Below are 461,373 nucleotides of genomic sequence, written 5' to 3' on the forward strand. Positions count from 1 at the left end.
TGGCGTCAATCTTCTCTTTTTCGGTCATGTAGACCAGATCGGCCATATCTTTACGTACCATCGGACGGTTGGTTGGCACCACGATGGTATCGAGTTTGTAGATTGAGCTAAATTCGAACGCTTCAGTATCGGCAGTACCGGTCATACCGGCCAGCTTCTCGTAAATACGGAAGTAATTCTGGAAGGTGATGGATGCCAGCGTCTGGTTTTCGTTCTGAATTTCCACGCCTTCTTTGGCTTCAACCGCCTGGTGAAGACCATCAGACCAACGACGGCCCTGCATGGTACGACCGGTGTGCTCATCAACGATGATAACTTCGCCATCTTTCACGATGTAATCGACATCGCGAGTAAACAGCGCATGCGCACGCAACGCTGCCGTTACGTGGTGCATCAGCATGATGTTGGTTGGCGAGTAAAGTGACTCACCTTCTTCCATAATGCCCTGGCTCACCAGCAGCTCTTCGACTTTAACCAGACCGCGTTCGCTCATGTGAGCCTGACGAGCCTTTTCATCCACCCAGAAGTCACCTTCACCCTGGAAGGTTTCTGAGTCTTCCTTCTCCTGGCGCACCAGGTGAGGAATGATTTTATTCACTTTGGTGTACAGCTCGGAGCTGTCTTCGGCAGGACCGGAGATGATTAACGGCGTACGCGCTTCATCGATCAGGATGGAGTCCACCTCATCCACCAACGCATAGTGCAGCTTACGCTGTACGCGTTCTTCAGGACTGAATGCCATGTTGTCACGCAGGTAGTCGAAGCCGTATTCGTTGTTAGTCCCGTAGGTGATATCAGCAGCGTATGCAGCACGTTTGGCGACAGATGGCATGTTCGGCAAGTTGATACCGATAGACAGGCCAAGGAACTCGAACAGCGCACGGTTGTTTTCCGCATCACGCTGGGCCAGGTAGTCGTTCACGGTGACAACGTGAACGCCTTTGCCGCTCAATGCGTTCAGGTAAGCCGGTAACGTTGCCGTCAGGGTTTTACCTTCACCCGTACGCATCTCAGCGATGCAGCGTTCGTTCAATACCATGCCGCCAATCAGCTGCACGTCAAAGTGACGCATGCCAAACACACGTTTACTCGCTTCACGAACCGTAGCAAAGGCCTCGGGAATCAGGCTTTCGAGGCTTTCGCCTTTTTTCAGACGCTCACGGAACAGGTCAGTTTTAGCTTTCAGTTCATCATCAGAGAGTTTGACGAAATCGGGTTCCATCTTGTTGATGACATCAACAATTTTGCGCATACGGCGCAGAGTACGATCATTACTGCTGCCAAAAACCTTGGTTAACAATTTGATTAACATAATAAATTATTCTCAATTCAGCCGTGTTCATACGGTCTGGAAAATCTAAAACAGGATGTAGAAAATCGTTAGCAGTTAAACAATGGCAGGTCCGGCGCGGATGCCATGAATAGCAGCCTGCCAGTCAGCAGAGGTGTGGATTTGAGGCTCACGATGACGCAGATTTCCCTGCGATTCACGTGCAATAACGGGTTGCGCAGGCGACGTCAGTAGAGCCTGCAGCGAGTCGATGAGCGCCAGCTTTTGCGCCGCGAGCGGGACAGCCTGTTCAGCCTCCGCTTCAGCGGGCGGTGTCATGCTGAATGAAAGATGGCGGATAACCGTGCGAATGGCATGCTGATGCCAATAATCGACATTGAAATTGGGGCGACGTGCACTTTCCTGCAGCCGAATCAGATGGTCGAAATGAACAACATTGCCGACAAACAGGCTGCTGATCGGCGAATCAGTCGCCGTGGGTTCCGCGCTTTGTGCACAGGCAGGCAAGCCCAGACTGGCCGCCACCATCCCTAACAAGAGATGAGGCCAGAAATAGCGTCTGCCTAATTGTCGCCAGCGTGAGAAAATCCCGATCACAACCTGTCCACAGTTAAATAAATAAGTGATGAAGCCGCCGTAGCTATCTACGACCCTGCTCATACGAGCGCCAGATGATAGCACTTATGTGGGGCTACGACACCAGTGATTAAAGGGCTTACGGGAGAATTCACGTTTTTTTGTACAGGCTTTCGCCAGTGGCGACAGAGAAAGGAGATGAGTCTTACAGGAATAAAAAAACGGCAAGCATCACTGACCGGAGAGGGTGTCAGCGAAACCTGCCGTTATTTTGTCTGGCTTACGCCAGCACTAAATTGGGTGCTTTGAATGCCAGTGGCAGTTCAGCTTCGTCTTCGAAGGTCGCCCATTCCCAGGCTTCCTGTTTAGCCAGAACCGCTTGCAGCAACTTGTTGTTCAGCGCATGACCCGATTTGAACGCAGTGAAAGCGCCAATAACGTTATGACCACACATGAACAGGTCGCCAATCGCGTCCAGCATTTTGTGACGAACGAACTCATCTTCAAAGCGCAGACCGTCTTCATTCAGTACACGGAAATCATCGAGGCCAATCGCACAATCTAAACTACCGCCCAGGCACAGGCCTTTAGACTGCAGATATTCGATTTCACGCATAAAGCCAAAAGTGCGTGCACGGCTGATGTGGCGTACAAACGCCTCGGCCGAGAAGTTAAGCTGGTAACGTTGCGAACTTGAGTCAATCGCCGGATGCTTAAAGTCGATAGTAAAATCGAGTGAAAAACCGTTGAAAGGTTTAATCTCGGCCCACTTATCGCCATCTTCAACACGCACCGTTTGCTTAACGCGTACGAATTTCTTCGCGCTGTTCAGCTCTTCGATACCTGCATCCATCAGCAAATAGACGAAAGGCGCAGCACTGCCGTCCATGATTGGAATTTCAGGCGCATCGACTTCAACAATAATGTTGTCGATACCCAGACCAGCCAATGCCGCATTCAGGTGTTCAACCGTCGAAATACGCACGCCTTCATCATTCACCAGGCAAGTACTCAGCATGGTGTCGCGCACATATTTTGCATCAGCCGGGAAATCAACCGGTGGATTCAAGTCAGTGCGACGATAGATGACCCCGGTATTAGCCGACGCAGGGCGTAAGGTCAGCGTGACTTTCTTGCCGGTATGTAAACCGACACCCGTCGCCTGAACAATACGTTTTAATGTCCTTTGTTTGATCATCGCATTATCTCGCAATATTACCCATCCGACCGCCAGTATAAATTACCGGCGGGCAAACACTTTAGCACAAAGAGCGGAGAATCCCAATTCTCGGGATATTCTTAGTCTGCCTGTTTACGCAGGAAGGCTGGAATATCCAGATAATCTGGCTCTTTGTTGGATGAAGCAGGTTGGTCATTGACCACTTTCGCCGCAGGTTTTTGTTCCTGTGGCAGTGGAGCCATACCGTGCTGCTGGTAACGATGGTCCATCACTGGCTGAGTGGCCGGCTTATTGGTCACCAGGGTGATTTCTGGACGCTTGTCCATACCGATACCGGTCGCCACAACGGTCACACGCAGTTCGTCGTTCATCTCTGGGTCCAGAGAAGTACCGATCACCACAGTCGCATTGTCTGAAGCGAAGGCGCGGATGGTGTTACCCACGGTTTCAAATTCATCCAGACGCAGGTCAAAGCCTGCCGTGATGTTGACCAGCACGCCACGCGCACCTGACAGGTCGATATCTTCCAGCAGTGGGCTGGAGATGGCCATTTCAGCGGCTTCTTCAGCACGGTCTTCACCGCACGCCACGCCTGAACCCATCATGGCATAACCCATTTCTGACATCACGGTGCGAACGTCCGCGAAGTCAACGTTCATCAAGCCTGGACGCGTGATCAGCTCAGCGATACCCTGTACTGCGCCTTTCAGCACGTCGTTGGCTGCGCCAAATGCATCCAACAGAGAGATACCGCGACCCAGCACTTTCAGCAGCTTGTCGTTTGGAATCGTAATCAGTGAATCAACATGCTTAGACAGTTCTGCGATACCCTGCTCAGCAAAAGCCATACGCTTTTTGCCTTCAAAGTTGAATGGCTTGGTTACCACCGCAACGGTCAGGATACCTAAGTCTTTTGCCACTTCAGCCACGACAGGTGCTGCACCGGTACCGGTACCACCGCCCATGCCTGCGGCAATAAACACCATGTCTGCCCCTTCCAGCGCAGAACGCAGTGCTTCGCGATCTTCCTCCGCTGAGGTACGACCGACTTCCGGGTTTGCACCCGCACCGAGACCTTTAGTGATGCCGGTCCCGATCTGAATCGTCTGGCCGACCGCTGTTTTACGCAACGCTTGTGCATCGGTGTTTACAGCGAAGAATTCAACACCTTCGATACGCTCGCGTACCATGTGCTCTACGGCGTTGCCACCGCCACCGCCGACGCCGATGACTTTAATCACCGCGTCATTGGTCAATTCCATAGGTTCAAACATGATTTCTCTCCGTTATGTGCCTGTCGCCTGGAGATCATAAACATTGCCTGCATGATCTCCTTTTTCAAAATTAAAACTCTTTCTTCAGCCAGCTATTGATACGTTTAAACCAGTTGCCCACTGAAGCACGTTTTTCCGTTTCTGCATCACCGTTCATGTGTGACTCTTTGCCGTAATGCAGCAGACCGACTGCAGTTGAGTAGTACGGCTCCTGCGCATAATCCGTCAGGCCAGTGATGTTAAGTGGCTGACCAATACGCACCTGTGTGTGGAACACTCGTTGTGCGCAAGCGGCCAAGCCTTCAATCTGCGCCGCCCCACCTGTCAGCACGATACCGGCCGCCAGATGATGCTTCACGCCCTGCTGACGCAGTTGCTCTTGCAGTTGCAGAATCTCGTCATTCACCAGATTCAGCAATTCGGTATAACGCGGCTCAATCACTTCTGCCAACGTCTGACGCTGCAGGCTACGCGGTGGGCGTCCACCTACGCTTGGCACTTCGACGTTTTCGTCTTTACCAACAATCGAGCCCAATGCACAACCGTGGCGAACTTTAATCGCTTCCGCGTCGGTTGGCGGTGTACCAAAGGCATAGGCGATATCACTGGTCACCACATTTCCGGCGTAAGGGATAACTTTGGTGTGGCGCAACGCGCCGCCAGTGTAAACCGCGATATCCATTGTACCGCCACCGATGTCAACAACACAGACTCCCAGCTCACGTTCATCTTCAGTCAGAACAGAAAAACTGGATGCCAATCCGGCAAAAATCAGTTGGTCAACTTTCAGGCCGCATCGTTCAACGGCTTTGACAATATTTTTCGCCATGTCGTTGTGGCAGGTGATTAAGTGCACCTTTGCCTGCATACGCACGCCAGAAAGACCCACTGGATTCTTAATGCCTTCCTGATAATCGATGGCATATTCCTGAGGAATAACATGCAGGATACGATGTTCATCGCGTACGCGTACGGATTTCGCCGTATGTACCACGTTCTCTACATCATCCTGAGTGACTTCCTCTTCCGAAATCGGAACCATCCCGATTTCGTTCTGACAACTGATATGTTTGCCCGATAAAGCAAGGTAAACCGACGAAATCTGACAATCAGCCATCAGTTCTGCCTGGTCGATGGCGCGCTGAACGCATTTCACCACCGACTCAAGGTCGTTTACGCCGCCTTTATCCATACCGCGAGACGGGCAACTGCCCACCCCAATAATATTGACCATACCATCCGGCAGAATTTCCCCAACCAGGGCGGACACCTTCGCGGTGCCAATTTCGAGTCCTACTACCAGTTTTCTGTCCGTTGCCTTGATCATTGTGGTTTAGCCTGTGCCTGATTTTGTTGCTGATTACTGTCCTGTGGCTCTACCGGTGCGGCAACCCAACCTACTGCAGCGCCGGAGTCGTAGCGCAAATCGACATAACTGACGCGCTTGTTCTGACTCTGGCCCTGCTGTTGCAACTCCGGATAAAGCTCAATAAAACGGTTCAGACGCTTCATGGTATCGCTGCGTCCCAGTTCGATGCGTACATCATCACTGGTCACCAGCTGCCATGAGCGCCGCGCCGTCATCGACGCGACCTTCAGGGTAAACTTGCTGGCCTGGAGCACATCACTCATGGTGTGATAACCGGCCAGCACCTCTGTTTCACTGCCTTCCGGACCATACAACATCGGCAATGTCTCTTTCCCGATGTGGCTGGCCGGAACGCTGAAGGAGACGCCATCGGCGTCCACCATGTGCGAGTCATTCCAACGTGCCACTGGAACGTACTCCACCAGGTTAATCTTCAGCTCATCAGGCCACTGCTTGCGCACACTGACCTGCTTTATCCAGGGTAAACGCTCAATCTGCTGCTGGATGACATCCACGTTCTGCGACATGAAGGTCCCCGGCGCGCCGAGCGACAATATGGCCTGGCGAATGTCATCATGCGTGGTGTAATGCGTTTCACCCGTCACCACCAGTTTTGATAACGGCAGGCGCGAGGCATCATTCATCCACTTCAACACCACAAGGCCGCCAGCCGCCATGATGCCTAACACAATCAGTAGGAACACGATGCCAAACAGTCGAGCACCGTTGCTACGCCCGGTGCGCGCACGCTCCTGGGGTTCGCGATTTCTTACACGTATCGCCGCCTGAGACATATCAGTCAGCCAGCTCCAAAATACGCGCCACCAGCTGCGGGAAACGGTAACCCGCCTGCTTGGCCGCCATCGGCACCAGACTGTGGCTGGTCATGCCCGGCGAGGTATTCACTTCCAGCAGTTGGAAGTTTCCGTCTCCGTCGGTCATGACATCCACGCGGCCCCAGCCCTTGCAGCCCAATGCACGCCATGCTGCTAACACCAATGTCTGCAACTCTGCTTCCTGCTCCGCGCTTAAACCACTCGGGCAGAAGTATTCAGTATCGTCAGAAATGTATTTAGCTTCATAGTCATAGAACTCACTGGCGGTTTTAATTCTGATCGATGGCAGAATCTCATCGCCCAGGATGCCCACGGTGTACTCGGACCCGCTCAGAAACGCCTCGATCAACACGTCATTATCGTGTCGGAAAGCCTCTTCCAAGGCTACCGGTAAGGCCTCGATGCTGTTCACGCGGCTAATGCCTACGCTTGACCCTTCACAGCTCGGCTTAACGAACAACGGTAATCCAAGTGCAGCGATCGCCGCCTGTGTTGCCGCATCCAAACCTAGCTCATGTTGCTGGCGCGTCAACCACACAAATTTTCCGGAGGGCAATCCCCTACCCTGCCACAGCAATTTCGTGCGGAGTTTATCCATGGTAATGGCGGAGGCCATCACGCCACTGCCGGTGTAAGGCAATTGCAGAAATTCCAGTACCGCTTGCAGCGTACCGTCCTCACCACCACGACCATGCAATGCGATGAACGCTTTGGCAAAGCCCTGCTTTTTCAGATCCAGAACAGAAACATCACGAGTATCAACGCCATGAGCATCAATGCCCATTTCGCGCAGCCCCGCCAAAACGGCACTGCCCGAATTGAGCGAGACGTCACGCTCTGCTGAAGTTCCGCCCATCAGGACCGCAACTTTCTCAGCCATGACGCGCCTCCGGTTTTGCAGTTGGTTGCAATTCAATTTCCGCGAGCTTACGCGCAATCTTGCCGATATTACCGGCACCTTGGACAATCACCAGATCATCGCCCGAGAGCAGCGGTGCCAAGGCTTCTGGCAATGCGTCGTGCTCAGACACTAAAATCGGATCGACCTTGCCACGGCTACGAATCGCACGGCACAACGAGCGACTATCCGCACCTGGAATCGCCGCTTCACCCGCCGGATAGACATCCAGCATCAGCAGCACATCCACCTGTGACAACACATTCGCGAAGTCATCAAACAGGTCACGCGTACGTGTGTAACGATGCGGCTGGAACACCATCACCAGCTTTTTGTCTGGCCAGCCCGCACGCGCAGCTTTGATTGTGACATCCACTTCGGTTGGGTGATGACCGTAATCATCGACCAACATCGCGCTGCCCGGGTTGCCGTTAACGGCGGCCGTATCAAATTCACCCAGCACGTCAAAGCGGCGACCTGTGCCCTGGAAACTCTCCAGTGCGGCCAGAATCGCGTTGTCTTCAATGCCTTCTTCGCTGGCAACCGCCACAGCGGCCGCTGCGTTCAGCGCATTATGGCGACCAGGTGCATTTAAGGTCACTTTCAGTACCGGTTTGTCCTGGCGAATCAGTGTGAAGTGCCCTTGCGCGCCACGCTGCTCATAATTCTCAATACGCACATCCGCATCATCGCTGAAGCCGTAAGTGGTCACCTGGCGGCCTACGCGCGGAATCAGGTCACGAATGACGACATCATCAACACACATCACTGCACGTCCGTAGAACGGCAGGTTATGCAGGAAGTTAATGAACGTCTGTTTCAGGTTCTCAAAGTCGCCCTGATAAGTGTCCATATGATCCGCTTCGATATTGGTAACAATCGCCACCATCGGCTGCAGATGCAGGAAAGAAGCATCACTCTCATCCGCTTCCGCAATCAGGTAGCGACTGGAGCCCAAACGAGCATGTGTGCCCGCTGCTTTCACCAACCCACCGTTGACGAAGGTAGGATCTAATCCACCTTCAGCATAAATGCTGGTCACCATCGCCGTGGTGGTGGTTTTACCGTGCGTGCCCGCAATCGCAATGCCGTGACGGAAACGCATCAACTCAGCCAACATCTCTGCACGGCGAATCACCGGGATACGCTGCTCACGCGCGGCCACCAGCTCGGGGTTGTCCTGCGCAACGGCAGTCGAGACCACCACCACACTCGCATCTGTCACGTTTTCCGGACGATGGTTGAAATAAATGGTCGCACCCAACGAAGCCAGATGCTGAGTCACCGGGTTAGGTGCCAGATCGGAACCGCTGATGTGATACCCTTCGTTCGCCAACACTTCGGCAATACCGCCCATGCCAGCACCACCGATGCCGACAAAGTGAATGTGCCGGACGCGACGCATCTCGGGCACAATGGAACGCAGTTTTGCCAATTGTTGTGTATTCATCTGTCTCAATTACCTGTTTATTCCGTTTGTACCTGCATTTAGGTACAGGCCAGTCACACCGACCTATTCATTTATTTCGCGACGCGTGCCACTTCCTGCGCAACCCTATCGGTGGCATCAGGAATCGCAACTTGACGGGCTTTTTCAGCCATCGCCAGCAGCGTGGGGCGATCCCAATGGCGCAACGTGTCCGCTACCGCAGTCGCGGTAAATTGCGGCTGCTCAAAAATTTTGGCTGCGCCTGCTTTTTCAAGCGGCAACGCATTCCAGTACTGCTGACGATCTTTGTGCTGGAAAGGCACGAAAATCGCCGGTAAACCTGCGGCAGCCACTTCGCTCACCGTTAAAGCGCCCGAGCGACATACCACCACATCGGCCCATGCGTAGGCTTCGGCCATGTCATCAATGAACTCGGTGACTTTGTGCTGTGGCTGCCCGGCATCACGATAAGCCTGCTGCACCTGTTCTAAAGCACCTTTCCCGGTCTGATGCCAGAGCGTAATCGCATCACCTAATTCCGCAGCCACTTGTGGCAGAGTCTGATTCAAGACACGCGCGCCTTGGCTTCCGCCAACCACCAGCACCCGAATCGGGCCCGTGCGTCCGCTCAAACGTACTGCGGGTAACGGCAGAGCCAGCACATCTGTGCGCACTGGGTTACCCACGACATCGGCGGTGGGAAATGCCCCCGGAAACGCCTGCATCACCTTGGTGGCGATTTTCGCCAGCCATTTATTGGTCAGCCCGGCAATGCCGTTTTGTTCGTGCAGCACAACAGGAATACCGCAACTCCATGCCGCTAAACCACCCGGACCGGAAACGTATCCGCCCATACCGAGCACCACATCCGGTTGCCAGCTTTTCATAATGCGACGCGCCTGGCGCCATGCATTGAAAATGCGAACCGGCGACAGCAGCAGCGCTTTGATTCCTTTCCCGCGTAAACCGCTAATGCGGATAAACTCAATCTCAATGCCATGCTTCGGCACCAAATCCGCTTCCATACGATCTGCCGTTCCCAGCCAGCGCACTTGCCAGCCTTGTTCGATCAGATGATGGGCAACGGCCAAGCCCGGGAACACGTGCCCACCGGTGCCGCCTGCCATGACCATCAGACGCTTGCTACTCATCGAGCACCTCGGGTAAACGCCTGCGCTTTAGCCAGACGCGTTTCATAATCTATGCGCAATAAAAACACGATGGCGGTCGACATGATGATCAGACTCGAACCACCGTAACTGATCAGCGGCAATGTCAGACCTTTGGTCGGCAACATACCTGCAGCCGCACCGACGTTAACCAGCGCCTGGAAGCTAAACCACACGCCAATTGAGCAAGCGAGGAAGCCTGAGAAGCGCTGATCGATCTCCAGAGCACGGCGACCAATCGACATCGCGCGAAAAGCGACGAAGAATACCATCAACAGCGCTAAAACCACACCGACATAACCCAACTCTTCACCGATGATGGAGAAGATAAAGTCAGTATGCGCTTCCGGCAGGTACTCCAGTTTCTGTACCGAGTTGCCTAAGCCTTGCCCCCAAAACTCACCACGACCAAATGCCATCAGTGACTGAGTGAGCTGATAACCACTGCCGAAGGGATCTTCCCATGGGTTCCAGAAGGAGGTCACACGGCGCATACGATAAGGTTCTGCGATAATCAGCAGCACCACCGCGAAAATACCGGAACCGATGATCGCCAGGAACTGCCACATCTTGGCGCCCGCGAGGAACAGCATCGCCAGCGTAGTGACGAACAACACCACCACGGTACCGAGGTCAGGCTGCGCCAGCAGCAGAACCGCCAGCACCACCATCACGCCCATCGGCTTACAGAAGCCCCAGAAGTTGTTGCGAACCTCTTCCACTTTGCGCACCAGGTAACTGGCGAGGTAGCAGAAGAGCGACAACTTCGATAATTCCGCGGGCTGAATACGCAATGGACCGAGTGCAATCCAACGCGACGCACCGTTAACCGAGCTGCCGACCACTAACACGATCAGCAGCATAACGACGGTCGCCATCAACATGACGTTGCTGTAGCGCTGCCAGAAATCCATGGGCACACGCAATGTCACCATCGCCATCCCCAATGCGAGAGCGATATAAAACGCGTCACGTTTGGCGAAGTAGAAAGGATCTTCGTTAAGACGCTGGCCCACCGGCATCGACGCCGAGGTCACCATCACGAAACCAATGATTGCCAGGCCCAAGGTCAACCACAACAGTGTGCGGTCGTACAGCACCACTGGCGCATCATCGTTCTCACGTCCGCCCATCACCCAATCGCGTAAGCGAACCGAGAGGAAGCTGGCAATACTGGCTCCAGGAATGCGCATCAGCTCAACTCCTTCGCCAATTGCGCGAACTGATCGCCGCGCTGTTCAAAATTACGGAACTGATCGAGGCTGGCGCAGGCAGGCGACAGCAGAACCATATCGCCGGCTTTGACCTGCGGCGCAATCAAGGCCATGGCTTGCTGCATCGTCTCAGTGCGTGTCGCGATTTCCGGGCGCAGTGCGGCGAGTGCATCGCCATCACGGCCAAAGCAGAACAGTTGAACGCTATCGCCCTGCAGGTAAGGTGTCAGTGAACTGAAATCCGCCGCCTTTCCATCGCCACCCAGCAGCAGCCATAACGTTCCTTTTACCTGCAAACCGTTCAGTGCCGCTTCGGTGCTGCCCACGTTAGTGGCCTTGGAGTCATTAATCCAACGCACACCGTTTGCTTCGTGCACCAGTTGGAAACGGTGCGGCAAGCCGGTAAAGGTGGTCAGGGCTTTCAAACTGGAAGCGCGAGGGATATGCACCGCATCAGCCAAGGCTAGCGCTGCCAGCGCGTTGGTAAAGTTATGTTGCCCTACCAGCGTCATCTCATCGGTATTCAATACCTTCTCACCCTGAGCACGCAGCCAGGTGCTGCCTTGTTGCTGGGTCAGATGATAGTCACCGAGATTAATCCCAAAGCTGACACAACGTGCATCAACGCCGCGCACTGGCATGGTCATGCCATCATCGGCATTCACCACACAAACGCTGGCATTTTCATAAATGCGCAGCTTGGCGGCACGGTATTGCTGCATGCCCAAAGGATAACGATCCATATGATCTTCAGTCACATTGAGAATGGTTGCCGCAGCCGCTTTCAGACTGTAGGTGGTTTCTAACTGGAAGCTGGAGAGTTCCAACACATATAGCTGTGCCGGAGATTTCAGCAGCGTCAGCGCAGGTAAACCGATATTGCCGCCCACGCCGACTTGACAACCTGCAGCACGCGCCATTTCACCTACCAGCGTGGTAACGGTGCTTTTACCGTTCGAACCGGTGATCGCGACAATCGGTGCCTGAGCTTCACGGCAGAACAGTTCGATGTCACCGACGATTTCGATGCCGGCATCGGCGGCTTCGCTTAGAGCCGGATGCGCTAAAGCGATACCCGGGCTGGCGATAATCAAGTCTGACGCCATCAACCAGTCGCTGTTAATGCCACCTACGTAACGTTCAACCGCTTCAGGCAACTTGTCGAGGCCCGGCGGAGACACACGGGTATCCATCACGCGAGGCGTCACGCCCTGCGCGAGGAAGAAATCAACACAGGACAGGCCGGTAATGCCTAATCCGATGATGACGACTTTTCTGCCCCGATAGTCAGCCATGATTAACGTACCTTCAGTGTTGCCAGGCCAATCAGCACCAGCATCAGCGAAATAATCCAGAAGCGCACGATCACGCGCGGCTCCGGCCAGCCCTTCAATTCATAGTGATGGTGAATCGGTGCCATGCGGAAAATGCGTTGACCGCGCAGCTTGAACGACCCCACCTGCAGGATCACCGACAGCGTTTCAACCACAAACACGCCACCCATGATCACCAGCAAAAACTCCTGGCGCAGCAGCACGGCGATGGTGCCTAACGCGCCACCCAGTGCCAGCGAACCGACATCGCCCATAAAGACCTGAGCCGGGTAGGTGTTGAACCACAGGAAGCCAAGACCGGCTCCGACAATCGCGGTGCAGACAATCACTAATTCACCTGCATGGCGTAGATACGGAATATGCAGATACTCAGCAAACTTCACGTTACCGGTCGCCCAAGCCACCAGCGCAAAGCCTGCGGCCACGAAGACGGTTGGCATAATCGCCAGTCCGTCCAAGCCATCGGTGAGGTTGACCGCGTTGCCGGTACCCACAATGACGAAGTAAGCCAGTAACACATAGAACAGGCCCAGTTGCGGCATGATGTCTTTAAAGAACGGCACAACCAGTTGGGTAGCTGGCGTCCCTTTCCCTGCCGCGTAGAGTGCGAAGGCCACACCCAGCGAGATCACCGACATCCAGAAGTATTTCCAGCGGGCAATCAGGCCCTTAGTGTCTTTACGCACCACTTTGCGATAGTCGTCGACGAAACCGATGATGCCAAAGCCGACCAGCACCGCCAGCACGCACCACACATACGGATTCGATGGATAAGCCCACATAAGCACCGACACGGTGATGGAAGTGAGGATCATGATGCCGCCCATGGTGGGCGTACCACGTTTACTGAAGTGTGACTCTGGGCCGTCGTTACGTACCACCTGGCCGATCTGCAACTTTTGCAGCCAGGCAATCAGGCGTGGGCCCATCCACAGAGACAGGAACAGGGCGGTCAGCAGGCTGACAATGGCGCGAAACGTCAGATATGAGAAGACGTTAAAGCCGGAATAAAGTGCGACCAAATGTTCGGCCAGCCAGACTAGCATGTTCCTTTCTCCTGTAAGCTCTCGACGACCTGCTCCATGGCGGCGCTACGTGAGCCTTTAACCAAAATAGTGATGTCCTGATGTTGGGACAGCAATGTGCGTAAACGTTCAGTCAGTTCGGCTTTGGTGGCGAAATGCTCACCTTTGCCACTGCTTTCACCAATCAGTTGGCTCAGCGAGCCGGTGCTCAATACACAATCGATACCTGCAGCTTTAGCCGCTTCTCCTACCTGCTGATGGCACTGTTCAGCCTCATCGCCCAGTTCGGCCATATCACCGACTACCATCACGCGGAAACCCGGCATATCACCCAACACCTGGGCGGCTGCCGTCATGGAGCCGACGTTGGCGTTATAACTGTCGTCGAGCACTAGTTGATTGGCGGCCAGACGAATCGGGAACAAACGACCCGGCACGGGTTGTAGCGTTTTCAAACCAGATTGAATGGCACTCAGTGGGGCATCAACCGAGAGGGCTAATGCCGCAGCCGCTAAGGCGTTAGCAATATTGTGGCGACCTGGTAACGGCAGTTCGACAGCGATATCACCGCGCGGTGTGTGCAAGATAAACAGCGTGGCATCTGCACGCAGCACAATGTCGCTGGCACGGAATTCTGCATCCGCCATCGGCTGCGGCGAGAAGCGCCACAGGGTTTTATCGACAAACTGCGACTGCCAGTTAGCCAGATCGTTGCTGTCAGCATTGACGATGGCGGTGCCGTGTACTGGCAATCCACCAAAAATTTCGCCTTTGGCTTTCGCCACTCCGGCCAGTGAACCAAAGCCTTCCAGATGCGCTGCAGCGAGGTTATTCACCAGTGCCGTTTCGGGACGCACTAAATCAGTGGTGTAAGCAATCTCGCCTTGATGATTGGCGCCAAGTTCGATCACCGCGTAATCATGCTCTTTGGTGAGACGCAGCAGCGTCATCGGGACGCCAAAGTCATTGTTTAGGTTGCCTGCGGTATACAGCGTTTCACCGCACTGACGCAAAATCGCCGCGGTCATCTCTTTAACCGAGGTTTTACCGGAAGAACCGGTTAGCGCCACCACACGCGCTTTCGCCTGCTGACGCACCCAGGCACCCAACTGGCCAAAGGCAATGCGCGTATCTGACACCACCACTTGCGGCACATCTAAAGGCAAGTGCTTACTCACCAGCAGCGCTTTGGCACCGTTAGCAATAGCATCGCTGGCAAAGTCGTGTGCATCGAAACGCTCACCCACCAGCGCCACAAACAGGCTGCCGTTGGTGACTTTACGCGTGTCGCTGGTGACGTCATTTATCGTCAAGTCTGCGCCGAGCAGCTGACCATCACTAATTTCTGCCAGCGTCTTGAGAGAAACCGGAATCATGCCATCACCCCCAGCAAACGGGCGACGGTGTCGCGGTCGGAGTAATCAAGGCGGCGGTTACCAATGATTTGATAATCTTCATGGCCTTTACCGGCCACCAGCACGATGTCATCAACATGAGCCTGCATCACGGCGTTAGTGACCGCTTGCGCACGTCCCGCGACGACGCGGGCACGACCCGGATCGAGTAAGCCGGTCAGGATGTCATTCACAATCGCCGCTGGCTCTTCGCTGCGCGGATTGTCATCAGTGATCACCACGATGTCAGAGAACTGTTCAGCTATGGCGCCCATCAGCGGACGTTTGCCTTTGTCGCGATCGCCGCCACAGCCGAATACGCACCACAGCTTGCCTTTGCAGTGCAAGCGCGCGGCTTCCAGCGCTTTTTCCAGCGCATCAGGCGTGTGAGCGTAATCCACAACCACGGTGGTTTTTTCTGGCGCCGTGAACACTTCCATGCGGCCACAAACCGGTTGCAGCTGTGCCGCGCTTGATACCAGCGCCTCAAGGGGATAATCAAGCGTCAGCAAGGTTGCCAACGCCAGTAACAGGTTGCTGACGTTAAAGGCACCCATCAGGCGACTGTCAAATTCACCCTCGCCCCAACTGGAACTGAACTGGATATGCGCACCGCCGTCGTGATAATTCACCGCCGTCGCTTTCAACCAGCGGCCATGACAGCCCGGCTGCAGGTTGTCAGCCATTGTCACAGCAACGGCATCCGGCAATTTTTCCAGCCAGCGACGCCCGACCTCGTCATCGGCGTTAATGATAGCTTCGCCAACCTGGTGTTCAGAGAACAGCAGCCATTTGGCGGCTTCATAACCCTGCATATCACCGTGATAATCCAGGTGATCGCGGCTCAGGTTCGTGAACACGGCAGCGGCGAAGGGCAATGCCGCCACACGATGCTGCACCAAACCATGAGAAGAGACTTCCATTGCGGCCAGCGTGGCACCCTGCCCGACTAAATCATTTAAAACATGCTGAACATCCACCGCAGAACCGGTGGTGTTTTCGGTTGGCACCAGTTGGCCATACAAACCATTGCCGACGGTGCCCATCACGGCGCTCGTTTCGCCCAAAAGGTTGGCCCACTGCGCGATAAGTTGCGTGGTGGTGGTCTTACCGTTGGTGCCCGTGATACCGATTAATTTGAGTTTTTCAGCAGGCTGCTGATAAAAGCGCCCGGCCAGTGCAGAGAGACGCTGCTGCAACTGCGCCAAATAGATAACCGGGACGCCATGCATCTCGCGGATATCTCCATCGCTGGCTTCGCCTTCGGCTTCGGCAATCACTGCCGCCACGCCTTGAGCAATAGCCTGCGGAATAAAACGACGTCCATCAGCATGATGGCCCGCCACGGCGATAAACAGATCGCCAGCAGCCGCCGCGCGGCTGTCTAGTGTCATGTCACGGAGTGGACGCGCCGGCGCACCCGGCACCCAGGGGGCCAGTAAGTCGCGCAGGTTACGATCGGTCACTTGATTCCTCACTTCTGTTCTTCACCAACTCGTCTTTATCAATTGTTGGCAGCGCATCCGGTTCGATGTTCATGGTGCGTAATACACCGCCCATGATGGCGCCAAACACCGGTGCAGAAACCGCACCACCATAATATTTACCGGCTTGAGGATCGTTGATCACCACCACCAGCGCAAAACGAGGGCGACTGGCAGGCGCAACGCCTGCCGTGTAAGCAATGTATTTATTAACGTAACGTCCATCCGGTCCAACCTTCTTGGCGGTACCGGTTTTGATGGCGATGCGATAGCCCTTGATGGCGGCTTTCACTCCACCACCGCCAGGCAACGCCACGCTCTCCATCATGTGCATCACCGTTCTCACCAGGTCTTCCTGGAAAACGCGTTCACCCGCCACTGGCGGGTCAACTTTGGTGATAGACAGCGGGCGATTGATGCCATAGCTGCCAATGGTTGCGTAGACTCGCGCTAACTGTAACGGCGTTACCATTAGCCCGTAGCCGAAAGAGAAGGTGGCCCTCTCTATGTCAGACCACCGTTGTTTTTGAGGGTATAAGCCACTACTTTCCCCGACCAGCCCCAAATTGGTCGGTTTACCCAGTCCAAAGCGCGCGTAAGTTTCTACGAGTGCTGAGGAGGGCATCGCTAACGCCAAACGTGAAACCCCGACGTTACTCGACTTCTGCAGAACCCCAGTAAGGGTCAATTCGTTGTAGCGCGCCACGTCTTTGATCTCATGACCATTCACGCGGTACGGCACGGTATTCAGGACGCTGTTCTCTTTCACCACACCGCGTTGCAGGGCGGTCATCACCACCATCGGTTTCACGGTGGAGCCTGGCTCGAAGATGTCGGTGATAGCGCGGTTACGCATCACATCTTTCGGCGTATTGCTGAGATTGTTGGGGTTGTAGGCCGGGCTGTTTGCCATGGCGAGCACTTCGCCGGTGTTGACATCCACCAGCACCGCAGTACCCGATTCGGCCTTGTTGAATGCCACAGCATTGTTCAGTTCGCGATAAACCAGCGCCTGCAAGCGTTCATCGATGCTCAGCGTCAGGTTGTGCGCTGCACGGCTGTCCACCGAGGAGATATCTTCAATCACGCGGCCATAGCGATCTTTACGCACGGTACGTTCGCCCGGCGCACCGGTCAGCCATTTGTCGAAGCTTTTTTCGATGCCTTCGATGCCCTGCCCATCGATGTTGGTAAAGCCAATCAGGTGCGCGGTAACCTGGCCCGCCGGATAGTAGCGACGGGACTCTTCACGCAGGTAAATACCCGGCAGCTTGAGTTTTTTGACGTATTCACCGATGGCCGGATTGACCTGACGAGCGAGATAAATAAAACGCCCTTTCGGATTGGCATTGACGCGTGCGGCTAACTGATCAAGCGGGATCGACAACGCATCAGAAAGTGCTTTCCAGCGGCTATCCAGTGACACGCCGCCGTGCTCCGTCAACTCTTTTGGATCGGCCCAGATCGCATTAACCGGGACGCTAACGGCCAATGGGCGTCCCGCACGGTCGCTAATCATGCCGCGAGCCGTGGGTACAGATTGCACACGCAGGGAACGTAAATCGCCCTCTTTTACCAGCTTGTCCGGGTTAATCACCTGTAACCACGCCACGCGTGACAGCAATCCGCCCAACGCCAGTAAAATACAGCCGCACAGCAACGCAAAACGCCAGCTTACAAAGCTGGCCTTATCTTCTTGTTTTTTTAACTTCAGCGTTTTGCCTGCGCCGCTCATTGAGTTCTGCGATTCCTTATTTCTGCACCACAATATTTTCCTGTGAAGGATCAACATGCTGCATATGCAGCTTATCGGTTGCTATCCGCTCTACCCGGCTATGATCGCCGAGCGCATTCTCTTCCAGAATCAAGTTACGCCACTCGATATCGAGCGCATCGCGTTCTAACACTAACTGCTCACGCTGCGCCGTCAGCAGACGCGTCTTGTGCGTCGTGGTCACCACCAGAATCGAGGACACCAGGACTGCGATCAACAGCAACATCGGGATCTTGCCGAATCGCAGCAAATCACCCCCAATGACGCCGGGCAGACTGTGTCGCTCGTTTCCAATCATATTGCCGTCCTTTCAGCAATTCGCAGTACCGAGCTGCGTGCGCGTGGATTCTCATTCACTTCAGCTTCACCGGGAATCAACTTGCCGAGCGTCTTCAATTCACGGCCACCCAGCGCTTTCAGTTGGCTTTCCGTCATCGGAATGCCGGCTGGCACTTGGGGTCCACGGCTCTGATCGCGCATAAAGCGTTTCACTAAACGGTCTTCCAGTGAATGGAAGCTGATGACCGATAATCTTCCACCGGGTGCCAGAACCGACATAGCGCCCTTCAATGCGATGTCGATCTCTTCCAGTTCACTGTTAATCCAGATGCGGATCGCCTGGAACGTACGTGTCGCCGGGTGCTTAAATTTGTCCTTCACCGGCATAGCGGCAGCAATCAACGTCGCTAACTCTTTGGTGCGCGTAATCGGTTGTTCCCGATTTCGTTCAACAATGGCGCGTGCGATGCGCTTGCCAAACTTTTCTTCACCGTAGGTTTTGATGACGAAAGCGATATCCGCTTCTTCTGCATTCATCAGCCATTCAGCGGCAGATTGTCCACGGGTGGGATCCATGCGCATGTCCAATGGCCCATCACGCATGAATGAGAAACCGCGCTCTGCGTCATCCAACTGCGGTGATGAGACGCCCAGATCCAGCAATACGCCGTCGATCTTGCCCGTCAATCCACGTTCTTCAACATAATCAGCCAGTGCAGAAAACGGCCCGTGCACAATCGAAAAACGCGGGTCCTGGATCTCAGCAGCGGCGGCTATGGCTTGCGGATCGCGATCAATCGCCAGAAGCTGTCCGTTCGCGCCTAGCTGCGAAAGGATCAGGCGTGAGTGACCGCCGCGACCAAAAGTGCCGTCGATGTAAATGCCGTCTTCCCTGATATTGAGGCCGTTAACCGCCTCATCCAGCAGCACTGTGGTGTGTTTAAAATTATCCTGCATAGCTATAGCGACAAGTCCTGCAACCGCTCAGATAATGGCTCCTGAGCTGACTGTTCTGCGTCAATATCGTCCTTAACTTGTTGATACCAGGTCTGTTCATCCCACAGCTCAAACTTATTGAACTGTCCAACCAGCATCACTTCTTTGGTGAGGCTCGCATGTTGCCTTAGCGTATTCGCCAGCAACAAACGACCTGCATTATCCATCTGGCATTCACTGGCATGTCCTAACAGCAGCCGCTGCACGCGACGTTCGTTCGGATTCATGCTGGATAAGCGCGCCAGTTTTTTCTCGATGATTTCCCATTCGGGCAGGGTGTAAAGCAACAGACATGGTTGGTGGAGGTCAATGGTGCACACCATTTGCCCCTGAGACTCCGCGACAAGCAATTCGCGATAGCGTGTTGGTACCGCTAATCGGCCTTTACCGTCGAGATTGACTAACGTTGCTCCTCGGAACATGTCAGTCTTACCCCCCAATCACCCGTTTTCACCACTTTATCCCACTTTTTACCACGAAACGAGTTTACGGAGCCTATGAAATCCTTGTCAAGCCGCAACGGCAAGTGAATATCACTCTTTACAAGCAATAGAATTATTTAGAGAAGGGAATTTAGGGCTAAAGAGTGGCAAAATAAAAAATTAACCTAATGAATAATGGAATAAAAATTTTCACGATTTGAGAAACGGTGAAAAATAAAGCGCTTTTACCGCAAAAGATAATTATCCCATGATATGCGACAGCGGCTGCATTTTAGGGGATTTCTGAAAGGAAGCCCAGCACCATCGCGCCAGCTCTGCTACGCGTCACTGTTGAAGATGTAAACAAATAAGAAAACACAGCGCGGTTAATTCGTTAGCGGAGTTGGCGACAATTTACGCTTTTTTACCTGCGTCCTATGGCGATAAAATATTTGCAGGATGAAATAAGCGCGGGCAGCAAACTGCCCACGATTTCATTTAACGCGACGGCTTAATTGCCCACGCCGGAATAAATTACGACGAATTCGAGTTAGACCCGGTTTCGGCTTGCGCGGTTCATCCAGTGAAGCCAATACCAACTCCAAAACACGCTCTGCTACATCGCGATGACGTTGCCCTACCGCCAGCACCGGACACTCGAGAAAGTCCAGTAATTCGTGGTCGCCAAACGTGGCGATGGCGAGGTCAATCGGCAAACGCCCTTCCCGTTTCAACGTAATATCCATTACCCCCTGCAACAACCCAAAGGAGGTGGTAAAGAGCGCATCCGGCATGGGATGGTCTTCAAGGTACTTTTCAAACAAAGTGGCTGCAGCAGCTCGGTCAAAACTATTACAGTAAATGTAATCAATTTGGCGCTCGTCATCCTTCCAGGCATCACGAAAGCCCATCTCGCGCAGGAAGCTCACTGAAAGTTCTGGCAGTGCACCGAGAAACAGGACGTTTTTCACGGGAAGCTGACGCAATTCAGCCGCCAGCGCATGAGCGTCGTCTTGATCGGCTCCCACTACGCTGGTGAAGTGTTCACGATCCAGCGCGCGGTCCAGTGCGATAATCGGCAGTGGATCGTTGATCCAGCGCTGATAGAACGGGTGCTCAGGAGGCAGCGATGTCGAGACGATGATCGCATCGACCTGGCGCTGTAGCAGATGCTCAATACAGCGCATTTCATTGTCGGGCTGATCTTCAGAACAAGCGATCAACAACTGATAGCCGCGTTGACGCGCCTGACGTTCCAGATAATTCGCGATGCGCGTGTAACTGGTGTTTTCCAGATCGGGGATGACCAAGCCGATAGAACGCGTGCGCCCCGCGCGCAGACCTGCGGCAACGGCATTGGGGTGGTAATTGTACTCACGCACCACCGCCATCACTTTTTCCACGGTTTTCTCGCTGACACGATACTGCCGCGCTTTGCCATTGATAACATAACTGGCAGTGGTGCGCGACACGCCTGCCAGGCGCGCAATTTCATCCAGTTTCACGATGACACCTTAATTCTGATTAGCCAGGGCTGGCGGAAATGTCCGCAGAGTAGCTAAGGGTAAAACATTTGTAACATCTAACCGCAGAACACTACGCTGAGCAACCGCTTTTATCAGGTAGTTCTCACACGCGCATAAAATAAAAAAACCCGGCATTACGCCGGGTTAGCTTAGCTACGCGATGATAACTTTAGGGTATTACCGCATAATACGGTCGCCGCGCGATACGCCAACAATACCTGAGCGCGCCACTTCTACGATCTCAGCAACATCGCGAACCGTATTGAGGAAGGCATCAAGCTTGTCGCTGGTCCCTGCCAGCTGAACCGTGTACAGCGAGGGTGTCACGTCAATAATCTGACCACGGAAAATCTCCGCGCTGCGCTTCACCTCTTCACGGCCGTAGCCGCTGGCCTGAATTTTTACCAACATGATTTCACGCTCAACGTAGGCACCTTGCCCCAGTTCGCTGACACGTAACACGTCCACCAGCTTGTGCAGTTGCTTCTCGATCTGTTCCAGCACTTTCTCATCGCCGACCGTCTGGATGGTCATGCGCGACAGCGTAGGATCGTCAGTAGGTGCAACGGTGAGGCTCTCAATGTTGTAGCCGCGCTGGGAGAACAAGCCCACCACGCGAGACAATGCGCCGGATTCGTTTTCCAGCAGAACTGATAAAATACGACGCATGATTATGTCCTCTCCGTTTTACTCAACCACATCTCGTCCATCCCGCCACCGCGAATATGCATCGGGTATACGTGCTCGCTGCCGTCAATATTGACATCAACAAACACCAGACGCCCTTTTGCCAGGGTATCCAATGCCAGCTGCAGCTTCTCTTCCAGCTCAGCAGGATGCGCAATTGAAATCCCCACATGGCCGTAAGCTTCTGCTAAGCGCACGAAGTCAGGCAGAGATTGCATGTAAGACTGTGAATGGCGGCCGGAATAAATCATATCCTGCCACTGCTTCACCATGCCGAGGAAGCCGTTGTTCAGGTTCAGTACCAGCACGGGCAAATCGTATTGCAATGCGGTCGACAGTTCCTGAATGTTCATCTGGATGCTGCCGTCGCCGGTCACACAGATCACGGTTTCATCTGGCAATGCCATTTTCACACCCAGTGCCGCCGGCAAGCCGAAGCCCATGGTGCCGAGACCGCCAGAGTTAATCCAACGACGCGGTTTATCGAACTGGTAGTAAAGCGCAGCGAACATCTGATGCTGGCCCACGTCGGAGGTGACGTAAGCTTCACCCTTGGTCAAACGGCAAATGGTTTCGATAACCGCCTGCGGTTTAATCTTGTCGCTGGTACGATCAAATTCCAGGCACTTGCGGCTGCGCCAGCCATCAATGGTCTGCCACCAGTCGCGCAGGCTATCCAGCTCTTGTTTTGCATCGCTCTGTGCCAGCAGTTCCAACATCTGCACCAATGTCTGCTTCGCATCACCCACGATCGGAATGTCCGCGCTGACGGTTTTGGAGATCGAGGTGGGATCGACGTCGATATGCATGATGGTGGCATTCGGGCAGTATTTCGCCAGGTTGTTGGTGGTACGGTCATCGAAGCGCACGCCAATACCGAAAATCAGATCGGCATTGTGCATGGTCATATTGGCTTCATAGGTACCGTGCATGCCCAACATGCCGACACACTGGCGATGGGTACCCGGGAACACGCCGAGACCCATCAGAGAAGTGGTCACGGGAATATTCAGCTGTTCAGCCAACTGCAGCAGTTCCGCTTCACAACCCGACATAATCGCACCACCACCGGCGTAAATGACCGGTTTATGCGCAGCCAGCAGCGTTTGCAGCGCGCGCTTAATCTGACCTTTATGGCCCTGAATGGTGGGGTTATAAGAGCGCATGCTGACGGCTTCAGGCCAGACATACGGCAGCTTTTTCGCCGGGTTAAGAATATCTTTGGGTAGATCGATCACCACCGGGCCAGGACGGCCACTGGCTGCCAGCCAGAAGGCTTTCTTCAGCACGGTTGGGATCTCTTCAGCATTTTTCACCAGAAAGCTGTGCTTCACCACTGGGCGGGAAATCCCGACCATGTCGCACTCCTGGAACGCATCATAACCAATCAGTGAAGTCGGCACCTGGCCCGACAGAATCACCATTGGGATAGAATCCATATAGGCGGTCGCAATACCGGTAATGGCATTGGTTGCACCAGGACCTGAAGTCACCAGCACCACGCCCACTTCGCCGGTCGCGCGCGCCAGGCCATCAGCCATATGCACCGCGCCCTGCTCGTGACGAACCAGTACGTGGTCAATACCGCCGACCGTTTGCAGTGCATCGTAAATGTCGAGCACCGCTCCGCCCGGATAGCCGAACACCTGCTTAACGCCCTGATCGATCAACGAACGGACGACCATTTCGGCTCCTGACAACATCTCCATTTTCTGCCTCCAGGCTTGAGGAACAGAACTGAGCAACGCGACTTGTCCCTGCGCTGCTACCATTCTGTCCCGTATTCGCCAATTAAGATCAAAACCTTATGTTTATGCTCAGATGACAGAATTCATTTCTGCCTTCCAGGTACAGGGAATCTACTTGAGTTGATTCTTTTGAGAGTAGGTCGATTACCATAACCGTAGAAAACCCGCCCTGCAAACGTCTGGGTGCCAAGGCACGCCGAATCGGGCAGAAAAGGCACTGATGCCAGATAATCGCTCGCGAGGATTAAACTAATGCTCAGCCACAACTACAGAGGAAAATGCTGGTTTCCGGATTAATTACAGTGTGTTCTAAGAAATATGATTTTCATATTGCCCGACCGTTCAGGCCACAATTTTTTCTGAGAATTACTTTCTGGCGTGATTAACTTTGAAATCTCGTTCTCACATGACATTGTGCTAAACAACATGCTCAATCTTGCTTATATGCACTCAAGCAATAATGCAGTAAATCCTTTAAATTCAATTAATTAAAATTAATTTATTTTTTTAAAAGATTTTTTAGAATGATTAACCCACTCAGACATCAGCTAATTAATGCCAAAGCTCTGCGCAGCCGGATATTCACAGCAGATCACCCTTCTTAACAAACAAAAATACCCTTTCACTTAGGGTTGACTTCCCGCTGCGATCCCAGTATCAATATGTGCAGCAAAAAATTTACGAGGTTTGAGTCATGTTCCATTCTTTCCGTCTACTCGGTCTACTACTAAACGCATTCAGTTTGCGCGGTAGACTTGTGGGCGGAATCAATCACTGATTCGAACCTGAAGAAGTTTAAGAAACCCGCGCCGATGCGCGGGTTTTTTTATGCTCGTTGCAGCGGCGAAGTTAAAGCAAAAGGAAGATGACCATGAGCCAGCAAGTTATTATTTTCGATACCACTCTGCGTGACGGCGAGCAGGCATTACAGGCCAGCCTGAGTGTTAAAGAAAAACTGCAGATCGCCTTGGCGCTGGAACGTATGGGCGTGGATGTGATGGAAGTCGGTTTCCCGATTTCTTCACCTGGGGATTTCGAATCCGTCCAGACCATCGCGCGTTCAGTGAAAAACAGTCGTGTGGCCGCGTTGGCACGCTGCGTTGATAAAGATATCGATGCCGCTTACGAAGCCTTGCGTGTGGCTGATGCGTTCCGTATTCACACCTTCCTCGCCACTTCGCCGATGCATATCGCCACCAAATTGCGCAGTACCCTGCCAGATGTGATTGAACGCGCGGTGGCTTCCATTAAACGCGCTCGCAACTATACCGACGACGTAGAGTTTTCCTGTGAAGACGGTGGTCGCACGCCAATCGACGATCTGTGCCGTGTGGTAGAAGCCGCGATCAATGCAGGCGCAACCACCATCAACATTCCAGATACCGTTGGCTACACCTTGCCGCATGAATACGCCAACATCTTCAGCCAACTGCGCGAACGTGTGCCGAATATCGATAAAGCCATCCTGTCTGTACACACCCATGATGATTTAGGTATGGCCACCGGCAATGCGGTTGCGGCGGTGTTGGCGGGTGCGCGTCAGGTTGAAGGCACCATCAATGGCTTGGGTGAACGCGCCGGTAACTGTGCGTTAGAAGAAGTGATCATGACGATTAAAACGCGTCAGCAGATCATGAACCTGCACACCAATATTCATCATCAGGAAATCTACCGCACCAGCCAACTGATCAGCCAAATCTGCAACATGCCGATTCCGGCCAACAAAGCGATCGTCGGCACCGGTGCTTTCGCCCACTCTTCCGGTATCCATCAGGATGGCGTGTTGAAGAACCGCGAGAACTACGAAATCCTGACGCCAGAATCCATCGGCTTGCACAAAATCCAGCTGAACCTGACTTCCCGTTCAGGCCGCGCAGCCGTGAAGCATCGTATGGAAGAGATGGGTTACAAAGATTCTGACTACAACGTCGATGCCTTGTACGACGCCTTCCTGAAGCTGGCCGATAAAAAAGGGCAAGTGTTCGACTACGACCTGGAAGCCTTGGCCTTCATTAATAAGCAGAACGAAGAGCCAGAGTATTTCCAGTTGAACGAATTCAACGTGCAGACCGGTTCCAGCGTCACCGCCACTGCTTCTGTGCAGTTGGGCTGTGGTGAAGAGACTAAAGCGGATGCCGCCACCGGCAACGGTCCCGTTGATGCGGTGTATCAAGCCATCAACCGCATCACCGGTTTCGAAGCAGAATTGGTGAACTACAAGTTGACCGCCAAAGGTCACGGCGAGAATGCGCTGGGCCAGGTGGATATCGTGGTCAACTACAACGGTCGTAAATTCCATGGCGTAGGCCTGGCGACCGATATCGTCGAATCTTCTGCGAAAGCGATGGTTAACGCCCTGAACAACATCTGGCGCGCTAAGCAGGTAGAAAAAGAATTGCAGCGTAAATTTAAAGAACAGAAGGAAACGGTGTAACTATGACTCAGTCTTATCATATTGCGGTAATGCCAGGCGACGGAATCGGCCCGGAAGTGATGGCGCAAGCCATGAAAGTTCTCGATGCGATTCGCGCGCGTTTCGACATGCGTATCACCACTAGCGAATATGATGTTGGTGGTATCGCCATCGATCGTCACGGCGAACCCCTGCCACCAGCCACGGTCGCGGGTGCTGAGCAGGCCGATGCGATTCTGTTCGGTTCTGTAGGTGGCCCGAAGTGGGAACACCTGCCACCGGCCGGCCAGCCTGAGCGTGGTGCGCTGCTGCCGCTGCGTAAGCACTTTAAGCTGTTCAGCAACCTGCGCCCTGCTGCCCTGTATAAAGGTCTGGAAGCTTTCTGCCCACTGCGCAGTGACATCGCCGCACGCGGTTTCGACATTCTGTGCGTGCGTGAATTAACCGGCGGCATCTACTTCGGCCAGCCTAAAGGTCGCGAAGGTAGCGGTCCACACGAGCGCGCATTTGATACTGAAGTTTATCATCGTTTCGAGATCGAACGTATTGCTCGCAACGCCTTCGAAGCCGCGCGTAAGCGTCGTAACAAAGTGACCTCTGTTGACAAAGCCAACGTATTGCAGACCTCTGTGATGTGGCGTGAAATCGTCAACGAAGTGGCGAAAGATTATCCGGATGTGCAGTTGAGCCACATGTACATCGATAACGCCACCATGCAGCTGATTAAAGATCCATCACAGTTTGACGTGCTGCTCTGTTCTAACCTGTTTGGTGACATTCTGTCGGATGAGTGCGCGATAATCACCGGCTCCATGGGCATGCTGCCTTCTGCCAGCATGAACGAAGAGCGCTTCGGTTTATATGAACCAGCAGGCGGTTCTGCGCCGGATATCGCGGGTCAGAACATTGCGAACCCGGTGGCACAAATCCTCTCGTTGTCACTGCTGTTGCGCTATAGCCTGAACGCGGATGACGCAGCGGATAGTATCGAGCGTGCGGTCAGCCGTGCGCTCGAAGCGGGCCATCGCACCCGCGATTTGGCCGGCAACGGCCCTGCCGTGAGCACAGATGAAATGGGCAGCATTATTGCCGGTTTCATCGCTGAGGAAAAATAATAAAATGAAAAGCTTATACCAGAAGTTATTTGATGCACATGTCGTCCACGAAGCACCAAACGAAACCCCGTTACTGTACATCGATCGCCATCTGATCCATGAAGTGACGTCACCGCAGGCCTTTGATGGCCTGCGCGCTCACGGCCGCAAAGTGCGTCAGCCGTCGAAGACGTTCGCCACCATGGACCACAACGTTTCCACCCAGACCAAAGACATCAATGCGTCGGGTGAGATGGCGCGTATTCAGATGCAAGAGCTGATCAAGAACTGTGCTGAGTTCGGCATTCAGCTGTATGACCTGAATCACCCGTTCCAGGGCATCGTGCACGTGATCGGGCCAGAACAAGGGATGACGCTGCCAGGCATGACCATTGTCTGCGGCGATTCCCATACCGCGACCCACGGCGCCTTCGGCTCACTGGCGTTCGGTATCGGCACCTCCGAAGTTGAGCATGTGTTTGCCACCCAGACTCTGAAACAGGGCCGTGCCAAAACCATGAAGATTGAAGTCCAGGGCGAAGCCGCCACGGGCATCACCGCGAAAGACATCGTATTGGCAATTATCGGTAAAACCGGCAGCGCGGGTGGTACCGGCCACGTGGTGGAATTCTGTGGCCCAGCGATTGAAGCGCTGAGCATGGAAGGCCGCATGACGCTGTGTAATATGGCGATTGAAATGGGGGCGAAAGCAGGTTTAGTCGCACCTGATGACACCACCTTCGCTTATCTGAAAGACAAGCAGTTCGCGCCGAAAGGCGAGCAGTGGGAACAAGCGGTTGCCTACTGGCGTACGCTGAAATCTGACAGCGATGCCAAATTCGATACCATCGTCACCCTGAATGCTGCGGATATTGCACCGCAAGTCACCTGGGGCACTAACCCTGGTCAGGTCATGGCCGTGGATCAAGCGATTCCTAACCCACAGTCGTTCGCCGATCCGGTGGAACGCGCCTCTGCAGAGAAAGCGCTGGCTTATATGGACCTGAAACCGGGCATTAAGCTGACAGATGTGGCTATCGATAAAGTGTTTATTGGCTCTTGCACCAACTCACGTATTGAAGATTTGCGCGCTGCAGCAGCCATCGCTAAAGGCCGCAAAGTCGCGCCTGGCGTGGTTGCCATGGTCGTACCTGGCTCAGGCCCAGTGAAGGCACAAGCTGAAGCCGAAGGTCTGGATAAGATCTTCCTTGAAGCCGGTTTTGAATGGCGTCTGCCAGGTTGCTCCATGTGCCTGGCGATGAACAACGACCGTCTGAACCCAGGCGAACGTTGTGCATCCACCAGTAACCGTAACTTTGAAGGTCGTCAGGGCCGCGGCGGTCGTACTCACTTAGTGAGCCCAGCGATGGCAGCAGCCGCAGCGGTAACCGGTCGTTTTGCCGACATTCGTGAATTGACTCAGGGAGCTTAAGCCATGGCGAACAAATTTACTCAACACACCGGGATTGTGGCCCCGCTGGATGCCGCCAACGTCGACACCGATGCCATCATTCCAAAACAGTTTTTGCAGAAAGTGACGCGTACCGGTTTTGGTGCGCATCTGTTCCACGACTGGCGCTTTGAAGATGATGCGGGCACCGTTCCTACCGCCAGCTTCGTATTGAACAAGCCGGAGTTCAAAGGCACCAGCATTCTGTTGGCGCGTGAAAACTTTGGCTGCGGCTCGTCACGTGAGCATGCGCCTTGGGCACTGACCGATTTCGGTTTCCATGTGGTGATTGCACCGAGCTTCGCGGATATCTTCTACGGCAACAGCTTCAACAACCAGCTGCTGCCAGTGAAGTTAAGCGATGAAGAAGTGGATGAGATGTTCAAAGTGGTGGCCGCACAGCCAGGCGTGACCTTTACCGTTGATTTGGAAGCGCAGACCGTAACGGCGGGTGATAAGTCTTACAGTTTTGAAATCGACAGCTTCCGCCGTCACTGCATGATCAATGGCCTCGACAGCATTGGGTTGACACTGCAACACGAAGCGTCAATCTCCAACTACGAGACCACTCAGCCAGCATTCTTGCGTTAATGCCTTATTCGGTGCGCTTCAATGTGTACCGATTGATACGCACTCAATGTCCATAAAGTCGCCTTTGCTGGCGACTTTTTTATTTATTGCGCATCCCGTACTCGTGAAGCCAGCCCCAGCGCCACAACCGCCATCACTAACGCCAGCCAATACACCGACTCATGGCCAAAACGTTCGCTGAGCGTTCCCTGAATCAATCCCGCGATGATCAGTCCCGTCGAAATTGAGGTGGTGAACATGGTGGTCGCCGCACCCGCGCGCCCCGGCATGAGATCCTGGAACCACAGCATGCCAATCCCCGCAACAATACCAATAAACGCCGCATTGAACAGCTGCAACACCATCAACGCTGTGCGTGAATGGAACATTACCAACCCAAGATAGAACAGAATGGCAGCCACCAGCGCTAACAGCACCAGTTTGCGTTTACCAAAGCGTTTGGCGTAGTGTCCGGCCAGCAGCATGATCGGAATTTCCAGCCCGGCAGCGGTGCCCATTAACAGGCCTGCCAGCTTTTCCGGCAATCCCAGGGTTGAACTGATATAGAGCGGCATATCGATGATATACATGGTGTTGCATGCCCACATCACCACCGAAGCGATGAACAACATGCGTACCTGGCTGTCCTTCCACGGGCTGAGTTGGGTCAATACCTGCTCTGGCGTCGCGGCCACGCGCGGCACCGATGGCAGAGTGCGCCAAATCAACAGCATACTGAGCAGGAAAATCGCCGCCGCCACGCAGAACAGCGTCACGAAGCCGTAGTTGAGTGCCAGCGCAAATGACAGTGGCGGACCAATCACCCACGCCAACGAAAGCTGCGCACGCATCACCGAGCTGAACATCACCACTTCACGCGCCGACTGATCGGCATATTCTCGTGCCAGCGCAAATATCTGCGGTATTGCCACGCTGGCAAGTGCCGACAGCAACACTCCCACGCTGATCAGCGTCAGATAATGACGATTAAAGGCAAACAGCAGCGCATTCAGTACCGCCATCAGGCAGCAAAACAGAATCAGATTGCGACGATCGCCACGACTGTCGGAACGCTTGGCCATCAACAAACTGATGACAATGCCCGCAATCGCGTTGATGGTAAAAAACAGTCCTACCCAGAAGGGCCGCACCTGTACTTCACGCGTCAGAAACAGGCTCAGCGTAGGTGCCTGCAACGCACCGGCCACACCGGTCATAAAAGACACAGCCATAAAAGAGAGATAAACCGGATTGAGGCGGCGCTGGCGCGTTAACAGCGATTTCATACAGAAATCCCTTTGAGGAGAATCAAATAACAGAAATGAGGGAGGAAGGTTTTCACAGCGAAACGAAAAAAGCCAGCAGAGAAAACGCTGCTGGCGGTGAAAATGCACCCTACTCAGAAAAGGCTCCACGTCGGCGGAACCGCTGGCAGAGCGCCATTCATTGCTGAATGCCTCCCGCTCTTCCATTGCCCGCCAGTATGCCTCTAATATGGGGCAGGAAAAACTGAGCGATTTTGAGAAGGAGTTCCCCTTTTATGTCCTCTGCGCGACTACAGCAACAGTTCATCCGCTTGTGGCAAAGCTGCCAAGGTCTGGATCAGGAAACCACGCTAAATGAACTTGCTGAGCTATTGCACTGTTCACGACGCCATATGCGCAACCTGCTCAATGCCATGCAGGATGCGGGCTGGCTGATTTGGCAAGCGGAAGCCGGACGCGGTAAGCGCTCAACCCTGAGCTTCAACTATACCGGGTTAGCGCTCCAGCAGCAGCGTGCGGAGGATTTGCTGGAGCAGGATCGCATTGAGCAGCTGGTCCAACTGGTGGGTGATAAGGATCAAGTGCGGCAGATGATTGCTGCGCACCTTGGACGTAGCTTCCGCCAGGGCAAGCACATTTTGCGCGTACTCTATTACCGTACGCTGCCCAACCTGCTGCCCGGATCGCCGCTACGACGTTCAGAAACCCACCTGGCGCGGCAAATTTTCAATGCGTTAACGCGCATAAATGAGGAAAAGGGGGAAGTCGAACCCGATATCGCGCACCACTGGCAGCAAACTTCCCCGCTGCACTGGCGCTTCTTTTTGCGTCCGGCGATTCGCTTCCATCATGGTCGTGAATTGGAAATGGAAGATATCATTGCTTCTCTCGAACGTGTACGCCACCAGCCACTTTTTTCCCATATTGAAAAATTGCATTCGCCCGCGCCCTGGACACTCGATATCCACCTGAGCCAGCCCGATGACTGGTTGCCTTGGCTGTTGGGCAGCGTTAGCGCGATGATCTTGCCGCGTGAATGGCCGACACTCCGCCATTTCGCCCGCCAACCAATTGGCACCGGCCCTTACAGCGTGGTGCGCAATCAGCAAACGCAGCTAAAAATCGCCGCCTTCGATGACTATTTTGGCTATCGAGCGTTGATTGATGACGTATCCATTTGGGTGCTACCGGAAATCAGTGACGAACTGGTTTATGCCGGGGTGAAACTCCAGGGTGAAACCGCTGATGAAAAGTCGGAGGAGAGCCGTCTCGAAGAGGGCTGCTATTTCCTGCTGTACGATCAACGATCCGAACGCGGGCGCGACGCTCACTTTCGCCGTTGGGTCAGCTATCTGTTTAATCCCATCGCCCTGCTCAACCATGCGGGCGTAGGCTATCAACGCTACTGGTTCCCGGCTTACGGTTTACTGCCACGCTGGCATCACCGTCGCGATTTAACCTCTGCTGTAAAACCAGAAGGATTAACCCAGCTCACACTGAGTTGGTACAGCCATCATGTCGAGCATGAAGGGATCGCCAACGCATTGCGCCCGCTGCTGGCACAGCAGGGCGTGGAACTCATCACCCGCGAACTGAGCTACGAGGAGTGGTTTGAGGGTGCAGGCGAAAGCGACATTTGGCTGGGCAGCGTCAACTTCACCTTGCCGCTGGACTATGCGCTGTTTGCACAGCTCTACGAACTGCCGCTGATGCAACATTGCATTCCGATTGACTGGCGCGCCGATGCCGAACAGTGGCGTCAGAAAGCCCTGCCGCTGGCAGAATGGAGCAAACAACTGGTCGACAGTGACTTTATCCATCCGCTGTTTCATCACTGGTTGCTCCTTGAAGGTCAGCGCAGTATGCGCGGTGTGCGCCTCAATACGCTGGGCTGGTTTGACTTTAAATCGGCCTGGTTTGCCCCACCCGAATTGTGATGCTTTCGCACTGTCACAGAAGTGTCTAAACTAGGCCGTTCTCAACGGGGTGCCCTACTGACTGGGCTGAGAGAAACCCGTCGAACCTGATCCGGCTCATACCGGCGTAGGGATTTGAGATGCCATCTCACTCAGATCCTTTGCGACTCGAACTCATTACTCCTCAAGGAGCGCAAAGTGTTAAACAAAGTTCTGCCTCTGGTCCTGCTTTTTGCTGCCCCGGCCTTCGCGTCTAAACCGGTACTGACCGTCTACACCTACGATTCGTTCTCTGCGGATTGGGGCCCTGGCCCTGCGGTGAAAAAAGCCTTTGAGGCCGAATGCGGCTGCGAACTGAAATATGTGGCGCTGGAAGATGGCGTGTCCCTGCTCAATCGCGTACGCATGGAAGGCAAAAACAGCAAAGCCGATGTGGTGCTGGGTCTCGACAATAATCTGGTGCAAGCGGCAGAGAAAACCGGCCTGTTTGTTAAAAGCGCCGTCGACACCAGTAAGCTGCAGTTGCCTGACGGCTGGCATAACGACACCTTTATCCCCTTCGATTACGGCTACTTTGCTTTCGTTTACGATAAAAACAAGCTGAAAAACCCACCGAAAAGCTTGAAAGAACTGGTTGAAAGCCCAGAAAAATGGCGCGTCATTTATGAAGATCCGCGCACCAGCACCCCAGGTCTTGGACTGTTGCTGTGGATGCAAAAAGTCTATGGCGATAAGGCACCCGAAGCATGGCAAAAGCTGGCGCAAAAAACGGTCACCGTCACCAAAGGCTGGAGTGAAGCCTACGGTTTATTCCTGAAAGGCGAAGGCGACCTGGTGTTGAGCTACACCACCTCCCCGGCTTATCACATCATCGAAGAGAAAAAAGAGAACTACGCTGCCGCGCCATTCAGCGAAGGTCACTATTTGCAGGTGGAAGTCGCCGCACAACTCGCCAGCAGCAAACAGCCGCAACTGGCGCAGCAATTCATGCAGTTTATGGTGTCACCCGCTTTCCAGCAGACCATTCCAACCGGTAACTGGATGTACCCGGTGATTAAAAGCGATCTGCCAGCGGGTTATCAGTCATTGTCTGTCCCGGCGACGGCGCTGCAGTTCACCTCAGCAGAAGTCGCTGACCATCGCACCAGTTGGGTTAACGCATGGCAACAGGCCGTTAGCCGTTAATGCCAGGTTGGTTGATTCCCGGCAGTGTCGTCGCGCTTTTATTGTGCGCGGTGGCACTGTTGGCATTTGGTGCACTGGTGATGGTCGCTCCTGCCACCGACTGGCGTAGCTTACTCACCGACCATTATCTGCATCATGTATTGGCATTCTCTTTCGAGCAGGCGCTGCTGTCGGCGCTGTTCTCCGTGCTGCCCGCCATCCTGCTCGCACGGGCACTTTATCGCCGCCGTTTCCCCGGACGCACACTGTTGCTGCGCCTGTGCGCCATGACACTGGTACTGCCCGTATTGGTGGCTGTCTTTGGCTTGCTCAGCGTCTACGGTCGCAGCGGCTGGCTGGCACAACTGTGCGCCCTGCTCGGCATGCATTACCACTTCTCACCCTATGGTTTGCAGGGAATTCTGCTGGCCCACGTATTCTTTAATCTGCCACTCGCCACGCGCATGCTGCTCCAGGCGCTGGAAAGCATTCCTGGCGAACAGCGCCAGCTTGCGGCGCAGCTGGGCCTGCGTGGCTGGAATCTCTTTCGGCTGCTGGAGTGGCCGTGGCTGCGGCGACAAATCCTGCCCACTGCCGCGCTGATCTTTATGCTGTGCTTTGCCAGTTTTGCCACCGTACTGGCGCTGGGTGGCGGGCCGCGCGCTACCACGCTGGAGCTGGCGATCTATCAGGCCCTGAGTTTTGATTACGACCCCAGCCGTGCGGCATTGCTGGCGCTGCTGCAACTGGGTTGCTGTTTGCTGCTGGTGCTGATGAGCCAGCGCTTTAGTCAGGCGATTCCCGCTGGCAGCCAAAATATTCGCGGCTGGCGCGATCCACAGGATTCCTGGCATGCCCGACTCTCAGATAGCCTGCTGATTGCCCTGTCGCTGGTGCTGTTGCTGCCACCTTTAGCGGCGGTGATCGTCGACGGATTACGTGGCGGCGTGTCCGGAGCACTGCAGCAGCCAGCGTTGTGGCAAGCGACGTTCACCTCGCTGCGTATTGCGCTCGGTGCCGGGCTGCTCTGTGTGATTCTGACCATGATGCTGCTGTGGAGCAGCCGTGAATTACGTCAGCGCCAGCATAAGGTCGCGGCGCAGGCCATGGAACTTAGCGGCATGCTGATTCTGGCGATGCCCGGCATTGTGCTGGCCAGCGGCTTTTTCCTGCTATTTAACGCCACTGTAGGGTTACCCGAACGTGCCGATGGCGTGGTGATTTTCACCAACGCGTTGATTGCCATTCCCTATGCGATGAAAGTGCTGGAGAACCCCATGCGCGATATCCACGCACGCTACAGCCAGCTCTGTGCTTCGCTTGGCATCAGTGGTTTTAACCGCCTGACAATCATTGAGCTGCGCGCGCTGAAGCGCCCTCTTGCGCAGGCAATGGCGTTTGCCTGCGTGCTGTCCATCGGCGACTTCGGTGTGGTAGCGCTGTTTGGTAGCGCTGATTTCCGCACGCTGCCGTTCTATTTGTTCCAGCAAATTGGCGCCTATCGCGGCGCAGATGGTGCCGTGACGGCACTGCTGCTGTTATTGCTGTGCCTGTTACTCTTCACATTGATGGAAAAATTACCGGGTCGCCATGCTGACACTGAATAACCTCACTTACCTTTACCAGCATCTGCCTATGCGCTTTAGTTTTGAGGCGCAGGCAGGTGAGCGGCTGGCGATTCTTGGCCCAAGTGGCGCAGGCAAAAGCACCTTGCTGAGTTTGCTGGGTGGCTTTCTGCCGGTGAGCCAAGGCTCACTGATCATGAACGGCGTCGATCACACCAGCAGTGTACCGGCGGCACGACCGGTTTCGATGCTGTTCCAGGAGAACAATCTGTTCCCGCATCTGACGGTGCAGCAGAATATGGGATTGGGCCTGCATCCGGGCCTGAAACTCACACCGGAACAGCAGCAACAGATTACCGCTATCGCCGAGCAAACCGGTCTACAAGCGTTGTTAACCCGCCTTCCCGGACAACTCTCTGGTGGTCAACGACAACGCGTCGCCCTGGCTCGCTGTTTACTGCGTAACCAACCGATTTTATTGCTTGATGAGCCCTTTTCGGCGCTGGATCCCGCCCTGCGCGGCGAGATGCTCCAACTGGTGCGATCCGTGTGTGAAAGCCGCAATATTACCCTGCTGATGGTGTCGCACAGCCTGGAAGATGCTCAGCAGATTGCATCACGTAGCCTGGTGGTGGTCGATGGACGGATATACTGGGATGGCAGTACTGAGCACTTAATCAGCGGTGAGAGTGAAGCAGCCGCCATCCTTGGCGTGAAAAAGCGTTAAGCGAAGAAGACCTTCCACAGCAGATGGCGGAAAACAGGCATCATCGGATGGTATTGGATAGCGATAAATGCCGCCGCGCCAGTCGCTGCCGCCAGGGGTGCCAGCCAGCGCAGACGTGCCTGCGGCAGATACCGGGTGGCCCAATCGACGGTTTTCCCACTGCGATACCAGCGCCAGAGTAACCAGAAACCGATCCATACCAGCAGCGCCACCAGCAGCAGCAATACTTTAAAATGGCTACCCTGTGCAGCTTGCGGCACATCTATCGCCACACCGGCCAAAATACCCGGCATCAAATAGGCCGGAGGCCAGAGGATGCAACCGATCAGGTTTGGCGGAATAAACTTACGCACGGGCAACTCTAGCATACCTGCCGCTAAGGGAATCAGCGGACGGGTCGGCCCAACAAAACGTCCAACCAAAATGGTAAACATGCTGTGCTGGTGCAGCGCGTGTTCTGTTTTATCCAACAGCCCTTTGTACTTTTGCAGATATTTCCAACGGTGCAGCGGCCCCTGAAACTTCCAGCCAATACCGTAGGAGACCCAGTCACCAATCAGACACCCGGCAAAGCCCGCCGCCCAGGCAGGGTACAAACCAATCTGCCCGCTGCCGACCAGCGCGCCGAGGCTGGCCATTAGCACGGTGCCTGGTAACAGCAATCCTACGAACGCCAGTGACTCGAGAAAGGTGACCAGCGCCACAGCAAAGAGCGCGAACTCCAGCGATTGCGTAAACAGGTGTTGAATCCAGGCTTCCATAACTATCCTCTGCGGAATATAGAGGCTGGATTGTCCGGAGCCAGCGCCACAGCGTCAAGGCAAGAATTGTAGAACGATGTTGACAAAGTGCTGACAATTTCATCGCCACAGGCACTGTATAAACATCCATGATATACTTAGCGCAGTTCATTTTCTGGAGTTACTGTGACCGATCCGCGTGCAGGTTTTCTGCTGACCCGACATTGGCGAGACACGCCAACCGGCAGCGAAGTGGTGTTGTGGCTGGCCACGGAGCAGGGCCCACAGCGGCTGGTGCTGCCCGCCCAGGAGTCGGTCGCCTTTATCCCCGAAACGTTCCGCCAGCAAACCGAAGTGCTGATCCGCGATGAGCGCCACACGCGGATACAAGCGCTTGAGCTGAAGGATTTTCAGCGCCGTCCGGTGTTTGGCCTTTATTGTCGTAGCAACCGCCAGCTGCAAAATCTGGAAAAACGTCTGCGGGAAAACGGCATTCCGGTGTATGAAGCAGATATCCGACCACCAGAGCGCTATTTGATGGAGCGTTTTATCACCGCGCCAGTATGGTTTAGCGGAGACGTGCGCGGTGACAGTATCGTTAATGCCCGTTTGAAGCCACATCCCGACTATCGTCCGCAATTGAAATGGGTATCGCTGGACATCGAAACCTCCGAGCATGGTGAACTTTACTGCATCGGGCTGGAGGGGTGCGGCCAGCGTCAGGTGTATATGCTTGGTCCAGCAAATGGCGATGCCAGCACGCTGGATTTCGACTTGATCTATGTCGACAGCCGTCCGCAGTTGCTGGAGCAGCTCAATGCCTGGTTTGCGCGCCACGATCCGGATGTCATCATCGGCTGGAGCGTAGTGCAGTTCGATCTGCGCGTACTGCAAAAACACGCCGATCGTTATGGTATTCCACTGCGCCTGGGCCGCCAGAATCAGGCGCTGGAGTGGCGCGAGCATGGTTTCAAACCGGGCGTTTTTTTCGCGCAGGCGCAGGGACGTTTGGTGATCGATGGCATTGAGGCGCTTAAGTCCGCCTTTTGGGATTTCCCCTCGTTTAGCCTTGAAGCGGTATCACGCCAGCTTCTGGGGGAAGGGAAAGCCATTGATAACCCTTGGCAGCGCATGGAAGAGATCAACTGGCGTTTTGCTCATGACAAACCGGCTCTGGCGAAGTACAACCTGAAAGATTGCGAGCTGGTGACGCGCATCTTCCAGCACACCGCGATTATGCCGTTCCTGCTGGAACGCGCCACCGTCAACGGTTTGGCGGTTGATCGCCACGGCGGCTCGGTTGCCGCCTTCGGCCATCTCTATATTCCGCGCATGCATCGTGCCGGATTTGTCGCACCTAATCTCGGTGAAGTCGCACCTGAAGCCAGCCCCGGCGGTTACGTCATGGATTCTCGCCCAGGCCTGTATGATTCCGTGCTGGTGCTGGATTACAAAAGCCTCTATCCGTCGATTATCCGCACTTTCCTGATCGATCCTGTGGGGCTAGTCGAAGGCTTAGCGCATCCTGAGGATGCCGATTCGGTGCCCGGTTTCCGCCATGCGCGCTTCTCACGTCATACGCACTGCTTACCCGCTATTGTCGAACAGATTTGGCAAGGGCGTGAAGCCGCCAAGCGTGCGAGCAACGCGCCGCTGTCACAGGCGCTGAAGATCATCATGAACGCCTTTTATGGTGTGCTCGGCACCAGCGCCTGCCGATTTTTTGATCCGCGCCTGGCATCCTCAATCACCCTGCGCGGCCACGCCATCATGCAGCAGACGCGTGAACTGATTGAAGCAGAAGGCTTTGATGTGATTTATGGGGACACGGACTCCACCTTTGTCTGGCTGAAAGGTGCACACAGCGAAGCGGATGCGGCGGCCATTGGCCATCGTCTGGCCCAGCAGGTTAATGGCTGGTGGCGTGAGCATCTGCAGCAAAGTTATGGGCTGGAAAGCGCCCTTGAGCTGGAGTATGAAACCCATTTCAGCCGTTTCCTGATGCCCACCATTCGTGGCGCTGAACAAGGCAGTAAAAAACGCTACGCCGGCATGATTCGCAGCGATGGCAGTGAGCGCCTGGTCTTTAAAGGCCTGGAATCCGTCCGTACCGACTGGACGCCACTGGCGCAGCAATTCCAACAAAATTTGTATGGTCGCATTTTTCGCGGCGAACCGTGGCAGGATTATATTCGCGACACGGTGGCACAGTTGCTGGCGGGTGAACTGGACGAACTGCTGGTGTATAAAAAACGCTTGCGCCGTCCGCTAAAAGATTATGAAAAAAATGTGCCGCCGCATGTCCGTGCCGCACGTCTCGCCGATGAGCACAATCGTAAATTGCAGCGTCCCTTGCAGTATCAGAACGGCGGCTCGATTCGCTATGTCATGGCGACCGCTGGCCCGGAGCCGCTGGAAGCCCGCCATACGCCGCTCGACTACGATCACTACGTCACCAAGCAGTTACAACCGGTGGCGGATGGCATTTTACCTTTCGTCGGCGATGATTTTGCTACACTCATTACTGGGCAGCTGGGGCTTTTTTGACAGGTGACGAATGCCCTGCCATCCAGTACCATAGCGCCCTTCCTGATCCTCACCGCATATACAATCTGACCAAACACCCGTTTGGCGGCAATGTATTGCCTGAGTGCAGGCGAACTTCTTTATGGCATGTCAGAGAGTCGAGCTAAAAATATATGGTTTTTACACTAGGTCAGCGCTGGATTAGTGATACGGAAAGTGAACTGGGATTAGGAACAGTGGTGGCGATTGATACGCGCATGATCACCATGATGTTCCCGGCAACCGGCGAAAACCGCCTGTATGCCCGAAATGATGCCCCCGTCACACGTGTGATTTTCAATCCGGGTGACACCATCACCAACCATGAAGGTTGGCAGATGAGTGTTGATGAAGTCCGCAACGATAACGAATTAATGACTTACATCGGCACACGTCTCGACACCGCAGAAAGTGGCGTGGTGATGCGTGAAGTGATGCTGGACAGCAAACTGGTGTTCAGCAAACCTCAGGATCGTCTGTTCGCCGGTCAGCTCGACCGTATGGACCGCTTTGCGCTGCGCTTCCGCGCGCGTAAATATCAGAGCGAGCAGTATCGTCTGCCGATCAGCGGCTTGCGCGGTATGCGCACCAACCTGATCCCGCATCAGTTGCACATTGCCCATGATGTTGGCCGTCGTCATGCGCCACGCGTCTTGCTGGCGGATGAAGTTGGCTTGGGTAAAACCATTGAAGCCGGGATGATCATTCAGCAGCAGTTGCTGGCAGGCCGTGCCGAACGCGTGCTGATCGTGGTACCGGAAACGCTGCAACACCAGTGGCTGGTCGAAATGCTACGCCGCTTCAACCTGCGCTTTGCCCTGTTTGATGACGATCGTTATACCGAAGCCCAGCACGACAGTGACAATGCTTTCGAGACAGAGCAGCTGATTATCTGCTCACTGGATTTCGTGCGCCGTAACAAGCAGCGTCTGGAATTGCTGGCCGATGCCGACTGGGATCTGCTGGTGGTGGACGAAGCCCACCACCTCGCGTGGAGCGAAGAGGCGCCAAGCCGTGAATATCAGGTGATTGAACAGCTGGCGGAAAAAACGCCGGGCGTCCTACTGCTGACGGCAACACCAGAACAGCTGGGTCTGGAAAGTCACTTTGCTCGCTTGCGTCTGCTCGATCCGAATCGCTTCCACGACTTTAGTCAGTTTGTGGCTGAGCAGCAGAACTATCGTCCAGTGGCGGATGCCGTCAGCTCACTGCTGGCTGACCAGGCCATCAGTAAAGACGAGATGAACCTGATCAACGACCTGATCGGTGAGCAGGACATCGAGCCGCTGTTGCAGGTCGCGAATAGCGATCGTGATGGCAAAGAAGATGCGCGTAAAGAGCTGGTTTCGATGCTGATGGATCGCCACGGCACCAGCCGCGTGCTGTTCCGTAACACCCGTAACGGTGTGAAAGGTTTCCCGAAACGCGAACTGCACCAGATTCGTTTGCCGCTGCCCTCCCAGTACCAGACCGCGATTAAAGTCTCGGGCATTATGGGCGCGCGTAAAACGGCAGAAGAGCGCGCGCGCGACATGCTGTACCCAGAGAAGATTTATCAGGAATTTGAAGGTGATAGCGGTACCTGGTGGAACTTCGATCCGCGCGTTGAATGGTTAATGGGCTACCTGACCAGCAACCGCAAAGAGAAAGTACTGGTGATCTGCGCGCAAGCCGCTACCGCACTGCAACTCGAGCAGGTGCTGCGTGAGCGTGAGGGCATTCGTGCCGCCGTGTTCCACGAAGGATTGTCAATTCTGGAGCGCGACCGCGCTGCGGCGTTCTTCGCCTCAGAAGAAGAAGGCGCGCAGGTGCTGCTGTGCTCGGAAATCGGTTCCGAAGGTCGTAACTTCCAGTTTGCCAGCCGCCTGGTGATGTTCGATTTACCCTTCAACCCGGACCTGCTGGAGCAGCGTATCGGTCGTCTCGATCGTATTGGCCAGATGCATGACATCCAGATTTTGGTGCCATGGCTGGAAAAAACCGCACAGGCGGTGCTGCTGCGTTGGTATCACGAAGGTCTGGATGCGTTCGAACACACCTGCCCAACCGGTCGCACGATTTATGACAGTGAATACAGCAAGCTGATCGAATATCTTGCCGCGCCAGAGAACCCACAGGGTCTGGATGAGTTCATTGTTGAAAGCCGCAAGCAGCACGACGCACTAAAAGCACAGTTGGAGCAAGGCCGTGACCGCCTGCTGGAGCTGAACTCAAACGGTGGCGAAGCAGCACAAGCGCTCGCCAATGCCATCGGCGAACAGGATAACGACACCGATCTGGTCAACTTTGCCCTGAATCTGTTCGATATCGTCGGCATCAACCAGGAAGACCGCAGTGACAGCTTAATTGTACTGACGCCATCCGATCACATGCTGGTGCCAGACTTCCCAGGCTTGCCGGAAGATGGTTGTACCGTGACCTTCAACCGTAACCAGGCGCTGTCACGCGAAGATACGCAGTTCATTACCTGGGAACATCCGCTGATCCGCAACGGTCTCGATCTGATCCTCTCTGGTGATACCGGTAGCTGTGCACTGTCATTGTTGAAGAACAAGGCGCTGCCGGTGGGTACCTTGCTGGTTGAGATGATATACGTGGTGGAGGCGCAGGCGCCGAAGAGTCTGCAACTCACCCGCTTCCTGCCACCGACCCCGGTGCGTTTGCTGATGGATCGTGCGGGCAACAATCTGGCGGGCAAAGTCGAATTCGAGAGCTTTAACCGCCAGCTGAATGCCGTTAATCGTCACACCGGCAGCAAGCTGGTCAACGCGGTACAGCAAGAAGTGCACGAAATTCTGACACAAGCCGAGAAAGTGATTGTGCCAGAAGCGCAAGCTCTGATTGCCGCAGCGAAAGTTGAAGCGGATGAGAAGTTGAGTGCAGAGTTGTCACGTCTGGAAGCCTTGAAAGCGGTCAACCCTAACATCCGTGATGATGAGGTTGAAGCGCTGGAGAGTAATCGCGAGCAGGTGCTGGAAAGCTTGGGCGATGCCGGATGGCGTCTGGACGCGTTGCGTCTGATCGTCGTGACACACCAATAAAGCGCTGAAGGCCACTACGACATGTTGATGGAAGCTTACAATCCGCCGCTCGAACCCTGGTTACATATTCTGTATCAGGACGAGCACATCATGGTGGTCAACAAGCCTAGTGGCTTGTTATCGGTGCCGGGACGCCAGGAAGAACACAAGGACAGCGTGATGACACGCATCCAGCGCGATTTTCCGCAGGCGGAATCGGTACATCGATTGGATATGGCGACCAGTGGCGTGATCGTGGTGGCACTGAATAAAGCCGCAGAGCGCGAACTTAAGCGGCAATTCCGCGAGCGTGAACCCTCCAAGTACTATGTGGCACGCATCTGGGGCCATCCGGCGGCAGAAAAGGGACTGATTGACCTGCCGTTGATTTGTGACTGGCCAAATCGGCCAAAGCAGATGGTGTGTTTTGAGAACGGAAAAGCCGCGCAGACGGAGTATCAGGTGCTGGAGTATGAAGCGAGCAACAGTGCGCGTGTACTGCTCAAGCCGATTACCGGGCGCTCGCATCAGCTGCGCGTACATCTGCTGGCGTTAGGGCATCCGATCTTGGGTGACCGCTTCTATGCAAACGAAGAGGCGCTGGCGATGGCACCTCGTTTACAGCTGCATGCGGAATCGCTGACGATAACCCATCCGGCGTTTGGCAACAGCATGACGTTCAAACAGCCAGCAGATTTTTAATCTACTGGTCATAAAAAAGGCCGTCAGCAAGAGACGGCCCTTTCAAATTCAATCTCAATGTCCCAGGCTATTTAAATCCCTTCTCCTTACGAATCAAATCGTAAGCTGCCTGGATCTCCTGCGCTTTCTGCTTCGCCATCTCCATCATTTCCGGCGGTAAGCCTTTCGCCACCAGCTTATCAGGATGATGCTCACCCATCAGCTTACGGTAGGCACGTTTAATCGTGGTACCGTCATCGCTGCTTTTCACGCCCAGTACGCTGCAAGCATCTTCCAGCGTCGGCCCGCGTTTAGCCTGTTGGTAAGCACCACCATAAGATGAACCGCCACCGCCAAACTGCTGGCCGCCTTCCATCATGCGCAGGAACTGATCGAACTGTGCACGCGAAATTCCCAGCTCTTCGGCAATCACGTACAGCACCTGTCGTTCATTCGGATGCAGCGAACCATCAGCAAACGCCGCCTGAATCTGAATTTCCAGAAACATCCTAATCAGGTCGAAACGCCCAAAGCAGGCACTGCGCAGCTCACGCAGTTTATTACGCAGCGGATAATCGCTTTGCTTACCTTCACGGAACGCGCGCTGGGCAGCCACTCGGGCATCTCCATGCAACTGCATACGATCCATGAATAAGGAAGCAATTTGGATATCGGCTTCGGTCACGCGCCCTTTTGACTTGGTCAAATGGCCCATCACCTGAAAAGTGGTACTGAAAAACAGCGTCTGTCGCGCCTGATTATTGGCGAAATAACCCTGTCCTTTTACACTGCGCACTTTGTCAAACATGTGACCAATGATCAGACCCAGTACAATGCCCCAGAAGCCTGCCCCGGAAAGTAAGCCGAGAGCCAGACCAATAACTTTTCCCCAGTAGCGCATAAACTCCTCAATTCGCCATGCTTGCGGCTGAAAATTGCATTATCATACCTTTCATTTACTTCAGTGCCTAACAGCAACGCGATCAGACATGGATTAACACTGGCACAACGCCGGGCAGTAAGTTAGTCTCTGAGCCGATTGTCGGCATGATGCCCGTTCTCATGGAAATCCCGAACCGCGTATGAAAAAACAGATACCTACCCTGCTGGCTACCATGATTGGTGCAGCGCTCTACAGTCAGCAGTCATTCGCCGACGATCTCATGTCGCAGTGTATGCTGGGCGTGCCGAGCTACAACCGCCCATTAGTGAGTGGCGATACCAATTCGCTGCCTGTCACCATCAACTCCGACTCGGCCAAGGGTAACTACCCGAATGACGCGGTTTTTACTGGCAACGTGGATGTTCAGCAAGGCAACAGCCGCCTGCGTGCCGATGAGATGCAGCTACACCAGCGCCAACAGGATGGACAAACCACGCCAGTACGTACCGTGGATGCGCTGGGTAATGTGCACTACGACGACAATCAGGTCATCCTGAAAGGTCCGAAAGCGTGGTCAAATCTGAACACCAAAGACACCAACGTTTGGAATGGTGATTATCAGATGGTGGGCCGCCAGGGCCGTGGTGTCGCCGATCAGATGAAACTGCGTGGCGACAACCGTTACACCATTCTGGAAAACGGCAGTTTCACTTCCTGTCTGCCGGGTTCGAATAGCTGGAGCGTGGTGGGTTCCGAGGTGATTCAGGATCGCCAGGAAGAGGTTGCTGAAATCTGGAACGCCCGCTTCAAACTCGGCAATGTGCCGGTGTTCTACAGCCCCTATTTGCAGCTACCGATCGGCGATCGCCGCCGCTCCGGTTTCCTGATCCCTAACGCGAAGTACGGCAGTAACAACGGCTTCGAGTTTATGCTGCCGTACTACTGGAACATCGCGCCGCAGGCCGATGCCACCATTACGCCGCATTACATGAGTAAACGTGGTCTGCAGCTGCAGAACGAATTCCGCTATCTGACCGTGTTCGGTGCCGGTTTGATGGAGCTGGATTATCTGCCTTCGGATAAACAGTACGACAACGATAAAGCCGTGCGCAGCATCTCTCAGGATGCCAGTTCCAATCGCTGGTTATTCTACTGGCAGCATGCCGGGGTGTATGAGCAGCACTGGCGCTTTAATGCCAACTACACCAAGGTCAGCGATCCCTATTACTTCAATGACCTTGATTCGAAGTACTACAGCTCAACGGATGGCTACGCGACGCAGAAATTTAGCTTCGGTTATGCTGATACCAACTGGGACGCGACCCTGTCGACCAAAGACTTCCAGGTATTTGGCACCACAGACTCGACCAACGTTTATCGTGCGATGCCGCAGCTCGATCTGAATCTCTATCAGAACGATATTGGGCCATTCGATGGCCGCATCTATGCCCAAGCCGTGAAATTCACTAACGTTAACAGCAAAATGCCGGAAGCCACGCGACTGCATATTGAGCCAACGCTTAATCTGCCGCTCTCAAATGGCTGGGCAAGTCTGGACACGGAAGCCAAATTCCTTGCTACCCATTACCAGCAAGACAACATTGAGCGTTATAACAATAACCAAATCTCTGGCATTGACAGCACTGGGAACCGGTTAGACGACTCAGTGAACCGTACGCTTCCCCAATTTAAAGTGGATGGCCGACTGGTCTTCGAACGAAATATGAATTGGGAAGAGGGTTACACGCAGACGCTGGAACCCCGCGTTCAGTACCTTTACATCCCGTATCGTAACCAGAGCAATATTTACCCGTACGACTCGACTCTGCTGCAAACTGACTACACCGGATTGTTCCGCGATCGTACTTACAGTGGCCTTGACCGTATCGCTTCTGCCAACGAAGTCTCTACCGGTTTGACCACGCGAATTTATGATAACGATCTGGTTGAACGTTTTAACGTTTCCGTGGGTCAAATCTACTCGTTTACCCCGTCTCGTACCGGCGTAAACCAAACGAGTGATGAAGATGACACCGGCAGTTTGATTTGGGCAGGTGACACCTACTGGAAAATCAGCGATCGCTGGGGCGCGCGTGGCGGTCTGCAGTATGACACCCGTCTCGATAACGTTGCACAAGGCAACGCCATCCTGGAATACCGTCAGGATGCCGATCGTATGGTGCAGTTGAGCTATCGCTACAGCAGCCCGGAATACGTGGCGCAGGCGTTGAACAACTCCAGCTTGCTGACGAACCCGATCTACAAAAACGGGATTTCACAAGTTGGCGCCACCGCGAGCTGGCCAATTGCCGATGCCTGGTCGCTGGTAGGCGGATATTACTACGATACCCGCAACAGCCGTCCGGCTGAGCAGTTAGTCGGCCTGCAGTACAGCTCGTGCTGCTACGCCATTCGTCTGGGTTACGAGCGCAAGATCAACGGTTGGGAAAACAACGACAGTAAGTACGACAACCAAATCTCATTCAACATTGAGCTACGTGGTCTGAGTTCTAACTATGGCTTAGGCACCAATGAAATGCTGCGTCAAGGCATTATCCCTTACCAGCGCGCTTTCTGATGTTGTGATGTTTGACAGGCTATCCCGCAGTGCGGAAACAACAATGGATAAAGTATGAAGAACTGGAGAATGCTGATTCTTGGTGTAGCGATTACTGCTAACACCGCGTTCGCAGCCCCCCAAGAGGTTGATAAAGTTGCCGCCGTTGTGAACAACGGTGTGGTGCTGGAAAGTGACGTTGATAACATGATGCGCACCGTGAAGTCACAGGCGCAACAGGCTCATCAGCAGTTACCTGATGACAAAACCTTGCGTCATCAGATTCTTGAGCGTCAGGTCATGGATGCCATCATTCTTCAGATGGGCGAAAAAGCCGGCCTGCAGGTCAGCGATCAGCAGTTGGATGAGGCTATCCAGAATATCGCCGCACAAAATAAGATGAGTATGGATCAGTTGCGCAGTCGGCTGGCCTATGACGGTATGAACTACAACGCTTACCGCGCGCAGATTCGCCAGGAAATGCTGATTTCTGAAGTGCGTAATAACGAAGTGCGCCGTCGCGTCACCATCTTGCCGCAGGAAGTCGATGCTCTGGCCGCTCAGGTGGGTTCACAAAATACCCAAGGTACGGAGTTGAACGTCAGCCAGATCCTGCTGCCGTTGCCGGAAAACCCGACGCAACAGCAGGTTGACGATCAGGAAGCGCTGGCGCGCCAACTGGTGGGACAGCTGAAAGGCGGTGCGGACTTCGGTAAACTGGCGGTCACCTATTCTGCCGATCCGCAAGCGCTGAAAGGCGGCAACATGGGCTGGGCAAAGATTGAAGAGCTGCCAACCCTGTTCTCACAAGCACTCAGCACCTCGAAAAAAGGGGACATCGTCGGCCCGATTCGCTCAGGTGTCGGTTTCCACATCCTGAAAGTGAACGATCTGCGCGGTGAGAGCAAAAATATCTCTGTGACGGAAGTGCATGCGCGACACATTTTGCTGAAGCCTTCTCCGATTCTGACTGACGCGCAGGCACAAGCGAAAATCGAGCAGATTGCAGCTGACATCAAAAGTGGCAAAACCACCTTTGCGGCAGCGGCAAAACAGTTCTCTGACGATCCAGGTTCAGCCAACCAAGGCGGCGATCTTGGCTGGGCAACGCCTGAAATCTACGATCCGGCATTCCGTGATGCGCTGCTGAAATTGCAGAAAGGCCAGATCAGCGAGCCGGTACACTCTTCATTCGGCTGGCATTTAATTCAGCTGCTGGATACCCGTCAGGTAGACAAAACTGACGCAGCGCAGAAAGAGCGCGCATACCGTCTGTTGTTCAACCGTAAATTTGCTGAAGAAGCGCAGACGTGGATGCAGGAGCAACGCGCCAGTGCTTACGTGAAGATTCTGGACGGCAATGGCCAATAATTATCGTGTTGTGATCACCCCCGGCGAACCCGCCGGGATTGGTCCAGATCTTACTGTTCAACTGGCCCAGCTTAACTGGCCAGTTGAACTGGTCGTCTGTGCCGATGGCTCTCTCCTGCGTCAGCGCGCCAATCAACTTGGATTGCCTCTCACGCTACGCGATTACCAACCCGGTGTTGCCGCACAACCGCAGCAAGCAGGGACTCTGACGCTACTACAGGTCGATACAGCGCAGCCCGTCACTCCCGGCGAGCTGACGGTGGCAAATGGCCATTATGTACTGGAAACGCTCGCACGCGCCTGTGATGGTTGCCTGAATGGCGAGTTCGCGGCGCTGATTACCGGTCCAGTGCATAAAGGCGTGATCAACGACGCTGGCATTCCGTTTACTGGGCATACCGAGTTTTTTGCCGATCGTGCAGGCGGCGATCGCGTGGTCATGATGCTGGCAACGGAAGAGTTGCGGGTGGCATTGGCCACGACGCACCTGCCGCTCAAGGATGTATCAGAGGCCATCACCCGTGACAGCCTGCATGAAGTGATCACTATCCTGCACCATGATTTGCAGCAAAAATTTGGTATACCGCAGCCACACATTTTCGTCTGCGGCCTGAATCCGCATGCAGGTGAAAGCGGCCATATGGGTCGTGAAGAGATTGATACCATTATTCCGGCGCTCGATGAGTTACGTCAGCAAAGTATCCAGCTTACTGGCCCTTTACCGGCTGATACGCTGTTCCAGCCGAAATATCTGCAGCATGCCGATGCTGTTTTGGCGATGTATCACGACCAAGGCTTACCGGTGCTAAAATATCAGGGGTTTGGTCGCGCGGTGAATATCACCCTTGGCCTTCCCTTTATCCGAACTTCTGTCGACCATGGTACCGCGCTGGAATTAGCCGGCCAGGGTAAGGCAGAACCGGGCAGCTTTATCACGGCGCTTAATCTCGCCATCACTATGATCAAGAGCAGTAATGAATAATCGCGTCCATCAGGGGCATTTTGCCCGTAAACGTTTCGGGCAAAACTTCCTGAACGATCAGTACATTATCGACAGCATTGTCTCCGCTATTCACCCCCAGAAGGGAGAAGCGATTGTGGAGATTGGTCCCGGCCTTGGTGCCTTAACTGAACCGGTGGGCGAGCGCCTTGATGAACTGACCGTTGTTGAGCTGGATCGCGATCTGGCCGCGCGTTTGCAGACCCATCCGTTCCTCGGACCTAAGCTGACCATTTACCAGCAAGATGCCATGACCTTCGATTTCTCGGCACTGGCAAAAGAGAAAGGTCAGCCGCTGCGTGTGTTTGGCAACCTGCCTTACAATATCTCCACGCCGCTGATGTTCCACCTTTTCAGCTATACTGGTTCGATTAAAGATATGCACTTCATGCTGCAAAAAGAAGTGGTCAATCGTCTGGTTGCCGGTCCTGGCAGTAAAGCTTATGGTCGCCTGAGCGTGATGGCACAGTATTACTGCCAGGTGATTCCGGTGCTGGAAGTGCCGCCTGAATCCTTTACGCCGGCACCTAAAGTTGATTCAGCCGTGGTGCGTTTGATGCCTTATGCGCAGCCACCACATCCAGTCAGCGATATTCGCTTGCTCAGCCGCATCACCACTGAAGCATTCGGTAAACGTCGCAAAACGCTGCGTAACAGCCTTGCACATATGTTTACAGCGGGTGCCTTAGACGAATTAGACATTGACGCCTCGCTGCGTGCAGAAAATGTCACCGTAGCTCAGTATTGCCAGCTGGCAAACTGGCTAGCCAACCATCAGGCTGAAACGCCGGAGAACTAAGTGTATGAGTGAATTGGCCCGCGTCTCTATTCATGTACTGAGTCAGTATGTGGAATCGCAATCCTTGCCCGACGAGGAACGCTACGTGTTTGCCTACACCATCACAATTCGTAATCTGGGACGTAACAGTGTGCAATTGCAGAGTCGTTACTGGCTTATCACCAATGGCAACGGTCGAGAGACGGAAGTTCAGGGTGAAGGCGTGGTCGGCGAGCAACCGCACATTGCGGCCGGTGGGGAGTTTCAATACACCAGTGGCGCGATTCTTGAAACACCGATGGGCACCATGCAAGGCCACTATGTGATGATCGACGAAGAAGGTGAAGCCTTCCACGTCGACATCCCGGTGTTCCGACTCGCGATACAAACCCACATTCATTAATCCTCCTCCGCCCGGCCTGTCCGGGCGGCGCGTTTTGATCGGACTGACCTAATGAGTACATACCTGATTGGCGATATTCACGGCTGTTATGACGAGCTTCGTGCGCTGTTGGCGCAGGTTGATTTCGATCCGCAGCAAGACGAACTCTGGTTAACAGGCGACTTAGTGGCGCGTGGTCCGGGCTCGCTGGATGTATTGCGTTACGTGAAATCGCTGGGGGATTGCGTGCGCCTGGTGCTCGGCAATCACGACCTCCATCTGCTGGCGGTTTATGCGGGTATCAGCCGTAACAAACCTAAAGATCGTCTGACGCCTTTGTTAGAGGCGCATGACGCGGATGAACTGATCAACTGGTTACGTCGCCAGCCGCTGCTGCAAGTGGATGAAGAGAAAAAGCTGTTGATGGCTCATGCGGGCATTACTCCACAGTGGGATCTGGAGACAGCCAAGCTGTGCGCGCGTGAGGTAGAAGCGGTACTCTCCAGCGACACCTATCCCCTGTTTCTTGATGCCATGTACGGCGACATGCCGAACAACTGGACACCGGAGCTCAGCGGGCTCGCTCGCCTGCGCTTTAGCACTAACGCCTTAACCCGCATGCGTTTCTGTTTCCCTAACGGGCAGCTCGACATGATCTGCAAAGAGGCGCCTAATTCCGCTCCTCCGCCGTTGAAACCCTGGTTCCTTGTGCCGGGCAAGATGGGGAGTGAGTATACACAGGTGTTTGGTCACTGGGCCTCGCTCGAGGGCAAAGGCACCCCCGAGCACGTGATTGGGCTTGATACCGGTTGCTGCTGGGGCGGCACGCTCACCCTGTTGCATTGGGAAACCATGCAATATTACGTGCAGGCCTCCAATCGTGTCCAGGCGATGGCTGAAAGCGCCGTCAGTGCACATCCGCCCTTAGGCGACATGTCTTAAATAAAAAGCCCCGCCAATTGACCATTGAGCGGGGCTTTTTTTGATCGCCATTAATGGCGACCCTAGATTGTTCGATGCGGTTGGTGCGCATTCATGCGCACCAGGCAAACATCAACGGCGATCTAAAATCTCGAAGCAGTAGCTGTGTGAGTTCTGTGCATCGGCATCGTGGAACTCACTGAAAGTCGATTGCCACTCATCCGGCTCGTAATCCGGGAACTGGGTGTCGCCTTCAACTTCAGCATCAATGTGGGTCAGGTAAAGACGATCCGCACGGGCCAGCATCTGTTCGTAAATGCGGCCACCGCCGATCACCATGATCTCTTCCACATCACCCGCCGCTTTTACGGCCTCATCCAGAGAGGTCACCCAAGTGACGCCCTCTTGAGTGCCTGGCTTACTGCTTACCACAATATTAAGGCGTCCAGGCAGTGGACGACCGATTGATTCAAAGGTCAGACGACCCATAATCACCGGCTTATTCAGCGTATTACGTTTGAACCACGCCAAATCGGCTGGCAGGTTCCATGGCATGGCATTTTCCATACCAATAATGCGATCGGCTGCCAGTGCTGCGATCAGACTAATCATGTTAAAAGACCTACAGGAAAAAAATTGGCGCCATCATACGTAAAGGCGAAAGTTTCGTCGATAGGCCGACCCCGCTATTTGCGTAAAGCTCCTATGCGACCGCATTTTTGTTATTGGACAGAGTTTTACACCGACTTTCACGGTTAAACTGGAAAGAGGCGCCAGAATAGTCCAACGCAACGGCACAATTCAGGGTGAAATGGTGGTATGGCGTGGCAGAGTGTAAAGAAAACCGCACTCTATGCGACAAAGAAAAACGGCTCCCGCAGGAGCCGTTGCAAACACGATTAGAAATCGTAGCGCAGACGTACCAGGTTCATGTTGCCCAGTGATTTGTCGGTGCTAGAGGTGATCACGTATTCGTAATCAACCTGGAAGCCGTAGTCCAGCTTGGTGCTGATACCCACGCCATTGTCGATACGTTTGTAGTTGCGTCCATTGACGAACTCCAGACGGTCGCCCATGAAGTAAGGCTGAATAGATTTAACCGCATACTGGCCGATTGGGAATTTGTAACCGGCGAAGTATTCCACGCCCCACGCATCATCTGCGAAGTAGTGGTTAACGGTGTTCTTCTTGGTTGGTGAGAAGTTCTGATACCAGCCCGCCCCCGCAGACAGCGTCCAGTTATCTGGCGTCCAGCTCAGCGCGGTGCCATAGATGTTCTGGTCATAATCTTTGCTTTCGCCCGTGCTTGGACGATGAATATCAGCACGGGTGTAGTTCCACGCCGTACCCCATGCCAGGTCTTTAGTGATGTGATAGTTCACACCCAGTGATCCGCCGCCTTTACGCTTGTAACGCAGGCCGTTGCCTGGCAGATAGTTGTTGTCTTCAAACAGGTAGGAAGCATAAACATCAACGTCACCGAAGGTGTTTTTATACTTCAGCATCTTGCGTGAACGGTATGATCCGTCGTAGTCGCCATTGATGCCGTTGCCCGGTGCCTGAGCCAACATATCGTAGTCCCAGATATCGGTCTTCGCGCCAACCACATCATAGTAAACGCTGTTTTGCTGACCAAAGGTCAACTGACCCCAAGTCTTGCTTTTCAGACCGGTATACAGCTGGCGACGGGTGGTGTTGTTCTGACCATCCGCATAGTGGTTATCCCAACCCCACCAAGCCGGGAAGTTCACACCCAGCTCGTAGTAGCTGACCCAGCTAATATCATCAAACAGATAGTAGTCTGCAGAGAAACGGAAACGTGAACCGCCATCGTACCCGTTACGCTTGTACGATTGATCACTGACACCAGCCTGATGCTGGAACTGCGGACGAATACTGCCGCCCACTTTGAAATCAAGACGGCTGAGTGGATCGCCTGCCTGCGGATCCTGCTTCAGCAGGGTAATTTCCGCCTGGCTGGCGAGAGGAGCAGCAGCTAACAATGCAGCCACTGCACTGAGGGTGAAAGCACGCATTTTCATTTTTTATATCCCAGTTAAGGTGAACGCTCTATTTATGAGCGTGCGAAAGTGTACGGTGCGCTTACTGGGATCTTATTTATAATTTTGTGCGAATAATCCTGGATGTAACAATTTCCGCATCAACTGATAAATATTATGTCAAATCAATAGATTTTTAACATATAAGGTTATTAAACCAACGGTAAATAAACAAAAAAACGGCTCCCGAAGGAACCGTTTTATTTCAACTAAAGGACTGATTAGCCTTTAATTTGCGCGTGCATTTCCTGCACCGAAATCACTTTCTCAGTGGGATCCGCATTCAGGGCCATCGCTGTTGCGAAACCACCGTTCAAGGTGGTGTCATAATGCACTTTATATTGCAGCGCACTGCGACGAATCAGCTTGGAATCTTCAATCGCCTGGCGTCCAGCCGTGGTATTGACGATATAGGTGTATTCACCGTTCTTCAGACGATCCTGAATGTGTGGACGGCCTTCATGCACCTTGTTGACCAAGCGTGGGTTGATACCGGCTTCACCTAGCACTACAGCGGTACCGTGCGTCGCGTCCAGCTCAAAACCAAACTTCTGCAATTTGGCAGCCAAGTCCACAATGCGCTTCTTGTCACCTTCACGCACTGACAGCAGCGCACGACCGGTTTTCTTCATGTTGCTCTGCGCACCCAGCATCGCTTTGGCAAACGCCTCAGCGAAGGTACGGCCGACACCCATCACTTCACCAGTAGAACGCATTTCTGGGCCAAGAATCGGGTCAACGCCTGGGAACTTGTTGAACGGCAGCACCACTTCTTTGACCGAGTAGTACGGTGGAATGATTTCTTTCGTGACGCCTTGCTCAGCCAGGGTTTTACCTGCCATCACGCGCGCGGCCACTTTCGCTAAAGGTACGCCGGTCGCTTTAGACACGAATGGCACGGTACGCGCCGCACGTGGGTTCACCTCAATCAGGTAAACCTCGTTGTCCTTCACCGCGAACTGCACATTCATCAAACCACGCACGTTCAGCTCGAAGGCCAGTTTCTCAACCTGCTGACGCATCACGTTCTGGATTTCAGTGCTCAGCGTATAAGCCGGCAATGAACATGCGGAGTCACCGGAGTGGACACCTGCTTGTTCGATGTGCTCCATGATGCCGCCAATCAGTACGCGCTCACCATCGCAAATGGCGTCAACGTCGACTTCCACCGCATCATCCAGGAAACGGTCGAGCAGTACAGGCGCATCGTTGGAAACAGACACCGCGGTCTGGAAGTAACGCTTCAGGTCGATTTCATCATAAACGATTTCCATCGCACGGCCGCCCAGTACATAAGAAGGACGTACCACCAACGGATAACCGATACCTGCGGCTTTCTCAACAGCTTGCTCCAGCGTGGCAACGGTGGCGTTAGCCGGTTGCTTCAGGCTCAGGCGATCAACCGCCTGCTGGAAACGCTCACGATCTTCAGCACGGTCAATCGCATCAGGGCTGGTACCAATCACGGGCACGCCTGCCGCTTCCAGCGCACGAGCCAGCTTCAGCGGGGTTTGGCCGCCGTACTGCACGATGACGCCTTTAGGCTTCTCGATGCGCACGATTTCCAGCACGTCTTCCAACGTTACGGGTTCGAAGTACAAGCGGTCAGAGGTGTCGTAGTCAGTCGATACGGTTTCCGGGTTACAGTTCACCATAATGGTTTCGTAACCGTCTTCGCGCAGCGCCAGCGCCGCATGTACGCAGCAGTAATCGAACTCGATACCCTGACCGATACGGTTTGGACCGCCGCCCAAAATCATGATTTTGTCACGATCCTGGTTTGGATTCGCTTCGCACTCTTCTTCATAAGTGGAGTACATATACGCGGTGTCGGTGGAGAATTCTGCCGCACAGGTATCCACACGCTTGTATACCGGGTGCAGGTTGAACTGCTGACGCAGCTTGCGAATTTCGCTCTCGGCCACGCCTGCCAGGTTTGCCAGACGCACGTCAGCAAAGCCTTTGCGCTTCAGTGCACGCAGGAAATCGGCGTTCAGAGAGTTGACGCCTTCGCGCGCAACCTGCTCTTCCAGACGCACCAGCTCTTCGATTTGTACCAGGAACCAGCGGTCAATGTTGGTCAGATTGAACACGCCATCCACTGACATACCGGCACGGAACGCATCCGCGATGTACCAGATACGGTCAGAACCGGCATCTTTCAGTTCGCGACGGATGCGGGTCAGCGCTTCAGCATCATCCAAATCCACTTTCGGATCGAAGCCGTTAGCACCGACTTCCAGACCGCGCAGCGCTTTCTGCATCGATTCCTGGAAGGTACGGCCAATCGCCATCACTTCACCGACCGATTTCATCTGCGTGGTCAGGCGGTCATTGGCACCGGCGAACTTCTCGAAGTTGAAGCGAGGAATCTTGGTCACAACGTAGTCGATTGACGGCTCAAACGATGCTGGGGTACGACCGCCAGTGATGTCATTCATCAACTCATCAAGGGTAAAGCCCACTGCCAGTTTCGCGGCGACTTTCGCAATCGGGAAACCGGTGGCTTTGGAGGCCAGCGCTGAAGAGCGTGACACGCGTGGGTTCATCTCGATAACAATCAGACGACCATCTTTCGGGTTGACTGAGAACTGGACGTTAGAGCCGCCGGTTTCAACGCCGATTTCACGCAGTACCGCCAGCGAGGCGTTACGCATGATTTGGTATTCTTTATCCGTCAGGGTTTGCGCCGGTGCCACGGTGATCGAGTCACCGGTGTGGATACCCATCGCATCGAAGTTTTCAATTGAGCAGACGATGATGCAGTTGTCGTTTTTATCACGCACCACCTCCATCTCGTACTCTTTCCAGCCAATCAGCGACTCATCAATCAGCAGCTCATTAGTCGGAGAAAGATCCAGACCACGTTCGCAAATCTCTTCGAACTCTTCACGGTTGTAAGCGATACCGCCACCGGTGCCGCCCATGGTAAAGGAAGGACGAATGATGCACGGGAAGCCAACATCTTCAGCCACGGCCAGTGCTTCTTCCATGGTATGCGCGATACCAGAGCGAGCAGTACCCAAACCGATACTTTTCATCGCCACATCAAAGCGGCGGCGGTCTTCGGCTTTATCAATAGCGTCTGCGGTCGCACCAATCATGGTGACACCGAACTCTGCCAGTACGCCCTGACGTTCCAGCTCCAGCGCGCAGTTCAGCGCTGTCTGGCCGCCCATGGTCGGCAGAACCGCATCCGGGCGCTCTTTTTCAATGATCTTACGCACCACTTCCCAGTGGATCGGCTCGATATAGGTCGCATCGGCCATTTCCGGGTCGGTCATGATGGTGGCCGGGTTGGAGTTCACCAGAATGACGCGGTAACCCTCTTCACGCAGCGCTTTACACGCCTGCGCACCGGAGTAGTCAAATTCACATGCCTGGCCGATAACAATCGGGCCAGCGCCAAGGATCAGGATGGATTTTATGTCTGTACGTTTTGGCATCGTGGGCTCCTGATTACTTCGCGTTAGAACGGTAAGCTTCGATCAGTTCGATAAAGTGATCGAACAGCGGCGCCGCATCGTGCGGGCCTGGGCTCGCTTCAGGGTGTCCCTGGAAGCTGAAGGCCGGTTTATCTGTGCGGTGAATACCTTGCACCGTTTGGTCGAACAGCGACACATGCGTGACACGCAGATTCGCTGGCAGCTGGCTGTCATCAACCGCGAAACCGTGGTTCTGCGCAGTAATCATCACCACATTGTTGTCGAGATCTTTGACCGGATGGTTGCCGCCGTGGTGGCCAAGTTTCATCTTGATGGTTTTCGCACCGCTTGCCAGCGCCAGCAGCTGATGGCCAAGACAGATACCGAACACCGGAATGTCGGTTTTCAGGAACGCCTGAATGGCATTGATGGCGTAGTCGCACGGCTCCGGGTCACCAGGACCGTTCGACAGGAAGATGCCGTCTGGATTCAGTGCCAGTACCTCTTCTGCGCTGGTTTTTGCCGGGACAACCGTCAAACGGCAGCCACGATCCACCAGCATGCGCAGGATGTTGCGCTTAGCGCCGAAGTCGTAGGCGACAACATGGAACGGCAGCTCTGCAGCCGTTTTCTGCTCAGGCAAATCCCCTTCCAGTGTCCAGCTACCCTGCTGCCACGCGTAAGTTTCTGCGGTGGTCACTTCTTTTGCCAGATCCATCCCTTTCAAGCCCGGGAACGCCTGCGCCTTTTGCAGCGCCAGTGCCGCATCTGGATTATCACCCGCAATAATGCAGCCGCTCTGTGCACCCTTCTCACGGAGCAAACGTGTCAGTTTACGCGTATCAATGTCGGCGATGCCGACAATGTTATTGCGCTGCAAGTAAGCTGACAGGCTTTCTTCACTGCGGAAGTTGCTGGTGATTAGCGGCAGGTCGCGAATAACGAGGCCTTGAGCATGGATTTGGCTGGATTCTTCATCGGCGGCGTTAACACCAACATTGCCGATATGGGGATAAGTGAGGGTAACGATTTGGCGGGAATAGGAAGGATCAGTGAGGATTTCTTGATAACCAGTCATTGACGTGTTGAAAACGACTTCCCCCACTGCCGACCCCGTTGCCCCGATGGCCCGACCGTGGAATTGGGTTCCGTCTTCCAGAACCAAGAGCGCTGACTTAATCAAAACATCCTCCAGGGAATAAACAGTCATAATATTTGCATATTAATTCAAAATACATGCCCGAATCAATGCAAAATCCGCCTGAACACTCGAATTTTGGCAAATTGCGCGCATTCTAATGATCGACCTTAAGCTTGTCTACCCTGAGTGGCTATTTTTTTGTATTTTTAAGGCTGTTGAATGTTAAAAAGCGAGAAAGGCGATAAAAGAGTGAGATAAGTGAGGAAAATAAACGATTGCTGAGCGGCAATAATCGCAAACACGTGCTACCACGCATAAATTTTTGACCAAATGGTCAAAAATCGCATCTGACCGACCTCTTAATAGACATAAACACTGAAAAATAGGCGCCACAATGAAAAACAACAATCAAGCCATCATTTTAACAGGTAAAATAAAGGGCAATGATCACATTGCCCTATTCAATCATCATCTTACCGATTGAAATAACCACATCACGATGGTTCACAACACTCACAACATCGATAAATCCAGCACATCTCGCATATCATAGAGGCCAGATTTCTTGTTCTTCAACCAACTTGCCGCCTTAACTGCGCCATTAGCAAAAGTCATGCGGCTGGAAGCCTTATGGGTAATCTCTACACGCTCGCCGATATCCGCAAACATTGCCGTATGCTCTCCGACAATATCGCCTGCACGTACGGTCGCAAAACCAATAGTCTGTGCTTTACGTTCACCGGTATGACCTTCACGGGCGTAGACGGCGTGCTCGTCTAAATTCCAGTTCATCGCATCAGCAATGGCTTCCCCCATCGCTAGCGCTGTACCTGATGGTGCATCAACTTTATGACGGTGGTGCGCTTCTACGATTTCAATATCAGCATAGTCACCCATCACTTTGGCCGCTTGCTGCAGCAGATTCAGCACCAGGTTCACACCTACACTAAAGTTAGCGGCAAACACAATGCCAATCTCTTCAGCAGCAGCGCGAATCGCTTCTTTGCCCGCCTCATCAAAGCCGGTGGTGCCAATCACCATCGCCTTTTTATGCTTGCGGCAGAATGCCAGATATTCCAGCGTACCTTCCGGGCGTGTGAAATCGATCAGCACATCGAAATCATCGACGACCTGCAATAAATCATCGGTCAGAATCACGCCGATTTTACCGATGCCGGCCAACTCACCGACATCACTGCCCAGCAGTGATGAGCCACTGCGCGCCAATGCTGCGCCTAACGCTACCCCTTCCGCCTGCTGCGCGGCCTGAATTAAATTGCGTCCCATGCGGCCCGGCGCACCAACGATAGCAATGCGGATATCACTCATAATTATTCATTCCTGATACAAATCTATGCATGCAAAGCGTAAACAGGTTAACGGTCAGATAACCGTCACGCCACAATAAAAAAGGGATATAAGAATTTTATGCCAGCCGCCAAACATTATCAGTAAATGCAATCCCACCTGCTGGAAGTGATGATTACGGTGGTGACAGATAAAGAAAAGGCCGAACAATGTCGGCCTGATTCCGTTGCGGTATCCCGCTTACTGCACGTTACGTACTTCGACGCGCAGTTCTTTGGGTACTTCAAACACGATGTTCTCTTCGCGACCAATCAGCTCAATCGCTGCTTCGCCGCCATACTCTTTCAAGCGCTGAATCACCTGCTGCACCAGAATATCCGGGGCCGAGGCACCCGCGGTAACACCGATGATCTGCTTATCTTTAACCCACTCTTCCTGAATGTCGTCCGCTGAATCAATCAGCTTCGCCAGTTTCCCCGCGCGTTGTGCCAGTTCGGCCAGACGATTGGAGTTAGAAGAGTTTTTCGAGCCCACCACCAATACCACTTCAGCGTCGCGTGCCAAAACGCGCACCGCTTCCTGACGGTTAGTGGTGGCATAGCAGATGTCATCTTTGCGTGGACCGATAATCGCCGGGAAGCGTTGACGCAGTGCATCAATTACATCTGACGTATCATCAACCGATAAGGTCGTCTGCGTCATAAAGCACAGATTGCCTTCATCTTTAACGGTCAGCTTGAACACATCTTCCGGTGACTCCACCAGGTACATGCCGCCGTTGGGGTTGTTGTACTGCCCCATGGTACCTTCCACTTCAGGGTGTCCGGCATGACCAATCAGAATGGCTTCCACACCTTTACGGCTTGCGCGCGCCACTTCCATATGCACCTTGGTGACCAGCGGGCAAGTGGCATCAAACAGCATAGTAAGATTGCGCGCTTTCGCTTCCGCACGCACCGCCTGAGAAACACCGTGCGCCGAGAAGATCAGGATGGCATTGTCCGGCACTTCACTGATCTCTTCGATAAAGATCGCGCCGCGATCGCGCAGGCTGCTCACCACGTAGCGGTTGTGCACCACTTCATGACGCACGTAGATAGGCGCGCCGTACATCTCCAGCGCGCGCTCCACGATACTGATGGCGCGATCCACGCCGGCACAAAAACCGCGAGGGTTAGCTAACAGGATTTGCATCGCTGCCCTCCAGCACTGGGTCGATCTCCAGCACTTCAATTTCAAACTGAATGCGCTGACCGGCTAACGGGTGGTTGAAATCAACGGTGATAGAGTCACCGGAAATTTCACGGATCACGCCCGGCATTTCGCTGCCACCTCTGCCGCTGAACAGCATGATGGAACCGACTTCGGGTTCGCCAGCGTCTTTAAAGTCACGGCGCGAAAAGTACTGAACCAGGTCCGGACTGGTGCCACCAAAGGCATCTTCCGGGGCCAGGGTAAAGGCGTGCTTATCGCCGACTTTACGCCCTAAAAGTTCCTGTTCTAATGCACCAGACAAGCTGCCATCTCCCAGACGGAACAGCGCTGGTTTGCCGTTGGCGCGTGTGGATTCCGCTGTTGAGCCATCTTCCAGCTTCAGCGTGAAATGCACCAGCAACGCGCTATCGCGCTGTACGAAGTCGGTCATCTGTTACCCTTTCTCTTTTACCTGTTTATCTTTCGGGGTGAGAAAACCTTCTAACACCACCAACGCCGCGCCGATGCAGATTCCGCAGTCAGCGATATTAAAGGTGGCGAAGTGCCAGTCTCCAACATAGAAGTCGATGAAGTCGACCACGAAGCCGTGATAAGCACGATCAAACAGGTTACCCAATGCCCCGCCGATAATCAGCGCATAAGCAATATTGGTTAATTTATTACTGGCGCGGTTGCGATACATCATCACCACCAGCGCCACAACGATAGCAATCGCAATGCCGGCAAAGAACCAGCGCTGCCAACCGCCTTTGTCCGCCAGGAAACTGAACGCCGCGCCATAGTTATGCGCGTAGAACAGATTCAGATACGGAATCAGCGGTTTGGTTTCATGCAGCATCATGTTGTTCATGATCCACTGCTTGCTGGCGAAATCGATCACGATCACCACCAGCACCAACCACAGCCAACGCAATCCGGTAGAGCAGATTTTCATCAGGCAAATTTCCGCACTTCACCGTTGCCGGCTACGTTGGTGTAACAACGTCCACAGACCGCAGCATGCTCTGCATTCTGGCCGACGTCAGTAGTGTAATGCCAGCAGCGCGGACATTTCTCGCCTTCTGCTTTGTGCAGTGCGATTTTCAGACCTTTCAGTACTTCGCTCTGCTGTGCTTCATCGCTGGCAGTGGCGTAATCCGCCACCGTGGCGCCAGAGGTCAGCAGCACAAAGCGCAGTTCATCGCCCAGCGCCTGAAGTTTAGCCGCCAGTTCAGCGTCGGCATACAGCGTTACAGTGGCTTCCAGCGCGCCGCCGATACGCTTATCGTTACGCGCCTGCTCGATCACTTTGTTGACTTCGCCGCGCACTTTCAGCAGCTCATCCCAGTAAGCGTCGTTCAGTGCTTCGTTATCCGCCAGACCAAACAGGCCTTCATACCACTCTTCGGTAAACACGTACTTCGCGCGCTCACCTGGCAGGTAACCCCAGATTTCATCGGCAGTGAAGGACATGATCGGCGCCATCCAGCGCACCAGCGCTTCAACGATATGCCACAGCGCGGTCTGGCAGCTGCGACGTGCCAGGCTGTCACCTTTGGCGGTGTACTGACGATCTTTGATCACATCGAGATAGAACGAGCCCATTTCGATAGAGCAGAAGTGCATCAGACGCTGCACTACTTCATGGAAATCGTAGTTCTCGTAAGACTGGACGATGTCTTGCTGTGCAGCCAGCGCACGGCCAACCGCCCAACGATCCACCACCACCATCTCCTCTGGCTTCACGCAATCCGTCGCCGGGTTGAAGCCCGCGAGGTTAGCCAGCAGGAATCGCGCGGTGTTACGGATACGACGATAGCTGTCAGCGGCACGCTTCAGGATCTCATCGGACACCGCCATTTCACCGGAGTAATCGGTTGAGGCGACCCACAGGCGCAAGATATCCGCGCCCAGTTTGTCCATCACGTCCTGCGGTGCCACGGTGTTGCCGATGGATTTCGACATCTTACGGCCCTGACCGTCCACGGTGAAACCGTGCGTCAGTACCTGACGGTAAGGCGCTTTGCCTTTCATCGCCGTCGAGATCATCAGCGAAGACATGAACCAGCCGCGATGCTGATCCGAACCTTCCAGATACATATCCGGTGTATGGCCGCCAAACTCTGGACGTGCATCAACCACGGAGTAGCTGGTTGAACCTGAGTCGAACCACACATCCAGCGTATCTGGCACTTTGACGTAGTGGTCAGCGTCATCGCCCATCAGATCGCGCGGATCAAGATCCCACCACGCCTGAATACCGTCCTGCTCTACACACTTAGCGACTTTTTCCATCAGCTCCAGCGTATCCGGATGCAGCTGCTCGGTCTCTTTGTGCACGAACAGCGCCATTGGCACGCCCCACGTACGCTGACGCGAGATACACCAGTCTGGACGGTTCGCTACCATCGCTTCGATACGCGCCTGGCCCCAGTCTGGGATCCACTGTACGCCTTTGATCTCTTTCAGCGACTGCGCACGCAGGCCTTTCTGATCCATGCTGATGAACCACTGCGGGGTAGCACGGAAGATGATCGGGGTTTTATGACGCCAACAGTGCGGATAGCTGTGCAGCAGTTTTTCAACGTGCAGCAGCGCGCCTTTCTCTTTCAGCAGCTCAACGATCATATCGTTGGCTTTAAACACGTTTACGCCGTCCAGCGTTGGATAGGTGCCTGGCAGGTACGCGCCATCTGGCCCCACTGGATTAGCGGTTTCCAGACCGTATTTCTGGCCGATTACATAGTCATCTGGGCCGTGGCCTGGTGCGGTATGTACGGCACCGGTACCCGCTTCCAGTGTAACGTGCTCGCCCAGTACAACTTTGGATTGGATCTGCTCAAGGAACGGATGCTGGAATAGCTGCAGCTCAAGTGCCGCGCCGTTGCATTCGCCCAGTACTTTCCAGTTAGCGATACCCGCGCGCTTCATCACGCTCTCAACCATCTCTTTAGCGAGGATCAGGCTGCGGCCTTCGATTTGCAGCAGCTGATATTCGAATTCTGGATGCAGTGAGATGCCACGGTTGGCCGGCATGGTCCACGGGGTGGTGGTCCAGATAACCAGAGAAATCGGGCCTTCAGAGGCTGCAACGCCAAACTTAGCGCGCACCGCATCGGCATCGACGGCGTTAAACATCACGTCGATGGACGGTGAAGTTTTGTCGTAGTACTCGACTTCCGCCTCAGCCAGCGCTGAACGGCAATCCATGCACCAGTGCACCGGCTTCGCGCCTTTGTGCAGATGGCCATTGCCGATGATTTTACCCAGCGCACGGATGATGTTGGCTTCGGTTTTGAAATTCATGGTCAGGTATGGACGATCCCAGTCGCCCAGCACGCCAAGACGGATGAAATCTTTCTTCTGGCCTTCAACCTGCTCAGCAGCATAGTTACGGCAAGCTTCACGGAACTCCGCCGCGCTGACTTTCTCGCCCGGCTTACCGATCATCTGTTCAACTTTATGCTCAATCGGCAGACCGTGGCAGTCCCAACCCGGCACATACGGCGAGTCATATCCCGCCATGCCTTTCGACTTAACGATAATGTCTTTCAGAATCTTGTTAACTGAGTGACCAATATGAATGCTGCCGTTCGCATAAGGAGGGCCATCATGCAAAATAAAGGTTTTTTTCCCTTTTTTGGCTTCGCGGATGATGCCGTACAGGTTGTCATCATACCAACGTTGCAGCATTCCCGGTTCGCGTTTGGCCAGATCGCCACGCATCGGGAACCCCGTTTCCGGCAAATTCAGGGTAGATTTATAGTCACTCATCAGATTCTCGGTTCCGTATTTCGGTCATTAAACCGGTGCTTGAAGCCCAAAAAATTGGCGGGCCGTCACCACATCTTTCGCAATTTGTTCTTTCAACGCGTCCAGCGAAGCGAAACGCTGTTCGTCGCGAATCTTCTGTTTCAACACCACATCAATGTGGCGCCCATAAAGATTCATATGTGTGTCAAGCAGGTGAACTTCAAGCTGCTGACGCAGACCTTTAACCGTCGGGCGCGTACCAATGTTGGCCACACCAGGGACAGGCTTATCGCCCAGGCCTAAAACTTCAACCGCAAACACGCCTTTCACCGGTGTTACGGTGCGGCGTAAAGGGATGTTCGCAGTGGGAAAACCAATGGTGCGCCCCAGTGCATCACCGTGCACGACGCGGCCTGAAATGCTGAACGGATGGCCCAACAGCGCTTGTGCCTGCGCAAAATCATCCTGCGCCAGCGCCTGACGTACCGCTGTACTGCTGATACGTGTTCCGCCATCACAATAGGTCTGGGTGCTGATGACATCGAAGCCATACTCCACACCGGCTTTCTGTAATAACAGGAAATCGCCCTGGCGACCAGCGCCAAAGCGGAAATCATCACCCACCGCAAGAAACTTCACGTCGAGTTTATCCACCAACAGTTCGGCGATAAAACTCTGTGCAGAGTGCGCAGCAAAACGGCGGTCAAAGCGGACACAGAGCACCGCATCAATACCCGCTTGTTCAAGGTACTTCAGTTTTTCACGCAAACGCGTCAGGCGCGCCGGGGCTTTGTCACCGGCAAACAATTCAAGCGGTTGCGGTTCAAACAGCATCACCACCACCGGCAGGTTGCGTTTACGTCCTTCAGCAATCAATTCCGCCATCAAAGCCTGGTGGCCACGATGAACGCCGTCGAAATTGCCAATGGTCAGGACGCAGCCGCGATGCTGCTCTTTCAGATTATAAATACCGCGGATAAACTTCATGGCTGACTCAAACCGGTGGAAATCGGCGGATTATACCCTTGAATGGCCTTCAGGTTAACCCGTCTGCGTGCCTTTCCTGCGTATGGTGTGGCTTTATCGCTACGCAAGCCATTGCTCAGGCAGGGAATGAAGATTTTTACTGCGAAATACTGTATTCAGCGACGTGTTGCTGGTAGAATCCTGCGCCATCAATTACGTAATCAAGTGCCGTTGTTAAAACGACGCTTATTTGCACAAATCCATTGACAAAAGAAGGCGCAAAAGGCATAGTCCTCGGCCTTTGATTTGTCCATATAGATCACATTTGGGAGTTGGACCTTGGCTAATATCAAATCAGCTAAGAAACGCGCCGTAACATCTGAGAAACGTCGCAAGCATAACGCAAGCAACCGTTCAATGATGCGTACTTTCATCAAGAAAGTATACGCGGCTATCGCAACAGGCGACAAAGCTGCTGCGCAGAACGCATTCAACGAAATGCAACCAATCGTGGACCGTCAGGCTGCTAAAGGTCTGATCCACAAAAACAAAGCTGCACGCCATAAAGCAAACCTGGCTGCACAGATCACCAAACTGGCTTAATCGCCTGTTAGGTCATCGCTTTGTCGAAAGAACCGGCGCTTAGCCGGTTTTTTTATGCCTGCAATTTGGTATTAAACAGTGCGCTGAAATCACGATTGCAGATGCGCTGCACCGCCGGATGTTGAATCATACGCTCGGCAAAGATCACATGATACTCCTCCATCACCGCCTCCAGGCGCCCAATTTCACGAATCGTATCGTCACGATAGATCTCCGCTCCGTATAACGTCGGCGCAACGAAAATCGCATTGTTCTGCGCACCGAAGGCTTTCATCAAAGCAGCATCATCAAACTCGCCCAGAATATCCACCTGTAAACCCTGGCTGTGAATCCAGTTCAGTAGCTTGCGACCCAGCATCGACCGACGTCCAGGAATTAACAGGCGACGCTGCTCTAAACACGCCGGGAAAGGCCGATTGGGCAGCGGTGCATTGCACCAAAAGCTGATCGGGCACTCGCCGAGTTTCACGGAGAACAACCCCTCCTGTTGAGTGGAGTCGATTGGGCAATCCGAGACAATCATATCGAGCTTGTGCTGGCTCAGCTGCTCCAGCAACATCTCGTGCGTTGACTCAAAACAGCGCAGATGAATTTTCTCCTCCGCCACCACGGCCGCTTCCAGCACTTTGCTCACCAGTGGTTTCGATAACGCATCCGCCACCCCCACATCGAACAACAGATGCGACTCTTTGCGATAGTTAACGATATCCAGCATTTCCTGACTGAGCATGAACATACGATCGGCATAACGAAACACCAGTTGTCCGAGTTCATTAGGCACTAAACCACGCCCCTGGCGACGAAACAGCACGCCACCCAATTGCTCTTCCAGTGCTTTAATCTGCCCCGTCACCGTTTGAGGCGTCAGGCACAGGACATCAGCGGCGCGCACCACGGAACCGGTTTTGCACACCTGCCAGAAATAATAGAGATGATTGAAATTGAGCTGATTCATTATAAAAAAAGGAGGCTTACGCCTCCTTCCCTGTTTATCGCAGTTTGATACGCAACAGCGTGTAACCGATCACTGCCGACAGCAGCGAGCCACTGAGGATACCGAGTTTCGAGAAGGTCACCAGTTGCTCATGTGCGGCGTCAAAGGCCAGCGAACTAATAAAGATCGACATGGTAAAGCCAATACCGCATAGCACACCGATCGCCATGATATCGCGTATTGTGGTGCCGTTCGGCAACACCGCCAGCCGCCACTTGACTGCCAGCCAGCAGAACAACGTGATGCCCAGCGGTTTACCGATCAGCAGGCCGAGGATAATGCCCAGCGGCTCCGGTGACAGCACATCGCCAAAGGTAATGCCGCTTAAAGAGATACCGGCGTTAGCGAAAGCGAATAGCGGCAGAATCAGCCAGTTAACCCAAGGCATCAAACCGTGTGCCAGATGCTCTGCAGGCGAATGACCATCCTTCTCTTCCAGCGGCACAAAGAAGCCTACGATCACCCCTGCCAGCGTGGCATGCACGCCGGATTTCAGCACCGCCGTCCACAGCACCACGCCCACCAGCATATAAATCGCAATATTACGCACACCGCAGCGGTTCAATAGTGCCAGCAATACGATAGCGCCAGCTGCAACGCTCAGCGACAGCACCGAGAGATCGCTGGTATAGAACAGCGCGATGATCACGATAGCGCCGAGGTCATCGATGATCGCCAGTGCCATCAGGAAAACTTTCAACGCGGCGGGCACGCGGCTGCCGAGCAGCGCCAGGACGCCTAAAGCAAAGGCAATGTCTGTGGCGGTTGGGATTGCCCAGCCGTTACGAGCGATTTCATCAGCATGATTGAAACCGAAGAAAATCAGGCCGGGAACCACCATACCACCGAGGGCGGCAATCACCGGGAAGACGGCACGGTCGCGACTGGCTAGTTCACCAATCATCAGCTCTCGCTTCACTTCAAGGCCGATTAATAAGAAGAACAATGCCATCAACGCATCGTTGATCCACAGCAGCAGGTTTTTGCTGATATCCAGTGCGCCAAAGCGAATTTGCACCGGCTCAGCGAGGAACGATTGGTACCCTTGCGCGGTTTCTGCACTGTTAGCGAGGATCATCGCCGCAACGGCGGCAAGAATCAGCACGATGCCGTTGCTGGCATCACTTGCGATAAAGCTCTTCAGTAAGCTTCGAATACTACGGGGTTTGTTCACAACTCCTCCTGAGCAGGACAATTTTTAGCGGCTAGTTTAGCGGCGTAAATACCTCGTTAAAAGCAGCTTATATCTCGTTTATGGATCGGTAATACCGATCTATAAAATTACAGCGATAAAAAAAGCGGGGAGTCGCCTCCCCGCTTCATTGTGAACCACTTACCCGATTAGCGGGTCAGATCGTCAAAGAACTTTTTCACGCCATCGAAGAAGCTTTTAGAGCGCGGGCTGTTTTTCTCACCCGTTGGGCCACCAAAGCTCTCTTCCAGCTCACGCAGTAAGGCTTTCTGTTTGTCGTTCAGGCTGACTGGGGTTTCCACCACCACACGACACAGCAGATCGCCCACCGCGCCACCGCGAACCGACTTCACGCCTTTACCGCGCATGCGGAACAGTTTGCCGGTTTGCGTTTCTGAAGGCACTTTCAGCTTCACGCGACCGTCGAGGGTCGGCACTTCAATCTCGCCGCCCAAGGCTGCCATCGCGAAGTTGATCGGCACTTCGCAGTACAGGTTGTTATCTTCACGTTCGAAGATCGGGTGTTTCTTCACCGAGACCTGAACGTACAGATCGCCCGCTGGTGCACCATGCTCACCCGCTTCCCCTTCGCCGCTCAGACGAATACGGTCACCCGTATCGACCCCGGCAGGGATTTTGACTGACAAGGTTTTCTGACGCTCTACGCGGCCATGACCATGACAGGCATTGCACGGATCTTTGATCACCGAACCACGACCGTGACAGGTCGGACACGCCTGCTGTACGGTAAAGAAGCCCTGACGCATCTGCACCTGGCCTGCACCATGACAGGTCGAACAGGTTTGTGGCTGGGTACCCGCTTTAGCACCGCTACCGTGGCAGACATCACACTCTTCCAAGGTTGGAATGCGGATCTCTTTGGTCACGCCGCGTACCGCTTCTTCCAGCGACAGCTCCATGTTGTAGCGTAAATCGGCGCCACGGGCAGCGCGCTGACGGCGTCCACCACCAAAAATATCGCCAAATACGTCGCCAAAGATATCGCTGAAGTCGGCACCGCCGCCGCCACCGAATCCACCACCGCCCATGCCACCCTGTTCGAAGGCTGCATGGCCGTACTGGTCATAGGCCGCACGCTTTTGCGCATCGGTCAGGATTTCGTAGGCTTCTTTAATCTCTTTAAACTTAGCTTCGGCTTCTTTATTGTCCGGGTTACGGTCCGGATGGTATTTCATCGCCAGGCGCTTGTAAGCCTTTTTGATTTCACGCTCATCTGCGGATTTAGAGACGCCTAAGATCTCGTAAAAATCACTCTTAGCCATTTTGTTCTGCCCTTAACATGATCGCACGGGCGTGGAGAGATCTCCTACGCCCGTGCTGGTTTCAACGGCTGTCAGGCCAGCCGTCGCGCCCGGTCAGGGGCAATTATTTTTTATCTTTAACTTCTTCGAATTCAGCGTCGACAACATCGTCATCTTTCTTCGCTGAAGCGTCGCCAGCATCCGCTGCGCCCGCCTGGCCTTGCTGCTGAGCCAGTTCCATCAGTTTGCTTGAAACTTCCATCAGAGCCTGCATTTTGGCTTCGATTTCCGCTTTATCTTCGCCTTTCAGCGCAGTGTTCAGCTCGGTCAGCGCAGATTCGATCGGTGCTTTGTCTTCAGCAGACAGTTTGTCACCGGCTTCATCCAACTGCTTACGGGTGCTGTGAGAAATCTGATCACCCTGGTTGCGGGTCTGTACCAGCTCTTCGAACTTACGGTCAGACTCGGCGTTGGCTTCTGCGTCACGCACCATTTTTTCGATCTCTTCTTCGTTCAGACCTGAAGAAGCTTTGATGGTGATCTTCTGCTCTTTACCGCTGTTTTTGTCTTTCGCAGACACGTGCAGGATACCATCGGCATCGATATCGAAGGTCACTTCGATCTGCGGCATACCGCGCGGTGCAGCCTGGATACCGTCGAGGTTGAACTGGCCCAGTGACTTGTTATCACCTGAACGCTTACGCTCACCCTGCAGCACGTGAATGGTCACGGCAGACTGGTTATCTTCAGCGGTCGAGAACACTTGGCTGTGCTTGGTTGGGATAGTGGTGTTCTTGCTGATCAGCGAAGTCATCACGCCACCCATGGTTTCGATACCCAGCGACAGCGGGGTTACGTCCAGCAGCAGAACGTCTTTTACTTCACCGGCCAATACACCGCCCTGAACCGCAGCACCCACAGCAACCGCTTCATCTGGGTTCACGTCTTTACGTGGCTCTTTACCGAAGAACTCAGTGACTTTGGCCTGAACCATTGGCATACGTGTCTGACCACCGACGAGAATCACGTCGTTGATGTCAGAAACAGACAGGCCAGCGTCCTGCAGAGCAACTTTCAGTGGCTCAATAGAACGGGTCACCAGATCTTCAACCAGTGATTCCAGTTTCGCACGGGTCACTTTGATGTTCAGGTGCTTAGGACCAGTCGCATCCGCCGTGATGTACGGCAGGTTAACGTCGGTCTGCTGAGCAGAAGACAGCTCAATTTTTGCTTTCTCAGCGGCTTCTTTCAGACGCTGCATCGCCAGCGGATCGTTGTGAAGATCGATGCCCTGGTCTTTCTTGAATTCTGCTACTAAGTAGTTGATCAGACGGCTATCGAAGTCTTCACCACCGAGGTGAGTATCACCATTGGTTGCCAGCACTTCGAAGGTTTTCTCGCCATCAACTTCATCGATTTCGATGATAGAGATATCGAAAGTACCACCACCCAGGTCATATACCGCGATAGTACGGTTGCCCTGACCTTTATCCAGACCGTATGCCAGTGCGGCTGCGGTTGGTTCGTTGATAATACGTTTTACGTCCAGACCCGCGATGCGGCCGGCATCTTTAGTTGCCTGACGCTGTGCATCGTTGAAGTAAGCTGGAACAGTGATAACCGCTTCGGTTACCGCTTCACCGAGGAAATCTTCCGCGGTTTTCTTCATCTTTTTCAGCACTTCAGCAGAGATCTGCGGTGGTGCCATTTTCTGGTCTTTCACGTTCAACCATGCGTCACCGTTATCAGAACCGATAATTTTGTACGGCATGATTTTGATATCACGCTGCACTTCTTCGTCCTGGAAACGACGACCGATCAGGCGTTTGATGGCGAACAATGTGTTCTGCGGGTTAGTCACCGCCTGACGTTTAGCCGGCTGACCGACCAGAGTTTCGCCATCTTGTGTATATGCAATAATTGAAGGTGTGGTGCGATCGCCTTCGGCGTTTTCAAGCACACGTGCTTTACCACCATCCATAACCGCAACACATGAGTTGGTTGTACCCAAGTCAATACCAATAATCTTACCCATCTAAACGTCTCCCACTTAAATTCTTTGTCAATTAGCGTTGTTAGCAGATGTGCGGCCAAACTGGCCTTTTTCAACTGCTGTGACAGGCTTTTTTTACTGCCTGACATCACTCGATGACAACTAAATGGGGCCGCTTCAGAGCGCATCAAGGGTTAAAACTAAAATAATTTTAAAAAAATGCGGAAAAGAAAAAGGCGCTTACGCGCCTTTGATTACACATTCACTTGATTCAGTATGGATTCGCGCTGCTTTTCACTCTGCAACCAGAGTCCAACCAGCAGGCCAATCAGTGCCAGCGCCAGCACATACCATGCTGGAGCCATCGGCGTGAGCTGCATCATTAACGTCACGCTGATTGGCGTCAGACCACCGAAAATCGCATAGGCCACATTGTAAGAGAAGGAGATGCCGGTGAAACGCACCGCTGCCGGGAAGGCTTTAACCATCACAAAGGGCACCACACCCACCACGCCAACGCTCAATCCCGCCAGTCCATACCAGACAAACAGCATCTCCGGTGAACCACCCAATTGATGGAAGAAGTTCCAGCTAAAGATAGCCAGCAGCAATGAGCCGATAATCAGCGTCAGCGCAGCACCAAAGCGATCCACCAGCCAGCCCGCTATCACACAGCCAAATAGCAGCATAATGGTGGCGACGCTGTTGGCTTGCAGACTCAATGCCGCAGGGATGCCATGCTGTTTCTGCATCAGCGTTGGCGCCATCAGAATGACAACGACAATACAGGCAGAGAGCAGCCAGGTCAGCAACATGGAGATCACAATACCGCGTTTGTGGCTAGCGAGGATGGTTTGCAGCGGCAGCTTTTCAGACAGCGCTTTGCGCTGCTGCATCTGCTGAAACACTGGCGTTTCATGCAGCCAACGGCGCAGATACATCGCCAGTAAACCAAACAGGCCACCGAGGAAGAATGGAATGCGCCAGCCGTGATCGCGAATTGCAGCCGGTGAAAGTGTGGTGTTCAGCACCGTCGCCACCAGCGAGCCGAGTAAAATCCCGGCAGTTAACCCGGCGGTCAACGTACCACAGGCAAAGCCGATGCGTTTTTCTGGCACATGTTCCGCCACGAAGACCCACGCACCTGGCACCTCTCCACCAATCGCGGCACCTTGCAGTACGCGCATCAGCAACATCAGTAACGGCGCGGCGATACCGATGCTGGCATAGGTCGGCAGTGCGCCCATCGCCAACGTCGGCAGTGCCATCAGCAGAATACTCAGGCTAAACATCTTCTTGCGCCCGACTTTGTCACCAAAGTGTGCCATGACAATGCCACCTAATGGACGCGCCAGATAACCGGCGGCAAAAATGGCAAACGTCTGAACCTGACGCAGCCATTCTGGGATGTCGGGTGGGAAGAACAGCTCGCCAATCACGGCAGCAAAGAAAACGAAAATAATAAAATCGTAGAATTCCAGCGCCCCACCAAGAGCGGCCAGCGACAGAGTTTTGTAATCCTGTCCGTTAAGTCGACGCGTCGTATGTGCATCCATCATCGTGCGGTATCCAGAGGCAAATTCAGAATAGTTGTAAAGCTGGGGTTACTATACCGTCAATAATTTGCCACACCAGTATCGCTAGATTTTATGCCTCAAAACGGTGATTTTCAGACGTTTGTCTCACGACGTGCACTTTTAGGGCGGAATGCTGCTACCACTTCGGGATGGGTCTCCACATATGGCCCTTCCAGTAACTGTAAACAATAAGGTACAGCTGCAAAAATTCCGGGCACTTTTACTGTGCCATCTTCCGCTTTCAGTCCTTCGAGGGTTTCTTTAATGGATTTTGGCTGGCCCGGCAGATTGAGGATCAGAGACTGCTTACGGATCACCCCTACCTGGCGCGAGAGAATCGCGGTGGGCACAAATTGCAGGCTGATTTGGCGCATCTGTTCGCCGAAGCCCGGCATTTCACGGTCGGCCACCGCCAAAGTGGCATCGGGAGTGACATCACGGCGCGCTGGTCCAGTTCCGCCGGTGGTCAACACCAGGTTGCAGAACAGTTCATCGACCAGTTCACAAATCGCCTGCTCAATCATCGGTTGCTCATCGGGCACCAAGCGGGTTTCGATTTCAAATGGCGTAGTCAGCGCGGCGGCGAGCCAGCTTTCCAGTGCCGGAATGCCCTGATCTTGATAGATGCCGTTAGCAGCACGATCGGAAACGGAAATTAATCCAATACGTAAAGTATCCATTGAGTTATCGCTGTGGTTGACCGCAAGGCGGCAAATAAAGGGGGATGCTAAGAGGATAATACAAAGGGGAGTCGAGGGAAAAGCGTAAAACCGTGGCGACAGCTGCCGCCACGGTAAATCACCTTACAGCAGTTCGGCGATCATCTTCTCAAGTTTGCCCTGATCGATGGCAAAGTTGCGGATGCCTTCAGCCAGTTTGGTCACGGCCATAGGATCCTGGTTGTGCTGCCAGAAGAACTCAGCTTCGGTCATTTTCGCTGGACGCGCTTTGACTTCACCGGTGTAGCTCAGCTTACGCTCAACAGTCCCTTCGCTCTCAGCCAGCTCTTTCAGCAGGCCCGGAGAGATGGTCAGACGGTCGCAACCAGCCAGCTCAATGATTTCACCGACGTTACGGAAGCTGGCACCCATTACCACAGTTTCATAACCGTGCTGTTTGTAATAGTTGTAGATTTCCGCCACAGACACCACGCCTGGATCTTCGTGTGCTGCGTACTCTTTCTTATCGGTGTTCTGCTTGTACCAGTCGAGGATACGGCCCACGAATGGCGAGATCAGGAACACGCCCGCTTCAGCACAAGCACGTGCCTGCGCGAAGGAGAACAGCAGCGTCAGGTTACAGTTGATGCCTTCTTTTTCCAGCTGCTCAGCAGCACGGATGCCCTGCCAGGTTGAAGCCAGTTTGATCAGGATACGGTCGTTGCTGATGCCCGCATCGTTGTACAGTTTGATCAGGCTACGCGCCTTCGCGATGCTCGCTTCGGTGTCGTAAGAGAGACGTGCGTCAACTTCGGTAGAGATACGGCCTGGGATCAGTTTCAGAATTTCCAGACCAATGTTGACGGCCAGCTTGTCAGAAACCAGTGCCAGCTGCTCTTCTTTGTTGCTGCTCTGCTGACGTGCCCAGGTAATGGCTTCGTCAATCAGTTTGCGGTATTCAGGGATTTGAGCGGCGTTGAGGATCAAAGAAGGGTTGGTGGTCGCATCTTGCGGCTGATAAAGCTTCATCGCCGCGATATCACCGGTGTCGGCGACCACAGTAGTCAGCTGACGCAAGGAAGTAAGTTTGTCCGTCATGGTTCTCTTTCTCTTAGGTTGACTGTCAGGGTGTAAAAGGCTGTTGCGATAATATCACGCACGAGTCCGTGCGCAACATCACGAAGTGCCCCATTACGATAGCGTCAACAAATGGGAGCGATTTGCCGATCCGTGCAGCTTTTTTGCTACACTCGTCGCAACTTAATTCCCACTATTCCCCTGTAAACAGGCGGGTCAACAAGGATAAACACGATGCTGATGGTTATCTCGCCAGCGAAGACACTGGATTTTGAAAGCCCGCTGGCGACACAGCGTTTTACGCAGTCAACACTGTTAGAAAAGTCACAACAGCTTATCGATGTTGCGCGCGATCTCTCACCGGCGCAGATTAGCTCTCTTATGAGCATCAGCGACAAACTGGCGCATCTGAACGCTGAGCGTTTTAACCAATGGCAACCACCCTTCACGCTGGATAATGCACGTCAGGCGATTCTGGCGTTTAAAGGTGACGTGTACACCGGCTTGCAGGCCGAAACCTTCAGTGAGGCAGATTTCGATTTCGCTCAGGAGCATCTGCGCATGCTGTCCGGTTTATACGGCGTGCTACGTCCGCTGGATTTGATGCAGCCTTACCGCCTGGAAATGGGCATCAAGCTGGCCAACCCGGCGGCGAAAGATCTCTACGGTTTCTGGGGTGATTTATTGACGCAGAAGCTCAATGACGCGATGGCCGAGCAAGGCGATGAGGTGCTGATCAACTTGGCGTCCGATGAGTACTTCAAAGCGGTGAAGCCAAAGCAGCTCAACGGTGAGTTGATCAAACCGGTGTTCCTTGATGAGAAGAACGGCAAGTTTAAGGTTATCAGCTTCTACGCTAAGAAAGCGCGTGGATTGATGAGCCGCTATGTCATTCAGAACCGCCTGAGCAAGCCAGAGCAACTGAAACAGTTTGATGTTGATGGCTACTTCTTTGCGGCTGATGAGAGCAAAGGTAACGAGCTGGTGTTTAAGCGCCACGAGCAGAAATAAAAAAAGGTCGCCATCATGGCGACCTTACTCTTCAAAACGCGCATGGTCGCGCGCCTGTTTGCATTACTTCATCAAGAACTTACGCAGTTCAGCGAAGTCTGCCGCCATGTTATGCGATAGCAGTGGCAGCTCAGCGCGCTCTGCCAGCTCTTTTGGCAACGGCAATTCCTGACCCAGAATCTCGTCCACGCTCTCTTTGAACTTGGCCGGATGCGCAGTGCCGAGGAACAGGCCGAATTCGCCTTCCTGCAGGTTGTCGCGCAGCATGCGATAGGCAATCGCCGCGTGCGGCTCAGAGATATAGCCAATCTCCGCCAGCTCGCGCATGGTGGCTTTGGTGGTCTCATCCGATACCGCGCCAGAAGCCAGATCGGTCAGGCGCCAGGTTTTACGACGGAACAACTCTTCTACGCGCGGCCAGTTATTTGGCTGGCTGACATCCATCGCATTCGACAAGGTTGCCACAGTGGCATTGGGCTGCCATTCACCGTTGCCAAGGAAACGTGGCACGGTGTCGTTAGCGTTAGTTGCCGCAATGAAACGCTTGATCGGCAAGCCGAGGGATTTCGCCAGCAGGCCAGCGGTCAGGTCGCCAAAGTTACCGCTTGGTACGGAGACCACCAACTGGTTACGCTGCTCTTGTGGCAACTGCGCTACCGCTTCGAAGTAGTAGCAGATCTGTGCCAGCAGACGGCTGATGTTGATGGAGTTCGCTGAGTTCAGGCCAATTGCCTTCTTCAGCTCTTCATCATCAAACGCCTGCTTCACCAGCGCCTGGCAGGCATCGAAATCGCCGTCCACCGCGATGGTTTCAATGTTGCCGCCCAGCGTACAGAACAGTTTTTCCTGCAGCGGGCTGATTTTGCCCTGCGGATAGAGGATAACGACGCGCACGTTTTCCATGCCGTAGAACGCATGAGCCACGGCGGCGCCGGTGTCACCGGAGGTCGCGGTCAGAATGGTGATCTGCTCATCAGCGCCCGACACATAAGAGAGCATCTGTGCCATGAAGCGGCCGCCGAAGTCTTTGAATGCCAGCGTTGGACCGTGGAACAGTTCGAGGCACGCCACATCGTCACTGACTTTCGCCACCGGCGCCGGGAAGGCAAAGGCGTTTTTCACGCGCTCAGCCAGCTGGTGCGCGGCAATCTCGTCGCCAATATAAGCAGAGAGGATTTTACTGCTGCGGCTGACGAAATCCATCTCCAGCATCGCATCGATGTCGGTCAGTTCAAATTCCGGCAGTTCGAGCGGGAAGAACAGCCCTTGCTGCGAGCCGAGGCCCTGTTTAACGGCCTGAGCAAAACTAACCTGCTCGTTGTGATCCTTAAGGTTGTAGAGTTTCATGCGTTATCCCAAGTTACGTGCGCCAGCCGTATCAAGACGGCAGATATGGACGAAGCCTTCATCGTTCTGCAGATAGTGCTGGCTGAGCCAGTCTGCCATCCGCTGTGCCGTTGCCATCTCGTTGCAAACGGCGAAAAGTGTCGGGCCGGAGCCCGAAATACCACAGGCCAACGCACCGATGTCGGCAGCCGCCTGGCGCGCTTCAGCGAAGCCCGGCAGCAGTTTGGTGCGGTAAGGTTCTGCAATCACGTCCTGCATCAGTTTAGCTGCCAGCAGCGGCTGACGGGTATGACAGGCGTGAATAAAGCCCGCTAACAGGCGACCGTGTTTGATGGCATCTTCTTTGCGGTACTGCGCAGGCAGAATCGCGCGTGCTTCAGCGGTGGAGACTTTGATGCCCGGATAAGCCATCACCCACAGCCAGTCGTCAAAGCACGGCACCTCCTGACTGATGATCCCGTTCTCTTCAATCATCAGCTGTACACCGCCGAGGAAGCAAGGCGCAACGTTGTCGTAATGCACGCTGCCAGAAATACGCCCTTCCAGCTCGCCCATCAGCGCCAGCAGTTCGGTGTCATTTAAGGGCTTGCCGCAAAACTCGTTCATCGCCATCAAACCCGCGACCACTGAACAGGCGCTGGAACCCAAGCCTGAACCGATCGGCATGTTCTTTTCCAGCGTCATCGCGACAGGCACTTCTTTGCCAATCGCTTGGCAGAAACGTTCCCAGCACTGGTAAACAATGTTCTCTTGCGGATTGGTGGGCAGCTTGCTGACAAAGCGCCCGGTATTTACCAGGCTGAAGCTGTCTGCCGCTTCCACGGATACGCAGTCACCCAGCAGGGTGCCATCCACCGGCGAAACTGCCGCGCCCAGCACATCAAAGCCGACGCTGACGTTACCAATCGAGGCCGGTGCATAAATTTTTACCATCATCAAACTCCCAACTTCCACGACAGTGTACGCAGCAGATCGGCAAAGACGCCGGCCGCTGTGACATCATTCCCTGCACCGTATCCACGCAGAACCAGCGGGATCGGCTGATAATAGCGGCTATAAAACGCCAGCGCGTTCTCGCCGTTCTTCACTTTGTACAGCGGATCGTTGCCGTCCACCGCATCAATTTTCACTTTGCAAATGCCGCCTTCCTCAATGGCGCCGACGAAGCGTAACACTTTACCTTCATCACGTGCTTTGGCAACGCGGGCGGCAAAGGCATCATCCAACTCCGGCAAACGCGCCATAAATTGCTCAACGTCGGCGATGTCGGTTAGCTCAGCCGGCAGCAGAGGCTCGATCTCGATATCGCTCAGCTCCAACTGATGGCCCGCTTCGCGCGCCAGAATCAGCAGCTTACGCGCCACATCGGTGCCAGAGAGATCGTCACGCGGGTCCGGCTCGGTAAAGCCCATCTCACGTGCCATTTTGGTCGCTTCTGACAGCGAGACACCTTCATCCAGCTTGCCAAAGATAAAGGAGAGCGAACCGGAGAGGATACCGGAGAATTTGATCAGCTCGTCACCGGCATTCAGCAGATTTTGTAGGTTTTCGATCACCGGCAAACCAGCACCGACGTTAGTGTCGTACAGGAATTTACGACGCGACTTGGCGGCTGCCGCGCGCATCTGCTGGTAATAGTTCCAGGATGAGGTGTTGGCCTTCTTGTTAGGCGTCACCACGTGGAAGCCCTCTGCGAGGAAATCGGCATACTGATCGGCCACCGCCTGGCTGGAAGTACAGTCCACGATCACCGGGTTCAGCAGGTGATACTCCTTCACGAGACGCATCAGGCGCCCCAGGTTGAACGGCTCTTTGGCTTCGCTCAGTGCGCCTTTCCAATTGCTGAGATCGATACCGTGCACGTTAGTTAACAGCGCACGCGAATTGGCGATGCCGCACACGCGCAGGTCGATATGCTTCTCTTTCAGCCATGCCTGCTGACGATGCAGCTGCTCCAGCAACGCCGCGCCGACACCGCCCACCCCCACTACAAACACTTCAATGACCTGGTCGGTGGCGAACAACATCTGATGCACCACACGAACGCCAGTGGTGACTTCATCATTGCTTACCACCACCGAGATGGAACGCTCAGAGGAGCCTTGGGCAATCGCGACGATGTTGATGTTGGCGCGAGCCAGCGCGGAGAAGAATTTGGCCGAGATGCCGCGCAAGGTGCGCATACCATCGCCGACCACCGAGATCACCGCCAGCTGCTCCAGCACATCGAGCGGATCCAGCAGGCCATCTTTCAATTCCAGATAGAACTCTTCTTCTAATACGCGGCGGGCACGCGCCTGCTCGCTCTGCGGTACACAGAAGCTGATGCTGTACTCCGAAGAGGATTGGGTAATCAGTACGACTGAGATACCAGTGCGCGACATCGCCGCAAACACGCGTGCCGCCATGCCGACCATCCCTTTCATCCCCGGACCGGAGACGTTGAACATCGCCATGTTGTTGAGATTGGTGATGCCCTTCACTGGGTTCTCATCCAACTCGCCTTCTCCACCGATTAAGGTGCCAGGCGCTTGCGGGTTGGCGGTATTTTTGATTAGGCATGGAATCTGGAACTGAGCAATGGGGGCGATGGTACGAGGATGAAGCACTTTAGCACCGAAGTAAGACAGCTCCATCGCTTCCTGGTAGGACATCGACTTCAGCAGTCGCGCATCCGGCACCTGGCGCGGGTCGCAAGTATAGACGCCGTCTACATCAGTCCAGATCTCACAACAGTCGGCACGCAAGCACGCCGCCAGCACCGCTGCCGAGTAGTCAGAGCCATTACGGCCCAGCACCACGAGTTCACCTTTCTCATTACCGGCAGTGAAACCGGCCATCAAGATCATGTGATCGGTCGGAATCTGGCTGGCTGCGATGCGGCGGGTGGATTCGGCGATATCCACAGTGGACTCGAGGTAATGACCGACAGCCAGCAGTTTCTCAACCGGGTCAATCACCGTCACTTTGTGACCGCGCGCCTGAAGTAGCGCCTCCATGATGGCGATAGAGAGCTTCTCACCACGGCAGATAATGGCGGCATTGACCGCATCTGGGCACTGGCCCAGCAAGCTGATGCCGTGCAGCACTTGCTTCAGCTGGGCAAACTCCAGCTCAATGCGGGTTTTCAGTCCATCGTAATCGAAGCCCGGCTGAGCCTCCGCCAGGCCTTGTAGCAGGTCGGCAAAAATCCGTTCGGCATCGCTGATATTCGGCAGTGCGTCCTGGCCGCTAATGGTTTTCTCAATCATCGCCACCAGATGATTGGTGATTTTCGCTGGCGCAGAGAGCACGGTGGCAACCTGTCCCTGTTGCGCGTTGCTTTCCAGAATATCTGCCACGCGGAGAAAACGTTCCGCATTGGCTACTGAGGTTCCGCCGAATTTCAGCACTCGCATGATTGAAGCTCTCCTGAATTTTTGCCGAAAAAAAAGCCCGCACTGTTTAGGTGCGGGCTTTTTTCTTTGTTTTTCCTGTATGCGTCAGCCCGCACCGTTACCTGTGGTAATGGTGGTGGTAATAATAATTGTGGTGTTCAGGCTGTGATTACGCATTGAGATTTTTTCTGTCTGTCTTTGTCTTGTCCGTCTGCCTTCCAGAAGTAAAGCAAAGCGCACGTTAAGTCAACGAATTTGTCTTAGCTGTCGATGGGTCAACGCTGCGCAGTGCTGCGTTCAACACCTCGATTCATATCGGGATCGTTCAGCAGATGGCCAAGTATCCCGATCTGTCACTAAGAAAACGGATATTTACCGATTATTTATCTATAAGTTTTTTTTCTACATCATGTAGCAGTCGATGCAACATGGCACTGTCACGCTGTTCCAGCAGCCCAATACGTTGATCTATCCAGTCCGCCATTTTGGCATCATCACTGACGTCCAGCTTCACTAACAACTGATGGAAGCGTTCACGTAGCGCCTGCAACTGATGTTCATTGGCCGCTTCATGCTGTTCAACCGCCACCTGATTTAACGCGGAGAGCTGATAGCAGTAAACCATCACCGCCTGACCCAGATTGAGTGAAGGATAGTCATTGGCCATCGGGATACCGGTCAGCAAGTCCACCTGTTCCAACTCTTCATTCGTCAAGCCGCTGTCTTCACGGCCAAACACCAGTGCGATACGGCTCAGCCACTGGCGCTTCTCCTGCAAAATGCTTTCGACCTGTGTGGGTGTCGCATAGTAGCGAAACTTGGCGCGACTGCGTGCGGTCGTCGCCACGGAGAAATCAACGTCCGCCAATGCCTCACTCAAAGTGGCATAGGATTTAACGTTATCGAGGATTTCTCCAGCACCGTGCGCCACACGACGCGCGGCCGGATCTTGCCAGGCGTCACTGGCAACGATGCGCAATTCACTAAAACCCATGGTTTTCATCGCGCGGGCTGCCGCGCCGATATTTTCTGGGCGGGCGGGTGAAACAAGGATCAGGGGGAAATGCATGATTTTTCCATCGAACTGTTAACAACTCGCCCTATGTTGGCATGCAGGGACAAAAATACCAACCGCAGGGTAAAGAGAAAATAAGATGTTAAGGATGTTAAAAGCGTATAAAAGTTATGAGTAGATAAGATTTTCAGATATAAGCTAAATTTCCCAGCTTAATTAATATAAAACTATTATTTTTCATATCATTGAAATATTATTTCCTGCAGCTTTTAGTTTTACTAATATGCAGCTGAAATGTAGCAAAAATGCTGCTTTTTGTGAGCTAAGCTGGCATTCCTGGAGAAGTTTTTCATAAAAGTGTTAACGTGCTACACTTGCATTTGATATAAGTCAACGAAGCGTTGTTTTTATGCTTATCGGTTGTTGTTGGTGCTGTTAGGTTGCTGTTAATACGGTTAGGATAAGTGCCAGTCCGATACCCACGGGGCACGCAAATATTCATCCTGACTGGCTGAGCTAACACTGAAGTTGACGTTGATGGATGGTGTATTCCGAAGATTATTTCGTACACCGGTTGCACAAGGCACACTGTTCTGCGTGAACAGGTTTAGCAGCCACCGTACGCCCTGTTTTCGATTTGTTGGCAAATTTTAGGTAGCGAAACATGCAGACCCCGCACATTCTTATCGTTGAAGACGAACTGGTCACGCGTAACACCCTCAAAAGTATTTTTGAAGCGGAAGGTTACGTGGTCTATGAAGCCACCGACGGTGCCGAGATGCACCAGGTTCTGACGGAAAATGACGTCAACCTGGTCATCATGGACATCAACCTGCCAGGTAAAAACGGTTTGCTGCTGGCGCGCGAGCTGCGTGAACAAGCAAACGTTGCACTTATGTTCCTGACGGGCCGTGATAACGAAGTGGACAAAATCCTCGGTCTGGAAATCGGTGCCGATGATTACATCACCAAGCCGTTCAATCCTCGTGAGCTGACGATCCGTGCGCGCAACCTGTTGTCGCGTACTATGAATCTGGCCATGCCGAGTGAAGAACGCCGCACGGTGGAGAGCTATCGCTTTAACGGCTGGGAGCTGGATATCAACAGCCGCTCACTGATCAGCCCGAACGGCGAGCAGTACAAGCTTCCGCGCAGTGAGTTCCGCGCGATGCTGCACTTCTGCGAAAACCCAGGCAAAATCCAAACCCGTGGTGATCTGCTGAAGAAGATGACCGGTCGTGAGCTGAAGCCACATGACCGTACGGTGGATGTGACTATCCGCCGCATCCGTAAGCATTTTGAATCTACCCCGGATACACCAGAAATCATCGCCACCATTCATGGTGAAGGTTATCGTTTCTGCGGTGAGTTGCAGGATTGATGCGACGGCAGTAAAAGAAAAACGCCCATCTGGGCGTTTTTTTATGCCTTAATGCCATGGCATGATCGGCACGGCGCTCAATGCATTCTTCGGCGAGCCGTCTACCACTTTATCTGAGTAGCTCAGGTAAACCAGCGCATGACGTTTTTGATCATAGAAGCGCACCACCTGCAGCTTCTTAAACACCAAAGAAGTGCGTTTTTGGAACACCACTTCACCCTGCGCCTTGCCTTGCGCGATTTTATCGCTAAGCTCTACAGGCCCAACCTGCTGGCATGAGATGGCCGCGTCGGAAGTGTCTTCCGCCAGACCTAATCCGCCCTTGATCCCACCGGTTTTTGCCCGGCTGATATAACAGGTTACATTTTTTACGTCGGGGTCATCGAAGGCTTCCACCACGATCTTATGGTCGGGGCCAAACATCTTGAAAACCGTGTCTACCGAGCCGATCTCTTCGGCTTGAACGCCCGCGCTGAAGATACAAGTTGCAAGCGTGATTATAAGAAAGCGAGTTATTGTCATTGAGTTACCATTGGCAATCGAATAGATGAGACTGTAATGTACTGTCAATCGAACCCGGAACCAAACCTAAACGGGTTGTAACCCGCATTGATTTAGCACAGCCGATTGACAAACCGCCCCCACGCTTTTGTGCATTTCGTGCTATTATTCGACGACTTCATAGTTGCGCCACCAGAGAGTTATGAGGATGTTTTATGGACCAAGCCGGTATCATTCGCGATTTGCTTGTCTGGCTGGAGAGCCATCTGGATCAACCCCTTTCACTCGATAATGTTGCGTTGAAAGCGGGCTACTCCAAGTGGCACTTGCAGCGTATGTTCAAGGAAGTGACGAGCCACGCCATCGGTGCTTACATCCGCGCGCGTCGTCTGTCGAAAGCCGCTGTGGCTCTGCGCCTCACCAGCCGCCCAATCCTCGACATCGCTTTACAATATCGCTTCGATTCGCAGCAGACCTTCACCCGCGCGTTTAAAAAGCAGTTTAATCAAACGCCCGCCTGGTATCGTCGCTCATCGGAGTGGAATTCGTTCGGCATTCGCCCGCCGATCCGTCTTGACGATCACCACATGCCGGAAGCCCAATTTGTCACGCTGCCGGAAACGGTGTTGGTGGGACAAACGCAGAGTTACACCTGCACGCTGGAACAAATTTCTAGCTACCGCGATGAGATGCGCATTCATTTCTGGAAACAGTTCCTGCTGGAAACCGACACCGTACCCCCGGTGTTGTACGGTTTGCATCAGGTGCGAGCCAGCCATGAGAAGGATGATGAGCAGGAGATTCTTTACACCACTGCGGTCCCATCCGATCAACAGGCGCTGAGTATGCAGTCGAATCAGAGCGTGATTCTGGAAGCAGGTGACTACGTGCAGTTCACATACAACGGCCCGCGCAGCGCCTTGCAGGAGTTCATCTTGCTGCTGTATGGCACCTGCATGCCAACGCTCGGACTGGTACGCCGTCAGGGTCAGGATATTGAGCGCTTCTTCACCCATGGTGGTAAAAAACGCAGCGAGCCGCCAACGGAAATCCGTTGTGAATACCTGATTCCGATTCGTCCACAGCAGAATCGCTGATATGAAAATGCCATCAAGATGATGGCATTTTTTTGGCCTTAATAACGGCCGGTCGTCATAAATGACGCCCCTACGATTTTACAGCGTGCGCGTTCATCACGGCCTCACGAATTCGTAAGGTGCGCATTCATCACGCCCCATGAATTTGTAAGGTACGCATTCATGCGCACCGAAACCGGATGACAATTAACGCTGTAACTCATCCAGCGCAGGGGCATCCAGATGCGACACATCGCCAGCTGTCTCTACCACCCAACCCGCTGCCAGCCAGGCGCTATGCTGATGATCCACGCGTGAAATCGAGCAGTTGCGCAGGCGTAAGCGACGTTCAGCATGCGCCGGTAAACCAAGGATAGTACTGACCAGCACACCCAAAGCCATACCGTGGCTGACAATCAGCGGGCGGCTGCCCGCTGGCAGTTCCAGCAAGGCATTCAGCGCTTCATGCATGCGCGTGGCCATCTCCAGCATCGATTCACCACCCGGTATACGACCACCTTCGGTGCCGTCCACCAGCGTTTTTCGCCAGCTCTCCTCTTCTGGTGTCAGCCCATCGAGAGGACGCTGTTCCAGACAGCCCATGTTGAGCTCACGCAAGCGCGCATCCAGCGTCACCGCACAACCGCAAGCGTCGGCGATGATCTCAGCGGTGCGGCGCGTACGTCCTAAATCGCTGGCGATCACGTGGGTAATGCCCAGCGATTTAACGCGTTCGCCCACCTGATGGGCCTGTTGCTCACCTTTTTCCGTCAGCGGACTGTCGGACTGCCCTTGAATGCGTCGGGCCGCATTCCATACCGTTTCGCCGTGACGAACAAGATAGACCTGTAGCATGCTTAATTTCCGTTATACTGCGACAAATTTGCCTTGAGGGTTCAAACAATTATGTACCATGTTGTCGCAGCCACCATCAACCCGGCAAAAATTCGCGCGATTGCTCAGGCGTTCAACGACGTCTTTGGCGAAGGATCCTGCCACATTGAAGGGGTCGAGGTCGAGAGCGGCGTCGCCGCGCAGCCGTTAAGTGATGTCGAAACGCGAACTGGCGCACGTACCCGTGTGGCGAATGCGCGTCAGCAACGTCCAGAATCTGACTATTGGGTGGCGATTGAAGCCGGTATTGAAGGCGATTGCGCCTTTGCATGGATGGTGATTGAAAACGCCCAGCAGCGCGGTGAATCACGTTCCGCTAGCTTCACCCTACCATCGGTTGTATTGGCGGGGTTAGCTGCCGGGCATGAGTTGGGGGACGAAATGGCGCGCTTAACCGGCGTGGAGAATATCAAACAGAAAGGCGGTGCGATTGGCGCTTTCACGCACGGATTGTTGAGCCGCTCCAGCGTCTACCATCAGGCACTGATTCTGGCCCTCTGCCCGTTCACCCACCCGCTTTATCAGCAATAGTTAACGGCGACCCAAGCGCGCTTCCAACCAGCGTTTCAGCTCTGGGGGCGCTTCTTTCAGGCTATTTGAGCCACGCGTAATGGTCGCAATCCCCACACCGAGTTCGTTCTTCAACTCGCGCTGGCTCATCTCACCGTTCATCAACTCTTCAATAATGCGCAGCCGTGTGCCAAAGGCTTCACGTTCGTCGGGTGTCATCATCAGTTGCAGCAACGGTAAAGAGACGCCGTCGGCAAAAGCGTTTTGCATTAAATCGATAAAACGCAGCCAGTTATCTTCAACAGGCTGAGCCGAATCTGGCTGGGAGGTAAGAGGTTGGCTCATGAAGGGCTTCCGTACTCATTAGCGAGTACGGAAGCATAGCACAGCTAGTAACGGCGATTCCACTCACCATCAGCGAGAATCTTATCCGGTTTGCCAAGGAAGTGGCGATAGTAAGCATCGTAAGCCAGTACGTTTTTCACATAGCCGCGCGTTTCTGAGAACGGAATGGTTTCGATAAACGCCACCGCATCCAGTTTTCCGCCGCTGTTATTCAACCAGCTACGCACCCGACCCGGCCCGGCGTTATAGGCCGCCGACGAGAAAATGCGATTCTGATCGAACTGCTGATACACGTACTCCAGATACTGCGTACCAATCTGGATATTGGTCTGCGGGTCCAGCAACTGGCTGCTGTTCACATACCCCGGGATGCTATACATCTTCACGGTATGCGCTGCCGTCGCGGGCATCACCTGCATCAGACCACTGGCCCCCACCGGCGAGCGTGCCTTTGGATTCCAGGCACTTTCCTGGCGAGAAATCGCCATGGCATAGCTCTGCGGGATGCCCTTGCCGCTGGTGTATTGCTGATAAAGATTGCCCCATGCCAGCGGGAAACGCTCTTTCAGGCTATCCCACATTTTCGCGGTGATAGTGGCCTGAACGCTGAGATCCCACCAATCCTGCTCATTGGCGTAACGCGCCAGCATCTGCTGCTGCGGATGGCTTTTGCTGGAGATCAGATTGGCCCATTCACTGCGCGCCAGGTTATCCAGCCCCCAGTACATCAGCTCACGCACGCGCGCCAGTTCGGGTCCCTGCACTACCGAGCTGTCTGCCGCCGGGGCCTGATCGACCTGCAACGGATACTCCACACCGAGGCGCTGCGCCGCCACCATCGGATAGAATCCACGCGCCTGCATCAGCTTACGCAGAATCTCCTCAGCTTCCTCTTTACGTCCCTGGGAAATCAACAAATCGGCCTGCCAGTATTGCCACTCATCTTTCTCTTTGGCTTCGACCGGCAAACGGGCGATCCAGGTGTTCAGCCCACGACGATCGTTCTGACTCAGTGCCAGCCGCACACGACGCTCGATCAGTGCCGTTGACTCGCTGTTCATCACCACCGCATCACGCCAACGCGCCTGCTCAGAAGTGAGGTCAGCGCCCATCATGCGCCACACCACCGTCTCTTTCAGATCCTGTTCTTCTTCCTGGCTCATCTTTTGCGCCTGAACCAGCTGTGGGATCATCATGCGTGCGTTGTCCATATCTTCACGCGCGACGCGGGCAAAGGCATAGCTGGTGGCCATACGGGTGAAATCGGTCGGGCCAAGAGTGCTGGCAAAGGTGGTGACGGTTTGCGGATTCTGCTGCAACGCAATCAATGCGCTGGAGGTGGTTTGGTAATCAGCGGGCAGCATTTTGGCGAGGTAGTTCACCAGGCTGTCGTTACCGGCTTTCATCGCCAAACGAATACGTTCAAGGATGGTAATCGGCGACATCTGCCCTGATGCTTGCCACACTGAGAACAGCTGATCGCAGTCATTCGGCAGTGCGGAACCGCGCAACCAGATTGATTTCGCGCCGTCAAAGGCGACCTGCTGTTGGCCGGTGGCCCATTTGGCGTAATACCAGTTACAGCGCGCCTGCACCGGTTTCGGCTCATCCGGGCTAAAGCTCAGTACGCCTTGCCAGTCCTGACGATGTGCCAGCACGTTGACGAAGCGTGTCGCCAACGAGCGCGCAGGCGGCAATGTCGGATACTGTTGAATAAAATTTTTCACCGCCAGCGGCGTTTCCTGATCGAGGTCCTGCGCCAGCAGACGGTATTGCAGATATGGATAGAGTGGATAGTCCTGCAGCGTCGGCATCAGCTGCGAGACCTGGTCCATTTGATTGTTATCCCAAGCCTGTTTGATTTGCGCATAACGAGCCCGCTGCTGATCCAGCGAGTCGGCCCATACGCTGCTGGCCGTGCTGACCAGACAGATCCCTATCATCCAGTTACGCCACTTCTCCACTACGCTCTCCTCTCTGCTGCGGTCCAGCTCATGCCAGACTTCCTTCATGCTAACCAGGCCATCGATCTCTTGCCATGTTCTTCACAAAATTTACGCAGGCGCACCGTGATTGCACACCGTCTGCGCTGTGACTGTGCAAATTATCATCACAAAATCTTATGTCATATCAATTAGCTACAACTATTCATTTACTTACAAAAATGGCACGCGCTTTGCTCTGTTGAATTCCATCTTGTATACCAGTTGGAATTCACTCATGGCATCAACCTTCGGATACACGCTTCAGGATTGGCAACACCGCTACCAGCAGGACCCTCAGTGCATCAGTTCATTGCTGGCAGCGCATCTCGACGCCATCGACCAGCAGGATAACGCCTGGCTCTATCTCGCCACACCCGCGCAGTTACAGGCACAAATTGAACCCCTGCTGGCAAGCTACCTGCGCAATCCGGCAGCCCTGCCGCTGTTTGGTGTGCCGTTTGCGGTGAAAGACAATATCGATGTCGCAGGCTGGCCGACCAGCGCTGCCTGTCCAGCCTTCACTTATCACGCCGAAGCCGATGCCTTTGTGGTGGCACAATTAAAAGCAGCGGGTGCAGTCGTGATCGGCAAAACCAACCTCGACCAGTATGCAACAGGTTTAGTGGGTACGCGTTCTCCGTTTGGCGCGGTGAGTAACACCTTTAACCCTGAATATGTTAGCGGCGGTTCCAGCTCAGGTTCTGCTTCGGTGCTGGCGCGCGGTCTGGTGGGCTTCTCACTGGGCACCGATACCGCCGGTTCCGGTCGCGTCCCGGCGGGCTTTAACAACATCGTCGGTCTGAAACCCACCAAAGGCTGGTTCTCGGCCAACGGCGTGGTACCTGCCTGCCGTTTGAATGACACCATTTCCGTCTTCGCCCTGACCGTGGAAGATGCTTTCGCCGTTGCCACTGCCGCGGGCGGTTACGATGCCGGAGACGCCTACTCGCGCAGCAACCCACACACTGCGCCAGCCAGCTTTAAAGCGCAGCCAGATTTTGCTATCCCGGCCTCACCAGAATTCTTTGGTGATAAGCAGGCCGAAGCAGCCTGGTTGAGTGCACTGGAGCAACTGCAAGCGGGTGGTGCCACGCTGCACCCGATTGATTTCACCCCGTTCCACCAGCTCGCCGAACAACTCTATTACGGCCCATGGGTCGCTGAACGCACCGTGGCGGTCGGCAAAATGATCAACCGCCCGGAAGAAATGGACCCGGTGGTGTACGGCATTGTCAGCAGCGGCCTGAAATACACCGCCGTTGAAGCTTATCAGGCCGAATACCTGCGTGCTGAACTGACACGTCAAATCCAGCAAACCCTGGCGCAATTTGACGCAGTAGTGGTACCAACCTCACCTACCATCCACACGCTGGAGGAGATGAAGCAGGAGCCGGTGCACTTCAACTCACACTTCGGTACTTACACCAACTTCACCAACCTCGCCGATCTCAGCGCGCTGGCGCTGCCTGGCCCGTTCCGCGCCGATGGCCTGCCTGCGGGCATCACTTTAATCGCGCCTGCCTGGCAGGATCGCGCGCTTTCAGGCTTCGGCCTGAAGTGGCAGCAGCAGATGGCGCTGACGTTGGGCGCCACTGGCAAAGCTCAGCCGATGCAACATACCGCATTGCCCGTTTCTACCGATCACGTGCGCGTGGCGGTGGTCGGTGCGCACCTCACCGGCATGCCGCTGAATTTCCAACTCACCACCCGCAACGCCGTGTTGGTGGAGGAGACGCAAACCGCCAGCCACTACCGTCTGTTTGCCCTGCTTGATGGCCCGATTAAAAAACCCGGCCTGCTGCGCGCTGAAAGCGGCTCAGCCATCACCGTGGAGCTGTGGGATATCCCGCTGGCGCGCTTTGGCGAATTCGTGGCGGAAATCCCGGCACCACTCGGCATTGGCTCACTGACGCTGGCTGATGGCCGGGTGGTGAAAGGCTTTATCTGTGAACCGGCGGTGCTGTCGCAGGCGCTGGAGATCACCGAATTCGGCGGCTGGCGTAACTGGCTGGCCTCTCAGGGGAGTAAATAACCATGTTCAGCACCGTTCTGATTGCTAACCGTGGCGAAATCGCCTGCCGTGCGATTCGTACCCTCAAACGCCTCGGCGTGAAAAGTGTTGCCGTTTACTCCGATGCCGACCGTAACGCGCGCCATGTGAAAGAAGCCGATGTGGCAATTGCACTGGGTGGCGATAAAGCCAGTGACAGCTATCTGCGCATCGATAAAATTTTGGCCGCCGCCAAAGAGACCGGCGCGGAAGCCATCTGGCCGGGCTACGGCTTCCTGTCTGAGAGCCTGCCGTTTGCCGCCGCCTGTGAAGAAGCGGGGATTGCTTTTGTTGGCCCGACGGCGCAGCAGATTGGCGAGTTTGGCCTGAAGCACCGTGCGCGTGAACTGGCGGCCAGCGCAGGCGTACCCATGACACCAGGCACGCCGCTGCTCAATTCGCTGGAGGAGGCGCTCGGTGCGGCCGAAAACATCGGTTATCCGGTGATGCTGAAAAGCACGGCGGGCGGCGGCGGCATTGGCTTAACCCGCTGTGACGATGCGGAGGCGCTTCGTAACGCGTGGGAAAGCGTGCGTCGTCTCGGCGAGCAGTTTTTCAGTGATGCAGGCGTGTTCCTGGAGCGCTTTATCGACCGCGCACGCCACGTCGAAGTACAGATTTTTGGTGACGGCACGGGCAAAGTGATCGCGCTCGGTGAGCGTGACTGCTCATTGCAGCGTCGCAACCAAAAAGTGGTGGAAGAGACCCCGGCACCGAACCTGCCGCAGGCCACACGTGAAGCATTACTGGCTTCGGCGGTGCGTCTGGGCGAGTTAGTCAGCTATCGTAGTGCCGGTACCGTGGAATACATCTACGACGCCGCACAGGACGCATTCTACTTCCTCGAAGTGAACACCCGCTTGCAGGTGGAGCATCCGGTGACAGAGTGTGTGACCGGCCTCGATCTGGTGGAGTGCATGCTGAAGGTTGCCGCTGGTGATGCCATCGACTGGCCACGTCTGCAGCAGGCCCCCAAAGGCGCGTCGATTGAAGTGCGTATCTACGCCGAAGATCCGTTGAAAAACTTCCAGCCAAGCCCCGGCACCCTGACCGGCGTCAGTTTCCCGGAAGACGTACGCGTGGATGGCTGGATCGATACCGGCACCGAAGTTTCAGCGTTCTACGATCCGATGATCGCCAAACTGATCGTTCACGCCGAAACGCGTGAAGCGGCGCTGGCGAAAATGCAGCAGGCGCTCGATGCCACCCAGCTGCATGGCATCGCCACCAACCTCGACTATCTGCGCCAGATTGTTGCTACTGAAGCGTTCCACAACGGCAAAGTGTGGACACGTTTTCTCGACAGCTTTACCCCGTCTGCCAGCGTGATTGAAGTATTGCAACCGGGCACCTTCAGCAGCATCCAGGATTTCCCTGGCCGCCTTGGCTACTGGGATATCGGCGTGCCGCCTTCTGGCCCGATGGATGATTATGCTTTCCGCCTCGCTAACCGCATTGTCGGCAACCACGACAGCGCCGCCGGACTGGAGTTTACCCTGCAAGGGCCGACGCTGCGTTTCCACAGTGAGGCGGTGATTGCCCTGACCGGAGCCGATTGCCCGTCAGAATTGGATGGCGAGAGCCTCGATTACTGGCAGCCAATCAGCGTGAAAGCAGGCCAGACGCTGACGTTAGGCCGCGCGCAAAGCGGTTGCCGCACCTATTTAGCGGTGCGCAACGGCTTCGACGTGCCGGAGTACCTCGGCAGCCGATCCACCTTCTCACTCGGCCAGTTTGGCGGCCATGCCGGACGCACCCTGCGCGTCGCCGATATGCTGCCGATCTCCCAGCCATTGTTGGCGGCCTGCACCACGCCCGCGCCGGTCAGTGAGCCGCAAGCGCTGGATCACGCGCTGGTGCCGCACTACGGCACTGAATGGCGTATTGGCGTGCTGTATGGTCCGCATGGCGCACCGGACTTCTTCACCCAAGCGGCCATTGACGAGTTCTTCGCCAGCGACTGGCAGGTGCACTACAACTCCAACCGTCTTGGTGTGCGTTTGGTCGGACCGAAACCGACCTGGACACGTGCCAACGGCGGCGAAGCCGGGCTGCACCCTTCTAACGTGCACGACTGCGAATACGCGATTGGCGCGGTGAACTTCACGGGTGACTTCCCGGTGATCCTGACCCATGACGGCCCAAGCCTCGGCGGCTTTGTCTGTCCGGTGACGATTGCCAAAGCGGAATTGTGGAAAGTCGGCCAGGTGAAGCCGGGCGACCGCATTCGCTTCCATCCGATCAGCGCTGACGAAGCGGTGGCGCTGGAGAAAGTCCAGGCGCACAGCGTGGAAACCCTGCGCAGCACTCATGCGCCAGCCTTTGAGGTGCCCTCACTGGCGGCCAGTGACATCGGCTCTGCTACCCTGCTGGCGGCATTACCTGCGACATCCACCACGCCTGCTGCCGTGTATCGCCAGGCCGGGGATAAATACGTGCTGATTGAGTACGGCGATAACGTACTGGATCTGGCGCTGCGTCTGCGTGTGCATCTGCTGATGAATGCGCTGCGTGACCGTGCGGTGCCTGGCGTGGAAGAGCTATCGCCTGGCGTGCGCTCATTGCAGGTGCGCTATGACAGCCTGATCCTCAGCCAGAAACAGCTGATGACTCTGCTGCTGGAACTGGAAGCCGGACTCGGTGATGTCAGCCAGCTGAAGGTGCCTTCACGCATCGTCTGGATGCCAATGGCGTTTGAAGACAGCGCCACACTCGGTGCCGTCGAGCGTTATCAGGAAACCGTGCGTGCCACTGCGCCATGGCTGCCGAACAACGTTGATTTTATTCAGCGCATCAACGGCCTGGAGAGTCGTGAAGCCGTCCGTGACACTCTTTTCGACGCCAGCTATCTGATCCTCGGCTTGGGGGATGTCTATCTCGGTGCGCCTTGTGCAGTGCCGATCGATCCGCGTCATCGTCTGCTCAGCTCCAAATACAGCCCGGCGCGTACCTTCACCGCGGAAGGCACGGTCGGTATCGGCGGCATGTACATGTGCATCTACGGCATGGACTCGCCAGGCGGCTATCAGTTGGTGGGCCGCACGCTGCCAATCTGGAACAAATTCCTCAAGAACGATCAGTTCGCCGCAGATGAGCCGTGGCTGCTGCACTTTTTCGATCAGGTGCGCTTCTATCCGGTGACCGAAGACGAACTCACCCAGCTGCGTGATGACTTCCGCGAAGGGCGAGCCACAGTACGCATCGAAGAGACGCTGTTTGATTTCGCTGCCCACCAGCAGTTCCTCGCGGAGCACGCCGACTCGATAGCTGCCTTCCGTCAGCGCCAGTCAGCTGCCTTCGAACAGGAAGTAACGCTGTGGGCGCAGGAAGAGCAGAACGCGCCACTTACCAGTGAAGAGACGCTGATCGCCCCGGAAGCCGATGAAGATGCGCTGGCAGTGTGCGCCGATATGAACGGCAACATCTGGAAAGTGCTGGTGCAGCCGGGTGACGCGGTGGAGGCCGGTCAAACGCTGATCATCGTCGAAGCGATGAAGATGGAACTGGCGATTGTCGCGCCGCAGGCAGGCACGGTGAAACGCATCGCCTGCCAGGCAGGACGTCCGGTGAGTCCGGGCGACACCCTGCTGTGGCTGGAATAAGGAGCTCGCATGCATCAAAGCCCACGCAGCAAAGGCCGCCCGGAAGCGCTGGCGGAGAAGGTGTATCAGGCATTGAAACAGGACATTTTTGAGTTTCGTTTGATGCCCGGAGACCGCTTTAGCGAAAACGAAATCGCCGATCGGCTCGAAGTGAGCCGCACGCCGGTGCGTCAGGCGCTGTTCTGGCTGGAGCGCGAGGGCTATGTCGAAGTGTGGTTCCGCAGCGGCTGGCAGGTGAAGCCGTTCGACTTCGAATACTTCGAGGAACTGTACGACTTCCGCACCGTGCTGGAGCGCGAAGCGGTGCGCCGCCTGTGCGCGCTGCCGCCACTGGCCTGTGCGGAGATCCTGACCGAACTGAAACGTTTCTGGATCGATGCACCACGCCTTGAGGATGGCAAAGCGGTGTCGTCGCACGACGAAGCCTTTCACATGGCGCTGGTGGCCGCCGCTGGCAATCAGGAGATGGCGCGTATCCACGCCGAATTGACCGAAAAGATCCGCATTATCCGTCGTCTCGACTTTACCCGTGACGACCGGGTGGATGCGACATACCGCGAACACGCTCAGATTTTACGGGCGATTTTCCAGCAACACACCGAGGAGGCACAGCGCATTTTAACCGACCACATCGCCGTCAGTAAGGCAGAGGTCAGAAAGATCACATTGCATATGTTACAGCAGGCCCGGCTTCAACCCATTGAATAAAAACACTAACGCATTTAGAGGGTTAACGATGAAAAGACGTTCGTTGCTAAAAGCTTTTGCGCTCTCCGCCACCGTGGCCAGTTTGGGCTTTACCTTTGGTGCTCAGGCCGCTGATACCATTAAAGTCGGCATTATGTCGTCGCTTTCCGGCACCATGGCGATCTCCGAGACGCCGCTGAAAGACGTGGCCCTGATGACCATTGATGAAATCAACGCCAAAGGCGGCGTGCTGGGCAAGAAGCTGGAACCAGTGGTGGTCGATCCGGCATCTAACTGGCCGCTGTTCGCGGAAAAAGCCCGCCAGTTGTTAACGCAGGATAAAGTCGCAGCGGTGTTCGGTTGCTGGACTTCGGTCTCACGTAAGTCGGTGCTGCCGGTGTTTGAAGAGCTGAACGGCCTGCTGTTCTATCCGGTGCAGTATGAAGGCGAAGAGATGTCGCCAAACGTGTTCTACACCGGTGCCGCACCTAACCAGCAGGCGATTCCGGCAGTGGAGTACCTGATGAGCGAAGACGGCGGCAGCGCCAAACGCTTCTTCCTGCTGGGTACTGACTACGTCTACCCACGTACCACCAACAAGATCCTGCGCGCCTTCCTGCACACCAAAGGCATTCAGGATAAAGACATTGAAGAGGTCTATACGCCGTTTGGCTACAGCGATTATCAGACCATCGTTTCTAACATCAAGAAGTTCTCTGCCGGTGGCAAAACCGCCGTGATCTCCACCATCAACGGTGACTCCAACGTGCCGTTCTACAAAGAGCTGGCTAACCAGGGCATCAAAGCCACGGATATTCCGGTGATCGCCTTCTCTGTCGGCGAGGAAGAACTGCGCGGGATTGATACCAAACCGCTGGTTGGTCAGTTAGCCGCGTGGAACTACTTCGAATCGGTGGATAACCCGACTAACGCCAAATTCGTGGCGGATTACCGTGCTTACGCCAAAGCGCACAACCTGCCGAACGCAGGCACCGTGGTGACCAATGACCCGATGGAAGCGACTTACGTAGGCATCCATATGTGGGCGCAGGCGGTAGAAAAAGCAGGCACCACCGATGTGGACAAAGTACGTGCGGCGATGGCCGGACAGACCTTTAAAGCACCGGACGGCTTCACGCTGACCATGGATAAAACCAACCACCACCTGCACAAGCCGGTGATGATTGGTGAAGTGGAAGAGAACGGCCAGTTCAACGTGGTGTGGCAGACCGATAAAACGGTGCGCGCCCAGCCATGGAGCCCGTATATCGCCGGTAATGATAAGAAGCCTGACTATCCGGTGAAATCGACGAAGTAATGCCGTGGTCGCCCTCAGGGGCGGCCCGATCTGCTTTGCATGGATACTCCAGGGTCGTCATTGATGGCGACCGTTTTCAACACTGCACCACCGTCAACAGGACGATAACCATGATCCTCCGCCGTTATCTTTGCTGTCTGCTGCTGCTCCTGCCGTGGCTCGCGCAGGCTGGCGATGGCGCTGATTTCGCCGCCGCCAGCCGCACTGATCAGGCCAACCTGCTGCAACAGTGGGCTGCCGCCCCGCAGGCCAGCCGCATGCCGCTGCTGCAGGCACTGCGTAACGAAAGCATGGTCATCGACCAAAATAAGCAGCCGTTCAGCAAGCAGGATGACAAACTCATCCCGCTGGACAGCGCACAACAGCCGACGGGTGAGACCAAAAAACTGTTTATGAACAACCGTCTGCGCGTGTTAGTCGCCAGCGCCCTCGCCGCCCACCAGTTGGTGAGCGAGGATCCCGCGATTCGCCTGCGTGCCGCACAACAGTTGCAAAACGATGGGGCGGTCGATCAGTTGCCGCTGATCGAACAGCGCCTCGCCGTGGAAAAAGACGCTCAGGTTCACGCCGTGCTCGCCATGGCCGCCGCCAACCTGCAACTTGCCAGCCCGGATGCCCGCGTGCGCCTCAAAGCCGTCACGCTGCTCGGTGAATCCAGCGATCCTAATATGCAGGCCAGCCTCAATCGCTTAACGCAGGCCAGCAACGAACCCGATGCGCAGGTGCGCGCCGCGGCCACAGAAAGCCTGCAACAAATCAAACATCGCCTGATGTGGGGCGATCTCTTCGGTCAGGCGTTTACCGGCCTGTCACTCGGTTCCATCCTACTGCTGGCGGCACTCGGTCTGGCGATCACTTACGGCCTGCTTGGCGTGATCAACATGGCGCACGGTGAGATGCTGATGCTGGGCGCTTACGCTACCTGGTTCGTACAGAACCTGTTCCAGCAGTTCGCACCGCAGTGGCTGGCCTGGTATCCGCTGCTGGCACTGCCCGTTGCGTTCCTGGTCACAGCCGGTATCGGCATGCTGCTGGAGCGCACCATTATTCGCCATTTATACGGCCGCCCGCTGGAAACCCTACTCGCCACCTGGGGCATCAGCCTGATGCTGATCCAACTGGTGCGTATGTTGTTTGGCGCACAGAACCTGGAAGTGGCTAACCCGAGCTGGCTGTCTGGCGGCTGGCAAGTGCTGCCTAACCTGGTGCTGCCGTACAACCGTATTGCGGTGATTCTGTTTGTATTTGCCGTGCTGGGCCTCACCTGGCTGCTGCTCAATAAAACGCGTTTGGGCCTAAGCGTGCGCGCCGTAACGCAAAACCGTGCGATGGCCGATTGCTGCGGCGTGCCAACCGGGCGCATCGATATGCTGGCGTTTGGTCTGGGTTCTGGCATTGCCGGACTGGGCGGCGTGGCGCTGTCGCAACTCGGTAACGTCGGCCCGGAACTGGGACAGGGTTACATCATCGACTCCTTCCTGGTGGTGGTGCTGGGCGGCGTAGGCCAGTTGGCGGGCACGGTGGTTGCCGCCTTCGGACTGGGTATCCTCAACAAAGTGCTGGAACCACAAATAGGTGCGGTGCTGGGTAAAATCCTCATCCTTGTGCTGATCGTGCTGTTCATTCAGAAACGTCCTCAGGGCCTGTTCGCCTTCAAAGGGAGGGTAATAGACTGATGAGCCAACCCCTTACATTAACGCTGACGCGCAAAGCGCCGCGCCTCAGTATCAGCCTCGGAATCCTGATCACCGTGCTGCTGTTGGTGCTGCCGTTCTGCGCTCTGCTACCGGCCACGCATCCGCTGGCAATCTCCACTTATACGCTGACCTTGATCGGCAAAATCCTCTGCTATGCGATTGTCGCGGTGGCGCTGGATCTGGTGTGGGGCTATGCCGGATTGCTGTCTCTTGGACATGGCCTGTTCTTCGCATTGGGCGGCTATGCGATGGGCATGTACCTGATGCGCCAGGCATCGGGCGAGGGCTTACCGGCCTTTATGTCGTTCCTGTCGTGGAATGAGCTGCCGTGGTTCTGGGCGGGTACCCAGCACTTTGCCTGGGCGCTGTGTCTGATCATGCTGGTGCCGGGTTTGCTGGCGCTGGTGTTCGGCTACTTCGCCTTCCGCTCAAAAATCAAAGGCGTTTATTTCTCGATCATGACGCAAGCGTTGACCTACGCGGGCATGCTGCTGTTCTTCCGTAATGAAACCGGCTTTGGCGGTAACAACGGTTTTACCGGCTTCACCACTCTGCTCGGCTTTAACGTTACCGCCACCGGCACGCGCATTGGACTGTTCGTCGCCACCGTGCTGCTGTTGTTAATCAGCCTTGGCATTGGCTTCGCACTGGCGCGCAGTAAGTTTGGCCGGGTGCTCACCGCCGTGCGTGATGCCGAAAACCGTTTGATGTTTGTCGGTTACGACCCCAAAGGCTTCAAGCTGTTTGTCTGGACGCTGTCGGCGGTGTTATGTGGTCTTGCGGGCGCGCTGTATGTGCCGCAGGTCGGCATTATCAATCCCAGTGAAATGTCGCCGACCAACTCGATTGAAGCCGCTATTTGGGTGGCACTCGGCGGGCGCGGCACCTTAATTGGGCCACTGCTGGGCGCGGCGATTGTGAACGGGGCCAAAAGCTGGTTCACCGTGGCCTTCCCGGAATATTGGCTGTTCTTCCTCGGCCTGATGTTTATCCTCGTCACGCTGTTCCTACCGCGTGGTGTGATTGGCCTGCTGCGCCGGAGGCGTGATGACTGAGCAACTGTTTACCCAACCTCATCCGGCGGACCGCCATCGCGATCAGAGCGATCCGGTGCTACAGCTGGAGAAGATCAACGTCTCCTTTGACGGCTTCCGCGCACTCACCGATCTGTCACTGAAGATCGGCGTTGGCGAGCTGCGTTGTGTGATCGGCCCCAACGGCGCGGGCAAAACCACGCTGATGGATGTGATCACCGGCAAAACCCGTCCGGACAACGGCCAGGTGATCTACGACCAGGACACCGATCTCACCAAAATGTCTTCTGTGGAAATCGCGCGCGCCGGCATTGGCCGCAAGTTCCAGAAACCCACGGTGTTTGAGGCATTAACGGTGTTTGAAAACCTTGAGATCGCACTGAAAAACGATAAATCGGTGTGGGCCAGTTTGCGCGCCAGGCTGAACGGCGAGCAACAGGATCGCATTGATGAGGTGCTAAAGCTGCTGCGACTGGGTGGTGAACGTCAGCGCAAGGCCGGGCTGCTGTCGCACGGTCAGAAACAGTTTCTCGAAATCGGCATGCTGTTAGTGCAGGACCCGCATCTGCTGCTGCTCGACGAACCGGCGGCAGGCATGACCGATGCGGAAACCGAGTACACCGCCGAGCTGTTTCGCAGTTTGGCGGGTAAGCACTCGCTGATGGTGGTCGAGCACGACATGGGCTTTGTCGAGACCATCGCCGATCACGTCACGGTACTGCATCAGGGCCAGGTGCTGGCTGAGGGATCGTTACGCGAAGTGCAGGCGAACGATCGGGTCATTGACGTTTATCTGGGGCGCTAAGATGCTGCAAGTATCCGAACTGAATCAATATTACGGCGGCAGCCATATTTTGCGCGGCCTCTCTTTTGAAACCAAACCGGGCGAAATTACCTGCCTGCTGGGGCGCAACGGCGTAGGGAAAACCACGCTACTGAAATGCCTGATGGGGCTGATTCCGGCTAAATCCGGTGAAATCCGCTGGCAGGACAAGGTGATCAATGGCCGTAAGCCGCACCAGCGTGTGCAGTCAGGCATTGCCTATGTGCCGCAGGGCCGTGAAATTTTTCCGCGCCTGACGGTGGAAGAGAATCTGCTGATGGGGCTGGCGCGCTTCTCGGGGGCGCAGGCCAAATCCGTGCCCGAAGAGATCTATCAGCTGTTCCCGGTGCTGGGCGAAATGAAAGCCCGTCGCGGCGGCGATCTTTCCGGCGGGCAGCAGCAGCAGTTGGCGATCGGTCGTGCGCTGGCATGCAAGCCACAGCTATTGATCCTGGATGAGCCGACCGAAGGGATTCAGCCATCGGTGATCAAGGAGATCGGCGCAGTGATCCGCCAGCTAGCCCAGCGTGGGGATATGGCGATCTTACTGGTGGAGCAGTTTTACGATTTCGCCGCCGAGCTGGCGGATCAGTATCTGGTGATGTCGCGCGGAGAGATCGTGCAACGCGGCGCGGGTGCGAATATGGAAGCAGAAGGCGTGCGCGGGCTAGTGGCGATTTAACCGTAGGGTGCGTATTCAGGTACAAACCGGGCACATGGGTAACACTTTAAACCGGGCACATGGGTAACACTTTAGACCGGGCACATGGGTAACAGTTATAAATGGCGCCCCAACGGCTCAATGCCTATCGCTATAGCGGCGCCATTTATTGTGCGAAATTACTGAGCTGGCTTCGACTCCAACTGGAACACGCTGATATTCTCCACCAGCGAACCAACCTGCTGATTCAGCGCACGTGCCGACTGGGCGGACTGCTGCGAAAGCGTGGCATTCTGCTGGGTGGCGGCATCCAAGTGGGTCACCGCCAGATTCACCTGCTCAATGCCTACACTCTGCTCCGCGCTGGCGGATGAGATGTTCTCCATCAGCTCGCACAACTGCTTCACGCTCTCAACGATCTCCTGCATTGACGAGCCCGCGCCTTTCACCAGCGTGTTACCCTGTGCAATCAAACTCACCGAACGATCGGTTAAGCCACGGATGTCGCGTGCCGCCGAAGCCGAACGCTGTGCCAGCGCGCGCACTTCCGACGCCACCACCGCAAAGCCACGCCCATCATTCCCAGCGCGTGCCGCTTCGACCGCCGCATTCAGTGCCAGAATATTGGTCTGGAACGCAATGCCATCAATCACCGTGACAATCTCATTGATCTCACGTGAGAACTGGTGAATCTCGCCCATCGCCACCACCACTTTTTCCACCACTTCACCGCCGTCTCCGGCACGCTGGCGGGTATCACGCGCGATATCGCTAGCATGCCGCGCGTTCTCGGCATTGTTTTTCACCACGGAAGTCAGCTGCTCCATTGAGGCCGCGGTCTCTTCCAACGCACTGGCCTGCGCTTCGTTGCGCGCCGACAACTCGCGGCTGCCGTGTGCGACCTGATCGGTGGTGTCGGCAATCGCTTCGGTGCCGGAACGCACCCCCGTGACAATGCGCGTCAGGTTATGATTCATATCACGCAGCGCCGCCATCAGCTGTGCGGTTTCGTCGCGTCCTGAAACCTCAATCTGGGTGCGCAGGTCACCCGCTGCCACAGTTTTCGCCACGTTAATCGCCTGCTTCAGTGGACGCGTAATACTCTGAATCAGCCAGGCGGTAATGCAGATACCCACCAGCAAGATACAGCCCATGGCGATCAGCAGCAGCATGCGGGTTTTCTGGTAATGGGCGAGGTTATTGGCTTCAATCTCTTCATGCATCTGCTGCGCGCGTTTCAGCGTTGCAGCGACCAGATCATCGATTTGCTGCGTCGGGGCGCGGTCAATACCGGTCACCAGATGGTCCACCCGGTTCGCACTGTTAATATCGCTGATACTGTAGTTTTCCAGTGCCGCCAGGTACTTACTCTCCAGACCGGCATGAACAGCGCGCGCCTGTTCATCTGGTGCATTTGGCAAGCCCAGCGACGTCTGAATCTGACTCAGTTTGCTCAGCAGCGCCTGAGTTTGTTGGCTCTCTTTCAAAAACGCCTTTTTGTACTTATCGAAGGTCTCCTGCCCTTGGGTGCCGCGCAACAGGGTATTTTTCCACTCCTGTACCTGTATCTTGAACTGCACCTGCGCACTGCGCGCGGTGTCGATGCTGTCAGCAATCAGCACTTCGCGTGCCATGACGTCCTGATTGTTTTCCAGCGCCTGCATATTGACTTGCAGTCCGTGCAGTCCCATCAACAACGTAGCGAACAGCAGCAGCGTGGCGAGAAACCCCAGCCGCTGGCCAATTTTAAAATGGTTGAGCTTCATAAATCTAAACCCTGATGATAAAGAGAGGAGAACCAATGTGACGAATGTCACAGGGGTTATCGTCCATCAAGGCAATGGGCTTTATGCATTTGGCGAGGATATTGTGTGACAGTTTTATGAATAGCGAGGCGGTATAAATCGAGGCGGCACAAAGGGCCGCCTGTGATTACAGAATGCCCGTCTCGACGCTGAAATGTCGCTTCTCGCCGGGAGCCAGCTCAATCAGCGTGCCAGCGCGCTGCGCCGCGTTAAATCCTTCCGGTCGACAGGTGGAAGGCAGCACGTAAGCCGCCACCTGCTGATCGTGATTGTGCAGCAGCCAGCGCGTGGCGTGGGGGAACTGACGGCTATCAAAACGCGTCATCAAGGCATAGCCTTCCGGTGCATGCAGTTCGAACTGCACCTCATGGCCGTACTGCGCTAGATCGTCGGCAAAGAACACGATCTCCGGATCACACATCGCAGGCTGATCCAACTGCTGTAATGCCTGCGGATCGCGCGCCAGCTGATCGGTATAGGCGGTCCACTGCGGCGTCGGTTTCACGTGCGCCGGGATCGAGGTGCGCAGCTTGAAAGCATCCTGCGGGATCGACTGCTTAAAGCGGCCATTGGCCAGCCAGGCGCTGTTCAGATGGCACATGTACTGCAGTGGCATCGGCGCGCCCGCCAGATTGGTGACGTTCATTTCGATGTGCAGGCGAGGCGTGTTAGCGTGCAAACGCACCGCTGGAGAGGCCAGATAGTGATGGCCAAAGCCTTTCACATATTCGGTTTCCCCTTCCAGCGACACGCGATCCTGCTCCAGCACCATCCATGCGCTGTCCATGCGCGCACAGGCCATTTCACCGTGCAGCGGATGGTCATCATCCGGCGCCGGGCAGCCGTTCGCCAGCAGGCCGGAATGGAAGGCGAAACAGCCGTAGGTATCGATAATCGAACTGCCCAACAGCGGCTGTTTAAAACTGTGTCCCATGGTGAGGGAATGACCATCGAAGGTCGCGTCCCACACCATTTGACCGTAAAACGGCAGCACGATCACCGTGCCGCGTTGGTTACGGATGCGTACCGCTTCCACACCCGCCGGATAGCGAAACAACTCGACGTGGAAATAGTCATTGTGCAGCAGCGTACTCGGGGTTTCATGGAACTGCTCACGACGCAGCGGTAAACGGGTTTTCATGGCATCTCCTCGACCAGACGACCTGCCTGCATCGCCTGATTTTTATGGCGCAGTTCGCCCCAGAAATAGAAACCAACCCAGGCGAAGCACAGCAGCGACACACCAAAGGCCAGCTGCATCGACCCCAGATGATCGGAGGCGAAGCCCTGAATCGCCGGGATAAACGCCGCGCCGACAATCGACATGACGATAAACGCGCCTGCCACTTCGGTGTACTTGTTATCCACCGTGGCCAGCGTGCCCGCGTAAATCGTCGCCCAGCAGGGTCCAAACAGCACACTGACAAACACTGCCGCGTAGACAGCGGTAAAGTTTGGCACAAACATCACCCACGCGAGGGTGATCACGCCGAGCACCGAGTAGGCAATCAGCACTTTTTCCGCACGGAAGCGTGTCATCAGGAAGTTGGCGACAAACTTGCCGATGAAGAAGCAGATAAAGCTGTAAATCATAAAGTTAGACGCGTGGCGTTCGTTTGTAGCACCCAGCGTCAGCGCCAGACGGATGGTGAAGGACCACACTGCCACCTGCATTCCGACATACAGGAACTGCGCGACGATGCCGCGTTTAAAGTGGCGATTACCGGCCAGATAGCGGAAGGTTTCGCTTAGCGACGGCAGTGACTTTTCACTCGACGCCGGTTTGCAGCGCGGATAACGGGTAAACAGGAACAACAGCATCACCACCACTAACACCATCACCAGATATTTGTACGGCTCCAGCGTGTGTTCCAGCATGCTCAGGCGGAAGGCATGTGCCTGCTCGGCATTCATGCCCGCCATCTGCGTATGCAGACTTTCGCCGTCCTGGAACACCAGATATTTACCCAACACAATGCCCATCAGCGCGCCAATCGGATAGAACGTCTGGCTGATGTTAAGACGCAGCGTGGCGTGATCGCGATGGCCTATCATCGAGCTATAGGTATTCGCAGCGGTTTCGAGAAAGCTTAAACCAATGGCGATGGCGAAGATCGCCGCGAGGAACATGGTGTAAGTCGCCATGTGCGAGGCGGGATAGAACAGCACGCAGCCGACGATATACAGCACCAGTCCCATCAAAATCGCCAGCTTGTAAGTGGCTTTGCGGATCACCAGTGAAGCCGGAATCGCAATCAGGAAGTAACCGCCGTAAAACGCACTCTGTACCAGCGCACTGGCAAAATCACTCAGTGCAAACACGCTTTTGAACTGAGTGATCAGGATGTCGTTTAAACTCGCGGCGCATCCCCATAACGGGAACAGGCACGAGAGCAAGATGAACTGGAACAGCGGCGTCTTATTCAGATAGCCGTCGGGTTGCTGAACAATGTTCGGTTGCATAGCTCGACCTCAGTTTACGTTGAGAAAACGCTGGAAGGTGTCCGCGTCCGGGTAGGAACGTTGCGTGCCGCGTCCAGTGACGCTGCAGGCGGCATAGGCCGAGGCTTGCGCCATCGCCGTGGGGATATCGCTGGTCTTCACCAGCACATGCGCAAAGCAGCCGATAAAAGCATCACCGGCGCCGCTGGTGTCCACCGCCTTCACTGACGTTGGCGCGACCTGATGCAGCGTGTCGCCCGCCATCCACAGTGAACCGCGCGCACCCAGCGTGATAATCAGGTTTTTGAGGCCGCGCTTGAGCAGCATCTGGCCTGCACGGATCACTTCATCATCGGTTCCGACCGGCATGCCGGTAAGGATCTCCAGTTCCGTTTCGTTAGGCATGAAGAAGTCGCACTTACAGGCATAATCGATATCGAGATTTCCCACCGCCGGTGCCGGATTAAGGATCACTTTGATGTCGTGCTGGCGGGCAAAATCAATCGCGTAATAGACGGTTTCCAAAGGAATTTCGAGTTGCAGGATAATCAGTTGGCACGCTTTCAGCGCCTCAGCCGCCGCATCAATATCGGCCGGTTTGAGCTGCTGATTGGCGCCTTTGATAATCAGAATGCGGTTCTGCGATTGGTCATCAACGAAGATCGGTGCCACGCCGCTGGAAGTGCCCGGCGCGGTGGTGACAAATTGGGTGTCGACGCCCTGCTGCTTGAGGTTCTCCACCGTGTTTGGCGCAAACAGGTCGTCGCCCACTTTGCTCACCATCATCACGCTGCCACCCATTTTCGCGGCGGCCACCGCCTGATTCGCCCCTTTGCCACCACAGCCGATGGCGAAATCAGGTGCTTCCAGTGTTTCGCCCGCTTTCGGCATCTGATTGGTATAGGTAATAAGGTCCACCATATTCGACCCAATAACCGCGATATCCATTGTTAACTCCCCGGTGAATTTTTTAGCTTTAAAATGTTATTTAAATCACACTATCAGGTTATAAAAGTTAATGGTGTGACAAAATTCACATCTTGATAGGGTAAAGTGAACGTTTTAAGGGGAGTAAAGAAAATGATGATGTTATTATTTTAACAAATAAACATCATGACAAAGCAGGTCTGAGGTACGCTACGGGAGTTTACGGCGCGATCTCATTACAGGTAAGATTGAAAATCTGCCTGCTGGATGTGGTGCAAATCATTAAAATCTGTGAGATTTATTGTGATTTGCAGTTGGCTGCGTGAAAGCGTTCACCGGTCAGGCCTCTTAACTTCAGGAAAACCCTTACACAGAGATGCTCATGGAAACCCGGCGCGACGAACGCATTCACAAGCTAGCGCAAGCACTGAAGCGCACCGATAAGCTGCATCTGAAAGATGCGGCACAGCTCTTGGGCGTCTCCGAGATGACTATCCGCCGCGATCTGACCGAACCGGCTTCAACGGTGGTCTTGCTGGGCGGTTATATCGTCAGCGATCCGAAAAGCCATGCCGGGCACTATTTCGTCTCCGATCAGCACGGGCAAAATGCCGCACGCAAACAGCGGCTGGCACAGGCGGCAGCCAGTCTGATCAGCGAAAACGATACGGTGTTTTTTGACTGTGGCACAACGCTGCCTTACATCGTGGATGCGATTCCGGACACGCTGGCGTTCACCGCGATTTGCTGCGCTATGAACACTTTCCTCGCACTGAAAGAAAAACCGGCCTGCAACGTGATCCTCAGTGGCGGCGAGTTTCATGCCGATAACGCGCTGTTCACCCCGATTGGCGCTCACTCGATCCTCGACGATCTCTGCCCGACGCTGGCGTTTATCTCGGCGGCCGGAATCGATCTCGAACAGGGCGCAACCTGCTATAACATCAATGAGTTGGCGATGAAACACCATGCGATGCTGCGTGCCCGCACGCGCGTGTTAGTGGCAGACAGCAGCAAATTTGGCAAAGTGCTGCCCGCGCGCATTGGTGAGCTACGCCGTTTTGATTTACTGGTGAGCGACAGCGCCCCAGAACCGACGCTGAAGAACTGGCTGGCACAGCAGAACATCCCGCTGCGCCTGCCTTAAGATCAGGCTTTGCGGTCGATCACCGCCTCGCCGTCGCGCAGACGGCGCAGGTTATCGCAGATCCCTTTGATAATTCCTTTCATTGAAACATCGGTGACACCGCCAATGTGCGGCGTTGCGATCACGTTATAGCTGAACACCGGATCCTGCGGATGCGGGGGTTCCTGCCAAAACACATCCAACCCGGCTCCAGCCAATTTTTTTGTCTCCAGCGCAGCCAGAAACGCCTGCTTCTCGATCAGGCCACCGCGTCCCAGGTTGATCAGGAAGCTGTCTGGTTTCATCTGCGCCAGCGCATCGGCATTGATGATGTTGTGCGTCGCAGCATTGTCAGGCAGGCTGAGCACGACAAAATCGGCCTGCTGCAACAGTTCCGGCAGCTGCGCCATATTACCGACCCAGTCGAGTTGATGTTGGCGCGCAAAAGCTTCATCCGCCTCACGTTTTACCCCGATCATGCGCATACCAAACGGAGCCAGTCGTTTCGCCAGGGCTTTGCCGATGCCGCCTAGCCCCACCAATCCCACGGTTTTGCCCATCAGGCCTAAGCCAATGGGTTGACCCAGTCTCTGCTGTGCCAGGCAATCGGCGATCTCATGCTGGCGACGTGCCAGGCCAATCATCATCCAGATCCCTAATTCCGCCACCGAATCCGCATTGCCTGAATCGTCGGAAGGCACGTTCGCGACCATAATGCCGGCGTGCTTCGCCGCGTCGAGATCCACGCCCTCCAGGCCTACGCCCGCCTGCTGAACCAATTTCAAGCGATCCGCCGTGGCAATCAACCGAGCATCCACCCGGCACATGCCTGGGATCAGCGCATCAAAACCGGCCAAGCTCTCTGCCGCGTGGCCCGCCGAGGCAATAAATTCCATATCCGGTAACGTCTGGCGAATGGCCGGAATTAACCCGCCCCATGCATTTTCATCCGCAGCTATCAGCACTCTCATCGAACTCCCTCCGTTTTTCAGGCAAAAAAGCAGCATAGCGGCTGTTGAGTGAGAATCAATCAGTTATGGGCGCTCCTGAAGATTCAACGCCATGCGGCTGTGATTGCCAGGTGAAAACGGCTAAACTTCAGCATCTGAGGTTCCACCATTCACAGACCAGAGGCTCATTACAACGTGGCTCAATTCGTCTATAGCATGCATCGCGTCGGCAAAGTGGTTCCGCCGAAGCGTCACATTCTGAAGAACATCTCTCTTAGCTTCTTCCCTGGCGCCAAAATCGGTGTACTCGGCCTGAACGGCGCGGGTAAATCCACCCTGCTGCGCATCATGGCCGGTATTGATACCGATATCGAAGGGGAAGCACGCCCACAACCGGGCATTAAAGTCGGCTATCTGCCGCAGGAACCTAAACTCAACCCAGAGCACACCGTACGTGAATCTGTGGAAGAGGCGGTTTCTGAAGTCGTTGGCGCACTGAAGCGTCTCGACGAAGTGTACGCACTGTATGCCGACCCTGATGCCGATTTCGATAAACTGGCTGCCGAACAAGGTCGTCTGGAAGAAGTTATCCAGGCGCACGATGGCCATAACCTCGACACCCAGCTGAACCGTGCTGCTGATGCGATGCGTTTACCAGATTGGGATGCCAAAATTGGCAACCTGTCCGGTGGTGAGCGCCGCCGCGTCGCGCTGTGCCGTCTGCTGCTGGAAAAGCCAGACATGCTGCTACTCGACGAGCCGACCAACCACCTGGATGCAGAATCCGTGGCCTGGCTGGAACGTTTCCTGCACGACTTCGAAGGCACCGTGGTGGCGATCACGCACGACCGTTACTTCCTCGACAACGTTGCAGGCTGGATTCTGGAGCTGGACCGCGGTGAAGGTATTCCGTGGGAAGGCAACTACTCCTCTTGGCTGGAGCAGAAAGATCAGCGTCTGGCGCAGGAAGCTTCTTCTGAAGCGGCACGTCGTAAGTCGATTGAGAAAGAGCTGGAGTGGGTTCGTCAGGGCGCGAAAGGCCGTCAGTCCAAGGGCAAAGCCCGTCTGGCGCGTTTCGAAGAGCTGAACAACACCGAATACCAGAAACGTAACGAAACCAACGAATTGTTCATTCCACCAGGTGCGCGCCTCGGCGACAAGGTGCTGGAAGTGACCAACCTGAGCAAATCGTATGGCGACCGCGTACTGATCGACGATCTAACCTTCTCGGTGCCGAAAGGCGCGATTGTCGGCATCATCGGCCCGAACGGTGCCGGTAAATCGACCCTGTTCCGCATGATGTCCGGTCAGGAGCAGCCAGATTCTGGCACCATCGAGCTGGGCGAAACCGTCAAGCTGGCGTCCGTGGACCAGTTCCGTGACGCGATGGACAATTCGAAAACCGTGTTTGAAGAAGTGTCAGGTGGTCAGGACATTATGCGCGTCGGCAACGTTGAGATGCCAAGCCGTGCCTATGTCGGCCGCTTCAACTTCAAAGGCACCGATCAGGGCAAACGCGTTGGCGAGCTGTCCGGTGGTGAGCGTGGTCGTCTGCACCTCGCGAAACTGCTGCAAGTTGGCGGCAACCTGTTGCTGCTCGATGAACCGACCAACGACCTGGACATCGAAACCCTGCGCGCGCTGGAAAACGCCCTGCTGGAGTTCCCAGGCTGTGCCATGGTGATCTCGCATGACCGTTGGTTCCTTGACCGCATCGCCACCCACATCATCGATTATCAGGATGAAGGTAAGGTGGAGTTCTTCGAAGGTAACTTTACTGAGTACGAAGAGTACAAGAAACGCACCCTCGGCGCTGACGCGCTGGAGCCGAAGCGTATCAAGTACAAGCGTATGGCGAAGTAATTGTCATGATGTGAAAAAGGCGCCGATTGGCGTAATGCCAGTCAGTTAAGGTCCTGTTCGGCTAAGGCCGCTATTTTGTTAAAATGGCGGCCTTTTCTTATACGCGGGTGGGCATGTTGGTGAGGGCCACAGCACCTCTGCTGCTGCCGGGCCGTCCTCGCGCCGCTTCGCGGTGCCTTCGGCTGCAACGTCGCGCCGGCCGGAACGTTCGGGTACGGCCGTCCTGGCCTACCCGAACTGCCTGTCGCATCCCTGCGACTGGCTCCTGGCACAACGTCTCTGCCTCAGCGCTGCGAATAGCCCTTGCAGCAGCAGAGGCGCTGTGGCCTCAGACAATGTGCCCTTTGTGGCAGTAAAAGCGCTATCGCCTGAGCCATCGTGCCCTTTCAAACAGCGTACACGGATGTTAGCAAGCAGGCTGGTGCCGCTCTGGGGATGGCATTTCGCAGCGCTGAACGGAATGAGGAAGCCAGGAGAGCCAGCATGGATGCTGGCGAAAGGTGCAGCCGGGACAGGGAAAGTCCCGTCTGCGCCGGTCCGTCAGGCGGACGAGTGAAGTGAAGGTACCGCGTCAGCGGCGCGAGGACAACCAGCCCCAGAGCGGCACCAGACTGCGTTATCATCAGATGCTTAACTGACAAGCATTGCGCCGATCGGCGCCTTTTTTATCGCTGGTGCTTAAGCGCCCAACATCTCTTTCACTAACTCAACGCAGCGCAGGAAGCGCGTATCGTAGTCATCCTCTTTCACATGAACGAACTCAATGTTGTTTTCACGCAGCATGGTCACCAGCATTGACTGAAACTCGCGGCGATCCATAGAACTGCCCAGGCTGCGCAAGCCGTCTGCCACCCACGGCACATTATTCTCCAGCAAGATCACCAGATCGAAACGGTACTCATCGATCAGCGCCTGCACAAACGGGTGCTCGCGTCCCTCATACTTGAGGCAAAACGCCTGCGTGGTGACAAAATCGGTATCGATAAAGGCCACTTTGCTGGCGTATTTCACTGCGAAATCAATGTACTGCGCCTGACCCAGCGCGATCTTATCGTAGTCAGAATACTGCAACGCCATCTCATCGCCACCGAGGTGCGAGAAGACATAATCGCGACCGTATTCCCACGCACTGGTGGTGTTAAAGATGTTCGCCAACTTGTTCACCAGCGTGGATTTGCCGCTTGATTCCCCCCCGAGGATTGCCACAGTACGCACAAAGAACGGCTTCACTTCGGTAGGAATGTATTCCCAGTAACGGAACGGATCCTGGCGAATCTGCCCACCGCTGATGTTCATAAAGGATCGGTTGGGATCGATCACCACCGTCGAGATGCCGAGGTGCTGTTGGTACATCGCCGCATCCGGCTCTTCACTGGTGTAAATGCAATCAGGCTCAATGCCCTGCTCGGAGAGGAATTTCTTTACCCCTTCGCTCCACACATCCCAGCCGTGTGGATAAGGTTCGATCCCCTCTTCATCAAACGAGTGGATGCGGATGTTCTTCTGGTACTTGAAGGTCTGTAACAACCAGCGCAGGCGATCGCTGACGGTCGGCTGCTGCGACATGGCACTGTTTTCAAACAGCTCGCGATCGCGCGGATCGTCATGGCCCATGATGATGTGCAGCTCATCCACCTGGCTGCAGGCGCGCTGTATCAGATAGATGTGGCCGGTGTGCAGCGGGTAGAATTTACCGAATACCACGCCAACGGTTTTGTCACGGCGGGGGAATTCCAGCCCAAGAAATCGGTGCAGTGCTTCCAGCTTTTGCGCGCTGGGGCTTTTGATTTTGGCATTCAGCAACTGGCTCAAGTAGCCTTTGGTCATCCCGCTGGCATCTGCAACCTGCTGCAGCGTATGGCCCTGCTGGCGTATGGCGGTTTTCAGGTAGTCGAACGATGACATTTGGTGCCTCCTGCATGGGAAATAATGGGATGGGGTATGCGCTGGCCCTCACCCCGGCCCTCTCCAGTTTACGTGAGAGGGAAAAGTCTGTGCGGTACGTTTATCAAGATGCGCATGAATGCGCACCCTACGTTGACGATAAATTGTAGGGGCGGCATTTATGCCGCCCTGGCGAAATTACAGCTCGTCCAATATCGCCAGCGCATCCGCCAGCTTCTTAGCGCTGTACACTTTCATGCCGTCGATGGCCTTTTTCGGTGCATTGCCCGCCGGCACAATCGCGCGCTTGAAACCATGCTTGGCGGCTTCGGAAATTCGCTCCTGTCCGCTTGGCACCGGACGAATTTCACCGGCCAGCCCCACTTCACCGAAGATCACTAAATCCTGCGGCAGTGGACGGTCACGCAAGCTCGATACCATCGCCAGCAGCAGCGCGAGGTCAGCACTGGTTTCGGTGACTTTCACACCACCAACCACATTGACGAACACATCCTGATCCGCCATTTGTAAACCGCCGTGCCGGTGCAGCACCGCCAGCAAAATCGCCAGACGGTTTTGCTCAAGGCCGACCGCGACACGACGCGGGTTGCCCATCATCGAGTGATCTACCAGCGCCTGAATCTCCACCAGCAGCGGACGCGAACCTTCCCACACCACCATCACCGAACTGCCAGAGGTGACTTCATCGCCGCGTGACAGAAAAATAGCTGACGGGTTGCTGATTTCACGCATGCCCTGCTCGGTCATGGCGAACACGCCCAATTCATTCACCGCACCGAAGCGGTTTTTATGGCTGCGAAGCGTGCGGAAACGGGAATCGGCATCGCCATCCAGCATCACCGAACAGTCGATGCAGTGCTCCAGTACTTTGGGCCCCGCCAGTGAACCGTCTTTGGTCACGTGGCCTACCATCACAATCGCCACGCCGCGCGTTTTAGCGAAGCGAGTAAGGTAAGCGGCGGTTTCACGTACCTGCGCAACACTACCGGGCGAAGACTGGATATCCGCCATGTGCATCACCTGGATGGAGTCGATAACCATCAGTTTCGGCTGTTCCTGCTCGGCGATCAGACAGATCTGCTCGATGCTGGTTTCCGACAACATGTTCAGGTTTTCGGTGGGTAATCCCAGACGATGAGCGCGCATCGCGACCTGTTGCAGTGACTCTTCACCGGTGACATACAAGGTTTTCATCCCTTCGGACAGCTTGCACATCACCTGCAACAGCAGTGTCGATTTACCGGCTCCCGGATTACCACCGATCAAAATCGCACTGCCTGGCACTACACCGCCGCCCAGCACGCGATCGAACTCTTTGAAGCTGGTGGAGAAACGCGGCACGGCTTCGAGGCTGATCTCTGACAGCTTCTGCACCCGGCTGGGTCCAGCGCTCCCGGCATAGCCACTCAGACGCTCGTTACGCGCTGCCGCAGGCGAGGCGGCAATACGCACCTCGGTGATGGTGTTCCACGCGTTGCAGGCGCTGCACTGCCCCTGCCAGCGTGGATAGTCTGCGCCGCACTCGTTACAAACGAAGGCGCGTTTTGCCGCTTTGGCCAAATCAAATCCTCAGTTAACGCTCTTCGTGAATCAGGCTGCCGGTCAGGATGCAGAACACCCCCATCAGATCGGCATGGCGGATGATGATCGACGCCTGCTCATTCACTTTTGGTTTAGCATGGTACGCAATCCCTAGCCCCGCCGCTTTGATCATCGGCAGATCGTTAGCACCGTCGCCAATCGCCACGGTCTGTTCTGGCGCGATTTCATAACGCTCGGCGAGATTTTTCAGGGTATCGGCTTTAAATTGCGCATCGACAATCTGCCCCACCACTTCGCCAGTCAGCTTGCCATCACGCATTTCCAGTTCATTGGCCACCGCTGCCGTCAGATGCAGCGTCTGGCGCAGATAGTCGGCATAGTAGGTAAATCCACCGGAGGCAATTGCCACCTGCCAGCCCAGCGCCTGCAGTTTTTGCACCAGCGTGGTCAGGCCCGGCATCAGCGGCAGGGTATCACGCACCTGCTTGAGGATATTGGCGTCGGCACCCGCCAGTTTCGCCACGCGTTCACGCAGGCTGGCTTTGAAATCCAGTTCGCCACGCATCGCGCGTTCGGTCACTTCAGACACCTGATCACCGCAGCCCGCCAGTTTGGCAATCTCGTCAATGCATTCGATCTCGATCGCGGTGGAATCCATATCCATCACTAACAAGCCTGGGGTTTTCAGGTGCGGGATCTTGCCGAGCGGCGCGACATCAAAACCGGCGTCATGCGCCAGCTTAGCAGCACGCGGCGTCAGCGAGCCGGCCAGACGAACCACTTGATACTCATCGACATTCCAGGCGCTGACGATCACCATCGCCGCCCCCAACTGATGCTGGTAGTCGGTCAGTTTTTGTTTATCGAGTCCACGCCCATACAGCAACCAGCCAGTTCGACCGGCACGGTAATCCAGCGGCATCACTTCATCACCGCTGAGGGAAAGGGGTAGACCCGGCCAAAGTGAAACATCGGCGGGCAGATCGCACCAGGTAAGACGATTTGGCATTACAGCTCCTGTAGGGACAACAAAACCACGCAAGAGGCTACCTTGTCTGCGCGGGTTCTGGCAACATAATTGCCAGCCTTTCTGCTGTTACGTCACACGGGTTTCTGATGGTTAAAACCGCACTGAAATTTCGCCTGCATCGCACGGTGATTGTTCTTATCTCGCTGGCCCTGTTAGTGGTGCTGATGCAAGGAGCATCCTGGTTCAGTCTCGGCCATCAAATGGCACGCTCTGAACAGGTGGAAGAACTGGCACACACGCTGACGCGTCAGGTAGCGTTTAGCCTGAAACCGCTGATGGACAACAGCGACGACAACCGTTCGCAAATCGAAGCCATCCTTAATCAGATGACCGATAACAGCCGCATTCTGGATGCCTCAGTCTATGCCGACGACGGCAGTCTGGTGGCACACAGCGGTGAAAGCATTAATGTGCGCGATCGCCTGGCGCTGGATGGTAAACGCGCTGGCAGCTATTTTAACCACCAAATCGTGCAGCCGCTGGAAGGCAAAGAGGGACCGCAAGGTTTCTTGCGCGTGACGCTGGATACCCACGTGCTGGTCACCGAATCACGTCAGGTGGACAACACCACCAACATTCTGCGTTTGATGATGCTGCTGGCGCTGGCGATTGGCATCATCCTCACCCGTACCCTGCTGCGCGACCGTCGCACCCGCTGGCAGCAATCGCCGTTCCTGCTCACCGCCAGCCGCGCGGTGAAAGAAGATAAGGAACGAGAGGAAGAAGAAACGGCAGTCACCTCAGAGGATGAAAAAAGCCGTTAAGCCATTTTGCGGATGACCTCATCTAGCGTATCCAGCTGCTGCAATGCTTGCGTGGCGATACGCTGGAAGTTGGCACTAAACATTTTGTCATCTGCAATCGCCTGCCAGTATATTTTCGCCATTCCACAAGCTGTTCGCCATACTTCACCCGGTAATGACAAATCTAACGTCAATACCAGCTCATCACGCATATGCCCCTGCGAGTTAGGTGCCAGTGCCATTGGCAGCATGTCGTAGGCAGGTGTCAGGCTGAATTTCTCCCGGTCGGTGAAGAAAGACAAATTCCCTGCATGCATATCACTATTGCCAATCAAACGACCAAATGCCCATTGCAAGGTGCCACGCTGCAGGGTGACATCATCAATGCGCTGCTGGTGGTGCAGTACACGCAGCGCAGCAGGCCAGTGTTGTTGATGGCCGACAAATTCTGCACTGATGGCCTCAAGTGAACTCATCTCTCGTCGGCCACGTTCACCGATGCGATCAAAACGCTGCACTTCGAGAAATAGCTGCTCTTCACCTGCAATGAGTTGGCTTTGCGCCGCCGTCACGCCTGCGGCCTGAAGATGCTGCAATGCCAGATGTTCCGCACGGAGCAAATCACGCCAGCGCTTTGCATTCTCACTGTGACGCGCCTCAGTGAATTTTACCAAGCAGTGACGATCGCCATTAGATGTCGCGGCATAACAGAGAAATTTAGGTTGCTCGCCACCCGCTGATGACCCTGCCTCATCGCCACTTAGCGCATGCAGTGCCCTCTGAGGATAAGTTGACGCTTTCTCTTCTTCGCTGATAGCGAGCGGTGCTTCCTGCTCTAACCAACGCTGATAGGTGCGCTCACCGATGATGAATGCACCCGGCATGTCGACGCCACCGCTTGCCAGCGCCATTAAACACTGATCGTCACTCCACAGGCGAATGTCGTCATTTAATCCCAATGGATGGGCATTCTCTCTGCCCCACTGACGACCAATAAAGCCTTGCGGGCGCAGATCCTGTAAAAACCACGGCAATCCTTCGTAAAAGTGGCCTCGCCCCTGTTCATCGTTATGCAGGCAACTGCCCTGCGGCCAGGTGGGTAACAAAGCGCCAGCGGACTGCGCCTGGCCTTGTGCAGAAATGCGATACAGTGGGAAGCGGTCTTCGCCGCGAATCGGACGGAGCAAGGCATAACGCGTTGCGCGGGCTCTGCCCCATTTCACTATTTGGGGCTGCTGTCGTAACTGCCGCGACAACGTCGCCTGACTGGTGCCAGAGCGTTGCAGTAAATCGGCTGCACTTAGCGGTCCCGCCAGCAGCAAACTTTGCAAATCGGCCATTGTCGTTCACCCTATCAGCGTCTGATGAATAGATTCGTGAATAGATTTATGCATAGATTTTATCATAAAAAAAGCCCGCACAGCGGGCTTCTTAGAATCATCACAACCTTTATCGTGAATAGATACTTTTAACGTTGTGTCAGCAACGCTTGCAGCTCAGTCAGCGTCTTCAGCTGCTAGGTCGGTTTGATATGTTCTGGCAAAGGACGCGTGCCGTGATCGATCCAGCAGGTTTTCACCCCCGCATTTATGCCGCCCAGAATGTCAGATTCAGGCGTATCACCGACCATCAACACCCGGCTGCGATCCGGGTTACCAAGCAATGCCAGCGTGTGGTCGAAAATCGCCACATCCGGCTTCGGTACGCCAATCTGCTCAGAAATCAGCAGCTCATCATAATAGAAATAATGTTCTGTCCAGTCGTAGTTCTTAACTAGATCGCATAAGGTTAAAAATTCAAATAACTTCACCATCAAACAATCCTATTAAATAGGATTCATAACGAACTGGTTGGATTTCATTATAGGTGAAAACAGCAAAAATATTGTGCAATTCATTTGAGCACGAATTTCTTGATAGCCTTATTGGACTTTTCTTATATTGAAACTCTTGAATTTCACCCTCAACGCATTTCACACCATGAATTTTGGTTGCCAATTTATTTTATCTTCTTCAATATTATTAAAGTCTAACGAATTATATAATCCAAAATGAACGACACCATCACAGAAAGGACATTGAGTTTCAAAACCATTACTCAAAAATTCATCCTCTAAACCATCATGAATTAATATACTTACTATTTGATAATTAACCATTATAATATACTTCCCGAAAAATATCGCACGATTTAATGGCTTAACGATCCCATAGCTTCTGTAATGTTTATTGAATTTAGGCCATTAATAACCTACCTTCAAAAGAAGATACTGCAGGGGAGATAAAGGTCCTACAGTCATGGAAGCCTGTCTATTTAGTCCAAAACCATGATGCTGCTGGCGCTGGTGATTGGCATCATCCTGACCCGCACCCTGCTTCGCGACCGCCGCACCCGCTGGCAACAATCGCCGTTCCTGCTAACGGCGAGCCGGGCGGTGAAAGAAGATAAAGAGGAAGAAGAGGCGGCGACGGTGGATAACGAGCAGAAACCTTAAGCCATTTTGGTTCACGTCTTATCTCGTTCGTCACACTAAGGTAAGTCCTACACGACGAGGTGTCGGAAGTTTTGGTAACTGCTCATCAGTGGTTATTAGCTGCCAGGAATGTTTCGCCAACGTGCTGGCAGCGCGCAATTTGGGAGTAATCTCCGAAATTGTTACTGGGCATAACCACATGGGGAAAACTTAAACAATAACTTGCCCATTTCGACTATGCGCTCGCCTTCTGCTAATTTCTCTTTCCATTCAACAGGAATTCCTGAATAGCCATATAATGCACCCGCTATCTGACCGGTGGTTGCAGCGACACTATCAGCATCATCACCTAAATTTGCTGCCAGCAAAATCGCATCCCGAAAATTATCAGTATGCCAAACGGCCCATAAAGCGGCTTCAAGTGTGTCAATGACATAACCGCTGGAGCGAATCTCATCACGAGTTTTGTTTTTATATTCTCCGGCATTGATTAAAGCAGTTCGTGCATTGAGAGGAATGATATGAGCTGATAATGCCTGATATTTATCAGCACCATTGAGTAAGTGATACAAAATCAATCCTAAGAGGCGACTGCAATCCAGGGATTCCACAGCACCATGTGTTGCTTTACTTTGTTGTTCTGCATCGAATAGCGTGTTTAATAACGAATACCGATTGAATATGGCGCACGGAGATAAACGAATAATTGCCGCATTGCCAGCTGAATTAACCCCTGTATTACCAAACCACTCAGATCCGAACTTCAGATATTCATCAAGAGCATATCTAGTGGCATTACCAATATCGAAACACCGTCCATTTACGCTATTAACCCCGAAGTGATACCAGTTAACCATTCGGTTGCGAAAGTCCGTTAAGTCTAAAGATTTTTTAGACAGGTATGTTTCAGCAAGGCACAAAGCCATAGTGGTGTCGTCAGTCCACTCACCCGGTTTGAGATTGAAGGGGCCGCCACCCACCATATCATCAATCGTTCGTTCATCTCGGGCTGAAAATTCCAGTGTCGTCCCAACAGCATCAGCAATAGCTAGCCCTGCTAATGCTCCGATCGCTCGATCACGTAGTATTTCGTCATTATTATGATAGGTAAAAGACTGCAGCCACTGTGGCAAAACTACGTTTGTATTCAACCAAGATGTGTAATTAATTTTATGATCAACAAGGCTTATCTCTTTCGGTGAATGACCCTCAGGATAGTTTGCTGAGTAGTACTCAGAAACATACTGAGCAAGAACGGAAAGGTTGTTACGTAAGTCGATCATAAACACTCCATTTTTATCAGCATCGACAATTGAAAAATTTATCTAAAACGATACTAACACCACATGAATCGTAGAAACAATCAACTCCAGATACCTGGAGAATACCACATGGCAAATGAAATGATAATCAATTAGTTAAAGAAAAATACCATTTTTCTTTGTATTCATCTTGTTGAATAGGATCTACAGCCAAATTATCACTCTCAAAATCAAATATATTTACAAGGCTATCTTTTCTGGCTTGTTCCCCTAACGTAGTTTCATAGGCACTCATCCCTCTACTCATCTGCCGACTCATTCTCGAGGGAACAAGATTGATCTTTTCACCCTTGCAACAATAGATTATTGATTTATCCATCACCTTCAATACATACACAGACTTTTCTGGGCAGGATTATTCTAAAGAAAAATTCGCACCATAAAATAATGCAACACACCCCTCTGAAACAACACCTTCAAAAAGATATTTTATTTTGACAACATTCATAACATCTCCTCAATAGTTTGATAAAACTTTAACTGACAAAACTGCCATCCCGATTGACTGGGGGAACTCCAAGAATATCACTGCTAGAGACCGGACTAGGAACTACAATTTTATCTTCTTTAAGGAACCTATTTTTTTAAGGACTGAATTCACATCAATACCTGTCGATTTTCCAAAAATCCTGCTCAGTTTCAGCTTTACTGGAGCCGATTTAATCGAAAAATCGTAGTTGATGTCAAAAGTCTTCAAAACTTTAATTTAATCTTAATAATTATGCCAGCCAGATCCCGTAGAAAATGAGCACACTGCCAAAGGAAATCACACATTTTGCCAAGATAAAAAGAGGAGAAGATAGTGTATTTGAAATAGAAACCAACTTATCATAGTGTTGTTGATTATATTTTTCATGGAACCTCATTATGCTTTTGAAAATCGCACACAGCATAACCACCATAAATTTAATCCCAAGTACGGACAGCAGCGATAAACCCAACGCGGTAGTGAAGTGTTTTGCTGATTCTATTATTCCAATCTTCCATGCTATTATAAAATCATGCATAACTCGACCAAGCAGGGCAGTAAATATCAACACACATATAATCTTTACAATAAAAAGAAATCAATCTTTCTTGTTAAAAAAATCCTTTCCATTCCATAAATATATCAACGCCATTGTAAAAAATATAACAAAACCGATGTAATTCACTACAAACACTCTCCATATAAAAACCAACCGTCAACTTAATAATTGGTACGGCCAGTGGCAATACAGCCATCACCACTATCAACGTCTCAGATCGATATGGGCTTTGTTGAAAAAATCAGATTTGGGGCAGGCATCTTCGTAGTCGGTTGCAGTTGTCAGATAATACCTACGCTTTTTGGCATACCTCCCCACGTCATTTTGTTCAGCGTACGCACCATGGCCATAGCCTCTGCAACCTGCGCATCGTAATCACGCTGCGTCAGCGAACCACCGAACAACTACTTTACCCTGTACATGCCGTTTCCGCTATTGACCGACGGTTGTAATCCTTTGTCCATTTCCACTGGGCATTGCTCCCGCTCAGCCGTTGATGAGCAACAGCACGACTGCGGGCTGCATACTCACCTGGCTAGTAGCCCGCTCCCTTTCGGGTAGGGATGAGTGTGCTGATTTTCTTACGACGCAGTTCGTCATGACATCGTCTCGTATCGTAAGCGCCGCCCGCCGCCACTGACCTGATTTTTCGATGGTTCTGCCGGATAAGCGCCGGGAAAGCTTCAGCTTCCGTGACGTTGTTCAGTGACAGGTCCGCGCAGATGACTTCATATGTACTCGCATCAACAGCCAGATGCAGTTTACGCCAGATACGACGGCGTTCTTTGTACTTTACACTCACCTTCGCCAAAGACCTTCAGCTCTGTGGAATCAATCACCAGATGGGCTATTTCACCCCGGGTGGGCGCTTTAAAACTGAAATTAACCGACTTTGCCCGTTTGCTGACGCTGCTGTAGTCCGGGCAGCGCAGTGGGACACCCATCAGGCAAAAAATGGAATCAATAAAGCCCTGAGTGGCTCGCATGGTCAGCCTAAATACGCGTTTAATCACCAGAATGGTGGTGGTGGTGATGGCAAGGTCTGAATAGCGCTGAGGCCGTCCGCGTGATGCGGGCGTTGCTGACTCATACCAGGCTTGAATCGCCTCATCATCCAGCCAGAAAGTGATGGAACCACGATCAATCAGGGCCTTGTTGTAGTTGCACCAGTTGATGATTTTGAACTTCTGCTTTGCTACGAAACTGCCTGCATTATCAGGATGATGCGTGATCTGATCCTTCAACTCAGCAAAAGTTTGATTTATTCAACAAAGCTGGAAGGATCGTTAAGATCGCTTCCGGTTATTATTATGGAGCCTTGTTTTTAACCACTATTGCATTATCTACGACATCATCTAGCAGCATCTCTTCTTTTTGAGAGAAATTTGCATATTGAGACATAGCTCTGCATGTTGATAGTGCTTCAATTGTTTCACTAGAAACTTTATCACCGTACTTCATTATTTCATCATAACGAATAGTAAAAAAAATCGCTGACTTAACTTTACCACTCGCATTAAGCTCGGATATTATTTTTTCGAGTGATTTTATTAAATTATTTAAATCCTTCACCAAAGAACCCTCATAGTTTTAACAACCCATGTTCGGGGAAGATTAGATACCACAGCTTGATATCCTAAACCAGGATATCAAGCTCCCTGAGCAGCTGCAGGACCTTCACTTACCCATGTACCCTTCGGAACCTTAAATTCTGACACATGTGTTATGTTCACTCCCCAGTCATGACGGATTGCTAGTTTCTCTCGTAATAATTGTTCGGAGTTGTATTTTTCATTTGTTAACCAATAAATCTTTCTTCCTGTTCTGTTATCTAGCCCATGGTATTTAAAGAAAGTTTCATCTCTGGAAAGCTGTCTGTTTTTATAAATTCCTTTATCAAAAGTTTCAGCAATTCGCCCAGGAATGTTTGGTCCCGGTTTTTCACTAGGATTACACTTACTCAAGCCCAGCGGGTCGATCCAGTTCAGCGGATTCGGTGCGTACTGGTATAAGTTTAACCCACCGTTTAGCCCTATCGGATCTTATTGCATTATACGACTAAGTTTTAGATCGTAGTGGAATCTTCTCTGGTAGTTAACTAAATTTTTATTCATTTGGTTATAAAATAGCTCATTATTTTTTACAATTATAAAAAATCAATCAAAAAAATATCGCCAACATAGCATGTAAAGTAATAACACCCGCAATTAATTACCTGACAATTGTCACACTAACCTAATAGCTTCAAACACTTTCAATTTGAGCACTTCGATATTGCTTGCTGAATCACTGAACATTGGCGTTTCCCAATCATAATTTTTAATTAGGGAAACAAAAAAACTCCCCTGAATGTTAAATGATGGTCTCCATCCAATATCTAAAATAAATCCAGATGGAAACTCAACTTGGAGCATATCTTCTTTTAAATCTTCTAAGAAATTCTCCAATGGTTGTTTTTCATCAATATGAAAATCATCAAATGTCACAATTCCACCCTTGGTGGTAAAATCCATATTAATCATTTTATAAGCCTCATAAATTCATTTTGAGGTACATGGCATCCATGAATCGTCCCTCAATTTCCTTTACCATCACTTGCTATAATAATTCACCCATATATTTAACTTTCCAAGATTTCCATTACTTACCGGCTCACCATTTTAATGAACCATTCATTCAAAATGACTCTATATCAGTCCCAAGCTCATATTTGGCTGGGTCTGACCTTGTCGATTTAATAACGTCTTTCCAAGTTAAAATTTTAGGTGAAACATGCTTATAGCCATTAGGAATCCAGTTAGGTACATTTTCATGAGAGCATTGCTCTGCAACCCCAGCGAGCGTTCAGCGGATAATGCGCATAGGCTTAAATATGTGCTCGCTAAAACATCCCTATTAGATATTAAGATGTTTATAAGATCGATTTTTTCATTATAAAATCCTTTAACGTTAGTAGATTAAAAATAATAAATTTGTAATTAATGAATCAACACTTTATGTGATTCATGGAGGAATCGCATTGAATATCGCTTAATTGTTTGCATAAAAATTAAAATCACTCAAAGGTTAAATCATTTTGTTTTTATTTTTGAAAAATTCTCATTAGCAAGATTTTTAATGTCTTCTTCTGGATCATTAGACAGCATTTCCAATATGGAGCTTGGTGCTTTCTTATTCTTAGCTATGCATAAACGAACAGAATAGTCTTCATCACTAGCTAATCGCTTGAATATTTCCAAACTTAATTTTTTTTTCATCGCGACTGAATATCGAACATCAGGATCAACATCATTGGCTAAAACATTTAAGATCTCTAATGGGACAGTCTTATTGTGTGCCACCCAACTCTTCATGTTAGGATAATTTCTAATCACATCTAGCCAAATTTCTTCAGTTGCTTCTTCTTCAGCAGCTCTTCTGTAATCAAAAGGATCATCACTTTCTCTTAGCAATACAAATTCTTTAGCTGACCTTATCATATTAAAAATCCACTCCTTTTAATTCTTTCCAAGAAATATACTTTCCAGTATCGCCTTTATGCTTGCCAAGTATAAAATCACCATGCTTATCAGCATCCCGGAACCACTCGAGTCCTGTTTTGGTTTCTTTAAATACTTTCCATTCAGAACCACCATGTCCAGCAGTATCTTTCGACCACCATAGGCCATCTGATTTGCTTCGATATATTTTTCCAAACTTTCCATGTTGAACTACCTTATCAGTATTTCCTTTCGTGATTTTCCATTCATTTCTGTCCAAAGGATCGCATTTTTGCAACCCCAGCGGGTCGATCCAGTTCAGCGGGTTCGGTGCGTACTGGTATAAGTTTAACCCGCCGTTCAGCCCTATCGGATCTTGGCTTACAAATCGGCCCACATCCGGATCATAGTATCTGAACCGGTTATAGTGCAAACCCGTTTCCGCATCGTAGTACTGACCCTGATAGCGCAACGGCTGATATACCGGTTCACTGTGGCGTATCTCGTCCTGTTTAACACGAACCGTATTGCCCCATACACGATACTCTGCTCGCCAGGCGACATTGCCATCGGTGCCCGTCAGCTCTCGTGGCATCCCAGAAACATCGTTGTGATACCAGTAGACCTGCGCTTCGTGTTCGGTCTCGCCATCCTGCAGACTCACCTGCGCCATCGGCACGAAGCTTTCGTCTTCATATATCCACAGGTGCTGGCGGGAACCACGGACTTCGCTCAGCAGACGGTTGCCGTCCCAGATGAAGCTCGTGATGCCAAATGCATCGCGCTTCCAGCTACGGCGACCAAACGCATCGTAGCCATAGGTGGTACGCTGTTCAGTGCCGTTCCGCGAGCTGATTGCTTCTGCCAACTGGTGCTCTGGATTCCAGTCAAACTGCTGCACCGTATGCCGGCCACTGCGTTTCTCTGTGACATTACCAAAACTATCGTAATCCCAGCGCTTATCCTCGAACACCCGCAGGCGGTTATCCTGCAGTGGCTGCGCCTGCATATTGCTCAGCAGATTGTGCGCGGGGTCAAAAGAAAACCGCTCATCACCAGCCTGCGTCAGACGTCCCACAGCATCATATTCATAACGGTGGTCGCCGGTGTATTTGTCTACCATCTGCATCAACTGGCCGTCACGCCGCCATACATAATCTCGCGCTACTGCCGTCTTTCCACCGCGTCCCGCCCGCTGGGTCACCAGTCGGCCCATCTCGTCGTGTACGTAATCACTGGTTAATGTGCCTTGCGTACGACGAACTTCGCGGTGTAACGCATCCCGCTCACTTTCACTGATAACGCGGCTACCGAGATTGACCTGAATTCGATGGCCGCTGCCATAGTAAAAGTGCTTCAGCTCGCGACCATCCGGCAATGCGGTAAGCGTGCGGTTACCCAGCTCATCATACTGATGACGCAGTTCATGGCTGGCTCCGCGAATCAGGTTGCGTTCCGTTAACAGTTGTCCGGCACCATCCCACTCCAGCTCCACGCGGCCACCGTGGTTGACTCCTGATGTAAGGCGGCCAAGAGCGTCGTAGCGATATCGTGTCCGCTGCCAGTCAGCCTCGCCTCCACGCGCTACCAGCTTCTCCAGCAGGCGGCCAGCATCATCGCGACGGTAGCGAGTACGAATAACCGGCCCACTACCATCACCGTCCTCTATGCGGGCCTGCGGATAACCACCTTCATCAAACTCATAGCGTGTCGTGCAGCCGTCAAAACCTTGCTCCTCGATCAGATTATCGCGGGCATCGTAACTGAAGCGGTAGCTCGCTCCATTTTCATTAATAAGTGAAGTCAGGCGACGTACACGGTCATATTCATAATTAACCTGATGCCCCAGCGCGTCAGTGCGCGTGAGCGGTAAACCGTCTCCCGCCAGCGTCCAGCGTGTAGATTGCCCTTGAGCATCATGCCAGGCTGTTAATCGCTGCCAGCGATCGAACTCAAAGCGCTCACTCCCACCGTCAGCATGAACTATGCTCTGTGGTAAGCCATCAAGACGGTTATAGAAGGTGGTGCAGTGACCAGCAGCGTCGATCTGCTGCTTCAGCCAGCCATACTTATCGTAATCGAAGGTTGTTGTGTGACCCGAGCAGTCAGTATGGCTAATGAGAAAATCAGCACTGTTCCAGCTCAGTTTCTGCACGCCGGCGGCTGCATCGCGTATACGCACGAGGTTGCCACGGTCGTCGTGGTTGTATTCAGTGATGCGGCCAATCTCATCCATAAAGCGAATCAGGCTACCCGCAACGTCATAATGGTATTCTCGCGTACCGCCTAGCATATCGGTGACGCGTACCGGGAGATTCCAGCGCTCATGGTAATCAAAGCGGGTCGTCTGTCCGTCTGCCTCCGTCACTGCTGTGCAGTTGCCGCGCTCATCATAACGATAACGTGTTACTCGTCCGGCTTGGTCGGTGAGTTGCGTCATCTGCCCACGCACGTTGCGCTTGATGCGAATATAACCACCCATGGGATCGCGATAGCCGATGAGTTCCTGATGGTCATCAAAGTTATACTGCGTAATCCGCCCCAGTGCATCGGTGACCGTAGTGGAGCCTTTAGCATATTCAAAGTGCCACTCACCACCGAGACTATCGCGATGCGCCAGCACTTTTCCATCAGGCGCATGTTTGTCGTAGTGATAAAAACACTCCATCTCCCCCGCACGACGATGTGCCACCATCACATGATTGCGATAACGGAATTCACGCAGTATTTGATCATGCTGGTTGCGTACGGCAATCAGATCACCCTGTGCTGAGTAGTCATAGCTACAGAGTTTCTCTGCGTTGAGGGGATCGGATGGATGGCACACGCTGACGCCAGTGATACGCTCGACTACGGTGTCGTCGGCAAGTTTGATCTGGCTAAAGCGGATATTGAAACGTCGACCTGCGCTATCAGTAATGAGAGTCGGCAGATGCTCAGTGCTGTACTGCAATGAAAGACGATTACCATAACGATCGCTTATCGCCGAGAGCAGCCAGCGCCCCGATTCTGCCTGATGACCAAAGTGCCAGTGCATACTTTCGTCTGCTGTAGATACGCAGAATTCGCCGGGTTGTGGCTGGGAGAGCGACAGTTGCTCATAGCGATGCAGTTGGGCTGCGCGGCCCGCTTGCGGATAGGGAAAATCAATTTCACGGCCCTGCTCATCTATCAGCACCAGTAACTGATCGTTTTTACGGACTTCCTGAGAGAAAGGCAGTGACCAGCCCTGCCCCAACCAGCCGTTACCGATCTCATCGGAAAAGTAGTAACGCTGCCAGTTAAGCGGCACCGATGCGGGAAACGAGAAATCATTGTCTTCCGCATCAAATAGCAGTTTGATACCCAGCATTGGGTTAACTGGGCTACCAATCGCCATATCAACCTGCGGTAAAGGTCTCTGTGGGATTTTACAGGGCTCTGTATTTTTTTGGCCTTTCCCTTTATCACTTCCTCCTTTCTCGCTGCCAGCTTTTTTGGCTTTGATAACGTCGCCAGCTTCTTTTTTTGCTGCTTTAGTTTCAGCTTTAGCTGCAGTCGTTTCTGCTTTTACAGCCGTTTTCTCGGCCAGTTCAGCACCTTCTTTGGCAATACTTTTGCCCACTTTTGCCGCTTCCACGGCTTTCCCAGCTTTAGCCGCCAGCTTACCTGCTTTGAAAGCGGCGCCACCGCCGGGTACAAAGTTAGCGGCCGCCGAAGCGGCCGACATCGCAGCATTACCATAATCGCCTTCAGCGGTATAAATCGCGGCATTAGCGCCATCCGCAACGGCGCCAATAATGGGTACCGCACCAAGCACATCAAGACCGGTATGTACCCAGTCACTGTATTGACTCCACCAGCTTTTCTTTTTAGGCGGGTTGGCACTGCCCGCCGTTACTTGGCCTTGCGGTGCAGGCGCATATTGTAATTTACCAATTGTATTTCCGGTTGCCATTAGAGCTCCATGCGGGAAATTCATTTAATTAGGAGAGGGAGATAAAACGAAGATTTAAATAAAAACAAAACCATCTATTTAAATGGTGAGATTAAAATACCAACATTAAAGTTTTTATTAATTAAATTACGCCACCTTTAACTATAGATAGCTGACGAATTTTCATTAGCTTACTTTGCGTTCTTTCTGCACCACCCTTATTACGTTCAATCACATCATTCAACTGACGCATAAAAGACCAACCAGTATTGGTCTCAATAGCATTGGGATTAGCACCGTGGTTTAACAGCCATTCCACAGTATCTAATTGCATTCCATCCAATGCCTGCATAATCGTTGGTTTGCCCAAAGAGTCAGTCGCATTCACGTCTGCGCCACGATTTACCATCAACTTCATCGTGTTTAGAGTATTATCCGAGGCTGCATCATGAAGCAGTGGTTGCCCCAGAATTTTCACATTGATATTCATGCCTCCATCAATGAGAGCTTGCATGAATTCAGAATGCGGTGATGTCGCAACGATCTCGGCAACACTTCCCATATCGGGAATATCTTGAAATGGATCAGCACCCTCTTTGACTAATTGAGAGATGATATTCAATTGATTAAGCTTTCTATTAAAACCAGATTGAATAGCAAAAAAAAGCAGCGTCATATCTTGTTTCCCCGGCTCATTAAGCCGGGTATGTGGAGCAAGCCGGATCACACAATTTAGATTGCCAGATACAATAGCTTGAGCAAGGATGAGTTGTTCGCCTGAAAAATAATATTCTGGAGGATGATTTTTCATAGCTGGGCTTAATGATGAGAAGAGAATACATAACGATGAGACCAGTAAGTTAGGCAGATTTTTCCTCATTCACATTCTCTCCTCGAAAAATACCATTAATAATCTGCGGGTGGCCACTTCATACCTTTACTGATAGCCAATTTTCTGACCAGCTCTAATTTTTCCGAATTTTTCACATTGGACTGCCGAGCAATAATCTTACTCAACATATTATTGAAACCCCATCCATTGTCAGTGGTTACCCGAGGGTCTGCACCATGCTGTAGTAACCAGATTACGTTATCCAACTGAAATCCTGAAAGTGACTCAATTAATACAGTTTGACCCAAAGAGTCTTTTTTGTTTACATCTGCACCTTTGCTAACCAGATAAGCCATCACTCTCTGGCTGTGTTCCGATGCTGTTGAGAATATAATGGGCGTATCGTCCACTTCAGCATTCGGGCTCATGCCACCTTTTATTAGCGCCGCCATAAATACAGGGTCATCTGATTTGCCAGAAGCTTCAGCTGCACTCCCCAAATCAGGAACTTGCTGCAATGGATTTGCACCCGCTCGAACCAGACCAGTGACAATATCGAGACTTTTCGCATTTTTACCAAAAGCATATTGCATTGCAAAAAATAGTAATGTCATATCCTTAGCACCAGGGCGGTTTAAATCAGTATGACCACTGAGTATTTCAACTTCGTGCTCATCACCCTTTGCAATAGCTTGGGCCAGAGTCAGTTGGGTACCAGTGAAGAACACTTCCGCTGAATTATTTTTAGCCATACTGACTTCAGAAATAAAAAGCATCAACGTCATTAGACCTATAAGTTTCAGAACATGTGGGTATAAGTCTAACCCTAAAAGAAGCTTAGCTTTTTTCATAAAGTATTAAATCTCACATCCCTTTCGAGATGGCCAATTTTTTAATCTCATGCAATTTCCTTGAAGTTGCATCGTTACCTTTCCCTTCTTTTTTAAGCATATCATCAAGTAAGTCTTTAAAACTCCAACCTGCTTTTGTCACAACGTTAGGATTCGCACCGTGTTGCAATAAATACTCAACCTGGTTCAAATCCATTCTTGTCAAACCAAAGATGAGTGCAGTTTTACCCGCGGTATCAGGTTTGTTTACGTCTGCACCAATTCCCACAAGATACTCTAGTACCGGCATTGAGTTTACTGACGTAGCATTCATTATTAGCGGGCGTGCGCTACTAACAGCGTTTTTATCAAGTCCACCCGCAATGAGCGCTTTTAGATAGCGAGGGTCATTTGAACGAGCCATTGCATCAGCAGCACTGCCATATTCGGGAATGTTAGATAAAGGATCGGCCCCAGCTTTTACCAGTTGAGTAATTATTCCAAGGCTAACATCGCTATTCCCATCAGACGCCACCAATAGAGAATACATTAGAAGAGTCATCCCTTTACGGCCAGGAGAGTTCAAATCAGTGACACGGGCCCAAATCTTTACTTCTTCCAGTCTGCCATTTTTTATTTCATTAGCCAGTTTTAGCTGATTGCCATTAAAGTAACCCTCTGGCATCCAGTTACTTTCACCAAAGCTCATACCTGAGAAAGACAATGAAAACATCAGAATAGAAAAAATCATACGAGTCAGACGCATACAAAACCTCCTTGTCACCACCTATTTTAGATACCCTCAAGAACCGTAAAGATTTAAATTATTCCTTCCCACCTTTTTGTTTCGCTAACTGAAGAATTTCCATCAATTTTTTATGTGTAACGCCCACATCACCTTTGTTACGCGCAATAACATCATCAAGTTGTCTCATGAAAGACCAACCAGTATTGGTCTCAATGGCATTGGGGTTAGCGCCGTGGTTTAACAACCATTCAACAGTATCTAATTGCATTCCATCTAGTGCATGCATCAAAACAGGCCTTCCCAGCCCATCACCTTGATTAATATTCCCGCCTCTCTCTACCATTAGTGCGAGCGTGGATAAGGTCTTATCGGTTGCAGCTCGATAGAATACAGGACGGCCCATAATTTTCGCATTAGCACTCATTCCGCCATCTAACAAAGCTTTCATATAAGCTGGATAGGGTGAAGTAGCTAATACTTCGGCAACACTTCCCATATCGGGGACATCCTGGAGCGGGTCAGCACCGTCCTTAACGAGTTGAGAGATGATGTTTAACTGATGATTCTTTCTCCCTACCCCAGATTGAATAGCATAAAAAAGCAGCGTCATATCTTCCTTTCCTGGCTCATTCAGATGGGTGTGTGCTGCAAGCTGGGTAACATTATATAAGTCACCCGATGAAATTGCCTGAGCGAGAATGAGTCTTTCACCTGAAAAATAGTATTCTGCTGACTTATTTTTCATTGCAGGGCACCCAATTGAAATAACTAAAAAAATAGACATCAAAAGACACCAAAAAAACGGCAAGCTATCACTTTGACTTCCACTCATTTTATGAAAATAAAAATCAAAATCTTTTCATCCCCTTACTTTCAGCAAGATTTTTAATTTCATTTAACTTCCTTTCAGTTACATCATCACTTCCTTTTGTCAGTTTCTTCTGTAGCATCTCTCTAAACCCCCACCCAGCTTTATTTTTAATATTTGGATTAGCGCCGTGAGACAATAGATATTCCACTTCATCCAAATCGTAACTACCCAGTCCGACCATAAGTGCAGTTTTACCAGCAGAATCGGGGTTATCAACATCAGCACCAATCTCAACTAGATATTCCAACACTTTCCTTGAGTGTTCTGATGTGGCATTTATGATCAATGGGCGATAATTACTTATTGCATTTTTGTCTAACCCGCCATCAATAAGTGCTTTTAAATAACGCGGATCATCGGAGGTTGCCATCACTTCAGCCGCACTACCATAGTCAGGTATATTATATAGCGGATCAGCACCCGCTTTAACTAACGCTGAAACAATCTCAAAGCTTCCCTTAGTCTTATTATCACTAGCTGAAAGAAGAGAATACATCAACAATGTCATATTCTGATTGCCAGGTTTGTTAAGATCAACCTGAGGTATAAAGCTAAGCACTTCATCTTTTTTTCCAGCTTTAATCTCTTGTGCAAGTTGCAACTGGCTGCCACTGAAGTAATTTTCTGGAGAAGAGGTATTCATGCTTGCACACCCAACATTAATTATTGAAAAAAAAGCAATTAGTGGAATTATTTTCAAAACCTTTCTAACAAGTTTTATCATATCATCCTCAGAATACATCTAATATATCTTCATCGACACTTTTTTCAGCCTCAATGCAGGGTATAACTTGACTCATGAAATGTCTATTAACGGGATCTCCTTTACCGCCATCCATGTCATGTTTTAACCCAAGTGCAGAGGGCAAAGCAGCTATAACTGTACCTAGCGCAGCACCTAACGCACCCCCGACAATACCGCCGAGTAGAGCCCCAATTCCTCCTAGTGCGGCAACCAATGCAGCTCCCCATATTCCGGGCTCCTGTAGGGCAGTTAAAACCTCGCCTTTTACTCTGTAAGCGTTAATATTTTCATTTTCTGTAGTGATATTTATCGAGTTACCACCATACTTAATAATTGTATTTTTATTTAACCCTGCAGCATTGAAAGTCCAACCAGGCTTACCACTACCTCTTGAACAAGCGGATGCCATCCCGCCTCCCAACGAGTGGCCTACGCAATCAATTTTGGCAGTGCTGTTCTCCAATTGTGATGCGATTCTCACAGACTGTTTATAGTAGGGTGTAGGGATATTTATGGCTTGACGAGCATTCGCAGCCCAGTCCGGACCGGATTGTGTCCCCCTAAAAACAACTGAAGCAGACATATCATCGCCAAAAACATTTTTATCTGGGGCATAAACTTTAGCTTTAAATTGCGGAGCACCCGGCGCTTCTAGATCTCTGGGAGATAAACCATATTGCGCTAATGCTTCGGGATCATTACTAACATCTTTCCAACCATCAGGAATAGGCGGAGTTTGTTCTTTAGGGTTGCGAGGCTCATAGACATAATCTGCCAATCTCGCTTTTTCCATACCAGTATTATTTAGTTCTAATCGCTCCGCCGCAGCACGCACTTTTGGGTCTGCACTCTGCTTACCCCTAGCAATCAGCGCCTTACGCCGTTCCCACGTTTCTTTCTTTGTCAGGTGTCCACCACGCCCACCTTTAGCTTTGCCGTTCATGGCAAAGATGTCCTGCACACGGTTGACGGGGAAGCCGCCTATGTAGGTATCTGGACTGTGTTCGATCGACCAGCAATCCCCTTCGACGGTGCCACTGACCACACCTTTATTGCGCCCGGCTGCGTCACCAATGGTGGTAGGCACAAAGCTTATGTCATACACAAATGCCGGATGGCCATTAAAGCGCACGCTATCAACCGTGCTCTTCGAGGGAGAAAGTGTGGCGGTCACCGGGTAAGGCACTGGCGGCACAATTCCCGGCGTAAAACAAAGGTCTGGCAGCAGTCCTACCACCTTATAGGCGCCGTCCTTGCGAGCGGCATAGTTTTCAGCCATGGCGTTGCTCCTGCGATACAAGCGCCACCAGTGATGGCGGCAACGGGGTAAAACTGTCATCCTGCGCATCAGTCAGTTGCTTCTGAGCATGCTTAACCATCGCAGTACGTTCATCGGCAGCAATAAAACGCAATTCTGTCATCGCCGCATCTAATTGCTCCGAGAAAACAGCACGGTAGCTACAATGCACTTTACGGCTTGGCAGGTCGATAACGAGGGTGTCGAGCTGCAAATCATAGGCGACCCCAGCCCCTTGCTGCGTAGTGATGAAGGCAAATAAAGTCTCAACGGGCACAGAAAAACTGATCTCCTGCCCCGCTTTTTCCTGATGTGATATGAGGTTCTTGAGTGTTACGGGCACATGCGATAAAGGCTTAGGTAAAGGGAACTGCATCCATGGATGTGCGCCGCACCAGTAATCAAAGCGAAAATCTTCAGGTAGGAAAGGATGACGATGCTGTTTCCAGGCATCATCGTAAGTTCCGGCAAAATTAAGCCTCGGTTTCCACCCTCGCCCGTAAAATCCGAAACCTGCGGGAAGATTTTCATCGTCGATGTGCTTAATGGGCTGAGGCAACAACTCAAACTGAGGAGCGGGCACGCGTTGCAATTTCAGTTGCTTCTGTGCCTTCGAAGACAACCACCCCATACCAACATGATTTGCCGCCGAGGCAAATTCCTCGCCCTCTTCTGACCGATAAAAGCCACCCTGAGCATATTCATACCGTAGATCCAGGCTGGCTATGGCTTTGGCCTCGGTCAGTTGCCAGCTCGCCACCATTTTGCGCCATTCGCGTGGGCCATACACATTCAGCAAACGCGTGAAGTCACCTATACGTACCCCAACGGTAAACTGGCGCACCGCTTTATCTTGCGGTGCCCATGCCGTTCCGTTGATAACGACATCAAGGCGGGGCTTGTAAGGTGCCAGATCACTCTCCAGACGCACACTGCTTTTGCCCGGTTCATCGTAATACTCATCCTGTTCAACCAGTTCACCCTGATCGTCAGCTAAGGTAAGTTTGCCGTTGTTAACATCAAGGTCATAACTGACACGCGCCACCACGACACTAAAGCCGTGATCGTGCTGATCGATTGAGTCAAACAGCTGCGCAGGGAATGCGCTGTAATTAACGAAATTTTCCATAATCAGTTGATATCAATCTGCGTTCCGTCGATGTCGATAACCTTCTCACCCACCAACTTAATTTTGTTGGCGCTGAGAGTAATGGTCCCATTCTGCTCAAGCACAATCATGGATTCGCCGCACACCAGCGTAATTTTGTCCTCTGCGCTGAACTCCGCTGACGTTCCTGCTGAGAGACCGATATCACGACCGGTATTGAGTGAGTACTTCATGCCAACATTGTGCATTTGCATCGCACCCACATTGGTCATCCAGCCAGCACCGACATTAAGCACATATGCCGCCCCAATATTAGTGTTCTGTGCCAGACCAACATTCAGCATGGATGCCAGCGCAATCGTCTCGGCTTTCGCCTGATCGACTTTAAGCGTCTGATTGCCGTTAACCGTAACGGACTGATTCTGACCGATGCGCACATTTTCGTTCTGGTCGACCGTCTCGGTACGATTACTGTGAATCATGATCGTTTCGTTGCCATCCACGGTTTCAGTGCGATTCTGATGGACGGTGATGGTCTCGTTTTGATCGACCGTCTCGGTGCGATTCTTTTTCACCTCGGTGGTTTCATTACCATCAATGGTTTTGGTGCGATTGTTGCCAACGAGATGGGTCTCATCATTCTCCACCTCGGTATCCATATTCTTCTCAGCATGGAGCCAGACCTGCTCCTCACCCGCCTTATCCTCAAACCGCAGCGCATTCGCCGTGTCTGCATTACCGTCCTTCGAACGGCTCAGGAATCCCATCTGCGTCGCCGCCGCTGGCAGCGCCCACGGCGGCATGCTCGCCTCGTTGTACACCCTTCCGATTATCAGCGGACGGTCCGGGTCGCCGTTGATGAAGTCCACCACCACCTCGTCGTTCACCCTCGGTATCTGCACTCCGCCAAACCCCTGGCCCGCCCACGCGCTCGAGACGCGCACCCAGCACGAGCTGGTGTCGTCGCCCTTCGCCAGGCGGTCCCAGTGGAACTTCACCTTCACCCGGCCGTAGCGGTCCGTCCAGATGGACTCCCCCTTCGGACCTACCACCTTCGCCGTCTGCGGGCCGTGCGTCTTCGGCCACCGCGTCGCCGGCGCCGCGCGGTACGTCACTCCCGCTGGCAGCACCGTGAACGTAATGTTGTGCGTTGAGCCTTCCCCGTCGCCGCTGGCGTAGCTGTTCTCCGCGAAGTCATACTGCGCCGACGTCACCAGGTACTCGCCGTTGTCGCTGAAGTGTGGCGCGTTGATAATAGAAAAGGTAAAGCCCGGCGCGATGCCCGTGGCCGTGCCAGAACCGCTCACGCTGTGGTGCTCCACCTGCCACACCTCCTGGCGGATGCGCGTGTAAAACTCGCCGTGGCTGTGGTCCACGAAGTGACCCGGCCAGTCGTACACGTCCACCGAACCCGGCACCGGCGACGCCGGGTTCTGCCGCGCCTGCAGCATCCACGCGTTCGGCTTGCGGAAGTCGTAATCGTCCGTGCTGTACATCCCCGGCGTCACGCTCTCCTCAAGCGACCACTGGCTGATGCCCTCCTCCGTCACGCTCCCGCCCGACGGCGTCACGTGGTATGCAATCGTCTCGTAGCCCGGGAACGCCTGGTGCTGGTCCGCCGCGTCGCACAGCACCATCACGTGACGCTCCGCCTCGTGCCGGAAGCCGTAGTAAATCCCCTCCAGCTCCATCAGCCGGCTGATGAAGTCAAAGCTGCTCTCCTGGTACTGCACGCAGTATTCCCACACCCGGTAGCTGCCGCTCAGCCGCGACTCCACGTTCACCCCGTACTCCTTGAGCAGCGTCTGCACTATCTGCGGCACCGTCTGCCCCTGGAAGATGCGCAGGTTGCGGTCCCGCTTCATCGGCCACAGGTCCGGCTCCACCGTCAGCGCGTACACCGCGTAGCGCGTGCCGTTCAGCTCCTCGCTACGCACCGACACCCGGGTGATTTTGCCGTTCAGGTAGCGCGGGTTCAGCAGGCTCTGCGTCGGCAGCGTGAACGTCACCGGCTGCCCCAGCAGCGCGTGGCGGTCTACCCGCGCGTCGGTAGACAGCAGCTCCGCCTCCAGCGTAAATGAGTGGGAGAGCGCCTCGGTGCCCTTCAGTTTCCAGAACAGCAGGCCGTCCATCGGCAGCTGTGCGGTGATGCGTGAGAACATATGTAGATTCCGTAACTTATTGGATTGATGGGCTGCCCTGAAAGACGGGCAACTTTAATGTGCAGAAAAAGGCGAAAACAGCCATATATTGTTCTGGCCGGAAATCAGACCTGATAAAAATGGCAGTGTTGAAGATTTTTTCTGGTCGCATCCTGTCGCGTTGACAGGACAACCAGGTTATTACCGCTCCGGAGCTTTGTCATGACAATCTGATATAGCTTGTATTTATAATACATCACACCCTGGAACATAAATATTCAGCGTTTTGGGGTAAATATATCCGCGAAAAATACTGTTTTCCGATACGTTACCGACAAGACGGCATTGCAGGAATTTCTCGCCCATCATGGCAAGTTTTTTAACAGCCAGTCAGACGCATTCATTTCCCACTGGCAGCGTCATATGCGGCCAAAATTTCCAGACAGGGTGAGTTATCCGTGGTTAAATAGCGTCCGATATTGGTTAAACCACCATCATGGAAGGTAACCAGTTCCAGTTCCGCTGGCCTGAGGCTTTTTGGCAGTACAACCCAGTAATGCAGCATTTCTTCTCTGGCCGATGTATAAAGGCATTTCCAGAAGCGCTGTTTGCTCTCTTCTTTAGAGAAACCCGGCGTAAGGGGAAAAGCATAGTCCATATCAATATTCATAGCTTGTTTCTCCTCATGATTTAATTCGCCAGCCAGATACCGTAATAAATCACTATAGATCCAAGAGAAACCACGCATTTTGCAAAGATCAGCATACCAGGCACCAACTTACTGACAGCCGGTGAAAATCGGGTATAATTATCAGCATTATATTTCTTATGAAAGTCCATAATGCCACTGAATAAAGTGCAAATCATTACAATCATATACTTCATACCAAGAATAAATATAAAAGAAACACCTATTTCCTCCATCAAATCCCCAGCAAGATCATTGCTGAACCCAGGAATAATTAACACTACTCCTTTAAGCACAAAGGCAAGCAATACAATACCAACCAGGACAGCTATAAACTTCTTAACAAATCCTGCCCATTCTTTTTTATTATAAAAATCCTTTCCGTTCCAAACATAATATACTGTTACAACCCAAAAAAAGAAAAATGCCAAATATTTCATGTATAAATTGACCTCATATTTACTTATCCGCCAATTAAAACCGTTACGCAACCGTCGATGATAGCACCACCACCGCCTCCTTTCTCGGAATTAACCCCCATTCCTTTCTAATAATAAAATCTCGTAGGAGTATTTATGAAAAATTCCAAATCCACTTCGCCCGCTAATCCCAATAATACAGCAAACTGCCATTGTCTTTTAGCGTGACTGAATAATCTGTTTCATCAAAATAAGCAGCAGTGCCTGTTGACGCACCTACCTGCGCGTCGGTGGAGAGCAACTCCGCCTCAGCGTAAATGGGTGGGAAAGCGCCTCGGTGCCCTTCCGTTTCCAGAACAGCAGGCCGTCCATCGACAGCTATGCGGTGATGCGTGAGAATATTAGTAGATTCCGTAACTTATTTAAGAGGTTAAGTTATGATGGGAGATCAAACGTGCGGATTTGAATTGCCAGCTCAGAAAGCGTTGTATAAAAGCCAACGCCCGGTCTTATAACGTTTTTTTAATTCATAGTCGGGATCTGTCTGATCGAGGTGGAATATTTTAAGTCTCCCGCCTGTTTGAGATGCTGTGTAATTTGCATAAAAAAAGACTTAGCCATCTCAAAATATGCTGTATCGAACTCTTTATTTAATTGGTAACCAAAGTTCACTTTTGAATAGTGAGATTTATTTTAGTCGATCACGATCAAAATACGCCTCATGCATTTCACTTGATTAAATTACTCGATCAGCATTTAATAAATAGCCCCCCCTTCCTTTATCATGTAAATGGCATATTTTACATCACCAAACAAGTAAATCCTTTCGAGATCTAATTAAATTCTAATTTATTTCGATCTGGATTATTCATCTCCACATGAATAAAAACTCAGACCCCAAATAAACTAGTCTATTTCATCTGGTGACAACATGAAAATCTTTTCGGCAAAGTCGATGATTTTTTCTTTATAAACTATTTTATCGATCCATTCTTTCGGAATAGCTGAGAAACCATATAAAGCACCAGCAAGCTGACCTGCAGTAGCTGCTACGCTGTCTGCGTCGTCAGCAAGATTTGCAGCTAGCAAAACGGCATCCTTAAAGGTATTAGTATTCCAAACAGCCCATAATGCCGCTTCTAAAGTGTCAATGACGTAACCTGTTGATCTAATTTGATCGCGAGATTTCAGTTTATACTCACCAGCGTTAATTATTAATATGCGAACTAGCGCTGACATTTTATGTGCAGAAAAAGCCTCTTCCTTACTATACCCATTGAGTAGATAATGCAGAACAACATTTAAAAACTGACATGCATTAATCGATTCCGGTGCGGAATGGGTCGCCATGCTCTGAATACCCGCATCTCGCCATCCATCAACAAAAGATTTCCTTCTAAAAATAGCTACTGGAGCATGACGTATCAGAGCTGCATTACCCGCTGAATCTGGAGATGTATTACCTACCCAATCAGGGCCATTAGATATTACTTGTTCCAAAGCAAAACGAGTTGCATTTCCTATATCAAAACAGGTTCCATTTGAACTATTATGTCCATTTTTATACCAATCAATTAATTTAGCTCTAAAAAAATCGGTATCACAAAATCCTTTATTTATATAAGTTTCAGCCAAGCATAGCGCCATTGAAGTATCATCGGTCCACTCTCCTGCATTAAGATTAAAAGGCCCTCCTCCAATCATATCATTAATTTTATATTTATCTCGAAGCTGGAATTCGAGAGTTGTTCCTACAGCGTCACCTACAGCAAGCCCAAAAAGCAACCCTTTTGCTTTATCTAATGCATCCTGGTCAGAGTTCTTTTGTTTTACTGTCTGCATCCACTCAGGTTTACTCTGTACCTCATCAGGCATTGGCTGCGGATCATAAGACATTCTATTTTTCATTTGCCGTGAGGCTTCTGGAACCAAAGCAGCATATTTTCTGGCATAAATTTTAAGTTCAAAATCTGACATTCTTAGGTCGATCATTATAACTCCTCATAATTCAAGAAAATCTGCCCATCTACATCCACACGATTTACTACTTTAAATTTAGTGCCGGGTGGGTATAAAACTTCAGCTTCATTGGGATATTGTGAAAGAAAGTTTATGTCTTTTCCAGAAGTTCCTTTGATGTTAATGTTGATATTTCCAGCAAATGGCTCTTTAGCTGATGTACTCATGAAGGCAGGATCAGATACAACATTTCCAATTTGATTTTGATTCAACACTGATGAGGGTAATTCCGATATGCCTCTGGATGTTTCTCCTGCATACGTTGGTAGCTTTAAAAGGCCTTCGGTTGCATGATCAGCAAATGCTTCTAAGTTTGGAGTTAATTCAGTTGTGCCACGTAAAGCTGGATTAATTGCAGAATAACCTTCATTGGTAGTATAACCATAGAGTGCACCAATTTGATCATCTGATAACTTTGTCAACAATTTAGGTGCATTTTTGAGTGCGTTTGCTTTACCTTGAGCAATCCAAGCATCAGCGGTATCTTTACCTACAGCTTCTGCTAAGGTCATTTTAGGTTCTGTGAAATTCTCAACGATGATTTTTGAATTTTCAACTCGCCAGCCATCAAACTTCATCCCCCCCTTGCTGCCAGCAGCACCACCGATGAAGCTTCCCGCCAGCATAGACCATTTCTGGCCATCAGAGCCCTCGCCGAAGAGTTTTCCACCGAGCCAACTACCGGCATAACCACCACCCAGCGCGCCTGCCAATCCAAGTAAAGCTATAGCTGGCGAAGCCAGTACGCCCACAGCGGCCGTACCTATACCCATCATTATCCAGTTAACCCAGTCGGGAATTTCCGGGTTAATGTCGTCGGTCTGGTACTTCCCTCCGCCTATAAAAACATTCGAGGATCCGCTGGCAATCTCTGCACTACAGGTTAGACGGTCACCGATACGGGCAGCCGGGTAATTATTGATAAAAACCTTGTCTGAACCTTCTGCTACCAGTTGCAGCGAACCACTGTGTTCATCACAGTTGCCTTTCGATAAATGGGCACGTATTGCAGGTCTGCTGTTAATAAAAACGTTAGGAGAGCCTGACACGAGCTTACCGGTGTTGTGTCGTGGTGCCCAGGACATACTACCCAGTACCTCGCCTATCCCTCCTGCTGCACAGGCACCTGCCGCAGCGGCTGATACGGCGATCAACGCCGCACCTCCGGTTACAACAACTGCTGCAGCACCCAGTATTGCTCCACCGATCAGGCCTGCGATCATCCATCCCTTGGATGCAGTATGCGCTATGTCATCCTGCTCTCGCGCAGCATTGAATTCCGCCATAGCTTACACATCCTTATGCCTCTGTAAAAAAGCCCTGATTTGCTCTTCGCTGTTTAACTCGTCAGGCCCTTCAAATTGCTTAACAACGTCAATCACGCCAGATAGAGATGAATTGTGCCTTCCCGGTGACGTCCACAACGCGTAACGTAGTGGTTCTTGATCATTCAGCGCCGCAATATGTAGTGACTGACCCGCTGAATTAAAAAATAAGTAATGTCCATTCAGTGCTCTCTTTAAATCAACATGCTGATAGAGTGAGTTGACCGTTTCATGAGCAGTGAGGATTTTGGTGTCATTATCGAGAGAGAAAAAAGTATCGGTAGAGTCGGGTGATATGGGGAGGGGTTCAATATCACTTTCAGAATGATTGAAACGGATACTGTTGATGATCGTCTGATACTGTTTTTGATAATATTCACCGAATTTCCCTGGGCAGGTTCCGATATAACAGACCACCTTCTTCCCACTCAGCTCTTCATCAAGCAGAATTACGGTCTGCTTCTGCCATATCTGAACGCCACCATTTTCAAAATGATAAAAGAGCTCAACAGCGGACAAGCCATCAACCGTGATAACTTTTGATGTAATGCTGGTGAATGCCTCAACAGTCGTGCCCATTTCTTTTAGGATTCTTGCAGCAACTTTCTGCACAGTATCATCATGGGATGCCGAAGCCCGTGATACCACAAAAGTGAACTCGCTGGCATTATTCTCGCTGAGTGTGAATAAATTCATTGTGCGGTCTTTAAATATATCGGGCAACTCTAACGAGGCTTCCTGAAGAGTATAAATAGCCATAGTTATTCCTTAACATTACTCTGAAGATGAGAAATAATTTTCAATCTCGTTTTTAATGGTATCTTTATGCCCCCCACCAGGAGAGACAATTGCAGCGGTTCCGCCCGAAGGATTTAAATGGAGTTCACCACTCTTCGTATTAATCTCACCTTTGCTATCCACCGTAAGATTAAAATTCTTGCCGATGAAATTGATCTCACCTTCTTTGGTCAACTCAATCGCACTGAGTCCGCATTCAATACGGATACTTTCACCTGCGGCTATGACATAGGAGGCTAAACTGCTTTCTGTGCGGCTTCCGGTTGTCAGAGTCTTGCTGTTTCCCTGTGTGCCAATGGTATGATCGCCCTGTACACGGGTTTCATGGTTAGCCCCAACGGCTACCGTCTGGTTATTCACTACGCTGTGAGTTTCATCATTCTTAACGTGTGTATCCATATTTCTTTCGGCCTGAATCCACACCTGCTCCTCACCCGCCTTATCCTCAAACCTCAGCGCGTTCGCTGTGTCCGCATTACCGTCCTTCGAACGGCTCAGGAATCCCATCTGCGTCGCCGCCGCCGGCAGCGCCCACGGCGGCATGCTCGCCTCGTTGTACACCCTGCCGATTATCAGCGGGCGGTCCGGGTCGCCGTTGATGAAGTCCACCACCACCTCGTCGTTCACCCTCGGTATCTGCACCCCGCCAAACCCCTGGCCCGCCCACGCGCTCGAGACGCGCACCCAGCACGAGCTGGTGTCGTCGCCCTTCGCCAGCCGGTCCCAGTGGAACTTCACCTTCACCCGGCCGTAGCGGTCCGTCCAGATGGACTCCCCCTTCGGACCCACCACCTTTGCCGTCTGCGGGCCGTGCGTCTTCGGCCACCGCGTCGCCGGCGCCGCGCGGTACGTCACCGACGACGGCAGCACCCTGAACGCGATGTTGTGCCGGGAGTCATCCCCGTCACCGCTGGCGTAGCTGTTCTCCGCGAAGTCATAGGTCGCCGACGTCACCAGGTACTCACCGTTGTCGCTGAAGTGCGGCGCGTTGATAACCGAAAAGGTAAAGCCCGGCGCGATGCCCGTCGCCGTGCCAGAACCGCTCACGCTGTGGTGCTCCACCTGCCACACCTCCTGGCGGATGCGCGTGTAAAACTCGCCGTGGCTGTGGTCCACGAAGTGACCCGGCCAGTCGTACACGTCCACCGAACCCGGCACCGGCGACGCCGGGTTCTGCCGCGCCTGCAGCATCCACGCGTTCGGCTTGCGGAAGTCGTAATCGTCCGTGCTGTACATCCCCGGCGTCACGCTCTCCTCAAGCGACCACTGGCTGATGCCCTCCTCCGTCACGCTCCCGCCCGACGGCGTCACGTGGTATGCAATCGTCTCGTAGCCCGGGAACGCCTGGTGCTGGTCCGCCGCGTCGCACAGCACCATCACGTGACGCTCCGCCTCGTGCCGGAAGCCGTAGTAAATCCCCTCCAGCTCCATCAGCCGGCTGATGAAGTCAAAGCTGCTCTCCTGGTACTGCACGCAGTATTCCCACACCCGGTAGCTGCCGCTCAGCCGCGACTCCACGTTCACCCCGTACTCCTTGAGCAGCGTCTGCACTATCTGCGGCACCGTCTGCCCCTGGAAGATGCGCAGGTTGCGGTCCCGCTTCATCGGCCACAGGTCCGGCTCCACCGTCAGCGCGTACACCGCGTAGCGCGTGCCGTTCAGCTCCTCGCTACGCACCGACACCCGGGTGATTTTGCCGTTCAGGTAGCGCGGGTTCAGCAGGCTCTGCGTCGGCAGCGTGAACGTCACCGGCTGCCCCAGCAGCGCGTGGCGGTCTACCCGCGCGTCGGTAGACAGCAGCTCCGCCTCCAGCGTAAATGAGTGGGAGAGCGCCTCGGTGCCCTTCAGTTTCCAGAACAGCAGGCCGTCCATCGGCAGCTGTGCGGTGATGCGTGAGAACATATGTAAGTCCCTAACAATTAACTTTGTGGATCGAGCAACCAGACGCCTTCCTGGCTAATCTGCAAGGTTTGCTGACGCGTGCCAGTCTGGCCGCTTATGGCGAAGGTGTAAGAACCGGGTGCCAACTGTAACGAGGCGAAGCCATTGGTCGCCGGTACCAGTGCCTGAGATTTTCCATTCACCTGCACATGCTCGCCCTGCTGCAGCTTTATATATACCTGCGCAACCGGTTCGGCTGGCACAGGCGCAGGTTCGGCCCTAGGTGGCGTGGCGGGGGCAACGGGGGGGGATTCAACAGGTGCTGGCGTCGTTGACGGTGCGCTAACCTGAGCCGTTTCAACGGCAGGAGCATCTTCACTGCCGCCAGACACCATCAGACCGACACAGAGCCCCACCAGCACACCGGCAGCCACTAAACCCGGCAACGCGAATCGATGGCGCAGTAACGCTTTGACAGGTGAGACGGCAGCTTCCTCTTCCGCTTCCTCAATTGGCACCAACATGGTGCCTGGTCCGCTGATTTTGGCACTCAGTACAGGCTCGGACTCGCGTTCTGGCAGCGCCATCAGCTCGGCAAAAGCATCAATACTCTGCGGGCGATCTTCAGGCTTGAGCGCCAATGCATGGTCGACCGCACTCAACAACGCGGGTGAGAAGCCGGGTAGGCGACGCGGCGCCAGTGGCAGGTAGTTATCCTCAATGCTGCGCACCACACTGACTGGCGGCGGTGCGCCAGTAATCAAGGTATGAAGAACGGCACCCAATGCGTAGATATCCGTCCAGGCCCCCTGCTCGCTTTCATCGTTGTCGCTGTACTGCTCGATCGGCGCATAACCCGGCCGCAGCATGGTTTCGCTCTCATCGGACAGATTGCCGATGGTTTTACGTGCGGAACCAAAATCGAGCAGCACGGGCTCGCCGTTGCTTTGGATCTGAATGTTATCTAACGAGATGTCACGATGCAGATAACCGGCTTCGTGAATGGTTTTGATGGCACCCAATAATGGCGGCAGTAAGCGGCGAATCCAGGTTTCATCAACCAACCGCGGATTACGCTCACGAAAGTTCGACAGTGTGGTGCCGCTGTAAAACACCGTGCCCATATAGGCGGTATCGTTCTGTACCCAGAAACGCAGCACATGCAGTAAGTTAGGATGGTTAAATCGCGCCAGCAAACGCGCTTCCTGAATAAAACTGTTTAAACCGGCATGGAAAGTTTTACTGAGACGCTCACTGCGCAGCACCAGGTTGAGATCGTCACTGCGCACCGCCAGTGAGGCAGGCATAAACTCTTTGATTGCGATATCGCGTTCGAGTTGATGGTCCCAGGCTCGATAGACAATGCCAAAGCCGCCACCACCGATAACTTCTTTAATTTCAAACTCATTGAAACGGTATCCCAGCGGCAAGGCATTGGGTACGTTCAGGGTATTATCGTGTTCCGACATATTCGAAAACTCTCTGAGAACTAACGGCTTTAAACATCGAACTGGCAAACAAACTCGCCTTGCTCACAACGCACCTGCACGCGACGATAGCGTTCATCGCGGGCATGGGCGCTGAGCAACATCTGGCTCATCTGCGGCAACAGGGTATTCGTGAGGATGGCATCGACCATGCGGCCGCCTGATTCCACCTCGGTACAACGCTGAACAATCTGGCTCACGACAGAGGCATCAATCTCGGCCTCAATGCTGTGGTTGTCTGCCAGACGACGAACAATGCGCGCCAACTGCAATTGCACAATCTCAGCCAGCATGGCATCGCTCAGGGGGTAATACGGCACCACCAGCAGACGACCGAGCAGCGCAGGCGGGAACACCTCCAGCAGGGGTTTGCGCAGGGCGGTGCTGAGCGCTTCAGGCTCGGGCATTAACTCAGGATCAGCGCACAGCGCACTGATCAACTGCGTACCGACATTGGAGGTGAGAATGATGATGGTGTTGCGGAAGTCGATGTGGCGGCCTTCGCCATCCTCCATCCAGCCTTTATCAAACACCTGGAAGAATAACTCGTGTACATCGGGATGGGCTTTCTCAATCTCATCCAGCAAGACAACGCTGTAAGGCCGACGGCGCACGGCTTCGGTCAGCACACCGCCCTCGCCGTAGCCAACGTAGCCCGGAGGCGCTCCCTTTAAGGTCGAAACCGTGTGCGCTTCCTGGAACTCACTCATGTTGATGGTGATGATGTTCTGCTCACCGCCATACAAAGACTCGGCCAGGGCCAGCGCGGTCTCAGTTTTACCCACGCCCGAAGGGCCACACAGCATGAACACGCCCACGGGCTTGTTGGGATTGTCGAGACGCGCGCGTGAGGTACGCACACGTTTCGCGATCAAATCCAAACCGTGACGCTGACCTATGACGCGCTGATTCAAGGTGTCAGCGAGGTTCAACACCGCGTCGATCTCATTTTTCACCATGCGGCCCAGGGGGATCCCGGTCCAGTCTGAGACCACGGCAGCCACCACGCTGGCATCCACGGCGGCAAACAGCAGAGGTGCTTCACCCTGCACTTCACACAACTGCTGCTGCGTGCTATCCAATGCCTCGCGCAGCCCAGCTTCACCTTCCACCACACAGCGTGCGCGTAGAGCTATCAGTTGCTCTACCAGCTCACGCTCTTGTTGCCAGCGTTGTTCAAGTGCATCACGTTCAGCTTCCAGCTCAACACGCTGTGCTGCCATCTCTTGCTGACGCGCCACATCGCCCAAACCAACAGTGATTTCACGTGCAATGATTTCCGCTTCGATGTCGAGCGCCGCCAGACGATGTAAACAATCTTCCAGTGCCGCAGGCTGAGCACCTTGGCTTACCGCCACACGCGCACAGGCCGTATCCAGCAATGCCACCGCTTTATCCGGTAACTGGCGGGCGGGAATATAGCGATGCGATAGCTTGACTGCGGCGCTGACCGCTTCATCCAGCAGTAATACCTGATGATGTTTTTCCAAAGCACTCACGGTGCTGCGCAGCATCAGAATCGCTTTGGCTTCATCCGGCTCCTGCACCTGAACGGTCTGGAATCGGCGCGTCAGTGCCGGATCTTTCTCGATATATTTTTTATATTCAGCCCAGGTGGTGGCTCCGATGGTGCGCAGCTGCCCGCGCGCCAGTGCTGGTTTTAACAGGTTGGCGGCATCACCTGTGCCCTGCTGTCCACCCGCCCCTACCAGCGTATGAATCTCATCCACAAACAGCACAATCGGCGTGGGGCTGGATTGCACGTCATTGATCAGTGCCTGCAAACGCGCCTCGAACTCGCCTTTCATTCCGGCACCCGCCTGTAGCATGCCGATATCCAGCAGCCACAGTTGCACATCACGCAGTGGCGCAGGAACATCGCCTGCGGCAATGCGCAGAGCCAGACCTTCCACCACCGCGGTTTTACCGACACCGGCTTCCCCCGTCAGCAATGGGTTGTTTTGACGGCGACGCATCAAGATATCCACCATCTGACGGATCTCTTCGTCGCGTCCAGTCACAGGATCGATGCGGCCTTCACGGGCACGCGCGGTGAGGTCCTGGCCGTACTGAGCCAAGGTATTTGTACCTGCAGGCGGGGCGACGTTTTCAGCATTGGGCTGTATCGCAGTCTGCTGCGCTTCTTTGCTGCTGCCCAGCACGTGATCGAACTGCTCCAACAACGCATCGGCATTGATGCGAGCGAATTGCGGTGAGATGCCCTTTAACACACTGGCGAGGTTGAAGGTTTTTAGCATACCGATCAGCAGATGGCCGCCACGTATGCGCGTGGCACCGTATTTGAGCGAGGCGTAAACCCAGGCTCGCTCCACTGCACTATCAATGTGTTCAGCGAGATCGGAAACGGCACTTGCACCGCGTGGCAGGCGGTCAAGGGCGGCAACGACATCTCGCGTCAGCGCGTTTTCATCCAGTGAAAAATGGCTGATTACCCGCTGCAGGTCGCCCTCTTGCTGCTGCATCAACTGATGTAACCAATGCACCAATTCAACATAAGGGTTGCCGCGCAACTTACAAAAAGCGGTCGCGCTTTCCAGCGAGGTAAATAACAGCGTATCCAATTTGCCGAACAATACGGCACGGCTGATTTCAGACATAGTGAGTCTCTTTGATGTAAGAAGCAGGCGGTAAAGCAGAAAAGGGGATGGGCTAGCGTGCTGCGGCCTCAACCTCAAAAACAAAATCGTCGCGATCTTGCGGCTGTGGACGTTGCCCCAGCCAACTGGTGTAGCCGAGCCGACTGTTGCCGCTCAACTTCACGCCCTGTACCTCGTCCGCAGCCAGAATGAGCGTGAGATCCCATTGCATCTCAATGCCAAGGTAGTGACGAACCCAGTCGCGGACTTCACGTGCGCCCGGTGCATCCGGCAGGAAGTGGGCATATTGTTCCGCACTGAGCGGCCCCATACGCAAACGAAACCGATGTTGAACATCGCGCACGGCAATGCCGAGAAACCCGGATTGCCCCAAGCGCGGCATGTGCCTTCCCGCACCTAAACGCGCCTGATCGCGCTTATCCAGAGAGAGCCATTGCGGCACATTCTCTTCAATCGCCACCGGAACGCCAAAATAGAGGCGCAGAATACGGACTAACCCTTCTGCATCGTGGCCATGACGGCTTAGGTGGCCCACCAACATCAATCGCGCATGCAGGCTGAGTGAACTGCCCTGCTGCTGAGCAGGCAATCCAAGACCAGAGAGGCATGCCAGGTAGTTGCGGAAGCGACTGTCATCACTGCGATCCAGTGATGCCGTCGGCTGAGCATCGGCCCAGGCGCGATAAAACAACAAGGCAGCACGATGATGGAACAGATCGGCAAAAGCCGCGAAGCTATGGTCCTGATGGTGCACGATACGTTCGTATACATACTCGGTCAGGTGCGTCGGCAGCGGCCCGTTGGGACCAAACAAGCCAAAGCTGTAAAGGGATACCTGATGACGACCGTCCTGTTCACGCTGACTGACTTTTGCCAGCGCCGCGGGTGCGAAAGCCAGCGAAGGCGTTTGCCCAATGCGTATCGCTTCAAATTTTGGCAGTGGCGCACGACCTAGCGCATAGCGCTGACCACTCTGCGCATCCACTTTGCGCAATAACTGAAAGAGATCGTAGCGCCACGGCGCGGTCATCACGGCCCGCCAGAAATCATCTGGCAGGCGCGTGGCACGCTGTAATGGAATCACTTGCGCAGGTTCACTCATATCAGCGCCTTCTTGCCCATGCGTGGCGGCCAGTAACCGACTTCACCACGCTGCTGGCTGTTCAGGGTGAACTCCGTGAAACTGTTTAACGCCACTAACCGTGCGAAGACGCGCTCTAGCACACTGCCCAGTAACCAGGGACTGGCCCCTGAGAAGGCCTGCTCATCCACCTCCAGCGTAATACTGACACCGCGCGCAAAGACCACCGGACCCGGTTCAGGTACGCGGCGATTAACTGCGTTCAACTGGCAATGGCGAATGCCTTCAATCTGACGCGAAACGGGAGCTTCGGCTAAGTTAGCGTACAGGCTGAGGAGCTGGCGCAGTGCGGCAGCACCCTCACCTTCTTCACTGTCCATCAGGCTGAGATAGTTCATTTGCAGATGGCTGATCAACCGCCAGGAAGAGAGACCTTCGGCCAACGCCGGACGCGGTGGCGTCGGCCCTTTACGCAGCCGTAGCTGACCAACGGGGATCGAATCTGGCATGACAAAATTGCCCTGCTCTTGCTGTAACAACATCAGCGGCAAATCACGGCTGGTACACATCACATCGGCGGAGAGATAGCGCAGGTCATCGCGCCACGGCGTGTGCTGCTCATCCACCAGCGAGAGGAAGACTTCCGAACCGATGTAGCCAGTGCGCGTGCCGTAGCGCTGGGCATGCTCGGACAGCGTACGTTGTTCGCGGCGCAGTGAGAAATAGGCTCCGTAATCACCGCCGTCACCACTGAAAGTGCTCCAGAAGGGACGGAAGACCTGCTCTTCACGCTTGCCTTCAACGGTGGCAAACAGACGCTTAACCGAGTGCACTTCATAATCCAACGGGCGAATATTATCGACCACCAGATGGTATTCATGCTGGCTGTCGCTGACCTTTAATCGCTCCGCCGTCTTCGGGAACAGGTTGATCACCGGCGTGCAATGTAAGGCCAGATGGCTGGCATCTACCACGCTCTCGAGTGCGCTATCCGCCACGTCCAGTAACACTATGATGTCAAAAGCCTGGGCACTGTCGCATTGGCGAATGAAAGGAGAGAGCTGACGCAAACTGATGAACTGAAAACGCGCCGGGAACGCAAAATACTCTTGCAGTAACCGATAGCCGTCGAAGTTGCGTAAATCGTCAGGCAGTAATGCTTGTTCAGGTGCAAACCCTTCTTGCTGCAAGGCGTCATCGCCCAACACGCGACGAATCGGCTTTTTCTCCACGGACTGCACCAGAATGCCCACGCGATGCTGCATCAGCAGCTCCAGCAGCTTCAGCGCCTGAATATCCGGGCCGCTCAAGTAGAACATCACATCATCCAGCTTCAGCTGGTCCAGAGAGGAGATGCCTTCGCACTCAATGCGGATACGCAGCGCGCTAGCTGCGCCAATGCCACTGAGTTTGAATTCGCTGAGTGGAATATCCGCAGGGACGCCGCCAAGCGACACCTCGCTGATGTGCAGGGGTTGCAGCATCACATCGTGCGCCGTGGTATAGCTGCAGGTGACGCCGCTTTTCTTCAGATGCTGGCTCTCCATCATGGTGCCGCGCGGTACCATGAAGCCATTGCTGATATCCCCCTTTTGCGTGTCGGGCGTCAGTTGCGCGATAGCCATCGAAGGGGTGGGCGAAAGGTAGCCTGGCGCAATCATTTCCAGCATACGCTGTGAAAAACGCGGAAACTCGGCATCCATTTTCAGCTGCACGCGCGAGGTCAGAAAGGCAAAACCCTCCATCATGCGCTCAACGTATGGGTCAGCGACCTCTATACCGCGCATCCCCAAACGCCCAGCCACTTTGGGATAATGCGCAGCAAACTCCGCGCCCATCTCACGCAGATAAGCGAGTTCGCGGTTGTAATAATCGAGCAGTTTGCTGTCCATGATTAGCCTGCATCCAATAGTTCGAAATGACCGCTTTCCAGGTCAACTTGCGTACGGAAGAGAAACTCCAGCGGATAAGGCACGCACCACAGCCGCCCTTTAATCTCAATCGACAACATGTTGTGCAAACTGAGTGATTTCAGGTCGCTAACGCACCTCACCTGTAAGCCTTGCGGCAGAATGCGCGGCTCGTAATGCAGAATGGCATCGGTCATTTTGCGCTGCATATCCTGCCATTCAATGTCCGAGATGTTCTGACCGGCCAGCGGTGCCACACCAAAATTCCACACCGAGCGCTGCACATCGCCATACGCACTGAGATCTTGCTGCGCTTCATTGTTGATGGTGTTAAACAACCACTGCAAATCACGCAGAACATTGCGCCGTAGCGTGTTATGGGTGATTAACATGCTGTTGGTGGGTTCATGGGTTTTGTCTGGCGAGTGGTCAGTCAAACGATCCAGCAGCGATGACTGCAGCTTGTCGCGTGCGGTTAAGGCGTCGCGATTTTTACGTGAACGATAGCCGCCGTGTAATTGGGCGTAACCATCATTCTGCGTGCTTTGATCACTGCTCATCGGCTGGCTCGATGTCATCGAAAGTGAGATGTTGCAACGTCAATAACGGGTGTTCCGCACTGTCGCTCAACCATACTTTCTGGCCGTGACCGATAAACTGGCTGTTATCCACGTCCAGTGCTTGCCACTCCGTCACGCTGGCGCGCAGATAGCGCTCATCAGCACCTGCCAGCAACGGATAGCGCGCCGGAATTTGGCACACTTGTTCACTGCCATCGACCAACTGCACCCGCGTGTGACGCCACACCAGATCGGTGACGCCACTGAGTGGCTGGAACTGCATTTCGCGGATGGCGGCAAACGGAATCCAGTAATAGCGGCCATTGGCGATAACTTCGCATACCGGGCCAAAACGACTGTCGCCGTCCATCAGCCAGGCAAAATCTGTGGCGTGCGCCTGCTGTTGAAGCGAACCGGGGTTGGCTTCGGCCTGATTCAAGGCTTCCATGCGCATCCCAGTGGCTTGAGCATGCTCGCCTGCAAGGTCTGCACGCAGTGCCGCCAGCAACATTTCACACCATGACCAACTGCTGCCGGGCAATTGTGGTTCAGCTTCGCCTTTCAGCACCGCTTCACGTAGCTGCTCACCGGCAATCGCCTGCTGCAATAAGTTGACAGTGGGCTGGGCCTGCGGCGTCATCGCTAACCAGGATTGCAATTGCGTCTGTGCACGTGACCAGTTGCCTGCCAGACACAACATTTGCACAAAGGCGGCACGCAGATCGGCATCTGCCGGATTGGCCTGAATTTGACGGGTGATATCGGCCAGATTGTCCGCTAATGGACTGTTCGCCAGGCGCTGTTGTAACGTCTCCATGCAATCTCCTTTTGCGTTAGTTAAGTGTGCGATAGACGGCGGCAGCCGGGTCTTTCAGCTCCGGATGCAATTGATCGACCAGTAACACTTTGAGCGCGGTATCGCTGTCGATCCACGGTGACCAGACTTTGCGTACTTCTTGCAGGCGTGCGTGGAGTGCGCTCTCATCAGCGGCCTCGCTGGCTGGCATCTGAACGACAACCTGGTTTACCGCCTGCCATCCGTTGAATTGCGCGCTGAAAGGCAATACCAGCCAGCTGTCAGGGGATTTCTCATTACTTAGCACCATGCGTTCACTGTTGACGGTGGTGATAGTCAGTTCACTGCTCGGGGATTTGGTATTGAGTCCCGCCACCGGGAAGCCTAGCAAGAAGGTGACCGCTACGGTTTTCGCCCCGCCGTGGCCCATTTGGGTCAGGCTACTATGGCCACTTAACCAGCCCTCTTTGCCACAAACTAACCCCTGTTTAGCCGGAACAAACAGTGCGCTGGTTTGCGCAGGGTGTTGCCACCAGGTGCGGAAATGACAACCATCCAACAAGCTGAATTGCAGCCATGGTGCCGTATCAGCAGGGGGAGAGTTTAAGACTGGGGTATTGACGGTTGCGGGCTGTTCGGCGGGCGGTGGCGTGACCACAGAAGCCCACTGCTGTGCTTTGGTTGCGCTACCCGACGCTAACTTCGCACCCTCGTCATCGGTTAACTGCCAGTGCAGCTGCTGTAAGGATTTACATTGCGAGGCCATCAACCCGGCAACACGAGGTAAAAAGTCATCAAGCACTGATGCGTTTTTTTCGCCTTTGGTGACGATACGCAAATCCACGTTACTCTGACACCAGCTCGCGACCTGATTATCTTTTACATCATCAATCCAGATATCCAGCTTCTGTGCTGGTGACTGCACAATGCGATAGTTCTCAGCAACAGCCTGTGAGCTGAGCAGCAGCGCAGCCAATCCCAATAATCCATATTTCATGTTGGCGTTCTCAATCTCTAAGAGGGAAAAACTGCGCCGCTTCCGAGAGCGAGTGCAGTAAGGTCGTATCCTGCGGAGAGCCAACCCAGACAGCCAGCGCGCTGAAGTTATCCTGCTGGCCCTGTTCCGGTTGACTGTTTTTAATGATTTGCTGCATCAGGGTGAGCCACTCTTCTGGCGTATTCACCATGTGCAATGACTGCTGCATCTGCTCCAATGTCACGCCATGCCAAAAACCATCGGTGCACAGCAAAAACGCATCGCCATCTTCAATTGCAATCACATCGCTGTAACTGGCATCTCGCTGTTCATCACCCATCCCCAAAGCAAAATAGAGCAGATTGCTGTTGATCCCTTCGGTCTGGTGACCGGCATCTTTCATTTGCTGCACCAGGCTGTGATCGGTGGTGACGTGATACAGATATCCACGGCGAAAGAGATATAAACGGCTATCGCCCGCATGCGCCCAATAAGCCAGTTCGTAATCACGGTCGATAAACAAACTCACTAACGTCGTGCCCATGCGGCTGTGTTGGCTATTGGCTTTCTGCTGCTGACGAATCGAGTGGTTAGCGTGATTCACATAGTCACGGATGGACTGGGCATTCAGATGAGCGTTGCCATCGAACGCCTCCATCAAACTGGTGCGGGCAATGTCTGCAGCAACGTCACCGCCGGGAAATCCAGCCACGCCATCACAAACGACAAAACAGGCCGAACGCTCCCCGATAATGTCACCGGTTTGATCTTGATTGCTGGCGCGGTCGCCCTGGTTCGACGTGGAAGCAATAGTGATATTCATGTCTCATCCGTGTGGGTTTGTGAGTCTTTGTACTGATTGACTTCCAGGTCATAGGCGTGAAGGAAAGCTTCACCAAACAGGGTGTGGAAATCGTCTTCAATCTCGCCAGCCGTTTCGCCATAGCGCTCCACGAAGTGTTCCCACAGGGCAGCTTTACGGCTACCAGGCAGACCCAGACGAGAAACCGATCCCGCCTGACGCGCCTCTTCCTCTAGCTGGTCTGGATTAAAGGATTGCAGCATCGAAGCGATGATGGCGCGGATCCCGGCGATCATGCCGAGCTGGTGAGCCTGCAGATCGATCAATGCATCTCGCACCGCCTGGCGCGGCGGCATAAAGCCCGGCATACGGCTGCCGAACATCTGCATTAATACCGTCTTACCTGATGGCAATAATTTGAAGGGATTGTTGGCATCATCCAGGATCACCGTCATGTCGGCTTTTACACCGCGCTTGAGGATCGAGCGCGAGGAGAGTAACGCCACCGTGCCTTGTGAGAACATGCTGAGCATCTGACCAAATTGCAGCATCTGGTCGCGGTCAAACTGCGGCGTCGGCTGTAAATCGCGAAGGCCCATGCCTTCCAACAACGCATCCAACAGTTCACCTTTTAGCGCATCGCCACTCGCAGAACTGACGCTGCCGCTCGACTCTGCCGCACGGCTTTGGCTGCTGGAGGCGACGGGATCAATACGCAAGCGCCCTTTTGGTGTCGGCGATGGGGTGCGTTGAACCGCTTGCGGCGTCGGTAGCGTGATGCCGCCGTAATCGAGTTGCGAACTCAATACTTCGACGGGTTCCAACTCAGGTTCAACGAGGGGCTGTGGTTCTGTGGTGGCCTGGGTTTCGGTATTTTCAAACAGTGGCGAGCTGTTGAGATCCGCCAGCTCTACCGGAGCAGTTTCAGACTGCTCACCAGCATGCTGTTGCAACGGTTCAGGTTCAGGTTCAGCGATGGGCGGAGCAGGTTCAGCGATGGGCAGTTCAGGCTGCGCCAGCGGTACGGCGTTGCCCATCATCAACCCTAGTGGATCATCATGATTGCGTGCATCAGCGCTGCTCTGGTTGCCAAACAGGCTCAGAGGATCGAGTTCGGTTGAGGGTGCCTCCAATTGAGGCTGTGCGGAGGCGTTTTGCTGCGCCGACAGCGTACTCGGCGTGCGATCCTCAAAGATGCTTTCTTGGGAGAATAAGGCATCTTCTTCATCGAAAAGGCCGGTGACTTTCGTTTGCTGTCCAATATCTAAAGGTGCATCGCTTAGCAACTGCGCCAGCGGATCTTCGGGATTGCGTTCTTTCGCCGCGGGTGCTGTCAGCGGGTGTAGCATCGTCTGCTCTGACGGCGGGTTTTTACGCTTCGACAAATCATCCGAAATTGAAAACTCTTTGGCGAGGCTATCCCAGATTTCACTAGGGATGGCTGCGGTACTGCTCTCTTTCTCTACCGGCAGCTCATCAGCAATAATGGCCGCGGGGGCAGCAATTGGAGCGGCTTTGGGCTGCTGAGTGGTATTGAGTTCGTTGACCCGCAGCTGGTAATCATCAATACCCAGTACGTCGCCATCCTGCAGCTCAACCTGACGGCCGCGCTCCAATGGAATATCGTTAAGCAGCACGCGTGTAACATTACCGCGGTTGGTCAGACGGCATTCTCCCTCTGCCGTAATATGAACAATCGCCTGTAAGCGAGAGATGGTGCGATCATCATCAGGGAGCACCAAATTGTTATCGACCCCGCGACCAATGGTGCCGCCAGGGGGTAAAAAATCACACTGAGTTTGCGGCGGCTGGTGGCCGGGTTTAGTCGTTATTATCGTAAAGCGCATAACGGGTTCCTGCGGTTAGCGGTTCGGCATCTATACTGCGCACCACTCAAAGAGAAATGCGGGATATAGGAAGCGAAATTGGGCTTCTTAATGTCCGGGGCAGAGAGTTGAGTTTTAACGAACTAATTTGGTGGTTTAGTTTTTAAGTTATGTGATTAAGTTACTTGAGGTGATTTTTTAAAAAATGGAATTTCCCAGCTTCGCAAATGTAATTATCTTCCCATTCCTTTATTTCATCTCACCTAGATCTTGCGCTATAACCTTATTTTTAAAGGTAATGATGTAATCCCAAAGATCATTCCCTTTTAAACTGGGATAGAATGAATAATCATACTCTCCATTGGTGAAACGATATCCTTGAAAATCACATACGTCGGGGCAATTTGTGTTGATAGTCTTACCCTTTAAATTAATTGACTGATTTGTCTTTATACTCTTTGATTTCAGCGAAATCTTATCGCAACTTTGATTTCCTTCATCGCAGTGATCTTCGATGTTAGCGACAAACTTTTTCCCGGTGAAAATACTTGAATGGTCTGCGTGAGCTTCACAAGAAGAGAAGAATATGATCGTTAATATAAAAAGTATTGATAGCTGCATAATATTGAACCTATAGCCAATCTATCTCAGATGACGAAATTTAATTAACAGGAGTAAGGTCTTCTTTTCTGACATAGCCTCTCGGCCAACCAATAAGATCTTTTTTAGATGCATCATACACAGCCACATAAAGCCATTCTGGATTAATTGTTTTTATCTTAACAAATGTATGTTGGTTATTAACGGCACCTACCTGTTTTGCCGATACATTTGGCTGATCCAAGAGATCAATTGTGTCGATGCCTTCTTTTAGTTGATAGGTAATAAGATATGGAAAACGATTACAACCAACGATACCTTCATCCAACTTTAAATTGGCTTTCATAGCTTCAAATTCAATTATTTTCGCATGCCAGATTTTACTGTCACACTCATTGGTGGAAGTGATATCTACTAGACTGACCCTGCCAGCTTGTTCAATATGCCCCTCTTTGAAATTTAAAAAATCATCTGTGGACTTTCTAAAATTCTCCTTAATAAATGCTTCATTTACAGGGCCACTATCAATATTTATGATTTTCTGCTGCTTACCTTCATTGGATAAAACAAAAAATCTCAACTGCAATTCTGGTGAGTTCACACTATCTTTCCAGATTGGGAGCCAATATGCTTGTAACACACCATTTTTTACACTGGCAGCTAAAGAGACTAATGGGAAAGACAGCAAAATTATTAAGATGATAGTGGTGCTTTTTCTCATCCTTACATTTCCTTTTAACAACCTTTTTAAGGTAAGGCATATGGCCTTAACTAAAAGTTATTCATATGGTATTTCTTTAAGTTGCTGCACTCGTTCCATATCGACACGGGAGATACATTTACTGTATAGCGTCTCATGTGTGGACGTCCCTGCTTCTGTAAGGTACGACTCCAAATTGCATTGACCATCACGGTACTTAAGCCAACCGCGCTGTGAATCCAATAATATATGCAGATAGTCTTCAGCTAACTTTGGCTCATTCCCATACTCTTGAGCGATACGTTTTTTAGCTGCTGCATATTGCTTGTTTAACTCATCTTCAGCCGATTTTTTCTGCTGCATGCTACATTGATAAAGTTCGCCGTCCGCCGACACTTTAGTACAAGCATCGTCAGCCAAAGCTGGGATGACCACTCCTAAAGAAAAAGCAATTAGAGTTAAACGTTTAATCAAATTCATTACGCCCTCAATACCATCTTGTTAAAACGCTCTAATTTTCGGCAAAATTAAATTAAGCACCATCCTCATCAATTAAATTTATAAATAAAAAATGCAGTCATCATCGCCCATGCAATGGTAATTAAATAAGTAACCCTGTAGATTTTTAGTAACTTAACCATCCACTTTGTTACAGCATCCGGTTGCATTTTTACAAAGTCATAGGCTTCTTTATGTACTAATTCAGATTGAGAAAATTTCATTTCCCTACCTTCCTTAAGATTTACAAAAAAAACAATCTTCTGATAGTTAGCATAACCTCCCAGATAACTTGCAACGTTCGTTGACAAATCCAGCTGAAATCCGCCTCTCTTATATTCTACCAAAAATGCATCATAGCAAGATTTATGTTTTCTAAAATACCATGCAGCATAAATATTAAAAAAACCCACCAGAAAAAGTAAAATAATACAAGCATACATAAAAAGATCATATAAATTCATAAAATCTTGTCCATGACCACATCGGATAATTTCCCACCAAGCTCGCCAAAAGCATAACCACCTGCCGCCGCACCCACTATTCCACAAGCTAATGCACCAACACCACCAGTTGCAACCCCTAGAGCGACACAAGCAGTAGTGGCCACCGTCGCAGTTGCGCCTCCCCCCCAGATACCAGCACCAGTGGTAGCAGCAAAGTTTGAGTATTTCTTCAAAGCGACTTTAGTACATTCGCTTTGCCTTTCAGCTGTGCAAGCATGGTAAACATCATTCGTTGTATTAAGAGCACTAAATCCAATCGCAACCCAACCTCCCATCTTCATAAATCTGGCGGCTTTGGCAGCACCGTCAACATAGGTAGAGTAACCGCGAATCGCTCCAACCCCAGCTGTTTGCCAATCATGCACGATGGAAGAACTCGACAGATTCAAAGCATGTTTGATTTTATCGTAGGGTCTCAAGTTCAAAATCAAACGAGAGACACGGTTTAGAAGCAACTCAAGCTCACCAAACAAGCGGCGGCGTTCAACCAAGAATTGCTCGCCAAAAAGCGTGCCTGATGTCAGGTATTGATTACGGTAAGCACTTTCGATAGCGGTTAGTTTCTTACCAATTTCTGAGAAGTACTTTTCTCCCGCATCACCAATGAATCCAGAAGCTTTATCCATATAATTGGTAATGGCAGCGATTGAGGCATAATGGCGATTAAAAAAATCGGCTTCATCGACAGATAAGTGTGCCAAGCTGTTGTTGGTGGACGCTTTTGCTGTTGTCAGAGCACTCATGGCAGAGGGATGATTATTGCCGCTAGGATCGGCAACAATCAAAATTTGTCCCGGCTTGGCCCAAGCAACATCTGCATTTAACTCCAAAAAATAGTTGGCAGCTGGCAGGTTTCGGGTGCCATAGAGCCACATTGCCTGTTCAGTAAGCCTTCCAGGGCGCTGAACTACACAGAATCCTGGTTCAATTGACGTTTTTCCGGTCATCACAAGTTCCTTTTGTAATCAAAAATGTATTAGGTAAGATGAAGTCTAATAATTAATTTTGGTATGCCTTACGTAGAGCCTGAATGTTTCTAAGATAAGAGTTCTGAAAACTCTTAGTTGTTTCTTCATCGTACTGAAGACGGCCATTGAACTTATTGATGCTTAAAATATAATAATCAGTACCAAAACGCCCTGATAATTCAACAGTATAAATTATTGCAACCCTGGCATTTTCATCATCTTTTTTGGAAATTAACCCGACAGACTCTATTTTGTGGCAACCCACAGTTTCCCAATCACCTTGACCGATAGTGGGAATAAATTTATCGATTTTTTTATTCTCTCCGCTCCAGCCAATAAAACATACTGGCTGTGTTTCCCTGAGCCACCCTTTCCCTTGAATTATCGCACCCAACACCTTCCCATCACTAACAATCGTAAATGACTGATCATTATCAACTTCAACATTAATCAAACCATAGTGCTCAGCATCGGAAATTACCGTCCCTTTGAACACTGATGAATTTTCATGCTTTAATGAGATTTGGGATAAAGCTGGGCAACTAATTAACAACAGGCTTACCATCAGAAAAAAAGAGCTACTCATATTTTATTCTCAAAAGCCATGTCGGATCTAATTAAAACAAAATAGTGACCCATGCGGGTCACTATAACATTTTTAATTACGCTTCTTTGTTTTCTTTGATATTCCAACCAGCGCTACTTTCTGCACCTTTGCCACCAGAGGTGCTTTGTTCCCAGTATTGCTGTGTTACTTTAGCAGCCTGGAAAGCATAGGACACTCCAACAGTATCTCCATTGTCAGAACCTGTATATTGCACGGAAGTAACTAATACATCTTCAAGAGTAATGCGGGTGTATTCTACTTGTTGACCACCAGCTTTACATACAGACACTTCAACTTTAGTAACATGCTTACCACTTGCACAAGCCTTCAAAATGGCCGTAGTAGACTTGTCAATTAGAGCGGTAATATGTAAGTCATTGAAATTGACTTTACCCGCACCACCGCCGCCACCAACAGACATATTACCAGGCTGGTTCGCACCCCAGTTAAATGAGGTGATATCGGTCCATCCGGTGTGGTTTGAATCTTTTGATTCGCCAGTTACACCGTCAACTTTTAAAAACATATCAATAGCCATAATTATCTTCTCTTGCTTGATTTACGTTTTGCTTTAAAGAAAGCATCGTTATGGCAAACAGGAAAGCATGGGGCTGAATAAAACAGTCCATATTTCACCTCTGCCTCGGTTTCTGAATAACGCTACAGGTGATATTCAGAGGGTGTTTTTATTGCCACATCTCCTGCGGCAATAAAAAGTCGTCAATCCTTTTACGTAATATTTCAAATACAGTTAAGAAACCCGTTTAAAAACACGTCAATATTAGCTTTCATTCGATTTCAGTGATGGCAATTTGGATACCAGTCGCAATGAAACCGTTAACCCTTCCAACTGATAGTGCGGACGCAGGAAGAATTTCGCGGCGTAGTAGCCAGGATTATCTTCTTGCTCTTCCACGCTAACTTCTGCGGCGGCCAAAGGTTTACGGGATTTGGTTTCCTGCGAGGAGTTAGCCGGGTCGCCATCGACGTAGTTCATGACCCAATCATTTAACCAGCGCTCCATCTCGTCACGCTCGCGGAAGGAGCCGATCTTGTCGCGCACGATGCACTTCAAGTAGTGGGCGAAGCGACAGCAGGCGAACAGGTAAGGCAAACGAGCAGCCAGACGCGCATTAGCTGTTGCATCAGGGTCGTGATATTCGGTTGGCTTTTGCAGCGATTGGGCACCGATAAAGGCCGCAAAATCGGAGTTCTTACGATGTACCAACGGCATAAAGCCGTTTTTGGCCAGTTCGGCTTCACGGCGATCGCTGATGGCGATCTCGGTTGGGCACTTCATGTCCACACCGCCGTCATCGCTTGGGAATGTGTGGCAGGGCAGATCTTCTACCGCACCGCCAGACTCCACACCGCGAATTGCCGTACACCAGCCATACTCCTTAAAGGAGCGGTTAATGTTGGCTGCCATGGCGTATGCCGCGTTGCTCCAGGTGTAGTTGTTGTGATCGGAACCGTCGGTCTGCTCTTCAAAATCGAAGCTATCGACCGGGTTGGTGCGAATACCATAAGGCAGACGGGCAAGGAATCGCGGCATCACCAATCCAAGGTAGCGCGCATCTTCTGATTCACGCAGGCTACGCCATGCCGCGTATTCCGTGTTCTGGAAGATCTTGGTCAGGTCGCGTGGATTTGCCAGTTCCTGCCAGGACTCCATCTGCATCACTGTCGGTGCCGTACCGGTAATAAACGGGCAGTGTGCTGCAGCACCAATGCGCGCCATTTCACCCAACAGCTCCACGTCTTGTGGGCCGTGGTCGAAGTAATAATCGCCCACCAGGCAGCCAAACGGCTCACCACCAAACTGGCCGTATTCCTGCTCGTAGATTTTCTTGAACAGCGGGCTTTGATCCCAGCCAGCGCCCTTGAAGCGCTTCAGGCTGCGACTCAGCTCCTGCTTGGAGATGCTCATAAAGCGAATTTTCAGCATCTCATCGGTTTCAGTGTTATTCACCAGATAATTCAGGCCACGCCATGCGCTCTCTACCTGCTGAAAATCCTGATGATGGATGATTTGATTCACCTGCTGAGACAGTTTTTCATCGATCTCTGCAATCAGATCCTGAATGGTGCGATACGCATCGTTGGAGACGGTGACCGTGTTCTCCAGCGCCTGATGCGCCAGCGTTTTCACCGCACTCTCGACGGCTTCACGTGCCTGATCGCTGGTTGGGCGAAACTCTTTGTTAAGCAGCGCGCTGAACTCATCTTGGGAAAAGCTAACCGCGCCCTGCGGTTGCTGCTGTTGAGATGTTTCGCTCATTACTGCTCCTCCTTACCGTCTGATGCTTCGCTCTGCTTAGGCAAGTGGGTCAAAGCTTGCAGCAGCGTCGGATCCTGCAGAATCTTACCAATCAGCTCTTCCGCACCGTTTTTGCCGTCCATGTAGGTCAGCAAATTGGCTAACTGCGTGCGCGCTTCCAGCAACTTATTCAGCGGCTCAACGTTGCGTGCGATGGCATCCGGTGAAAAGTCATCCATGCTCTCAAAGGTCAAATCAATATTGAGCTTGCCCTCGCCGTTCAGGGTGTTGTCTACCTGGAAAGCCGCGCGTGGTTTTAACGCTTTCATACGTTCATCGAAGTTATCGATGTCGATTTCCAGGAATTTACGTTCGTCGACGCTCGGCTGTGGCTCCAGTGGCTTACCCACCAGATCGGCCAATACCCCCATCACAAACGGCAGCTGGATTTTGCGTTCTGCGCCATAAATTTCCACGTCATATTCGATCTGCACGCGGGGCGCGCGATTGCGAGCAATAAATTTCTGCCCACTGGATTTCGTAGGTGCCATGGTTTTCTCCATAAAATTGCGCGGGTAACGGCTCGCAGGAGGCGCGCAGGTCTCGCTGCGTATAGAAGTGGACGGTGATTTAGTCGCGACGTCCGAAGATGTTTTCTAACTGATTGACGCCATCCGGCGCGAGGTCGCGGATGATGTCCATAAAATCGAGTTCGATCAGCCTTTGCACACGCTCAATCATCAAAGGCGCGGGATGGCTGGGTTCGTGTTGCGAGAAATACTGCTTTACCTTTTCCAGCATCAGTTGTGCATCAGCCCGTGAGGTCAGCTGTACGCTGCGCCAGTCAGCCTGGGGTCGCGCAGCAACGGGTGTTGCTGCAGGCGTGGAATCCGTCGTTTGCTCAACGGCGGCTGCGGGCTGCAATGCCCGAAGATCCGTTGCCTGGCAGCGCTCAGCAACTATCGCAATCTGTTTACGCAACTGAGTCAGTTCCGGGACAGCAGAATCATCTAACCTTTCCGCCAGGGTTTCACAGATTGTTTGTAAACGCTCACTTATCTGAATGACGGCTTCTGCTCCGGGCTGATCGACACGGGCTAGCTCATCGGTCAAGCGCGATAAACCGCCGGGGTACTCAGCAACCTCCGTTTTGCTGCCATCGCACAAGGCAGCCGCATCGCGTAGCGTGATGCCGTCAGAAGCGTTACGCAGCAGCCAGGATTGGCGCACCGCCGTGCTTAAGGCAGATTTATCACCCAACAGCGCAACGGCATTAATACGATAAAAAGGATCGGCCTCACCAAACTCCTCTAGCCTGGGCCAAAGGGGTTCCCAATAAAGCAGCAAAGATTGTTCAATCAGTTTCAGGCCCTGCGCATATCCCGGTAAGCCTTTTAACTGCGTCCACGCGTGAGTGAGTGCTAACATCACTCGCAGGTCTTTACTGCGGCCTAGTAAATCGATGGCAAGCTTCTCGACCTTATTCCAGTCAGCCGGCTCGGCGGGAATGATGGTGGTGCCAAATTGCTGCTCTGCTTTGCCAGCACTGGCTTGTTCCATCGCCTGAAAATCTGCGTGATATTCCAGGTTATCGCCGCAAGGGTTATCGCTGCTGACCGGAGACAGTAAAGCATCAAGATTGATCGTCATGCGGTATCACCTCAGGATTCAAACATCGGGGGATAAAGTCCATTTCGTCCAGGTTTGGCGCCGCCTGCAGGATCAAACAGCAGTGAAAACAGCTGAGCGGTAAAGTTGCCGCTGTGTACCTGGGTATAAAGCGGGAAGCCGTCACTCTGATTCGTCCACCAAAAGCTGGTGTAGAACTGCGGATCAAAGCTGTCACCCGGCAGTTTCCAGTTCAAGGTAGAGGGGTGCTCACCGGTGCCGATGACATCGAGAATATCCGAAGGCTCATCGCCGACTAACGGCTTCTGGGGTTGCGGAATACTGAGCAGTGCATGGTCCAATTGTTCAGGCGTACCGCCGTTCTGCACCACTCGCAGCAAAGTATTTCCCACCTGCTGATACCACTCGCCGGAGCGTGTCAGCAAAGCTGGCGTCCACTCTGCGGGCGTAAAGTGGCGCAAAGCACACAGCGGATAGTGACGGCCAACACTGTCACGTGCGGCAATCAGGCATCCCATTTGAATCAACTGACTTCCCAGCATCGGTGGAACCACAAAATTCCACACTGGCGCTTTGAGGAAAGCCCTCGACGGTGCGTTATGACTCTCTTCGCCGTTTTGCCAATGATGGAGCCCGACCTGAAACCAGTTGGACCATTGCCGATAGAGCGCATCGGGGAAGCGACGCTTCACAAAGTCACCCGAACTGGGCAATTTTCCGTACCAGCCGGGGGCGGTGTAATGAGTCATTGTCAGGTCCTGTTTCAGGGGCAACTAAAGCCGGTAAGCTGGAACGGATTTCGGATACTGCCAGGCGTAAATGACAGCGTGACCTGGTGGCCATCAATGTTAAAACTGGCTTCGCGCGTTAAGCCCCCCACGGAGGTCAACCGAGCGCGATCAAAGAAGCGGTTCAGTGCCCAAGGCCCGCTGGTGACCAGCGTCGAGGTCGTACCGTTGGTCAAACCCAGCTGCATACGTACCTGGCTGGTTCCGCCCGGCCCCGGCCAGTTCACCATCTGCACCGCTTGCGGGCCATGGCTATAACGCAGAATTTGTCCGTCTACATCCAGCGTTAGGTTGAGGATGTCGTTGTCCATCTTCACGGTACGCAGCGTTACGCGGAATGAAGGCGTGGTCGCGCCATTGGTAAAGAACGCATCTCGGATGGACTGCGCCTGCTGGAATGGACGCAATAACGCTTCGCCACCCGGCAAGCTTTTGCCATCTATGCCCGGCGTGAAGCGCCAGGAAGCATTCGTGGTATCCACTTTGCTGGCCAGGTTCTCGCGGAAGAAGCTGTCCATCAAGCCGCTGCCTGGGGCAAACATTCGAGCCAAATCATCTGGCGTCACTTCACTGCGAGCGCTGCGCACCAGCGGGTAACGACCTCCGATGGCTTGACGGCAGAAGCTGCCGACTTCCATGTTGATACGCTTGCGCACGTTATCCATATCACGCCGCTGCGCATCACTGCTGGCGCCGACTGCCATGCTGGAAACCATATTTTGTAACGAGCCGGGTAATCGACCGGCACTGGCTTGCAGGCGGCTGATCGCATCGCTGGCAGGCGGTGGCATGCCACTGTTAGCGGCATCCTGCACTGCAGTGAGATAACGGTAGAGATCGTCTATCTGATGCAGGAAGTCATCCACCGCCAACATTTTACTGCCCTGCTGCAACGGCTGCGCCAGCTCCAGAATCGGAGCAAAATGGGTCGCGACTGCCGTTTCAGGTGCCTGCTGTAATGCTCCTTGTCCTTGCGCTGCGTTCGCACGAGAGCCACTGAATAAGTTTTCCAGCGCGCGCGTCGCGCTGTTGCCTGATGGCGCAGCCGGCGTTGATTTTGCTTTGTCGTCTGCCGCTGGCGTCAGCGTCAGCAGCGTTGAAAGTTTGATGACCATCTGACGCAGCGGTGAATGCGCGCCTGATAACAGGCGGGCACTGTTAATACGCTGCGCCAGGTCTGCGCTGTTATTGAGCTGGATATCACTGAGGAATTGTTCCCACTGGCGGATATAGTCCTGCACATAGAGCTGACGTACCGCCAGATCAACCTGCTGGCTGCTCACTGGATTGGTCGCGCTATCCAGCACCCATACATCGTCCTGATACAACGCTTGCGTCACAGGGGCGATTTGCTTATCCACGTGCTGCCAGTAACCCTCTGGCGTAAATAATCCCGGCACGCCTTCATTGACAGATTTGCCACTTTTACGCGAGAAGACCAGTTCACTTTGCGGTCCGCCCAAGGCCGCGAGCGTGACAGGTTGCAGCGAGCCATCGTGCTGTAGCAGGCGCTTCAGGCGTCCGTAGACGCGCTGTGATAGCGGCATTTGATTAATCAGCGCCTGCTCGCGCTTTACCAGCGCATCATCCTTGGCATAGGGAGAAGACTGAATCTGTGTTTCCAGCAGCTGGCGCAGATGCCAGGCGAGTTGCTCAACTTCCTGTTGCGTAACACTTTGTGGCAGCTCACGTGAAATATTCAGCATCAGCCATGCCTGCAGGAATTTGCCGTCGTAATGCTTAGGCTGATAAAGCATCTGATACGCTTTCAGCGCTTCGTAGCTGTAGTCAGCATCACTGCCATTATCATTGCGCAGCCAGCGAGTGATGTTTTGCGCCACTTGAGGTAGCAGCAGTTGCTTCAACGCTTTGTCATACAGCGTTTGCGTGGCATCACTGACTTCAGTACCGCGATACAATCCCATGCGGCGGGTTAAGGGGGGATCCTGTAGCGAGAACTCGGCGCTCTCCGGCAGATGTAGCAAGGTATTGAGGTAAGGCACCAGTGCGAAAAAATCGCCGCTGCCTTGATTTTGCAACTGCTGGCCCAACTGCTCAACCTGCGGGGTTTTGCTCGCCATCTCCTGCAGATAGGTTTTGTTTTTGTTGAAACTGGTCAGCCATAGCGCACAGGCGATTAACACCAACACTAGCAATGCCAGATAGCCTGACCACAACCCTGCACGGTTTCGTAGCTCCCACCAGCGGTTGCTACCGGCTAATCCTGACTCCTGAAAAATGACATTTTCCAGCACGCCTTTGAGGAAGAAGCTCTGCCCCTTATTCGGTGGAATCGGCGCTTCTTTATCAACCTGATCCCAACGGTCTGACTCCCCTTCTCGTTGACCTGGCAAATGTAAGGCGCGCGTCAATTCCCCCATAACGCGATCAAACGGCAATCCTTCTTGGGTGCCACTGGCGAAGTAGATACCGCGTGGTGAGAATTGGGTTTCAAAATCCGAGCGGGCAAACAGCGTATCGAGCGCTTCTGCCAGCACCGGACGTAATGCAGCAAATTCCTGTGGAAACAGATAGCTTTCAGCACGTGCCTGCGCATCGCTTTCTGCTAAAAGCGTATCAGCCAGCCCCGCATCCAGCCGCTGTTGCAGCAGTGAATATTCTTGTTGGAACTGGGCGTTGAGTTCGAAATCTGCAGTCGAAGATTGTGCCCAAGGGAAGGTGAAGCCCCAAATTTGCTCACGCTGCGTTTTATCCAGCGCACCAAAGTAACTACGAAAGCCTTTCAGCAAATCCGTCTTCGTAACCAACACATAGACCGGGAAGCGAATGCCGAGACGGTCATGTAGCTCCAGTAGGCGCTGACGAAGCGCGATAGCTTGATTTTGCAATGCTTCTGCAGATTGGGTCATGAGATCGGACACGCTTAACGTGACAATCACACCGTTAATCGGTTGGCGACCGCGATACTGACGCAACAGCCCAAGAAAATGGTGCCATTCGCTGGCATCACGCTCCTGCTGGCTCTCTTGCGTACTGTAGCGGCCTGCGGTATCCAACAGCACCGCTTCGTTGGTAAACCACCAATCACAGTCACGCGTACCGCCGATTCCACGCAGCGCTGCTTTACCAAACTTATCGGCAAGCGGAAATTGCAAACCGGAGTTCACCAGCGCGGTGGTTTTGCCCGCGCCCGGTGCACCAATGATCATGTACCAAGGTAATTGATAGAGATATTGATGGCTAAAGCGCTGTGCCCAGAAAGGCGCACTTTTACTGCTGTGGCGCTGGAAATGCGCCTTTTTCAGCATGTCGGTGGCTTCAGAGAAGCGGCTCGCCAAGACCTGCTCTTCATTGGTCAGGCGTTTGCGATCCTGGTCAGGCGTGTCTGACTTTGACGTCTCAAGACTCGACATCAATTTGCGATTCAACCAGAAGTTATATAACCGAGGAATCGCCTGGCTCAGTCCCCACACCAGATATAACAGCGCAATGCTGATCATACGATTCTGTTCCGGCTCCAACGGACGTGAATCAACAATCGAAAATACCGGGCCAATCACCCAAATAATAAAGGAGAGCGCAGTGATACCGACAAAGCCCCAGGCAAGTCGGCTGGTTAACACCGAAAATAGCATATTCAGCATGGATCAGTTCCCTCTCGCCAAGCCGTTGATTTCAGACTGTGTTGCATCCGGTGCGACCAACAGCGTGATCTCGACACGGCGGTTTCGGGCACGATTCTCAGCGCTGGTATTTGGCACCAGAGGATGGCTTTCCCCGCGCCCTTCGGCTTTAACGCGTGCAGGTTGTGCTAACTGTTGTTGCAACAGAGTTTGTACCGACTGAGCACGAGCCAAAGAGAGTTCATAGTTGGAGGCAAAACGCGCACTGCGAATAGGCACGTTATCGCTGTAGCCAATCACCAGAATCTTTCCACTGACGTTGTTCATTGCGGCTGCAATACGCTGGATCACCGCCTCATAGCGGCCACGCACTTCCGTCGATGCAGAGGTAAACAGGCCATCGCCTTTTAGTGTCACTACACTTTGATCGGCCTCATCTCGCACTGCGACTAATCCAGCATCAATTTCTGGCTTGAGGAAAGCCTTAAGATTCAACGACGCAGGCGGCGGTGGCGCGGGATTGCGAATCTGAACTTCCGGTAACGACGTCTGATAGATGTTCGCCAAAACGGGTGAGGTGTAATCGCCTAAACGCCAGTTAAGGATGATGTAGAACAGACAGGCGGCGAATCCGGCCACTGCGGCACAGGCCCACAGTGGGATCATCGGGCGCCACAGTTTGCGCAATACGGGCTGATCGGTAGGGTGCGGTGAGAATGCCGCCGCATAACTGCCACGCACGCTTTTGATCATCTGCAGCAAGCGCTGTTTGATGGTTTCCAGCTGTGAGCGACCATTATCCAGCACGCGATAGCGCCCTTCAAAACCCAGCACCAGACAAAAATAGATCAACTCCAGCATTAATATATGCTGCCGCGGATTTTGCGACAGCTTAGCCAGCAGTTGGAAAAACTTTTCGCCGCCCCAGGTTTCATTATGAAACGTCACGAGCAGGCCATTACTGGTCCAGACACCACGGCTCCCCCAAGGTGTCAGCGCTGCGGCTTCATCCAGTGCCGTACACAGGCAATAGCGGGCTCCGACGATGACTTCGTAGCTCAGCCCAGACTGTTGGCAGCTCAATTCAAAGCGGCGAATTTGATCGATAAGCTGCTGACGCAAACGCGCGGGATCGTCATGGGATACCGAGTGACGAATTTGAGGGATGGCATTGATCAGCGGATTAGCAGCGGCCACCAGAACGTTCTGGTGGCTTACATCACTGTTAGGTTTCTGTTGTTCCTGCATCATGCTGCGTGCTCAGTTTTGATTATTCTGACTGACTGCGAACGGCCCAAAACTCCATGTTCAGGCCAGGAAACTCACCGGCAAGGTGGAGGGCGAACGCACCGGAGCGCTCCATCTCCTGCCACAACTCACTGTTTTTATCGAGTTCGAAGTAGCTGTAACCCGCGTGCCAAGGGATTTGCGGTGGCGCACCAGGCATCGCTTTAAGCGCTAATCCAGGTAGTTGCAGCTGAACCAAATCGCGAATCTTGGTGACCGGTGCCACTTTCATCTGCGCGGGGAAATGGGTTTTTAACGTCTCTGCGGGGATACTGGCTTTAACTGCCAGTACAAAGCCGAACGCGTGAACCATGCTGCTTTCCGGCACGGTAGCCACATTTAGTCCATGGGAACGTTGCGTCAGCGGTAGCTGAATCGCACTCTCCTCCATGACCTGCGACAACCCTTGGCGGAGCATCAGCGTGAGGCGGCTAAAACAGCCCTGCAAATCATCATGATCGTAAAGGGGCAAGACATCGGGCGTGCGCGAGGGCATCCACGTGCTGAGTTCTGCGGCAAGTTGCAGCCAATGGCTATAGAGCACTTCAGGATGCAATTGTGGAAGATGTTGTAAATGCGCATGCAGGCCAAGCTGACGATTCAGCAGTGCCAGCAACATGAAATCCACCATGTCGGCGCTGTTAAAACGGCCGGAACTCGGTGCACGCTGCCCCAATAGCTGGCTGCGTTGCGTCAGTAAGCCATTGACATCATTCAGCATACTTTGAAGGGGGCGGCTAGCGGTGAGTGTGAGCATCGGCGGGATGTAGTGGCTGTCGAGCTGGAGTTGGTTATCACTGCGCTTCTCAATCACCTGCGCCACGCCCATGGCTGTCCATTCTGCAGTGAGATCCTGCTCCAGCATGAGCCGTAAGCGCAATTTGCCAAATTGCACGGTCGCCGCACCCACCGCCATCGCATTATCGTCTTCCACTTCCGCTTCCCAAGCCAGATAGCGCGCCAGAGAATCTTGAGTATCTTGAAAAGCCACGGACTCCTGACCATTGCGTCGTGCTGGGATGGCTAATACCACTTTGGCGCGATCGACATGACTGGCAAGCGCCAGGGGTGCCGGACCATGCTGCGGCTGGCTAAATGAGAAAAAGGTACCGTCAGGTAAACACCCGCTGGCTGCACTGAGTGCCAGCTTGCCTTGACGCAGCATCGCTTCATCAAACTCAAGGTCAAAAAAGCCCCACATATAGGCACGCTGCGACTGCCCCCAGTCACGTAAGGTGCTGTGGAGATAGTTTTCCGATTGCTGGAAATGGTGTGGTCGCAGAAACATTCCTTCAGTCCAGACCACTTTTTCGGCTCTGTTCATACTCATCCTTTACTGCTTAACCACACGAAGACCATTAATGTCTGCAACAATGCGAGCATTCAGTTCGCCGTCGTTGCTTTTCCAGAACTGCCAGAAAGCGCTGTTCTCACCATCTGGGAAGGGCAGCGCAAGGCGCCAGACTTTTCCATCCAACGCCTGATACTCGGCCATCACGCCGATATAACGCGCTTCTGGCAGGCTTTTGGCACTCAGCGTTTTACTGAGCTGACCCGACATCAGGAAGAATTGCTGGTTATTGAGCAACGTACTGCCCAGTGCCGTGGCGGGCTGATTCTGCAGCGAATAAAAATCCGCGGACATGAACTCTGCATCCGAGGTGAGTAACATCACCCGCACTTTCAGTGGCGCCCCTGCGTTAATCTGAGGATGCGCCTGGAAATTCAGGTTATAACGCGCCACCTTAGCCGGTTCGCTACTGCTGCATGCCACCAACGTCATGACCAGCAGCAACCAAAACCCTTGCTTTATTCGCCTCATGGCCATTAATCAGCCCTCCCTGCTCAGCCGATTAGTTGATGATCCACGTGCCGCTATTGGTGTTCTGGCAGGCTTTGCTATCACCATCGACAGAGACGCAGGTTTTTTTCTTACTGGCTACACGTGCGCGACGTTTTGGCTGATCGGCTTTGATGGTTTGGTCATACAGTTCGCTTTTCACCACAGCGCGGAAGGGAACGTAGCCAATCAATTGATTTGGCTTGGTGGTTTGCTCCGTCGCCTTGTTATCTTCTGCCTGAGGTTCATCCCCTTGCGGGATTTCTCCTAATGCCAGCCAGTTGTTTTCCACCTGACCGATGACGGTATAAGTTTCACCACTCTGCAGTGTACTGACGACTTTGCCGCTGAAATCAGGGCGAGTCATGACCGAGGCAGGATAGAGCGCGCGATACGCCTCATTAACAGGGCTGAATTGCGCCGGAGGCTGGACAGCGAAGCGATGTGTAAAAGTCACACCTTCCACAGTGCTGCTGATCATCGTGTCATCCGTCATCTTTGGTGGTGCCTTACAGCCCACCACAGCAAAAACAAACATCAAGCCCAGTGCGATACGAAGATTCACCATTTTGTTCATGTTTAGTTCCATCGATGCTTAAAAAATGGCCAGCGGCCGGTTGTGAGCATGGCGAACTGAAGATGTAAGTCATCAAAAATCACATTTCAGTACCAGTTTAAAAAATAACCGCATTCACCGCGTGGTAAGACTACCGCAGGGAAAGTCAAATATTGATCAGTTTGTATAAAGTATTTTTAGCGCAACAGTGTTAATAACAAAGTCGGCAAGGAGATGCCATTCCGTTACTAATTGATCAGAAATATGATCGGATCTTTGTAAGCGAAACGGTAAAGAACGATAATTACGTCTTCCTTTTATGACATCCATAGTCAGAAAATCATCATGCCTGATGAGACTAAATCATTGACTGCAATTTCGGGGAAAAAGCATTGCGATATAAGATTAGTGGTTCGCAATGATTTTATTTTATTTATATCAATAAGATATGAATTGATGGTAGCGACATAGCTACCGCACGAGCGTGGTGCTACCATCCCGTTGGCGTAAAAACAATCAATCCATTGACAAGCTGAGCTGAAGTTTACATAACCCTGACAAAATTACAACGCAGCCGTAGTAGAGAAAATTAACTTTATCAAATCTTAATAAATACACTTATCACAAATCGGGTTGTTTTTTGTTCAAACACCTAAGAATAACCTTAGTAAACGTTTAATTGTGTGAATGGATGTTAACGAAACGCAAGATTTCGCTCTTTTGATCATTAAAAATAGTCATAGATAAGATGGATCTGATTTTCAGCTTAAAACCATAAAAGCGAAGAAAGTGAGACCTGATAGTGGAATAAACCATGAGGCAGGAAAAAAGTGATAAAAAAAACCAGACTTGCCGTGTAAGTCTGGTTTTTTTACTTTTTAAACAGGCGCAGGGATTGTTAAGAGATAAGAATGGATTCAAGCTCAGCCAAGGTTTTGACCCGCCAGGTAGGGGTAATTTTTTCTGGCAATGGGCGCGTACCGTGATCAATCCAGCAGGTTTTCAATCCCGCATTGATACCGCCAAGAATGTCAGATTCTGGCGTATCGCCAACCATCAGAACACGATTGCGATCCGGGTTGCCCAGCAATTGCAGCGTATGCTCAAAAATCGCCACATCTGGCTTCGGCACCCCCACCTGTTCAGAGATCACCAGTTCATCAAAGAAGTCACGGAAACCCGTTCGTTCCAGACGCGCCTGCTGCAAAGCGGTGAAGCCGTTGGTGATGATGGCGATCTTCACTTTACCCTTCAGCGCGTTGAGCAACTCAGCTGCGCCGTCGAGTGGCAAACAAATCTCGGCCATCGCACTGAGGAAATCGCTGTTCAGCACTTCAGGCGCGACGCTGAGTTTCTCACCCCATAGGGTGAAACGACGCGTTTGCAACTGTAAGGCTGAGATGGTGCCGTTCTGATAATCGATCCACAGCGGTTTGTTGATCGCCTGATAATCGGCGTAATCTTGATCGCTGAAATGCACGTCATAGCTGGCAAACATACGCTGCAAACCGGCGTAGGCGTCAAAATGAAAAAGTGTGTCATCTGCATCAAACAGGATGCAGTCCCAGTCATTTAACATAGTGTCCCTTCTTACAGAGTTAGCGCCATGATGATGGCATCTTCACGCCCGTTGGCAGTGGGATAGTAGTTGGGCCGTACGCTGACCTGATGAAAATCGAGCTGTTCATACAGGGCAATTGCCGGGTGATTAGAAGCTCGCACTTCCAGCCACATCGTCATCACGTCTCGCGTTTCCAGTTCGGCAATCAAATGCTGCAATAACTGGCGTGCGTACCCCCGACGCTGAAAGTCGGGATCTATCGCAATGTTGAACAGTGATGCCTCATCCAATACCACTTGGGTAATGGCGAATCCTGCCAGCTTACCCTCGGCTTCCAGGCGAAGATTAACAAAACGTTCGCCCTGGTTGCTGTTGAAGGTCTGCTCGCTCCAGGGAAAGGCATGCGCCCGGCGCTCAATTGCCAGCAGTTGCGGCTGGTCTTCAGGGGTGACTAAAGAGATGGCTGTCATGATTACACATCTGTTGCCACAGGGCGCGTTTGGCGGCGCCACTGCTGATCAATTCGTTGAAAACGGCAGTGTTGAAGGTGATGCCGTTAAAGGGATATTCGCTCTTTACGCCCATCAGCCAGCCCGCACAATCGACCTGCTCAGGTAGCATCGGCAATTGTTCTGGCGTCAGCGTCATGACTTGCGCAGGCTGAATATTCAGCGCGTGCAGTACATCGCGAATCAAGGGTTCCTGCAGCGTCGGCGCATGTTCAGCCACCATGACCAGACGTGTGCCGGGCAAAAGCGTGACGGCAATTTCGCCCTGCAGCACGCGTGGACGCCGCAATTGATACTGCGTAATCCCTATTTGCTGTAGAAGCCAGTCGCGCCTTGTGCTCATGCTATTACCCGTTATGCTGCCAGAATGCGACGCTATGCTAGCAAACCCATCGAACATGCGCCAACAAAGCACTATAATCCCCGCTCTGATTTAACAGGAGCGTTCCATGTCTGCTTTTACCCCGGCCAGCGAAGTGATTCTGCGCCACAGTGATGAATTTACCGCCCGCCATGTTTTGTTTGCTGGCGACCTGCAGGATGACCTGCCCGCCCAGCTGGAAACCGCCTCTACGCGCGTGCATACCCAGCAGTACCATCACTGGCAGAACCTGAGCCGTCGCCTCGGTGAACGAGCGGTTTACAGCATGGTGGCAACCGCCGCCGATGTTGAAGGATGCGATACGCTGGTTTATTTCTGGTCGAAGAACAAGCCAGAAGCGCAGTTCCAACTGCAAAACCTGCTGTCTCTGATGCCGGTCGGCTGCGATATCTTCGTGGTCGGTGAAAACCGCAGCGGTGTGCGCAGTGCTGAAGGCATGCTGGAAGAGTGGGCGAAGCTGGAAAAAGTCGACAGTGCGCGTCGTTGTGGGCTCTATCATGGTCGTCTGGATACGCAGCCAACCTTTGATGCCAGCAGCTACGGCAACACTTACATGATCGAGCACCTCACTATCCACACGCTGCCGGGCGTCTTCAGCCGCGATGGGCTGGATATTGGCAGCGATCTGCTGCTCTCCACGCTGGAGCCGCACTTCCGTGGCAAAGTCTTGGATATCGGCTGTGGTAGCGGCGTGCTGGCCACCGTGATGGCACAAATCTCCCCACGCATACGTTTGTGGCTGTGTGATGTGCATGCAGCGGCCATCGAAGCCAGTAAACTGACGCTGGCCGCCAACGAGCTGGAAGGTGAAGTGTTCGCCAGTAACGTCTTCTCGGATGTCACCGGCCGTTTCGATATGATCATCTCGAACCCACCGTTCCATGATGGCCTGCAAACCAGCCTCGATGCGGCCAACACGCTGATTCGTGGTGCCTTGAAGCATCTGAACAGTGGCGGGGAGTTACGTATTGTGGCTAACGCCTTCCTGCCTTATCCGCAGATTCTGGATGAAACCTTCGGTAACCACGAAGTGCTGGCACAGACCGGACGCTTTAAGGTCTACCGTGCGGTGTACGGTCGTGGCACCAAAACGCGTAAATAACGCGTTCTGATCTTCCCGACGGTGAAAATGTTGTTTTTTGCAGCAATCGTTTCATCGTCGTGAAATATGTATTGACGCAATGAGTAAAATCTCTAGAATGCGCCTCCGTGGTTAGCAATACTTTAGAGTGTTGCAGGGTACGCGACGGTGGCGGAATTGGTAGACGCGCTAGCTTCAGGTGTTAGTGTCCTTACGGACGTGAGGGTTCAAGTCCCTCCCCTCGCACCAATAATCACAAAGTTTATATCATAGCACTGAGCGATGGTGGCGGAATTGGTAGACGCGCTAGCTTCAGGTGTTAGTGTTCTTACGGACGTGAGGGTTCAAGTCCCTCCCTTCGCACCAATGCGATGGTATAAACCAGAAAAGACAACACAATGCGATGGTGGCGGAATTGGTAGACGCGCTAGCTTCAGGTGTTAGTGTTCTTACGGACGTGAGGGTTCAAGTCCCTCCCTTCGCACCACGTTGTCTTACCTTCTTGGCAGTAAAATCCCCAAATCTAGTAATTTGAAGATATCACGCACGTGGCGTGATGTTGTCGTTTCTGCCGTTCAGCAAACCCCATCAAACGATATGGAAATTGACCGTGATGGCGGCAGCACCGCCCGCGAGTGCCAGGCATGAAGGGAGCAGCAAATAGTGACGCAGTCGATGATGGAACAACATCACTATGGTGAGCAACAGCGCTACTATCATCACCACACGCCATTGGCTAAAACTCGGTTCCCACAGCGCAAAAATCGGCAATGCTGCGCAAGGAAGTAACACCCCCCAACCGCTGTCCAGCCGCTTACCCATCATCCAGCTCACGCCCCATAAGCCGCAGGCAGCCATCATCGCCATGATCATCGCGTAACCCTCAAATGATAAATATTCGTATTATCATATGATAATATTTCTCATCTTGCAGCGAATTTTTTCTTATAAGTCACGCGGGATGACAGATTTACTCAAAAATGCTAGATTGCCGCCGATAACTATTTTGAAAACACAACAATAACGTGCTCACTATCCGGTTTAGGGGATTAATTCCCTCGGGTAGCGCTTTGATATTTCAGGGCTGTCACGAGTAATAATAATGAAATTACAATCTTATGATGAGTTGAAACACAGCAAATATCGGCTCTCGCTGATGCTCTTTTTGTTTTTAAATGTCGCCGTTTCGCTTTTTTGTCTGTTACCGTTTTTAGGCGCAGATAGCCCAGTAAGTTCGCTCCCCGTGGGGTTGGTTGCGGCTTTCAGCCTGACTTTGCTCACCCTTTGTTTAGTCATGCCTAAACAAAAATTCCCGCTATTAAATCCTGTCGCGCTGATATTAGGTGCATTATGGGCGTGGCACATTAACCACAGATACCATCTGGTTTTCTATTTTGATGGCAGCTTTTTAATAATCAGCCTGTTAAGCGTATTCTTTATCAGTGCTATTGCGCTTAGTGATTATTTGATTGCATTCTGTTTACACATAACGCCCCCCGTATTAACCGTACTGTTATTAGATGATGGGCAGCATTTAATGATGATTATATTCACCATTACCCTGCCCTTAATCGGTTTTTCTCTGCATCATTTAATGCGCCGTCGCTTTGATTCCTTTACACGTCGTTTAGTGAGCCAACTCTATGAAGAAAAAGAGAGTTTCAGTGATTTAAGCATGCTTGATCCGTTAACCGGTTTGTATAACCGACGCGGGCTGAAAAACCGACTGGATAACATTCTGGAAAATCATGCGGGCAGCCATTATGTGCTGCTGCTCGATATCGATCACTTCAAAGCCTACAACGACAATTACGGTCATGCGATGGGCGATCAGGCACTGGCACGCGTCTCAGTGGCGATTCGTGATGCCGTGCGTTCACGCGATGTCGTGACACGTTATGGCGGTGAAGAGTTTCTGGTGCTGATGACGAACGTCAACGCCTCAATTGCTATGAAACTCGCCGAGCGCATTCGCCAATATGTGGTGGATTTGGAGATCCCGCATCGCTTCAATGAAAAAGTCTCCACCCATGTCACCATCAGCGCTGGTATCGCGCCGATTTTTGCTGACGACTTCGATCAGGCAGTTTCAAATGCAGACCGCGCACTCTATGTGGCTAAAAATCAGGGACGTAACACCATTCTGGCGTGGGAAGATTTACCGAAACTGACGCAGGTGAGCAACGATTTGATTTGAGGTGATCTTGTCCAGAAAGACAGTAACGATTATCATTTTCTCCTCGATTACCGTTATCACTCAGGATCGGCATGCCCATCATCACACATCAGGATCATCGCTATAGCGAGCATCCACTGATCTTTATGCAGAGCGATCGCAATTTAGCGAGCGCGCTGGAAGATCTGATGCGTGATCAACGCAGTTATATGCTGGACAACGTCAAGCTGGGGCAATCCGCCCCGGCAGGCACACTGACGCTGTCCGAGTGGTCAAAACCGGTTCACTACCGCCGTCTGACACAGCGTTACAGCGACCATCTCTATCGCAATCACCCTGATGCGCAGCAGGAAGCCAAGCCGCTCCAATCGCTGTGGGCACAGTGGTATTTCGGTTTATTGTTGCCCCCACTGATGCTGATGTTGCTGCAAGAACCCCGTGCGCTGAAGTGCACGCCACCGCTGATTCATGTGGAATTCCATGAAAATGGCCACCCTTGCGCCTTCTGGATTGATGTGCAGGAAGATGAAGAGGCACGCTACCTCAGTGCTCAACAACGTTTCGATCGCTTGATCCAGCAATGCCTGATTCCTGCTGTGAATGGCATGACGCAACACGGCGATATCAACGCAAAACTCATCTGGAACAACATGGGCTTTTCGTTTTACTGGTTCCTCGGTGAGTTAAAAAGTCAGCTATCTGAAGCCCTTGTCACGCAATTGGAACAGGCACTGTTCTTTACCCAAACCCTACTGGATGGCAGCGATAACCCCCTGTATCGCACCATGATCCCGCGTAACGGCGAGATGGAACGCCGCAGTTGCTGCCAGCGTTACCGTATCCCGGACGTTGAACGCTGCGGTAACTGCACGTTAAAAGTGGTGTAACCCCCGCGCATTCTGTTACAGATTCTCTTTTTATCTCGTTTACACTTTTCCGCCCTTATGGCAGCTTTTAGGCTCTGTTTTTGCCGGAGAAAAAAATGAGCCTGGAGTCGGTACGGCACTTCTTTGCCGAATATGCACCGGATATCGATATCATCGAGATGCCAGAAAGCACCGCCACGGTAGAACTGGCCGCCCGCGTGCATGGCGTCACACCGGGGCAAATCGCCAAGACACTGTCGTTAAAAGTGAAGGATGCCATTGTGCTGATTGTCACGCGGGGTGATGCCCGCCTCGACAACCGCAAGCTGAAAGCCGCACTGGGTGCCAAAGCTCGCATGCTAAGCGTGGATGAGGTGGTGAACTGGACCGGTCATCCGGTTGGTGGCGTCTGTCCGTTTGGGTTAGAAAATCCGCTGACCGTTTATTGTGATATCACACTGCGTAATTTTGATGAGGTATTGCCGGCTGCGGGTTCGATTCACAGCGCGGTACGCATTTCGCCGCAGCGGATGGCAGATCTCACTGCAGCGAAATGGGTTGATGTTTGCGAAGCGCTTTAACGTTCTTGACGGGCGACAGTACCGGAGATCTCAATACCCCGCGTCTCCCGCCCAAAGGCGACAAACACGCAAATGAGTACCGCCACCGTACCCGCAACTATCGCCATTCCCAGTCCATAGTTGCCGCCGTGCGCCTCAGCAATGCGTGCCTGCAAGGTAGCATTGACTGAGGCGATCAAATTCCCCAATTGATAGACAAAGCCCGGCAGCACAGCGCGAGCATTCGCAGGTACCAACTCGGTCAGATAGGTCGGCACAACGCCCCACGCACCTTGCACCATAAACTGCATCAGGAATGCGCCAATCCCAATCATCCATGAACCGCTCGAAAACGCCCACAATGGCAAGACAGGCAGTGCAAGGAAAGACGCCAGCATAATCGCTTTCTTACGGCCAATACGCTCTGACAACGCACCAAAGGTGATACCACCGAGCATCGCCGCAATATTGTAGCTGATGGCGATAATACTCACGGTGTGCGGGTCAAATTGATGCTGCACTTTCAGGAAGGTGGGATAAAGATCCTGGGTACCGTGGCTAAAGAAGTTAAAGCAGGCCATCAGCAGCACCATGTAGACACAGAGCTTCCAGTGCTGACGGATAATCGGCAGCAGTGCCGTGCTCTCTTTACGTTCACGCGCGGCCAGCCACACCGGTGATTCCGGTACTTTGAAGTAGATAAACGGCAGCAGCAAAATCGGCAATGCACCAATCAGGAACATGCCACGCCAACCGACCGTTTCGAAAAACAGTCCAAAGATAATCGATGCCAGCAGATAGCCGCACGGATAACCCGCCTGGAAAATGCCAGACATCAGACCGCGCGAGCGATCAGGGATAGTTTCCAGCGCCAGTGAGGATGCCACGCCCCAGATGCCGCCCATCGCCACACCATAAATCACGCGAAACGCCAGGAATGCGGTGAAATTGGGTGACCATGCAGAGAGCAGCTCAAAGAGCGAGAACATCACGATATTGAGCATCAGAATCGGTCGGCGGCCATATTTTTCGGCCAGACGACCAAAGATCAATGCGCCGATCGGTCGAACCGCCAGCGTAAGCATAATGGCAATGGAAACATCGGAGACGCTGGTGTTGAAATACTGGGCAAGATCGCTGAGTACAAACACCAGGATAAAGAAGTCGAACGCATCCAGCGTCCAGCTGGCGAAACTGGCAAAAGCCACGTTTCGCTGGGTCGCAGTCCAGTTAAACATAGGGGTATCCTGTCTGATTATTCCCGGCTCATTGACCGGAATTTATTGGAACGTTATCCAGCGAATGATTTCACTGGTTATTATTGTGTTAACCATTTGTATATAGCATGTCAGAAAGAAGGGCTGCGGTAGGGAATTGTCAGGGAGTAATTCGGCTTGTAAGCAGGCGTGTCGGGGATTAGAGCAACGCACCGCAAGGTTGCGGCGCAATGTTTTGTGCCAAGGTAACACGGCGAAAGAGGTCAGTTTATGCGATAAATGGCGCTGCCACTGACCATCCTGTCATCAACGCTTCAATCCATTGAACGCTTTTTCAATCATCTCCAGCAACAGTCCATTGTTAACCGTTTGCATCACATGCACCAGCGCACCAGCTTGCTGGGGGACACCGATATCCAAACGCAGTGGCGTGCGATAACGCCAGCTTTTACCCCGCGTTGCACCGGCACGCAGTTCGATATCGACGTGGTAGTCAACGCCATCGGCCACGCGCTGATTCAGTAACCAGGCAACCACCAGCGCATCATGAATCCAACATCCCGGCAAATGGCGAGTGCGGATTGAGTAATCAATCCATGGACGCAAGGTTTCACGCACAAACTGAGGCAACGGATGGTCGTTGGCGGTGAGGCGGTTGAGATCCTGGTGGGTCATCAGCGTCTGCGTCGTGGCATCCATCGGCACCAGCGTGATAGTCGCACCGCTGTGCAACACCTGATGCGCAGCTTCAGGGTCGAGGCCAAAGTTGGTGTCTTTAATGTAATCATCCAGTGAGAACACCCCGCCCATGATCACGATCTCCGCCACGGATTCTGCCATCTGCGGATAACGTTGCAGTGCCTGTGCGACGTTGGTCAATGGACCGATCGCAACCAAGGTGAACTCACCGGGGTTATCACAAATCAGCTGCCCCATCACGCCTGCTGCATCATTGCCATCGGCCGCCAGCATCTGAGGCTGACGCACCCCACGCCACAGCTCCCCGAGTTTTTCATCCTGAACCCCATCGAGACGGGCACGCCACGGCGCAGGATCTTCCCGCAGCGCCTGCAATGCACCCTGTACCACGGGAATATTCAGGCCAAGGCGCTGCAACAGATCCTTGGCAACACGCGCACCTAGCGCGCTTGGCGTATTACCGGTGACGGTAGTAATCAGCTCAACCGACAACGATGGCGAAGCCAACGCCAATGCCAGCGCAAGGCCGTCATCTGTATTGGCACCGGCGATGCCATTCCCTGGATCACAATCAATAATCAGTCTTTTCATATATTTATAAGTTTATTTTTGTTGAGTAAGTTGGCAGCCACAGGACTCACCGATTTCGAGGTAGTGAGGAAATTCTGCCAGTTGCGCGTCGCCATCCCAGTTTTTCAGCATGGCTATAGCGCTGCGTGCCATTTCACGCAGCGGTTGACGTACGGTGGTCAGCGTGGGGACATGAAACGCCGACTGGTCAGTACCGTTGAAACACACCAGCGCCACATCATGAGGCACGCGCAATCCATGCTCTGAGAGTGCGCGAATGCAGCCAATCGCCTGGCCTTCATTACTGGTAAACAGCGCACGCGGAATGCGTCCACTGGCAATCATCTGTTTAGCGGCGTCATAACCACCTTGCCGCGTATAACTGGCTGGAAAAATTTGAGCCTCATCAATCTGTAAGCCTGCTTCCGCCATGGCGTCGCGCCAGCCCTGAATACGATCCTGGGCGTTGAGCATATCCAGCGGACCACTGATCATGCCCACCTGCTGATAGCCGTGGCTGAGGAGATGTGCCGTCACCTGTCGCGAGGCTTCACGTTCATTAACGCGCAACATACTGACGCCGGGACGCGGCTCAACGCGATCCAGCATGACAAAGGGGGTGCCGCTGGCCTGAATCACATCAATGTAGGGATGGCGATCGACGCTGTTGTAAAACAGGCCATCAACCTGGCGATTTAATAAACCCTGAATCAGTTCCAGCTCACGTTTGCGATCATCCCCGGCATCGCCCAGCAACATGACGTGGCCGTGGTTAAGCGACTCCTGTAACAGCACATGCGCCATTGAGGCAACGAAGGGGTTGCTGATGTTCGGCACCACTAAACCAAAGGTTTTGGTGCTACCGGAGGCCAACGCGCGCGCTACGGCATTGGGCCGATAACCCGTTTGTTTTATCGCCTCCAGTACACGCTGACGCGTGGCTTCTGCCACCGGACGCGGACCGTTGTTTATGACGTAACTCACTACCGCCACTGAGGTTCCGGCGACTTTTGCCACATCACTGCGTGTCACATTTCCGCTTGGAGATTTCGCCAATGCTCTTGCCTCTGCATAAATGCCATTGGCCGGAATCCCGGCCAATGGCAACGTTTAATTCACATCCCGCTACGCGCTAGATTGCATCTTCTGGCAGATTGAGATCGCGTCCACGCGTTTCCGGCGCCACAAATGTGGTCAGGAAACCGATGGTTGCCATCGCGGAAAAGTACACCGCAATCGCCCACCAGTGACCGGTAAAGGACAACAACGCTGCAGCCACTAAAGGTGCAGTCCCTCCAGAAAGGATAGACCCCAGCTCTTTCGCGACCGCCATCTTGGTGTAACGGTGCTTTACACCGAACAGCTCAACACCCCATGCGGCCTGTACACCAAAGATGCCCAGCGAAGCTAATGCCATTCCCACCACAATCACGGGGATCACAATCGCCGGGTCGTGGCTGTCCATCAGGCTGAAGGCAGGCCAGGCGTAGACCATCAGTAACAGGCAGAAAACACGATAGGTGATGCGACGGCCAAAACGGTCAGAGAGCCAACCGGCGAAAGGAATGATCAGGAAACCGAGTACGGAGGCGATAAAGACCGCAGTGGTGGGTACGGATTTGTCGAGCATCAACACTTTGGCGACATATCCCACAATAAAGCCCTGCGCCAGATAGGAGGGTCCGTTCTCGCCGATACGCAGGCCGACCATGGTCCAGAATGCGCGGCTGCGCTGCCAGAAGCTGCGGGTATCACTTTCAGAGGCAGCATGCTGCAGAGTGGTGTTACGCTCGGCTTGCAACTCCGCCTGCTGGCGTTCGAAGACCGGGGTCTCACGCAGATGACGACGAATCCACAGCGCGACGACTGCAATCAATACACTACTGAGGAATGGAATGCGCCAGCCCCATGCGAGCAGGCTCTCTTTATCCATTTGAATCACCGCCAGCCATACCAGCGAGGCGATCAACGTACCGCTGTTAGAACCCAAGGCAATCACAGAAGAAACCAAGCCACGGCGTTCTACCGGTGCGTATTCACCCAGCATAACGGTACCGCCAGAGAGTTCGGCACCCGCCCCTAAACCTTGAGTAAAGCGCAGTAATACCAGACAAGCAGGCGCCCAGACGCCAATGCTGGCATAGGAAGGGATCAGGCCGATAAGGGTAGTGGAAGCGCCCATCAAGATAATGGTGGCGATCATGACTGTTTTACGACCTTTACGATCGCCTATCCAACCAAACAGCAAAGCACCAATTGGACGAGCGATAAAACCCACTGACCAAGTGGCAAAACTTGAAAGCAGAGCCATGGTCGGGGTGGCGTTAGGGAAAAACACATCGCCAAAAATGATACCGGCAGCCAGGCCATAGAGCGCGAAATCCGCATATTCCATTGCCGTGCCAAGCCAACATGAGAAAGTAGCACGCCAGAAATCTTTGCGGCCTGAAGAGGTTTCCAACCGCGCGTCAGCGGCTGAAGAAGAGGTCAGTGAAGTTTGTTGCGAAACGGACTGATGTACCGTCATAACCATTTCCCTGAAATAGGTGAAAACAGCAAACGCCCTTCCGTGGGACGGTTCCCTTGCAACAAGCGGAACTCCCCGGTGGCGACGTTCAGTGGGCAAACCTGGATGAAAGTCAAAGAATTCCCCTGGTGTTGGAATTCGCTTCTTCGCCTGTTCTCGCCGATGTTTTTTTCATCGGTCGCATTAGTGAGGCAAATGTAACTGGGTCATCTCAAGGCCAACTTCGTCACTGGCACCGTGAGTTATCACTGTGGACACAGTCTATCTACGCGCGTAGATAAATCAAGTGATAAAAGTGAAAACAATTAATTTATCTTCACTATAGCTCGGGTGAAAAAGACAAAAATGGCGTCAATTCATGACATTACATCTAATGCGCGTAACAAAAAAATCGTCATACCGCGTGTAACTAACGATTATTGCTTATCATTAACGGCGTGGTGGCTGATCCTTCATCGCGCTTTTTTTCGCACAGTTCAGTTAAGCTTTGATGACAATTGCGAATTAATCTTAAAACCGGGCTTTGCGTGCGGTTTGTTCTACACCTGCATTACACTGAACAAAAATCAATCAGGATCCTTATGACCATCATCCTCATGCGACACGGAAAACCCGACCATCCTGTGAGCGGCCGCTTCTCCGCAAGCGCGCTAGCTGACTGGTGCGAAGGTTACGATTTGGCGGATATATGCGACTCGCCTCCTCCCCGCAGCATGGCGATTGCGCAAAAAGCCCATGTGATCGCCTCCAGCCCGCTGCCACGGGCACGTTCGTCCTTGGCGCGTCTTGGGCTGCAACCTCATGATGTCGATGATCTTTTCAGTGAAGTCGCGATGCCAATGCTATCGTTTGAACGGCTGCATCTCCCACTCACTGTGTGGCTGGCGTTGTTGCGCCTACTCTGGTTGTGCGGCTACGCGGGGCATGTCGAGTCAGTTAAACATGCGCGGGCCCGCGCCAGTCAGGCGGCGGATAAGCTGGTGGCGCTGTCGAATCAAGGCACCGTCTTACTGGTTGGCCATGGCATCATGAACAAAATCATTGCCCGTGAATTACGTAAGCGCGGCTGGCAAGCAGAGAAACATGCCAGCAGCCGCCACTGGAGCAGTGCGATTTATCATCGACCGTTTATTTAATCTGGAAATAGCTCAAGACTTCACAACCGGTGCCAGCCGTCGGTGTGGCAACCACCTGCAGCTGTTGCAGATCAATCACACTCAGCGTGCCATCACCCTCGTTGGCAATAAGCAAGGTACGATTGTCCGCACTAAAACAGCCATCCATCGGTTTATTGCCAACCTGAATATCGCCAAGCGGGTTGAGCAGGTCATCAAACAGGGTGACTACCGGTTCTTGATCGCCAATGGCGACCAGGCGTTCACCGTTGGCACTGAAGCGCACCACCTGGCAGGGCTGTTGATGACCGGTTAATTTGATGCGCTGGCGAATGCGATGGCTTTGGCGATCGACCACATAGAGCAGCGGCGCATCCGCCGCGCTGGCCACCAGATAAGGGTGTTTCGGTGAAGCCGCGATCCCTGAAATAGGGCCGGGAAGCAGAATGTTGTCGATAATACGCCCTTCCGCCTCACACAAATCGACGACGGTGATGCTGGCGTCCTCTTCGTTTTCAGTGAACAACTTACGCCCACTGGGCGACAACGTTAGACGGTGGGCATTATGAGACGGCAACTTGATAATTTTCTCTACCTTATCACTCACCGGATCGATGACCGCCACTGCTGCGCTGTTCTCGCAACACAGATACACTTTGCCATCACGGCCCAGTTGGCCACTGTGTGGCGACTGCAAAGGGGATAAATCAATAAAACCACGGATAAGCCGCTCACGTAAGTCGATAACAGCCACCTTATGGCCGGGATGTGGGTTATCACCATGAATGCCATCGCCATAAATGGGCACATAAGCTTTCGCCTGTTCGGGCAGCATTAACAATTCATGTGGACGGGGTGGAAACGCATTCAACTCTTGCTGCACGGCAAAGGTGTCGGGATCGAGAAACAGGACACGATTTCCCTGCTTATCCACCGCCAGTAACCCACGGTTGTGTGACTGCATAATGCCTCCTTTGTTTAAACCACCTCGTTTAAGCGTAGCTAACCTGCATCAACGAGGGGTAAATCCAGACCGGGCCAGTGAAAAATCCAGACCGGGCCAGTGAAAAATGCAGCCATCCTAACCGATCTGTCAGAAGGGGACTTTTAATCCAGGCCGCAGCCATCGCGGCGTTCAGGTTATTTTATTCGGAATAGTCCTAAAGGGCATTAATTAAAGAATCAGTAATCCAGTCAATTATTTATCGGGAATTTTATGCTTAACGGTTTCTTCATTTTCGGGTTTATCTGAAAGCAAAAGAAAGTGGTAGCCTCAACGACCAGAATGTTTTATTAAGCTGGGGTGAGTACTTTTTACACACAGCCGTGAGGAAACATAAGAGCGCTTAAGTCGCCAGCATCGGGGAATCCTTGCTACCATAATCACAATAATTAGGTGCATCATGAATACAAAACGACTCCAGCCAGCGCGTGCGCTGTGGCATAACTGGAAAAGAATCGCCTTTACCAGCCAGACAATACTGCAAAAAAAACAGCATACTGCGCACTGCGCGCCGGAGTATGATCCCAACGAAGAGGATAATATCGTTTTGTTTTCTGGCGACAAAGATCTGCCAGAAATCCCTAAAAAAGTCTGGATGTATTGGGACGATGAGTATTTACCCAAATCAATGATGTTAAATATTCGGAAATTGCGAAAAGATAACCCCGATCACGATATTTATTTATTAAACCGTTTAACGGTAAAAGAAGTTCTGCCTGACTTTATTTTTACTTCCACCCAATTAACAGAGCAGCAAAAAAGTGAAGTGATTCGTCTGGAACTTTTATTGCGTTACGGCGGTATTGCGATTGATTGCAGTACATTTTTATTTGAAGACCTTTCCTGGGTGCATCGCGCACATCAGGAACGTCGTATGGATGTGGTTGGCTATTATCGGGAAAATTCGACCGTCAATTATCTGGCCCCAGTGATCGAAAACTGGTTCCTCGCCGCCGCACCCAATAATCCCTTTATTCGTGAGTGGCAGAAACAGTATGCCCCCATCAAACACTTGGGTGAGCAGAATTATTTTAATGAGCTCAATAAGCGTGATGATTATGCGCTGTTGACGCAAAAAATTGATCAACCGCGGCAGCAGTTAGGCTCGCTGGCGCAGCAAGCGGCAATGCGTGAATATCGTCGTGTGAATCTGTTCCTACGTAAATGCGAGGCAAATGCTTACTTCTATCAACGCCTGAGCGGCTGGAAAAGTGAAACCTTTGCTCACACGGTTTTATTCAACCAGCGGCCCATAACACCACCGCCGGTGATAAAACTGAGTGGAAATGAGCAATTGCACCTCGATTTCAACCTGCGTCTGGGTAACTACAATCGCAGCAGCCTGCTGGGTGAAATGATGCAACCTCACACACCTCCTGCGTTGGCCTCACCCATCAACAAAGCGCGCGCGTAGCCAGTGAATAAAGGTGGTGACCGCCCGAGGGACCTGTGCAGCATACGGGCGCACCACCCATAACCGATCGGCAAAGGCATCTACGGTTTGCCACTGAGGCAGCACCTGTTGCAACGACCCTGCCGCCAACGCTGCGGTGGCGCTGAAATCCGGCAGCATGGCAATCCCTAAACCTTGCAACGCGGCATCACGGATTGACTCGCTGTTGTTGGTGGCAAAATTGCCCTGAATTTTGACCTGAACCGTATCCTGGCCTCCGCTCACCGCACGGAAGCGCCATTGTGGCGACTCTAGCCCGCGCGGATAGTACAAACAGTTGTGTTGCTGGAGCGCTTCAGGTATTTGGGGTACACCGTTTTTTGCCAGATAGGCCGGCGAAGCGACTAATAACGCATGCGTTTCACACAGCGGCAACGCGACATGCGTTTCCGGCAGCGTCTGGCTGTGACGAATAGCCAGATCGAAGCCTTCACTGCCGAGAGAGACCAGTCGGTCAGTGACATCCAACTGCAGGCGTACTTGCGGATATTCCCGCAAAAAATCACCAATGATCGGCACCAGTTGCTGGCGTGCAAAGGCCACAGGTGCACTCACTCTCACCATGCCGCGCACTGGACCCGCTTCATCACGTACGCTGAAAAAACTTTGTGCGATGCGCGCAAAGGGATCTCGCAACTCATCGACCAACTTTTCCCCGGCCGAAGTTAAACGCACACTGCGCGTGGTACGCTGCACCAGCGAAACTCCTGCCATCTCTTCCAGCTCTTTGATCTTTTGGCTCATGGCGGCTTTGCTGACATCTAATCGTTCAGCTGCACGGGTAAAACTGCCCAGTTCAGCCAGAACCGTTAGCCAATGCAAATGCACCCAGAGCGCATCAGTTTTCATTTCTTTCATATGGATTGTTCAAAATAATAAATAATCATTTCAACCAGCGCGCTTTTTCTTTCCTGCAGCAAGCGGCAGCATAGAGCCACATCCTACTCTTATCTTGTGAGCAAAAACGAGGGTTTATTTATGCCGTTACTGACATTTGACGTTATTCAGGGCCGTTCTGAATCAGAAATCCGCACACTGCTGGATGCTGCACATCGCGCCGTACTGACCGCCTTTAAAGTTCCAGAACGCGATCGCTATCAGATTGTTCATGAAAACAAAGGCTATCAAATGGTATTTCAGGATACCGGCTTGGGCTTTGAGCGCACCGATAACCTGGTGATGGTGCGCGTCTACACCAGCCCGAGAAGTGAAGAACAAAAGACACTGTTCATGGCAGAGTTGGCACGCGAGCTTTTAGAAAATTGTGGCGTAAAGGGCAACGATCTGATGATTAGTTTTATCACTAACAGCAAAGGCGACTGGAGCTTTGCAGACGGTGAAGCACAGTATCTGACTGGCAAACTCTAATCTCCCTCCCCCTCACTGGCAGCACGGTTGCAGCGCTGCCAGTTCAAACCATAGTCAGCTTAAACCCGCATTAAACGAATCGGAATGTGTCGCACAAATCTGTGTTGTTATGTTGCAGCTCTGTGACAGCCCAGATAGATTGACGCATAACCCCCAAAGAGGGCCGTGGGCGCAAGGATTGCGTCACTCTTCAATGTGAGGAACTGACCTTGTCCAAGATACTTTCGGTTGTACTCTTTTTGGCTGCCATTGCCGTTTACTCTTTTAAAGCCGGGCGAAATAAATTCTGGTTCAGCCTGATTTTGCTGCTGCTCTCGCTGTTTATCATCCTTAATGCCACGCTGTTCGCCAGCAACTATTTCACCGGTGAGGGTATTAATGATGCTGTGCTTTACACGCTCACCAACAGCCTGACCGGAGCGGGCGTCAGTAAATATGTGGTGCCTGCCATTGGATTAATCATTGGCCTGTTTTTGTTGTTTTACCTGCTCTCCTGGCTGCTACGCCGCCGCAAACGGCCACATCATTTAGGTTGGAGTTTACTGGCGATGGCCTGCGCCGCCGGTTCGGTGCAAACCACACCCGCCTTCCGTCAGGTGAAAGATCTTATTGCCTCACATGCCCAACTCGCCGACTCCGATTTTGAGAACTATTACAAAACCCCCAATAAGGTGATCGCCAATCCGAAGCTCAATCTGGTCTATATCTACGGTGAAAGTCTTGAACGCACCTATTTTGACCAGCAGGCCTTTCCTGGATTAGCGCCAGAACTGAGTCGTGAGAAGGATCAAAGCATCGACTTCAGTGAGACCGAGCAGCTGCCCGGCACCGACTACACCATTGCGGGTATGGTCGCTTCACAGTGCGGTATTCCTTTATTTGCCCCTTTCGATGGTAATGCCTCGGCCTCGCTTTCCAGCTTCTATCCGCAGAATATCTGCCTGGGCGACATTCTGAAAAACTCAGGCTATGAAAACTGGTTTATTCAAGGTGCCGATTTGCGCTTTGCCGGCAAAGATACATTCCTGCTCTCTCATGGTTTCTCGCCAACACATATGTATGGTTCCCAAGAGCTGCAAAGCCGCGTGGCCGATCCCAGTTATCGTAATAACTGGGGCTATTACGATGACACGGTCATGGATGAGGTGTTTGAGAAATATGAGGAGCTGTCGCGCCAACAGAAGCGTTTTGCCTTGTTTACGCTAACAGTGGACACCCATCACCCCGATGGTTTTATTTCGCGTAGCTGCCAACGAAAAAGCTACAGCTATGACGGTAAACCAAACCAATCCTTTAGCGCAGTAGCCTGCTCGCAGGAGCATGTGGCACGACTGATTGAACGCATCAAAGCCTCACCGTGGTTTAAAAACACCATCATCGTAGTGAGTTCTGATCATCTGGCGATGAATAATACCGCGCATCAGTATCTGATTAAGCAACCACGTCGCGATCTGTTTATGGTGATCCGTGGCGATCAACCACAAGCTGAAGTGCTGGAGGGCAAGCGCAGTACGTTGGATAACGGGGCAACGGTGCTGGATATTCTCGGCGGGGATAACGCCATTGGTTTGGGACGCAGTGGGTTGTCCTCCAACTCGTTATCAACACAGTTTGCCGACATGGCGCAAAAGGTGACGGCGTGGAAGGCTGATATCATTCAGCTATGGAATTTCCCCAAAAAACTGTATGCGTTTACCATCGATCAGCAGAAGAATACCTTTAACTTCTCGGGCTCAACCTTCAAGTTGCCCATTCTGTTCCGTATCAATAAAGACCACGTTGAACCGCTGCCCGAAGGGGAATACTCAGCACCGCTCCGTTACCAACTGGCGGATTTCACCGCATCAGACAAATTTGTTTGGGTCGATCGCTGTTTCAAAATGGGGCGGTTGTGGCAGCCTGATTTGGCACTCTCAACCGATCTTTGCCTGGCGATGGGTCAAATGGGTGCCAAACCCTCAGTCACGCGCATTGATAAGCCACTGTGGAAAGGCAAAGCCAATTTTCCACAAAGCGAAGTCAGCGCAGCCACTTATCAATTGAATGAGCAGAAAATCCGCGTTGAGGACAACGCGATCCGTTACAAAGCCGACAGTTTCCTGCTGACTGTGCCGGGCGCACCGGAGAGTGTGAAGAGTTTTAAAGGCATATCTCGCCCCGAAAGCTGGGGACGCTGGTCGAATGCAAATTTAGCACCGGAAGTGAACATCGAATATGTCGATCCCCTGCCCGCCCGATTTGATGTGGTGATTACTGCGCGCGCCTTCGGCCCAAATGCGCATCGGCCCATTCCGGTCCGCGTAGGAGACGAAGAGCAGATGCTGAATCTGGGTGATGACTTTTCAACCACCACACTGCATTTCAGCAATCCTCAGGGCAGCCATAATCTGACGATCGCGCCGCCGGAACCCCTTCTCTCTAACGAGGGAAATATCACCGGGCAGGATCCTCGTAAATTGGGTATTGGCATGGTGGATATAAAAATTATTCCACAGCCGCAAAATTGACCTTTTCGTCGCCACCATAGGCCTGCCAACGCGAAGGCCTTTTTTATTAGCAAATCACGTTACTCATTGTAAGCATTGATTTTTATCGAGATGGCGCGCAAAATCCAAGTCGTAACATTGAGAAACTATCACGCTCTGGATACGCTGCATTTTCACGGAATGAAACCAGAGGTAATAAGGATGATACTCACGATGATGAACACGCATAAAGCATATAAAGCGCTGCAAGATGCCGGCGTAGCCGACAAGCAGGCTGAAGTCTTGGTTGAGATTTTTGCTGATATGCAGCAAGAAAATGCCCTGACAAAATTCGATTTATCACAAGCAATGGAAGGCATGGCGCGTGCGCAAAGCGCGACAACCCATCGTCTCGACTCTCTGGAGGGGCGCTTCGATAAGTTTGAAAAGGACGTGAATCAACGATTTGACAAAATCGAAGATAAACTCGTTAAGATTGATGAAAGATTCGATAAAATCGATGAGAAATTCGATAAAATCGATGAAAAATTCATTAAAATCGATGAGAAGTTCATTAAAATCGATGAGAAATTCGACAAGATAGATGAAAAATTCGAGAAGATCGACCAGAGGTTTGAAAAAGTAGACGAAAGGCTCAATAAGCAAGACGTTAAACTAAGCGACTTAGATCAACGCATGCAGATTGGTTTTGCTGAATTGAAGCAAGACAACGTCTGGATACGACGCATCCTGTTGACCATCGCGACGGCTTTGATCGCTATGACAACCAAATATATTTTAAGCCAATGAGCCAAGAGCCGGGCACGCGCCCGGCTATCAAAGCGTCTTTATCGCAGCGCCTCCAATTTCGCGCGTTGCGTTCCATCCGCATGAAAATTCTCCACCGCTAGCCAGCGTTCAAATGCCTGCTTTAATTGCGGCCATTCAGCGTCAATCATCGAGAACCAACAGGTATCACGGTTACGGCCTTTGTAAACAATCGCCTGACGAAAAATCCCTTCAAACTGGAATCCCAGCCGCAGTGCCGCCTTTCGTGAAGGCTGGTTACAGCTGTCACATTTCCATTCGTAGCGGCGATAACCGAGCTGGTCAAAGGCATACCGCATCAGCAGATAATGCGCCTCTGTTGCCATACAGGTTTGCTTAAGTAACGGCGAGAAAGCCACATGGCCGACTTCAACTGCACCATTCTTGGCATCAATTCGCATCAGCGCCAGCGTCCCCACTGCACGCTGGCTTTGCATATCAATCACCGCGAAATGCATCGGATCGCGACCTTGCTCGATGCTTTTGGCATAGGCCAGATAGGTTTCCTCATCGGCAAACGGCGCAGCAAACATGTAGGTCCAGTCGCGCCCATCGTTCGCCTGCGCATAAGCAGTATAAAGTTCCCGGCCATGACGTTCGGCACTCAGCGGCTCAAGGCGACAGTATTGCCCGGTGAAAACCTCATAGCAGGGCCACTGGCGCGGTTGCCATTCTGGTAATGGCGCGCCGATAGGTTGTCCATACTCATTGATGTGTTGCGTCATCGTTCCATTCCCTCGTCAGTGAAAGCCTGTTGCACAGCGTGCCAGTTTACTGGCATGTTAAAAAGCACCACATTCGATGAAATTCATAGAGCCACAACTTATCGCCATGAATGAAAGTGAACTGCATACGTTGTTATTAGCGCCATTGGCCACCCACCAGGACCTAACGCTGCAGCAGCAGCTATTTCAGCGCATTAAACAAGCCATTTTGGCAGGTACCCTCTCAGCAGGGACGCGTTTACCCGCGACGCGCCAATTGGCTACGGATTTGCAGGTGTCACGCAATACGGTTACCGCGGTTTGGGCACAGCTCCAGGCTGAGGGCTTTTTGATCAGCGATCGTCAGGGAAGCTACATTAGTCCCATCGCACAATTGCCCCTGCCTCTTGGTGCTGAAACCAGCAATGGCGATGTTGTGCTCTCACCACGCGTTAACGCACTTCGCTCTTCCCATCGCGTCTTCGGCCAGGAGATGGCTTTACGCCCTGGCGTTCCATCGTTGGCACATTTCCCGCTGGCACAGTGGCGACGCGCCCTTAATCGCGTGATGCAGAACTCGCCACAACAGCTGCTGGGCTATGGCGATCCACTTGGTGAGTATTCGCTACGCGAGGCACTCGCCCAGCACTTGGCCATGGCACGCGGCGTACGTTGCTCACCCGAGCAAATCGTCATCACTGAAGGGGCACAGCAAGCGCTGACATTATGCGTTTCACTGCTGAGTCAGCGTGGCGATATCGGTTGGGTAGAGGAGCCGGGTTATCGCGGAGCAAAAGCAGCGATGCAACTCGGAGATATGCAGATAGAACCCATCCCAGTAGATGAACAGGGTTTAGCGCCTCAATCCTGCGACTGGCAACGATGCCCACCACGGTTGATCTACACCACCCCCACCCATCAATATCCGACTGGCGTGGTGATGAGTGCGCCGCGCCGTCTGGCCCTACTGGCCGCCGCGCAACAACACCAGACTTGGATTATTGAAGATGACTACGACAGCGATTTCCGCTACAGCGGTGAACCTATTGCTGCGATGCAAGGGATGCTACAGCCCTCACCGGTGATTTACGTAGGTTCATTCAGTAAAACGCTGTTTCCGGCCCTGAGAATCGGTTTTATGGTGCTGCCCTCACAACTGTTACCGTTGCTGCGTCCCGCATTGCATGAGTTGCTGCGCGGGGGAAACCGCCCCGAACAGCAGGCACTGGCTCTGTTTATACGCAACGGTGACTTCAGCCGTCATCTCAGCAAAATGCGCCGTCTCTATCGCCAGCGCCAGGCCTGTCTGCGTGAAGCCCTACAGCAAACGTTTGGAGCACATGTTTCATTATTAGGAGGTGAATGCGGCATGCATCTGGTGCTATCTCTGCCTGATAGACAACAGGACGGTAAACTGATCGATCGATTGAACGCCTGTGGCTATGCACCGGGTGCACTCTCGGGGTTTTATTTAGGAGAAGAGAAACAGCAAGGATTAGTGCTAGGTTACGGCAATACCAGTACCAGCCAGATTATGGTTGGCGTTGCACACATCGCACAGTATTTATCAATGTAACAGCGGCGGCCGGTAAGCCGCCGCGACAAGGGATTAGCCTTTAAAGAAGATATCGCCTGATTTGCCCATCACGATCTTACCGCTGTCGTCGGTGATCAGGATGTAGTTAGCATTGATATAAGCCCAGTGTGTACCAGGCTGAGGGGCTGGCAGGTGGCGTGGCTGCCACTCAACGATGGTGTACTGTTTTTTGCGGTACTCATCGGGCACCACATCACCGACTTTGTACTCTTTGTAGTCGATCACGATGGTATTCAGGTCGTAATTATTTTGACCTGCAGGTGCATCCTGCATGCCATTTTGTGATGGCCGAATCGGCGCCACATCACCGGAAGATTCAGCCGGTTCGCTACTCGCGGGGGCATCTGCTGCCGGTGCCTGAGTTTGTGCATCAGGAGCGACCTGCTGAACCTGTGGTGGCGGTGGTACGTTATCCGTTTGCTCGCCTTCAGCCAGTGCGGCTGGAGTCAGGCTTAAAGCGCCCAGAAAAATTCCTGCAGAAAGAAGGGTGACGTGTGTCCTGCGCATTGGTGATTTCCACTCTGGTTAATTATTAACTGTCTAATTTACTGACAAGTGCAGCACGCAGAAGGTTCCCCCGGCGCGCTTTGCGCGTCAAATTTCGCTGCACAGCATAACTCAGCCTGCGCAAATTTTGGCGCAGCAAAATTGCAAGCAACCGTGTTCACTCTTGCCCAGGTTTCTTCTGCGCGAGGTCCATCAGCAAAGCGATGCCGAGATAGTTGCTCCAGTTGAAAGCATTCTGCAGCACCACAATGGCATTACCGTTTTGCTTATCGAAACCGATAAAACTGGCGTAACCGCCAATGTACCCCACCTGATAGGTAATCCTCTGTTCACCGTAAGTATCGGTGACCCAAGCGATATTCTGCGACTGATTGCCGTGCTGCTCGTAACCGCGGTTAACCTGGGCGAAGGCCTTATTTAGCGAGGCATCGGTTCCCGCCTGCAAATGGGCATCCAGATAGCGAATCAGATCGCGCGCATTACTGTAGAGGCTGGCCGCCGCCACCATATTGTTGCTAAATGCCCAATCCGGCGTCAGATCGCCACGCGGGATCAATTTAGGCTGATCGCCCGCGTGTCCCAGCGCACGCCAGGGGTAGCCCGATAAGGTTTGCGGTTTGAAACTGCTGCTGGTCATGCCAAGCGGTTGAAACAGATTGCGCTGCGCCAGGGTCTCGATGTCCTGATGCAATCGATGTTTGAGGATATAGCCCAGTAACGCATAGCCAAGGTTGGAGTATTGCGCTGCAGGTTTGGCTGGTGCGGAAAAATCGGCCAGATACCCCAGCACCGCATCACTGTCCAGATTGCCGTAAAAATTCTCACCGCTACGCAAGTAAGCCATAAATTTGATAAACATCGGCAGATCCATGTCTTGCCGCGGTAAGCCTGAAGTATGGGTCACTAGTTGCAGTAGTGTGATACGCTTTGCATCCTCACTGAGCGGTACATTAGCGGGTAGCAATGTGGCCAATGTGTCATCCCAGTGCAATTCACCGCGATCCACTAACTCAATAATCACCTCTGCCGTCATCCCCTTACTGAGCGAGCCCAGAGCAAACAGCGTATCCGGCGTAATGGGATAACGATGCACCGCATCCGTCACACCAAAGCTGTAAAATTTAGGCTGATGACGTTGATGGATAATCGCGATGCTGATACCCGTCACCTGTTTCTCGTGCATGTAATGCTGGACGATGTCATCAACGTTTTCATGAAAGGTGGCATGGGAGAGATAGACTTTATCGCCAACCGGTGCAGAAGTTTGCGACAGCGTGCCACAGGCGCTCAGTAGCAAACTGAAGCACAACAGCAACAGTGGAAGAATGATGCGGTGCATCATCCATAAGTCCTGGTGAAGGTTTTCATAGTAATTGATTTATATAATATTTTTTATTTTAGCAAAACGTGCGATGGGTGTTTGTGGCGAAATATAACACAGAAGAGAGTCATCGCCACCTGCCAGAAACAAGTGGCGGCGAGGGATTACTGATGCACCGGAATCACCGAACCTTTGTAATGCTGGTTGATAAATTCAGCAGTTTGTTTTGATTCCAGATCTTTGGCTAATTCAATAATGCGTGGGTCATGTGCCAGTTTTGGTGTGGTAACCAGCACATTGGCGTAAGGATTATCCTTCGCCTGCTCTAACGCTAAGGCATCTTTAGACGGCGTCAAACCGGCTTGTAAGGCATAGTTGCCGTTAATGATGGCCAACTGCGCATCATCCAGCGCACGCGGCAGTTGAGCTGCGTCTACTTCAATGATTTTCAGATGCTGTGGGTTGGCGCTGATATCCGCAACAGTCACCAGCGTTGCGGCACTGCTACTCTTCAGTTTAATCAACCCGTTGGCCTGTAACAGATAGAGCGCACGGCTTAAGTTGGTGACATTATTCGGCACCGCGACCTGCGCGCCATCAGGCAGATCTTTCAATGATTTCACTTTATGCGAATAAATGCCCAACGGCTCAATATGCACCGTTGCGACGACAGCAAATTTTTCACCCAACGCTTTTTCCTGATCGCGCAGGTAAGGCACGTGCTGGAAGTAGTTGGCATCGACATCGCCACGTGCCAGCAGCTCGTTAGCGTTTAGATTGCCATTGAGTTCAATCACTTTTAAATCGAGATGCTTGTCAGTCTCTTTGATGTGGTTGAGGATTTCGCTGTGCGGAACGGCATCAGCCGCCACGCGTAGTGCGGCCGCCGAAGCGTAAGTGCTCACTGCCGAAAGCAGTACCAGTGTTGCTATCACCTTTTTAGTCATGTGCATCCCTTACTTTTATTATGATTTAACGGTTATCAGAGCGTCGGCGTAGTAGCGCGCAGCCACGTCGCGATGCGAACGCAGGCGCCCTTTGAGATAGTTCCAGCCCACTTCTCGCAATAGAGGATTGGTAGGATCACTGGTTGGCCCGCGAGCGTCGGCTGCCAGTTGTGGAGGTAGCTGATAGATCGGTACTTCGGCATCCAGCTGTGCGCCGAGGAAAAAGGCAATCGACACCCTCTCTTGCTGCGCCGAAGGGGACACCACGCGATGTACCGTGGCACGCAGGTAGCCGTTGGTGGCAATCTCCAGCAACTCACCAATGTTCACCACAAACGCACCGGGCATCGGCAGTGCATCAACCCAGTTATCTGGCGTGACTTCCACTTGCAAACCTGGCTGATCATCCTGCAGCAGAAAGGTCAAAAAACCGGAGTCTTTATGGGCACCCACCCCTTGCTGACTGGCGTTAGCAGCCTGTCCGGGGTAGCGGATGAGCTTTACATGTTCATTCGGATGGGTGCCGTACAGCGCATCAAAGGCATCGGATGGCAGCGACAGCGATCGCGCAAAAGCACGCAACAGCCGGAGCGCCACACCCGTCATGGCTTGCTGCCAGGCATGAATCACCGGGCGCAATTGAGGTAGTGCATCCGGCCACAAATTTGGCCCCTGCAGTCGCTTCCAGGCAGGATCGCCAACCTGCAAGGCTAATGCCGCACGCTCTGCACCGATATCAAACTGCTCGCGCTGATCGCGTTGCTCACGGGTATATTCGACGCCCGCCCGGTTATAACCGCGGAAATGCGGTGAATGGATCATTGAAACCTGCTGCTTCTTTTCATCCGGCAAGGCAAAGAAGGCTTGAGTAATACTCTGCACGTTCTGCAACAATTGCGAATTGATGCCATGATTTATCAGATAGAAAAAACCAACATCACGCGCGGTGGTGCGCAACTCAGCGAGATACGGCGATTGTTCAGCATCAGGTAATTCCAGCAGCGCTAAATCCAATACCGGCAAGGTTCCTGCCATATTTATGCGTCCTGTTACGGAGAAGTTCTGCTTTTACGCTGACATCTGCCATGAATTACAGCCAATACTGTTGGGCAATAAGTTATGGCGAATGATTTTTAGGAAAGCTTCTGCAATCGTTATGCAAAAAGCGGTAAATTGCGGCCACTTGCCGCTATAATCGCGCCCACTCATTTTGCCGCAACGCCCCGCACAGGAGATGTCATATGAACCAGGGCCCATTAACCGAAAAAGAGCTGAACTGGCTTGAAGATATGCTGGAAAAATACGGCAACGAACAGTCGGTGGTGGATACGTCCGAACTGGACGGTTTATTAACCGCTCTGCTTTCTGGCCCGAACGACATTGAACCGAGCGAGTGGTTGGTGGCGATGTGGGGAGGACAGAAACAGATTCCAAAGTGGACCAACGAACGTGAGATGGACCGCTTTATGGCGCTGATTTTCCAGCACTTCAACGATATCGCTGAGCGTCTGGCAGATTTCCCAGAACAGTTTGATCCGCTGTTTGGCTTCCAGGAGATGGAAGGACAAGAGTTCACTGTGGTGGAAGACTGGTGCTATGGTTATTTGCGCGGTGTCGCACTGGATCAAGACTGGTCACTGTTACCTGAAGCGCTACAACCCGCCATGGATGCCATCAAGTTACACGGCAGTGAAGATCAATTGGCGAAGCGTGAAGCCTTTTCACCTGATGAGTTTGAAGCCAGTATCGACGCGATTCGTCCTGCCGCACTGGAGCTGCATGAATACTGGCAGGAACAGCGTATGGCGCAGCCCGATCCTGAACCGCAGTTGCCCCATGTTGCCGGTGAGAAAACAGGCCGTAACGATCCTTGCCCATGTGGCAGTGGTAAGAAGTACAAACAGTGTTGCGGGAAATAAAACGCGGCGATTTTTCATGACGCAATAATTCACACGATCCGTAGCGACGCGCCCGCTATTCTCAACGGGCGACCGCTACGGTATAGACCGTGATGTTACTGCGGTGCGGGTTTCACGTCAGTGACCAGCGTGGGTAACTGCCAGGCGCCACCAGCCCGAATGGCGCGGCACATGCCGGTAGTGGCATCACTGCTCTGCACAAAATCTTTACCATCCCACACCCACGCTGCGGTACTCCAGCAGTCGCCGATACCGCGCCCTTTTTGCGCTTCAGAAATGACCCCTTCGCTGTAATCTGATCCCGAATCGGTGATCAGCTCGGGTTTACCCTGCAACGCTTTATCCATGAGCCAATAGCCATACCCCTCGTTATACGCGCCGCGCCAGCAGAGTGCGACAATCAGGACATGCGTGCCATCAACCGGCGTTAACGTCAGCGGCTCGGCGCCCTCTTCCGGTTGGTCGTCCGTGGGATCGAGGTTGTCACAGCTGTCATCGTCGGTCAGTGAAGCAATCAGTTTCGGCTTAAGCAATGCCAGCTCATCATCGCTCAATGGACGAGGTGTCGCTTTCTCCACTTTAACCTGCTGGATAATGGGCATCGCCACCGCAGCCGGAACGCTACTCTCCGGTTTGTTGCCTTTGCGCACCAGTGCACCTGGTGTGTTGAGTCGCCCCTGTGCATCATCCATTTTCACTAGTGTGGCAAAGGCACCATTACTAGAGAGTTCGAAGGGTTCCTCACCGCCGCGAAACTCCACTTTGCCTGTGCCTTTAATCGCATTAATCAGTGCCTGAGTCTGCACATCAGTCAGCGTCCACTCATCATTATCCGCTTTTACCACCTCACCCTGTGCGTGATCATCAATCCACAGAGCCAACGAATCTACCTGCTTTGAGTCATCATCGCCTGTATCCGCCAGCACCACACGGCCGTGAGTTGGCGCATCTGGCCCCCCTTCACGCGTGAGTAATACTGAGCCACCTGCGCCCTCTTCAGCGCTGTAACCGGCTGCCCGGCAGGTTAGCGTGTTATCGCAGGCGAGCTCCCAGTCTTTATGGCTAAAGGAGACGCCGTCTTCGTCTGCCAGCAGCGGCGCACTCAGGCTGGCGAGCAGCGCTAATGCCAGCAGCAATCGGGTTTTCATGCCATCTCTCCATAATGGTAAAGGTGGCTAGTGTGATGACTTTTCACGCGCGGGAGAAGTGAATTTTTTGCGCTGTTCGAGAAAGGGATGCGGGTCTACAACGACGCGGCTATTTGCTGCCTTAACCACTGTTGTGCAGGATCACGGTGCAGCCGTGGATGCCACAGCATTAAAATATCAAAGCCCGGTATGTCCAGCGGCGGCGTGAGAACACGAAGATGCGGCGTATGGCGCACTAGCCGCTCAGGTAATATCGCGACTAAATCGCTGTTTGCCAGCACCTCCAGCATAAACAGGAAATGTGGCACCGATAGCGCGACCCGACGTTCTCGGCCCAGCTTTGCCAGGGCGCTGTCCGTTGCCGCGCTGAAGCCGCCGCCATCCGGTGAAACCATGACAAATTCTAGCTGACAAAAGCGATCCAGCGTGGGTGGTTGCTGTAAGTGCGGATGGTCATATCGCCCAACCAGCACGTAGCGTTCACTGAACAGCTTGCGCTGATGCAAGGTCGGCGGCGCATTGTCACCCGTGTGGAACACCACATCTAACTCATTTTTTTCCAACTGCTGCGCCACTTGCGGTGGATGCAATGCGAACACCGCCGTACGACTCTGCGGTGCAGCATCTCGAATCATTTTGAGTGCAGGCAACACCAATGCCGAGGACATGTAATCCGTCGCTGCGATGCGCCAGATGTGAGTCGATTTAGCGGGATTGAAAACATCGGGAGGTGCCACCGCCGAGGTTAGCGCCTCTAGCGCCAGTCGCAACGGTTCGCGCAGCGCTTCAGCCCGCGCCGTGGGCAGCATGCCTCGAGGTCCGGGGAGCAGCAGCGCATCGTTAAATTCAGCGCGCAACCGGGCAAGCTGAGCACTGACAGAAGGTTGCGACAGGTTAAGCCGTTGCGCTGCACGCGTGACATTAAGTTCTTCCAGCAAAATATCCAGCGTCTGTAAAAGATTTAAATCCAGCGAGTTGATATTCATCATGGCTATACCTGGAATATTAGCAATTGATTTCAACTATAGTCAGTAGCCACTTAATCTGCAGCTGATTTCATCTCACAGGACTCAGCCATGAATGTACTGATTGTGTATGCTCACCCCGAACCGCAGTCGCTCAGCGGTTCACTGAAAGATTTCGCCGTCGATCATCTGCTAAAAGCGGGTCATCAGGTCCAGGTCTCTGACCTCTATGCCATGCAGTGGAAAGCCCAGCTTGATGCCACAGATACTTTGGCACCGCTGGTCGGCACACATTATGATGCGACGCTGGATTCACGCTATGCCTTTGACCACCAACAACAGCCTGCCGATATCACCGCAGAGCAGGAAAAGCTGCGCTGGGCCGATACGGTCATTTTTCAATTCCCGCTGTGGTGGTTCACTATGCCAGCCATCATGAAAGGTTGGTTTGACCGCGTCTACGCCAACGGTTTCGCCTATGGTGTGGGAGAACATAATGAACAGCACTGGGGCGATCGCTATGGCGAAGGCAATATGGCAGGCAAACGTGCCATGTTGGTGGTCACCACGGGGGGTTGGGAATCCCACTACAGCCCACGTGGCATTAATGGTGCGATAGACCAACTGCTGTTCCCCATTCAACATGGCATGCTGTTCTATCCAGGCTTTAGCGTCCTACCCCCGCTGGTATTTTATCGAGTACAGAAATCAGCAGAGGAGCGCTTTGCCGGTTGGTGCGATGCGTTAGCCACTCGGCTGGATACGCTGGCTGATACAGCACCGATTGCCTATCGTCAGCAAAATGGCGGTGATTATGACATTCCAGCCTTAACGCTAAAAGCCTCGCTGGCAGCGGGTGAGACCGGAATGGGCGTGCATGTGAAGTCAGCGTAAGCCGTTGGTTTATTCGTACAACCAACGTCCTGCTTTCGCTGACTCAATTAACATGCCGAGCGTGAAGTCTGGCACCACCGGGACTTCGCGCTTATGAAACGGATTCAGGATCTGCACCAGCGAAGGTTCGTTCGGATAGTAAGTCTCGATAGCAAAACTACCGGGCTCCACCGCAAATTCGGCAAAGAACTCCGCCATCAGCGCTTGTGCCTCTTCGCGCTCAAAATTAAGATCAGTATCGATATCAATCTGAGGCGTCAGCGTTTTCTGCTTAAACAGATATACCCCATCGTAGCGTCGCACCAGTTCGAAGATACGCTGATCGATTTGGTCAGTCATGACCTACCCTCCTGCAAAACAAGGGGGCTATTCTGCCATGCAATCCGCTCGGTCGGGTGAAAAAACTGTGCGTCAGGCAGGCGCTGCGCACAATATTCCTATGCGGTCTGAGCGTGAAATTACCCTAGCGCATCCGTCAACGCGTCCATCTCATCCAGCTCTTCGCGGCTGAGCAACTTCTCAATGTTCACCAAGATCATCATGCGATGGTCGATCACCCCCAAGCCCAGCAAATAACGGCTGGAGAGCGCCGAGGTAATATCTGGCGTCGGCTTGATCTGCTCGCGACTTAGCGACAACACATCGGCCACTCCATCCACCACCATCCCGACAATGCGCGTGTTTAAATTCAGGACGATCACCACCGTATCCTGCTCTTGGGCACCAACCGGCAAGTTGAAGCGCACGCGTAAATCCACTATCGGGACAATCACACCACGCAGATTGGTCACGCCGAGGAGAAAATCCGGTGCATTAGGGACACGCGTAACTTTGTCGCAGCCACGAATCTCCTGCACGTTGAGAATATCGATGCCGTACTCTTCATTGCCCAGGCCAAAGATCAGATATTCCTGCGATCCCTTCTCGCCACTGACTCGTGTTTCTGTTGTCATGTTGTCACCTCCTGTTCACTGATGCATGTGGGGTCAATTTTTGCCGGTGGATGGGTGACGGTAGCCAGTTCGATGACATCAAGAATCAACGCCACACTGCCATCCCCGAGAATGGTGGCGCCAGAGACGCCGGGCACTTTGCGGTAGTTTTGTTCGAGGTTCTTCACCACCACTTGCTGCTGGCCAATAAGTTGGTCGACCCAAAGCGCATAGCGACATCCCGCGCTCTGGACGATCACTACAATCCCGCTATCGTTGGGTGCCTGCCCATTCACTCCAAAACATTGACGCAGCATCACCAGCGGTAGATATTCGCCACGCACCTGGAGCAGGCGATCTTCCCCCACGAAGCGATACAGCATTTCCTCGCGCGGCATGAGTGACTCCATGACCGCTCCCAGTGGCAGCACATAAATTTCATCAGCCACGCGTACCAACATACCGTCCAGGATCGCCAGCGTGAGCGGCAACAGAATGCGAACCGTGGTACCTTTCCCTTGCTGCGACAGCACCTCAACATGCCCACCCATCGCTAAAATGTTACGTCGCACCACATCCATACCCACACCGCGTCCAGACACGTCGGTGACACTTTCTGCTGTGGAAAAACCGGCAGCGAAAATCAGCATCCACACTTCATCATCGCTCAAAGTGTCACTGATGCTCATGCCCTGGGAATGGGCTTTCGCCAGAATCTTTTCCCTGTTTAAGCCTGCGCCGTCATCTCTCACCTCAATCACAATATTGCCGCCGTGGTGTTCCGCAGACAGTGTCAAATTGCCCTGAGCCGGTTTGCCCTGCGCCACACGCTGTGCTTTCTCTTCAATACCGTGATCGAGGCTGTTACGCACCAGATGGGTCAAGGGATCGATGATGCGCTCGATCAGGCTCTTATCCAGTTCAGCAGAGCCCCCTTTTAGCGTCAGCTCAATGTCTTTATTCAGCCGCGTGCCAAGATCATGCACCAGACGCGGAAAGCGACTAAAAACGTAGTCCATCGGCATCATACGAATGGACATCACCGACTCCTGTAGCTCGCGAGTATTGCGCTCCATCTGCGCCACGCAGTTCAGCAACATATCGTGGCTGGCGGCTTCATGCGCGTGGGTCAACTGGGAGAGCATCGCCTGAGTGATGATCAACTCACCGACATGATTGATGATTTGATCCACCTTACTAACCGCAACACGAATACTGCTGGATTCCTGGCTGGCGGGGCGTGGTGCCGATGGCGGTGATGGCGGTGATGGCGATGATGACGGCAGCGGCGGCGGTGCGGCCGCCACCTTCGGCTGAATAGTTATCTGTGCGTCATCCAGCACAAAACCCAGCACAGCACGAATGTCGTCCACGGAGGTAGGAGTGATAAGTCTGACGCGCAGGCTGTCCAGGGTCTGCTGCGGATCTCGCACCGTGCCAAGGTTTTCCAGCTCTTGCAGCAACAGCGACTGTGCCTTTTCATCCACCCCGCTCAAGGTGATATCCCACTCGGCTTCAGCTGCATGGGCGACCACCGGCTGGGGTTCAGAAGCTTGCAGGGCAATTTGGCGCAGTGCATCACAAATGTAGCGAAAGCGAGCTTCATCGGGCGCTTGCGAAGCCTGATAGGCGGCAAGCTGGTTTTGCATAATATCCTTACTTTCCAACAATAAGTGGATGATCTCTCGGTTGAGCTGACGTCCGCCGCTACGCGCTTCATCCAACAGGTTTTCCAGCAAATGCGTGGTTTCCTGCAATGCATCAAAACCAAAAGTGCCCGCCCCCCCTTTAAGAGAATGTGCGGCACGAAATATGGCATTGAGCTGCTCGATATCCGGTGCAGCCACATCCAACTGCAAGAGCTGCTGCTCCATTTCAGCCAGAAGTTCTTCCGCTTCACTAAAAAAAATCTGAGAAAAATCATTCAATTCCATCAGAGTATCCTTGAACGGGCTGAATTGAGACATCCTGAAGCAACGCGTCAGGCTGCTGCGCGAGGGTGTTTTCCATCTGTATTTCCTGCTCTTTCATCTGGCTCAGTACCAAAATACTGATGCGTCGATTACGGGGATCCGCCGGCGTGCTCTCCTCCAGTGGCATACGGTGGGCAGTGCCAATCACCCGCAAAAAGCGATCGTCGGCTAACCCCCCATTCACTAACACGCGCCGCGTCGCGTTCGCGCGCCCTGCCGAGAGTTCCCAATTGCTATAGCCATTCACACCACCGGCATAGGGTAATGAGTCGGTATGACCGGTCAGGCTGATCGCATTGGTTAACTCATTGAGCAGCGGCACCAGCGCCTCCAGGATGCCAAACATGTAGGGTTCGGGGTGTTCACTGCCCAACTTAAACATGGGTCGCTGCTGTGAATCGGTAATTTGGATCAACAGACCATCCTGAGTCAGTGTCAGCAGCAAATTGGATTTGAAATTATTCAGACGCGGATCGCTCTCAATCATCTGCTGCAGTTTATGTTTAGCCCGCTTCAGACTCTCCAACTGCCGTTTCAGGTCATCTAACTTGGTTTTAAACACTTCACCCTGCTGCTTCATCAGATCGTCACCGCCGCCGGGGATAACGCTATCGCTCAGGCTGGCTTTATTCCCTTGCGCCAAGGTGGTTTTTAGCGGGGTGCGAAAATAATCCGCGATCATTTCGCGCTGCTGCGCGGTGGATTGCGACAGCAGCCACATCACCAAAAAGAACGCCATCATGGCGGTGATAAAATCGGCGTAGGCGATCTTCCAGGTGCCGCCGTGGTGGGCGTGCTTGTGCTTTTTGCGACGTCGCACAATGATGACCGGCGTGCCCTCTTTCATGTGCTGGCATCCGACGGTTTCATTTTGCTGCTGGCGTTGGATTTCACGCTGCGCACGTGTTCTTCCAGCTCTTCAAAGGAGGGGCGTTCGCAGGTAAAAATGGTTTTGCGGCCAAACTCCACCGCAATTTGTGGCGCATAGCCATTCAGGCTTGAGAGCAGCGTGACCTTAATGCACTGCAAAATTTTCACCTGATCGCCGCTTTTTTGTCGCAACAGCGTGGCCAATGGCAAGACGAAACCGTATGCCAGCAGGATGCCAAGAAAGGTCCCCACCATGGCATGGGCGATCAATACCCCCAGTTCTGATGCCGGGCGATCGGCCGCGGCGAGCGCATTGACGACCCCCATCACGGCCGCAACGATACCAAAGGCCGGAAAGCCATCCCCCAGGGTATTTAAACTATTGGCGGGGACCTCTAACTCCTCTTCGCAGGTCTCGATCTCTTCATCCATTAACGCTTCGATTTCATGCGCGTTCATGCTGCCCGCAATCATTAAGCGGAAATAATCCAGTACGAAATTTCGCAGCATAGGGTCGTTCATCAAGCGCGGGTAGGCGCTGAAAATGTCACTGCTCTCCGGCTCTTCAATATCCTTCTCCAGTGACATTAGCCCCTGAACCCGACTTTTCGACAGCAGTAGAAAGAGCAATGCCATTAAATCCATATACACGGCTTTGTTATAACTGCGCCCGACAAATAACTTCACCAGCGCTTTTCCGGTCGCCTTTAACGCTTTCAGGTTGTTGCCGACTAAAAACGCGCCAATGCCAGCCCCGCCAATAATCAGCAACTCAATAGGCTGAAACAGGGCAGCCATTTGCCCGCCGGCCAGCATAAACCCACCAAACACAGTAGAAATAACAATGAGATAGCCAAATATCACTAACACAGTTGCTCCTTATTATTTTATAGCCCGCGCGTTGCTACCGACGCGGGCATATGACTTTCTTGTCACCGGGAAAGCCTCGCCACCTCAGGCAGGTATAGGCATGAAGGCGGCAGTTAAGCTCTGTTGTGTACTCACCTGAGATTTCTTTAACGCGCGTGAGGGTGGGCTGCACAAACTGCAGGTAAAGGGGTTCTTAATATTCTCGGTGATGACGACAAATCCCCCCTGGCAAATACGGCATGCTTTGCGTGAAACAATTCCACAGTCAATAAAGCGCAATAATGTCCATGCGCGCGTCAGGTCTAGCACCGGTTTTTCATGGCTTTGTGCATAGCACTGTTCCAGATAAAGACGATAGGTTTTCATCAGCACATTGATCGAAGGCCCTTTTTCCGTCTTCATTAAATAGAGGTAGATGTTATAAAACATGGAAGAGTGAATATTCTGCTCCCACGACATAAACCAATCCTCAGAAAAGGGCAGCATCCCTTTGGGCGGTGGGCAGCCACGAAGCTCTTTATATAAGCGTAATAATCGACGCCGACTCAATGAGGTTTCAGATTCCAGAATCTGCATGCGCGCACCTAAAGAGATTAATTCCATTGCCACATGAACTTCATGTACTTCCTGCAACAAGTTCTTCTCACACATTTAGCCCTCCTCAGTCTGCGGTTGCAGGATCTTTATTGAGTGAATTAAGTAAATCCGTGGACAAAATAATACCGGTGTGAATTTTTTGCAGCGCCTCAATGCGGGAGTCCTTCGTCAGATTATCAATCAGGACTTCATCATCAATACGTAATCGGCAGATAAACTGGTTAGTGGACGAAAGTTTCATCAACTGTGGTAACGTCAGAGACTTAATATTATCGGTCGTTGCTTCTGATAATCCCAAACGAAAACCCGCTGCATACTTGTCTTGTCTAATTAGCTGTTGCGCCAGTAGAAGGTAAGATAAATTCATATCATGGATATGTTGTAGATACTCATCAAAGTTAGACATTGATAACACCTTAACCTTTATCATTCTTAACAGGGTTCATTAAAAGAGAAATAGTGATTCCTCGGTTGATGCTGATAATCGCCAACGCTACTCAGGTTGAATTGAGAGCGGTATAAACGCGCGATCGAGCCGCATCCAGCAATAGAAAAATGATATCAATCAGAATTTTCACAACAATACGTCCGAAAACCCCTACAACATAACCACATGATAAATATTAAAAATAATATTATTAAATGTTATTAATGCTCATCAATCCACTTTAGTATCTGAAATCAAGAGAATAATTCAAACTGGACAATCACAATCCATACGGCTACGCAATCTCTTTATCGCCAGACTGTGAAGCTGACTCACTCGCGTTTCGGTGATATTCATAATCAAGGATATCTCCCGCATATTCAGATCGTACTGATAATAGAACTGCAGTATTCTCTGCTCACGCTCTGGGATAAAGCTGATATGCTCGGTAATACGTGATACCAAATCCTTTTGTATTGACTGATGTACTGGGTTCAGTAACTCATGCTCATCATCAGGGTGTTCCCAAAGATCGTCATAACTTTCTTGTAACTCATCAATCGAGTAAATTTGGCTGTTGTTGCTATCAGCCAGCATCTGCTGAAACGTCTGAATGGATACCCCCATGCGTTCCGCGATATCCATTTCACTCGCGCTGCTTCCTTTTTCTTGCTCAACACGGCTAATAATGGCTGCGATTTCGCGTGAATGGGTCCTGACACGTCTGGGCACCCAATCACGCTCGCGGAGTTCATCCATTAATGCCCATCTTACACGCTGGGTAATCCAAGCGCTGATAGTCACTCCTTTATTGGCATCAAAACTATCTACTGCCGAAATAAACCCTATTGCACCCGCTTGGATTAAATCATCAAATTCGACACTGGCAGGTAAACGTTTTTGTAATCGCAACACTTCCTGCCTGACTAAACTTTGATATTTAGACCACAGCGCCTCTTTATTATCTAACCCAACATCCGTATAGAGCCCATCCATATTGTCACCCACCCAATATTATTTACATAAAGTATCAAATGAAAGTAAACAATCGCATAGCGCAATAAGGCCGAACAAAAACAAGCATTTTAATTCATTGAAGAACTCAAGATTAAAGATATAAAGAGAGCATGAGCAAAATCCTGCATATTATTTATTTAAAAGCTCTCCCACTGTACATTCTCTTTTTTCGATAAGGGCTCCTGACGCTTACTGGCGGTTTTTACGTCCGGGCGAGTGTGTTGGACCGTGCCTTCACTGCTCAACACGAATTGTGCCACCAGTTTTTCCAGGGCATCCGATTGGGCTTCTAACCCTCCTGCCGCCATCGCTGCCTCTTCAACCATGGCCGCATTTTGTTGCGTCACCAAATCCATCTCATTCACCGCCTGAGAAATCTGGTTGATGCCGGTACTTTGCTCATCCGAGGCGGAAGTGATCTCCCCCATAATCTGTCTGACCTGTGCCACCGAGCTGACAATATCCTGCATCACCACGCTGGCTTGATTTACCTGACGTGAGCCGGTATCCATATTACTGACGCAGGTTTGAATGAGTTGATTGATCTCTTTTGCCGCATCGGCACTGCGTTTCGCGAGGTTGCGTACTTCTTCTGCCACTACCGCAAAGCCGCGCCCCTGTTCGCCTGCACGCGCCGCTTCAACGGCGGCATTCAGTGCCAGGATATTGGTTTGGTTGGCGATGCTGTCGATCACGCCATTGATATCGGCAATCTGACGTGAGCTGACGATAATTTGCGCCATGATCTGTTCCAGACTCAGCATCACATTGCCGCCTTGCTGGGCATTATCACTGGCGCTTTCTGCCAACTGACGCGCGGTATGGGCATTGTCGGCATTTTGCCGCACCGTAGTTTTAATCTCCTCCATACTGGCGGCGGTCTGTTGCAAGGAAGCGGCCTGCTCTTCCGTGCGTGCTGACAAATCACTGTTTCCCTGCGCAATTTCCTGCGCATTGGTGTGAATATGCAGCACGCTTTCGCGAATGCTGAGAATCGTATCCGTCAGTGATACCCGCATCTGCTCCAGTTCGCCCAGCATGGTGCCAATTTCGTTCGCGCTGCCGATCTCCACACGGCGGCTGAGATCGCCCGCTGAAACGCGCTTCAACACCTCCACCGTACTTTCCATCCGACGCACCAGCGTATGGCGCAACCAGATACGCACCGTAATCAGCAGCACAACAGCCAGTATCGTCACGATGATGCCAATGGCGATCATGTAGCGATAATTGGCGGCTGCAGTGCTGATATAGTCCTGATTTTGTGAGAAGTTTATTTGGTTATACGCTTCGATACGCTGATTCAACGTCGTCCGCAGCTTTAATTCCCCTTCTAACGAACCGCGATAACTTTCATTGCGTTGTAAATGGTCCATTTTCATCTGAACCACATCGTAAACCGCTTTAAAAGCTGTATTCACCTCTTCTGCCGCTTTCGTCTCTTCCTGGCTATTAAAAGGGGAGCTCATGAACTGCTCCATATCCTCACCGGCACTTTGCAGTATTCTGGCTGTGGTTTGCAGAAGATCCGTTGAGGCGGTTTCCCCTTGGGCCAGCAGTAGCATAATGCCATTGGTGTTCGCCAGCGCAGCGCTGATATTGTAGGCAGCATCGCGCATCTGGTTATTACTGTAAGATGAGATTTGAGTCTTTTTAAAATTCTCGTTATTCGCCCAAGAATTAAAAACAGAAAAAGAAATAGTGGAAAACAGTACCACCGCAAATAAAACAATAATCATGCTGATTGCGGTATATATTTTTAATTTATTCAACATAGGGTTCACTCTCGCGCTACACGATAATTATTCACAAAGGGGAGGTTAGAATTTATTGAAAAGATTCATTTTCTGCATTGACTGGAAAACCATCATTGATGCACTCAGTGCATATTCCGACATTTTCGAATCCATAATCAGAGATGTCATGGTGCCGTAATCTGCGCCAATCGCATTTTGCACTTTCACGATGGTATCGTTAATCAGGCTATCACCGTTGAGATCCAGACTATCCAGCTGCTGCAAATTCGTCCCCAATTCTGCCTGGGCCTTTCCTAACCTATCGATACCGCTATCCAGTGCCAGGCTGGCAGCACTTAACGCTTTTTCCAGCTCGGCTTTGTCGATAGGGTCGCGTTCTAACTCCGCGACTGCTTTATCCAGATGTGCAAAGATATCGCCAAATACCGCATCCCCTAATCGACTGACCTGCATAGTGGTGCCGTCTGCCACGGTTTGCTGCCGAGCTTCATTTCCTCCCTGATAGTTACCAGCAGCATCAAAAGGAGCCGTATCGCTATGATAACCTGAAAAAATATAACGACCCTGGCTGTCACGGGTGTTCGCGAGATTAAACAGGGAACCGCGCAAACCCGACATCTCCTTGGCGAGCGACTGACGGTCATCATCGTTATAGCTGCCGTTTTGTGCCGCAATCACTTTCTCTTTCAGGCTGGTTTGAATCGTCCCCACGCCGCTGAGAATCCCCTCTTCATGCTCCATCGCATTGCGCGCGCTGGTCCGTACGCTGCGATAGAGTTCAAGTTTGGCCAGGGCGTCCTGATGCTTGACCGCATCTGTGGCACCTTGCGGATCATCCGAGGCACGTAATAATGATTTACCCGCCGAGAGTCGCAAATATATTTCATTATTATCGCTGACGCGTTTAGACATACTTTCTGCATTCTGTTTAAACATATACATCGTGCTTAAGCGCATATCTGACTCCTTTATTTAATCGCCAGCAGCGTGTCAAATAATGTGGTGGCTGTTTTTAAAATCTGGCTATTGGCTTGGTAGTACTGCATAAACATCTGCATATTGACCATCTCTTCATTCATATCCACGCCACTTAACGACTGCTGAGTATTAAATTTTTCATCGAGATCAATTTTTGCGGATTCAAGGCCGGTATTCACTGCGCGGGCATTCGAACCAAGGGTGCCGACCAGTTGGGTGTAGGCGTCGTTCAAGGTATTTTTGCCGATCAGTTCTTCATCCTGAATTTTTAGCATCAGTTCCAGATTCTTATTATTGGAGCTGCCGCCCGCGGGATCGTCCGACGCGGCAAATTTGCTGGCGCTGTCGAGCGCACGACCTATTCCCGTTGCGGCTCCCGCCATCGGGTTAAGGTTAAAGCTGTCACCGGCATTGACGCCGCCGGGCAAATCAATCTCAATTCCGTCGAAAGCCAGCATGCCGCCAGTCACCGTAGCGGGCACCGTGCGGCCATCCGCGCCCGTCACATTCCAGTTCGCACCATCAAAACTGACTGTGTAATCCTCCGCATTGACCGCTGGGTAATCGGTCACCCGTATCGAATCTAACCGGCCACTACCGGTATTTTTGCTGTTAGCGAGCGCTTTGATGTCGGGTAATGAAAACAGATCCTGACCGGGATTGCCGTCCGCATCGAAACCGGCGTGATGCTGCGCATTTAAACGGTTTGCCATCATAAAGGCGATCTGGTTCAGCTCGTTGCGCGCCACGGCCAGGTCATCATTGCGGAATTTAAATAATCCGGCCAGTCGTCCTTTGGTGATGCTGGTTTCACTGATTAAAGAGGGCTTGCCATCGCTGCCCACATAAGAAACCACAATTTTGCCGGGATCGCTGGCGGAGGGGGAGGCGGTTAATTGATAGGCGCTGTCACCGGCGACCAGCGGACGACCATCAGCCAGCATGACATCCACGCGACCAGAGGCTCTGTCTTCCGTGACCTCGATACCGACCTGCTCACTGAGTTTTTCCAGCAGTCCGTCACGTTGGTCTAGCAAATCGGCTGGCGGGGTCCCGCCCTGTGCATGGACGCGTTCCAACTGCTTATTGATGTTGGCTAACTGTTCGGTGGTGTTGTTGATGTCCTTCACGCTCTGTTCGATTTGCGTGTTGGTACTCTTCTCCAGCCCATCCAGTTTTTTGCCGCTGTCGTTGAAGCGCTGCGTTAACACGCCGAGGGCGCTAAACAGAGAAGAACGAGCCGGGCCATCAGAAGCATCCCCGCTCAGGGTGGCCATCGCTTTAAACAGGTTGTTGAGTGAAACCGACACGTTATCCGATTCATCACCCAGCATGTTGTCAATTTCCGACAACTGTTCATGGCGGCCTTTCAGCCCAGCCCACTGGCTGATTGAGCCTCGCAGTTGCGAATTGGCGAAAGCATCATAAGCGCGATCCACCCCATTGACCCGAGCACCATAACCGAAGAATCCCAGGGAGGTGTTCAGCCCCCCCGATTCACCGATTAAAATATTGCGGCGGCTGTAGTTGTCGGACATGCCATTGGTGAGATTGCTGCCCACCACGCTCAGGGCCGCTTGCCCGGTACTCAAGCCACTTCTGGCTAAATTAAACAGGTTGTTCATCGCTTCTCACCGCTGATGTTAATGGTTGCGTTATAACTTTCATCGGTGATTAGAAAATTCTCTAAAACACCCTGATTAAAATATTTTGGTGAGGTCGCTTTGATAGGCGGAAGAACGCTGTTGTAGCGTGGCTTTGACCTTTTTGATCAGAGAGATGAGCTTGTCGGCATAAGCGGGATCGGTGGCATAGCCTCCCGCTTGTAAGGCACTCGCCCCCTGTTCTGCTGAGCTTGCGCCCACCACCAATCGGTAGCGCGGATTATTGAGCAACAGCGCAGCGTAATCCCTTAGCCCCTGTTCGTAAGAGTCATAGACGCGAAACACTGCTTTCACCTGCTGTTTCACACCATTGATGTATTCGCTGGTGGTAATTTCGCTGGTTTTACCTCGCCACCCAGCAGTGGCTTTGATGCCAAACAGGTTATGGCTGGGTGAGCCATCCGCAGCGGGAATTTCGCGCACTCCCCAGCCGGACTCCAGCGCGGCTTGCGCCACAATCAAATGGGGATGTAAGCCAGTTTGCTGCGCGATCTTTTGCGCGGACGGCAACAGGCGAGCGATAAAAGGATGGTTGCTCTCGGTCGCGAGCGGCGAGGCGAAGGGCGCAGGTAAACGAAGAGGGGCACTGGCACTGTGCCGTGGCGATACGCTCCCCCTTGCACCCCCACTCCCGCCCCCTGCTTGCTGCACAATCAGTTCAGCAAACCCTAACTGGCCGCTGCGGGCGACCTCTTGCGCCACTTGCTGATCGTGCATCGCCATAAACATGTCTGAAGAGGCACTGTGCATGAGTTCATCCTTAAAGGTGGCATCACGCATACTTTTCATCATCATCTGCACAAAGATGCCCTCCATTTGCTGCGCCGCGGCGCGCAGCGCTTCAGGCGAGGCACGTTTCGCTTCACGCTTGAGGGCATCCAGTGAACGCAAATCAAAGGCGGGCTGATTTTGAATCGTCATCAGTCAATCTCCAACCGCGCACGCAGACAACCGGCATTCTTCATCGCTTGTAGAATCGACATCAACTCATTCGGCGTGGCGCCTAGCGTGTTCAGCGCCCGCACCACATTGTTGAGGTCGGTGCTACTGCGCACATGCTGTAGCGAGCCGCCACTGTCGCGTACCGAGATATCGGTTTGTGGCGTAATCACGGTTTCTCCCCCCGCAAACGGCGTGGTGGGCTGGTTGACTGCCGCGTTTTGCACCACTTCCACCGACAGCGATCCATGCGCCACCGCGCAGCTCTCAAGCGACACATGGCGATTCATCACCACCGAGCCGGTGCGCGAGTTGACGATCACCTTAGCGTCCTGCACGGCAACGCGCAGGGGAATGTCCTGAATGTTGGCGAGAAAGCGCACGCGTGCCGGTCCATCTGCCGGGGCAAACAGGCGCACGGTACGTGCATCTTCCGCTAAAGCAGCCCCACCGCTGAAGCGCTGGTTGATCGCGTCACTGATCTGCTGCGCCAGAGAGAAATCAGAGCGCACCAACTGCAACCGCACCACGCTCTGACTAGCAAAATCATTCGGCACTTCGCGTTCAACCGTGGCCCCGGCATTGATCCTCCCGCCATTAAGCTGGTTGACCTGCACTCGGCTGCCACCAGACTGCGCACCCGCCCCTGAGATCAGCACGTTGCCCTGCGCCATGGCATAGATCTGGTTGTCGGCGGCTTTCAGCGGCGTCATCAGCAACGTGCCACCACGCAGGCTTTTCGCATTACCGAGGGAGGAAACCAAAATATCCAGCTTATCGCCGGAGCGGGCAAAGGCTGGCAGTTCCGCCGTCACCATCACGGCGGCGATATTCTTTAACTGCATGTTGGTACCAGGCGGCACGGTGATACCGAGCTGAGACAGCATGTTGCTCAAACTCTGGCCGGTAAACGGTGCCTGCATCGTCTGATCGCCGGTGCCATCTAAACCCACGACCAAGCCGTAGCCCATCAGCGCGTTCGAACGTACGCCCTGCACCGTGACCAGATCGCGGATGCGCTCTGCCTGCGCCTGCAAACTAAACAGCGCCATACTGACGATAAAAACAACAAAGGCTTTGTTCATGATGTTCTCAGAAAGGTGAAAGGTTCAGGAACAGACGCTGCAACCACCCCATGGTTTGGGCTTCATTGATATAGCCATCGCCGACGTACTCAATGCGGGCATCTGCCACCTGCGTGGAGGGCACCGTGTTGCTAGCGCTGATGGTGCGTGGATTCACCACACCGGAGAATCGAATGAATTCAGTGCCTTGGTTAATAGCGATCTGCTTCTCACCCACCACGCTGAGATTGCCATTCGGCAGCAGCTGATTCACGGTGACGGTAATGGTGCCGGTGAAGGTGTTACGCGCTGCGGCTCCGCCTTTTCCAGCGAAGTCATTTTTGCCATTGGCCTCCAGATCCCATTTGCCGTCACCCAACCAGCGGTTCAGTTTGTCGGGCACGGATAACAGCTCCATGCCCGCAGAGCCATTGCGGTTGGCGCTGGCAGAGGCACTTTTGCTGGCGCTGACATTCTCTTGCAGCAGAATGGTTAAGGTGTCGCCAACATTGCGCGGACGACGATCCTCAAACATCGGCTGATAGCCATAGTTCATCCCCTGTCCGGCGATAAACAGCGAGCCGCCGCTGGCGAAAGCCGCCACCGGCAGCGGTGTGGCGGAGGTCGGTCCGGCCACCAGCGGCTGCTGTAAGATGTGCGCACAACCGCTGACTAGCAGCGCCATGCTCACCACCATCATGCGTATCCCTGGCATGTTCATTGTCACCTTACAGCTGGGTGAGGCGTTGCAGCATCTGGTCCGATGCTGAGACCGCTTTACTGTTGATCTCGTAAGCCCGCTGCACCTGAATCATGGTCACCAGCTCTTCCGCCACGTTGACGTTAGAAGTTTCCACATACTTCTGCTTCAGCGAGCCCGCATCTTCCATGCCCGGATTAAGCTCATTAGGCGCGCCTGAGGACTGGGTTTCGCGATACAGGTTGCCGCCAACACTTTCCAGCCCCGCTTCGTTAACAAAGGTTGCCAACGTGAGTTGACCAATCTGCTGCGGTTGGGCTTGCCCTGCTTGCGTGACGCTGACAATGCCGTCAGCGCTGATCGACAGCGTTTTGGCATCAGGTGGGATCACAATACCGGGCTGTACCGGATGGCCTTCGGCATTGACTAACTGACCGTTTTCATTCTTATCGAAATGACCATCGCGGGTGTAAGCCGTGCTGCCGTCTGGCATCTGCAGCTGGAAAAAACCTTTCCCCTCAATAGCGACGTCCGTTTCATTGCCGGTTTCGTTATAGCCGCCCTGCGTGTGAATGCGTTGCGTGGAGACAGGGCGTACACCGGTGCCTAATTGCAAGCCACTCGGCAAGGTGTTCTGTTCGGAAGCCTGTGCGCCCGGCTGGCGCAACGTTTGGTACAGCAAATCCTGAAAGACCGCACGCTGACGCTTAAAGCCGTTGGTATTGACGTTGGCAAGGTTGTTGGAAATGACGTCCATATTGGTCTGCTGTGCTTCCAGACCGGTTTTTGCAATCCATAACGATCGGATCATCCTCTCTCCCTGGCAGGCCGTTAGCCCACATTGAGTAACTGATTGGCTTTCTGCGCGTTTTCATCCGCGCTGCGGATCACTTTCATGTTCATATCGAACCCACGTGAGTGGGCGATCATCTCGGCCATGGTTTGCACCGGGCTGACATTGCTGCCTTCCAGTGCCTGCGGACTCAGGCGCAGTGCATCGTCCTGCGCCAACGCATTGCCGCCAATGGCGCGGAACAATCCGTCATCGCCATGCACCAAATCACCCATCGCGGCACTCACCAGCTTGATGCGACCAACCGGTACCACGGCGGTGGCATCATCGCCTGCACCCAATGTCGACACGGTGCCATCCGCAGCTATCGTCACCTCGGCCTGAGGCGGGATGGAGAGCGGTGCGCCATCCCCCATCAGCGGCCAGCCATGGATATGCAAGCCCCCTTCGCTGTCGACCTCAATGGCACCGTTACGCGTATAACCTTCACTGCCATCGGCTAAACCCAAAGTCAGCCAGCCGTTTTGTGGCAGTGCCACATCCAGACTGCGTCCGGTATGGCTCATCGGCCCGATGCTGTTGTCATGCTGTGGGGTCGAGGCGGCCACCAGCGCACGGGTGGCCATGCTGTCACCGTTGACAGGCACAGCACGGAAGGCGGCCAGTTGGGCACGAAACCCCGCGGTGGAGCTGTTAGCCAGATTATTGGCAGTGACCGCCTGGCGATGCATTGACGCCTCTGCTGCCGTCATGGCGGTATAAATGGCACGATCCATCGGCAATTATCCTCAGCGCAGGTTAACCAGCGTTTGCAGCAGCTCAGACTGGGTTTTGATGGTTTGCGAGTTCGACTGGTAATTGCGCTGGTAGATGATCATGTTGACCATCTCCTGCCCCATATCGACGTTAGAGCCTTCCAGAGAACTGCCCTTTAATGAGCCAAAACTGCCGGAGCCAGAGAGGCCGAGGAACGGCTGGCCCGAGCCGGGTGATTCAGCCCACAAGTTACTGCCTTGCGGGGAAAGACCGCCGCTATTAGGGAAATCAGCCAAGACAATCTGCGCCACGGTCTGGCGTTTGCCATTGCTGTAAGTCGCCACCACCTCGCCGTTATCGCCAATGACAAAATTCTGATATTTTCCCGGCGCCTGCCCGTCGATCTCTTTCAACTTGATGCTGCTGTCACCGCTGTACTTGGTGATGCCAGACAGATCCAGATTCAGATCCAGCGGTTCAGAACCATTTAGCGACAACCCTTTAACGTTGATGTTGGCATCCGGCATGTCGATATTGCCGCTGGAGTCGAACTTAAGTTCCAGCTCGCTATAACCCGCAGGATCGGGCGCGGTTTCATCGCGTGCATAGGCCTTCCACTCGCCTTCAGCGGTCTGCACGAAATAGAGTTTGATGGTGTGCTTATTCCCGAGGCTGTCAGTGGCTTCAATCTGGCTGCTGTAGTTATAGGTCGCGGGATCGTCGTGATTGAACGGATTGGTGATGATATTTTTGTCATCTGCCTTCAGGTTGCCATTAAGCGAACCTTTGGAAGCCGCTTCAGGCGGCATATCATCGGTGGGTATGCGAATCTTACCCACTGGCGCACCGGGTTCAATGGTGGGCGGCGTCCCCGTGGCTTGATAGCCGGTCAGAAACAGGCCGTTGGTCTGATTAATAATATTGCCATTCACATCCAGATCGAACTGGCCATTACGGCCATAAAACACGCCGCCGGCTTCGCTTTCCATACGGAAAAAGCCTCTGTCCTGCAGGGCAATATCGAGATTACGACCGGTAAAATTGACGCCGCCATTGGCGAAGTTCTGCTTCACGCCTGCCACCTGCACGCCCAATCCGGTTGAGCCAGAGAACATGTCAGAGAACGCGATCGAGCCGCCTTTGAAACCACTGGTCTGCGAGTTGGCGATATTATTGCCCACAACATCGAGGGCTTTAGACGCGGCGTTGAGACCGCTAAGACCTTGTGAAAAGCTCATATTGAAATCCCAGAAAGTAAGTGAAGGACTACTTTTGAATCACCACCACATCACCGATGCGGATAGGTTCATGATTGAGCAGATGCAACACCGCGCCATCGGGCGTGATGGTGACGCCCTGCACCTGTTCCTGCATCAGCCCGGAAATTTTGGGGGGGTCACCCTCAGGATTTTTGGCGTCAAAAGTCAGGGTGTACTCCCTGTCCTGTGGCGGTCCAGGCTCTGGCTGGAAATTCTGTAAATCATCGAGGCTGAAAGTCTTGACCCCAGACTTCACCCCTTTTAATTGGGCGGTGTAGGCATTGCCTTCGGCATCAGTCAGCGTGACCGTCACCGTTTCCGCGTCTTCGCCCAGCAAGAAGCTGAAGGTGCCGCTCTCCTCTTCACCGTCGCTAAACGAGACCTGTGGATCACCCTCAATCAGGATGCTGCGTCCCACCCATGCCGCCGTGCCCATCCCACCGAGCTGTGCCATCAGCGCCTGCACGTTGCCCATCGCGCTATTCAACTTTTCCACCCCTGCTGCCGTGGAAAACTGCGCCAGCTGCGCCGTAAGTTGGTTGTTATCCATCGGATTGGTGGGATCCTGGTTCTGCATCTGTGCCACCAGCAGCTTCAAAAAGCTGGCACTGAGATCCGAGGCGCTGTTACCTTGCCCCTCGTCCTTGTTGCCGCTGTCGTTATTCACGTTAGGAATCATGGTCAACTCTCCTTACTGACCGAGGGTGAGGGTTTTCAACATCAGAGACTTTGCAGAATTCATCACTTCCACATTGGCCTGATAGCTGCGTGATGCCGAAAGCGTGTTGACCATCTCGTGCACCACATTGACATTCGGCATGCGCACATAGCCCTGCTCATCAGCAAGTGGATGGCCCGGTTCATACACCAAACGCGCCGGCGCACTGCTCTCGACCACTTCACTGACCTTTACCCCACCGATTTCACTGCCCGCGGCCGCATCCAGGCTAAACATGACCTGACGCGCGCGATAAGGCTCTCCATCAGGGCCGGCGACGCTGTCGGCATTCGCCATATTGCTGGCACTGACGTTCAAACGCTGCGATTGCGCCGCCATCGCCGAACCGGCGATATCAAATATGCTAAATAACGCCATGTTTTATCCCTGACTCAGCACCGTCATCATTTTTTTAATATCCGCACCCAGGAAAGTGAGGCCTGATTGATATTTCACTGCGTTGTCAGCAAAATTAACCCGCTCACGATCCATATCGACGCTATTGCCATCCGCACTGGGTTGGTCGGGTATGCGATATAACAAGCCATCATCGATAACCGTTTTTCCTTGCCCAGAAATATGTTTATCGGCGGTCAATGACAGAGAAACGGATTGCCGGTTGAAAGCAGGAGTGGCTATGGCGTTTTTTAGCTGCTGAGAGAAATCCATATCGCGCGCCAAATATCCCGGCGTATCGGCATTCGCAATGTTGGCAGCCAGTACATCCTGACGACGAGACAATAAACTCAACGCCTGCTGTTGAAAATGAAATGCATCATCAAGTTTGTTATTCATAACAGAAAAACCTATATGGCATTATCAAACGCAAGCAGTGTAGACAGGAAAAAATAAATCTCACAACGCGAGGAATGCACAAAAACAATCGCTATTAACGACTTAAACTCACAAGCATTTAATAAGCGACAAAAGCGCTTTCATTTTTCACATTAAAATAATGATGAGTCGATTTATCCTTTATGCAGAATAACAAAATAAGGCATCACCATGAGACGTGATTGGATAAAGCTGACTCTCTGCATACTGGCTGGATATATTGCGCCCATCCCCTTCAGCATGGCCTCCGCGATTTCCACAGAACAGCAGCTCATGCGGCGATTGGATGCCTTACTGACACCTCCCAGCCGCGACGGGGAAATCGTACGCCACGCCACCCTGCTTGCCACACCCCAACAGGTTGCCGCACTGTGCGATCAACCGGTGCTGCGTCTGGCGGGCAAAGATGCACGTTTAGTTGGGCGGCGCACACTCATCGCACGCTGTGGTGCGCGTCAGCATTTCTTACCTATCCGCATTCATGCCGAAGCCAGCTGGTGGGTGGCGCGTCACGCCTTGTCGGCAGGCCAGCTCATTGAGCCTGCGGATATCGTGGTACAACGTGGCGATCTTGCCGCACAACCCGCAGGGGTGATGTTTCGCGCCAGCGATATTTTAGGGCAACGTCTGACGCGTGACCTTGAAGCTGGCAAGCCGCTGCTGCCTGGTCTGCTGCGTCAGCAATGGCTGTTGCATGCCGGTCAGACAGTGGACATTGTCACTTCTGGCGAGGGTTTCCACATTCGCAGCCAAGGTAAGGTGCTGGATCATGCCGCAGCCAATGGCAGGGTACGGGTGCAAACGCGCAATGGATACACCTTAAGCGGGATAGTGGCCGCAGACGGGCATGTGAAGATTCCGCTGGCACAATAATTTTAGTTTTTTCTCCACTCCCCGATGTAAAGGTTATCTATCACCTGTGATCATTGAGGACATCATGATTAATCGCACCCCACCCATCGCTCCCGTTGCCGTGGTCAGCCATGAGCTGCACTCACGTTCGGAGCAACCGCTGCGCGGTACTCCTTCCCCCAACTCGGAAAGCAAAACCTCCGTGACGTTAAGCAACATCATCACACAGATGAGGAGCGACGACAGCCGCGATGTCAATTCCGCTCGCGTCGCTGAACTGCGGGCGGCACTGGAAGCCGGCGAATTACCCCTGGCAGCCGATACCGTGGCACAGAGCATGGTGCAGCACATGGTTTCGGTACAGCAGTAACGGGTATCTGACGCGATGGAGACACTGCATGCCATATTGGCAGAAATGAAAACTGCACTGGAAGAGTTGGACGCCATCATGGTGGCGGAAGTGAATCAGCTCAGCCGCACCCAGATTAATCCAGTGGCGTTACAAGTGCTGACCGACAGCAAAAGCAGGCTGCTTGCCACGCTACAGCACTATGACGAACAGCGATTACAGCAAGAAACGCGCTTAGCCACTGCCGCACCTTATCCGTATCAGGTGCGGTTGTTCGTCATCTGGCAGCAGATTGCCGACCGCGTTCGCCGCACGCAGGCGCTGAATGCTGAGGTTGACGTTCAGCTACAGGGTCATCTGCATAAAACCCAGCAGGTGCAAAAGGTGGTTGACCGGGTGGGAGGGCATCACCGGTTATACGGTCCCAGCGGTGAATCCCGCCAGGAGCCTGGCGGGAGGAAATACGATATCAGTGTCTAACTGAATGAAATCTCGTTATAGGCTCGCACAGAATGGCGAGACTTTTGCAATGCGCTAATCTCACTGCGCAGCGCGGCCAGACACACTGGGATGTGCTGCATCAGCCGCGCATTCTCTGTCAGGAGATGTGCCAAACGCGCCGTCACCTCGCGACGGCGTGTTTCCTCTAACGGGTGAATATCCACCTCCATTAAAAGGGTCATCTGCTGTCGGTAGTGCTCAATGCCCCCGCTGAAAGCATCCCAGGCTTGCTGCTCTGCCAGTGATAACAGCTGCTGCTGACGTTCCAGCATTTGATCAATATGCACCACGACCTCATCGCACATGTTTCACCTGCTGGCATTGAGGGGCGATCGCTTTCCAGGTATCGGCCATCTCCACCATTAACGCGATCAGCGGCGGTAACAACGCCGCCGACTGATTCAGGTTAGCCAGCAGCAAATTGCGCGACACATACTCATATAACCGCTCTAAATCCGCCGGAATGTCTCCCCCCACCTGATGATCCAGCCCGGCACGCAAACCGTTATCAATGATGTTGATGGCGCGGGAGATCATCTCCCCACGCCGTGCCACGTTGCCGGTCTCAAAATAGATTTCGGCGCATCGCATGGCGTTGATCGCGCCGTCATAGAGCAACACAATCAGTTGATGCGGTGACGCGCCGGTGATTTGGCTCTCAATAAACACCGTTGAATAGGCACTGTTGTGATTCATGGTTATTCCCTTACCCTAATCCCGCCAGCGCACCCTGCAATTGCTGACTCATGGCATTGATGTTGGTGAGAGCTTTATCGAGCCGGATAAACTTACTTTGCTGACGCTTTAGACTCTCTTCGATACGCTGTTCCATGCGCTCAATCTGCTTGGCCACGCGCCCTTCTTGTTCTTTGATACCTTTAATAGTGGCAGCAATAATGCCCTCACTCTTAGGAATCGCATCGCTGTCTCCTAAATACGTTTTGAACACTTCCCCCATCTCACCTTTAATGCCCAGCGCCCCCTCTTTGCCAAGGAATAAAGCTTCCACTTCTTTTGGATGATCTTTTAGCGCGGCCTCAAGTTTTTTATTATCAATCGTCAGCGTGCCCAGTAAGCCCTTACGTTCTTCACCGGGTTTGACCTCTTCAAATTTTACCGAAATACCAATACTGGCCAACGACGTGTAAAGCTCACTGGCATCAGAAAAATTCCCTCCTGCGGAGGATTTCAATTGGCTATTGAGGCGGCGCAATGTGCCGTCGCTGAATAACGGACCATTCTGTTTATTTTGCTCCAGCGCCCCCTTTTCCGCTGGCTTATAAGCACTGACACTGGCCGAGGTGCTAAGGAAGCTGTTGTAGTTTTTAACGAATTCCTCGATCAGCCCCTTCACCTTTGACGTGTCCGCCGTCACTGACAGCGTTTCCGATTTAAACTGTGTGGGATCGTCCTTATCTTTTTCGGAGACTTCGCGCAATTCGAAGGTAATACCCTCAATCGCATCGCTGATGGTATTGGTGCTACGTTCGACAGGAATGCCATCAATTTTCATCACGGCATTTTGCGCGGCAGAGACTTGTTTCATCCGATTGGGATCGTAACCGGGCTCACCCGGTATATTGGCGGATTGAGGATCGTAGTTCAGCATGTCTGCCAGTTGGCTGTCACCGCTGACGCTCATCTTGATTTCGCCATCGCTACCGGTTTTCTTGGAGGTCACCACCAGCTGAAACTTGCCGCCCCCCGCGGGCATGACGGAGGCACTGACATCACCATTTTTGGCATTAATCTTTTTGGCAATCTGTACCAGTGACGTTTCATCATCTTTTAATTCTACGTCTAGTGGCTTGCCATTACCGAGGGTGATCGTCAAGGTACGGGAATCTGAACCGTCTCCCAACTGCTCACTGTTGCTGTCTTGTGCGGGTGAGCCAATCTTATGTGCTTTGGCTAATTGCTCAACAATAATCGAATAACTGTCTGGCATTGCCCCCGATCCTGCCGTGGCTTTAAAGGCTTTATTGTCACCCATGCTGACACCATTAAATCCTTCATCCTTGAGTTTATCGAGATTGGATTTGAGGGTGGACAGTGAGCTGGATATTTTCCCCCATGATGATACCTGCCCGTTAAATGTACTTTGCTTGTTTAAGTAAGGATTAAGCTTTTTACTCTCAGCACTTTTTATCTGCTCCATTAACGCTTGAATATCTAACCCTGAGCCGCCAAGTCCTGAAATAGGTGTTGTCATGTTGATGATCCTTGAAAGAATGAGGTGTCAACATTCCCATCGGTACCTTGTCAATTAAGATTAATTATTTACACTCTTTCAAGCTAACTGACGAACAGCCTTTACTGATGCCGCTATTTTCAGCGTTAAGTTGAAAATAAATAAAAATATTTTAGCGATAACACACCTTCCCGATGAATAAAGTATGCGTGAGCTAGAACGCATATTCCAGCTGCCATTATTAAGCAGCATTCACTGGTTAAAAGGATATTGATTATGGCCCAAGTCATTAATACCAACGCACTGAGTCTGATGGCTCAAAATAATTTGAACAAATCACAGAACTCACTGGGAACCGCCATTGAGCGTCTCTCTTCTGGCTTACGCATCAATAGCGCCAAAGATGATGCCGCCGGTATGGCCATCTCTAACCGCTTCACCTCATCGGTACGCGGTCTGAGTCAGGCTACGCGTAACGCCAATGATGGCATCTCTTTGGCACAAACCACGGAAGGTGCGTTGGAAGAAGTGAATGAGAACTTGCAGCGTATCCGTGAGCTGACCGTGCAGGCCAAAAATGGCACCAACTCGAAAGAGGACCGTGAATCAATCAAAAAAGAGATTACCGCGCGTCTGGACGAGATTGGCCGTATTGCAGAATCCACTAACTTCAACGGTGTGAAAATGCTTGATGGATCGCAGCAGAAGCTCTCGATTCAGATCGGGGATAAAGATGGTCAAACCATTGATATCAACCTGCCGAAAATGGATCTCGGTTCGCTGGGGCTGGATACCTTTGCCAAGGACTTTGAAAAAATCATCGATAGTCTGCCAGTGGATTCAAAGTTCACCACTGCAGGCGTAACACGCGCAGTGGATGATCTGATTGATGTGCCCGGTATGGCCGAACCCTTTGAGATGAACGCGACAGAACTGGCCAAGATTACGGCCATTGTGGGCGGTGCAGCCGCAGACACTGAAGTTGTGACCATGGAAGATAGCAAAGGCAATGTGCGCTTCTTTGCGGCTGACGCTGCAAACCCTGGCAGCGCGGTTGAACTGAACATCACCTTCCAGGCGAATGCCACGCCAGGCGATCCTTCTGAAATCGATACCCTTTCAGTGAAGGAAAAAATCACTAATCTGGATTTCGATATTCTGAAAAATGGTCCGAGCGATCTGAAAAACCTGAAGAGCCAAGGCATTGGCGCGCAAATCGGTAGCAAGCTGATTGATGAAGCCACGCTGAACCAGATGTCTAACGACATCTTTGGTGCGGACATGGCCGATACAGAGATGCAGGTCTTCAAAGCAGACAACGGCAGTTACTTTGCCATCAATAAAGACGGTGAAGTGAAATCCTTTACCTGGGATGATGCTGCGGGCCAAGCCACAGGCATTGCTGACGCTACCGAACGCGATAGCCATGAGATTCGCAAAGTCGCCAACCATTTGCTGGCTCGCATGGATAGCGCGATGACCGACGTTAACAGCTTCCGCTCCGATCTGGGCGCAGTTCAAAACCGCTTCGGTTCGATTATCGCTAACCTGAACACCACCGTGATCAATACCAGCGAAGCCCGCTCTCGCATTGAGGACACGGATTTTTCAGTTGAAGTCTCTGCCATGAGCCGAGCCAACATCTTGCAACAAGCGGGTGTTTCCGTGCTGTCCCAGGCGAATCAGGTACCACAAAGTGTACTGAGCCTGCTGCGTTAAATTCTGCTGTTACCTGTCTTCCATATGCATTTTTGCCCTCCTCTGGAGGGCTTTTTTCCATGCAATCACCGCACCTTTACATGAAAAGTTTTAACCATTATTCACGTCAGAAGCGGTCAGTGCGTGATGCAGAATTTGTTAATTGTTGATAGAAAATATCTTTCTCAATCAATGTGAATCTATCGAATAAATAACCTTAATGATTAGAGGGATGTTGATGCTTATGGCCAAAAAATAAAGCCTGATTCACCCACAAAATCTGGCACTCTTAAGCCGCCTTACAGGGGATCGATCACTCGCATTTAAGAAGATTAACGATCGACCCAAACATTACCCTGAATAAAAAAATCCAACATGAACAATACGATCCCTCTCGGTTTATCGGCTACTGTCAACCGGCGTACGCGTCGCCTGATGCGCAATCATGATGGGATGTCTGTGGTGCTTCCGGCCAGCGCCGCACTCTGTCTATATGCTCTGACTGAAGCACAGGGTGAAATCCTGTCCCAAGAACAGCTCATGGATATCGGCTGGCGCCATATGGGTTTTGCTGCCACCGAAAACAGTGTCCGTGTGATGATCAGTAAACTGCGTCGTGCGCTGGCAGCGCTGGAGCTTGATCAACAGGTCACGCTGCTGGCCGTGACACGCAGCGGTTATCGCTTGATTGTGCGCGATGCTGTCCCTGCCGTGCCCATTCCCTTTCCATTGCCACTTTCCCTGCTCGCGCCCGAAACACAGCCTTATCGTTGGAAACGCGCCGGGTTGATCACCGCAGGCGGTATTGCTGCCGGTGTGGTCACCGCGTTAATCGCACAACATCTTTTTCTGCTCACGCCTAAAAAAATAGAATTTGTCACCTGGCAAGGTGAGGCCACCCCTACTGAAAGCCGGGTATGGGTGCCCAAAAATAAGCACACCCAACATGCGTTGATTGAAGCCACGCTGCGAACCTACACCCGCTATGTTTTAGGCCCCGATCAGCCTGCCGCCAAAGAGTTGTATATCACGCTGGGTGTCGCCAGTTCTCAACACCATCAGGGCGTGATTGCCTGTCAACAACCGTTACAGGAAGCCAACAATGCCTGTGAATCTTACTATTTCCGCGTTAATTAAATTACCGCCCCTCGGGCTCTTTTTCTGTGGTGTGTTGCTGGCGCTGATAAGCGTCTTTGGGCGCTGGTGGCTCATCACTTCGCAGTATGCGCAGTGCAGTTTTCCGCTGGTATTTTATGACATCAAAAGTGAGCACGAATGGGTACTGATCAAAGGGGTGTATCGCAGCTACCGCGATGGCGTCCATTCTGGCCATATGAGCTATCTCGGCACGCTGTCCCACTTTGTTGAAGGGGAGCGTATCGCACCCATCACCCCAATTCATCGGGCCGTGTGGTTTAGTGGCTTGTCTCATCACAACCTGTTGAAGCTTAATGTCACCCACCATAGCCGTGGATTGGGCGACAGAAGCAGCGATGACGTCGTTCAGGAGTATGTTTTTCCACATCTCCGGGTGGGTGATGTCAGCGTGATTGCCTTGTACCTGCTTAACGGCAAAGTGCTGGGCACCGGTACAGAAAGCGTGATGCGAAATATTTGCGTCAGGTAGCGGCACGTTTTATCCCACAAGGCTGAACAGGCAAATGCGCATTAAATTGGGCTGTTACCGCGTGGATGGGATCACGCCGTTACCACAGCGCCGCCAGCAACTTTTCCATCTCGGCAAACATGCGTGCCATCAGCCGCATAAAGAATGGCGGTAACGTGTCCGCGATGAGAAACAGCGCCAGCATGCCAACGCCCAGTGTCAGAGGAAAACCTACCACAAAGATCGAGAGCTGCGGCGTTAGACGGTTCAATAATCCCAGTGTCATATTGATGCACAACAGCAGTGTGATGATGGGCAACCCCATCATCAGCCCCTGGCTGAAAATCCCCCCCGCCAGACTCACCACATACAGCAAACCTCCAGCGTGCAATGGCTCGGCATTAACAGGTAAGGTGATAAAGCTCTCTGCCAGTAATGCCAACAGCCACAGATGTCCGTTAACGCTGAGAAACAGCAGCATCGCCAGAAGGTTGAGAAAGCGCGAAATCACCGGTGAGTTACCGCTATTGGGATCAAAGAAGGTGGCGAAGGAGAGTCCCATCTGCATGCCAACGATCTCCCCGCACAGTCGCACTGCGGCGAACAGCAGTTGCAGCGTGAGTCCAAGCGCCGCGCCAATCATGGCTTGTTTGACCAGCAGCCAGACTGCGCTCCACGACATCAGTGACACCTGGCTTTCAGGAAGAGAGGGAGCAATCAGTATGGCAATCAGCACGGCCAGTCCCGCACGTAGCCGTTTGCTGATCACCTTCTCGCTAAAGATGGGGGCGACAAACAGCAGTACCCCGACCCGCATCAAAATAAAAAAAGTGTGGCTGAGATGTGCAGCAAGCAGCTCGGGAGCCAACGCCAGCATGATTAGCCAATCACGTAAGGAAGAGTGGTAAACACCGTGCGAACATACTCAATGAAAATTTTCAGCATCCAGGGGCCAAGCAGGACAGCTACGCCAACGATCATCAGGATCTTGGGGATAAAGGTCATGGTCATTTCATTGATCTGAGTCGCGGCCTGCATAATGCTGATGGCCAGTCCCGTTACCAGCGCGGCGAGTAACAACGGGCCCGCGATCATTAAGCCGACCTTAATCGCCTGCATCCCTAGCATCATGACGCTTTCTGGTGTCATCATTTATCCCTTAGCTATAGAAACTCTGTGCCAGTGAACCCAACAGCAGCTGCCAACCATCCACCAACACAAAGAGCATCAGCTTGAACGGTAGTGCGATAGTGGTGGGCGGCACCATCATCATCCCCAGCGCCATCAGAATGCTGGCGACCACTAAATCAATGATTAAAAACGGGATAAAAATGGTGAAGCCGATCTGGAAGGCGGTTTTCAGTTCGCTGGTGACAAACGCGGGCACCAGGATGCGCAGCGGCACCGCTTCCGGCCCCTCGATCATGTCGACTTTAGCGATACCGGCAAACAGCGCCAGGTCACTTTCTCGTGTCTGATCGAGCATAAACGCACGCAGCGGCTTCACCCCTTCAGTCAACGCCTGTTCCATGGTGATACTGTTGCTTTGCAGCGGCTGCCATGCCGTCTGGTAGATTTGGCTCAACACTGGCGACATCACATAAAAGGTGAGAAACAGCGCCAAGCCTATCAGCACCTGATTCGGCGGTGCGGTTGGCGTGCCCAGCGCATTGCGCAGTAACCCCAGCACGATGACGATGCGGGTGAAACCGGTCATCATCAGCAAGATACCAGGAATAAAGGCAAAGCCACTCAGCAGCACCAGGGTTTGCAGCGGTAATGTCCATCCCGCCGCCTCGGTGGGGCGTGCCAGCACGAGGTCACTGTTTGCGGCACCTGCACTGCTCGCGACAAGCCACAACAGCAGCGCCAACAGGATCCGGCCCGTCATGCATCACCCTCGACTTTTTCCCGACTGAGGCAGGTAATCTGGCTGGCGGTAACCCCCAACAAAAACCGATCTTCACCCACATCCACCAGCACCACCTTTGCCCGCGCGCCAAGCGAAACGCTGGTCAGTACATGGATGCTTTGTTGACTGCGCTGGAAACGCTGTACCCAGCCACTGCGCCGTGCACACCAGGCAAGTGCCACCATCAGCAGCAGTACGCAAGCCAGCGCACCGATAAGCGTCATCAACCCTGATACATCTGGAAGGAGTGGCTTCATTAGCGGCTCAGCCGATGCATGCGTTCAGAGGGCGTGATGATCTCAGTGATGCGTATACCGAATTTGTCCGACACCACTACCACTTCACCTTGGGCAATCAAATAGCCATTGATCAGAATATCCAGCGGCTCACCGGCCAGGCCATCCAGCGCCACCACCGAGCCTTGGCTTAAACGCAGCAGCTCTTTGATGGTCATTTTTGTGCGCCCCAGCTCCACGCTCATTTTGACTGGGATGTCCATGATAAGGCTGAGATCTTCAACTTCTGGGGCCATCGCGTGAGTGGAGGTTTGCTGCTCGTTCAGTGCGTCTCCCCATAGATTGTCGATAGACGGGTCTTCGGCATTCGTCGATGTAGAGTTATCGCTCATGGGGAACTGGCTCCTTGCTTAATGATGACAATGCGGGCTGAATCATCTGCTCAACCTTGAGTGCATATTGGTTGTTCACGGCGCCATACTGCGCGGTAAAAATCGGCACGCCGCCCGCGCTGGCGGTAATACGTTCTTGTTTGTCGAAGCTCAGCACATCGCCTTGCTTCATGCTCATGACGCGAGAAAGTCGGGTTTCCATTTCGGTCATCGTCGCCACGACCTCAAGCTGGGTTTCACGCATTTGGCTTGCCAGCATGCCGCGCCAGTTAGCATCCTCGCTGCGGGTGTGGCTCATCGGTGGATTACTTAACAGCTCACGCAGCGGCTCGATAGTGCTGAAAGGGATACAAATATTAAATTCGCCGCGATGCGAGCCGATCTCTATCGAAAACGGTGTGGTGACCACCACATCATTGGGCGATGAGGTAATATTGGTAAACTTCACCTGCATCTCCGAGCGGATATATTCGGTTTTGATGCTGAAGATGGTGCTCCAGGCGAACTCATAGGCTTCACGCGCCATACTGAGCATGCGATGAATCACACGCTGTTCGGTCGGTGTGAATTCTCTACCATCGGCTTTGGTGGGAAACCGTCCATCACCACCAAACAGATTATCGACGGCCATAAACACCAGTCCCGGTGAAAACGCCATCAGCGACGTACCGCGTAACGGATGTAAATGGATCAAATTCAGGTTGGTTGGCACCGGTAAATTACGCGCAAACTCGTGGTATGACTGAATCTGAATATTCCCGGCAGTGACATCTGGGCCACGGCGCAGCAGATTGAACAGCCCCATTCGGAACTGACGGGCGAAGCGTTCGTTGATGATCTCCAGCGAATGCAGACGCTCACGGATTACACGACGCTGTGTGTGGGGATCATAGGGCGTGATACCCGACGCTTCGGCTTCACCCTGCTGCACTTCGCTATTGTCACTGTCGGCATTCAGCAAGCGATCAATTTCATCCTGAGACAAAAAGCTATCAGACATAATGATTACCGCAGAATAAATTCATTAATTAACACCTCAGCGGGCATAATCATCTGCTGATGCGCCAAGGGCTGACTGAGTTCATGTTGAATACGGCTAATCAGCTGACTTTTTCCTTCATCCGTTGATAAGCCTTCATAAGTCTGCTGCGTAAATAACATAAACAGGCGACTACGATACTCCGGCATAAATTTGCTCAACGTCGCGACGGAATCCGATTCCGTAAAACTCACCGTGATCCCCAAATACAGCACCCTATCGGCTTCATCATCGGTAGGTTTTAAGCTCACCGTGAAAGTATTTAAAGGCACATAAACGGGTTCGACTTTTGCCACCACCACTTGCTCACCCTCTTCAGGAGGCGACGCCATTTTACTTTGCCAAAAAAGATACCCCGCTACACCCGCTCCAGCGATGACCGCCAGAATCAGGAGAATAATAAGGATTGATCGCAGGCGGTTACGCTGTGGCTTATGATTATTTTCTTCATCCATAATGAATATACTCAGAGGTACTTTTAAATAGAATATTCCCGCAACCTTGCTATCTATTGAACATATAAACACGAACAATAAATAACGCTGTCACGAATGATTTTATTATAACGCTTTCAATGTTAATTAAATTAACCAATGTCAATTCACTTCTGACGCTAATTAACCGCTTTACACAAAGGTATTAATTGCACTGCCATTACCTGGTGGTGGCGTTAATAGGGTATTCACGGATTCATCTTCATCACCATGATGATCATGGGTTTCAGACGAGGGCTGTTGTGGCTGAGGCGCACCCCGCCGATCGCCAGTATGCGCATTCGCGCTATCCCCACTGATATTTGCCTGCGCCAGCTGCATACCCGACTCGGCCAGCGCCGCTCGCAGCTGCGGTAATGCTTGTTCCATGGCCTGACGCACCACCGCATGTTCGCTCACAATGTGAATGTGCGCCTGCTCATGCTGCACGCGCAGGGAAATCTGCAGTGAACCTAATCTCTCGGGATGCAGGCGGATTTCCGCATTGTGCACACCGTTGCGACTTAGCGTAACGATGTGCTGGCTGACCTCCTGCTGCCATTGCGGTGACTGCGGTGGCTGATGGATGACGGCGGTGGCAATCAGCGGCGGGGTTGGCACTGAGCGCAAACCGGGCGAGCTCGCCAGCAGACTACTCGGAACCGACTGAACCAGCTCAGCACCCCCTTCGGTGTTAGCGACTGGCATCCCTTCAGTTACTAAAGCAGTGACTGGCGGCGGCTCTGGGTGAACGGCTGGCGCCAATGGCGGCACACCAGAGGTGAGTGGCCCCTGGGGAGACGATTCAGGCGCGGCGGCGTGCTGGATCACTAACTGCTGTAGCTGCCACTGCGGATTGGGTTGATGCGGTTCTGCGGCTGGCTGCACTGACGCAGTATCGGGCGCGGAGGCCAGTCGCGGCTGGATGGCAGATATCAGCGCTGACTGGATAGCGGATGACGACTCGATAGCCGGTGATGGCAGCGGAAGTGCCAGGGGCAGCTCTTGCGTTATCATCGGCACGTCACTCCCCAGCTCGTTAGCCGGCTGTTTTTCCTGCATGAGTTCAATAAACCCTCTGCCGTTCGGCACTTGGGGGTGCAGCAAGGCAAGCAGTTTCCCGCTAAAAAGTGCCGTGAGATCGATTCTCATGGGCGCACACGCCTTTGACTCACTCGCTGGGCGCACTCATCCATCAACTTCTGCTCACGGCGTATTTCCTGTAACGCCTGCGCGCCTTGCCGCCGGTCCAGTAGCGTTTCGAAAGCATTCAGCCGCTGTTTATCATCGATCCAGCGTCGCTTAGCCCGATCAACCGCCTGTTCGCAGCGATCAATGTGGCTCTCATGCTGTTTAACCACGTGACCCAGCGACACAATAAACGCCTGATGATTGATCAGATGTGCCACCGACATGCCTTCCCCCGTCATCCCCTGACGCAATGACTGCTGGTATTCACACTGATAGCTCTGGAGCTTCTGCTGCTGCGCCATCGCCTGCTGCAGACTCTGCTGCACCGTACCCAGCGCTTGTGTCGTCGCGCTGAGTGTCTCTTCTGCTCTGTCTCGCAGCATAACCATCGGATTGGGGTTATTCATCGTCACTCCGTGATGTCAGGAAATAGCTTCGTCAGCGCTGCTGTCGCATCGTCATAACGGTTGCGTTGGTGGATGGCCTGTAGCAAAAAAGCCTCCAGCGCGGGAAAGCGCTCGATTGCCTGGTCGAGCAAGGCATCACTGCCCTGCACGTACGCGCCTACGCTGACCAAATCGCGGTTGCGTTGGTAGCAGGCCAGCAGTTGTCTGAAGCGTTGGATCTTGCGGAACTGCACATGCGGGATCAGCTCAGTCATGGCGCGGCTGATCGATGCCTCAATGTCGATGGCGGGATAGTGGCCACTCTCCGCCAGACGGCGCGATAACACGATATGTCCGTCAAGAATCGCGCGTGCCGCATCTGCTATAGGATCTTGTTGATCGTCGCCTTCCGTCAAAACGGTATAGAACGCGGTGATCGATCCCCCTCCCGCCACGCCATTACCGGCGCGTTCGACCAGCGCAGGAAGGCGTGCAAACACCGAAGGCGGGTAACCTTTGGTGGCGGGAGGTTCACCGATGGCTAATGCAATTTCGCGTTGAGCCATGGCATAGCGCGTTAGGGAATCCATGATCAGCAAAACGTTTAAACCGCGATCGCGGAAATCCTCTGCAATCCGCGTGGCATACACCGCGCCCTGCATACGCAGAAGAGGAGAAACATCCGCGGGTGCGGCGACGACGACTGCCCGCTCACGCCCCGCTTCACCGAGAATATTTTCAATAAAATCTTTCACTTCCCGCCCACGCTCACCAATCAGGCCAACCACAATCACGTCAGCATTAGTGAAACGCGCCATCATGCCCAGCAGCACACTTTTACCGACGCCCGAACCCGCAAACAGCCCCATACGCTGCCCACGCCCCACGGTCAGCAGGCCGTTAATCGCCCGTACGCCAACATCCAGCACGGTTTTGATCGGATCGCGAAGCAGCGGATTAAGTGAAGTCGTGACTAAGTTCGCCAGCGGTTTACCCAGCATGGCACCCCCATCAAGCGGATATCCTTGGGCATCCAGCACTCGTCCCAGTAACTGCGGCCCGAGCGGGAGCTGTTTACCGCCACAGCTATCGCCATCAGACGCATACACGCGTGCGCCGGGCACAATGCCATCCACCTGCTCCAGTGGCATCAGGTAGAGCGTGTGGCCGTTGAAACCAACCACTTCGCTGTCAACAGCCGCTTTGCCCTGCAGAGTTTGCCGCTCCACCCGGCATAGTGCGCCAATCGGTAAAGCCAGCCCGACCGCTTCCATCACCAAGCCAGTGGCGCGCGTCAGTTTGCCGTATTGCCGAAATACCGGTACCGACGCGATTTTGCTTTCAATATCATCCAAGGCGCTGAGCCACTGCCGCAGTTGCTGGCTCACGAGGTGATCTCCTTGCGCATCAGTTGGCACAGCGTCTGCCAGCGTGTTTCCACGCTGGCATCAAACTCGCTGTCCGCCGATGTTATCCGGCAGCCACCGGGAGAGAGTTGTGCATCGCTGTGCAATTGCCATCCTGCCTGTATCAGTCCTTCGGACAGTGCCTGCTCAACCACTACAAAATCATCGGGATGCACATAGAGCTGGAGATTGCCGTGCAGTAAGGCATCCTGCTGCAGCAAATCACGAATCTGCTGCAGCAGCCTGTGGTGATCCACCAAGGTATTGCTGCCGTAAAGTTGCTGCACGGCGGTGAGCGCCAGTTGCACCAGGCGGCCGGGAATCAGGCTATCGAGGTTTGCCATCGCCAGCGTGAAATTCTGCAGCCAGCTCTCCGCCTCGCGCAGCTTGGCCTGCTGCTGTATGCTGGCCTGCTCCATCCCCTGTGCGATCCCCGCTTCGTGGCCTTCGCGCCAGCCGACCTCATAACCTTGCTGATGACCCGCTGCTTCACCCTGCTTTACCCCTTGGCTAAAGCCCTGCTGCTCTGCCTGTTTGCGCAACCGTGCCCATTCAGCTTGTTGCTGCGCATCATTGGGCGTGTTGTCGGTCTCAGGTGGGGCTTCTGGCGATTCATGCAGCAAGTTGTCTGGCTGCCAGTTGCGCCATTGCGCACGATCAGACGTAGGCATCGTCGCTGCCTCCAATCACAATCTCGCCGGCTTCCGCCAGCTTACGCACAATGTTAAGAATGGTTTTCTGCTCGGCCTCGACCTGCGACAAACGCACCGGTCCACGCGAGGCAAGATCGTCGAGGATCAGCTCCGCCTGACGGCGCGACATATTGGCAAGGAACTTGGTGCGCAGTGCTTCATCCGCCCCTTTCAGCGCAATCAGCAGCGTTTCGTTTTCAATCTCTTGCAACAAGCGTTGGATATGGCGATCTTCCATCTCAATAAGATTTTCAAACAGGAACATCTCATCGATCAGTTTCTGAGCCAGCTCCTGATCGTACTCACGCACCGCTTCAATGGCGGACGTCTCCTGCTGTGTCTTCATCAGATTGAGGATTTCTGCCGCAGGGCGCACGCCACCCATTTTGCTGCGTTTAATGTTTTGACCATCGAGCAGGTTATTCAGCACTTCAGTCAGTTCCTGCAAGGCTGCGGGCTGCACCCCGCCGAAGGTGGCGATGCGCAGCATGATGTCGTTGCGCTCGCGGTCTTCGAACTTACCCAACACGTCGGCGGCCTGATTGCGCTTGAGGTGCACCAGGATGGTGGCGATGATCTGCGGATGTTCTTCGCGAATCAGATCAAACACCGATTGTGGCTCCATAAAGTTGAGCGTCTCCATCCCATTGCTGCCCTGCTGCGTATCCAGCAGGTCCTCCAGCAAGGAACTGGCACGATCTTCCCCCAGCGCTTTCACCAGCACACTGCGCAGATATTCATTGGTATTAAGGCTGAGCGCCGCATATTCACTGGAGTCATTTTCAAACTCCTGCAACACGGCGGCCATCTGGTTATGGGTAAAACCGGCCATGTTGACCATGGAACTGCCGATCTGCTTCACTTCATGCGCGTTCAAATGCTTGAAGACTTCTGCCGCCAGCTCATCACCCAGTGTCAGCATCACGATGGCGCTCTTTTCTGCCGCATTCATTGCCGCACCTCCTTGTTCATCCACTGTCGAATCACCAGCGCAATGACCCGTGGCTCCTGCTGTGCCATTTCACGCAGTTGCTGCGTGCTGAGTTCCGTATTGATGCGCTGCTGGGCGCGAGAGCGAGCATCGTTTTCAGCCGCATGTTTTTTGGCGGCCAGCGCCTCTTCTCGCGCCTCTTTTTCCATTTCCATCTCACGCAGTCGGGTCTGCTGGTGGCGTTCCCAGCTGGGTTGCACCAGTTTGCGCCACATCACCCAAGCGATGATCGCAATCACCAGATAGCGGAACAGGTTCATCAGCAGCGTATGGAAGCTGGCCTGCTGCCAAAGAGGAGGCGCAGACTCTTCAACCACACCATTGAAGGGCGCGTGCATGATGTTGATGCTGTCACCGCGTGCCGCGCGATAGCCAATCGCCTCCTGCACTAAGGTGTTGATACGTGACAGCTGTTCTTCGCTCATGGCAGTGACACTGCCCTCATCGCCCTGTGGCAGATGATTAATCACCACCGCAACGGAGAGGCGCTCAATACGACCCAGACTGGATTTGCTGTGAATAAGCGTACGATCGAGTTCAAAGTTGGTGGTCTCATCGTTGCGGTTGTTATACGGCTGGCCTGCGGGGCGCTGTGCCTCTCCTGAACCCAAGGGCTGGGTTAGCGGCGCGGTAGCGGGCGTCGGCGGTTGATGGCTGAGCGCGCCAGGGACACCGCCCACGCCGCGCTGATTGCCCTGCTCCGCCTGGCTGGCCTGACGGCTGCGGATCGCCATTTTTTGTGGATCGGCATTCGGCTGATACTGCTCTTGCGTTTGCTCAAGTTGGGTAAAATCAATCTGCGCCGTGACCTGGGCACGCACATTGTTTTCCCCCACCAACGGGGCCAGCATGCGCTGAATGCGCTGCTGATAGTCACGCTCAATATCGTTGGTGTATTTAAGCTGTGAGGTTTGTAAACCCCGCATGCCGCTCTGCGTCAGTAGATTGCCGCGCTGATCGACTATCGTGACATTTTCAGCGGCCAGATCCGTGACCGCGCTGGCAACCAGGTGGGTAATCGCCACCACCTGGGCGTCATCGAGTGTGCGTCCTTTGACCAGATTGACGCTGACCGAAGCCGTCGGCTGTTTCTTGTCTCGCACGAACATCGACGGTTTGGGCACCGCCAGATGTACGCGCGCTGACTGGATCGGACCAAGATTCTCAATGGTCCGCGAGAGTTCCCCCTCTAACGCACGTTGGAAATTCACCTGCTCGCTAAACTGGCTGATACCAAATTTTTCCTGATCCAGCAGTTCAAAACCCACCGCGCCCCCCTTGGGTAAGCCAAGCTGGGCCAGCTTCATGCGTGCCTCATGTACCAGCCCATCCGGCACGCGAATCACGCCACTCGACGCATCAATGCGGTAAGGCACATTGAGCTGAGTCAGCTGTGCCACGATGGCACCGCCGTCTTCATCACTGACACTGCTGAATAAAATGCGATAGTTTTGTTGATTGGCCCATAGAGCCAGCGCAATGATTACCGAGAGCGTTGCCGCAGCTGCAATAACAAACAGCAGCTTCGGGCTGGTACGCAACGATAATAGCGCGGACTTTATTTGTGCGGCCGGATGGTGGTTTAAATCCTTTAATGTGGCACTCATGCCGCCTTCCTGTAAAAAGAGTATTGAGTCATCAGGAATATTCAGACGAACATTATTAACTGAAATAAATTTATTTTAATGCGCAATAAGGTAAAAGTTGTGCGGGCTTATTGGATTTTATGTCCTCCCGATGCAAATGATATTCTGCCAACATCTACTATGACTTATATCAGGATGTGCAACATGTCAGTGACTTTATTGCGCGGCGTACTCGATCAAATTCAATCCCAGGCACAACAGGTTGCTGGGAAGCCCTCAACTCGTCAAGACGCCCCTGCGTTCTCCGATGCCTTAATGACCAGCATCAATGAGATAAATAAAACGCAAATTGAAGCTAAGAATAAGACACAGCAGTGGATGTCCGGCAGTAGCGATATCGGATTAAATGATGTGATGTTAAGTATGCAAAAATCGTCTATTTCTTTTAGTTTTGGCATGCAAATGAAAAATAAAATAGTGGGCGCTTATCAGGAAATAATGAACACCCCGGTATAAGGCCAGATGGCTATGCGTGAAATTACCCCCATCACTGAACGCTTATTACCGGGAATGTTATGTTTAAATGAGCGCGAATTAGCGCGACTGGCAAAACTTATTTATGCGCGCGCAGGCATCGTCGTTAATGTGCAAAAAAAAGAGATGATATTTAATCGCCTCTCACGACGGGTGCGAGAACTCAGCCTGACGACGTTCTCACAGTATGCGGCTCTGCTGGAATCCCATCCTGAGCACCCGGAGTGGCAAGTCTTTATCAATGCCTTGACCACCAATCTGACGTCGTTTTTTCGCGAGTCGCACCATTTTCCGATCCTGGCGGAGCATGCCCGTTTACGGCCAAAGGATTACCGCGTGTGGTGTACCGCTGCCGCGACAGGCGAGGAGCCCTGTTCGATAGCGATGACGCTGGATGAGGTACTCGGCGCTGGAACGCGCGTCTGGGCCTCGGACATCGACACCGAAGTATTAGCGAAAGCACAGGCAGGCATTTATCGGTTTCGCGACATTCAAATGCTCACCCAGGCACAGAGGCGTCACTATTTCCTGCGCGGCGCGGGCGAGCATTACGCGAACGTCAAAGTGAAGCCGGCACTGCTGGCGAGTATTCAGTATCAGCAGATTAACCTGCTGGATGAGCACTGGCCGCTGTCGCAGCCGTTCGATGCCATCTTTTGCCGCAACGTGATGATTTATTTCGATGCCACAACCCAGTTGCGCTTGCTTGAACGCTTCGCCCGCTTGCTGAAACCCGGCGGTTTGCTGTTTGTCGGCCATTCCGAACATTTCAATCATCCCGCGCTGCCACTCAGGCTACGTGGGCAATCAGTGTACGAACGCATGGAGGATTTACGTTGAAACGGATACGCGTGATGGCAGTGGATGATTCGGCATTAATGCGCAACATGCTTAATGCCATCGTTAACCAGCAGGCCGATATGGAGATGGTTGCCACCGCGCCCGATCCGTTGATTGCTCGCGACCTGATCAAACAGCTCAACCCAGACGTGCTGACGCTGGATATCGATATGCCACGTATGGATGGGCTGGACTTTCTCAGCCGGTTAATGCGGTTGCGGCCGATGCCGGTGATCATGATCTCCAGCATGACCACGCGCGGTTCGAGCGCCACGCTGAATGCCCTGGAGCACGGTGCTGTCGATTTTATTCCCAAGCCGGGCAACCAGATCCCAGGCGATCTGGCGGTATGGGGCGCACTGCTGGCCGACAAAATCCGCGGTGCTGCGAAAGCCAATCCCAATCGCTACCTGAACAGCGCCACCGTGGGAGCCGTATTACCCGGCATCAAAACCGATATCACCCAAGTGATCGCCATCGGTGCTTCCACTGGCGGCACCGAAGCGCTGCGCTGCGTGCTGACACAGATGCCCGTGAGTAGCCCTGGCATCGTTATCGCTCAGCATATGCCCGCCGGCTTCACCCGTTCTTTCGCCCAGCGTATGGATACCCTGTGCCAGATAGCCGTACGAGAAGCCGAGCATGGCGAGCCGCTGATGCCCGGCAATGCCCTGATCGCTCCCGGCGATCGCCACATGACCTTGGTGCGTCGCAGCAGAGGTTATGAGGTGCATATCGACGAAAACGCGCCCGTAAATCGCCATCGCCCTTCTGTCGATGTGCTGTTCGACTCCGTGGCGCAGCAGGCAGGGAAATTCGCCAGCGCTGCCATCCTGACCGGAATGGGTAATGACGGTGCGCGCGGTTTACTCACCCTGCGCCAGGCCGGCGCCTGGACAATGGCACAGAACGAAGCGAGCTGCGTAGTGTTCGGCATGCCACGTGAAGCCATTGCGTTGGATGCCGCTTGTGAAGTGGTGGATTTGGACGTGGTGAGCCAGCGACTACTCGACAGTTTCAACAACAACCTACAACGAAAGCGAGCCGATTAAGCCGGTTCAGGAGAGCACTCAGATGTCAGATAAAAACCTGCGTTTTCTGGTAGTGGATGACTTTGCCACCATGCGACGCATTGTCCGTAACCTGCTGCAAGACCTTGGCTATCACAATATTGAAGAGGCGGAAGACGGTCACGACGCCCTCAACAAGCTGCGCGCCGCCGAGTTCGACTTCGTGGTCAGTGACTGGAACATGCCCAATCTGGATGGACTGGAACTGTTAAAAGCGATTCGCAGCGATGCGGTGATGGGCAAGCTGCCGGTGTTAATGGTGACTGCCGAAGCCAAGCGCGAAAACATCATTGCTGCCGCCCAAGCCGGTGCCAATGGCTACATCGTGAAACCCTTCACCGCTGCCACGCTGGAAGAGAAGCTCGGCAAAATTTTCGAAAAGTTGGGGTAACCGCCATGAGCTCACCACCGGATATACAGAGTGAGAACCCGAAAGACCTGTTTATACGCATCGGCCAACTCACACGTCTGCTGCGCAACAGCATGGCCAGCTTGGGTCTGGAGCAGACCATCATTGAGGTGGCGGATACCTTTCCCAACACGCGCGATCGCCTGCGTTACGTGGTGAGTAAAACTTCTCAGGCGGCCGATCGCGCCTTGACCAGCGTCGAAGCCGCGCGCCCTCTTCAGTTAGCGTTGAGTGAGAATGCCGCGGTGCTCAGCCATCGCTGGGATGACTGGTTTGTCGATCCCCAATCTCTTGATCGGGCGCGTGAACTGGTACAGGACACGCGTGCCTATTTGCAGAGCGTGCCGGAGATGACCCAGCAGACCAACGCTCAACTCACTGAGATCATGATGGCGCAGGATTTTCAGGATCTCACCGGACAGGTGCTGCAAAGTCTGATGCAACTGATCGACACCATTGAAAAAGAGCTGATCAGCGTATTGGTGGAAAACATGGGCGATCGCGAACCCATTGAGGATCAGGGAGAAGTGCAGTTGAAGAATGGCCCACAGATCGACACCACCGCGCAGGGTATTGCGGCTTCGCAGGAGCAGGTTGACGATCTGCTGCAATCATTGGGTTTCTGATGCGCCATGTCTGAGCAAAGTGATAACGAGAAAACAGAAGACCCCACACCCGAACGTATCAAAAAGTCGCGGGAAGAGGGCCAGGTTCCGCGATCCCGCGAGCTGACGACCCTTGCCATGCTGCTGGTGGGTTGGGGAATGATGATGGTGGGAGGTCATCATCTGGCGCGCTCGTTGCAGCATCTGCTGCATAACGGCCTGGCCTTTGATCGCCTGCTGGTGCGCGATCCACAGCATATGCTGGATCAAGCCGGATCGCTGCTCGGTATTGCCTTTCTGGCATTGCTGCCGCTGGTGGGCGGCCTCTATCTCACCGCGTTGACGGCACCGGTGATCATCGGCGGCCTGAACCTCAGCAGTAAAGCGATCAAGTTCAATGCCAAGAAACTGAACCCGCTGTCGGGCCTTAAACGCCTGTTCTCTGCGCAAATGATCTCAGAGATGGTGAAAGCCATTCTCAAAGTGCTGCTGGCAGCGGTGGGCGGTGCTCTGTTCCTGATGCTGAGCAAACACAAGTTGATCGGCTTGATCGATGAACCGCTGAACATGGCGCTGCAAGACATCAGTCAATTACTGATGTTCTGCATGCTCGCCATCATCCTGTCGCTGATCCCGATGGTGATGTTCGACGTGATTTATCAATTATGGAGCAACTGGAAAAAGCTCCGCATGAGCCGACAGGACGTTAAAGACGAATTCAAAAAGCAGGAAGGTGACCCGCTGTTGAAAGGTCGTATCCGTCAGTTGCAGCGTCAGATGGCTCAACGCCGCATGATGAGTGACGTCCCAACCGCTGATGTGGTGGTCAATAACCCCACGCACTATTCGGTGGCGCTCAAATATCAGGAAGGCAGCATGGGCGCGCCCGTGGTGGTCGCGAAAGGCAGCGGCTTGATTGCCCTGCGCATCCGCGAGTTGGCCGCCGAGAATGGCGTTCCCATGCTGGATGCCCCACCGCTGGCGCGTGCCTTGTATCGCCACTGTGAGACCGGCGCGCCGGTCCCCACCGAACTGTATAACGCCGTGGCAGAAGTGCTGGCCTGGGTTTATAGCCTGCGCCGCTGGCGCAAGGGCTATGGCACCCGTCCATCAAGCCCGACCCATCTGCTGGTTCCCGCCACGCTAGATTTTGCCCAAGAGAGTGAGAGTGATGGCTAATATCGCCACAAAACTACGTTTGCCCACCTTGAGAGAGACGCAGTGGCAGCTGCTGGCTGGGCCAGTATTGATCATGACCATCCTGGCGATGATGATCCTGCCACTGCCGACTTTTGTGCTGGACCTGCTGTTTACCTTCAATATCGTGCTGTCGATCATGATCCTACTGGTCGCCATGTTCACGCAAAAGACGCTGGAGTTCTCAGCGTTTCCGACGGTGTTGCTGTTCTCAACGCTGCTGCGGCTGGCGTTGAATGTCGCCTCGACGCGCGTGATCCTGATGCAGGGCCATACCGGTGCCGATGCGGCAGGCCAGGTGGTCGAAGCCTTTGGTCACTTCCTGGTGGGTGGCAACTTCGCGATTGGCATCATCGTATTTATCATCTTGATCATCATAAACTTTATGGTTATCACCAAAGGTGCGGGGCGTATCGCGGAGGTCGGCGCGCGTTTCACCCTTGATGGGATGCCCGGCAAGCAGATGGCGATCGACGCCGATCTCAACGCAGGCCTGATCGGTGAAGAGGAAGCCAAGCGACGCCGTAAAGAGGTGACGCAGGAGGCGGATTTCTACGGTTCGATGGATGGTGCCAGTAAATTTGTGCGTGGTGATGCGATCGCCGGATTGATGATCATGGCGATCAATATCATCGGTGGCTTGATCATCGGCGTCATGCAACACGATATGTCAGTGGGTATGGCAGGAGAAACCTACACCTTGCTGACCATTGGCGATGGCTTAGTGGCGCAGATCCCAAGCCTGGTGATCTCCACTGCGGCAGGTGTGGTGGTGACCCGCGTGGTTAACGATCAGGATGTTGGTGAGCAGATGGTGGATCAACTGTTCACCTCTTCACGCGTGTTACTGCTTTCGGCCGCCGTGATTGGCTTGTTGGGGCTGATTCCCGGCATGCCGAACCTGGTCTTTCTGCTGTTTACCGCCCTGTTACTCGGAATGGCTTGGTGGTTGCGGGGCCGTGAAGATGCACAACGATCCTTGGCGGGCGCGGTTCACGCGCGCGTTGAGTCGGAGACTGCGCAGGTGAATGAGGCCAGTTGGTCTGACGTACAGATGGAAGATGAGCTGGGGCTGGAGGTGGGATATCGGTTGATTCCTATGGTGGATCAAGAGCAGCAAGGCCAGTTGCTCAACCGCGTGCGGGGTATTCGCAAAAAATTCGCGCAGCAGATGGGCTTCTTGCCGCCCGCGGTGCATATTCGCGATAACCTCGATCTGGCGCCCACGCATTACCGGATTCTGTTGAAAGGCGTGGAGATCGGCCACGGCGAGATCCAACCCGATCGCTGGATGGCGATCGACCCCGGCTGCGCCGAAGGTGATGTGCCGGGCACGCCCTGCAAAGAACCGACCTTTGGCTTACCCGCATTGTGGATCGATGAAGTACAACGTGAGCTGGCTCAGACGCTGGGCTTTACGGTGGTCGATCCCAGTTCAGTGGTCGCCACCCATCTTAATCATCTGATCGCCACCCATATAGAGGAGCTGTTTGGTCGCCAGGAAGCGCAGCAGTTGCTGGATCAGCTCACCAAGCATGCGCCAAAACTGGTGGAAGATCTGATCCCAGCAGTGATCAGCCTGACCACGCTGCATAAAGTGCTGCAAAACCTGTTATCGGAACGTGTGGCGATCCGCGATATGCGCACCATCATCGATACGCTGGCGGAATTTGCCACCGCGAATAGCGATGCCGATGAGCTGACGGCACGCGTGCGCGCCCGCTTGTCACGTGCCATCACCCAGCAATGGTTCCCCGGTGACGTGGATATTCAGGTTATCGGTCTGGATTTGTCATTGGAGCAGTTGTTGGTACAAGCCACGCAAAGTGGTAGCGCCATTGAGCCGGGTATTGCCGAGAGCCTGATGAAACAGACTGAACAGGCACTGATGCACCAAGACGGATTGGGTGCACCGCCGGTGCTGTTAGTCAATCCGGCGCTGCGTCTGATGCTGTCTCGTTATCTCAGGCGAATGTTCCCGCAAATGGCGGTGCTCTCCAGTCAGGAGATCAGCAGCCAGCGCAATGTGCGGATGACATGGCTGATTGGCGGTAAAGCCTGATGCGCGGCTGGATGTGGTGCGGGTTGCTGGTGATATCTCCGTTAGCAATGGCCGCAGACGGTTCATGGAGCAGCAGCAGTTTCGGCGGCATGCTGTCACAAGGTAAGCAGACCCTCAAAAGCCGCCCGGTGCGGCCCGATATCGCACCGCCGCCAGGTGCGATCGCAGCCACACTGGCATGGCGTATCACGACAAATGGAAACCTGCCGATGGGATTTCGGGTGCAGGTATGCGGTGGCAATCGCTGTGTGCGTTTATCAGGATTAAGCGGTGAAATGGCCCTGCCCGTCGGCTTCCCGGCGAGTGGGCCACTTTGGTTTGAGTATGTTTCAACCGTGCGCGGCGCGATTGCGCCATCGGTGACGATATTGAGTAATCAGGTGACGCTGGGGTATCGGATGAGATGAAATTTTATTTGGCGTTTAATGAATCAAATGACCGGCTTCCCGCTGATTCATTCACCTCCACCTTTACCATTAATCCGCATAGTTTCTATACGTCATCGTTTTACCACCGATAGATTCTGGCGCTGAATATTGAGTTGCTTGCGCCAGACTCTGTTGTGTAAATAGAGCGCATTGGTGCGGAAAAATATGTCGCTATTCATGCATTTCACACTACAGCCACTGAAAATCAATCCCAAAAGCGAGCTGATAACGAACCACAAAGGGCGTTCAGCACCGAATAATGCCGGGATAAATGCTGTCAGAAAGAAAAGAGCAGCGACCAGTACCGTCAGGGCAATCATTCCGAGATAAATTTTTATCGCTAACAAAAAGCCTCTTGAAATGAATACCATCGCCGTAACGGTAATGAAGCTAAAAAGCAGTGAGACAGGAACGACAGCGGCCATCACGGCGTATTTCGGCAAGCCCAACCAACTGAAAAACGCTAGCCAGATAAAAGGCTGAGGAAAGGCGAAACTCACAACTGCGAGGATCATGCTGGAGATAAGCGGTAACCCCACCATATGCCAGCCAGCGGGTAGCTCGAGGCGACTCTTCAAACGGTCTTTCAGTTTTTCAAGCTTCGCGGGATCGTTGGTCATTATTTTTTTGCCACAACAGCACTTAATGCAAGACTTCTCTTTATATTTCGCATCATCTACCCATTACTTCCTGTAAGGAAAATGACTGTATTAAACCAATAATATATTTTCCGGAGGTTTTAATATTACCCGGATTACGAATCGTTCCCGTCAATGCGCGGCTGTTATACCAACGCGCTAACCTAGGATAGTAAGAATGACAGCCAGGTGCCAACATTTCTGCACCGTGATTTGTGAGAGCGCTGTGTTTTCTTAGGCATTCTGAAGACTATTAATGCAATTACATAAAGATTGGTTCCAAGGTGCAGGTCTGCGGCGACAATCGCTGTGTGCGTTTGTCCGGATTAAACGGTGAAATGGCCCTGCCCGTCGGCTTCGCTGCGGGTGGGCCACTGTGGTTTGAGTATGTTTCAACCGTGCGCGGCACGACAGCGACCAAGATCAATGCTATTTCAGTGGCAAAAAGATATCCGTTACCAATTCATGTTCTGCAACTTCATGCACGAAGTTGTGATAATGAAAAAACAGTGGGAAATCACGTAACTCTTCACCGCTAGCGGGCAGCCAATCGCGATATAAGCTCTGAGCCAGTTCAGTTAATGCGTCATGAGAACCTTGATGACGCAGCACTGCACAGCGCCCACCGGGAATCGCGCTATTGATGACGCCAAACACGTTATCTTCTGGAATGGGTTCATCGACAGAACCGCATAGATGGAACTCGAAGCCATCTGGCGGTGTTAATGTGGGATCGTGTGGAGCGATACCAAATGTCTGGCTACTGCGTACCGGTGAAAAACCGGTGGCTTTGCGCCACGCAATAAACTGCGCGGCGGTTTCATTAATACGGTGCGGCTCACCACGATGCACCAACAACGCGACGCTTGTGGTAGGAAAATCGTGAATGTCGACTGACATGTTTTCTCTCCATTTATGTTGGGGTTGAGGCATGCGTTGATGCCAGTCTATCCATACCGGCTGATGACGAAATTCACTCGGCGTAAGCTTAAAAAGCTGTTTAAAGGCGCGGCTGAATGACTCGGCATGCTGAAATCCGGCATCTAACGCAATATCGATCACTTTCTCATGAGGATTGAATGCCAGCCGATACGACGCCCGTTTTAGCCGCATCAACTGAATGTAGCGCCCCGGCGGAACACCGCAAAACGCGCTGAACTGACGGTGGAAGTGGTATGGCGAAAAGTGCGCCACTTCGCTCAGTTGCTCAAGCAGTAAAGGTTCATCAAGATGCTGATCGATATAATCGAAAACCTTGGTGAAGCGACGCTGATAGCGATGGGTATTGAGGGTGCTGTATTTGTCGATTGGCATGGCATTCTCCTTGAAGGTGAGTATGCCCAAGCGTGCAGGTGTGGGCCTGATGGATCTTGCGGAGTTTGCGGATAATCAGTGGTCATGCTAGGACAGCATAAAAATACGGCTTGGCTGACGTATTGCAAGGCGGCACGTCGTTAACCACCTTGAACGACTGAGCAGACAAAGTTATGGCGGTATCAGGCGTCGCTATTTTGCGCCAGGACTCAGCAATACATGCTGCCCTGTTAGGGAGAAGCCTACTGAGTAATATTTAATATTCTGAGTACCCACCTCAATCAAAGAGTAGTAAAGCGTGTAATTCACATTTTCATTAAATTTAAAATCAAAATTAGGCAGGCAATCACCCTTTTGGACCATTACAGAATAAGGGGGGAGTACTTTTCTGAATGCACTATCATCACTGCCAGCAAACTGGATGGTCGATAGATAAATGGGATCCTGGATTGGAACCATGACACAAAGTTGGTTGTCTCGAAAAGTGGCGTGTGCAGGTTCGTTGATAATGCCTTTATCTCCCGGACCTATGCACGAAGCCAGCAAGGGCACTAAGAATACCATTATGAATTTTTTCATATTAATCACGTTAATCACGTCTCCCTGTGACGATTTTCTTGTAGAGCATTGGAATGTCCTGGAGTCTATCCGTTCCTCTGTACTGTATTACACGATTTATCCCTTTCTGGGAATTCCAGCTCTCCAAGCCATATACTAACAACCACCAATAGTCGGCAATAATGGATGCTTGTTGCTCCAGGGAATAGTCATATAATTCATCTTTATCAAGTTGATAACTATAAGATGCAGCCCAACTCACCAAACCTCTCATTCGAACCCACATGCCCTGTTGGTGCTGCCACACATGTCCCATTTCATGAATGAAAAGATGTTTAGTTTCGTCCTGAACTGCAGAGGAGGAGAAATCATCGCGATAAAGCTCTTTTCTAAACCACAGCTCGCCATTGGGCGTCATTCCATAATTATTTGCTTGTAGTCCAAAAGGTAGATAACTGTCGCAATGGATCCACACTCGGTTATATGAGATTGAATGACCGAAAACACGTTGTGCCATTGCAATCTCTCCCATCGTCATGAGACGTAAAGTTCCCTCTTTTTTTTCACTCTTCATTGAGATACTCCAGATGAATGACTTTTCTGATTGAATTCAATTCTTCAGAAAGGCTATCTGCCAGTTAACGGAGCGGAAACGATAGGGTCATGATGAGGAAATGAATACAAGAAATGGCTTGTTTGTGTGCAGCAGGCTTGCTGCTAGTTCAAGAATCTCATGGCTTTGAGATGTCATTCACACTTAAAGGATTGCCCGGATGAAATTCAGACACAAAAAAAGCCGCTCGTGAGCGACTTAATTTTTGCATCAATCGATGGTGCCGAAGGTCGGACTCGAACCGACATGTATCTCTACGGTTGATTTTGAATCAACTGCGTCTACCGATTTCGCCACTTCGGCACTGAAGAGGATGCGGAAAACGTTGGGGATTATACCGTTACAAACGGAGTGCGCAACTGTAATCGACAGGGTTGTGCACTGACCGTTGAAAAAAACAGCATTCCGCTGATTAACGGCCAAAAAGCTGCCAGTTTCATTGCCTCACGGCCCCTTCAAATGCAGAACATTCTCAAACTCCCCGCTCTTAGGAACTTTCTGTGGTTACATCCCTCTTAACCAAAACTGACGACGTCAGATGTATAAAGACAACGAGGTTGACATGAACAAAGCATCACAACGCATCATTTTGGGATTGGGTATCGCTGCAACACTGGTAGCAGGAAGCGCATCAGCGGCGAGTTGGCAGGATCAGTTGAGCAGCGCTGCCTCACAGCTGTCTCAGCAGAACAACAGTACAAGCACCACCAGCAGCACGCAGAACGGCGGTTTGTCGCTCTCTTCGCTGACCGGTTTGCTCAATGGCGGCGATAAAGCCGTGAGTTCCAACAGTATGACAAATGCTGCCGGTGTGATGTCCTACTGTGTGCAGCATAACGTGGTGGATAACAATGTGGCATCGGTTAAAGATCAAGTGCTGAGCAAACTTGGCCTGAGCAGCCCCGCCGCGCAGGAGCAAAAGACGGATTACCAGCAGGGTCTGCAAGGATTGTTGAACACCGGCAACGGTCAGCAACTCAATCTGCAGAGCTTGAGCAACTCACCGATGGGTGAGAAAGTGAAGACCAAAGCCTGTGATGTGGTCCTGAAACAGGGCAAGAAATATATCGGTATGTAATACCCACCTTCCTGCAACGCGAAATACTTGAGCCAGGATTGTCGATAGCAAGGCGCGAGCTGTCCCTCGCGCTTTTTTTTGTCAGGGTAATAAAATGCATAATACCGCTCACTTAAGCCAATGAGTGCGTATTTAACCCGGTACGCATGAATGCGCACCCTACGAAAACCGCACCGGACAATGTAGAGGCGTCATTCATGGCGACCAAAATGCACTTAAGTGACAAGCACTACGCAATACATTACATCGCTACCGCATCAAGGCACCGGTCTCCTCCACCACTTGCTCCAGTAAACCGACCGCTTGCTCATACGAACGAATATTGGTGTAACCCACCACCAGCCCATAACGTTTTTGCGTTTGCGTATACCAGCCTGAGAGCGGCAACACGCGCAGTTGATGACGCTGCCATATCTCCGCCAATGCCACGTCCTGTATGCCAAGCCGCAGAAAGGCAACAATGTGCATGCCACCATCCGTGAGCTCAAACTCAAACAGCTGAGGAAAACAGTGCTGTAGCGCATCTAACATCATGCGGCGGCGTTGCTGGTACAGGATGCGCATCTTCTTGATATGGCGATAGAAGTGCCCTTCACTGAGAAACTGCGCCAAAATTTTCTGCGGCAGCAGTGGCATACCGGTTTCCAGTATCTCACCCAGCTCACGGAAACGTTCAACGGTCTCTTGCGGCATCACCAGATAGCCCACGCGCATGGCAGGCATAATGGTTTTACTGAAGGTGCCGGTGTAGATCACCCGGTCATGCACATCGAGGCTTTTCAGCGCGGGAATCACTTTGCGTGTGTAGTGAAACTCACCGTCGTAATCATCCTCAATAATCCAGCTGTTATTCTGCTGCGCCCACTCCAGCAACTGATGTTTACGTGGCAGCGATAGGGTCACGGCCAGAGGACTATGATGGGTGGGCGTCACGACCGCAAAGCGTGCGTCCGCGTGGTAACGCTGGAGGAAATCCACATCAACACCGTCACGATCCACCGGCACGTAATTCAGGTTTGGCGCAATACGCTTCAGCAGTTTTTGCCCGAAGAAATAGCCGGGATCTTCAAATAACACCTTGTCGTGAGGATGCGCCAGCACCGCCAGGATCAGCCGCAGATTCGCGCGATAGCCGGTGGTGATGAAGATCTGCTCTGGCTGGCAGTTGAGTCCGCGCGAAATATTGAGGTAGCTGGCAATCGCCTCGCGCAGTGGCGGGTAGCCCATGATGGCGGGCATGATCATCTCATCGGGCCGCAGCGTGCGCGCCGCTTTGCCTGAGATCAGTAGCCACTTCTTGTGCGGGAACTCATCCAGTGCGGGAATGCCCAGCCGCAACTCGCCTTTGCTTTCAATCACAGGATGTTCCAGCACTGTAGAAGGTGGCGCGGTGCTGAGCAGTGCGGCTTCGCCAAGATTCAGCGCAGGGTTCACGCGCGTGCCCTTGGCCCCCTGACTGACAAAGTATCCTTCTCCAATCAGGATCTCGTAGGCGGCCTCCACGGTTTTGCGCGCCACCTGTAATTCATTGGCTAGCACACGGATCGCGGGCACCCGGTCGCCCGGCTTTAAGCGCCCTTCCAGGATTTGATGACGATAACGGATGTAGATTTCTTTGTAGCCCACGTTTATCTCTCGCTCATTCTCCATGTCGCAAGAAATGCGATGCGCCATGTCCTACCTGTTTTCACTCATATTGACCCTTTTCCCTCAGACATAGAAGTTTAAGATGCACCCATCAACCCCACAACTACACACAGGCCGTCATGAAAATTGTTCATTACGCTACGCCCATCGAATTGGCGCGCTGCTATCCGTTGATGTGCGAACTGCGTTCTAAGCTGGCCGATGAAGCCGCATTTATTGCGCAGGCGCAGCGTCAGCAATCACAGGGCTATCGTCTGGTGGGTATCGAACGCAACGGCCAACCGGTGGCGTTGGCAGGCTATCGCCTGCTGGAAAATTTTATTCATGGCCGTTTTTGCTACGTCGATGATTTGGTCACCAGCGCCACCACCCGCAGCCAGGGCTTGGGTGCCGTGCTGCTCAACGGCTTGGCGGAACAGGCTCGAGAGCAAGGCTGTGGCCGCATCGTGCTCGACACGGCGCTGAATAACCATCGGGCACAAAAATTTTATCAACGCGTCGGTTATAGCGCGTTGGGACTGCACTTTTATCGCGATCTCGCTGAGGGAGAAAATTTATGAAACTGCTGCACATTCAGGTCAGCCCGGATCTCGCCGGATCGGCCTCACGTATCGCTTCGGCGCGCTTGGTGGAAAAACTGCGCGCACAGCATGCCGATCTGGAAGAAACCTTTTTGGATCTGGCCCAGCACCCGCTGCCACACCTTGACGCATTCACGATTGGCGCCTTTTTTACCCGTCCTGAGGAGCGCAGCGATGCACAGCGTGCCGCCATTCAGACCTCCGAAACACTGGTGGATCAGCTGTTTGCCTGCGACACCTTGGTCATCTCATCACCGATGTGGAACCTCGGTTTGCCGTCGGTGTTGAAAGCCTGGTTCGACCATATTACCCGCGCCGGAAGGACCTTCGCCTTTACCCCGGAAGGCACCAAAGTCGGGCTGGTTAACGGCAAAAAAGTTTACAGCGTGGTTGCGAGCGGCAGCGTGTTTGCTCAGGGTCCCTTTGTGCAGGATGACCAGTTCACGCCCTATATCCGTGTGGCGCTGGAGTACGTCGGCATCACCGATGTGCACTTTATTCGCGTTGATGGCACCCACGATCCCATCAGCCGTGACACAGCATTACCCCAAGCTCTGCAAGCGATTGACCGTTTATTCTGAATGAGGAAAGCATCATGACTTCACGCGTTAACCATTTTAAAACTGCGCCAGCACTGGCCAAAGCGATGTCTGATTTCTCCAATACGGTGGCCAATACGGCGCTGGAAAAGTCACTGAAGCATCTGATCGACATTCGTGCTTCACAGCTGAATCACTGCGCCTTCTGCCTCGATATGCATGTCAAACAGGCGAAAATTGACGGCGAGCGCGAACTGCGTCTGCACCATGTCTCAATCTGGCGTGAATCTCCGCTGTTCAGTGCGCGTGAGAAAGTTGCCTTTGCGCTCACTGAGGCACTCACCCGTATTGGTGAACATGGCGTAGATGAAGCGCTTTACGCTGAGCTGCGTGAGCACTTCTCGGAGAACGAGATCAGTGAACTGACTTTCAAGATCGCTGTGATCAATACCTGGAACCGACTGATGATTTTGTCGCAGATGGTGCCCGGTTCGCTGGATAGCGCTTACGGCTTGGATCGTGCTGATTTGCGTTAATTTTTCCCGCCAGTAGCAACTGCTGCTGGCGTTGTCATGTTCATCTGCGCTGCCTGAAGCTATAGTGAGATTTTGCACCACACAGGACAGCGCACATGAAAGGCATCAACATTGCGATTTACTTCGATCCCGACCTGATTCGCATCTGCGTTCACCAGCAAGATGACAGCTATCTTAGCCAGACCTTTAATTACGATGACAGCGTGATTGAAGAGATATATCAGTGGCTTGAGCAGTTCACTCCGAATCGCACCCATATTTGCCTGATTGAGCACGATACCGCCGACATCCTTGCCGATGAGCTAGTCGATAACGGCTATCACGTCCACCAGGTCAGCCAACACGATCTCTTGAATTGGTTCGCCAGCGAACCGCCCGCCACGCCTGATGGTTCACCGGTGCGCGCACTGCTGCGCTACCTGGAGAACGAAAAGCCTGCCGAGTATCAGTCGCGTACGCCGCAAATTGAGGCGCTGATGGATATGCTCGATGAGTTGGACGATCTCGAAGGCGTGGATGAAGTCGAAGATGAAGACAACCTGCCGGATGACGTTCTGCGTTTAATGAAGCAGAAAAAGATCACCGCCAATGACGCCGCGCAACGTCTGCTGCCAGAGGTGAATGAGCGTATTCGCGAGCATCTGATCAGTTACCCTGAGTTGATGACGCCAGAGTTGTTGGAGGATTTCTTCCCTGAGCTGCTGGAAGCGCTGGAAACACCGAAGCATTGATGCGTAGCAACCCAGCGCGATAAATCCGCCGCTGCGTTTGGCAGCGGCGCAATGTATTACGCGTTTTTATTCGGGGAAAACCATGCTGGAACTGTTTAAAGCCATCGGGCTGGGGTTAGTGGTGATTTTGCCGCTGGCCAACCCGCTGACCACCGTGGCGCTGTTTCTCGGCCTCGCGGGAGATATGAACTTCCAGGAGCGCAATCGGCAGGCTCTACAGGCGTCGATCTACGTGTTCCTGATTATGATGGTGGCATGGTATGCCGGTAACGCGGTGCTGCACACCTTTGGTATCTCGATTCCGGGCCTGCGGATGGCAGGCGGATTGATCGTCGCCTTTATTGGTTTTCGTATGCTGTTCCCCGCCAAACCCGTGGGTCACTCCGTGGAAGCCGAGCACAAACAGGATGAAATTGACGCCAACGTACAGCGCGAAACAGTGAATATTGCCTTCGTGCCACTGGCGATGCCCAGCACGGCGGGTCCGGGCACCATTGCGATGATCATCAGTTCGGCTTCAACGGTGAAATCGGGCGTGGATTTTCCCGCTTGGGTGGTCGCGGTCGCGCCGGTGTTGACCTTCCTCTCGGTAGCGGTGATTTTGTGGATTTCACTGCGTAGCTCAGGCGCCATTATGAAGCTGGTAGGCAAAGGCGGTATTGAGGCGATTTCGCGTCTGATGGGGTTCTTGCTGGTGTGTATGGGCGTGCAGTTTGTGATCAATGGCGTACTGGAAGTGGTGCGGACTTATCATTAAAACCCAGGGCGCCATAAATGGCGCCCCTACATTGCACAGTGCCTAATTCCATAAATGGCGCACCCAGATTGCGCGGTGCGTAGTTCCATCATTACGGCGTGCAGACGGTAGGGTGCGCATTAATGCGCACCTGGATTTAAACATTTTACTTCAGAGACTTACGTACATCTGCAACCTGATCTTTGGTCACGGCTGGGGCATTGTTGCTCCAACCCTGACGGATAAAGGTCGCCAACTGCGCTACTTCATCGTCAGTCAAACGTTTGCCAAAGCCCGGCATCGCCAGTGTGGACGGCGCTTTCTCGGTCGATGGCTGCTGCGCACCAGCGAGAATAGTGTGGATCAAGCCAGTAGGATCTTTGGCATTGACGATGGTTGCCTGATCCAGTTCTGGGAAGATCCCCGGCGCGCCTTTACCGGTCACGAAGTGACAGGCACCGCAGTTATCGATATACAGACGCTCACCTTCCGTCAGATTTTTCGCTGCGGTCAGTTTGGCTTCTGTCGCCTGCTGCTTCTGCACGTTGTACGCCTGCAGTGGTGGGTTACCACCGATGAACTTCAGGTACGAGGCAATGGCTTTCAGATCGGCATCCGTCATGTGCGAGCTGGAGTGCTCAATCACTGACTTCATTTCACCGCCTACTGCCGCTTTATCGTTACGACCGGTTTGCAGGTAATCAACGATCTCCTGCTCGCTCCAGCGCGGTAAACCACGCAGTGACGGCACGTCCCAGTTGTTCAGGCTGCCACCAGCAAGGAACTGATCGTCACCGCTGTCCAGCGCCTTCTCGTTCATACCTAAGCCGCGCGGCGTATGGCAACTGCCGCAGTGACCGAGACTTTCCACGATATAAGCACCGCGATTCACTTCTTCAGAAGCACCGCCAATCGGCTGGAACGGCTTGTCAGAGGTGAACGCCCAGTTCCAGAAGCGCATGCCCCAACGCTGGCTAAACGGGAAGCTCAGTTTGGTCTCTTCCGGCTGCTCGCTGCTCGGCTTCACGCCTTTCATGAAGTAGACATACAGGGCGTGCATGTCTTCATCGCTGATTTTAGCGTAATCCGGGTATGGCATCGCCGGGTAGAGACGTGAACCGTCCGGCAGCACACCTTTGCGCACCGCATCAGAGAACTGCTGCTCGCTATAGTTGCCGATGCCGTGCTCTTTGTCCGGTGTGATGTTAGTGGAGAAGATGGTGCCGAGATTCGACTCAATCGCCAGACCACCCGCATAATCCGCTTTGCCCGACACGGTATGGCACGCCATACAGTCGCCAAGACGAGACAGATATTCACCCTGCTTGATCAGCGCGGCTTCATCTTCCGCATGAGCCTGTACCGCAAAGCTTCCCAGCAGCACGGCGTTAGCGATTAACAATGATTTTAATTTCATGTGCTTATGCCTGTACCAATGGACCTGGGTTTTTCAGATAGTGTTCTTTGATCGCCTGCGCTGCCATCAGGGTAATCGCGCCGATGGTATCGGTCGGGTTCGCCTGGAAGTTTTGCGGGAAGGCGTTGCCGCCCGGTACAAACACGTTGTGCACATCCCAGCTCTGCAGGTACTTGTTCAGCGCTGAAGTTCTTGGGTTATCGCCCATCACCGCGCCGCCCACGTTGTGAGTAGAAACGTATTTGGTCAGGTCAAAGTCCGCGCCCATCGGCAGGAAGCTCATGCTCATGCTGTCTGGGTTCAGCTCTTTGGCGATATCGCCCACGATGCCTTTCAAATGCTGTTGCAGCTTAAGTTCGTTCTCTTTCCAGTTGAACGTCATGCGCAGCAGCGGCTGGCCACGATGGTCGGTGTAGTGCGGATCCAGATCCAGATAGATATCGCGATACGACTGACAAGTGGTCGTAATGCTGATCTTCATGGAATGGTTGTACCACTCTTCCAGACCCTCTTTGTAACCCATACCCCAGGCCGGCGTGCCTTTTGGCAGCGCTGCCGCCATTGGCGTACCGGTGGCTTGCGAGCTGTGGATCTTCGCGCCGCCAAGGAAGCCGAGGCCTGGGCCATCGAAGTTGCCTGGTGAGATGTCGTTGAACATCTGGCCGGTGGCGCCTGCGGTGGCGTAGGAGTTGAAGTTCTTGTCTTTGAAGAACAGGGTCGCGCCGCCGTTCGACAGGAAGGCATAGTTACGTCCTACCACACCTTCTTCGGTGATCGGGTTGTACGGCTTGCCGATACCCGACAGCAGCATCAGACGCACGTTGTACAGCTGGAAGCTGGACAGCACCACGATTTTGGCCGGCTGGAACACTTCATTGCCATCCACATCGAAGTAGAGAACGCCTTTCGCGGTTTTACCATCGTCGTGCAGAACAACTTTGTACACTTCAGCATGCACTTCGTAAGAGAAGTTAGGCATGCGCTTCAGCGCATCCATCACCGCAGTCTGAGGTGAAGCTTTGGAGTAGTTCAGGCAAGGATATTTCGAGCAGTAACCGCAATAGTTACAAGGCGCGATCTGGTTGCCGTACGGGTTTTTCCACGCGCGGGATACGCACGCAGACGGGTTCGGGAACGGGTGATAACCCAGCTTGGTGGCCGCGTCTTTGAACATCACGTTGTTCAGCGTGTCTTCCAGCGCTGGCAGCGGATAGGGTTCAGAACGTGGCCCTTCAAACGGGTCGCCGCCTTCCAGAATCTGACCGCGCAGGTTGCCGGTGTTACCCGACTGGCCGCAAATCAGTTCAAACTTGTAGTAATACGGCTCGATCTCTTCCCAGGTGAATGGGAAGTCCATCACGCGCATATCGTCCTGCAGGATACCGGGTTTGTAGGCCTGATCGACGTAGGTCTTCAATTTGATATCGGTCGGCGTCGGACGAATCAGTACCGCCGTCCAGTGCATACCTGCACCGCCCACGCCGGTACCTGGAGCAAATGCGCCCCATTTACGCGTCGGGAGTGCCGTCTGGCTCATGTTGTAACGCACGGTGACCGCCACTTCTTTCGGCGTGGCGAACACTTTGTTACGCACGTTATAGGCGTATTCATCTGCCGGTTTCGGGTAAGCGAAATCCGGGTAATCACGTTCGCCGCCGCGCTCTAACGCGCGCACTTCCAGCCCGGCCAATGCCAGTTCGATACTCATCAACGAGCCGGCCCAGCCGAGGCCGCAAACGACGACGTCGACTTCTTTCTTTGTAATCTGTGCCATGTTAAATCCTGTCTCACATACCAAATACGGGGGTGGGCTTAAGCGCGCTCACCCAAGAGGCTGACCGGTCCCAGCGGGTACGGCACGTTGTGCTGCTTCACCCACTCGGTGAAGCTGGCGCGTGCGCCTGGGAAGCCAATCGCAATCCAGGCTTTCATGCCCTTGTTGCCGCCGTACATCGGATCGGCGAGGTAGCCGTGTTTGGTATCTGCCAGTAGCTGACCAAAGAACTGCGAGGCTTTCAGGTTCGGTTCACCCATTGCCGGGAAATCGATACCGTCATTTTTGTTGACCTTGGTCAGCACCGCGTCTTTCTCTTCCAGCGTCAGCTCATGGAAGGATTTGTTGTAAGTGCTCTGCGTCCACTGTTCCACCAGCTTGATGCCCGTGCGATACAGCTCTTGCGGGGTGTAAGGGATCTGATACCCCATGGTGGCTGGCGCGTGCACGTCGAACGGACCCTGCATGTAAATTTCGCCGCCAAACTCTGGGCTGTGCAGTTGCTGATCGATAAAGATCGGCACATTGGTTTCCAGCGCGCCAGGTGCTTTGCCCTTACCACCGGCCGGAATCAAACGGTCGGTCGCGGCCAAAATAAACTGCCACTCCTCTGCGCTGAAAAAGATCGGTTTGTAATCGGCGAGTTCCGGTGCGGCCATTTCCGCAGCTTGCGCTGCAGTCAATCCCTTCAATACCAGGTCGCTTAATGGCAAAGCCAATAACGACCCAAGTAAAAACTTACGTCTGGTGGTCGGTTTATTTAGAAGCATGGCGCGACGACTCTCACTTGCTAAGAAAGATAATTATTTTTGTTAATGGCTTTATAAATCGGTAAAGAACCTGGCAATCTTAGGGATACAGATATTTCTGAATGTAAAAATTAAATTAAGGATGTGTTTTGATGAGAAACCATCATGATGTTGAATTTCGGTTACAGGCAGGTAAAGGGCTTTCGAGGGATGAATTGGACTTTTAACCGTACAATTGCTGTGTTTTTAGCAATTCAGGATGGGCAAATGACCAAAATTGATCGCGCAAAGAAATAATCGCTCAATTCAATCGATAAAAATAAATCATACTTCCATACAAGAGAATTATTCTCATTAATAACATTTTATTTACTTAATTGACCAGTACATGAACGATCTATTTCCTGGAAATGACAGGCGGCGCACAAAATAAGTGAAATAATCGCCGAATGTTATCATTTGTTAATTTCTGGCACAGCTCAGAACAAACCGGCATTTTGCCTGAGCGGCAGCAGCGATAGAGTCAATTTATCTATCACTCAGGAAAACAATAAATGCGTGCATTGATTTTGTTGGTCACTTTATGGAGTAGTGCATTCGCCTTGCAGGCTGCCACACCGAAAGACACGCTGGTGGTCGCGGTACCTCTGGATGGCATCATCAGCTTCGACCCCGCCGAAAGTTTTGAAACCGTCAGCAACAGCGTGCAGCGCAATATCTACCAGACGCTGGTGCAAGCCGATCGCGATACGCCACAGAAACTGGCACCGCTGCTGGCGACATCCTGGCAAAGTGGCAGTACGCCGCACAGCCTGGTGTTTAACCTTAAACCGGGTGCCCGCTTCTCCAGCGGCAATGCGGTGACGCCGCAGGATGTGATTTTCTCACTGACGCGTGCTGTGCAGTTGAACAAAGCACCCTCTTTTATTCTCGCCGAGTTTGGCTGGACCAACGAGAACATCGCTAGCCAGTTTAAGGTGCTGAATGATCACCAGCTGGAAATTCAGTGGCCCGCGCAGATCGGTCAGGATTTGGCGCTGCGCCTGCTCACCGCACCGGTAGCCTCGGTGGTGGACAGTAAAACCGTGCAGCAGCATGCGATGAATAATGATCTGGGCAATGGCTGGCTGCACACCAACACCGCTGGCAGCGGCGCGTTTACGATTCAGCAGTATGTGCCACAGCAGGCACTGGTACTGAGCGCCAACCCGCAAGCCAACCCGCAGCCACACCTGAAGCGTATTTTGCTGAAAGGCGTGGCCGATGCTGGGGCGCGTCGCCTATTGATTCAGCAAGGCGACGTCGATGTGGCTTATCAGCTTGGCCCCGATCAAATTGATGCATTGAAGAGTGATAAAAACCTGCGTATCGAAGCGTTCCCTTCAAGCCTGGTGTATTACCTGGGCTTCAATACGCAGAACAAAGCGCAACCCGCACTGGGTAATCCTGCCCTGTGGGAAGCAGCGCGCTGGTTGGTGGATTACCAGTCCATCTCACAAGATTTGCTGAAAGGTCAGTATCGCATTCATCAGAGTTTCCTGCCGCAGGGCTTTGACGGCGCGCTGGAGAACCAACCGTTCCATTATGATGTAGCGAAAGCCAAAGCGATATTAGCCAAAGGCGGGATTAAACTGGGCAGCAAGTTTGCGCTGACGGTGATCAATCAGCCGCCGTACATTGATGTCGCGCAGGCGCTGCAGGCCAGCTTTGCCAAAGCGGATGTGCAGATTGAGTTGCAACCGGTGGCGGAATCCGAGTTGTGGAGCAAGATGCGCGGCCGCGATTTCCAGTCGATCTTTATCTACTGGGGTGCGGATTACGTTGACCCGAATACCAATGCTAGCGCCTTTGCTTACAACGTGCCGGGCGGCTCAAAAACATTGGCGTGGCGTGTCGGCTGGGAGATTCCGGAACTCAGCGCCAAAACACGTTCCGCAGCGGGCGAAAGTGATGCCGCCAAACGCCGTGCGCTTTACACCGACCTGCAAAATACCGTGCAGCAGAACTCTCCGTTTGTGGTGATGCTGCAGGGCGCGCAGCAGGTGGCGGTGCGGAACAACGTCAAGCATGTGCAGCAAGGGATTGGCGTGAGCTTGCTGTTCTTTGATGTAGTGCAGAAGCAGTAAATTCTGTTGATGGGGGGAATGGCTTCCCCCATCAACACTTTCAATACAATCTTCATCCTTCCCCTCGCATCGCTTGCTATTCTTTCTGGCATAACCTGTTGCCTGCGAGTGAAAAAATATGACCACCCCGTTGCTGATTGCTCAAACGCCTGACATCCAGTTATCCCTGCTTTCCAATATGGCGAACCGCCACGGCTTAATCACTGGTGCCACCGGCACCGGTAAAACCGTGACGCTGCAAAAAATCGCCGAGTCTTTCTCCAATATCGGCGTACCGGTGTTTATGGCCGACGTCAAAGGCGATCTCACTGGCGTGGCGACCGCCGGTGAAGGCTCGGAAAAGTTACTGGCGCGGTTGGAAAAGATTGGCGTCACCGACTGGCAGGCCCAGAAGAATCCGGTGATGGTATGGGATATTTTTGCCGAGAAAGGCCATCCGGTGCGCGCCACGGTATCCGACCTGGGTCCGCTGCTGCTGGCACGCTTGCTCAACCTTAATGAAGTGCAATCGGGCGTGCTGCAAATCATCTTCCGCATCGCCGACGATCAAGGTTTATTGCTGCTGGACTTCAAAGATTTGCGCGCTATGACGCAATACATTGGCGATAACGCCAAATCCTTCCAGACACAGTACGGCAACATTAACAGCGCCTCGGTAGGTGCCATCCAGCGCGGCTTACTGGCGCTGGAACAACAAGGCGCTGAGCACTTCTTCGGCGAGCCGATGTTGGATATCCGTGACTGGATGCGCTGCGACAGTGAAGGCAAAGGCTTCATCAACATCCTGTCCGCTGAGAAGCTGTATCAGATGCCCAAACTCTATGCCACCAGCCTGCTGTGGTTGCTGGCTGAGCTGTATGAACAGTTGCCGGAGGCGGGCGATCTCGATAAGCCGAAGATGGTATTCTTCTTCGATGAAGCGCACCTGCTGTTTACCGACGCGCCGCCGGTATTGTTAGAGAAAGTAGAACAGGTGATCCGTCTGATCCGCTCCAAAGGCGTCGGCGTCTATTTCGTCACGCAGAACCCGTCGGATATCCCTGACAACGTGCTCGGCCAGCTAGGCAATCGCGTGCAACATGCCCTGCGCGCCTTCACGCCGAAAGATCAGAAAGCGGTGAAAAGCGCCGCCGAAACCATGCGCGCCAATCCGGCTTTCGATACAGTAGAAGCCATTCAGGCGCTGGGAACTGGCGAAGCGCTGATTTCATTCCTCGACGAAAAAGGCAGTCCGTCGATGGTGCAGCGTGCCATGGTGATCGCGCCCGGTTCACGCATGGGGCCGGTGACGCAGGATGAACGTAATGGCTTAATCAATAACTCACCGCTGTACGGAAAATACGACACCGAAGTGGATCGCGAATCCGCGTTTGAGATGCTGCAAAAAGGCGTGCAGGCCGCCCCGCAGCAGGCCAATGCACCAGAAGCCAAAGGCAATAATGTCGAGGTCGACGATGGCATTCTCGGTGGCTTGAAAGACATTTTGTTTGGCTCAACCGGACCGCGCGGTGGCAAGCGCGATGGCGTGGTGCAAAGCGTGGCAAAAAGTGCAGCGCGTCAGGTCACTAACCAGATCATTCGCGGGGTACTGGGGAGTTTGATGGGCGGCCGCCGTCGATAATTGTCCTCTGCTAAACTCAAGAAATGGATAAACATCAACAACTCAAACGGAGCAAGCGTCTGGCACTGGCGCTGCTGCTGATTGCGGCAGCGACATTTGTCGTGACGCTGTTTCTGCCACCTAATTTCTGGGTGCTTGGCCTGAAGGCCATCGCGGAAGCGGCGATGGTCGGTGCGCTGGCAGACTGGTTTGCCGTGGTCGCGCTGTTTCGTCGCGTGCCGGTGCCCTTCATCTCGCGGCATACCGCGATTATCCCGCGCAATAAGGATCGTATCGGCGAGAATTTGGGGCGCTTTGTGCAGGAAAAATTCCTCGATACTGATTCGTTGCTGGCGCTGATTCGCCGCCACGATCCTTCGCAGATGCTGGCGCAGTGGCTTAACACGCCGGGCAATGCCGATCGTATCGGTCGCCATCTGTTGCAGGTGATGCGCGGCTTCCTTGATCTCACGGATGATGAACGCATCCAGCGCTTCCTGCGCCGGGCCGTGCATCGTGCACTGGATAAGGTCGATCTCACCCAATCCAGCGCGCTGTTACTGGATAGCCTGACCAAAAATAATCGTCATCAGGAACTGCTGGATACGGCAGTGCAACAGTTGCTGCGACTGCTGCACAAGCCTGGCACGCGTGAGTTTATCGCAACTCAGATTGTGCGCTGGCTGAAGCGCGAACATCCGATCAAAGCCAAAATGCTGCCCACCGAATGGCTAGGTGAGCACAGCGCTGAAGTCGTGGCCAACGCCGTCGATTCAATTCTCGATGAAGTGGCGATCAATCAGGGTCACGAGCTGCGTCTGGGCTTTGACCGCGCCGTGCAGCGCCTGATTCAGAAGCTGAAAACCGATCCCGAAATGGCCGAACGTGCTGAGGTGATTAAAAGCTGGCTGAAAGAAGATGAGTCGCTGAATCGTTACATCGGCGAACTGTGGCAAGATCTACGTAGCTGGCTGAAGACCGACCTCAACAGTGAAGACTCCCGCGTGCAGGAGCGCGTGCGTCTGGCGGCGCTGTGGTTCGGCGAAACCTTGGCAGCAGATGAAGCACTGCGCACCTCAATGAATCAGCACCTGGAAGATGCCGCCCGTAGTATTGCACCAGAGTTCGCCGAATTCCTAACGCGCCACATCAGCGATACCGTGAAGAGCTGGGATGCGCGTGAGATGTCACAGCAGATTGAGCTGAACATCGGCCGTGATTTGCAGTTCATTCGTATTAACGGGACGTTGGTCGGTGGCACCATTGGGTTAGTGTTGTATCTGCTATCACAGCTGCCGCTTCTGGTGCAGACCCTTCGTTAGTCAACATCGGTAATAAAAAAGGTCGCCATAAGTGGCGACCTGAGTAAATCTCTGTGGTGACAGCGTTTATGCTGCCCATCGACCTGTCAACTGCGTTTCATCAGCAAATACAAGCTGATGGCAAAGAACGCGGCACTCGGCAACAGCGCACCCAGAATCGGCGGTATGCCATACACGAGGCTCAATGGGCCAAAGATCTGGTCCAGCACGTAGAACAGGAAGCCGAAGCTAATACCCGTCACCACGCGCACACCCATCGACACACTACGCAGTGGGCCGAAGATAAACGACAGCGCCATCAACATCATCACCGCCACTGACAGTGGCTGGAAGATTTTACCCCACATATTCAGCTGATAACGTCCAGAAACCTGGCCGCTCTGCTTGAGGTACTTACTGTAGTTGTACAGGCCGCTGATCGACAGCGCATCCGGGTCTAACGCCACCACACCGAGTTTGTCTGGCGTCAGGTTGGTTTTCCATTCCCCGCCAAGACTTTGTGAGCCGGTAATCTGTTTGGCGTCGCTGAGGTTAGATTCATCCACCTGCGACAGCACCCAAAGCTTCTTGTCGTTATTCCAGGTCGCACTGGCGGCATAACGCACGCTGAGTAAACGACGCTGATCGGTGAAGGTGTAAATGCTGACGCCATCGATCTCGTTATCATTTTTGATACGCTCGATATAGATGAAGTCATGGCCATCCTTCGCCCATAGTCCACTTTGCGTCGACATCAGCGAGCCGCCATACAGCTGCTGCGCACGGTAGTTACGCGCCATTTGTTCACCCTGTGGCGCGACAAACTCACCCACCGCCATGGTCAGCAGCACCAGCGGAATCGCCGTTTTCATTACCGCCAGCGCCACTTGCATGCGGGTAAAACCCGATGCCTGCATCACCACCAGCTCGCTGCGTTGTGCCAAGGTTCCCAAGCCCAACAGTGCACCCAGCAGCGCGGCCATCGGGAAGAAGATCTCGATATCTTTCGGCACGCTGAGCAGCGTGTAGTAACCGGCATCAAGCGCGGTGTAAGCGCCCTGGCCGGTTTTGCGCAGCTGATCGACAAACTTAATAATGCCTGACAGCGACACCAGCATGAATAGCGTCAGCATGATGGTGTTGAAGATGGTCTTACCGATATAGCGATCAAGGACCTTAAACATCAGAGCGATCCTCCACGGCTAAAACGACCACGAATACGGCGCATTGGCACTGTATCCCACAGGTTCAACACCACCGCCAATGCCAGATAAGAGAGGTTAACCACCCACATCCAAATCGCGGGATCGAACTTGCCTTTCGCTGCGTTGGAGCGCAACGAACTCTGCAACAGGAAGAAGATCAGATACAGCAGCATCGCCGGCAGCATCGACAACACGCGGCCCTGGCGCGGGTTGACCACGCTGAGCGGCACCACCATCAACGCCATCACCAGTACCGCAAACACCAGCGTTAAACGCCAGTGGAACTCAGCCTGGAACTGCGGCGTTTTGGTTTTAAACAAGGTGCTGATATCCGCCTGATCGGCATCATTTGGATCGAGCGTGGCTTCTTTATAGCCCACCAGCGCCTGATAGTTGGTGAAGTCCGTAATGCGGAAGTCGCGCAGCATCGCCGTACCTTCAAAGCGCGTGCCTTTATCCAGCGTCACCACTTGTGAGCCGTCTTTGCGCTGCTCCATATGACCGCTGTCGGCCAACACCACTGAGGGACGTGCATTACCTTTTGGACGCAGCTGCGCCAGGAACACGTTACCAAACGTGTTGCCTTTGACGTTCTCGACAAACAGCACGGTATTACCGTCGCTGGAGGTCTGGAACTGGCCCGCTGCCAGCGCCGCTGCGCCGGGGTTGGCTTTGGCATTTTGTGTGACTTCATCCTGGTAACGCGATGACCACGGCCCTAACCAGAGGACGTTGACCGCTGCTACCGCTGAAGTCAGCAGCATCAGTATCATCGCGGCCTTGACCAGCACGCTTTTCCCCAAGCCGCAGGCATGCATCACCGTGATCTCACTTTCGGTGTACAGCCGCCCAAGGGTCATCAGAATCGCCAGAAACAAGCTTAGGGGCAGGATAAGTTGTGCCATTTCAGGCACGCCAAGTCCTAACAATGTCAGAACCAGATTTGTTGGGATCTCGCCATCCACCGCTGCACCCAAAATCCTGACTAACTTCTGGCAAAAGAAGATCAGTAGCAGGATGAACAGGATAGCCAGCTGGCTTTTGAGCGTTTCCCGAACCAGATATCTAATGATGATCACGCTTAGTACGCCTGTGATAACTTGTCTTTTTGCAGGAAAATCGCTAGTTTCAACGCTTATCAGCCATTTTTCTTCATCAATGGCCGTCATCGTAGCTAAAATAGTATGACGAATGCGTTAGGGTGGTGAAAAAACAACACATTGCCACCACATCTCATTATGACCGTCGGCGTTAAATTGTCATGGCGCCGCTAAAAATAATGGGTTACGAACGCGCTACATTCTAACGACAGCTAAGGCCGTTGTCTTTAAGATTCAGGAGAGTGCATGGAGTTCAGTGTAAAAAGCGGTAGCCCGGAAAAACAGCGTAGCGCCTGCATTGTTGTGGGCGTTTTCGAACCGCGCCGTTTGTCACCCATTGCTGAACAGCTGGATAAAATCAGCGACGGCTACATCAGCGCCCTGCTGCGCCGCGGTGAACTGGAAGGCAAAGTCGGTCAGACATTGCTGCTGCACCATGTGCCTAATATCCTGTCTGAACGTATCCTGTTGATCGGCTGCGGTAAAGAGCGCGAGCTGGATGAGCGCCAGTACAAACAGGTGATTCAGAAGACCATCAATACGCTGAACGACACCGGTTCGATGGAAGCGGTGTGCTTCCTGACCGAACTGCACGTGAAAGGGCGCAATACTTACTGGAAAGTGCGTCAGGCGGTCGAAACCTCAAAAGAAGCGCTCTACAACTTTGATCAGCTGAAAAGCAACAAAGTTGAGCCGCGCCGTCCGTTGCGTAAGCTGGTGTTTAACGTGCCAACCCGTCGTGAACTCACCAGCGGTGAGCGCGCTATTCAGCACGGTTTAGCGGTGGCAGCTGGCGTGAGAGCCGCCAAAGACCTCAGTAATATGCCGCCAAATATTTGTAACGCCGCGTATCTGGCGTCGCAGGCACGTCAGTTGGCGGATGCGTACAGCAAAAATGTGACCACACGAGTCATCGGCGAACAGCAGATGAAAGAACTGGGCATGAACGCTTATCTGGCGGTCGGTGCTGGCTCACACAACGAATCGCTGATGTCGGTAATTGAGTACAAAGGCAGCACCGATCCGGAAGCGCGTCCAATTGTGCTGGTGGGTAAAGGCCTGACCTTCGATTCCGGCGGTATCTCGATCAAACCGGCCGATTCGATGGACGAGATGAAATACGACATGTGCGGCGCGGCGTCAGTGTACGGCGTGATGCGCATGGTGGCGGAACTCAATCTGCCGCTGAACGTCGTCGGCGTACTGGTGGGCTGTGAGAACATGCCGGATGGTCGTTCGATGCGCCCAGGCGATGTGCTGACCACCATGTCGGGCCAAACAGTGGAAGTGCTGAATACCGACGCCGAAGGACGCCTGGTGCTGTGTGATGCGTTAACCTACGTTGAGCGCTTCGAACCAGAAGTAGTGATAGATGTTGCAACCCTGACCGGTGCCTGCGTGATTGCGCTCGGCCATCACGTCAGCGGTTTGATGTCAAACCATAATCCGCTGGCGCATGAGTTAATCAGCGCCTCGGAACAAGCGGGTGACCGCGCCTGGCGTCTGCCGATGGCCGATGAGTATCAGGAACAGCTGGAATCCAATTTTGCCGATATGGCAAACATTGGCGGTCGTCCTGGCGGTGCCATCACGGCGGCCTGTTTCCTGGCGCGTTTTGCGCGTAAGTTTAACTGGGCGCACCTGGACATCGCGGGTACCGCATGGCGCTCTGGCAAGGCCAAAGGCGCCACCGGTCGTCCGGTTCCGCTGCTGTCGCAGTTCCTGTTGAACCGCGCAGGATTGAACGGCGACGATTAATCGCGGTTCAAAGATAGACGTATGAACTCATGGGGCGCAGAATGCGCCCCACTGTCATTAATGGAAATATTCCCGCCATGAAAAACGCCACTTTCTATGTGATGGAGTCGGAAAGCGCCAGCGACGGCCTTAGCGCCATCGAAGCACTGGTGTGCGATCTGGCCGAAACACGCTGGCGTGACGGCAAACGCATTCTGATTGCCTGTGAAAACGAAGAGCAGGCGAATCGCCTGGATGAGGCGCTCTGGCAGCGCCCCGCCAACGCCTTTGTGCCACACAATCTGGCGGGTGAAGGCCCACGCTATGGTGCCCCGGTTGAGCTGGCCTGGCCACAACGGCGTGGCAGTTCGCCACGAGACCTGCTGATCAGCCTGCTGCCACAGTTCGCAGATTTTGCTACTGGTTTCCATGAAGTGATAGACTTTGTTCCTTACGAAGAATCCTTAAAACAACTGGCGCGCGATCGCTACAAAGCGTATCGCAGCGTTGGTTTCCAATTGAATACGGCGACGCCACCCCCGCCGCAAACGACAGTGTAGAAATGGAAAAGACATATAACCCGCAAGATATCGAGCAGCCGCTCTACGAGCACTGGGAACAGCAGGGCTACTTTAAACCGAATGGCGACATCAGCCAGGAAAGCTTTTGCATCATGATCCCGCCGCCGAACGTCACCGGCAGCTTGCATATGGGTCACGCTTTCCAGCAGACCATCATGGATACCATGATTCGTTACCAGCGTATGCAGGGTAAAAACACCCTGTGGCAGGCAGGTACTGACCATGCCGGTATCGCGACGCAGATGGTGGTTGAGCGCAAGATCGCCGCTGAAGAGGGCAAAACTCGCCAGGATTACGGCCGTGATGCTTTCATCGACAAAATCTGGCAGTGGAAAGCAGAGTCTGGCGGCACTATTACCCGTCAGATGCGTCGCCTTGGCAACTCCGTGGATTGGGAGCGCGAACGCTTCACCATGGATGAAGGCCTGTCGAATGCGGTGCGTGAAGTCTTCGTGCGCCTGTATAAAGAGAATCTGATTTACCGTGGCAAACGCCTGGTGAACTGGGATCCAAAACTGCGTACCGCTATCTCCGACCTGGAAGTGGAAAACCGCGAGAGCAAAGGCTCAATGTGGCATATCCGCTACCCGCTGGCGGATGGCGTGAAAACCGCAGAAGGCAAAGATTATCTGGTGGTCGCCACCACTCGTCCGGAAACCCTGCTGGGCGATACCGGCGTGGCGGTGAACCCGGAAGATCCGCGCTATAAAGATCTGATCGGTAAAGAGCTGATCCTGCCGCTGGTGAATCGCCGCATTCCGATCGTCGGCGATGAGCACGCGGACATGGAAAAAGGCACCGGCTGCGTGAAGATCACCCCAGCGCATGACTTCAACGACTACGAAGTGGGTCGTCGTCACAAGCTGCCAATGATCAACATCCTGACCTTTGATGGCGATATCCGCGAGCGTGCGGAAGTGTTCGACACCAACGGTGAAGTCAGCGACGAATGCGCCGATGAGATCCCAGCGCAGTTCCAGAAAATGGAGCGTTTCGCGGCGCGTAAAGCCATGGTGGCTGCGGTTGATGAACTCGGCCTGCTGGATGAAATCAAACCACACGATCTGACCGTGCCTTACGGCGACCGTGGCGGCGTGGTGATCGAGCCGATGCTGACCGACCAATGGTATGTGCGCACCGCCCCGCTGGCCAAAGTTGCAGTGGAAGCCGTCGAAAACGGTGACATCCAGTTCGTGCCAAAACAGTACGAAAACATGTACTTCTCATGGATGCGTGACATTCAGGATTGGTGCATCTCGCGTCAACTGTGGTGGGGACATCGCATCCCGGCCTGGTACGACAATGACGGCAACGTCTATGTGGGTCGTACTGAAGCCGAAGTGCGTCAGGAAAATAACCTGGCTGACGTTGTAGTGCTGCGCCAGGACGATGACGTGCTGGACACCTGGTTCTCATCAGGTCTGTGGACCTTCTCCACCCTTGGCTGGCCAGAGAATACCGAAGCGCTGCGTACCTTCCACCCAACCAGCGTGTTGGTGAGCGGCTTCGACATCATCTTCTTCTGGATTGCGCGCATGATCATGCTGACCATGCACTTCATCAAAGATGAAGACGGCAAGCCACAGGTGCCGTTCAAAACCGTGTATATGACCGGTTTGATCCGTGATGAAGAAGGCCAGAAGATGTCCAAGTCGAAAGGCAACGTCATCGATCCACTGGATATGATCGACGGCATTTCGCTGGAAGACCTGCTGGAAAAACGCACCGGTAACATGATGCAGCCGCAGCTGGCTGAGAAGATCCGCAAGCGTACCGAGAAGCAGTTCCCGGACGGCATTGTGGCATCAGGCACCGATGCCCTGCGCTTTACCCTGGCGGCACTGGCCTCAACTGGCCGTGACATCAACTGGGACATGAAGCGTCTTGAAGGTTATCGCAACTTCTGTAACAAGCTGTGGAACGCCAGCCGCTTCGTGCTGATGAACACCGAAGAGCACGATTGCGGCCAGAACGGCGGCGAACTGAAGCTGTCACTGGCCGATCGCTGGATTCTGACCGAATTCAACAGCACCGTGAAAGCTTATCGTGAAGCGCTGGACAGCTATCGCTTTGATATCGCTGCCAACATTCTGTATGACTTCACCTGGAACCAGTTCTGTGACTGGTATCTGGAGCTGACTAAGCCAGTGATGAGCAACGGCAGCGAAGCGGAACTGCGCGGCACGCGTAATACGCTGGTTACCGTGCTGGAAGCGGTCTTGCGCCTGGCGCACCCAATCATTCCTTACATCACCGAAACCATCTGGCAGCGTGTCAAAGGTCTGAAGAACATCGATCACGACACCATCATGCTGCAGCCGTTCCCGCAGTTTGACGCGGCAAAAGAAGATGTGGAAGCCAAAGCGGATATCGAGTGGATCAAGCAGGCGATCGTGGCAGTGCGTAACATCCGTGCTGAAATGAACATCGCACCGGGTAAACCGCTGGATGTGCTGCTGCGTGACTGCTCGCCAACCGCGCAGCGTCGTGTTGATGAGAACCGTAGCTTCATGTCACGCCTCGCGCGTCTGGAAAGCCTGACCATTCTGCCTACAGGCGAGAAAGGTCCAATCTCGGTCACCAAGATCGTTGAAGGCGCTGAGCTGCTGATTCCAATGGCGGATCTGGTCAACAAAGAAGCCGAGCTGGAGCGTCTGGCGAAAGAGCTGGCCAAGCTGGATGTTGAGATTGAGAAGATCCAGGTCAAACTGGCGAACGAAGGCTTTGTGGCACGTGCACCGGAAGCGGTCGTGGCCAAAGAGCGCGATCGTATTGTTGAGCTGGAACAATCAAAAGCAAAACTGATTGAACAGCAGGGCGTGATTGCGGCATTGTAAGCGCATCAGTCCAATTGCTAAATCATAGCCGGGCACTGCCCGGCTTTTTTACACCGGAAGAGAATGATGACCACCGCTACGCCATTGAATTTGCAGGTGCGCCCGATTGTCGCTGCCGATAACCCGCTCATTGCCCAAGTGATCCGTGATGTGTCCGCTGAATTCGGCCTGACGGCCGATAAAGGCTACACCGTGTCCGATCCGAATCTAGACCGTCTGTTCGAGCTGTATAGTGAAGAGAACAGTGCGTATTGGATCGTCGAGCATGAAGGCGTTGTCGTGGGCGGCGGCGGCGTGGCACCTTTGGCGTGTAGCGCGCCGGACATCTGCGAATTGCAGAAGATGTACTTCCTGCCCCAAGTGCGCGGTTTAGGACTGGCACGCGCGCTCGCGTTGCGGGCGATGGATTATGCGCGTCAGCAGGGCTTTCGTCGCTGCTACCTGGAAACCACCGGCACCCTCACCCGCGCGATTAAGCTGTATGAATCACTGGGATTTGAGCTGATTGATAACGCGATGGGTTGTACCGGGCACGGCGATTGTGAAGTGCGGATGCTGAAGGTGTTGTGATGAGTGCGCAGGGTTGCGCACTCGCTTTAAAATGCGGGCACACCGCTATGGAAACGCAACTCACCATCAGGCTCGCTGATTAATTTCGCTTCTGCTGCACCAAACGCCTGTACGCGCGGTGCAATATCCTTCGCAGAAATTTGTTCCGCCAGCTTCAGGTAGTCCTGATAGTGGCGCGCTTCAGAACGCAGCAGCGAAATATAGAACTTCTGCAGTTGATCATCCAGATACGGCGCCAGGCTGGCAAAACGCTCACAGGATCGCGCTTCGATATAGGCTCCGCAAATCAGCTTATCCACCAGCGCTTCAGGTTCAAACGTACGGATTTCACGAATCAGCCCTTTGGCATAGCGGCTGGCAGTGATTTTGCGATACGGCAAACGCCGCGACTGCATGATTTCCCACACCTGATAAAAATGATGCAGCTCTTCTTTGATCAGCAGAATCATCATCTCGACTAAGTCATCCGCCCACGGCAGTTCATTACGCACGATGATGCTCTTGGTCAGATTCTTGTGCGCATTGATAAAGTTGCTGTCCGGCTCATCGCGATAGATGAAATCTTCGTACGGCTTGAGCCACGCCAGAATGGCATCGCCACTGGGTTTATCGGCCACATACTTACGAATGATAAACACCGCGGTTTGTGCCGCTTTTAACTCGCACACCATGTGATCGGTCAATAGCAGCGTCAGGTTTTCCGGCTTGCGCGCTTCATCAATCCACGCTTGTGGCGTGCGGCAATGCAGGAATTCATAAATGGGTTCTAACAGGGGAGCGTAATTCATCGGCGTTCTTTATCTGGCGGGGAAGTGGTTCTGGGCGGCGAGTGCCGCCCGCTTAAGACTTAGTGACGCACACCGTCGTCTTCTTCGTCGTCGATGAAATCACCATCGTCGTCTTCATCTTCCGCGTCCGGGTCTTCGAAGTAAGTGCCCCAACCGTCGTAATCAACGTTGAACTTACCGGCCAGATTAACCAGTTGCTCAACTTGTGCATCAATCAGCTCTGGCTTTAATGCGCCTTCACTCAGGATATCCACACACATCACCGTGCCGCCCTCTTCCAGCTCCAGCTCTTCTGGCTCGCTCACTTCAAAGCCCAGTTTGAAAGCCTCAACCGCGACTTTCTCCAGTGAGTCGAAGTTGTTGCAAGAGAGGTGATGCTCGATAGTGTAAAGCGCATCCGGATCGCTGCCGTCTTCCAGCAACTCTTCAATGATCAGGCGGGTTTCTTCGCGCTGTTCTTCCAGCAATGCTTCATATGCCATGTGCGTGTCCTCAAAATGTTCGACGTGAATGCAATTATTTTCCCACACTGCCTCGCGCGCCACTACACAAAACGGAAAGTTTCTTAACGCCGGGGTTGAAAATGCATATTCATACGGTTAGATTGAATTTTAATTCATTATTAGTCCCCCATCTGGAGCGCTGTATGAGTCAGCTGTATTCGAGACACTTCCTGAGATTGCTGGATTTCACCCCCGCTGAAATCGCCGACCTGCTAAGTCTGGCAGGTGAATTAAAACACGCTAAGAAAAATGCCCAAGAAACGCAGTACCTGAAAGGCAAGAATATCGCGCTCATCTTCGAAAAAGACTCGACCCGCACCCGATGCTCTTTCGAAGTTGCCGCATACGATCAGGGCGCTAACGTCACTTACCTCGGCCCAAGCGGCAGCCAAATCGGCCATAAAGAGTCAATGAAAGACACTGCGCGCGTTCTTGGCCGCATGTATGACGGCATCCAGTATCGTGGCTTCGGTCAGGAACTGGTGGAAACGCTGGCGGAATTTGCCGGTGTGCCGGTATGGAACGGATTGACGACGGAGTTTCATCCGACTCAGTTGCTGGCAGACTTACTGACTATGCAGGAACATTTGCCGGGCAAACCGCTGAGCGAGATGACACTGGTGTATGTGGGTGACGCACGCAACAACATGGGTAACAGCATGCTGGAAGCCGCTGCGCTGGTAGGTTTGGATTTGCGTCTTGTCGCACCAAAAGGCTGCTGGCCGGAAGAGCAGTTGGTGGAACAGTGCCGTGTTGCAGCACAGAAAACCGGCGGCAAAATCACCCTGACGGAAGACATTGGCGAAGGCGTTCAAGGTGCTGATTTCATCTACACTGATGTGTGGGTGTCGATGGGTGAAGCCAAATCAGTGTGGGAAGAACGTATCGCTTTGCTTCGTCCTTACCAGGTGAACAGCGCGATGCTGGCTCTGACCGGCAATCCGCAGGTGAAATTCCTGCACTGCCTGCCCGCCTTCCATGACGATCAAACCACGTTGGGCCGTCAGATGGCTGAACAGTATGGTCTGCATGATGGCATGGAAGTGAGTAATGAAGTGTTTGAATCGGCACATAGCATTGTGTTTGATCAGGCGGAAAACCGCATGCACACCATCAAAGCGGTAATGGTGGCGACACTGGGTAATAAGTAAAAGCAAACGATTACCTCGCGTGCGATTTCTGCTTGATGCAAATCAGTGAATGCGTATAATGCGCCACAATTTGCCGGAGGAAACATGCAACAGCGCAGCGCACAATTTGCCGCTCTACCCCGCCTGACCACAGGCGATGCACCCGTTTCTTTCCGTCAACCATTGATCGTAAAAAAAGCCCCTTAAGCAGGGGCTTTTTTTTGTCCGCAATCCGGCAGCGCAGAGGAGAACGCTATGGCCAACCCGCTATATCGCAAGCACATTATTTCCATCAATGATCTCAACCGCGATGAGCTGGAGCTGGTGTTGCACACTGCCGCCCAGCTCAAGGCTCATCCCCAGCCGGAACTGCTGAAACACAACGTGATTGCCAGCTGCTTCTTTGAAGCCTCAACGCGCACCCGTTTGTCGTTTGAGAGTGCTATGCACCGTTTAGGCGCTTCGGTGGTGGGCTTCGCCGATGGCGGCAACACGTCGCTGGGCAAAAAAGGGGAAACCCTCGCCGACACCATTTCGGTGATTAGCACCTATGTGGATGCGATTGTCATGCGCCATCCACAAGAAGGCGCGGCGCGTCTGGCCACCGAATTCTCGAGCGGCATCCCCATTCTGAATGCCGGTGACGGCGCCAACCAGCACCCCACGCAAACGCTGCTCGATCTCTTCACCATCCGTGAAACCCAGAGCCGCCTCGATAATCTTAACGTGGCGATGGTCGGTGACCTGAAATATGGCCGCACCGTGCACTCGCTAACACAGGCGCTGGCGAAGTTTAGCGGCAACCGCTTCTACTTTATCGCGCCGGATGCACTGGCGATGCCGTCCTACATCACTGACATGCTGGATGAGCAGAACATTGTCTGGTCGCGCCATGACAGCATCGAAGAAGTGATGCCAGAGTTGGATATCCTGTACATGACGCGCGTGCAGAAAGAGCGTCTTGATCCTTCAGAGTACGCCAACGTAAAGGCGCAGTTCATCCTGCGTGCGGCGGACCTGGCCGGTGCGCGCGACAACATGAAGGTGCTGCACCCGCTGCCGCGCGTGGATGAGATCACCACCGACGTCGACAGCACGCCACACGCCTGGTATTTCCAGCAGGCAGGCAACGGCATCTTCGCCCGCCAGGCACTGCTGGCACTGGTATTAAATAGCGAACTGGCACTGTAAGGAGAAACCGATGACTCACGATAATAAATTGCAGGTTGAAGCCATCAAGCGCGGCACGGTAATCGACCATATTCCTGCACAGATTGGTTTTAAATTACTGTCACTGTTTCGCCTGACCGAGACCGATCAACGCATTACCATCGGTCTTAATCTGCCTTCCGGCGAGATGGGGCGCAAAGATCTGATCAAGATCGAAAATACCTTCCTGACTGATGATCAGATCAACCAGCTTGCGGTGTATGCGCCGCTGGCGACGGTGAATCGCATCGACGATTACGAAGTGGTGGCGAAGATCGCGCCAACACTGCCGGATCGGATTGACCGCGTCCTCACCTGCCCGAACAGCAACTGCATTAGCCGCAGCGAGCCGGTATTCAGCAGCTTTGCGGTGAAACAGCGTAATGACGATGTGCATCTGAAGTGCAAATACTGCGAGAAAGAGTTCGCGCGCCACGTGGTACTCGGTCACTGGTAATCGGATCAATCCTCCCTATAATGGGCAAACCATTTCGCGGCTGACATTGGTTGGTCGCGTACTTCTAAGGAGAAACAATGTCTCGCGAAATCAGCACAGAAAAAGCACCCGCAGCGATTGGCCCTTACGTGCAGGGCGTGGATCTCGGCAGTATGATCATCACTTCAGGTCAGATTCCTGTCGATCCGGCAACCGGTGCCGTCGCAGATGATGTCTCTGCACAGGCGCGTCAGTCGCTGGAAAATGTGAAGGCGATTGTTGAAGCCGCTGGCCTGAAAGTGGGCGACATTGTGAAAACCACCGTGTTTGTAAAAGATCTCAATGACTTCGCAACCGTGAATGCGACCTATGAGGCCTTCTTTACCGAGCATAACGCCAGCTTCCCAGCACGCTCATGCGTGGAAGTGGCGCGTCTGCCAAAAGACGTGAAGATTGAAATCGAGGCAATTGCTGTACGTCGTTAATCGGCGCCAGGCAATCTGTTGTCTTCACTGAGTCCTCTCACGCCAAAGCAGGAGAGGACTCAGTGAGTTGATTGATGTTCGCTGATGTACTTTATACTGCATTAAAACGCCCCACCGCCCGTTGGCGGCAGCGCGTTTGGTCTCTACTTCGATGACCTCAACAACTTCTCCAGCGGCCTGACCAACGCCAGCACCGTTTCATCCTGCACTTCTGCCGCAGCGTCCAGTTTGGCGCGCATCTCAGCCACTTCACTCGCACCATATGCCTGATTACGCTGCATCGCATTGACCAGATCCAGCCCCATACGGCTCAACTGCGCCACCTGCTGCACCTGCTGCTGCAACGGTTTAAGTTGGTAGTTAGCCAACACCAGCGGCATCACGGCATCGCTGTTGTTCTGCCAACGTTGCAACTGCTGGCGAATGGCGTCAGCAGCCACCCGATCTTCTCGGTTCGCCATCAGCGCATCCACCTGCTTATCCAGTTGGCGCACGGGTTCGCTCTCGGCGGGCAACACATCCGCCAGGCGGTTGAGTGGTTCGAAGTAATCATAATGCCCTGCCTGGAACTTCAAGTGCTGGCGAGTGTAATACTGTGCCGGTTCCAGCACTTCTGCCAACACGCGCAACGGTGCGATATCCGTCGTGTTTGCCAGTCGCATCATTTGCACTTCCGCCTGCTGATGCTGTTGCAGTCCCACAGACACCGCCCCCCAACGATCCACCGCATTTAAGCGTTGATACATGTTGTCGCTGTCGGTGACATCCTTGGCAGACCACAGCCGCTCAGCCACGACAAAGGCACGCGGCCATAAACGCGTATCGATCACCCGGCTGTTGACGTTTTCCGCCCACAGCGCGGCTTCACCGCCGATCAGGTTGTTTTGCATTTGCTCTGGCGTCGGCACGGAAGGCTGAATGCCGGTGGGCACCTGCGCGAGTTTGCTGCCCTCGGTGGGATAACGCACATTGCCTACCAGCATATAGCCGGTTAATTTATCCTGCGTTAAGGTCACGATGGGCTGGAAAGGGCCCATCCAGGTATCGACATTAAAGGTCAGCTGCGTCGGCGATAACCAGCGAATACCACTCACCATGCGACGCGCTTTACCGTTGAAGTCAATAAAGCCCCGCCAACCCTTTTTACCTTCCACCAGCGTAAAGCTGCCTTTTACCGGGCTGCCTTTCAGGCGCGGCATGGTGAACTGCCAGCTCTGCGTCTGTTCACCGGCCTGAATCTGGTCCTGGCCATTAAGCCCTTGCGGCCAGGGCTCGTTACGATAGTGATAAGCAGCCGTCTGTGGCTGATCGAGATAGAAACCGGTTGAGAGAATGCCACGGAAATCGTGCTTCGCCACCTCACCGAGTGCATCCTGTCCCTGCCAGGACTGGATCAAAATGCTGTTCGGCAGGTCCGGATGGTAAACCTCATCCCAGCCAATCATCCGGCGCTGATGCGCTTCCAGGATCTTCTCCACTCGCTGATTGAACCACGCCTGTAATGCGTGTGTGTCCTTCAGACCATGGTCGCGCATAAACTGCTGAATCTTTGGCGAGTCGTTCCATTGGGTCGGATCCACTTCATCGCCGCCGATATGGATATAAGGATCGGGGAAGATCGCCGTAACCTCGCCCATTAGCGTATCGATGAAGGTGAAGACCGCTTCGTTGCTGGGATCGAGCAGCGGTTTAAACACGCCCCAGCCGCGTTCCATCTTGTACGGGCCCGGTGCGCTGAGCAGCTCTGGCATCGCCACTGCAATCGCCGAGGCGTGCCCTGGCACATCAATTTCTGGCACCACGCGCACGCCGCGCTGGGTGGCGTAACGCACCACATCCCGCATCTGCTGCTGCGTGTAATACGAGCCATCGCTGGCATTCTCCTGCAACTGCGGATAGTGGCTGGAGGCAAATCGCCAGCCCTGATCGTCGGTCAGATGCCAATGGAACACGTTCATACGCGCAGCGGCGATACCGTCGATCTGCCGCTTCACCGTTTCAATCGGCAGGAAATGGCGCGCCGAATCGATCAGCACCCCGCGCCACGGGAAACGCGGTTTGTCGTCAATGGTGACGTAAGGGATCTGCGTTCCCGTCTCATTATTTTCAATCAGCTGTAGCAGGGTTTCCATGCCGCGCATGGCACCGAAACGCGTGTTGGCTTTGAGTATCACGCCGCTGCTGTTGACCTCAAGATGGTAGCTCTCATCGCTGTCCGGTTGTGGCAAGGGATCTACTGCCTGAGCGATTTGCACCTGAAGGGTGGCCTGATCGCTCGGCGCACTGGCGGGCAGCAGCGGCCAACCGGTTTGACGTGAAATGCGCGCACGCCAGCGCGCTTCAGCCCCCTCCAGATGATCGCCCGTAATATGCAGCGTAAATTGCGGTGTCAGCGTCAATGCGCCGCCGCTGGCAGGCTGCACCACTTTTTGCGGCCAGGGCATCAATGGCAGATCGTTAATCGGTGCGGCAATAGAAGAGAAAGTCAGGGATAAACAACAGGCGAGCAGCGTTCGTTGCAGAGGCATGTAAGGCATCCTTGTGAATAATGACGGGCCAAAAATAGGCAAAAAAACCATTAAACCTGCTTCGCATCGCAAATCAAGTTGTACGAGGTCGAAGTTTGGGCAGCTTAAAACTTTTGAAGTTTAGTCCGCTTAACCATTGTGCGGCTTTCAAACTTCGTTATGCCTTCTTTGCGGCAGGTCAAAAACGGCGCGATTAATTTCCGCCAAAACACCACATGTAGCGATTACACTCTCCATAAATGCCCATATATAGTCTCACGGAGAAGAAATGGCGACGGTGGTAATTAAGCGTGACGGCTGCAGAGTGCCGTTTGAAGCGCAGCGTATCGCGCTAGCGGTGCAGGCGGCGGCGCGGGCTGCACAAATAGAGGATGCGAGCTGGTGTACTCAGGTCGCTGAGCAAGTGAGCCAGCGACTGTCCGACCGCAATGAGGTCGATATACGTGACATCCAGTGTGCGGTGGAAGAGACGCTGATGGCCGGGCGCTGGCCGCAGCTGGCGCGCGCCTATATCGAATATCGCCATGACCGTGATTTAGCCCGTGAACAGCGTGGCAAACTGCATCACGCGATTCGTGGCCTGGTTGAACAGACCAATGCCGCGTTGCTCAACGAAAACGCCAACAAAGACAGCAAAGTGATCCCCACCCAGCGCGACTTACTGGCAGGCATCGTTGCCAAGCATTATGCCCAACAGCAGCTGCTGCCGCGTGATGTGGTACTGGCGCATGAGCGCGGTGAGATCCACTATCACGATCTCGACTATTCGCCGTTTTTCCCGATGTTTAACTGCATGTTGATCGATCTTCAGGGCATGTTGAACAATGGCTTTAAGATGGGCAATGCCGAAATCGAGCCGCCGAAATCCATTGCCACCGCGACGGCGGTGACGGCGCAGATCATTGCGCAGGTCGCCAGCCATATTTACGGTGGCACCACCATCAACCGCATTGATGAAGTGCTGGCGCCGTTTGTGAATCTCAGCCTTGAAAAGCATCGCGCGGTGGCTGTGGAATGGCAGATCCCGGATGCAGAAGCCTATGCGCGCGTACGCACCGAGAAAGAGTGTTATGACGCATTCCAGTCTCTGGAATATGAGGTCAACACGCTGCACACCGCCAATGGGCAGACGCCGTTTGTCACCTTTGGCTTTGGTCTCGGCACCGATTGGGCCGCGCGCCTGATTCAGCAGTCGATTCTACGCAACCGCATTGCGGGATTAGGTAAAAACCATAAAACCGCGGTGTTCCCGAAACTGGTGTTCGCCATCCGCGAAGGTGTGAATCGTCGTCCCGATGATTTTAACTACGACATCAAACAGCTGGCGCTGGAGTGTGCCAGCAAGCGCATGTATCCCGACATTCTCAATTACGACAAGGTGGTGGAAGTCACCGGTTCGTTCAAAACCCCGATGGGCTGCCGCAGCTTCCTCGGCGTGTATGAGGAAAACGGTAAGCAGATTCATGAAGGGCGCAACAATATTGGGGTGATAAGCCTGAACCTGCCGCGCATTGCACTGGAAGCCAAAGGCAATGAAGCTCATTTCTGGCTGCTGCTGGATGAACGGCTTGAACTGGCTAAACGGGCATTGATGACGCGCATTGCCCGACTGGAGAAAACCAAGGCGCGTGTCGCACCGATTCTCTACATGGAGGGCGCATGTGGCGTTCGCCTGAATGCCGATGACGAAGTCGGCACGATTTTCCGCAACGGCCGTGCTTCGATCTCGCTCGGCTACATCGGCCTGCATGAAACGCTGAACGCGCTGAGTGGCAATGAAGTTCATCCTTATGATGCGCAGCACCTGCGGGAAAAAGGCGTGGCGATTGTGCAGCGACTGCGTGCTGCTGTGGATGCGTGGAAAGACGAGACCGGCTACGGTTTTAGCCTATACAGCACGCCGAGCGAGAATCTCTGCGATCGCTTCTGCCGTCTCGATGCCGCCGAGTTTGGCGTGGTGCCAGGGGTCACCGATAAAGGCTATTACACCAACAGCTTCCATCTCGACGTCGAAAAGAAAGTGAATCCCTACGACAAGATCGACTTTGAAGCGCCCTACCCGGCCATCGCCAATGGCGGCTTCATCTGTTACGGCGAATACCCCAATATTCAGCACAACCTCAAGGCGCTGGAGGATGTATGGGATTACAGCTATCAACGCGTGCCCTATTACGGCACCAACACGCCCATCGATGAGTGCTATGAATGCGGCTTCACCGGCGAATTCAGTTGCACCAGTAAAGGCTTTACCTGCCCGAGCTGCGGAAACCACGATCCGGCTCGCGTCTCCGTCACGCGCCGCGTCTGTGGTTATCTGGGCAGCCCCGACGCGCGCCCCTTTAACGCCGGTAAGCAGGAAGAGGTACAGCGTCGCGTTAAACATCTGGATACCGGACAGTTAGGATGATGCGTATTCATCGCTATTACGCCGTCGATATCGTCAACGGGCCGGGCACGCGCTGCACGCTCTTTGTCGCCGGGTGCGAGCATCAGTGTCGCGGCTGTTACAACCAGAGCACCTGGCGGCTCGATTCCGGTAATCCCTTCACGCTGGAGATGGAGGAGCAGCTGATAGCCGATCTCAAGGATCAGCGCATTCCACGTCAGGGGTTGTCGCTCAGCGGCGGCGATCCACTTCATCCGCACAATGTGCCGCACATCCGCCGTCTGGTGAAACGTGTGCGCCGTGAATGCCCGGACAAGGATATCTGGCTGTGGACAGGTTATGAGATGGCAGAACTTAGCGCAGCGCAGCGTGAAGTGGTGGCTGAAATTGATGTGCTGATCGATGGCCGGTTTGTGGAAGCGGAGAAAGATGCGCGGCTGCTGTGGCGCGGCAGCCGCAATCAGAAGATCTGGTATTTACGTCAGCCACAGGGCGAGTGTGCCGAGGATGATGCCGCTGAGCGCCACGCCAATCAGCGCGATCCACAAGGCGCGCGCCGGGAAGGCACGGTGCAGCATCAGTAGCGATGGCACACTCACGGCGGGTAAGGTGACTAGCAGCGCCAGCGCTGGCGCGATCCCCATGCCCGCCAGCATCATGGTCTGCACAATCGGGATTTCTGCAGCGGTGGGAATGACAAACAAACAGCCCGCTATCGCCATCAGCATCACCCAAAACAGCGTATTGCCCACCGCACCATCGGCATGCGGGAACAGCCAGACACGCGCAGCGCCCAATAACAGCACGGCAGTGATATACAGCGGGATGGTGTTCCAGAACAGCCGCCACATCACGCCCAGCCAGCGAGCAAGGAATGGCTGATCAATGCTTGCAGCCATCACCACAGGCGCTGCGACCCTGCTATCTGGCACGCTACGCTGCACCAGCGATGCAATGCCCAGCACCATGATTAAGCTCGCCACCAGCCGAATCGCCGCGAAGTGCCAACCCAGCACAAATCCCATAAAGATTAACGTGGCGGGATTTAATAGCGGATTGGCCAGCCAAAAGGCCATCGCCGCCCCGCTCGACACCTGCGACTGACGCAAACCCGCCGCCACCGGCGCTGCACAACAGGTGCACATCATGCCCGGCAAGCCTAAACCGGTGCCGATCAGCGTCGATCCAAACCGCGAGTTGCCCATCAGGTGCAGCAGCCAGTTGCGCGGGATCAGCACCTGTACCAGCGAGCCCAAAATCACACCTAGCACAGCGGCTTTCCAGACCGCGAGGAAATAAACCATCGCGTAATCCAGCGCCGCGCGCCACGGTGAATCCGCGGCATTCGCCAAAATGGATTTGCCGATTGAATGGGTTTCAGCCGCCGTGAAGGCCTTGCCGTAATAGGGCTGCCACTTGACGTACCACAGGCCGATAACCACCACGACGAGAAACAGCAAAGGTTTCCACCATGCGAAGCGCGCCGCTGGTGCAGAAGATGCGAGTTGGGTCATAACAGAATCCGTATTCTACAGAATAACGTATGCCGCACCGGGAGGCGCGGCGGTTAATCCATAGTGTTATTCAGGTTATTGGAATCTGCTATGCAAAGTTAGCGTAAGTTTGATCGGGCGCGGAAAATTAACTTTCGCCGGATTTATCGCGCTGCCAAAGGATTTTTTTGCCGAAGCCCAGCGCGTTGTCGGTCATCTTCAGCTCATCCAACATAATCTCCCACAAGGGTGCCTGAACCTTGCGGGCAATCGGATAACGTTTCTGGTAGGCATGGCGCGCCTGCACTTCACGCTCTCCAGTAAGCTGCTGAATACGGCCACTGTACTGTACGCCTTTGATTAACAGCACGGTTTTTGGCTGGCCGTTGACTGTGCCCGCGATGCGCGGCTGGGCCTGCATTAACATGCCGTGTCGCGTATCCGGTTCGGTCATCAACCAAAACGCCATCCGTGTTTCATCCAGCACGTAAAAGCAGTTGGCACACCACAGATCGTCGCCATTGCTGGCACATAATGACAGCGCACGCTGTTTTTTAAGAAAACGAATAAGATGAGAATGGTCAGACACAATGCAACTCCATGCGGCAGATAGCGAGGCTAGCCTAAGCGCGCTACACTGCCCAACAGCCATTGAACAGGAAAAGTCATATGCAACAGGGCTGGCAGCTCTATATGCTGCAAACCGCCGCCGGCATGCTTTATACCGGCATTACCACAGATGTTCATCGCCGCCTGCAGCAGCATCAAACCGGGAAAGGTGCGCGCGCATTGCGTGGCAAGGGTCCGCTGACGCTGGTGTTTAATTGCGATGCAGGCGACCGCTCGGCCGCTTCGCGTCTGGAGTATCAGGTGAAGCAACTCAGCCGCACGAAAAAGCTGCTGCTGGTATCGCAGCAGCCTTCATGCCTGAATGCGTGGTTTAATCGAAACGATTAAAGGGTTCGGAGAAAGCGATTAACCCTTCCGCACCCGTAAATGCATCATCCGCTAATTTATACACCTGAAATGCTGCTTCGCTACCCAACCAGCGACAGTGCAGGCCATGACGAGCAGCCGGTTCGAAGCCCAATGGGTTGTAGAATTCGGGGTCGCCCAATACCACCACGGCGCTGTAGCTGAACTCGTTCAGGGAATCGAGCCCTTCATACACCAGTTGTTTAGCAATGCCCTGCTTGCGCACCGATTCATCCACCGCCAGTGGCGCCAGTGCCACCCAGTTGCGGTCTTCGCCTTGTAAGGTGACCGGGCTAAAGGCGGCATAACCCAGCACCTGCCCTTCATCATCCGTGGCCACTACACCTAGCGTTAATAAACCATCTTCACGCAGCTGCTGCACCAGTTCAGCCTCGGCGGAGGTCGCAAAACTACGCTTCAATAAGCTGTCGATGCCCGCCGCATCCACACCAATTTCAGTACGAATCAACATGAGATCCCCGCGCGCGCCTCAGCGGCCTTCGCGTCCTGTTTCATTCCTGCCTCAATAAAGGCAGCCAGCTGCTGCAACCCCGTGCGCAAAGGCGTAGGCATGGCATCCAGTTCAATGGCATCCATCAAATTCTTCACCTCCAAACCCAGCTCCGTGTCGCCCTCAATCACCAAACGGCGTTGAAAAAACAACATATCGGGGTCTGCTTTGCGTGCTGCCACCAGCAACAGATCGTTGGCTTCACCGCGGAACCAGACATCTGCCTCGGCGTCGCGTGAAACGGTCAGGCGCCCATTCTGCAAGGTGGTAATCCACTGCAGATTCACATCCGCGATCTCGATTCCCAGAAAGCGCCCTTCCAGAAAGTCTAACTCACCTTCGGACAAAGCATGACGAAATTGCCAGTTTAAGAGTTGTTGCAAAACCAATTTTTTTACAGGGAAAGGGGTAAATGAGACAGGTAAGGCAAGGAATTCTGGGCCTTTTTCCACAATCAGGCCGCGTAAGCGCGTGAGCATAATCATCAATCCCTACAGAAAATTTTACTTATATTGCCACATCCTCGGCCCTTCGCCTCCACTGAGATCAAGGAAATCGCTTAACGATTGGTTAATTATTCTTCACTCTGCATGATGAATGGCGCTTTCACTGCCTTAAATCAACATTCACGCTTGTCGCCTTCCCTACACTTTAACGCTTCGGAATTCGGGGAGGAAATGTATGGAACTGCTGTGTCCGGCGGGGAATTTACCTGCGCTGAAATCGGCGGTGGAGCATGGCGCCGATGCAGTGTATGTCGGTTTGAAAGATGACACCAATGCCCGCCACTTTGCTGGCCTTAATTTTACTGACAAGAAGCTGGCTGAAGCGGCGCGTTTCCTGCATCAGCACCGTCGCAAGCTGCACGTGGCCATTAATACCTTTGCCCATCCTGATGGGATGAATCGCTGGCAAACGGCGATTGATGTGGCGGCACAAAACGGTGCTGATGCCTTGATTCTTGCCGATATTGCCACGCTGGAATATGCCGCGCAGCGTTATCCGCAGGTAGAACGCCACCTTTCTGTGCAAGCGTCGGCGACCAATTTGCAGGCCATTCACTTTTATCATCGCCATTTCGATTTGAGCCGTGTCGTGCTGCCGCGCGTGCTGTCGATTCATCAAGTCAAACAGCTGGCGCGGGAAACACCGGTGCCGCTGGAAGTCTTTGCCTTTGGCAGCCTGTGCATTATGGCGGAAGGCCGCTGCTATCTTTCTTCCTGGCTGACCGGGGAGTCACCCAACAGCGCCGGAGCCTGCTCACCCGCTAAGTTCGTACGCTGGCAACAAACGTCACAGGGCATGGAGTCGCGCCTCAATGAAGTGCTGATTGATCGCTACGGTGTCGATGAAAGTGCAGGTTATCCCACGCTGTGTAAGGGCCGTTATGAAGTGGATAACCAGCGCTATCACGTGCTGGAAGAGCCCACCAGCCTGAATACGCTGTCGCTGCTGCCAGAACTGCTGCGCGCTAATATCGCCTCAGTAAAAATTGAAGGCCGTCAGCGCAGCCCTGCTTACGTGGCACAGGTGGCGAAAGTATGGCGCCAGGCGATTGATCGCTGCATGTCATCGCCTGAGCAGTTTGCGGTGCAGGAACCCTGGATGCGCGCACTCGGTGAGCTTTCGGAAGGCAGCCAGACTACGCTCGGTGCCTATCACCGCGACTGGCAGTAAGGAGAAGTGATGAAATACGCCATTGGGCCGGTGCTGTGGTACTGGCCAACGGACACACTGGAACATTTTTATCAGCAGGCTGCGGCCAGCAATGCCGAGATTATCTATCTCGGTGAAGCCGTCTGCAGTAAACGGCGCGCGACCTCATTTCATCAATGGATGGAAATGGGGCGCATGCTGGCGCAACACGGCAAGCAGGTGGTGCTCAGCACGCTGGCGTTATTGCAGTCGCCGTCTGAAGTAAAGGAGCTACGACGCTATGTGGAGAATGGCGAGTTCCTGCTGGAGGCGAACGACATGGGCACGGTGAATATGGCGGCGGAGCGCCAATTGCCGTTTGTCGCCGGGCCAACGCTTAACGTCTACAACGCGCAAACGCTCCAACTGCTGCTCAAAGAAGGCATGACACGCTGGTGCATCCCCGTAGAGATGTCGCGCGACTGGCTCATCCAGCTATTACAGCAGTGCGATGCTGCTGGGGTTCGCGATAAATTTGAGGTGGAAGTGCTTGGCTACGGACATTTACCGCTGGCGCTTTCGGCACGCTGCTTCACTGCACGTTCAGAAAACCGGGCCAAAGATGATTGCCAGACTTGCTGCATTCACTACCCCACCGGCCGCCGCGTACTCTCGCAAGAGGGCCAGCAAGTGTTTGTGCTGAATGGCATTCAGACCATGAGCGGCTACTGCTATAACCTCGGGAATGATCTCGCTGGAATGCACAACTGGATCGACATTGTGCGCCTGTCACCGCAGGACGAAAGCACCCTGGCGGAAGTGGATCGCTTCCGCGCCAATGAAGCCGGAGAGGCCCCGCTGATGATGGCGCGGGGCAGCGACAGTAATGGATACTGGCGACGTCTGGCGGGCATGGCGCTAGAAGGGGGTCGATAAAGGCACATTCCGGCTATATTCCTGCCTTTATTAGCAGTTTTAATATGGGTAATGATGCGTAATACTGAGCGGCGTAGGTTGGTTAACACCTGCGCCATCATAAGCTGGAGTGCCCATGTCTGAGAAAAAAACTGTTCGCCTGTCCGTGCTGGATCTGGCACCCATTCCGCAAGGTTGCGCTGCGCGCGATGCTTTCCACAATTCGCTGGCGCTGGCGCGCCAATCCGAAGCCCTTGGTTTTCATCGTTACTGGCTCGCTGAACACCACAACATGACTGGTATTGCCAGTGCGGCGACCTCGGTGTTGATCGGTTATTTAGCGGCGAATACGGAAACCTTACGCCTCGGTTCAGGCGGGATCATGCTGCCCAACCACGCGCCGCTGGTGATTGCCGAACAGTTTGGTACCCTCGAAGCACTCTATCCTGGGCGTATTGATCTGGGGCTGGGCCGTGCACCGGGCTCCGACCAGCGCACCATGCTGGCGCTGCGCCGTCATCTCTCCAGTGCGCAGGCCGATAGCTTCCCGGAAGATGTCGCAGAGCTGATTCGCTGGTTTGATGCCGAAGACGGTGAGCATCCGCCGGTTCAGCCCGTGCCTGGCCTGTGTTCAAAAATCCCCGTGTGGTTGCTTGGATCCAGCCTTTACAGTGCGCAACTGGCTGCTCAGCTCGGTTTGCCGTTCGCCTTTGCTTCCCACTTTGCACCGGATCTGCTGTTCCAGGCCCTGCACCTGTATCGCGAGAAATTTAAGCCTTCTGCGCGTCTGGCGAAGCCGTATGCCATGGTGTGCGTCAATGTGGTGGCGGCGGATAGCGAACGCGATGCGCGTTTCCTGTTCACCTCCATGCAGCAGCAATTCATCAATCTGCGTCGTGGCAAACCCGGTCCACTGCCGGCTCCCGTCGAGAACATGGATAATCTGTGGTCGCCGTCAGAGCAATATGGTGTTCAGCAGGCGCTGAGCATGTCGATTGTCGGGGACGGTGACAAAGTGCGTCAGGGACTTGCCGCCTTGATACGCGAAACTCAGGCAGACGAGATTATGGTCAACGGCCAGATTTTCGATCCGCAAGCCCGTCTGCGTTCGTTCGCACTGGCGATGGAAGCAGCACGCTCACTGTAAAGCTTATTGCGGTGGGGACAGGCCTTCTGGCCCCACTGCGACCATGCGCACATCCCGCGCCGGTGATTGCCCATAGAAGCGGCTGTATTCGCGGCTAAACTGTGAAGCACTTTGATACCCCACGCGATACCCTGCGGTTCCCGCATCCAACTTATCAATCAGCATCAGGCGCCGCGCTTCGTTAAGACGCAGCTGCTTTTGATACTGCATCGGCGTCATGGCCGTTACCGATTTGAAGTGATGGTGCAGCGACGAGATACTCATGCCCACGCTACTGGCCAGTTGATCCATCTTAAGCGGCTGATGAAAGTTTTCGCGTAGCCAGCGTGCCGCGCGCGCCACTTTGTTACCTGGCCTTTCCGTCAACGCCATATTGAGGATGCGTGGCCCTTCTGGACCAGTGAGGAGTCGATAGAAAATTTCTTGCTCAATTAACGGTGCCAGCGCCGGAATATCCTGGGGCTGATCCAGCAGCTCAATCAGGCGGATCACGGCATCGACCAGTGGCGGCGCCACTTTGTGTACCGTAATTCCACGTTCATTGGTTACCGTTGCGCCGATCTGCTGCAACGGGAAATGTTCGAGGTAGTGCATCAGGCGCGTTTCGTTGATGGTGATCCCTACGCCCAGATTCGGTTTTTCTTCTGTGGCCTGCACTACGCAGGATTGCACCGGCATATCCAGCGTCACTAACAGTAGATCGCCCGGTCCGTAATGCATCACGTCCTCACCCATGCGCAATGCTTTTTGCCCTTGCGCCACCAGTGCAAAGCTGGCCCAGGTCGCAATATGCGACAGGCTCGTGGGTTTGGAGCTTCGGCCAAATGAGAGAAAATCGATGGGGCTGAAGTGGCGGCCATCTTCCGGGGTATGGCGCGCAATCATCGCCACCAACTGCTGCCACTGTTCCTGATGAATCATGCGTTGCGCACTCCGCGATGAGAAATCACTGTGTGGCTATTCTCGCTTTTCCCCGATGCTGCGCCTAGTCCTTGAACCACACTTTTGCAGGATTGTGCAAAAAGCTTGCAGGATTGCACTACCGCAAAATTGTATGGACAGCGCATGCTTACCCTTCCCCGAATTCTCAGGTGGAGAGACACAATGAAAGCACTTGAAGGCAAAATTGCGCTGGTAACGGGCGCGTCGAAAGGCATTGGCGCCGCCATTGCTATGACTTTCGCGGCGGCCGGTGCTCGGGTCGTGGTTAACTATCGACAGGATGAAGCGGGCGCGGCAGATGTGGTCACTGACATTTGCGAGACGGGCAGCGACGCTATCGCAGTTCAGGCCGATATCTCACGCGAGGCCGATGTGCAGCGTCTGTTCGCTCGCAGCATCGAGCAGTTTGGCGCACCGGATATTGTGGTCAATAATGCTGGCATCTTCCATCACGGTAACTTTGCCGAGCTCAGCCTTAGCGAAATGCAGCAACAGCTCAATGTGAACCTGTTGGGTACACTTTTAGTGTGCCAGCAGGCGGCAAAACATTTCCCCGCGCGTGGTGGATCAATCATTAACCTGAGTGCGCTTCACAGTAAGCAGAGCACGCCTGGCTCAGTGCTGTGGGCCGCGACCAAAGGCGCAATCGATACCTTAACGCAAGGTCTGGCGCGTGAGCTTGGGCCGCGTAATATCCGCGTTAATGCGCTAGCACCGGGCATTATCCTGACTGAAGGCTTGCTGGCCGCGAAGAAGATGAATCCAGATGTTAAGGCGAAACTGATCGCCGCGACACCCTTAGGGCGGTTTGGCCTACCGGAAGATGTGGCGCAGGTTGCCCTGTTTTTGGCATCAGAAGAGTCAGCCTACGTGAGTGGAGAGCGGGTGTTGATTGCCGGCGGCGTGTAACGTTTAATTTACGAGCATAAAAAAGGGACGCCGCGGCGTCCCTTTTTACTATTTAGCGTTTTATCGCTTACGCGTCACGACGACGTGGTGCAGAAGCACCTTCTGGACGTGGGCCACGACCGCCTTCACGGTTGAAGCGTCCGCCTTCACGGCCACCTTCACGACGTTCAGAGAAGCGACGTGGTGCACCTTCGCCACGCGGAGCGCCATTACCACGACGCTCACCATCACGACCGCCTGGACGACGTTCGCTACGCTCGAACGCAGGAGCATCACCCATCAACTGCATGTTCATCGGCTTGTTCAAGATGCGCGTACGAGTAAAGTGCTGCAGAACTTCACCCGGCATACCTTTTGGCAGCTCGATAGTTGAGTGGGTACCAAACAGCTTGATGTTACCGATGTAACGGCTGCTGATGTCACCTTCGTTGGCAATCGCGCCCACGATGTGGCGCACTTCAACGCCGTCATCACGGCCCACTTCAATGCGGTACAACTGCATTTCGCCAACGTCACGACGTTCACGACGTGGAGCGCCATCACGGTCACCGCGATCGCCACGGCTTTCGCGTGGACCACGTGAATCGCGAGAATCACGACGATCATCACGGTCGCGGAACTCACGACGTGGTGGACGTGGTGCTTCTGGTGGCAGAATCAGTGGACGTTCGCCCTGTGCCATTTTCAGCAATGCTGCGGCCAGTGTTTCGAGATCCAGATCTTCACCCGGCTGCATTTTGCTCAGCAGTGCACGGTACATATCCAGATCGCTGCTTTCCAGCTGCTGCTGGACTTTAGCGGCGAATTTAGCCAGACGGCGCTCACTCAGCAGTTCTGAGTTTGGCAGTTCAACTTCTGGAATAGTCAGCTTCATGGTGCGTTCGATGTTACGCAGCAGACGACGCTCACGGTTCTCAACGAACAGCAGCGCACGGCCAGCACGGCCCGCACGACCGGTACGGCCGATACGGTGAACGTAAGACTCAGCATCCATTGGAATGTCATAGTTAACAACCAGGCTGATACGCTCTACGTCCAGACCACGTGCTGCAACGTCGGTTGCGATCAGGATGTCCAGACGACCATCTTTCAGGCGCTCCAGGGTCTGCTCACGCAGCGCCTGGTTCATGTCACCATTCAGTGCTGCGCTGTTATAACCGCTGCGCTCCAGCGCTTCAGCCACTTCCAGCGTGGCGTTTTTGGTACGCACGAAGATGATGGCAGCATCAAAGTCTTCTGCTTCCAGGAAACGCACCAGCGCGTCAGTTTTACGGCCGTAAGCGGTCCAGTAAGACTGAGAAATGTCAGGACGCGTGGTCAGGCTTGACTGAATACGCACTTCCTGTGGATCTTTCATGAAGCGTTTGGTGATACGACGAATCGCTTCTGGCATGGTAGCTGAGAACAGCGCGGTCTGGTGACCGTCTGGGATCTGCGCCATGATGGTTTCAACGTCTTCGATGAAGCCCATACGCAGCATTTCATCAGCTTCGTCCAGCACCAGACCGCGCAGGTTAGACAGGTCTAACGTGCCGCGTTTCAGGTGGTCCAGCAGACGACCAGGCGTACCTACGACAACCTGTGGTCCCTGGCGCAGTGCGCGCAGCTGAACGTCATAACGCTGGCCGCCGTACAGGGCAACCACGTTCACGCCACGCATGTGTTTAGAGAATTCCGTCATGGCTTCAGCAACCTGAACAGCGAGTTCGCGGGTTGGAGCCAGCACCAAGATCTGTGGTGCGCGGACAGTTGGATCAATGTTGTTCAGTAACGGCAGGGAGAATGCCGCTGTTTTACCACTCCCGGTCTGCGCCATACCCAGCACATCACGGCCCGCCAGCAGGTGAGGAATACACTCAGCCTGGATTGGGGATGGCTTTACGTAGCCCATACCGTTCAGTGATTCGAGGATGTCAGCGTTCAGGCCAAGGTCAGAAAAAGTGGTTTGAATATCAGTCATGTAGTACACGTGCCTCTTAGATTGCGGCGGCCAGTCTACATAACTCGTCGTGAAAATTTTCAGTCATTTTCATCAAAAAGTGTGAACCGGCTCAAATTAGAAGTTTTGACGAACAGAAAAGCCCTCACCTCGAAGATGATGACTTTACAAGTATTCAGGCAATAAAAGTTCGTCAGCTATTGCTGGTCAGATTCTGATAAATCGTCTTGTGTCTGGCCGAGTTGCGCCAGTTCCAACAATGCGTATCGGTGCTCAACAAAGTTGTTAACATTGTTAGCGACCGCCAGTTTGAACAACGCTTTCGCGTCGTCCTTCTCCCCCAGACTTAGGTAGTACTTACCTAAATAGAAGTTGGTTTCACTGAGATGTTCAGCGAGCGAGGTGTTATCCGTTGCGTCCGCCTTGAGACGTTCCATCAGCGTTTTTTCACTGATGTCGCCAAGGTAGAACTCGACAATATTCCATCCCCATTGGTCCCGGACCGCTTTGTCATGTCGCTGTCTCAGCGTGACTTTGGCCTTGTCGGCGTCCATATCGCTTTCAACGAGATAGAGCCAAAGGCTGCGGAAAGGATCGTTAGGATCGTCTTGATAAAACGCCAGCAGATCATCTTGCGCTAACTTGTATCGACCGCCGTAATAGAGGGCGATACCACGGTTTAAATGCGCATAGTTGTAAGTTGGATCAAGCTCAAGTACAGAATCAAACGCTTCATAGGCAGCATCAAAATTGCCTGCCTGCGTTAAATATATGCCGAGATAGTTAAACACCTCAGGCATATCCGGTCTTATGGACAGCGCTTGCGAGAAATCGTTCCGCGCTAATGCCCTCAGACCCAAACTATCATACAACACTCCGCGCTCATATAATAGCTGTGCGCGTTCATCATCGGTAAGGGCACGACTGGCAAGAATTTGTTCCATTCGCGCCAGGATCACCTCTTGCTGCAGTGTGGGCTGCAAAGGTACTGCCAGAACTTCGTTCTTACGCCAATTGGAGTTGCTGCATCCTGCCAGCGTGATAGCTGTCGCAACAAAACACCAGCGCAAAAAAGGCTTCATTTCCCACTCCCGAATACAAACATTGGGATAACCATCCTGTCATCCGCCTGCTGTGCACAAGGATTCCCGCCCTCGCGATGATCCAAACACTTCTCCCCGCAGAGCAGGGAGAAGCCAATCAGTAAACGCTTACTCGGCGTCAGGTGCATTCGTCGCAGCGGTCGTTTCTTCCGCTGGTTTCTGCTCTGTCGCTTCTTTGATGCTCAGGCGTACGCGGCCCTGACGGTCCACTTCCATCACTTTGACTGGAACTTCCTGACCCATCTGCAGGTAATCGGTCACTTTCTCAACACGCTTGTCAGCGATCTGAGAGATGTGAACCAGACCTTCTTTACCGCCGCCGATGGCCACGAAGGCACCGAAATCAACGATACGCGTCACTTTACCAGCGTAGATACGACCCACTTCGATTTCAGCGGTGATCTCTTCAATACGACGAATCGCTTCTTTCGCTTTGTTGCCGTCAGTTGCTGCGATTTTCACGGTGCCATCATCTTCGATTTCGATGGTGGTGCCGGTTTCTTCGGTCAGCGCACGGATAACAGAACCGCCTTTACCGATGACATCTTTGATCTTGTCTGAATTGATCTTGATGGTGTAAATACGCGGTGCGAACTCAGAGATTTCCTGACGCGGCGTGCTGATTGCCTGCTCCATCACGCTCAGGATGTGCAGACGCGCACCTTTAGCTTGGTTCAGAGCAACCTGCATGATTTCGCGGGTGATACCTTCAATTTTGATATCCATCTGCAGTGCAGTGATACCGTCGCGGCTACCCGCTACTTTGAAGTCCATATCGCCGAGGTGGTCTTCGTCACCCAGGATGTCAGACAGAACCACGAAGTTTTCGTCTTCTTTAACCAGACCCATCGCAATACCGGCTACGGCCGCTTTGATCGGTACACCTGCGTCCATCAGTGCCAGAGAAGCACCACACACGGAAGCCATAGAAGAAGAACCGTTAGATTCGGTGATTTCAGACACGACACGCACGGTGTACGGGAACTCTTCCTGCTTAGGCATCACTGCCAGCACACCGCGCTTCGCCAGACGACCGTGACCAATCTCACGGCGCTTCGGTGAGCCAACCATACCGGTTTCGCCCACTGAGTACGGAGGGAAGTTGTAGTGGAACAGGAAGCTGTCGGTGCGCTCACCCATCAGCTCATCCAGGCTCTGCGCATCACGTGCCGTACCCAAGGTCGCCGTTACCAGCGCCTGAGTTTCACCACGGGTGAACAGAGAAGAACCGTGAGTACGCGGCAGTACGCCAGTGCGCACGTCCAGACCACGGATCATATCTTTTTCACGGCCGTCGATACGTGGCTCACCACGGATGATGCGGCTACGCACGACGCTCTTTTCGAGATCGTGAACGATGTCAGCGATTTCGCCAGCATCCAGCGTTTCATCTTCAGCCTGCAGCGCAGCGATGGTGGCATCTTTGACTACGCCAACCTGCGTGTAACGCTCCTGCTTATCAGTGATGCGGTAAGCATCAGCGATACCAGATTCTGCCAGTGCCGCAACACGTGCAATCAGTGCATCGTTTGCTGGCTCTGGCTGCCAATCCCAACGCGGTTTGCCTGCTTCAGCAACCAAAGCGTTGATGTTTTCAATCACAACCTGCTGCTGATCGTGGCCGAACACCACTGCACCCAGCATCTGATCTTCGGTCAGCACTTCTGCTTCAGATTCAACCATCAGAACCGCGTTCTGCGTACCAGCAACGACCAGGTCCAGACGTGAGGTTTTGATCTCATCAGCAGTTGGGTTCAGAACGTACTGGTCGTTGATGTAACCGACGCGCGCTGCACCGATTGGGCCATTGAATGGCAGGCCTGACAGCGCTAATGCTGCAGAGGCACCGATCATCGCAACGATGTCCGGGTTAACCTGCGGGTTCACAGAAACAACAGTCGCAATAACCTGGACTTCGTTGATGAAACCTTCTGGGAACAGTGGACGCACTGGACGGTCAATCAGACGAGAAATCAGAGTTTCGCCTTCGCTTGGACGGCCTTCACGACGGAAGAAGCTACCCGGGATACGACCAGCAGCGTAAGTACGCTCCTGATAGTTAACCGTCAACGGGAAGAAATCCTGACCTGGTTTAGTTTTTTTCTGGCCAACAACGGTAACGAATACCGCAGTGTCGTCCATGCTCGCCATAACTGCTGCAGTGGCCTGGCGTGCCATCATGCCGGTTTCCAGCGTGACGGTATGCTGACCATATTGGAATTTGCGTACGATCGGGTTCAGCAAAATTTAAGTCCTTAAATTCGGGGGGCGAAGCCCACTTAGGCTCGCCGGGGTTTACCGATCTTTAGTTGCATCCTCGCGACTAATGACAATCTTCAACCGCTCATGCGGTAAAGCCTCTCATTAGCCGCGCGAAACGCTGCAAGCAAAGATCACTCTCAGCAACAATACATGAGTTTGGTACGGAATGCTGCGGATTGCTCGAAAAAAGGGGCCATAAAGGCCCCCTTTTCGCGAAACTCGCACAAATCTGATCGTCAGATGCGCTTTTCTGCATAGTGCATGTGCTACATCGTTGATCAGATTCTTCAGACTTAGCGACGCAGACCCAGGGTTTCGATCAGGCTGGTGTAACGTGCAACGTCTTTACGCTTCAGGTAGTCCAGCAGCTTACGACGCTGAGATACCATGCGCAGCAGACCGCGACGGCTGTGGTGGTCTTTTTTGTGCTCAGAGAAGTGACCCTGCAGGTGGTTAATCTGAGCAGTCAGCAGAGCAACCTGAACTTCAGTTGAACCGCTGTCGTTAGCACCACGACCGAATTTAGCAACGATCTCTGCTTTAGCTTCTACGCTTAGAGACATAATGAACTCCGAAATAATAAATGAATGGTTGGGTGCCGATCTCTAATTCAGCAGCCCGCTTTAAAAGCCGCGCTATTCTACTCTTCGCCTGATAGCAACGCAAATGCGCCGTTAGGTCAAATCAATGCTTATTGATTAGGCGGGAAACTCGACCACCAGACGACGCGGCGCCACGCGCCCATCCTCGGCGATTTCAGCCATACCGATAAATTTGTGCTCGTCACCTTCGGTGACACGCACCAATCCCTGTTCTGGCGCATTCGCCACCTGCACCGGCATCCCCTGCTTGAAATAGGCAGCGACCGCAGGCAAAAGGTTCACAATCGGGAACTCTTCCGCCGGGCTGTCCATTGGCAATAGCAGCGCATCCAGAGCGGTATAATCCGGCGTTTCTGACGCATTCGCCTCTGCTGCCATGGCCTGCAACTGCTCAAACGTCACCATGCGTTCGATCGGATACTTCGCAACCTGCAAACGACGCAGCATGATCACATGTGCACCGCAGCCCAGTTTTTCACCCAAATCATCAATAATGGTGCGGATGTAAGTGCCTTTGGAAACATGAATTTCCAGTTCCAGCTCATCCCCTTCCCAGCGAATAAACTGCAACTCAAACACCGTAATCGGGCGCGCTTCACGTGGTACGGTAATGCCTTCACGTGCGTACTCGTAGAGCTTACGGCCCTGATACTTTAGAGCAGAGAACATGGTTGGCACCTGCAGGGTGTCACCACGAAAACTCTCCAGTGCCGCATCCAACAGCGCCTGGCTAAAGTTCACCGGGCGGGTTTCAACGATGTTGCCATCTGCATCTGACGTATCCGTCCGCTCGCCTAAACGTGCAATCACGCGATAGCGCTTGTCTGAATCCAGCAGAAACTGCGAGAACTTGGTCGCTTCGCCGAGGCAAATCGGCAACATACCGGTCGCCAGCGGATCGAGTGCGCCAGTGTGCCCTGCTTTATTAGCATGAAACAGGCGCTTAACTTTCTGCAATACATCGTTGGAGGATGCGCCCTGATGTTTATCCAGCAGAAACACACCGTGGACGTCGCGACCGCGACGACGAGGACGACTCATCAGTCCTCCTTGTCATCTTCCGCCGGGTTTTCACCACGACGCTCAACATCACTCTTAATAACGTTGCTGACCAGGTTAGACATGCGCATCCCTTCGATCAGTGAGTTGTCATAGAAGAAGGTCAACTCCGGCACGATACGCAAGCGCATCGCTTTTCCGACCAGAATACGGATATAACCTGAAGCTTCTTTCAACGCTTTCAGGCCATTTTTTACCGCATCTTCATCCTGATCATTCAGGAAGGTCACGAAGACTTTGGCATAAGCCAGATCGCGTGATACTTCAACGCCTGACACCGTGACCATCATGCCAAGACGCGGGTCTTTAATTTCGCGCTGCAGGATGATGGCAATTTCTTTTTGCAGTTCCTGAGATACGCGCTGTGGGCGGCCAAATTCTTTTGCCATTTTTCTTTCTCCCAAATAATTCGGGAGGCCAGAGGCCTCCCAAATTGCAACACATCAGATGATAATCAATCGATGGTGCGTTTAATTTCAATCACTTCAAAGACTTCGATCATATCGCCAACACGAACATCGTTGTAGTTCTTCACGCCGATACCACACTCCATGCCATTACGCACTTCGTTGACATCGTCTTTAAAGCGACGCAGAGATTCCAGCTCGCCTTCGTAAATCACCACGTTGTCGCGCAGGACGCGAATCGGGTTGTGACGTTTGATGTTGCCTTCGGTGACCATACAGCCTGCGATAGCGCCAAATTTCGGTGACTTGAACACGTCACGTACTGCAGCCAGACCAATGATCTGCTGTTTGAATTCTGGTGCCAGCATACCGCTCATGGCCGCTTTCACTTCGTCAATCAGATTATAGATGACGGAGTAGTAACGCAGGTCAACGTTTTCAGCATCAATGACGCGGCGAGCGGAAGCATCAGCACGCACGTTAAAGCCAAGGATGATTGCGTTGGATGCCGCAGCCAGCGTGGCGTCGGTTTCGGTGATACCACCTACGCCCGAACCGATAATCTTCACCTTCACTTCGTCGGTGGAGAGTTTCAGCAGGGAGTCGGAGATCGCTTCCACAGAACCCTGTACGTCGGATTTCAGCACGATGTTCAGTTCTGACACTTCGCCTTCGGTCATGTTGGCAAACATGTTCTCCAACTTCGACTTCTGCTGACGCGCCAGTTTCACTTCGCGGAACTTGCCCTGACGATACAGTGCAACTTCACGTGCTTTCTTCTCATCACGTACAACGGTCGCTTCATCACCCGCTGCTGGCACACCAGACAGACCGAGGATTTCCACTGGAATGGATGGACCTGCTTCCAGTACTTCACGACCCAGTTCGTCACGCATCGCACGCACACGGCCATATTCGAAGCCGCACAGCACGATGTCGCCTTTGTTCAGCGTACCTTCACGCACCAGCACGGTAGCAACCGGGCCGCGGCCTTTATCGAGGAAGGATTCGATCACTACGCCGCTCGCCATACCTTCGCGAATCGCGGTCAGTTCCAGAACTTCAGCCTGCAGCAGAATCACGTTCAGCAGGTCATCAATACCGGTACCGGCTTTCGCAGAAACGTTGACGAACATGTTCTCACCGCCCCACTCTTCCGGAATAATTCCGTACTGGGTCAGCTCGTTCTTCACGCGATCTGGATCAGCTTCTGGCTTATCGATCTTGTTCACCGCAACCACAACCGGCACTTTCGCTGCTTTCGCATGCTGAATAGCTTCGATGGTTTGTGGCATCACGCCGTCATCGGCTGCAACGACGAGGATAACGATATCCGTTGCCTGCGCACCACGTGCACGCATCGCGGTAAACGCGGCGTGGCCCGGGGTATCCAGGAAGGTGATCATACCGTTGTCAGTTTCAACGTGGTAAGCACCGATGTGCTGAGTAATACCACCCGCTTCGCCTGATGCAACTTTGGTTGAGCGAATGTAGTCCAGCAGAGACGTTTTACCATGGTCAACGTGACCCATGATGGTGACGACTGGCGCGCGAGCTTCCTGCGCGGCATCAGTATCACGATCGTCCATTACCGCTTCTTCCAGCTCATTCTCGCGGCGCAGGATCACTTTGTGACCCATTTCTTCCGCAACCAGCTGGGCAGTTTCCTGGTCGATAACTTGGTTAATGGTCGCCATCGCGCCCATTTTCATCATCGCTTTGATGACCAGCGAACCTTTCACGGCCATTTTGTTAGCCAGTTCAGATACGGTGATGGTTTCGCCGATGATGACATCACGGTTCACGGCCTGAGCTGGCTTGTTGAAGCCCTGCTGCAGTGAACTTGGTTTGCGATGCTTGCCACCTTTACCGCCACGTACTTGCGCACGTGCTTCTTCGCGGTCGGTTTTCGCTTCAGAATGCTTGTTGCCTTTCTTCACCGGACGAGCCGCTTTAGTGGTACGTGCACGTCCACGGCCACCTTCAACTTCACGGTCGTTTTCGTCTTCGGCCTGACGGGCATGAGTAGACGTGGTGACGTGATAGTCGCCTTTGTCTTCTTCTTCCGGTTTTTCCCATTCAGCTGATTTTTCTTCAGCCAGACGGCGGGCTTCTTCAGCCACACGGCGAGCGTCTTCTTCCAGCTTACGGCGTGCTTCTTCTTCCGCTTTACGTTTCAGTTCAGCCGCTTCGGCTTCACGACGCGCCTTATCAGACTGCGCAGCCTTGGTTACTTCGTCGGTAGGTTGATTAGTCACTTTCTCATTTTCCGCTGCTTCACGCTTAGCCTTGTCAGCGGCTTCGCGCTTGGCTTTCTCTTCGGCTTCACGTTGCGCTTTTTGTTCAGCTTCGCGACGGGCTTGTTCTTCCGCCTCGCGACGCGCCTGCTCTTCCGCTTCACGCTGTGCCTCAGCTTCAGCTTCTGCCTGAGCTTGCTCAGACTCTGCATCACCTTTCACGTATGTGCGCTTTTTGCGGACTTCGATTTGCACCGACTTACTTTTACCCCCGGTGCCTGGAATATTCAAGGTGCTACGCGTCTTGCGCTGCAACGTCAGTTTACTTGAAGCGGTCTGACCGTGCTCACGATTCAAGTGGGACAGTAAGGTTTCTTTCTCTTGCTGGGACACCGCATCGTTTTCAGACTTACGGATCCCTGCGTCAGCAAATTGCTGTACCAGGCGATCAACCGGGGTCTGAATTTCGGCGGCCAGCGATTTTACGGTTACATCTGTCATGCTGTTCCTTCCTGTTATTACGCGTCATCGCCGAACCAGCAGATATTACGTGCAGCCATAATCAGCGCACCGGCCTTCTCATCATCCAGCCCTTCAATATCTGTCAGATCGTCAACACCTTGCTCAGCGAGATCTTCCAGCGTGCAAACGCCTTTAGACGCCAGGCGATACGCCAGCGCACGATCTAAGCCCTCAAGATTCAGAAGATCCTCAGCGGGCTCCTGATTACCAAGGCTCTCTTCTTTCGCTAATGCCAGGGTGGTTAACGCATTTTTTGCTCGTTCACGCAGGGCTTCAATGGTCTCTTCATCGAGGCCGTCGATTTCCAGCAACTCGTTGATTGGCACGTAAGCCAATTCTTCCAGCGAAGAGAAGCCCTCTTCCACCAGTACGGTGGCGAACTCTTCGTCGATGTCGAGATGTTTGGTGAACATATCGATTGCTGCGTGGGCTTCAGCCTGATGCTTAGCTTGCAGATCATCGACGGTCATCACGTTCAGTTCCCAACCACTGAGTTGAGAAGCTAAACGCACGTTTTGGCCGTTACGGCCGATCGCCTGAGCCAGATTGCCGGCTTCAACTGCGATATCCATGGTGTGATTATCTTCATCCACCACGATTGACGCCACATCGGCTGGCGCCATGGCGTTAATAACGAATTGCGCTGGGTTATCGTCCCACAGCACGATATCAATACGCTCACCACCCAGTTCACTGGAAACCGCCTGCACGCGCGCACCGCGCATACCGACGCAAGCACCAACAGGGTCGATACGTTTATCGTTGGTTTTCACGGCGATTTTGGCACGTGAACCCGGATCGCGCGCTGCCGCTTTGATCTCGATAACTTCTTCGCCGATTTCTGGTACTTCAATGCGGAACAGTTCGATCAGCATTTCCGGTTTAGAACGGGTCACAAACAGCTGAGCACCACGTGCTTCAGGGCGCACTGCGTACAGCACACCACGAATACGATCGCCTGGGCGGAAGTTTTCACGTGGCAGCATATCTTCACGGCCAATCACGGCTTCAGCATTGCTGCCGAGATCCAGAGAGATACTGTCACGGTTCACTTTCTTCACCACGCCGGTGATGATTTCACCTTCGTGTTGACGGAACTGATCAACCACCATTGCGCGCTCGGCTTCACGTACTTTCTGTACGATGACCTGCTTCGCGGTTTGGGTGGTGATACGGTCGAAGGTCACTGATTCGATCTGATCTTCAACATATTCGCCCAGATTGAACGCTTCATCCTCAAAGCGAGCGGCATCCAATGTGATTTCACGGGTCGGCTGTGTGACTTCTTCAACAATCTGCCAGCGACGGAAAGTATCGAAATCGCCGCTGCGACGGTCGATGCTGACGCGCACTTCGATCTCTTGCTCATACTTCTTTTTGGTCGCAGTGGCCAAAGCGCTCTCCAGCGCTTCGAAGATTTTCTCACGCGGCAGGGCTTTTTCGTTAGAAACGGCTTCTACTACAGCTAAGATCTCTTTGTTCATCCTGGTTAGCCTCAATCCGGACTTTTAAAAGTGGGGGACCAGGTTCGCTTTCTGAATGTTGCTCAGCGCGAACACTTCATCGTTACCCTCAACGGTCACCGTGATCATCTCGCCTTCTACTGACTTGATGATGCCCTGCCATTTACGGCGGTTCTGTACGGCCATACGCAGTACCAAGCTCACCTCATCACCGACGAAACGAGTATAGTGTTCAGCAGTGAAAAGAGGACGTTCGAGACCCGGCGAGGAAACTTCAAGGTTGTAAGCCACCGTAATGGGATCTTCCACATCCATCACAGCGCTGACCTGGTGGCTAACATCGGCACAATCATCAACATTGATACCGTCTTCACTATCAATATAGATGCGCAAAGTCGATGTGCGACCGCGAACGAATTCGATACCGACCAATTCGTAGCCAAGCGCTTCTACCGGAGCGGTGATCAAATCAGTCAATTTTTGCTCTAATGTGGACAAGCCCACCCCCAAGACATAAAAAAAGGGCCTATAGCCCAGTGTTGCGATTCCTGATAACAAAAAACCCCGAAAATTCGGGGCTTTTTGTGACTGGACCCTGTACGCCGCATGGCGGCTTCGGCACACAATCCAAAAGAATTTTTTTCAAAAACTCACTGAGGATGCGTCCGTCGATGCATACAGTATATTTGAAAAAGAACTCTAAGGGAAAGTGGTTGCGGGGGCCGGATTTGAACCGACGACCTTCGGGTTATGAGCCCGACGAGCTACCAGGCTGCTCCACCCCGCGTCCGAAAACGTGGCGAATATTACGCCGATCTTGCGAAAATAGCAAGTTTTACTGAGATTTGGTACCGAGGACGGGACTTGAACCCGTAAGCCCTTTCGAGCACTACCACCTCAAGGTAGCGTGTCTACCAATTTCACCACCTCGGTACTGCACTGACTGCGACGTTGTGTTGTCGCTTTTAGCATTGACGATGCTTACTGCGGGATATCATTGCCCGGGGTTGCCGGTTTAGCTGGCTGAGTCTGCTGTTGAGACTGAGCTGGCGCAGTGAGGTTATCCCACTCGCTTCCTTTAGAAGTCTTATTCGTGTTCAGATTGCCAAGAACCAAGCTGATAATGAAGAACAGAGTCGCCAGCACGCCAGTCATACGAGTCATAAAATTGCCTGACCCGGTTGAACCGAACAGTGTACCAGAGGCGCCTGCACCGAATGAGGCTCCCATATCAGCGCCTTTGCCTTGCTGCAGCATGATCAGACCTACGAGGCCAATCGCTACAATAAGGAAAACAACTAACAGAGCTTCGTACATAATCAACCTGTTTCCTTGCGCGTTATCTGCACAGTTAAAGCTTCACCAATATTGACGGGGAGTATCGTCATCACCCATCAGAAGCGGGTGTGAATACTAACCAATGGCGCATACCTCTGCAAGTGCATTTTTCACGAACTTTATTGATTGCGGAAAAAAGCGCCATCATGGTGATTTTACAGGCGGAAAGGTTAAAATCTTTCCGCCTGTTGCAGGATTAGACCGCTTTGACCGCATCCGCGATTTTATGCGCGAGCGACGTTACCAGCGTTTCGTCTTCACCTTCTACCATGACGCGAATCAGGGGTTCAGTACCTGATTTACGCAGCAGAACACGCCCACGGCCTGCCAAAGTTTTTTCCACTTCAGCGCTGACCGCTTTAACGCTGTCGCTCTCCAGCGGATCGTGGCTGCCACTGAAGCGTACGTTGACCAACACCTGCGGCAACATCTTCATCCCACTGCACAAATCATGCAGGCTCATGTGGTTGCGCACAATTGCAGTGAGTACTTGCAAACTTGCTACAATGCCGTCACCGGTGCTGATTTTATCCAGCAAAATGACATGCCCGGAGTTCTCTGCGCCCATGCGCCAGCCCTTCTCCTGCATTTTTTCCAGCACGTAGCGGTCCCCCACTTTCGCACGGGTGAACGGAATGCCCAGCTGCTTCAGCGCCAGTTCCAGCCCCATGTTACTCATCAATGTCCCCACCACGCCGCCGCGAAGCTGACCTTGACGTAAGGCTTCACGCGCGATGATGTAAAGAATCTGGTCACCATCCACCTTCTGGCCTAAATGATCGACCATCATGATACGGTCACCGTCACCGTCATAGGCCAGACCAAGATCGGCTTTCTCATCGAGAACACGCTGTTGCAGCATGCGCAAATCGGTGGCGCCACACTCTTTGTTGATGTTCATGCCATCGGGCTGAACGCCAATCGCAATGACTTTAGCGCCCAGTTCACGCAGTACGTTTGGTGCGATGTGGTAAGTCGCACCGTTTGCGCAGTCCACCACAATCTTCAAGCCGTTAAGGCTCAGTTCGCCAGGGAAGGTGCCTTTGCAGAACTCAATATATCGACCGGCAGCATCAACAATACGGCTTGCTCGTCCCAGTTCCGCAGATTCCACACAGGTCAGCGGCTTTTCCAGTTCCAGTTCAATCGCTTCTTCCACTTCGTCAGGCAATTTGGTGCCTTCGGCAGAGAAAAATTTAATGCCGTTATCGTCGAAGGGGTTGTGCGACGCCGAGATCACGATGCCGGCTTCGGCACGGAAGGTGCGAGTCAGGTAGGCAATGGCAGGCGTTGGCATCGGCCCCGTAAAGGCCGCCGATAACCCCGCCGCCGCCAAGCCAGCTTCCAGCGCCGACTCCAGCATATAACCGGAAATGCGCGTATCTTTGCCAATGACGACTTTCTTAGAACCCGAACGCGCCAGCACTTTACCGGCAGCAAAGCCCAGCTTCAGTACGAAATCAGGCGTGATCGGGGCTTCACCCACTTTGCCACGAATGCCATCTGTACCGAAATATTTACGATTACTCATGCCTTTATCCTTTTGCTCTCCGTGTCGCCTCGACAACGCGCATCGCTTCGACAGTTTCTTTCACATCATGCACGCGAATAATTTGCGCCCCCTGCATAGCGGCAATCACCGCACAGCTCAGGCTTCCGGTCAGGCGCTGCGCCGGACCGACATTTAACAGCTGGCCAATCATCGACTTGCGCGACATTCCCACCAGTAGCGGCAAGCCAAAATGGTGGAAATGGCTCAGTTCGGCCAGCAGTTGATAATTGTGGTTGAGATTCTTACCGAAACCGAAGCCAGGGTCGAGCAGCAGATTCTCTTTTTTAATACCTGCGGCTTCGCAGCGTGCAATCTGTGCCTGGAAGTAAGCGTCCACTTCACTCACGATATGTTGATATTCGGGTGCTTGCTGCATGGTACGAGGCTCGCCCTGCATGTGCATCAGGCAGACCGGCAAGCCGGTTTCCGCTGCTGCTGCTAGTGCGCCGGGTTCCGAGAGCGAACGAATATCATTAATGATGTGAGCACCCACTCGCGCAGCCTCGCGGATAACTTCCGGCTTTGACGTATCGACGGAGATCCACACTTCAAAACGCTGCGCAATCGCTTCGACCACAGGGATAACCCGCGCCAGCTCCTCTTCTACGCTCACTTCATCTGCGCCCGGCCGCGTCGATTCGCCGCCGACATCGATAATGGTTGCGCCGGCATTGACCATCTCATTGGTGTGGGTCAGTGCGTCCACCAAGGTGTTATGCGTCCCGCCATCAGAAAAGGAGTCCGGCGTGACGTTCAAAATACCCATCACATGGGGAAACGACAGATCGAGATGGGAATCACGGGCGTACAACTTCATGGGGGGAATCTCCTGGGAATTCACTGAATCACTAAATGTAAAAAACCCCGGACCAGCCGGGGTTTTTGCAGAGGTTTGGCGCCTCTTATTTGTCGAGCTGCTCTGACATGGTGTTGCCAGGGTTCGGCGTACGCGGTTCATCAACCGGACGTGGCGCCTTCGGCGTACCATTGTTGTCTGATGAGCTGCTGTTGCCTGAATCATCCCAACCCGCAGGTGGGCGAACTTCACGGCGAGCCATCAGGTCATCAATCTGTGGTGCATCGATGGTTTCATACTTCATCAGCGCGTCTTTCATCGCGTGAAGGATGTCCATGTTCTCACCAAGCAGAACACGAGCACGCTGGTAGTTGCTGTCGATCAGGTGCTTAACTTCCTGGTCGATGATGCGTGCTGTTTCGTCAGACATGTGTTTCGCTTTCGCCACAGAGCGGCCGAGGAACACTTCGCCTTCTTCTTCAGCATACAGCAACGGACCCAATTTCTCGTTGAAGCCCCACTGCGTCACCATGTTGCGCGCCAGGTTAGTCGCGACTTTGATGTCGTTAGACGCACCGGTTGAAACGTGTTCAGCACCGTAGATGATCTCTTCTGCAAGACGACCACCGTAAAGCGTCGAGATCTGGCTCTCCAACTTCTGACGGCTGGCGCTAATTGCGTCGCCTTCAGGCAGGAAGAAAGTCACACCCAGCGCACGGCCACGAGGAATAATCGTCACTTTATGTACCGGATCATGTTCCGGCACCAGACGACCAATGATTGCATGGCCGGCTTCGTGATACGCGGTAGATTCTTTCTGCGCTTCCGTCATCACCATGGAGCGACGTTCCGCACCCATCATGATTTTGTCTTTCGCTTTCTCGAATTCAACCATTGAGACCACACGCTTGTTGCCACGCGCAGCGAACAGCGCCGCTTCGTTGACAAGGTTAGCGAGGTCAGCACCCGAGAAGCCCGGCGTACCACGTGCGATGATCGCTGCATCAATGTCTGTTGCCAGCGGCACACGACGCATATGCACTTTCAGAATCTGTTCACGACCGCGAACGTCTGGCAGACCCACCACAACCTGGCGGTCAAAACGACCTGGACGCAACAGCGCAGGGTCAAGCACGTCTGGGCGGTTAGTTGCGGCGATAACGATGATGCCTTCATTACCTTCGAAGCCATCCATTTCAACCAGCATCTGGTTCAGCGTCTGCTCACGTTCATCGTGACCACCACCTAAACCGGCACCACGTTGGCGACCTACCGCATCGATTTCATCAATAAAGATGATGCACGGCGCAGCCTTTTTAGCCTGCTCGAACATGTCACGCACACGAGATGCACCGACACCCACGAACATTTCGACGAAGTCAGAACCCGAAATGGTGAAGAATGGCACCTTCGCTTCGCCAGCAATCGCTTTCGCCAGCAAGGTTTTACCGGTACCCGGAGGGCCGACCATCAGGACGCCTTTCGGGATCTTACCACCCAGTTTCTGGAAGCGGCTTGGCTCGCGCAGATACTCAACCAGCTCACCCACTTCTTCTTTCGCTTCATCGCAACCTGCGACATCAGCAAACGTGGTCTTGATCTGGTCTTCGGTCAGCATGCGGGCTTTACTCTTGCCAAAGGACATCGCGCCTTTGCCACCGCCGCCCTGCATCTGCCGCATAAAGAAGATCCAAACGCCAATCAACAGCAGCATTGGGAACCAGGAGATGAAGATGGAAGCCAGCAGGCTTGGCTCTTCTGGTGGTTCGCCAATCACTTTGACGTTTTTGGTCAAGAGGTTATCAAGCAGCTTAGGGTCGTTGACAGGAATGTAAGTCGTATATTTATTACTGTCTTTTTTGACAACGTTAATCTCACGCCCGTTAATACGTGCCTCGCGGACCTGATCCTGGTTCACTTCTGACAGGAAGGTTGAATAATCAACCCTACGGCCATTCGACTCGCTGGGCCCAAAGCTCTGGAAGACAGACATCAGCACGACCGCGATGACTAACCAGAGAATCAGGTTTTTCGCCATGTCACTCAAGGGATTAACCTCATATTACAACGGTGTTAACAGACAGCGTAGGGTACTATATATCCTTCGGACCTGGAATCGCGGCGCTGATGATTTTACTGCTTTCCACTGAAACTCAGAATTACACATCAGAGTAAACGCAGTTCGCCTTGCTTTGATTCTGGTGCCGAGGGCTATAGTTTGCGCCCTGTCGCCACAATGTACACTTCGCGCGAACGTAATCGCGAAGCGTCCGGCTTACGAATTTTCACTTTCGTAAACAGGGAGCGAATTTCCCGCAGGTATTCATCGAAGCCATCTCCCTGAAACACTTTCACTACAAAACTGCCGCCAGGTGCCAGAACATCACGACACATCTCCAGCGCCAACTCTACCAAATACATCGATCGCGGAATATCAACCGCAGGTGTACCACTCATGTTCGGTGCCATGTCAGACATGACGACCTGTACCTTTTGGTCACCCACGCGTTCTAATAAGGCGCTCAGTACCGCCTCATCACGAAAATCGCCCTGTAAAAAATCAACACCGACAATCGGGTCCATCGGCAGGAGGTCACAGGCAATAATACGCCCATTCGATCCAATTTGTTGTACCGCATATTGCGACCAACCACCGGGTGCAGCACCCAGATCTACCACTGTCATGCCGGGTTTGAAAAGCTTGTCACCCTGCTGAATTTCATCAAGTTTAAACCAGGCGCGCGAACGCAACCCTTTTTTCTGTGCCTGCAGCACATATTTATCGCTAAAGTGTTCCTGAAGCCAGCGACTGGAACTGGCCGAACGCTTTTTACCCGTCATAATTTTTCCAGTTAAATCGTCATCGTAGCGATAAATCAGCACGCAATGGTTGCGTTGATTTGGCGATAAACCCGAGATGGCGGTAGAATGAACCGTTTTCAATCCCTGAGTAAGCAAAAAAATACGATGAATCTGAGTACCAAACAAAAACAGCACCTCAAAGGCCTTGCCCATCCACTGAAACCGGTGGTTATGTTGGGCGGCAATGGCCTGACTGAAGGCGTGCTAGCCGAGATCGAACTCGCGCTCGAACATCACGAATTGATCAAGGTAAAAATTGCCTCGGAAGATCGTGAGACCAAGCTGCTGATCGTTGACGCTATTGTACGCGAAACTAAAGCGAGCAACGTACAGGTCATCGGCAACACGCTGGTGCTGTATCGCCCTGCAAAAGAGCGCAAAATTACTCTACCACGTTAATCAACGCTGTTTAGGCAACGATAACGGGCAGAGAAAGTGCCATGCTCCTGCATGGGATAAAAGGCCGCAATGCGGCCTTTTTCCTTTCTTTACAAAATGCAGCTACACATTTCAAAGCGTAGCAATATCTTAAAGGTATTCCACCTTTAACACTTCATATTCCACATCGCCGCCCGGTGTTTTCACAATCGCGACGTCATCTGCTTCTTTTCCAATCAAACCACGCGCCATTGGCGAGTTTACAGAAATCAGATTCTGCTTAAAGTCGGCTTCGTCATCACCCACGATGCGGTAGGTGAATTCTTCGTCCGTATCCACATTCAAAATGGTCACGGTAGCACCAAAGATAACGCGTCCGGTTTTTGGCATTGTCGTGATATCAATCACCTGCGCGTTGGAGAGTTTGGCTTCAATCTCCTGAATACGGCCTTCACAAAAACCCTGCTCTTCACGAGCAGCATGGTATTCGGCATTTTCTTTCAGATCGCCGTGCTCACGGGCTTCGGCAATAGAGGCGATGATGCGCGGACGCTTCACGGTTTTCAGTTCGTTCAGCTCTTCACGCAGGCTCTCAGCGCCTTTCAACGTCATCGGAATCTGATTCATTTTGGCTCCTCGTCATCTATCCTGGTTAACGGCGTCATCCTGACCGGTGACAGCAGAAAACAGCTTCTGCGGCGCGTTACCTCTTTTCACAAGCAAAAGAAGCCTGACCCGGAAAGCTTTCCGGGTCAGGTTCGGTTTTGCATTTTGATACGTATTTTACCCCAGAGTTCCCTGTGGGTCATCGTTTACTTTGCACCGCCTCGGGACGTAGTATTGACGCCTTCACCCGTCAGTTACCGCGAGATTATGCGATTTTCACGACTTGTTACCGGATTAACCTGTGCGTTTATGCTGCAGGCACAAGCAGCCCCCGTTGAAGAATACATGCAGTATTTGCCAGACGGCGCAAACCTGGCGCTGATGGTACAAAAAGTGGGCGCATCAACCCCGATAATCGACTATCACGGCAAACAGATGGCGCTGCCCGCCAGTACCATGAAGGTGATCACCGCGTTGGCAGCCCTGCTGGAACTAGGACCAGACTTCCGTTTTCAGACCACCATGGAAACCAAAGGCGCAGTGAGTGATGGCACCTTAAACGGCGATTTAGTCGCGCGTTTTGGTGGCGATCCTACACTCAGCCGTCAGGATCTGCGTAACATGGTAGCGGCGCTGAAAAAGCAGGGCATCACGCATATCAAAGGCAATCTGGTGATCGATACCTCGGTGTTTGCCAGCCACGACGCTGCGCCAGGTTGGCCATGGAACGATATGACGCAGTGCTTCAGCGCCCCGCCTGGCGCGGCTATCGTAGATAAAAACTGCTTCTCTGTTTCGCTCTACAGTGCTAACACACCGGGCGAAAACGCGTTTGTGCGTATCGCCTCGTATTATCCAGCGCATATGTTTAGCCAAGTGCGCACTATTGGTCGTAACAGTGGAGATGGGCAGTACTGCGAGTTGGATGTGGTGCCGGGCGAGTTAAACCGCTATACGCTGACCGGCTGCATGCGTCAACGCGCCGAACCTTTACCGCTGGCGTTTGCTGTGCAGGATGGCGCCGCTTGGGCGGGCGAAATTCTTAAGGCGGAGCTACGTGCCGCAGATATCGATTACAGCGGCCATTTAGTGCGCCAGACGCAGGTTACCTCACCGGGGACCGTGTTAGCGTCGACGCAATCCGCGCCGCTGCACAACCTGCTGCACACCATGCTGAAGAAATCGGACAACATGATTGCGGATACGGTGTTCCGCACCATCGGCCATCACTATTTCAACGTACCAGGCACGTTCCGCGCCGGTTCCGATGCGGTACGCCGTATTCTGAGAGAAAAAGCCGGCGTTGATCTGGGCAACAGCATTCAGGTCGATGGTTCTGGCTTGTCCCGTCACGATTTGATCGCGCCGGATACCATGATGCAGGTGCTGCAATACATTGCTAAAAATGATTCGACGTTGGACTATATTTCGATGCTGCCGCTGGCTGGCTATGATGGCACGCTGCAATATCGTGGTGGTCTGCACGAAGCGGGTCTGGATGGCAAAGTCTCGGCCAAAACCGGTTCACTACAGGGCGTCTATAATCTGGCAGGATTCATCACCACCTCCAGCGGCGCACGCGTGGCCTTTGTGCAATATCTTTCTGGCTATGCGGTACCGCCTGAAGATCAAAAAACGCGGCGTATCCCGTTGGTACGCTTTGAGAGCCGTCTCTACTCGGATATCAACAAAAACAACTAATGAAACTGCTGATTGTTGAAGATGATGCGCTGTTACAGTCGGGCCTGGCTCAGGCCCTCAGTGCACAAGGTTATGCCATCGATTGCGCCAGCACGGCCGCAGAGAGCAACGCATTTTTGCGTAGCGGCCAATACAGCCTGATCGTGTTGGATCTCGGCCTGCCGGATCGTGATGGCGCGACGCTGTTGCGCCAGTGGCGACGTGACGGCATCAACGTGCCGGTATTGATCCTCACGGCACGTGATGCACTTGAAGATCGCGTCGATGGCTTGGATGCAGGCGCCGATGATTATCTGGTGAAACCTTTTGCGCTGGTGGAACTGCAGGCACGTGTACGTGCCCTGATCCGCCGTTTTCAGGGACACAGTGACAACTTGCTACAGCAGGGCGATCTCACGCTGAATCTGAGTTCGCAACAGGTATTGCTTGAAGAGCGCCCGCTAGAAATCACACCGAAAGAGTTCGCACTGCTGACGCGCCTGTTGATGCGCGTCGGTCAGAACGTCCATCGTGAAACGTTGCAGCAGGATCTCTATAGCTGGAATGACGATCCCGGATCCAACACCTTAGAAGTTCACATCCACAATCTGCGTCGCAAGCTCGGGAAAGATCGCATCAAAACCGTGCGCGGCGTGGGCTACCGTCTGGAACTGCGCGAATGAATAGCATGCGTCAGCGGTTACTGATTATGCTGGCGCTGATTCTCCTCACCTGTCAGGTGATGAGCGCCATCTGGCTGTGGCATGAAAGCCGCGAACAGATCAGTTTCCTGGTTAATGAAACCCTTTCAGCCCAAGCGCGTAATGACCGCGTCGAAAATGAGATTCGCGAAGCGATTGCGTCACTGCTGCTGCCCTCGTTAGTGATGATAGCCCTGACGCTGCTGCTCTCCTTCTGGGCGATCAACTGGATTATTCGCCCACTGCGTTCGCTGCAAGATAGCCTGGCACACCGCTCCGCTGACAATCTCACCCCGCTGCCGGTCTATTCCGAGATGGATGAGATCGTCGCTGTCACGTCCTCCATCAATCAGCTTTTCTCCCGGCTTGACCATACGCTACAGCAGGAACGTTTATTTACGGCCGATGCGGCGCACGAGTTGCGTACACCCTTGGCAGGGCTGCGCCTGCATCTGGAGCTATTGCACCAGCAAAATGTGCCGCAGAGCGAAATGCTGATTGAGCGCATCGATCAATTGATGCACACCGTTGAGCAATTGCTGATGCTGTCGCGTGCTGGCCAGGCGCTGGCGGGTGGTCACTATCAACAACTGCTGTGGCACAAAGACATCATGCAGCCGCTACAGCCGGAAATGGCCGAACTTTACGAACAACGCCAGCAAACGCTGCACTGGCCGCATAACAAAGACATCCCGCAGCAGGGTGAAGCGGTGTTGCTACGCCTGATGCTGCGCAATTTGCTTGAGAATGCTTCACGTTATAGCCCGGAAGGAAGTGAAGTGAGAGTGAATATGCAGCAAGACAAACAGCAGGTGATTATCGAAGTCTGGGATCAGGGGCCGGGCATTGATGCCGATGCAGCGGAAGAGTTAACCCAAGCGTTCCGTCGACGCGATCAGCGTTATGGTGGCAGTGGATTGGGCCTGAACATCGTGTTGCGCATCGTGCAGATGCATCGTGGCAGACTCGAGCTGATAAACCGTTCAGACAGCAGCGGGCTGATTGCCCGCTGCTATTTACCACAACAGCTGCTTTAGAAGTGGGTGTTGAGGCTCATGTAGTAAGTACGGCCTGATTCGTTGTAGGTATTGGCACCCGCACCGTAGAGATACGCCCCAGTGGTGGCGTTACCGGTGGTTTGCGCATTACCTTCACGGAAGTGGCGCTTATCAAACAGGTTGTCGATACCCAAGGTGACGCTGGCGTACTTGTTAACATCGTAAGTGCCGCTTAAGCCAATGATGGAGTAAGGACTGACCTTGTCGGTGGCGCTGCCGGTTACCGGCTGACCTTTGTAGTCATACTTTTTCGGCGTCTGCGTGCCGTACCAGGTCAGGGTGGTTTGCAGTGACAGATCCTGCGTTGCCTGCCAGCTCAGCGTGGAGTTCAAGGTGTATTCCGGGATGATAGACAGACGATCCCCGGTTTCCTTGTTCTTACTCTGCAGCATATACGTGAAGTTGTTGTTCCACATTACGCTATCAGAGAACGGCACGTTAACCGTACCTTCCAGCCCTTCCACCACGGCTTTTGGTACGTTTTCCCACTTATAGATATCCGTGGTGCCATTCGAAGCTTTACCGACTGGCGCATAACCCGCTTCGATCTTGTTGCGATAATCGTTACGGAACCAGGTCAGACCCGCCTGATAGCCTTCGTGTTTCCACTCCAGACCAATCTCTTTGTTGAAACTGTTTTCGGCTTTCAGGTCCGGGTTACCTTGCAGGTAACAGGCGCCGGTACTGGCAGCACAACCCTGACCGTTGCTGTACAGCAGATAGTTCGGGTTGGTCTGGTACAGGCTTGGCGCTTTATACGCCAGGCCCGCGCCCATCTTCAGTGTGAAGTCATCACCCAAACCTTGCGACAGGTTCAGAGACGGGCTCCAGTTGTTGCCGACAATCGAGTGATGATCAAAACGCAGGCTTGGCGTCAGCATGGTGCTGTCGGTCAGCTCCATGTTGTCTTCAGCGAACAGTGAGAAGATTTCCGCCTTAGAATAAGGGCTGCGGCCGGTATTCGACACGCCAGGTACAGAGCCGTAGTTAGCAGCCTGGGTGGTTGAAGAGGGATCCTTCATGCTCTGCTGGTTCCATTCGGTACCCAGCGTTGCTGTCTGGTTAATCAACCACTCAAACGGAATGCTGACTTCACTGTGCAGCAAAATATCGTCTAACTGAATGGTGTTAAAACCATCGTTAGAGAAGATACCTTCCGTACCTCCAGCCAGACCTTCGTTGATACGGGTGTTACGGGTTTTCTCATAACGCGCGTAGGTATTGGTGCTGACACCATTATCCCAGGCACCGGTCCATTTCAACGAGATGTTCTGGCGATACAGGCGGTTAGTTTCATCACCATACAGGCTTTTCACTAACGCGCTGGTGTTGGTGTTCTGCGTGTCGCCTGCGTACAGGTTGCCTTGACGGCTGTAACCCGCTTGCAGCTCCAGGGTTTGCATTGGAGCAAACGCCCAGCTCAGTAACGCATTGATATCTTTATTGACCGAACCTTCACGGCCTGAAGGATAGCTGCCGGCATAAGTACCGGTACGTGCCGCTGCATGGCCTTCATTGATGTCATAAGCATCGGCCTGAGTTTTGGCTAAGCCACCGTACAAACGGAAGTTGAAGTCGTCACCCAGTGGCCCTTCAAGGCTGAAGTTGGTGCGTTTGGTTGCACCTTCGGCTTTGTGTTCCGGTGCATTGAAGTAGGTATTCCAAGAGCCGTGCCACTGCTGGTCGGTATATTTTTTGGTGACAATATTCACCACGCCGCCCGCTGCACCATTGCCATAGCGCACCGCAGCCGGACCACGAATGACGTCGATATGGTCAATCATTTCTGGCGGCACCCAGTTGGTGTCACCGCGCGTATCACGCTCGCCACGCCAGCCCAGACGTACAGAGTTGCGGCTGGTGATCGGCATACCATCCACCATAATCAAGGTGTTTTCCGGGCCCATGCCGCGAATATCGATCTGGCGATTGTTGCCGCGCTGACCACTGGTGGAGTTACCGGTCAGGTTAACGCCCGGCATGGTGCGAATAATTTCCGAGACATCACGCGCAGGCGGATGCTTTTTAATTTCGTCTGCGGTGATGGTTGAAACACCGGGTGCCTGCAGGTTTTGCTGCTGGGCAGTCACCATTAACGTGCCGCCGTTCATGGATTCGGCGTCGGGTGAAGATTGGCTGCTGGTCGTCTTGCTGGAAGTGTCTGCTGCCCAGGCGCTGCCGGAGAGCAGTGAGGCGCTCAGCCCCAGTTCAATCAAAATAGCTAATGATAATCGTGAATAACGCGTCATTGTTTTCATTCCTGGATGGCCAGCGAAAAATGCCGTTGGATTCTTGACTGGCGAGCCGGTGAGAATATCCCTGTCCTTGTACGCTGAGTCCCAGACCTGGCAGTGCCATCCGTTGCATAACCTTCCAAAAGGAAAGAGTCAGGCGGAACGCGCGCGCTCTTTTTGAGCGGAAACACCCTATTGCAAATGCAAATAGTTATCAATAGTATTAAACATTAATCTTATGTAAATCTTTCCCTACACAGTGACTGGCAGCCCCTATGACCTGGCGAAATGATGTGACCGGTAACGAAGCCTGGTGGCAGGAGCAACAATCTCAAGGTATTCCTCGCGTCGATCTCCAACCGGATGGCACTTGTCTGGTCACCTTCTTCTGGCGCGATCCCCAAGGCAGTGAAAGCACCTCAAGCACACAGCGGGTGTGGATCAACATTACCGGCGTGACCGATCATCACCAGAAGCGTCCACCGCAATCCCTGGTGCGCGTAGCAGGCACCGATGTGTGGTACTGGCAAACGACGCTTCCTGCCAACTGGCGCGGCAGCTACTGTCTGATGCCCGATGAGCAAGCCACCGATTTCTCGGGTGAAGCCGACATGTACGCGTTACGTCAGTGGTGGCGTGAAAAATTTCCTACGGCCAAGGCCGATCCGCTCAATAAACTGCGCGGCTGGGCGGGCGGACGCGGTATGGGCGTATCGCCGCTGCATCTGCCACAGGCCCCGAATCAGCAAATCTGGCAAGCTGTTGACGACGGCACTGCACCAACCATCGCTTTGCAACAATATCAGTGGGATAGCGCACTATTAGGCAATAGTCGCAAAGTGTGGATTTACACCACGGGCGAGTCTGATGCGGCGCAACGCCCACTCGCCATTCTGCTGGACGGGCAATTCTGGGCCAATCAAATGCCGATTGCCGGGCCATTGCAGCATCTCACTGACGCGAAGAAACTTCCCGCTGCGGTCTATCTGTTTATCGACATCATTGACCGTGAGCACCGTAGCCGGGAACTGCCCTGTAACCCACAGTTTTGGCAGGCAGTTCAGCAGGAATTACTACCACAAGTGGCGGAGTGGGCTCCGTATCGCCAGCAGGCCAGCAGCACATTGGTGGCCGGGCAAAGCTTTGGTGGTCTGGCTTCGGTGTTCGCTGCGCTGCATTTCCCGGAATCTTTCGGCAACGCACTTAGCCTCTCGGGATCCTTCTGGTGGCCAGAGCGCGGTAATCCGCACGGTTGGCTGTTGCAGGCGCTGGATAGCGGCTTAGCCCCTAAACAGCCGCTGCGTTTTTGGCTAGAGGCCGGAAAACGCGAAGGCTTGATTCTGCAAGCTAACCAACAATTACAACAACAACTTACCGCGGCCGGTTATCAGGTTAACTACCAACCGGTTGAGGGCGGCCATGACGCGCTGTGCTGGCGCGGTGGTCTGCTCGACGGTCTGCAAGCCCTGTGGCGCAATCCGACTTAACTTCATCACGCAGGACGCAAACCGGAGCAACGATGTCTGAATCTCTGATGAACAACACTATGACCGACCAACACACCTTGCCGCTGGTGGCGGCACAGCCCGGCATCTGGATTGCCGACCAGCTGACCCAACACCACAATGCCTATGCCGTGGCCCACTTTGTGGAGCTTCGTGGCGCGATTAACAGTGCGTTGCTGGCACAAGCGATTGTGGCGGGAATGCAGGAAGCCGATACCTTAAACATGGCGTTTGGCGAAGTCGAGGGAGAAGCCCTGCAGTGGGCGCAGCCACAAACCTTTAGCGCTCCCCAAATTGTCGACCTGCGCGATGAAGTGGATGCCGCCGCCAAGGCGCGTGCGTTGATGCGTGCAGACATGAACGGCGATCTGCGCGTGTTGAGCGGTGCTAAATTATGGCATCACACGCTGTATCGCATTGGCGATCAACACTGGTTTTGGTATCAGCGTTATCACCATTTGGTGGTCGATGGCTTTAGCTTTACCGCTATTACCCGCCGTATCGCCAATCTCTACACAGCCGCAGTCCAGCAACAGGACGCTGAACCCACGCCGTTTATCCCGTTTAGCGAGGTGGTGGAAGAGTATCAGCGCTATCAGGAATCCGCTTCTTTTACGCGCGACCGTGAATTCTGGCGCGAAAAAGGCGCGGCACTGCCCTCGCCGGCGTCCTTGTCACCACTGCCTCTTGCCGGACAAAGCGCAAGCACCGATCTGCTACGCCATAGCGTGACGCTCGATCACAACACTTTCCAGGCGTTAACCCACCAGCATCCGCAATCGAGCGCGGCCGATTTGGCTTTTGCCTTGGTGGCATTGTGGCTGGCTCGTCTCAGTGGACAGAATGACTTCGCCGCTGGATTTATCTTTATGCGCCGCATCGGTTCCGCCGCGCTGTGCGCCACCGGTCCGGTGATCAATGTGCTGCCGATGGCCGTGCATTACGATCCTACCCAGCCGATCGCCGCGCTCGCCACGCAACTGGCGGGTGAAGTGAAGAAAATGCGCCGCCACCAGCGTTATGATGCAGAACAGGTACAGCGCGATTTGGGCCGTCTCGGCGATGGTGACCCGCTATATGGTCCGGTGATCAACCTGAAGATGTTTGATTATCAGCTCGATTTTGCCGGTGTGGAGGGTATTACCCATCAGTTGGCTTCGGGGCCGGTGCGCGATCTGGAAATTGCGATCTACCTGAGCGAACAGGGTGAGGTGACGCTGGAGCTGCTGGCCAATGCGGAGCGCTATAGTGAATCGACCTTACTGCGCCACGCCAGCCGTTTTGCTTTGCTGCTCAATCAGCTCGCGGCACAACCCCTGTGCCCTCTGGGTGAACTCGATCTGCTGACCACGGATGAACACGAACAGATCGCCCGTATCAATCAGACGGCACATCCCGTTCCGGTAGAAACTTTGGCCTCATTGCTGGCAAAGCAGGTTGAACATACGCCGAATGCGCCTGCTCTGGCCGATGCCACGCATCAACTCAGCTATCACGACATGCAGCAGCAAGTCTTCGCGCTCGCGGCCGAACTCACGGCAGCAGGCGTACAGCGCGGCGATATTGTGGCGGTGGCTTTACCGCGTTCGGTTCAGCTTTCGCTCGCGTTACAGGCGATCGTTTCACTCGGTGCGGCTTACCTACCGTTGGATACCAGTTATCCCGATGAACGTTTACAGCTGATGCTGGAAGATGCCGTGCCGAAAACGCTGATTACCTCGTCAGATCTGCGTGCCCGCTTTAGCGCTATCGCCCAAGTTAAGCAACTGCACTTTGATGCGCTCTATACCGGCGTGGATGCACCAGCCCCGGCTAGCGCACCGACGCCGCAGGATGCGGCTTACATCATCTACACTTCTGGCTCAACGGGACGTCCGAAAGGTGTTTTGGTAGGCCATGAAGCGATTGTGAACCGCCTGCTGTGGATGCAAGATCGTTACCCGCTGCAAGCCGATGATGTAGTTTTGCAGAAAACCCCGAGCAGTTTCGATGTTTCAGTCTGGGAATTCTTCTGGCCGCTGCTGGTTGGTGCGCAGTTGGTGATGGCTCCACCGGAGGCACACCGCGATCCTGAAGCACTGCAACAACTGTTTGCCCGCTACAAAGTCACCACCACGCATTTCGTACCCTCGATGCTGGCGGCCTTTGTCGCGGCCCTTGATAACCCACAAGCCATCACTTGCTGCGCTAGCCTGCGAAACGTGTTTTGCAGCGGCGAAGCGCTTCCCACTGACCTGTCGCGTGAATGGGAAAAACTGACGCACGTCCCTCTGCACAACCTGTATGGTCCTACCGAAGCCGCGGTTGATGTCAGCTGGTATCCTGCATTTGGTGACGCGCTGGCAGCCGTCGAAGGCGCGAGCGTACCGATTGGTTTCCCAGTATGGAACACGGGGTTGCGTATTCTTGATGCACGCATGCAGCCAGTGCCACCGGGCGTGGCGGGCGATCTTTATCTCACGGGCGTACAGTTGGCGCATGGCTATCTTGGCCGTCCAGAACTGACCGCCAGCCGCTTTATTGCCGATCCTTTTGTCCCCGGCGAGCGTATGTATCTGACCGGTGATGTCGCACGCTGGCTGGATAACGGTGCCGTGGAATATCTCGGCCGCAGTGACGATCAGCTAAAAATTCGTGGTCAGCGCATCGAGCTTAACGAAATCGATCATGTATTAAGTGCTCAGCCAGGCATTGAGCAGGCTGTCACCCATGCTGCGGTGCTGGGCAATGCCGCGACGCAAAGCGGTGATGCGCGCCAACTGGTGGGTTATGTGATTGCAGAGCATCCAGTGGATGGCGAAGCGTTGCGTGAAGCACTAGCACAGCGCCTGCCCGCGCATATGGTGCCGGTGGCGATTGTGCAGCTTGAAGCTTTCCCACTCAGCAGCAACGGCAAATTGGATCGTAAAGCCCTGCCTCTGCCGCAAAACGCGGCTGACAGCGTGGGCCGCGAACCGCATGCAGGGCTGGAAACCCAGTTGGCACAGGCTTTCTGCCAACTGCTGGATCGCGAATACATCAGCGCGCAAGATGATTTCTTCGCCTTGGGTGGACACTCGTTGCTGGCGATGCGTTTAGCGGCGCAGTTGCGGCGTGAACTACAACAACCGGTTTCGGTGGGGCAAATTATGGTGGCCTCAACGGTGGAAAAACTGGCACGGTTGCTCAGTGATGCACAATCACATCAGCAAGCCGGTTTTGAAGCGGTGCTGCCACTGCGTCAAGGCGCGGGGCCAACGCTGTTCTGTTTCCATCCTGCATCGGGCTTTGCGTGGCAGTTCAGCATTCTGCAACGTTACCTCGCGCCGCGCTGGTCGCTGGTCGGTATCCAGTCTCCGGACACCGATAGCCCACTCAATCAGAGCGCGCATCTTGATGAGGTGTGCGAGGCGCATCTGCAAACCTTGCGTGACGTGCAGCCGCACGGACCGTACTTCTTCCTCGGCTACTCGCTCGGCGGCACACTGGCGCAAGGCATTGCGGCGCGGCTGGAAGCGGCAGGTGAAGAGGTTGCCTTCCTCGGCTTGCTCGATACCTGGCCACCGGAAACGCAGAACTGGGATGAAAAGCGCGGTGAGAATGTGTTGGACCCGGCGGTACTGGAAGAAGTGAATCGCGAGCGCGAGCAGTTTATCGCCGCGCAACGCCATCAGGCGGGTGAAGAGATGCGCGCGATGTTCGATACCATCGAAGCTAACTACGCCAGTTCAGTGCGCCTGCTGGCGACGGCACGCAGCGCTCGCTTTAAGGGGCGCGCCACCCTGTTCCTGGCTGAGAAAACGCAGCAGCCCGGCCAGGACGCGCGCCGTGCCTGGACACCCTACGTAGGTGAGTTAGAGGTATGGCCGATGGATTGTGCTCACGTGGAGATCATTTCACCGCAGATGTTTGAACAGATTGGGCCGCTGTTGCAGCGGATATTGGGTTAAAACATACCCGGTGCGCATCAATGCGCACTATGTAGGGGCGGCATTTATGCCGCCCTGGCATTTATACCGAATCGGGTATTATCTTCCTCGCCCCAGCGGCACGATCATCGGCGTATGGGCCACCGGATCTTCGACAATCACACAGCGTAAACCGTACACCTGCTCAATTAACGCGGGCGTTACGATCTCTGCTGGCTTGCCTTCCGCGATAATCTTGCCGTGACGCATAGCAATCAAGTGCGTGGCATAGCGACAGGCATGATTGAGGTCATGCAACACCACCACCAGCGTGCGGCCATGCTGCTGGTTCAATTCCTGCATCAGTTCCAGCAGCTCAATCTGATGCGTGATGTCCAGCCAGGTTGTCGGTTCATCCAGCAGCAAAAGTGGCGTTTGCTGTGCTAACACCATGGCTATCCACACGCGCTGTCGCTGCCCACCGGATAAGGTATCGACCAGTTGTTGTGCCAAATCAGCCACGCCCGTCGCGCGCATCGCCTGCTGCACCGCCTCTTCATCCTCCTCGCGCCAGCGACCAAACAGCGCCTGGTGAGGATAGCGCCCGCGCGCCACCAGCTCCGACACGCTAATGCCAGCAGGCGCATTCGAACTTTGGGGCAGCAGTCCAAGCCGCCGTGCCACTTCTTTCGTGGGATAGCGCGCAATGGCCTCGCCATCTAAATACACATCACCTTTTAGCGGTGTGTTGAGGCGGCTTAATGTCCGTAATAAGGTGGATTTACCACAGGCGTTCGGGCCGATAATCACCGTCAGCTCCCCTTCCGGGATCGCCACTGACAGATTCTCCGCCACGATTTTTTTGTCATAGCCAAGCGTCAGGCTTTCGCCATACAGACGTGAAGGAATATCGATCATTGGCGTCGCGCCTCCCGCACCAGTAATGCAATCAAATAGAGTCCACCCAGGCTAACGGTAATCACGCCAACCGGTAATTGATAAGGCAGGAACAGATGTTGTGCAGCAAAATCAGCGGCGATCAGTAGTAGTGCGCCACACAGGGATGCCAGCAACAATGCGCCTCTCTCCCCGCCACCGAGCCGACGGGCAATTTGCGGGGCCAAGAGCGCCACAAATGAGATCGGCCCCACCAGCGCGGTGGACGCGGCCGTCAGCACCACGCCAATCAGCATCAGCCACATGCGGCTGCGTTCGACAGGGACGCCGAGCGCGCTGGCGGTATCATCGCCCATCTCCAGCAGGCGCATCCGTCGCGTCAGCAATGCCATCAACAGCAGCGACAACAGCAACACCGCCATCACCGGCGGCGTTTTTTCCCAAGTGATGCCGTTTAGCGAGCCGGCACTCCATAAACCCGCGCTCAGCGCCGACTCCAGCGAGGCGCTGATAATGAGCCAGGCATTCAACGCCATCAGCAATGCACGCACGCTAATGCCGACAATAATCAGACGGAAGGTTTCGACGCCGTTGCGCCAGGCGAACAGGTAGACCAGCGCAGCGGTGGCAACCCCACCGACCAGCGCGGCGCCGGTCATGGCGGCGATGCCTTGATTGAACAGCACCAACGCCACCAGCACACCGCTGTAGGCGCCCGTATTAAAACCAAGAATATCCGGGCTACCCAGCGGATTGCGCAGCAGGGACTGGAAAATCGCGCCACTGACGCCGAGGGCCGCGCCAATCAGCAGCGCCATCAATACGCGAGGGAGCCGCCACTCCAGCACGATCAACTTGACGTTACCGGCACCTTCGCCCCTTAGCATCTGCCAGAATTGCTCTGCCCCGATGGGCAAAGCACCACGCGTCATGGCCAGATACGCCAGCAGTAAGCAGCTCAGCAGCAGCCAGGTGGTGTGTAACAGCACTCGGCGCGTCATAGCGCACCTCGTCCGAGTTTACGACGTACCAAGATAATCAGCATCGGCGCACCTAACATCGCCGTCACGATGGAAACGCGCAATTCCCCTGCGACCAGAAGGCGGCCAAGAATATCCGCCGCCAGCAGCAAAACAGGCGTAATCAATGCGGTCGCGGGCAGCATCCAGCGATGATCGTTGCCCACCAGCCAGCGCGCAAAATGCGGCGTCATCAAGCCGATAAAAGCAATCGGCCCTACCGCAGCGGTGGCTGCACCGCACAGCAGCGCGATGGCAAGCAATCCTAACAGCTGGGTCCGCGCCACACGCGTACCCAACGCCGTCGCCATATCGCCGCCCATGCTTAAACTGTTTAGCGCCTGCGACAAGCAAATCGCCACCACGCTGCCCACCAGCACCGCCGGGAACAGGGTGCGTAAGACAGTAAAGTTGCGGATATCCAGCGAGCCGCTGTGCCAGAAACGCAGATGGTCATAAATATCAGGGTTGAGCAGTGATAAGCCCGATGTCAGGCCATCCAGCACCGCGCCGAGCGCTACACCCGCTAAAGTCAGGCGTACCGGATTAACGCGTCCGCCGCCAATTGCACCGGTCATGGCCACCAGCAGTGATGCCAAGAGCGCCCCCACAAAAGCAAAGCCGAGCCAGTCGAGGGGAGAGTCGGCACCAAACAGCGCAATGCCAATCACCACCGCAAATCCAGCGCCGGCATTGACGCCAAGAATGCCGGGATCGGCCAACGGGTTGCGCGTCAGGCTTTGCATCAAAGCCCCGGCTAACCCCAGCGCAACGCCTGCGAGTAATCCCGCCAGCGTGCGAGGCAGGCGTGCATCGCGCACGATCACACACTCCGCGCTACTGCAACTGGAGGTCAGAGAATGGTAAACATCGGAAAGGGGTATTGATTTTGCCCCCAGCATTAAGCTGAGCGCGATGAGGAGCACGAGCAGAATCCCTGAGCCTGCTAATGCACGAATTTGGCGCATCGTTCAAAACCTTCACTGTTTAACGTCGTCGCATGCGCAACGCAATTTGATAATGGTTATCGTTATTACTCGCGTTTGCCTATGTTACCATGACTGGCCTCGCGGACGATGAGGAAAATTGGTGCAAAAAGGCGAACGAATGAACAAATCCTCCCACTTTATTGATCTCTCCCTGCTGAAAACTCATGCGGCATTTCGCGCCGTGTTTATCGCGCGTTTTATCTCCATCGTTGCGTTAGGCATGCTCGCCGTCGCGGTGCCAGTACAAATTCAGCAAATGACACACTCTCCGCTGCTGGTGGGGTTAGCGGTGACGCTGGCTGCCTCAGGCATGTTTATTGGATTATTAACCGGTGGCGTGCTGGCGGATCGCTACGAACGTAAAAAGCTGATTCTGTTCGCCCGTTCGACCTGTGGATTGGGCTTTGTTGCCTTGGCGGTGAATGCCACCCTGCCTGAGCCCTCACTGATTGCGGTTTATCTGTTGGGCTTCTGGGACGGTTTCTTTGGCGCGATTGGCGTGACGGCCCTGCTGGCGGCCACTCCCGCGCTAGTTGGACGCGAAAATATTATGCAGGCCGGTGCCATCACCATGCTCACGGTGCGCTTTGGTTCCATTCTCTCACCGGCGATTGCGGGCCTGGTGATTGCACACGGCGGCGTCGTGTGGAACTACGGCCTGACCGCATTCGGTACGCTGTTAACGGTGCTGACTCTGCTTAAATTGCCACAACTTCCTCCACCACCGCAGCCGCGCGAACATCCACTGAAATCACTCGCTGCCGGGGTGCAGTTCCTGTTTGCCAGCCCGATTGTCGGCATGGTGGCGCTGATTGGAGCACTGGTCACACTGGCCAGCGCGGTGCGGGTACTTTACCCCGCCCTGGCACCGCACTGGTCAGTCACGGCCAATCAGCTCGGTATGCTGTATGCCGCAGTCCCGCTGGGTGCCGCCATTGGCGCCTTTACCAGCGGCAAACTGAAGCACGCTGCACGGCCTGGGCAGCTCGTGCTGGGTAGTGCGGTTGCGGCTTTTGTGGCACTGGGTTTGTTCAGTTTGATGCCCAACTTACCGCTGGCGCTACTGTGCCTGGTGGCCTTTGGTTATTTCAGTGCCATCAACAATCTGGTGCAGTACGCCATGATCCAGCTGTTAACGCCTGACCATTTATTGGGACGCATCAACGGCTTATGGACAGCGCAAAACGTCACTGGCGATGCGATCGGCGCGGCGATGATTGGTGCCATGGGTTCGTGGTTACTGCCACCACAGGCTGCTGCCGTGTTTGGCTTTACGGCAGCGCTACTGGGGGTATTGATGTGGTTAGTGATGGGACGTCTACGTCGATACCATCCGCCAGCACCAGAGCTGGCGGAGCAGGCATCATGATTTAACGAACAGTTTTTCCAGACGCGCCAGCAAGTTGCTGGCGCTGTAGTAATCCAGACGGAACGACTCGACGCCCAGCGGGAAGACCTGCTTCTGTTTCACCGCCACGTTTTGCGCGAGGAACGGATTACTGAGCACCGACTGCGCTGTTTTATCGTCACCGGCGAACAGCAGGAAGGTTTTCCCCGTCAGACCACTGCCAACGTTCTCACCCGACAGTTGAATAATATCTTTACGCTGCCCCATGCTGTGTCCCTGCTGAATAGTGGCAGGAGGTTCAGCAAGGGTGAAACCGAGCTGTTGCAGCAGCTTGCCCTGCGCTGACTCCGCGGTCCACACGTTGACCGCGCGACCATCCCCATTCCACACCATGGCGGAAACTGGCTGCGGCGGCAACGTGATAGCTTTCTTCAACGCCGCTTCACGATCGTCAAAAGCTTTCACGCGCTGGGCGGCCTGAGTTTCATGGCCGGTAGCCTCACCAAGCAGCGTCACCACGTCCTGCCAGCTTTTATCGTCGTAATTGACCACCAGCGTGGGGGCGATGGCCGAGAGCTGGCTGGCTAGCTTGATCGCTGAATCGTTGCCGGTGGCGCTGACCAGAATCAGATCGGGCGCTTCGGCAGCGACTGCCTCCGCGTTTGGCTCACCAATATAAAGGCGTTTGAGATGGCGCTGTTTCGCCACTTCGCCCCATTGGCGGAAGAAGCCTTGATCGTCAGCCAAACGGCTGTTAGGTGCTGTCGCGCCCGATGCAATGACAGGCGCATCAATGGCCAGCAGCGAGCCTGTCAGGGTCACACTGGTGGAGACAATGCGCTGCGGCGCTTTATTGAGGGTCAGAGGACCGTTAGCCCCCTGAACGGTGCGCGGCCAACCCTGCTCAGCCTGCGCAAGACCTGTAAAAGTCTGGAAAATGAACAACAGGACCGCGAAGCCCCACAAACCGCATTTATTCATAAGTTTTGGTCCACCTTTTAGCTTAATACGCGGCGTATCGTCACTTTCCGATTACGCCTAAACATGCGGTAAATCCCGCGAATAGATTGACACTTTTGTCTGATCGACGTAGGTTACAGGGCCATAATAAAAATGATAATCATTATTAATAATCTTATCATTTATAGGTAAAAATTATGGTCGAATCATCCATGTTTGAAAATGCCCTGTTAGAGGATTTTTCCGCGTTATGCCGTGGATTCCTGTTTACTTCTCCGTGGCGCAGCCTCGCCACCCAAGGGTGCTATACCACCCTCACCGCGCCCGTGACGGATGCCGCGTTGTTGCAGGGAGATTTTCAGCAACAGTTACGCCAGCACTTTGCGGCAGCGAAACAACAAGGCATTGAAAATCCGATCCTGGTCGGCGCGATTCCTTTCGACGTCAGCCAGCCAGCGGCACTGTTTATCCCTGAAAGCTATCAGACTTTTAACCGTGCCGATCTACAAAACGCGCTGCCTTCTGCATCCGGCGAATTGCCGCAGGTGCGTCGTCGCGCAGCGGTGCCCGACCATGATGTCTTTACCCAAATGGTGGCGGATGCCGTTGCCGCCACGCAGCTTGGCGACCTCGATAAAGTCGTGCTGTCACGGCTGATGGATATCACCACCGATCAACCGGTGGATACTGCGGCACTGATGCAACGCGTGATCGCGCAGAACCCTAATAGCTATCACTTCCATCTGCCGCTGCCACAAGGCGGCGCACTGGTCGGTGCCAGCCCCGAATTGATGCTGCGTAAACAAGGGCGCGATTTCAGCTCCTGCCCTCTGGCAGGCTCGGCGCGACGTCATCATGACGATAGTCAGCAAGATCGTGCTGCGGGCAATACGCTGATGGATTCTGATAAAGATCGCCATGAACACAAGCTGGTCACCGATGCGATGCGCGAAACATTACAGCCTCGCAGCCGTCTGCTATCAGTGCCGACCGTACCTTCGTTGATCACCACCGCAACCTTGTGGCACCTGGCGACGCAAATCGATGGCCAAGTGCAGGATGAGCGAGAAAATGCGCTATCTCTGGCCTGCCTGTTGCACCCGACTCCCGCATTAAGCGGCTTCCCGCACCAGCTTGCTCAGCAGTTGATTCAGCAGTTGGAACCGTTTGACCGTCAACTTTTCGGCGGCATCGTCGGGTGGTGTGACAGTGAAGGTAATGGCGAGTGGGTGGTGACGATTCGCTGCGGCACGGTACATGGCACCAGAGTACGACTATTTGCGGGAGCGGGCATTGTGGCTGACTCCCAACCTGAATCAGAATGGCGTGAAACTGGCGTGAAATTGGACACCATGTTGCGCGCTTTTGGACTGCAATAAAGGAAAGAGCATGAGCATCCCCTATAACCGTTGGCCTGATGATTTCGCTGCGCGCTACCGCGAAAAAGGCTATTGGCTCGATGTGCCAATGACCGACATCCTGGCTCGTCACCAAGAAAATGATGCCATTGCCGTCATTGAAGGTGAACGTCAGATCAGCTATCGCCAATTGGACGTGCTATCCGAAAATCTGGCGGCAGCGCTTCAGCGCCGTGGTCTGCAACAGGGCGATACGGCATTGGTCCAACTGGGCAATGTTGCCGATTTCTACGTCACGGTTTTCGCTCTTTTTAAGCTGGGCGTCGCCTCAGTTTTTGCGCTTCATAGCCATCAACGCACCGAACTGACGGCCTATGCTTCACAGATTGAACCGAAGCTGTTGATTGCCGATCGTCATCATGCACTGTTTGCCGACGATACCTTCATTGACACGCTTTGCGCGACACAGCCGTCCTTGCAGCAGGTCATTCTACGCAATGACAACCAGCCGGAAAATACGCTGGAAGCGCTGATGGCCGAAGCGGCGGGTGACTATCAACCCACACCCACCGCTGCCGATGAAGTGGCTTTCTTCCAGCTCTCTGGCGGCAGCACCGGCACGCCTAAGTTGATTCCGCGCACGCATAACGATTACTACTACAGCATTCGTGCCAGTGACGATATCTGTGAAGTCACTGCCGACACTCGTTATTTGATCGCCCTGCCCGCGCCGCATAACTTCGCCATGAGTTCACCGGGTTCACTCGGTGTGTTCTATGCCGGTGGACAAGTGATCCTTGCCGCCGATCCCAGCGCGACACTCTGCTTCCCGCTGATTGAGAAACATCAGGTGACCGATACCGGCTTAGTGCCCCCCGCTGTCAGCCTGTGGTTACAAGCGATTCAGGAATGGGGCAGCAATAAGCAGCTAGCTTCACTGCAACGCATTCAGGTGGGCGGTGCCAAACTGGGCGAAACCCTGGCGGCACGTATTCAGAGCGAAATTGGCTGCCGCCTGCAACAGGTGTTTGGCATGGCTGAAGGGTTGGTGAACTACACCCGCTTTGGCGATGATGAGACGACTATCCTGACCACGCAAGGCCGCCCGATTTCTGAAGACGACGAAGTGTGGGTCGCCGATGAACACGGCAATGCACTGCCTACCGGCAGCGTGGGCCGTTTAATGACCCGCGGGCCTTATACGTTCCGCGGCTACTATAAAAGCCCAGAGCACAATGCCGCCAGTTTCGACGCCGACGGTTTTTACTGCTCAGGCGATCTGATTGAGATCAACGAACAGGGTTACATCACCGTACAGGGTCGTGAGAAAGATCAGATCAACCGCGGAGGTGAAAAGATCGCGGCGGAAGAGATCGAGAACTTACTACAACGCCATCCTGATGTGATCCACGCCGCGCTGGTGTCAATGAACGATGAACTGATGGGTGAAAAGAGCTGTGCCTTTATCGTGGCCAGCCAGCCGATCAAAGCCGTGGCGCTGCGCCGTCATCTGCGTGAACTCGGCGTCGCTGAGTTTAAATTACCCGATCGTATTACCTGCGTAGATGCCCTGCCGCTGACCCCCGTTGGCAAGGTGGATAAAAAACGTTTACGCCAACAGCTTGCCGATCAACAAGCGCAAGCCTGACCTGTTCCGGAGATTGTAATGGCTATTCCAAAACTGAGTTCCTACGCGCTGCCTGCGGCCACTGAGCTGCCGACCAATAAAGTGAAGTGGGCCGTTGAGCCGCAGCGTGCTGCGCTGTTAATCCATGATATGCAGGCTTACTTCCTTAATTTTTGGGGTGAGAACAGCCCGCTGATCGACCTGGTGGTAGATAACATTGCGCGTCTGCGTGCCTACTGCAAAGCACAGGGTATTCCCGTGTTCTACACCGCACAGCCGAATGAACAGAGTGATGCCGATCGTGCCTTGCTCAACGACATGTGGGGACCGGGCCTGAACAAGCATCCGGATCAGCAGAAGATCGTTGATGCGCTGGCACCGGATCAAGATGATCAGGTTCTGACTAAATGGCGTTACAGTGCCTTTGTGCGTTCACCACTGGAATCCATTCTGCAGGAGATGGGCCGCGACCAGCTGATTATCACCGGTGTTTATGCCCATATCGGCTGTCTGACGACCGCCACTGATGCCTTTATGCGCAACATTCAGCCGTTTATGGTGGCAGACGCCCTGGCTGACTTTAGCCGTGAAGAACACATGATGGCACTGACCTACACCGCGGGCCGCAGCGGTAAAGTGGTGATGACCGCCGATCTGATGCCACTGCCGTTGAGCAAAGACGAGCTACGTGCGCTGATCCTCCCCTTACTGGAAGATGACGACGTGCCGGAAGATGATGAGAACCTGATCGATTATGGTTTGGATTCCGTGCGCGTTATGGCGCTGGCAGCGCGCTGGCGTCAGGTGCATAGCGACATCGATTTTGTGAGCCTGGCGAAAAATCCCAGCATTGATGGCTGGTGGGCGCTGTTGTCACGGGTGCCAACCAAATGAGTGCTTCATTCGATTTCAGCGGAAAGATTGTCTGGGTCACGGGCGCGGGCAAAGGCATTGGCTACCACACCGCCCTGGCCTTTCATCAGGCTGGGGCACAGGTCATCGGCTTTGATCTGCGTTTTGATCAGGCAGATTACCCGTTCATCACGCAGCAACTGGATGTGGCCAATGCCGCACAAGTGAAAGCGGTATGCCAGGGTCTGCTGGCTGAGCAGCCGCGCCTTGACGTGCTGGTCAACGGTGCCGGCATTCTGCGGATCGGCAGCACCGAAGAGTTAGCCTTTGAAGACTGGCAAGCCTGTCTGGCCGTGAACGCGGGTGGCGCTTTCAATATGTTCCAGCAGACGCTGCCGGTGTTTCGCAAGCAGCGCGCGGGTGCCATCGTCACTATCGCGTCTAACGCAGCACATGCGCCACGTCTGGGTATGTCGGCTTACGGTGCGTCTAAAGCAGCACTGCGCAGCCTGTGCCTCACCGTTGGGCTGGAAATGGCCCCGCTGGGTGTGCGCTGTAACATCGTCTCACCAGGTTCAACTGACACCGATATGCAACGCAGCTTGTGGCATACCCCGGAAGCGGAACAAGAGATGATCAATGGCTTCCAGGATCAGTATAAGTTGGGGATCCCACTGCGTAAGATCGCTAAGCCACAAGAGATCGTGAACAATGTCTTGTTCCTGGCCTCGGATCTTGCCAGCCACGTTGTACTGCAGGATATTGTGGTCGACGGTGGCGCAACACTGGGATCTTGATATGGCAATCTGGAAACGCGCGTTTGATCTTGCAAGCTTAAATAAGATCGGCGAAAACTCGCTAGTGGCTCATGTGGGCATCGTGTTCACCACAGTGGGCGACGATTACCTTGAAGCCACCATGCCGGTCGATTCCCGTACACAACAGCCGTTTGGCCTGTTACACGGTGGCGCTTCGGTGGTATTGGCAGAATCGATGGGATCGATTGCGGGCTATCTGAGCGTGGAAGAAGGTAAAAGCGTGGTAGGGATTGAGGTCAGCGCCAGCCACCATCGCGCAGTCAGCAGCGGTGAAGTGCGTGGTATCTGTCGCCCTCTGCACCTTGGTGCACGCAATCAGAGCTGGGAAATTGAGATTCGTAATGGACGCGACCAGCTGTGCTGCACGTCTCGATTAACGGTGGCGGTGCTGGGGTAACCCTCAATGTCTCAGTCTCACAAGGGAAGCCCGGCTGCTGAATCTTGCACGGATAAAGCCTTTTCACCTTGATGTAAAGACTAGCACTCAGCAGCCATAAAAAAAGCGGCCAATTGGCCGCTTTCTCTTATGCGATTAACGCTGGTAAATGATTTCGACGCCTTCGTCGTCATCCTCGTCCCAATCGTCATCCCAGTCATCGTCTTCTTCGACTTCCTGCGCGTTTTCCATGGCTTCACGGTGATAGTCATCCCACATGAAGGCCACTTTCTCCGGCTCTTTCGCTTCTTCTTCGGCTTCTTTCGGGTTCTCAATGATAAAGCTCATCACATCCCAGCAAAGATCTTTCACGCCATCATGGCTAGCCGCAGAAATCAGGTAGTACTTGTCTTCCCAGCCCAGTGCTTCCACAACCGCTTTAGCGCGGGTTTCCGCTTCTTCACGGTCCAGGAGGTCACATTTGTTGAACACCAGCCAGCGTGGCTTCTGGTAGAGCTTCTCGCTGTATTTTTCCAGTTCACCCAGGATGATGCGGGCGTTCTCTACCGGGTCGGATTCATCGATCGGCGCAAGGTCGATCAGGTGCAACAGTACGCGGCAACGCTCAAGGTGCTTCAGGAAGCGAATCCCCAGACCGGCACCATCTGCTGCGCCTTCAATCAGACCAGGAATGTCAGCGACCACAAAGCTCTTTTCGCTGTCCATACGCACAACGCCCAGGCTCGGCACCAGGGTGGTGAACGGGTAGTCCGCCACTTTAGGTTTCGCTGCTGAGACAGAACGGATAAAGGTCGATTTACCGGCATTCGGCAGGCCGAGCATACCGACGTCAGCCAGCAGCATCAGCTCCAGTTGCAGGTCGCGCTTCTCACCCGGTGTACCCATGGTTTTCTGACGCGGGCTACGGTTAACTGAAGACTTAAAGCGGGTGTTGCCCAGACCGTGCCAGCCGCCTTTGGCGACCATCAATTTCTGCTCGTGGCGGGTCATGTCGCCCAGCGTTTCGCCGGTGCCTTGGTCGATGACACGTGTACCCACCGGCACTTTAATAATGATGTCTTTACCGCGTTTGCCGGTGCAATCACGGCTCTGGCCATTCTGGCCACGTTCGGCGCGGAAAGATTTCTCGAAGCGATAATCGATCAGGGTATTGAGGTTTTCATCCGCCAGCAGATAAACGTCGCCGCCATCACCGCCGTCGCCGCCGTCAGGGCCGCCACGAGGAATATATTTTTCGCGGCGGAAGCTGACGCAACCATTACCGCCATCACCCGCGACCGCAAGGATCGTCGCTTCATCAACAAACTTCATTTTCTTTCTCCGTCACGCTGTCGTTCGCAGCACTTCACGCGCTACAAACGGGTCCGCCAGGGTCTTCTGCGCTGACCGGCGGCGGATAATACAAGATTGGCAAAACCATGTGTACATAAATTGTACAGCAAACTGCGCGGTAAGGTCAGAGGGAATCCCGCAACCTGCGGCAGAATGTAAAAAGCCCCGCAAAGCTGCGGGGCCTTCCATTCGTGTGTTCAGACGTTAACCGTCTGCGGCACAACAACCTTATTCAGCTTCGATGCTGATGTATTTACGGTTGTTTGGACCTTTAACTTCGAATTTAACTTTGCCGTCTGCGGTAGCAAACAGGGTGTGGTCACGACCACAGCCTACATTGGTACCTGCGTGGAATTTGGTGCCACGCTGACGAACGATGATGCTACCTGCCAGAACAGATTCACCACCGAAACGCTTAACACCCAGACGTTTTGCATTGGAGTCGCGACCGTTACGAGTCGAACCACCAGCCTTTTTATGTGCCATTTGTCAGATCTCCTCTTAAGCGCCGATCACAGTGATTTTCACATCAGTGAACCACTGACGGTGACCAGCTTGCTTACGGTAGTGTTTACGACGACGAAACTTAACGATTTTAACTTTCTCGCCACGACCGTGAGCAACAACTTCTGCCTTGATCACACCGCCTGATACCAGTGGCGCGCCGATTTTCACGTCTTCGCCATTTGCAATCATCAGAACCTGGTCGAACTCAATGGTTTCGCCGGTTGCGATGTCCAGCTTTTCCAAGCGAACGGTCTGACCTTCGCTTACTCGGTGTTGTTTACCACCACTTTGGAAAACCGCGTACATATAAAACTCCGCTTCTGCGCATGCCTTTCTATTCATCAGGCGGCGCGATAAATATTCACAATAGGGCGCGAATTCTACGCAAATCTCCAAGAGAAGACAAGAGCACTTTGCACTCTCTTGCAGAAAAAAAGCGCAGAACGAATGCAAACGTTTCGCAGCCCGATTTTTCAAGTACAATCAGTAACAGATTACCTGAACTCAAGCTGTGTTAAAGCGCTTACCATGCAAAAAACGAGTCAAAGCTGAACAGACGAATGAACTTAGAACAGATTAATGAATTAACCGCTCAGGATATGGCGGCCGTCAACCAGACCATCCTCGACCAGCTGAATTCAGAAGTCTCACTGATCAACCAGTTGGGCTATTACATCATCAGCGGGGGTGGCAAACGCATCCGCCCGATGATCGCTGTGCTCTCTGCACGTGCGCTGAATTACCAAGGATCGTTGCATATCACTAATGCGGCGCTGATCGAATTTATCCACACCGCCACGCTGTTACACGACGATGTGGTGGATGAATCCGATATGCGCCGTGGTAAAGCCACTGCTAACGCCGCGTTCGGTAACGCGGCGAGTGTTCTGGTCGGCGATTTTATTTACACCCGCGCCTTCCAGATGATGACCAGCATGGGATCCTTAAAGATCCTCGCACTGATGTCTGAAGCGGTGAATGTGATCGCGGAAGGTGAAGTGCTGCAGTTGATGAACTGTAACGATCCTGACATCACCGAAGAGAGCTACATGCGCGTGATTTACAGTAAAACTGCGCGCCTGTTCGAAGCCGCTTCCCAGGCTTCAGCCATTCTGGCGGAAGCCACGCCAGCCCAAGAAAAAGCGCTGCAGGATTATGGACGCTATTTGGGTACGGCTTTCCAGCTCATTGACGATTTGCTCGATTACAGCGCCGATGGCGAAACACTCGGAAAAAATACCGGTGATGACTTGAGCGAAGGGAAACCTACGCTGCCACTGCTGCACGCCATGCACAACGGCTCGCCTGAACAGGCCCTGATGATTCGCAAAGCGATTGAAGAAGGCAACGGTCGCCATTTGCTGGAGCCGGTATTGGCCGCAATGCAGCAAACAGGGTCACTGGAATGGACGCGTCAGCGTGCTGAAGAAGAAGCAGACAAAGCCATTGCAGCACTCCAGGCGCTGCCAGAATCACCGTGGCGCAGCGCACTAGAAGCGCTAGCGCACATGTCGGTACAGCGTGACTTCTGATTCATTCATAGCGGGGCACGCTCGTCCCGCTTTGCTCTCCTCCCCTCGTTTTTAATTTCTCTCTCTCGTTGCTTCTGTTGCAGCATATTTGCGAAACGCCGCGCAGTTTCATGTTGCGGCACAACAATTACTGGAAACTTACGGAAATTATTTGTTATAAGGACTCTGTTTTTTCCAGAAATCTCTACAATGGAACCGCACATGGCGGTAGAGATGAAGCAATAACATGGACATGGAGCAGAACGTTATGAATGCAAGGAAACAGGATTGGCATCCCGCTGATATCATCGCAGCCCTGCGTAAAAAAGGCACTTCAATGGCAGAGTTGTCGCGCCATTCGGGGCTGAACTCTTCCACGTTATCAAATGCGCTATCGCGCCCTTGGCCTAAAGGCGAGTGGCTGATCGCCAATGCGATCGGCGTTCATCCTGCCGAGATCTGGCCAAGTCGCTATTTCGATCCCATCACATCACGTCTGTTGGATCGCAAAAAACGCATAAGATCGCCAAAGGATCGACAAATTAATTGAGATCCTCACGGCGAAAAAAAACCAGCCACGTGACCGTGACTGGTTCTCTTCGAGCCGCTGGCAGTGTTATTCGCCGCTAACGCGCTCGATATTTGCACCCATCGCTTTCAGCTTATCTTCGATGTGTTCATAGCCACGATCGATGTGATAAATGCGATCCACGATGGTCGTGCCTTCTGCGATGCAGCCAGCCAGCACCAAGCTCGCTGAAGCGCGAAGATCGGTCGCCATCACTTGCGCACCTGAGAGCGTTTCAACGCCGTGGCAAATCGCTGTGTTGCTCTCGATTTCCGCATGTCCGCCCATACGAATCAATTCTGGGATATGCATGAAACGGTTTTCGAAGATGGTTTCAGTGATCACACCGGTGCCTTCAGCCACCATGTTCAGCAACGTGAACTGCGCCTGCATGTCAGTTGGGAAGCCCGGATGAGGTGCCGTACGCACGTTCACCGCTTTCGGGCGTTTGCCGTGCATGTCGAGGCTTATCCAGTCTTCACCGGTTTCAATTTCTGCACCCGCATCACGCAGTTTTGCCAGCACCGCATCCAGCGTATCTGGCTGCGCCTTGTGGCACACCACTTTACCGCGAGAAATGGCTGCCGCCACCAGGAAAGTACCGGTTTCGATACGGTCTGGCAGTACGCGATACACGCCGCCACCCAAGCGTTCGACGCCTTCGATGGTGATTTTGTCTGTACCCGCACCGCTGATTTTTGCGCCCAACGTATTGAGGAAGTTTGCCGTATCAACAATCTCCGGCTCACGTGCCGCGTTTTCAATAATAGTGGTGCCCGTTGCCAGCGTTGCCGCACTCATAATGGTCACAGTCGCACCTACGCTGACTTTGTCCATGACGATGTGCGCGCCTTTCAGGCGGCCATTAACGGAGGCTTTGACGTAGCCTTCTTCCAGCTTAATTTCTGCACCCAGCTGCTCAAGGCCAGTAATATGCAGATCAACCGGACGCGCGCCAATGGCACAGCCACCTGGCAGAGAAACTTGGCCCTGGCCAAAACGCGCCACCAGCGGACCCAGAGCCCAAATGGAGGCACGCATGGTTTTCACGAGGTCATAAGGTGCGCTGAAGACATTAACTTCGCGAGCGTCAACGTGAACCGAGCCATTGCGCTCAACGCGTGCACCCAGCAGGTTCAGCAGCTTCATGGTGGTATCGATATCACGCAGCTTTGGCACGTTCTGAATCTCTACCGGCTCTTCTGCCAGCAACGCAGCAAACAGAATCGGCAACGCAGCATTCTTTGCCCCGGAAATGGTCACTTCACCACTTAAACGAGTGGGGCCTTGCACACGAAATTTGTCCATTAACGGCTCTCAATTATCTATCAACAAAACAGCCCGTGGGACGCTTAGAAACCGTTGAGTTTACGGTCACGCGCCCACTCAGCTGGGGTATAAGTTTTGATGGAAACCGCATGAATACGGTTATCCGCAATGTATTCCATCAGCGGCGCGTAGACAGCCTGCTGCTTTTTAACACGGCTCAGTTCACCGAACATCTCACCTACGGCAATCACCTGAAAATGGCTACCGTCATTGCTGAGTACGTGTACTTCTTCTAATGGCAGCGCCTGCATCAGCACAGCCTGAACTTCACTATTTTCCATCGCTCATTGCTTCACTTGATAATAATAAGGCGGATATCTTAGAGGAAAGCGCCTGACTCTTAAATACGCAAAAGCCCCTGAAAACACCAGGGGCTTTAAAGGTTTAACCTGTAATCAGGCGATTTTTTCCGCAGAAACAATAATCTGCTGCAGGTTGTACAGCGTGATTAAAGACTGGAGTTTGTCGTTAATGCCAGTGAAAACCGGTGTGCTACCCTGCGCCCGAGCGATTTCGCGCAGATGCACCAGCAGCGCTAAACCGGCTGAATCCACGCGATCCAGCCTGGCGACATCAATGGTGGCGACGTCCAAAATCGCGGTATCACGCTCCTGCCACAATGTCAGCAGCGTGTCACGATCCAGCTTGCCGCTCAAGGCTAGCGTGCTGGCAGTGCGCTGCCAGCGTAACGGTTCACTCATTATTGCTGCTTATCCAGTGTAATCGGCTGCGCCGCATAGGTTTTCAATTGCGCCGTCAAACCATCGATACCCTTGGTGCGCAGCAGATCGCTCCACTCATTTTGTTTGGTGGTGATCATACTGATACCTTCGGCCACCATGTCATAAGCCTGCCAGTTTCCGGTCTGGCTGTTCTTACGCCACTGAAAATCGAGGCGCACAGGGGGGCGGCCATTCGGATCCAGAATCGTCACGCGAATCGCGACGATATTGGCGTCACCTATCGGTTGCGGTTGCTGAATCTGGTAAGTCTGCCCGTGATAGAGCGCCAGCGCTTGGCCATAGGCTTGCGCCAGATAATCGCCGAATGCGGCAAAATAAGCCTCGCGTTGCGCCGGAGTCGCTTCGCGATAGTAACGGCCCAGCACCAATGCACCGGCATATTTTATCTGCACATACGGCAAGAGCTCCTGACGCACCACTTCACGCAGATAGTTGGGATCCTGCTTAATTTTTGGTTGCTCGTTCTTGAGGCGAGTAAATGTCTTCGCCGCGGCGTCATTCATCTGCTTGTAGGGGTCGCTTTGATCCGCCGCATTGGCAGCCAAAGGCAAAATTGCCAGCATGGCAACCATCAGTAAACGTTTAAACATCGTGTTTTACCTCTCTGGATTATTCCGTTGTAGCAGGTGCTGCAGGGGCCGGCGCACTCTCAGTTCCCTGCTTTTGATTATCATTTTTATTGTCGCCGCTTTTATAGAGGAACTGTCCGATCAGATCTTCCAGTACCAGCGCAGATTTGGTATCGCGCAGCGTGCCGCCATCTTTAAGCATTGAGGAACCTAATTCAGGATCGTCAAAACCTAAATTGAGTGCGAGGAACTGCTCACCGAGCAGGCCTTGCGTACGGATCGCCAGAGAACTGGTATCCGGAATTTTATCGGTGTATTGATCGCTGATATCCATCGTTACGCGTGGCGATAACGTTTTGTCATCAAGGGAGATATCCGTCACGCGGCCAATCACCACACCGCCGATTTTGACCGGTGAACTCACTTTCAAGCCGCCGATGTTATCGAAGGTGGCATACAGCTTCCAGGTCGGCTCGGTGCCTAACGACTTGAGGTCGGCCACTCGCAGGCTAAGGAACAGCAGCGCCAGCAGTGCCGCCAGCATAAAGACGCCTACCCAGATTTCGTTTTTCTTGCTTTGCATTGCATCAATTCCCAAACATCAGTGCTGTCAGCACAAAATCCAAACCGAGTACCGCCAGTGAAGCATGCACTACGGTACGCGTTGTTGCCCGACTGATACCTTCCGAAGTCGGGATGGCGTCATAACCATTGAACAGCGCAATCCAGGTTACCGTGACGGCAAAGACTGCGCTTTTAATAATGCAGTTGATCACGTCGCTGCGGAAATCCACTGCATTTTGCATCGCAGACCAGAAGAAACCAGGATCGATCCCCTTCCAGCTCACGCCAACCAGCGCCCCACCTGCAATGCCTACCGCAGTGAAGATCAATGTCAAAAGCGGCATGCTAATAAATCCAGCCCAGAAACGCGGTGACACCACGCGACGCAACGGGTCAACTGCCATCATCTCCATGCTGGAAAGCTGCTCGGTCGCTTTCATCAGGCCGATTTCAGCCGTTAAGGCTGAGCCAGCGCGCCCGGCAAACAGCAATGCTGTCACCACAGGGCCAAGTTCACGCAGCAGCGATAACGCCACCAGCATTCCGAGGCTGGTTTCCGCACTGTAGGTGGTCAGTACCAGGTAGCCTTGTAGCCCCAGCACCATACCGATAAACAAGCCGGAGACCACAATGATCAACAGTGAGAGCACGCCCACGCTGTAAAGCTGCTTGACCAGCAGAGGCGCGTGGCGACGGAAAGCGGGTTTCCCCACCAATGCGTGAAACAGCATCAAACCTGCGCGGCCAAATGACGCGCATGTATTAATTCCCTGACGACCAAGTGACGCCAGTGCCTTTAGCAACATCAGTTCAATTTCTCCCTGCGCGAGTCAGATCGCTGAGGTAATCCCCGGCAGCGAAGCGGAACGGCACGGGGCCATCCGCATGACCCTCAATAAACTGGCGTACGCGCGGGTCGGCGTTGTTTCGCAGTTCCGGCGCACTGCCCTGGGCAATAATCTTTTGCCCGGCAACAATATAGGCATGGTCAGCAATGCTCAAGACCTCTGGCACATCGTGTGAAACGACAATACAGGTCACACCTAAGGCGTGATTGAGTTCATCGATCAGCTTTACCAGCACACCCATGGTGATTGGATCCTGGCCCACAAAAGGCTCGTCAAACATGATCAGATCTGGCTCAAGGGCAATAGCACGCGCTAGTGCAGCACGCCGCGCCATACCGCCTGACAGCTCAGCCGGCATGAGCTTTGCCGCGCCGCGCAGGCCTACCGCCTCAAGCTTCATCATGACGGTGCTGTGGAGCAACTCCGGCGGTAAGTTTGTGTGTTCACGCAGCGGCCAAGCGACGTTATCAAAGACGTTAAGATCGGTAAAAAGTGCTCCCGACTGAAATAACATGCTCATCTTTTTACGTGCTTCATACAATTTAGTGCGCGAAAGCGTAGGGATGTTCTGGTCACGGAACCAAATCTCCCCTTTATCCGGTTGTAGCTGTCCACCAATCAGGCGCAACAGTGTGGTTTTTCCAATACCAGACGGCCCCATAATGGCGGTCACTTTGCCAGCGGGCACGGTGAGCGAAATGTCGTCGAAGATGACACGATTTCCGCGTGTGAAGCTGACGCCACGAACCTCAACCAGATTCGTTTGCTGCTGGATCATCATTACCTCTTTATGCGGATCGGGCGTAATTTAAGTCGTGGATGGTAGCCTGGTAGGCCACAATGCACGATAGTTTTACAGAAACTTACCCACTTGGTGTGGCGAAAACGGCCTTAAAATTTACTTTTGCCTCTCAGACAGTCAAAATCAGCGCCTGTTTCCGCGCGCGCAATGTTTTTACCTGTCGGACAAGGTTTGCCGACACACATATCCATCAAGGATTTTTCATGTTCGTAGCCACTGCCCTGCTGTTTATCGGATTGATTTTACTGGTTTACGGCGCCGACCGTCTGGTATTCAGTGCCGCGATCTTATGTCGATCCTTTGGCATTCCGCCGCTAATCATTGGCATGACGGTCGTCAGCATTGGCACATCGCTTCCGGAACTGATCATCTCTTTTTCTGCCGCGCAGCATGGCCAGATGGATTTAGCGGTAGGCACCGCACTCGGCTCTAATATCACCAATATCCTGTTAATTTTAGGTGGCGCGGCGCTCCTGCACCCTTTAACGGTGCACTCCAATCTGATTCGCCGCGAACTCCCCCTGATGCTGCTGGTCTCACTGCTGAGCGGTATCATGTTATTTGATAACTACCTTAGTCGGCTTGATGGCATTGCGCTGCTGCTCATCGCACTGGGCTATTTACTTATTGCCATTCGCATTGCTCGTCGTGCCGAACGTGACAACAACGATACCCTGACACGCGAGCAACTGGCCGAACTGCCACGTGATGAAGCCGGCAATACCGTGGCCTTTCTCTGGCTCGCCGTGGCGTTGATTATTTTGCCGATGTCAACGCGCATGGTGATCGACAACGCGACGGTGTTTGCCGATTACTTTGGCGTGAGTGAATTAGTGATGGGGCTGACGCTTATCGCCGTGGGCACCAGCCTGCCCGAATTAGCCACCGTGGTAGCCGGTGCGCTTAAAGGCGAGGACGATATTGCGATTGGCAACCTCATCGGCGCGAATATTTTTAATCTGGCGATTGTTCTCGGCCTGCCTGCACTGATTCATCCCGGTAGCATTGATATCCACGCCTTCGCGCGTGATTACTGGGTCATGCTGGGCGTGAGCGTGCTGTTCGCCCTGCTCTGCTTGCTACGTAAACGCCGGATTGGTCGCGTGGCAGGCACCTTACTGTTAGGTGGGTTTATCGCGTGGGTGCTGTGGCTGTGGCTCAGCCCTGCGTTCATCACAAGCTATTAAGGACGGACTGACCATGTCACATCAGCAAGTGGATTTTGATTATCAACAAGCGGGTAAAGCGGTACTGCGCATTGAACGCGAAGGGCTGGAGCAGCTCGATCAGTATATTAACGCCGACTTTAGCCGTGCCTGCGAGATGATCATAGCCTGCCGCGGTAAAGTGGTGGTGATGGGCATGGGCAAATCCGGCCATATCGGCGCGAAGATGGCGGCAACCTTCGCCAGTACGGGGACGTCATCGTTTTTTGTGCATCCCGGCGAAGCCAGTCATGGCGATCTGGGGATGGTCACCCCCAATGATGTGGTGATCGCGATTTCCAATAGCGGTGAGTCGAGTGAAATTCTCGCGTTAATTCCAGTGCTGAAGCGCCAGAAGATTCAGCTCATTTGCATCACCAGCCGTCCAGAGAGCGCCATGGGGCGCGCTGCTGATGTGCACCTGTGCGTAAAAGTGCCACAGGAAGCCTGTCCGCTCGGCTTAGCACCGACTTCCAGCACCACAGCTACATTGGTGATGGGTGACGCGCTTGCCGTTGCGCTGCTGGAGGCGCGTGGCTTTACACAGGAAGATTTTGCGCTGTCACACCCCGGTGGTGCACTGGGTCGCAAGTTACTGCTGCACGTGAGCGATATCATGCACAGCGGCGATGAGATCCCTCACGTCACTCGCGACGCATCGTTGCGGGATGCGCTGCTGGAAATTACGCGTAAGAATCTCGGCCTGACGGTGATCGTTGATGATTTGATGAAAATCGAAGGTATCTTTACCGATGGTGACTTACGCCGCATCTTTGATATGGGCATCGATTTCCAGTCAGCCAGTATTCAGGATGTAATGACACGAGGTGGAATACGTGTGCGCCCCAATATGTTAGCCGTGGATGCGCTTAATCTTATGCAAAACAAAAACATCACTGCGGTGTTGGTGGCCGATGACGATCGCCTTCTCGGTGTGGTACATATGCATGACATGCTGCGCGCTGGCGTAGTTTGAACAGGAAAAAATAATGAGTGCTGAATCCACAATGGTTGATACCTGCTACGGTCCCGTCAGCGCAGACGTGATGGCGCGCGCGGCGCAGATCCGCTTGCTGATTTGTGATGTTGACGGTGTGATGTCTGATGGCGTGATTTTCATGGGCAACAACGGCGAAGAGTTGAAGGCCTTCAACGTGCGCGACGGCTACGGTATTCGCTGCTTGCTGACCTCTGACGTCGAAGTGGCTATTATTACCGGCCGCAAAGCAAAACTACTGGAAGATCGCTGCAAGACATTGGGGATTACGCATCTTTATCAAGGACAATCTGATAAGCTTTTGGCGTGGCGCGAACTCCTGGATAAACTGTCATTAACCGCCGATCAAGTTGCCTACATCGGCGACGACCTGATCGACTGGCCGGTGATGGCGCAAGCGGGCCTGAGTGTTGCCGTGGCCGATGCCCATCCCGTTTTGCTGCCACGGGCAAACTACGTTACGCGGATCGCCGGTGGTCGCGGTGCCGTGCGTGAACTGTGCGATCTCATTTTAATTGCGCAGAACAAATTTGAGGATGCCAAAGGGCAATCAGTATGAGTAAAAGCAGGCGTTGGATGACGCTGATTCTGGCCTTGATCGCACTGATACTGATCGGTTGGAATCTCACCAACCAGGATGACAGTAAAGCGCCGGTGGCAACCAATACCCAAGAGCCAACCTACACCAGCGAAAAATCCCATTCTGTGGTGTACAACCCCACGGGAGCGCTGGCATATCGGTTGGTCTCGGATAAAGTGACCTATTTCGCCGACGATGAAATTAGCTGGTTCGAAAATCCTGTCGCCACCACTTATGATGAAAACAAAGTGCCGACCTGGACAATACGTGCTGATAAGGCAAAGCTGACTAAAGATCGTATGCTTTATCTTTACGGCCATGTTGAAGTGAATACGCTGACCCAAGATTCACAGCTTGAGCGCATCATTACCGATACTGCTCAGGTTAATCTGGTCACCCAGGATGTGACGTCTGACGATCAGGTCACCCTATTTGGCCGCAGTTTTAATTCCACTGGTATGAAGATGCGCGGCAATTTACGAACCAAAAATGCCCAGCTGCTTGAAAAGGTCAAAACTTCCTATGAAATCCAAAATGAACAAAAACAGCCTTAAGCTGCTGCTGGTGAGCGCATTGCTGGCGACTAGTCTACCGGCGCTGGCTTTGACGGGCGATTCAGACAAGCCCGTCAACATCGATTCTGTCAACCAGTCACTGGATCTGCAGGGTAACGTTGCCACCTTTACCGGCAACGTGATCGTGACGCAAGGTTCGATCAAGATCACCGCCGATAAAGTGGTAGTGACCCGTCCAGGCGGCGACAGCAAAAAAACCATCGTGGATGCTTACGGCACACCTGCAACCTTCTATCAGATGCAGGACAACGGCAAGCCCGTTCAGGGACATGCCTCGAAACTGCATTACGAACTGGCGAACGATTTTGTTGAACTGACCGGTAACGCCTTCATTCAACAGTTGGATAGCAACATCAAAGGCGATCGCATCACCTATCTGGTAAAAGAGCAGAAGATGCAGGCTTACAGCCAGGGTGAGAGCAAGCGCGTCACCACGGTTCTGGTGCCTTCGCAGCTGCAGGACAAAAACGGCTCACCTGCGAGCCCCAAAAAGAGTAATTGATCGCTATGGCTACACTAATCGCTGAAAACCTGGCGAAAGCCTACAAAGGCCGCCGCGTGGTAGAAGATGTTAGCCTGCAGGTAAAATCTGGCGAGATTGTCGGCCTGCTTGGCCCGAACGGTGCCGGTAAAACCACCACCTTTTACATGGTGGTCGGTATTGTGCCGCGTGATGCGGGCCGTATCGTGATTGATGATGAAGACATCAGTATTCTGCCGCTGCACGCACGCGCCCGTCGCGGCATTGGTTATCTGCCGCAGGAAGCTTCCATCTTCCGCCGCCTGAGCGTCTTTGACAATCTCATGGCAGTGCTGCAAATTCGCGACGATTTAACGGAAGAACAGCGTCAGGATCGCGCCAATGAGCTGATGGAGGAGTTCCACATCGAACATCTGCGCGACAGCATGGGACAGGCACTCTCCGGAGGTGAACGTCGCCGTGTGGAAATTGCGCGTGCGCTGGCTGCCAATCCAAAATTTATCCTGCTGGATGAGCCTTTCGCCGGTGTTGACCCGATCTCCGTTATCGATATCAAGAAAATCATCGAACACCTGCGTGATAGCGGCCTCGGCGTGCTGATTACCGACCACAACGTGCGTGAAACCCTTGCCGTGTGCGAACGTGCTTATATCGTTAGCCAGGGCCATCTGATAGCGCATGGAACGCCTGACGAAATTCTTGCAGATGAGCAGGTTAAGCGTGTTTATTTGGGTGAAGAGTTCAGACTCTGATAAGGTGTCTGGATACCCGATAATTGCTCAGGACATTCTAGCCGGATTATGAAGCAAGGTTTGCAACTCAGGTTCAGCCAACAGCTGGCGATGACCCCACAGTTGCAGCAGGCCATTCGTCTGCTGCAACTCTCTACGCTTGAACTCCAGCAGGAACTGCAACTGGCGCTGGAAAGCAATCCGCTGCTTGAGCAAACCGATCTGCATGAAGAAGTCGATTCACGTGAGCATCAGGAGAGTGATTCGTTAGACACACGTGAAGCCCTCGAACAGAAAGATATGCCCGAGGAACTTCCACTCGACGCCACCTGGGATGAAATCTACACCGCGGGTACGCCTTCTGGCACGGGTACCGATTACCAGGATGATGAGCTGCCGGTTTATCAGGGCGAAACCACCCAGTCGCTGCAGGACTACCTGATGTGGCAAGTGGAGCTCACGCCGTTTACGGATACCGACCGCGCTATCGCCACCTCGATTGTTGATGCCATCGATGACACCGGTTATCTCACGGTGTCGGTACAAGACATTTGCGACAGCATCGGTGATGAAGAGCTGACACTGGAAGAAGTTGAAGCGGTGTTGAAGCGGGTGCAGCGCTTCGATCCGGTGGGTGTCGGCGCGCGTGACCTGCGTGATTGCCTGCTAGTCCAGCTGTCACAATATGCCGCCGATGCGCCGATGCTGGCTGAAGCGCGCCTTATTGTCAGTGAACATCTTGATCTGCTGGCCAATCACGACTTCCGCAGCCTGATGCGCGTCACACGGCTGAAAGAAGATGTGTTGAAAGAAGCGATGCTGCTGATTCAGTCGCTCGATCCGCGCCCAGGCCAATCGGTGAATACCGGCGAACCGGAATATGTCATTCCTGATGTGTTAGTACGCAAAATTGGTACCCGCTGGACCGTTGAGCTGAACTCAGACAGTCTTCCCCGCCTGAAAATCAACCAGCACTATGCTGCTATGGGTGGTTCTGCACGCAACGACAGTGACAGCCAGTTCATTCGCAGCAATTTGCAGGAAGCCAAGTGGCTGATCAAAAGCCTCGAGAGCCGCAATGACACACTGCTCAAAGTCACACGCTGCATTGTTGAACAGCAGCAGGCGTTCTTTGAACAGGGTGAGGAGTATATGCGGCCCATGGTGCTGGCAGATATCGCGCAGGCTGTCGATATGCATGAATCCACCATATCCCGCGTGACCACCCAAAAGTATCTACACAGCCCGCGCGGCATTTTTGAACTTAAATATTTTTTCTCCAGCCACGTCAACACCGAAGGGGGTGGCGAAGCCTCCTCTACGGCGATTCGTGCATTGGTGAAAAAATTGATCTCTGCGGAAAATCCCGCAAAACCCTTGAGCGACAGCAAACTCACCTCCATGTTATCCGATCAGGGCATCATGGTGGCGCGCCGTACCGTTGCTAAATATCGCGAGTCTTTATCTATACCGCCATCGAATCAGCGTAAACAGCTGATTTGACCGAATGAAGAAGGAAGACCTATGCAGCTAAACCTCACCGGACTTAATGTTGAGATAACCGAACCACTGCGTGAATTTGTAAATAGCAAATTTGCCAAACTGGAACACTACTTTGATCGTATCAATCAGGTTTATATTGTTCTGAAAGTGGAGAAGGTAACGCAGGTTGCGGACGCAACACTGCACGTCAACGGCGGGGAGCTGCACGCCACATCGGAAGCGGAAGACATGTACGCGGCCATCGACGGGTTAATTGACAAGCTATCCCGTCAACTGACCAAACACAAAGACAAACTGAACAAACACTAACCTTCATGCTTGCAGAGTGCCAACCGGTTTGGCACTCAGAGCACAAATGGGGCGGGTCAACCGCCCCGTTTTGTCATCTGCGCAAGCGCCAACAGGGGCCTCGCTATTTCCTCAGGAATGGCGTTAACCTTGCGGCTATGTGAACTCGCAAGTGAAACGATGATGAACAACGATCTGACACTGGAATTGAGCGCGGTCCTCTCACTGGACTGTACCCGTAGCGGCGTACACTGCCAGAGTAAAAAACGCGCGCTGGAAATTATCAGCGAGCTGGCAGCGAAGCAGCTCAATCTGCCTCACCAGACGCTTTTTGAAGCTATCCTGACCCGAGAGCGTATGGGCAGTACCGGCATTGGTAACGGCATTGCTATCCCTCATGGCAAGCTGGAGGAAGATACGCTGCGTGCCGTGGGTGTGTTTATCAGCCTCGATCAGCCGATCGCCTTTGATGCGGTGGATAACCAGCCGGTTGACCTGCTGTTTGCGCTACTGGTTCCTGCTGACCAGTGTAAAACCCATTTGCATACGCTGTCGTTGGTAGCAAAACGCCTGGCGGATAAAACCGTTTGCCGTCGTTTGCGTGCAGCACAGAGTGATGAAGAACTCTATGCCATCATCACAGAAGCTCAGGAAGAACACTCTTAAGCGACAGACACTTTTATCGGCGCAATCGCCGATTTAAAACGGGAGAAATGTGATGGTGCTGATGATCGTTAGCGGTCGGTCAGGCTCAGGAAAGTCAGTTGCACTGCGTGCCCTGGAGGACATGGGGTTTTACTGTGTTGATAACCTGCCGGTAGTGCTGCTACCGGAGTTGGCGAACACCTTAACGGAGCGCAATATCTCAGCGGCTGTCAGCATTGATGTGCGCAACATGCCTGAGTCACCGGAAGTGTTTGAGACTGCATTGAACAATCTGCCCGATTCGTTCTCACCGCAGTTGCTGTTCCTGGATGCCGATCGCAATACGCTGATCCGCCGTTACAGTGACACACGCCGCCTGCACCCACTCTCCAGTAAGAATTTGTCGCTGGAAAGTGCCATTGATGAAGAGAACGATCTGCTGGAGCCACTGCGCTCACGTGCCGATCTGATTATCGATACGTCCGAGATGTCGGTTCACGAGCTGGCAGAGATGCTGCGCACGCGTTTGTTGGGTAAGCGCGAACGTGAATTGACCATGGTGTTTGAATCTTTTGGTTTCAAACATGGTATCCCAATTGATGCTGACTACGTGTTCGATGTTCGCTTCCTACCTAACCCGCATTGGGATCCTAAGCTACGCCCGATGACCGGTCTGGATAGACCCGTCGCCGCGTTCCTTGATCGCCATACTGAAGTCCATAACTTCATCTACCAGACGCGCAGTTATCTGGAATTGTGGCTGCCGATGCTGGAGACCAACAACCGTAGCTACCTGACCGTCGCGATAGGCTGTACCGGTGGTAAACATCGTTCTGTGTATATCGCAGAACAGCTGGCAGATTACTTCCGCTCACGTGGCAAAAATGTGCAGTCTCGTCACCGTACTCTGGAAAAACGCAAATCATGACCGTGAAGCAAACCGTTGAGATTCGTAACAAACTGGGTATGCACGCCCGCCCGGCAATGAAACTGTTCGAGTTAGTCCAGAGTTTTGATGCAGAAGTCCTGTTGCGTAATGAAGCGGGCACGGAGGCTGAAGCCAGCAGCGTGATTGCACTGCTGATGCTCGACTCAGCGAAAGGTGGCCATATCGAGATTGAAGCCAGCGGCCCGCAGGAAGTGCAGGCACTGGCAGCCGTCATCGAGCTGTTTGAAGCCGGTTTTGACGAAGATTAACCGCGCGCGTTAGTGCAGCTTATAGCGCGCCAGAAAACCCTCGCCCCCTAACTGCCGCATCTGCCGCATGATCCACTGCTGTCGCATGCGGACATAGCCTGAAGGCGCATCCGCGCGGAAGCGGATCGGATTAGGCAAGACCGCCGCCAGCAGCGCGGCTTCTGACATAGTCAGGCGACTGGCCGGTTTGTGGAAGTAGCGCTGCGAGGCCTCTTCTACGCCAAACACGCCATTCCCAAACTCCGCGATATTGAGATACACCGTCAAAATACGCCGCTTAGTCCAGACAGTTTCAATCCCCACAGTCAGCCCCGCTTCTAAGCCCTTGCGAACCCAACTGCGGCCATCCCATAAAAACAAATTCTTAGCCGTCTGCTGCGACAGCGTTGAAGCGCCTCGCATACGTTCAGTTCCATCATTATCCAGAACCTGCTGGATCGCATCGACATCGAAGCCCCAATGCTCTGGGAATTTTTGATCTTCGGAGGCAATCACCGCCAGGGCCATCCAGGGTGAGATGTCATCCATGCCCACCCAATCAGAATGGGCCACATAGTCAAAGCGGCCGCTTAACCAAGCACCAAGCTGGCGTTCAACCATGACGGCTGAAAATGGCACGGGTATAAAAGCAAAAATAACAATGCCTGCCAGCCAGATGCCGAGCCACGCCAGCAGCACTTTCGCCACCAGCACTTTAATGCGCTGCCCCAGTTTCCCTTTACTCTTACTCATGCAATGTTCTCTTACCTGTTCCCTGGATTAATCAATCACTCAGGTCATGAATTCATATATGTGCGATTCAAACCGAAACTTTATCGCTTATCGCCCGCCAGGAAATCGAAAAATCATTGCCTGCGCAATCATCGTTCCTCTATTAGAGCCAATCACATCAAGCACTTCCACTATTAAGGAATCGGTTCCATGGTGAAAAACTTATCAGAATCTTTACCTACGGATACTTCACTCAATGTGATTAATGTCACACTTAAACTTTCATATTATTTAACAATAAACTTTCAAAGCATTTGAAGATGCTCATTGAAAAACGAGGCGATTCTGAAAAACATGGCTGAAATCGCATCAGCCATCCCCTGATTGCCCCCTTCCATGGTAAAGTATTTCGTCACGACTTTGGTTTACATTACCGCGCTAAACCTTGATCTGGAACTTTCTGCAGAGGGTTTCCAAAACGTTTTGGATAACCTGCACTTAACAGCTTAATTACTCACTAATATCAGCATGTTAAGCTTACTTAACTGCGATTTTTTAGCGGAATCAGATTTTAACCCCTGGCCGCCGACGTTTCCGGCTTCTGCCTGAAGGAAATCCAGGCAAAAAGCAGAACAATTGGTCAAAAATAGTGCAATACGGCAAAGAAATTAATTCCTTGCTTGACTGTGTCATCAAATTAATGTTTTCTGTATTTAAACGCTGCTCAACATCACACAATTTAATGAATCTTGTCACAAGCGTTGGCGAATTTGTTAAGGTGATTTTGAAGCGTTAACCAATACCAAACTGTTGCTGGTTCATTCGAACTCAAACGATAGCAGCAGTACCCATTTCCCTGGTGTTGGCGCAGTATTCGCGCACCCCAGTTTCGACTGGGGTCATTTTTTTCTGGCATCCTACGATTTTTCCCGCTCAGCTACCCATTCGCGTAACACGTTAACTTCATGCTGCCACTCATGTTTTAATTCGTCGATCCACTCCTGCACGTTGTCCCACCATGCGGGGAGTTCCGGTGACTGAATCTGTTTCGCCAGCTTCTGCAAATGTAGCAGACCTACAGAGCCTGCGGCCCCTTTAATCTTATGCCCTTCTTCCGCAATGCCTTTCTGATCGCGCGCCATCATGTTGGAATCCAGTACCTCGAGATAGCCCGGCATCATCTGCTCAAACATCGTCAGGCTTTGCTTAATTAAGCCTGGACCGACCAATTCAATGTACTGCTCCAGCATCTCCACATCGAGCAGCGTGCGGGAGTGCTCTGATGAGGTGGGCAGGATGGACTCTGCGGTTTCGCTCTGGTAATCCCAGAACTTTTTGATAATGGCAGTCAGCGCCGGCACAGCCAGTGGTTTGCTCAGCACATCATCCATGCCCGCATCGAGATACTCTTTTTTATCCTTCAGCACGTTGGCCGTCAGTGCCACCAGCGGCGGTAATGTGACACCCGCATGCTGCTGATGGATGGCTCGCGACACATCCAGCCCAGTCATATCCGGCAGTTGGATATCAAGCAGTACCAGATCGAACTCTTGTGGGTCAAACATGGCCAGCGCCTCGCTGCCGGTCATCGCCACTTCTACGCTGCATCCCAGTTTCTCCAGTACGGAACGGGCGACGATAACGTTCAGTTCGATATCTTCGACCAGCAGCACGTGCAGCGCCGGTAACGGCATGTTGTCATCAAGATTCTCATCTTCAACTTCGTCCGCCACGCGAGGAGCTTTAATCTCCACGGTGAAACACGAACCCTGCCCCGGCGCGCTACGGACGCTGATATCGCCACCCATCGCCTGTGCCAACCGGCGTGAAACCGCCAATCCAATCCCGGTCCCCGTTGCCGGTTTTCCGCCCTGCTGATCTTTCACCTGGTAATACATCGCGAAGATCTTATCCTGCTCATCCTGTGGGATACCCATCCCCGAGTCCTGCACTTCGAAGTGCAGCGTTTCGTCCTCGTGATAATCCACACGTACGACGATTTCACCCTGCTGGGTGAATTTCACTGCGTTGCCGATCAGGTTCCACAGGATCTGACGCAAACGTGTCCCATCCGCCGAAATCATATGCGGCAATGGCAGTTCCGGTGCCATCACAAACTTCAGACCCTTCGGCTGCGCCAGCAGACCTGACAGGTTTTCGAGATCCGCCAGGAAACCAGTGAAATCGAGCGGTTGGTTATCCAGTTGCACTTTGCGACGCTCGATTTTGTCCACTTCAATCACATCATTGAAAATATTGCCCAACGTGATAGCGGAGACGTGAATGGTTTTAAGGTACTTCAGCTGTTCCTGGTTAAGATCGGTATCCAGCAGAATACGACTCAAGCCAACAATGCCATTCAGCGGCGTGCGAAGCTCGTGGCTGATGGTCGAAATAAAGGTGGTCTTTTCACGGCTGGCGTTCTCTAACGCGTCCTGATAGCGCTTACGCTCGGTAATATCGCGTCCAAAGCCCATCAGTCCACTGCGTTTGCCTACGCGATCGTAATAAGGCACTTTGCGGATTTCAAAACAGGCTTTACGTCCATCGGGATATTGCAGCCACTGTTCATAAGTCAGCGAGACGTTGTGGCGGAACACCTTCTCGTCGGTTTCCAGCACTTTGGTTGCGGCATCCTCATCGTAGATATCGCGGGGTGTTAGACCAATCAGCTGTTTCTCGCTCATGCCGGTCAGCAATTCCATGGCGCGGTTACAGCCCGAGAACTGTTTGTCGATGTTGCGGTAGAAGACCAAATCCGGGGAGGCATCGAGGAAAGAGCGCAGGAAGGAAGATTGTTGCTCCAGCTCGATCTGCGCCTGTTCACGACGCGCCATCTCTTCGCGTAGCTTATCCATCACCTGTTCGCGCGCCTGCTCCGCTTTTATACGGTCATTAATCTCCTGATTAAGCTGAGCGATGGTTTCCTTCATCTGCTGGTTGAGCTCGAGGTCGCGGGTACGCATCTCCTCCAGTTTATCCACCAGCTTCGACAGCCGCTGACGCGACTCTTCTAATTGATCGACCACCACGGAGAGAAAATAGACCGCCCAAGGCGTAATCAACAGACCGAAAAATATCGAACGTACGACGTCAATGCTTTCTACATGCCCGCGCAACACCATAGTGACTGCCATCTGCACCACCATCGCCAGCACCACCAGTGCCGAGGCCAACAGCAGTGAAAAACGCACCAGCCCCAATTTGACCATCAGATCAACGTAGTACTGCGCTAAAAGACGAATCTGCTTCATGTCGAGCTCCCTGAACGAAATCTGCCCCATGATAGCGTAATTATCGTCGCACTGCGCCGCTTCACCGCGTAGAGTCGCGCGGGTTTGCCTCATTATGGTGCATCACAAGACTATTTCGCCGACGTTCGCCTCTATATGCCTAAAGCGCTTGACTAATTCTGCCAACTGAATAATCTGGAGGGCCGCGCTTTTGCGGCCCTTTCATGACATCCCGTGCTATTCAGCGTTCTGGCAGCCATTTAGCCTAATGGTTGCGTTTCTTTATTGCATATCCATTCAACTTTAGTGCTATTTTAATCACGTCAATGCTGATTAATTTTACTAATGACAGACCTATTTTGATTCAAATATGACGCCATAAGAAAAACAGATACATGCTGTGCATGAAACGGCGCCAACAGAATTTTATGCTGATAGAGTCCGGTTATTCAGCATTGTTTGGATATATGAGGCCCACCTCACAGTGAGACGGCTCACACTTCATAGGGGAATCAGAATCCTCAGATTGACAGTTATTTACGTAATAAATTGTTCATAATCATATATTTAAACCGCAAAAAAGCCCATTAACCGCAATAAAGCTGGCTATTTGACCTGAGTTCGCTTTCCCGATAAGTTGGAATTCCGCTGGATGCTTTCCAGTCGGGACTGTGTCTCGGCATATCTATGCAGCAAGAAACTCCCTCTGGATGCAAGTTATCTCCCGTAAGAGACCGGAAGTAAGAGCAGCTTATCAAGGACGTGAAATTTATCTCTTGAGAGCCTTTGCTCGGTATTGCGACGTCCGCGTTTAGCGCGGCGAAAACGAATTTGATACAGCACGCAGCCAGTGCTCTGTGCTTGAAATAATGCAGGTAATGTCAAAAGCAGTTTAAGGAGACCCTCAATGTCCACTCAAAAACCTCATCCCTATGGTTTGTATGATCCCTCAGCAGGAAGTGATAGCTGTGGTGTTGGGTTTATTACCCGTAAGGACGGCGAGCAGACCCATGAGATCCTGCAGATGGCGCACAGCGCGCTATGCACAGTACCGCACCGTGGCGGCATGTCTGCTGAGGGCGTGGGCGATGGCGCAGGTGTCAACGTCGACCTTTCTTTAAACTTCTTCCGTAAAGTGACGGGCCAACCGCTGGAAGCCGGTCGCTTTGGCGTGGGTAACTTCTTTGTGCCAAAAGATGCAGAGCTGCGTGCAAACGCAGAGCGTCTGGTGGAAGAGACCTTGGCTGCACATAACTTCCCTGTGCTGATGAAGCGCGATATGCCGTTGGACGGCAGCGTGACGCGTCCAGCTGCCCTGCAGTTCCAACTGCCGATTGTGCAGTGGATCTTTGCGGCACCACAGGATGTCACCGAACAGATCGAATTCGAGCGTCACATCTATCGTGCGCTGCTGGATATCGAAGCGCGTGCCTTTACAGAAAGCGAATTCGGCGGTCTCTATCCGCTGTCGCTCTCTTCTCGTACTCAGGTATTCAAAGCACGCCTGAACTCAAATGAAGTCATTCCGTACTTCAAAGATTTGACCGATGTGGACCATCAGGTGCGTGGGCTGTTCTTCCATACCCGCTTCTCGACCAACACCGATCCACACACCACCATGGCACAGCCGTTCCGTCTGATGGCGCACAATGGTGAATTGAATACCGACCGTAAGAACCGCATCGCTGAAGCGGCGCTGATGCTGGCGCGCGGTAAGAAAATCGTGCGTCCTAAAGGCCAGTCTGACAGCTCACGTCTTGACCAGAGCATCCACAGCCGCTTGATGGAAGATAATCTCGACCTGATCAACGCCGTGGTTTCCATGATGCCGCCAGCCTGGGAAAACGACACCTCGCTGTCGAATGAAGTGCGCGCCATGCTGGAGTACTTCTCTCTTTATGAAGAGAAGAACGATGGCCCAGCAGCGTTGATCTTTGGTAACGGTGAAGTGATCGGTGCGCGTCTTGACCGCCTGGGTCTGCGTCCGCTGCGTTCCGTAGAAACCGCCGAGTACATCGGTGCGATGTCGGAAGCCGGCCAGATTGCCTTCCCACCGGAAAGTGTCTTGCGTCGTGGCCGTATCGAAGCGGGCGGCATGCTGTATTACGATCACAAAGAAAAACGCTCTTACACCACGGTGGAAGCGCTGGAAAAACTGGCAGCAGAGAAAGATTATCTTTCTCTGCTGAGCGCGGCCCGTGTTGACCTGCAAGATCTGCCAGAAATTCAGGCAGAGAAGCTAGGTTCACCGCTGCGCTATCGTGGCGACCTCAAAACCTATCAGCGTTTTGTGGCGTACTACTACAACCAAGAAAGCTTCAAATTCATGATGGACCCGATGCTGCAAACCGGCGCTGAGAAAATCTCGGCAATGGGTTACGGCAACGCCATCAACGGCCTGTCCGACCACGAAGGCGGCATGGCGCACTACTTCTCACAACGTTTTGCTCAAGTCACCAACCCGCCACTGGACTCCATCCGTGAAGCGGATGGCATGACGCTGCGCGTGGCGCTGGGTGCTAAACCGCACTTGGGCCGCAGTAAAGGTCAGCAGGTTATCGTGCCGACCCCGATCCTGACGCACCTTGATATGTTGCGTCTGCGTGAGCAGAACGTGGCACCTTACGCGCGCTTTGAGATGTTATACGAGCCGGTCATCGGCAAAGATATCGTCAGCCGTGCGGCTAATGCCAAAGCGCTGGAAAACGCCATTGATGATTTGGCGCAACAGGTGGTGGATTTTGCGCGCCAGCAAGGCGGCATCGCGGTCATCACTGACCGCCACATCTCCTCTACTCACGCTGCCATTCCGATGCTGCTGATGGTTTCAGCGATTAACCAACGTCTGGTGCAGGAAGGTCTGCGTCTGGATGTCTCTTTAGTCGTCGAAAGCGGCCAGAGCATCTCTTCACACCACATCGCTGCAACCTTGGGCTTTGGTGCGTCTGCGGTTTACCCGCTGGGCGTGCAGATGCGTGCGGAAGAGAAGTTTGGCGAAGGTGAAGAAGGTAACAAAGCCTTCAAACGCTATGCCAAAGCCGCAGAAAAAGCCCTGATGAAAACCATGGGTAAAGTGGGTCTCTGTACCGTAGAGAGCTACAGCTGTGGTGAGTTCTTCGAACCTAACTTCCTTGATACCGAAGATCCGGTACTGAAGAAGTATTTCCCGAATATCAAAACGCCAGTGGGTGGCGCAGGCTTCCCGGCGATCGCTCAGATGGCGGTTGACTGGCACCAGAGCGCACTGAAAATTCAGGGCGAGGCTGAAGTGCCGTTGCTGGGTCTGTTCAAAGAGCGTGCGGAAGGTGCCGGCCACTCCTACGGTACCATTGCCGTACGTACCTTTATCGACATGACCGAGCAGCCAATTCGCTTCGCTGATAAAGCGCGCGAAGAGGACAACTTTATCCGTCTGATGACGCTGGCCAAACTGGATAATGCTTTCAATATCAAAGCTGAAGCCTTTAAAGACAGCAGCTTCGAACGCATCCCGAACGAGGTGATTGATACGCTGGCGATCACGCCGGATTACCGTCAGTTCTCCAGCCTGATGCATACGGAGCGTAAACGTCGTCCAGCGGCTCTGCGTGATATTCTCGCGCTGCCATGTGATTTGACCCACGTTGACAGTGAAGCGGAGTTTGGTCGCAAATTGGGCCGCTATTCGCTGGTCAACAATGGTTTCGCCACGCGTGGCCTGAAGTGTGAAGCCGTCAATGGCAGCCTGAACCAGTTTGAACTGCGTTTGATTGACTCGATTGCCGGCCTTAAGCCAGAAGATGAACGCCTGGAAGCCTTGTCACGTGCGCTGAAAACCCGCTTCGGTGACGATATCGAAAGCAGCAGTGTCGCAGGCGGTGTATTGCACATCACCGCTTACGGTAAAGCGGCAGATTACCTGTCACTGATCTTTACCGCTCCGCCTTCGCTGCCGCTGGAAGAGATTCAACCGGCGCACGAAATCACCCGTACTTTCGCCTCAGGTGCGATGAGCCACGGTGCCTTGGTTGCCCCTGCACACGAAGCCGTGGCGCACGGCACCAACATGGTCGGCGGGATGAGTAACTGTGGTGAAGGTGGTGAACACTATTCACGTCACGGCACCATCCGCGCGTCACGTATCAAGCAGCTGGCATCCGGTCGTTTCGGCGTGTGGGCGGCTTATCTGGCCGACCCAATGCTGGAAGAGCTGGAGATCAAAATTGGTCAAGGTGCGAAGCCAGGTGAAGGCGGACAGCTGCCTGCACCGAAAGTGACCGTGGAGATCGCCGCAGCGCGTGGCGGTACGCCAGGTGTTGAGTTGGTTTCTCCCCCACCGCACCACGATACCTACTCTATCGAAGATTTGGCGCAGCTGATCCACGACTGTAAAGCCGCACGTGTGCGCGTCATCGTGAAACTGGTGTCTTCTGAAGGTATCGGTACTATCGCGGTCGGCGTGGCAAAAGCCGGTGCTGACGTGATTAACGTGGCAGGTAACACCGGCGGTACTGGTGCGGCTTCCGTCACCAGCTTGAAATACACCGGTCGTGTTGCCGAGATTGGCATCGCTGAAGTACACCAGGCACTGTGTGCCAATGGTCTGCGTGACAAAGTTCAGCTCCGTTGCTCTGGCGCGCAGCAAACGGGTAGCGATGTGATCAAGTCAGCCCTGCTCGGTGGCGACAGCTTCGAGTTCGGCACCACCGCGCTGATGATGCTGAAATGCGTGATGGCGAAAAACTGTAACGTTAAATGCCCGGCCGGTTTAACCACCAACGCCGAAGCCTTTGATGGCGATCCGCGTCAGCTGGCGCAGTACTTCGTTAACGTGGCGCAAGAAGTGCGTGAATTCCTCGCACGTCTCGGCCTGCGTTCACTGCGCGAAGCCCGTGGCCGCTCTGACCTGCTGCACCTGATGGATCACCCACTGGAAGTCGGCAAGCTGGACCTGCGTGCGATGTTGACCGTGGTACCAGAGCAAAAGATCGCTAAGCCTGTCTATCTGGAAAAAGATTTCGAACTGGATAATGGCTGGGTTGAAGAGCTGAAAACGCAGTTGATCGACCAGGCGAGCCGCGATATCGCACTCGGCGCAGGCATTACCCTGAACAACCGTAACAAGAGCGTAGGCGGCCAATTGGCCATCGACATCGAGCGTATGCTCAACCACGAACTGTCTGCTGAACAACGTGCAGCATTGCCAGCGGTATTTAAAGACGATCGCGGTCGCCATTACCTGGCACCACGCACCGTAAATATCCACACCAGCGGTTCTGCCGGTCAGTCATTCGGTGCCTTCTGCAACGATGGTATGCAGATGAAGCACTACGGCACCTGTAACGACGGTGTGGGCAAAGGTCAATGCGGTGGCGAATTGGTGGTCATGTCACCGGGCGGCGGCGCACAAGACAGCGACGGCAACGTGCTGATCGGTAACTTCGCGCTGTTTGGTGCAACCGGTGGCCGTTTGTTCGTACAGGGCCAGGCGGGTGACCGTTTCGCGGTACGTAACTCCGGCGCAACGGCCGTTGTCGAAGGTGTCGGCGATTTCTGCTGCGAATATATGACTAACGGTGCGATTCTGAACCTCGGCACCTTTGGTAAAGGCTTCGGCAATGGCATGAGCGGTGGTTTCGCTTACCAGTATGACCCGTATGGTGCACTGGCAGGACACGCAGCGGGGGATTCCGTGCTGTTCGGTTCTATCGCCGACGAAGATGAATTGGCCCAGGTTCACAAGCAAGCGGTGCTGAGCATGTTGAACTGGCATCTGGAAGCCACCAACTCGCCGCGCGCAGCCTGGCTGCTGGAGAATTGGGAAACTGAGTGCCACCACTTTGTCTACGTGATGCCGCGTTCGCTGCTGCTGTATCAAGACGGCGGCGAGATCTTGAAAGCGAAATCACGTAAGGATTTGCTGGAAGAACTGTCAACATCACTGGCTGCGCATCAGGTTGCCAAATTCAAGGCAGCATGGCGCACCGGCAAAACCATCGCCAATGGTGCAGTACCGGCTTACGGTGCGACAGATACGCTGGAGATGTTCGTTCTGCTGAATAACTACACCGTACTGAGCTTTGCGCAGCAGCTTGCACTCGGCAAACTGCCAAAAGGCACCGCCGTTGAAGACCCTGCGGTTGAAAAAGCGGTACGCAATTTGCTGATGACGGAAGACTTCGCGCTGGTGAGCAAACTGCAACGTCATGCTCGTTCAGCGATTGAAAGCTACAGCGATGACGAATTGGCTAGCCTGATCGCGGCAAAACGTATGTCCGATTACAAAGCGGCACTGACGCAACGCAACATTCGCTCGATGGACAGCCTGGCAACTTATGGCTGGATCATTTATCAGGATGCCCGTAACCGCGAGGTGCTCGGCCATCTGCCTGATTTCGAAGAGCTGTTTGCGCGTGCTGCACTGCCAGAAATCGCCGCTGCTGTCGGGAAACTTTCCTGATAGCAGCACCAATGAATGTGTGTATATTGACTGAACATCACGAAACGGGTTTGAGTACAGATATCCATGAAGATTCCTTACATTCCTGAAGATGCGCCATTTAACGGCGAACAGAAATACTGGCTGGCGGGTTTTCTCGCCGGTCTCCACTCGCGCCTGTTGGTATTAGAAGATAAGCAGACGGCACCTGCCGCCGGTGGCACCACCAATACTCAGCTGCACATTCTGTTCGGTTCACAAACCGGCAACGCAGAAGCGCTGGCACAAACCGCGGCTAAAGCGGCACGAGCCAAAGGCTTGGTGCCTGTGGTTCAGGCTCTGGGTGAAGTGGACCTGGACGTGTTCGCGACCATGCGTCATGTGCTGATTGTCACCTCCACCTACGGTGAAGGCGAAATGCCGGACAACGCACAGCTGTTCTGGCAGGCACTCTCTGCCAGCACCGCGCCACGCCTGGAGCAGATGCACTTTGCCATCCTGGCGATTGGTGATACCGGTTACGATGGCTTCTGCCAAGCCGGTAAATTCTTTGATATGCGTCTGGAACAGCTGGGTGCAAAACGCGTCTTTGACCGCATCGACTGCGATATCGATTTTGAAGAGCCTTCCAGCGCATGGATTGGTGACGCGATGCCACAGTTTGCCGCCAGTGCCGGCAGCAGCGGTACCGTATTAGAGAGCGCGCCAGAAGCCCCTGTCATCCCTGGCAGCAACAAGCAAAACCCTTACGCAGCGGCGTTGGCAACCAATAAACGCCTGTCAGGTGAGTCTTCGGCGAAAGATATCCGTCACTTCGAATTCGATTTGACCGACAGCGGCCTGAAATATGAAGCCGGTGATGCGCTGGGTGTTATCCCCGTGAATGATGCTGAGCTGGTCAGCCTGCTGTTGAGCGAACTGAAAGCGGACTACGAAACTCCGGTGCCAAGCTTTGATCGTAACCTCGGCGATCTGCTGACCTATCAGTTTGAGATCTCCGAGCCATCGCGTAAGCTGATTGAGTGGGTAGGCCAGCACACTGCCAACCAGGAACTGCTGCACGTATTGCAGCACGACGATAAAGACACTCTGGCTAACTGGCTGTGGGGCAAAGACACGCTGGATCTGCTGCAGCTTGAGCTGAAGCGCACTCTGTCTGTGCCAGAGTTCGTGGCGATGCTGCGCCCGCTGCAACACCGTGCGTACTCCATCTCCTCCAGCTCCAAAACGCATCCGAATCAGGTGCACCTGACGATTGCTTCCGTGCGCTACCACAGCGGTGGCCGTGAGCGTAAAGGCGTCTGCTCCACCTATCTGGCCGAGCGCGTGCGCCGTGGCGAGAAGCCAGCGATCTTTATTTCGCCGAACAAAGCGTTCCGCGTGCCGGCTAACGGCAATGCTCCGTTGATCATGGTTGGCCCAGGCACCGGTATTGCACCGTTCCGTGCGTTCTTGCAGGAACGTCAGTCAACGGGCGCTGAAGGTAAGAACTGGCTGTTCTTTGGCGATCAGCATCAGGAACATGATTACATCTACGAAGATGAGCTGGCTGGCTGGCAGCAAAGCGGCCTGCTGACTCAACTTGACCTGGCATTCTCACGTGACCAGGAAGAGAAGATTTACGTGCAGAACCGTATGCTGGAGAAAGGCGCTGAGCTGTATGCCTGGCTGCAGGAAGGTGCTTACTTCTACGTCTGTGGTGATGCCTCTCGCATGGCGAAGGATGTCGACTCTGCGCTGTATGAAGTGGTCCGCCAGTTCGGTGGCCTCTCCAGTGAACGTGCAGCGGCTTACATCGACCAGTTGAAGAAAGATAAACGCTATCTGCGTGACGTCTACTAAGACCCATAAAAAGGAAGCTGATGAGCTTCCTTTTTAACATCTGCTGTATCGCGCCATCTAACAGCAATGCAGTGGTCCAAATGCGCGATCAATCGCGCCATTATTGAGAAATGCATCCATAAAAAAACGGGCCAATTGGCCCGTTTTTTATTGCGCTCGATTTACTTCACGACACGCAATGAAGGACGCCCACCACGCGGTGGCGGTTCATCATCCGGTGAGTGATCGTTATCAGCCGCATCGTCCGGACGATCGCCATCAATCACAGACATCATCGTCTCTTCCTGGCCTTCCTGCTCATCCGTTGCCAACTCGTAAGCCGGTTCCGGTTCGAACATGGTACCTGCACCGTTTTCACGTGCATAGATGGCGAGAACCGCAGCCATTGGCACAGAAACCTGGCGCGGCACACCACCGAAGCGCGCATTAAAACGCACTTCGTCATTGGCAAGGTCGAGGTTACCGACAGCGCGTGGCGCAATGTTCAGAACGATCTGTCCATCACGCGCATACTCCAGCGGCACCTGCACACCAGGCAGATTGATGTCGACCACCAGATGCGGCGTTAACTGGTTGTCGAGCAGCCAGTCATAAAACGCACGCAGCAGATACGGACGACGAGCCGTTAGTTGCGACATTTCCATACATTAGCCCCGGGCTTGCAGGCGCATTTCACGTTCCGCTTCCGTTAATGAAGCGAGGAAAGAGTCACGTTCAAATACGCGCGTCATGTAGCCTTTCAGCTCTTTAGAACCAGCACCCACCAGTTCAACGCCCATTTGCGGCAGGCGCCACAGCAGCGGTGCCAGGTAGCAATCGACCAGGCTGAACTCTTCGCTCATGAAGAACGGCGTGCGAGAGAACAGCGGGGCAATCGCCAGCAGCTCTTCACGCAGTTGCTTGCGTGCCGCGTCGGCTTCAGCGTTGTTACCGGTTTCGATAGCACGCATCAGCGTGTACCAATCCTGCTCGATGCGGTGCATCATCAGACGGCTTTCACCACGCGCAACCGGATAAACTGGCATCAGCGGTGGGTGTGGGAAACGCTCATCCAGGTATTCCATGATGATGCGTGATTCATACAGCGTCAGTTCACGGTCGACCAGCGTTGGCACAGTACGATACGGGTTGAGGTCAATCAGATCCTGCGGCAGGTTATCCGTTTCAACCTGCTCGATCTCCACGCTGACGCCCTTTTCAGCCAGTACGATGCGTACTTGATGGCTAAAAATGTCAGTCGGACCAGAAAACAGCGTCATTACCGAACGTTTGTTGGCAGCGACAGCCATGAAAACCTCCAAGTTTGTTCACAAAAAGATACTGCGAATAGCCAACCACGCGGCGACTCACCTGCTCATTAGATTCGCACACAGCCAGCGTTCATCACATTCTCCGGCCATCCTGACAGGAAAAACGCGCATAACGATCCGGCTTGCGGGCGCAAAGTGTCAGTGAGTTTACCAGATTTTAAGCAGCTTGTGGGGCGGGGAAACGCTTTTGCGGGCAAAATGCGGGTAAAGCTCGCGTTTTTAGCGTTAGAAATCGTGAATCCAGAAAAGAAAAAACCCGCCGAAGCGGGTTTTTTGAGCCAAATGTTTCTGCCAAAGGCAGCAACAATTAACGCTTAGAGAACTGCGGACGACGACGTGCTTTACGCAGGCCGACTTTCTTACGTTCAACTTCACGTGCGTCACGGGTAACGAAGCCCGCTTTACGCAGTTCAGGACGCAGAGACTCGTCGTATTCCATCAGAGCGCGTGTGATACCGTGACGGATCGCACCAGCCTGACCAGAAATACCACCACCTTTAACAGTGATGTACAGGTCAAATTTACCAACCATATCAACCAGTTCCAGAGGCTGACGCACGACCATGCGTGCAGTCTCGCGACCGAAGTATTGCTCCAGTGAGCGCTGGTTAATTACGATGTTACCGCTACCCGGCTTGATGAAGACGCGAGCGGCAGAGCTTTTGCGGCGACCAGTGCCGTAGTTTTGAGTTTCAGCCATTGCCTATAATCCCGATTAAATGTCAAGAACTTGCGGTTGCTGCGCCGCGTGAGTGTGCTCGTTGCCTGCGTAAACTTTCAGTTTACGGTACATAGCACGACCCAGTGGGCCTTTCGGCAGCATGCCTTTAACCGCGATTTCAATCACACGCTCAGGACGGCGCTCGATCATCTCTGCAAAGGTCGCTTGCTTGATACCACCGATGTGGCCAGTGTGGTGATAGTAAATCTTGTCAGTACGCTTGTTGCCGGTTACAGCAACTTTCTCAGCGTTCAGAACGATGATGTAATCACCGGTATCAACGTGCGGAGTGTATTCCGCTTTGTGCTTACCACGCAGACGGCGCGCCAGTTCAGTCGCCAGGCGACCCAAGGTTTTGCCCGTTGCGTCAACAACATACCAGTCACGCTGTACGGTTTCTGGTTTAGCTGTAAAAGTTTTCATTGAAAAGCTTACCCAAATAAAAAGTTACACGTTGGTGAAATCCCAAACGCTAAGTAAACGAATGAGGCTCACACGACCATTTTGCCCAGCAAGCCACCCCTTCAAGTGAGTTACCGGATCACATCGAATTCTGGGAAAGAAAACCGATGCTGTAACGTGGGGTCGCAAGATTATAGAGAAGTCGAACCCAAAGATCGAACTTTTTTGCGTCTAAATCCTGCGATTTCTACCCCGCTATCAGGGCAGATGAGGCAGACGCAAATACTCTTCACTCTGCATCTCCTGCAAACGCGACAAGCAGCGCTGATATTCAAACTTCAGGCGCGTGCCCTGATAAATTTCAAACAGTGAGGTTTCCGCAGCGACCACCAGTTTAACGTGGCGTTCGTAGAACTCATCAACTAACGCCAGGAAACGGCGAGCCTGATCTTCTGTCTTGTAAATCATCACTGGCACGTCGTACAGCAAGACGCTGTGAAAACGACGCGACAGCTCAATATAGTCATGCTGGCTGCGCCCTGTTCCGCATAGCGTGAGGAAATCAATCGCCAGCACACCTTCGTTCACACCCAGCGTCGGCATCTCGCGATGGTTAATGTCCAACACCGGAGCATCTTCACGTGGCTTACCCGAGAGCGCGCGGAACATGCGCTCCATTTCGGCATGCGTGGCATCATTGAGCGGGAAATTCCACAGATGCGCGGAGGTCAGCGTACGTAGGCGATAATCGATACCCGCATCCACGTTCATCACATCACAATGGCGTTTAATCTGCTCAATGGCCGGCAGGAAGCGCGGGCGCTGCAAGCCGTTACGGTACAAGTCATCCGGCGGGATGTTGGACGTCGCCACCAGTGAGATACCTCTTGCGAACAGCGCTTCCATCAAGGTGCCCAGCAGCATCGCGTCAGTGATATCGGAAACAAAGAATTCATCGAAACAAAGAATATCGGTTTCCGCTTTAAAGCGATCGGCCACAATCAGCAACGGATCGCTATGCCCTTGCAATTGCGTCAGCTCTTCATGGACGCGCAACATAAAACGGTGGAAGTGCAGACGCATCTTGCGGTCGCCAGGAATAGACTGAAAAAACAGATCCATCACCCAGGTTTTACCGCGTCCAACACCGCCCCACATGTAAAGGCCGCGCACCGGCGTCTCACTGCTGCTTTTCTCTTTGGTCATCAGCTTCGATAAACGGCCAAACAGCCCTTTTGCGGCAGGCTCTGGCGCTGGCTTACGCGCAATCAATCCTTGTTGGATAGCATCTAAGCGGGTAATGGCTTCGCGTTGTACGTCATCCGGGCGAAACTCGCCCTGTGATAGCGCCTGCTCATAGCGGGCAAGCGGAGATGAGGTTTGCATGGTTCTCTCAGAATCCCTGAAAAAAGTCCGATTCACGGGTCGGTTGTCGAAAATTAGGCCGCACTACAGTAAGCGATGCAGCCTGAGAGTTCCACTTCCATAGGATTATTGGGTATAGTGGCTGCTATTGAAGTGGAAACAGAAGCAATGCCCTACGAAGCAACGGAAATTACACGGGAGTCATTATGACCTGGGAATACGGGCTGATTGGTTTAGTGATTGGCATTATTGTCGGCGCGGTAGTGATGCGTTTTGGCAACAAGAAACTGCGTGAGCAGCGTAGCATGCAGTATGAACTGGAAAAATCGAAGGCTGAGCTGGCAGATTATCGCGAAGAGCTCACCAACCACTTTGCTCGCAGTGCAGAACTGCTGGACAACATGGCGCATGATTACCGCCAGCTGTATCAGCACATGGCGAAAGGGTCGAATGACCTGCTACCAAATCTGCCAGGCGAGAAAAATCCGTTTGCTTATCAACTGACGGAAGCCGAAGCGGATAACGATCAGGCACCGGTGCAAATCCCGCGTGATTACTCGGATGGTGCATCTGGTTTGCTGCGCGGCAGCGATCGCACACCGCGTAAATAATCCTTTTGGGGCACAGCTGAGCTGTGCCCTTTTTGTTTTCGAACAGTTACTCCAAACTACTGTCACACTTTTTATACTCCTTTCGCAGCGAGAGCGTTGGCAATGAAAAAACAAGCAAGACTGTTAAGCGCATTAGCCTTGAGCATTGGAATGGGTCTGGCCGCCGCGCCAGGCGCAATGGCCACGTTGCCTGCACAGGTTCAGGGACAAGCGCTGCCGAGTCTGGCACCGATGCTGGAAAAAGTGCTGCCCGCAGTGGTCAGCGTGCATGTAGAAGGCACTGACAGCGGTCAGCAAGCTCAGGACATTCCTGAGCCACTGAAACGCTTCTTCGGCCAGGCACCGGGACAATCCCAACCGCAGCCGTTTGAAGGCTTGGGTTCAGGCGTAATCATTGATGCCGCCAAAGGCTATGTTCTCACCAACAATCACGTGGTGAATGGCGCAGACAAAATTAGCGTCCAGCTCAGCGATGGCAATGAATATGATGCCAAACTGATCGGTCACGATGAGCAAACCGATATCGCCCTGATTCAAGTGGAAGGGGCAAAAAACCTGACGCAGATAAAAATCGCCGATTCTGACTCACTCAAAGTCGGTGATTTTGCCGTGGCTATCGGCAACCCATTTGGTTTGGGCCAAACCGCCACCTCGGGCATTATTTCGGCCCTCGGCCGCAGTGGCTTGAATCTGGAAGGTCTGGAAAACTTTATCCAAACCGATGCAGCCATTAACCGTGGAAACTCCGGTGGTGCTTTGGTGAACCTGAATGGTGAGCTGATTGGCATCAACACCGCGATTCTGGCGTCCAGCGGTGGCAACATCGGTATCGGCTTTGCCATCCCAAGCAACATGGCCATCAACCTCGCTCAGCAGCTGATTCAGTCTGGCGAAGTGAAGCGCGGGCAGCTTGGCATTAAAGGCACGGAAATGACGGCCGATATTGCCAAAGCGTTTAATGTCGATGCGCAGCGTGGAGCCTTTGTTTCTGAAGTACTGCCTAACTCGGCGGCGCAGAAAGCGGGCATCAAAGCGGGCGATATCATCACCTCCATTAATGACAAAGCGATCACCAGCTTTGCCGAACTGCGCGTGAAAGTGGGCACCACCCCGCCGGGCCAGCAGGTGAAAATTGGTCTGCTGCGTGAAGGCAAACCGGTTACCGTGACCGTCACGCTGGAACAGAGTGCGCAGACGACCGCGAGTGCTCAGTTGATGTCTCCGGCGTTACAAGGTGCAACGCTGAGCGATGGCGCGGCTAAGAGCGGCGATAAAGGCGTAAAAGTCGATGCCATCGAAAAAGGCACCCCGGCTGAGCAAGCTGGCTTGCAGAAAGATGATGTGATTGTCGGTGTGAACCGCGATCGCGTGACCTCACTGGCTGAAATGCGTAAAGCGCTGGAAGGTAAACCACCGGTGCTGGCACTGAATGTTGTGCGTGGTGACGAGAGCATTTACCTGCTTATGCGATAATCCTCGCAACTGGCGGACAAGCAGGTGTTTGTCCGCCTTTCTCATGTTATTCTGCCCTGCGATCCCACCTTTCCTGAAATAACACCATGTTTCTTAAACTTTTGCGTTCTGTGGTGATGGGCTTGATCGTAGCGGGCCTGCTGCTTGTTGCGATTCCTGCGCTGCGTATGGGCAGCAACGTCACCTTTGATCATGATGACAGCGATAATGAATCACCCGTGAGCTTCAATCAGGGGGTGCGTCGTGCTGTGCCTGCGGTGGTTAACGTGTATAACCGCAGCGCCCATGGCAACAACAATCGCGGTATCACCACGCTGGGCTCTGGCGTGATCATGAACGTGAAAGGCTACATCCTTACCAATAAGCACGTCATCAACAATGCCGATCAGATTATCGTCGCGTTGCAGGATGGTCGTTTCTTCGAAGCCACGTTAGTGGGTTCAGATGCGATGACAGACCTTGCCGTGCTGAAAATCAGTGCCACTAACCTGCCCGTCATTCCTATCAACGCCAAACGCATTGCCCACATTGGTGATGTCGTCATGGCGATTGGCAACCCCTACAACCTGGGTCAGACCGTCACACAGGGCATTATCAGCGCCACTGGACGTGTTGGCCTGAGTTCTTCAGGTAGGCAGAACTTCCTGCAAACCGATGCATCCATCAATCAGGGTAACTCGGGTGGCGCACTGATTAACTCGCTCGGCGAACTCATGGGCATCAACACCCTGACGTTTGATAAAAGCAATGATGGCGAAACGCCAGAAGGGATTGGCTTCGCTATTCCTACCGCGCTGGCAACCAAAATCATGGATAAGCTGATTCGTGATGGCCGGGTCATTCGTGGCTATATTGGCATTACCGGGCGTGAGTTGCCCCCACTGCATGGTCAAGGCAGCAATCTTGATCGCGTGCAGGGCATTATTGTCAGTGAGGTCTCACCCGGCGGTCCGGCGGACAGAGCGGGTATTCAGGCCAATGATGTACTGTTGCAGGTAAATGGTAAACCTGCGCTGTCGGCACAGGAAACCATGGACCAGGTGGCAGAAATACGCCCAGGTTCAGTGATTCAGGTACAGGTATTACGTAACGAACAGAAAATGATGTTGCCTGTCACGATCCAAGAATTCCCGGAAGCCCAGGCGGCAGCGCCGACGACGTCACAGTAGCCGATTAATGGGTAGCGGCGCGATTCATCACACACTAAATCGCGCCGCTATCGACTGTTTCGGCCAGAGCAATCAGCTACGGTCCACCGGGAAGGCAATCACTTCACTCAATGCATCCGCTTTCAACGCCAGCATAATCAAACGATCAACACCCAGCGCTACGCCAGAACAGGCAGGCATGCCGTGTGACAGCGCATCCAGCAAATAGGTATCAATCGGGTGCTGTGGCAAACCACGAGCTGCACGGCGGCGATTATCCTGCTCAAAACGCTGACGCTGTTCACGGCTATCGGTTAACTCACGGAACCCATTCGCCAGCTCGACGCCTTTGTAATACACCTCAAAGCGCTCAGCAACACGATGGTCCTCGGTGCTGATCTCCGCCAGCGCTGCCTGGCTCGCTGGGAAGTGATAAACGAAGCACGGCTTATCAATGCCAATTTTGGGCTCAACGCCCAACATGAACAGCAACTGCAGTAGCGTATCGCGGTCTTCTTCACGATTAGCCAGTTCGCTTTCACCCAGTTTGGCGGCGGCTTCACACAGTTGCGCTTTATCCGCTGACAGAGGGTCCAACTCCAGGTGACGAATAAACGCCTGCTGATACGACAATGACTCTGCACTGTCGCACTCCAGCACTTGCTGCATCAGGTCATCGACCTCATTCATCAAGCGATACATGTCGTAATGTGGGCGATACCACTCCAGCATGGTGAATTCAGGGTTATGGTGACGCCCTGCTTCTTCATTGCGGAAGCAACGACCCATCTGGTAGATCGGGCCACTGCCCGCCGCCAGCAGGCGCTTCATATGGTATTCCGGGCTGGTCATGAGCCAGAGATCGCGTCCTTCTGCGGCCCCAGGGCCGACGAAACGCGTCTGGAATGGCACCAGATGGATATCCGTGATGGTCGCCTGGCTCATCGCCGGGGTATCAACCTCCAGTACGCCGCGATCGGCAAAGAAACGCCGAATTTCCGCTAAGATAGCGGCGCGTTTCAACAAATTGGCAATGGGTGCGCTCGGCTGCCAGCTTGCCGTTTCGCTCATGTTGGTGACTCCTTATACAGATAAGGGGAAGAAGTCTACCCGTATTGGCTACGGCAAACAACGGCGTTACGGGATCGAGGGCGGTGTTGGTGATTTTTCAGGTCGAGGTGCGGGGATCACAACAATAAATCCGGTACGAAACCAGGTTTCGCACCGGTTTTTGATTACTGTGCGCTGCGCTGAATCGCTTTGCCGCCCGCCTGAACGTCCTCGCCAACACCACGAGTGGTGTTGCAGGCGGTCAAAACAGAAGAAAGCACCAGTACAGAAAGAATCGCGACAATACTTTTCTTTAACATAGCCATATCCTTGTTGGTTGCAGTAAAAGTACAGCTCTTAAAGCATAGACCTTAAACACAACCTTGCTGGCTAAGCCGCTGAGAAACGGGGCGTCGTCGTAATTTATTTATCCGCTGCGCGTGAAATGGCACCGCCCAAATGGGAGACGTCTTCACCAAAACCGTGGAAAGTGTTGCAGGCACTCAAAGCAGAAGAGACCAGCAACGCAAAAACAGCCAATTTCGCCATCTTTTTCATTATTCTGAACTCAAAGAGAAAAAAGGCGCATCGAGTGATGCGCCTGATTTGACGATTATTTTACGCGAGAAACGTATTCGCCAGAGCGGGTGTCAACTTTAACCACTTCGCCAATCTGCACGAACAGTGGAACTTTGATCACTGCGCCAGTAGACAGAGTCGCTGGCTTGCCACCGGTACCGGCAGTGTCACCTTTCAGACCTGGGTCAGTTTCGATGACTTCTGCTTCGATGAAGTTCGGTGGCTGAACCGCGATGGCTTTATCGTTCCACAGGGTAACGATACAATCAGCGTTGTCTTGCAGCCACTTGGTCACATCGTCCAGCACTTTAGATTCGATCTGATACTGCTCGAAAGACTCTGGGTGCATGAAGTAGTAGAAGTCGCCGTCGTTGTAAGAGTACTGCAGCGTCATATCACGAACGTCTGCGCCTTCGGCAGAGTCGGTAGATTTGAAGGTCTTCTCAACGCGAGAACCGGTCAGCAGACGACGCATTTTAACGCGTGCAAATGCCTGGCCTTTACCCGGTTTAACAAATTCACTGGCTTCGATGGCATACGGCTCGCCTTCGAACATGATTTTAAGACCGGGACGGAAATCGTTGCTAAGATAAGTCGCCATAAAGGCCCTCTGTAAATATTGAACTGGTAATAGCCAAAAAAATGGCAAACATTGTAACCCTAAATCCCCCCATCAGAGAAGATTGGTTGCAGCAACTTGCTGATGTTGTCACCGATCCTACTGAATTACTGCAACTTTTATCTCTCGAACAGCATGCGGATCTGGCTGCAGGCAACGATGCGCGCAAGCTTTTTGCCCTGCGCGTGCCCCGCGCCTTCATTCAGCGCATGACGCCGGGGGATGCGCAGGACCCACTTTTGCTGCAGGTGTTAACCAGCCGTCAGGAATTTATTGATGCGCCAGGTTACAGCACCGACCCACTGGATGAGCAAAGTAGCGTGGTGCCGGGTTTACTGCATAAGTATCGAAACCGTGCGTTGCTGCTGGTGAAAGGTGGCTGTGCCGTTAACTGCCGCTACTGTTTCCGCCGCCATTTCCCTTATCAGGATAACCAAGGCAATAAACGTAACTGGCAGGCCGCGATTGATTACATCGCTGAACATCCAGAGCTGGATGAGATCATCTTCTCCGGTGGCGACCCATTGATGGCCAAAGACCATGAGCTGGCGTGGCTGGTCGGCGCGCTGGAGAAAATCCCGCACCTGAAGCGCCTGCGCATCCATAGCCGTTTGCCCGTGGTGATCCCAGCACGTATTACCGAAGGTTTATGTCAGATTCTGGCGGAAACGCGGCTACAAGTGCTGATGGTGAGCCATATCAACCATGCACAAGAGATTGACGATGAGCTGCGTTACGGCATGCAGATGCTGAAGCGTGCAGGTGTGACGTTGCTCAACCAGAGCGTGCTGCTACGCGGCATCAATGATGATGCACAAGCGTTGGCAAACCTCAGTAATGCGTTGTTTGATGCGGGCATACTGCCTTATTACCTGCACGTGCTGGATAAAGTACAAGGCGCTGCGCACTTCTTCGTTTCAGATAATGAGGCGCGAGCACTGGTACGCCAGTTGTTAACCATGGTCTCGGGTTATATGGTGCCGAAGCTGGCGCGCGAGATTGGTGGTGAGCCGAGCAAAACGCCGCTGGATTTACAGCTGCGCCAGGAATAACCGCCGCGGGAGATATTGCGCCCACAAAAAAAGCCGCATCAGCGGCTTTTTTTATAGGCAGTCAGCGCCATTACGGGCACTTGTACACCTGACCTGACATTTTGCTATCAAGCGGAGCAAAAGCAGACAGTAGGTTCTGCGTTGGGCTGGTTGCACCGTAAATCACGTTGCCACCCATTTCCGCTGCACGGTTACGCAGGTCATTTGCTGCGCCACGCAGTGAACTGCCTTCGCCGCCTGAACCACTCAACCAGTTGCTCTGTGAGCCAGTGACATTGCCCAGAAGCTGGCATTGGCTACCAGGCTGTTGGTCAACGAAGGTCACACGTTCGCCGCCAGAACTCAGTTGATTGGAGCTGCTGCAGCCCGCCAGCAGTAAAGTCCCTACCGCCAGTCCGAGCAAGAGGTTAATCCGCATTGTAATCCCCATTTATTATCATCAGTGTCGGGCGCCAGCGTAGCAGAAAAGCGCACATTTTTTCTGAACGTTCATTGCCTTATACCCTAAATAGTTCAAGGTGCAGAAAGGCGGCAAGGGCATGAATCTCCAAGAGCTTACTCCAGTAAGTGACCGGGGAGAATGCACGCAGCTTTCGCATCTGCAATTTGAAATATGACGGGCATAAACCCGCAGAGCCGAAGTATTGCGCTCATACTTATACCTTGTTCGCCACCAAAAGAAAAACCCCCGACCGTTTCCGATCGAGGGTTTTTCATATGACTTAAGCAGTCGGGGGCAAATTACATCATGCCGCCCATTCCGCCCATGCCACCCATGCCACCAGCGCCACCTAAATCAGGTGCATCGCCTTTTGGCAGGTCGGTCACCATCGCTTCGGTGGTGATCATCAGACCCGCAACAGAAGACGCGTACTGCAGCGCAGAACGAGTTACTTTGGTTGGGTCCAGGATACCGAAGTCGATCATGTTGCCGTATTCTTCGGTCTGTGCGTTGTAGCCGTAGTTGCCGTCGCCCGCTTTCACGTTGTTAGCAACAACAGATGGCTCTTCACCGGCGTTAGAAACGATCTGACGCAGAGGTGCTTCCATTGCGCGCAGTGCAACTTTGATACCCACGTTCTGATCTTCGTTCTGACCTTTCAGGCCAGAAGCAGCGATTTTAGCTGCAACGCGAACCAGTGCAACACCACCACCAGCAACCACGCCTTCTTCTACCGCAGCACGGGTAGCGTGCAGGGCATCTTCAACGCGTGCTTTCTTCTCTTTCATTTCAACTTCAGTGGCTGCGCCCACTTTCAGAACGGCTACGCCGCCTGCCAGTTTCGCTACGCGCTCCTGAAGTTTTTCTTTGTCGTAATCAGAAGTTGCTTCTTCGATCTGCTGACGGATCTGAGTCACACGGCCAGAGATTGCACCTTGATCGCCCACACCATCGATGATGGTAGAAGTATCTTTGTTGATCACAACACGCTTAGCCTGACCCAGATCTTCCAGAGTCGCTTTTTCCAGCTCCATACCGATCTCTTCAGAGATAACGGTACCGCCGGTCAGGATTGCGATATCCTGCAGCATTGCTTTACGACGGTCGCCGAAGCCAGGTGCTTTAACAGCAGCAACTTTCACGATCCCGCGCATGGTGTTAACCACCAGTGTTGCCAGTGCTTCGCCTTCAACATCTTCAGCGATGATCAGCAGTGGTTTACCGGCTTTCGCAACCGCTTCCAGTACTGGCAGCAGTTCACGGATGTTAGAGATCTTCTTGTCAGCCAACAGGATAAACGGTGCATCCAGTTCGATTGCGCCGGTTTCTGGCTTGTTGATGAAGTAAGGAGACAGGTAGCCACGGTCGAACTGCATACCTTCAACCACGTCCAGCTCGTCTTGCAGGCCGGTGCCTTCTTCAACGGTGATAACGCCTTCTTTGCCCACTTTATCCATCGCTTTAGCAATCAGGGTACCGACTGACTCATCAGAGTTAGCAGAGATGGTACCAACCTGAGCAATCGCTTTGGTATCCTGGCAAGGAACAGACAGCGCTTTCAGCTCTTCAACGGCTGCAGCAACAGCTTTATCGATACCGCGCTTCAGGTCCATTGGGTTCATGCCTGCAGCAACAGCTTTCAGGCCTTCGTTCACGATAGCCTGAGCCAGCACGGTTGCAGTGGTGGTACCGTCGCCCGCAGCGTCGTTCGCTTTAGAGGCCACTTCTTTCACCATCTGTGCACCCATGTTTTCGAACTTGTCTTCCAGCTCGATTTCACGCGCAACAGAAACACCATCTTTGGTGATGGTCGGTGCACCAAAAGATTTATCCAGAACCACGTTACGGCCTTTCGGGCCCAAGGTAACTTTTACTGCATCTGCCAGTACGTTCACGCCACGCAGCATTTTTACGCGCGCGTCATTACCGAATTTTACGTCTTTAGCTGCCATTTCAAATATCCCTTAAATTCGTTTCGTTCAGTGAATTACGCGTAATTACGCTTCGACAATCGCCAGGATGTCGCTTTCAGAGATGATCAGAACTTCTTCGTTGTCGATCTTCTCAGTTTTGGCACCGTAGCCTTCGCTGAAGATAACCAGATCGCCAACTTTCACGTCCAGCGGCTTAACATCGCCGTTTTCCAGGATGCGGCCATTGCCTACAGCCAGAACTTCACCGCGGGTTGATTTGCCAGCTGCAGAGCCGGTCAGAACGATACCGCCAGCAGATTTAGCTTCAACTTCTTTACGCTTGACGATAACGCGATCGTGCAACGGACGAATTTTCATTTGGTAGCTCTCCTTTGAGAAGTCCAATCATTCAGTTTTTTGGGTTGAACCGGACTGCATGGCTTCCGGCCTCGTGGAGAGAGAGATAGGGTCACTAAAAAGGGCTTTCAAGGGGCAAAAAATAAAAAATTTTCGTTTTGGTAACCTTTGCCGAAAAAGACAGCAAAAAGGCGACTTACGCCGCCTTGCTCAAACTCAGTGATCTTTATCGTGGCCAATACGATCCTGATCCTTTCGCTCGTATTCGCCATCCATGGTAAAGCCACTGTCTGGCCCAGCACCGTGGCCGCGCCACACGCGCAAATGTGGCATCAACTTCAATGTCAGGTGCTTCTGCACCGGTGGTAACAACAGCAGCAAGCCTAAGAAGTCAGTAAAGAACCCCGGCAACAGCAACAGGAAACCAGAGATGATCAGCGAAACGCTTTTGGTCATCTCCGCTGCTGGGCTTTCGTTACGCGCCAGCTTCTCCTGCATCAGACGAAAGTTCTTCATCCCCTGATTCTTCACCAGCGACACACCGATGCACGAGGTGAAGATCACCAGCAGCATGGTGAGCAGCACGCCGAGGGCATGTGCAACCTGAATGAAAATTGAGATCTCAATCCAGGCCAGAACAAAAAAAATGACGAACGGTATCCAGCGCACCGATATCTCCTGTGAGTAGGGCTGTCTCGCTATTTGCCAGACAGCAGAATGGGATGGTCTGTCAGACCGTATTGATAGAGATGGGCATCTGAGCCGTCGATTTCAACCGATCCTGCCAAATTTTTCCCACTGACTTAAAATTGCGAACTACATCACATATCGTTATTACCGCTGGGCCAGTAAATGCCCGTAAAGTGATCTGTGCACAAACAATTCTGTAACAACAGAATATGATCGTGCCCGCCAGCCCGAAGATGGATAATATGTCGGCGCTGGTATTCCACGACAATATAATTGCTTCACCTGCACAGTGATTGTCGCCCGACCATCCCGGTCGCCCGGCAGTGACACCGCAGAAATAATAAGAAGGTAATCATGGCGAACAACATTCGTATCGAAGAAGACCTGTTAGGCATGCGCGAAGTCCCGGCAGACGCTTACTACGGTGTTCATACTCTGCGTGCGATTGAGAACTTCTACATTAGTAACAACAAAATCAGTGACATACCGGAGTTTGTCCGCGGTATGGTGATGGTGAAAAAAGCAGCCGCGCTCGCTAACAAAGAGCTGCAAACAATCCCTCGCAACATCGCAAACACCATTATTCAGGCCTGTGATGAAGTGCTGAATAACGGTAAATGCATGGATCAGTTCCCGGTTGACGTCTACCAAGGCGGCGCCGGTACCTCGGTTAACATGAACACCAATGAAGTGCTGGCGAACATCGGCCTGGAGCTGATGGGCCACCAGAAAGGTGAATACCAGTACCTGAACCCGAACGATCACGTGAACAAGTGTCAGTCCACCAACGACGCTTACCCTACCGGTTTCCGTATCGCGGTTTACGCCTCCATCCTGAAATTGCTGGATGGCATTAGCCAACTGAGCGAAGGCTTCCAGCGGAAAGCGGTCGAGTTCGAAAATATCCTCAAGATGGGTCGTACCCAGCTGCAGGATGCGGTGCCGATGACGCTGGGCCAAGAGTTCCACGCGTTTAACGTGCTGCTGAATGAAGAAACCCGCAGCATTCTGCGTACGGCTGAACTGCTGCTGGAAGTGAACCTGGGCGCAACGGCAATCGGTACCCGTCTCAACACGCCGGATGGCTACCAGCAACTGGCGGTTCAGCGTCTGGCAGAAGTCAGTAATTTGCCAGTGGTGCCAGCAGAAGACCTGATCGAAGCAACCTCCGACTGCGGTGCTTACGTGATGGTGCACTCAGCGCTGAAACGTCTGGCGGTGAAACTGTCGAAGATCTGTAACGACCTGCGCCTGCTCTCCTCCGGTCCACGTGCCGGTCTGAACGAAATCAACCTGCCAGAACTGCAGGCCGGTTCGTCAATCATGCCAGCCAAAGTGAACCCGGTGGTGCCAGAAGTGGTGAACCAGGTGTGCTTCAAGGTTATCGGCAACGACATTACCGTGACTATGGCGTCCGAAGCAGGTCAGCTACAGCTGAACGTGATGGAGCCGGTAATTGGTCAGGCGCTGTTCGAGTCAATCAGTATCCTGACCAACGCTTGCTACAATCTGCTGGAAAAATGCGTCAACGGCATCACGGCTAACAAAGCGGTGTGTGAAGCTTACGTGTTTAACTCTATCGGTATCGTTACTTATCTCAACCCGTATATCGGCCACCACAATGGCGATATCGTCGGCAAGATTTGTGCGGAAACCGGCAAGAGCGTACGTGAAGTGGTGCTGGAGCGTGGTCTGCTGACCGAAGCAGAACTGGATGACATCTTCTCCATCCAGAACCTGATGCATCCGACCTACAAAGCCAAACGCTACACCGACGAAAACGAACAGTAATCCGTTCCGGATCAAATCGCCAAAAGCACGCTTGTATACAATACGGCGTGCTTTTTTCATTTTGGCGGCTACAACTTTAAGAGTCTGGATTTCCCCCACGGCTCAGGAGTGGAACGAATGGTAGGTGTGGAGTTACTGATTGTCCTGCTGGCAATCTGGTTGGGTGCGCGTTTAGGCGGCATCGGTATTGGATTTGCGGGCGGATTAGGCGTGCTGGTGTTGACGTTGTTCTGTGGCATGAAGCCCGGCTCTATTCCCTTTGATGTGATCGAAATTATTATGGCGGTGATCGCCGCGATAGCCGCGATGCAAATCGCCGGCGGACTTGATTACATGGTGGGTTTGGCCGAAAAGCTGCTGCGCCGTCATCCACGTTATGTCACCTTCCTCGCGCCACTCGTCACCTATGTGATGACGCTGCTGGCAGGTACCGGACACACTGCGTTCTCCACGCTACCCGTCATCGCTGAAGTGGCCAAAGAGCAAGGCGTACGCCCCTCACGCCCACTGTCGATTGCGGTGGTCGCCTCGCAAATCGCCATCACCGCCTCACCGCTTTCTGCGGCGGTGGTGTTCTTCGCCTCGATTCTTGAACCGCGCGGCGTCAGCTATCTGGCGCTGCTGGGCGTGTCGATCCCAGCCACGATGGCCGCGATATTCTGTGCGGCCGTGATCACCAGCTTTCTCGGTAAAGAGTTAAAGGATGATGAGGTTTACCAAGCGCGTCTCGCCAAAGGCGAAGTCACCCTGCGAGGCGAACGCGTTTATGAGATTAAACCCGGAGCCAAACGTGCCGTGCTGCTGTTCCTGATCGGCATCGCGGCGGTGGTGCTTTATGCTACGGCCATCAGCGACAGCGTCGGACTCATCAGCAATCCGGTACTGCCGCGCAACGAAGCGATTGTGGTGTTCATGCTGACCGTCGCTACGTTGATCTGTCTGACTTGCAAAGTGGATACTGGCGAAATCCTGAGTGCCAGCACCTTTAAATCGGGCATGAGCGCCTGCATCTGCGTAATGGGTGTGGCATGGCTGGGTGACACCTTTGTTAAAGCCCATCTGAACGAAATCCAGACCGCCGCAGGCGATATGCTGCAGAGCTATCCGTGGATGCTGGCGCTGGTGCTGTTCTTTGCTGCTACCCTGCTCTATTCCCAAGCCGCCACCACCAAAGCGCTGATGCCCGCCGCATTGATGTTGGGCGTTTCACCACTGGCCGCCGTCGCCTCCTTCGCCGCCGTTTCGGCACTCTTTGTCTTGCCCACCTACCCCACGTTGTTGGCTGCTGTGGAAATGGATGACACCGGTTCGACCCGAATCGGCAAGTTTGTGTTTAATCACTCCTTTATCATTCCCGGCGTGTTGGCAATTGCCTTCTCCGTGGCGTTTGGCTTCCTGTTTGGCAGCCTGATTCTGTAGCGCCGTTACATCCTGAAAACCTCGTGACGACATGGCCGTGCTATCATCGCGGCTCATTCGTCTCCGGAGCTGATTAATTCGTCATGGCTGCACGACTTTCCCGCCTGATGGGCCTTTGCCTGGCGCTGCTGTGCTGTTTTTCAGCGCACGCCAATATTTTCTCACCTAACAATAACAGCCGCTTTGTGCCGGTGGATCAGGCATTTGGCTTCGATTTCAGCCAGCAGGGCAACAAGCTCACACTAAGCTGGAAGGTGAAGGATGGCTATTACCTGTATCGCCAGCAGATTCATGTGACACCGCAGAAAGCGCAGATGGCACCGCTGGCACTGCCGTCAGGACAGCCGCATGAGGATGAGTTCTACGGCAAGAGCGAGATCTACCCGCAGGATTTACAGGTGCCGATCACTCTGCAGCAGGCTGAGTCAGGTGCCATGCTTACCGTGACCTATCAGGGCTGTGCGGCCGCCGGATTCTGCTATCCGCCCGAAACCCGTTCGGTGCCGCTTAACCCGGTTGCCGAGAATCACGATGCTCCCGCCGTTAACGCGCAGCTTGCACAACAGCGCACGCCACTGCCGTTTTCTCCGCTGTGGGCGCTGCTGATTGGCATCGGCGTCGCCTTCACACCGTGCGTGTTGCCGATGTATCCGCTGATCTCCAGCATCATTCTCGGTGGCCAACGTCGTTACTCTGCTGGCCGCCTGTTCGCGCTGGCGATGGTATATGTGCAAGGGATGGCGCTGACCTACACCGTGCTCGGCATGGTGGTGGCCGCCGCAGGTTTACGCTTCCAGGCTGCGCTGCAGCATCCTTACGTGTTGATTGGCTTGTCAGCGCTGTTCATCGTGCTGGCGCTGTCGATGTTTGGCCTGTTCTCACTGCAACTGCCTTCTGGTCTGCAAACCCGCCTGACATTGTGGAGTAACCGCCAGCAGGGTGGTTCGCTGCCGGGCGTATTTATGATGGGCGCACTGGCGGGATTGATCTGTTCGCCCTGCACCACGGCGCCACTTAGTGCCATCCTGCTATATATCGCACAAAGCGGTAACCTGTGGGCTGGTGCAGGCACGCTGTGGCTTTATGCCTTCGGGATGGGCCTGCCGCTGATTGCGGTAACAATGTTTGGTAATAAGTTGCTGCCAAAAAGTGGTCCGTGGATGCAGAGCGTTAAAGAGGGCTTCGGCTTTGTGATTCTGGCGCTGCCAGTCTTCTTACTGGAGCGGGTCATCGGCGATGTCTGGGGCTTGCGTATGTGGAGCCTGCTCGGCGTCGCGTTCTTTGCCTGGGCGTTCAGTCTCAGCCTGCGCGCTAATGGCAAATGGCGCATTCTGCAAATTGTGATGCTGGCGGCAGCACTGGTGGCCGCACGTCCGTTACAGGATTGGGCTTTTGGCAGCAGCGCCAGCGTGCAGTCTGTGGCACATCTGCCGTTCAAAACCATTGCCAGCAGCGAGCAGCTTGATAGCGCATTGCAGCAGGCACAAGGCCGCATCACCATGGTCGATCTCTATGCCGACTGGTGCGTTGCCTGCAAAGAGTTTGAAAAGTACACGTTCAGCGATCAGGGTGTTCAAGCCGATTTGGCTCAGGTGCAGTTGCTGCAAGCGAACGTCACCGCCAACAGCCCACAAGACAATGCCTTGCTACAGCATTTACAGGTGTTGGGACTGCCGACCATCCTGTTCTTTGATGCGCAAGGCAAAGAGATCCCGGATTCACGTGTCACCGGTTTTCTTGATGCCAAGGACTTCCGTGCACATTTGCACAATCTGCCGCGTTAAACGACACTGGTTGCAGGACACTGCCCGTTCGTGCGCGAGCGGGCCCGCACTCCAGAGGAGAGTCACTTGCAACGTGAACAGATTCTTGAGCATGCGCTGAATGTGCTCGAACAGAGCGGCCTCGCCGCCACCACTTCCCTGCAACAATTAGCAGGTGAAACCGGATTAGACTCAGAACATCTTGAGCGGTACTGGCCCGATCGCGACGCCCTGTTGTATGACGCCCTGCGTTATCACGGCCAGCAGATTGACAGCTGGCGTCGCCAGATACAGCTCAATGAACATCTCACTGCCCAACAAAAATTGCTGGCGCGTTACGACGTGTTAAGCGAGCACGTGAACAAAGGACGCTTTCCTGGCTGCTTATTTATTGCTGCCTGCAGCTTCTATCCGCAGCCTGACCAACCCGTGCATCAGCTTGCTGAACAGCAGAAACGCAGTTCCTGGCAGTTCACGCATGAGATTCTGGTCGATTTGGCGCTGGATAATCCGACGATGGTGGCCGATCAAATGGAGCTGATTCTCGAGGGTTGCCTGAGCAAGCTGCTGGTGAAGCGTAACGTGCAGGATGTGGCCACCGCGCGTCGTCTGGCAGAGGATGTGCTGAGTATCGCGCTGTGCCGGCAGAACGGGGCATTAACCTGAACGAGAGGCTGCGGCAGAGTCGTCCGTTCAGTCCGCGATAACGCACAATCTTGCAATCAACCTTATCGCCAGTTCAGGTGGAGACACTGCAAGCCTCTTCACGGCCAATACGATCACCGATGCGCACGTTGAGATTTTGCGCACCCTGCCTGAAAAGCAAGCAATCAGTCACGATTGCTACGCTTTTTTGACGAAAGCCGTTGACGGCTGAAAGCCATTAAGGTTTAATGCGCCCCGTTGCCCGGATAGCTCAGTCGGTAGAGCAGGGGATTGAAAATCCCCGTGTCCGTGGTTCGATTCCGCGTCCGGGCACCAACATTCTGAAAACCCAGCTTATGGCTGGGTTTTTGCTTTTCTGCGTTTGTCGTTTTCTAAACTTAATTCCTAAGCCCCCTTAAACTTGATTATGTCCCACTTTAAGGACTTAACTCACCTTTAAACCTCATAAAGTGCAATATAAGGGACTCTATAAAACACCAATTTATCATGGCAATTATCCGATAGAGTCCTATAATTTGGACATTAAACGCTTAACCGACGATAAAGTGTCTACATTGGGACTTTAAAGATATGACTACTCCTTCTGCATCCGCACTGGCTGAAGAAATGGGCCAGCGACTTAAGCAAGCCCGTCTTAATCGTGACTTAACGCAGACGGAGGTTGCAGAGCGCGCAGGCGTTGCACGTAAGTCTGTGCTCAATGCTGAAAAAGGAAAAGCGCAGTTCGATGTCTTTATCGCCATCATGATAGCGTTGGATCTCACTGAAAAGCTGGAGCTGTTTCTGCCGCGTCAGGAAATATCCCCGATTCAACTTGCCAAGTTGCAGGGTAAACAAAGGCGTAGAGCTTCAGGGCAACGTAAAGACAAACCGCTCAGGGAGGAGAAATCAGAATGGTAATGGAAGTTATTAACGTTACCTATGCACAACAAGAGGTGGGTGCAGTCAGTTTTGATTCAGAAAAAGGATCGGGGGCGTTTGAATATGCCCCCAACTTTATCAAACAAGGAATAGAACTTTCCCCACTCAAAATGCCACTGGCAACACGGATCTACAGTTTCCCTGAACTTGCGTTTACGACCTTTAAAGGGCTACCCGGTTTGATTGCCGACTCGTTGCCAGATGATTTTGGTAATGCAGTGCTCAATGCCTGGGTTGCGGGTCAGGGCAAACTTCCTGGCGACATTACGCCATTGCAACGACTCCAATACACAGGCAAGCGCGGTATGGGTGCGTTGGAATACACTCCGGCGACACAACTTCGTAGTCTCAATGCCGCAAACCCGATTGAAATAGCCTCCCTTGTCGTCATCGCACAGGAAATTCTTGATGCCCGAGGTGCCTTCTCAGCAACACTTCATCGAGACGGAGATGAGGATCGTGAAGCCATGCTTTCGTTGTTATCAGTAGGTATGAGCGCGGGTGGAGCAAGACCCAAAGCGGTGCTCGCATTTAATGAAGATTTTACCCAAGTGCGCTCTGGCCAGGCCAGGGTTCCGGATGATTACACTCACTATCTGATGAAATTTGATGGCGTGAGTGAACATAATCGCAACCAAGAAACCTTTGGTGATCCCTTGGGTTTTGGCGCCATGGAGTATGTTTATTATCAAATGGCATCAGCCTGTGGTATCGAGATGATGCCCTCACAATTATTGTCGGAAGGTCATCGCCGTCATTTCATTACTCAGCGCTTTGACCGCATTGGTAATCAGAAGATCCATGTACAGACCCTGAATGGACTGGCGCATGTCGATTATAAAAAGCCTGGTTCATTTTCTTATGCCGAACTCTTCAGCGTCGCGCGGCAGCTTAAGCTTCCCGCGCGTGATGCAGAACAGCTGATGAAGCGAATGGTCTTCAATATTGTGGCGCGCAACCATGACGATCATGCTAAGAACTTTGCCTTCATGCTGAAGGACAATAAATGGCAATTGGCACCGGCTTACGATCTGGCTTACAGCTACAAACCCGGGAGTAAGTGGGTTAACAGCCATTGGATGACATTGAATGGTAAGCGCGAGGATTTTACCCGCAATGATTTCTACACTTTAGAAAAAATAAGTCCATTGTTCAGCAAGCGTCATCTGGATCGGGTCATTAATGAAACAGTCGAAGCTGTGGCGCAGTGGCCTCTTCTCGCTCGTGTTCAAGAAGTACCTGACTCTTTGATTGCGGAGGTAAACGGCAATCTGCGTTTAAAACTTTAAGCTGCAGGATGCCTTACGGCATCCTCAAATGACCTACAAACGATAATCCTCATCGCACACCTGCTCCAGCCAGGTCACAGGACTGCCATCCACAGATTCGGCGATGGCGATGTGCGACATTGCGTTGTCCGGCGTTGCGCCATGCCAATGCTTCACGCCTTCAGGGATCCAAACAATATCACCTTGATTCATGACCTGAATCGCCTCACCTTCGCACTGAATCCAGCCTTGCCCCTGCACCACAATCAGTGTCTGTCCTTGAGGATGGGTATGCCATGCGGTGCGTGCACCTGGCTCGAAGGTCACAGTGGCACCGCCAACACGTGCAGGAGCGTCAGCCTGAAAAGGGGCATCGATCCGTACCATACCGGTGAAATAATCCGATGGGCCTTTACGTGATGGCACTGAGCCATTTTTGATGAATTTCAACATGGTTATGTCCTCTGTTTCATGAATGACATTAGCTTAGCAAAGCGCCCTGCCCGCGATTAAGCCAACAATCATGCAAGCGCCTATGATCAAAACTCATAAGCGCCTGCTGTATTCCGTACAACCATTTCTCATAACATAGCTTAATGTTGTGAATCTATGTTCCATTTCTGCGCTAATTTAAAAAATCAACACGCCACACCATATTATAAACATATGCCGCCATAATAAAACTCAATAAATTTACTTATCAGTGAGTTATCAATCACCTTAATAATATTTCGTGATCCTCACTTAGTTAGCCGTAACACAAACTTCGTAACACGTTAATTTCCCGTATTCTTGCTAGAGAAAATAATAAATTTCAATCACAGACTGTAATTTACGGTCTGGATTACCCTACTCTGAAAATAGCATCCGGAGTTTGTCATGGCTGAAGAGAACACGTCTTTACCTTGGTATAAAAGGCTCAATCGCCAGCAATGGAAAGCCTTTTGGGCAGCATGGATGGGCTATATGTTGGATGGATTTGACTTCGTTATTATTACCTTAGTACTTACAGAAATAATGGCTGAATTTAATGTCAGCACCGCTGAAGCGGCCGCATTAATCTCAGCCGCTTTTATCCTGCGCTGGTTCGGAGGTTTAGCACTCGGTGCAATGGGCGATAAATATGGGCGTAAAAGTGCCATGATCACCAGCATTATATTATTTGCTGGTGGTACCTTTGCCTGCGGTATTGCACCGAATTACTCATGGATGTTTATTGCGCGTATTTTAGTGGGCATCGGCATGGCGGGCGAATATGGCACCAGTTCAGCTTACGCTATCGAAACCTGGCCAAAAGATATGCGTAATAAAGCCAGTGCATTCCTCAATTCGGGCTTCTCAGCAGGCGCTATATTATCGGTCCTGGCTTACAGTTGGATCGTGCCGTTGTGGGGTTGGCGCGCGCTCTTTTACATTGGCATCATCCCGGTTTTTTTTGCTTTATGGCTGCGCCGTGCAATTCCGGAAGCCGAAGAGTGGGCCGCCGCAAAAGCCAGAGCCACTGCGCCCACGGTCACCATGGTGGATACCCTTTTTCGTGGTCCTAACCATAAAAGCAACATACTCAACATATTGCTAGGATTGCTGGCAGCAGCGGCGCTTTACTTCTGCTTTGATCATCAAAGCTCAGGGCTTGTCATCGCTGTATTAGCGTTGATTACCGCCGGTATATTTATCCGTTTTCTGGTACAAAGCGGCGGGGATCGCTGGCCCACCAGCTTGATGCTCACCGTGACTATCGTCTGCGTATTTTTGTATGGCTGGCCGATTCACGCTCTTTTACCGACCTATTTGAAAACCGACCTACATTACTCGCCGGAAGTGGTGGCATTGGTATTTTCCTTTAGCCGTTTCGGTATGGGCCTTGGGTGCTGCGTTGCGGGGATTGCGGCCGATCGCATCGGCACGCGCAAAACCTATGTACTCAGCCTACTGGTCGCTCAGGTGCTAATCATTCCGGTATTTATGCTCAATGGTTCTAACGTCTGGCTGCTGTGTCTGCTGATCTTCCTTCAGCAGCTGTTTAGCCAGGGAGTGGGTGGTCTGCTGGCAAAAATGATCAGTGGCTATTTTGATACCGAACAGCGTGCCGCTAATCTCAGCTTTATCTACAACATCGGCTCATTGGGTGGCGCATTAGCGCCGGTGCTCGGTGCACTTATTGCCCAACACGCATCGCTTGGCGGTGCGCTGGGTGGGCTCTCCTTTGGCCTCACCTTCGTGGTCATGCTGCTGATTGGTTTTGATATGCCTTCGCGCGTTCAGCGTTGGTTGAAACCCCAAGCTATACGTCATTACGACACCGTTGACGGCACGCCACTCTCCGGTGCATTTACCCGTGAAGAACGCGCCAATCCTTCTCTTACCCCCATAAATCCCAGCAAATCCTGACAGGAGAAATAAAATGACCGCAGGAAATCGTATTTATTTACGCCGTCCATCTGATGCCGAGCCTTTACTGGAAGCCTTCCGCCGCTTACCTGCTGCAGTAGTGGCTGACTGCATGAGTCGTCTGCCCGCGCTATCGGCAGAGATCAGCCTGAAAACAGCACCTAAAACACCGATCATGTGTGGCCTCGCGGTAACAGTAAAAGCGCGCTCTGGGGATAACCTGATGCTGCATAAGGCGCTGGATATGGCCGGTCCAAACGATGTGATTATTCTGTCGAATGAGGGCGACCGCAGCCAATCACTGATGGGCGAAGTGATGGCGACCTATGCCAGGCAGCGTGGCATGGAAGGGATTGTACTGGATGGTCCGGTGCGCGACATTGAGGGCTTATCACGTATGGATTTCCCGATTTATGCCGCCGGTCATACTCCGGGCGGACCGTTTAAAGATGGCCCAGGTGAAATTAACGTGCCGATTGCCTGCGGCAAAATTCACGTCTCGCCGGGTGATATTGTGCTGGGCGATGCGGACGGTGTGATTGTGATCCCTCGTCAGGATGCGGCGCGGATTCTGGAAGCAGCACAAGCTTACTTAATCGTTGATGAGCATAACTTTGAGCTGGCGAAAACCGGTTCACTGGAACGTGGTTGGCTGGCGGAAGCACTGCAAAACAAACAGGTGGAAATTATCGATGATGTTTATCGGTAGCAGCGTGTAAGCACAGTATTTCCCAGGTCGCCATCACGGCGACCTGTCTTTCACTGAGTCCGTTGCTGAATCACGGCGTACCACTCACCATCGCCAGTTTACGCTGACGGTTTTCCCGCCATACCGCAAATATCCCAGCGAGCGCCACAATTGATGCACCAAAGATGGTGGTCGTTCCAGGCAGGCTATTGAGAAACAGATAGCCAATCAGCATTGACCACACCAACGTGGTGTAATCAAACGGCGCCAGCAGCGAAGCATCAGCATAGCGCAGGCTGAGTGTCACCAGAATCTGTGCCAGGCCGCCAAACAAACCACAACCCACCAGCAGCAGCCACTGCAAGCTGGTGGGCTTTGCCCAACCGAAAAACGCGCTGGCAAGTCCAATCAAGGTGGTCATCACCGAAAAATAGAACACGATCGCGCCCGGCTTTTCGATGCCATTAAGGAAACGAATCTGCACATTCGACGTAGCCGTACACAGTGCCGCAATCAGCGCAAAAGCGACGCCAAGGCTAGCCGTGGCAGTGTTGGCGCCACCTGCCAGTACGCCACCGCTGGCCGCGAGGCTGGAAGAAAGCATAATCAGAATGCCCGAGAGTCCCACCACGACTGCCACCCAGCGGGACACGCGCACGCGCTCCTTTAACAGCATTGCCGCCATTATCACCGTGAACAAAGGGGCGGCGTAACTGAGTGCAGTGGCATCTGCCAGAGAGATATACACCAGCGCCAGATAGTTGAAATACATGCCGCCAGTACCCGAAAATCCCCGAATGAAATGGCCGAACAGATTGCGTGTTTTGAGGTTGTCCAACACGTTCCCCTGTATTTTAAGCCAGATTAACAGGGGAAACAGGGCGACAAAGCTGCGGAAAAAAATCACTTCGCCAGTGGGGATTGCACCGTTCAGCCCTTTTACACAGGCCAGCATTAATGTGGCGCAGAGTGCGGCAAAGATCTTCAGCAATACGCCTAATCGGGGGTTCATACTTTCTCTTCTCTCTACTTCGAGCAATCGGCAGATTGCCAGAGGACAATGCGAAAGACACTAAGGAGAAAAATGTGCGCGGGATAACACTTTTTCGCTCTGCCTGAATAGAAATTACTTATCGCCTTCGGTCATATCATTTCCCTATTGCATGACACGCTTTCCCTCTTTTTCGCTGCAAAACAAAGCCGATATAGTCCAGAAAAGCGAGATTTAACACGCTCTGTCCCGGCGATGCCGTGGTATCCATAATTGAGGGAGTTCACATGACCATGAAAAGACGTACCACCATCGGGCTGGCAATGCTGCCACTGCTGGCTATTTCCGCGGCTCATGCAGACATGATGGCGAACATCAAATCAAGCGGCGAGCTGAAGTGCGCCGTTTACTCAGACGTGCCACCCTTCTCTTCCCCAGATCCACAAACGCGTCAGTTGGTGGGCATGGATATTGATCTTTGCAACGCGTTGGCGAAGCAGATGAACGTCAAACTCACGCTGGTGCCAACGTCCGTCGAAGCGCGTATCGCTGTGATCGCCACGGGCCGTGCTGATGTGCTAATCGCCAACCTTGCTTACACCAAGACGCGCGGCAATCAGATTCAGTTCAGCGATCCTTACTACGTCGCCAAAGAGATGCTGCTGGTCAAAGCCCCGCTGGCCGACAAACCCCTGAGCTACTTCCAGGGTAAACGCATTAGCGCTACCAAAGGCACCACGTCGGAACAGTCAATTCACATCAAAGGCGGCAAAGCAGTGACCTTCCAGGATTCGGCCTCGGCGTTCCTTGCGCTGGAGCAGAACAAATCCGTGGGCTTCGTCACCAACACCATGACCGGCATGAAAACCATTGCTCAGGCGAAAAAAGACGGTATTGACCTGGCGATGGTAAAAGAGCCAATGGCGCTCGAGCCGATCGGTATTGGCATGAAGAAAGATGAACCGGCACTGCTCGCCAGCGTTAACAGTGGTCTGAAGGCAATGGATGATGACGGTACCATCGACAAAATTTGGAACACTTGGATTGGGCCAAATACCGAATACAAAATGGTGCGCGAAGAGCGCGTACAGCCGCTCTCCAGCCTGAAATTTGAACCACTGGAATAATCATGCCCGTGATGTCGCAACCGGATATCCAGCCCGCCAGCGCATCTGCGCTGGCTTGTTCCGCTACGATCACCCTTTCCACCATCGGCGCCCGTGCGTGGCTGGTGGAGGCACCGGGTGGTTTTGATCTGCCCTCCCAGCGTCGTATCTGGTCACTGGCTCGCTTGCTACAGGCGGATGAGGCGATTGAAGCCTTGATCCCCGGTGTCACCAATTTGCTGGTGCTATTTCGTCAGATACCCGATGACGAAGCGGCCGTGCGCGCCTCACTGCATGCCGTCTGGGAGCAGGCACAGGCCATCAGCCCGCGGGGGAAACTGATTGAAATTCCGGTCCATTACGGCGGCGAGCACGCCATCGATCTGGATGCGGTTTGTTGCCACACCGGTTTCAGTGCGCGGGAAGTGGTGCGCCGCCATCATCAAAGCGAATACACGGTGTTTGCGCTGGGCAGCGCGCCAGGCTTTGGTTACCTGCATGGGCTCGATCCGCAGTTAGCCACCCCGCGTAAGAAAGTACCGTCACTTAGCATGCTCAAAGGCACCGTCACCATCGGTGGCGCACAGGCTGGCGTCTCGGCACTGACAGGGCCAAACGGCTGGAATGCCATCGGTTTTGCCGAGCTGGATGTCTTTGATCCCTATGCTGAATCTCCGGCGTTAATGGCACCGGGCGATCGCATCCGTTTTCTACCACAGAGGATTGAACTGTGATTGAAATTGAACAGAGCGGTGCGCTGAACACAGTACAAGATCTTGGCCGTTTCAACTTTCGCCATATGGGTGTTTCGGTCAGCGGCGTGATGGACCCGCTAGCGTTACGTGCGGGTAATCTGCTGCTGGGTAATGATGAGAATGCGGCTGCGGTTGAAGTGCAGCTGTTCCCGTTTCGCGTCCGATTTCTGCAAGACAGCAGTATCGCCATCACCGGCGCCGACTGCCGCGCCACGCTGGATGGCGCTCCCTTACCGCCCTGGTGGGGCTGCGCGGTGCGGGCCGGCCAGGTGCTGGAAATGCGCTATCCACGCAGTGGCGCACGCGGTTATTTGTGCGTAGCGGGGGGTATTGATGTGCCAGTGGTGCTGGGTTCACGCAGCACGGCGCTGCGCGGTGGATTTGGTGGGCTGGAGGGCCGTCCGTTGCAACGCGGCGATCGGTTGGTGCTGGGTGAAATACGCGCTTTGCCCCTACCCACTAGCGGCATCGGTATTGAGCCGCCCGACAGTGCCATGCACGCGCATTTTCCTCGCAACAGCGCAGGTGAAATCCAGTTGCGTGCCATTCCATCAGGAGAATATCCACTGTTCGCCGCCGATGCGCCGCGCTTCTGGCAGCAGTCCTGGCAAGTATCCAATCAGAGTAACCGTACGGGTTATCGACTGGCTGGCGATCCGATTTTTCCCTCACAAACCATTGAAATGCGCTCTTACGGACTGATTCCCGGCATTGTGCAGGTGCCACCGGGCGGTGAACCGATCATTCAGCTCAGCGATGCCAACACCGCGGGCGGTTATCCCAAGATCGCGGGGGTGATTGAGCAGGATCTTTGGCGACTGGGGCAAGTGCTGCCCGGCCAATCGATCCAACTGATCCAGAGCGAAGCGCGTGAGGCGATCGCCATTGATCAGGAAGTCACACGCTGGCTTAGCCGTTTACGTCTCAGCTGCCCGCCACTGCGCAAAGCGTTGCTGGCATAACTCTCTAAAGGAACCTCAACCATGAAGATCGATGTGAACTCCGATATGGGTGAAGGCTTCGGCGTTTATCAACTGTGCGATGACGCCGCGCTGATGAAGGTGGTCTCCTCCGCCAATATCGCCTGCGGATTCCACGCAGGCGATCCGGCGATCATGACCCGAATGGTGCGACTGGCGAAAGAGCACGGTGTTGGCATTGGTGCACATCCGGGCTTACCCGATCGTCAGGGCTTTGGACGTCGTGAACTGCCGTTCAGTGCCGAAGAGATATGCCAGCAGGTGGCCTATCAACTCGGCGCGCTGACTGCCATTGCCAAAGCAGAGGGCACCCATGTGTCACACTTTAGTTTCCATGCCGCAATGGGCAATATCGTTAACCGTGACGAGGCGTTGGCACAGCAGGTGATGGCGCTGGTGGCCCGCATCAATTCGGATCTGATTGTGTTCGCACAACCCGATACCATCATTGAACGCGCTGCGCAGGCGGCGGGCCTGAAAACCCTGACGCTGTTCCTCGCCGACCGCGCCTATGATGCCCAGGGCCGTTTAGTGCCACGCGGCATTGCCGGTTCAGTGATTAAAGATGAGGCGGCACTGCGTGCCCGCGTGCGGCAGTTCTTGCAACATGGCACTGTCACCACCTTCGAAGGGGAGGTGATTACTGTGCGGGCCCGTTCGATTCTGGTACACAGCGACACACCGGGTTCACTGGCCCTCGCCACTATCGTGCGTAGTGAAATTGAAGCCAGTGGTCATCAGGTTGCGCCTGCGGCAGAGGTGCTTGCGCAGTAACATTTTTGCATCGCCCAATAAAAAATGGCTGCCAATGGGCAGCCATTTTTTCGGTTTCAGCTTATCGACAGCCAGCGCAGAACGCTGCGATGCGGTCACAACCGGTATCTAAGCGCTCCATACTCGTGGCGTAGGAAAGGCGGAAGTACGGACTCATACCATAAGCAGCACCCTGCACCGTCACCACGTGCTGCTCTTCGATCAGCGCCAGCACAAAATCGGCATCGTTACGGATCAAACGGCCACCGGCGCTGGTCTTGCCGATCAGCCCTTCAATATTCACAAACAGATAAAAAGCACCTTCTGGCTTATGGCAACGCAGACCATCAATCGAGGTCAGACGCTCCAGCACGTAATCACGGCGTTCACGGTAGATGCGCGCGCGCTCCTGCAACAGATCCTGTGGCCCATCTAACACTGCTACCGCCGCCGCTTGCGTCAAGGTACAGACGCCGCCACTGTTCTGGGTGTTCACATTGCTCATGGCTTTAATCAGCGGTGCGGGACCGCCGCAGAAGCCCAAACGCCAGCCGGTCATCGAATAGGCTTTCGACACGCCGTTCACCGTCAGCACACGGTCATACAGACGCGGTTCAACCTGCGCCAGAGTGTAAAAACGCACATCGTCATAGATCAGATGTTCATAGATATCATCCGTCATGATCCACACCTGCGGATGGCGCAGCAGCACGTCACCCAGCGCCTGCAACTCGGCTTTGCTGGCCACCGAACCGGTCGGGTTGCTCGGATAGTTCAGCAGCAGCCATTTAGTCTTGTCAGTGATCGCCGCATCCAGATCCGCTGGCAGCGGTTTAAAGCCATTCTCCTGAGCACACGGCAGCGGCACCGGAACACCACCGGCAAATTTCACGATATCGGCATAGCTGATCCACGATGGCGTGGGGATCACCACTTCGTCGCCCGGATTGATGGTCGCCAGGATGGCGTTAAAGATGATCTGCTTCGCGCCACCGGCCGTCAGAATCTGGCTGACGTCATACTCCAGCTGGTTATCCCGTTTGAATTTCAGCTGAATCGCTTTGCGCAGTGCAGGCGTGCCGTCGGTGGGTGGGTAGCGCGTGTCGCCCGCGCGTGCAGCGGCATACGCGGCTTCAATCGCATGTTCCGGTGTAGGGAAGTCGGGTTCGCCGGTAGAAAGTGCTACCACATCAACGCCCTGCGCAGCGAGATCGCGCGCTTTTTGGGTCATGGCAACGGAGGCGGAAACGGTCACATTCTTTAAACGATCGGCTATCTCGGGCATGTTCAATCCTGGGTTCGGGGGATGTCAGTTTTCCCTGAGCATAGGATTAGGGCCGAAGCCACGGATAATAGTGCTTTGTTGTGGTGATATAACACAAAGCGATGACTGGACCGACTGCACACTTCTGCCATAAAGGCGGCAGATTGACTCAGAATTGCGCGACAGGTCACGCCCGCACGCCTGACGGAATGTTAATAAAGTGTTACTTTCTTTCCCAGGTTACATCCCGAACCCACGATTTTCCTTGCCCGTCACTGGCAATGCTGATGGGTCAACTGCACTCATTCGGTGCAGCGCTGCATTTTTCAACACCCGCCATGCCGGCGGCTCACTAGCTCAGCACCAGCCTCAGGAGGCCCGGTAGCCGTACCCTCCTGTCTGAGTTCAATAACGAAAGCTTATCCTGGCATCAACTTTGCTTGATGAGGATATGCGTTCTGTTTGAGGGAAGTGTCCATGAATCTTCGTCGCCTGAAGTACTTTGTTAAAATTGTTGACGTCGGAAGCCTGACGCAAGCTGCCGATATCCTGCATATAGCCCAACCCGCGTTGAGCCAGCAGCTGGCTACGCTGGAAGGTGAAGTCAATCAACAGCTGTTGATTCGCACCAAACGCGGTGTCACGCCTACTGAAGCCGGGAAAACACTCTATTCCCATGCACAGTCCATTTTGCGCCAGTGCGAACAGGCGCAAAGTGCGATTGATCTGGTCGGCGCTGCGCTGAGCGGCAGCGTTTCCGTCGGGCTGGCACCGGGCACAGCGGCGCAAAACCTGGCGCTACCGCTGATGATGGAAGTGCAGCAGCAGCATCCTGGCATCGTGCTCTATTTTAACGAGAACTTCGGCACCACCCTGAGCGAGCTGATCATGAACGGGCGTATGGATATGGCGGTGATTTACGATCATCGCACCATCCATGGCCTGCGCTTCATGCCGCTGATGAAAGAAGATCTGTGCTTCGTTTGCCCGTTCAGCCTGGCAAAACCGGTGAAAGAGATCCCGCTGTCACAGGTCGCGCAATATGATCTGTTCCTGCCACGTATCTACAACATCATGCGCAAAGTACTGGATGACGCCTTCGTGCAGAACAATCTGCAGTACCGCGTGAAGTGCGAAATTGAGTCGCAAACCACCCTAAATGCGGCATTGAGTGCCGGTCTGGGCACCACCATCATGCCGGAATCCGCCGCACGCGCGATGCTGAAAAATGGGGATACCTGGATGGCGAAGATCATCGAGCCGGATGTGCAGGCCTCACTGTCGTTCTGCATGTCAGATCATCTGCCACTTTCCCAGCCTGCCGAAGCAGTGAAATCCATTTTGCTGTCGCTGATGTCGCGCCGCAACGTGGAGAACCATCCACTGACTCTGGTGGGATAAGACCCGCTTATCACCGCAAAGCGAAACCCTCTTACAACCCGTCTGACGAACGCGCTAGATTGATCCGGTCTGTTGCCCGCTGCGGCGGGCGTGTTTCGCTTTGACGGGAACCCCATGGAAAAAACTGCGATACCGCTGCCGACGTTGCGTGCGTTGGCGCGCAAGATGCAACGATCCGGCCTTAACAGCCTGGCGTTAGAGGGCAAACAGTGGTCGGTGCGTCTGACGTTTGACCCGCCCTCCCTCTCATCCCCAACGGTGATCCCGATGCAAGCGTGCCCGCCCGAGACGCATCGGATTGGCGCGCCCCTGCCCGGCACACTGCTGCGTCGCCACCCACACAGCCAGCAAGATTTTGTCCAGCCTGGACAGCAGGTAGAACCTCAGGATCTGCTGGCGATGGTGCAGGTCGGCCCCCTGTACGTGCCGGTGCTTAGTCCCTGCAAAGGGCGGGTGCAACCATTCCCCTCTGCAACGCGATCTGCGGTTGAATACGATGAAGAAATTCTTATTCTTCAATCGGATAATTAATTATTAATCCGGTTATAAGGGGCTCTTATCGCCTCACAGTTTTTATGTCTTATGCCCTTGCGACATAACTGCATAAAGTCAAAAAAGACCCATTACGCCGGACACACACCTGGCGAGACGAGGAAACACAAATGCCATTTTCAGATTACAAAACCGCGCTGGTGACCGGCGCATCGGCTGGCATGGGCGAAGCGATTGTTGAGCGCCTGTGCAAAGAAGGGATCACCGTGCACGCGGTGGCACGTCGCAAGGAACAGTTGGCCGCACTGGCCGATCGCACCGGTTGTATCCCGCATGCGGTGGATGTCAGTGACGTCAATGCGCTGACCGCGCTGTGCAAAGACCTGGAAATCGATATCCTGGTCAACAATGCCGGCCTGTCGCATCCAGGTTCAATCCTTGAAGCCGATGAAAACGTGGTGGAGACCCAAGTTGACGTCAACCTGCGTGCCGTGCTGCATCTGTGCCGCTTACTGGTACCAGGCATGGTGGCGCGCGACCGTGGTCATGTGTTCAACATCACCTCGATTGCTGCCATCTACAACTTCAACGGCAACTCGGTGTATCACGCCACCAAAGCCGGAGTGCATGCCCTGTCGCGCCAGCTCCGCGTGGACTGCTATGGCAAACGTGTGCGTATCACCGAAATCTGCCCGGGCCGCGTGGCCACCGACATCTTCGGTAACGTTTCAGGCGATCACGATGATGCGCGTCGCCGCTTTATCGACGGCTTCGAACTCCCGCAGGCCAAAGATATTGCCGACTGCGTGGCCTTTGCGCTGTCGGCTCCGGTCGCCGTCAACATCGGCAACATCGAAATTACCCCGACGCTGCAGGTACCGGGCGGTCTTTCCACAATGCGACCGGGCGACCGCACCGCGTAATACCGTACGATGAGGTAACTTTATGGCACTTGATTTCAGCAGTGTGATAACCGGCCATTACGGCCAGATGATCGTTGACGGAACGGTGGTCACCCTTGAACTGGCGTTGGGTGCCTGGCTGCTGGCGATGGTCCTCGCCCTGCTACTGGTGGTGGTCCGCCTGACGGAAAATCGCGTTGCCGTTGGGCTGGTCAAGGCGTATGTCTCCTATCACCGCAATGTGCCAACGTTGATTCAGTTGATGATGTGGTACTTCGCGATCCCCACCCTGCTGCCGGAATCGCTGCAGATGATGATCGTTGACTACAACGCCGAGTTTTTATTTTCTCTTATCGCGCTCGGGCTGTGCCAGGCCGCTTACTTCTCTGAAGATATCCGTAGCGGCCTGCGCGCCATTCCAGACGGACAGAATGAGGCCGCACGCGCGCTTGGCATGAGCTATGTCCGCGCCATGCACTCAGTGATTTTGCCGCAGGGTGTGCGCAATGCGCTGCCATCCGTGGTCAATCACACCGTGCTGCTGTTTAAAAACACCAGTCTGGCGATGGTCATTGGCGTGGCAGACCTCACCTATGTGACGCGTGATATCGAGAACCAAACCTTCCGTACCTTCGAATCCTACTTAGTGGCCACCGTGGGTTACCTGTTCTTCTCCCTGCTGCTGATGGGCTTGGGCGCGCTGCTGGCCCGCCGCTTCCAGCGCGTTTACGCGAGGTAATGGCGATGTTAGAGATCTTCACCATTTTGCATGACAACGGCATGCTGCTGTTAATGGGCCAGTACCCTAACGGTCCGCTGGGCGGCGTACTCTGTACGCTTTTGATCTCCGTGCTGGCAGTATTGCTGGCCTTTCCCATCGGCGTATTGCTCGGCCTGGCACGTTTGTCGCCGTGGCGCTGGCTGAGCTGGCCCGCCACCTGCTGGGTCTATCTGCTGCGCGGCATCCCTCTGATGATGGTGGTGTTCTGGACTTATTTCTGCGTACCGTTACTGATTGGCCACAACATCAGCGGCTTCACCACCATGCTGTGTACGCTGGTGATTTATGAGAGCGCCTACATCGCCGAGATCGTGCGAGGCGGCATTCAGGCGCTGCCGCACGGCCAGTATGAAGCGTCACGTGCGCTGGGGATGAGCCACCTGAAAACCCTGCGTTTAGTGATTCTGCCGCAGGCGCTGTTCAACACCTTGCCGAGCCTGGTGAGCCAACTGGTTTCGATTATCAAAGACTCCACACTCGGCTACGTGATTAACGTGCCTGAGTTGACCTTTGCCGCCAATCAGGTCAGCAACCAATTGCTCACAAAACCGTTCCAGGTATTCGCCATTGTGGCGCTGAGTTACTACATCATCTGCTTCAGCCTCACCTGGCTCGCTAACAAACTTGAAGCGCATATTGCGCAGAAACGTCGCCAACCGCCGCAGGCCAATCCCAGCATTGCGCCCGCGGTGATGCTGACTAAAACCTCTTCGCAATAAGGAACCACTATGAGCCCGATGATCATGTTTAACCAGGTCAACAAATGGTATGGCGCATATCAGGCGCTGACCGACCTAAGTGCCGAAATTAATACTGGCGAGGTGGTGGTGGTGTGCGGTCCGTCTGGATCAGGAAAATCGACTTTGATCCGCACCGTTAATCGCCTGGAACCGATTGATAACGGCCAGATCGTGTTTGATGGCACCGATATTCACGGCAGCAGCACACGCCTCAATCAACTGCGCACCCGCATTGGATTTGTGTTCCAGAGTTTCAATCTCTTCCCGCACGTCTCCGTGGCCGAGAACATCATGATGTCACCGATGAAAGTATTAGGCGTAAAGCGTGCAGAAGCGCGTAAACAAGCGGGTGAGTTGCTGGAGCGCGTCGGCTTATCTCATAAAGCGGACGCCTATCCGGCACAACTCTCCGGCGGTCAGCAACAACGTGTGGCGATTGCGCGTGCGCTGGCGATGAAGCCGCCGGTGATGCTGTTTGATGAACCGACCTCGGCGCTCGATCCTGAGATGGTCGGTGAAGTGTTATCTGTGATGCGCAGCCTGGCGCAGGAAGGGATGACCATGATGTGTGTGACGCACGAAATGAACTTCGCCCGAGAAGTCGCCGACACCATCTGGTTTATGGATCAGGGACAGATTCTGGAGAAATCAACACCCGAGAAGTTCTTCACCCAGCCACAGCACCCACGCGCACAGCGGTTTCTAAGTGATTTGAGATCACATTGATCTCAGTATGCACATGTCCTGGGCGGCCCAATTTATTGCGCATCTGACAGCAACAATGCTGCTTCAGATGCGCGTGATAAATCATGCCGCCAGGGTTTAGTCGTCTTGATGTAACCTTAGCAATCTACCCACACCGCTCCGGCATCCGCGGACTTCACACACTGCTCTACCCAACGTACGCCCATTAAACCGGCATGCACATCTGGGTACCAGAAATCAGCGAGAAACGCGCTATCGCCGCGATCGGTAGCATCCATTGCGAGTGCAAAACGGCGATACAGGTTCGACCATGCTTCGAACAGCCCTTCAGGATGACCACCGCCGATACGATCCTCAGACAAAGCACGTTGGTGGAGGTAGCCCATACCGCGCTCCAGAATTTGTACTGGCTCGCCCTGCACTTCATAGCGCAACTGGTTCGGCTGCTCGTCCCACCACTCCAGGCTCGCTTTCTCTCCAATCACACGCACCTTCTGCCCGTGCATCGAGCCGCTGTTCACCGCTGAGGCCCACATAGTGCCAACCGCACCATTGTCATACTCCATCATCACAAAGGCGTTATCTTCTAAGGGGGCGCGACTCTTAACGAAGCTTTGGCGGCTGCACAACAGGCGTTTCACCTGCAGTTTCGGCACCATGGTTTCCGCGATAAACAGCGGATGGGTCGCCAGATCGCCCAGTACGTAGCTAGGCCCCACAAAGCGCGGATCGACACGCCATTTGGTGCTTTCATTCTGCAATTCCACGGCTTCATTATGGAAGCCATGTGCAAACTGCATATTGATAATGCGGATCTCACCCAGCAGACCTTCCGCGATCATTTCCCGCGCCTGATGAATCAGTTGATGCCCGGCATAACCGTAAGTCACACCAATGATCTTCTTCTTCTCAGCACAGAGTTTTTCCAGCTCATCCGCTTCAGCGGCCGTGAAACAGAGCGGTTTTTCACATACCACATGCAGTCCGGCATTGAGCGCCGCACGGCAGATGGTGAAGTGGGTATTGTTCGGTGTGGCGATGGAAACGGCTTCGATACCGTCTGCACGCGCCGCTTCCGCCGCAAACATCGTTTCGTAATCCGGATAGCAGCGATCCGCATCGACACCCAGCGATACGCCAAACGCACGGCCACGTTCAGCGTTAAGATCAAATGCCCCCGCCTGCAACACGAAATTGCCATCACGCAGCGCCGCAGAACGATGGATATAGCCAATCTGGCTGGTGCCGCCGCCGCCCACCATGCCCCAGCGCAGTGATCGATCCAGAGCTTTAATGCCATTAATCATGATGTTCTCCTCAGAATCCGACCGATTGCAGGTAGTGAAGGCTGGCGGTAACGTCGCGCAGGCTGGTGTCGGCGTTGCGCGGATCGCGCTCCTGCTCAATGGTGATCCAGCCCTGATAATTGCGCTCAGCGAGGAATGCCCGCACCGCCGGATAGTCAATCGCGCCTTTGCCAATCGGGCACATCACCCCTTCGGCGCAGGCAGCAAAAAAGTCCACGCCGCGGGCGATGACATCGCGCCAGACTGCGTCATTGACATCTTTGAAGTGCAGATAATCAATGCGATCCCAGTAACGGTTCAGATAAGGGATGGGATCCATGCCGGAGTAGTAGAGATGCCCGGTGTCGAGGCACAAACCGGCCACCTCGTGCGGAATGTCCTGCACCAGCTGCTCCAGTTCGTCGGCGAACTCAATGCAGCCGCCCGCATGCGGATGAATCACCGCACGGACGCCATATTCATCGCGAGCAATCTGGCTCAGGGTGGTGATGTGCTGCATCATGTGCTGCCACTCTTCGCTGGAGAGTCGCGGCGCTTTGTCAGACTGCCCGGCAAATTTGGCACGCTCAGGATTCCCAAAATCAATGATCACCAGATAAGGCGCAGGCAGATTATCCGCGTGGGTTTTCTCAGCGGTAGGGACTTGCGACAGGTTGCGACAGATGTTGTGCGTCAGTTCAACCATTGCCGGGAAGTTCGCCTCGCTGACCAGATCGTCAAAGATCGTGCCCGCCACTAGCGAAAGCTGATGCGCTTCTAACTGATGACGCAGTTCGCTGGCATCCGTTGGGAGATAGCTCCAGGGACCCAGCTCAATGCTTTTGTACCCTGCCTGTGCAGCTTCTGTGAGGACTTTCTGCCACGGCGGCAGGAAGGGATTTTTAGGATCGTCCACACCCCAACTGCAGGGGGCATTAGCAATATGAATCGTCATGATCGTTCCTTGCGGTATTGGATAGCGCAAGTATCAAATAAAAATTTCACCTTCATCAATCATGAAACTTTCATTTTTTGATAGCGATCATAATATTTATCATCACAAATTTGATAGAAAATCTATCAAACCTAGATGCCACGCGACTTATAGACGATGTTAAATCGTCGAGGCGCGATTCATCGCGCACTCTTAAAAAGAGGGTTTGGCACCACGATGCGCAATAAGTGGCGCCGCTGCGGGCAGCGCAGCGATTACTGATGATGATTTAGAGATTCTCACGCGTAATGATCTCAAACGGCAGCGTGACTTGGGAAAAATGTTCTGCTGAATCAGCATGATGCTGCTGAACCGTGCGAGCCAGTTGTCGCGCCATATCCTCGATCTCATGGCGAATCATCACTGTAATGCTGCCATCAATCAGCGCGAGCTCGCCATCTTTTACCGGGCCGTGACAAATCAGTGCCACCTTACGCTGTGGCTGTTGGCGTAGTGCATGAATCACCCCCTCAATGCCACCACAGGGCGCGTAGATTAATGCTAAATCGGCATGATCCTCCAGCAACTGACGCGTGGCATGATATCCGCCATCAATCGATTCATGAGTTTTTAACGGTTCAAGCACCCTGCGGCGACTATCCTGCTCACGCAGGTAAGACCGGAAGCTAATCTCACAGCTCTCCTGACAGGTAAAACGATGGTCCCCCACCAGCACGCCCACCGACCCCGGCTGATGTAGCAGGTGAGAAGCTAACCACCCGGCGGTACGCCCGGCTTTCTGGTTATCCAGGCCAAAATACCCCGCGTGACCACAAGGGGAAAAGTTGGAAAACAGCGCGTACACCCGCACGCCCTGGCGAGAGAGACTTTCAATCGCATGTCGAATCAGTGGATGATCCAGCGCAACTAAGCCAATCACCTCTACCTGCTCTGCCAGCTTGTGTAGCGAAGCCACCACTGCTGCAACATCATCAATATCATGCCAGTAAAACAGCGGCTCACTGCCCGCAGGATGCAGGGGTTGCGTCTCTTGCCGCAGCGCATCAGTGAGGGAATGATAGAATGAGTAAGATTGTGATAGCAGGATAAACCCCATCCGCAGCTTAACCTGTGCAGTCGGTGATTCGCCATGAACGGGCATCACCGGTGCGAAGCGATAACCCAGACGATTCGCGGCCTCGAGTACTTTCTGCTCGGTGACGGCGCGTACCGGCATACGGCGATTTAGCACACGATCCACGGTGGCGACGCCCACGCCCGCCGCATCGGCGATGGCATTCATGGTTATTTTTCTCATCGATATCATCCAATGAATTGATAGTAAATTATCAGAATAATGCCCGAATCGGCTTAAGAGTGCGAACGTATCACAGCGTAAGTCGTCATCAAATCTCACTATTTGATAGAGAATCTCTCAGTATTTTGATCACCCTCGCAAAAATGGAATGATAAATTTCAACGCAATACCATTTGAAATGAATGTTTGATATTTATTTGCACGGCACCTGTGGTTGAGGTTGATGGATTTGAATCAGTAAAAGATTAGAGGCTGCGGTTACGCCTTCCTATAGTGAAAGCGATCTGCCTTATCGGCTCCCGGTTAATAACGTCACAAATAAGAACGGAGATGATATGTTCCCTACAACCTTACCCGCACCTCGCCGCCACCCTGAAAACCAGATTCCCACGCTGCGCTGGGGCATTGTTGGACCCGGCTGGATAGCCGATCACTTTGCCAATGCGCTGTGTCATCACACCCAGCAAAAATTGGTGGCGGTGTCCTCACGCAGCCTTGAAAAAGCACAAGCCTTTGCCCGTAAATGGGATATTCCCCATGCCGTTGAAGGGATCGATGCGCTGCTCAGCCGCAATGATATTGATGTGGTTTACATCGCCACCCCGCACAATCACCACTTTCCCGATGGCCTGCGCACCTTAAAGGCAGGCAAACATGTGTTGATTGAGAAGCCGCTTGCTTTGAATGCACAGCAAGCTTTGCAACTGCAGCAGGAAGCGCGCCAGCAACAACGTCTGTGTGTGGAAGCCATGTGGTGCGACTTCGCGCCCAAATACGACGTCATCCGCCAACTGTTAGCCGATGGCGCATTGGGAGAGGTTCACACGCTTATCGCCGACCACGGTGAGTACTTCACGCAAGATCATCGGATTTTTAATCTCGATTTGGCCGGCGGTCCCATGCTGGATCTCGGCAGCTATCTGATTGGCTTGAGCGTGTTCGTAGCCGGTGCGCCCGTGAGCATCGTGGCCAAAGGCCAGCCCGCGCCGGGCGGCGTCAATGGTCAGACGTCGATGCTACTAACGCACAGTAACGGCATGCACGCCGTGCTCAACACCACGCTATTCAGCAATACGCCGGGTACAGCCGTAATCGCCGGTCGTGATGCCACGCTCTATCTTGACGGTCAATTCTATGCCCCCGGCAATTTCCGTCTGACCTCCAGCGACGGCCGAAACACGCTGCGCTGGGAAGAGCCGACAAATCGCTATATTCAGCTCAGTCATGAAATCGAACATACCGCCTGGTGTATTCATCAGGGCCTGCTCGACTCGCCTGTTCGTCCGCTTGCCGCCTCACTGGCAACGCTGCACGCCATGGATGACGTCAGGAAGCAGATCGGTGTGGTGTTTAATGAAGAGCGCACCGCTTAACGCTCAGGAGAACAAAATGAAAATCGCTTTTGATGTGGATGTCATCAGAGACCTTGGTATCACGCGTATGGTGCACCAGGTCGCTGAGTGGGGTTATAAGTACATTGAGCAATCGCCCCATCCACAGATCAATCCCTTCTATAAACATCCGAAAGCCAGCCGTGAAATCATGCGCGAGTATAAAAATGCGCTGAATGCCACCGGCGTGGAAATCTCATCGTTCATCACCGTCTACCGTTGGTCTGGCCCGGACGAGTTGCGCCGTCAGGCGGCGGTGAAGAACTGGAAGCGCATGATTGAGATTGCCGTCGAAATGGGCGTGCAGGTGATCAATACCGAGCTATCCGGCAATCCTAACGAGCCGGAGATCTGTGAAGAGATGTTCTATCGCTCCATGGACGAGCTGCTGCCCATCATCGAACGTGAAGGCATTCGCGTCGAAATCCAGGCGCACCCTTGGGACTTCTGCGAGCAGAGCAATGAAACAGCTGATATCGTGAAGTCATTCCGCAGCGACAACGTTAAATACATCTACAGCGCACCGCATACCTTCTACTACGACAAGGGCGTGGGCGATGTGAAAAACATGCTGCAATATGCGGGTGATGACCTCTCTCACATGCTGATTGCCGATACCATGAACCACACCAAGCACTGCCGTTATATCGTCAACCCGCCGGGTGTCGATGCGACCATCCACCAGCATGTGGCTGTCGGTGAGGGTGAAGTCAACTTCGACGCGCTGTTCGAAGCCCTGCGCGAGATGGATTTTGCCAACCGCACCTACAAAGTGGGCGGTGAGTCGATTATTTCTGCGGCGCTGTTTGGCTACCCTGAGAAGATGAAATATCAGGCAGTAGAAACGCGAGAGTTGATTGAGCGTGAGCTGCTGAGTAAATAAGCCTTATCGCGCGGCCAGTGTGCCGCGCGATACCCTCAGCATCAAATATTCACCCACTCCACGTCCGCAAACTCACCCCGAGTGAGCGACAGCTGTGCCGCTTCCGCAATCGCCTGTGCACGCAAACCATCGATCAGCCCCGGTAGGCCTTCCACCTTCTCGCCATTGAGATGTCGCACAAACGCATCCAGATGGGTGTAGTAAGTCTCTTTTACCCGACTAAACCAGTCAGCATACAGTCCAGGCTGGGTAATCCCTTTACGCTGATACAGCGTCGCGCCACGTGCTGATTGGCTCTCAGAGGACAGCATCCCTTCACTGCCCATCACGCTGATGCGTTCATCATAGCCATAGGCTGTACGGCGGGTGTTATCCAACTGCGCCAAGACCCCCTGCTGCATGCGCATGATCAGCACTGAGGTATCGACATCAAAGTCACGGATCTCTGGCATCGCTAGCGCCGCCCCCATTGCGCCGACCGTCTTGACCTCATCTTCTGTCAGCCAACGCAACAGATCAAAGAAGTGAATCGCCTGATCGCGCATCTGCCCCCCCGAGGCTTGCAAATAGCTCAGAGGCGGCAGCTCAGAAGCGCGGCACACCATCTGAATCAGTTCGCTGCGACCTATCACCCCCTGCTTTAACTGGGCTTTAAGCTGCTGATGGCTTTGATCAAAACGACGATTAAAGCCCACGGTGACGGGGACCTGAATCGGGGAAATCTTTTCCACCACTTCCCGCGCACGCTGCAGCGACAGATCAATGGGTTTCTCGCAATACACCGCCTTGCCCGCGAGCACGGCCTGCTCCAGCAACTCGGCATGGGTTGGCGTGGCGCTGGCGATCAATACCGCATCGATCGCTTTACTGTTCAGTGCCTGCTGCACGCTGGCGGCTTGTGCACCATAGCGCTGTGCCACCGCTTCCGCACGGGATGAATCAATATCACACACCAGCGCCAATTCGATACCAGGATGTGCCGCCAAATTCGCAGCATGTACCTGACCAATAAATCCACTGCCAATCAATGCAAAACGTTGCAGAGTCTGCATGTTAACGCTCCTTTTGCTCACACTTCGGAATAGCCGATCTTGTCAAAATAGCGCTTTCTGGCAGGCTATCTGTACGCGGTTTTTGATGGAATTGCCTCATATGAAAGCATTGACGCTGGCGGAGCTGGCGAAGCAAGTTGGAGTCGGCGTGGCCACCGTCGATCGGGTACTCAATGACCGCGGTGGCGTGTCACCCGCGATGACAAAGAAAATCTTGCAGGCGGCACGGGATGCAGGTTTGAAACGTATCTTGCCGGAAGAGCATCGCCACACCTGGCAGGTAGAAGTGCTGCTGAGCGGCAATGGTTCGTTCTTCTTTCAGCAGTTGGCGCAGGACTTTGCCCGGCTGGCCGATGAACTAGGCTATCGCCGTCTGCGTCTGCATCGCACATTGATCCCGGAAAATGCGCCTGAGAAGCTGGCAGCACATATTGAAGCCAGCAGTAAAAAGATGGATGCACTGATCGTTTTCGCCCATGAAAACCCCTTAATCTATGATGCCTTAGCCGCCTGTAAAGCGCGCGGTGTACCGGTCATCACCATGGTCACAGATTTGCCCGATGCGGCCCGCCTGTGCCATGTCGGTATCGATCAATACAAGGCCGGTCGCACCGCAGGATTAATGCTTGGCAGTATGACCGCCGAAGCGGGTGACGTGGTACTGGTCAGTGGCCGAGCCGATTACTCGGCGCATCGCCAGCGCATTGAGGGGTTTCAGTCAGTGCTGGCTGAACGCTTCCCACAGCTGCGTTTGCGCGAGATTCTCGCTGGTCAAGATGAACGAGAACGTATCAGTCGTCTGCTGGAGAAAACCCTCGCCAGCTCGCAAAACATCGTTGGGTTATACAACACCGGTTTGGGGAATACTCAGATCCACGAAGCTCTGGCGCGGCATCGTCTCGGCGGCAAAACGGTGTATGTCACACACGAGCTGTATAGCACCACACGGCAACTGTTAGAGAAGCGCGTTCTGACACTGACCCTCGATCAAAACACCCTGCGTCACGCGCAATTGGCACTCACGCTTCTGCTCAAGCACCTTGAAGAGGGTGAGCAACCTGACACCTATCAGCCCGGAAAAGTGGACTTTATGCTTTTTACGCAAGAGAACTTCGCTTAATCACAGTTTATTTATCACCGCCAGCGCGGTTAAATCGCCTTCATCTCTCGCTGCTACACTCAGTAGCAGCTAAAAACGCAATCACAACAAGGCGAAATAACTATGTCGGAAAATCAGTATCAGCCCGCGAAAGTCTGGACCTGGGACCCGGAAGCCAAAGGTAACGGCGCGAAAACCAACCGTCCGTTCGCCGGGCCGACGCATGAGAAAACCCTGCCGGTGGGCAAACACCCGCTTCAGTTATATTCACTCGGCACACCAAACGGCCAAAAAGTCACCATTCTGCTGGAAGAGTTGCTGGCCGTCGGCGCGAAAGAGGCCGAATACGATGCCTGGTTGATCCGCATCGGGGATGGCGATCAGTTCTCCAGCGGTTTCGTTGACGTTAACCCGAATTCGAAAATCCCCGCCTTGAGCGACCATTCGGTGACGCCACCGCTGCGCGTATTCGAGTCCGGTAACATCCTGCTCTATCTGGCAGAGAAATTTGGCCACTTCATTCCAGCCGATATTGCGGGCCGCACGGAAACCCTAAACTGGCTGTTCTGGCTGCAAGGCTCTGCGCCCTATCTTGGCGGAGGTTACGGCCACTTCTATTTCTACGCGCCAGAAAAAATCGAGTACGCCGTCAACCGCTTTACGCTGGAAGCCAAGCGTCAACTGGATGTACTGGATCGCCAGCTCGCCAACAATCGCTTCCTCGCAGGTGAGGAGTACACCATTGCCGATATCGCGACCTGGCCATGGTATGGCAACCTGGTGCTGAACAACATCTATGGCGGCGGCGAGTTCCTTGATGTGCAGTCGTACAAAAACGTGGTGCGCTGGGCCAAAGAGATTGCCGAGCGCCCAGCGGTAATTCGCGGCCGTAAAGTGAATAAAGCTTTTGGTGCCGAACCCCAAGATCAGCTGCTGGAACGCCACGATGCCTCTGACTTTGATAACAACACCGAAGACAAACGCCAGGCGCGAGGAGAGCAGTAATGGCCGCGTATGTGGTAATGATTAAGGACGAAACGCTGGATAAAGATGAGCTGGCGACCTATGCCCAGAAAGCGGGTGAGGCACGTGGTGATCATCAGATCAATCCATTGGCCTTTTATGGCGACCTGCAGGTTCTGGAAGGCCGCGATGCAGAAGGCGTGGTGGTGCTAGAGTTTGCCGATGTGGAAGCCGCCAAGGCTTGGTACTTTAGCCCTGCGTATCAGGAAGCCAAGGCACACCGCCTGAAAGGCGCGAATTACCGCGTGCTGTTAGTGAATGGTGTAGCCTAATCTCCAGGCGGCCCAGCGGGCCGCCATTACCCCTCGCCCGCTGATGCAGACGCGGTGTTGCTCATGTTTACCGCGTCTTACTGAGATTTATCCGGGTTTTCATGATATCCCCTCGTGATTTGATGATTCGCTCACAATGGAACTTGCAGCTATAGTATCCTTAACATTGATGCTTTTATAAAAAATTAGCGGATTGATAATAATTATGGCTTCACCTTGTACTATTAGTGTTTTGCTCACAGCACACAATTGTGAAAAATATATTTCAGGTACTTTGGAAAGCTTAAAGCGTGCTTGCAGTGGGGTGCAAGGCGATGTTGAAATCATCCTGTTAAACGATGCTTCATCGGATAGCACCAGCCACTATCTACATGCGTTTCGTGACGATAATCCACAAGCTAAAGTCTTTGATGTGGAATTCAAAAACATCGGTCAGGTGCGCAATTTCGGTGTGAGTCTGTGCAGCGGCGAGTACATCACTATGCTGGACGGTGATGATCAATTATTAGAGCACTCTTTCGAAGAAATTGTTAAGCACTTAAATAAAGAGAAACCAGATTTATTATTAGCACCTTTAAATGAAGTATATGAAAACAAGTCTCGCCCTGAGAAATGGCATGGGTTGAAGGTAAATTCACTGACTCAACATCAGATTATAGAGAAATTCCTCATTCATCGCGAACTTCAGGCGCATTTCATCGGTCAATTCATTAAGCGAGACATTCTGGTCCAGCATGCTTTCCCTGAATTCAGCTGTTATGAAGACGCATACCTTTTTCCGTCTATATTGATAGCCAGTGACAACATTCATTTTACTGAACAGAGCCCCTACCTCTATTTCAAGCGTGAATCCAGTCTATCCAGTGCGTTGAATGCCGAGAAAATCTCATTATTAATAAAAGCCACAGAGAGAATGGATGAGGTTTTGGGTGAACGTTATCGCAATTTACTTTCATGCCACTGGATTAATATCAAACACAAATACCAACCTTTTATCAATAATGAGCAAGAACAGCATATCGTCAACAATTTCATTCAGAAGATATCATTCTTCTCTTTTTTAAGTGATGCGAAAGTCAGAGCCAGCTTCAAGAAGAAATATATAAAAATAAAACTCAATAAAAATACTGCCAACTAAAAATAAAGGAAGTTCAATAAAAGAACTTCCTTTATAAAATCACTGTTCTTCAACTAATGAAAGTAATACGACCAGCACACTGAAAATAGAAATAAACTCAACCGAGATCATTACGACATCGGTCATCCCATAAAGCAATATTGCTAACCCCGCAACAGCAAGAGGAGTCAAGGAGCGGTAACGTCTGAATTCAGCAATAATAAATGTATAGAAGAAATACAGCAGCACAACAATACCTACAACGCCAAACAACGATGCAAACTGGATAAATTCATTATGCAAATGTACATTTATATAAATTAACGCCCAAGAGTCAGATTGGTTATGCGCATCGAGATAAGCGGTAATGAACTTATTGCGTTCATATTGTGACTGACCAAAAGGCGCACGCTCAAACGCCATAACACCTGTTTTCCACATTGTGAAGCGCGAGCCTAAGGATGTTTTATCATTACCTTGTTCATAGTCATGGTACTCATTCACGGTGCTTTCGAGTCGCCCTTCGATAACTTTATAACTCAAGCCTGCAGCAACAAACATGAGTAGCGCCACACAACCTAAAAACTTGACACTTCGATTAGCTGAAAATAACCTGAACATCATATAGGCTAAAAACAGAGTATGTATCACCATTGCTGATCGTGTTTGTGTCAGCATAATCACATAAAGCGAGACGATTGATACAAACAGAAAACAGAACTTTTTAAGTTTACTGTCTGTCGATTTTAGAATCAGGGTAATCAAAGCTAACGTGACAGCAGAGTAAGCATAGGCCGTCAATGTCGCTCTATTTATCCCTAACACAACGCGTTCAGTTGAGGTTATTGATTGATAAATCGCAAAGGTGCTGGATGTAATGAAAGCCAGAGCGAGTGATAATATACTTAGCTTTACAATCAATGTTTTGTCAAAAAAGTTCGTGCGATAGAGATGAAGTATATAGCTGAGGATAATGAAAGCCAGAACGCATCTCTTACCCGCAGTGTAATATTGGTCATCCTGTGTATGAGGAAGATACTGTGCATACAAAGACCATCCAACATAAACAATACCCAACATGAGCATTGCCAGTGCTTTTCTGTCTGTTAACTGGACTTTGTTTTTTCGCCAAAATTCAACAGCCATGCCAACCAAAGAAAAATAAGCGCAATAATAAAATAAAACGCGCCCACCTTTTTCATAAAGAAATGCAACAGGTAAAATAGCTATCAGTGTTAAAAATGCTAACCAAGGAAAAAACTGGATAATACTCTTTCGATTTAACACGGGTGTTAACATGCTCAAACTCACTTGTTCTCAAAAAACGTCCTAATTAAGATTAGCCTAAGGATATTTTTAAGTTTAATCTGAAAAAACTCCCTTTGCTGATCTTACTCATTGTCACCTTACATCACTCCCTGACAAACCTTTCACACACCCGTTCCGCTGGACAGCCTCATACTGTGGGCTAATGACTCAATACTCACAAATAACAACGGCAGATATTACCGCCTTACTGCCGATAATGCCGCACTCTTTGATAAACGTCCAGCGGTCAAAATCAAACCAGGCTGACACTATTAGCGTTGGCTCTTTTCAATAAATTACACTCACGTTGGGAACACAGATTAATTCACGTTGTGTTTACTTAGCGTATATACGTCATTGAGTGCATCAGCAGTGAACGACATTGGCTGACATACATTTCAGTATGACTGTGGAAGAGGTGTGGAGAGAAAGACGAATTTATGGGACCGGCTGGGTTAACAGAAACGTTTGTATTGAGCACAGACAGTATCAGGGCGCATCAGGGCGCCCTTAACACTCGGCTAACATTAGACCTACAATGATGCCCCGCCGCAAATCACCAGTTCCTGCCCGGTGATCGCATCGGCCGCGGGCGACAGTACAAACCCCGCCAACGCTGCCACTTCTTCGGGTTTGATGTAGCGTCCCATCGGCGGTAATTTCGGTGGTGAGCTGGCGCGCCCCGGTTGCAGCAACATCGGTGTTTCCGTCGCGCCCGGCGCAATCACATTGACTGTGATGCCCTGCGGTGCAAGTTCTGCTGCCCAACTGCGCGCCATGCCAACCATGGCGGCTTTGGTACTGACATACTGACTGCGATTGGCGGCACCGCGGGAAGTACGGCTGCCAATCAGTAAAATACGGTCGCCTTGGCTCATCTGCGGCTGCAATGCATTCGCCATGATTTGCGCCACCTGCACATGCAGATACCACAAGCGTGCGCTCTGCTCTTCATCCAGATCACCCAATGGCGCGGCAGCCATCATGCCTGCCGCGTGCACCAGTGCATTCACTTTCGGCAACGCTGCCAGCGCCTGTTTCAACAAACTCGCGTCAAACAGGTCTACACTGACCGAGGTAAAGGCAGGATGATCTTTCTTCACCAGCGTACGGCTGAAGCCTGTAACCTGCCAGCCTTGCGCCAGCAGTTGGTCGGCAATCGCCGCGCCGATGCCGGAACTGACGCCGGTAACCAGAGCATGTCGGCTCATGCTTATCCCCTCACCCACGCTTCGTCGACGCGCACATACTTAATCGCCTGACGGAAATAGGTATAAGCAATGTGCAATGCTCCATCGTCGCTCTGCTTAATACTGGGATAGGAGAACTCGCGGTTCAGCTTCTGCTGCGAGTTGTTGGTCATGCAGTAGCCATCACCTTCATCGAGATTGCGCAGCCATGGCCAGCTTTTACCGCCATCGGTGGAGATAGCCAGCGTCATCGGCGCGCGCGGTGCTCCCCAGAACGCCGTACGTCCGCTGTGTACCACTGGTTCAGCGGCGACGGCCACGTCATCATCCTCGTCCTCGATTTCGTCATACAACGACAGACGGCGTTCGCTCGCATCTTTGGCACTCATCGCGTTAAACACCAACGCCAAATGGCCGTTGCTAAGAGTCGTAACTTGAATCGATGAGTTGTTATTAGGGAGCTCGGTCGGCACCGGTGCACTCCAGCTTTCTCCCCCATCAGTGGAACGGCTTTGGTAAATAAAGTCCGCCCAACGGCTGCGATACAGTGCCAGCAAGCTGCCATCCTTTAACAAGGTAATGTTCATGTGCACGCAGCCCAGGCTGTCCGGTACCGCTACATCACGCCATGTTTTTCCCTTGTCACTGGATATTTTCACTGCGCTGATATCATCATTCCCTACCCATTTCACGCCAGGCTGGGTACGGCAATAGAACACCGGTAACAGCCAGTTGCCATTCGGTAGCACGACAACGGGCTGGCGAATAAAGGTGCCGGGCTGATCAAGCAGCGTGTCAATATCGCTCCAGCTGGCGCCAAAGTCACGCGACTGGCGATAACGCACAATCGCTGTATCCTGGTTGCCCGATTTTTGCGCTGTCCACAGCAGCCACAGCACTTGGTCAGGATCGAGGAACAGCACCGGATTCTGCTCAGATCGCGTGGAATCATCCGAGAGTTTCTCAGCTTTGCTCCACTGTGTGGTGCCTTTTGCCAGGCGCGAGCACCAGACCGAGATATCCGCGATCCCTTCCTGCGTGCCACCAAACCAGACGCACAGCAGGTCGCCATTGGGCAGTGGCAGCAGGTTAGCGGCATGGTTCTGCGGACAGACCGAAGGCAGCATCGCCGTGAGCTGCTGCGCATCCTGCGCGTGCGGATGAAGGTTACCGTTACGTTCGACGGTAATCGTTGAATCGGTCATATCAGGCTCCACTATTTTGCATTGACGATTTTGGTGCTTTTTTCACGTGCGTCTGGCGCGAGGGGATCAGGCGGTCAATCACCATAATCACCGCTGGCGTAATCAACGCCACATACATGTTATTGATGCCGAACGGGTCACCGAGCAGATACCACACGGAGGTCACCACACAGGCCGAAATCAAACCCGCATTGGCACCGCGCGTACTCTTATAGAACGGCAGATAGAAGGCAATAATGGCGACGACCGAGATCGACAGACGAATCGCGCGGGTGAAGAATGACAGCTTCAGCACTTCCGGCACGAACAGGACAAAGATCAGCGGTAAGAAACCGATTAGCAGCGACAGCCAGCGCGTCATGCGGAACTCTTGCTCGGGTGAAGGCTTGCGATAAGGGACGTAGAAATCTTTTACTACCAGCGAAACAATCGCCAGTGCCACCGTACTGACGCTAACAAAAATCGAAGCCACCAGAGAGGTTGTGACAATCCCTGCCAGCCACGGGCTCATATCCTGCAGGAACACCGGCAGCGCATAGAGGCTTTTAATACCCGGATGCAGGAACTTCGCCGCCACGCCGATCAGCGCGATGGCGATAGCAATCGGCATACAGAAGAAGAAGGCAACCCACGTCGCACGCTTGGCGGATTCGGCATTTTTCGTCGAGGCGATGGCCTGGATAACAAACTGGGTGCAGAAGATTGAACCGATAGTGCCAATCATCCAGGCAAAGATAGTACTGCCCCCCACGTTACCGTCCCAGGTCCAGTAGAAGTGCGGCATCTCTTTAATCATTGGGCTGACACCGCCGGTCATATGCAGCGCAATGCCCAAGATAATCAGAATACCCACGTATTTCAGGGCACTGTGCAGCAGTGTGACCCAGGCGATGCCTTTCATGCCGCCAAACATAAAATAGAAGGTACTGACAATGGCGGTTATAAAGGCCGCGCTGGTGAGGTCGAGGTTCAATACCGTAGAGATCGCCGCCGCACCGCTGACGTAGTTCCCCACGTTCACCAGCAGCAGCGCATAGATCATAATGATGGAGATAATGTTCTTGGTTGAATTGCCATACCGCTCTGCAATTGCACCAGAGATGGTGATTTTACCGGTATTGTAGATGCGTTTGACCAGCAGAAAACCGAACAGCGGAAAACCAATCGCAGCACCGATCACAGACCAAGAGGCGGCAAAACCATCCTCAAATGCCGCCTGCGCGGTACCGATGGTGGATTTCGCCCCGATGTACTCGGACATCAGCATGACGCCCACGACAAATGCCGGCATCACGTTTGAACCGGCCATAAAGTCGCCGCTATTTTTACTGCGAAGACGCCAGGTCAGCCAAGTGGTGAACAGGATGTACGCAATGACAATCCCGACAATAATCACCATCCCTTCAGCAGAGAACTCTTTCATTTTAGCCTCATCGATAACGTAGGGTCATGGCATGCACTGGGCTTCGCGCGTGCCGTTAATGAGGTAGCCAATCTTGTTATTTTAGTGTCTGAGCACCAGGGCTACCCAGCTTAAATTTAGTGATTTATTTCACTCACACAAGAATGAATTCACGCATAAGCAGGGCAATTTATAGGCTAATGGCGAGTAAATTTGTTTGATCATGCTCACAAACAGTCAATTTTGATTATAAATAATCAAAAATGATTTTATCGCTAGAGTGCAGACTGGAGGAAATCAACAAAGGCGCTGATACGAGCAGGTAGCTGGCGTTGGGGCCGCCATACGGCAAAGATATCGCCGTCTACTGCACTCCACTCTGGTAGCACATGTAGCAGTTCACCACGCTCGATGCTGTGCTGTGCATCCCACCATGAACGAAGCAAGATACCGTGCCCATCCATCGCGTATTGCATCGCCACTTCACCATCATTAGTGATCAGGCTGCCGTGTACCTTTTGGGTCAACTGCTGCTCACCGTTGCTTAAGCGCCATAACGCAAAATCACTTTCGTATTGCCGCAATAAAATGCAGTTATGTTGCGCCAGAGCGGCAATGCTTGCTGGCAAACCACAACGCTCGGCATAGTCTGGCGCGCAGCATAACACGCGGGGATTGGTACGTAGCTTGCGCGCCATCAGCCGCGCATCGGGCGGCTCACCGATGCGGATATCAATATCGATATGTGCATCAAGGAAGTTCAGTGGCTGGCTGCTGAGTTGCAACGACAGTGACACCTCCGGGTGCAGCGCCGCAAAACGTGAAATGCAGGGCGCAACATGTCGGCGGCCAAAGCCGAATGAAGCATTGATGTTGAGCGAACCACGCAGCACCGCGGTCTGCCCGCTGACCGACTCTTCCAGCTCCGCCAGTTGATCCAGTAAGGGTCTCGCACCGTCAAGATAGCGCTTACCTTCAGCGGTCAGTTCCAGACGCCGCGTGGTGCGACGCAACAGCTGCACACCCAGCCGTTGCTCCAGCTGGCTGAGCCGCTTGCTGACCGCTGGCAATGAGAGGCCTAACTCCCGCGCCGCAGCGGTTAAACTCTCCAACGCCGCCACCCGCACAAAGAAGGCCAGATCATCGGTCGAGGTGCGCGATTCTCTACTTTTATTCAACATTGGCTTGCCGCTCAGGCTAATTATTTCCCAGGAATGCATGGTTATACTGCGTTCAGAACATCAACAGCAACCTGCGAGAGACCCTATGAGCGGCAAAACCTATAAAATCGCCGTCATCCCTGGCGATGGCATTGGCAAAGAAGTGATGCCAGAAGGCATCCGTGTGATGGATGCGGCAGCAAAGAAATTCAACATTTCGCTGGAGTGGCAATGGTTCGACTTTGCCAGCGCGGAATACTGGCAGCAGCATGGAAAGATGTTGCCGGATGATTGGTTCGCCACCTTGAGCCAATTCGATGCTATCTATTTTGGTGCCGTGGGCTGGCCGGACGTCGTGCCGGACCATGTGTCGCTCTGGGGATCGCTGTTACAGTTCCGCCGCGAGTTCGATCAATACGTCAACCTTCGTCCGGTGCGTCTGATGCCTGGCGTCAAAGCACCGCTGGCAAATCGCCAGCCGGGCGATATCGATTTCTATGTGGTGCGCGAGAACACAGAAGGCGAGTATTCATCCGTCGGTGGCACCATGTTCCCCGGCACTGACCGCGAAGTGGTGATTCAGGAAACGGTGATGACGCGTACCGGTGTGGATCGCATTTTGAAATTTGCCTATGAGTTAGCGCAAAAACGACCGAAAAAACACCTTACCTCTGCCACCAAATCCAATGGCATTGCCATCACCATGCCCTATTGGGATAGCCGCGTAGAAGCGATGGCACCGGCTTATCCAGAGGTGAAAGTCGATAAATATCATATTGATATTCTTACCGCTAACTTTGTGCTGCATCCTGACTGGTTTGACGTCGTGGTCGCCAGTAACCTGTTTGGTGACATCCTTTCGGATTTAGGTCCCGCCTGTACCGGCACCATCGGTATTGCGCCGTCAGCCAACATTAACCCGGAAGGTAAATTCCCCAGCCTGTTTGAGCCCGTACACGGCTCTGCGCCCGATATCGCCGGCAAAGGCGTGGCGAACCCGATTGGGCAAATCTGGTGTGGTGCGATGATGCTGGAACACCTCGGCTACGCCGAAGCGGGCGCCGCGGTGCTGGATGCGATTGAGCGCACACTGGCAGCCGGGAACAGCCTGACGCGCGACTTGGGCGGCAGCGCTTCAACAGAAGAGTTGGGTGTGGCGATTGCGGCAGCGTTGTAAGCAAAAAGTGGCGCGATAAATCGCGCCACTCTAATTGCTTTTGGGGAGTGAGCCCTGGTGGCCGCTCCCTGCTAACGTCGGGTATGCAACACAGCCGCGACAGCGTCTGCAGCAGCGATAGTGGCGCAATTTACTGCGCTTATTAAAGTGAAAATACTTGCACCGTTTCTACACACCATCCCGGCGGTAATGGCTGCGGACGGGCAATTGAGAGATTCAGCAGCTGCAGATTTTCTACACCCTGTGCATACACGCCCGGCAGACCGTTTGGATACGCAGCAACACCAAAGGCGAGTCCCGTTGCGGCATCTAATTTGTAGGCATTATCCAGCCCCATACCAGTGGGCGATTGTGGATTACAGGGTGGACGCACATCATAATGCCCCTGCTCAACGCCCTGCGCCTCTATCTGACGCAACTGCACGTTACTCAGCATCACATCCCTAATCTGCCCATGTCGCTCGGCATGCAAGTTAATCGCACCTTCCATCACACCGGTCACATTGCTGAATTGCAACTGCTCAATGTTTCCCGGCACCACCGCCGGATCGCGCGCCCTGACTGAGACAAAAAGCGCATCGGCTTTCCCCCAATGGCAGGGAGGCGCATGACGACAGGCCAACGTAAGATTGCTGAACATCAGGCGGCGAAACGCACCTCCATCACGCGACAACAACCCTATTGCGCGATTGGAATCGAATATCGTACAACCGGAGACGGTGACATCTTCAATATCATCGAAGGTTTCCGTACCGATTTTAAACGCGCAGCTATAGGAACGTAGCAGGCAGTTGGTGATCATAATTTTCTGTGCTGGGCGGCGAAGATGTGATGGTTTTTGCGTGGTTTTGATGCAAATCGCGTCATCCGCTGCACTGAGATAGCTATTGCTGACAAACACCGCTTCGCAGCTGTCGATATCTAATGCATCCGTGTTAGGCATGCTCATACTGTTATCGATGGTCAGGTGATCAATATGCACATGGCAACAGCTCACCAGATGCACGGTCCACATCGGTGCTTGCACAATGGTGAAATCCTGCAGCGTCACCTGCTGGCAATCCTCAAATACGATGATGCGGGGTCGTTGTGGACGCGGCAGCCGATAACCCTGCTCGTCCTTTTCCGCTGCGAACCAGGCCTCGCCTTGGCCATCAATCACCCCTTTACCGCTGAGGGTGATATTGCGCTGGCCTATGGCGTACAAAAGCACATGCTGCGACAGCTCCGCCTGACTTTGTGTGAGGTGCTGTTGGTAATCCTCAATGCGAGCGCTGGCAAGCAGCGTTGCTCCCCCTTCAAGGTGGAGATGGATGTTTGAACCGAGCACCAGCGTACCCAGATGATAGCGCCCCGGTGGCACCGACAGCGTTCCGCCACCCCGTGCCGCTAAATGATCCAACGCGCGCTGGAAACAGTAGGTATCGAGGGTTTCGCCATTGGCAACGGGGTAGAAATCGGCGAGTGAAATGTGCATACGCTTCTCCTTGAATAGCAGCGATGCACCATTGCAGCATGCGCCGCACGACAAATACCTTTCTCTGATGGACACCTTGCGCCGCAGCGCAGGCGTGTCCCCTATTTCACCGCGCCTTCCGTCACACCACTGATAAATTTACGCTGGAACACCAGGAACACCACCACCAACGGCAAGATCACAATCATCGCGCCCGCCATCAGCACCGGGATATCAATGGTGTTTTTGTTTTGGAAAAACATCATGCCGATGGGCAGCGTACGCAGTTCATCTTTGTTGACCAGAATGAGCGGAATCAAAAACTCATTCCATGTCCAGATAAACAGCAACAATGCCAGGGTTGAAAGCGTCGGCCAGATAGCGGGCACCAGAATACCCCACAGAATTTTACGACGGGATGCGCCATCCATCACTGAGGCTTCCACCAGTTCGCGCGGCACCTGCTGAAGCGCAGTGGCGATCATGAGCGTGGTGAACGGCAGGGATAACGCAATCTGCGGCAGGATCAGCGCCAGATAGGTGTTGGTCAGGCCCATCCAGCGCAATTCGTGATAAAGCGGGATGATGAAAGCTTCGCTCGGCAGCACCATGCCCAGTCCCAGCATCGCCGCCACCACTTTCTTACCGGGAATCTTCAGCCAGGCAAAACCAAAACCGGCCAGAATGCCCAGCAGAATGCTGCTGATGACTACCGGAATCACCACCAGTACCGAGTTCATGAAGTAGACGTTGAAGTGCCCCTGTTGCCATGCCGTCACGTAGTTTTTAAAGTTTAGCGATGAAGGCAGCGTGAACACGCCCTGAAACAACTCCATCTGGGTTTTAAACGAGGTCATCAGCGCCATTAAAAACGGCAGAATGGTCATCAGCGCGACAATCCAGATCAGCGCGCGAGAGGCAATAGGCGTGCCACGCATCATCAGTGTCGCTCCCGAATAGCAAAATGAATCAAGGCGTTAATCATCAACACAATCAACATACTGAATACCGCCACCGCAGAGGCATACCCAAAGTAGTGCAGGTCAAAACCTTGTTTATACATGAAGATATTGGTGACCATGGTTGAGGTGCCGGGCCCGCCTTGCGTCATCACGTAAACCAAGTCGAATGCCTTCAGACTGGCGATCACCGTTAACAGCAGGGCAATACGCAGCTCCGGACGCAGTGAGGGCAGCGTGATACGCATAAATTTCTGGCGGCGTGAGGAGCCATCCAGATCGGCAGCCTCTAACAGCGACGGGTCCATGCGTTGTAAACCGGCCATAAACAACACCAGGCAGAAACCAAAGAAATACCAGGTGGCCACAAAGCCCACGGCGGGTAACGCCCAGGTGAAGTCCCCCAGCCAAGAGAGCGCCAACTGCGGTAAACCTATCGCGCGCAGAAACTGATCGATGGGGCCAAACGCCGGGTTATACAGCCAGCGCCATACCACGCCCAGCACCGCCATCGGCATGATATACGGCAGGAAAAACAGGATGCGCAGCACACTACGCTCTTTGTTATTGCGCGTGTCATACAGAAAGCTGCACAGCAGCAAACCCACACCGATCGGCAGCAGGGTATAAAACAGCATTAACAAGGCGTTGTTGCCGAGCGCGACCCAGAACACCGGATCCTGGAACATACGCAAATAGTTGCTGATGCCGTTAAAAACGGGCCAGGAAGTGCCATCCCATTCGGTAAAACTGATACCGAGCGAAGCCAGCAGCGGCAGGAGTAAAAACACCGCGTAGACCAATACCGCGGGCAGAAGATAGAGCGCATTGCGCCAGGCAGATTTGTTCAGCATAACCTTACTCGCTTGCAGGCCTGTTCACGGCCCGGCGCATTTGCCGGGCCGGACGTCATCAGTGCTTCAGGGTTTTCAGGTAACGTTGGTAGTTGTTGTCGAAATTAGTGACCATCTGATCTGGCGTCTGTCGACCTGCCAGCAGCAGCTGGACATTCTGGTTAAGCTCTGCGTTCATGGTCGGTGTTGCCCAGTCTAGGTAGTGACCCAAACCATCATGTTCGTTGAGGGTGACCCACACCTGATAAGCCTCCGCCAGCAAAGGGTTATCGGCCGGAATCTGTGCATTCTTACTGGTGCCCGCCGGCAGGAAGCCCACTTTTAACCAGCGGTTAGCCATCTCATCTGAGACGATGTAATCGATGAATTTGGCCGCTGCATCCTGTTGCTCTTTGCTTTTGGCGGTGTTGGTAATCGAAAACGCCAAATCGGTGCCACCGACCATCAACGCATGCTGCACGCCCTCACCCATCGGCATCGCGGCGAAGTGCAGATCTTTGTTGTCTTTAAACTGGCCAAGATACCAGGTGCCGCTCACCAGGAAAGCCGCCTGGCCGTTCTGGAACAACGTCGCGGCATCATCATGACCGATACCTTCGAAGCCTGGGAATAAGTAGCCTTTGTCCTTCCAGCTCTTCATCATGCCCGCGGCTTTCACCAGCTTGTCGTCTTTAAAGGTGCCGCCCACGTCATAAATCAGATCATCGAGTGTTTTACGATCTTTGCTCTCGATTTGGGCTTCCCACAGGGTACTCAGCAGCTGTTGGCCCATGTTGCCATCCAGCAGGCCGAGCATCATCGGTGGTGTACCTGCGGCTTTCAGTTTCTCCATCGCCGCTTCCAGCTCCGGCAGGGTTTTGGGTACGGCAACACCGGCTTTATCCAGCAGAGCTTTGTTGTAGTAAAGCCCCACCATCTCACCAAGACTTGCTACGCCATAAAGTTTGCCACTGCCAAAGTCCTGCTTATCCGACCAACGGTTGCGTTTGAGGATCGAATCTGGGAAGCGCGTAGTCCAGCCGTAAGTTTTCGCATAATCGTCGAGCGGCCACAGCAGTTTATCTTTCACCAGCGAGCCCATATCGCCGCCACCTTGGTTAACCTGCGCGATTTGCGGACCATCGCCGGCGGTCAGTGCCAGCTTGAGGGGAATACGGGTGTCTTCAAACGAATGCACCGAACGTTGAATGGTGATGCCTGGATTCTTCTGCTGGAACGCTTTGACCGCTTCGTCTACCGCTTCGGTCTGCTGCGGGTAGTTATAAATATCCCATTCATTGAGCGTCACTGCATGGGCCGCCGTCATGCTGGCACCGAGCACTACCCCGGCTGAAACCAGACGCGACAAGCTGCGTATTGAGCTTTTCATACGGGACGAACGTTTGGTTGAATCACACATCATGCTCGGTTTCTCCAACAGATGACTGGCATCCCTTCATCTCGACACCTGCATGTCCTGGCAGGTTGATTCAGCATCAATAACGGTGTTAATTCATACTTACTTTATGGACAAAAGAAAGTCAAACACTGCCACTGCGGAATTTTTGCTCTGTGACGCAGTGCAAAAAGCAAGAAGAAAAGCGGCCAAAACAGCAGAGAATCCTGCTTCCCACGATAAAAGCCTGGCAATGCAGAATGCAGGAAACCCCAGATCAGCATAAAACACTCAGTTCATTTTCACTCATTAACCCACTGAAACAACATATGAAAATCCTATAGCTAGAGGAAAGGCTGGCTGGGTATTGGGTAGAATCCGCTGTCATTCTTACCTGCGGGCCGCTTCTGCTACCTACTTCCGCCCCTTTCGTCATAACCTAAGGTTAGGTTTCGCACCAGCTTTGCGAGCCAGCTCAATTATTACACCTTGAAAACTAAGTCAGCTTTCTTTACCGTAAAATCTGTTCATCTCCTGACCACAGAGGCATCACCATGACGGCTGAAGGTGTTATCCGACGCGCTGGCGAAGCAGATTTTCCTGCCCTGTCGCGCATCTGTTTAGAAACGGCCAACGCAGGCAGCGATGCCACCGCGCTTTACTCCGACCCGGCTTTGCCCGGCCTACGCTTTGTGATTCCCTACGCGCGCTTTGCGCCAGAATTCGCTTATGTGCTGGTGCAACAGGGTGAAGTGGTGGGCTATGCCGTCGCTGCGCCTGATACGCGCGCATTTGAAACAGCGCTGAACCAACATTGGTGGCCGCAACTGCAACAGCAGTATCGCGATTACACCCCGCGCGCCCCACTGGACAGTAAAGTGCTGGATGGGATTCTTCAGCCCGATGCCGCCGCAGAGCAGCTGGTTTCAACGTGGCCAGCACATCTGCATATCAACTTATTGCCAGAGGCCCAACAAGGCGGCTGGGGACGCAAACTTATCGAGCAATTGCTGCATGATCTGCGCGCGGCGGGCGTGCCTGGGGTTTACCTCGGTGTCAGCCTGCAAAACGAGAAAGTGTGCGGTTTTTATCAGCGTCTCGGCTTCACGCCGATTCTGCGCAGCAACGCCATCTACATGGGCCAACTACTCTAACTGAGGCATCGTATGACCAGCCTGCACTTGCAAAGCGTTAAGAAGTCTTACGACCATGTGAACGTGATTCACGGTATTGATCTCACCATTAACAGCGGTGAGTTCGTGGTGTTTGTTGGACCGTCCGGTTGCGGTAAATCGACCCTGCTGCGCATGATTGCTGGTCTGGAAGAGATCAGCGACGGCAAACTGCTGATTGAAGGCGCAGATATGACACACCAGGCCGCCACCGAGCGCGGTATTGCGATGGTGTTTCAGTCCTATGCGCTCTATCCCAATATGACCGTGCGCGGCAATTTGGCTTATCCGCTAGAGGTGATGAAAAAATCCAAAGCGGAAATAGAGCAGGCGATTAACCAGACTGCGGCACGTTTGCATCTGACTGAGCTGCTGGATCGCCTGCCACGCGCCCTTTCCGGCGGCCAACGTCAACGTGTGGCGATTGGCCGCGCGATCATTCGTCATCCCCGTATTTTCTTGTTTGATGAACCCCTATCAAACCTGGACGCTGAGCTAAGGTTGCAGATGCGCATTGAGATCGCGCGCCTGCACAGCTCCTTGGGCAACACCATGATTTATGTCACGCACGATCAGCTGGAGGCGATGACTTTAGCCGACCGCATTGTGGTGCTGCGTCAGGGGCGCATTGAGCAGGTCGGTGCGCCCATGACGTTGTATCACGATCCCGATAACCTGTTTGTCGCTGGGTTTATCGGTTCGCCAAAAATGAATTTCCTACAGGCAGAAATCGCGGCGATTACGCCAGGTGCCGTTCAGCTGCGAGTGCCTGCATTGGGCATTCATAATCTGACGATGAACATCAACGCAGCGTGCCGTGAGGGGCAAAAAGTCACGCTCGGCGTGCGGCCGGAACATTTTGTTCCTGCCAGCAGCGAGGTTAAGGCATGGGGGTTTAGCGCGGACTTGTCCTTCAGCGAAATGTTGGGACACACCAATTATCTTTATCTGGATATCGGCGAGGAGAAGCTGTTAGTGATCGAGGAACGCAATGCCGCTGAGCATCAGATTGGCGAGCGTGTCAGTTATCAAATTTGTGCTGAACGCGGGTTGTTGTTTGATGAGCAAGGGTTGCGGCTGCGTTAGTTATACCTGGTGCGCATCCATGCGCACCCTACGAAAACCGCATCGAACAATGCTGGGGCGTCATTAATGACGTAATTTCGCTCACTTAAGCCAATGAGTACGTATTCAACCCGGTACGCATGAATGCGTACCCTACGAAAACCGCACCGAACAACGTAGTGGCGTCATTTATGACGCCCGATTAAGGCACCGTTTCTTCATCCGCCTGTGCAGCCAGCAGATCCAACAGCTTATTGACGGCAAATCCCGCTGCGCCTTGTGCCCACATGCGATTCGACTCGGTGAGGAATTGCAGAGGGGTCATGTGCGGCGTCAGCTTGAGGCGATAGGTCTGGAAGCTCTGGGTGATGTGATCGAGCAAAATGCGCGAGGCCATCTGCGGCTCCATGGCCAGATACACTACATCAGGATCATAAGCTACCGACAGATTCGCCAGCGACATCCCCAGATGCTGCCCTGCTTCCGCCAGCGCGCTGAGCACTTCCGGTGTCGGTTGCATGTCCAGATCGCGCAACGTGATGGGAGCCGATTCTTTCAGAGACCCCGCCACGCGCTGCAAAATGGCCTGTGATGAAGCCACATCTTCCAGCAGGCGTTCAGAGCCGTCTCCGAGCAGTGAAACGCCAATCTCCCCCGCTTTGCCATGACGGCCGCGATACAGCTGGCGATCGAGCAGAATCCCGGCACCAATGCCTTTACCAAAGGTGGCGATGACCGCAGATTGCGCATGGCCAAGCTGACCAAACACCAGCGCCGCCATCGCCAAGGCATTCGCATCATTTTCAATAAATACCGGTAACGAAAAACGCTCTTCCAGCAGGCGGGCAATCGCCACATTGTTCCAGTCCAGCGCGCGTGACAATACGCAAACACCGTTGCTGGCGTCCACCAGGCCCGAGAGAGCAAGCCCAATCGCTCCTACTTTCTTGCCTTCTACGCCACGCAGAAACTTCGCCAGCGCGTCACCGAGCTGTTTTGGCGTCATGGCACCCGAAGGGATCTGCTGCTCGCCAATAATATTCCCGCTGAGATCGGTCAGGACGATCAGATTCCGTTCAGCGTTGAGCTGAATGCCGACCACGCTAGCGTGGTCCGGATTAAGTCCGAGCAACGTTTTAGGACGACCCATCGAAACACGACGTAATCCCAACTCCTGCACGATGCCACCAGACAACAAGCGGTTGGTCGCCTGAGAAACCGTCGACATGCTTAGGCCACTGCGCACCTTAAGATCGGACTGGCTAATTGGCGCATTTTCGACAATCAGCCGCAAAATGCGGGCGGTTACGTTGGGAGCGCTCATGGGCCTCTTTATATGACGTTAGAAAAATTAAGCCGGTTGCTGACTGAGCTGGCCCGCCAGACGCAACGCACCGCTTAGCGCATCGCCCTGCGGCAGCACCAGTTGCGCGGCAATTTCGGCAGGTAACCACGGCTGAATCGGCACGGCTAAACCGCCCATCAGGGCTAGCTTGCCATGACTACGCGCCAGCAGCGGCTGCACCATTTGCGTGATATCGGCGGCCGCTTGCTCAAGCAGGGCCACTGCATGTTCATCACCCTGCTGGGCAGTGGCGAACACATCCGGCACCACGCGGCCCCAATCGGCGGGCGTGGCCTGCTGTGACCAGATGAGCATCTGTTCCGGGCTGTGCTGATGGAGGGCCATAATGCGTTCAGTTAATGTTGAGGCAGGAACGATACCTTCGTGTGCCAGCAGTGCAAGGCGGCGCGCACGACGTCCAAGAATGGCACCCGAACCCGCATCAGATAAGGCGAAGCCCCATCCCCCCAGCAAGGTAAACGCTTTGCCATCCCAGGCGGCACCTTGGCTGCCGGTGCCGAGGATAAATACTGCACCCGGCGCCCCCGCATGCGCACCTGCACAGGCGATCTCAACATCGGTAAAGAGATAGCGTGACTGACAACGTGGTTGCCAGCTTTGTAACCGCACGCGAACCGATGCCACATTCGCGCCTGCCAGCCCCGCAACGAGTACAGTGTTCTCGCGCGCTTCTGCGGGTAATCCGGCTTGCATAAACAGCTGATCAATAACGTTTTCAATAGCCTGAAGTGCGGTGTCAAACTGTGACCAGACATTGGCAGGCCCACCTGTCGACTCGGCTAATACGCGCCCAGCATTGTCTGTGAGTCGCCCGCGACAGTGCGTGCCACCGCCATCAATTCCCAGCAAAAGTGATTGCACGCGCTTCCTCCTGCCTGCCGCGCACGGCATGACGCTTATAGATGTGCGAAAGATAGGGGAAAAAAACTTAAATCGCAATAACAAATAAATACGCAATACCTATAGATAATTAAAATCCTTATAAAACAGATAAATGATATTTTTTCACAATTTGAGTCAAGCATCATAGATTGACATTAGTTTTTCTGCCGTAATAAGTTAACGGTCAGATTATCAGCAGCCTGACGGGTCGGGCAGCTAACAGGCAACGGGCTTCAGGAGTACTACATGAAAGTGGGCATTATTGGTCTGGGCTTTCGTCTTTCGCACGTGGTGAAAGAGTTCAACAAAGCCGACGCAGCGTTCTCCGTAGTAGGTTATGTCGATCCGGCTCCTGCTGGTTTGCCGAATCTTCATACCTTTGGCATTGATGCAGGCGTGGCGTTCGACAGCGTCGATGCGCTGTTGCAGCATGGCGGCTTTGACCTGCTGTTGGTGGGTTCACCCAACTTTATGCACCTTGAGCATATTCGCCAAGGTCTGGCAGCAGGTTACACCGTGTTCACCGAGAAGCCGGTGGTGATCAACGAAGAGCAGACCATGGCAATGGCACAGCTGGTGCAGCAATATGGTCACGAGCGCATTCTGGTCGGTCTGGTACTACGTTACTCGCCGCTCTATCACGATCTGTTGCGTGCGCGTGACGAACATCGTCTCGGCGAAATCACCTCCATCGAAGCCACAGAGCACATCAAGCCGTATCACGGCGCTTTCTTCCAACGCGACTGGCGTCGTCTGGAGAAATACGCTGGTCCCTATATCCTGGAGAAATGCTGTCACGATATCGATCTCTATCAGGGACTCGTCGGAGAACGCCCAGCGCGTGTTGCCAGCTTTGGTGGCCGCAAAAACTTCACTCCGCAGAATGCGCCCAAAGGAACCGTGACGCCACAGTCTGAGGTTTACCACGTCAAACCCAGCGGCTGGTCAAGTACCGATGCGGTGTTTGATGGCGACGCAGATATCGTGGATTACCAAACGGCATTGATCGAATACGCGAACGGCGCGACGCTCGCCTTCCACGCTAACCTTAACGTGCCTGACGAGTTCCGCCGTTTCTGCGTAATGGGCACCGAGGGTATGGCTGAGGGAGATTTTGTTCGCAATTACTTCCGTGTGCACAACGCCCGTACCGGCGATCGTGAGGTCGATACCACCTACAGTGGCAATGCTTATGATGGCCACTATGGTGCCGATGCGTTGATGGCGGAAGAGATCGTGAAACACATTACACAGGGAACACCCTTGAAAGTCTCAGTGGTGGACGCACTGGAAGCGGGCCTCACCGCGATTAAAATCGATGAAGCGCGTAAATCGAAAACCGTGGTGGATATGACAGACAGCTGGAAAAAATTTGACGCCAGCCTGGGGAAAACCGCGACCGTTTAAGGTCAATAAGCCAGTCTATACGTAGCGGCTTGATTTATTGCGCATCTGCCAGCGACACTTTCGCTTCTGGTAAGCGCGATAAATCAAGCCGCCACGATTTTTGTGCCGAAACTAAACGACCGTTTCATTCTCCAGCTTCTGGCGTTTGCGCAGATGCGGGAAAATCGTCATCCATACTGCCACTACCACTAACGTTCCGATGCCGCCAAGCGCCGCCGCAGGCACTGCGCCCATCCATGCGGCTAGCATCCCTGACTCAAACTCCCCGAGCTGATTCGAGGTATTGATAAAGATTGCATTGACTGCGTTAACACGCCCGCGCATATCATCCGGCGTGTCTAACTGAACCAGCGCACCACGAATCACCATACTTACCATATCGAAGCCGCCGAGTGCCGCCAGCGCCAGCAGCGACAGCCACAGTTGCGTCGAGAGCGCAAACACCAGCGTCGCCACGCCAAAGCCCGCAACGGCACCGAACATGATCATGCCGACGTGCTTTTCCAACTTGTGACGGCTCAGCCACACGCCCACCAGCAGTGCGCCAACAGAAGGTGCGCCACGCAGCATGCCCAGCCCCCAAGGGCCGGTATGCAGAATATCCTGCGCGAAAATGGGTAACAGTGCCGTGGCTCCACCGAGCAACACGGCAAAGAGGTCGAGTGAAATCACGCCGAGCACATCTTTACGCTCACGAATAAAACGCACACCTGCAAACATGTTGGTGAGATTCATCGGCATACGCACCTGTGGAGGGCGTTCGTAACGTAAGCGGCTGACCAGCACAATTGAGAACAGGTAGAACAACGCCGAAACGCCGTATACCACATCAGGCCCGGCGACATAGAGCAGACCACCTAAGGTTGGGCCCACAATCACCGCGGCCTGACCACCCACAGAACTCGCCGCCATGGCACGCGCGAGGATTGGCGGAGGAACCAGTGCAGGCAGCATAGAAGTGATCGACGGCCACTCCAGCGCTTTTGCAACAGAGATCAGAAAGACCAGTCCCCAAATTTCAATTTTATCCGCCCAATGCAGCAACGTCAGCGCGACCAATCCTAGCAGGGCCAAACCTTCAATGATCTGCCCCACTAGCACAATACGACGACGATCATACTGATCGGCCAGATGGCCTGCCGGCAGTGCCAGCAATACTGAAGGCAAGAACTGCATGAGCCCGATCATACCTAATGCCATCGCACTGTGAGTGATGGCATAGATTTGCCAGCTCACCGCAACGGAAAACATCTGAAAACCAAACGATGAACAGGTGCGTGCAAGCCAGAAGGCGACAAACGACCTGTGCCGCAGCAGCGAATCTTCTGCTGCGGATACCTGTGAACCCATAGTTTTTATCCCATCCTCAATCAACGTTCCGGCGGGTGTCATTGCACCTACCTGGTGAAAAGCCGTGTGCTGGCTCTCTTTATGTTTTTACGGCCACAGAGTGCGGCATCTTGCTTGCGCAGGCAATGGCTAGCCGTGCGCTTTAAAAACAGTTGCTTATCTTAAATTCCGCTAAGCATAGAGTTCTGAATATTAGCATGCTGATTATTTTTTTCTGAAAATATCCGAATCATTCCAGAAATGCCAATTACAAAATAATTAACGCCATTTTACTGATTTTTTTATCTCTTTATCAGAGACAGCTAAAAGAGGTGATTTTTACAAACAAATCGGTCTATATTGGAAGTGTAAAGAAGAGGCCTTACTTGCCGTTCTTATAATAATTAAGACACCCCAATTAATTAATTTATTCGCAGAGATAAATGGAAAACAGTTCATACGATCCTTATGTTACTGAGCGCATCCGTCGCTTCGACGGTACACTGATTGGTGGGTGTTATTTAGCACCCTTTATGTATTTAAAGCAGGAAAGTACAACATTACTTAACGGAAGCAACATAGTTTCCAACCACAATCAGTTGTCTGATGCGCTTGAATTAATAATCATCCCTTTAATGGGAAATAGTCTTGCGCACTTCTTACAGGCACCAGAAAATTATTCCAGCCTGCAAATGAAGAATGTGCGTATTGGCATCAACTATGCCAGTTTAGTTATGTATGCCACAGCCTTACGTAAAGCCGCTCAGCATTTCTCTTTCTGGATTTATGATTTGGCACCACCGGGCACCTGCTGGGAGAATATCGCTTCATTTCCCTTTAGTGGAATTGTTCTAACCGATGAATTCTTCAACGATAATTATCTCAAGTTCAGCTTTCCTTTTCTGCTTGGCTCCTGCCGGGAAAGAGAAGCAGAGGTGATATTACGCACGCAGCAGTTGTCCCTGCCGATGGCAAAATATGAAGATTTGCAAATCTCTGGCTGGCAAGAGCAACGAACCAGTACTACACTTTTTGAAGTGTAAACGGTTACACAAAATTTTGTCTCTCGGCGTTATGGCCCGATTTCTTTAGGGGTAACGCCTCAACCTCCTCATAAAATATTGCACTACTACCATTCCACAAGTGCAAAGCACTAAAAAAATCAAACCCGTTAACGTTTTTAAGATAAAATTTAACGCAAAGGGATCATCTGGCGTCATGGAAGCGCGCCGTTAGAACATTTTATGTCACTTCGTACTCTATGTCGGGAAGCAACCTAATGTGTTGTTTCCTTTCTGTTTATGGCAAAGAAAGAGGTTAATATTATGGGGAAATCTTCCTCATCTTTTGGCGTGATTCGCTTTTTGACAGTGCTGTTCGCACTGCTCACAGGCGCATTTATGCTGGTTGGCGGCATTTGGTTAGCCGCCATTGGAGGTTCCTGGTACTACGTTATTGGCGGTGTGATCATGTTGATCACCGCTGTTCTGCTGTGGCGCCGTAGCGGCTCAGCGATCATGCTATATGCCTTGCTGCTGTTGGCAACGCTGGTGTGGGGCGTATGGGAAGTTGGTTTCGACTTCTGGGCGCTGGCACCACGTACCGATGTGCTGGTGATCTTCGGCATCTGGCTGATTCTGCCGTTTGTCTATCGTGGCCTGAACCATGCTGGTAAAGGTGCGTTAGGTCTGATGGCGGTGGCGCTGATTGCCAGCGTATTGGTGCTGGCGTGGGCCGTATTCCACGATCCGCAGGAGCTGAACGGTGAAATCCCAGCAGCAGCGGATAACGCACCGCAAGCGCAGCCATTGAGCAACATCAAAGATGCTGACTGGCCTGCTTACGCACGCGATCAGCAAGGCACTCGCTTCTCACCTCTGAAGCAAATCAACAGCGGCAATGTGAAAGATTTGCAGGTGGCTTGGCAGTTCCAGACCGGCGATTTGAAAACCCCGAACGATCCAGGTGAAATCACCGACGAAGTGACGCCGATTAAAATCCGCGACACCTTGTACCTGTGCTCGCCGCACCAGATTCTGTTTGCGCTGGATGCAAAAACCGGCAAGCAGAAGTGGAAATTTGATCCGGGCTTAAAACCGAACCCAACCTTCCAGCATGTGACCTGTCGTGGTGTTTCTTATCATGAAATGCCAGCTGCGGCGGATGCGTCTAACACCCAGCCTGCGCTGTGTTCACGTCGCATTTATCTGCCAGTGAACGACGGTCGTCTGTTCGCGCTGGATGCGGAAACCGGTGAACGTTGTGCCGCCTTCGGTAACAACGGTGAGCTGGATCTGCAGCACAAACAGCCGGTGCTGACCCCAGGTCAGTATGAGCCGACTTCACCACCGATCATCACGGACACCACTATCGTGATTGCCGGTGCGGTCACCGATAACTACTCTACCCGTGAACCATCTGGTGCTATTCGTGGCTTTGATGTGAACACCGGTAAACTGCTGTGGGTGTTTGATCCGGGCGCGAAAGATCCTAACGCGATTCCAGATGATGAACACAGCTTCACCATGAACTCGCCTAACTCCTGGGCACCGGCGGTCTACGATCCGAAACTGGATATTGTTTACCTGCCGATGGGTGTCACCACACCAGACATCTGGGGCGGTAACCGTACGCCAGATCAGGAACGTTATGCGAGCAGCGTACTGGCACTGAACGCCACCACCGGTAAGCTGGTGTGGTCTTATCAGACCGTGCATCACGATCTGTGGGATATGGACCTGCCGTCACAACCGACGCTGGCCGATATCACCGACAAAGATGGCAACACCGTTCCGGTGATCTACGCCCCGGCGAAAACCGGTAACATCTTTGTTCTGGATCGTCGTACCGGTAAGCCGGTTGTCCCCGCACCGGAAACCCCAGTGCCACAGGGCGCCGCGAAAGGTGATCACGTTTCTCCGACTCAACCGTACTCCGAACTGACCTTCCGTCCGAAGAACAATCTGACGGACAAGGACATGTGGGGCGCGACCATGTTCGACCAACTGGTGTGCCGCGTGATCTTCAAGCGTCTGCGCTACGAAGGTCCGTTCACGCCGCCGTCTGAGCAGGGTACGCTGGTGTTCCCAGGTAACCTCGGTATGTTCGAGTGGGGCGGTATCGCGGTAGATCCACATCGTCAGATTGCGATTGCTAACCCAATGGCGCTGCCGTTTGTCTCTAAACTGGTGCCACGCGGTCCGGGTAACCCGATCGAGCCACCGGCCGATGACAAAGGCGGTTCAGGTACCGAAACCGGTATCCAGCCGCAGTACGGTGTTCCGTACGGCGTGGAGCTGAATCCGTTCCTGTCTCCATTGGGTCTGCCGTGTAAACAGCCAGCATGGGGCTATGTCTCTGCTGTTGACCTGAAAACCAACGAAACCGTGTGGAAAAAACGTATTGGTACTGTTCGCGACAGCGCACCGGTGCCAGTGCCGTTCAAGATGGGGATGCCAATGTTAGGCGGCCCAATCACGACCGCCGGTAACGTGTTCTTCATTGGTGCGACTGCCGATAACTATCTGCGCGCGTTCGACACCAACACTGGGGAAATGCTGTGGCAGGCTCGTCTGCCTGCAGGTGGCCAGGCGACACCGATGACCTATGAAGTGGATGGCAAGCAGTACGTTGTCATCGCAGCAGGTGGCCACGGTTCGTTTGGAACTAAGCTGGGCGATTACGTCATTGCCTATGCACTGCCAGATGCGAAGTAAGCCTCTGGTTTGATGTGAAAAGGCGGGCTGCGAAGCCCGCCTTTTTTATTTCACTAAGGTATGCCTATCAGGATGCGGCACGATGTATCCCGCGTGCCTCACGCAAGGGGAGCGCAATAAGTCACACAGCTAGCGCTGATTCAGTACCCGCGCATTCAGCAAGGCGCACAGCGCCATAATCACACAGGTTGCGAGGAACACCGGTTGCATACCAAATGCACCACCAACAAACCCACCAAACAGCGGCCCCGACACTTGGCCAACATACTGTGCAGAAGTTGAATAACCCAGCATCTTACCCACTTGTCCTTGCGGCACGTTGTGGCGAATCAGTGCCGTCACGCACGGCATCAAACCACCTAACGCCATTCCCATCAAGAAACGCAACACCACTAACTGCCAGGCTTCGGTGACAAAGGCTTGTGGAATCAACAGCAGTGCGCAGGCGGCTAAACCATAAATCAACACCCGTCCATGCCCTACCCGATCGGCCAAACGTCCTAAACGCGGCGCAGAGAGGATGCTGCCTAGTGCGGCGGCGGCCATAACAATACCTGCCGTCACGGTGATTGCATGTTCGCCTTGCACAAACTGGCCGATGTACAGCGTGATAATCGGTTCAATCGACATATTGGAAAAAATCAGCAACATACCCGACAGCCACATTAATCTCACCACAGGCAAATTCACCGATTTCTCTGGCTCAACGCTGTTTTGTGCCGCCTTGTTACCGCGCTGACGCGGGACTTCTTTTAATAAAAAAGTAGTGGCAAGGAAAGCGAGGAAAATCACCGCCCCGGTGAGCCAGAAGGTATGACGGATGCCTATCAAGGGTGGCAGTACGCCTCCCAACAAGGGCCCTACCACGTTGCCGGCCATAATCCCAGATGACAACACGCCCAACGCCCAGCCCGTTTGCTCTTTCGGCGTTTGCGCGGCGACTAAAATGGTCGAGCCTGAAGCATAACCACCCAGCAATCCCGCCAACAAACGTAATGCCACCAGTTGCCAAGGTGCCGTTGCCATACCAATCAGCGACATGGCGATTGCCATCCCGAGGCTGGCACGAATCAACATCAGTTTGCGCCCATAGCGATCCGCCAGTTTGCCCCACAGCGGCGCGGTTAACGCAGCGCTGAGGAAAGTGGCGCCATACGCAGCACCCGACCAGCGCGCAATCGCGGCAGGCTCCTGCACGCCAAGTTGCTGCACGTAGATCGGCAGAAACGGCAGCAGCAACGTCATGGCCACAATGGTGCTGAATGAACCCAGCACGCAGACGAACAAATTGCGCTTCCAGTGTTGCTGCTCAGGCGCTAACACGGTTGAAGAGTGCGACATAGTGAATTCCCTGTTTTTGCTTTTTTAGCAGGCTAACAGCGGTCAACCACAGAAAACAGAGTAAGCAGGATATTTGTCCACTGGCGCAACATTGTTGCCAGATAACAACAATTAGCCATCGCTCAACGCGTTGATTAACGCATCGCACAGCAAGGTGACGGGTGACGACGGCTGCGGCTGCTCTTTAAGTAACAGATAGCTGTGCAAACGATCCATCTGCCATTCCGGTAACACCTGCTGTATTTCGCCGCGTCCCAGCGCCTCTCGCGTCATATAAGCCGGCAGATAGGCAATGCCGGTGCCCGCCAGTGCTGCATTTAGCAGCGCCATGCTGTTATTGGCGCGAAAACGACTATGCACATCCAGCGCCAGCCGTTGTTTATCGCGACGGAACGGCAGCGCGGCAGTGTGTGCCGGTCCGTGAAACAGCAGCAGGTCATGGCGGGTCAAGCGTTCAGGGTGATCGATGGCTGGATGGGCCGCCAGATAATCTGGCGTGGCATACAAACCCCACTCAATAGTGCTCAGCTCACGGTAGCTGGCGACTTCCGGCACCCGTGAGCGAATCACAATCGCCACATCTGCGCTGGGCTGCGGATCGTCACTGGTGGTTAATTCAAGGTCGACATTGATGTGAATATGGCGACGGATAAATTCATTCAGAGTGGGAACGACGCACTGACAGCCGAAGGTGATGGGCGCCTGCAAGCGCACATTTCCGGCGGGCAGTTGATGAACTTGCTGCACAAAGGCATCAGCGCGATGCATCTCTTCCAGCATGCGAGTACAGAACGGATAATAAGCCTGTCCCAGCTCGGTCAATGCGACCTTGCGCGTGGTGCGCTGAAGCAGTTTGATACCCAGCCGCACTTCCAGCCGAGCAATTTCGCGGCTGACATGTGACTTAGAGACGCCTAAGGTCCGCGCGGCTTCGCTGAAACTTTGCCGCTCAACAACGCGTGCAAACAGCATCATGGCGGTGAGATTATCGCTGTTATCCATGTTCTCTGATGGGGTAACAAAGTGAGAACAGCAGCTTAAAAGTAAAAGCAGCAATAAGCACCGAATTTAATCAGCGCACATTGCGGAGCGGCGTAATTTATCGCGCATTCGTTCGCGATTCACTGCGCAATACATTGCGCCGCTTCATCCCCTGCGTGGGTCAATCTCTGCGTTATCAATCAACTGGCCACCGCCAGTGGGAACAGCAGGCGTTCCTGTTCAACACGACGTTGGCGGCGCAACTGGCCCGGCGTGACGCTGAAGTAGTTCTTGAAGGTGCGGGTGTAAGCCTGCTGAGTATCAAACCCGTAGCTCATTGCCACCTGCAGGATAGCTTCGTCACTGTTGATCAGCGTGAGCGCTGACTCAGTCAAACGGCGCTGGCGGATGTACTCTGCCAGAGAAAACCCCGTATGCTGACGGAACAGACGTTGCAAATGCCAGCGGGAGTATCCCGAGCGGCGTGCTACCTCATCCAGGTGCAGATCGTGCCCTAAGTTGTCTTCTATCCAGTCCAGCAAACTACGGATAAATTCGCGCTGATTCATGAGAACCTCCTGCTTCGACAAAGTGTCCAGTGCAGTCACTGTAGCGCGTTAAATTTATCCCTTAATTAGCAGAAAATTAGCGCAGAATTAGCAAAGGGAAAAAGGGGTGTAATTGTGCGCTAAGAATTGATCGCTACACTGCGTCCATTAGCTTGGGAGAACACTATGCGTGTGCTGCTGGTAGAAGATGATGAAATGATTGGCGCCAACTTGCAGCAGGCACTGGAAGCGGCTGGCTGGTCAGTGGACTGGGTACGTGATGGCGTGTTTGCCACCAACGCCTGGGCCGAAGGCGGCTATACCTGTGTGCTGCTCGATCTCGGGTTGCCGCGTGAAGACGGCATTCATGTTCTTAAACGTGCGCGTACGCGTGGCGATATGACCCCGGTATTGGTGCTCACCGCGCGCGACACTGTTCAGCAACGCATTCAAGGCCTCGACAGCGGTGCCGATGACTATTTGCTTAAACCCTTTGATCTGCAAGAGGTACTGGCGCGCATGCGTGCAATCACCCGACGTCGCCATGGTGCGGCAGATTCCCTGTTAGGCAGTGGCGATGTGCAGCTGGATATGATGACGCGTGAAGTGCTGTACAAAGGCCAGCGTGAGCAGCTCACTGCTCGCGAATATGCCCTGCTGTATGCGCTGCTTGAACGCCCTGGCGCGATCCTTTCGCGTGAACAATTAGAAAACCGCATTTACGGCTGGGGTGAAGAAGTCACCAGTAATGCCGTCGATGTGCTGATCCACGGTATGCGCCGCAAGCTTGATAACGAAGTGATTCGTAATGTGCGTGGTCTGGGCTGGCGGGTACCGGCAATATGAAACCCTTCACCTTTATGCGTTCATTGCGTAATAAACTGCTCGTCACCTTGGTGTTGCTGCATCTGGCGATGATTGGCGGCGTCACTTGGTATTTCTACCACTGCTACGGCGACATGATGGGCACCATGAAGGACGACCAGCTCGCCAAGATTGCTGATGCCTGGTCTTCCAGTCAGCGCATGCCCGCGTTGATGCCGATGGTGATGCAGCAAGAAAAACTGAAAAGCACCTATATCGTTCAGCTGTGGGACACCAATAATCAATTGCGTGCCAGCTCCTGGCCGGCATTGCGCGCGCCGCTGCAGGCGAAAAAAGGCTGGTCCGATCTGAAAGTGGGCGACTGCGGTGATGACTGCGAATGGCGTGTTTACACCCGGCCAGGCGAGCTGGGTAGTGAGATCGGCAATATTCAGGTGTTACACAACATCGGCTACATGAAGAGTCTGATGGTGAAGCGGGTGCTATCCGCCATCATCCCGCTGATGCTGATGATGCCGCTCTCGCTGATGGTGATCTGGCTCGTGGTGCGCGCCATCACGCGGGATTTGCGCGTGGCGTCACGTCAGATTGCCGCGCAGGAAACACTGCATCCTCACTCGGTTTCCCCAGACGGCTTACCGGATGAAGTTTTGCCGCTGGTCGCGGCTTATAACGCCTTGTTAGATAAGCTGCGTGCGGCCTGGTCATCACAGCGCCAGTTCCTGGAAGATGCAGCGCATGAGCTACGTACGCCCGTCACCGCCGTTACGCTGCAACTTGAGAACCTGCGTCAGCATATTCAACCCGGTGAAGCCAGTCGCCAGTTTGATCAGCTAGAAGCGGGTGTCACCCGTACGCGCCATCTGGTTACACAGCTACTGAATATCTCACGTCAGGAAGATCAGTCCGTCGTGGCCACTGTGGAAGCGATTGAACTCGATGACTTGCTCAAAGAGAGTATCGAGCAGCTGATGGTGGTTGCTGATAAACGCGGTATTGATATCGGCTTCAACGGCACGACCCATTATCGTTTGCATGCCAGTCGCTCAGACTTGCGTAGCCTGTTCGATAATCTGATTGGTAATGCCATGCTGCATACCCCCGAGGGGAGCCTGGTGGATGTGTTACTACACCGCGTGGGGAATCACACCGTGGTGGATATCGTCGATAACGGACCGGGCATGCCGGAGTCCTTTATTGAACGCGCATTTGATCGCTTCACACGTTCGCCAGGGGTTCAGGCTCAGGGCAGCGGGTTAGGGCTGTCGATTGTACGCAGTGTGGCGCAGAAGCATCAAATGCAGGTTTCGTTGTCGAATTGCCATAACCCGCAAGGCGAGATCTCTGGCTTACAGGTACGTGTCACCTTGCCATGATCAACCTGTCGCTACCGTCTTGAGCATCAAGCGGTAGCGGCGCGGCGTATCTCGCGTTATTCCACATATCCGCTTCCGCATACGCGCGATTATTCGCAGATTTCACCTTCATCTTTTTCCAAATGCACGATGAATCGCAGATCTTTCCTGGCATCAAATGCCAAAAGCGCACGATGCATCGTGGTGCAACCTCTTTTTCCCATCTGACATCTTTGCGACTGTACGCGACAACGTAAACGGTTGCGGGGTTCCGTTCGCATCACGACAATTATGTGACATGTATCACATTTTCAGTGAATCAAAATGCAACACATTTTGACAAACGTGATCAAAATCTATTTCCTATCGCTCTGTTACAGGCACATTACGCACACTTGAAAATTCGGCGATTTAGACCGGTTAAAACAACACACTGCCCATCCCCTGGGATCGATTTCACCCGATCGCGGCGCATTCGCGGCGATCACTAGCAAGTGGTTAATACAATAATGAAATTTAAAGCATTGATAGCAGGGGCCTTACTGGCCAGCAGCTGGACCGGCGCGGCACAAGCGGCAGACAGCAATCCGCAGTACCTTTCTGATTGGTGGCACCAGAGCGTTAACGTGGTGGGCAGCACCCACACTCGCTTCGGACCGCAATTCAACAACGACGTGTATCTCGAATACGAAGCCTTTGCTAAAAAGGATTGGTTCGATTTCTACGGTTATGCCGATCTGACCAACTTCTTTGGTGCAGGTAACAGCAACGCGAACGGCATTTTCGACCACGGTTCGCCGCTGTTCATGGAAATTGAGCCGCGTTTCTCTATCGATAAACTGACCGGCACCAGCCTGGCATTTGGTCCGTTTAAAGAGTGGTACTTCGCGAACAACTACATCTATGACATGGGTCGTAACGCTTCACAGCGTCAGAACACCTGGTACATGGGTCTGGGCACCGACATTGATACGCACAGCGATATCGGCCTGTCACTGAACGTGTATGCGAAATACCAGTGGCAAAACTACGGCGCAGCGAACGAAAACAGCTGGGATGGTTATCGCTTCAAGGTGAAATACTTTGTGCCGATTACCGATCTGTGGGGCGGCAAGCTGAGCTACATCGGCTTCACCAACTTCGATTGGGGTTCAGACCTGCGAGATGAGACCGGTCCATCACGTACCAGCAACTCGATCGCGTCCAGCCACATTCTGTCGCTGAACTACGATCACTGGCACATTTCTACCGTAGCACGTTATTTCCACAACGGCGGTCAGTGGGCGGATGGGCAGGAGCTGAACTTCGGCAACGGTCCGTTTGAAGTAAAATCAACCGGCTGGGGTTACTACCTGGTCGTGGGTTACAACTTCTAATTTGCTCATAACGTAGCGGTACGATTTATCGCGCCGCTACGCATTTTGACCCTCAATATTATATCTGCGGCTTATAGGCGTTCACCATCCACGGCACGCCGAACTTATCGGTAAACATGCCGAAACCGTGCGCCCAGAAGGTCGGTTCCCACGCTTTCGTCACCTCTCCGCCTGCGGATAAAGCATCAAACCAACGCTTACCTTGCGCTTCGTCTGGCGTCGATAAACTCACAGAAAAACCGGCATAACTTGCCTGCTGTGCGCCATCGCTCATCATCAATTCACCCTGCCCGATGCGCAAATGGGCATGCATGATCTGTTCAGGCGAGAAGGCCACACCAGAAGGGCAGCCCTCATCCTCAACAAGGGTTTCATCCGGCATGTCACCAAAGGTCATTTTGAACAGCAGTTCACCGTCAGTGGCCTCAAGATAGAAGGCGATCGCCTCCTCACAGCGGCCGTTGTAAAACACATAGGGCGTAATTTGCATGGTCAGTTCTCCACAATTGGAACGTCCAGTGCAAGTGTAGTGCGCAATAATTAAACAGCTGCGAGCCAGGCCGCACTCTTACCTTTGTTGACAATAGCGGCGAAACAGCTGGGCCATATATGCACTCATGGGCGTTAGCGCCGTGTCTTTTCGTTGGATCAAATAGAAGGTGGCTTTCGGTAGCGGATCGTCAAGATCGAGAGCAATGAGCTGCCCACCGTGCGTAGGATCTTCAATGACGTCACGCGAGATAATGCTGACAAAATCACTTTTGGCCACCAGGCTGGTGCAGGCCATAAAGGTTTCGCAGGTCACCACAATCTTCGGTGCCATCCCCCGCTCGCCAAACAGATCGTGCAGCAAGCGGTAATAACTGCCCTGCGGTGTCGGCATGGTCCAGTCACAGTGCTGCAATTCAGCTAGTGAGCGGGCATGCGCCATCGGATGTCCTTTACGCATCACCACCTGATAGTCGCGCTGCATCAGTCGTTCAAAAATCAGCTCCTGATCCAGGTGATGTTGGTCATACGTATTTATGGTGAAATCCAGCGCGCCTTGCCGCAGTTCATGCACCATCGAGACCAGTTGCCCCTCAACAATACGCACTTTCACCAGCGGATATTCCCGATGAAACTGGGTGATCACTTGCGGCATGATAGTGCGCGCAATACTGCCACCAACGCCAATATTCACCCGACCGCCCGCCAATCCTAATCGCTGCTGAATATCCTCTTGCGCCACGCGCAGCTCTTCCAACACCAGGCTGGCATGACGAAAAAAGTTATCACCGATGTCCGTCAACGTGACGCCTTGCTGGCGTCGTTCGAACAAGCGCGCACCAAGCGCTAGCTCCAGCTCCTGAATCGCCTTGGTCAACGCAGGCTGTGAAAGTCCTGATAAGCGGCTGGCAGCGCGAATGCTACCCTGACGCGCCACATCGACAAAGGCTCGCAGCTGATGAAGTTTGAGATTGGCAGGCATAATTTTTGTGATAACCGTTGTTTATCAGTGACAAGATATTCGCATCTTATGCGCACCAATACCATTGTGTAGATTCGGGTTAATGCATAAAAAACCAACACAAGGATATGCCGATGAAAACCCTCTCCGACCTCGTCAACGCGCGGATACCGCAGATGCAAATCTGGCGTCGCGACCTGCACCATTTTGCCGAATCGGGCTGGCTGGAATTCCGTACCGCGACCCTGGTCGCCGAAGAGCTGCATCGACTTGGCTATCAGTTGAAGCTGGGCCGTGAAGTGATCGATGCTGACGCGCGTATGGGGCTACCTTCTGCTGAAGTGCTGGCGCAGCAAGAAGCCCGCGCACTGGAGCAAGGCGCGCTGCCACAATGGATTTCACACTTCTCCGGCGGTTTCTGCGGTGTGGTCGCGACACTGGAAACCGGTCGTCCCGGCCCGGTCATGGGCTTCCGTGTGGATATGGATGCGCTGGACCAGAACGAAAGCCGTGATGCCGACCATATCCCAACGCGTGAAGGGTTTGCCTCCTGTAATGCAGGCATGATGCATGCCTGCGGCCACGACGGCCACACCACCATTGGCCTGGCGTTGGCGGGCGTGTTGATGGAGATGAAAGATCAGCTCAGCGGCACCATCAAGATTATCTTCCAGCCTGCCGAAGAGGGAGTGCGCGGTGCGAAAGCCATGGTCGCCGCAGGTGTGGTGGATGATGTGGATCTGTTTACCGCTATTCACCTCGGCACAGGTGTGCCTGCAGGCGAAATCGTTTGCGGAAGTGATTCCTTCCTCGCCACCACCAAGCTGGATGTGAATTTTACGGGTGTCGGTGCACATGCGGGCGGTAAACCGGAAGAAGGACGTAACGCCTTGCTGGCCGCCGCCCAGGCGACACTGGCTCTACACAATCTTCCGCAACACAGCGGTGGTGTGGCACGCGTCAACGTGGGCGTGTTGCAGGCGGGATCCGGACGCAACGTAGTGCCCGATTATGCCCTGATGAAAGTAGAAACGCGTGGCGTCAGTAATCAGGTCAACGATGACATCTATCAGCAAGCCCTGCGCGTGATTTCCGGCGCGGCGGCGATGTATGGCGTTGAGTACGATATCAAACTGATGGGCGGCGCGCGCAGCTGCACGCCAAGCCAGCCGTGGGTCGATTTTATCCACCAGCAGGCTGATGCGATGGGCATTTTCAGCTCGGTGATTGACACCAAACAGCAGGCGGCGGGTTCTGAAGATGCCACCTACATGCTGGAGCGCGTTCAGCAGCGTGGCGGTCAGTCTTCGTATGTGATCTTCGGCTGCGACCTGGCGGCGGGTCACCACAACGCCAAATTCGACTTTGACGAAGCGATCATGGCTACAGCAGTGCAAACACTGGCGACGCTCGCGCTGAATCAAGCGCAGTTTGGAGGCCAGCGATGAGCCATCACGACTTTATCGATCATTACATCAACCAAAATCAGCCACGCTTTACTGCCCTCAGCGATGCGATCTGGGATGTACCCGAAACGCGCTTTGAAGAGACGCAATCCGCGGCGATTCTGGCCGATGCATTGGAGCAGGAAGGTTTCCGTGTTGAGCGTGGCGTTGGCAATATCGACACCGCCTTTATCGCCAGCATCGGCAGCGGCAAGCCGGTGATTGCTATCCTCGGCGAGTTTGATGCGCTGGCCGGTTTGAGCCAGCAATCGGGCTGTGCCACACCGCAACCGCTGGTGGAAAACGGCAATGGACACGGCTGCGGCCATAATCTGCTGGGCACCGCCGGACTGGCCGCCGCCTTTGCCATCAAGGCCTGGTGGGCCGAAAACGGCCAACGCGGCACGCTGCGCTTTTACGGCTGTCCTGGGGAGGAAGGCGGTTCCGGCAAAACCTTTATGGTTCGCGAAGGCCTGTTTGATGATGTCGACGCGGCGGTGACCTGGCATCCCGAAGGTTTCAGCGGCATGTTTAATCTCAGCACTCTCGCCAATATCCAAGCCGCATTTCACTTCAAAGGCGTTGCCGCACACGCTGCTAACTCACCCCATCTGGGACGCAGTGCGCTGGATGCCGTCACCCTGATGAACACCGGCGCCAACTTCCTGCGCGAGCACATCGTGCAGGAAGCGCGTGTGCACTACGCCGTGACCAACACCGGCGGCGTTTCCCCCAATGTGGTGCAGGCCGATGCCGAAGTGCTGTATCTGATTCGCGCACCTGAACTCGATCAGGCACAGGATATCTATCAACGCGTGATCAACATCGCCAAAGGCGCGGCCCTGATGACCGACACCACCATGACGGTACGCTTCGACAAAGCCTGTTCCAACTATGTGCCGAATCGCGCGCTGGAAGCAGTAATGGAGCGCAATTTGCATCAGTTTGGTTTGCCCGAGTACAACGCGGAAGAACAGCAGTTTGCCGCCGAAATCCGTGCCACGCTGACCAAAGACGATCTGCGTAATGCGCGTCTGAATGCTGCACGTACCGGTGGTGAAGCTGGTGTGGCGTGGACCGAGGCGCTAGGCGACAAAATCCTGATGGATGAAGTGGCCCCCTATGCCGTGACGCGCGAGCTGTTGTACGGCTCAACCGACGTCGGTGATGTGAGTTGGGTGACGCCGACAGCGCAATGTTTTGCGCCCTGTTTTGCGTTCGGTACCCCGCTGCACACTTGGCAGTTGGTGGCGCAAGGCCGCACCTCGATTGGCCACAAAGGCATGTGTCTGGCTGCCAAAGTCATGGCCGCCACCGCGCTGACCTTGTTGCAGGATGAGGAAGCACTGGCACGCTGCACAGAAGAGTTCCAGCGCGTACGCAGCGAGCAGCCTTATAGCTGCCCGATTCCAACGGATGTGACGCCATCGAAGTTGTCATCCTGAATTAAACGCGGTGCTCAGATTCAGTGCGCATTAATGCGCACCCTACGGGGCTTGGGCGCAGTTGTAAGGTTTACCGCAGTTGTGGGGGTTACCGCAGTTGAAGGGTTACCGCAGTTGTAGGGTTACCGCAGTTGTAGTGGGCGCATTTATGCGCCCAGAAATATCTAAATCACTATAAAAATTACAGCCCCAACGCGGGCATGCAAATACAACAAGACGACTAATGAGGAAATACCGATGGAAGTGACCACGGAGAACCGCAGCCCAGGGAAGCTGTTTAGCTGGATTGAGCGAGTAGGTAATAAAGTGCCCAACCCGTTCTTACTGTTTGTCTATTTGATCGTGGTCTTGATGGTGGCGACTGCCATTATCAGCGGCCTCGATCTGGCGGTAAAAAATCCCACCAACGGCGAGCTGGTACGCGTCAATAACCTGCTGAGCGTAGCGGGAATCCAGTGGATTTTGCCGAACATCATCAAAAACTTCAGCGGCTTCACGCCACTGGGTTCAATACTGGCGTTGGTGATTGGTGCTGGCCTGGCGGAAAAAGTCGGCCTGCTGCAATCGCTGATGGTGAAGATGGCCTCACGCGTGAGCCGTCGCTACGCCAGTTACATGGTGCTGTTTATCGCGTTCTTCAGCCATATCTCATCGGATGCCGCACTGGTGGTGATGCCGCCGCTGGGTGCGCTGATCTTCCTCGCCGTGGGTCGCCATCCCGTAGCCGGATTGCTGGCGGCTATCGCGGGTGTAGCATCTGGCTTTACCGCTAACCTGCTTATCGTGACCACTGATGTCCTGCTCTCGGGTATCAGTACTGAGGCGGCGAAAGCGGTAAGTGATACCGTGCACGTCAGCGTGATCGATAACTGGTTCTTTATGGCCAGTTCCGTGATCGTACTGACCATTGCCGGTGCACTGTTAACCGATAAATTTGTTGAGCCACGCCTGCCTGCATGGAACGGGGGCAACAACGATCGCCTGCCGCCGCTGACCGCGCTGGAGAACCGTGGCCTGAAAGCCGCAGGGATTGCCGCACTGGTGTTTATCGCGCTGATGGCGCTGCTGGTAGTGCCGGAACATGCGCCGCTGCGTGACCCGAAAACCGGCGGTATCATCCCTTCGCCGTTTATTCAGGGCATCGTGCCGATCATCATCCTGTTCTTCTTTGTGGTGGCGATCGCCTATGGCGCGGTGACCAAACAGATTCGTCGTGCCGATGACGTTCCGCAGTTGCTGGTGGACCCGATGAAGAGCATGGCAGGCTTTATCGTGATGGTATTCCCGCTGTCGCAATTTGTTGCCTTCTTTAACTGGAGCAACATGGGCAAATTCATGGCAATCGGCCTGACCGATATGCTGGAAAGTGCAGGAATTAGCGGCGCGCCTGCTTTCCTCGGCCTGATGTTCCTCTCAGCGTTTCTGTGCATGTTTATCGCCAGCGGCTCGGCCATCTGGTCAATTCTCGCGCCGGTATTCGTGCCGATGTTTATGTTGCTAGGATTCCACCCGGCTTTTGCGCAGATGATTTTCCGCATCGCGGATTCCGCCGTATTGCCGCTGGCACCGATGTCACCCTTCCTGCCGCTGTTCCTTGGTTTCTTACAGCGATATCAAAAAAATGCGCAACTTGGCACTTATTATGTGCTGATCTTCCCTTATCCCGTGGTGTTCTTCATTAGTTGGATTGTACTGCTACTGGTGTGGTACGCACTCGGTCTGCCGATTGGCCCAGGTGTATATCCAAGCCTGCACTAAATGCATCGCCATGGATGGCGATCACACTTCTGTGAACTGCAACGTAGATTGCGAAAATGTCACCGTTGCCCCTCTCGGCAACCCGCCAGGAATTGATTATTCTGCTATTCCTTCGCTTGCTAACGGTTAATTATTTTTAAAACCAATAAAACCGTGCGAGTTCTGCAAACACCGAGGTTTATCCAATAATGACAACAATCACTTCGACAGGGATGGCGAACACTGGCATCGCAGCCGATCGCCACACCTTAGCCGGGCGCATTGATGCCCTGCCCTCTTCCGCAGGTTTGTGGCGTTTCATTACGCTACTGGCACTGGGCGGCTTCTTTGAGCTTTACGACCTGTTTGAGACGGGCTACATCAGTTCTGGCCTACTCGCCGCTGGCGTGTTTCATACTGGCTCCGAAGGGGTGTTTGGTATCGCCGACCAGGCCGCATTTGCTTCTGCCACCTTCTTAGGTTTGTTTGTGGGTGCCAGCCTGTTAACCCCTTATGCCGACCGTTTTGGCCGCCGACTGACGTTTATGTGCGCGCTTGCGTGGTACGGCGTTTTCTCATTGTTGATGGCATTTCAGCAAAGCGCTGAGATGATTATCCTGTTCCGTTTCCTCGTTGGTATTGGCCTCGGCGTAGAGCTGGTCACCATTGATACCTATCTGTCTGAGTGGGTGCCCGCCCACCTGCGTAGCCGCGCCTTTGCGTTCTCGTTCTTTATTCAGTTTTTATCTGTTCCGGCAGTCGCACTGATGTCATGGTGGCTGGTGCCACAAACCATCTTGAGCCTTGAAGGCTGGCGCTGGGTGGTTATCGCTGGCGCCGTCTGTTCACTGGTGATCTGGCTGATTCGTAAGAATCTGCCAGAATCGGCACGCTGGCTGGCGCAGCAAGGCCGCCATCAGGAAGCGCACAAGGTGCTGAGTGAGATGGAGAAACGCTGTGGTATTGCACCGGGCGAAGATTTCTCTCACAGTGATGCCGCCGCACAACTGCCGAAAAAAGGTCGTTTCAGTGAGATTTGGGCCCCCGCTTACCGTAAACGCACCCTGATGCTGGTGGTGATGAACTTCTTCCAGGCGATTGGTTTCTTCGGCTTCGGTAACTGGCTGCCTGCGCTGTTATCAGGCAAAGGTGCCACCGTGACCCACAGTCTGCTGTATGCGTTCTTCATCACGCTGGCCTACCCGCTGGGCTCACTGATTTGCAGCCGCTATGCCGATAAGATCGAGAACAAATGGCAAATCGTCCTCTCCTCACTGATGACGGTGGTATTCGGTACGCTGTTCGCATTAGCGACCAATCCAGTGCTGATGATCATCTGCGGTTTCCTGATCACCTACAGCAACGCATGGCTGACCTTTAGCTACCACGCTTACCAGACCGAGATTTTCCCTACTCACATCCGCGCTCGCGCGGTGGGATTCTGCTACTCGTTCAGCCGCCTGTCGACGGTGTTCAGCAGTATTTTGATTGGTCTTATTTTACAGTATGCCGGCAGCCAGGGCGTGATCGCCTTTATCGTGCTGAGCATGTTGATGGTCATGCTGTCAGTAGGAATTTACGGTCCGAAGACGCGTGGGCTGGATTTGGAAAATATTTGATGGTTCATCTTGTAGTGGGCGGAAAATATAGCCGCCCACTATTGCACGAGTCTTGCTAACTGCGCGAAGGCAATATCCCATGGCAAACGCCTACCATTGTCTCTCATTTGATAATAAGCCCGGCGCGCGGTTTCAACAGAGATAATCTGATGTTCAACCATGGCCTCAACGACCCATAGCGTTCCATGCACTTCCAGGCCTTCTTCATTGGCGACTTTTTTAAGCGCTCTGTCACCCGTTAATAATGGGCAGATTTCTTGTTTAGCTAGCGCTAAGGCAAAACAATCATTTCGACTGGGACCACGCACACGCTCAATGAGCTTTATGGCGTAGCGCATAGTGGTTGAGCTCAACTCTCCAATGACCAATCCCTTATCAAGCAAATCGGCATGGTGCGTTTCAAGCTCATCAAAATAGAGTAAATCTGGCACGGTAAACTGGTAAGGTAATTCGAAGAGCGCATCTAATAAATCGCCTTCTTCCATATCGATTAAGATGTTGGCATCACTGATGAGAATGATCATCCGTCCACCCCAACTTCCGCTCGCGATGGAAGCTTACCAGCGAAATACCCATCAGTTCGGCCGCTTTACCTTCACTGATGATCCCTTCACCTAATGCGCGATAAATTAACTGAGAAAAAAGTGTAGTGTTCTCACTCGCAACCTGCTCACCGGGTTCCTGTTTACGCCATTTGCGTGCAGAGAACAGCATGATCAAGTCTTTGCGCTTGCTCTCGGTTATCACCGCCAGATCGGCGGCGCGATACACGCAGGCCAGCATGCTCAGACCATAATCCATTTTCTGCATGTATAGCTCTTGCTCCTCAAGACGAGCACGCCGATGACCAAAGTGCTGAAACACGGCATTTGCAGGGAAAAGCAAGGCTCCGGCAAAGCGATTACAGGCTTTTTCTTCATCCAGATGGGGGGCAAGGCAACCCTGTAAGATCAAATGCCCCAGTTCATGCGCCAGGGTGAAACGCTGGCGATCGCCAGGCCATTTTTCGGAAATAACGATGACAGGTATGGCGTCAATCATCGCCTGACAACCATCAAACTTGTCTGAGTGATCAACATCCGTGACGATAACCAGAATTCCATGACTTTCCAGCACATCGATCAAGTGAGTGATGGGCTGCTGACCAAGTCCCCACTGCAGCCGAACGTGATCGGTAATCGTTTCAATCTGCTCATAGTTCTCAACCCGCCCAGCAGGCAGAGGAGGTTGAGTAAATATGGGAACGGGAAAGTTAGGCCACAGATTGGCAAGTTCAAGCCACCGTTCAGCTTGATCGATCACATCAGCATGAATTCGCGCTAGCATTTTGGCTGGCAGCGTATGGCGTTTACGGTACTCGATGTTTTTGAGTTCTACCGTAGTGGGACGGAAAAAATATTCGTTACGGACGCCTAGCGCACGCGACATTTTCACTAGCACAGCAGAACCCGGCATACTCTCGTTATGCTCATATTTCTTGATCATATTGGCGCTGACGCCCGATTTCTCAGCTAACTGCTTCATGGACAAACCGGCAGCGGAGCGCGCACGCAATAAGCGTTCTCCAAACACACTGACCTCCGTTGGTTTATACAATCAATAATTTTATCAATTTCATAAACCGAGATTATGTGCGCTTAAAGATGGCCTTGCAATGAGAGTGGGGAAAAATGAGACAGAACTTGTAGTATTTTACTGTTGGCAAAAACGTCCAAATTGACCAATGAAACGGTGCGCATGAATGCGCACCATTGCGATCAGGTGCGGTTATGTAGGTTCTGCATTTATGCCGAACAACTTCAAAACCGCACTTTTTTTGATTACTGCCCTTCCAGCACCTTAATATCCGCGCTGCCTTGCTTCGACTCGACCGCTTCATCCTTGCGCAGCTTCGCCACATCCTTCGCCGTTACCGTCGACTTCGCGCCATTACCCCAGCTGCCGCGGATGAAGTTCACCACATCCGCTACCTGGTTGTCGTTCAGACGCCAGCCGAACGCCGGCATGGTGATGGCTGACGGTGCACCCTGCACGCCAGGCAAAGTGCCGCCCACCAACACGATATGGATCAGCGAGGTTGGGTCCTCGGCCATCACCACCGGATTGCCACGCAGCGCCGGGTAGAAGCGCTGATAGCCGCTGCCGTCGGTTTTATGACAAGCCGCACAACTATCGACATACACTGATGCGCCTGGCTGGCTGTCATCGCCCTTCCACAACGCTTTGGCAACGGCATCATCCTGCGTAAACACTGTCTGGCTGGCATCCTTCGCACCCAGCGATTTCAGATACTGAGCAATGGCGCTGATATCTTCGTCGTTCAGATACTGCAGGCTGTGCTGTACCACGTCGGTCATGCCACCAAATACGGCGGTGTGATCGTTGCGGCCATAGCGCAGGAACTGTTTCAGGTCATCTTCGCTCCAGCGGCCTAAACCATCACGGTTGTCACCGCGCAGATTGCTGGCGGTCCAGCCGTCAATCGGTGCGCTGCTGCCTGACAGGTAATCATTGCCTTCGCCGTTGTTGAGCGCTTTTTCCTGCATGGTGATGCTGCGTGGCGTATGGCAGGCACCGCAGTGACCCAATCCCTCCACCAGATAACGACCGCGTGCCAACGCCGGGTCTTCCTGCGCCGCTGGCTGGAAGGCTTTCACGTCTGGCGCAAACATGCCGCGCCAGATGGAGAGCGGCCAGCGCATCGACAGCGGCCAGGGAATGTCGCTGTCTTTGTTAGCCTGCGACACCGGCTGTACGCCATGCATAAAGTAGGCATACAACGCCTGCATGTCGTCATCGCTGACCACCGCGTAGGACGGATAAGGCATCGCCGGATAGAGCGTATCACCATTTTTCGCCACGCCATGACGCACCGCTTTCTGGAAGTCGTCATAGCTGTACTCGCCAATACCCGTGGCTTTATCCGGCGTGATGTTGGTGGAGTAAATGGTGCCAATTGGCGTCGCCATCGGTAAACCACCGGCAAACGGCTTACCGCCCGCAGTGCTGTGGCAGGCCACGCAGTCACCCGCGCGTGCCAGATACTCGCCTCGCTTCACCAGTGCGTCCGAACCTGCCTCGTCCGCCATCGCGGCGAACGTCATCGTGCCCAGAAACAGGGCCAAAATGCTTTTGATCATCGCCGTGTTCCTTATGCCTGAACCAGTGGGCCGGGGTTTTTCAGATACTGCTCGCGGATAGCTTTGGCTGACCAATAGCTCAGCGCTGCTACCATGCCGGTCGGGTTGTAGCCGAGGCCCTGCGGGAACGCAGACGCACCAGGGACAAAGACGTTCGGCACATCCCAGCTCTGCAGATAGCGGTTTACCGCACTGGTTTTCGGATCTTCACCCATGATCGCACCGCCGCTCATGTGCGTGGTCTGGTACACGGTGGTATCGAAGTGCGTGCCTGGTCCTTTAGCGCCGCCGATGATCATTTTCGGGTTCATCGCTTCGGTGATCTTGCGCATCTTGCCGACCATAAACTGCGCCATCTTGATGTCGTTATCCTGCCAGTCAAAGGTCATGCGCAGCAGCGGCTGGCCATAGACATCTTTGTAGTTCGGATCGAGATCGAGATAGTTGGCGCGATACGACTGGTGCGCGCCGTGCGCATCCATCGAAATATGATGGTTATAGGTATCAGCCACAGCGGCTTTCCACTGGCTGCCCCAGTTTGGCGTGCCTTTCGGCGTTGGCAGACCAGAGATCGGTTTGGTACCCGCCTGGTTCACCCAGAACGGTGAACCGCCGACAAAGCCGTGTGGACCGTGGTCGAAGTTATCTGCGTTGAAGTCATCCACCGCCACGCCCGCACCGCCAGCCCCGATAAACGGGTTGGTGGTGGTGTTCTTGTCGAACAGCGCTTTCAGGGTCGAAATGTTCTGATAGGCAAAGTTACGGCCTACCACACCTTCGTTGCTGATCGGGTTATAAGGTTTGCCGATGCCAGACAACAGCATCAGATGCACGTTATGGAACTGGAACGCCGACAGAATTACCAGATCCGCTGGCTGCACCACTTCACGTCCCTGGCCATCCAGATAGGTCACGCCAGTGGCACGCTTCTTGTCATCCGTCAGATTGACGCGCAGCACGTAGGAGTTGTTACGCAGTTCGAACTTCGGCTCCTGACGCAGTGCAGGCAGGATATTTACGTTCGGCGACGCTTTGGAGTACATGTAGCAGGCATAACCGCTGCAGTAACCGCAGAAGTTACACGGCCCCATCTGTGCGCCGTAGGTGTTGGTGTACGGGCCTGAGGTGTTTGCCGACGGCATATCGTAGGGGTGATAGCCGACTGATTCAGCGGCCTGTGCAAACAGCTGTGCAGAATAAGTGCGTTTCTGTGCAGGCAGTGGGAAAGCACTGGAACGATCCGGCGCGTAAGGGTTACCGCCTTTCTCTTTGCCCTGCAGCTGGCCTTTGATCGACCAAGCGCTGCCGGATGTACCAAATACTTTCTCAGCCTGATCAAAGAACGGCTCCAGCTCATCATAGCTGACGCCAAAGTCCTGAATCGTCATGCCTTCCGGGATGAAGTTTTTGCCGTAGCGCTGCTCGTAGTGGCTGCGCAGGTTCAGCTCCACCGGATCGACACGGAAATGCACGCCTGACCAGTGCAGACCTGCACCGCCGGTGCCGGTGCCCGGCAAAAACGCCGCCAGCTGACGATAAGGCACCGCAGTCTGGGAAGCATCGTGACGGATAGTGACGGTGCTTTTTGACAGATCCTGGAACAGCTTTTTGCGGATGTTATAAGTCAGTTCATCAATCGACTGCGGGTAAGAACCATCAGGATAGGTATCACGATGCGGACCGCGCTCCAGCGCCACCACCGTCAGACCGGCTTCGGTCAGCTCTTTCGCCATGATGGCTCCGGCCCAGCCGAAACCCACCACCACCGCGTCTACTTTTTTCAATTCATTTGCCACGGTTACGCCCTCTCCCCGCGAATATCCACTGACGGGAACGGATAACGTTCACCGCGCTCCACCCAATCCATAAAATCGGCACGTGCGCCAGGGAAGCCAATCAGCTTCCAGCCCACCATGCCCTGATTTCCACCGTGGATCGGATCGCTGAAGTAACCCTCGCGGGTGTTCTGCAGCAGGAAGGAGAAGAAGGTTTTGCTATTGAGCTGCGGGAACTGTGCCTCACCGCTCTCAAACGTGGTCAGCAGTGCGTCCTGATGTTCGCCGGTCAGTTCAGCGAACACCTTGCCGTGCTGCTTTTTGCTCCAGCCATCGGCATCGGCCAGACCCAGACGATAAATCTGCTGCGGCACCAGCGGAGACTGATAACCCAGCTCTTTAGGCAGATCGGGATTGAACGGCCCCTGCATATACCAGTTACTACCGGTGGCGTAAGGCGTGTTCATTTGGCGATCGATAAACTCCGGCACACCGGCTTCCAGTGCGCCAGGGCCGCGTTCGTCATTGGGGATCAAGCGCGCGACGGCCGCTTTAAGAAAAGCGAACTCTTCCGCGGTAAACCAAGTGGGCTGGTACTCTCGTGCCTTTTGGGGTGATACGGGTTGCTCTGCTGCCCCAGCGGCCATCGGCACTACCAGCGCGCCCATCGCCGAACTGCCAACCGCCATTGCTGGCGCCAGGGTGATGGTTCTCAGCAGAAAATCCCTGCGACTTTGACCATTTTTTTGTTCTGACATGACATTGCCTCAGTACCGCATGTAATGCGGCATGAAAGTTAATTGGTTGCTTTGTATTGTTTTTTTATCGTGGCTTAAGGGTTACAGCAGCACTGTTACCGGTAACAGTACGCGCAGTGTAACACCTTCGCTGTTAATAATTTAGTTTCTGGATACAAATGCGCACAAAATACTTAACAACTGACAGTATCGATTTACATAGCAGCGGCCATGCTGTCATTGTCAGATACAACCTACAAAAGACAGAGAGATGCCTGACGCGGTATAAAAGAGTACACACAACAGCGGAGTACCTATGTTTAAGTCCTATTTTCCGCGGCCAGCGCTGTTTTTCAGCTCGGCAGCGATTTGGAGTTTGATTGCGATTTTCGCCTGGTTCGGCTTTTTCAATGATTTTCCTGCCAGGTTTTCAACATTACAGGCCGCAATGCAGCAACCGCTGCCGACCAACGCCACACGCTTTATTCATGCGAGCCAACTGTGGTTCTACGCCTATTACTGGATGGTGGCGGGTCTGTTCGCGCTGGCCTGGCGCGTGATCGATAACCACCCTTGGCAACGTTGGTCAGTCTGGGGAGCGGCACTGATCATCTTTATCACCTGGTTTGGTGTGCAGGTCAGCGTGGCGATCAACGCTTGGTATAATCCGTTTGGTGACATGATTCAGAAAGCGCTCAGCAAACCCAATGCTGTCACTATTGATGAGTTTTACCGTCAAATTACCGCGTTTCTGGGTATCGCATTGATTGCCGTCGTCGTGGGTGTGATGAGCGCATTTTTCATCAGCCATTGGGTATTCCGCTGGCGTACTGCGATGAATAACTACTACATGCATAACTGGCAGCGTCTGCGTCATGTTGAAGGTGCAGCCCAGCGTGTGCAGGAAGACACCATGCGTTTTGCCAGCACGCTGGAAGATTGGGGCGTGAGTTTCATTCAGGCGATCATGACGCTGGTGGCATTTCTGCCCGTGCTGGTAGCCCTTTCGCCGCACGTTAAAGAGGTGCCTATTTTAGGCAGTATTCCTTACGCACTGGTGATTGCCGCGTTGGTCTGGTCGATTTTTGGTACTGGCCTGTTAGCACTGGTGGGGATCAAACTGCCGGGACTGGAGTTCCGTAATCAGAAGGTGGAAGCCGCCTACCGTAAAGAGTTGGTCTATGGTGAAGATCATAACGATCGCGCTACCCCGCCTACCGTTGCCGAGTTGTTTAGTCGCGTACGCTATAACTACTTCCGACTCTATTTCCATTACCTGTATTTCAACATCACCCGCATCCTCTACCTGCAAGTAGACAATGTCGTTGGGCTGTTCTTACTGCTTCCTTCGATTGTCGCAGCATCGATTACGCTGGGTTTAATGAACCAGATTACTAACGTGTTTGACCAGGTTCGTTCGTCATTCCAGTACCTGATCACTTCATGGTCTACGCTGGTGGAATTGATGTCGATCTACAAACGTCTACGCAGCTTTGAGCAGATTCTGGCGGATATTCCGCATGATGAGATGATGCGCGAGTCGGCTGAGTAAGATGATGTTTTAGCGGCGTATTCAATGCGCATCTGTCAGCGGTAACATCGCTTCAGGTGCGCGCGACAAATCACGCCGCTACCATTATGCGTAGGGGAGTTTTGGCGCGGCCTGCAGGCCGCACCCTATAAATGCCTGAAGTTGCATGCTGTTAAAACCGCCACAATCAACCTGCCAGCACCGCAAATACCTTCTCAATCGCATACGCGCCCGGATCTTTGACACCATCCAGACTCTGCTGATTCAGATAAGCTGAGCGACCCGCTTTTGCGCTCTGCATTTGCGCCGTGGCATCAGCACCTTGCTGCGCCGCTTTGGCTGCGACGGCCAATGACTCACCCGCCACCAGTGCTTCAAGTGCGGGTTGCAGCGCATCGACTAACGTACGATGTCCCGGTTGTGCGCCGCCGTAGTGCTTCATGCGCTCTAGCCCATGCATCAGCGCTTGCGGTAACGCGCTGCCTTCCTCCAGCTGTTGGCCCGCGCTAGTGAACAGAATCGACATCAGCACCCCGCTCGATCCGCCCATCACCGTTGCCAGTTGCTCTCCTACCAGCGCCATCAAGGTGGGTAACTCATCCAGCGGCAGCTGCTTGTCGCGCAGACCACGCTGAATCTTCTTCGCACCCGCCGCAAAAGTTGATCCGGTATCGCCATCACCCACTTTGGCATCCAGCGCATTCAGCTCGCTCTCGAGATCGATCAGCGTCTGCGTCACGCGTTCCACTACTTCTGCCACTGCAGCGTTGTCAGAGGGATCGAAATCCAGTGCACTGCCGACTTTCTCAGCACTCTGCAAGCTGATGGGCGCAAAGTCATACACCGGTACCCAACCCAATACCTGGACTGGAGAACTAAGCGCCTCAAGGAACGGCTCTTCCAGCGCCAGTAGCGATAGCGAGAAGCCCTTCATATCCAGCGCACTCACCAGCGTGGCAGGGCCAATAAGATGGGTGATGCGTGCCGCCAACGGTGACTGCAAAACTTCACGTGTCAACAATGCCAGCTCCAACTGGGAGAATCCGCCAAGATTGTTAATCAACAGCAGCGCCTGTTTGCCATCCGGCAGCGCCTGTGCCAGCTTGTCGGTCATGATACTGCTGATTTTTCGGCTGTTTTGCGTATCGAGCGTCACCACACCCGGCTCGCCATGAATCCCCATCCCTAGCTCACTGTGGCCTACCGCTACGCGGTCGTCGCGCGTCTCGCCCGGAATGTGGCACGTGGCGAACGCCAGGCCAATCGAGGAGGTGGCATCAATGGCGCGCTGCGCCAGGGCTTTCACCTCGGCTAGCGAGTGTCCTTGCTCAGCAGCAAACCCAGCGATTTTATGCACCAAGACGGTGCCAGCAATACCGCGCGGCTGCGGATTTTCTGGCAGCGCAATATCGTCCTGCACCATAACCAGCTCAACGTTGTAGCCAAGGTTTTTCGCCTTCTCCGCCGCCAGTCCGAAGTTCAGACGATCGCCGGTGTAGTTCTTCACAATCAACAGGCAACCGGCATCCCCCGTGACATTGATAATGGCGTTGAGTACCGCATCCACACTGGGTGAGGCAAAAATGTCCCCGCACACCGCCGCCGTTAACATGCCTTTGCCAACAAAGCCTGCGTGGGCTGGCTCATGACCCGATCCCCCGCCGGAGATCAGCGCCACTTTGCTTTTATCCCAATCTGAACGCACCACTACGCGGATTTCATCACCGAGATCCAGACGACGTAGGTTGTGCCACGGCGTGCTGAGCAAAACCCCTTCGATGGCTTCGTTCACCAGATCGTTTTTCTCATGCATAAAAAACTGGCTCATTGCTTCCTCTCCATTGGTGTTGTCGTCCTAAAAGGTAGCGTATGTGCGGGAAGAATTGGCGAAGCAAAGTGCGGAAATGCAAAGGGCGACACATGTCGCCCTTGAGTTTCAGATAACTGCTGCTTACAGCGCGATGCGCAGAACGCTATCCGGGTTTTTTGGTGGTTCTTTACGCGTGCCCGGCTGCTTGATGCTAACAAACAGGACTTTGCCATCGGCTGACAGCGCCAGACTGTTTGGCAGGCCAGGTGCTTTCACTGTGCGTTTCACTTTATAGCTGCTGGCGTCAATGATGCTGATTTCACCCGCTTTGCGATGGGTGACGTACAGCTCGTTGCGATCGGCATTGAACAGCACCGCCAGAGATTCTGGTACATCAATCTTGTGAATCACCTGCTGAGTGCGGGAATCCAGCACCAGCACCTGAGGTTGTTTAGAGTCGCTCAGGAAGATGCGATGGCCTTGGGTATCCAGCGCGATATTCAGGAAGAAGTGATCTTTATCACCATCAATTTTCTGACGTTTTTCAATCGCGTTGAGGCGGGTATTGATGGTCACCAACTCGCCATCGGCGTTGGTCACATACAATTTCTGCGCCGCAGAATCGATGGCCAAACCGGTGCCCATCTTACCGGTGTTCGGTACGGTGCTGACCAGCTTCAGGGTTTTGCCATCCACCACCCACACTACGCTCTGCTCACCGAGACCAGTGACATACACGCGGTCGGTTGCTGCATCGGCTGCCACTTCACGCGGCTGCAGTGGACGAACAGTTTCGCTGCGTTGACGCGCATCCAGCACCAGCGAGTTCAGCACTTTACCACTGCTGGCATCGACCGAGGTCAGCGCCGCATCACGGGTATTACCAAAGAACAGCGTGTTGGTTTTCTGGTTAATCGCGGCGCCAAAGGTCGGCAGATCGGTATTGATGGTCTGCTTCACCGACAGATCCTGCGGATCGAGACGATAAACGGTGCCACCTTTGGTGCTGGCGTTTTGCGCCGTGGCGAGGAACAGCGCGTTATCGCTATTGCTAAACGCCAGTTCGTAAGCCCCTTTGGAAATCACCTGGTTCAGCGGCTGAGACTCTGCTGCCAGTACCGCAGAGGAAGATAACAGCGCCGTTGCCAGCAGCAATGGACGCAACGCCCATGTTGTTTTAATCGCTTTCATAACTTCTCCATAGCAAATCCACCGCCTCATGGCAGTGAAGTGAAAGCTCGACAGTGCAACCAATTTTATAAAGACAGCCCGAGGCGAGCTGACGAAGGATGATTTTTTTTGAGAATAGTAATCATTTAGAGGGGAAAGTGACAGGTTTTTATCAAGTTACCAACGCCGCCAGGGCGCCCTAAGGCACCCTGTCAGCACAGAACGTTAACGCAAACTTATTTGGTCAATTCGGCAGTCATGTGCACGCCGTTGTTGAAGTTGGCTTCAGTCACTTTATAGGAAGCACCAGCTTTGTGCGCCTGAGCAGCGATTTGCGCTTCTGCACCATCAATGGTGGTATCAGTTGCGGTGATGCTTTGCGCGAAGCTAGCGAATGGCAGAATAGTCAGGGCAACAACAGCAGCAAAAGTTTTGATAGATTTCATGGTCAATTCCTCAGTCAATGTTTTATCAGATAAGGCGTCATCGCCTTGTTGAGATAAATAATAGGCTGATAATCGATCAGTAAAAAGCGGATAGATTTGCCAATGTTATTCTATTAATTTGAACAATGAAAGCACGTTTGGATTAACATCTGTGCAAAGGGTTAAAAATCCAAGTTTTGATTGAAAGGCAGGATTTATGGCTGTGATAGAGAGAATAAAAAAGGTCACCCTAAAAGGATGACCTCTGGTGCTCAGTGCATTCTTGTGAGGGCGGTATTCATGCCGCCCAAGCCTTAACCGTGATGCCTGACGCGCGTGAAAATGGTGATAGCCGCCAGCAACATCAGTACACCGCTGGCGAGGAACACACCGCCCGCGCCTTGCAGGTCAAACATCCAGCCGCCTGCTGCTGCACCGGCAGTGATCGCCAATTGAATCGTTGCCACCAGTAAGCCCCCGCCCGACTCCGCATCATCTGGCACCGCACGGGAAATCCACGTTGACCATCCGGTGGGCATTGAACCAAACGCCAAGCCCCACAGGGCAACGCCTGCGCCAACCAGCCACGACACATTGCCAAAACTCACCAGCATCACCGCCGTCACACTCATCACCAGCGCCATTCCGGTTAAGGTCAATGACACACTGCGCGTGACCAGGAAGCCTGCCAGTGAGGTGCCAAAGAAGTTCGCCACACCAAAGGCCAGCAGCACCAGTGACAGCTGATTGATGTTGAGCTGTGCGCTACTCTCCAGGAAGGGACGCAGATAAGTAAAGAAGGCAAAGTGACCCGTGAACATCATGATGACGGCCAGCATGCCCCAGCGCATCAGGCTGTTACGCAGTAGATCCAGTACGCCACCGCTCCGTGCTTTGTTCTCCGGCGGCATGGCAGGCAGCGTGAAGAATTGCCAGAACAGCGCCAGCACACCCAGCACACCGGTCAGCAGGAAAATATTGCGCCAGCCAATCAAGCCCCCCAGATAGCTGCCCAAGGGTGCAGCAATAATGGTGGCCAACGAGATACCGCTGAACACAATCGATAGCGCCCGTGGTACCTGATCACTGGGTACCAGCCGCATAGTGATCGCGGTGGAGAGCGTCCAGAACCCGCCAATCGCCATGCCGAGTAACACACGTGCCAACAAAATCATCGGCAGGTTTTCTGCAAATGCCACCAGCAACGCCGAAGCAATCAGCAGTAGCGTAAAGGCCAGCATCACCATACGGCGATCAAGACGACGTGTAATATTGCCGATCACCAAGCTGGTCAACAGGGCAACCAGTGCGGTCACCGTCACCGTCTGGCCCGCCTGCCCTTCACTCACTTGCAGTGAGTCGGCAATCGGTGTCAACAAACTCACCGGCAAAAATTCGGCAGTAATCAAGCCAAACACGCCAAATGCCATCGCAAACACCGCGCCCCACGCGGGTTTATCCACCGCTATACTTGTTTCGACTACTTCAGTATCCAGACTCATTTGCGATCCCCATCACAAAAATTCAGGTTGTAAGCATAGTGAGAGAAGGCAAGACGATCTATGATACAAAAACTTTGTTATTTGATTATTCGTCTGGATTCGTATGAGCCGCTATGAAGATCTGACCAGTGAACTGCTGATGGGCATGCGCCTGTATGGCGTGAAATACCAGCGTATCGCGCTGCATGCGCCTTTTGGTTTGCAGTACGAACACGCACCGGGCCGCGCGCAGCTCCACTTCGTTGGGCACGGATCGTTACTGGTACGCTCGGCATCTGGGACGATCTATAAGCTGCAAGCTGGCGATGCGCTGCTAATTCCGCACGGCAAAACCCATGCGCTGATCTCTTCTGAAGACGTTATCTGCGAACCGATTACCACCTTCAATAGCAAGCCGATCTGCGGCAGCGTGTGCGCCATTGATGACAGTAACGAAAGCTGCACCAATAACGCCGATGTGATCCTGTTCAGCGCTTGTATGGCATTTGAACTTGGCGGCATGCAGCCGCTGGTGCATACCATGCCAGACGTGATGCTGGTCAGTACCTTGTTGGCGCAATACCCAGAAATCAAACCGATTCTCGATGCAATGGAACGCGAAACACGTCAGCGCAAAGCCGGTTTCGCGGGAATTTTGTCGCGTTTAGCGGATGTGGTCGCCGCGCAAATTGTGCGCGGCTGGGTGGAGAACGGCTGCGGCAAAGGCAGCGGATTGGTACAAGCCCTGCGCGATCCCCGTCTTAGCCAGGCAATGGCAGCGATGCACCGCGCGCCGGGAGAGAACTGGACGGTGGAACGGCTGGCGCGTGAATCCGGTAGCTCGCGCTCGGTGTTTGCTGCCCGCTTCCAGAACGCCACAGGCATGACGCCGCTGCGCTATCTCACGGAGTTACGGATGAGGCTAGCAGTGGAACGCATCGTGAATGAGGGCGAAGCGGTGGAAAGCGTCGCCTTCCACCTCGGTTACGGTTCGCTGGCGGCGTTTAGCCGCGCCTTTAAGCGGATAGTCGGGACACCGCCTGGCGCGTTGCGTGCCGCACGCGAAACGCTTTAACGGAACACGCTGATCGCTTCGACCAAGCGGTTGGCCTGTCGCGCCATGCGTCCCGACGCTTCAGCACTCTCCGCCACGCGCGCCGCATTTTGATGCGTGATATCGTCGAGATCTTCCACCGCCGTGCTGACTTCGCTCAACGCGATAGATTGCTCAGCCGTCGCCGAGCTGATTTGCGCGATCAGTGCCGTCACGTTCTGCACCTGACCCACAATCTCCTGCATGGTTCGTCCGGCCGCATCAGCATGGTCGCTACCTGTCTGCACGCGGTTAGCGCTGGTTTCTACCAAGGTTTTGATCTCACTGGCCGCTTTGGCACTCCGCTGCGCCAGGCTGCGTACTTCACCCGCGACCACCGCAAAACCTTTGCCCTGCTCACCGGCACGCGCGGCTTCTACCGCCGCATTCAGTGCCAGAATATTGGTCTGGAACGCAATACTGTCGATCACACTGGTGATGTTGGCGATACGCTTCGAACTGTCGGCGATCTCCGCCATCATTCCGACCATCTCCTGCACCACTTCGCCTCCTTTGATCGCCGCATGGCTAGTGTTTTCTGACAGGTTATTCACTTCGCTGGCGGTATCCGTGTTGCTTTTCACTGTGGCGGTCATTTCGTTCATGGTGGCGGCAGTTTGCTGCACATTCGCAGCGGCCTGCTCGGTGCGACGGCTCAGCTCATCGTTGCTGCGGGCAATCGCATCACTGGCGCTCAGCACATTGATCGCCTGGCCGCTGACATCATCCACCAGCCAGCGGAACATCAGTCCCAGCTGACCGATAGCACGCAACGTGATCCCGAGTTCATCGACACGATCCAACTGATCCACTTTGTGGCTGGCGCCCGTTGCCACACTCAATGCCTGGCGGCAGATGCGCTCCATGGGGCGTGAAATCTGCTGCTCCAGCCACAGGCTCACCAACAGTAGCAACACTGCCATACCACCGGCAAAGCAGCCGATCTGCATCGTGCTCAAGCCTAGTAACCCCACACCAGCGACCGACAAAGGCAGTAGCGCCATCAGGGGTGAACGAATACGCCAACGCAGCGGCATGGTTTTCAGAAGCGAACCCAGGCGACGCCAGCCAGTGCCGACCAGCAGACCTTTATGGAAACGACGCCCTTTAGCGCGTCCTTCGCGGAAATCGCGATACAGCGCTTCGGTCTGGCGAATCTCTTCGGCTGATGGCTTGGTACGCACCGACATAAAGCCCTGAACTTTACCTTCGCGCACCACCGGAATCGCATTGGCGCGCACCCAGTAGTGATCGCCGTTCTTACGACGGTTTTTCACCAGTGCGGTCCAGGGTTCACCCTGTTTTAGCGTCGACCACATATCGGCGAAAGCTTCCGGCGGCATATCCGGGTGACGCACCATATTATGCGGTTGGCCGTTGACCTCCTCCGGCTCGAATCCACTAACCTCGATAAAAGCGTCGTTGGCATAGGTGATGTAGCTGTTGAGGTCAGTGGTCGACATCAGCGTGGCGTCATCGTCAAATATATACTCACGCTGAGTGATGGGCTGGTTGTTCCGCATGTGTGTTGTCCTTGCAAGATGCAGGCTAAAGGAAAAAATCAATTACACTTTTTTATCTTTTCGGCAGGACAAGGAAGGGGCTTTAGCGCGGAGAATTAATTTTTATCTTGAATTAAAGCAGTGATAAATAATCTCCCTGATTTTTATAATGGAAAATGATCAATAAAATTTCATTTAGGGTAAATGGAATCAACGTTTTGGCGGCAGCCCCTTCAGCCGCCGCCTCATGATTAGAACTGCCATCTCACGCCAACGTTATAGCGCCAACCTTTGGCACCGTTACCGCTGATCTCTTTGCGGTAATCGGCCTCCGCATACAGTGAAACATCCTGCTGCAGCGTGGCAGTACCGCCCGCGCCCACTTCCCACATCTGACCAAAATGGCCACTGGCGAAAGTGGCACTCAGTGCAGGGTTCTCCACCGACGAGATGTGGGTGTCTGCCGTGCCGCCCCAGCCTTTATAGTAATTGGCGCGCAGATAGGGGGTGTACTGCCGGTTGCTGTCATCTGTCCAGGTGCGATCAAGGCGCGCGCCAAGGCGGCCAATGGTCTGATGGTAATCGCCATAGCGCACCTTGTTGCCATCTTCATCGGTGAAATCGTTCATGTTCAACTTCATGTACATCAACTGCGCCTGCGGCTCCAGCTTGTAGCCATCACCAAGATTAAAGGGATAACCGCTCTCCAGCGAGGCCGTCCAGCCGTGACCTTTCAGTTTCGCTTCCTGTTTTTGCCGTGCGATATCGGTTTCACCACGATGCCAGTCGAACGACAGCACGCCATCCAGATAGAAACCGTTTTGACGCTGCCAGGTGCCGTAAAAGGCCAGGCTATCGCTGTCAAAGGTGGTGCTGCTGTAACCGTCGGCGGCATCGGGACGGATGCGCGTGTTACCACGCGTGTAGGCTAAGCCTCCGCGCAGGCTGTCTTTGTCACCGTCGAGGCGCAGCACATTGCCACCCACCTGCACCGCGCTGTAATCCAGATCGAAGTCATAGCCGTAATCGCGGAAGCTCTGGTCGCTTTTGTACTTCAGATTTGAGCCGATGTAGCGCAGGAACATCTCGCCGCCATCGCCTTCCGGTCGAGTCTGTTCATGACGCAACTCACCAAGACGCTTATGAAGATCGTCGATAATCGCCGAGGTGTAATACGCCAGGCCAACCGGTGCAGAGATATAGGACGGCACCTGCGGCACCACAGCGGGACGCGCATCGTAGCTTTGCCCGCTGCCGAACGCATCGGTAATAAAGGTCGATGGGCAGCTGGCGCCATCTTCACACACGTAATAATTCGCCAGCCGGTAATCCCAGTAATTGTTACCGCTACCGCTGACCAAACGCTGGCTGGGATCGCTGCTTCCCGGAGCGAAGGTGTAAAGCCGATATTGCCACGGCCCCGCGCCGAGATAGCCGTCTTTAAGCGCAAAACTCTCGGGGCCAGCATTACCCGCCACCTGTGCCAGCGAAATCCCCTCGTTGCCTTCGATGCCACCGTTGCGATTCAGGTCCGTTAGCGCGCCGGTGCTGTTGTCGGTGAGTTTCACGTTCACCAGCGTGGTGCCCGTGGCATTGCCCGTCACGTTGAGGTGGTCAGTGAACTGATTGCTTAGCGCGCCACCTTCGTTAAGGTCGGTGATCAGATTGAGCTGCCCGCCGCTGGACGCCAGCGAACCAGCGATATTCAGGGTGTTGCCCGGCGAGCCCGCGCCGTTGGTCAGATCGAGAACACCGGCGTTGTTCACCGTGAGTGAGTCCGCCGTACCGCCCGCTAAAGTAGGGTGCACATTGTTGCCCGCATACAGCGTTGAATTTGCATCGATATTAATGGTGCTGTGCGCCAACTGGAGGTTGTCAGTGAGCGTCCATTGGGTATTGGCGAAGTTAAGGGTGCTCCAGCCGCTGCCGAGGTTAACCCCTTTATTGAGATCATCCGCGCTGAAGCTACCGCCGCGCGAATCGATCTGATTAAACGTCAGCGTGTTACCGGTTCCGCTGCCGCTGGTGAGGTGATAGGTGGTGTCGAGATCCACATTGCTGACCTCCGCACGGTTATCAGCGTCATTGCCCATGGTCAGGCTGCCGTTAAGCGTACCGCCCGTCCAGCGGAACACATCGGAACCGCCGCCGGGGTTGATATCGCCGCGCACATCGCCTTCGGTGAGCAAGATTTCATCATTGGCATTGCTGCCCGCAACCGCCACGGTTTGCGGATTGGCAGTGATGATGTTGCCGAGGTTCTCGAAGATGGTTTTGCCCCCGCGCAAATCCACCACTGGCGAGGTCAGGCTGTTCGAGATAAACGTTCCGGTGTTGACGATGGTGCCCGCCGTGCTGGAGATCAGCGCCGATCCACCCGCAGGATTATCGATCATGACGTCAGCGGCAGTGGTGACGTTGCCAGTGGTGTTGGCGCGGATGCCGCTGCCGCCCGCGCCGGTGACATTAAATTGATAGCCGGAGCCCAGTGTTAAATCGCCGCTGGTGGTCGATCCATCCGCATTAGCGATGTTCAGACCCGTACCGCTGCCGGTCACATTGGTGGTCACCGTTGAGGCCGGATCAAACGGCACCGCAGTGCGGATCCCGTTGCCATTCGCCACGTTGAGCGTCAGGTTGCTCAGGCTGACATTGCTAAGTTCTGCCCGGTTTTCGATGCCGTTGCCGCTGCCCAGTACGTTGACCGTGGCATCACTGGCGCTGAGCGCACTGGCACCGTTATCGACCAAGATGCCGTGCGCCGTGCCACGCGTGGTGATGACGGTATCACTGCCGGTTAACGCCAGTTGTGCACCCTCACTGATGCGCACGCCTGCCACGCCGTTATCGACGTTGATCACGCCGCCTTTGGCCAGCGTGCTGCCGCTGCCGGACACATCCAGCCCGGTGCCGTTCGCCACATTCACCGTACCGTTGTTGGTCAGCGTACTGCCTGCACGCGAGCGGATACCAATGGTGTTGCCGCCAGTGAGATCTACCGCACCGTTGTTCACCAGCGTAGCGCCGTTGGTGACATCAAAGCCGATGGCGTTGCTGCCTGCGCCGTTGAGATTGCCATTGCTGGTGACGGTGGTGGCCGCTGAGGTGCCATCCAGCGCGTTGCTGAGATCGGTGCGCAGATTATTGACCAGCACGCCGACTGCGTTGCTGCCACTGACATTAATGCTGCTGCCGCTAGCCAAAGTCGCATTCGCGCCGCCCTCGGCACGCACGGCGGTGCTGCCCTGACCGCTGGCGATAAAGCTGGCATTAGCGCTGTTCAGGCTGCTGCCACTGCCCGAGACGATGACACCGGTGCTGTTTGCGCCGCTGGTGGTCAATGAGGTGGGATTGCTGAAGCTCAGCGCGGCACCCTCATCGATGCGGTATCCGGTGGAATTGAGAGTATTCACGTCCAGCGCGTTGGCGGCCGAATTGATACGTGAGCCGCTGCCTGCCGCATGATAAGCAATCTGATCGCTGCCATTAAAGATCGGCACAGATCCGGCGGCGATGTTTACCAATGCGCCGTTGATTGCCTCTGCGCCAATCGCACCAGAGCCGTTGAGGTTCAGGGTGCCACCGTTGAGATTTGCAATCGCCCGACTGCCGCTGGCGCTGACTCCCCGGCTGCGGTTGATGGTACTGCCGCCATTGACGTTGATGTTACCGCTATTGTTCGCCGTGGTATTAGCCGTGCTGCCGCTGCTGTTCACCGCAATGCCGGTGCCGCCATCGTTGATGCTGATGTTGCCGCTGTTGGTACCGGTCGCACCGCTCTCAACCCTTATCCCCGTTGAGTTAGCGCCGCTAAAGGTGATGTCACCCGTGTTGTTGAGCTGTGCGCGATTGCGCGCCAGGTAGCCGGTCAATCCGCTTTGAGACGAGTTGAGTGCCGCAGCAGAGCTTAATGTCGTGCTGGTCACCGGCGCGCCGCTGTTACTGCCCGCCAGCGTATGTTTTTGCCCATCGACAATCGCACCAATCGCGTTGTTGCCAGTGAGGTTGATGGTAGTGTCATTGTCGATGGTGCCCGCTGCCCCGCCTTCGATATTCACCCCCGTCGCGCCTGCACCACTGACGTTGAGCGTGGCGTTGCGGGTATTCACTTCAGTACCGCCGGTGCCGCTGCCGTTCACTGCCACAGAACCGGCGCCCGACGCTGTGAGCGACAGATCGGTGCCATCAAAATCCGCGCCCTGCTCAACGCGGAACAGCGTCGAGTTGGTGGTGGTGACATTGAAGGGATTGTTGCCCGCTACGTTGATTAAAGCGTTGGGGCCATAGGCGAAGAAAGCGATTTGATTGCTGCCGTTGCTGAAGGTCGGTATCGCGTTGGCCGCCACCTCAACCGTGGCATTGCCGCGAGCGTGCACGCCAATTGCACCCGTGCCGCTCAGATTCACCGGACCGTTGATGTCTGCGCTGGCCTGCCCGGTGCCCTGACCTTCCACCCACACGCCAAAGTTACGCGTGCCACTGGCCGGATCCGCGCCCCCAGCGACATTAATGGTCCCCGTTGAGGTTGCGGAAGCGGTATTGCCATTGGTCGCCACCACCTTCACGCCCGTGCCGTTAACGCCGTTAAGATTGATGGTGCCACGGTTATCAATGGTGCCGCTGCTGTTGGTCACCGACATCCCGACGTTTTCACGCGGCACTGTCGCAGCAGCACCATTCACATCAATGGTGCCGTTATTGATCATCGTGACCCCGCTGGCACCGGTCGCCGACATGCCCGCCGCGTTCTGCACCTTTGAGCCAATCACGATGTTGCCGTTGTTGGTGGCAGAACCGTTGGCCACCAGCGCGATCCCGCTGGTGAGACCGCTCTGATTCATGGCGGTGTCCGCCACGCTGTCGGTCAGGCTGTTCTGTGGACCACGACCAATATAAATCTGCCCATCGGCATTGTTGGTGAAGGTGGAGGTCGGCGTTGTCAGCAGTACGCCCGATGCTGTACCGCGCGCGCTGGAGCCGTTCACGCCGACGTTTATATTGCCGCTGTTGCTGGAGGTGGCGTCATCCTCCAGCCGAATCCCCGCCACGCCATACTGCGAGTTACTGCCGGTGGTGGCGAGATTAACGATGCCGTTGTTGTTGAACGCACTGCCGCTCTGCACCAGCACGCCGTTGGCACCATAGCCGGTAGAGCCGATGCCGGTGCCATCCTGGCGATTGAGGAAACCGCCGTTGATCACCCCAGTCGTGCTGGTACTGCCGCTACTGTTACCAGAAAGCACCAGTGCAGTGCCGTTATTCGCGAGGGTACCACGGCTGGCAAGCTTGCCATCAATCACCGCCTGCGCGCCGTTGGAGGCTTTGATTGCGCCGCCCGTCGATCCGACCACTTCCAGCGTTTTATCCGCCGCCAGATTGACACGCGCATTAGGGCCATCGGCATTGACCACGATGCGGTTACCAATCGGCTGTGTGACTTCATCTGGCGGTGTGGCACTCACGTCATACACGATATTGCCGTTGGTGACGGTGACCGCTTTGTTGAACTCGGTGAGATAATTGGCCTTATCCAGATTGCCGGATTGCAGTTGGCTGATTAGCCAGTAGTTGTAGGTCTGCAGCTCGTTGGCGTTGGTGACCGAGAAAGTGTTGGTGGCACCGTCCAGCGTTTGCACGGTGAAACTGCCGTTGTAGCTGGCAAGATTTTGCACCTGGAACGTTTGGGTGGCGCCGGCGCCATCCGGCGTGGCGGCGGTGCCAAAGAAGCTGATGCGGTTGTTGGAATTCCAGTTGAGGGTGCTGTCGCTGCCCACCTGGAACAGCGTGGTCTGCTTCGCCGCCATGCTCCAGCTGTTGGTGCTGGCACTGCTGGCCGCATTCGCTTGCCCGATATTCACATCAAGCGTGCCACCGTTCGAGACATCCGCAACACGCGTATTGATGTATTGATCGCCGTTAACGTTAACCACATCCGGCACTGCAGTATCGGAGGTGACTGGCGTTTGTGCCACCAGGCTGGCGGAATTGTAGACCTGGAAAGTAGTGTTACCGCCCGTGGTAGGATCGGGGACGGTGATGGCGAAGTTCTGCGGGCCGGGATCAAGACGGGTTTGATTGAGAAACTGCGCGCCCGAGGTGATGTTGACCTGTTCAAGGCTGGAGTTCACTGATCCATCCGTTCCCGGTGCGAAATCAGGATTGCCGTTCAGCGTTTCATTGCTGCCATTGACGTTAATACTCTGCTCGCCAAAGAGGTTGTCATTCACCTGCGGTGAATAACTTCCCAATGTAATGGCTTGCGCGCTTATTGCCGGATAGAACAGCGCTTGCGCGGCTAATATTCCTAACGCAATCGGATTTAATCTGAACTTCATACTTCCTCCAGTGGGCGTGCAGCGTCCACGCTGTTATTGCAACAGCGTTAATTTCATCGCGAGGGATACAACGGCAGGAATAACACCCACCCCGATGAGCAATTAATTTCTGAGAGCCACTGTGTGAAGAAAGTCTGGTGCAGCGAATAAAGAAGCAATTTTGTTTTTATAGACTAATTGGCTATAGGTATAGACTTTTCCGCCATCGGGCGCAAAAGGGAAATGCAGGTAACCCGTTGTCATAATGGCGAAATATTTGTGAGAAGGGAGAAATTATTGGCAACTATTGAGTCCAGAAGTTTCCAATAATTAACCTGCTATCTTATTAATAATTTCTTTATTTTTTCTTAGCAGTTTACTTACGGATGGCACGGCATGTTCGGCAATTTCAGCACCAAGCTAAGCGATACGGCGAATCGCAAATATGTGACTCATATCACATTTAAAATCATTCAATCATCAAGGTTTTGCCGGTGTATTCCCCCGCAGCAGCGCGACATCTCAGGCTTCATTCCAGCCTCACCGTAGCAGCATAATGTCGTATGCTGCTAAGGTTAATAGCAATGGCATTAGCTGAGATCGACGCCTTTGGTTCCGCCCCACCAGGTGAAGGCAAATCCACCTACCCACGCGACGATTAAGCCAGCGAGATAGACCGCCATACCGGCAAAGATCCCCTGTGAAGAGGTCATTAACGGTAGCGTCACTAAGCCAGACGGGCCAAACACGGTGTTCATACCGACAGGCAGGCCCAGCCAGGCGACCAAGCCTATAAAGAATCCGCCCAGCGCTCCGCCACAACAGGCGGTAATAAACGGCTTAAGACGCGGCAGCGTAACGCCATAAATTAACGGTTCACCCACGCCCAACAGGCCCGGCACTATCGCGCCTTTGATTTGCGTACGCAGCAGCGAGTGCTTATCGGCTTTACACCACAGCGCGAGGGAAGCACCTACC

The 461,373-nt window shown here is 53.4% G+C and carries 414 protein-coding genes, 7 tRNA genes, 4 pseudogenes, 1 riboswitch and 1 other annotated feature (2 of these 427 running past the window's edge); of the genes and pseudogenes, 160 read left to right on the forward strand and 265 right to left on the reverse strand.

What is annotated here, in order from left to right; translation table 11 throughout:
- The 21 genes from secA to ilvI all read right to left on the reverse strand — a co-directional run.
- Nucleotides 1-1,312, reverse strand: partial view of a preprotein translocase subunit SecA gene (gene secA, locus F3J38_RS13105; RefSeq protein WP_167139035.1) — the start only. It extends 1,394 nt beyond the left edge of the window; only the first 1,312 of its 2,706 coding nucleotides appear in the window; its start codon is at nucleotides 1,310-1,312; the stop codon falls past the left edge of the window.
- A gap of 75 nt (nucleotides 1,313-1,387) precedes the next feature.
- The gene (gene secM, locus F3J38_RS13110) at nucleotides 1,388-1,888 is read right to left on the reverse strand and encodes a secA translation cis-regulator SecM (protein WP_369411006.1); all 501 of its coding nucleotides are present in this window, start codon (nucleotides 1,886-1,888) and stop codon (nucleotides 1,388-1,390) included.
- Between the two features lie 259 nt (nucleotides 1,889-2,147).
- The gene (gene lpxC, locus F3J38_RS13115) at nucleotides 2,148-3,065 is read right to left on the reverse strand and encodes a UDP-3-O-acyl-N-acetylglucosamine deacetylase (RefSeq protein ID WP_167139039.1); all 918 of its coding nucleotides are present in this window, start codon (nucleotides 3,063-3,065) and stop codon (nucleotides 2,148-2,150) included.
- Nucleotides 3,066-3,166: 101 nt separating this feature from the next.
- Nucleotides 3,167-4,321, reverse strand: a complete 1,155-nt coding sequence (gene ftsZ, locus F3J38_RS13120; protein ID WP_039329333.1) for a cell division protein FtsZ — start codon at nucleotides 4,319-4,321, stop codon at nucleotides 3,167-3,169.
- 70 nt (nucleotides 4,322-4,391) lie between these two features.
- A complete protein-coding gene (gene ftsA / locus F3J38_RS13125) occupies nucleotides 4,392-5,648 on the reverse strand; it encodes a cell division protein FtsA (RefSeq protein WP_007888634.1) in 1,257 nt (418 codons plus the stop codon).
- The gene (gene ftsQ, locus F3J38_RS13130) at nucleotides 5,645-6,484 is read right to left on the reverse strand and encodes a cell division protein FtsQ (protein ID WP_167139041.1); all 840 of its coding nucleotides are present in this window, start codon (nucleotides 6,482-6,484) and stop codon (nucleotides 5,645-5,647) included. Before ftsQ ends, ftsA begins: the two co-directional genes overlap by 4 nt.
- A gap of 1 nt (nucleotide 6,485) precedes the next feature.
- Nucleotides 6,486-7,406, reverse strand: coding sequence for a D-alanine--D-alanine ligase (locus F3J38_RS13135; RefSeq protein WP_167139043.1), 921 nt, complete (start codon nucleotides 7,404-7,406; stop codon nucleotides 6,486-6,488).
- The gene (gene murC, locus F3J38_RS13140) at nucleotides 7,399-8,874 is read right to left on the reverse strand and encodes a UDP-N-acetylmuramate--L-alanine ligase (protein WP_167139045.1); all 1,476 of its coding nucleotides are present in this window, start codon (nucleotides 8,872-8,874) and stop codon (nucleotides 7,399-7,401) included. The genes F3J38_RS13135 and murC overlap by 8 nt, the downstream gene beginning before the upstream one ends.
- Before the next feature lie 71 nt (nucleotides 8,875-8,945).
- Nucleotides 8,946-10,004 (reverse strand): undecaprenyldiphospho-muramoylpentapeptide beta-N-acetylglucosaminyltransferase, encoded by a 1,059-nt coding sequence (murG, locus tag F3J38_RS13145; RefSeq protein ID WP_084933904.1) that lies wholly within the window; start codon nucleotides 10,002-10,004, stop codon nucleotides 8,946-8,948.
- A complete protein-coding gene (ftsW, locus tag F3J38_RS13150) occupies nucleotides 10,001-11,215 on the reverse strand; it encodes a cell division protein FtsW (RefSeq protein WP_167139046.1) in 1,215 nt (404 codons plus the stop codon). Before ftsW ends, murG begins: the two co-directional genes overlap by 4 nt.
- Nucleotides 11,215-12,531, reverse strand: a complete 1,317-nt coding sequence (gene murD, locus F3J38_RS13155) for a UDP-N-acetylmuramoyl-L-alanine--D-glutamate ligase (RefSeq protein WP_167139048.1) — start codon at nucleotides 12,529-12,531, stop codon at nucleotides 11,215-11,217. Before murD ends, ftsW begins: the two co-directional genes overlap by 1 nt.
- A 2-nt stretch (nucleotides 12,532-12,533) precedes the next feature.
- Nucleotides 12,534-13,616 (reverse strand): phospho-N-acetylmuramoyl-pentapeptide-transferase, encoded by a 1,083-nt coding sequence (gene mraY, locus F3J38_RS13160; RefSeq protein WP_167139050.1) that lies wholly within the window; start codon nucleotides 13,614-13,616, stop codon nucleotides 12,534-12,536.
- Complete coding sequence (murF, locus tag F3J38_RS13165) at nucleotides 13,610-14,971, reverse strand: UDP-N-acetylmuramoyl-tripeptide--D-alanyl-D-alanine ligase (RefSeq protein ID WP_167139052.1); 1,362 nt, start codon at nucleotides 14,969-14,971, stop codon at nucleotides 13,610-13,612. The genes mraY and murF overlap by 7 nt, the downstream gene beginning before the upstream one ends.
- Nucleotides 14,968-16,455 carry a UDP-N-acetylmuramoyl-L-alanyl-D-glutamate--2,6-diaminopimelate ligase gene (murE, locus tag F3J38_RS13170; RefSeq protein ID WP_167139053.1) on the reverse strand — a complete coding sequence of 496 codons (1,488 nt, stop codon included), beginning with the start codon at nucleotides 16,453-16,455 and terminating at the stop codon, nucleotides 14,968-14,970. Before murE ends, murF begins: the two co-directional genes overlap by 4 nt.
- The gene (ftsI, locus tag F3J38_RS13175) at nucleotides 16,442-18,208 is read right to left on the reverse strand and encodes a peptidoglycan DD-transpeptidase PBP3 (RefSeq protein WP_167139055.1); all 1,767 of its coding nucleotides are present in this window, start codon (nucleotides 18,206-18,208) and stop codon (nucleotides 16,442-16,444) included. Before ftsI ends, murE begins: the two co-directional genes overlap by 14 nt.
- 16 nt (nucleotides 18,209-18,224) lie before the next feature.
- Entirely contained in the window at nucleotides 18,225-18,545 is a 321-nt protein-coding gene (gene ftsL, locus F3J38_RS13180) for a cell division protein FtsL (protein WP_167139057.1), read from the reverse strand.
- Nucleotides 18,542-19,483, reverse strand: coding sequence for a 16S rRNA (cytosine(1402)-N(4))-methyltransferase RsmH (rsmH, locus tag F3J38_RS13185; RefSeq protein ID WP_167139059.1), 942 nt, complete (start codon nucleotides 19,481-19,483; stop codon nucleotides 18,542-18,544). Before rsmH ends, ftsL begins: the two co-directional genes overlap by 4 nt.
- Before the next feature lie 2 nt (nucleotides 19,484-19,485).
- A complete protein-coding gene (gene mraZ, locus F3J38_RS13190) occupies nucleotides 19,486-19,944 on the reverse strand; it encodes a division/cell wall cluster transcriptional repressor MraZ (protein ID WP_038649082.1) in 459 nt (152 codons plus the stop codon).
- 494 nt (nucleotides 19,945-20,438) lie between these two features.
- The gene (gene cra, locus F3J38_RS13195; protein ID WP_167139061.1) at nucleotides 20,439-21,449 is read right to left on the reverse strand and encodes a catabolite repressor/activator; all 1,011 of its coding nucleotides are present in this window, start codon (nucleotides 21,447-21,449) and stop codon (nucleotides 20,439-20,441) included.
- 198 nt (nucleotides 21,450-21,647) lie between these two features.
- Nucleotides 21,648-22,139, reverse strand: a complete 492-nt coding sequence (gene ilvN / locus F3J38_RS13200; RefSeq protein ID WP_167139063.1) for an acetolactate synthase small subunit — start codon at nucleotides 22,137-22,139, stop codon at nucleotides 21,648-21,650.
- Between the two features lie 2 nt (nucleotides 22,140-22,141).
- The gene (gene ilvI, locus F3J38_RS13205) at nucleotides 22,142-23,866 is read right to left on the reverse strand and encodes an acetolactate synthase 3 large subunit (protein ID WP_167139065.1); all 1,725 of its coding nucleotides are present in this window, start codon (nucleotides 23,864-23,866) and stop codon (nucleotides 22,142-22,144) included.
- Between the two features lie 733 nt (nucleotides 23,867-24,599).
- Between ilvI and leuL the strand changes: the two genes are divergently transcribed.
- The 5 genes from leuL to leuD all read left to right on the forward strand — a co-directional run bounded on the left by leuL (nucleotide 24,600) and on the right by leuD (nucleotide 29,453).
- Entirely contained in the window at nucleotides 24,600-24,683 is an 84-nt protein-coding gene (gene leuL / locus F3J38_RS28375) for a leu operon leader peptide (protein ID WP_101749442.1), read from the forward strand.
- Nucleotides 24,684-24,776: 93 nt separating this feature from the next.
- Nucleotides 24,777-26,339 carry a 2-isopropylmalate synthase gene (leuA, locus tag F3J38_RS13215; protein WP_167139067.1) on the forward strand — a complete coding sequence of 521 codons (1,563 nt, stop codon included), beginning with the start codon at nucleotides 24,777-24,779 and terminating at the stop codon, nucleotides 26,337-26,339.
- A 2-nt stretch (nucleotides 26,340-26,341) separates the two neighbouring features.
- The gene (gene leuB, locus F3J38_RS13220) at nucleotides 26,342-27,433 is read left to right on the forward strand and encodes a 3-isopropylmalate dehydrogenase (RefSeq protein ID WP_167139069.1); all 1,092 of its coding nucleotides are present in this window, start codon (nucleotides 26,342-26,344) and stop codon (nucleotides 27,431-27,433) included.
- Nucleotides 27,434-27,437: 4 nt separating this feature from the next.
- The gene (leuC, locus tag F3J38_RS13225) at nucleotides 27,438-28,844 is read left to right on the forward strand and encodes a 3-isopropylmalate dehydratase large subunit (RefSeq protein ID WP_167139071.1); all 1,407 of its coding nucleotides are present in this window, start codon (nucleotides 27,438-27,440) and stop codon (nucleotides 28,842-28,844) included.
- A gap of 3 nt (nucleotides 28,845-28,847) precedes the next feature.
- Nucleotides 28,848-29,453, forward strand: a complete 606-nt coding sequence (gene leuD, locus F3J38_RS13230; RefSeq protein WP_167139073.1) for a 3-isopropylmalate dehydratase small subunit — start codon at nucleotides 28,848-28,850, stop codon at nucleotides 29,451-29,453.
- Between the two features lie 83 nt (nucleotides 29,454-29,536).
- Here the strand turns inward: leuD and F3J38_RS13235 are convergent, their stop codons facing one another.
- Nucleotides 29,537-30,718 carry an MFS transporter gene (locus F3J38_RS13235; protein ID WP_167139075.1) on the reverse strand — a complete coding sequence of 394 codons (1,182 nt, stop codon included), beginning with the start codon at nucleotides 30,716-30,718 and terminating at the stop codon, nucleotides 29,537-29,539.
- Between the two features lie 254 nt (nucleotides 30,719-30,972).
- Here F3J38_RS13235 and sgrR point away from each other — a divergent pair, with 254 nt between their 5' ends.
- From sgrR to thiQ, 4 genes are all read left to right on the forward strand, one after another.
- The gene (gene sgrR / locus F3J38_RS13240; protein ID WP_167139077.1) at nucleotides 30,973-32,634 is read left to right on the forward strand and encodes an HTH-type transcriptional regulator SgrR; all 1,662 of its coding nucleotides are present in this window, start codon (nucleotides 30,973-30,975) and stop codon (nucleotides 32,632-32,634) included.
- A 35-nt stretch (nucleotides 32,635-32,669) separates the two neighbouring features.
- Nucleotides 32,670-32,765, forward strand: a riboswitch (TPP riboswitch).
- A 46-nt stretch (nucleotides 32,766-32,811) separates the two neighbouring features.
- Complete coding sequence (gene thiB / locus F3J38_RS13245; RefSeq protein WP_167139079.1) at nucleotides 32,812-33,798, forward strand: thiamine ABC transporter substrate binding subunit; 987 nt, start codon at nucleotides 32,812-32,814, stop codon at nucleotides 33,796-33,798.
- Nucleotides 33,798-35,384 carry a thiamine/thiamine pyrophosphate ABC transporter permease ThiP gene (gene thiP, locus F3J38_RS13250; RefSeq protein WP_167139081.1) on the forward strand — a complete coding sequence of 529 codons (1,587 nt, stop codon included), beginning with the start codon at nucleotides 33,798-33,800 and terminating at the stop codon, nucleotides 35,382-35,384. The genes thiB and thiP overlap by 1 nt, the downstream gene beginning before the upstream one ends.
- Nucleotides 35,368-36,069, forward strand: a complete 702-nt coding sequence (thiQ, locus tag F3J38_RS13255) for a thiamine ABC transporter ATP-binding protein ThiQ (RefSeq protein WP_167139083.1) — start codon at nucleotides 35,368-35,370, stop codon at nucleotides 36,067-36,069. Before thiP ends, thiQ begins: the two co-directional genes overlap by 17 nt.
- Here thiQ and F3J38_RS13260 read toward each other — a convergent pair.
- The gene (locus F3J38_RS13260) at nucleotides 36,066-36,830 is read right to left on the reverse strand and encodes a DedA family protein (RefSeq protein WP_167139085.1); all 765 of its coding nucleotides are present in this window, start codon (nucleotides 36,828-36,830) and stop codon (nucleotides 36,066-36,068) included. The two genes, thiQ and F3J38_RS13260, sit on opposite strands and share 4 nt — an antisense overlap.
- A 165-nt stretch (nucleotides 36,831-36,995) precedes the next feature.
- Here F3J38_RS13260 and polB point away from each other — a divergent pair, with 165 nt between their 5' ends.
- The 3 genes from polB (at nucleotide 36,996) to rluA (ending at nucleotide 43,096) form a co-directional block, all read left to right on the forward strand.
- Entirely contained in the window at nucleotides 36,996-39,356 is a 2,361-nt protein-coding gene (polB, locus tag F3J38_RS13265) for a DNA polymerase II (RefSeq protein ID WP_167139087.1), read from the forward strand.
- 152 nt (nucleotides 39,357-39,508) lie between these two features.
- Nucleotides 39,509-42,415, forward strand: coding sequence for an RNA polymerase-associated protein RapA (gene rapA, locus F3J38_RS13270; RefSeq protein WP_167139089.1), 2,907 nt, complete (start codon nucleotides 39,509-39,511; stop codon nucleotides 42,413-42,415).
- 21 nt (nucleotides 42,416-42,436) lie between these two features.
- Entirely contained in the window at nucleotides 42,437-43,096 is a 660-nt protein-coding gene (rluA, locus tag F3J38_RS13275; protein WP_167139090.1) for a bifunctional tRNA pseudouridine(32) synthase/23S rRNA pseudouridine(746) synthase RluA, read from the forward strand.
- 67 nt (nucleotides 43,097-43,163) lie between these two features.
- Here the strand turns inward: rluA and djlA are convergent, their stop codons facing one another.
- Nucleotides 43,164-43,976 carry a co-chaperone DjlA gene (gene djlA, locus F3J38_RS13280; protein ID WP_167139092.1) on the reverse strand — a complete coding sequence of 271 codons (813 nt, stop codon included), beginning with the start codon at nucleotides 43,974-43,976 and terminating at the stop codon, nucleotides 43,164-43,166.
- A gap of 181 nt (nucleotides 43,977-44,157) precedes the next feature.
- Between djlA and lptD the strand changes: the two genes are divergently transcribed.
- Genes lptD through apaH form a run of 6 tightly spaced genes read left to right on the forward strand, consistent with a single transcriptional unit; the run spans nucleotide 44,158 to nucleotide 50,988 of the window.
- Nucleotides 44,158-46,536, forward strand: a complete 2,379-nt coding sequence (gene lptD / locus F3J38_RS13285) for an LPS assembly protein LptD (protein ID WP_167139094.1) — start codon at nucleotides 44,158-44,160, stop codon at nucleotides 46,534-46,536.
- 54 nt (nucleotides 46,537-46,590) lie between these two features.
- Entirely contained in the window at nucleotides 46,591-47,886 is a 1,296-nt protein-coding gene (gene surA / locus F3J38_RS13290; RefSeq protein WP_167139096.1) for a peptidylprolyl isomerase SurA, read from the forward strand.
- Entirely contained in the window at nucleotides 47,876-48,868 is a 993-nt protein-coding gene (gene pdxA, locus F3J38_RS13295; protein WP_167139098.1) for a 4-hydroxythreonine-4-phosphate dehydrogenase PdxA, read from the forward strand. The genes surA and pdxA overlap by 11 nt, the downstream gene beginning before the upstream one ends.
- Nucleotides 48,861-49,685 (forward strand): 16S rRNA (adenine(1518)-N(6)/adenine(1519)-N(6))-dimethyltransferase RsmA, encoded by an 825-nt coding sequence (rsmA, locus tag F3J38_RS13300; protein WP_167139100.1) that lies wholly within the window; start codon nucleotides 48,861-48,863, stop codon nucleotides 49,683-49,685. Before pdxA ends, rsmA begins: the two co-directional genes overlap by 8 nt.
- A 4-nt stretch (nucleotides 49,686-49,689) precedes the next feature.
- Nucleotides 49,690-50,067, forward strand: a complete 378-nt coding sequence (apaG, locus tag F3J38_RS13305) for a Co2+/Mg2+ efflux facilitator ApaG/CorD (RefSeq protein ID WP_167139102.1) — start codon at nucleotides 49,690-49,692, stop codon at nucleotides 50,065-50,067.
- Nucleotides 50,068-50,118: 51 nt separating this feature from the next.
- Nucleotides 50,119-50,988: a bis(5'-nucleosyl)-tetraphosphatase (symmetrical) ApaH gene (gene apaH / locus F3J38_RS13310; RefSeq protein WP_167139104.1), complete on the forward strand. Its 870-nt coding sequence runs from the start codon at nucleotides 50,119-50,121 to the stop codon at nucleotides 50,986-50,988.
- 111 nt (nucleotides 50,989-51,099) lie between these two features.
- Here the strand turns inward: apaH and folA are convergent, their stop codons facing one another.
- From folA to ribF, 10 genes are all read right to left on the reverse strand, one after another.
- Nucleotides 51,100-51,579: a type 3 dihydrofolate reductase gene (folA, locus tag F3J38_RS13315; RefSeq protein WP_167139106.1), complete on the reverse strand. Its 480-nt coding sequence runs from the start codon at nucleotides 51,577-51,579 to the stop codon at nucleotides 51,100-51,102.
- A gap of 287 nt (nucleotides 51,580-51,866) precedes the next feature.
- On the reverse strand, nucleotides 51,867-53,009 hold the full coding sequence (locus tag F3J38_RS13320; RefSeq protein ID WP_167139108.1) for a porin: 1,143 nt from the start codon (nucleotides 53,007-53,009) through the stop codon (nucleotides 51,867-51,869).
- Nucleotides 53,010-53,248: 239 nt separating this feature from the next.
- Nucleotides 53,249-56,473: a carbamoyl-phosphate synthase large subunit gene (gene carB, locus F3J38_RS13325; RefSeq protein WP_167139111.1), complete on the reverse strand. Its 3,225-nt coding sequence runs from the start codon at nucleotides 56,471-56,473 to the stop codon at nucleotides 53,249-53,251.
- Between the two features lie 13 nt (nucleotides 56,474-56,486).
- Nucleotides 56,487-57,635 (reverse strand): glutamine-hydrolyzing carbamoyl-phosphate synthase small subunit, encoded by a 1,149-nt coding sequence (carA, locus tag F3J38_RS13330; RefSeq protein ID WP_034826093.1) that lies wholly within the window; start codon nucleotides 57,633-57,635, stop codon nucleotides 56,487-56,489.
- Between the two features lie 471 nt (nucleotides 57,636-58,106).
- Entirely contained in the window at nucleotides 58,107-58,922 is an 816-nt protein-coding gene (dapB, locus tag F3J38_RS13335; protein ID WP_167139114.1) for a 4-hydroxy-tetrahydrodipicolinate reductase, read from the reverse strand.
- A 219-nt stretch (nucleotides 58,923-59,141) separates the two neighbouring features.
- Complete coding sequence (gene ispH / locus F3J38_RS13340; protein WP_167139116.1) at nucleotides 59,142-60,095, reverse strand: 4-hydroxy-3-methylbut-2-enyl diphosphate reductase; 954 nt, start codon at nucleotides 60,093-60,095, stop codon at nucleotides 59,142-59,144.
- Nucleotides 60,076-60,546 (reverse strand): FKBP-type peptidyl-prolyl cis-trans isomerase, encoded by a 471-nt coding sequence (gene fkpB, locus F3J38_RS13345; protein ID WP_167139118.1) that lies wholly within the window; start codon nucleotides 60,544-60,546, stop codon nucleotides 60,076-60,078. The genes ispH and fkpB overlap by 20 nt, the downstream gene beginning before the upstream one ends.
- 3 nt (nucleotides 60,547-60,549) lie before the next feature.
- Entirely contained in the window at nucleotides 60,550-61,050 is a 501-nt protein-coding gene (gene lspA / locus F3J38_RS13350; protein ID WP_167139120.1) for a signal peptidase II, read from the reverse strand.
- On the reverse strand, nucleotides 61,050-63,869 hold the full coding sequence (ileS, locus tag F3J38_RS13355; protein WP_167139122.1) for an isoleucine--tRNA ligase: 2,820 nt from the start codon (nucleotides 63,867-63,869) through the stop codon (nucleotides 61,050-61,052). The genes lspA and ileS overlap by 1 nt, the downstream gene beginning before the upstream one ends.
- Before the next feature lie 27 nt (nucleotides 63,870-63,896).
- Entirely contained in the window at nucleotides 63,897-64,835 is a 939-nt protein-coding gene (gene ribF / locus F3J38_RS13360) for a bifunctional riboflavin kinase/FAD synthetase (RefSeq protein ID WP_167139124.1), read from the reverse strand.
- A 318-nt stretch (nucleotides 64,836-65,153) separates the two neighbouring features.
- Between ribF and rpsT the strand changes: the two genes are divergently transcribed.
- Nucleotides 65,154-65,417: a 30S ribosomal protein S20 gene (gene rpsT / locus F3J38_RS13365; protein WP_034826107.1), complete on the forward strand. Its 264-nt coding sequence runs from the start codon at nucleotides 65,154-65,156 to the stop codon at nucleotides 65,415-65,417.
- 52 nt (nucleotides 65,418-65,469) lie between these two features.
- Here rpsT and nhaR read toward each other — a convergent pair whose 3' ends face one another.
- The 7 genes from nhaR to tal all read right to left on the reverse strand — a co-directional run bounded on the left by nhaR (nucleotide 65,470) and on the right by tal (nucleotide 74,192).
- Entirely contained in the window at nucleotides 65,470-66,372 is a 903-nt protein-coding gene (gene nhaR, locus F3J38_RS13370) for a transcriptional activator NhaR (RefSeq protein ID WP_167139126.1), read from the reverse strand.
- Nucleotides 66,373-66,406: 34 nt separating this feature from the next.
- Nucleotides 66,407-67,585, reverse strand: a complete 1,179-nt coding sequence (gene nhaA, locus F3J38_RS13375; RefSeq protein WP_167139127.1) for a Na+/H+ antiporter NhaA — start codon at nucleotides 67,583-67,585, stop codon at nucleotides 66,407-66,409.
- A gap of 167 nt (nucleotides 67,586-67,752) precedes the next feature.
- Nucleotides 67,753-68,886 carry a molecular chaperone DnaJ gene (gene dnaJ / locus F3J38_RS13380; RefSeq protein ID WP_167139130.1) on the reverse strand — a complete coding sequence of 378 codons (1,134 nt, stop codon included), beginning with the start codon at nucleotides 68,884-68,886 and terminating at the stop codon, nucleotides 67,753-67,755.
- A gap of 103 nt (nucleotides 68,887-68,989) precedes the next feature.
- Nucleotides 68,990-70,900, reverse strand: coding sequence for a molecular chaperone DnaK (dnaK, locus tag F3J38_RS13385; RefSeq protein WP_167139132.1), 1,911 nt, complete (start codon nucleotides 70,898-70,900; stop codon nucleotides 68,990-68,992).
- 212 nt (nucleotides 70,901-71,112) lie between these two features.
- The gene (locus tag F3J38_RS13390) at nucleotides 71,113-72,414 is read right to left on the reverse strand and encodes an MFS transporter (protein ID WP_167139907.1); all 1,302 of its coding nucleotides are present in this window, start codon (nucleotides 72,412-72,414) and stop codon (nucleotides 71,113-71,115) included.
- Nucleotides 72,415-72,527: 113 nt separating this feature from the next.
- On the reverse strand, nucleotides 72,528-73,115 hold the full coding sequence (gene mog / locus F3J38_RS13395; RefSeq protein ID WP_167139134.1) for a molybdopterin adenylyltransferase: 588 nt from the start codon (nucleotides 73,113-73,115) through the stop codon (nucleotides 72,528-72,530).
- A gap of 123 nt (nucleotides 73,116-73,238) precedes the next feature.
- Complete coding sequence (gene tal, locus F3J38_RS13400; protein WP_061718163.1) at nucleotides 73,239-74,192, reverse strand: transaldolase; 954 nt, start codon at nucleotides 74,190-74,192, stop codon at nucleotides 73,239-73,241.
- A gap of 213 nt (nucleotides 74,193-74,405) precedes the next feature.
- Between tal and yaaA the strand changes: the two genes are divergently transcribed.
- Nucleotides 74,406-75,182, forward strand: coding sequence for a peroxide stress protein YaaA (gene yaaA / locus F3J38_RS13405; protein WP_167139136.1), 777 nt, complete (start codon nucleotides 74,406-74,408; stop codon nucleotides 75,180-75,182).
- A gap of 63 nt (nucleotides 75,183-75,245) precedes the next feature.
- Here the strand turns inward: yaaA and thrC are convergent, their stop codons facing one another.
- The 5 genes from thrC to F3J38_RS13430 form a co-directional block, all read right to left on the reverse strand.
- Nucleotides 75,246-76,529, reverse strand: a complete 1,284-nt coding sequence (gene thrC / locus F3J38_RS13410) for a threonine synthase (RefSeq protein ID WP_167139138.1) — start codon at nucleotides 76,527-76,529, stop codon at nucleotides 75,246-75,248.
- A gap of 3 nt (nucleotides 76,530-76,532) precedes the next feature.
- Complete coding sequence (gene thrB / locus F3J38_RS13415) at nucleotides 76,533-77,462, reverse strand: homoserine kinase (protein ID WP_167139909.1); 930 nt, start codon at nucleotides 77,460-77,462, stop codon at nucleotides 76,533-76,535.
- A 2-nt stretch (nucleotides 77,463-77,464) separates the two neighbouring features.
- Nucleotides 77,465-79,927, reverse strand: coding sequence for a bifunctional aspartate kinase/homoserine dehydrogenase I (thrA, locus tag F3J38_RS13420; RefSeq protein WP_167139140.1), 2,463 nt, complete (start codon nucleotides 79,925-79,927; stop codon nucleotides 77,465-77,467).
- Nucleotides 79,928-79,953: 26 nt separating this feature from the next.
- Nucleotides 79,954-80,076 (reverse strand) — a sequence feature (Thr leader region).
- Nucleotides 80,012-80,083, reverse strand: coding sequence for a thr operon leader peptide (thrL, locus tag F3J38_RS27945; RefSeq protein ID WP_128601299.1), 72 nt, complete (start codon nucleotides 80,081-80,083; stop codon nucleotides 80,012-80,014). (Overlaps the previous feature by 65 nt.)
- Nucleotides 80,084-80,285: 202 nt before the next feature.
- Entirely contained in the window at nucleotides 80,286-80,975 is a 690-nt protein-coding gene (locus F3J38_RS13430) for a tRNA/rRNA methyltransferase (protein ID WP_167139142.1), read from the reverse strand.
- A gap of 610 nt (nucleotides 80,976-81,585) precedes the next feature.
- Between F3J38_RS13430 and arcA the strand changes: the two genes are divergently transcribed.
- Nucleotides 81,586-82,302, forward strand: coding sequence for a two-component system response regulator ArcA (gene arcA / locus F3J38_RS13435; protein WP_084933793.1), 717 nt, complete (start codon nucleotides 81,586-81,588; stop codon nucleotides 82,300-82,302).
- A 48-nt stretch (nucleotides 82,303-82,350) separates the two neighbouring features.
- Here arcA and creA read toward each other — a convergent pair whose 3' ends face one another.
- Nucleotides 82,351-82,824, reverse strand: coding sequence for a protein CreA (gene creA / locus F3J38_RS13440; RefSeq protein ID WP_167139144.1), 474 nt, complete (start codon nucleotides 82,822-82,824; stop codon nucleotides 82,351-82,353).
- Between the two features lie 194 nt (nucleotides 82,825-83,018).
- On the opposite strand from creA, the gene robA reads away from it, so the two are divergent.
- Nucleotides 83,019-83,900, forward strand: coding sequence for an MDR efflux pump AcrAB transcriptional activator RobA (gene robA / locus F3J38_RS13445; protein WP_167139146.1), 882 nt, complete (start codon nucleotides 83,019-83,021; stop codon nucleotides 83,898-83,900).
- Between the two features lie 186 nt (nucleotides 83,901-84,086).
- Here the strand turns inward: robA and gpmB are convergent, their stop codons facing one another.
- Nucleotides 84,087-84,734, reverse strand: coding sequence for a 2,3-diphosphoglycerate-dependent phosphoglycerate mutase GpmB (gene gpmB / locus F3J38_RS13450; RefSeq protein ID WP_167139148.1), 648 nt, complete (start codon nucleotides 84,732-84,734; stop codon nucleotides 84,087-84,089).
- A 51-nt stretch (nucleotides 84,735-84,785) separates the two neighbouring features.
- Between gpmB and yjjX the strand changes: the two genes are divergently transcribed.
- Nucleotides 84,786-85,304 (forward strand): inosine/xanthosine triphosphatase, encoded by a 519-nt coding sequence (gene yjjX / locus F3J38_RS13455; RefSeq protein WP_167139150.1) that lies wholly within the window; start codon nucleotides 84,786-84,788, stop codon nucleotides 85,302-85,304.
- On the opposite strand, the gene trpR is transcribed toward yjjX, so the two are convergent.
- Entirely contained in the window at nucleotides 85,305-85,628 is a 324-nt protein-coding gene (gene trpR / locus F3J38_RS13460; protein WP_167139152.1) for a trp operon repressor, read from the reverse strand.
- Between the two features lie 44 nt (nucleotides 85,629-85,672).
- Nucleotides 85,673-87,592, reverse strand: a complete 1,920-nt coding sequence (gene sltY, locus F3J38_RS13465) for a murein transglycosylase (RefSeq protein ID WP_167139912.1) — start codon at nucleotides 87,590-87,592, stop codon at nucleotides 85,673-85,675.
- 256 nt (nucleotides 87,593-87,848) lie between these two features.
- Here sltY and atzF point away from each other — a divergent pair, with 256 nt between their 5' ends.
- The 8 genes from atzF (at nucleotide 87,849) to urtE (ending at nucleotide 99,506) form a co-directional block, all read left to right on the forward strand.
- Nucleotides 87,849-89,645 carry an allophanate hydrolase gene (gene atzF / locus F3J38_RS13470; RefSeq protein ID WP_167139154.1) on the forward strand — a complete coding sequence of 599 codons (1,797 nt, stop codon included), beginning with the start codon at nucleotides 87,849-87,851 and terminating at the stop codon, nucleotides 89,643-89,645.
- A 2-nt stretch (nucleotides 89,646-89,647) separates the two neighbouring features.
- Nucleotides 89,648-93,265 carry an urea carboxylase gene (uca, locus tag F3J38_RS13475; protein ID WP_167139156.1) on the forward strand — a complete coding sequence of 1,206 codons (3,618 nt, stop codon included), beginning with the start codon at nucleotides 89,648-89,650 and terminating at the stop codon, nucleotides 93,263-93,265.
- Nucleotides 93,266-93,274: 9 nt separating this feature from the next.
- Complete coding sequence (locus tag F3J38_RS13480; RefSeq protein ID WP_167139158.1) at nucleotides 93,275-93,973, forward strand: GntR family transcriptional regulator; 699 nt, start codon at nucleotides 93,275-93,277, stop codon at nucleotides 93,971-93,973.
- 28 nt (nucleotides 93,974-94,001) lie between these two features.
- Nucleotides 94,002-95,270, forward strand: coding sequence for an urea ABC transporter substrate-binding protein (gene urtA / locus F3J38_RS13485; RefSeq protein WP_167139160.1), 1,269 nt, complete (start codon nucleotides 94,002-94,004; stop codon nucleotides 95,268-95,270).
- A 110-nt stretch (nucleotides 95,271-95,380) separates the two neighbouring features.
- Nucleotides 95,381-96,946 carry an urea ABC transporter permease subunit UrtB gene (gene urtB / locus F3J38_RS13490; RefSeq protein ID WP_167139162.1) on the forward strand — a complete coding sequence of 522 codons (1,566 nt, stop codon included), beginning with the start codon at nucleotides 95,381-95,383 and terminating at the stop codon, nucleotides 96,944-96,946.
- Nucleotides 96,946-98,022 (forward strand): urea ABC transporter permease subunit UrtC, encoded by a 1,077-nt coding sequence (gene urtC / locus F3J38_RS13495; protein ID WP_038649201.1) that lies wholly within the window; start codon nucleotides 96,946-96,948, stop codon nucleotides 98,020-98,022. The genes urtB and urtC overlap by 1 nt, the downstream gene beginning before the upstream one ends.
- Complete coding sequence (urtD, locus tag F3J38_RS13500) at nucleotides 98,015-98,806, forward strand: urea ABC transporter ATP-binding protein UrtD (RefSeq protein ID WP_167139164.1); 792 nt, start codon at nucleotides 98,015-98,017, stop codon at nucleotides 98,804-98,806. Before urtC ends, urtD begins: the two co-directional genes overlap by 8 nt.
- Before the next feature lies 1 nt (nucleotide 98,807).
- A complete protein-coding gene (gene urtE / locus F3J38_RS13505; protein WP_167139166.1) occupies nucleotides 98,808-99,506 on the forward strand; it encodes an urea ABC transporter ATP-binding subunit UrtE in 699 nt (232 codons plus the stop codon).
- 158 nt (nucleotides 99,507-99,664) lie between these two features.
- Here the strand turns inward: urtE and F3J38_RS13510 are convergent, their stop codons facing one another.
- From F3J38_RS13510 to rbsK, 4 genes are all read right to left on the reverse strand, one after another.
- Nucleotides 99,665-101,251: a methyl-accepting chemotaxis protein gene (locus F3J38_RS13510; RefSeq protein WP_167139168.1), complete on the reverse strand. Its 1,587-nt coding sequence runs from the start codon at nucleotides 101,249-101,251 to the stop codon at nucleotides 99,665-99,667.
- A gap of 166 nt (nucleotides 101,252-101,417) precedes the next feature.
- Nucleotides 101,418-102,431, reverse strand: coding sequence for an aldose 1-epimerase family protein (locus tag F3J38_RS13515; protein WP_167139170.1), 1,014 nt, complete (start codon nucleotides 102,429-102,431; stop codon nucleotides 101,418-101,420).
- Complete coding sequence (gene fucP / locus F3J38_RS13520) at nucleotides 102,428-103,753, reverse strand: L-fucose:H+ symporter permease (RefSeq protein WP_167139172.1); 1,326 nt, start codon at nucleotides 103,751-103,753, stop codon at nucleotides 102,428-102,430. The genes F3J38_RS13515 and fucP overlap by 4 nt, the downstream gene beginning before the upstream one ends.
- A gap of 9 nt (nucleotides 103,754-103,762) precedes the next feature.
- Nucleotides 103,763-104,680, reverse strand: a complete 918-nt coding sequence (rbsK, locus tag F3J38_RS13525) for a ribokinase (protein WP_167139174.1) — start codon at nucleotides 104,678-104,680, stop codon at nucleotides 103,763-103,765.
- Nucleotides 104,681-105,041: 361 nt separating this feature from the next.
- Between rbsK and deoR the strand changes: the two genes are divergently transcribed.
- Nucleotides 105,042-105,806 carry a DNA-binding transcriptional repressor DeoR gene (deoR, locus tag F3J38_RS13530; RefSeq protein WP_167139176.1) on the forward strand — a complete coding sequence of 255 codons (765 nt, stop codon included), beginning with the start codon at nucleotides 105,042-105,044 and terminating at the stop codon, nucleotides 105,804-105,806.
- Nucleotides 105,807-105,808: 2 nt separating this feature from the next.
- On the opposite strand, the gene F3J38_RS13535 is transcribed toward deoR, so the two are convergent.
- The gene (locus F3J38_RS13535) at nucleotides 105,809-106,756 is read right to left on the reverse strand and encodes a 2-hydroxyacid dehydrogenase (protein ID WP_167139178.1); all 948 of its coding nucleotides are present in this window, start codon (nucleotides 106,754-106,756) and stop codon (nucleotides 105,809-105,811) included.
- A 174-nt stretch (nucleotides 106,757-106,930) separates the two neighbouring features.
- Between F3J38_RS13535 and ettA the strand changes: the two genes are divergently transcribed.
- On the forward strand, nucleotides 106,931-108,598 hold the full coding sequence (gene ettA, locus F3J38_RS13540; RefSeq protein ID WP_072017012.1) for an energy-dependent translational throttle protein EttA: 1,668 nt from the start codon (nucleotides 106,931-106,933) through the stop codon (nucleotides 108,596-108,598).
- 678 nt (nucleotides 108,599-109,276) lie between these two features.
- Here the strand turns inward: ettA and nadR are convergent.
- The 3 genes from nadR to serB form a co-directional block, all read right to left on the reverse strand.
- Nucleotides 109,277-110,503: a multifunctional transcriptional regulator/nicotinamide-nucleotide adenylyltransferase/ribosylnicotinamide kinase NadR gene (nadR, locus tag F3J38_RS13545; protein ID WP_167139180.1), complete on the reverse strand. Its 1,227-nt coding sequence runs from the start codon at nucleotides 110,501-110,503 to the stop codon at nucleotides 109,277-109,279.
- A 177-nt stretch (nucleotides 110,504-110,680) separates the two neighbouring features.
- Nucleotides 110,681-112,063 carry a DNA repair protein RadA gene (gene radA / locus F3J38_RS13550; RefSeq protein ID WP_038649226.1) on the reverse strand — a complete coding sequence of 461 codons (1,383 nt, stop codon included), beginning with the start codon at nucleotides 112,061-112,063 and terminating at the stop codon, nucleotides 110,681-110,683.
- A gap of 13 nt (nucleotides 112,064-112,076) precedes the next feature.
- Nucleotides 112,077-113,054 (reverse strand): phosphoserine phosphatase, encoded by a 978-nt coding sequence (serB, locus tag F3J38_RS13555; RefSeq protein WP_167139182.1) that lies wholly within the window; start codon nucleotides 113,052-113,054, stop codon nucleotides 112,077-112,079.
- A 107-nt stretch (nucleotides 113,055-113,161) separates the two neighbouring features.
- Between serB and F3J38_RS13560 the strand changes: the two genes are divergently transcribed.
- The gene (locus tag F3J38_RS13560; protein WP_167139184.1) at nucleotides 113,162-113,839 is read left to right on the forward strand and encodes a YtjB family periplasmic protein; all 678 of its coding nucleotides are present in this window, start codon (nucleotides 113,162-113,164) and stop codon (nucleotides 113,837-113,839) included.
- Here F3J38_RS13560 and yjjJ read toward each other — a convergent pair.
- From yjjJ to F3J38_RS28115, 3 genes and pseudogenes are all read right to left on the reverse strand, one after another.
- Nucleotides 113,836-115,158, reverse strand: a complete 1,323-nt coding sequence (gene yjjJ / locus F3J38_RS13565; RefSeq protein WP_167139186.1) for a type II toxin-antitoxin system HipA family toxin YjjJ — start codon at nucleotides 115,156-115,158, stop codon at nucleotides 113,836-113,838. The genes F3J38_RS13560 and yjjJ overlap by 4 nt on opposite strands.
- Nucleotides 115,159-115,334: 176 nt before the next feature.
- A pseudogene (locus F3J38_RS13570) lies at nucleotides 115,335-115,556 on the reverse strand (HAD-IA family hydrolase); the annotation flags it as partial.
- A 234-nt stretch (nucleotides 115,557-115,790) separates the two neighbouring features.
- Complete coding sequence (locus F3J38_RS28115) at nucleotides 115,791-115,976, reverse strand: hypothetical protein (protein WP_240155966.1); 186 nt, start codon at nucleotides 115,974-115,976, stop codon at nucleotides 115,791-115,793.
- Nucleotides 115,977-116,138: 162 nt separating this feature from the next.
- Between F3J38_RS28115 and F3J38_RS13580 the strand changes: the two are divergent.
- Nucleotides 116,139-116,312 (forward strand): annotated as a pseudogene (locus tag F3J38_RS13580) (YtjB family periplasmic protein); the annotation flags it as partial.
- Nucleotides 116,313-116,473: 161 nt separating this feature from the next.
- On the opposite strand, the gene tri1 (F3J38_RS13585) reads toward F3J38_RS13580, so the two are convergent.
- The 51 genes and pseudogenes from tri1 (F3J38_RS13585) to F3J38_RS13835 all read right to left on the reverse strand — a co-directional run bounded on the left by tri1 (F3J38_RS13585) (nucleotide 116,474) and on the right by F3J38_RS13835 (nucleotide 172,030).
- Nucleotides 116,474-117,574, reverse strand: a complete 1,101-nt coding sequence (tri1, locus tag F3J38_RS13585; protein WP_167139190.1) for an ADP-ribosylarginine hydrolase Tri1 — start codon at nucleotides 117,572-117,574, stop codon at nucleotides 116,474-116,476.
- A gap of 127 nt (nucleotides 117,575-117,701) precedes the next feature.
- Nucleotides 117,702-117,848 (reverse strand): hypothetical protein, encoded by a 147-nt coding sequence (locus F3J38_RS13590; RefSeq protein ID WP_167139192.1) that lies wholly within the window; start codon nucleotides 117,846-117,848, stop codon nucleotides 117,702-117,704.
- A 484-nt stretch (nucleotides 117,849-118,332) separates the two neighbouring features.
- Nucleotides 118,333-118,653, reverse strand: a complete 321-nt coding sequence (locus F3J38_RS13595) for a hypothetical protein (RefSeq protein WP_167139194.1) — start codon at nucleotides 118,651-118,653, stop codon at nucleotides 118,333-118,335.
- A gap of 269 nt (nucleotides 118,654-118,922) precedes the next feature.
- Nucleotides 118,923-119,885 (reverse strand): annotated as a pseudogene (locus tag F3J38_RS13600) (IS5 family transposase).
- Between the two features lie 64 nt (nucleotides 119,886-119,949).
- On the reverse strand, nucleotides 119,950-120,213 hold the full coding sequence (locus tag F3J38_RS13605; protein WP_167139196.1) for a hypothetical protein: 264 nt from the start codon (nucleotides 120,211-120,213) through the stop codon (nucleotides 119,950-119,952).
- A gap of 77 nt (nucleotides 120,214-120,290) precedes the next feature.
- Nucleotides 120,291-120,605 carry a hypothetical protein gene (locus F3J38_RS13610; protein WP_240155967.1) on the reverse strand — a complete coding sequence of 105 codons (315 nt, stop codon included), beginning with the start codon at nucleotides 120,603-120,605 and terminating at the stop codon, nucleotides 120,291-120,293.
- Between the two features lie 261 nt (nucleotides 120,606-120,866).
- On the reverse strand, nucleotides 120,867-121,163 hold the full coding sequence (locus F3J38_RS13615) for a hypothetical protein (RefSeq protein ID WP_167139198.1): 297 nt from the start codon (nucleotides 121,161-121,163) through the stop codon (nucleotides 120,867-120,869).
- 549 nt (nucleotides 121,164-121,712) lie between these two features.
- Entirely contained in the window at nucleotides 121,713-122,120 is a 408-nt protein-coding gene (locus F3J38_RS13620; protein ID WP_167139199.1) for a HEAT repeat domain-containing protein, read from the reverse strand.
- Between the two features lies 1 nt (nucleotide 122,121).
- Nucleotides 122,122-126,057: an RHS repeat-associated core domain-containing protein gene (locus F3J38_RS13625; protein WP_240155968.1), complete on the reverse strand. Its 3,936-nt coding sequence runs from the start codon at nucleotides 126,055-126,057 to the stop codon at nucleotides 122,122-122,124.
- Between the two features lie 121 nt (nucleotides 126,058-126,178).
- On the reverse strand, nucleotides 126,179-126,916 hold the full coding sequence (locus tag F3J38_RS13630) for an ankyrin repeat domain-containing protein (RefSeq protein WP_369411001.1): 738 nt from the start codon (nucleotides 126,914-126,916) through the stop codon (nucleotides 126,179-126,181).
- Nucleotides 126,917-126,942: 26 nt separating this feature from the next.
- Nucleotides 126,943-127,719 carry an ankyrin repeat domain-containing protein gene (locus F3J38_RS13635; protein WP_240155969.1) on the reverse strand — a complete coding sequence of 259 codons (777 nt, stop codon included), beginning with the start codon at nucleotides 127,717-127,719 and terminating at the stop codon, nucleotides 126,943-126,945.
- Between the two features lie 13 nt (nucleotides 127,720-127,732).
- The gene (locus F3J38_RS13640; RefSeq protein WP_240155970.1) at nucleotides 127,733-128,464 is read right to left on the reverse strand and encodes an ankyrin repeat domain-containing protein; all 732 of its coding nucleotides are present in this window, start codon (nucleotides 128,462-128,464) and stop codon (nucleotides 127,733-127,735) included.
- A gap of 58 nt (nucleotides 128,465-128,522) precedes the next feature.
- Nucleotides 128,523-129,230, reverse strand: a complete 708-nt coding sequence (locus tag F3J38_RS13645; RefSeq protein WP_240155972.1) for an ankyrin repeat domain-containing protein — start codon at nucleotides 129,228-129,230, stop codon at nucleotides 128,523-128,525.
- Nucleotides 129,231-129,294: 64 nt separating this feature from the next.
- Nucleotides 129,295-130,041 carry an ankyrin repeat domain-containing protein gene (locus F3J38_RS13650; protein WP_240155973.1) on the reverse strand — a complete coding sequence of 249 codons (747 nt, stop codon included), beginning with the start codon at nucleotides 130,039-130,041 and terminating at the stop codon, nucleotides 129,295-129,297.
- A 7-nt stretch (nucleotides 130,042-130,048) separates the two neighbouring features.
- A complete protein-coding gene (locus tag F3J38_RS13655) occupies nucleotides 130,049-131,341 on the reverse strand; it encodes a DUF4150 domain-containing protein (RefSeq protein WP_167139201.1) in 1,293 nt (430 codons plus the stop codon).
- Nucleotides 131,334-132,488 carry a DUF2169 family type VI secretion system accessory protein gene (locus F3J38_RS13660; RefSeq protein ID WP_167139203.1) on the reverse strand — a complete coding sequence of 385 codons (1,155 nt, stop codon included), beginning with the start codon at nucleotides 132,486-132,488 and terminating at the stop codon, nucleotides 131,334-131,336. The genes F3J38_RS13655 and F3J38_RS13660 overlap by 8 nt, the downstream gene beginning before the upstream one ends.
- Before the next feature lie 2 nt (nucleotides 132,489-132,490).
- Complete coding sequence (locus F3J38_RS13665; RefSeq protein ID WP_167139205.1) at nucleotides 132,491-134,629, reverse strand: type VI secretion system Vgr family protein; 2,139 nt, start codon at nucleotides 134,627-134,629, stop codon at nucleotides 132,491-132,493.
- 379 nt (nucleotides 134,630-135,008) lie between these two features.
- Nucleotides 135,009-135,278 carry a hypothetical protein gene (locus F3J38_RS13670; protein ID WP_167139207.1) on the reverse strand — a complete coding sequence of 90 codons (270 nt, stop codon included), beginning with the start codon at nucleotides 135,276-135,278 and terminating at the stop codon, nucleotides 135,009-135,011.
- A gap of 20 nt (nucleotides 135,279-135,298) precedes the next feature.
- Entirely contained in the window at nucleotides 135,299-135,736 is a 438-nt protein-coding gene (locus F3J38_RS13675) for a hypothetical protein (protein WP_167139209.1), read from the reverse strand.
- A gap of 885 nt (nucleotides 135,737-136,621) precedes the next feature.
- Nucleotides 136,622-137,707 (reverse strand): ADP-ribosylarginine hydrolase Tri1, encoded by a 1,086-nt coding sequence (gene tri1 / locus F3J38_RS13680; RefSeq protein WP_167139211.1) that lies wholly within the window; start codon nucleotides 137,705-137,707, stop codon nucleotides 136,622-136,624.
- Nucleotides 137,707-139,020: a PAAR domain-containing protein gene (locus F3J38_RS13685; protein WP_167139213.1), complete on the reverse strand. Its 1,314-nt coding sequence runs from the start codon at nucleotides 139,018-139,020 to the stop codon at nucleotides 137,707-137,709. The genes tri1 (F3J38_RS13680) and F3J38_RS13685 overlap by 1 nt, the downstream gene beginning before the upstream one ends.
- A 3-nt stretch (nucleotides 139,021-139,023) precedes the next feature.
- Nucleotides 139,024-139,818 (reverse strand): DcrB-related protein, encoded by a 795-nt coding sequence (locus tag F3J38_RS13690; RefSeq protein ID WP_167139215.1) that lies wholly within the window; start codon nucleotides 139,816-139,818, stop codon nucleotides 139,024-139,026.
- A 15-nt stretch (nucleotides 139,819-139,833) separates the two neighbouring features.
- Entirely contained in the window at nucleotides 139,834-141,759 is a 1,926-nt protein-coding gene (locus F3J38_RS13695) for a type VI secretion system Vgr family protein (RefSeq protein ID WP_167139217.1), read from the reverse strand.
- A 17-nt stretch (nucleotides 141,760-141,776) separates the two neighbouring features.
- Nucleotides 141,777-143,207, reverse strand: coding sequence for a serine/threonine protein kinase (locus F3J38_RS13700; protein WP_167139219.1), 1,431 nt, complete (start codon nucleotides 143,205-143,207; stop codon nucleotides 141,777-141,779).
- Nucleotides 143,208-143,236: 29 nt separating this feature from the next.
- Complete coding sequence (gene tssH / locus F3J38_RS13705; protein ID WP_167139221.1) at nucleotides 143,237-145,843, reverse strand: type VI secretion system ATPase TssH; 2,607 nt, start codon at nucleotides 145,841-145,843, stop codon at nucleotides 143,237-143,239.
- 52 nt (nucleotides 145,844-145,895) lie between these two features.
- The gene (gene tssG, locus F3J38_RS13710) at nucleotides 145,896-146,945 is read right to left on the reverse strand and encodes a type VI secretion system baseplate subunit TssG (protein WP_167139223.1); all 1,050 of its coding nucleotides are present in this window, start codon (nucleotides 146,943-146,945) and stop codon (nucleotides 145,896-145,898) included.
- Nucleotides 146,942-148,816 carry a type VI secretion system baseplate subunit TssF gene (tssF, locus tag F3J38_RS13715; protein ID WP_167139225.1) on the reverse strand — a complete coding sequence of 625 codons (1,875 nt, stop codon included), beginning with the start codon at nucleotides 148,814-148,816 and terminating at the stop codon, nucleotides 146,942-146,944. The genes tssG and tssF overlap by 4 nt, the downstream gene beginning before the upstream one ends.
- A 2-nt stretch (nucleotides 148,817-148,818) precedes the next feature.
- The gene (gene tssE, locus F3J38_RS13720) at nucleotides 148,819-149,394 is read right to left on the reverse strand and encodes a type VI secretion system baseplate subunit TssE (RefSeq protein WP_167139227.1); all 576 of its coding nucleotides are present in this window, start codon (nucleotides 149,392-149,394) and stop codon (nucleotides 148,819-148,821) included.
- On the reverse strand, nucleotides 149,384-150,211 hold the full coding sequence (locus F3J38_RS13725; protein WP_167139229.1) for a type VI secretion system accessory protein TagJ: 828 nt from the start codon (nucleotides 150,209-150,211) through the stop codon (nucleotides 149,384-149,386). The genes tssE and F3J38_RS13725 overlap by 11 nt, the downstream gene beginning before the upstream one ends.
- A gap of 16 nt (nucleotides 150,212-150,227) precedes the next feature.
- Nucleotides 150,228-151,187 (reverse strand): hypothetical protein, encoded by a 960-nt coding sequence (locus F3J38_RS13730; protein ID WP_167139231.1) that lies wholly within the window; start codon nucleotides 151,185-151,187, stop codon nucleotides 150,228-150,230.
- 10 nt (nucleotides 151,188-151,197) lie between these two features.
- The gene (locus F3J38_RS13735) at nucleotides 151,198-151,989 is read right to left on the reverse strand and encodes a PP2C family protein-serine/threonine phosphatase (protein WP_167139233.1); all 792 of its coding nucleotides are present in this window, start codon (nucleotides 151,987-151,989) and stop codon (nucleotides 151,198-151,200) included.
- Nucleotides 151,986-153,815 (reverse strand): type VI secretion system-associated FHA domain protein TagH, encoded by a 1,830-nt coding sequence (tagH, locus tag F3J38_RS13740; protein WP_167139235.1) that lies wholly within the window; start codon nucleotides 153,813-153,815, stop codon nucleotides 151,986-151,988. Before tagH ends, F3J38_RS13735 begins: the two co-directional genes overlap by 4 nt.
- Nucleotides 153,816-154,043: 228 nt before the next feature.
- Complete coding sequence (locus F3J38_RS13745; protein WP_205298254.1) at nucleotides 154,044-154,415, reverse strand: hypothetical protein; 372 nt, start codon at nucleotides 154,413-154,415, stop codon at nucleotides 154,044-154,046.
- A gap of 40 nt (nucleotides 154,416-154,455) precedes the next feature.
- Complete coding sequence (locus F3J38_RS13750; RefSeq protein WP_167139237.1) at nucleotides 154,456-155,115, reverse strand: hypothetical protein; 660 nt, start codon at nucleotides 155,113-155,115, stop codon at nucleotides 154,456-154,458.
- Nucleotides 155,116-155,172: 57 nt separating this feature from the next.
- Nucleotides 155,173-155,574 (reverse strand): lysozyme inhibitor LprI family protein, encoded by a 402-nt coding sequence (locus F3J38_RS13755; protein ID WP_167139239.1) that lies wholly within the window; start codon nucleotides 155,572-155,574, stop codon nucleotides 155,173-155,175.
- A 68-nt stretch (nucleotides 155,575-155,642) separates the two neighbouring features.
- Nucleotides 155,643-156,056: a hypothetical protein gene (locus F3J38_RS13760; RefSeq protein ID WP_167139241.1), complete on the reverse strand. Its 414-nt coding sequence runs from the start codon at nucleotides 156,054-156,056 to the stop codon at nucleotides 155,643-155,645.
- Nucleotides 156,053-157,045 (reverse strand): hypothetical protein, encoded by a 993-nt coding sequence (locus F3J38_RS13765; protein ID WP_167139243.1) that lies wholly within the window; start codon nucleotides 157,043-157,045, stop codon nucleotides 156,053-156,055. Before F3J38_RS13765 ends, F3J38_RS13760 begins: the two co-directional genes overlap by 4 nt.
- A 52-nt stretch (nucleotides 157,046-157,097) precedes the next feature.
- The gene (locus F3J38_RS13770; RefSeq protein ID WP_167139245.1) at nucleotides 157,098-157,652 is read right to left on the reverse strand and encodes a hypothetical protein; all 555 of its coding nucleotides are present in this window, start codon (nucleotides 157,650-157,652) and stop codon (nucleotides 157,098-157,100) included.
- Nucleotides 157,653-157,728: 76 nt separating this feature from the next.
- Nucleotides 157,729-158,211, reverse strand: a complete 483-nt coding sequence (locus F3J38_RS13775) for an Hcp family type VI secretion system effector (RefSeq protein WP_167139247.1) — start codon at nucleotides 158,209-158,211, stop codon at nucleotides 157,729-157,731.
- A gap of 243 nt (nucleotides 158,212-158,454) precedes the next feature.
- Nucleotides 158,455-159,954: a type VI secretion system contractile sheath large subunit gene (gene tssC / locus F3J38_RS13780; protein ID WP_167139249.1), complete on the reverse strand. Its 1,500-nt coding sequence runs from the start codon at nucleotides 159,952-159,954 to the stop codon at nucleotides 158,455-158,457.
- Nucleotides 159,954-160,484 (reverse strand): type VI secretion system contractile sheath small subunit, encoded by a 531-nt coding sequence (gene tssB, locus F3J38_RS13785; RefSeq protein ID WP_167139251.1) that lies wholly within the window; start codon nucleotides 160,482-160,484, stop codon nucleotides 159,954-159,956. Before tssB ends, tssC begins: the two co-directional genes overlap by 1 nt.
- Before the next feature lie 79 nt (nucleotides 160,485-160,563).
- Entirely contained in the window at nucleotides 160,564-161,583 is a 1,020-nt protein-coding gene (gene tssA / locus F3J38_RS13790) for a type VI secretion system protein TssA (RefSeq protein WP_167139253.1), read from the reverse strand.
- A gap of 11 nt (nucleotides 161,584-161,594) precedes the next feature.
- Nucleotides 161,595-162,311 carry a type VI secretion system-associated protein TagF gene (gene tagF, locus F3J38_RS13795; protein WP_167139255.1) on the reverse strand — a complete coding sequence of 239 codons (717 nt, stop codon included), beginning with the start codon at nucleotides 162,309-162,311 and terminating at the stop codon, nucleotides 161,595-161,597.
- Between the two features lie 14 nt (nucleotides 162,312-162,325).
- A complete protein-coding gene (tssM, locus tag F3J38_RS13800) occupies nucleotides 162,326-165,955 on the reverse strand; it encodes a type VI secretion system membrane subunit TssM (RefSeq protein ID WP_167139257.1) in 3,630 nt (1,209 codons plus the stop codon).
- A gap of 3 nt (nucleotides 165,956-165,958) precedes the next feature.
- Nucleotides 165,959-167,185 carry a DotU family type VI secretion system protein gene (locus F3J38_RS13805; protein WP_167139259.1) on the reverse strand — a complete coding sequence of 409 codons (1,227 nt, stop codon included), beginning with the start codon at nucleotides 167,183-167,185 and terminating at the stop codon, nucleotides 165,959-165,961.
- A gap of 19 nt (nucleotides 167,186-167,204) precedes the next feature.
- On the reverse strand, nucleotides 167,205-168,545 hold the full coding sequence (gene tssK / locus F3J38_RS13810; RefSeq protein ID WP_167139261.1) for a type VI secretion system baseplate subunit TssK: 1,341 nt from the start codon (nucleotides 168,543-168,545) through the stop codon (nucleotides 167,205-167,207).
- 9 nt (nucleotides 168,546-168,554) lie between these two features.
- Entirely contained in the window at nucleotides 168,555-169,049 is a 495-nt protein-coding gene (gene tssJ, locus F3J38_RS13815) for a type VI secretion system lipoprotein TssJ (protein ID WP_167139263.1), read from the reverse strand.
- 25 nt (nucleotides 169,050-169,074) lie between these two features.
- Nucleotides 169,075-169,650 (reverse strand): SH3 domain-containing protein, encoded by a 576-nt coding sequence (locus F3J38_RS13820; RefSeq protein ID WP_167139265.1) that lies wholly within the window; start codon nucleotides 169,648-169,650, stop codon nucleotides 169,075-169,077.
- Nucleotides 169,651-170,515: 865 nt separating this feature from the next.
- The gene (gene yjjG, locus F3J38_RS13825) at nucleotides 170,516-171,196 is read right to left on the reverse strand and encodes a pyrimidine 5'-nucleotidase (RefSeq protein ID WP_167139267.1); all 681 of its coding nucleotides are present in this window, start codon (nucleotides 171,194-171,196) and stop codon (nucleotides 170,516-170,518) included.
- 11 nt (nucleotides 171,197-171,207) lie between these two features.
- Complete coding sequence (gene rimI / locus F3J38_RS13830; protein ID WP_167139269.1) at nucleotides 171,208-171,648, reverse strand: ribosomal protein S18-alanine N-acetyltransferase; 441 nt, start codon at nucleotides 171,646-171,648, stop codon at nucleotides 171,208-171,210.
- Nucleotides 171,620-172,030 carry a DNA polymerase III subunit psi gene (locus F3J38_RS13835; RefSeq protein WP_167139271.1) on the reverse strand — a complete coding sequence of 137 codons (411 nt, stop codon included), beginning with the start codon at nucleotides 172,028-172,030 and terminating at the stop codon, nucleotides 171,620-171,622. Before F3J38_RS13835 ends, rimI begins: the two co-directional genes overlap by 29 nt.
- Before the next feature lie 106 nt (nucleotides 172,031-172,136).
- On the opposite strand from F3J38_RS13835, the gene rsmC reads away from it, so the two are divergent.
- From rsmC to F3J38_RS13855, 4 genes are all read left to right on the forward strand, one after another.
- Nucleotides 172,137-173,171 (forward strand): 16S rRNA (guanine(1207)-N(2))-methyltransferase RsmC, encoded by a 1,035-nt coding sequence (gene rsmC / locus F3J38_RS13840; RefSeq protein WP_167139273.1) that lies wholly within the window; start codon nucleotides 172,137-172,139, stop codon nucleotides 173,169-173,171.
- 141 nt (nucleotides 173,172-173,312) lie between these two features.
- Nucleotides 173,313-173,399: transfer RNA gene (locus F3J38_RS13845), tRNA-Leu, on the forward strand.
- Nucleotides 173,400-173,429: 30 nt separating this feature from the next.
- A tRNA-Leu gene (locus F3J38_RS13850) sits at nucleotides 173,430-173,516 on the forward strand.
- Between the two features lie 34 nt (nucleotides 173,517-173,550).
- Nucleotides 173,551-173,637: transfer RNA gene (locus F3J38_RS13855), tRNA-Leu, on the forward strand.
- A 101-nt stretch (nucleotides 173,638-173,738) separates the two neighbouring features.
- Here F3J38_RS13855 and F3J38_RS13860 read toward each other — a convergent pair.
- The gene (locus F3J38_RS13860; RefSeq protein ID WP_084933604.1) at nucleotides 173,739-174,023 is read right to left on the reverse strand and encodes a DUF1435 domain-containing protein; all 285 of its coding nucleotides are present in this window, start codon (nucleotides 174,021-174,023) and stop codon (nucleotides 173,739-173,741) included.
- Between the two features lie 229 nt (nucleotides 174,024-174,252).
- Here F3J38_RS13860 and F3J38_RS13865 point away from each other — a divergent pair, with 229 nt between their 5' ends.
- The 3 genes from F3J38_RS13865 (at nucleotide 174,253) to F3J38_RS13875 (ending at nucleotide 176,773) form a co-directional block, all read left to right on the forward strand.
- Nucleotides 174,253-175,347, forward strand: a complete 1,095-nt coding sequence (locus F3J38_RS13865; protein ID WP_167139275.1) for a GGDEF domain-containing protein — start codon at nucleotides 174,253-174,255, stop codon at nucleotides 175,345-175,347.
- A 71-nt stretch (nucleotides 175,348-175,418) separates the two neighbouring features.
- On the forward strand, nucleotides 175,419-176,213 hold the full coding sequence (gene fhuF / locus F3J38_RS13870; RefSeq protein ID WP_167139277.1) for a siderophore-iron reductase FhuF: 795 nt from the start codon (nucleotides 175,419-175,421) through the stop codon (nucleotides 176,211-176,213).
- A 95-nt stretch (nucleotides 176,214-176,308) separates the two neighbouring features.
- Nucleotides 176,309-176,773, forward strand: coding sequence for a YbaK/EbsC family protein (locus F3J38_RS13875; protein WP_167139279.1), 465 nt, complete (start codon nucleotides 176,309-176,311; stop codon nucleotides 176,771-176,773).
- Here F3J38_RS13875 and F3J38_RS13880 read toward each other — a convergent pair.
- The 4 genes from F3J38_RS13880 to F3J38_RS13895 form a co-directional block, all read right to left on the reverse strand.
- Nucleotides 176,770-177,990 carry an MFS transporter gene (locus F3J38_RS13880; RefSeq protein ID WP_167139281.1) on the reverse strand — a complete coding sequence of 407 codons (1,221 nt, stop codon included), beginning with the start codon at nucleotides 177,988-177,990 and terminating at the stop codon, nucleotides 176,770-176,772. The two genes, F3J38_RS13875 and F3J38_RS13880, sit on opposite strands and share 4 nt — an antisense overlap.
- A 285-nt stretch (nucleotides 177,991-178,275) precedes the next feature.
- A complete protein-coding gene (locus F3J38_RS13885) occupies nucleotides 178,276-179,259 on the reverse strand; it encodes a nucleoside hydrolase (RefSeq protein WP_167139283.1) in 984 nt (327 codons plus the stop codon).
- A gap of 12 nt (nucleotides 179,260-179,271) precedes the next feature.
- Nucleotides 179,272-180,294 (reverse strand): LacI family DNA-binding transcriptional regulator, encoded by a 1,023-nt coding sequence (locus F3J38_RS13890; protein WP_167139285.1) that lies wholly within the window; start codon nucleotides 180,292-180,294, stop codon nucleotides 179,272-179,274.
- Between the two features lie 76 nt (nucleotides 180,295-180,370).
- Nucleotides 180,371-181,765 (reverse strand): MFS transporter, encoded by a 1,395-nt coding sequence (locus F3J38_RS13895; protein WP_167139287.1) that lies wholly within the window; start codon nucleotides 181,763-181,765, stop codon nucleotides 180,371-180,373.
- A 581-nt stretch (nucleotides 181,766-182,346) separates the two neighbouring features.
- On the opposite strand from F3J38_RS13895, the gene F3J38_RS13900 reads away from it, so the two are divergent.
- A complete protein-coding gene (locus tag F3J38_RS13900) occupies nucleotides 182,347-182,901 on the forward strand; it encodes a histidine phosphatase family protein (protein ID WP_167139289.1) in 555 nt (184 codons plus the stop codon).
- Here F3J38_RS13900 and F3J38_RS13905 read toward each other — a convergent pair.
- Nucleotides 182,894-183,844, reverse strand: coding sequence for a YncE family protein (locus F3J38_RS13905; protein WP_167139291.1), 951 nt, complete (start codon nucleotides 183,842-183,844; stop codon nucleotides 182,894-182,896). The two genes, F3J38_RS13900 and F3J38_RS13905, sit on opposite strands and share 8 nt — an antisense overlap.
- Nucleotides 183,845-184,283: 439 nt before the next feature.
- Here F3J38_RS13905 and F3J38_RS13910 point away from each other — a divergent pair, with 439 nt between their 5' ends.
- A complete protein-coding gene (locus F3J38_RS13910; protein ID WP_167139293.1) occupies nucleotides 184,284-185,297 on the forward strand; it encodes a glycosyltransferase family 32 protein in 1,014 nt (337 codons plus the stop codon).
- Here the strand turns inward: F3J38_RS13910 and F3J38_RS13915 are convergent.
- On the reverse strand, nucleotides 185,271-186,194 hold the full coding sequence (locus tag F3J38_RS13915; protein ID WP_167139295.1) for a LysR family transcriptional regulator: 924 nt from the start codon (nucleotides 186,192-186,194) through the stop codon (nucleotides 185,271-185,273). The two genes, F3J38_RS13910 and F3J38_RS13915, sit on opposite strands and share 27 nt — an antisense overlap.
- Before the next feature lie 120 nt (nucleotides 186,195-186,314).
- On the opposite strand from F3J38_RS13915, the gene F3J38_RS13920 reads away from it, so the two are divergent.
- The 3 genes from F3J38_RS13920 (at nucleotide 186,315) to F3J38_RS13930 (ending at nucleotide 189,979) form a co-directional block, all read left to right on the forward strand.
- Entirely contained in the window at nucleotides 186,315-186,704 is a 390-nt protein-coding gene (locus F3J38_RS13920; RefSeq protein ID WP_167139297.1) for a tautomerase family protein, read from the forward strand.
- A 209-nt stretch (nucleotides 186,705-186,913) separates the two neighbouring features.
- Nucleotides 186,914-189,211 (forward strand): phosphatidylglycerol--membrane-oligosaccharide glycerophosphotransferase, encoded by a 2,298-nt coding sequence (gene opgB / locus F3J38_RS13925; protein WP_167139299.1) that lies wholly within the window; start codon nucleotides 186,914-186,916, stop codon nucleotides 189,209-189,211.
- A 192-nt stretch (nucleotides 189,212-189,403) separates the two neighbouring features.
- Complete coding sequence (locus F3J38_RS13930) at nucleotides 189,404-189,979, forward strand: hypothetical protein (protein WP_240155975.1); 576 nt, start codon at nucleotides 189,404-189,406, stop codon at nucleotides 189,977-189,979.
- Between the two features lie 38 nt (nucleotides 189,980-190,017).
- On the opposite strand, the gene F3J38_RS13935 is transcribed toward F3J38_RS13930, so the two are convergent.
- Nucleotides 190,018-190,722: a GNAT family N-acetyltransferase gene (locus F3J38_RS13935; protein WP_167139301.1), complete on the reverse strand. Its 705-nt coding sequence runs from the start codon at nucleotides 190,720-190,722 to the stop codon at nucleotides 190,018-190,020.
- A 106-nt stretch (nucleotides 190,723-190,828) separates the two neighbouring features.
- Between F3J38_RS13935 and pdxR (F3J38_RS13940) the strand changes: the two genes are divergently transcribed.
- The gene (gene pdxR / locus F3J38_RS13940) at nucleotides 190,829-192,277 is read left to right on the forward strand and encodes a MocR-like pyridoxine biosynthesis transcription factor PdxR (RefSeq protein ID WP_167139927.1); all 1,449 of its coding nucleotides are present in this window, start codon (nucleotides 190,829-190,831) and stop codon (nucleotides 192,275-192,277) included.
- 33 nt (nucleotides 192,278-192,310) lie between these two features.
- Here the strand turns inward: pdxR (F3J38_RS13940) and F3J38_RS13945 are convergent, their stop codons facing one another.
- The 4 genes from F3J38_RS13945 to F3J38_RS13960 form a co-directional block, all read right to left on the reverse strand.
- The gene (locus F3J38_RS13945; RefSeq protein ID WP_167139303.1) at nucleotides 192,311-192,805 is read right to left on the reverse strand and encodes an RcnB family protein; all 495 of its coding nucleotides are present in this window, start codon (nucleotides 192,803-192,805) and stop codon (nucleotides 192,311-192,313) included.
- A 157-nt stretch (nucleotides 192,806-192,962) separates the two neighbouring features.
- Complete coding sequence (locus tag F3J38_RS13950; protein WP_167139304.1) at nucleotides 192,963-194,147, reverse strand: serine hydrolase domain-containing protein; 1,185 nt, start codon at nucleotides 194,145-194,147, stop codon at nucleotides 192,963-192,965.
- Nucleotides 194,148-194,290: 143 nt separating this feature from the next.
- Nucleotides 194,291-195,073, reverse strand: a complete 783-nt coding sequence (locus F3J38_RS13955) for a MetQ/NlpA family ABC transporter substrate-binding protein (RefSeq protein ID WP_167139306.1) — start codon at nucleotides 195,071-195,073, stop codon at nucleotides 194,291-194,293.
- A gap of 18 nt (nucleotides 195,074-195,091) precedes the next feature.
- On the reverse strand, nucleotides 195,092-196,108 hold the full coding sequence (locus F3J38_RS13960) for an isopenicillin N synthase family dioxygenase (protein WP_167139308.1): 1,017 nt from the start codon (nucleotides 196,106-196,108) through the stop codon (nucleotides 195,092-195,094).
- 206 nt (nucleotides 196,109-196,314) lie between these two features.
- Here F3J38_RS13960 and F3J38_RS13965 point away from each other — a divergent pair, with 206 nt between their 5' ends.
- Nucleotides 196,315-196,992 (forward strand): YecA/YgfB family protein, encoded by a 678-nt coding sequence (locus F3J38_RS13965; RefSeq protein WP_167139310.1) that lies wholly within the window; start codon nucleotides 196,315-196,317, stop codon nucleotides 196,990-196,992.
- 95 nt (nucleotides 196,993-197,087) lie between these two features.
- On the opposite strand, the gene F3J38_RS13970 is transcribed toward F3J38_RS13965, so the two are convergent.
- Both F3J38_RS13970 and F3J38_RS13975 read right to left on the reverse strand, forming a co-directional pair.
- The gene (locus F3J38_RS13970; RefSeq protein WP_167139312.1) at nucleotides 197,088-198,140 is read right to left on the reverse strand and encodes a DUF1176 domain-containing protein; all 1,053 of its coding nucleotides are present in this window, start codon (nucleotides 198,138-198,140) and stop codon (nucleotides 197,088-197,090) included.
- A gap of 95 nt (nucleotides 198,141-198,235) precedes the next feature.
- Nucleotides 198,236-199,129 (reverse strand): LysR family transcriptional regulator, encoded by an 894-nt coding sequence (locus F3J38_RS13975; RefSeq protein ID WP_167139313.1) that lies wholly within the window; start codon nucleotides 199,127-199,129, stop codon nucleotides 198,236-198,238.
- An 87-nt stretch (nucleotides 199,130-199,216) separates the two neighbouring features.
- Between F3J38_RS13975 and F3J38_RS13980 the strand changes: the two genes are divergently transcribed.
- Nucleotides 199,217-199,999, forward strand: coding sequence for an NAD(P)H-dependent oxidoreductase (locus F3J38_RS13980; RefSeq protein ID WP_167139315.1), 783 nt, complete (start codon nucleotides 199,217-199,219; stop codon nucleotides 199,997-199,999).
- A 9-nt stretch (nucleotides 200,000-200,008) separates the two neighbouring features.
- Here F3J38_RS13980 and F3J38_RS13985 read toward each other — a convergent pair whose 3' ends face one another.
- The 20 genes from F3J38_RS13985 to flgB all read right to left on the reverse strand — a co-directional run bounded on the left by F3J38_RS13985 (nucleotide 200,009) and on the right by flgB (nucleotide 218,108).
- On the reverse strand, nucleotides 200,009-200,338 hold the full coding sequence (locus F3J38_RS13985) for a DUF1493 family protein (protein ID WP_167139317.1): 330 nt from the start codon (nucleotides 200,336-200,338) through the stop codon (nucleotides 200,009-200,011).
- A 119-nt stretch (nucleotides 200,339-200,457) separates the two neighbouring features.
- Entirely contained in the window at nucleotides 200,458-200,952 is a 495-nt protein-coding gene (locus F3J38_RS13990; RefSeq protein WP_167139319.1) for a chemotaxis protein CheW, read from the reverse strand.
- Nucleotides 200,949-202,865 (reverse strand): chemotaxis protein CheA, encoded by a 1,917-nt coding sequence (gene cheA / locus F3J38_RS13995; protein WP_167139320.1) that lies wholly within the window; start codon nucleotides 202,863-202,865, stop codon nucleotides 200,949-200,951. Before cheA ends, F3J38_RS13990 begins: the two co-directional genes overlap by 4 nt.
- Nucleotides 202,852-203,751, reverse strand: coding sequence for a flagellar motor protein MotB (motB, locus tag F3J38_RS14000; protein ID WP_167139322.1), 900 nt, complete (start codon nucleotides 203,749-203,751; stop codon nucleotides 202,852-202,854). The genes cheA and motB overlap by 14 nt, the downstream gene beginning before the upstream one ends.
- The gene (gene motA, locus F3J38_RS14005) at nucleotides 203,748-204,644 is read right to left on the reverse strand and encodes a flagellar motor stator protein MotA (RefSeq protein ID WP_167139324.1); all 897 of its coding nucleotides are present in this window, start codon (nucleotides 204,642-204,644) and stop codon (nucleotides 203,748-203,750) included. Before motA ends, motB begins: the two co-directional genes overlap by 4 nt.
- Nucleotides 204,645-204,728: 84 nt before the next feature.
- The gene (gene flhC / locus F3J38_RS14010) at nucleotides 204,729-205,295 is read right to left on the reverse strand and encodes a flagellar transcriptional regulator FlhC (RefSeq protein WP_167139326.1); all 567 of its coding nucleotides are present in this window, start codon (nucleotides 205,293-205,295) and stop codon (nucleotides 204,729-204,731) included.
- Nucleotides 205,296-205,305: 10 nt separating this feature from the next.
- On the reverse strand, nucleotides 205,306-205,647 hold the full coding sequence (gene flhD / locus F3J38_RS14015) for a flagellar transcriptional regulator FlhD (protein ID WP_167139328.1): 342 nt from the start codon (nucleotides 205,645-205,647) through the stop codon (nucleotides 205,306-205,308).
- Nucleotides 205,648-205,935: 288 nt separating this feature from the next.
- A complete protein-coding gene (locus tag F3J38_RS14020; protein ID WP_167139330.1) occupies nucleotides 205,936-206,664 on the reverse strand; it encodes an RNA polymerase sigma factor FliA in 729 nt (242 codons plus the stop codon).
- Between the two features lie 158 nt (nucleotides 206,665-206,822).
- Nucleotides 206,823-208,460 carry a methyl-accepting chemotaxis protein gene (locus tag F3J38_RS14025; RefSeq protein ID WP_167139332.1) on the reverse strand — a complete coding sequence of 546 codons (1,638 nt, stop codon included), beginning with the start codon at nucleotides 208,458-208,460 and terminating at the stop codon, nucleotides 206,823-206,825.
- A 45-nt stretch (nucleotides 208,461-208,505) separates the two neighbouring features.
- The gene (flgL, locus tag F3J38_RS14030) at nucleotides 208,506-209,399 is read right to left on the reverse strand and encodes a flagellar hook-associated protein FlgL (protein WP_167139334.1); all 894 of its coding nucleotides are present in this window, start codon (nucleotides 209,397-209,399) and stop codon (nucleotides 208,506-208,508) included.
- Between the two features lie 11 nt (nucleotides 209,400-209,410).
- The gene (flgK, locus tag F3J38_RS14035; RefSeq protein ID WP_167139336.1) at nucleotides 209,411-211,045 is read right to left on the reverse strand and encodes a flagellar hook-associated protein FlgK; all 1,635 of its coding nucleotides are present in this window, start codon (nucleotides 211,043-211,045) and stop codon (nucleotides 209,411-209,413) included.
- Between the two features lie 75 nt (nucleotides 211,046-211,120).
- Nucleotides 211,121-212,005, reverse strand: a complete 885-nt coding sequence (gene flgJ / locus F3J38_RS14040; protein WP_167139338.1) for a flagellar assembly peptidoglycan hydrolase FlgJ — start codon at nucleotides 212,003-212,005, stop codon at nucleotides 211,121-211,123.
- Nucleotides 212,005-213,108, reverse strand: a complete 1,104-nt coding sequence (locus tag F3J38_RS14045) for a flagellar basal body P-ring protein FlgI (RefSeq protein WP_167139340.1) — start codon at nucleotides 213,106-213,108, stop codon at nucleotides 212,005-212,007. The genes flgJ and F3J38_RS14045 overlap by 1 nt, the downstream gene beginning before the upstream one ends.
- A gap of 7 nt (nucleotides 213,109-213,115) precedes the next feature.
- Nucleotides 213,116-213,802, reverse strand: a complete 687-nt coding sequence (locus tag F3J38_RS14050) for a flagellar basal body L-ring protein FlgH (RefSeq protein WP_370661724.1) — start codon at nucleotides 213,800-213,802, stop codon at nucleotides 213,116-213,118.
- A gap of 13 nt (nucleotides 213,803-213,815) precedes the next feature.
- Nucleotides 213,816-214,598, reverse strand: coding sequence for a flagellar basal-body rod protein FlgG (flgG, locus tag F3J38_RS14055; protein WP_084933491.1), 783 nt, complete (start codon nucleotides 214,596-214,598; stop codon nucleotides 213,816-213,818).
- A 20-nt stretch (nucleotides 214,599-214,618) separates the two neighbouring features.
- Entirely contained in the window at nucleotides 214,619-215,356 is a 738-nt protein-coding gene (locus F3J38_RS14060; protein ID WP_167139344.1) for a flagellar basal body rod protein FlgF, read from the reverse strand.
- Nucleotides 215,357-215,368: 12 nt separating this feature from the next.
- A complete protein-coding gene (flgE, locus tag F3J38_RS14065) occupies nucleotides 215,369-216,574 on the reverse strand; it encodes a flagellar hook protein FlgE (RefSeq protein WP_167139346.1) in 1,206 nt (401 codons plus the stop codon).
- A gap of 28 nt (nucleotides 216,575-216,602) precedes the next feature.
- Nucleotides 216,603-217,274 (reverse strand): flagellar hook assembly protein FlgD, encoded by a 672-nt coding sequence (locus tag F3J38_RS14070; RefSeq protein WP_167139348.1) that lies wholly within the window; start codon nucleotides 217,272-217,274, stop codon nucleotides 216,603-216,605.
- A gap of 12 nt (nucleotides 217,275-217,286) precedes the next feature.
- A complete protein-coding gene (gene flgC, locus F3J38_RS14075; protein ID WP_167139350.1) occupies nucleotides 217,287-217,691 on the reverse strand; it encodes a flagellar basal body rod protein FlgC in 405 nt (134 codons plus the stop codon).
- Nucleotides 217,692-217,694: 3 nt separating this feature from the next.
- Nucleotides 217,695-218,108: a flagellar basal body rod protein FlgB gene (gene flgB / locus F3J38_RS14080; protein WP_167139352.1), complete on the reverse strand. Its 414-nt coding sequence runs from the start codon at nucleotides 218,106-218,108 to the stop codon at nucleotides 217,695-217,697.
- Between the two features lie 210 nt (nucleotides 218,109-218,318).
- Between flgB and flgA the strand changes: the two genes are divergently transcribed.
- From flgA to F3J38_RS14095, 3 genes are all read left to right on the forward strand, one after another.
- A complete protein-coding gene (gene flgA, locus F3J38_RS14085) occupies nucleotides 218,319-219,020 on the forward strand; it encodes a flagellar basal body P-ring formation chaperone FlgA (RefSeq protein WP_167139354.1) in 702 nt (233 codons plus the stop codon).
- A 64-nt stretch (nucleotides 219,021-219,084) separates the two neighbouring features.
- A complete protein-coding gene (flgM, locus tag F3J38_RS14090) occupies nucleotides 219,085-219,369 on the forward strand; it encodes a flagellar biosynthesis anti-sigma factor FlgM (protein ID WP_167139356.1) in 285 nt (94 codons plus the stop codon).
- 15 nt (nucleotides 219,370-219,384) lie between these two features.
- On the forward strand, nucleotides 219,385-219,828 hold the full coding sequence (locus tag F3J38_RS14095) for a flagella synthesis protein FlgN (protein WP_167139358.1): 444 nt from the start codon (nucleotides 219,385-219,387) through the stop codon (nucleotides 219,826-219,828).
- Here F3J38_RS14095 and fliT read toward each other — a convergent pair.
- The 3 genes from fliT to fliD are packed head-to-tail and all read right to left on the reverse strand — an operon-like array spanning nucleotide 219,825 to nucleotide 222,061.
- Nucleotides 219,825-220,154, reverse strand: coding sequence for a flagellar protein FliT (fliT, locus tag F3J38_RS14100; protein ID WP_167139360.1), 330 nt, complete (start codon nucleotides 220,152-220,154; stop codon nucleotides 219,825-219,827). The genes F3J38_RS14095 and fliT overlap by 4 nt on opposite strands.
- Complete coding sequence (gene fliS / locus F3J38_RS14105) at nucleotides 220,144-220,545, reverse strand: flagellar export chaperone FliS (protein WP_167139362.1); 402 nt, start codon at nucleotides 220,543-220,545, stop codon at nucleotides 220,144-220,146. The genes fliT and fliS overlap by 11 nt, the downstream gene beginning before the upstream one ends.
- 10 nt (nucleotides 220,546-220,555) lie before the next feature.
- Complete coding sequence (gene fliD, locus F3J38_RS14110) at nucleotides 220,556-222,061, reverse strand: flagellar filament capping protein FliD (RefSeq protein ID WP_167139363.1); 1,506 nt, start codon at nucleotides 222,059-222,061, stop codon at nucleotides 220,556-220,558.
- A 255-nt stretch (nucleotides 222,062-222,316) separates the two neighbouring features.
- Here fliD and F3J38_RS14115 point away from each other — a divergent pair, with 255 nt between their 5' ends.
- The 3 genes from F3J38_RS14115 (at nucleotide 222,317) to F3J38_RS14125 (ending at nucleotide 225,365) form a co-directional block, all read left to right on the forward strand.
- On the forward strand, nucleotides 222,317-223,759 hold the full coding sequence (locus F3J38_RS14115) for a flagellin N-terminal helical domain-containing protein (RefSeq protein ID WP_167139365.1): 1,443 nt from the start codon (nucleotides 222,317-222,319) through the stop codon (nucleotides 223,757-223,759).
- A 354-nt stretch (nucleotides 223,760-224,113) separates the two neighbouring features.
- On the forward strand, nucleotides 224,114-224,875 hold the full coding sequence (locus F3J38_RS14120; RefSeq protein ID WP_167139367.1) for a winged helix-turn-helix domain-containing protein: 762 nt from the start codon (nucleotides 224,114-224,116) through the stop codon (nucleotides 224,873-224,875).
- A complete protein-coding gene (locus F3J38_RS14125; protein ID WP_167139369.1) occupies nucleotides 224,841-225,365 on the forward strand; it encodes a hypothetical protein in 525 nt (174 codons plus the stop codon). Before F3J38_RS14120 ends, F3J38_RS14125 begins: the two co-directional genes overlap by 35 nt.
- A 79-nt stretch (nucleotides 225,366-225,444) precedes the next feature.
- On the opposite strand, the gene fliR is transcribed toward F3J38_RS14125, so the two are convergent.
- The 13 genes from fliR to fliF all read right to left on the reverse strand — a co-directional run bounded on the left by fliR (nucleotide 225,445) and on the right by fliF (nucleotide 235,669).
- Entirely contained in the window at nucleotides 225,445-226,221 is a 777-nt protein-coding gene (gene fliR / locus F3J38_RS14130; RefSeq protein WP_167139371.1) for a flagellar biosynthetic protein FliR, read from the reverse strand.
- Between the two features lie 2 nt (nucleotides 226,222-226,223).
- The gene (gene fliQ, locus F3J38_RS14135; RefSeq protein WP_167139929.1) at nucleotides 226,224-226,493 is read right to left on the reverse strand and encodes a flagellar biosynthesis protein FliQ; all 270 of its coding nucleotides are present in this window, start codon (nucleotides 226,491-226,493) and stop codon (nucleotides 226,224-226,226) included.
- Between the two features lie 10 nt (nucleotides 226,494-226,503).
- Nucleotides 226,504-227,235, reverse strand: coding sequence for a flagellar type III secretion system pore protein FliP (fliP, locus tag F3J38_RS14140; RefSeq protein ID WP_167139373.1), 732 nt, complete (start codon nucleotides 227,233-227,235; stop codon nucleotides 226,504-226,506).
- Nucleotides 227,232-227,513, reverse strand: a complete 282-nt coding sequence (gene fliO, locus F3J38_RS14145; protein WP_167139375.1) for a flagellar biosynthetic protein FliO — start codon at nucleotides 227,511-227,513, stop codon at nucleotides 227,232-227,234. Before fliO ends, fliP begins: the two co-directional genes overlap by 4 nt.
- Nucleotides 227,513-227,884: a flagellar motor switch protein FliN gene (gene fliN / locus F3J38_RS14150; protein WP_167139377.1), complete on the reverse strand. Its 372-nt coding sequence runs from the start codon at nucleotides 227,882-227,884 to the stop codon at nucleotides 227,513-227,515. Before fliN ends, fliO begins: the two co-directional genes overlap by 1 nt.
- Nucleotides 227,874-228,884, reverse strand: coding sequence for a flagellar motor switch protein FliM (fliM, locus tag F3J38_RS14155; RefSeq protein WP_167139379.1), 1,011 nt, complete (start codon nucleotides 228,882-228,884; stop codon nucleotides 227,874-227,876). The genes fliN and fliM overlap by 11 nt, the downstream gene beginning before the upstream one ends.
- Nucleotides 228,885-228,889: 5 nt before the next feature.
- Nucleotides 228,890-229,450 carry a flagellar basal body-associated FliL family protein gene (locus F3J38_RS14160; protein ID WP_369411007.1) on the reverse strand — a complete coding sequence of 187 codons (561 nt, stop codon included), beginning with the start codon at nucleotides 229,448-229,450 and terminating at the stop codon, nucleotides 228,890-228,892.
- A 99-nt stretch (nucleotides 229,451-229,549) separates the two neighbouring features.
- A complete protein-coding gene (locus tag F3J38_RS14165) occupies nucleotides 229,550-230,548 on the reverse strand; it encodes a flagellar hook-length control protein FliK (protein WP_167139381.1) in 999 nt (332 codons plus the stop codon).
- Nucleotides 230,545-230,994, reverse strand: coding sequence for a flagellar export protein FliJ (gene fliJ / locus F3J38_RS14170; protein WP_167139383.1), 450 nt, complete (start codon nucleotides 230,992-230,994; stop codon nucleotides 230,545-230,547). Before fliJ ends, F3J38_RS14165 begins: the two co-directional genes overlap by 4 nt.
- A 2-nt stretch (nucleotides 230,995-230,996) precedes the next feature.
- Nucleotides 230,997-232,349 (reverse strand): flagellar protein export ATPase FliI, encoded by a 1,353-nt coding sequence (gene fliI, locus F3J38_RS14175; RefSeq protein ID WP_205298269.1) that lies wholly within the window; start codon nucleotides 232,347-232,349, stop codon nucleotides 230,997-230,999.
- 8 nt (nucleotides 232,350-232,357) lie between these two features.
- Nucleotides 232,358-233,050 carry a flagellar assembly protein FliH gene (locus F3J38_RS14180; protein WP_167139388.1) on the reverse strand — a complete coding sequence of 231 codons (693 nt, stop codon included), beginning with the start codon at nucleotides 233,048-233,050 and terminating at the stop codon, nucleotides 232,358-232,360.
- Nucleotides 233,037-234,023 carry a flagellar motor switch protein FliG gene (fliG, locus tag F3J38_RS14185; RefSeq protein WP_167139390.1) on the reverse strand — a complete coding sequence of 329 codons (987 nt, stop codon included), beginning with the start codon at nucleotides 234,021-234,023 and terminating at the stop codon, nucleotides 233,037-233,039. The genes F3J38_RS14180 and fliG overlap by 14 nt, the downstream gene beginning before the upstream one ends.
- The gene (gene fliF, locus F3J38_RS14190) at nucleotides 234,020-235,669 is read right to left on the reverse strand and encodes a flagellar basal-body MS-ring/collar protein FliF (RefSeq protein ID WP_167139392.1); all 1,650 of its coding nucleotides are present in this window, start codon (nucleotides 235,667-235,669) and stop codon (nucleotides 234,020-234,022) included. Before fliF ends, fliG begins: the two co-directional genes overlap by 4 nt.
- A gap of 183 nt (nucleotides 235,670-235,852) precedes the next feature.
- Here fliF and fliE point away from each other — a divergent pair, with 183 nt between their 5' ends.
- From fliE to F3J38_RS14230, 8 genes are read left to right on the forward strand one after another with little or no spacing between them, the layout of a single operon-like run.
- Complete coding sequence (gene fliE, locus F3J38_RS14195; protein WP_167139394.1) at nucleotides 235,853-236,164, forward strand: flagellar hook-basal body complex protein FliE; 312 nt, start codon at nucleotides 235,853-235,855, stop codon at nucleotides 236,162-236,164.
- Between the two features lie 12 nt (nucleotides 236,165-236,176).
- Nucleotides 236,177-237,022: a CheR family methyltransferase gene (locus tag F3J38_RS14200; protein ID WP_167139933.1), complete on the forward strand. Its 846-nt coding sequence runs from the start codon at nucleotides 236,177-236,179 to the stop codon at nucleotides 237,020-237,022.
- Nucleotides 237,019-238,074: a protein-glutamate methylesterase/protein-glutamine glutaminase gene (locus F3J38_RS14205; protein WP_167139396.1), complete on the forward strand. Its 1,056-nt coding sequence runs from the start codon at nucleotides 237,019-237,021 to the stop codon at nucleotides 238,072-238,074. The genes F3J38_RS14200 and F3J38_RS14205 overlap by 4 nt, the downstream gene beginning before the upstream one ends.
- Before the next feature lie 22 nt (nucleotides 238,075-238,096).
- Nucleotides 238,097-238,483, forward strand: a complete 387-nt coding sequence (gene cheY / locus F3J38_RS14210; RefSeq protein WP_167139398.1) for a chemotaxis response regulator CheY — start codon at nucleotides 238,097-238,099, stop codon at nucleotides 238,481-238,483.
- A 5-nt stretch (nucleotides 238,484-238,488) separates the two neighbouring features.
- The gene (cheZ, locus tag F3J38_RS14215) at nucleotides 238,489-239,127 is read left to right on the forward strand and encodes a protein phosphatase CheZ (protein ID WP_167139400.1); all 639 of its coding nucleotides are present in this window, start codon (nucleotides 238,489-238,491) and stop codon (nucleotides 239,125-239,127) included.
- A gap of 6 nt (nucleotides 239,128-239,133) precedes the next feature.
- Nucleotides 239,134-240,285, forward strand: a complete 1,152-nt coding sequence (gene flhB, locus F3J38_RS14220) for a flagellar biosynthesis protein FlhB (protein ID WP_167139402.1) — start codon at nucleotides 239,134-239,136, stop codon at nucleotides 240,283-240,285.
- On the forward strand, nucleotides 240,278-242,365 hold the full coding sequence (gene flhA, locus F3J38_RS14225; protein ID WP_167139404.1) for a flagellar biosynthesis protein FlhA: 2,088 nt from the start codon (nucleotides 240,278-240,280) through the stop codon (nucleotides 242,363-242,365). Before flhB ends, flhA begins: the two co-directional genes overlap by 8 nt.
- Entirely contained in the window at nucleotides 242,365-242,772 is a 408-nt protein-coding gene (locus F3J38_RS14230) for a flagellar protein FlhE (protein ID WP_240155989.1), read from the forward strand. The genes flhA and F3J38_RS14230 overlap by 1 nt, the downstream gene beginning before the upstream one ends.
- A gap of 92 nt (nucleotides 242,773-242,864) precedes the next feature.
- On the opposite strand, the gene F3J38_RS14235 is transcribed toward F3J38_RS14230, so the two are convergent.
- From F3J38_RS14235 to F3J38_RS14255, 5 genes are all read right to left on the reverse strand, one after another.
- Nucleotides 242,865-243,413 (reverse strand): hypothetical protein, encoded by a 549-nt coding sequence (locus tag F3J38_RS14235; protein ID WP_240155990.1) that lies wholly within the window; start codon nucleotides 243,411-243,413, stop codon nucleotides 242,865-242,867.
- 447 nt (nucleotides 243,414-243,860) lie between these two features.
- Nucleotides 243,861-244,745, reverse strand: coding sequence for an AraC family transcriptional regulator (locus tag F3J38_RS14240; RefSeq protein WP_167139406.1), 885 nt, complete (start codon nucleotides 244,743-244,745; stop codon nucleotides 243,861-243,863).
- A 192-nt stretch (nucleotides 244,746-244,937) separates the two neighbouring features.
- The gene (locus tag F3J38_RS14245; protein ID WP_369411008.1) at nucleotides 244,938-245,324 is read right to left on the reverse strand and encodes a putative T6SS immunity periplasmic lipoprotein; all 387 of its coding nucleotides are present in this window, start codon (nucleotides 245,322-245,324) and stop codon (nucleotides 244,938-244,940) included.
- A 10-nt stretch (nucleotides 245,325-245,334) separates the two neighbouring features.
- A complete protein-coding gene (locus F3J38_RS14250) occupies nucleotides 245,335-245,877 on the reverse strand; it encodes a type IV secretion protein Rhs (protein ID WP_167139410.1) in 543 nt (180 codons plus the stop codon).
- 257 nt (nucleotides 245,878-246,134) lie between these two features.
- Nucleotides 246,135-246,219, reverse strand: a tRNA-Leu gene (locus F3J38_RS14255).
- A gap of 259 nt (nucleotides 246,220-246,478) precedes the next feature.
- On the opposite strand from F3J38_RS14255, the gene F3J38_RS14260 reads away from it, so the two are divergent.
- The gene (locus F3J38_RS14260) at nucleotides 246,479-246,994 is read left to right on the forward strand and encodes a YjjA family protein (protein ID WP_167139412.1); all 516 of its coding nucleotides are present in this window, start codon (nucleotides 246,479-246,481) and stop codon (nucleotides 246,992-246,994) included.
- Nucleotides 246,995-247,243: 249 nt separating this feature from the next.
- Here the strand turns inward: F3J38_RS14260 and pdxR (F3J38_RS14265) are convergent, their stop codons facing one another.
- Nucleotides 247,244-248,626 (reverse strand): MocR-like pyridoxine biosynthesis transcription factor PdxR, encoded by a 1,383-nt coding sequence (pdxR, locus tag F3J38_RS14265; RefSeq protein WP_167139939.1) that lies wholly within the window; start codon nucleotides 248,624-248,626, stop codon nucleotides 247,244-247,246.
- Nucleotides 248,627-248,760: 134 nt separating this feature from the next.
- Here pdxR (F3J38_RS14265) and F3J38_RS14270 point away from each other — a divergent pair, with 134 nt between their 5' ends.
- From F3J38_RS14270 to F3J38_RS14290, 5 genes are all read left to right on the forward strand, one after another.
- Nucleotides 248,761-249,201 (forward strand): GNAT family N-acetyltransferase, encoded by a 441-nt coding sequence (locus F3J38_RS14270; protein WP_167139414.1) that lies wholly within the window; start codon nucleotides 248,761-248,763, stop codon nucleotides 249,199-249,201.
- Nucleotides 249,198-249,803 carry an FMN-dependent NADH-azoreductase gene (locus F3J38_RS14275; RefSeq protein WP_167139416.1) on the forward strand — a complete coding sequence of 202 codons (606 nt, stop codon included), beginning with the start codon at nucleotides 249,198-249,200 and terminating at the stop codon, nucleotides 249,801-249,803. The genes F3J38_RS14270 and F3J38_RS14275 overlap by 4 nt, the downstream gene beginning before the upstream one ends.
- 14 nt (nucleotides 249,804-249,817) lie before the next feature.
- On the forward strand, nucleotides 249,818-250,297 hold the full coding sequence (locus tag F3J38_RS14280) for a carboxymuconolactone decarboxylase family protein (protein ID WP_167139418.1): 480 nt from the start codon (nucleotides 249,818-249,820) through the stop codon (nucleotides 250,295-250,297).
- A 95-nt stretch (nucleotides 250,298-250,392) separates the two neighbouring features.
- The gene (locus F3J38_RS14285) at nucleotides 250,393-251,028 is read left to right on the forward strand and encodes a hypothetical protein (RefSeq protein ID WP_167139419.1); all 636 of its coding nucleotides are present in this window, start codon (nucleotides 250,393-250,395) and stop codon (nucleotides 251,026-251,028) included.
- Nucleotides 251,029-251,110: 82 nt separating this feature from the next.
- The gene (locus F3J38_RS14290; protein ID WP_167139421.1) at nucleotides 251,111-251,785 is read left to right on the forward strand and encodes a MarC family NAAT transporter; all 675 of its coding nucleotides are present in this window, start codon (nucleotides 251,111-251,113) and stop codon (nucleotides 251,783-251,785) included.
- A gap of 145 nt (nucleotides 251,786-251,930) precedes the next feature.
- Here F3J38_RS14290 and F3J38_RS14295 read toward each other — a convergent pair whose 3' ends face one another.
- From F3J38_RS14295 to F3J38_RS14305, 3 genes are read right to left on the reverse strand one after another with little or no spacing between them, the layout of a single operon-like run.
- Entirely contained in the window at nucleotides 251,931-253,181 is a 1,251-nt protein-coding gene (locus F3J38_RS14295; protein WP_167139423.1) for a c-type cytochrome, read from the reverse strand.
- Nucleotides 253,182-253,185: 4 nt separating this feature from the next.
- Complete coding sequence (locus tag F3J38_RS14300; protein WP_167139425.1) at nucleotides 253,186-254,955, reverse strand: GMC family oxidoreductase; 1,770 nt, start codon at nucleotides 254,953-254,955, stop codon at nucleotides 253,186-253,188.
- A 38-nt stretch (nucleotides 254,956-254,993) separates the two neighbouring features.
- Complete coding sequence (locus F3J38_RS14305) at nucleotides 254,994-255,725, reverse strand: gluconate 2-dehydrogenase subunit 3 family protein (RefSeq protein ID WP_167139427.1); 732 nt, start codon at nucleotides 255,723-255,725, stop codon at nucleotides 254,994-254,996.
- 533 nt (nucleotides 255,726-256,258) lie between these two features.
- Between F3J38_RS14305 and F3J38_RS14310 the strand changes: the two genes are divergently transcribed.
- From F3J38_RS14310 to F3J38_RS14320, 3 genes are all read left to right on the forward strand, one after another.
- On the forward strand, nucleotides 256,259-257,830 hold the full coding sequence (locus F3J38_RS14310; RefSeq protein ID WP_167139429.1) for an ABC transporter substrate-binding protein: 1,572 nt from the start codon (nucleotides 256,259-256,261) through the stop codon (nucleotides 257,828-257,830).
- 118 nt (nucleotides 257,831-257,948) lie between these two features.
- Nucleotides 257,949-259,451 (forward strand): helicase HerA-like C-terminal domain-containing protein, encoded by a 1,503-nt coding sequence (locus tag F3J38_RS14315; protein WP_167139431.1) that lies wholly within the window; start codon nucleotides 257,949-257,951, stop codon nucleotides 259,449-259,451.
- Nucleotides 259,452-259,474: 23 nt separating this feature from the next.
- Nucleotides 259,475-260,752: a DUF445 domain-containing protein gene (locus F3J38_RS14320; protein ID WP_167139433.1), complete on the forward strand. Its 1,278-nt coding sequence runs from the start codon at nucleotides 259,475-259,477 to the stop codon at nucleotides 260,750-260,752.
- 86 nt (nucleotides 260,753-260,838) lie between these two features.
- Here F3J38_RS14320 and lptG read toward each other — a convergent pair whose 3' ends face one another.
- On the reverse strand, nucleotides 260,839-261,915 hold the full coding sequence (gene lptG, locus F3J38_RS14325) for an LPS export ABC transporter permease LptG (RefSeq protein ID WP_167139434.1): 1,077 nt from the start codon (nucleotides 261,913-261,915) through the stop codon (nucleotides 260,839-260,841).
- Entirely contained in the window at nucleotides 261,915-263,015 is a 1,101-nt protein-coding gene (gene lptF, locus F3J38_RS14330; protein ID WP_167139439.1) for an LPS export ABC transporter permease LptF, read from the reverse strand. The genes lptG and lptF overlap by 1 nt, the downstream gene beginning before the upstream one ends.
- A 267-nt stretch (nucleotides 263,016-263,282) precedes the next feature.
- On the opposite strand from lptF, the gene pepA reads away from it, so the two are divergent.
- The 4 genes from pepA (at nucleotide 263,283) to F3J38_RS14350 (ending at nucleotide 268,761) form a co-directional block, all read left to right on the forward strand.
- Nucleotides 263,283-264,794, forward strand: a complete 1,512-nt coding sequence (pepA, locus tag F3J38_RS14335) for a leucyl aminopeptidase (protein WP_034826455.1) — start codon at nucleotides 263,283-263,285, stop codon at nucleotides 264,792-264,794.
- 77 nt (nucleotides 264,795-264,871) lie between these two features.
- A complete protein-coding gene (locus tag F3J38_RS14340) occupies nucleotides 264,872-265,333 on the forward strand; it encodes a DNA polymerase III subunit chi (RefSeq protein WP_058971041.1) in 462 nt (153 codons plus the stop codon).
- A 2-nt stretch (nucleotides 265,334-265,335) separates the two neighbouring features.
- Nucleotides 265,336-268,191, forward strand: coding sequence for a valine--tRNA ligase (locus F3J38_RS14345; RefSeq protein WP_167139441.1), 2,856 nt, complete (start codon nucleotides 265,336-265,338; stop codon nucleotides 268,189-268,191).
- Nucleotides 268,192-268,254: 63 nt separating this feature from the next.
- The gene (locus F3J38_RS14350; protein ID WP_370661725.1) at nucleotides 268,255-268,761 is read left to right on the forward strand and encodes a GNAT family N-acetyltransferase; all 507 of its coding nucleotides are present in this window, start codon (nucleotides 268,255-268,257) and stop codon (nucleotides 268,759-268,761) included.
- 26 nt (nucleotides 268,762-268,787) lie between these two features.
- Here the strand turns inward: F3J38_RS14350 and miaE are convergent, their stop codons facing one another.
- Together miaE and rraB are read right to left on the reverse strand one after the other, a co-directional pair.
- Nucleotides 268,788-269,549 carry a tRNA isopentenyl-2-thiomethyl-A-37 hydroxylase MiaE gene (miaE, locus tag F3J38_RS14355; protein WP_167139443.1) on the reverse strand — a complete coding sequence of 254 codons (762 nt, stop codon included), beginning with the start codon at nucleotides 269,547-269,549 and terminating at the stop codon, nucleotides 268,788-268,790.
- A 59-nt stretch (nucleotides 269,550-269,608) separates the two neighbouring features.
- On the reverse strand, nucleotides 269,609-270,031 hold the full coding sequence (gene rraB, locus F3J38_RS14360) for a ribonuclease E inhibitor RraB (RefSeq protein WP_034826466.1): 423 nt from the start codon (nucleotides 270,029-270,031) through the stop codon (nucleotides 269,609-269,611).
- Between the two features lie 164 nt (nucleotides 270,032-270,195).
- On the opposite strand from rraB, the gene argF reads away from it, so the two are divergent.
- The 4 genes from argF to ridA all read left to right on the forward strand — a co-directional run bounded on the left by argF (nucleotide 270,196) and on the right by ridA (nucleotide 273,312).
- Nucleotides 270,196-271,203 (forward strand): ornithine carbamoyltransferase, encoded by a 1,008-nt coding sequence (gene argF / locus F3J38_RS14365; protein WP_167139445.1) that lies wholly within the window; start codon nucleotides 270,196-270,198, stop codon nucleotides 271,201-271,203.
- Nucleotides 271,204-271,437: 234 nt separating this feature from the next.
- Complete coding sequence (gene pyrB, locus F3J38_RS14370) at nucleotides 271,438-272,373, forward strand: aspartate carbamoyltransferase (RefSeq protein ID WP_167139447.1); 936 nt, start codon at nucleotides 271,438-271,440, stop codon at nucleotides 272,371-272,373.
- Between the two features lie 10 nt (nucleotides 272,374-272,383).
- Entirely contained in the window at nucleotides 272,384-272,848 is a 465-nt protein-coding gene (gene pyrI / locus F3J38_RS14375) for an aspartate carbamoyltransferase regulatory subunit (RefSeq protein WP_084934255.1), read from the forward strand.
- Between the two features lie 77 nt (nucleotides 272,849-272,925).
- A complete protein-coding gene (ridA, locus tag F3J38_RS14380; RefSeq protein ID WP_034826478.1) occupies nucleotides 272,926-273,312 on the forward strand; it encodes a 2-iminobutanoate/2-iminopropanoate deaminase in 387 nt (128 codons plus the stop codon).
- Between the two features lie 143 nt (nucleotides 273,313-273,455).
- On the opposite strand, the gene F3J38_RS14385 is transcribed toward ridA, so the two are convergent.
- Complete coding sequence (locus tag F3J38_RS14385) at nucleotides 273,456-275,840, reverse strand: beta-N-acetylhexosaminidase (RefSeq protein WP_167139449.1); 2,385 nt, start codon at nucleotides 275,838-275,840, stop codon at nucleotides 273,456-273,458.
- Nucleotides 275,841-276,108: 268 nt separating this feature from the next.
- Here F3J38_RS14385 and nrdD point away from each other — a divergent pair, with 268 nt between their 5' ends.
- Nucleotides 276,109-278,247: an anaerobic ribonucleoside-triphosphate reductase gene (gene nrdD, locus F3J38_RS14390; protein WP_167139451.1), complete on the forward strand. Its 2,139-nt coding sequence runs from the start codon at nucleotides 276,109-276,111 to the stop codon at nucleotides 278,245-278,247.
- Nucleotides 278,244-278,708, forward strand: a pseudogene (nrdG, locus tag F3J38_RS14395) (anaerobic ribonucleoside-triphosphate reductase-activating protein); the annotation flags it as partial. The gene nrdD and the pseudogene nrdG, both read left to right, overlap by 4 nt.
- Here the strand turns inward: nrdG and F3J38_RS14400 are convergent.
- Both F3J38_RS14400 and F3J38_RS14405 read right to left on the reverse strand, forming a co-directional pair.
- Entirely contained in the window at nucleotides 278,703-279,740 is a 1,038-nt protein-coding gene (locus F3J38_RS14400) for a permease (protein WP_167139455.1), read from the reverse strand. The pseudogene nrdG and the gene F3J38_RS14400 sit on opposite strands and share 6 nt — an antisense overlap.
- Before the next feature lie 127 nt (nucleotides 279,741-279,867).
- Nucleotides 279,868-280,308 carry a YhbP family protein gene (locus F3J38_RS14405; protein WP_167139456.1) on the reverse strand — a complete coding sequence of 147 codons (441 nt, stop codon included), beginning with the start codon at nucleotides 280,306-280,308 and terminating at the stop codon, nucleotides 279,868-279,870.
- An 80-nt stretch (nucleotides 280,309-280,388) separates the two neighbouring features.
- Here F3J38_RS14405 and F3J38_RS14410 point away from each other — a divergent pair, with 80 nt between their 5' ends.
- Nucleotides 280,389-280,676, forward strand: a complete 288-nt coding sequence (locus tag F3J38_RS14410) for a GIY-YIG nuclease family protein (protein ID WP_167139458.1) — start codon at nucleotides 280,389-280,391, stop codon at nucleotides 280,674-280,676.
- On the opposite strand, the gene F3J38_RS14415 is transcribed toward F3J38_RS14410, so the two are convergent.
- Together F3J38_RS14415 and ubiT are read right to left on the reverse strand one after the other, a co-directional pair.
- Nucleotides 280,660-281,166 carry a GNAT family N-acetyltransferase gene (locus F3J38_RS14415; RefSeq protein ID WP_034826492.1) on the reverse strand — a complete coding sequence of 169 codons (507 nt, stop codon included), beginning with the start codon at nucleotides 281,164-281,166 and terminating at the stop codon, nucleotides 280,660-280,662. The genes F3J38_RS14410 and F3J38_RS14415 overlap by 17 nt on opposite strands.
- Nucleotides 281,160-281,684, reverse strand: coding sequence for a ubiquinone anaerobic biosynthesis accessory factor UbiT (gene ubiT, locus F3J38_RS14420; protein ID WP_167139460.1), 525 nt, complete (start codon nucleotides 281,682-281,684; stop codon nucleotides 281,160-281,162). Before ubiT ends, F3J38_RS14415 begins: the two co-directional genes overlap by 7 nt.
- A 202-nt stretch (nucleotides 281,685-281,886) precedes the next feature.
- Here ubiT and ubiU point away from each other — a divergent pair, with 202 nt between their 5' ends.
- The 3 genes from ubiU (at nucleotide 281,887) to F3J38_RS14435 (ending at nucleotide 284,902) form a co-directional block, all read left to right on the forward strand.
- Nucleotides 281,887-282,882: a ubiquinone anaerobic biosynthesis protein UbiU gene (ubiU, locus tag F3J38_RS14425; RefSeq protein WP_167139462.1), complete on the forward strand. Its 996-nt coding sequence runs from the start codon at nucleotides 281,887-281,889 to the stop codon at nucleotides 282,880-282,882.
- A gap of 9 nt (nucleotides 282,883-282,891) precedes the next feature.
- The gene (locus F3J38_RS14430; RefSeq protein WP_167139464.1) at nucleotides 282,892-283,776 is read left to right on the forward strand and encodes a U32 family peptidase; all 885 of its coding nucleotides are present in this window, start codon (nucleotides 282,892-282,894) and stop codon (nucleotides 283,774-283,776) included.
- A gap of 115 nt (nucleotides 283,777-283,891) precedes the next feature.
- Nucleotides 283,892-284,902 (forward strand): luciferase-like monooxygenase, encoded by a 1,011-nt coding sequence (locus tag F3J38_RS14435; RefSeq protein ID WP_167139466.1) that lies wholly within the window; start codon nucleotides 283,892-283,894, stop codon nucleotides 284,900-284,902.
- A gap of 3 nt (nucleotides 284,903-284,905) precedes the next feature.
- Here the strand turns inward: F3J38_RS14435 and F3J38_RS14440 are convergent, their stop codons facing one another.
- Entirely contained in the window at nucleotides 284,906-285,823 is a 918-nt protein-coding gene (locus tag F3J38_RS14440) for an AraC family transcriptional regulator (protein ID WP_167139467.1), read from the reverse strand.
- A 183-nt stretch (nucleotides 285,824-286,006) separates the two neighbouring features.
- Here F3J38_RS14440 and F3J38_RS14445 point away from each other — a divergent pair, with 183 nt between their 5' ends.
- Entirely contained in the window at nucleotides 286,007-286,753 is a 747-nt protein-coding gene (locus F3J38_RS14445; protein WP_167139469.1) for an SDR family NAD(P)-dependent oxidoreductase, read from the forward strand.
- Nucleotides 286,754-286,820: 67 nt separating this feature from the next.
- On the opposite strand, the gene F3J38_RS14450 is transcribed toward F3J38_RS14445, so the two are convergent.
- From F3J38_RS14450 to rlmE, 17 genes are all read right to left on the reverse strand, one after another.
- Entirely contained in the window at nucleotides 286,821-288,713 is a 1,893-nt protein-coding gene (locus tag F3J38_RS14450; RefSeq protein ID WP_167139471.1) for a DEAD/DEAH family ATP-dependent RNA helicase, read from the reverse strand.
- A 16-nt stretch (nucleotides 288,714-288,729) separates the two neighbouring features.
- Nucleotides 288,730-288,786, reverse strand: coding sequence for a protein YrbN (yrbN, locus tag F3J38_RS28380; protein ID WP_100229640.1), 57 nt, complete (start codon nucleotides 288,784-288,786; stop codon nucleotides 288,730-288,732).
- Nucleotides 288,787-288,889: 103 nt separating this feature from the next.
- Nucleotides 288,890-289,774: a lipoprotein NlpI gene (gene nlpI / locus F3J38_RS14460; protein WP_008104288.1), complete on the reverse strand. Its 885-nt coding sequence runs from the start codon at nucleotides 289,772-289,774 to the stop codon at nucleotides 288,890-288,892.
- 129 nt (nucleotides 289,775-289,903) lie between these two features.
- Nucleotides 289,904-292,039, reverse strand: a complete 2,136-nt coding sequence (pnp, locus tag F3J38_RS14465; RefSeq protein ID WP_167139473.1) for a polyribonucleotide nucleotidyltransferase — start codon at nucleotides 292,037-292,039, stop codon at nucleotides 289,904-289,906.
- 311 nt (nucleotides 292,040-292,350) lie between these two features.
- Nucleotides 292,351-292,620 carry a 30S ribosomal protein S15 gene (gene rpsO / locus F3J38_RS14470; RefSeq protein ID WP_034826514.1) on the reverse strand — a complete coding sequence of 90 codons (270 nt, stop codon included), beginning with the start codon at nucleotides 292,618-292,620 and terminating at the stop codon, nucleotides 292,351-292,353.
- A 135-nt stretch (nucleotides 292,621-292,755) separates the two neighbouring features.
- Nucleotides 292,756-293,700, reverse strand: coding sequence for a tRNA pseudouridine(55) synthase TruB (gene truB, locus F3J38_RS14475; RefSeq protein WP_167139475.1), 945 nt, complete (start codon nucleotides 293,698-293,700; stop codon nucleotides 292,756-292,758).
- Complete coding sequence (gene rbfA, locus F3J38_RS14480; RefSeq protein WP_167139477.1) at nucleotides 293,700-294,107, reverse strand: 30S ribosome-binding factor RbfA; 408 nt, start codon at nucleotides 294,105-294,107, stop codon at nucleotides 293,700-293,702. The genes truB and rbfA overlap by 1 nt, the downstream gene beginning before the upstream one ends.
- A gap of 65 nt (nucleotides 294,108-294,172) precedes the next feature.
- On the reverse strand, nucleotides 294,173-296,863 hold the full coding sequence (infB, locus tag F3J38_RS14485; protein WP_167139479.1) for a translation initiation factor IF-2: 2,691 nt from the start codon (nucleotides 296,861-296,863) through the stop codon (nucleotides 294,173-294,175).
- A 17-nt stretch (nucleotides 296,864-296,880) separates the two neighbouring features.
- Nucleotides 296,881-298,368 (reverse strand): transcription termination factor NusA, encoded by a 1,488-nt coding sequence (gene nusA, locus F3J38_RS14490; RefSeq protein ID WP_034826526.1) that lies wholly within the window; start codon nucleotides 298,366-298,368, stop codon nucleotides 296,881-296,883.
- Between the two features lie 24 nt (nucleotides 298,369-298,392).
- Complete coding sequence (gene rimP, locus F3J38_RS14495; protein ID WP_167139481.1) at nucleotides 298,393-298,845, reverse strand: ribosome maturation factor RimP; 453 nt, start codon at nucleotides 298,843-298,845, stop codon at nucleotides 298,393-298,395.
- A gap of 212 nt (nucleotides 298,846-299,057) precedes the next feature.
- Nucleotides 299,058-299,134, reverse strand: a tRNA-Met gene (locus F3J38_RS14500).
- A 59-nt stretch (nucleotides 299,135-299,193) separates the two neighbouring features.
- Nucleotides 299,194-299,280 (reverse strand) — tRNA-Leu (locus F3J38_RS14505).
- A gap of 48 nt (nucleotides 299,281-299,328) precedes the next feature.
- Nucleotides 299,329-299,664 carry a preprotein translocase subunit SecG gene (secG, locus tag F3J38_RS14510; protein WP_167139483.1) on the reverse strand — a complete coding sequence of 112 codons (336 nt, stop codon included), beginning with the start codon at nucleotides 299,662-299,664 and terminating at the stop codon, nucleotides 299,329-299,331.
- Nucleotides 299,665-299,881: 217 nt separating this feature from the next.
- On the reverse strand, nucleotides 299,882-301,216 hold the full coding sequence (gene glmM / locus F3J38_RS14515) for a phosphoglucosamine mutase (RefSeq protein WP_167139485.1): 1,335 nt from the start codon (nucleotides 301,214-301,216) through the stop codon (nucleotides 299,882-299,884).
- Nucleotides 301,217-301,220: 4 nt separating this feature from the next.
- The gene (gene folP / locus F3J38_RS14520) at nucleotides 301,221-302,054 is read right to left on the reverse strand and encodes a dihydropteroate synthase (RefSeq protein WP_167139487.1); all 834 of its coding nucleotides are present in this window, start codon (nucleotides 302,052-302,054) and stop codon (nucleotides 301,221-301,223) included.
- A gap of 85 nt (nucleotides 302,055-302,139) precedes the next feature.
- A complete protein-coding gene (gene ftsH, locus F3J38_RS14525) occupies nucleotides 302,140-304,071 on the reverse strand; it encodes an ATP-dependent zinc metalloprotease FtsH (protein WP_039327554.1) in 1,932 nt (643 codons plus the stop codon).
- 173 nt (nucleotides 304,072-304,244) lie between these two features.
- Nucleotides 304,245-304,874 (reverse strand): 23S rRNA (uridine(2552)-2'-O)-methyltransferase RlmE, encoded by a 630-nt coding sequence (gene rlmE / locus F3J38_RS14530; protein ID WP_167139489.1) that lies wholly within the window; start codon nucleotides 304,872-304,874, stop codon nucleotides 304,245-304,247.
- A gap of 126 nt (nucleotides 304,875-305,000) precedes the next feature.
- Here rlmE and yhbY point away from each other — a divergent pair, with 126 nt between their 5' ends.
- Entirely contained in the window at nucleotides 305,001-305,294 is a 294-nt protein-coding gene (gene yhbY / locus F3J38_RS14535; protein WP_167139491.1) for a ribosome assembly RNA-binding protein YhbY, read from the forward strand.
- Nucleotides 305,295-305,423: 129 nt separating this feature from the next.
- Here yhbY and greA read toward each other — a convergent pair whose 3' ends face one another.
- Nucleotides 305,424-305,900 (reverse strand): transcription elongation factor GreA, encoded by a 477-nt coding sequence (greA, locus tag F3J38_RS14540; protein ID WP_034826545.1) that lies wholly within the window; start codon nucleotides 305,898-305,900, stop codon nucleotides 305,424-305,426.
- Between the two features lie 246 nt (nucleotides 305,901-306,146).
- Here greA and dacB point away from each other — a divergent pair, with 246 nt between their 5' ends.
- From dacB to pmrB, 3 genes are read left to right on the forward strand one after another with little or no spacing between them, the layout of a single operon-like run.
- A complete protein-coding gene (gene dacB / locus F3J38_RS14545; protein WP_167139493.1) occupies nucleotides 306,147-307,580 on the forward strand; it encodes a serine-type D-Ala-D-Ala carboxypeptidase in 1,434 nt (477 codons plus the stop codon).
- Nucleotides 307,580-308,242 (forward strand): two-component system response regulator PmrA, encoded by a 663-nt coding sequence (gene pmrA, locus F3J38_RS14550; protein ID WP_167139495.1) that lies wholly within the window; start codon nucleotides 307,580-307,582, stop codon nucleotides 308,240-308,242. The genes dacB and pmrA overlap by 1 nt, the downstream gene beginning before the upstream one ends.
- Entirely contained in the window at nucleotides 308,239-309,297 is a 1,059-nt protein-coding gene (gene pmrB / locus F3J38_RS14555; RefSeq protein ID WP_167139497.1) for a two-component system sensor histidine kinase PmrB, read from the forward strand. The genes pmrA and pmrB overlap by 4 nt, the downstream gene beginning before the upstream one ends.
- Here pmrB and F3J38_RS14560 read toward each other — a convergent pair.
- Nucleotides 309,294-311,567 carry a TonB-dependent siderophore receptor gene (locus tag F3J38_RS14560; protein ID WP_167139499.1) on the reverse strand — a complete coding sequence of 758 codons (2,274 nt, stop codon included), beginning with the start codon at nucleotides 311,565-311,567 and terminating at the stop codon, nucleotides 309,294-309,296. The two genes, pmrB and F3J38_RS14560, sit on opposite strands and share 4 nt — an antisense overlap.
- Before the next feature lie 260 nt (nucleotides 311,568-311,827).
- Between F3J38_RS14560 and fes the strand changes: the two genes are divergently transcribed.
- Together fes and F3J38_RS14570 are read left to right on the forward strand one after the other, a co-directional pair.
- Complete coding sequence (fes, locus tag F3J38_RS14565) at nucleotides 311,828-313,039, forward strand: enterochelin esterase (RefSeq protein ID WP_167139501.1); 1,212 nt, start codon at nucleotides 311,828-311,830, stop codon at nucleotides 313,037-313,039.
- A 32-nt stretch (nucleotides 313,040-313,071) separates the two neighbouring features.
- Nucleotides 313,072-316,986 carry an enterobactin synthase subunit F gene (locus F3J38_RS14570; protein ID WP_167139503.1) on the forward strand — a complete coding sequence of 1,305 codons (3,915 nt, stop codon included), beginning with the start codon at nucleotides 313,072-313,074 and terminating at the stop codon, nucleotides 316,984-316,986.
- Between the two features lie 78 nt (nucleotides 316,987-317,064).
- On the opposite strand, the gene F3J38_RS14575 is transcribed toward F3J38_RS14570, so the two are convergent.
- The 3 genes from F3J38_RS14575 to fepD are packed head-to-tail and all read right to left on the reverse strand — an operon-like array spanning nucleotide 317,065 to nucleotide 319,828.
- Complete coding sequence (locus F3J38_RS14575; RefSeq protein ID WP_167139505.1) at nucleotides 317,065-317,862, reverse strand: ATP-binding cassette domain-containing protein; 798 nt, start codon at nucleotides 317,860-317,862, stop codon at nucleotides 317,065-317,067.
- A complete protein-coding gene (gene fepG / locus F3J38_RS14580; RefSeq protein ID WP_167139507.1) occupies nucleotides 317,859-318,842 on the reverse strand; it encodes an iron-enterobactin ABC transporter permease in 984 nt (327 codons plus the stop codon). Before fepG ends, F3J38_RS14575 begins: the two co-directional genes overlap by 4 nt.
- Nucleotides 318,839-319,828, reverse strand: a complete 990-nt coding sequence (gene fepD / locus F3J38_RS14585; protein WP_167139509.1) for a Fe(3+)-siderophore ABC transporter permease — start codon at nucleotides 319,826-319,828, stop codon at nucleotides 318,839-318,841. The genes fepG and fepD overlap by 4 nt, the downstream gene beginning before the upstream one ends.
- A 139-nt stretch (nucleotides 319,829-319,967) precedes the next feature.
- On the opposite strand from fepD, the gene entS reads away from it, so the two are divergent.
- Complete coding sequence (gene entS, locus F3J38_RS14590; protein ID WP_167139511.1) at nucleotides 319,968-321,218, forward strand: enterobactin transporter EntS; 1,251 nt, start codon at nucleotides 319,968-319,970, stop codon at nucleotides 321,216-321,218.
- Here the strand turns inward: entS and fepB are convergent.
- A complete protein-coding gene (fepB, locus tag F3J38_RS14595; protein ID WP_167139513.1) occupies nucleotides 321,213-322,178 on the reverse strand; it encodes a Fe2+-enterobactin ABC transporter substrate-binding protein in 966 nt (321 codons plus the stop codon). The genes entS and fepB overlap by 6 nt on opposite strands.
- Before the next feature lie 176 nt (nucleotides 322,179-322,354).
- Here fepB and F3J38_RS14600 point away from each other — a divergent pair, with 176 nt between their 5' ends.
- The 5 genes from F3J38_RS14600 to F3J38_RS14620 are packed head-to-tail and all read left to right on the forward strand — an operon-like array spanning nucleotide 322,355 to nucleotide 327,209.
- Nucleotides 322,355-323,536, forward strand: a complete 1,182-nt coding sequence (locus F3J38_RS14600) for an isochorismate synthase (protein ID WP_167139515.1) — start codon at nucleotides 322,355-322,357, stop codon at nucleotides 323,534-323,536.
- A gap of 10 nt (nucleotides 323,537-323,546) precedes the next feature.
- The gene (locus F3J38_RS14605; protein WP_167139517.1) at nucleotides 323,547-325,163 is read left to right on the forward strand and encodes a (2,3-dihydroxybenzoyl)adenylate synthase; all 1,617 of its coding nucleotides are present in this window, start codon (nucleotides 323,547-323,549) and stop codon (nucleotides 325,161-325,163) included.
- An 18-nt stretch (nucleotides 325,164-325,181) separates the two neighbouring features.
- Nucleotides 325,182-326,036, forward strand: a complete 855-nt coding sequence (locus F3J38_RS14610) for an isochorismatase family protein (RefSeq protein ID WP_167139519.1) — start codon at nucleotides 325,182-325,184, stop codon at nucleotides 326,034-326,036.
- Nucleotides 326,033-326,791 (forward strand): 2,3-dihydro-2,3-dihydroxybenzoate dehydrogenase, encoded by a 759-nt coding sequence (gene dhbA, locus F3J38_RS14615; protein WP_167139521.1) that lies wholly within the window; start codon nucleotides 326,033-326,035, stop codon nucleotides 326,789-326,791. Before F3J38_RS14610 ends, dhbA begins: the two co-directional genes overlap by 4 nt.
- 1 nt (nucleotide 326,792) lies before the next feature.
- Complete coding sequence (locus F3J38_RS14620) at nucleotides 326,793-327,209, forward strand: hotdog fold thioesterase (RefSeq protein WP_167139523.1); 417 nt, start codon at nucleotides 326,793-326,795, stop codon at nucleotides 327,207-327,209.
- A gap of 135 nt (nucleotides 327,210-327,344) precedes the next feature.
- Here the strand turns inward: F3J38_RS14620 and cgtA are convergent, their stop codons facing one another.
- The 3 genes from cgtA to rplU all read right to left on the reverse strand — a co-directional run bounded on the left by cgtA (nucleotide 327,345) and on the right by rplU (nucleotide 329,354).
- Nucleotides 327,345-328,520, reverse strand: a complete 1,176-nt coding sequence (gene cgtA / locus F3J38_RS14625) for an Obg family GTPase CgtA (protein ID WP_167139525.1) — start codon at nucleotides 328,518-328,520, stop codon at nucleotides 327,345-327,347.
- A gap of 249 nt (nucleotides 328,521-328,769) precedes the next feature.
- The gene (gene rpmA / locus F3J38_RS14630) at nucleotides 328,770-329,027 is read right to left on the reverse strand and encodes a 50S ribosomal protein L27 (RefSeq protein WP_101241742.1); all 258 of its coding nucleotides are present in this window, start codon (nucleotides 329,025-329,027) and stop codon (nucleotides 328,770-328,772) included.
- A 15-nt stretch (nucleotides 329,028-329,042) separates the two neighbouring features.
- Nucleotides 329,043-329,354, reverse strand: coding sequence for a 50S ribosomal protein L21 (rplU, locus tag F3J38_RS14635; RefSeq protein ID WP_084934301.1), 312 nt, complete (start codon nucleotides 329,352-329,354; stop codon nucleotides 329,043-329,045).
- Nucleotides 329,355-329,608: 254 nt separating this feature from the next.
- Between rplU and ispB the strand changes: the two genes are divergently transcribed.
- Nucleotides 329,609-330,580 carry an octaprenyl diphosphate synthase gene (gene ispB / locus F3J38_RS14640; protein WP_167139527.1) on the forward strand — a complete coding sequence of 324 codons (972 nt, stop codon included), beginning with the start codon at nucleotides 329,609-329,611 and terminating at the stop codon, nucleotides 330,578-330,580.
- Nucleotides 330,581-330,827: 247 nt separating this feature from the next.
- Nucleotides 330,828-331,109: a helix-turn-helix domain-containing protein gene (locus tag F3J38_RS14645; protein WP_167139943.1), complete on the forward strand. Its 282-nt coding sequence runs from the start codon at nucleotides 330,828-330,830 to the stop codon at nucleotides 331,107-331,109.
- A gap of 66 nt (nucleotides 331,110-331,175) precedes the next feature.
- Here the strand turns inward: F3J38_RS14645 and murA are convergent, their stop codons facing one another.
- The 7 genes from murA to mlaF form a co-directional block, all read right to left on the reverse strand.
- Nucleotides 331,176-332,435, reverse strand: a complete 1,260-nt coding sequence (gene murA / locus F3J38_RS14650) for a UDP-N-acetylglucosamine 1-carboxyvinyltransferase (RefSeq protein ID WP_058962128.1) — start codon at nucleotides 332,433-332,435, stop codon at nucleotides 331,176-331,178.
- Between the two features lie 44 nt (nucleotides 332,436-332,479).
- Complete coding sequence (gene ibaG / locus F3J38_RS14655) at nucleotides 332,480-332,737, reverse strand: BolA family iron metabolism protein IbaG (protein ID WP_007886637.1); 258 nt, start codon at nucleotides 332,735-332,737, stop codon at nucleotides 332,480-332,482.
- A gap of 114 nt (nucleotides 332,738-332,851) precedes the next feature.
- On the reverse strand, nucleotides 332,852-333,157 hold the full coding sequence (gene mlaB / locus F3J38_RS14660; protein WP_167139529.1) for a lipid asymmetry maintenance protein MlaB: 306 nt from the start codon (nucleotides 333,155-333,157) through the stop codon (nucleotides 332,852-332,854).
- On the reverse strand, nucleotides 333,157-333,789 hold the full coding sequence (mlaC, locus tag F3J38_RS14665; RefSeq protein WP_167139531.1) for a phospholipid-binding protein MlaC: 633 nt from the start codon (nucleotides 333,787-333,789) through the stop codon (nucleotides 333,157-333,159). The genes mlaB and mlaC overlap by 1 nt, the downstream gene beginning before the upstream one ends.
- 19 nt (nucleotides 333,790-333,808) lie before the next feature.
- Nucleotides 333,809-334,351: an outer membrane lipid asymmetry maintenance protein MlaD gene (gene mlaD / locus F3J38_RS14670; protein WP_167139533.1), complete on the reverse strand. Its 543-nt coding sequence runs from the start codon at nucleotides 334,349-334,351 to the stop codon at nucleotides 333,809-333,811.
- A gap of 4 nt (nucleotides 334,352-334,355) precedes the next feature.
- On the reverse strand, nucleotides 334,356-335,138 hold the full coding sequence (mlaE, locus tag F3J38_RS14675) for a lipid asymmetry maintenance ABC transporter permease subunit MlaE (RefSeq protein WP_167139536.1): 783 nt from the start codon (nucleotides 335,136-335,138) through the stop codon (nucleotides 334,356-334,358).
- A gap of 4 nt (nucleotides 335,139-335,142) precedes the next feature.
- Entirely contained in the window at nucleotides 335,143-335,958 is an 816-nt protein-coding gene (mlaF, locus tag F3J38_RS14680; protein WP_167139945.1) for a phospholipid ABC transporter ATP-binding protein MlaF, read from the reverse strand.
- A gap of 227 nt (nucleotides 335,959-336,185) precedes the next feature.
- On the opposite strand from mlaF, the gene F3J38_RS14685 reads away from it, so the two are divergent.
- The 11 genes from F3J38_RS14685 to npr all read left to right on the forward strand — a co-directional run bounded on the left by F3J38_RS14685 (nucleotide 336,186) and on the right by npr (nucleotide 344,184).
- The gene (locus F3J38_RS14685) at nucleotides 336,186-337,169 is read left to right on the forward strand and encodes a calcium/sodium antiporter (RefSeq protein WP_167139537.1); all 984 of its coding nucleotides are present in this window, start codon (nucleotides 336,186-336,188) and stop codon (nucleotides 337,167-337,169) included.
- Between the two features lie 13 nt (nucleotides 337,170-337,182).
- Nucleotides 337,183-338,163, forward strand: a complete 981-nt coding sequence (gene kdsD / locus F3J38_RS14690; RefSeq protein WP_167139539.1) for an arabinose-5-phosphate isomerase KdsD — start codon at nucleotides 337,183-337,185, stop codon at nucleotides 338,161-338,163.
- A gap of 13 nt (nucleotides 338,164-338,176) precedes the next feature.
- A complete protein-coding gene (gene kdsC / locus F3J38_RS14695; RefSeq protein ID WP_167139541.1) occupies nucleotides 338,177-338,743 on the forward strand; it encodes a 3-deoxy-manno-octulosonate-8-phosphatase KdsC in 567 nt (188 codons plus the stop codon).
- Nucleotides 338,740-339,318, forward strand: coding sequence for an LPS export ABC transporter periplasmic protein LptC (gene lptC / locus F3J38_RS14700; protein WP_167139543.1), 579 nt, complete (start codon nucleotides 338,740-338,742; stop codon nucleotides 339,316-339,318). Before kdsC ends, lptC begins: the two co-directional genes overlap by 4 nt.
- Nucleotides 339,287-339,841: a lipopolysaccharide ABC transporter substrate-binding protein LptA gene (gene lptA / locus F3J38_RS14705; protein ID WP_167139545.1), complete on the forward strand. Its 555-nt coding sequence runs from the start codon at nucleotides 339,287-339,289 to the stop codon at nucleotides 339,839-339,841. The genes lptC and lptA overlap by 32 nt, the downstream gene beginning before the upstream one ends.
- 5 nt (nucleotides 339,842-339,846) lie before the next feature.
- Nucleotides 339,847-340,572: an LPS export ABC transporter ATP-binding protein gene (gene lptB / locus F3J38_RS14710; RefSeq protein ID WP_084934314.1), complete on the forward strand. Its 726-nt coding sequence runs from the start codon at nucleotides 339,847-339,849 to the stop codon at nucleotides 340,570-340,572.
- Between the two features lie 48 nt (nucleotides 340,573-340,620).
- Nucleotides 340,621-342,054 carry an RNA polymerase factor sigma-54 gene (gene rpoN, locus F3J38_RS14715; RefSeq protein WP_167139547.1) on the forward strand — a complete coding sequence of 478 codons (1,434 nt, stop codon included), beginning with the start codon at nucleotides 340,621-340,623 and terminating at the stop codon, nucleotides 342,052-342,054.
- 21 nt (nucleotides 342,055-342,075) lie between these two features.
- Complete coding sequence (hpf, locus tag F3J38_RS14720; RefSeq protein WP_167139549.1) at nucleotides 342,076-342,363, forward strand: ribosome hibernation promoting factor; 288 nt, start codon at nucleotides 342,076-342,078, stop codon at nucleotides 342,361-342,363.
- 162 nt (nucleotides 342,364-342,525) lie between these two features.
- A complete protein-coding gene (gene ptsN, locus F3J38_RS14725) occupies nucleotides 342,526-343,008 on the forward strand; it encodes a PTS IIA-like nitrogen regulatory protein PtsN (protein WP_205298271.1) in 483 nt (160 codons plus the stop codon).
- Between the two features lie 52 nt (nucleotides 343,009-343,060).
- Nucleotides 343,061-343,915, forward strand: a complete 855-nt coding sequence (rapZ, locus tag F3J38_RS14730; RefSeq protein ID WP_084934317.1) for an RNase adapter RapZ — start codon at nucleotides 343,061-343,063, stop codon at nucleotides 343,913-343,915.
- Nucleotides 343,912-344,184 carry a PTS phosphocarrier protein NPr gene (npr, locus tag F3J38_RS14735; RefSeq protein WP_084934318.1) on the forward strand — a complete coding sequence of 91 codons (273 nt, stop codon included), beginning with the start codon at nucleotides 343,912-343,914 and terminating at the stop codon, nucleotides 344,182-344,184. Before rapZ ends, npr begins: the two co-directional genes overlap by 4 nt.
- Before the next feature lie 9 nt (nucleotides 344,185-344,193).
- On the opposite strand, the gene mtgA is transcribed toward npr, so the two are convergent.
- Nucleotides 344,194-344,916, reverse strand: coding sequence for a monofunctional biosynthetic peptidoglycan transglycosylase (gene mtgA / locus F3J38_RS14740; RefSeq protein WP_167139553.1), 723 nt, complete (start codon nucleotides 344,914-344,916; stop codon nucleotides 344,194-344,196).
- Between the two features lie 896 nt (nucleotides 344,917-345,812).
- Complete coding sequence (gene arcB, locus F3J38_RS14745) at nucleotides 345,813-348,149, reverse strand: aerobic respiration two-component sensor histidine kinase ArcB (RefSeq protein ID WP_167139555.1); 2,337 nt, start codon at nucleotides 348,147-348,149, stop codon at nucleotides 345,813-345,815.
- 886 nt (nucleotides 348,150-349,035) lie between these two features.
- Between arcB and F3J38_RS14750 the strand changes: the two genes are divergently transcribed.
- Nucleotides 349,036-354,567 carry a glutamate synthase-related protein gene (locus F3J38_RS14750; RefSeq protein ID WP_167139557.1) on the forward strand — a complete coding sequence of 1,844 codons (5,532 nt, stop codon included), beginning with the start codon at nucleotides 349,036-349,038 and terminating at the stop codon, nucleotides 354,565-354,567.
- A 66-nt stretch (nucleotides 354,568-354,633) separates the two neighbouring features.
- On the forward strand, nucleotides 354,634-356,388 hold the full coding sequence (locus F3J38_RS14755; protein ID WP_167139559.1) for a sulfite reductase subunit alpha: 1,755 nt from the start codon (nucleotides 354,634-354,636) through the stop codon (nucleotides 356,386-356,388).
- 161 nt (nucleotides 356,389-356,549) lie between these two features.
- On the opposite strand, the gene sspB is transcribed toward F3J38_RS14755, so the two are convergent.
- Both sspB and sspA read right to left on the reverse strand, forming a co-directional pair.
- Nucleotides 356,550-357,032, reverse strand: a complete 483-nt coding sequence (gene sspB, locus F3J38_RS14760) for a ClpXP protease specificity-enhancing factor (protein WP_167139561.1) — start codon at nucleotides 357,030-357,032, stop codon at nucleotides 356,550-356,552.
- 3 nt (nucleotides 357,033-357,035) lie between these two features.
- Entirely contained in the window at nucleotides 357,036-357,677 is a 642-nt protein-coding gene (gene sspA / locus F3J38_RS14765; protein ID WP_034826645.1) for a stringent starvation protein SspA, read from the reverse strand.
- 162 nt (nucleotides 357,678-357,839) lie between these two features.
- Between sspA and F3J38_RS14770 the strand changes: the two genes are divergently transcribed.
- Nucleotides 357,840-358,016, forward strand: coding sequence for a hypothetical protein (locus F3J38_RS14770; RefSeq protein ID WP_167139563.1), 177 nt, complete (start codon nucleotides 357,840-357,842; stop codon nucleotides 358,014-358,016).
- Here F3J38_RS14770 and rpsI read toward each other — a convergent pair.
- From rpsI to zapE, 3 genes are all read right to left on the reverse strand, one after another.
- Nucleotides 358,006-358,398 carry a 30S ribosomal protein S9 gene (gene rpsI / locus F3J38_RS14775; RefSeq protein WP_034826648.1) on the reverse strand — a complete coding sequence of 131 codons (393 nt, stop codon included), beginning with the start codon at nucleotides 358,396-358,398 and terminating at the stop codon, nucleotides 358,006-358,008. The two genes, F3J38_RS14770 and rpsI, sit on opposite strands and share 11 nt — an antisense overlap.
- Nucleotides 358,399-358,413: 15 nt before the next feature.
- Nucleotides 358,414-358,842 carry a 50S ribosomal protein L13 gene (gene rplM / locus F3J38_RS14780; protein ID WP_034826650.1) on the reverse strand — a complete coding sequence of 143 codons (429 nt, stop codon included), beginning with the start codon at nucleotides 358,840-358,842 and terminating at the stop codon, nucleotides 358,414-358,416.
- Nucleotides 358,843-359,079: 237 nt separating this feature from the next.
- Complete coding sequence (gene zapE / locus F3J38_RS14785; RefSeq protein WP_167139565.1) at nucleotides 359,080-360,207, reverse strand: cell division protein ZapE; 1,128 nt, start codon at nucleotides 360,205-360,207, stop codon at nucleotides 359,080-359,082.
- A gap of 185 nt (nucleotides 360,208-360,392) precedes the next feature.
- On the opposite strand from zapE, the gene zapG reads away from it, so the two are divergent.
- The 3 genes from zapG to degS all read left to right on the forward strand — a co-directional run bounded on the left by zapG (nucleotide 360,393) and on the right by degS (nucleotide 363,439).
- Complete coding sequence (gene zapG, locus F3J38_RS14790; protein WP_039327442.1) at nucleotides 360,393-360,797, forward strand: Z-ring associated protein ZapG; 405 nt, start codon at nucleotides 360,393-360,395, stop codon at nucleotides 360,795-360,797.
- A gap of 102 nt (nucleotides 360,798-360,899) precedes the next feature.
- Nucleotides 360,900-362,270, forward strand: coding sequence for a serine endoprotease DegQ (gene degQ / locus F3J38_RS14795; protein ID WP_167139567.1), 1,371 nt, complete (start codon nucleotides 360,900-360,902; stop codon nucleotides 362,268-362,270).
- An 86-nt stretch (nucleotides 362,271-362,356) separates the two neighbouring features.
- Nucleotides 362,357-363,439: an outer membrane-stress sensor serine endopeptidase DegS gene (degS, locus tag F3J38_RS14800; RefSeq protein WP_167139569.1), complete on the forward strand. Its 1,083-nt coding sequence runs from the start codon at nucleotides 362,357-362,359 to the stop codon at nucleotides 363,437-363,439.
- Between the two features lie 72 nt (nucleotides 363,440-363,511).
- Here the strand turns inward: degS and epmA are convergent, their stop codons facing one another.
- The 4 genes from epmA to efp all read right to left on the reverse strand — a co-directional run bounded on the left by epmA (nucleotide 363,512) and on the right by efp (nucleotide 365,648).
- Nucleotides 363,512-364,489, reverse strand: a complete 978-nt coding sequence (gene epmA / locus F3J38_RS14805) for an elongation factor P--(R)-beta-lysine ligase (RefSeq protein WP_167139571.1) — start codon at nucleotides 364,487-364,489, stop codon at nucleotides 363,512-363,514.
- 164 nt (nucleotides 364,490-364,653) lie between these two features.
- Nucleotides 364,654-364,788 (reverse strand): entericidin A/B family lipoprotein, encoded by a 135-nt coding sequence (locus F3J38_RS14810; RefSeq protein ID WP_038649531.1) that lies wholly within the window; start codon nucleotides 364,786-364,788, stop codon nucleotides 364,654-364,656.
- A 103-nt stretch (nucleotides 364,789-364,891) separates the two neighbouring features.
- A complete protein-coding gene (locus tag F3J38_RS14815; RefSeq protein ID WP_034826667.1) occupies nucleotides 364,892-365,026 on the reverse strand; it encodes an entericidin A/B family lipoprotein in 135 nt (44 codons plus the stop codon).
- A gap of 55 nt (nucleotides 365,027-365,081) precedes the next feature.
- Nucleotides 365,082-365,648 (reverse strand): elongation factor P, encoded by a 567-nt coding sequence (gene efp / locus F3J38_RS14820; RefSeq protein WP_034826669.1) that lies wholly within the window; start codon nucleotides 365,646-365,648, stop codon nucleotides 365,082-365,084.
- A 41-nt stretch (nucleotides 365,649-365,689) separates the two neighbouring features.
- On the opposite strand from efp, the gene epmB reads away from it, so the two are divergent.
- Nucleotides 365,690-366,718 (forward strand): EF-P beta-lysylation protein EpmB, encoded by a 1,029-nt coding sequence (gene epmB, locus F3J38_RS14825; protein ID WP_167139573.1) that lies wholly within the window; start codon nucleotides 365,690-365,692, stop codon nucleotides 366,716-366,718.
- A 70-nt stretch (nucleotides 366,719-366,788) separates the two neighbouring features.
- On the opposite strand, the gene F3J38_RS14830 is transcribed toward epmB, so the two are convergent.
- The 4 genes from F3J38_RS14830 to F3J38_RS14845 form a co-directional block, all read right to left on the reverse strand.
- Nucleotides 366,789-367,136 (reverse strand): DUF4156 domain-containing protein, encoded by a 348-nt coding sequence (locus F3J38_RS14830; protein WP_039327428.1) that lies wholly within the window; start codon nucleotides 367,134-367,136, stop codon nucleotides 366,789-366,791.
- A 323-nt stretch (nucleotides 367,137-367,459) separates the two neighbouring features.
- Nucleotides 367,460-369,112, reverse strand: coding sequence for a chaperonin GroEL (gene groL / locus F3J38_RS14835; protein WP_167139575.1), 1,653 nt, complete (start codon nucleotides 369,110-369,112; stop codon nucleotides 367,460-367,462).
- A gap of 45 nt (nucleotides 369,113-369,157) precedes the next feature.
- Nucleotides 369,158-369,451 carry a co-chaperone GroES gene (locus F3J38_RS14840; protein ID WP_021507766.1) on the reverse strand — a complete coding sequence of 98 codons (294 nt, stop codon included), beginning with the start codon at nucleotides 369,449-369,451 and terminating at the stop codon, nucleotides 369,158-369,160.
- Nucleotides 369,452-369,646: 195 nt separating this feature from the next.
- A complete protein-coding gene (locus F3J38_RS14845) occupies nucleotides 369,647-370,099 on the reverse strand; it encodes an FxsA family protein (protein WP_167139580.1) in 453 nt (150 codons plus the stop codon).
- Between the two features lie 375 nt (nucleotides 370,100-370,474).
- On the opposite strand from F3J38_RS14845, the gene aspA reads away from it, so the two are divergent.
- The 7 genes from aspA to F3J38_RS14880 all read left to right on the forward strand — a co-directional run bounded on the left by aspA (nucleotide 370,475) and on the right by F3J38_RS14880 (nucleotide 377,969).
- Nucleotides 370,475-371,911 carry an aspartate ammonia-lyase gene (aspA, locus tag F3J38_RS14850; RefSeq protein ID WP_167139582.1) on the forward strand — a complete coding sequence of 479 codons (1,437 nt, stop codon included), beginning with the start codon at nucleotides 370,475-370,477 and terminating at the stop codon, nucleotides 371,909-371,911.
- Between the two features lie 117 nt (nucleotides 371,912-372,028).
- Entirely contained in the window at nucleotides 372,029-373,330 is a 1,302-nt protein-coding gene (locus tag F3J38_RS14855) for an anaerobic C4-dicarboxylate transporter (protein ID WP_167139584.1), read from the forward strand.
- A gap of 83 nt (nucleotides 373,331-373,413) precedes the next feature.
- A complete protein-coding gene (locus F3J38_RS14860) occupies nucleotides 373,414-375,114 on the forward strand; it encodes a protein-disulfide reductase DsbD (protein ID WP_167139586.1) in 1,701 nt (566 codons plus the stop codon).
- Nucleotides 375,115-375,180: 66 nt separating this feature from the next.
- Entirely contained in the window at nucleotides 375,181-375,759 is a 579-nt protein-coding gene (gene dicD / locus F3J38_RS14865; RefSeq protein WP_167139588.1) for a division control transcriptional repressor DicD, read from the forward strand.
- 239 nt (nucleotides 375,760-375,998) lie between these two features.
- Nucleotides 375,999-376,074, forward strand: a tRNA-Phe gene (locus F3J38_RS14870).
- A gap of 255 nt (nucleotides 376,075-376,329) precedes the next feature.
- Complete coding sequence (locus tag F3J38_RS14875) at nucleotides 376,330-376,659, forward strand: helix-turn-helix transcriptional regulator (protein WP_167139590.1); 330 nt, start codon at nucleotides 376,330-376,332, stop codon at nucleotides 376,657-376,659.
- Nucleotides 376,653-377,969, forward strand: coding sequence for a type II toxin-antitoxin system HipA family toxin (locus F3J38_RS14880; protein ID WP_167139592.1), 1,317 nt, complete (start codon nucleotides 376,653-376,655; stop codon nucleotides 377,967-377,969). Before F3J38_RS14875 ends, F3J38_RS14880 begins: the two co-directional genes overlap by 7 nt.
- A gap of 33 nt (nucleotides 377,970-378,002) precedes the next feature.
- Here F3J38_RS14880 and F3J38_RS14885 read toward each other — a convergent pair whose 3' ends face one another.
- On the reverse strand, nucleotides 378,003-378,401 hold the full coding sequence (locus F3J38_RS14885; protein ID WP_167139594.1) for a (R)-mandelonitrile lyase: 399 nt from the start codon (nucleotides 378,399-378,401) through the stop codon (nucleotides 378,003-378,005).
- Between the two features lie 426 nt (nucleotides 378,402-378,827).
- Here F3J38_RS14885 and F3J38_RS14890 point away from each other — a divergent pair, with 426 nt between their 5' ends.
- Nucleotides 378,828-380,339 (forward strand): sialate:H+ symport family MFS transporter, encoded by a 1,512-nt coding sequence (locus F3J38_RS14890; protein WP_167139596.1) that lies wholly within the window; start codon nucleotides 378,828-378,830, stop codon nucleotides 380,337-380,339.
- A 13-nt stretch (nucleotides 380,340-380,352) separates the two neighbouring features.
- Nucleotides 380,353-381,048, forward strand: a complete 696-nt coding sequence (locus F3J38_RS14895; RefSeq protein WP_097119012.1) for an RraA family protein — start codon at nucleotides 380,353-380,355, stop codon at nucleotides 381,046-381,048.
- 70 nt (nucleotides 381,049-381,118) lie between these two features.
- On the opposite strand, the gene F3J38_RS14900 is transcribed toward F3J38_RS14895, so the two are convergent.
- Nucleotides 381,119-382,039: a DMT family transporter gene (locus tag F3J38_RS14900; RefSeq protein WP_167139598.1), complete on the reverse strand. Its 921-nt coding sequence runs from the start codon at nucleotides 382,037-382,039 to the stop codon at nucleotides 381,119-381,121.
- A 266-nt stretch (nucleotides 382,040-382,305) separates the two neighbouring features.
- Between F3J38_RS14900 and F3J38_RS14905 the strand changes: the two genes are divergently transcribed.
- The 4 genes from F3J38_RS14905 to F3J38_RS14920 are packed head-to-tail and all read left to right on the forward strand — an operon-like array spanning nucleotide 382,306 to nucleotide 385,633.
- On the forward strand, nucleotides 382,306-383,145 hold the full coding sequence (locus tag F3J38_RS14905) for a transporter substrate-binding domain-containing protein (RefSeq protein ID WP_167139600.1): 840 nt from the start codon (nucleotides 382,306-382,308) through the stop codon (nucleotides 383,143-383,145).
- A gap of 11 nt (nucleotides 383,146-383,156) precedes the next feature.
- On the forward strand, nucleotides 383,157-383,858 hold the full coding sequence (gene pxpB, locus F3J38_RS14910) for a 5-oxoprolinase subunit PxpB (protein WP_370661727.1): 702 nt from the start codon (nucleotides 383,157-383,159) through the stop codon (nucleotides 383,856-383,858).
- The gene (locus F3J38_RS14915) at nucleotides 383,855-384,841 is read left to right on the forward strand and encodes a 5-oxoprolinase subunit C family protein (protein WP_167139611.1); all 987 of its coding nucleotides are present in this window, start codon (nucleotides 383,855-383,857) and stop codon (nucleotides 384,839-384,841) included. Before pxpB ends, F3J38_RS14915 begins: the two co-directional genes overlap by 4 nt.
- 21 nt (nucleotides 384,842-384,862) lie before the next feature.
- A complete protein-coding gene (locus F3J38_RS14920; RefSeq protein WP_167139613.1) occupies nucleotides 384,863-385,633 on the forward strand; it encodes a 5-oxoprolinase subunit PxpA in 771 nt (256 codons plus the stop codon).
- A gap of 61 nt (nucleotides 385,634-385,694) precedes the next feature.
- Here the strand turns inward: F3J38_RS14920 and F3J38_RS14925 are convergent, their stop codons facing one another.
- On the reverse strand, nucleotides 385,695-386,897 hold the full coding sequence (locus tag F3J38_RS14925) for a pyridoxal phosphate-dependent aminotransferase (RefSeq protein WP_167139615.1): 1,203 nt from the start codon (nucleotides 386,895-386,897) through the stop codon (nucleotides 385,695-385,697).
- A gap of 456 nt (nucleotides 386,898-387,353) precedes the next feature.
- On the opposite strand from F3J38_RS14925, the gene nac reads away from it, so the two are divergent.
- From nac to F3J38_RS14955, 6 genes are all read left to right on the forward strand, one after another.
- A complete protein-coding gene (nac, locus tag F3J38_RS14930; RefSeq protein ID WP_034826712.1) occupies nucleotides 387,354-388,277 on the forward strand; it encodes a nitrogen assimilation transcriptional regulator NAC in 924 nt (307 codons plus the stop codon).
- A gap of 114 nt (nucleotides 388,278-388,391) precedes the next feature.
- On the forward strand, nucleotides 388,392-388,808 hold the full coding sequence (locus tag F3J38_RS14935; RefSeq protein ID WP_167139617.1) for an acetyl-CoA carboxylase biotin carboxyl carrier protein: 417 nt from the start codon (nucleotides 388,392-388,394) through the stop codon (nucleotides 388,806-388,808).
- Between the two features lie 131 nt (nucleotides 388,809-388,939).
- Nucleotides 388,940-389,692: an SDR family oxidoreductase gene (locus F3J38_RS14940; RefSeq protein ID WP_167139619.1), complete on the forward strand. Its 753-nt coding sequence runs from the start codon at nucleotides 388,940-388,942 to the stop codon at nucleotides 389,690-389,692.
- A gap of 22 nt (nucleotides 389,693-389,714) precedes the next feature.
- Nucleotides 389,715-390,410, forward strand: coding sequence for an amino acid ABC transporter permease (locus F3J38_RS14945; protein ID WP_167139621.1), 696 nt, complete (start codon nucleotides 389,715-389,717; stop codon nucleotides 390,408-390,410).
- A 5-nt stretch (nucleotides 390,411-390,415) separates the two neighbouring features.
- Nucleotides 390,416-391,171 (forward strand): amino acid ABC transporter permease, encoded by a 756-nt coding sequence (locus tag F3J38_RS14950; RefSeq protein ID WP_167139623.1) that lies wholly within the window; start codon nucleotides 390,416-390,418, stop codon nucleotides 391,169-391,171.
- A gap of 9 nt (nucleotides 391,172-391,180) precedes the next feature.
- Nucleotides 391,181-391,918 carry an amino acid ABC transporter ATP-binding protein gene (locus F3J38_RS14955; RefSeq protein WP_167139625.1) on the forward strand — a complete coding sequence of 246 codons (738 nt, stop codon included), beginning with the start codon at nucleotides 391,181-391,183 and terminating at the stop codon, nucleotides 391,916-391,918.
- A 116-nt stretch (nucleotides 391,919-392,034) separates the two neighbouring features.
- On the opposite strand, the gene F3J38_RS14960 is transcribed toward F3J38_RS14955, so the two are convergent.
- The 3 genes from F3J38_RS14960 to F3J38_RS14970 form a co-directional block, all read right to left on the reverse strand.
- The gene (locus tag F3J38_RS14960; RefSeq protein ID WP_167139627.1) at nucleotides 392,035-393,204 is read right to left on the reverse strand and encodes a Gfo/Idh/MocA family protein; all 1,170 of its coding nucleotides are present in this window, start codon (nucleotides 393,202-393,204) and stop codon (nucleotides 392,035-392,037) included.
- A 10-nt stretch (nucleotides 393,205-393,214) separates the two neighbouring features.
- Complete coding sequence (locus tag F3J38_RS14965; RefSeq protein ID WP_167139629.1) at nucleotides 393,215-394,138, reverse strand: TIM barrel protein; 924 nt, start codon at nucleotides 394,136-394,138, stop codon at nucleotides 393,215-393,217.
- Between the two features lie 268 nt (nucleotides 394,139-394,406).
- Nucleotides 394,407-395,435 (reverse strand): LacI family DNA-binding transcriptional regulator, encoded by a 1,029-nt coding sequence (locus F3J38_RS14970; RefSeq protein WP_167139631.1) that lies wholly within the window; start codon nucleotides 395,433-395,435, stop codon nucleotides 394,407-394,409.
- Between the two features lie 335 nt (nucleotides 395,436-395,770).
- Between F3J38_RS14970 and F3J38_RS14975 the strand changes: the two genes are divergently transcribed.
- Both F3J38_RS14975 and F3J38_RS14980 read left to right on the forward strand, forming a co-directional pair.
- A complete protein-coding gene (locus F3J38_RS14975) occupies nucleotides 395,771-396,808 on the forward strand; it encodes a Gfo/Idh/MocA family protein (RefSeq protein ID WP_167139633.1) in 1,038 nt (345 codons plus the stop codon).
- A 16-nt stretch (nucleotides 396,809-396,824) separates the two neighbouring features.
- Complete coding sequence (locus tag F3J38_RS14980; RefSeq protein WP_167139635.1) at nucleotides 396,825-397,709, forward strand: sugar phosphate isomerase/epimerase family protein; 885 nt, start codon at nucleotides 396,825-396,827, stop codon at nucleotides 397,707-397,709.
- A 41-nt stretch (nucleotides 397,710-397,750) separates the two neighbouring features.
- Here the strand turns inward: F3J38_RS14980 and F3J38_RS14985 are convergent, their stop codons facing one another.
- Complete coding sequence (locus F3J38_RS14985) at nucleotides 397,751-398,761, reverse strand: Gfo/Idh/MocA family oxidoreductase (RefSeq protein WP_167139637.1); 1,011 nt, start codon at nucleotides 398,759-398,761, stop codon at nucleotides 397,751-397,753.
- 100 nt (nucleotides 398,762-398,861) lie between these two features.
- On the opposite strand from F3J38_RS14985, the gene F3J38_RS14990 reads away from it, so the two are divergent.
- The 4 genes from F3J38_RS14990 (at nucleotide 398,862) to F3J38_RS15005 (ending at nucleotide 402,293) form a co-directional block, all read left to right on the forward strand.
- Nucleotides 398,862-399,881: a LacI family DNA-binding transcriptional regulator gene (locus tag F3J38_RS14990; RefSeq protein ID WP_167139639.1), complete on the forward strand. Its 1,020-nt coding sequence runs from the start codon at nucleotides 398,862-398,864 to the stop codon at nucleotides 399,879-399,881.
- Between the two features lie 102 nt (nucleotides 399,882-399,983).
- On the forward strand, nucleotides 399,984-400,865 hold the full coding sequence (gene yghU, locus F3J38_RS14995; RefSeq protein WP_167139640.1) for a glutathione-dependent disulfide-bond oxidoreductase: 882 nt from the start codon (nucleotides 399,984-399,986) through the stop codon (nucleotides 400,863-400,865).
- Nucleotides 400,865-401,155: a DUF1330 domain-containing protein gene (locus F3J38_RS15000; RefSeq protein ID WP_167139643.1), complete on the forward strand. Its 291-nt coding sequence runs from the start codon at nucleotides 400,865-400,867 to the stop codon at nucleotides 401,153-401,155. The genes yghU and F3J38_RS15000 overlap by 1 nt, the downstream gene beginning before the upstream one ends.
- Before the next feature lie 205 nt (nucleotides 401,156-401,360).
- On the forward strand, nucleotides 401,361-402,293 hold the full coding sequence (locus tag F3J38_RS15005; RefSeq protein ID WP_167139645.1) for a glycosyltransferase family 2 protein: 933 nt from the start codon (nucleotides 401,361-401,363) through the stop codon (nucleotides 402,291-402,293).
- Between the two features lie 39 nt (nucleotides 402,294-402,332).
- Here F3J38_RS15005 and F3J38_RS15010 read toward each other — a convergent pair whose 3' ends face one another.
- The 5 genes from F3J38_RS15010 to F3J38_RS15030 form a co-directional block, all read right to left on the reverse strand.
- Nucleotides 402,333-403,571, reverse strand: coding sequence for an O-antigen ligase family protein (locus F3J38_RS15010; RefSeq protein WP_167139647.1), 1,239 nt, complete (start codon nucleotides 403,569-403,571; stop codon nucleotides 402,333-402,335).
- A gap of 542 nt (nucleotides 403,572-404,113) precedes the next feature.
- Nucleotides 404,114-404,791, reverse strand: coding sequence for an SDR family NAD(P)-dependent oxidoreductase (locus F3J38_RS15015; RefSeq protein WP_167139650.1), 678 nt, complete (start codon nucleotides 404,789-404,791; stop codon nucleotides 404,114-404,116).
- 2 nt (nucleotides 404,792-404,793) lie between these two features.
- Complete coding sequence (locus tag F3J38_RS15020) at nucleotides 404,794-405,975, reverse strand: sialidase family protein (protein WP_167139652.1); 1,182 nt, start codon at nucleotides 405,973-405,975, stop codon at nucleotides 404,794-404,796.
- Between the two features lies 1 nt (nucleotide 405,976).
- Nucleotides 405,977-407,398 carry a sodium:solute symporter family protein gene (locus F3J38_RS15025; protein ID WP_167139653.1) on the reverse strand — a complete coding sequence of 474 codons (1,422 nt, stop codon included), beginning with the start codon at nucleotides 407,396-407,398 and terminating at the stop codon, nucleotides 405,977-405,979.
- Nucleotides 407,399-407,652: 254 nt separating this feature from the next.
- A complete protein-coding gene (locus F3J38_RS15030) occupies nucleotides 407,653-408,558 on the reverse strand; it encodes a LysR family transcriptional regulator (RefSeq protein ID WP_167139656.1) in 906 nt (301 codons plus the stop codon).
- A gap of 85 nt (nucleotides 408,559-408,643) precedes the next feature.
- On the opposite strand from F3J38_RS15030, the gene F3J38_RS15035 reads away from it, so the two are divergent.
- Nucleotides 408,644-409,714 carry a tartrate dehydrogenase gene (locus F3J38_RS15035; protein ID WP_167139947.1) on the forward strand — a complete coding sequence of 357 codons (1,071 nt, stop codon included), beginning with the start codon at nucleotides 408,644-408,646 and terminating at the stop codon, nucleotides 409,712-409,714.
- 142 nt (nucleotides 409,715-409,856) lie between these two features.
- Here F3J38_RS15035 and F3J38_RS15040 read toward each other — a convergent pair whose 3' ends face one another.
- From F3J38_RS15040 to F3J38_RS15055, 4 genes are all read right to left on the reverse strand, one after another.
- Nucleotides 409,857-411,191 (reverse strand): glycoside hydrolase family 28 protein, encoded by a 1,335-nt coding sequence (locus F3J38_RS15040; protein ID WP_167139658.1) that lies wholly within the window; start codon nucleotides 411,189-411,191, stop codon nucleotides 409,857-409,859.
- A 101-nt stretch (nucleotides 411,192-411,292) separates the two neighbouring features.
- Nucleotides 411,293-412,108, reverse strand: coding sequence for a carbohydrate ABC transporter permease (locus tag F3J38_RS15045; RefSeq protein WP_167139949.1), 816 nt, complete (start codon nucleotides 412,106-412,108; stop codon nucleotides 411,293-411,295).
- A gap of 2 nt (nucleotides 412,109-412,110) precedes the next feature.
- The gene (locus F3J38_RS15050; RefSeq protein WP_167139660.1) at nucleotides 412,111-412,983 is read right to left on the reverse strand and encodes a carbohydrate ABC transporter permease; all 873 of its coding nucleotides are present in this window, start codon (nucleotides 412,981-412,983) and stop codon (nucleotides 412,111-412,113) included.
- A gap of 58 nt (nucleotides 412,984-413,041) precedes the next feature.
- Nucleotides 413,042-414,382 (reverse strand): extracellular solute-binding protein, encoded by a 1,341-nt coding sequence (locus tag F3J38_RS15055; RefSeq protein WP_167139951.1) that lies wholly within the window; start codon nucleotides 414,380-414,382, stop codon nucleotides 413,042-413,044.
- Between the two features lie 530 nt (nucleotides 414,383-414,912).
- On the opposite strand from F3J38_RS15055, the gene F3J38_RS15060 reads away from it, so the two are divergent.
- Nucleotides 414,913-415,512 carry a GNAT family N-acetyltransferase gene (locus tag F3J38_RS15060; protein ID WP_167139661.1) on the forward strand — a complete coding sequence of 200 codons (600 nt, stop codon included), beginning with the start codon at nucleotides 414,913-414,915 and terminating at the stop codon, nucleotides 415,510-415,512.
- A 12-nt stretch (nucleotides 415,513-415,524) separates the two neighbouring features.
- Entirely contained in the window at nucleotides 415,525-416,616 is a 1,092-nt protein-coding gene (locus F3J38_RS15065) for an ABC transporter ATP-binding protein (RefSeq protein ID WP_167139663.1), read from the forward strand.
- Between the two features lie 181 nt (nucleotides 416,617-416,797).
- On the opposite strand, the gene F3J38_RS15070 is transcribed toward F3J38_RS15065, so the two are convergent.
- Nucleotides 416,798-417,919, reverse strand: coding sequence for an ROK family transcriptional regulator (locus F3J38_RS15070; protein WP_167139665.1), 1,122 nt, complete (start codon nucleotides 417,917-417,919; stop codon nucleotides 416,798-416,800).
- A 27-nt stretch (nucleotides 417,920-417,946) separates the two neighbouring features.
- Nucleotides 417,947-418,822: a glucosamine kinase nucleotide-binding domain-containing protein gene (locus tag F3J38_RS15075; RefSeq protein ID WP_369411003.1), complete on the reverse strand. Its 876-nt coding sequence runs from the start codon at nucleotides 418,820-418,822 to the stop codon at nucleotides 417,947-417,949.
- A gap of 267 nt (nucleotides 418,823-419,089) precedes the next feature.
- On the opposite strand from F3J38_RS15075, the gene F3J38_RS15080 reads away from it, so the two are divergent.
- Nucleotides 419,090-420,250: a Gfo/Idh/MocA family protein gene (locus F3J38_RS15080; RefSeq protein WP_167139669.1), complete on the forward strand. Its 1,161-nt coding sequence runs from the start codon at nucleotides 419,090-419,092 to the stop codon at nucleotides 420,248-420,250.
- Nucleotides 420,251-420,361: 111 nt separating this feature from the next.
- On the opposite strand, the gene F3J38_RS15085 is transcribed toward F3J38_RS15080, so the two are convergent.
- Complete coding sequence (locus tag F3J38_RS15085; RefSeq protein ID WP_167139953.1) at nucleotides 420,362-421,600, reverse strand: MFS transporter; 1,239 nt, start codon at nucleotides 421,598-421,600, stop codon at nucleotides 420,362-420,364.
- A gap of 422 nt (nucleotides 421,601-422,022) precedes the next feature.
- Between F3J38_RS15085 and F3J38_RS15090 the strand changes: the two genes are divergently transcribed.
- Both F3J38_RS15090 and F3J38_RS15095 read left to right on the forward strand, forming a co-directional pair.
- Nucleotides 422,023-422,622, forward strand: coding sequence for a hypothetical protein (locus F3J38_RS15090; RefSeq protein WP_167139671.1), 600 nt, complete (start codon nucleotides 422,023-422,025; stop codon nucleotides 422,620-422,622).
- A 282-nt stretch (nucleotides 422,623-422,904) separates the two neighbouring features.
- Entirely contained in the window at nucleotides 422,905-425,295 is a 2,391-nt protein-coding gene (locus F3J38_RS15095) for a glucose/quinate/shikimate family membrane-bound PQQ-dependent dehydrogenase (RefSeq protein ID WP_167139673.1), read from the forward strand.
- Nucleotides 425,296-425,424: 129 nt separating this feature from the next.
- Here the strand turns inward: F3J38_RS15095 and F3J38_RS15100 are convergent, their stop codons facing one another.
- From F3J38_RS15100 to F3J38_RS15110, 3 genes are all read right to left on the reverse strand, one after another.
- On the reverse strand, nucleotides 425,425-426,636 hold the full coding sequence (locus tag F3J38_RS15100) for an MFS transporter (protein WP_167139674.1): 1,212 nt from the start codon (nucleotides 426,634-426,636) through the stop codon (nucleotides 425,425-425,427).
- 111 nt (nucleotides 426,637-426,747) lie between these two features.
- Nucleotides 426,748-427,638, reverse strand: a complete 891-nt coding sequence (locus F3J38_RS15105; protein WP_167139676.1) for a LysR family transcriptional regulator — start codon at nucleotides 427,636-427,638, stop codon at nucleotides 426,748-426,750.
- 179 nt (nucleotides 427,639-427,817) lie between these two features.
- Nucleotides 427,818-428,186: a helix-turn-helix domain-containing protein gene (locus F3J38_RS15110; RefSeq protein ID WP_034826803.1), complete on the reverse strand. Its 369-nt coding sequence runs from the start codon at nucleotides 428,184-428,186 to the stop codon at nucleotides 427,818-427,820.
- Between the two features lie 165 nt (nucleotides 428,187-428,351).
- On the opposite strand from F3J38_RS15110, the gene F3J38_RS15115 reads away from it, so the two are divergent.
- The 3 genes from F3J38_RS15115 (at nucleotide 428,352) to F3J38_RS15125 (ending at nucleotide 431,721) form a co-directional block, all read left to right on the forward strand.
- Nucleotides 428,352-429,011, forward strand: coding sequence for a response regulator (locus F3J38_RS15115; protein WP_034826805.1), 660 nt, complete (start codon nucleotides 428,352-428,354; stop codon nucleotides 429,009-429,011).
- A complete protein-coding gene (locus F3J38_RS15120; protein WP_167139678.1) occupies nucleotides 429,008-430,366 on the forward strand; it encodes a sensor histidine kinase in 1,359 nt (452 codons plus the stop codon). Before F3J38_RS15115 ends, F3J38_RS15120 begins: the two co-directional genes overlap by 4 nt.
- 488 nt (nucleotides 430,367-430,854) lie before the next feature.
- A complete protein-coding gene (locus F3J38_RS15125; RefSeq protein WP_167139680.1) occupies nucleotides 430,855-431,721 on the forward strand; it encodes a nucleoside-specific channel-forming protein Tsx in 867 nt (288 codons plus the stop codon).
- Nucleotides 431,722-431,779: 58 nt separating this feature from the next.
- Here the strand turns inward: F3J38_RS15125 and yjdN are convergent, their stop codons facing one another.
- Both yjdN and F3J38_RS15135 read right to left on the reverse strand, forming a co-directional pair.
- The gene (gene yjdN / locus F3J38_RS15130; RefSeq protein ID WP_167139682.1) at nucleotides 431,780-432,211 is read right to left on the reverse strand and encodes a VOC family metalloprotein YjdN; all 432 of its coding nucleotides are present in this window, start codon (nucleotides 432,209-432,211) and stop codon (nucleotides 431,780-431,782) included.
- Nucleotides 432,212-432,289: 78 nt separating this feature from the next.
- Entirely contained in the window at nucleotides 432,290-433,192 is a 903-nt protein-coding gene (locus F3J38_RS15135; RefSeq protein WP_038643576.1) for a LysR family transcriptional regulator, read from the reverse strand.
- Nucleotides 433,193-433,305: 113 nt separating this feature from the next.
- Here F3J38_RS15135 and F3J38_RS15140 point away from each other — a divergent pair, with 113 nt between their 5' ends.
- The 4 genes from F3J38_RS15140 (at nucleotide 433,306) to F3J38_RS15155 (ending at nucleotide 439,417) form a co-directional block, all read left to right on the forward strand.
- Nucleotides 433,306-434,619: an amidohydrolase gene (locus F3J38_RS15140; protein ID WP_167139684.1), complete on the forward strand. Its 1,314-nt coding sequence runs from the start codon at nucleotides 433,306-433,308 to the stop codon at nucleotides 434,617-434,619.
- A complete protein-coding gene (locus F3J38_RS15145; protein WP_167139686.1) occupies nucleotides 434,616-436,061 on the forward strand; it encodes a M20 family metallopeptidase in 1,446 nt (481 codons plus the stop codon). Before F3J38_RS15140 ends, F3J38_RS15145 begins: the two co-directional genes overlap by 4 nt.
- A gap of 237 nt (nucleotides 436,062-436,298) precedes the next feature.
- A complete protein-coding gene (abgT, locus tag F3J38_RS15150) occupies nucleotides 436,299-437,819 on the forward strand; it encodes a p-aminobenzoyl-glutamate transporter (protein WP_167139688.1) in 1,521 nt (506 codons plus the stop codon).
- 188 nt (nucleotides 437,820-438,007) lie between these two features.
- Nucleotides 438,008-439,417 (forward strand): MFS transporter, encoded by a 1,410-nt coding sequence (locus F3J38_RS15155; RefSeq protein WP_167139690.1) that lies wholly within the window; start codon nucleotides 438,008-438,010, stop codon nucleotides 439,415-439,417.
- A 38-nt stretch (nucleotides 439,418-439,455) separates the two neighbouring features.
- On the opposite strand, the gene F3J38_RS15160 is transcribed toward F3J38_RS15155, so the two are convergent.
- From F3J38_RS15160 to F3J38_RS15180, 5 genes are all read right to left on the reverse strand, one after another.
- Nucleotides 439,456-439,941: a PIN domain-containing protein gene (locus F3J38_RS15160; RefSeq protein WP_167139692.1), complete on the reverse strand. Its 486-nt coding sequence runs from the start codon at nucleotides 439,939-439,941 to the stop codon at nucleotides 439,456-439,458.
- A complete protein-coding gene (locus F3J38_RS15165; protein WP_167139694.1) occupies nucleotides 439,922-440,989 on the reverse strand; it encodes a helix-turn-helix domain-containing protein in 1,068 nt (355 codons plus the stop codon). Before F3J38_RS15165 ends, F3J38_RS15160 begins: the two co-directional genes overlap by 20 nt.
- A 248-nt stretch (nucleotides 440,990-441,237) precedes the next feature.
- Nucleotides 441,238-442,557, reverse strand: a complete 1,320-nt coding sequence (locus F3J38_RS15170; protein ID WP_167139696.1) for a c-type cytochrome — start codon at nucleotides 442,555-442,557, stop codon at nucleotides 441,238-441,240.
- 11 nt (nucleotides 442,558-442,568) lie between these two features.
- Nucleotides 442,569-444,353 (reverse strand): GMC family oxidoreductase, encoded by a 1,785-nt coding sequence (locus F3J38_RS15175; RefSeq protein ID WP_038643584.1) that lies wholly within the window; start codon nucleotides 444,351-444,353, stop codon nucleotides 442,569-442,571.
- Nucleotides 444,354-444,355: 2 nt separating this feature from the next.
- Nucleotides 444,356-445,090, reverse strand: coding sequence for a gluconate 2-dehydrogenase subunit 3 family protein (locus F3J38_RS15180; RefSeq protein WP_167139698.1), 735 nt, complete (start codon nucleotides 445,088-445,090; stop codon nucleotides 444,356-444,358).
- 295 nt (nucleotides 445,091-445,385) lie between these two features.
- Here F3J38_RS15180 and sbmA point away from each other — a divergent pair, with 295 nt between their 5' ends.
- Complete coding sequence (sbmA, locus tag F3J38_RS15185; RefSeq protein ID WP_167139700.1) at nucleotides 445,386-446,621, forward strand: peptide antibiotic transporter SbmA; 1,236 nt, start codon at nucleotides 445,386-445,388, stop codon at nucleotides 446,619-446,621.
- A gap of 166 nt (nucleotides 446,622-446,787) precedes the next feature.
- Here sbmA and F3J38_RS15190 read toward each other — a convergent pair whose 3' ends face one another.
- The 4 genes from F3J38_RS15190 to F3J38_RS15205 form a co-directional block, all read right to left on the reverse strand.
- Nucleotides 446,788-448,428, reverse strand: a complete 1,641-nt coding sequence (locus F3J38_RS15190; RefSeq protein ID WP_167139702.1) for a dihydroxyacetone kinase subunit DhaK — start codon at nucleotides 448,426-448,428, stop codon at nucleotides 446,788-446,790.
- A 123-nt stretch (nucleotides 448,429-448,551) separates the two neighbouring features.
- On the reverse strand, nucleotides 448,552-449,601 hold the full coding sequence (gene yncE / locus F3J38_RS15195; RefSeq protein WP_167139704.1) for a 7-bladed beta-propeller protein YncE: 1,050 nt from the start codon (nucleotides 449,599-449,601) through the stop codon (nucleotides 448,552-448,554).
- A gap of 215 nt (nucleotides 449,602-449,816) precedes the next feature.
- On the reverse strand, nucleotides 449,817-450,026 hold the full coding sequence (locus F3J38_RS15200) for a YdgH/BhsA/McbA family protein (protein WP_167139706.1): 210 nt from the start codon (nucleotides 450,024-450,026) through the stop codon (nucleotides 449,817-449,819).
- 293 nt (nucleotides 450,027-450,319) lie between these two features.
- On the reverse strand, nucleotides 450,320-451,507 hold the full coding sequence (locus F3J38_RS15205) for an MFS transporter (RefSeq protein WP_167139708.1): 1,188 nt from the start codon (nucleotides 451,505-451,507) through the stop codon (nucleotides 450,320-450,322).
- Between the two features lie 103 nt (nucleotides 451,508-451,610).
- On the opposite strand from F3J38_RS15205, the gene F3J38_RS15210 reads away from it, so the two are divergent.
- Nucleotides 451,611-452,561 carry an AraC family transcriptional regulator gene (locus F3J38_RS15210; protein WP_167139709.1) on the forward strand — a complete coding sequence of 317 codons (951 nt, stop codon included), beginning with the start codon at nucleotides 451,611-451,613 and terminating at the stop codon, nucleotides 452,559-452,561.
- Here the strand turns inward: F3J38_RS15210 and F3J38_RS15215 are convergent.
- The 3 genes from F3J38_RS15215 to murP form a co-directional block, all read right to left on the reverse strand.
- Nucleotides 452,558-454,102: a methyl-accepting chemotaxis protein gene (locus F3J38_RS15215; protein WP_167139711.1), complete on the reverse strand. Its 1,545-nt coding sequence runs from the start codon at nucleotides 454,100-454,102 to the stop codon at nucleotides 452,558-452,560. The two genes, F3J38_RS15210 and F3J38_RS15215, sit on opposite strands and share 4 nt — an antisense overlap.
- Nucleotides 454,103-454,332: 230 nt before the next feature.
- Nucleotides 454,333-460,416: an autotransporter outer membrane beta-barrel domain-containing protein gene (locus F3J38_RS15220; protein WP_167139713.1), complete on the reverse strand. Its 6,084-nt coding sequence runs from the start codon at nucleotides 460,414-460,416 to the stop codon at nucleotides 454,333-454,335.
- Nucleotides 460,417-460,985: 569 nt separating this feature from the next.
- On the reverse strand, nucleotides 460,986-461,373 hold the end of the coding sequence (gene murP / locus F3J38_RS15225; protein ID WP_167139715.1) for a PTS N-acetylmuramic acid transporter subunit IIBC. The gene runs 1,052 nt beyond the window's last position; 388 of the gene's 1,440 nt are visible here — the last part of the coding sequence; the start codon falls outside the window, past its right edge; the stop codon is at nucleotides 460,986-460,988.

It is taken from the genome of Candidatus Pantoea formicae (assembly GCF_011752625.1).
GTDB lineage: Bacteria > Pseudomonadota > Gammaproteobacteria > Enterobacterales > Enterobacteriaceae > Pantoea > Pantoea formicae.

Bases quoted from the DNA above. Each gene is read 5' to 3' on its own strand.
- F3J38_RS15125 (WP_167139680.1), top strand. From the start codon at position 430,855: ATGAAATTTAAAGCATTGATAGCAGGGGCCTTACTGGCCAGCAGCTGG.
- flgK (WP_167139336.1), bottom strand. From the start codon at position 211,045: ATGAACAACCTGTTTAATTTAGCCAGAAGTGGCTTGAGTACCGGGCAA.
- F3J38_RS14610 (WP_167139519.1), top strand. From the start codon at position 325,182: ATGGCTATTCCAAAACTGAGTTCCTACGCGCTGCCTGCGGCCACTGAG.
- F3J38_RS14230 (WP_240155989.1), top strand. From the start codon at position 242,365: ATGCGCGGCTGGATGTGGTGCGGGTTGCTGGTGATATCTCCGTTAGCA.
- tssJ (WP_167139263.1), bottom strand. From the start codon at position 169,049: ATGGCCATGAGGCGAATAAAGCAAGGGTTTTGGTTGCTGCTGGTCATG.
- F3J38_RS14945 (WP_167139621.1), top strand. From the start codon at position 389,715: ATGGCACTTGATTTCAGCAGTGTGATAACCGGCCATTACGGCCAGATG.
- F3J38_RS15020 (WP_167139652.1), bottom strand. From the start codon at position 405,975: ATGACCGATTCAACGATTACCGTCGAACGTAACGGTAACCTTCATCCG.
- ispH (WP_167139116.1), bottom strand. From the start codon at position 60,095: ATGCAAATCCTGTTAGCTAACCCTCGCGGTTTTTGTGCCGGCGTGGAT.
- F3J38_RS13615 (WP_167139198.1), bottom strand. From the start codon at position 121,163: ATGATTAATATGGATTTTACCACCAAGGGTGGAATTGTGACATTTGAT.
- F3J38_RS15080 (WP_167139669.1), top strand. From the start codon at position 419,090: ATGAAAGTGGGCATTATTGGTCTGGGCTTTCGTCTTTCGCACGTGGTG.
- fes (WP_167139501.1), top strand. From the start codon at position 311,828: ATGACCTGGCGAAATGATGTGACCGGTAACGAAGCCTGGTGGCAGGAG.
- fliO (WP_167139375.1), bottom strand. From the start codon at position 227,513: ATGAAGCCACTCCTTCCAGATGTATCAGGGTTGATGACGCTTATCGGT.
- lspA (WP_167139120.1), bottom strand. From the start codon at position 61,050: ATGAAAATCTGCTCTACCGGATTGCGTTGGCTGTGGTTGGTGCTGGTG.
- F3J38_RS13665 (WP_167139205.1), bottom strand. From the start codon at position 134,629: ATGTTCTCACGCATCACCGCACAGCTGCCGATGGACGGCCTGCTGTTC.
- rlmE (WP_167139489.1), bottom strand. From the start codon at position 304,874: ATGACGGGTAAAAAGCGTTCGGCCAGTTCCAGTCGCTGGCTTCAGGAA.
- F3J38_RS15025 (WP_167139653.1), bottom strand. From the start codon at position 407,398: ATGAAAGAGTTCTCTGCTGAAGGGATGGTGATTATTGTCGGGATTGTC.
- F3J38_RS14285 (WP_167139419.1), top strand. From the start codon at position 250,393: ATGAAAGGCATCAACATTGCGATTTACTTCGATCCCGACCTGATTCGC.
- nrdD (WP_167139451.1), top strand. From the start codon at position 276,109: ATGGCGACGGTGGTAATTAAGCGTGACGGCTGCAGAGTGCCGTTTGAA.
- pdxA (WP_167139098.1), top strand. From the start codon at position 47,876: ATGGCCAATAATTATCGTGTTGTGATCACCCCCGGCGAACCCGCCGGG.
- F3J38_RS13730 (WP_167139231.1), bottom strand. From the start codon at position 151,187: ATGAAATATGGATTATTGGGATTGGCTGCGCTGCTGCTCAGCTCACAG.
- F3J38_RS14440 (WP_167139467.1), bottom strand. From the start codon at position 285,823: ATGATTCATCAGGAACAGTGGCAGCAGTTGGTGGCGATGATTGCGCGC.
- F3J38_RS14955 (WP_167139625.1), top strand. From the start codon at position 391,181: ATGAGCCCGATGATCATGTTTAACCAGGTCAACAAATGGTATGGCGCA.
- nac (WP_034826712.1), top strand. From the start codon at position 387,354: ATGAATCTTCGTCGCCTGAAGTACTTTGTTAAAATTGTTGACGTCGGA.
- leuA (WP_167139067.1), top strand. From the start codon at position 24,777: ATGAGCCAGCAAGTTATTATTTTCGATACCACTCTGCGTGACGGCGAG.
- murA (WP_058962128.1), bottom strand. From the start codon at position 332,435: ATGGACAAATTTCGTGTGCAAGGCCCCACTCGTTTAAGTGGTGAAGTG.
- nusA (WP_034826526.1), bottom strand. From the start codon at position 298,368: ATGAACAAAGAGATCTTAGCTGTAGTAGAAGCCGTTTCTAACGAAAAA.
- F3J38_RS15145 (WP_167139686.1), top strand. From the start codon at position 434,616: ATGAGCCATCACGACTTTATCGATCATTACATCAACCAAAATCAGCCA.
- F3J38_RS13700 (WP_167139219.1), bottom strand. From the start codon at position 143,207: ATGTCGGAACACGATAATACCCTGAACGTACCCAATGCCTTGCCGCTG.
- F3J38_RS14970 (WP_167139631.1), bottom strand. From the start codon at position 395,435: ATGAGAAAAATAACCATGAATGCCATCGCCGATGCGGCGGGCGTGGGC.
- cheZ (WP_167139400.1), top strand. From the start codon at position 238,489: ATGAGCTCACCACCGGATATACAGAGTGAGAACCCGAAAGACCTGTTT.
- F3J38_RS14855 (WP_167139584.1), top strand. From the start codon at position 372,029: ATGGTAGGTGTGGAGTTACTGATTGTCCTGCTGGCAATCTGGTTGGGT.
- groL (WP_167139575.1), bottom strand. From the start codon at position 369,112: ATGGCAGCTAAAGACGTAAAATTCGGTAATGACGCGCGCGTAAAAATG.
- tal (WP_061718163.1), bottom strand. From the start codon at position 74,192: ATGACGGACAAACTTACTTCCTTGCGTCAGCTGACTACTGTGGTCGCC.
- F3J38_RS15095 (WP_167139673.1), top strand. From the start codon at position 422,905: ATGGGGAAATCTTCCTCATCTTTTGGCGTGATTCGCTTTTTGACAGTG.
- F3J38_RS14875 (WP_167139590.1), top strand. From the start codon at position 376,330: ATGACTACTCCTTCTGCATCCGCACTGGCTGAAGAAATGGGCCAGCGA.
- F3J38_RS14275 (WP_167139416.1), top strand. From the start codon at position 249,198: ATGAAACTGCTGCACATTCAGGTCAGCCCGGATCTCGCCGGATCGGCC.
- F3J38_RS13725 (WP_167139229.1), bottom strand. From the start codon at position 150,211: ATGGAGACGTTACAACAGCGCCTGGCGAACAGTCCATTAGCGGACAAT.
- F3J38_RS13430 (WP_167139142.1), bottom strand. From the start codon at position 80,975: ATGCATTTCCCCCTGATCCTTGTTTCACCCGCCCGCCCAGAAAATATC.
- F3J38_RS14600 (WP_167139515.1), top strand. From the start codon at position 322,355: ATGGTCGAATCATCCATGTTTGAAAATGCCCTGTTAGAGGATTTTTCC.
- lptB (WP_084934314.1), top strand. From the start codon at position 339,847: ATGGCTACACTAATCGCTGAAAACCTGGCGAAAGCCTACAAAGGCCGC.
- urtD (WP_167139164.1), top strand. From the start codon at position 98,015: ATGACTGAGCAACTGTTTACCCAACCTCATCCGGCGGACCGCCATCGC.
- fliF (WP_167139392.1), bottom strand. From the start codon at position 235,669: ATGAGTGCCACATTAAAGGATTTAAACCACCATCCGGCCGCACAAATA.
- F3J38_RS13590 (WP_167139192.1), bottom strand. From the start codon at position 117,848: ATGAGTGCCTATGAAACTACGTTAGGGGAACAAGCCAGAAAAGATAGC.
- F3J38_RS14940 (WP_167139619.1), top strand. From the start codon at position 388,940: ATGCCATTTTCAGATTACAAAACCGCGCTGGTGACCGGCGCATCGGCT.
- F3J38_RS14810 (WP_038649531.1), bottom strand. From the start codon at position 364,788: ATGTTAAAGAAAAGTATTGTCGCGATTCTTTCTGTACTGGTGCTTTCT.
- F3J38_RS13875 (WP_167139279.1), top strand. From the start codon at position 176,309: ATGAGCCTGGAGTCGGTACGGCACTTCTTTGCCGAATATGCACCGGAT.
- ribF (WP_167139124.1), bottom strand. From the start codon at position 64,835: ATGAAGTTTATCCGCGGTATTTATAATCTGAAAGAGCAGCATCGCGGC.
- F3J38_RS15100 (WP_167139674.1), bottom strand. From the start codon at position 426,636: ATGTCGCACTCTTCAACCGTGTTAGCGCCTGAGCAGCAACACTGGAAG.
- F3J38_RS14450 (WP_167139471.1), bottom strand. From the start codon at position 288,713: ATGACTGATATTCAAACCACTTTTTCTGACCTTGGCCTGAACGCTGAC.
- F3J38_RS13625 (WP_240155968.1), bottom strand. From the start codon at position 126,057: ATGGCAACCGGAAATACAATTGGTAAATTACAATATGCGCCTGCACCG.
- infB (WP_167139479.1), bottom strand. From the start codon at position 296,863: ATGACAGATGTAACCGTAAAATCGCTGGCCGCCGAAATTCAGACCCCG.
- F3J38_RS14830 (WP_039327428.1), bottom strand. From the start codon at position 367,136: ATGCGGATTAACCTCTTGCTCGGACTGGCGGTAGGGACTTTACTGCTG.
- efp (WP_034826669.1), bottom strand. From the start codon at position 365,648: ATGGCGACTTATCTTAGCAACGATTTCCGTCCCGGTCTTAAAATCATG.
- F3J38_RS15205 (WP_167139708.1), bottom strand. From the start codon at position 451,507: ATGAGTCTGGATACTGAAGTAGTCGAAACAAGTATAGCGGTGGATAAA.
- F3J38_RS13685 (WP_167139213.1), bottom strand. From the start codon at position 139,020: ATGGCGGAATTCAATGCTGCGCGAGAGCAGGATGACATAGCGCATACT.
- F3J38_RS14095 (WP_167139358.1), top strand. From the start codon at position 219,385: ATGGAGACACTGCATGCCATATTGGCAGAAATGAAAACTGCACTGGAA.
- flhA (WP_167139404.1), top strand. From the start codon at position 240,278: ATGGCTAATATCGCCACAAAACTACGTTTGCCCACCTTGAGAGAGACG.
- ibaG (WP_007886637.1), bottom strand. From the start codon at position 332,737: ATGGAAAATAGTGAAGTTCAGGCTGTGCTGATGCAGGCGCTGCCATTA.
- F3J38_RS15055 (WP_167139951.1), bottom strand. From the start codon at position 414,382: ATGTGTGATTCAACCAAACGTTCGTCCCGTATGAAAAGCTCAATACGC.
- F3J38_RS15030 (WP_167139656.1), bottom strand. From the start codon at position 408,558: ATGTTGAATAAAAGTAGAGAATCGCGCACCTCGACCGATGATCTGGCC.
- rplM (WP_034826650.1), bottom strand. From the start codon at position 358,842: ATGAAAACTTTTACAGCTAAACCAGAAACCGTACAGCGTGACTGGTAT.
- ftsI (WP_167139055.1), bottom strand. From the start codon at position 18,208: ATGAGCGGCGCAGGCAAAACGCTGAAGTTAAAAAAACAAGAAGATAAG.
- F3J38_RS15110 (WP_034826803.1), bottom strand. From the start codon at position 428,186: ATGAATCAGCGCGAATTTATCCGTAGTTTGCTGGACTGGATAGAAGAC.
- fliP (WP_167139373.1), bottom strand. From the start codon at position 227,235: ATGACGGGCCGGATCCTGTTGGCGCTGCTGTTGTGGCTTGTCGCGAGC.
- fliT (WP_167139360.1), bottom strand. From the start codon at position 220,154: ATGTGCGATGAGGTCGTGGTGCATATTGATCAAATGCTGGAACGTCAG.
- degS (WP_167139569.1), top strand. From the start codon at position 362,357: ATGTTTCTTAAACTTTTGCGTTCTGTGGTGATGGGCTTGATCGTAGCG.
- tssC (WP_167139249.1), bottom strand. From the start codon at position 159,954: ATGAGCGAAACATCTCAACAGCAGCAACCGCAGGGCGCGGTTAGCTTT.
- murG (WP_084933904.1), bottom strand. From the start codon at position 10,004: ATGAGTAGCAAGCGTCTGATGGTCATGGCAGGCGGCACCGGTGGGCAC.
- F3J38_RS13975 (WP_167139313.1), bottom strand. From the start codon at position 199,129: ATGATGAATATCAACTCGCTGGATTTAAATCTTTTACAGACGCTGGAT.
- sbmA (WP_167139700.1), top strand. From the start codon at position 445,386: ATGTTTAAGTCCTATTTTCCGCGGCCAGCGCTGTTTTTCAGCTCGGCA.
- urtB (WP_167139162.1), top strand. From the start codon at position 95,381: ATGATCCTCCGCCGTTATCTTTGCTGTCTGCTGCTGCTCCTGCCGTGG.
- F3J38_RS14975 (WP_167139633.1), top strand. From the start codon at position 395,771: ATGTTCCCTACAACCTTACCCGCACCTCGCCGCCACCCTGAAAACCAG.
- zapE (WP_167139565.1), bottom strand. From the start codon at position 360,207: ATGCAAACCTCATCTCCGCTTGCCCGCTATGAGCAGGCGCTATCACAG.
- leuB (WP_167139069.1), top strand. From the start codon at position 26,342: ATGACTCAGTCTTATCATATTGCGGTAATGCCAGGCGACGGAATCGGC.
- flgC (WP_167139350.1), bottom strand. From the start codon at position 217,691: ATGGCGTTATTTAGCATATTTGATATCGCCGGTTCGGCGATGGCGGCG.
- F3J38_RS13880 (WP_167139281.1), bottom strand. From the start codon at position 177,990: ATGTTTAACTGGACTGCGACCCAGCGAAACGTGGCTTTTGCCAGTTTC.
- F3J38_RS14290 (WP_167139421.1), top strand. From the start codon at position 251,111: ATGCTGGAACTGTTTAAAGCCATCGGGCTGGGGTTAGTGGTGATTTTG.
- F3J38_RS14305 (WP_167139427.1), bottom strand. From the start codon at position 255,725: ATGCTTCTAAATAAACCGACCACCAGACGTAAGTTTTTACTTGGGTCG.
- lptD (WP_167139094.1), top strand. From the start codon at position 44,158: ATGAAAAAACAGATACCTACCCTGCTGGCTACCATGATTGGTGCAGCG.
- F3J38_RS28115 (WP_240155966.1), bottom strand. From the start codon at position 115,976: ATGGTTAATTATCAAATAGTAAGTATATTAATTCATGATGGTTTAGAG.
- F3J38_RS15085 (WP_167139953.1), bottom strand. From the start codon at position 421,600: ATGGGTTCACAGGTATCCGCAGCAGAAGATTCGCTGCTGCGGCACAGG.
- F3J38_RS13970 (WP_167139312.1), bottom strand. From the start codon at position 198,140: ATGAAAACCCGATTGCTGCTGGCATTAGCGCTGCTCGCCAGCCTGAGT.
- F3J38_RS14900 (WP_167139598.1), bottom strand. From the start codon at position 382,039: ATGAACCCCCGATTAGGCGTATTGCTGAAGATCTTTGCCGCACTCTGC.
- murD (WP_167139048.1), bottom strand. From the start codon at position 12,531: ATGGCTGACTATCGGGGCAGAAAAGTCGTCATCATCGGATTAGGCATT.
- F3J38_RS15170 (WP_167139696.1), bottom strand. From the start codon at position 442,557: ATGATCAAAAGCATTTTGGCCCTGTTTCTGGGCACGATGACGTTCGCC.
- rluA (WP_167139090.1), top strand. From the start codon at position 42,437: ATGTTGATGGAAGCTTACAATCCGCCGCTCGAACCCTGGTTACATATT.
- nlpI (WP_008104288.1), bottom strand. From the start codon at position 289,774: ATGAAGCCTTTTTTGCGCTGGTGTTTTGTTGCGACAGCTATCACGCTG.
- thiP (WP_167139081.1), top strand. From the start codon at position 33,798: ATGCCAGGTTGGTTGATTCCCGGCAGTGTCGTCGCGCTTTTATTGTGC.
- trpR (WP_167139152.1), bottom strand. From the start codon at position 85,628: ATGAGCCAACCTCTTACCTCCCAGCCAGATTCGGCTCAGCCTGTTGAA.
- murC (WP_167139045.1), bottom strand. From the start codon at position 8,874: ATGAATACACAACAATTGGCAAAACTGCGTTCCATTGTGCCCGAGATG.
- kdsD (WP_167139539.1), top strand. From the start codon at position 337,183: ATGTCACATCAGCAAGTGGATTTTGATTATCAACAAGCGGGTAAAGCG.
- robA (WP_167139146.1), top strand. From the start codon at position 83,019: ATGGACCAAGCCGGTATCATTCGCGATTTGCTTGTCTGGCTGGAGAGC.
- lptA (WP_167139545.1), top strand. From the start codon at position 339,287: ATGAAATCCAAAATGAACAAAAACAGCCTTAAGCTGCTGCTGGTGAGC.
- dacB (WP_167139493.1), top strand. From the start codon at position 306,147: ATGCGATTTTCACGACTTGTTACCGGATTAACCTGTGCGTTTATGCTG.
- F3J38_RS13860 (WP_084933604.1), bottom strand. From the start codon at position 174,023: ATGATCATGGCGATGATGGCTGCCTGCGGCTTATGGGGCGTGAGCTGG.
- fliR (WP_167139371.1), bottom strand. From the start codon at position 226,221: ATGCTGGCGTTGGCTCCCGAGCTGCTTGCTGCACATCTCAGCCACACT.
- kdsC (WP_167139541.1), top strand. From the start codon at position 338,177: ATGAGTGCTGAATCCACAATGGTTGATACCTGCTACGGTCCCGTCAGC.
- F3J38_RS14400 (WP_167139455.1), bottom strand. From the start codon at position 279,740: ATGACCCAACTCGCATCTTCTGCACCAGCGGCGCGCTTCGCATGGTGG.
- F3J38_RS13635 (WP_240155969.1), bottom strand. From the start codon at position 127,719: ATGAAAAAAGCTAAGCTTCTTTTAGGGTTAGACTTATACCCACATGTT.
- F3J38_RS13655 (WP_167139201.1), bottom strand. From the start codon at position 131,341: ATGGCTGAAAACTATGCCGCTCGCAAGGACGGCGCCTATAAGGTGGTA.
- tssB (WP_167139251.1), bottom strand. From the start codon at position 160,484: ATGGCACCTACGAAATCCAGTGGGCAGAAATTTATTGCTCGCAATCGC.
- F3J38_RS13905 (WP_167139291.1), bottom strand. From the start codon at position 183,844: ATGCAGTCACACAACCGTGGGTTACTGGCGGTGGATAAGCAGGGAAAT.
- F3J38_RS14985 (WP_167139637.1), bottom strand. From the start codon at position 398,761: ATGCAGACTCTGCAACGTTTTGCATTGATTGGCAGTGGATTTATTGGT.
- pyrB (WP_167139447.1), top strand. From the start codon at position 271,438: ATGGCCAACCCGCTATATCGCAAGCACATTATTTCCATCAATGATCTC.
- pxpB (WP_370661727.1), top strand. From the start codon at position 383,157: ATGTCGCAACCGGATATCCAGCCCGCCAGCGCATCTGCGCTGGCTTGT.
- F3J38_RS13920 (WP_167139297.1), top strand. From the start codon at position 186,315: ATGCCGTTACTGACATTTGACGTTATTCAGGGCCGTTCTGAATCAGAA.
- mlaD (WP_167139533.1), bottom strand. From the start codon at position 334,351: ATGCAAAGCAAGAAAAACGAAATCTGGGTAGGCGTCTTTATGCTGGCG.
- F3J38_RS14935 (WP_167139617.1), top strand. From the start codon at position 388,392: ATGGAAAAAACTGCGATACCGCTGCCGACGTTGCGTGCGTTGGCGCGC.
- F3J38_RS14750 (WP_167139557.1), top strand. From the start codon at position 349,036: ATGTCCACTCAAAAACCTCATCCCTATGGTTTGTATGATCCCTCAGCA.
- ileS (WP_167139122.1), bottom strand. From the start codon at position 63,869: ATGAGTGACTATAAATCTACCCTGAATTTGCCGGAAACGGGGTTCCCG.
- F3J38_RS15060 (WP_167139661.1), top strand. From the start codon at position 414,913: ATGACGGCTGAAGGTGTTATCCGACGCGCTGGCGAAGCAGATTTTCCT.
- epmA (WP_167139571.1), bottom strand. From the start codon at position 364,489: ATGAGCGAAACGGCAAGCTGGCAGCCGAGCGCACCCATTGCCAATTTG.
- F3J38_RS15220 (WP_167139713.1), bottom strand. From the start codon at position 460,416: ATGAAGTTCAGATTAAATCCGATTGCGTTAGGAATATTAGCCGCGCAA.
- F3J38_RS14180 (WP_167139388.1), bottom strand. From the start codon at position 233,050: ATGCCTACGTCTGATCGTGCGCAATGGCGCAACTGGCAGCCAGACAAC.
- ptsN (WP_205298271.1), top strand. From the start codon at position 342,526: ATGAACAACGATCTGACACTGGAATTGAGCGCGGTCCTCTCACTGGAC.
- fliS (WP_167139362.1), bottom strand. From the start codon at position 220,545: ATGAATCACAACAGTGCCTATTCAACGGTGTTTATTGAGAGCCAAATC.
- F3J38_RS13960 (WP_167139308.1), bottom strand. From the start codon at position 196,108: ATGGCAGGAACCTTGCCGGTATTGGATTTAGCGCTGCTGGAATTACCT.
- truB (WP_167139475.1), bottom strand. From the start codon at position 293,700: ATGAGTCGTCCTCGTCGTCGCGGTCGCGACGTCCACGGTGTGTTTCTG.
- arcA (WP_084933793.1), top strand. From the start codon at position 81,586: ATGCAGACCCCGCACATTCTTATCGTTGAAGACGAACTGGTCACGCGT.
- F3J38_RS14605 (WP_167139517.1), top strand. From the start codon at position 323,547: ATGAGCATCCCCTATAACCGTTGGCCTGATGATTTCGCTGCGCGCTAC.
- F3J38_RS15065 (WP_167139663.1), top strand. From the start codon at position 415,525: ATGACCAGCCTGCACTTGCAAAGCGTTAAGAAGTCTTACGACCATGTG.
- F3J38_RS13895 (WP_167139287.1), bottom strand. From the start codon at position 181,765: ATGACGGTACATCAGTCCGTTTCGCAACAAACTTCACTGACCTCTTCT.
- dnaK (WP_167139132.1), bottom strand. From the start codon at position 70,900: ATGGGTAAGATTATTGGTATTGACTTGGGTACAACCAACTCATGTGTT.
- F3J38_RS14245 (WP_369411008.1), bottom strand. From the start codon at position 245,324: ATGAAAAAATTCATAATGGTATTCTTAGTGCCCTTGCTGGCTTCGTGC.
- ilvI (WP_167139065.1), bottom strand. From the start codon at position 23,866: ATGGAGATGTTGTCAGGAGCCGAAATGGTCGTCCGTTCGTTGATCGAT.
- fliQ (WP_167139929.1), bottom strand. From the start codon at position 226,493: ATGACACCAGAAAGCGTCATGATGCTAGGGATGCAGGCGATTAAGGTC.
- F3J38_RS13770 (WP_167139245.1), bottom strand. From the start codon at position 157,652: ATGAGTAGCTCTTTTTTTCTGATGGTAAGCCTGTTGTTAATTAGTTGC.
- F3J38_RS14115 (WP_167139365.1), top strand. From the start codon at position 222,317: ATGGCCCAAGTCATTAATACCAACGCACTGAGTCTGATGGCTCAAAAT.
- F3J38_RS13775 (WP_167139247.1), bottom strand. From the start codon at position 158,211: ATGGCTATTGATATGTTTTTAAAAGTTGACGGTGTAACTGGCGAATCA.
- F3J38_RS15115 (WP_034826805.1), top strand. From the start codon at position 428,352: ATGCGTGTGCTGCTGGTAGAAGATGATGAAATGATTGGCGCCAACTTG.
- creA (WP_167139144.1), bottom strand. From the start codon at position 82,824: ATGACAATAACTCGCTTTCTTATAATCACGCTTGCAACTTGTATCTTC.
- fkpB (WP_167139118.1), bottom strand. From the start codon at position 60,546: ATGACCGACTTCGTACAGCGCGATAGCGCGTTGCTGGTGCATTTCACG.
- F3J38_RS13945 (WP_167139303.1), bottom strand. From the start codon at position 192,805: ATGCGCAGGACACACGTCACCCTTCTTTCTGCAGGAATTTTTCTGGGC.
- F3J38_RS13750 (WP_167139237.1), bottom strand. From the start codon at position 155,115: ATGAGAAAAAGCACCACTATCATCTTAATAATTTTGCTGTCTTTCCCA.
- glmM (WP_167139485.1), bottom strand. From the start codon at position 301,216: ATGAGTAATCGTAAATATTTCGGTACAGATGGCATTCGTGGCAAAGTG.
- F3J38_RS13820 (WP_167139265.1), bottom strand. From the start codon at position 169,650: ATGGAACTAAACATGAACAAAATGGTGAATCTTCGTATCGCACTGGGC.
- F3J38_RS14250 (WP_167139410.1), bottom strand. From the start codon at position 245,877: ATGAAGAGTGAAAAAAAAGAGGGAACTTTACGTCTCATGACGATGGGA.
- rpsO (WP_034826514.1), bottom strand. From the start codon at position 292,620: ATGTCTCTAAGCGTAGAAGCTAAAGCAGAGATCGTTGCTAAATTCGGT.
- thrB (WP_167139909.1), bottom strand. From the start codon at position 77,462: ATGGTAAAAATTTATGCACCGGCCTCGATTGGTAACGTCAGCGTCGGC.
- F3J38_RS15135 (WP_038643576.1), bottom strand. From the start codon at position 433,192: ATGCCTGCCAATCTCAAACTTCATCAGCTGCGAGCCTTTGTCGATGTG.
- F3J38_RS13930 (WP_240155975.1), top strand. From the start codon at position 189,404: ATGATGAACACGCATAAAGCATATAAAGCGCTGCAAGATGCCGGCGTA.
- urtE (WP_167139166.1), top strand. From the start codon at position 98,808: ATGCTGCAAGTATCCGAACTGAATCAATATTACGGCGGCAGCCATATT.
- F3J38_RS14200 (WP_167139933.1), top strand. From the start codon at position 236,177: ATGCGTGAAATTACCCCCATCACTGAACGCTTATTACCGGGAATGTTA.
- dapB (WP_167139114.1), bottom strand. From the start codon at position 58,922: ATGAGTGATATCCGCATTGCTATCGTTGGTGCGCCGGGCCGCATGGGA.
- F3J38_RS13260 (WP_167139085.1), bottom strand. From the start codon at position 36,830: ATGGAAGCCTGGATTCAACACCTGTTTACGCAATCGCTGGAGTTCGCG.
- F3J38_RS13745 (WP_205298254.1), bottom strand. From the start codon at position 154,415: ATGCAGCTATCAATACTTTTTATATTAACGATCATATTCTTCTCTTCT.
- F3J38_RS13900 (WP_167139289.1), top strand. From the start codon at position 182,347: ATGACCATCATCCTCATGCGACACGGAAAACCCGACCATCCTGTGAGC.
- atzF (WP_167139154.1), top strand. From the start codon at position 87,849: ATGGCATCAACCTTCGGATACACGCTTCAGGATTGGCAACACCGCTAC.
- ftsW (WP_167139046.1), bottom strand. From the start codon at position 11,215: ATGCGCATTCCTGGAGCCAGTATTGCCAGCTTCCTCTCGGTTCGCTTA.
- F3J38_RS15035 (WP_167139947.1), top strand. From the start codon at position 408,644: ATGAGCGGCAAAACCTATAAAATCGCCGTCATCCCTGGCGATGGCATT.
- F3J38_RS13915 (WP_167139295.1), bottom strand. From the start codon at position 186,194: ATGAAAGAAATGAAAACTGATGCGCTCTGGGTGCATTTGCATTGGCTA.
- F3J38_RS13535 (WP_167139178.1), bottom strand. From the start codon at position 106,756: ATGAGAGTGCTGATAGCTGCGGATGAAAATGCATGGGGCGGGTTAATT.
- flhD (WP_167139328.1), bottom strand. From the start codon at position 205,647: ATGTCTAACTTTGATGAGTATCTACAACATATCCATGATATGAATTTA.
- ispB (WP_167139527.1), top strand. From the start codon at position 329,609: ATGAACTTAGAACAGATTAATGAATTAACCGCTCAGGATATGGCGGCC.
- F3J38_RS14815 (WP_034826667.1), bottom strand. From the start codon at position 365,026: ATGAAAAAGATGGCGAAATTGGCTGTTTTTGCGTTGCTGGTCTCTTCT.
- F3J38_RS14920 (WP_167139613.1), top strand. From the start codon at position 384,863: ATGAAGATCGATGTGAACTCCGATATGGGTGAAGGCTTCGGCGTTTAT.
- F3J38_RS13990 (WP_167139319.1), bottom strand. From the start codon at position 200,952: ATGACAACAGAAACACGAGTCAGTGGCGAGAAGGGATCGCAGGAATAT.
- ridA (WP_034826478.1), top strand. From the start codon at position 272,926: ATGTCTCGCGAAATCAGCACAGAAAAAGCACCCGCAGCGATTGGCCCT.
- F3J38_RS15155 (WP_167139690.1), top strand. From the start codon at position 438,008: ATGACAACAATCACTTCGACAGGGATGGCGAACACTGGCATCGCAGCC.
- rraB (WP_034826466.1), bottom strand. From the start codon at position 270,031: ATGGCATATGAAGCATTGCTGGAAGAACAGCGCGAAGAAACCCGCCTG.
- rbfA (WP_167139477.1), bottom strand. From the start codon at position 294,107: ATGGCAAAAGAATTTGGCCGCCCACAGCGCGTATCTCAGGAACTGCAA.
- F3J38_RS14435 (WP_167139466.1), top strand. From the start codon at position 283,892: ATGTCTGAGAAAAAAACTGTTCGCCTGTCCGTGCTGGATCTGGCACCC.
- ftsA (WP_007888634.1), bottom strand. From the start codon at position 5,648: ATGATCAAGGCAACGGACAGAAAACTGGTAGTAGGACTCGAAATTGGC.
- thiQ (WP_167139083.1), top strand. From the start codon at position 35,368: ATGCTGACACTGAATAACCTCACTTACCTTTACCAGCATCTGCCTATG.
- F3J38_RS13675 (WP_167139209.1), bottom strand. From the start codon at position 135,736: ATGAAATATTTGGCATTTTTCTTTTTTTGGGTTGTAACAGTATATTAT.
- F3J38_RS13690 (WP_167139215.1), bottom strand. From the start codon at position 139,818: ATGGCTATTTATACTCTTCAGGAAGCCTCGTTAGAGTTGCCCGATATA.
- leuC (WP_167139071.1), top strand. From the start codon at position 27,438: ATGAAAAGCTTATACCAGAAGTTATTTGATGCACATGTCGTCCACGAA.
- F3J38_RS15015 (WP_167139650.1), bottom strand. From the start codon at position 404,791: ATGAGCCGACATGCTCTGGTTACCGGCGTCAGTTCCGGCATCGGCGCG.
- nadR (WP_167139180.1), bottom strand. From the start codon at position 110,503: ATGTCATCGTTCGACTACCTGAAAACCGCCATACGCCAGCAGGGCCAT.
- dhbA (WP_167139521.1), top strand. From the start codon at position 326,033: ATGAGTGCTTCATTCGATTTCAGCGGAAAGATTGTCTGGGTCACGGGC.
- greA (WP_034826545.1), bottom strand. From the start codon at position 305,900: ATGAATCAGATTCCGATGACGTTGAAAGGCGCTGAGAGCCTGCGTGAA.
- miaE (WP_167139443.1), bottom strand. From the start codon at position 269,549: ATGAATTACGCTCCCCTGTTAGAACCCATTTATGAATTCCTGCATTGC.
- rbsK (WP_167139174.1), bottom strand. From the start codon at position 104,680: ATGGATATCGCGGTTATTGGGTCGAATATGGTGGACCTTATTACCTAT.
- rplU (WP_084934301.1), bottom strand. From the start codon at position 329,354: ATGTACGCGGTTTTCCAAAGTGGTGGTAAACAACACCGAGTAAGCGAA.
- epmB (WP_167139573.1), top strand. From the start codon at position 365,690: ATGGCAAACATTGTAACCCTAAATCCCCCCATCAGAGAAGATTGGTTG.
- F3J38_RS14685 (WP_167139537.1), top strand. From the start codon at position 336,186: ATGTTCGTAGCCACTGCCCTGCTGTTTATCGGATTGATTTTACTGGTT.
- F3J38_RS13755 (WP_167139239.1), bottom strand. From the start codon at position 155,574: ATGAATTTGATTAAACGTTTAACTCTAATTGCTTTTTCTTTAGGAGTG.
- aspA (WP_167139582.1), top strand. From the start codon at position 370,475: ATGGCGAACAACATTCGTATCGAAGAAGACCTGTTAGGCATGCGCGAA.
- F3J38_RS14270 (WP_167139414.1), top strand. From the start codon at position 248,761: ATGAAAATTGTTCATTACGCTACGCCCATCGAATTGGCGCGCTGCTAT.
- pepA (WP_034826455.1), top strand. From the start codon at position 263,283: ATGGAGTTCAGTGTAAAAAGCGGTAGCCCGGAAAAACAGCGTAGCGCC.
- thrC (WP_167139138.1), bottom strand. From the start codon at position 76,529: ATGAAACTCTACAACCTTAAGGATCACAACGAGCAGGTTAGTTTTGCT.
- F3J38_RS15040 (WP_167139658.1), bottom strand. From the start codon at position 411,191: ATGCACATTTCACTCGCCGATTTCTACCCCGTTGCCAATGGCGAAACC.
- entS (WP_167139511.1), top strand. From the start codon at position 319,968: ATGAACAAATCCTCCCACTTTATTGATCTCTCCCTGCTGAAAACTCAT.
- fliM (WP_167139379.1), bottom strand. From the start codon at position 228,884: ATGTCTGATAGCTTTTTGTCTCAGGATGAAATTGATCGCTTGCTGAAT.
- F3J38_RS13620 (WP_167139199.1), bottom strand. From the start codon at position 122,120: ATGATAAGGTCAGCTAAAGAATTTGTATTGCTAAGAGAAAGTGATGAT.
- F3J38_RS14950 (WP_167139623.1), top strand. From the start codon at position 390,416: ATGTTAGAGATCTTCACCATTTTGCATGACAACGGCATGCTGCTGTTA.
- npr (WP_084934318.1), top strand. From the start codon at position 343,912: ATGACCGTGAAGCAAACCGTTGAGATTCGTAACAAACTGGGTATGCAC.
- pdxR (WP_167139927.1), top strand. From the start codon at position 190,829: ATGAATGAAAGTGAACTGCATACGTTGTTATTAGCGCCATTGGCCACC.
- yjjJ (WP_167139186.1), bottom strand. From the start codon at position 115,158: ATGGCCGATTTGCAAAGTTTGCTGCTGGCGGGACCGCTAAGTGCAGCC.
- fepG (WP_167139507.1), bottom strand. From the start codon at position 318,842: ATGACGCGCCGAGTGCTGTTACACACCACCTGGCTGCTGCTGAGCTGC.
- sspB (WP_167139561.1), bottom strand. From the start codon at position 357,032: ATGGAAATGTCGCAACTAACGGCTCGTCGTCCGTATCTGCTGCGTGCG.
- F3J38_RS13650 (WP_240155973.1), bottom strand. From the start codon at position 130,041: ATGATAAAACTTGTTAGAAAGGTTTTGAAAATAATTCCACTAATTGCT.
- tssH (WP_167139221.1), bottom strand. From the start codon at position 145,843: ATGTCTGAAATCAGCCGTGCCGTATTGTTCGGCAAATTGGATACGCTG.
- F3J38_RS14060 (WP_167139344.1), bottom strand. From the start codon at position 215,356: ATGGATCGTGCCATTTATACCGCCATGACGGCAGCAGAGGCGTCAATG.
- F3J38_RS15140 (WP_167139684.1), top strand. From the start codon at position 433,306: ATGAAAACCCTCTCCGACCTCGTCAACGCGCGGATACCGCAGATGCAA.
- F3J38_RS14890 (WP_167139596.1), top strand. From the start codon at position 378,828: ATGGCTGAAGAGAACACGTCTTTACCTTGGTATAAAAGGCTCAATCGC.
- F3J38_RS14895 (WP_097119012.1), top strand. From the start codon at position 380,353: ATGACCGCAGGAAATCGTATTTATTTACGCCGTCCATCTGATGCCGAG.
- F3J38_RS14025 (WP_167139332.1), bottom strand. From the start codon at position 208,460: ATGTTGAATAAATTAAAAATATATACCGCAATCAGCATGATTATTGTT.
- rpoN (WP_167139547.1), top strand. From the start codon at position 340,621: ATGAAGCAAGGTTTGCAACTCAGGTTCAGCCAACAGCTGGCGATGACC.
- F3J38_RS14120 (WP_167139367.1), top strand. From the start codon at position 224,114: ATGAACAATACGATCCCTCTCGGTTTATCGGCTACTGTCAACCGGCGT.
- F3J38_RS14905 (WP_167139600.1), top strand. From the start codon at position 382,306: ATGACCATGAAAAGACGTACCACCATCGGGCTGGCAATGCTGCCACTG.
- F3J38_RS14410 (WP_167139458.1), top strand. From the start codon at position 280,389: ATGCAACAGGGCTGGCAGCTCTATATGCTGCAAACCGCCGCCGGCATG.
- deoR (WP_167139176.1), top strand. From the start codon at position 105,042: ATGGAAACCCGGCGCGACGAACGCATTCACAAGCTAGCGCAAGCACTG.
- mog (WP_167139134.1), bottom strand. From the start codon at position 73,115: ATGGATACTTTACGTATTGGATTAATTTCCGTTTCCGATCGTGCTGCT.
- uca (WP_167139156.1), top strand. From the start codon at position 89,648: ATGTTCAGCACCGTTCTGATTGCTAACCGTGGCGAAATCGCCTGCCGT.
- F3J38_RS15180 (WP_167139698.1), bottom strand. From the start codon at position 445,090: ATGTCAGAACAAAAAAATGGTCAAAGTCGCAGGGATTTTCTGCTGAGA.
- urtA (WP_167139160.1), top strand. From the start codon at position 94,002: ATGAAAAGACGTTCGTTGCTAAAAGCTTTTGCGCTCTCCGCCACCGTG.
- F3J38_RS14755 (WP_167139559.1), top strand. From the start codon at position 354,634: ATGAAGATTCCTTACATTCCTGAAGATGCGCCATTTAACGGCGAACAG.
- yncE (WP_167139704.1), bottom strand. From the start codon at position 449,601: ATGAAAGCGATTAAAACAACATGGGCGTTGCGTCCATTGCTGCTGGCA.
- F3J38_RS13735 (WP_167139233.1), bottom strand. From the start codon at position 151,989: ATGAATATCACTATTGCTTCCACGTCGAACCAGGGCGACCGCGCCAGC.
- cheY (WP_167139398.1), top strand. From the start codon at position 238,097: ATGTCAGATAAAAACCTGCGTTTTCTGGTAGTGGATGACTTTGCCACC.
- motB (WP_167139322.1), bottom strand. From the start codon at position 203,751: ATGAAAGAGGGCACGCCGGTCATCATTGTGCGACGTCGCAAAAAGCAC.
- flhC (WP_167139326.1), bottom strand. From the start codon at position 205,295: ATGTGTGAGAAGAACTTGTTGCAGGAAGTACATGAAGTTCATGTGGCA.
- flgJ (WP_167139338.1), bottom strand. From the start codon at position 212,005: ATGACGATTCAAAATCAGCCCGCCTTTGATTTGCGTTCACTGGATGCC.
- F3J38_RS13510 (WP_167139168.1), bottom strand. From the start codon at position 101,251: ATGAAGCTCAACCATTTTAAAATTGGCCAGCGGCTGGGGTTTCTCGCC.
- fliJ (WP_167139383.1), bottom strand. From the start codon at position 230,994: ATGAATAACCCCAATCCGATGGTTATGCTGCGAGACAGAGCAGAAGAG.
- lpxC (WP_167139039.1), bottom strand. From the start codon at position 3,065: ATGATCAAACAAAGGACATTAAAACGTATTGTTCAGGCGACGGGTGTC.
- rimI (WP_167139269.1), bottom strand. From the start codon at position 171,648: ATGACAGCCATCTCTTTAGTCACCCCTGAAGACCAGCCGCAACTGCTG.
- flgB (WP_167139352.1), bottom strand. From the start codon at position 218,108: ATGAATAACAAACTTGATGATGCATTTCATTTTCAACAGCAGGCGTTG.
- ftsZ (WP_039329333.1), bottom strand. From the start codon at position 4,321: ATGTTTGAACCTATGGAATTGACCAATGACGCGGTGATTAAAGTCATC.
- mlaC (WP_167139531.1), bottom strand. From the start codon at position 333,789: ATGTTTAAACGTTTACTGATGGTTGCCATGCTGGCAATTTTGCCTTTG.
- F3J38_RS14430 (WP_167139464.1), top strand. From the start codon at position 282,892: ATGAAATACGCCATTGGGCCGGTGCTGTGGTACTGGCCAACGGACACA.
- fliN (WP_167139377.1), bottom strand. From the start codon at position 227,884: ATGAGCGATAACTCTACATCGACGAATGCCGAAGACCCGTCTATCGAC.
- F3J38_RS15215 (WP_167139711.1), bottom strand. From the start codon at position 454,102: ATGCGGAACAACCAGCCCATCACTCAGCGTGAGTATATATTTGACGAT.
- tagH (WP_167139235.1), bottom strand. From the start codon at position 153,815: ATGCGCTTTACGATAATAACGACTAAACCCGGCCACCAGCCGCCGCAA.
- mraZ (WP_038649082.1), bottom strand. From the start codon at position 19,944: ATGTTCCGAGGAGCAACGTTAGTCAATCTCGACGGTAAAGGCCGATTA.
- F3J38_RS14340 (WP_058971041.1), top strand. From the start codon at position 264,872: ATGAAAAACGCCACTTTCTATGTGATGGAGTCGGAAAGCGCCAGCGAC.
- F3J38_RS13135 (WP_167139043.1), bottom strand. From the start codon at position 7,406: ATGGCTGAGAAAGTTGCGGTCCTGATGGGCGGAACTTCAGCAGAGCGT.
- F3J38_RS14235 (WP_240155990.1), bottom strand. From the start codon at position 243,413: ATGACCAACGATCCCGCGAAGCTTGAAAAACTGAAAGACCGTTTGAAG.
- F3J38_RS13645 (WP_240155972.1), bottom strand. From the start codon at position 129,230: ATGTCTATTTTTTTAGTTATTTCAATTGGGTGCCCTGCAATGAAAAAT.
- fepD (WP_167139509.1), bottom strand. From the start codon at position 319,828: ATGCGCCAAATTCGTGCATTAGCAGGCTCAGGGATTCTGCTCGTGCTC.
- F3J38_RS14320 (WP_167139433.1), top strand. From the start codon at position 259,475: ATGGATAAACATCAACAACTCAAACGGAGCAAGCGTCTGGCACTGGCG.
- lptG (WP_167139434.1), bottom strand. From the start codon at position 261,915: ATGTTTAAGGTCCTTGATCGCTATATCGGTAAGACCATCTTCAACACC.
- rpmA (WP_101241742.1), bottom strand. From the start codon at position 329,027: ATGGCACATAAAAAGGCTGGTGGTTCGACTCGTAACGGTCGCGACTCC.
- F3J38_RS13640 (WP_240155970.1), bottom strand. From the start codon at position 128,464: ATGCGTCTGACTCGTATGATTTTTTCTATTCTGATGTTTTCATTGTCT.
- F3J38_RS14620 (WP_167139523.1), top strand. From the start codon at position 326,793: ATGGCAATCTGGAAACGCGCGTTTGATCTTGCAAGCTTAAATAAGATC.
- flhB (WP_167139402.1), top strand. From the start codon at position 239,134: ATGTCTGAGCAAAGTGATAACGAGAAAACAGAAGACCCCACACCCGAA.
- F3J38_RS14990 (WP_167139639.1), top strand. From the start codon at position 398,862: ATGAAAGCATTGACGCTGGCGGAGCTGGCGAAGCAAGTTGGAGTCGGC.
- rsmH (WP_167139059.1), bottom strand. From the start codon at position 19,483: ATGCAGGATAATTTTAAACACACCACAGTGCTGCTGGATGAGGCGGTT.
- fliG (WP_167139390.1), bottom strand. From the start codon at position 234,023: ATGAATGCGGCAGAAAAGAGCGCCATCGTGATGCTGACACTGGGTGAT.
- flgM (WP_167139356.1), top strand. From the start codon at position 219,085: ATGATTAATCGCACCCCACCCATCGCTCCCGTTGCCGTGGTCAGCCAT.
- F3J38_RS15105 (WP_167139676.1), bottom strand. From the start codon at position 427,638: ATGGATAACAGCGATAATCTCACCGCCATGATGCTGTTTGCACGCGTT.
- ftsL (WP_167139057.1), bottom strand. From the start codon at position 18,545: ATGATTGGAAACGAGCGACACAGTCTGCCCGGCGTCATTGGGGGTGAT.
- F3J38_RS14980 (WP_167139635.1), top strand. From the start codon at position 396,825: ATGAAAATCGCTTTTGATGTGGATGTCATCAGAGACCTTGGTATCACG.
- flgE (WP_167139346.1), bottom strand. From the start codon at position 216,574: ATGAGCTTTTCACAAGGTCTTAGCGGTCTCAACGCCGCGTCTAAAGCC.
- cgtA (WP_167139525.1), bottom strand. From the start codon at position 328,520: ATGAAGTTTGTTGATGAAGCGACGATCCTTGCGGTCGCGGGTGATGGC.
- tssE (WP_167139227.1), bottom strand. From the start codon at position 149,394: ATGAGCAGTGATCAAAGCACGCAGAATGATGGTTACGCCCAATTACAC.
- F3J38_RS13910 (WP_167139293.1), top strand. From the start codon at position 184,284: ATGAATACAAAACGACTCCAGCCAGCGCGTGCGCTGTGGCATAACTGG.
- F3J38_RS14300 (WP_167139425.1), bottom strand. From the start codon at position 254,955: ATGGCACAGATTACAAAGAAAGAAGTCGACGTCGTCGTTTGCGGCCTC.
- fepB (WP_167139513.1), bottom strand. From the start codon at position 322,178: ATGAATAAATGCGGTTTGTGGGGCTTCGCGGTCCTGTTGTTCATTTTC.
- ubiT (WP_167139460.1), bottom strand. From the start codon at position 281,684: ATGCTCACGCGCTTACGCGGCCTGATTGTGGAAAAAGGCCCAGAATTC.
- ftsH (WP_039327554.1), bottom strand. From the start codon at position 304,071: ATGGCGAAAAACCTGATTCTCTGGTTAGTCATCGCGGTCGTGCTGATG.
- yghU (WP_167139640.1), top strand. From the start codon at position 399,984: ATGTCGGAAAATCAGTATCAGCCCGCGAAAGTCTGGACCTGGGACCCG.
- F3J38_RS15190 (WP_167139702.1), bottom strand. From the start codon at position 448,428: ATGAGCCAGTTTTTTATGCATGAGAAAAACGATCTGGTGAACGAAGCC.
- F3J38_RS14240 (WP_167139406.1), bottom strand. From the start codon at position 244,745: ATGCCAATCGACAAATACAGCACCCTCAATACCCATCGCTATCAGCGT.
- F3J38_RS14575 (WP_167139505.1), bottom strand. From the start codon at position 317,862: ATGATCGATATTCCTTCACGTCTGTATGGCGAAAGCCTGACGCTTGGC.
- F3J38_RS13760 (WP_167139241.1), bottom strand. From the start codon at position 156,056: ATGAATTTATATGATCTTTTTATGTATGCTTGTATTATTTTACTTTTT.
- F3J38_RS14070 (WP_167139348.1), bottom strand. From the start codon at position 217,274: ATGATTCCTAACGTGAATAACGACAGCGGCAACAAGGACGAGGGGCAA.
- F3J38_RS14960 (WP_167139627.1), bottom strand. From the start codon at position 393,204: ATGATTAATGGCATTAAAGCTCTGGATCGATCACTGCGCTGGGGCATG.
- F3J38_RS14295 (WP_167139423.1), bottom strand. From the start codon at position 253,181: ATGAAATTAAAATCATTGTTAATCGCTAACGCCGTGCTGCTGGGAAGC.
- yjjG (WP_167139267.1), bottom strand. From the start codon at position 171,196: ATGTTAAATGACTGGGACTGCATCCTGTTTGATGCAGATGACACACTT.
- ilvN (WP_167139063.1), bottom strand. From the start codon at position 22,139: ATGCGTCGTATTTTATCAGTTCTGCTGGAAAACGAATCCGGCGCATTG.
- F3J38_RS14050 (WP_370661724.1), bottom strand. From the start codon at position 213,802: ATGCCAGGGATACGCATGATGGTGGTGAGCATGGCGCTGCTAGTCAGC.
- tssK (WP_167139261.1), bottom strand. From the start codon at position 168,545: ATGAACAGAGCCGAAAAAGTGGTCTGGACTGAAGGAATGTTTCTGCGA.
- argF (WP_167139445.1), top strand. From the start codon at position 270,196: ATGAGTCAGCTGTATTCGAGACACTTCCTGAGATTGCTGGATTTCACC.
- F3J38_RS14020 (WP_167139330.1), bottom strand. From the start codon at position 206,664: ATGGATGGGCTCTATACGGATGTTGGGTTAGATAATAAAGAGGCGCTG.
- flgL (WP_167139334.1), bottom strand. From the start codon at position 209,399: ATGCGCTTAAGCACGATGTATATGTTTAAACAGAATGCAGAAAGTATG.
- gpmB (WP_167139148.1), bottom strand. From the start codon at position 84,734: ATGCTACAGGTCTATCTTGTTCGTCACGGCGAAACGGTATGGAATGCG.
- mlaE (WP_167139536.1), bottom strand. From the start codon at position 335,138: ATGTTGCTAAAGGCACTGGCGTCACTTGGTCGTCAGGGAATTAATACA.
- ubiU (WP_167139462.1), top strand. From the start codon at position 281,887: ATGGAACTGCTGTGTCCGGCGGGGAATTTACCTGCGCTGAAATCGGCG.
- fliD (WP_167139363.1), bottom strand. From the start codon at position 222,061: ATGACAACACCTATTTCAGGACTTGGCGGCTCAGGGTTAGATATTCAA.
- dnaJ (WP_167139130.1), bottom strand. From the start codon at position 68,886: ATGGCTAAGAGTGATTTTTACGAGATCTTAGGCGTCTCTAAATCCGCA.
- F3J38_RS14880 (WP_167139592.1), top strand. From the start codon at position 376,653: ATGGTAATGGAAGTTATTAACGTTACCTATGCACAACAAGAGGTGGGT.
- serB (WP_167139182.1), bottom strand. From the start codon at position 113,054: ATGCCAAATCGTCTTACCTGGTGCGATCTGCCCGCCGATGTTTCACTT.
- arcB (WP_167139555.1), bottom strand. From the start codon at position 348,149: ATGAAGCAGATTCGTCTTTTAGCGCAGTACTACGTTGATCTGATGGTC.
- F3J38_RS14415 (WP_034826492.1), bottom strand. From the start codon at position 281,166: ATGTTGATTCGTACTGAAATTGGTGTGGATGCGGCGGGCATCGACAGC.
- F3J38_RS15160 (WP_167139692.1), bottom strand. From the start codon at position 439,941: ATGATCATTCTCATCAGTGATGCCAACATCTTAATCGATATGGAAGAA.
- tri1 (WP_167139211.1), bottom strand. From the start codon at position 137,707: ATGATCGACCTAAGAATGTCAGATTTTGAACTTAAAATTTATGCCAGA.
- tssM (WP_167139257.1), bottom strand. From the start codon at position 165,955: ATGCTGAATATGCTATTTTCGGTGTTAACCAGCCGACTTGCCTGGGGC.
- F3J38_RS14445 (WP_167139469.1), top strand. From the start codon at position 286,007: ATGAAAGCACTTGAAGGCAAAATTGCGCTGGTAACGGGCGCGTCGAAA.
- F3J38_RS14260 (WP_167139412.1), top strand. From the start codon at position 246,479: ATGAACAAAGCATCACAACGCATCATTTTGGGATTGGGTATCGCTGCA.
- F3J38_RS15045 (WP_167139949.1), bottom strand. From the start codon at position 412,108: ATGCGTGGCACGCCTATTGCCTCTCGCGCGCTGATCTGGATTGTCGCG.
- fucP (WP_167139172.1), bottom strand. From the start codon at position 103,753: ATGCAACCGAACATTGTTCAGCAACCCGACGGCTATCTGAATAAGACG.
- F3J38_RS15120 (WP_167139678.1), top strand. From the start codon at position 429,008: ATGAAACCCTTCACCTTTATGCGTTCATTGCGTAATAAACTGCTCGTC.
- abgT (WP_167139688.1), top strand. From the start codon at position 436,299: ATGGAAGTGACCACGGAGAACCGCAGCCCAGGGAAGCTGTTTAGCTGG.
- F3J38_RS13935 (WP_167139301.1), bottom strand. From the start codon at position 190,722: ATGACGCAACACATCAATGAGTATGGACAACCTATCGGCGCGCCATTA.
- F3J38_RS14925 (WP_167139615.1), bottom strand. From the start codon at position 386,897: ATGCCCGAGATAGCCGATCGTTTAAAGAATGTGACCGTTTCCGCCTCC.
- tagF (WP_167139255.1), bottom strand. From the start codon at position 162,311: ATGACTCATTACACCGCCCCCGGCTGGTACGGAAAATTGCCCAGTTCG.
- fliE (WP_167139394.1), top strand. From the start codon at position 235,853: ATGTCAGTGACTTTATTGCGCGGCGTACTCGATCAAATTCAATCCCAG.
- zapG (WP_039327442.1), top strand. From the start codon at position 360,393: ATGACCTGGGAATACGGGCTGATTGGTTTAGTGATTGGCATTATTGTC.
- F3J38_RS13950 (WP_167139304.1), bottom strand. From the start codon at position 194,147: ATGATGCACCGCATCATTCTTCCACTGTTGCTGTTGTGCTTCAGTTTG.
- sspA (WP_034826645.1), bottom strand. From the start codon at position 357,677: ATGGCTGTCGCTGCCAACAAACGTTCGGTAATGACGCTGTTTTCTGGT.
- F3J38_RS13560 (WP_167139184.1), top strand. From the start codon at position 113,162: ATGGTTAAAACCGCACTGAAATTTCGCCTGCATCGCACGGTGATTGTT.
- F3J38_RS13955 (WP_167139306.1), bottom strand. From the start codon at position 195,073: ATGACTAAAAAGGTGATAGCAACACTGGTACTGCTTTCGGCAGTGAGC.
- rapZ (WP_084934317.1), top strand. From the start codon at position 343,061: ATGGTGCTGATGATCGTTAGCGGTCGGTCAGGCTCAGGAAAGTCAGTT.
- mtgA (WP_167139553.1), bottom strand. From the start codon at position 344,916: ATGAGTAAGAGTAAAGGGAAACTGGGGCAGCGCATTAAAGTGCTGGTG.
- mlaB (WP_167139529.1), bottom strand. From the start codon at position 333,157: ATGAGTGAACCGTTACGCTGGCAGCGCACTGCCAGCACGCTAGCCTTG.
- yjdN (WP_167139682.1), bottom strand. From the start codon at position 432,211: ATGCAAATTACGCCCTATGTGTTTTACAACGGCCGCTGTGAGGAGGCG.
- yaaA (WP_167139136.1), top strand. From the start codon at position 74,406: ATGCTGATGGTTATCTCGCCAGCGAAGACACTGGATTTTGAAAGCCCG.
- pyrI (WP_084934255.1), top strand. From the start codon at position 272,384: ATGACTCACGATAATAAATTGCAGGTTGAAGCCATCAAGCGCGGCACG.
- folP (WP_167139487.1), bottom strand. From the start codon at position 302,054: ATGAAGTTGTACGCCCGTGATTCCCATCTCGATCTGTCGTTTCCCCAT.
- F3J38_RS13695 (WP_167139217.1), bottom strand. From the start codon at position 141,759: ATGTTCTCACGCATCACCGCACAGCTGCCGATGGACGGCCTGCTGTTC.
- hpf (WP_167139549.1), top strand. From the start codon at position 342,076: ATGCAGCTAAACCTCACCGGACTTAATGTTGAGATAACCGAACCACTG.
- F3J38_RS13630 (WP_369411001.1), bottom strand. From the start codon at position 126,916: ATGAGGAAAAATCTGCCTAACTTACTGGTCTCATCGTTATGTATTCTC.
- F3J38_RS13805 (WP_167139259.1), bottom strand. From the start codon at position 167,185: ATGATGCAGGAACAACAGAAACCTAACAGTGATGTAAGCCACCAGAAC.
- surA (WP_167139096.1), top strand. From the start codon at position 46,591: ATGAAGAACTGGAGAATGCTGATTCTTGGTGTAGCGATTACTGCTAAC.
- leuD (WP_167139073.1), top strand. From the start codon at position 28,848: ATGGCGAACAAATTTACTCAACACACCGGGATTGTGGCCCCGCTGGAT.
- F3J38_RS14315 (WP_167139431.1), top strand. From the start codon at position 257,949: ATGACCACCCCGTTGCTGATTGCTCAAACGCCTGACATCCAGTTATCC.
- pmrA (WP_167139495.1), top strand. From the start codon at position 307,580: ATGAAACTGCTGATTGTTGAAGATGATGCGCTGTTACAGTCGGGCCTG.
- mlaF (WP_167139945.1), bottom strand. From the start codon at position 335,958: ATGATCCAGCAGCAAACGAATCTGGTTGAGGTTCGTGGCGTCAGCTTC.
- F3J38_RS14560 (WP_167139499.1), bottom strand. From the start codon at position 311,567: ATGACGCGTTATTCACGATTATCATTAGCTATTTTGATTGAACTGGGG.
- F3J38_RS13765 (WP_167139243.1), bottom strand. From the start codon at position 157,045: ATGACCGGAAAAACGTCAATTGAACCAGGATTCTGTGTAGTTCAGCGC.
- F3J38_RS13515 (WP_167139170.1), bottom strand. From the start codon at position 102,431: ATGAAAACCCGTTTACCGCTGCGTCGTGAGCAGTTCCATGAAACCCCG.
- F3J38_RS14965 (WP_167139629.1), bottom strand. From the start codon at position 394,138: ATGACGATTCATATTGCTAATGCCCCCTGCAGTTGGGGTGTGGACGAT.
- rapA (WP_167139089.1), top strand. From the start codon at position 39,509: ATGGTTTTTACACTAGGTCAGCGCTGGATTAGTGATACGGAAAGTGAA.
- F3J38_RS13885 (WP_167139283.1), bottom strand. From the start codon at position 179,259: ATGAAAAGACTGATTATTGATTGTGATCCAGGGAATGGCATCGCCGGT.
- F3J38_RS15090 (WP_167139671.1), top strand. From the start codon at position 422,023: ATGGAAAACAGTTCATACGATCCTTATGTTACTGAGCGCATCCGTCGC.
- F3J38_RS14570 (WP_167139503.1), top strand. From the start codon at position 313,072: ATGTCTGAATCTCTGATGAACAACACTATGACCGACCAACACACCTTG.
- F3J38_RS14645 (WP_167139943.1), top strand. From the start codon at position 330,828: ATGAATGCAAGGAAACAGGATTGGCATCCCGCTGATATCATCGCAGCC.
- djlA (WP_167139092.1), bottom strand. From the start codon at position 43,976: ATGCGCTACTGGGGAAAAGTTATTGGTCTGGCTCTCGGCTTACTTTCC.
- tssF (WP_167139225.1), bottom strand. From the start codon at position 148,816: ATGGACAGCAAACTGCTCGATTATTACAACCGCGAACTCGCTTATCTG.
- lptC (WP_167139543.1), top strand. From the start codon at position 338,740: ATGAGTAAAAGCAGGCGTTGGATGACGCTGATTCTGGCCTTGATCGCA.
- F3J38_RS14860 (WP_167139586.1), top strand. From the start codon at position 373,414: ATGGCTGCACGACTTTCCCGCCTGATGGGCCTTTGCCTGGCGCTGCTG.
- F3J38_RS14385 (WP_167139449.1), bottom strand. From the start codon at position 275,840: ATGCCTCTGCAACGAACGCTGCTCGCCTGTTGTTTATCCCTGACTTTC.
- F3J38_RS13670 (WP_167139207.1), bottom strand. From the start codon at position 135,278: ATGAATATTGATATGGACTATGCTTTTCCCCTTACGCCGGGTTTCTCT.
- F3J38_RS14280 (WP_167139418.1), top strand. From the start codon at position 249,818: ATGACTTCACGCGTTAACCATTTTAAAACTGCGCCAGCACTGGCCAAA.
- F3J38_RS14345 (WP_167139441.1), top strand. From the start codon at position 265,336: ATGGAAAAGACATATAACCCGCAAGATATCGAGCAGCCGCTCTACGAG.
- thrA (WP_167139140.1), bottom strand. From the start codon at position 79,927: ATGCGAGTGCTGAAATTCGGCGGAACCTCAGTAGCCAATGCGGAACGT.
- cheA (WP_167139320.1), bottom strand. From the start codon at position 202,865: ATGGAATTGAATGATTTTTCTCAGATTTTTTTTAGTGAAGCGGAAGAA.
- tri1 (WP_167139190.1), bottom strand. From the start codon at position 117,574: ATGATCGACTTACGTAACAACCTTTCCGTTCTTGCTCAGTATGTTTCT.
- tssA (WP_167139253.1), bottom strand. From the start codon at position 161,583: ATGACGATCAATCTTGATGCTTTACTGTCTCCGGTCAGCAGCGATAAC.
- F3J38_RS15010 (WP_167139647.1), bottom strand. From the start codon at position 403,571: ATGTTAACACCCGTGTTAAATCGAAAGAGTATTATCCAGTTTTTTCCT.
- degQ (WP_167139567.1), top strand. From the start codon at position 360,900: ATGAAAAAACAAGCAAGACTGTTAAGCGCATTAGCCTTGAGCATTGGA.
- F3J38_RS13660 (WP_167139203.1), bottom strand. From the start codon at position 132,488: ATGGAAAATTTCGTTAATTACAGCGCATTCCCTGCGCAGCTGTTTGAC.
- F3J38_RS15210 (WP_167139709.1), top strand. From the start codon at position 451,611: ATGAGCCGCTATGAAGATCTGACCAGTGAACTGCTGATGGGCATGCGC.
- yhbY (WP_167139491.1), top strand. From the start codon at position 305,001: ATGAATCTGAGTACCAAACAAAAACAGCACCTCAAAGGCCTTGCCCAT.
- F3J38_RS14165 (WP_167139381.1), bottom strand. From the start codon at position 230,548: ATGAGAATCGATCTCACGGCACTTTTTAGCGGGAAACTGCTTGCCTTG.
- F3J38_RS15070 (WP_167139665.1), bottom strand. From the start codon at position 417,919: ATGAGCGCTCCCAACGTAACCGCCCGCATTTTGCGGCTGATTGTCGAA.
- F3J38_RS14840 (WP_021507766.1), bottom strand. From the start codon at position 369,451: ATGAAAATTCGTCCGTTGCACGATCGCGTTATCGTCAAGCGTAAAGAA.
- nhaR (WP_167139126.1), bottom strand. From the start codon at position 66,372: ATGAATCAGCTCAATTTCAATCATCTCTATTATTTCTGGCAGGTGTGC.
- secG (WP_167139483.1), bottom strand. From the start codon at position 299,664: ATGTACGAAGCTCTGTTAGTTGTTTTCCTTATTGTAGCGATTGGCCTC.
- ftsQ (WP_167139041.1), bottom strand. From the start codon at position 6,484: ATGTCTCAGGCGGCGATACGTGTAAGAAATCGCGAACCCCAGGAGCGT.
- flgA (WP_167139354.1), top strand. From the start codon at position 218,319: ATGAGACGTGATTGGATAAAGCTGACTCTCTGCATACTGGCTGGATAT.
- carB (WP_167139111.1), bottom strand. From the start codon at position 56,473: ATGCCAAAACGTACAGACATAAAATCCATCCTGATCCTTGGCGCTGGC.
- F3J38_RS14045 (WP_167139340.1), bottom strand. From the start codon at position 213,108: ATGAACAAAGCCTTTGTTGTTTTTATCGTCAGTATGGCGCTGTTTAGT.
- apaG (WP_167139102.1), top strand. From the start codon at position 49,690: ATGAGTGAATTGGCCCGCGTCTCTATTCATGTACTGAGTCAGTATGTG.
- fhuF (WP_167139277.1), top strand. From the start codon at position 175,419: ATGCCCATCATCACACATCAGGATCATCGCTATAGCGAGCATCCACTG.
- F3J38_RS14310 (WP_167139429.1), top strand. From the start codon at position 256,259: ATGCGTGCATTGATTTTGTTGGTCACTTTATGGAGTAGTGCATTCGCC.
- F3J38_RS15200 (WP_167139706.1), bottom strand. From the start codon at position 450,026: ATGAAATCTATCAAAACTTTTGCTGCTGTTGTTGCCCTGACTATTCTG.
- F3J38_RS14885 (WP_167139594.1), bottom strand. From the start codon at position 378,401: ATGTTGAAATTCATCAAAAATGGCTCAGTGCCATCACGTAAAGGCCCA.
- rsmA (WP_167139100.1), top strand. From the start codon at position 48,861: ATGAATAATCGCGTCCATCAGGGGCATTTTGCCCGTAAACGTTTCGGG.
- tssG (WP_167139223.1), bottom strand. From the start codon at position 146,945: ATGAGTGAACCTGCGCAAGTGATTCCATTACAGCGTGCCACGCGCCTG.
- mraY (WP_167139050.1), bottom strand. From the start codon at position 13,616: ATGCTAGTCTGGCTGGCCGAACATTTGGTCGCACTTTATTCCGGCTTT.
- F3J38_RS15005 (WP_167139645.1), top strand. From the start codon at position 401,361: ATGGCTTCACCTTGTACTATTAGTGTTTTGCTCACAGCACACAATTGT.
- yjjX (WP_167139150.1), top strand. From the start codon at position 84,786: ATGTACCATGTTGTCGCAGCCACCATCAACCCGGCAAAAATTCGCGCG.
- F3J38_RS13985 (WP_167139317.1), bottom strand. From the start codon at position 200,338: ATGACTGACCAAATCGATCAGCGTATCTTCGAACTGGTGCGACGCTAC.
- rpsI (WP_034826648.1), bottom strand. From the start codon at position 358,398: ATGGCTGAAACTCAAAACTACGGCACTGGTCGCCGCAAAAGCTCTGCC.
- F3J38_RS13235 (WP_167139075.1), bottom strand. From the start codon at position 30,718: ATGAAATCGCTGTTAACGCGCCAGCGCCGCCTCAATCCGGTTTATCTC.
- F3J38_RS13480 (WP_167139158.1), top strand. From the start codon at position 93,275: ATGCATCAAAGCCCACGCAGCAAAGGCCGCCCGGAAGCGCTGGCGGAG.
- F3J38_RS13965 (WP_167139310.1), top strand. From the start codon at position 196,315: ATGAACCAGGGCCCATTAACCGAAAAAGAGCTGAACTGGCTTGAAGAT.
- F3J38_RS14350 (WP_370661725.1), top strand. From the start codon at position 268,255: ATGATGACCACCGCTACGCCATTGAATTTGCAGGTGCGCCCGATTGTC.
- flgG (WP_084933491.1), bottom strand. From the start codon at position 214,598: ATGATCCGATCGTTATGGATTGCAAAAACCGGTCTGGAAGCACAGCAG.
- F3J38_RS13320 (WP_167139108.1), bottom strand. From the start codon at position 53,009: ATGAAAATGCGTGCTTTCACCCTCAGTGCAGTGGCTGCATTGTTAGCT.
- apaH (WP_167139104.1), top strand. From the start codon at position 50,119: ATGAGTACATACCTGATTGGCGATATTCACGGCTGTTATGACGAGCTT.
- F3J38_RS13865 (WP_167139275.1), top strand. From the start codon at position 174,253: ATGAAATTACAATCTTATGATGAGTTGAAACACAGCAAATATCGGCTC.
- folA (WP_167139106.1), bottom strand. From the start codon at position 51,579: ATGATTAGTCTGATCGCAGCACTGGCAGCCGATCGCATTATTGGTATG.
- rsmC (WP_167139273.1), top strand. From the start codon at position 172,137: ATGTCTGCTTTTACCCCGGCCAGCGAAGTGATTCTGCGCCACAGTGAT.
- sgrR (WP_167139077.1), top strand. From the start codon at position 30,973: ATGTCCTCTGCGCGACTACAGCAACAGTTCATCCGCTTGTGGCAAAGC.
- leuL (WP_101749442.1), top strand. From the start codon at position 24,600: ATGTTCCATTCTTTCCGTCTACTCGGTCTACTACTAAACGCATTCAGT.
- F3J38_RS15050 (WP_167139660.1), bottom strand. From the start codon at position 412,983: ATGCTGAACAAATCTGCCTGGCGCAATGCGCTCTATCTTCTGCCCGCG.
- F3J38_RS13980 (WP_167139315.1), top strand. From the start codon at position 199,217: ATGAATGTACTGATTGTGTATGCTCACCCCGAACCGCAGTCGCTCAGC.
- F3J38_RS14125 (WP_167139369.1), top strand. From the start codon at position 224,841: ATGCCTGTGAATCTTACTATTTCCGCGTTAATTAAATTACCGCCCCTC.
- F3J38_RS15000 (WP_167139643.1), top strand. From the start codon at position 400,865: ATGGCCGCGTATGTGGTAATGATTAAGGACGAAACGCTGGATAAAGAT.
- pmrB (WP_167139497.1), top strand. From the start codon at position 308,239: ATGAATAGCATGCGTCAGCGGTTACTGATTATGCTGGCGCTGATTCTC.
- F3J38_RS13835 (WP_167139271.1), bottom strand. From the start codon at position 172,030: ATGAGCACAAGGCGCGACTGGCTTCTACAGCAAATAGGGATTACGCAG.
- murF (WP_167139052.1), bottom strand. From the start codon at position 14,971: ATGATTCCGGTTTCTCTCAAGACGCTGGCAGAAATTAGTGATGGTCAG.
- F3J38_RS13390 (WP_167139907.1), bottom strand. From the start codon at position 72,414: ATGGATGCACATACGACGCGTCGACTTAACGGACAGGATTACAAAACT.
- urtC (WP_038649201.1), top strand. From the start codon at position 96,946: ATGAGCCAACCCCTTACATTAACGCTGACGCGCAAAGCGCCGCGCCTC.